We start from the raw sequence: 455,540 nt of genomic DNA, 5'->3' as shown, positions 1-455,540 counted from the left end.
GGATGGCCTGCGGGTTGACCTCACTGACCACCAGCGGGATGTTCGGGTCCTTGCGCCACGCCGACGAGTTGTCGATGACGGTGACCCCGGCCTCGGCGAAACGCGGGGCCTGGACGCGGCTCATCGTCGCGCCTGCGGAGAACAGGGCGATGTCCAGGCCGCTGGGATCGGCGGTCTCGGCGTCCTCGACGACGATGTCCTCGCCCTTCCACGGCAGCGTGGTGCCGGCGGACCGGCTCGAAGCGAAGAAACGGACCGAATCAGCCGGGAAGTCGCGCTCCTCCAGCAGCTTGCGCATGACGGTGCCGACCTGCCCGGTCGCCCCGACGACGCCCAACGAAAGAGTCATCGTCCGGTCCCTCCGTACACGACGGCCTCGACCTCGTCGGTGCCGAGACCGAACGCCTCGTGCGCCGCGCGGACAGCCGCGTCGACATGGCTCTCGGCCACAGTGACCGAGATGCGGATCTCCGAGGTGGAGATCATCTGGATGTTGACGCCGGCGGCGGCGAGCGCCTCGAAGAAGGTCGCCGTGATCCCCGGCTGCGAGCGCATGCCCGCGCCGATGATCGAGACCTTGCCGACGCCGTCGTCGTACTGCAGCCGCTCGAAGCCGACCTGGTCCTTGAGTCGGGCCAGCGCCGTCATGGCGGTCTGTCCGTCAGCGCGCGGGAGCGTGAAGGAGATGTCGGTCAGTGCCGTCGCGGCCGCCGACACGTTCTGCACGATCATGTCGATGTTGATCTGTGCGTCGCCGAGCGCGCGCAGGATCGCGGCGGCCTCGCCGACCCGGTCGGGAACGCCGACGACGGTGATCTTGGCCTCGCTGCGGTCGTGGGCGACTCCGGAGATGATGGCTTGCTCCATGCTGGTGTCACCTTCCGTGGATTCGTTGTCGAGGTAGCGCGCGACCTGGTCGGCGGCCACGACCCACGTGCCCTGCTTCTCGGAGAACGAGGAGCGCACGTGAATGGGCATGTCGTTGCGGCGGGCGTACTCGACGCACCGCAGGTGGAGGATCTTGGCACCGTTGGCGGCCATCTCCAGCGTCTCCTCGTAGGAGAGCGCCCGGATGCGACGGGCCCGCGGCTCGATCCGGGGGTCGGCGGTGAAGATGCCGTCGACGTCGGTGTAGATCTCGCACACCTCGGCCTTGAGCGCGGCGGCCAGCGCCACGGCCGTGGTGTCCGACCCACCGCGACCGAGCGTCGTGATGTCCTTCGTGGTCTGCGAGACGCCCTGGAAGCCCGCGACGATCACGATCGCGCCCTCGGTCAGCGCGTCCTGCAGGCGCCCGGGGGTGACGTCGATGATCTTGGCCCGGCCGTGCGCGTCGTCGGTGAGGACGCCGGCCTGCGAACCGGTGAACGACCGCGCTTCCTGGCCGAGGTTGCCGATCGCCATCGCGAGCAGCGCCATCGAGATGCGCTCACCGGCGGTGAGCAGCATGTCGAGCTCGCGGCCCGGGGGAAGCGGGGAGACCTCGTTGGCGAGATCGATCAACTCGTCGGTGGTGTCGCCCATCGCGGAGACGACCACGACGACGTCGTGGCCGGCCTTCTTGGTCGCCACGATGCGTTGGGCGACTCGCTTGATGCTCGTGGCGTCAGCCACGGACGAGCCGCCGTACTTCTGCACGACAATGCCCATGGGGGTTCCTTGGTTCGGTGAGACGGGAACATGAACGCCACGCTGCGCCACCGCTTAGTCTACGCACTCGCCCCGCAACCTCCGCTCACCTCCCGCTTCGTGGGCGCGCGAAGGTCACTGGCCGACGGAGCAAGCTCCTTTTCGACTCGCTCGAGCCGAGGACGTCACTGTCCAACGGAGCAAGGTCCTTCTCGACTCGCTCGAGCCGAGGACCTCACTGGCCGACGGACGTGCGGTGTTCGAAGGCGCGGCCGAGGGTGACTTCGTCGGCGTACTCGAGATCGCCGCCGACGGGCAGTCCGCTGGCGAGCTTGGTGACCCTGAGGCCGAGCGGCATCAGCATCCGCATGAGGTAGGTGGCGGTCGCCTCGCCCTCCAGATTCGGGTCGGTGGCGATGATGACCTCGGTGACGGTGCCGTCCTGGAGCCGGCCGAGCAGTTCCTTGATGCGCAACTGGTCCGGCCCGATACCGGCCAGCGGGCTGATCGCCCCGCCCAGCACGTGGTACCGACCGCGGAACTCGCGGGTGCGCTCGATGGCGATGACGTCCTTGCTCTCCTCCACGACGCACAGCACCGAGGGGTCGCGCCGCGGATCGGCGCAGATGCGACATTCGGTCTCGACCGTGACGTTTCCGCAGACGACGCAGAAGTGCACCTTGGTCTTGGCGTCCACGAGTGTGGCGGCGAGACGCTTGACGTCCTCGGGGTCGGCGTCGAGGAGATGGAAGGCGATGCGCTGAGCGCTCTTCGGACCGATGCCGGGCAGCTGGCCGAGCTCCTCGATGAGGTCCTGGATCACGCTCTCGTACACCTGCCCAGCCTAGTCGGTCAGGACCAGCGACCGCTGCGACGCGCGCGATCGCGCGCGGTGTCACCGCCGGGACGGCGGACGACGGCCTCCCGAGAAGTGGGATGAACGTCCATGTCCCGCCCGTTCCGCTCGCTTCCGTGCCAATTCCTGCGTATGCTTCGTCAACTGACTCACCAGTAACCTCGGGGGAATTCGGCATCAAGGTGGAGGGACCACATGGGAGCACGAAGCGCGCCTCGGCCGCAGAAGACGGCCATGCTGGTGGCGCAACGCATCGTGGCCGATATCAATCGCCGCGGTAACCAGGTCGGCGAGCGGCTACCGCCGGAACGAGCGATGCTCGAGCAATACCAGGTCGGTCGGGGCACGCTCCGCGAATCACTGCGCTACTTGGAACTACAAGGAGTCATCAGCCTCCGTCCGGGGCCCGGTGGCGGCCCCGTGGTGGAACGGCCCGATTCGAGCTCGCTGTCGGCGGCCCTGAGCCTGCTGCTGCAGTTCGCTGACGCCTCCCACCGAGCCATCGCCGACGCCCGGGCGACCGTCGAGACCTTGACGGCGCGGCTCGCGGCCGAGCAGATGAGCGACGACGCGCTTGCCGAGCTTCGCGAGAGCGTCGAGACGATGCATGAGCAGATGGACGACGAACTGGTGTTCCTCGAGGAGAACCGCCGGTTCCACGTCCTCATCGCCCACAGCTCCGGTAACCCGGTGTTCGGCTACCTCGTCGAAGCGTTGCTCGACATTCTCGCCGCGTCGGCTCTCGGGATCGAGTTCCCCGGCCGCCGCCGCGAAGAGGTGTACGGAGCGCACACCACCATCTGTGCGGCGATCGCCGCACACGACGGTGACGCCGCTGCCCGGGCGATGGCCGACCACATCGACGAGTACGTGCGATACGCGCAGGAGAAGTACCCCGAGGTGCTCGACGCCCCGATCACCTGGACGGCCTGAACCGCAGCCCCCTGCCGTCAGCGCGATGCGAGGAACGCGCCGAGCAGCGCGTGGCCGTGGCGCGTGAGGATCGACTCCGGATGAAACTGCACGCCCTCGATCGGCAACTGACGGTGGCGGATCGCCATGACGATGCCCGAACCGGTCCGGGCCGTCACCGCCAGCTCCGGGGGAACGGTCTCGACCGCCAGTGAGTGGTAGCGCGCCGCCGTGAACGGCGACGGCAGGTCCGCGAGCACCCCCAGTCCTTCGTGCCGGACGAGGACCGGCTTGCCGTGCACCGGCTCTGCTGCCCGGGCGACCCTGCCCCCGAAGGCCTCGGCGATGACCTGATGCCCCAGGCACACGCCGAGGACTGGGATCTCGAACGCGGCCGCGGCGCGGACGGCCTCCGCACTGATACCCGCGTCCTGCGGCCCCCCGGGCCCCGGGGAGATCACGACGTGGCTGAACTCCCTGACGTCGGGAAGCGCGGCGTCGGACCGCACGACGACGGCCTCCGCCCCCAGCTCGCGGGCGTACTGGACCAGATTGAAGACGAACGAGTCGTGGTTGTCGATGAACAGGACTCGCGTGCCCTCGCCGGTCGTCGTGGCGAGCACGTCCTTCGGTGCCGACGACAGCAGTGTCGCGACCGGGCCCGGGACTGCCCAGCGACCGGCACCGTCGACCTCGTGGACCGGGACGATGCCGCGCAGTGCGTTGGTGGCGAACACCTCGGACGCATGCGCGAGCTCACCGAGTCGAAGTCTGCGTTCGTACACCGGAATTCCGTGGTCGTGGGCACACTCGATCACGGCGGCGCGCATGGTGCCGGGCAGGATGCGGCCGTCGAGCGCGGGCGTGTGCACGCCGTCGTCGAGCACCGCGAACACCGAGGCCCGTCCCGTCTCCAGCACGTCGTCACCGTCGATCAGCAACGGCTCGGCCGAGACGGTCGGCAGGGCACTGCGGTCCACCCACTTGTGGGCCCCGAGCCCGCCGTCGAGACGCTGCGGGACGAGCCGCCAGGACGACGGCCCCGGGTCCAGAGGGGCAGCGGTGACGGTCACCTGCCCCGACGGAGCGACGGCCGCGCGCAGCCGCTGGGTTCCCGGCACCTCGCGCGCCCGCTCGATGAGGAGTCGTCGCGCCGTCGCCGCGATGTCGTGCCCGTAGAGTTCGCGTGCGCTCGCCGCCAGGCGGGAGACGTGCGCGTCGACGAACTGGGGCCGTCCATCTCGCACGAGGAGTGTGGTGAAGACCCCGGCCGACACATCGACTGCCGCCGGACGAGGCCGAGACGCGGTGACGGCCCCGCTCCCTGGTCCGGCGTCGTCGACGAGACGGGCTCCGAGGACGCGGGCGAGCGGACGAGCCTTCACGAAGCACTCGGCGAGTTCCGCGTCGGGGTCGCTGTCAGCCACCACCCCTCCGCCGACTCCCAGCCACATCCGACCTCGGGCGAACTCCACCGTGCGAATCGCGACGTTGAACTCCAGGCCGGCCGACGAACTGACGTAACCGATCGCGCCCGTGTAGGCCTCACGGGCCGTGGTCTCGAGGTCGGTGGCGACCAGCTCCATGGCCCGCACTTTCGGCGCGCCCGTCACCGACCCGGGCGGGAAGGTGGCCCGCAGCAAGGCGGAGTGCGGCGCACGAACCGTCGCCGTGACGTCGGACACCAGGTGCCAGACCGCGTGCCGCTCCAGCCGCGTGAGCGACGGCACCTCCACGCTCCCGGGTTCTGCGACGCGCCCGAGGTCGTTGCGCATGAGGTCGACGATCATGACGTTCTCGGCCCGGTCCTTGCCCGAGGCGAGCAGTTCGGCCGGATCGGCGTCGAGTGCCGCCGTGCCCTTGATCGGCGACGTCAGCACGGCGTCGCCGCGCCGGCGCAGGAACAACTCCGGCGACCAGCTGGCGATGGCTCCGTGGTCGTCGGCCACGTACGCCGCGAAGGCCGGTGCCAACTGCTCGACCCCGGCGCAGAAGGCGTCGAGGGAGTCGCCGGTGAAGGCTCCTTCGAGCCGTGCGCAGACGTTGACCTGGAAGACCTCGCCCGCCCGAATGTGTTCGATGGTGCGTTGGACGGCGTGACGATGGGCGGATGGTGAGGGCGTGAGGTGAAGGTCGCCGACAGAGAACGGACGACGAGCGGGCTCCTCGCCGAGCGCCGCGCGAAGCGAGGCGAGGCGTGCCGGATCGGCACCGGCGAGCCACTCCAGCCACCACTGCCCGCGCACACGGCGGACCACGACGTCATAGAAGCCGACCCGCAACGGCGGTGTGGGGATCGGTCGGGGCGGGGACGGCGGCAACGCCTCGACCTCGGAGCCCAACTGGTAGCCCCAGGAGCCGATCCAGCCCCCACCGAACCCCTCCTGCGCACCCACGTCGGGGAGGTCGATGTCGTCCCACGCCTCCAGCTCGCGCACCGGGTCGCAGGCGATGAGCGCGTCGCCGACGCTCCAGCCCGAACCGATCAGCGCGACGAGGCGATGGCGGCCCCGAAGGGCCCGGACGACGTCGGTCGGTGAGGCATCGAGCCCGATCGGCTCACGGCCGACGGACACCTCAGCCCTCGGACTCGTCGATGACCTGTGCGCCGAGTTGCTCGGCCAGCAGCGCCTCGGCGTCGGCGGCCCCGTTGTCGAGCACCGGGTCGTCGGGGTCGACTCCCGCGTCGGGATCGACGGAGGCCGCGCGCTGCGGTGCCGGCTCCCGAAGCGCTTGACGGACGGCGTCGGGAACCTGCGCGACGGGCCGGCTCGGATCGGGTGGCGGAGCCTGGGGGACGCTCTGGCTCGCGCCGCCGCCAGGCCCCGGTTGCGTCGCGGGATCGACGATCGCTTCGATGCGCCAGTCGACACCGAGAACGTCCTGCAGGGCCTGGGCCACGATGCGGTCCGAGCCACTGTTCATGAACGAGTCGCGCGCTCCGGCGTTGACCAGTGAAATCGTCAGCGTGGAGCCCTGTACACCGGCGACTTGAGCGTTCTGGCTGAGCATGACCCAGGTGAACCGTCGCAGGTGCTGGATGCGATCGAGGAGCTGCGGCCAGAGCCGCCGAACGTCGGCCGTGGTGAGGGCACCGGGAGCCGGCTGCTCCGGAGCGGACTCTGCCGCGGCCGCGGGCGGCGCGGAGACGGACGAAGGCGCAGGCGCAGGCGCGGGCGTCGGCGCGGGAGCGCTGGGAGGCTCGGGCACCGACTGCTCGGGCGGTGCGTCAGCACGCACCCCAGGCGCCGACGTGCGGGATGGCTCACCGCTCGCCCCGGGTGCCGCCGCTGAGGGCGTGGGCGGGTCGGCGGGAGCGGGGTCGGGCGGTGCCTCACCACGGACCACGGGTGTCGCAGTACGGGATAGCTCACCGCCCCCCGCGGGACGGTCCGATGGTGCCGGCGGCGCGGGTGGCGCGACCGGGGCGTGATCGGGAGCCGGCGCCGTGCCGCCTCCGGACAGCCGGCGCTCGATGCGTTCGAGGCGCGCCTGGAACCCTTCCGTCGAGTTGTCGGCGCCCGGCACGAGGATGCGGGCGCACATGAGCTCGAGCATGAGCCGAGGCGCGGTGGCCCCCCGGAAGTCGGTGAGCGCAGCACTGACGATGTCGGCGGCACGAGTGAGCTCCGACGGACCGAAACCCGACACCTGCTGAGCCAGCCGCTCGGCGCGATCGCCCGGAACGTCGAGCAGGCCCGTCTCGATAGCGGTGGGCACCGCTGCGAGGATCACGAGGTCGCGCAGACGCTGGAGAAGATCCTCGGCGAATCGGCGAGGATCCTGGCCGGACTCGATGACCTTGTCGACCACCGAGAAGACGGTGCCACCGTCGCGGGCGGCGAATGCCGAGACGGCCTCGTCGAGCAACGAGTCGGGGGTGTAGCCGAGCAGCTGCACCGCGAGCTCGTACGTGACGCCCTCGGGGCCGGCGCCGCCGAGGAGCTGATCGAGAACACTGAGGGTGTCGCGGACCGAACCCGCACCTGCCCGCACCACGAGCGGGAGGGCGGTGGGCTCCAGGCGCACGCCCTCCGCTTCGCACAGCTGGTGAAGGTAGTCGCCGAGCTGCTTGGGCGGCACCAGCCGGAACGGATAGTGGTGCGTGCGGGACCGGATCGTGCCGATGACCTTGTCCGGCTCGGTCGTGGCGAAGATGAACTTGAGGTGCGGCGGGGGTTCCTCGACGAGCTTGAGCAGCGCGTTGAACCCCTGCGGGGAGACCATGTGCGCCTCGTCGATGATGTACACCTTGTAGCGGCTGCTGACCGGCGCGAAGAACGCCCGCTCGCGCAGGTCGCGGGCGTCGTCGACGCCGCCATGGCTCGCGGCGTCGATCTCGATGACGTCGACACTGCCGGGGCCACCGCGCGCGAGGTCGCGGCAGCTCTGGCACTCGCCGCAGGGATCGGCGATCGGGGCCTTCTCGCAGTTGAGAGCCCGGGCCAGGATGCGAGCGCTGGTGGTCTTGCCGCAGCCGCGGGGTCCGGAGAACAAGTACGCGTGGTGGACCCGGTTGGCCGCGAGGGCGTGACGGAGCGGCTCGGTGACGTGGTCTTGGCCGATGACCTCGGCGAAGGTCTCGGGCCGGTAACGGCGGTAGAGAGCCAGGGGTGCGTCCACGAGGTCGAGCCTAACGATCGGGAACGACACGGGGCCGCGGGCCGGTCACCCTGCGGAAGGCGGGTGCCGGTCCAGCCAGTCCGCGACCACGCCGTAGGCGTGATCGCGCGCGTCCTTGCGGGAGAGGAAGATGTCGTGCCGGGCCTGTGGGATCGGCACGGAGGTAACTTCATCGCCCAGACACCCGGCCCAGCGAGCGATCTGCCGGACGTCGAGCACGGCGTCGACGGTGTCGACCTCCTCGCTGGAACGGGCCAGCAGACGCGACCGGTCAGAGCGCAGGACGAGCGACGGAACGCCGATGTCCAGGCCCCGGTGGAGCCGTGCGTGTCCCCATCGCACGGCGTTGAGCCAGCCGACGGTGACCGGGAACCCCGAGAGCGGTTTCCAGGCCAACTCGTAGTCCCACTCCCCGCCCCGGGAAACGTGAAGGCTCGCGCCATAGGCCTCCAGCGCCGGGAGCCGCAGGATCGTCTTCGGCTTCACCCGCGCGGCGAGCCGGACCGCCTCCGTACCGATCCCGCGCATCCACGGCGCTCCCTGGAGGTCGAACCAGGGGCTGTTGAGGATGAGACCCGCCACGCCGCGTGCCTTGGACCCACTCGCGCGGTTCATCCGGTCGAGCCACAGCGGGACGATGAGCCCGCCGGTCGAATGGGCGGCGAAGTACACCGGCGCCCCGGTGTCCTCCTGCACGATGCGCAGTGACTCCTCGAGCTCGGCGTCGTAGTGGGCGAGGTCGGAGACGTAGTGGGCCGTGTGCCCGTCTCGCAGGGAGCGTCCGCACTTGCGCAGGTCGAGCGAGTAGAACGCGATCTGCTGGTCGGTGAAGAACTCGGCGAACTCCTTCTGAAAGAAGTAGTCGGTGAACCCGTGCACGTAGATGACGGCCGCGCGCGGGGCGCCGGCGACGCTGCGGCGCACCAGCGTCGCGCTGACCGTCCCCTCCCCGTCGGGGTCGACTCCGAGGTCGATGATCCGCCGCTCGTACGGCTCCCCCAAGATGTCCGTCGTCCACGCACTCATGGCCGCTCCTCTCGCGTCGAGCCCACGATAGTGCCCGCCCCGCGCTCACGGAGCCGTTCCAAGGCTTGCCGGACCAGTATCGTGTCCGTGGACAGTCGACAGGAAGAGATTCATGAACGACCCAGACGCAGCCACGCCCATCCTGCCCGGTTTCAAGGGGAACACCATCGCCCCGTTGACGCCCTATGCTCAGCTGCGCTGGGAGATCGTCGCCCCGTTGTTCCCCAGACGAACGAGCCGAGTGCTCGAAGTCGGCTGCGGCCAGGGCTCGTTCGGAGTCCGCATCGGGTCGGCGCACGACTACACCGGCGTCGAGCTGGACGAAGCGAGCGCGTCCGTCGCGCAGCAGCGTTTCGACCAGGCCGGCATCGACGGCACCATCGTCTGCGGCCCCGTCTCGTCCCTTCCGGCGAGCGAGTCCTTCGACATCGTCTGCGCGTTCGAGGTTCTCGAGCACATCGAGGACGACGCGGCAGCTCTCGACGAGTGGGTGAGCCGACTACGCCCGGGCGGGCTTGTCGTGCTCTCGGTGCCCGCGTGGCAATCTCGTTTCGGGCCGATGGACGAGGCGGTCGGCCACTACCGCCGATACGACCCAGCTGGGCTGTCCGCCTTGCTGAGTGGTGCCGGCCTTCAGAACGTCGGCACTCGCCTCTACGGCGCCCCGCTGGGTTATGTGCTCGAGGGAGTCCGCAACCAATTGGCCGGCCGTCGCGCCTCGCTGCGCGAGGACGGCACGGTCGCGGACCGCACCGCGCGGAGCGGAAGGCTCTTCCAACCCTCTTCCTCGGTGGCCGGAACTCTGACGTCAGTGGGCACCTGGCCTTTCCGCAAGCTTCAACGCGCCTTCCCCAACCGCGGAACGGCCCTGGTCGCGTGGGGAACGACCTCATCAGCATGAGAGAACCCGCTACTCCTGCGGCCTAGACTGATTCCTCGTGGCCGCCGTCGACATCGTGATCCCCTACTGGGGCGATCCGGACCTGCTCACGCTCACCGTCGACTCGGTGCTCGCCCAGGACGATGACGACTGGACGCTGACGATCCTCGACGATCACTACCCCGATCTCACGGCGTACGAGCGCTACCGGGAGCACCCCGATCCCCGCGTCACCTACGTCCGCCACGAGCAGAACGTGGGGATCACGGCGAACTTCGCGCAGGCGGCGCAACGCGCGACCGCCGACTATGTCTGCATCCCCGGAAGCGACGACCTCTTCGACCCCGGCTACGTCCGCGCCGTCAAGGGGGCGATCGCTCGTCACCCGGGCGTGGACATCATCCAGCCCGGTGTGCGGGTGATCGATGAGCACGGCGAGCCGTCGCTGCCACTCGTGGACCGGGTCAAGCGCCGGCTTCTGGCGCCGCGCGAGGAGACCGCCCTGGCCGCCGAGGACCTCGCGACCAGCCTCATCCGCGGCAACTGGCTCTACTGGCCCTCGTTGACCTTCCGCACCGAGACGCTCCGCCGGCACGACTTCCGCGATGGCTTCCCCGTCATCCAGGACCTCGCTCTGCTCATGGACATCGCGTACGCCGGCGGCTGTCTCGTCTACACGCCCGACATCGTCTTCGCCTACCGCCGCCACGAGGGAAGCGCCTCGATGGCCGCATTGGTCGGCGGCTCGCGATTCCGCGACGAGCGGCGCTACTACCGGCTCGCGCACCGCCTCGCGGTCGAGCACGGCTGGCGGCGTACCGCCCGAGCTGCCCGCCTGCGGATCTTCTCGCGACTCCACGCGGCGACGGTGCTGCCGGGAGCGCTGCTGCAGCGCGACGTCCGCGGGATCGGCTCAGCGTTCGCGCATCTGCTGGGGCCGTGATCGGCGGCGCCGCGCCTCGACGGCCAGCCGCAGCAGCATGAGGCGCGCGCGCAGTACGGGCCCGACGGACCGGGGCCGCGAGCTCGAGGCGTTCGTCTCGTGCAGCCGCCGCCACACGACCACGTCGTCGAGGTGACGGATCGAGCCGTCGACGTTCGCGACGGTCGCGATCCACAAGTCGTGCGATTCACCGAGATAGCTCGGCAACGGCAGCACCCGCTCGAGTGCCGACCGGCGCAGCGCCATGGCCGAACCGAAGTAGGGGATGACGCCCGCCCAGATCCGCAGCAGATTGCGGCGATGCTGGCGCGAGGTCGACGAGGACAGCTGCCAGGGCGTGCGGCGCACGGGCGACGGCAGGGGACGTCGGTGCTCCAGGTCGACGACGTTGCCGACGGCCACCTCCGCCTCGCTCAACGCGGCGACCAGCACCTCGACACGACCAGCCGGCCAGACGTCGTCCTGATCGCTCAGCACCAGGTACTCGCCGCGCGCCGCGGCCATCGCCTCTCCGAAGGCCCCGACGTACCCGAGGTTCCGGGCGGTCCGCCGCACGCTGACCCTCGGATCCTCGAGCGCTTCGAGCATGGCGACCGTGGCGTCGGTGCTGCCGTCATCGACGACGACGAGCTCGTCGTCGTCGGTGAGCTGGCTGAGGATCGAGTCGACCTGTTCGGCCAGGTACTGGGCTCCGTTGTAGGTCGCCATGCACACGCTGACGCGTACCGCGCTCACGAATCGCCCCTCTTCACGTCGAACCCTTTCGCTGGCGCGGCACCGTAGACTTCCGCTCTGTGCGCCGCTCCATCACCACGAGGCTAGCGGGCTTCACCGGCGGGCCGGTGCTCGCCGCCTTCGCTCCGATGCTGATCCTGCCCGTCATCACTCGGGTGGCACCGGAGGGCTGGGCCAGTTTCGCCGCCGGTCAGAGCGTCGGGCTCATCGGGATGATCGTGATGATGTTCGGCTGGAGCATCGCCGGACCGGTACGGATCGCGCGGGCCGCCGATCAGGACGAACGCGCGCACATCCTTGCCGAGAGCTTCTACACGCGTGCGATCGCCGCCGCCATCGTCCTTCCGCTCGCGGCGATCATCGCCGCAGCGGTGGCCAGTCCGGCGTACCGCTTCGACGCCGTCGCCATCGCGCTCGCCTCGGCGTTGGGCGGCTTCTCCCCGTCGTGGTTCTGCATCGGTGCCGGTCAGCCCGCCAAGCTCACGCTCTACGACGTCCTTCCGAAGCTGCTCGCCGCCGCCGGCGCGGTCGTCCTCGTGCTCCTCACCGGCCAGATCACCTGGTATGCCGTCTTGCTCGCGCTGTTCTGCATCGTCGCGTACGCCGCCCACGCCCGCCGGGAGATGCGCGGGCACCATACCGGCCGGCTCAGCGTCGGCGAGGTGCGGCACGCGCTGCGCGCTCAGCTCCCGACGGCCGCGATCGACACGGTGTCCAACAGTTACGGCGCCACGCCGGTGCCGATCGCGTCCGCCGGACTCCCGGTCGCCGACGCCAACCCGTTCGCCTCGGCCGACCGCGTCTACCGCCTGGGCCTGCTCGCGGTGGTGGCTTTCGGCAATGCGTTTCAGGGCTGGGTGCTCGAGAGGGACGCGACGGACCGACCTGCGCGGCACCGGCTCGCCATCATCAGTCACGTGACCCTCGGCGTCGCCGGTGGCTTGGGCATCGCGATCCTCGGCCCCTGGGCAACCGCGATCGCGTTCGGTCAGGACGTCAAGGCGACGCCCATAGCGTGTCTGCTGTTCGGCCTCGCCTTCGTCTGCATCTCCTCGACGACCCCGTTCATCCGCAACGTGCTCGTCCCCCACGGGCGGTTCCGGCTCGTCCTCGCGGTCACCTGCGTCTCGGCGCTCGCGGGCTTGACGGTGATGATCTCGGGCGCCGCGTCCGGCTCGGCGACGGTCATCGCGATCGGCGTGCTGACCTCGGAGGTCATCACCATGACCGCGTTGATCATTCCGGCGGCTCGGCTGTTGCGGCGAGAGGCCGCAACGCCCACCTCACCGTCCTGAGGTCGGCCAGCACGGCCTCGGGCATCCGACCGAGTGCGGATTCGCCGCCTCCGTCGCGCCAGCCCCGGACCATGGCCCGGAGCATCCGCGAGCGAGGCCGCGAGAACGCGACGACCTCCACCGCGTGCAGCGCCTCGACGAGGGTGGCGATGGCCAGGCGACCCGAGAATCGGCGGCCGTAGGCGCGGTTGAGGACCCGCCTGTTGCGGACGCGGTAGTAGTACCGGAACGGCGCACTGAGCGTGACCGTCGCGGGGAGGGGCGAACGCGCGAATCCTCCGGCCCACCACGGCCGGCGGTACGCAGCACCCAGTCGGTGCCCGAGCCGAGTCCCCGGGGCGGCGACCGGCGGCATCCCCGCGGCCTCGGCGCGCAGGGCGTACTCGACGTCCACCAGGTCGATGAACAGGTCTTCGCGGAGCGGTCCGAGATCCTCCCAGGACGACCGCGGCAGGTAGGTGCCCGACTGGATGGGTTCGCGCGCGAGCAGGACGCCGGAGGGGTCGGTCGCCATCACCTGGCGGGTCGCGGACCAGAACTCCGGGACGGCGAATGCGGCGTCGATACCCGCCTCCTTGGCCTCGTCCACCGTGCGACGCAACGCCGCGATCATCCCCGGGGGCGGTGCGGAGTCCTGATCGAAGAGGACCACCGCGTCGGCACCTCGTGCGAAAGCCACCGCGATGCCGCGGTTCAGCGCCGCGGCGATGCCGAGGTTGTCCGGCTGTCGGTACAGCTCCACCCCCTGCTCGACGAGAGCGATGAACAGCTCCTCGTCCGGCTCAGGTCCGTGATCATCGACGACGATGACGCGGTCGACCTGCTCACCGATGGCCTCGAGGTTCGCAAGGAGCGAGCGGTCCGGGGAATAGACCGAGAGAACGGCCCAGGTCGAGCCTGCGTCACTCATCGTCGGCGTCGGTCGGGGCGACGTCGGGCGTGATCCGCTCCATCTCGGCCCGGAGCAGGGTGACCTCCTCGGCGACCCGGCGGATCTCATCCTCGGCTCGCGAGAGCTCCCACGACAGGTGCAGGCTCACCCCGAGCAGCAGGACGATGCCGAGGAAGAACAGCAGGTTGGAGGGCACCTGAACCCCCGCGGCCGACGCGAGCCATCCGAGCAGGGGCGGGGACACCTCGAGCACGAGCATCGCGACGCCGACCACGATCCACAGCACGGCGTACTTCTCTTGCAACTGGCGCCGCAGCAGCATGAGCACGACGACGGCGATGAACAGCACCGTCATGGCGGTGATCACGACGACCATCAGAGCGTCTCCTCCCGCGGCGCGACGGGTTGGCGCAGCACGGCGAACACGAGCGCGAAGACCGAGCGGAACAGGTAGACCATCGCGCCGATCGGCCGTTGGCTCGGCTGGCCGTGGCGGCGTTGCCGCATCTCCACCGGCACCTGCGTCACGGTCAGTCCGCTGTGGACCGCCGCGACGAGCGAATCGATGGTGTCGCCCAGGTACTCGGCGGGGTAATAGGCGACGTACTGGCGGATCGCACGGCGGTTCGCGGCGCGAAAGCCGGAGGTCACGTCGGTCAGCTTGGTGCGGGCGATGCGGGACAGGACGAACGCCAGCAGCACCATCGCCCAGCGCCGAGGCCCCCGCACCGTGTACTCGCCGCGCTCGGCGAATCGCGCACCGATGGAGATGTCCGCCCGCTCCAGGCCGTCGAGGACCCGAAGGATGTCCGCCGGATCATGCTGACCGTCGGCGTCCACCTGGATCGCCCGGTCGTAGTCGTGCCGCTCGGCGTAACGGAATCCGGTACGCATCGCGCCGCCGACACCGAGGTTGAAGGGCAGCTGCAGAACGACCGCTCCTGCGTCGCGGGCTTCGCGAGCGGTGTGATCGGTCGAACCGTCATCGATGACCACGACGTCGAAGGTCGGCGTGGCCGAACGAATCTCGCGCACCGTGCTCGCGATGTTGGCTTGTTCGTTCCAGGCGGGCACGATCACGAGCGTGCGCTGGTCGGTCGAGGCTGTCATGACGAGACGAGCCTAACGGCATGCGGGCTCAGGGCGCGCATCGCTCACAGGTCGTCGCACACGGTCACGCGGTACAGCTGGACCGAGCCTTCCGTCGCGACCAGTTCCGTAGTCCGTGGATCCGGGCGCCGCAGCCCGGCGACCTGCGTGTTGCGGTAGCCGGAACCATTGAAGTCCGCGATATAGAGGGCCGAGGCGTCGGCGAGCTCATCGGCCGCTGCGCACAGCCGCTCGCGGTTCTCGGGCCGGTCCGCGTGCTCGATGGTGTGGAAGATCTCCAGCTCCTCATCGCTCGCCTCGTAGAACATGTAGGCGGGAGCCGTGCGGATGCCGGTCAGCGCGTAGATGAACGGGGTTCCGCCTCCCGGTTCGCCGAGAATGAGAGCGTCCTCGGGCACGAGATCGGGGAGCCGGTCGATCATCCGCAGCTCCTCGGTGTCGATGAGCTGGGAGCGCTGCGTCGGGACGTACGCCGACGTCGTCCACGCCATCGCTTGTCCGATCGTCTGCTGGAACGTCACCGCGACACAGGCGAGCGCGAAGATCCCGACTGCGACCGGCGCGGCGAGGCGCCGTCCGGGCAGGTACCGGCGGACCAGCACCACGACTCCACGTCCCACCGTCATCGCGCCCACCGCCGTGGGCACCAGCGCGCCGACCGCGGTCAGCGCGGCGAGCCGCGGATTGTCCTGGTAGAAGACGCCGACGGCGTACTCGCGAAGCGCTCCGTCCGGCGCGCCGGTCGAGATGATGAACAACAGCCCGAAGACCAGCCAGACGGCGACGAACGCGAAGCGCCGACGCCAGACGAGGACGCCGACCCCGACGAGCATGAACACGGTGACGACCCACGGGATCGACGACCCAAGCGGGCTCACGGTCAGCCACTCCCGCACGGCCCCGACGGGCCCTTGGTACGCCTTCCAGGGGGCGACGTCGAGTGAGGGCCGCAGCCGGTTCCAGACCGCGGCGAAGGCGGCGATCAGGACGAGGCCGGTCGCGAGCGCGATCAGCAGGGCTTGCCCCCGCTGCGAACTCCGGCTCGCCACCCACTCACCGAGCCGCACGAACACCATCGCGAGCGCGGCGAGCCCCCACGCCATGACCGCGTTGGGGTGCGCGAGCAGTGCGCCGGGGAGCGCGGCGATCGCGACGAGGAGGGCGACGACGATCGAACCCTCGCGGTGGGTTCCTCGCACGCGCAGCACCAGCACGGTCAGCGCGAGGAGGGCCGGAAGCAGCGTCACGCCGAAGAAGTTGGGGTACAGCGTGCCCCAGTTGAGCAGCAGCAGCGGGAATGCCTGGAAGCCGCAGGCGACGAGTGCGGCGGTCCACGGCACCGCACGGCGTCGGCCGATCGCCACCAGCGCCAGGAAGATCGTTCCGGCGACCCAGCCGAGCGCCGCGGCGGCGATGTTGGCGGCGTTGATCGCGGCCGGCACCGACACCCCCGTCACGTCGGCGACGAGCGCCACGAACCCGTGCCAGGCCGCCGGATAGAGGCTCGAGGCGCCGTCGAAGCTCGAGAACGAGGAGATGCTGAGCGACGAGGCGTTGCCCGTCTCCACGGCCCAGCGGATCGCGCTCGTGTGAAAAGCATTGTCGAACCGCATCGAGAAGTTCTCGGGGGACTTGACCGACTGAGCGATGAGGTAGGTCATGACCAGGGTGCCGAGCACGAGCGCGCCGGCACTGGGCCAGAAGGCCGCGGGCGACGGGGTACGTCGCGAAGCGGTGTCACGGTTGCGGCGCAGAACCCACCCGAGCCCCGCTGCCAGCAGCAAAGCGCCCGTCCAGACGATCGCGACCGGCAGCAGCCCCCAGTCGAGCCCGATCCACGGGGCGACGATCGCCGCGCCGCTGATCGTCGTCACGCTCACGGGGACACCGGCGGCCACGACGCCGAAACCGCGGAGGCCGAGTGCGGCGACGAGAGTGGCTCCGGGAATGACGAGCAAGGCCGCGGCCACGACGACGCTGGGCGTCAAGGCGATCCAATCGAGCACGCCGAGTCCTCTCCTTCGGTGAAGCCGACGCTCGATCTTCTCCGGCGTGCGGCGCAGATCGAGCACCCCACCCGATCTCCGTCTGTCGAACCTAGCCGACGCCACCACAATGGGAGCCGTGGACACTCCGAGGCGAACTCTGCGCACGCTCGATCTCGCGCTTCGCATCGGGGAGACGCTGCTCGCCAACGGCGCGGGCACGGCCGACGTGCAGGCGACGATGTCGTCGATCTGTCACCACCTGGGGCTGCGGGGGACCTACGTCGACGTCACCTACGTCATGCTGACGATCATCCACCAGGAGGACCTCGACGACGTGCCGTTGGCGCTGCGTCGCAACGTCCAGCATCGCGAGACCGACTTCGAGGACCTCACCGACGTCGACCTCGTCGTGTCCCGACTCCTCGCCGACGAGATCGACCTCGACGAGGCGCGCCGGGAGATCGCTGCCATCTCGACGCGTGGCCACCACCGGCCGCGCTGGTCCGTCATCGCGAGCGGCGGTCTCGTGGGGGCCGGGATCGCCCTGTTGATCGGCGGCGACTGGATCGTCGCGTTGATCGCGGCCGTCGCGGCCTGGCTCATCGAAGTCGTGCGGCATCGGCTGGCGCGCCGCCGGCTACCGGACTTCTACATTCAGATCGCCGGAGGGCTGTGCGCCTCGCTGCTCGCGGTGGGCGCGGCGGCGTTGCATATTCCGGCCAACCCCTCGCTGGTCATCTCTGCCAACATCGTCGTCTTGCTGGCCGGGTTGGGCTTCATCGGTGCGATCCAGGACGCGTTGACCGGTTACTACTTGACCGCGGGCGCGCGGGTCTTCGAGGTGCTGCTCTCGACGGTCGGGATCATCGTGGGCGTCAGCACCGGCCTCATGGTGGGCGGTGTGCTGGGTGTCGACGTGGCGAATCAGACCTCCCTGCCCGCACTGTCGCAACTTCCCGCCGTCATCGGCGGCGCGGCGGTCGCAGCGATGGCGTTCGCACACTCGTCCTACGCGCCGTGGCGCATCATCGTGCCGGTCGGCGTCATCGCGGGTCCGGCGGCAGGACTCATCACGGTCATCGGAAACACCGGACTCGATCGGTCGTTCGCTGCGGCCGTCGGGGCCATCCTCATCGGCGTGGTGAGCTATCCCATCTCGCGATGGGGCCGCGTACCGACGCTCGTGGTCGTGGTCTCGGCCATCGTGCCGATGTTGCCCGGCCTCACCATCTACCGTTCGCTGTCGCAACTGGCGGAGGAGAACCTCTCCGGCATCTTCCAGGGCATCACGGCCGGAGGCATCGCCGTCGCCCTCGCGGCGGGCGTGATCTTCGGCGAGTACCTCGCGCAGCCCCTGGCCCGCGAGACCCGTCGGCTGGAACGACGACTGTCCGGGCCTCGGCTGGTGGGGCCGTTCCGGGCCAAGTCACGGCGCCGGGAGCTGAAGCGCCTGCCTTAGCGCTGGTGTCCGCTCCCGCCCATGGGTTACCGTTCAGTAAGCAAGCGCTTAGCGAGTGGGAGCACAGGTATGAGACGTCAGTTGTCCGCCGAGGACGCGAAGTTCCGCGACGAGTTGCGCGAGTTCTTCACGACCCGGATTCCCGAGGAGATCCGCGAAGCCGTGCAGGCTCGTCGCGAACTCACCAAGGATCAGATGGTCGAGAGCCAGCGCATCTTGAATGCCGCCGGCCTCGCGGTCCCTCACTGGCCCGTGGAGTGGGGCGGTCAGGAGTGGACCCAGCTCCAGCGCCACATCTGGCACGAGGAGATGGCGCTCGCGTGCGTCCCGCCGCCGCTGACCTTCAACACCAACATGGTCGGTCCGGTCATCGCGGCGTTCGGCTCTCCGGAGCAGAAGGAGCGCTTCCTGCCGGCCACGGCCAACCTGGACATCTGGTGGTCGCAAGGCTTCTCCGAGCCCGACGCCGGCTCGGACCTCGCGTCGCTGCGCACCACCGCGGTGCGCGACGGCGACGACTACGTCGTCAACGGCCAGAAGACCTGGACGACCCTCGGGCAGTACGGCGACTGGATCTTCACCCTCGTGCGCACCGATCCCACCGCGCCCAAGCGCCAGCAGGGCATCAGCTTCTTACTCATCGACATGACGACGCCCGGCCTCACGGTGCGCCCCATCGAGCTCATCGACGGTGGTGTCGAGGTGAACGAGGTCTTCTTCGAGAACGTCCGCGTTCCGGCCGAGAACCTCGTCGGCGAGGAGAACAAGGGCTGGACCTACGCCAAGTTCCTGCTCGGCAACGAACGCACGGGCATCGCGTCGGTGGGTGCCACCAAGCGGAATCTCGCGACCGCCAAGCAGCACGCCGCCGAGCTCGGGCTTCTCGACGACCCGGCGTACGCGGGGCGTATCGCGGAGCTGGAGAACCAGCTCCTCGCACTCGAGCTCACCGCGCTGCGGGTCGCCGGCAACTCGGCCGATGGCAAGCCGGATCCGGCCTCGTCGATTCTCAAGCTGCAGGGCACCGTGCTTCAGCAGGCCGTTACCGAGTTGGCCGTCGACCTCGCGGGTCCGGCGGCGCTCGCCTCGGGCGCCGGCGACACCAGCGAGCTGCCCGAGTGGGCGCGCCTGTCGACGCCGGTCTACCTCAACTACCGCAAGACCTCCATCTACGGCGGATCGAACGAGGTGCAGCGCACCATCATCGCCGGCACCATCCTGGGACTGTGATCTGACATGGACTTCACGATCGACGCTGAACAAGAAGCCCTCAAGGGGGCTGTGCGCGGGCTCCTCGCCCGGGCCTACCCGTCCTCGGAAACCCGCCGCGAGGTCGTCTCGACGGAGCCGGGCTTCGGCGAGGACACCTGGCGCAAGCTCGCTGAGATGGGTCTGCTCGGACTCCCCTTCGCCGAGGAGGACGGCGGGATGGGCGCCGGGCCGGTCGAGGTCTCCCTCGTCGCCGAGGAACTCGGCCGCGTTCTCGCTCCCGAACCCTTCGTCGAGGCCGTCGTGCTCGCCGGCGGGCTCATCGCCTCCGCCGCCGACGATCAGCAGCGCGCAGCCCTCCTGGAGCCGCTCGTCGCGGGCGAGAGTCTGCCCGTGGTGGCGTGGCTCGAACCGGGTCGCCGCTGGGCGTCGGACGCCGAGCGCGTCACCGCCACGTGGGCGAACGATCGGTGGACGCTCAGCGGCGTCAAGGAGCCCGTGCTGTGGGGCGCCCGAGCCGATGTGCTCATCGTCAGCGCGGCGACCGACGTCGGCACGGGCTTGTTCGTCGTCTCGCCCGAGGCCGCGGGCCTCACGCGCGACGGGTACATCACGCACGACGGCCTGCGGGCAGCTCGCGTGGAGCTCCAGGCCACCCCCGCCTCCCCGCTCGGCGACGTGAGCCGTGACCAGGCGCCGCTGCTCGAGGCGGCCGTCGACGCTGCGCGGGTCGCGTACGGCCACGAGGCGCTCGGCGCGATGTCCACGGCACTCGAGACCACCGTCGGCTACCTCAAGACGCGCAAGCAGTTCGGCGTCACGCTCAACACGTTCCAGGCCCTCACGTTCCGTGCCGCCGACATGTACGTCTCGCTGGAGCTGGCGCGCAGCACCGTCACCTGGGCGACGATCGTCCTCGATGCTGCTGCCGAGGGCCAGGACGTCGATGTCCCGGCTGCGGTGGCTCAAGCGGCCCTCCAGGTGAGCCGGGCCGGCCGTCACCTCGGCCAGGACGCGATCCAGCTGCACGGGGGCATCGGCATGACGGCCGAGTACAGCGTGGGCCACTACATGAGCCGGCTCACCGCGATCGAGCACCTCATCGGCGACGGCCCCTTCCATCGCGCCCGCCTCGCCGCTCAGGTGAGCGACCACGAGGTCCTCGACCCGATCGGCTGAGCGGTAACCGGCGACGACCGAGTGTGTCGCGATACGCCGCTCGTTCCTCGCGGCTACTCGACCACCTGAGCAGGCCGGAGCAGTGCCGAGACACGACGAAGGGCCGCAGCCCCCCGAGCTGCGGCCCTTCGTGGTCTCGTGCTGGATTCAGCTCAGGCCGAGCGGCCCGGCCTCATCCCCCTTGCCCCGTCGGGTGAGCAGGTAGCCCGTGCCGAGGATGGCGAGGCCGGCGAACAGCACCGGAGCCAGCAGTCCGACGCCCGTGCGCGGCAGCAGGCCGCCCACGTTGTTCTCGTCCCGGTCGGCCGGGTCGTTCGGTCCCGGATCGTCCGGGACCGTCACGTCGAGCGCCTGGTTCGGGCCGACGAGCGAGTTCGCGAGCAACAGGTCGGCGAGCTGACCGTCACCGCCGCCGAGATCGAAGAGCTTCACTCGCAGCGCGGAGATCGAGTGGACCTCGCCCTGCGAGGTGTCGGCGTTGCTGAGTGCCGTGTACTCGTCCGGCACGTTGACCAGGATCTGCGCGATCTGCGCCAGCTGCTCGGTGAGGGTACCGAGGCCGTCGGCCAGCGGCTCCACGATCTGTTCGAGCGCCGGCCGCAGCTGCTCGAAGATGGTGTCGAGCAGTGGCCGCAGGGCGTCACGCGTCAGGCTCTCGATCGGCAGCGGTGCCTCGAAACCGCCGATCAGCAGGGAGATCCCGAGTTGGTCGAGGAGCTGAGCGACGATGTCGTCGTAGAAGGCCTGGACGAGACCGGGCAGCTGCTGGACCAAAGCGGGGAGCACCGTGTGCAGCAGGTCGGTGTTCTCCGGGAGGTTGTTGATGTCTAGGCCGAGCACGCGATCCAGGACGGTGGCGAGATCGACCGTGATGGTGCCCGCGGCGAGGTCGAACGCGATGCCATTGGCCGTGTAACTCTCCAGGCCGTCGGTCAGAGCGTTCAGCCCGGTGATCTTGACCCCGAGCAGATCCTCGAGCTGCTCGCACACATTGATCTCGCCGCCCCCGGGCAACGGCGCGGTAAGGACGCCGGCGAGGATCTCGCAGACCTCCGCGAGGCCGACCGTCGCCTCCTCGGGAAGCGACAGGCTCGGCGCGCCGCCGAGCGAGGAGTTGATCGTCTCCAGCAACGGCACGTCCAGCACGAGCTGCGAGCCGGCGATCGAGTAGGAGCGCTCGACGGCGGCGGTCGGTGACGCCTGCTCGGCCGACGAGGAGATGGCGCCCAACTCGAGGCGAAGATCCAACAGCAGCTCCGTCAGCGGCTCCAACGAGCCGTTCGAGAGACTGAGCGTCGCGAAGGAGTCGGCCGGCTGACCCTCGCCGCCGACGTGCACGATGCCGTCCTTGGTCACCGCACCGCTCGCCGCACGCGACGACCCGCCGTTTCCGGCCGCAGCGTAGGAGCCGACCGGACCGATCTCACTGCCGAGCAACGTGTCGCCGACCGGGATCGTCAGCTGGTCGAGTGCCTGCAGCGGGCTCAGGGTGAACTGCTCGCCGCCCTCGGGGAAGGACAGCGAGGCGCCCTCCTCTTCGACGCCGTCGCCGATGATGTTGACGAGCTCGCCGAGGGCGTTCTTGCCGGCCAGGAACTGTGCTTCCGCGTACGAGGTGTACGCGACGGAGTCCTGCGCCGATGCCGGGAGCGGAGCGGCGACCAGCAGAGCGCTGAGCCCCGTGGCCAGGAGGCTGGAACCGAGAATCCTCATGGGATGCCTTTACCGTGTCGAGCGAAGTCTGTCGTGCGGTTCAACGACGAGGACGCCGAAAGGTTACGAGATTCTCCGGATACTTAAGAAATCTGTACCACACGAATCATTCGCATCGTTCCAGGCAAATCAGCGTGCCCGAGCCCGCCACATCCCTGACCTCGACGGGATCGAGATCCAGCTCCGGTTGCGTGGGCAGCCACTCGCTCAGCGCCTCGGCCTGGGCCACCGTGCCGACTTGCAGGACGAGAGAGCCGCCGACCACCAGATGCGCTCCGGCGACGCGAAGACAGGCGCGGGCGAGGCTCAGTCCGTCGTCTCCGCCGTCGATGGCGGTCAGCGGGTCCTCGGGATAGTCGGCGGTGCGCGCGCTTTCGACCCACGGGGGGTCGGCGACCACGAGCGCGAACCGCTCGTCGTCGTGGATGGCGGTCTCGAGCGGGGCGCACCGCACCTCCGTGTAGCTCGCGCGCAGGGAGTTGCGCACGTTCTCGCGTGCGTGATGGCAAGCGACGGGATCGGCGTCGACCAGGACGAGATCGCGATCGCTCTCGTGCGCGGCCAGCAGGCCGATGTGGCCGGCGCCGCTACACAGCTCGAGGACCGGACCGTCGGGGACGACGGCCAGCAGCTCCGCGGCCCACCGCGACTGCAATGCGGTCCAGGGCCGCGGTCGCAGGACGCGCTCATCGAACTGGATGGTCAGCGGACCGAACCCGATCGTCTCCAGGGGCGGCTCAGCCACGGTGGTGTCGTCGGGAGAGGGCACGAGACGACGATAGGGGCAGCATCCCGACCGGGCATCCCGAACCGCGAAAACGACGAAGCCAGCGAGACCTCGATTTCACGGCGGTCGTCCTGGCTCCTTGCGTGGCAGCGGAGGCAGGCCTCCTCTGCTACTCGAAACGAAGAAACCAGCACGACTCTCGATTCGCGAGCGTCGTCCTGGCTCCTTGCGTGGCAGCGGAGGATAGGGGATTCGAACCCCTGAGGGCGTTAACCCAACCCGCTTTCCAAGCGAGCGCACTAGGCCACTATGCGAATCCTCCGCGGACGAGCGTACCGGGCGGACCCAGGAGCGGGGGAATCGGCCCCGCTCCACTCGGTGTGGCCGAGCCCGTATGATGGGGATCAGCCCCTCGCGTGGCGGTACATCACCCAACTCCCCCAGGGCAGGAATGCAGCAAGGGTCAGTGGTCCCTGCCGGGTACGCGAGGGGTCCTTTCGTTCCCGGGAGTTTCCGGACCGCCTCTCAGTGCAGATCTCCCAGTGGCACCAGTGTCGCGGGTTCTCCCGGTCGACCGCGGGGCGACGGGTGCGGGAGGAGTGTGGCGCACGCCCTAGACTGAACTGCGTGATCTTTCGACGCGTGGGGGACGGTCGACCCTATCCGGACCACGGCCTGACTCAGGACGACTGGGCGCAGATCTCGCCGACCCAGGTGCGCCTCGACGATCTCACCACCACTAAGAAGGAGCTCGACCTCGCGACGCTCCTCGACGACGACTCCACCTACTTCGGCGACCTGTTCGCGCACGTCGTCAGCTGGCGCGGCGAACTGTTCCTCGAGGACGGCCTCCACCGAGCGCTGCGCGCGGCGCTCCAGCAGCGCACGATGCTGCACGCTCGCGTCTACTCCATCGGGGGAAGGAAGTCATGAGTTCGGTGCGCGAGAAGCTCTTCCTCGGCGCGGCCGGGCTCACCTTCGTCGGCGCCACCGCCATCGGCGTGAACCTGCTGTTCGCGTCCGCGGACACCGGCGTGGAGGAGAGCGAGACCTGCGAGACCCAGGTCATCCCCGCCGGTGAGCCCGTGCAGAGCAGCATGGTGACCGTCAACATCTTCAACGCCAGCGAAGCAGCGGGCCTCGCGAACCGGGTCCGGATCAACCTTGAGGGCAAGGGATTCCTGGGCGGCCGCATCGGCAACAGTGCGAGCGAGATTCCGGTCGACAACGTCACGATCCTGACCAACGGACAGGACGACCCGACGGTCCAGCTGGTCGCTCAGCAGTTCAACGGCGAGGTGCAGTTCGCCGAACCCGACATCACCCTCGACGACGGTGTGACGATCCTCCTCGGCCCGAACTATCAGGATCTGCGCGGTGACGCGCCCACCGAGATCCCCGCGTCCCAGGAGACCACGGTGTGCGTTCCGACGATCGACCTCTCCGAGGTCGACCAGGGCTGACGCCGGCCGCCGTCAGCCGGCGAGCCGAGCCAGCCGGCGCACGGCAAACTCGTAGCCCTGAACACCGGCGCCCACGATGGTGCAGCTGGCGATCGGGGAGATGTACGAGTGGTGCCGGAACTCCTCGCGCGCGTGCACGTTCGTCAGGTGCACCTCGGCCACGGGCAGCTGCACACCGGTGAGCGCATCGCGCAGTGCGATCGACGTGTGGGTGAGGCCACCCGGATTGAGGATGATGCCGGCGCAGTCGGTGCGCGCCTCGTGGATCGCGTCGATCAGCGCGCCCTCGTGATTGCTCTGCACCGCTCGCACCTCGAATCCGAGCTCGGCCGCGGTGTTCGTCACGAGCGCCACGACGTCGTCGAGGGTCTCGTGACCGTAGATCGCCGGCTCCCGCGTGCCGAGCAGGTTGAGATTGGGGCCGTTGAGGAGAAGGAGACGCTTCACGCGGTCACCGTACCGTTCCCGCGCTGCGCGGCGAGCCGGACCGGGGCGTTCGGCGCTCCGTAGCCGTCGTAACCGCCCCGGCGCTCGACGATCTCGAGGAACACCCCGCCCACGATCGGCGTGTAGAAGTGCACGAACTCGCCGTCGGCATCCCGGTCGTACAGCAGGTCGAGCTCGCGCAGCACCTCGAGCGTCGCCGCGTCCAGGCCGAACCGGGCGGCGAGGTCGTCGTAGTAGTTGTCCGGGATCGGCAGGAACAGCAGCCCGCGCTCGCGGGCGTGGCGAGCGACGGTGATGACGTCCTCGCAGCGCACCGCGACGTGCTGAGCCGGCACCGGCGCTGTGGGCGGGGCGAGGTTGAGCGGGATGCGCAGCGCCCCGTCGTCGGTCCGCATCACCTGGCTACGGACGAGGCCGCTGGGGCCGGGCACATCCATCGAGGACTCGGCGGCGAGGCCGAGCACGCTGCTGTAGAAGAGCACGGCCTCATCGAAGTCCTGCCACGGCTGGGCGAGATTGATGTGGTCGACCGAACCGGAGAACGGCTGATCGGGTTCGCCGCCATCGAACTCGGTCACCCACGACGACTCGGCAGGCTGGTCGTTCCAGTACACCTCGGTGCCGTCGGGCGCCGCGACGGCGCGCAACTCCTGCTCCCCGGCGTAGGTTCGCCGGAACACCCGGGGGGCTCCGAGCGCTGCAGCCCGGTCGGCGGCGTCTGCTGCATCGTCGACGCGCACCCCAATGGCGGCGAGCTGCGGAGCGGCGTGGCGAGCCTGCTCGTTGAGGACGATGCGCGCCTCGCCTGCGGACCATAGGCGCACCGGCTTGCTCCGGTGCCGGCCGCGGAACGTGAAGCCGATCCGGTCCAGCATCTCCTCGAGCTCGGCAAGGTCCTCGCCCTTGACCTCGACGAAGTCCACCGCGAGGGGAGCCGCGGCTGCGGCGAGGCGATCGGTACTCCACCCGGCCGCTTCGGCGGTGCGGTCGGCCAGCCAGGTGAGCGAGCGGCGCGCATGGCCCGCGGTGCGCACGACGTCGGTCTGACGGAAGGTGTCGTTGAAGACCTCGAGCGAGAGCGGACCGGTGTATCCGGCGCGCAGGACGTGTCCGAGGAAGGTGGTCAGATCGAAGCTGCCCTCGCCGGGGAACAGGCGGTGGTGGCGGCTCCAGGAGAGCACGTCCATGTCGAGGGCGGGGGCGTCGGCGAGTTGCAGGAAGAAGATCTTGTCACCGGGGATCTGCTCGATCGCGGCGGGATCGTGACCCCGGGAGAGGATGTGGAAGCTGTCGAGGCAGGTGCCCAGGTTGGGGCGGTCGGCGAGTTCGACGATGCGCCAGGCGTGGCGGTAGTCGTCGACGAACCGGCCCCACGCGAGGGCCTCGTATGCGATCCGGAGACCCCGGTCGGCGGCCCGGTCGGCCAACTCCCCGAGCTGACGGGCAGCCACCTCGTCGTCGCCGATCGTCGCTGTGGCGACGTTGCTGCACACGAGCACGGTGTCGGCCCCGAGCCGCTCCATCACGTCGAACTTCGCCTCGGCCCGGCGCAGGTTGTCGGCGAACGTGGCCTCGTCGACCCCTTCGAAGTCCCGGAACGGCTGGAACAGGTCGATGGTCAGTCCCAGTCGGTCGCACAGGGCCCGGATTTCCTCGGGCGATTCGTAGGCGGCCACCAAGTCGGCGTCCATGATCTCTACTCCGTCGAAGCCGGCCGCCGCGCAGGCGTGCAACTTCTCGACGAGCCCTCCCGACAGACAGACGGTGGCGATCGCGGTACGCATGCGGCGAATGTACCAAAAAGTACATTGTTCGGGTCCGCGGGTGGGTGACGGGGGCCACGCTCCCGCTAGGGTGGCGCGTGTGAGCGACCAGCCGATCCGTCAGCGCGATGCCGAGCGGACGCGTTCCGAGCTGCTGGCGGTCGCCACCGAGGTGTTCGCCGAGTCGGGCTATTCGGGCGCTCGCGTCGATGAGATCGCTGAGCGCACCAGCACCACCAAACGCATGATCTATTACTACTTCGGCGGCAAGGAACAGCTGTACCGCGCCGTGTTGGAAGAGGCGTACCGCGGCATCCGCGAGGCCGAGCGCGGTATCGACGTGGGTGAGCTGGGCCCCGCGGAGGCGATGCGCCGACTCGCCGAACTCACCTACGACCACCACCTGGAGCACCAGGCCTTCATCCGCCTCGTGTCGATCGAGAACATCCACCGTGGCGAGCACATCCAGCGCCTGCAGAGCCTGCGGGATCTCGGCCAGCCGGCCATGTCACTGCTCGACGAGATCCTCGAGCGCGGGCGCTCCGAGGGCGTCTTCCGCGACGACGTCGACGCCTTCGACGTCCACCTCATCATCAGCGCCTACTGCGTGTTCCAGGTCGCCAACCAGTACACGTTCGGCTACCTGTTCTCCCGCGACCTGCATGCCCCCGAGAGCCGCGCGCACCTGCGCTCGCTCATTGGCGACGTCGTCGTCTCCTGGCTTCGCGACCGCTGAGCGCCTGAGCCGACCCCCGTGAGAGCCCCAGGGCGGGCCTGTGATTCACTTCACGTACGTACCGGTTAGTACATTAGCCCAGGAGAAGGATGTCGTCCCGTTCCCCTTACCTCGTCGGCCTCATCGGCAACGGGGTCCGTCCGTCGCTCACCCCGCCGCTGCACATGGCCGAGGCCGCAGCACTGGGGCTCGATTACGTATACCGGCCGATCGACCTGCTGGAGCACGACCTGCCCGCCACGGCGATCGGTGACCTCCTGCGTCAGGCGCGGGTGTTCGGTCTCGACGCGCTCAACGTCACGCATCCGTGCAAACAGCTCGTCATCGAGCACCTCGACACCCTCTCGCCGGCCGCTGCCGCCCTGGGGGCTGTGAACACCGTGCTCTTCGAGCCCGACGGCCGCACCACGGGACACAACACCGACACCACAGCGTTCGAGACGTCGGTGCGCACCGCCCTGCCCGGCGCTTCACTCGCGCAGGTCGTGATGCTCGGTGCCGGCGGCGCCGGCGCGGCGGTCGCCGATGCACTCGCCCGGCTGGGAACCGAACGCCTGGCCGTGGTCGACGTCGATCAGACTCGCGCCGCCGCGCTCGCCACCGAGCTGGCTGAACGGCACGCGGCGACGCACGTGGAGTCGGCCCCTCATGACGAGCTCTCGGCGCTGCTGGCCACGGCCACCGGCGTCGTCCACTGCACGCCGACCGGCATGGCGGACCATCCGGGTCTGCCGTTCGACGCCGTGCTACTGCATCCGCGGCTCTGGGTCGCCGACATCGTCTACCGACCGCTGGACACTGCCCTCCTGCAGGCCGCCCGCGCGGCCGGCTGCCGCACGCTCGACGGCGGCCACATGGCCGTCCACCAAGCCGTCGACGCCTTCCGGCTCATCACCGGCATCGACCCCGACGTCGATCGGATGAGCCGCCACTTCCGCACCCTCGTCGCCGACGACGAGGCCTGAGCACTCAGCGATCAGGAGAACCACCCATGGACACATCCCGTCCCGACGCGGCACTGAAGACCACCAAAACCCCGGTCCGGGCGGCAGCCGCCAGCTTCATGGGAAGCGCCGTCGAGTACTACGACTTCTTCATCTTCGGCTCCGCCGCCGCGTTGATCTTCCCCACCGTGTTCTTCCCGAGCGACAACCAGGCATCGCTCGTCATGAGCTTCGCGACTTTCGGCTTCGCCTACGTCGCGCGTCCGTTCGGTGCGGTCATCTTGGGTCACTTCGGTGACCGGGTCGGCCGCCAGCGGGTCCTCATGTTCACGTTGCTGCTCATGGGTTTGTCGACCTTCATCATCGGTTGCCTGCCCAGCTTCGAGCAGATCGGTTGGTTCGCGCCCGCACTGCTGGTGCTCTGCCGATTGATGCAAGGGCTGTCCGCGGCCGGCGAGCAGGCCGGCGCGAGCTCGCTGACCCTCGAGCATGCTCCCGATGATCGTCGCTCCTTCTACACCTCGTGGACCCTCACGGGCACCCAGGGCGGTCAGATCCTGGCCGCGCTCATCTTCATCCCCGTCGTGGCGCTGCCCGACGACATCAAGTTCAGCTGGGGCTGGCGCCTGCCATTCTGGCTCAGCGCCGTGGTTGTCGTCGTCGCCTACTTCATCCGTCGGTCGCTGCACGAGCCGCCGACGTTCGCCAAGGCCAAGGCGCAGGGCGACGTCGCCAAGATCCCGTTCGTCGAGCTCTTCCGCACGCACGGTTGGGACGTCGCGCGCGTCGTCGCCTGCGCCTTCATCGCCGCCGTGTCGACCGTCTTCGGCAATCTCGCCATCGCCTACGGTGCCGAGGTCGGTCTCCGCGAGTCGATCACCTTGTGGCTCGTCGTCGCGGCCAACATCGGGGCGCTCCTGACCCAGCCGCTGTTCGGCATGCTCGCCGACCGGATCGGACGCAAGCCCGTCTTCGTCTACGGTGCCGTCTCGAGCGCGGTGCTCATGCCGTTCTACATGCGGTCGATGGCCGGCGACAGCGAGCTGCTGGTGTTCGCTCTCGCGATCGCGACCTTCTCCTGCGGCTACGCTGCGGCCAACGCCGTCTGGCCGTCGTTCTACGGTGAGATGTTCAGCGCCAAGGTCCGCTTCTCGGGCATGGCGATCGGAACGCAGCTCGGCTTCCTCATGGCCGGATTCGCGCCGTCGATCGTGACCGCGTTGGGCGGCGTGCGCGACGGCGGTTGGGTCGTCATCGCGGGATTCACCGCGGTGATCTGTGCGATCGCCTCGTTCGCCGCGCTCACCGCGCGCGAGACCAAGTCCGTGCCGACCGAACGACTCGGGACGCCGGTCAAGGACGCGCGGCTCGGCGTCTGAGCGTTCAGCGCTCGGAGAGCTGGCGGCTGATGCCCCGAGCCGCGACCTGGAGCGCGGCCAGCAGCCGGGCACGGTCGCGACGCAGGCTCGCCACCACCACACCGATCGCCGCCACCACCACCTCGTCGTCGCGCACCACCGGGACGGCGAGGGAGGCGGCGCCGAGCGTCATCTCCTCGCTCGTCGTGGCGTACCCGTCCCTGCGCACCCGCTCCAGCTGCTCGGCGAGGATCGGCGGCTGCGTGACCGTATAGGGGGTCACCCGGGTGAGCCGCGCCGCCACGCGCTCCCGCACGTCAGGCGGTGCATGCGCGAGCAGGACCTTGCCGACTCCGGTCGAATGCATCGGCAGGGTCGAGCCGATGGTGCTCATGACCGGCACCGACGCCCTGCCGCGCATGCGCTCGAGATACAGCACGTGATCGCCATCGCGGACCGCGAGATGCACGGTCGCGCGGGTGGTGGCGTGAACGTCGTGAAGGATCGGCTCGGCGACGCGTCGCAGGTCCGCCTCGACGGGAGCGAGGAGCCCCACGTCCCACAGCAGTCGCCCCACCACATAGTCACCCTGCGGACGACGGGTGAGCGCACCGCCGGCCACCAGCTCGTTCGCGAGCCGGTGGGCCGTCGGGATCGGGAGGTCGGCCCGGCGGGCCAGCTCGCTCAGCGTCAGGCGGCGGTGGCGCTCGTCGAAAGCGGCGAGGATCGCGAGCACGCGCGAGGTGACGCTGACGCCCGGACGTGAGGTGTTACCCGCCATGACGCCTCCTCGATCATTTTCGCTCAGTGGAATCGTACGCTTCGCATCGCGTGCCGACGCGGCCTAGGGTGCCGGGCATGACCACCCAGCCGATCTCCACCGACCCGGACAGCGCGTCGGCCAGCCAAGAGCAGGTCGACGGCGAGATCGCGGCGATCGCGGAGGACTACCGCGCCTCGGGCGTCGAGGAGACGCAGCCGCGCCTGGACTACCCGCCGTACCGCAGTTCGCTGCTGCGCCACCCCACCAAGTCACTGCACCACGCCGATCCCGAGACGATCGAGCTGTGGGCGCCGTGCTTCGGCCACCGCGACGTCCATCCCCTCGAAGCCGATCTCACGATTCAGCACGGCGGGGAGCCGCTCGGTGAGCGCATGAAGCTGGTCGGCCGCATCGTCGACGGCGACGGCCGGCCGGTGCGCAACCAACTGGTCGAGATCTGGCAGGCCAACGCCGGAGGACGCTACGTGCACAAGCGCGACCAGCATCCGGCCCCCATCGACCCGAACTTCACCGGAGTCGGGCGCTGCCTGACCGATGACGACGGCAACTACGCGTTCACGACGATCAAGCCGGGCCCGTACCCGTGGAAGAACCACCGCAACGCCTGGCGGCCGGCGCACATCCACTTCTCACTGTTCGGCACCGACTTCACCCAGCGGATGATCACCCAGATGTACTTCCCCGGAGACCCGCTGTTCGCACTGGACCCGATCTTCCAGTCCATCACCGACCCGAAGGCCCGCGAGCGGCTCGTGGCGCAGTACGACCACTCGGTGACGACGCACGAATGGGCCACCGGTTACCGCTGGGACATCGTGCTGACCGGCAGCCACCGCACGCCGCTCGAGACCGAGACCGACGAGGACTGACGACATGGCAGATCTGATCGCAACGCCCGGCCAGACCATCGGGCCCTTCTACGGCTACGCCTTGCCCTATGAGGGTGACAACGAACTCGTGCCGCCCGGCCGCGCCGACGCTATCCGGCTGCACGGCCAGGTGCTCGACGGTGCCGGCGCGCCCGTTCCCGACGCTTTGCTCGAACTGTGGCAGGTCGACGCGGACGGCAACGTCGTCCAGCAGCCGGGCTCGCTGAAGCGGGACGGGTGGACGTTCACCGGGTGGGGTCGGACGTCCACCGACGACGCTGGTCACTACACCTTCTCGACGTTGCGGCCGGGCGCGACCGCACCGGGGAAGGCGCCGTTCTTCCTGGTGACCGTGTTCGGACGCGGGGTGCTCAACCGTCTCTTCACGCGGGCCTACCTGCCCGAGGACGCCGACGCACTCGCCGCCGATCCCCTGCTGACGTCGCTGCCGGCCGAGCGCCGCGATTCCTGCATCGCCGCGGCCGACGCGCACGGGTACCGATTCGACATCCGACTTCAGGGCGAGGCCGAGACCGTCTTCCTGACCTATCCGCGACACTGAATTACGTGAGCAATCTGTTGTGGCCCGGCGACGAACGGGCGGGCCGCGTCTTCTCCGATGCCGCGGTCGTCGAGGCGATGGTGGCCGTCGAGGACGCCTGGCTATGGGCGCTTGTCGGCACGGGAGTCGCGCCGGCGAGCGCGGCCGGGTCGCTGACCGGGTTCATCGGCGATGACGATGTGGCCGACCTGGCCACCGGCGCCGAGTCCGGCGGCAACCCGGTCATCGGCCTCGTCGCGCTACTGCGCGAGCGGACCGATGGGGAGACGTCGCGGTGGTTGCACCGCGGGCTGACGAGTCAGGACGTCCTCGACACGGCGCTCGTGCTGTGCGCCCGCGACGCCATCAACGCGATCGACGAGGCGGTCCGCGGACAGCTCGGGGCGATCGTCCGGCTCGCCACCGAGCACCGTGACACTCCGATGGTGGCCCGGACCTTGACGCAGCCGGCCGTGCCGCAGACGTTCGGGGCCAAGGTCGCGCGGTGGGGCGAGGGGATCGTCGACGCCGCTGCCGGGCTCCGGCGAGTGCGTTCCTCGCTGCCGGTCCAGCTCGGCGGGGCGGCAGGAACGATGGCGGCCGCCACCGAGCTCTCCGGCGACCAGGCCGTGGCCCTCGCCCTCGTCCGCGAGACGGCCGAACACCTCGGGCTCGACACGAGCCTGCCGTGGCACACCTCGCGCGGCCGCCTCACCGAGATCGGCGACGCGTTCGTGACGTGCACGGACGCGTGGGGACACGTCGCCGCGGACGTCCTGGTGATGACGCGCCCGGGAATCGGCGAAGTCAGCGAGGGCACGGGCGGCAGCTCGTCGACCATGCCGCACAAGAGCAATCCGGTGATGTCCGTCCTCCTGCGCCGAACCGCCCTCGTCGCCCCCGGTCTCGCGCAGACACTGCACCTGGCGGCCGCGACGATGGAGGACGAGCGAGCCTCCGGCGCTTGGCACGCCGAGTGGGACGCACTCCGTCTGCTCGCCCGCCGCACTCTGGTGGCCGCCCGTCACGCGGAGGTCCTGCTCGGCGGGCTGCGCGTCGACGTCGAACGCATGTCCTTCAACCTCGCCTCGGCCACCGGGGTCGAGGCCGAGCAACAGTCGATGGTGAAGCTGACCGGACGCCTCCCGTCGAGCTCGTACCTGGGCATCGCGCCGCTGCTGGCGGACTCCGCGGTGTCCTCGATCCGCGACTTCCTCGAGGAGGACCCTGCATGACCGTTCCCCGCATCACCGGTGTCGAGCTCAGCCCCGCGGGAACAGGGCCGCTGGTGCTGCTCGGGCCCTCGTTGGGCACGAGCGCAACCGCCCTGTGGTCGGCGGCCGCCGCGCCGCTCACCGCCGACTTCCATGTCGTGGCGTGGAACCTGCCCGGGCACGGAGCCAACACGACCGTGGGGGAACCGTTCACCATGGCCGAGCTGGCCGCCGGCGTCGTCGCGCTTGCGGACGCTCTCGCGCCAGGTGAACCCTTCTCCTACGCGGGCGACTCGGTGGGCGGCGCGGTCGGGCTGCAGCTGCTCCTCGACGTCCCGGACCGAGTGCGTTCCGCGGCGCTGCTCGCGACCGGAGCGAAGATCGGCGAGGAGTCGGCGTGGCGCGAACGTGCCGCCACGGTCCGGGACAGCGGAACACCGTCGATGGTGACCGGCTCGGCGCAGCGCTGGTTCGGCCCGGACTTCATGGAGCGCGAGCCGGAGGTCGCCACGGAGCTGCTGCACTCCCTCCAGGACGCCGACGCCGAGGGATATGCGCAGGTGTGCGAAGCGTTGGCGACCTTCGACGTCCGCGAGCGACTCGGCGAAATCAGCGCACCCGTCCTCGCGATCGCCGGCGCCGAGGACGGACCGACACCGCCGGCCAGCCTCGAACAGATCGCCAACGGGGTGCAGCATGGTCGGCTCGTCGTCCTCGACGGCGTGGCCCACCTGCCTCCCGCCGAGCGGCCGCACGAGGTGGGCGTACTGCTGCTGGAGCACTTCACCGGCGCGGGCGACGTCGTCACCGCGTTGACGACCGGCGCCACGAGCGAGCAGGTGTACGACGCGGGCATGACGGTGCGCCGGGAGGTGCTCGGTGACGCTCACGTCGACCGGGCGACCGCCTCGATCACGGACTTCACCGAGGAGTTCCAGCGCTTCATCACGCAGTACGCCTGGGGCGGCATCTGGACGCGACCCGGCCTCGACCGGCGCACCCGCTCGTTCATCACACTCACCGCACTCCTCGCGCGGGGGCATCACGAGGAGTTCGCCATGCACGTCCGCGCCGCCAAGCGCAACGGGCTGAGCGATGACGAGATCAAGGAGCTCATCCTCCAGTGCGCGATCTACTGCGGGGTCCCGGATGCGAACCACGCCTTCAAGATCGCGCAGCGCGTCCTCGCCGAGCCGTCCGAGTGAGGGAGGGCCGCCTTCGCGGTCGCCCGAACTCCCGGCGCGCGAGGATTAGGCTGACGTCATGAACTCGCCTGGCGACCAGTTCGTGCAGTCCCTCGCCCGGGGACTGGCGGTCATCACGGCGTTCGACACCGAGCACCCGGAGATGTCGCTCACCGAAGTGGCCCAGCGCACGGGTTTCAGCCGGGCGACCGCACGGCGCTTCCTGCACACCCTGGTCGAGCTGGGGTACATGCGCACCGCCGGCAAGACGTTCGCGCTGACCCCGCAGGTCATGCGGCTCGGCACCGCGTATCTCTCCGGACTCGGGTTGCCGCAGCTCGCGCAGCCGCACCTCGAGCGGATGTCCGCAACACTCGGCGAGTCCACGTCGGCCGCCGTCCTCGACGGCACGGAGATCGTCTACGTCGCCCGCGTGGCCACGCGTCGCATCATGAGCGTCGGGATCACCGTCGGCACCCGGTTCCCCGCCTACGCGACCTCGATGGGACGCGTCCTGCTCGCCGCCCTCGACGGGCCCGCCCTCGATGCGTACTTCGCCGAAGCGACGCTGGTCCCCAGGACGCCGCGCACGTTGCACACCGAGCCGGCGTTGCGCGACGAGATCGCGCGGGTGCGCGAGCGCGGGTGGTGTCTCGTGGACCAGGAACTCGAGCGGGGCCTCACGTCGATGGCCGCACCGGTGCGAGACCGGGACGGCGCCACGGTGGCCGCGGTGAACATCTCGATGACGCACACCGACACCGGCGAGGGCCACCAGGAGGCGCTCGCCGCGCTCCTGGAGTGCGCCGCCGCGGTGAGCGATGACGTCGCGGAGCACGGCCTCAACTGAGGCTGCGCCCGTTGGAATTCTGTTGCAACCCGCGGTACAGTGGGCGCCGTTCGTCCAACGAACTTATGTTCGCATAGCGAACAGAAGGAGACTCTCATGGCTCACCTGTACGCCGCCGTCCGTACGCCGTTCGGCAAGTTCAACGGCGCCCTCGCGGGGGTCCGCCCCGACGATCTCGCCGCCACCGCCGTCACCGGCGTGCTGGACAAGTCGCCCGGGCTCGACCCCGCCGCCATCGGCGACGTCGTGTGGGGCAACGCCAACGGCGCCGGTGAGGACAACCGGAATGTCGGACGCATGGCCATCCTCCTCGCCGGCCTTCCGGTGAGCGTGCCGGCCACCACGGTGAACCGGCTGTGCGGCTCCAGCCTCGACGCGGCCATGATCGCCTCGCGCACCGTCGACACCGGAGACGCCGACGTCGTGCTCGCCGGCGGGGTCGAGTCGATGACGCGGGCGCCCTGGGTGCTGCCCAAGCCCCACCGCGGCTTCCCCGCCGGTGACGTCACCGCCGTGTCGACCACCCTCGGCTGGCGCCTGGTCAACCCGGCGATGCCGAAGGAATGGACCATCTCGCTCGGCGAAGCCAACGAGCAGCTCGCCGCGAAGTTCGGCATCAGCCGCGAGCGTCAGGACGAATTCGCCGCCCGCTCCCACGCTCTCGCCGACGCGGCCTGGAACGAGGGCTTCTACGACGACCTGACCGTGAGCGTCCCGGGCGCGGAGCTGGCGCGCGACGAGGGCATCCGGCCGGGCACCACCGTCGAGAAGCTCTCGGCGCTCCGTCCGGCCTTCCGGCCCGACGGCCTGATCACCGCCGGCAACGCCTCCCCGCTCAACGACGGCGCCTCCGCTCTCGTCATCGGCTCCGAACGCGCCCGAGATCAGATCGGCGTCGATCCGATCGCGCGCATCGCCGGTCGAGGCGCCACGGCCCTCGAACCGCAGATGTTCGGGTACGCGCCGGTCGAGGCGGCCAACCAGGCCCTCGCGCGCGCCGGCATCAGCTGGAGCGACGTCGGCGCGGTCGAACTCAACGAAGCCTTCGCCGTCCAGTCGCTGGCGTGCGTCGATGCCTGGAAGATCGACCCGGAGATCGTCAACGTCAAGGGCGGCGCGATCGCCATCGGCCACCCGCTCGGTGCGTCCGGGGGGCGGGTTCTCGGCACCCTCGCGCACGTGCTGCGCGAGCGCGGCGAGCGCTGGGGCGTCGCCGCGATCTGCATCGGCGTCGGCCAGGGCCTCGCCGTCGTGCTGGAGAACGAGGAGGTTGCGTGAGCCGCGCACACATCGTGACCTCCCCAGCCGAGGCGGTCGCCGGGATCGAGGACGGATCGACCGTCCTCGTCGGCGGTTTCGGCATGGCGGGCATGCCGGTCACGCTGATCGACGCGCTGATCGAGCAGGGCGCCTCCGACCTCACGATCGTCAGCAACAACGCCGGCAACGGCGACACCGGCCTCGCGGCCCTGCTCGCCGCCGGGCGGGTGCGCAAGGTCATCTGCTCGTTCCCGCGCCAGCATGACTCCTACGTCTTCGACGGCCTCTACCGCTCCGGCAAGCTCGAACTCGAGGTCGTCCCGCAGGGCAACCTCGCCGAGCGCATGCGTGCGGCCGGAGCGGGCATCGGCGCCTTCTACTGCCCCACGGGCGTCGGGACGCCGCTCGCCGAGGGCAAGGAGCAGCGCACGATCGACGGCCGCGACTACGTCTTGGAATACCCGATCCGCGGCGACTACGCGCTCATCGGCGCGCAGACCGCCGACCCGATGGGCAACCTGGTGTACCGCAAGACCGCCCGGAACTTCGGTCCCGTGATGGCGACGGCCGCGCGCACCACGATCGCCGAGGTCCGCGAGACGGTCGGGCTCGGCGAGATCGACCCCGAGGCCGTCGTGACCCCGGGCATCTACGTGGACCGCATCCTCGACCTGTCCGCCCTCGCTTCCCAGGAGGTGGCGTCGTGAGCATCGCCGTCGCCGCGACCCAGACCATCGAGCACCTCGACCGGGGCCCGCTGAGCAAGGACGAGTTGGCCGCCCTGGTGGCCCGCGACATCCCGCAGGGCTCGTACGTCAACCTCGGCATCGGTCAGCCGACGATGGTGGCCGACCACCTCGGTGCCGACAGCGGCATCGTCCTGCACACCGAGAACGGGATGCTCGGCATGGGCCGTGCCGCCCGGGACGAGGAGGTCGACCCGGACCTGACCAACGCCGGCAAGATCCCCGTCACCGAACTGCCGGGCGCGGCGTACTTCCACCACGCCGACTCGTTCGCCATGATGCGCGGCGGTCACCTCGACGTCTGCGTGCTCGGCGCGTTCCAGGTCAGCGCCGCGGGCGATCTCGCCAACTGGCACACGGGCGCGCCGGACGCCATCCCGGCGGTGGGCGGCGCGATGGATCTGGCCATCGGCGCCAAGGACGTGTTCGTGATGATGACGCTGTTCGCCAAGGACGGAAGCCCGAAACTCGTGCCACGGTGCACCTACCCGCTGACCGGCGTCGACTGCGTGAGCCGCGTGTACACCGACCGCGCGCTGTTCCTCGTCGGCACCGAGGGCGCGACGGTGGTCGAGACGTTCGGCATGAGCATGGAGGAGCTCGACGAGCGACTCGACATCGAACTGCACACGCTCTGACTCGCGGCTCACGCACTAGGCTCGGCCCGTGAGCAATGACGACGCGCGCAGCCGTCTGGGCCGCTGGCTGCTCCCGGGCGGCGAGGAGCCGGATCCCCGATTCACCTTGGCGAACGAGCGGACGTTCCTCGCCTGGATCCGGACCTCCCTCGCCTTCATCGCGGCCGGGGTCGCGCTCGAAGCGTTCGGTGACGAGCTGTTCCACGCGGGTCTGCGGCGAGCGGTCTCGCTCATCGTCGTCGCGATCGGCCTGTTCATCGCGCTGAGCGCGGCAGGCCGGTGGCGCCGTGTCGAGAACAGCTTGCGGCACCACGCCCCGCTCCCGCCGCCGGCGCTGCTTCCCCTGCTCGCGCTCGGGACCGCCCTCGCCGCCGGCGTCGTGATCGCGCTGGTGGTGACGTGAGCCTCGAGACGCAGCCCGAGCGCACCCGGCTCGCCTGGGGCCGGACCGCCCTCTCGCTGCTCGTGGTCAGCGCCCTCTTCCTTCGCTGGGCGCCCGACGCCGGGGTACTCGTTCTCGCCCCCGTGATCGTGAGCGGGGCCTTCGCGCTTGCGATCGTGACCGCTCAGCAGCGGCGGTACTCCACTCAGACGCTGGAGCGAGCGAGCGCCGACCGTGCGGCACCGAGCATCGTGGTGACGACCGCGGGCGTGGCAGTGCTGGCCGCGTTCGCGATCGTCGCGGTCGCCGCCGACTGACTCCGTTTTCTGCCACCATGAGGGCCATGGCCGCTCCACCCGTTCTCGCAGGTTTCACCGACCGCAGCGTCGATGTCGACGGCGTGCGCCTCCACGTTGTCGAGGGCGGCAGCGAGCATGCCGGGCCGCCGATCGTCCTCGTCCACGGCTGGCCGCAACACTGGTGGATCTGGCGCGAGGTGCTGCCGGCCCTCGCCCGACAGCACCACGTCGTCGCGGTCGATCTGCGCGGGCACGGTTGGAGTTCCGCCCCACCGGCGCGCGGCGACGCCTACGACAAGCGCGTGCTGGCCCGCGAGCTCCTCGCGCTTCTCGACGTGCTGGGTCTGGAACGGCCCGTCCTCGTGGGCCACGACTGGGGCGGGTGGGCCTCGCTGCTGGCCGCCTCGCTGGCCCCTGACCGCGTGCTGGGAGTCGTCGGGATCGCGATCGTCGCGCCCTGGTCCACGGTGCCCGTCCGCGAGCTGTGGCGGTTCGGCTATCAACTCGTGGCCGGCGGGCCGCTCGGGTACCTCGCGCATACGGCGATGAAGCAGCGCTTTCTGCGCCTCGTCTTCAAACTCGGAGCCGGTCGCGGACGACGTCTGACCAAGGACGAGAAGAAGGTCTACCTCGAGAGATTCCGGGAACCGGCACGCGCGCACGCCGGTGTGGCCATGTACCGGCGCTTCCTCACCCACGAGATGCCCGCCGCCCTGCGCGGCCGATACGCCCGGCCTGTGCCCGCGGACCTGCCGGTGCTCTTGCTACCCGGACGCGACGACTCCGTGCTCGCACCCCACCTCGTGCGCCGGGCCGAAGCCCCGAACGTCGAGGTGCAGGTCATCGAGGGTGCCGGGCACTGGGTGCCCGAGCAGCAACCGGGCGCGGTCGTCGAGCACATCGAGCGCTTCGTCGCCACGATGTCATGATGACGACGTGAGCCTCGACGACTTCATCGCCGGCCTGCCGAAGGCCGAACTTCACGTCCATCACGTCGGCTCGGCCTCGCCGCGCACGGTCGCCGAACTCGCCGCTCGGCACGCCGGCGACTCGCCCGTGCCCGCCGATCCCGAGTTGCTCGCGGAGTACTTCACCTTCACCGACTTCGCGCACTTCATCGAGGTGTACCTGTCGGTGGTCGACCTCCTGCGCACGCCCGAGGACATCTGGACCCTCACCCACGAGGTCGCTCGGGATCTCGCGGGCCAGCGCGTGCGGTACGCCGAGCTCACGATGACGCCGTACACGTCGATCGTCCGAGGCATCGCGGCCGAGGCGTACGTCGAAGCCATCGAGGACGCCCGACGCACGGCGGAGCGCGATTTCGGGCTCACCCTGCGGTGGTGCTTCGACATCCCCGGTGAATCCGGTCTGGAATCCGCCGACGTCACGCTCGAGACGGCGTTGCGGTTGCGCCCCGAGGGGCTGGTGTCGTTCGGCCTCGGCGGTCCGGAGATCGGCGTCCCCCGCCCGCAGTTCGCGCCGCACTTCGAGCAGGCGATCGCAGCCGGGCTCCGGTCGGTGCCGCACGCCGGCGAATCGACCGGGCCGGAGACGATCTGGGATGCCATCCGGTACCTCGGCGCCGAGCGGATCGGCCACGGCATCGCCGCCGTGCAGGACGCCCAGCTACTCGAGTACCTCGCCGAGCACGAGATCGTGCTGGAAGTGTGCCCGACGTCGAACGTCCGCACCCGCTCGACGGTGTCGCTGGAGGACCATCCCTTGCCCGCGCTGGTGGCGGCGGGCGTGCCGGTCACGATCAACTCGGACGACCCGCCGATGTTCGGAACCACGCTCAACCGCGAGTACGCCGTCGCCGCCGAGCTGCTCGGCCTGGACGAACAAGGGGTCGCCGAGCTGGCACGGGCCGCGGTCCGCGCCAGCTTCGCCGACGGCGCCGTCCAGCGGACGATCCTCGACGAGATCGACGGCTACGCCAGCTGACTCGCGAGGCGCTCGCTGATGATGTGCTCGGCGTCGGCGACGATCGTGCGCACGACGTCGGCACAGGACTCGACGCTGTCGATGAGACCCTGCGCCTGTCCCGCCCACCACATGCCGTCCTCGACGTCGCCGTCACGCAGCACCCGTTCACGTCCGCGGGCGCCTGAGGCGAGGTGAGCGACGTCCTCGAAACGGGCCTCCGGTCGGGCGCTGATCGCGGCGATCTCCTCGGAGACCGTGTTGCGCGCGACCCGCGCCGTGTTGCGGAACTCGCGGAACACCAACTGCGTCGACCGTTCGTCGTTGGCGACGATCTGCTCCTTGACCCGCGAGTGAATCGGCGCTTCGTGCGTGGCCTCGAAACGGGTGCCCATGTTGATCGCGCAGGCACCCAACGCGAGCGCCGCGACGAGGCCGTCTCCGGTAGCGAAGCCGCCGGAAGCGATCACCGGGATGCTCAACTTGCGCGTCGCGGCGGGGATCAGGACGAGTCCGGGGACGTCGTCCTCACCGGGGTGACCGGCGCACTCGAACCCGTCGATGCTGACCGCGTCGACACCGAGCGACTCGGCCTTGAGCGCGTGCCGGACGGCGACCGCCTTGTGGATGACCTTGATGCCCGCGGCCTTGAACGCCGGAAGATGCGGCGCGGGGTTGCTGCCCGCCGTTTCGACGATCTTCACGCCGGACTCGATGATCGCCTCGCGGTATTCGTCGTACGGCACGGGCGTGATGGTGGGCAGGATCGTGAGGTTGACGCCGAACGGACGGTCCGTCATCTCCTGGCATCGACGAATCTCCTTGGCCAGGTCCTCCGGCGTCGGCTGAGTGAGGGCGCTGAGGAAACCGAGGGCACCGGCATTGGCGACGGCCGCGATGAGGTCCGCGGTGCCGACGGCCGCCATCCCGCCGCAGACGATGGGGTGTTCGATGCCGAAGGTCTCGGTGAACTCATTACGAAAAGGCATGTCATTCCTCCCGGGTGGGTGTGTCGAGGGGTGAGGTGGACGCGGTGGTATCTCGTGGCCGCGGGGAGGGCTCGTCGCCGAGGACGAGCACCGCCGCGACGAGCACGAGCACACCACCGAGCATGGTTCGAAAGTCGAGCGTCTCGTGCCAGATGAGCACGGACAGGATCGCGGCCCAGACCGGTTCGGTGGTCATGACGACGGCCGCCTGAGCGGCCGCGATCCGCGCCTGGGCCCAGGTCTGCACGAGCATCGCCACCCCGCCGGCGATCAGCGCGAGGTAGATCATGCTGGTCCAGTCGGCACTCGTCGACGGCAACGTCACGCCCCCGACGAGTGCCCACGGCGCGAGCACCACCGTGATCGTGGCCATCTGGACGACCGCGAGCGCGTGGGCCTGCCCCGGGCGTGCGACCGCCGAGAGGGCCAGCACGTGCACGGCGTACGCGGCAGCCGCCACGAGCGTGATGGCCTCGCCGGTCCCGAACGCCCAGCCCCGTAGCGACATGACCGCGATGCCGAGCGTCGCGACGACGACGGATACCGCGAGCCGGCGCGACACGCGGGTTCTGAGCAGCACGACGGTGATCGCCGGCACGAACACGATGTACATCGAGACGATGAACGCCGCCACCGTCGGCGAGGACCGGGTGAGGCCCTCGAACTGCAACCACTGACCGAGGCCGTACACCGCTCCGACGGCGGCTCCGCCCACGACCGCGCGGCGGTCGAGTGTCGCCAGCACCCGCGGCCGTAGGGCGAGAAGACACAGTGCAGCGAGGCCGAACCGGACGGCCAGATAATCGGCCACCGGCACGCGGGTGAGCAGATCCTTGGCGATCGGGAAGGTGGAGCCCCACGCGGCGGCCACGAGGGTGAGGGCGAGGAACGCAGTCAGCGACACCTCGCGACGGACCGACGCGCGGACGGACACGGCACTCCTTACAAGCAGGTCACGGACCGGACCCGGCTGGCGCCGGACCCGGTCCGTGCGGTCAGAGGTTGCGCGAGATGACCAGGCGCATGATGTCGGAGGTGCCTTCTTCGATCTCCTCGAGCTTCGCGTCGCGCATCCACTGCTCGACCGGGTACTCGCGCGAGTAGCCCCAGCCGCCGAGCGTCTGCACCGCGCCCCAGGTGCAGAACATCGCAGTCTCCGATGCCTGCAACTTCGCCATGGCAGCGAGCTTGGCGACGTCGGCCCCCGCGTCGATCTGCCGGGCGGCGTGGAGCGTCATGAGCCACGCCGACTCGATGCGGCTCGCCATGTCGGCGAGCCGGAAGGCGACGGCCTGGTGCTCGATGATCGGCTTGCCGAACTGCGTGCGCTCGCGGGCGTAGTTCAGCGCGTACTCGTACGCGGCACGCGCCGCGCCCGTGGCAGCGGCGGCGAGCACGATGCGCGAGATGTCGAAGGTCTTCATGAGGCCGTAGAACCCCTGGCCCTCGCCACCGAGGCGGTCGGCCTCCGGCACGAAGACCTGGTCGAAGAAGATCTCCCGGCACACGATAGCCCGCTGACCCATCTTGCGCATCGGCTCCCCGAAGCTCATGCCGTCGGTGCCCTTGCGCAGCAAGAACGCCGACACTCCGCCTGCGCGCTGGCTGGGATCGGTCTTGGCGAAGACCACGTACTGGTCGGCGAGACCGGCGTTGGAGATCCATGCCTTCTGACCGGACAGCACGTAGCCACCGTCGATTCGGGTCGCGGACGTGACGATCGACGCCGCATCCGACCCGGACCCCGGCTCCGTGGTCGCGAGCGCCGTGTACAGCGGCGACGGACCGGTCAGCGGACGAAGCCACGCCTCCTTCTGCTCCTCGGTGCCGAGTTCCAGCAGCGGGTCGGCGAAGAAGCCGTTCGAGCACACGAAGTTTCCGATGCCCGGGTCGCCCCAGCACAGCTGCTCCTGCACGAGGCACTGGGTGAACACGTCGGTGAAGCCGCCTCCTCCATACGCCTCGGGCAGCATGAAGTCGGTGATGCCGACCTTCGCCGCCGCCTCGAAGATGTCGAGCGGAGACTCCACGTCACGCTCGTCGACCTCGCGGCCCCGGGGCCGGATCTCCTGCGTGGCGAACTGACGGCACAGCTCGACGATGTCGCGCTGTTCGTCCGTGAGCGGCCAGGGCTCGATGCCGGTGGTCGTCATGATGATGTCTCCTGTCGTGTGGGTGATGCGCTGAAAGATGCGGTGTCGTGCTCGTGGTTCGCCCGCTCGGCGAAGAACGTGACCACGTTCCGCGCCTGGAGGACCACGTAGTCACGGGCGCTGGCCGGTGACAGATACGCGGCGTGCGGTGTCACCACGGTGCGCGGATGGGCGACCAGCGGGTCGTTCGGCCGAGGCGGTTCGTGCTCGAGCACGTCGAGCGCGGCCGCGGTGATGTGTCCGGAGTCGAGTGCCTCGCGCAGCGCCTCGGAGTCGATCAGCGCGCCCCTCGCCACGTTGACGACGAACGACCCTGCCGGCATCGCGCCGAGCCGATCGCGATCGAGCAGATGACGTGTCTTTTCGGTCAGCGGGAGGTGGAGGCTGAGGACCGTCGCCGCCGCGACGACCTCGTCGAGGCTCATGGCCTCGACCCCGGGTGGCGGTGAGGCGAGCGGATCGTAGGCGACGACCCGGTCGACGAGCGGGCGGACGGCGCTCGCGTAGGCGCGGCCGATCCTGCCGAGCCCGAGCACGCCGACGGTCACCTCGGAGAGGCGGTGCAGCCGCTCGCGCGACCCGTCCCACCGCCCGGCGCGAACCTCGCGATCGAGCATCGGCAGTCCGCGCAGCAGGGACAACGTCATCGCGAGGGCGTGCGACGCGACCTCCTCGGTGGCCGCGCCGGGCACGTTCATCACCTCGACGCCGTGTGCGGCGCACGCGGCGACATCGACCGTGTCGACGCCGGCGGACTGGGTGGCGACGACGCGCAGCCGCGGCAGTGCCTCGATGACCTGGGCCGTCACCGGCGCGTAGCCGATGAGCAGCGCCTGCGCGTCCGCGGCCTGGGCGATGATGTCGGCCGGCGATCCGTCGTCGAGGATGCGGACCTCGAAGCCGGATTGTTCGAGCAGCGCCACGCCTGGCGCGGGGTCGAGATCGACGATGTCGGTGTAGGCCGCGACGGGGCGCGTCATCGCTGCACCGCCGTGATCTCGAGGTACTCCTCGACTCCGGCCGGGCCCAGTTCGCGCCCCACCCCGGAGTCCTTCCACCCGCCGAACGGGGCGTCGACGTTGAACGCGGCACCGTTGATGTCCACCTGACCGGTGTCCATCCGGCGGGCCAGGCGCATCGCCCGCTCCTCGTCGCCCGACCACACTGCGCCGGCGAGCCCGTAGCGGGTGCCGTTGGCGATGGCGAGCGCGTCCTCGTCGTCGCGAGCGGCGTGGACCACGAGGACGGGCCCGAAGATCTCGTCTTGGCTTGCGGAATCCGCCGGGTCGAGGTCGGCGAGCACGGTGGGGGTGTAGAAGTATCCGCGGTCGAGGCCGTCGGGCACGGTCCCGCCGGCCACCAGCCGGGCGCCTCGGGCGACGGCGCCGTCCACGGCCGCCCGCACCTGCTCGCGCTGCGCGGCGCTGATGAGCGGACCCATCTGGGTGGCGGCGTCTCCCGGGTCACCGACGACGATCCGCCGCGCGTGATCCGCAGCGACATCGAGGGCGGCGGCGTAGGCCTCCCGCGGCACGATGAGGCGGGTCAGGGCGCTGCACGTCTGCCCGGAATTGAGCGTGGCCGAATCGACCGTCGCCCTGACGGCGGTCTCGAGATCGGCGTCCGGGCAGACCACGCTCGCGGACTTGCCGCCGAGCTCCAGGCAGACGCGCGCGAGCCGCGCTCCCGCCGTGGCCGCGATCTGCCGCCCCACCCGGGTGGATCCCGTGAACGACACGAGGTCGACGTCCGGATGCTCGACGAGCGCCTGCCCGACATCGGTCCCATACCCCGGCACGAGGTTGACCACGCCGGCGGGGAACCCGACGTCCTGCACCGCATCGGCCAGCAGGTACGCCGACATCGGCGTCAGCTCCGCCGGCTTCACGACCACCGGGCATCCGGCCACGAGGGCGGGGGCGACCTTAGCCGCGAGCTGGTAGAGCGGGTAGTTCCACGGCGTGATGCATGCGGCGACACCCACGGGGCGCCGGACGAGCACCGAGGTGCCCAGCCGCTCCTCCGTCGCGAGTTCGCGGCCGATCTTCGCGGCCGACGCGACGATCTCGATCGCGAGGTCCACGTGCGCCTCTGCGGCCACGGTCACCGGCGCACCGACCTCGGCCACCGTCGCATCGATCAGGGCGGCGCGTCGGTCACGCAGCCGGTCGGCGAGCGCGGCGACGAGATCCGCCCGCCGTTGCGGTCCGGCCTCTTCCCAGGCGCGGGCCGCCGCTCGGGCAGCGCGCACGGCGTCCTCCACGTGCCCGGGCGTCGCCCGGCCGACGACGGCGATGACGTCCTCCGTCGCGGGATTCTCCACCTCCAGGGACTCGGAGGTCGTCACCCACCGCCCACCGATCAGCAGGCTGTCGCGGTTCATGCCATGCCGTCCGCAGCGCGGCTCTGTTCGCGGACATGGATCAGGGTGGGCCGATCGGCGTCGAGGGCGACCTTCACCGCCGTCCCGACCTCGGCTGCGTCGGCGGCGCGGACGCCTCGGCAGCCCAGGGACTCGGCGAGCGCGCAGAAGTCCGGGCTGCCCAGACCCACCGCATGCACCTGCTCGCCGCGGTCGTCCATCTCGTTGCGGATCTCCCCGTACCCGCCGTTGTCGACGACGATGATCGGCAGCGCGATCCTCAGCTGAGCGGCCATCGCGAGCTCGGCGATCGAGAACATGATCCCGCCGTCGCCCTGCACCACGATGACCGGCGCCGCCGGATCGGCGACCTTGGCGCCGATGCCCGCCGGCAGACCGAAGCCCAGCGTGCCCGCTCCGGTGGGATAGAGGAAGGACCGCGGACGGAACAGCGGCAGGTTCGACAGGAATCCGTAGTACCCGGCCATCGCGTTGTCCACCGCCACCACCGCGTCTCGCGGCAGGACCTCGGCGACGCTCGCCACGAGGTCGAGCCACGGCCCGCCTTCGGCCCTCGCGTCGGCGAGGAAGCGTTCACGCCACGGGGCGGCCCACCCGGACACGTCCCGCTGCGGCAGCAGCTCGACGATGGCGTCGAGTGCCTCCGCGGCGTCGGCCACGATGCTCATGCCGGGCACGACGTTCGTGGTGATGCTGGCAGCGTCGACGTCGATGCGGATCGTGGACGCATCGAGCGGCGGCAGTCCGGACCACCAGTCCGACGGAGCGAACTCGGTGCCGACGGCGAGCACGACGTCGGCGTCCTCGCACAGGTCCAGGACGCTGCGGTGCTGCAGCCCGGCACCCACGAACGACGGATGATCTTCGGGGACGACGCCCTTGCCGTTGGCCGTCGACACGACGGCCGCATCGAGTCGGTCCAGCAGTGCGGCGACCTGGGGCGCAGCACCACCGGCACCGCCGCCCACGACGACCACGGGCCGCTCGGCGCTGGCCAACCGCTCGACGGCAGCGGAGACCGCTGCGGCGTCGGGGGCTCGTCGGCCGGCAGGGGCCGGCGGCACCGGCTGCACGTCGGCCCGGGCGTCGAGCAGATCCAACGGGATCTCGAGGTGGACCGGTCGCGGCCGACCGGCGGTCATGAGGGCGAACGCCTGGCTCACCGCGACCGGGATCTCCTCGACGCTCGTCACGCGCAGGCTCTCCCCGAGGATGGCGGCCATCGCGGCGCTCTGATCCTTGATCTCGTGCAGGAGGCCGTTGCCGCGACCCGGATGCTGCAGGGGCATCCCCGGAGAGACGAACAGGACGGGCACCGAATCGGAGTACGCCTGCGCGGCGGCCGACGCGGCGTTGAGGATCGCCGGACCGGTGGTGGTCAGAGCCACCCCGACGCGGCCGGTGGAGCGGGCGTAGCCGTCCGCGGCGTACCCGGCGCCCTGCTCATGACGAGGTGAGACGTGCGCGATGCCGTGCTCGGTCAGGGCCGCGTAGGCCGCGAGGTTGTGCGTACCGGGGATGCCGAACACGGTGTCGACGCCATGGTGGGCGAGGGCCGCCACGAGGGCCTGGCCGCCAGTCTGTTGAGTCACGGTTCTTCCTTCGTTGCAGCAGTGAGGGGTGCGGCGTGCAGCACCAGCGCGTCGACGGCGATGACACCGTCGGGTGCGACACGGACCGGATTGATCTCGATATCGGTGAGTTGGGGTGAGCTGGCGATAGCCTCCGAGACGGTCACCACGGCCTCGACGAGACCTTCGACGTCCACGCGCGGCTTGCCCCGCCAGCCGTCGAGCAGTGCGCGCGAGCGCAACTGCTCGACCATGGCGGTCGCGGTGGCCCGATCGACCGGAGCCAGCTCGGTGCGCACGTCGCGCCACAGCTCGGCCTCGACGCCGCCGTAACCGAGCAGGATCGTCGGCCCGAAATCGCGATCGCGGCGAGCCCCGATGAGCATCTCGACGACGCCGCGTCGCGTGTCCTGCTCCTCGACGACGTACTCGCCGTCACCGAGCCTGGCGAACATCTCCGCGAACGCGTCGGCGAGCTCCTCGGGAGAGGACAGCCCGATCCGGACGCCGCCGTGCTCGCTCTTGTGCTCCAGCCATCCGGCCTTGAGCACGACCGGATACCGCAGCCCCGCTGCCGCTGCCAAGTCCGCAGGGTCATGCACGACGACGGCGTCCGGCAGACCGACGCCCAGGTCGGCGAGCAGGTCGCGGGCTGCCCAGTACCCCTCACCCACGCTGGCGGGAACGGCCTGCGGCACCTTGAGGTCGCGTCCGGGTTCGGCCGCCAGCCGGGCGACGCCGGCAGCCGCGCGCAGGGCCGCGTCCACGGTGTCGAAGGCCGGAATGTGGTGCTCCCACATCCGCGTGACGGCGCGGGACCCGGCACTCATGCTGTGCACCAGCATCGGCACGTGGCTGCTGTCCGCAAGGACGCCGAGGCGGTCCACGACGGCCAGTTCCCGTTCGAGAATCGGCGGGGAGTCCTCGCCGTAGCATCCGAGGTACCCGGACACGAGGACGATGTCGACCTCCGCGGAATTCGCGAGCTCCTCGCTCACCACTGCGTAGACGTCGAGATCGGCCTCGCCGGCGCCCGCGAGGTCGACCGGGTTCGACACCGCGGCACCAGCCGGGAGCAGTGCCCGGAGACGGGCCTGAAGTTCGGGGGAGAACTCCGGTGTCGTCAGGCCGAGACTCGCCGCGACATCGGCCGCGATCCCGCCCTGACCGCCGCTGTCGCTGATGACCGCGAGCCGCCGGCTACCGGGCAGTCCGGCGACCGAGAGGAACCGCGCGAGGTCGACCAGTTCCCTCGGGGTCGAGACGCGCAGAGCCCCCGCCGCGCGGCACGCCGCGTCGACCAGGTCGGCCGAGGACGTCAGCGATCCGGTGTGGGACTGCGCGAGCCGTTTGCTGCCCTCGGACGCGCCGGTGGTGAGGACGAGCACGTGCTTGCCCGCTTGGCGAAGCGCCCGCATCGCGGCCACGAGGCGGACGCCGTCGGTGAAGCTCTCGAGGTAGACCGACACGATCTTCGTCCGCTCGTGGTCGACCAACCCCTCGAGGAGTTCGGCGGCCGTGAGGTCGGCTTGGTTGCCGACGGAGTAGAACCGCGAGACTCCGAGGCCTGCCCGTTCGCCGAGCGCGGCGATCTCCGATCCGAGCTGACCGCTCTGGGACACGATGGCGAGGGGCCCCGGGGCGAAATCGCCCCACGCGAGCTGCAGATCGGCGTCCGCATCGTACATCCCGAGGCTGTTCGGCCCGAGCATCCGAGCATCGGCGGCGGCGAGCAGGGCGACGATCTCGGCTTGATCCTCGACGCCCGCGGTGATCGCGAGGAACGCGCGGCTGCCCTTCGCGAGGGCCTCCTCCACGACGCCTCGCACGTGCGCTGCGGGAACGCACAGGACGACGAGTTCGGGCGCGGCGGGCAGATCGGTGATGCTCCGGTGAGCAGGGTGCCCGAGTACCGTTCCGGCTCGCCGGTTCACGAGCCAGACGTCACGTCGCTCGGCGCCCTTGAGGGCACCGGAGGCCAACCAGTAGCCCCACTTCGCGTGATCGTCGGTGGCACCGACGACGGCGACCGACGCCGGGTCGAGGAAGGCTTCAGGCAAGGACACGGCCGTCCTCGATCTTCCAGGTGAGCGTGACCTTGGCGCCCGGGTGGACGCCGTCTTCTCCGCGCGGCACGTCGGTGCGAGCGACCACGAGGTCGCCTCCGCTGGTGCGGGCGTGCACCGTGCGGAAGCTGCCCAGGTACACGCAGTCCTCGACGACCGCCTCGACGGCGTTGTCCTCGGGCTCGGACAGGGCGATCCCCGGGCGGACCGCCAGCCGCTCCGGGCGGACCATGAGGGCCTGACCCGACGCCGCGGACCCGAGCCGGTACTGCGCCCCGTTGATCCGGTCGTCGAAGACCCCGTCGCGGCACTCACCGGAGAAGATATTGGAGACGCCGATGAACTCGGCGGCGTAACGGCAGTTCGGCCGCTCGTACAGGTCCGACGGCGAGCCGATCTGCACGATGTTGCCCGACTGGAGCAGCGCGATCCGATCGGACATCGTCAGCGCCTCCTCCTGGTCGTGCGTGACGAAGACGAAGGTGATGCCCATGTCCTGGTGCAGACGCCGGATCTCGAGCTGCAGTTGCTCACGCAGCAGCTTGTCGAGCGCGCCCAGCGGCTCGTCCATGAGCAGCACGGGTGGACGGAAGACGATGGCCCGCGCCAGGGCGACCCGTTGCTGCTGTCCGCCGGACAGCTCGGACGGCTTGCGCTTGGCGAGGTGACCGAGCTCGACCATCTCCAGCGCCTCGGCGACCAGCCCCGAGATGGCGGACTTGGCGGTACCGTGCCGGCGCAGGCCGTAGGCGACGTTGTCGAAGACGGTCATGTGCGGGAACAGCGCGTAGTGCTGGAAGACCATGCCGAGGCCGCGGCGATGGGCCGGCACCTTCGTCAGGTCACGGCCGCCGATATGAACGCGGCCGCCGTCGGCCTTCGTGAAACCGGCGATGATGTTGAGCAGCGTCGACTTCCCGGAGCCGCTCGCGCCGAGCAGGGTGATGAACTCACCGGCCCGGATGTCGAGGGACACGTCGTCGAGCACCGTGGTCGCGCCGTACTGCTTGCGGACCTTCTCGACATTGATCGACGCGCCGGCCTGATCGTCTGGTCGGGAATCTGTCGTGTTCTGGGACATGTCACACACCTGAGTGATCGAGGTTGACGGAAGAGCGGCGAGCCAGGAGGCGCTGAATGCCACGGGCGAGGCCGGTGAGCAGGAAGGTGCCGATGAGGACCAGCAGCAGCAGGCTCGAGACGGCTGCGAGGGTCGGATCGATCTCCACCCGGATGCCGGACCACATCTTCACCGGAAGGGTCGTCATGCCCGGACCGGAGAGGAAGATCGCGACGACGACCTCATCCCAGCTCGTGATGAAGGCGAACAGCGCACCGGCCAGGACGTTCGGCAGGATCGCCGGCAACGTCACGCGCATGAAGGTCGAGACCGGCCCGGCGCCGAGGTTCATCGAGGCCATCTCGAGGCGGCGGTCCACCGAGACCAGGCCGGCGGAGACGTTGATCATCACGTAGGGCACCCCGAGGCAGGTGTGCACCAGCACGAAGCCCAGCGGGGTCTCGGTGAGGCCCACCTTGAGGAACGCGATGTACACCGCCAGGCCGACGATGACGTACGGCACGATCAGTGGCGACAACATCGCCAGCAGTGCGAGGCGCCGGAACGGAAACCTCCCGCGCACGAGCGCGAGGGCCGCGAGCGTGCCGAGCACGACGCTCAGCGCGGCCGATGCGAGGGCGACGGTGAGGCTCTGCCCGGCCGACGCGAACCAGGTCGGATCCGTGCTGAGCGAGCGGTACCAGTCCCACGTGAAACCCTCGGGCGGGAACGCCATGAAGCCGTTCTCCGACACCGACATCGGGAAGATGACGAGGATCGGCAGGAGGACGTAGGCGGCGATCAGGACCGCCAGCAGGACCAGCGCGGCGCGGGTCAGTATCCGGGTCATGAGCGTCCCATCAACATGCGTTCGAGGTTCATGAACTTGCTCGTGATGGCGAGGAGCACGAACGTCGTTCCGAGCAGGATGACCGCGAGCGCCGCGGCGAAACCGAACTGCAGCACGGTGCTGACCTGCTGAACGATGAGCTCGCCGATCATCGTGTTCTTCGGGCCGCCGAGGAGGGCCGGGGTGATGTAGTAGCCGAGCGCCTGGATGAAGGTCAGGATCAGTCCGGCGGCGACGCCGGGCATGCTGAGCGGTACGAACACGCGCCAGAACGCTCCGGACGGCCGGTCGCCCATGCCTTGAGCGGCGTCGAGGAGCCGGCGGTCGATCGTGCGCATCGTCGCGTACATCGGGAGCACGGCGAAGGGCAGTGCGATCTGCACCATGCCGAACACGACTCCCGTCATGGTGCGCAGCAGCGGGACCGGTTCGTCGATGGCGCCGGCGCTCATCGCGATGGAGTTGAGGACGCCGGTGTCACGCAGCAGCAGCACGAGCGCGAAGCTGCGTACGAGGATGCTGGTCCAGAACGGCACCAGGATGATGAGGGTGAGCAGCGCGCGCCAGCGGGGCGTCGCGATGGTCATCAAGTAGGCGTACGGGTAGGCCAGGGCCAGGGTCACCGCGGTGACGGTGAGCGCCACCGTGAAGGTGTTCACCAGGACCCGCAGGTAGACCGACTCGGTGAAGATCTTGCGGTAGTTGTCGAGGCCGAGGGTCGGGTCGGTCACGCTGCTCGCGATGAGGAACGCGAGCGGCGCGATGAACACGACGAGGAGGAACACCAGCAGCGGCAGCGCCAGCAGCCCCCATCGGTCGAACGTCAGCCGCCCCCGAAGGGCGCCGTCGCGGCGCCCTTCGGTCGGACCGCTCGGCGCCGCCTCCGTCGGCGTGAGCGTTGCGGTCATTCCGTGATCCAGGTGTTGAACCGCTGAGTGACCTCGTCGTAGTTCTCCGCCCAGTAGTCGTAGTCGATGACCGAGGCGGACTTGTCGTCCACGGCGGGGCTGCCGGCGATGTCGTCGCGGATGTCGGCCGGCACGAGCTCCACGGCCTGCGGGGAAGCCGGACCGTAGCCCGAGGCGACGACGTCGTCGGCCTGCGCCTGCGTGTTCTCGAGGAACCAGACCATCCAGTCGAAGGCGAGATCGGCGTTCGCGTATCCCTTCGGCACGACGATCTGGTCGTACGAGACGAGGTTCTGTCCGTACTCGTTCGCGACCGACTCACCATCCGCGGCGGCCTGGCTGATCCGGCCGTTCCACGCCTGGATGAGCGGAGCCTCACCGCTGCTCACGAGCTGGACCTGCTGGTCGCCCGTGTCGTACCAGACGATGTCGTCCTTGATCGTCTCGAGCTTGCGGAACGCGCGGTCGAGATCGAGCGGGTACAGGTCCTCGGGCGCGACCCCGTCGGCCAGGAGCGCCGCCTCGAAGGCACCGCCGGTCACGTACTTCCAGAACCCACGCTTGCCGGGGAACTGCTCGGTGTCGAAGAACTCCGCCCACGTCGTCGGGTGCGCGTCACCGAAGGTGTCGGTGTTGTACGCGATGCTGAAGGTGTACTGCAGGATCGGGATGGCGCAGTCGTTCATCTGGGCCGGGTCGATGTCGGCCTTCTCTGCTGCGTCGAGGACTCGCTGCGGGAGCTTCTCGAGCTTGCCGTCATCGCACGCGGACTTCCCGTAGTTCGGCTCGACCTCCACGAGTCCCCAGCTGACCTTGCCCGAGTCGACCTGCGCTGAGATCTTCGCGTAGTCCGTGGGCGAGTCCTGGCGGATGGTGACTCCGGTCTCCTCGGCCCACGGGGTCACGTAGGAGTCGACGTGCGCCTTCTGCGCACCTCCGCCCCACATCACCACGGTCAACGTGTCCTCGGCGGCCGCTCCGCCGCCACCGCACGCCGCCAAGGACAGCACCATGCTGGCCGCTGCGACACCCCCGAGAACCTTCTTCGACATAACGCCTCCTGTGATTAATTGGCCCGTCAGTCAGAAACTAAACACGTGACTGCCATCACGTGTCAAGCGTCACAGGAGGACGGTGAGACGGCCGTTCAGCGTGGGCGGTGATTCATCCCGGAATGCCGCGGAGACACCGGGCTCGCCCCCGGGCTCAGGAAGCCGGGACGAAGCTGTCGACGAAGGCCCAGCAGGTCTCGCGCATGCGCTCGATCGTCATGTGCTCGGCTCCGATCAGCACCTGGATCGCGAGGCCGTCCATCATCGAGACGTACATGTCGGCGAAGGCGAGCGGATCGTCGACGTCGAGAAGGCCGCGCTCGCGCGCTTCGGTCGCCGCCGACAGCACGGCCTGGCGCCACTCGCCGTAGTACACGTCGTTGATGTGGCTCATCGTGTCGTCACGCAGCGCCGACACCCACAACTCCATCCAGACGAGCCAGGACTCGATCGTCGTCTCCGAGGACGGGAGGTACCCGTCGGCCAGTTTGCGCAGCTTCGTGACCGGATCGTCGTCGGGATCGACGTAACTCTCACGGCGGTGCACCGACGCCTCGTATTGAAAGCGAAAGGCCTCGCGCAGCAACTCGTCCTTCGAGGCGAAGTAGTAGTGGACGGTGCCCGAGCTGCACCCGGCCACGCGGGCGACGTCGGCGACCCGGAGGTCGCGGAACCCACGTTCGCTGACGACGGCGCACGTGGCGGCGAGAATGTCACCGCGGCGATCCGCGACCGGACTGGGCCTGGCCATGTGCATCGCTCCTTCACGCTCTGGTTTCGCTGCGAAACCAGAGCGCCTCGCTCGCCGAGCGGCACGACGCCGCTGTCCCCTGGCGACATCGTACGCATATTGACGCGCGAGTCAAAAACTTCGAGCCGGTCGCGCCGCACCGCCATGCTAGTGCGCTCGACGCCGTCCCGCGCCGTTCCCGGGGCGATTCCTCCGCTTTCTCTGGCCGTCGCGCCGGGACGACTCTCGCCGTGGCGCCACGACCAGGAGGGTGGCGACCAGAGCAAGTGCCAATCCGCCGATCGTCATGGCAGTGAGCGGCTCGCCGAACATCGTCGCGCCCCAGACCGTGGTCACCGGCGGCACGAGGAACATGAGGCTGTTGACCGTCGCCACCCCGGCTCGCCGCAGCAGAACCCAGTACAGGCCGTAGCCGCCGAAGGTCGACAGGACGACGAGCCACGTCATCGCGACCCAGAAGGAGGTCGCCGCCGGAGGGATGGCCTCCCCGGCCAGCACGGCCATGGCCGTGAAGATGGCCGCTGAGGTCAGGCAGTGGATGGTGAGCGCATGCAGCGGCGCCGTCGACGTGGTCGCACGCCGCTCAAGGAAGGTGGCGGCCACGAGGCAGAGCATCCCGCCGAAGGGCACCGCATACGCCCACCAGGGCGTCCCGCTCGAGACGTTGGTCGCGTCCGCCCACGTCACCGAGGCGACGCCGGCGAGCCCGAGCACCAGACCGAGCCACTGCCGTCCGACGACCGCCGTTCCGAGGAGGGGTCCGACGAGCGCCGCCACGACCAGCGGCTGGATGCCGTCGATCAGCGCCGTGGTGCCGGTACTCACTCCCAGGGCGATCGCCCAGTAGACCGTGAGGAGATACCCCGACTGCGACAGCGCTCCCACCGCGACCTGACGAGTGATCCCGCGAGCACCGAGCTGCTGCGGCCCCGACCGGCGAGCCAGCAGAAACGGCAGCAACACCAGAGCCAGCGGCAGGAACCGCCACATCAGGATCGTCGGAACCGACGCGTCCTCGGCTCCGAGCTTCGCGCCGATGAAACCCGACGACCAGCACAGCACGAAGAGCGCGCCGAGCCCTGCCGTCAGGAGGCTCGTACGCCGCGACAGTAGACCGATCTGTTTAGTCATGGGTCGAGGGTATACCGAGCGGTGTAGTGTGGCGCCATGAGCACCGCAGTCGACTGGACGCCCAAGGCCCGCGCGGTCCTCACTGCCGCGGGAGAGCTTTTCTACGCGCACGGAATCCACGCGGTCGGCGTCGATGCGATCGCCGAGCGCGCCGGCGTCACCAAGAAGACCCTGTACGACCGCTTCGGCTCCAAGGAACGGCTTGTCGTGGAGTACCTGCGGGATCGTGACGCGCAGTGGCGTGCCTTCCTCGCCCCGCGGCTCGAGGCCGCGGGAAGTGCGCCGGAACGACGGTTGGCGGCGGTCTTCGACGCATCTGCCGCGTGGTCGGCCGATCGCGGAACGAAGGGCTGCGGCATGATCAACGCGCACGCCGAGATCAGCGATCCCGCGCACCCCGCCTATGCGGTCATCGTGGGGCAGAAGCAGTGGATGCTGCAGTTGTTCACCGAACTGGTGGCGGCCGCCGGGGCGGAGGACCAGACGGCGCGGCTGGCTGAGGACATCCTGCTCCTGCACGAAGGGGCGCTGGTCACCGCGGGTATCGGGGTGCTTCCCGACGCGTTCGCCCGGGCGCGGGACGTCGCCGTCAACCGGCTGGCCGCAGCCGTTCGCTGATCCATCGGCCGACGGCACCCATCGCGCCGAGCACGTCGTCGCGCCGGTCACCGCCTTCGGGGTCCCATTGCGCGAGCACCGCATAGGCGATGGCGCGATCCGGCCCGCTGACCACGCCGATGTCGCCGCGGATGCCCGCGTCGGTTCCGGTCTTGTTCGCCAGGCGCACGCCGCGGTCCGCTTCCCGGTGCGCGAGCGGATCGAGCCCGAAGGCCGAGCCGACCATCGACAGATCGGTGTTGACACCCAGCCATCCGAGCACCCGACGGCTCACCGGTGCCGAGACGACCTCGCCCCGCGACAACCGCGCCATCAGATCGGAGAGTTCGGTCGCCGTGCCGACCGACAGCGCCGGCGGATGCTCCGGCCCACGCTCGTCGCGCACCCGGTCCAGCAGGCCGGAATCGGTGAAGCCGAGCGTCTGCGTGACCGCGCGGACCGCGTCGAGCCCCAATCGGCGCACCAGCACGTTCGTCGCGACATTGTCGCTGGCGGCACCGATCAGCCAGCACGCGTCCTCGGCGCTCAGCACGGGTTGCCGGAGCACCTGCCACAGCCCGGAGTCGGCGACCAGGTCGTCGACGGTGCGAGAGAGCAGTTCGCCGGGATCGAGGTCGCCGGACTCGAAGGCCCGAGCCGCTTCGACGAGGGCGAACACCTTGCCGATGCTCGCCGCCGAGACCACCACATCGGCTTGGTGCGCGGCCATGACCTCCGCGGTCCGGGCGTCGCGCAGGCACACCGACCAGCGAACGCCCTCAGGAAGGGGCGGCAGCGCCAGGCTCACCGGTTCGGTTCCCAGCCGATGGCTGGGAGGACCTGATCGGCGAGGGCGCCGAGCAGCCGCGCGTTGTAGTCCACGCCCAGCTGGTTGGGGACCGTGAGCAGCAGGGTGTCGGCCTCGCGCACCGCCTGGTCCTGCGCGAGCTCGCGGGCGAGGGTGTCGGGCTCGCCGACGTACGACTTGCCGAACCGGGCGAGACCGCCGTCGAGGAAGCCGACCTGGTCCTCGCCGGAGCGGTCGCCGAAGTACATGCGGTCGCGGTCGTCGAGGAGCGGAATCACGCTGCGGCTCACCGATACCCGCGGCTCGCGCTCCCAGCCCGCTTCGGCCCAGGTGGCGCGGAAGCGCTGGATCTGCTCGGCCTGCAACTCGTCGAAGGGGACGCCGGTGTCCTCGGTCAGGAGCGTCGAACTCATCAGGTTCATACCCTGGCGAGCGGTCCATTCGGCGGTCGCGCGGGTGCCGGAACCCCACCAGATGCGCTCGGGAAGCCCCGGCGCCTGCGGCTGGATCGGCAAGGGGACTTCCTGGCCGGTCATCTTCGGGTCGGATGTAGCGATCCCAGCACCGGCGATCGCGGCGCGGAACAGCTCGGCGTGGGCGCGGGCCATGTCCGCATCGCTCATCCCCTCCGGCGGCACGTGCCCGAAAGCCTCGTAGCCGCGCTGGGCGGGTTCGGGCGAACCGCGGCTGATGCCGAGCTGGAGTCGGCCGCCGGCGATGAGGTCGGCCGCAGCAGCCGCCTCAGCCATGTAGAGCGGGTTCTCGTACCGCATGTCGATGACGCCGGTGCCGATCTCGATGCGCGAGGTCCGCGCGCCGATCGCCGCGAGCAGCGGGAACGGGGCGGCGAGTTGGCGGGCGAAGTGATGCACCCGCACATACGCGCCGTCGATGCCGATCTCCTCGGCGGCGACGGCCAGTTCGATCGACTGCAGCAGCGCGTCAGCGCCCGTGCGGGCCTGCGAGCCCGGCGCCGCCTGCCAGTGACCGAAGGACAGAAACCCGACCCGCTTCTTCACGTTTCCAGCCTACGCCGGGTGCAATCCCTACGAGATGTGGTCAGCAGTGGGTCACCGGAGGTGGTCGACGTGACCCGGAAGCGACCACATCTCGCGAACGTCAGCGCATCGCGGCCGCGATGCGCGCGATGCCGGCTTCGAGGAGCTCGGGCGTGGTGGCGTAGTTGAGCCGGGCGTGTCGCCGGCCTCCCTCGCCGAACGGTAGACCGGAATTCAGCGCGACCCTGGCACGGTCGAGGATGCGGGCGGCCGGATCGTCGCCCAGTGCGGCCGGGAACTCCAGCCACGCGAGGTACCCGCCGGACCCCCGCATCCAGCGGACGTCAGGGAGATGGGTCGAGAGCAGTTCACCAAGGACCGCCCGGTTCTCCTCCAGATCACCGACGAGCGCGTCGAGCCACTCGCGGCCTTCACTCACCGCCGCGACGTGCGCGGCGAGCCCGAACTGGCTCGCGCCATGGCCCGCGAGCGGCGGCAAGGCGCCGAGTTCATCGGCGGCCTCCGGCCCGGCGAACACCAGTCCTGCCTTCAAGCCCGCCAGGTTGAAGCCCTTGGACGCCGACGTGGCGACGTAGGCGCGTTCGCTTCCCGCGACGGAGAGGAACGGCACGAATCCTGTCCGAACCAGTGGCGCGTGGATCTCGTCGACGACCACCCGGGCACCACGCTCGGCGGCGATCCGTGCCACTGCCTCGAGTTCGGCACGGGTATGCACGGTGCCGGTGGGATTGTGGGGGCTGCACAGCACATAGGCGGCGCCCGGTCCGACGCGCCCGAGCACGGTGTCCAGCCGGTCGAGGTCGAGCCGCCCGTCGTTCCCGAGCGGCGCCGTCTCGAGCCGTCGTCCGCTCCATGCGACGACGCCGAAGAACGGCGGGTATACGGGTGGGCTGATCACCACCGGCCCTCCGGGTGACGTGCACAGCTCGATCGCGATCCGCACCCCCGTCATGACGTCGGCCACCTCGAGACCAGCCGCCGCGGACGGCGTCCACCCCCAGCGAGCGGAGGCGAAATCGGCGAAGGCCGCGAGGTAGTGGCCCGACTGCGGGTATCCGACGTCGCCGCGCTCGAGCAGGCCGGTGAGCGCCCGCCGCACCGGCTCCGGGGGTTCCACGTCCATCTCCGCGACCCACATCGGCAGGACGTCCGGCGGGTACTCGGTCCACTTGAGGCTGGTGCGCTGTCGCAACTGCTCTTCGGTCATCTCTCGCAACGGCCGCATGCGCCCATGGTGCCCGCTAGGACGACGCGGTGCGCAGCAGGCGACACGAACACCGGTTCCGAGCACCTGGAGTCGGGTCGGGCGTCAACAAAGTATGCGAGACGGTGATTTCCGGGGTTCGCGGACAGCGTACTTTCATTTCTACGACGCACCCGGGAGCAACCTGTACGTTAAAAGCGTCCGCTTTCGCCGGAGAATCGTTCGGCTACACGGCGCACTGCGCCCAGTAACTGTGCTGGGAAGGGAGAGGCCGCATGCCGAATGGCAACCTTCGCAGTCCGACCGACTCGCTTGGGGGGCAATTTCCCTTACTCCTCGGCTCGTCGGCAACGTCCAATCTCGCTGATGGGATCGTGAAGGTTGCGCTTCCCCTGATCGCCGTGCAGTGGACCGATTCACCTGTGCTCGTCGGCGGAATTCTCGCCGCCTCAACACTTCCCTGGCTCCTGTTCGCGTTACCCGCAGGTCTCTTGGTGGACGCCCTAGACCGGCGACGCGCGATGATGCTGGCGAACCTTCTGCGCGCTTCGGCCCTCGCCCTCGCCAGCATCTCGATTCTCGTCGGTGAGCATTCGCTCTGGATGTTGTACGCCACGGCCTTCGTCCTCGGATCTGCCGAGACGGTTCACGACACGGCCGCGCAGTCGCTCCTGCCGAGCGTGGTTGCTCCGGCGGCACTCGAGCGGGCGAATGGGAGGCTTTCAACGGCAGAGGTGACGACCAACGGTTTCGCCGGTCCACCCCTTGGCGGTCTCCTGATCTCAGTCAGCGCAGTGCTAGGAGTCGTCATTCCGGCCGGACTGTGGATCGTCGCGCTCCTGGCCCTCTTCGCTCTGAGTGTTACCCCTCAGGCTCGACCAGTCGGCCCGCTGCGCTGGAGGCATGAACTGCTCGGCGGGATCCGCTTCGCCTGGGCCAACACCGTGCTGAGAACGATGGCGGGGATGGTCGCGCTGTGCAATCTGGCCACCAGCGCCTTCTTGGGCAGCTTCGTCGTCTACGCCGTGGGCCCCAACTCCGTCCTCGGCGCGACGGCTTTTCAGTACGGACTCTTGATGGCATTGGCCGGTGTCGGGAGCGTGCTTGGTGCACTCGGGGCAGCAAAGGCCGCGAGCGTCATGGGACGCGGCCGCCTTCTTGCACTGTCGCTCCTGGGGATGGCTTCCTTCATCGGCGCTCCATCCATCGTCCCCGCGCTCAGCGCACTCACCGTCACTTTCCTGATCGGCGGCGCGGCCGTGGCTGTGTGGAACGTGGTCACCGTGTCCTTCCGGCAGAGGATCACTCCAGACGCCCTCCTGGGACGAGTGAACGCCATCTACCGGTTGCTGACGTGGGGGACGATTCCGGTGGGAGCATTGCTCGGTGGAAGTATCGGAAGCCTGGTCGGACTGACGGAACTCTTCGCGCTCGCAGCGGGTGCTGCCATCGTCAGCCTCGTCGGCCTGCGGTGGGTCAACGAGTCCAGCATGGCCGAAAACGAGCTGCGCGCTTGATCGCGTCGCCCGCTAGGACGACGCGGTGCGCAGCCGAACCTCACGCTCCATGCGTTTCTCGTGACGCTGGCGTCCCTTGATGGCCTCCAGCTCGCGATTCTTGGGCGGCGCCTTGGTCACGAGATCGTCGAGCAACCGCCGGGTGGCCAGCGCGACCTCGTCGACGGCTCGATCGAACGCCTCTTCGTTCGCGCGTGAGGGGCGGGTCGATCCGCTGACCTTCCGGACGAACTGGAGGGCGGCCTCGCGGACCTCGTCATCGGTGGTGGGCGGGTCGAAATTGTGAAGCACCCGGATGTTCCGGCACATGATCTGATGCTAGGCGCGGACCGGGGTTGGTGGAAAGGCCCGCCCAAGGCCTCAACGCGTGATCGTGCTGCCCCCTGCCGACGCGTGAGAGCCGGCGCCACCCGACTCCTCGTTACCGAGTTCGTCGGCGATCGAGACGGTGAGGCCGCCGACCATGAACGCGACGATGGCGATGGCGAGCGTTGTCGCGGGCAGGCTCGGGATGAACCGACGCGCACCCGCGACTTGGGAACTGCTGTGGTGAAACTCGTGCGTGAGGGCGTGCCCTCTGCCGCGAGCCAACAGGCGACGATTGACCGGGTAGGCGGCAAGGAAGGCCGCGGCGAGGGCGATCATCATCGAGACCCAGAACAGTGAGTTGACGAGCCCGGCGTCCATTGCACCAGGAATGAGCGCCATGACGGCGTTATCGACGACCTCCATGGTCGCGATCGAGAGGGTGTCGGCGGCGAACACGATGCCGAGCGCCGCGCCGACCCCGAGTCCTGCTCTGACCAGCGGAAAAGCGGAGAGGGTGTAACCGAACAGGAACGCCAGCCCCACGGCGAGCAGGATGGTCCATCCGACACTCAAGCCGATAGCGGTGCCGATCATCAATCCGAGGATCTCGCCGATGGCACAGCCCGTCAGGCAGTGCAGGGTGGCGCTGAGCGCCATGGCGTTAGATCCGCCCGTGACGCGATGGTCGTGGTCGTGAGCGTGCTGATCGGCATCCGATGCTTCGTGGTGGGGGCCATCGTGCCCGGCGTGGTGGTCGCTCATTGCTGGTCCTTGATCCGTAGGGCGTCCGTGCGGGATCACAGCCATTATCGGACCGATCGGCACGGTTGACTCGCCGCGGCTGACCGGGCCCAGAAATGACATAGCCCGAACCCACGTGCGGGCTCGGGCTATGCAGATGTCCGGAGACATCACATGGCGGTGGCGGTGGGATTTGAACCCACGGTGGGTTTGACCCCACACATCATTTCGAGTGATGCACCTTCGGCCGCTCGGACACGCCACCGCGACGTAGCTTACCGGACCGACCACGACGCCAGAAAACCGGGCCCTTCGCGTTGAGCGTGACGTTTGGCAGCCGAAACCGGCGATTTCGCCTGCCAAACGTCACACTCAACGGGTACTCGGCCCGCTCAGTCCTCGGGAACTCCGACGTCGAAGAGCGCCATCGTCTGCGCGAGCATCCGGTAGTAGCCGACGAGGACCGACAGTTCCACGAGTTGCTGTTCGCCGAGCACCGTCGCCGCGCGGGCATACTCGTCGTCGCCGATGGTCTCGCCCCGCAGGAGGTCGACCGCGAGTGCATAGGCCGTGGACTCGGCGTCGTCCGCGCCAGCGAACTCGCCGGTGCGGATCGCGTCGATCTCTTCGCGCCCGAGCCCGGCGGCGAGGGCGATGCGTTCGTGCGCCCACCACTGGAACTCGCTGCCCATCCGGTCCGCGACGAGGAGGATGACGATCTCGCGGACGCGATCGGTCAGGTCGGTCCGGAAGCGGAGCGCAGCACCCAGCTCCTGGAGCGGACCCCCGACCCGCGGCGCGTGGAGCATCACCCCATACGGGCCGTTGAGCGACCCGTCCGACTCCGCCAACGGAAAGAGCTGCGGCCCGCGGGACCGGTCACCGCCCGCGATCGCCTCGTAGACCTGACGCTGTTCCTCGTCGAGCTCACTCGGCACGAGCTTGCGCAACCTCACCGGCATCACCTGATCCTCTCGTCGGGACCACCGTAGAGGAAGGGTCAGCGCAGGTCGGGGTTGCTGATGGACAGCATGGTGTCGCTGAACAGATCGATCTCGTCCTCACGCGTCCGACCCGTGCCGCCGCCGTCGAGCATGCTCGCCAGCTCGCCCGTCGCACGGTCGATCCGGCGCTGCAGCGCGTGCTCGCCCGAGGATCCCCAGTCGTGCGGCGAGGCGAAGATGCCCGTCGGCACGATGAAGGCCTGCAGGTAGGAGAACAGCGGACGCAGCGCCATGTCGATCGCCAGCGAGTGACGCGCCGTGCCGCCGGTCGCCGCGAGCAGCACCGGCTTGCCGATGATCGCGTCGGTCTCCATGGCGTCGACGAAGGACTTGAACAGCCCCGGGTAGGACACCTTGAAGATCGGGACGGCGACGATCAGCGCGTCGGCCGCCGACACCTGGTCGTAGACGTGCTGCAGCCGCGCGGAGGCGAAGCCGGTGAGGCTCGCGTCGGTGATGTCGTGAGCGAGCTCGCGCAGGCTCACGACCTCGACGCTGACGTCCCCGAGGCGCTCACGGGCCGAGGCGACGATCTTGTCGGCGAGCATGCGGGTGGTCGACGGCTCGCCCAGTCCTGCCGACAGGGCCACGATCGAGACGGTCATGACCGGACCTCCTTCTCAGCGTTCTTGGCGGCGACGCGAGCCGCGTGGGTGGGCGCGTCCGGGACGTTCGCCGGACGGCGCTTGGCGAACTCCTCCCGCATCGTCGGGAGGATCTCGCCGAGCAGGTCGAGCTGCTCGAGCACGGTCTTGAGCGGCAGGCCGGCGTGATCGACGAGGAACAGCTGGCGCTGGTAGTCGCCGAAGAAGTCGGCGAACTGCAGCGTCCGCTCGAGCACCTGCTGCGGGCTGCCGACCGTCAACGGGGTGGCCTCGGTGAAGTCCTCCAGGCTGGGCCCGTGGCCGTACACCGGGGCGACGTCGAAGTACGGACGGAACTCGTTCACCGCGTCCTGGCTGTTCTTGCGCATGAAGAACTGTCCGCCGAGCCCGACGATCGCCTGCTCCGGGTCGCCGTGCCCGTAGTGGGCGTAGCGCTGCCGGTAGAAGTTGATCAGCCGGATGTAGTGCTCCTTGGGCCAGAAGATGTTGTTGGCGAAGTAGCCGTCGCCGTAGTAGGCGGCCAGCTCCGCGACCTCGGGCGTACGGATCGAGCCGTGCCACACGAACGGCGCCACGCCGTCGAGCGGTGCCGGCGTCGAGGTGAAGCCCTGCAACGGGGTGCGGAACTTGCCCTCCCAGTTGACCACCGGCTCGTCCCAGAGCTTGCGCAGCAGCTGGTAGTTCTCGATCGTCAGCTCGACGGCCTTGCTGATGTCCTTGCCGAACCACGGGTACACCGGGGCGGTGTTGCCGCGGCCGAGCATCAAATCCATCCGACCGTCGACGAGATGCTGGAGGGTCGCATAGTCCTCGGCGATCTTCACCGGGTCGTTGGTCGTGATGAGCGTGGTCGACGTCGACAGGATGAGGTTCTTCGTCTGCGCGCCGATGTACGCCAGCGTGGTGGTGGGGCTCGACGGCACGAAGGGCGGGTTGTGGTGCTCGCCGGTCGCAAAGACGTCCAGACCGATCTCGTCGGCCTTCTTGGCGATCTCGACGGTCGCCTTGATGCGCTCGTGCTCGGTGGGCGTCGTGCCGTTCACCGGATCGGGAGTGACATCACCGACGGTGAAGATGCCGATCTGCATGGCGTGCTCCTCAGTAGTTGAATCTTTAACTACTCTAACACGTCCCGCTGCGATGTCATTCCCGCGCGCCCTGTCGGCGGTAGGTCCGGTCTCACCAAGGTCGGTCCCATGGGACCTCACACACCGCCCGCCGGCGATGGTGGGACTGGACCTACCGCCCAGGCATCAGCGGCGGCTGGCGAAGAAGTTCTGCAGCAGCGCGGTCGATTCCGCAGCGAGGACTCCGGCATGCACCTCGGGACGGTGGTTCAGGCGCCGGTCGCGCACCACGTCCCATAGCGAGCCCACCGCGCCGGCCTTGTCGTCGAAAGCACCGAAGACCAGCCGCGCCACGCGAGCGGAGACGAGCGCGCCAGCGCACATCGTGCACGGCTCGAGCGTGACCACGAGGGTGCAGCCCTCGAGTCGCCACTCGCCGACCGCTCGGGCGGCCTGACGCATCGCGTCGATCTCGGCGTGACCGGTCGGGTCGGCATCACGCTCACGGGTGTTGCGCCCCTCGCCGAGAATCCGCCCGCTCGGCGACACCACGATCGCGCCGACCGGAACGTCGCCCTCGGCGCCCGCGACCGCCGCCAACTCCAAAGCCTGACGCATCCAGGCCTCGTCGGGGGTCACCCGACGATCGTCTCCAACTGCTCGCGGAAGCCCAGCCGTTGCGCGATGTCGAGCAGCACCTCGTCAGGGTAGAGATCGTCGTCCTCGCACAGCAGCGACAACTCGACCGACGCGAGTCCCAGGTCGCTGAGGATGTCGAGATCCCCGATCGGCTCGACGGAGTCGTCGTCCTCAGGGTCGGGTGCGTCGAGCGCTTCGGCGACATCGGCCGCGAGCGGATAGTCGAGCGCGGCGGTGTTGTCCGAGAGCAGCACGCGCACCTGGGTGCCGCTGCTGCGCACGATGACGAAGAAGTCGTCCTTGACCGAGACCATCGCGAGCACGCCGACCTCGGACGGGAAGCGGCGCAACGACTCGCTCAGCCCGGCGAAGTCCTCACCGAGGCGCGCGGGCAGCTCCATGACCGACCAGTCGCCGTCGTCGCGATAGGCGGCGACCACGAAGTCCACATCGTCCTCGGCCACGATCCCTCCTCGGGGCTCACCGCTGTTCCGTCCGCCATCGTGACAGACCACGGGGCGCCGCCGCTAGTCGAGGACGACCGGACGAGCCCGCCCCGGCCGACCGCTACCCTCAGAGCATGCAGGTTCACGTCGTCGACCACCCGCTCGTCGCTCACAAGCTCACGGTGCTGCGCGAGGCGACCACCGACTCGCCCACCTTCCGGCGACTGACCGAGGAGCTCGTGACGCTGCTGGCGTACGAGGCCACCCGCGAGGTGCGCGTGGAGGCCACCGACATCACCACGCCGGTCGCCCCGACCACGGGCGTCCGGCTCACCTCGCCGGCGCCTCTCGTCGTCCCGATCCTGCGCGCCGGCCTCGGCATGCTCGAGGGGATGCAGCGCCTGCTGCCCACGGCGGAGGTCGGCTTCCTCGGCATGATCCGCAACGAGGAGACGCTCAAGGCCGAGACGTACGCCGAGCGCCTTCCCGAGGACCTGTCGGGCCGCCAGTGCTACCTGCTCGACCCCATGCTCGCCACCGGCGGAACGCTCGCGATGGCCATCGACTTCCTCGTCCGTCGCGGAATCGACCACATCACCGCGGTCACCCTGCTCGCCGCCCCGGAGGGCGTGCGCCGGCTGGAGAAGGAACTCGAGCACGTCGACGTCCCGGTCACCATCGTGACCGCCGCGATCGACGAGCGGCTCGACGAGAACGGCTACATCGTTCCCGGACTCGGCGACGCGGGCGACCGCCTCTACGGCGTCGTCTGACCACCCCGGATTCTCACCGAACCTCGCCGGGCGTCGACCCTTGCGCGATTGGTAACTGATCGGTTACGTTTTCCCCATGGACGTGTTCGCCGCCATCGCCGACCCGGTACGCCGGGAGCTGCTGGTGCAGTTGTCCGGGGGGCCGGCGCGGGTCGTCGACCTCGCCGGCGAGCACCCCGTGTCGCGTCCGGCGATCAGCCGGCACCTTCGGGTGCTGACCGACGCGGGACTGGTCGAGGCGGACGAGCGGGGACGCGAGCGGCACTACCGGCTGCGTACTGAACCGCTCACGGAGGTGCGGACCTTCGTCTCGCATCTGGAACGACGCGCCCCGATCACCGAGCACCATCTCGATGCCCTCGCTACCGAGGTGCGTCGCACGACCCGCGACCGCCGCCGCGCCGCGGCCACGCCCAACCACCACCAGGAGAACACCGCATGACCGCCACCCCCACCGGCCGCCACGAGCGTCGCGGCACCACCGACGCCCTCGTCTGGGAGCGCACCTTCCGCGCGCCCATCGACGACGTATGGGCCGCCGTCACCGAGTCCGAACGCCTCGAGCGGTGGATCGGCACGTGGACCGGCGACCCGGCCGACGGCTTCGTCACGTTCACCATGAACGCCGAGGGCGAGGACATTCCGCCGTCGCGTTACGAGATCCGCGCGTGCGAACCGCCGCGCCTGCTGCGCATCGACGCCGTCGACGACTTCGGAGCCTGGTATCTGACGCTCGAGCTCCGCGAGGACGCCGGCGTCACAACACTCACCATGTCCCAGGTCATCGACGACGTCTCCACCCTCGAGAACACGGGACCGGGTTGGGAGTACTACCTCGACCGCCTCGTGGCCGCCGAGACCGGAGCCGACCCGGCCGCCGTCGACTGGGACGACTACTACCCGGCGATGCGCGACCACTACGTCGCCATCGCCGACCGCCTCGCCACGCCCAGCTAACCCCATCGGTGGTCGAGTAGGCGGAGCTTGCGGAGCCGTATCGAGACCACGTCACGTCACCTGGTCTCGATACGCTCCCTCGTCCCTCGGTCGCTACTCGACCACCTACAACTCACCTAGGTGGTCGAGTAGGAGGTCGCTCAGCGACCGACATGGAGCCATCGCACCAAGGGCATAGCCGCGATGGAGCGAGACCACGTCACCTCACGTGGTCTCGATACGGCCCTCGTTCCTCGGGCCTACTCGACCACCTGCGGGCTCAGAGGGCGCGGATGATGTCGTCGACGCGGTCTTTGGCGTCACCGAAGAGCATCTGAGTGTTCTCGCGGAAGAACAGCGGGTTCTGCACGCCCGCGTAGCCGGCGGCCATCGAGCGCTTGAACACCACGACGTTCTCGGCCTCCCACACGTGCAGCACGGGCATGCCGGCGATGGGGCTGCTCGGGTCCTCCGACGCCGCCGGGTTGACGGTGTCGTTCGCACCGATCACGAGGACGACCGAGGTGTCGGCGAAGTCATCGTTGATCTCGTCCATCTCCAGGACGATGTCGTACGGCACCTTCGCCTCGGCGAGCAGCACGTTCATGTGGCCCGGTAGGCGACCGGCGACCGGGTGGATGCCGAACCGGACGTCGATGCCCTTCGCGCGGAGTTTCGCGGTGAGTTCGGCGACGGGATACTGCGCCTGCGCGACGGCCATGCCGTAGCCGGGGGTGATGATCACCGAGCTGGCTCCGGTCAGCATCTCGGCGACCTCATCGGCCTGCACTTCACGGTGCTCGCCCTGCTCCTCGCCACCGGAGGCCGGGGCCTCCATGCCGAAACCGCCGGCGATGACGGAGAGGAACGAGCGGTTCATCCCCTTGCACATGATGTAGGACAGGAACGCACCCGAGGAACCGACGAGCGCACCGACGATGATCAGCAGGTCGTTGCGCAGCAAGAAGCCCAGGGCGGCAGCTGCCCAGCCGGAGTAGCTGTTGAGCATCGAGACCACGACCGGCATGTCGCCGCCGCCGATCGAAGCGACCAGATGCCACCCCAGCGCCAGGGCGAGGGCCGTGATGACGAGCAGGAGCCACAACGAGGGCGACACCACGAACCATGCGGTGAGCGCCACGAACGCGGCGAGTGCGCCGATGTTGAGGGCGTTCTTGCCCGGCAGCATCATCGGCGAGGACGAGATCCGGGCCGACAGCTTGAGGAACGCCACGATCGAGCCGGTCAGCGTGACCGCGCCGATGAACACGCTGATGGAGACCTCGGCGGCGTGGATGCCGAGCAGGCCGATCGCGTCGAGCGCACGAGCGGCGGGCCCGTCGGGGTGTGCCTCCACGTGCAGGTACCGGTTCCAGCCGACCATGACAGCGGCCGCGCCGACGAAGCTGTGCAACAGGGCGATCAGCTCCGGCATCCCGGTCATCTCGACGACGCGGGCGCGCCACAGACCGATCGCCGCGCCGATGACGATGGCCGCGATCAGCAGGATCAACCCGGTGGTCCGCAGGCCGTCGTCGGCGACGACCGCGATCGTCGCGACCAGGGCGACGCTCATGCCGAGGATGCCGAACGTGTTGCCGGCCTTGGCCGTCTCGTGCTTCGACAGACCGGCGAGCGCCAGGATGAACAGGAGCGCCGCGACGACGTACGCAGCGGACACGGCAGTCTCGATGGACAACATGGTGATCAGCTCTTCTTTCAGGACCGCGAGAACATGGCGAGCATGCGGCGGGTCACCGCGAAGCCACCGAAGATGTTGATGCTGGCGAGCAGGACCGCCACGAACGAGATCGTGGTGATCACCGCGTCATCACTACCGATCTGCAGCAGCGCGCCGACGATGATGATGCTCGAGATCGCGTTGGTCACCGACATCAGCGGCGTGTGCAGCGCATGGTGGACGTTGCCGATCACGTAGAAACCGACCACGACGGCCAGCGCGAAGACCACCAGGTGTCCCTGGAGTGCCGCCGGCGAGATCGCGATCAGCCCGAACAGGACCGCCGCCGCCGCGGCCACGGCCACGATCCGGCCGCGCTCGGTGAGCTTCCTCGGCTCCTTCTTCTCCACCGGCTCGGCCACGGCCGGTGCGGCGGCGGGTGCCGCCGACACCTGGACCGGGGGTGGTGGCCACAGTTTCTCGCCGTCACGCGCGACGGTGACGGCACGCTGCACGACGTCGTCGAAGTCGAGGACGAGCTCGCCGTCCTTGCCCGGCGTCAGCAGCTTGAGCAGGTTGACGAGGTTGGTGCCGTACAACTGCGAGGCCTGCGTGGGCAGGCGGCCGGCGAGATCGGTGTAGCCGAGGATGATGACGCCGTTGTCGGTCACGACCTTCTCACCGGGGACCGAACCCTCGACGTTGCCGCCCTGCGCCGCGGCCATGTCGACGATGACGCTGCCGGGCTTCATCGAGGCGACGTCGGCGGCGGTGATGAGGCGCGGCGCGGCGCGGCCGGGGATGAGGGCGGTGGTGATGATGATGTCGACGTCTTGGGCCTGCTCGGAGTAGATTTCCGCGGCGCGCCGGTCGTAGGCCTCGCTGGTCGCCTTCGCATAACCGTCCGAGGACTCCATCTGCTCCTCGACCTCGACCGCGAGGTACTCGCCGCCGATCGACTTCACCTGGTCGGCGACCTCAGGACGGGGGTCGGTGGCCCGCACGATCGCCCCGAGGCTGCTCGCTGCGCCGATCGCCGCGAGACCGGCAACGCCCGCGCCGGCGACGAGCACCTTCGCGGGCGGCACCTTGCCGGCGGCGGTGACCTGGCCGGTGAAGAAGCGTCCGAACTCGTGGGCGGCTTCGACGACGGCGCGGTACCCCGCGATGTTCGCCATGGAGCTGAGCACGTCCATCGACTGGGCGCGCGAGATGCGCGGCACCGCGTCCATCGCCAACGCCGTGATCGGCCGGGCGGCGAGCTTCTCCACGAGCTCGGGGTTGAGGCCCGGACTCAGCAGGCTGATGAGCGTCGCGCCGTCACGCAGGCGGGCGATCTCCTCGTCATCGGGCGCGTTGACCTTGAGCACGACGTCGCTCGCCCACGCCTCGTCCGGGGCCACGACGGTGGCTCCGGCGTCCGCGTAGGCGTCGTCGGTGAAGCTGGCGCGGGCACCCGCGCCGGACTCGACGACGACGTCGTACCCCAGCTTGAGGAGTTGGATCACGGTCGCCGGGGTCGCGGACACGCGTGTCTCGCCGGCGGCCGACTCGGTGACGATTCCGATCTTCACCCGGCGAACGTTAGCGGCGAATCGCCCCACTGACCACCCAGTGAGATCCCCGTCTCGTCATGTGGCGCCCGAGCGGCGACCTTTCAGTGCGAATGTGACATCGCCAGTGGCAAATTTCACATACCGCCGGTATCTTGATCGCCATGGCCTCACTGACCCCCTCGTCGTTCCACGGCAAAGTCGCCCTCATCACCGGTGCCGCCCGCGGCATCGGTGCCCATACCGCCCGCGGTTTCGTCGCTCACGGGGGTCGCGTCGCCCTCGTCGGTCTGGAGGCCGATCTGCTCGCCGAACTCGCCGATGAACTGGGCGACGGCGCCGCCTGGTGGGAGGCCGACGTGCGCGACAGCGCGGCCGTCAAGGACGCCATCGATGCGGCCGCCGCCCACTTCGGCCGGCTCGACTACGTGCTGGCCAACGCCGGGATCGCGTCGTACGGCACGGTCCGGCAGATCGACGACGCCGCCTTCGAGCGGGTCGTCGACATCAACCTCAACGGCGTCTTCCGCACTCTCAAGCACAGCATCCCCCATCTGCAGAAGACCCGCGGATACGCCCTCGCCGTCTCCTCGCTCGCCGGTTTCACCAGCATCGCCGGGCTCGCCCCGTACGCGGCGAGCAAGGCCGGCTGCGAGTCGCTCGCGCTGGCCACCCGCCAGGAGGTCGCACACCTCGGCATCAAGGTCGGCGTCTGCCATCCGTCGTGGATCGACACCGACATCGTCCGCGGCGCGGAGGCGGACCTGCCGACCTTCAAGGCCATCCGCGGCAGGCTTCCGTATCCGGCCAACAGCACCACCACGGTCGAGGAGTGCGTGGAGCACATCCTGCGCGGATTCCTCAAGCGCAAGTCGCGGGTGTACGTGCCCAAGGGTGTGCTCGTCGCCAACTGGTCCAAGGCGTTCGTCAACTCCCCCGCCACGTGGCCGTACATCCGGCGGCTGACCAGCCGCACGGTGCCGCGCCTGGAGGCCGAGGTGGATGCGCTCGGCCGCTATCACCACAGCCACGTGCCCATGACGGACGCCACGAAGTGACGCGTCTCGCTCGGACTACGTGAACAGCGGAAGTGACATCCACGCGGCAACGCCGACGAGCGCCGCGGCGAAGACGTAGGAGAGCACGCGCTGGTACCGACTCGCTCCGAGCACCGTCGACAGGGCGCGCCCACCCGACGCCCACACGAGGAAGGCGACGAGGTTGTTCAGCGTGAAGATCACCGCGATGGCGATGACGGCGGAACGGTCGGCGCTGCCTGGAGTGGCCAGGAACTGCGCGAACATGGCGGCGATGATCGAGTAGGCCTTCGGGTTGAGCAGCAGGACGACCGCCCCGGTCCAGAAGCCTGCTCGTCGTTCCCGCGGGAGCGGACCGTTGTTGCCGGACGTCACGGTGAGGGGGTGCCGGACGAAGGTCACCGCCAGCCACAGCACGTAGGCGCTCCCCATCGCGAAGAGCAGATTGCTCGCGGCGGGCCGGTGCACGATGGTCGTCCCGACACCCATGCCGATCAGCGCGGTCACGCCGAGGGTGGCTGCGTGGTAGCCGACGAGCGCCGGAACCGCTGCCCGCATCCCGGCCGCCGCGGCGAGCGCAGCGAAGAACGCGTTTCCCGGTCCCGGGCTGTACGCGAGGGGAAAGAGGAAGACGAGCAGCGCGATGACGGTCTCGAGACTCATCGGCGCGGGGCTTTCCTTGGGGATCTCACGTCCCAAGAGCCTGGAAGGCCCGCGCGCCGCTGTCTGGCGAGATTCAGCCGTCGCGTTCGATGGACGTCACCAGTCGACGGTCTCGTTGTCCTGGACCGAGGCCGCGAGGGAGGTCATGTGGCCGAGGCGCGCGACCTCGGACTGGAGGAACTCCGGGCCACCGTGCCGCCCCGCCACCACGACGAAGCGCTGACCCCGGCGCAACCGCCCGGGGGCTCCGGCCAGCACCATCGAGTCCCACTCGGTCACGTCGTCGAGCCGGCGGGCGGCGTCGAGGTCGAGCCAGTCGTCGGCGGCCGGCACCAGCTCGGGGGCGGAGGCCGAGGCGTAGACGGTCCGGGCGCGGCCCATGTCGCGGATGAGCGCCATCGCCCAGTCGGTGCGGAACGTCGCCGGCACGAAGTCGATGAACTGCTTGAGCGCCTTAGCGGGCTCGGACGTGAACGCCTCGACCGCCTCGAGATCCATGCTGAGGTTCACGCCGGCGGCGTACCGCGAGATCCAGTGCACGCGCACGCCGTCGAGAGCGTGACAGGCGGTGATGAGCGCGTCGGGCATGACACTGGGCGGTAGTTCGAGGAGCACGTCGTCGACCGCGAAGCCGTCATGGCGATGTTCGACGATCTCGATGGCCTCGATGTCGGCGCCCGCACTACCGAGTGCGGTCGCCAGGGCGCCGAGTGAGCCGGGAACGTCCGGGAGCTCGACGCGCAGGTGGAATGCCATGCCCCCATTGTTCCCACAAACATATTGCGCCGCGGTAACACCACCGGGCGGATTGAACTGCCCCGATAGGCTCGGCGGCGTGAACCCCGTGGTCGTCCGCCGCCTTTTCCGCACCGTCGCGATCGCCGAGGCGATCTCCTGGACCGGTCTGCTCGTCGGGATGTACATCAAGTACGTTCCCGAGACCACCGAGCTCGGCGTGCAGATCTTCGGCCCGATCCACGGCGGTCTGTTCGTCCTCTACTGCCTCGTGACGCTCGTCGCGTGGCGCATCTTCGACTGGTCGGTGCCGGTACTGCTGTGGGGACTGTTCGCCGCCATCCCGCCGCTGTTCACCATCGTGTTCGACGTGTGGGCGGAGCGCCGCGGCCTGCTCGATCCCGAGCGGGCCGAGCTCGCCGCCAGCGCCTGACCCCGCCGTGAACGCTGGCGCCCGGCGCCGCGGGCGTCGATACTGAAGCCATGCGTGCGATCTGGAAGGGCGCCATCAGCTTCGGTCTCGTGAACGTGCCGGTCAAGTTGTACTCCGCCACGAGCAGCCACGACCTGTCGCTCCACCAGGTCCACAACGAAGACGGCGGCCGCATCCGGTATGAGCGCCGTTGCGAGGTGTGCAAGAAGGTCGTCGCGTACAAGGACATCGACAAGGCGTACGACGACGGCACGCACACCGTCGTGCTGACCAAGGACGACATCGACGCGCTGCCGGCCGAGAAGAGTCGCGAGATCGAGGTCGTGGAGTTCGTCCCGTCCGACCAGATCGACCCGCTGCGCCTCGACAACAGCTACTACCTGGAACCGGAGGAGCGCGCGGTCAAGCCCTACACGCTGCTGCGGCGCACCCTCGAGGAGACCGACCGCGTGGCGATCGTGCAGTTCGCCCTGCGCCAGCGGACTCGGCTCGCGGCGCTGCGGGTGCGGGACAAGGCCATGGTGCTGCAGACGCTGCTCTGGGACGACGAGGTGCGCGCACCGGAGTTCGACGTGCTCGACAAGAACACGAAGATCAGCGACAAGGAACTGAAGATGGCCGGGCAGCTCGTCGAGTCGCTGTCCGGCGACCTCGACACCTCGGAGTTCGAGGACGACTACCAGGTCCAGCTCCGCGCCCTCGTCGACGCCAAGCTCGAACAGGGCGACACCCTCGATACCGAGCAGACGTTCGGCGTCACCGAGGAGGACGAGGACGAGGGCGGCGAGGTTGTCGACCTGATGGAAGCGCTGCAGCGGAGCGTCGATGCCCGCAAGAAGAAGTCCGGAGCGGCGAAGAAGAAGACGAGCAGCCCCAAGAAGCGCGCGTCCGGCTGATCGCGGTCAGCGGTCGGCGGGGAACTCGGTCAGCGGGGTGCGCCGGTAGGCGACGACCCACTCGGCTACCTCGCGCAGCTTGCGGTTGTGGTGCTGCGAGTAGCGCCGCAGGACGTCGAAGGCCCGGTCGCCGTCGATGTCGAACCGCTCCATGAGGATGCCCTGCGCCTGACCGATGAGCTTGCGCGCGTCGATCGCGATGCGCAGGCCCTCCTCGCTCTGCGCCGAGGCCACCGCAACGGAGGCATGACGAGCGAAGATCTCCGCGACGGCGAGGTCGTCGTCGCTGAACGCCTTGGCGTGATCGGAGTAGAGGTTCAACGAGCCGTAGCGTCGTTCGGAGGTCTCCAGACGTACGCTGACGACGCTGCGGATGCCGAGCTCGGCGACCGCAGGTCCCCACGCGGGCCAACGTTCGTCGATGCCGACGTCGTCGGAGACGTACGTGCCGCCGCCCTCCAGTGCGTCGAGGCAGGGCCCCTCGTCATGCGTCAGTTGAAGCTCGTGGGACACCCGGACGCGCGACGAGGTCGCCGCAGCCGTCTCGACGCGGGACCGGGCATGGACCAGCAACAGGCCGGCGTCGTCGCAGCCGATCGCGGACTTCGCGTACTGCGTGATGAGCTCGACCGTCTTCTCGGTGCCGTCCTGCGTGTACAGGTCGACCGCCATCTGGGAGAAAAACTCCGGAATGTCCACTGGCCCTCCGCGTCATATGGTGGGGCACCAGAGTAGAGGACGAGTCGAACGGGAAGGCCGGGTATGGCGCAGTCGCCGCAGACGGTATCGATCGACGGCCGCCTGTTGCGTCTGACGAACCCGGACAAGGTGCTCTACCCCGCCACCGGGACGACCAAGGCCGACGTCATCGCGTACTACGTGCAGATCGCCCCGGTGATGCTTCCGCACCTCGCCGACCGGCCCGTCACGCGCAAGCGCTGGGTCGAGGGAGTGGGCACCGAGCAGAAGCCCGGAGAGGTGTTCTTCGAGAAGAACCTCCCCGACTCGGCGCCGTCGTGGATCCGCCGCGTCTCCTTGCAGCACACGTCCCATCGCAACGACTACCCGGTCTTCCACAGTCCCGCCGACCTCGCCTGGGCCGGTCAGGTCGCCGCGCTCGAACTCCACGTGCCGCAGTGGCGGGTCGACGAACTCGGGACGATGCAGGGCCCCGACCGCCTGGTCCTCGACCTCGACCCGGGGCCCGGCGCCGGTCTGGCCGAGTGCATCGCGGTGGCCCATGAGGCCCGCGACCTGCTCGCCGGCATCGGGCTCGATCCGGTACCCGTGACGTCGGGGAGCAAGGGGCTGCACCTCTACTGCGCGATGGACGGCACGCGGGACGCCGACTACCTGAACGCGTTCGCCAAGCAGCTCGCGGTGTCGCTCGAGGAGTCGATGCCCGACCTCGTGGTCAGCTCGATGGCCAAGGCCAAACGGAACGGGAAGGTCCTGGTCGACTGGAGTCAGAACAACCGGAACAAGACCACGATCTGTCCGTACTCGCTGCGCGGGCGCGCGCGCCCGACGGTGGCGCTGCCGCGTTCGTGGGACGAACTCGACGGCGACCTGGAGCAGTTGGAACTCGAGGCCGTTCTCGAGCGCATGGAGGAGATCGTCGACCCGATGGCGGCGCTCGGGCGCTCGGGTCCGGACCGTCTCGAGCGCTATCGGTCGATGCGTGACGCCACGGTGACTCCCGAGCCCGTGCCGGCCGACCGCCCCACCGGACGCGGGGGCGAGGAGCCGATCTTCGTCATCCAGGAGCACCACGCGCGCCGGCTGCACTGGGATTTCCGGCTCGAGCACGACGGCGTGCTGGTGTCGTGGGCGTTGCCCAAGGGCGTGCCCACCTCACCGACAGAGAACCACCTCGCGGTGCAGACCGAGGATCATCCAATGGAGTACGCCTCCTTCGCCGGCGAGATTCCGAAAGGGCAGTACGGCGCCGGGTCGGTCGAGATCTGGGATACGGGGACGTTCACCGCCAGCAAGTGGCGCGACGACGAGGTCATCGCCACGTTGCGTGGCCAGGACGACGGCGGGCTCGGGGGCGAACCTCGTACGTACGCGCTCATCCGCACCGGCGAGAACTGGCTGATCCACCTCATGAAGGACCAACGGGCCGACCCACCGGCGGAGCTCGGCGCAGTCTCTCCGATGCTCGCCACCCTCGCCGACGCCCGCTCCCTGGGCGACGAGGGCGAGTGGGCGTTCGAGATGAAATGGGACGGCGTCCGCACCATCGCCGCGGTGACCGACGACGGCGTCCGGCTCTACAGTCGGTCCGGACGCGTCACTACCGCCACGTATCCGGAGGTCGCCGAGGAGCTGGCGGACCTTCCGGCGGGCACCGTGGTGGACGGCGAGATCGTCGCGCTCAACGAGCAGGCGGTGCCGAGCTTCGGCCTGCTCCAGCAGCGCATGGGACTGGAGAAGCAGCGAGAGATCGCCGCCGCTCGCGAGCGCGTCCCGGTCACGTTCCTGGCATTCGACGTGCTCGCGCACGAGGGCCGATCCCTGACCGGACGCACCTACGAGCAGCGCCGCAGTGCCCTGGACGGACTCGGCATCGACGGGGTCGCCGCCATCACGCCGCCGGCCTTCACGGGCTCGCTGCGTGAGGCCGTCGCGGCGAGTCGGCGCTGGAAGCTGGAGGGCGTCGTGGCCAAACGCCGCGACAGCACGTACGCGGTGGGCAAGCGGTCGACCGCGTGGCTCAAGATCAAGCACCAGGAGATGCAGTCGGTCGTCATCGGCGGATGGCGTCCGGGAGCGTCGTCCGGATTCGGCTCGCTCCTGCTCGGCGTTCCCACCGAGGACGGACTTCGATACGTCGGACGTGTCGGGACCGGCTTCACCGACGCGCATCGCCGCGAGCTCGGTGCCCAGCTGCGCCGGCTCGAGCGTAAGACACCGCCCTTCCTCGACGTCCCGCGCGAGGTGAGGGCCGATGCGCACTGGACGACGCCCCGTTTGGTGGGTGAGGTCGTCTACGGTGGCTGGACGGGCTCGGGGATCCTTCGGCATGCGAGCTGGCGTGGTTTGCGGAAGGATCTAGAGCCAGACGATGTCCACGTCGAATCGAAGGAGTGAGCGATGGGAAAGCGCAAGAAGGGCATGCGCGATCAAGTCGAGGATCTGGCGGGACATCTGCCGGACACGAAGGAACTGCTCGAGCTGCGTGGCGAGGTGATGGACCGTCTTCCCGACCGGGACGAGCTCATGGCCATGCGTGATCAGCTGATCGATCGTCTGCCCGACGACGTGAGCGACCGCCTCCCCGTCGAGACCAAGAAGAAGCGCTTCGGGGGCGTCAAGAAGGTCGCGTTCGTCGGCCTTCTCGCCGCTGCCGTCGGAGGGGTCGTGGCCTTCCTCAAGGCCAAGGCCGACGACGCGCAGGTTCCGCCGTACACGCCGCCGCCGGCGCCGAGTCCCACGGACCCGCCCAAGCCGATGGCCTGAGCGCCTCGTAGCACGACGAACGGCGGCCACCCGGAGCGTATCCGGTGGCCGCCGTTCGCGTTCGTGGATCAGTTCTTGAAGGCGTCCTTCACGTTCTCACCGGCCTGCTTGACGCTCGACTTGGTCTGGTCGCCCTTGCCTTCGGCTTCCATCTTCTCGTCGTCGCTGGCCTTTCCGGAGCCCTCCTTGACCTTGCCCTTCAGGTCCTCGGCCGCGTTCTTCATCTTGTCGTCCAGTCCCATGGGTACTCAGTCCTTCCGTTGGGAGCCCTGATACCTCCAGTCGACCACCGATTCGCTCCCCTCGCATCTTGAACGCCTCACTCGGCGGGTGCTGTGGATTACGCTGAGCGCCATGAGCAGTCAGCCCGATCCGCGGGCGCCTGCAGCGGCAGGAAGCCCGAGGGGCAAAGCGCTGGAAACGCTGCTGAACCTGCACCACGACGTGCCGTTCACCGCCGCCTTGCTGACGTACCGTGTCCGCGACAGCGACCGCGACGTTCCTCTGCTCGTGCATCGCATGTCGAGGGAGCACGTCCAGCATGGTCTGGACTACTTCATTCCTGCCAGCCCCGACTTTCGATGGGTCATCGACCACCGCGACGAAGTGCTGGACTGGAACAGCGTTCCCAGCTTTCGGGAAACGGTCACGGCGAGGGAGGTTCTCCTGGAGGCCGGATACACCCAGGGTTCCTCCTTCGCTTTTCACGGCACCGAGGGCATCATCGGGACCTTCCACCTCAACGTCTCCCATACCGAGAATCTGAGCGCCGCGGAGCTCGGGGCGCTCTACGACGCTTCCGTGGCGCTCGAGGGGGTCGTCAGAGCAGCCAACGCAGCCGCGCGCGCTGGTCTCACGGACCGTGAGGTCGAGGTACTTCACCACCTGGCCCGCGGGCGATCCAACCAGGAGATCGCCGACGAGCTGTACGTCGCTCGTCGCACGGTGGCCACCCATGTCGAGAGCATCCTCGCCAAGCTCGGTGTCGCCAACCGCGTGCAGGCAGTGGTGACGGCGATTGCCCTCGGGCTCGTCGATGCGGATCTCGCCTGAGTCCGGCTCTCGTCATTCGCACGCTCAGCCGCCATCCTCGCCGACGCGGAGCAGTCCGTGACGCCACGCGACCCTGATTGCCTGATCGCGGGACGAGACGTTGAGTTTGCGGTATATCCGTTGCGTCTGGTTGCGCACGGTGTGAACGGAGACGATGAGTGTCTCGGCGATCTCCGCCGCCGTCATGCCGGTGGCCAGGAGTTTGAGCACCGTGTATTCGCGCCGACTGAGGGGTACAGGGGCACCACTCTCCGTCGTGAAAGGCGGCACGTACAGCGTCGTGGCGAACCAGCTCAATGCAGCAGATACGGCCGGGTCCTGTTGGATCGCCCGCTCGATCGTGGGGCGTTCTGTGGTGGCAAGACTGAACGCGATCTGCTGCGGCGCGCCAGTCTGCGTGAGAGCCTCCCTGACCACGCGAGTACCGCCGACGCTATCGCCGGCGCGGTCGAGGGCGGACGCCAGTGCGAGGCGCAGATCGATCCTTCCCCGCCGGGGCGCGCGCTCCAACCACTTCGAAGCCGAGAGCCGCCGGATGGCGCTTTCGGGATGCCCCTCCGCCAGGGCCACTCTGGCCATCAGCAGGTCACTCAGGTAGGTCGTCGCCTCACCCCGCGGTATCGCCATCCGTGCGCGCGGAATGTCGCCGCAGCTCAACGCGAGATCCGCCTCCGCATACTGCGCCAGCACAGATCCGGGCGTGCTTCGGCTGTTGCGCCCGTACTGGCGGCGTCGGCTGAACTGCCGAAGGAGGCGCTGCTGCTCGCCGCGGACGAGCGCCGCTCTGGCTCTGAGATAGAGAATGAACTCGCGATGCACTCGTGAGCGAATCGAGATGGTCTCCAAGTCGGCGAGGGCTTCGTCGAACGGAGACCAGTCGAGACGGTCGAGCGCCAGGTGCGCGCTCGACAGTAGCGCGCCGGGAACCGGTCGTCTGCCGGTGCCGGTGCCCGCCACCGTGCGTCCGAGTTGCAGCCATCGACTCGCCAAGGCGTGTTCGCCGTCGAGCGCGTATGACCATGCCCGTTCTCCCGCCGTGGAGAGCTGATCGCGCGCGGCATTGCCACTCGCCCGGCCGCGAGGTTTCGCCTTGACTGAGACGTCCTCCTGAGCAGCGACACGGAGCCGCGGTGCCGACATCCTCACCCCCGTTGGAACGGACTGCCCTCTCGGTGGGAGCGCTTTCCGCCCGCCCACCACAGCGAGATTAGGGAGTGGACCGAGGCATTCCTATCGGTCGATTGACCGAGATAGTCAATTGACTACCCCGGCTCCCTCAGCGGATCACGACGTTGATCAATTCGATTCGCCGTCCTTTCGGTCCGATCGATATCACCGATACCAATGGGCCGTGTAGGTCCAATGCGGACGAACGATGAAGGAGCAGACCTTGAGAACACCATGGGGGGCGTTGAGGCGTCCACGCGCAAGAGGTAGGGCTGTTGCCAGACTGATCCCACTGGCGCTCGTCGCCGGCGTGATGTCGATTGCCGCGACTACCGCTCCTGCTGGCGCAGAGTCTCATACGCCTCCCGCGTACGGCGCAGCGCTCAGCCAAGCCAACTCGAACACGTTCTACGCGTACGCGGGCGAAGGGGAAACCCTTGATGTGAGCTTCATTTACGCGCACAACGCCCAAACTGGGGAGGGCCGAGACGTGGAGTACCGCGTCACAGATCCGTCAGGGGCGATTGCCTGGACGTGCGGCCACCCGACCGGGAGTGCGCCCGGCGACGCCTGCGCGACGACAGGCCTCGCCGGCCCGGTGGGCGCGTGGAAGATCGAGGTCGTCGCGGCGACGGGCACCGGCCTTACTGCGTATGAGTGGGAGATTTCTGTTCGCGCCGGCGGCGCAGCCGTCCCCGGTCGAGTCTGGGCCAATCGATACGTGACTCATCAGATCGACGAGAGTGCTGTCGCGGATCTTCGTTACTGGCTGGTCAACGACAGCGGCTACATCTACGACACGAATCTGAACGGCTACAACGGCATCGGCTCGATCATCGAGGCTGACGCCGTGGGCAACGTCGCCACTCCGGGCGGCTGTGACGCGTTGTACAGGTCGGTGCAAGGAAGCACCAACTCCGGTGATTGCGGCACGTACCGCATCTTCTTCGACGAGCCCAGCTCAGATCTGCCCGCCTCTGCACCGTCCGCCGACGGGCCCCTCGCCGTGCTGCCACCGGAACTCACCGAGACTGACCTCGCGGTCGACGACCTCACGTTCAGTCCGACCTCGCCCAACGGCGCCGCTGGGACGTTCACGCACACGCTCTCGGATCGGTTCGTGGGGGCCTACTGGCTGGAGATCGACACTGATGGAGACGGTTCGTACAACGGTGCGGCCGACCGCAGAATTCGATTGGCGGCCGACGGCTCCGGCGAATACAGCTACGAGTTCGACGGACTCGACGGTGAAGGTAACGAGATCGCGGATTGCTCGGCTATGCGTGCACGGATCTTCTTCGACCGGGTCGGTGAGATCCACGTCCTCAATAGCGATGTCGAAGGTCGTTCCGGCGGAATCTCGATGACTCGTCTCAACGGCAGCGGTGCACCGGACTCGACGATCTACTGGGACGACACGCAGCTGCAGGCGGGACCAGAGAACACCACCAATCCGACACCCGTCGTTGACGGCACTGACGGCATCGACAGCTCGGCTGGCGTCCACGGGTGGGACTTCTCGTACACGTCGTGGGGCAATGCTCGGACCATCGATGACTGGACATACAACCCCGTCGCCCTCGGGACTGGTGAGATCACCGTGGGCGGCCACTGCCTCACCGTCACCAAGACGTCCGACGCGGACTCGAACAGCCTGCCCGGGGATGTGGTCACGTACACCGTCGAGGTGACGAACGTGGGAGAGACTGACTACACCGCGGAAGCACCGGCGACCTTGACCGACGATCTCTCAGACGTCCTCGACGACGCTGTCTACAACGACGACGCCTCCGTCAGCTTCTCCTCCGGCTCCTCGTCCGCGTCGCCGCTCGTGGAGGGCACCACCCTCAGTTGGTCCGGTCCCCTTCAAGCCGGGGAGACGGCCACGATCACGTACTCGGTCACGCTCCAGCGCGGAGGCAACCGCACGGTAAACAACCAGGCCTGTATTCCCGCCGAGGAAGCACAAGTTCCCGAAGAGGCTTGCGCTGAGACGGCGACGGAGATGCCCGCCCTCCAGGTGACGAAGTCCGCTGACACGAGCGAGCTTCCCCGGGTGGGACAGACAGTCACGTACACGGTCACCGCTACCAATATCGGCCCAGGCGACTACACGGAGGACGCACCCGCCGAGGTCCGCGACGACCTCAGCGGAGTCCTCGACGACGCGACGCTGGACGAGGATAGCCTCACAGCCGACACCGGTACTGCGCCGACGTACGACGAACCGCTCATCAGCTGGAGCGGACCGCTGCCTGCCGGGGCTACCGTCACCCTCACGTATGCCGTGACGCACACCGGGGAGGGTGACAACCGTCTGATCAACGTCGCCTGGGAGCCTGACGACCCCGAGGACCCGCGAACCCCGGTCTGCGATCCCGCTGATGAAAACGGTCTCGACCCTGTGACCGGCGAACCCTGCGGCAGGGTCGAGATCCCCGCCGGTGACCTGGACGTCAGCAAGAGCGTCGACCCGCAGAAGGGGACGTCCGTCGCACCGGGTGAGGAACTGACGTACACCGTCACCTTCCACAACTCCGGTGCTTCCGCAGCGGCCGTCGAGGGTTGGCAGGACGACTTGTCGGACGTTCTGGACGATGCCGATATCGTGGCCGCCCCGGCACCCGAGGAAGGTGATCTCACCGTCAGCCGCGTGACCGATGGCCGATTCACGGTGGATGGTTCGGTCCCCGCGGGCGAGAGTTACACCGTGACGTACACGGTCCAGGTGCGCGACGACGGAGATCGAGGCAATGACCTGCTGGCGAACTTCGTTTTCCCCGACGGGGAGGAGCTGCCCACATCGTGTGACCCCGAAAGTTCCCTCTGCACGGAGAACCCGGTCAAACACTCCGCAGCGGGTCTCCTCCCGGCTGCGGGCGCGGGGGACGTCAGAGTCTGGCTCGCCGCGGCGCTGGTCCTCCTTGTCGCAGGAGGCGCAGTGAGGATGCTGCGACGCGAGGCACAGCGCTGATCGAGCGTCGAGCTCGCTTCCCGCGAAAGCCCCCGGAGATTCCTTCGGGGGCTTTCGTCATCCCAGCGCGCGATCGAGGTTGAGCGCGGCGCTGATGAGGGACAGGTGCGTGAAGGCCTGGGGGAAGTTGCCCAGATGGTCGCCGGTCAGGCCGATCTGCTCGGCGTACAGCCCGAGGTGGTTGGCGTACGTGAACATCTTTTCGAGCGCGACCTCGGCCTCGGTGAGCCGTCCGGCTCGCGTCAGCGCCTCGACGTACCAGAACGAGCAGAGGCTGAACGTCCCCTCCTCACCGTGCACCCCATCCGGCGCCTCGTCGACGTCGTAGCGGAACACCAGCGTGTCCGAGACAAGCCGCTTCTCCACCGTCTCGAGGGTCGACAGGAACATCGGGTCGACCGGCGAGATGAACTTGACCATGGGCATCAGCAAGAGGCCCGCGTCGACGGCTCTGCTGCCCGCCGATTGCACGAACGAGCCGATCTCCTCGCTCCAGCCTTCGTGCAGGATCCGGGTATGGATCTCGTCTCGTAGCCGTGTCCAGGCCACGAGGTCGCCGGGAAGACCGCGTTGCCGCGCCATCCGCACCATCCGCTCCACCGCCACCCAGCACATGAGCCAGGACGTCGTGTGATGGCGGTTCTCGGTACGGATCTCCCACATGCCGGCGTCGGGGTCGTCCCAGTGGTCCTCCAGCCACGCCACGACGCGCGTCAGCCCGGCCCACGCCTCCTGGCTGATCCCCGAGCCGTACTTGTTGAACAGGTAGATGGAGTCGATGATCTCGCCGTAGATGTCGAGCTGGAGCTGCTCGACGGCGGCATTGCCCGTCCGCACGGGCCGCGAATCGCGGTAGCCCCCGAGGTGGTCCAGCTCCCGTTCAGGCAGGGGGACCTCGCCGTCGATGTCGTACATGACGCGCAGCGGACCGAGGTCGTGGTCGGCGTTCTTCTCGTCGGCGAGGCGCTCGGACAACCAGCCCACGAACGCGCCCGCCTCATCCATGAACCCCAGCCGCAGCAGCGCGTACAACGTGAAGCCGGCGTCCCGAATCCAGACGAAGCGGTAATCCCAGTTGCGAACGCCGCCGATCTCCTCGGGCAGGCTGGCCGTCGGGGCCGCGATCACGGCCCCGCTCGGTTCGTGCGTCAGCAGTTTGAGGGTGATCGCCGAGCGTTCGACGTTCTCGCGCCACCGCCCCCGGTAGGTGGAGGTGGAGAGCCAGTCGTGCCAGAACTTCGACGTGACGTCGAACAGGGTCGACGTGTCCTGCTCGCAGCCGTGCGGGGTGTCGTCCTCGTCCAGCACCTCCAGCACGAACAGGGCGCGTTCACCGCTCTCGAGCTGGAACTCGCTGGTCACGTCGTCGCCGTCGACCCGGACGTCGACCGTCGCGCTGATCCCGAGCCGGACACCGTCACCGGTGACCAGCACTCCTTCGTCGGTCGTCTCGACGCGAGGACGGCTGAGCCCGTAGTCCGGCCGCGCGGCGATCGTCGTGCGTACCCGAGCCGAACCGCGGACGGCCTGCACGCGGCGCACGAGCCGTTGTCGATGCTCGTCGTCATGCGGCCGTCGCACCGGCATGAAGTCGTGCACTTCGACGACGCCGTCCTCGGTGAGGAAACGCGTGGCCAAGATGGCGGTGTTCGGGAAGTAGAACTGCTGCGTACGCACGGCGCCGCCCACGGGCCCGATCGTCCACCGTCCGGCGTCGGGATCGAGCAGCGAGGCGAACGCGCTGGGGGCGTCGAACCGGCCCGGACAGAACCAGGAGACCGTGCCGTCCGTGCCGACGAGCGCGGCGGTGCGCAGGTCCCCGATGAGACCGTGATCGGCGATCGGAAGAAACTCCTCCCCGCCGACCACTGCCTCACGCATCAGCGCCCCCCAAGTGCCAGCGGAACGGCCGCGGCAACTCGAGCGCTGCGTGCGGTCCCCACGAGCCGGGCTCATACTGCTCGGGAGACGGCGGGTCCGCGAGCACCGGTGTGACGATCTGCCAGAGCCGGTCGACCTCGTCGGCGCGGGTGAAGAGCGTCTGGTCGCCGCGCATCGCGTCCAGCAGGAGACGCTCGTACGCCTTGAGCGCGTCCGATCCGTCGTCGTCGGCCGGCACCTCCATCATCACCGAGGAACGTGACAGGGCGAGTTCGGGACCGGGGCGCTTGGCCCACATCTCGATGCCGACCTGCGGGGTGTCGGTCAGTTCCAGCACGAGCTGGTCGGGTTCGTCGATCTGATCGCCGAATCTGCGTCCCGGCGGGGTGTGGAACGTCAGCGTGATGGTGCGGCGACTCTCGGCCATCGCCTTACCCGTCCGCAGGTAGAACGGCACCCCGGCCCAGCGTTCGTTGTCGACGAACGCCTCCACCGCCACGAACGTCTCGGTGTCCGATCCCGCGTCGACGCCCTCCTCGTCGGTGTACCCGCGGTACTGGCCGTAGACCACGCGCGAGGGATCGAACGGCTGCATGGCCTGGAACACCTTGGCCTTCTCGTTGCGTAACGAGAGCGCGTCCAGATGCACGGGCGGTTCCATCGCCATGAAGCCGAGGATCTGGCACAGGTGGGTCACGACCATGTCGCGCAAGCAGCCGACCGACTCGTAGAACGACGCACGGCCCTCCATCTGCAGATCCTCGGGAATGTCGATCTGCACCGAGGCGATGTGATGGCGGTTCCAGGCGGGTTCGAGCAGACCGTTGGCGAAGCGCAGCGCGAGGATGTTCTGCACCGCCTCCTTGCCGAGGAAATGGTCGATGCGGAACACCTGGTCCTCGTCGACGACCTGCTTCAGCGCGGCGTCGAGCTCGCGCGAGGACTCCAGGTCCGAGCCGAACGGCTTCTCGACGATGAGACGGGCGCGCTCGGCGATGCCCGTGCGCCCGAGCATCCCGATGAGCCCCTGCATCGCCGACGGAGGCACGGAGAGGTAGACGAGCGTCTTCGCGTCGTCGCCGAGGTCCGCACGGGCCTCCTGCACGGCTTCGGCGAGCTCGTCGCCGTTCTCGTCGTCGGACACCACGAACCGAGTCCGGTCGATGAAAGCGCTCAACGTGCTGTCGTCGGTCTCGTCGCCGAACTCGTCCAGCGAGTCGCGGACGATCTGCTCGATACCGTGCTCGGGAGCATGGCGACCCGTGCCGACGATGCGATAGTCCTCGGGCATCCAGCCGGAGGCGGCCAGCGTGTAGAGGCCGGGGAAGAGCTTGCGGGCCGCGAGGTCGCCAGTGGCACCGAACAGGACGAACACGTGGGGGTCGAGACGATCGGTCGGGGCGGTCTCCACGGGCTACTCCTCGATCGTGGGGCGGGGTTTCCACGCTACGTAAGCTCGCCGGCCCGTGCATGACGAGCGCGCGGGTGAAAACGCGCGGTCACGCGAGTAGCTCAAACGGGACGTTGTGCCCAATCAGCCGTGTGCGTCCGCAGCACTTCGCCGAGAGCATCGATGCGGTGCCTCACCGTCTCGGTCGCGGCCACCAGCCCCACCGCGGCAACGACGCGGCCGTCTTCCCTGATCGGAGCAGCGATGCCGGTGAGCCCCGCCTGCAGGTAGCCGCGGCTAACCGCCAGCCCGGTCTCCCGGATCATGTCGACCTCGTTCATGAACCCTTCGACATAGGGTCGCTCAGCCTCATCGGCATTGGTGAGATAGGCGTACATGTCTCGTTTGTCGCTGAACGCGAGCAGGACCCTACCGATGCAGGTGCGCAGCATAGGGCGTCCCAGGTGGGTCTCGGCGACGAAGGTCGTATTGGAGTTGCCGACAGTGAAGTGATCGATGTAGACCACCTTCCCGCCAACACTGATGCCCAGGGCGACCAGGCAACCCGTGATGTTGGAGAGCATCTCCAGGTCGTCGTGGCGCACGGATCGTACGGGCTGGCGACCCGCGGTCAGGTTCAGGACGTACGGCGCCGGGCCGAGCGTGAATCGTCGATCGACCTCGGAGAGGAATCCGGCAGCAGTCAGGCCGTTGACCAATGACTGGACTGAGCTCACCGGCGCACCCAGACGCAAGGCGATGTCCGTGAGCGAGAGTCCCCGCGGCTCGCGAGCCGTCATGTCGAGGATGTCCGCAATGCGGTCGACCGTGCGGTGACGTGGGCGGCGAGGAGGGACTGGAACAGGGTTCTCGGTCGCGGGTACCTCTCCCATGCGCGGCTAGCCTCCACCATCTCGTCTGCTGGCCCGGCGTTCGGTGCCAAGGACCGCCATCTTAGGACCCTCTTGACCCTTCGCGTGGGGTCCGAAGCGCGTCATCGGCCCGCGAACCGCGGCGTTCGCCGTGCCAGGCTGGCGGCGACCCCTTCGCGATGGTCCGAGGTCGCCTGCAGTACATCCTGGCGCCGACGCTCGTTGCGGGTGGCCTCTCGCACCGCTGGCGCGAGGTCCGCCCTCAACAATGAGCGGATCTCCCGCGTCGCGAGGGGGGCGTTGGAAGCGATCACTGCTGCCAGGCGATGGGCCCGCTCACGCACGAACGCCGTCTCGGTGATTTCGTCGACAAGGCCCATGTCCTGCGCCTCGTCGGCGGAGATCCGCCGTGCCGTGAGCAGAAGTTCGGCGGCACGCTGCTCTCCCACCACGCGAGGAAGCGTCACGGTGAGGCCGAAACCTTGCGTCACACCAAGCCGCGCGAAGGGTGCCCAGAACCGCGCATCCCGTGCCGCGACGCGGAAGTCCGCGGCAAGCGCCAGGCCGAGACCGCCGCCGACCGCCGCGCCCTGGACTGCTGCGACGATCGGCAGCGGCTGGTCGAAGAGCCTGACGGCAGCGTCGTACAGGTGGTGGCCACCGGCCTCGTAAGTCGCCTCCGGGGAGCCGAAGTCAGCGCCGGCGCAGAAGTGCTTGCCGACGCTGCAGAGGACCACCGCTCGCGTCCTGCCGTCATGAGCCGCCTGCTCGAGCGCCCTCGCGATATCGCTGATCAGCGCATAGTCGAAGTAGTTGGCCTCGCCGCGCTCGAACTCGATGGTGGTGACACCATGATCGTCGTGCGCGAGGGTGAGGCGATGGTCGGCGGTGGGGTTCACACAATTGCCCTTCCTGGAGGTGGGAATCAGCGGGGTTCATGGCGTCACTCTCACGTCGTGCGCGCACGCCGCGAGAGCACCAGGACGCTGAAGGCGACGAGCGAGGAGACGCTGGTGAGCACTACAGCGAGCGCTGCGATCGTCGGATACGAGCCGCTGGTGAACTGCTCGTAGAGGACATAGCCCACCGTGGGAGTGTTCGTGCTCGCGAGGAGCACCGATGCGGTCAGGTCGCCGGCCATGTAGACGAACAGCAGGGTCCAGCCGCTCGCGAGCGAAGGCACCATCAGGGGGAGCAGAACTCGACGCATGGTCCGGGAAGGAGCGGCTCCAGCGATGGACGACGCCTCCGTCAACTGCCTGCCGACGAGCGACCCCGCGGAATTCGCGGCGATCGATGCCTGGGGCATGTAGATGATGACGTACGCCAGGAGCAGGATGGCCACCGTGCCGCTCAGGTTGAAGGGGGAGCCCGCGAAGGTCACCAGAATCCCGACAGCAATGACGATGTTGGACATGCCGGCGGGCAGTTTGAGCAGCCCGTCGATGGCCCGGAACACACCAGTGGCCCGCTCACGCAACGCGAGCGCGCACAGAGTCGCAATCATGAGCGCGATGGTCGCCCCCGCAGCGCCCAGGGCGACACTGTTCGTGATCGCCTCACGCGTGATCGAGCCGCTGGCGAAAACCCGGCGGTAGGCGTCGAAGCCCAGCGTGGCGATCTCGATGCGCGGGCTCCAGAATCGCTGTACGGACACCAGGATCAGACCAAGAGCCGGAAGCACGGTGGCGAAGGAGAGGAACGTCAGGACCAGGCCCTTCGCGGGAACCGTCCAGGGGCCCAGGTCGATGAGCGAGGCCCGTTGCCCCTTGCCGCCCACGACCGCGAACCGCTGGGCCGCGAGGATCCTCAGTTGGACAGTCCATGCCGCGCCGATGCAGATCAAGGTCAGGAGACCGAGGACGACAGCGACATCGGTCTCCGGCGGATACGTCGCTGTCAGCAACCGGACGATCCGTACGGAGAGGACGTCGATGCCTGCCGTGGCACCCACGATGGCAGGGGCCGAGAAGAGGGTTAGCGCAATCGTCAGCGACATGAACATGCTCGACACGACCGCCGGCCGGATGGACGGCAGCGTGACAGAGACAAAGGTGCGGAACAGTCCGGCGCCCGCAGTCCGTGACGCCTGCTCGAGCGCTGGGTCCACGCTGCGCAGCGCCGCCGACACCACCAGGTAGACGACTGGGATCAGTTCGATGACGTAGAGGGAGAGCAATCCGTACCAGCTGAAGATGTTGAAGGGCCCGGTGGTCGCCTCGGACCTCGTGAAGCTGCGGATGGCGACGTTGACCACACCCGCCCGCGGCGAGAACAGGAACACGAACCCCACCGCTAACGCCACGGGTGGGACGAGCAGCGGCATCACGGGAGTGATCTCGGAGACCCAGCCCATGCGAGCGGTCGTCCTCTCGCTGAGCCAGGCCAGCACGGTCCCGATCAAGGTAGCCGCGGACACGGCGACAACCACGACGATGGCCGTGTTGAGGAGGGTGGTGCCGAGATCGTCGAGCTCGGCCGCGCGCGTGAACGCGCTGAGCCCTTCGGATTCGGCGAATGTACGGACGATGGTGCCGACGATCGGCAGCACGATGAGTGCCGCCATCAGCAGCCCCAGCACGAGACAAATCGTCCTCAACGGAGCCACTCTGACCATCGGCCGAGACCGCTTGGCCAGTATGGAGGTGGTCATGCTGCCTCGTCGGTGAAGGGCAGACGGGTGGGCCGTAGACCATCGTCAGGAACGACAGCCCGGGCGACCCCCGGCAGTGTCACGAGAACGCTCTGTCCCACCTGCAGGATCTGGTCCGAACGGTCACGGATCAACAGCTCTTGCTGACCGGCCGTCACCAATACCTCGACGTAGTCGCCCTGGAACTGCAAGCTGCGGATCGTCGCCTCGACCTGCCGGCCTGCAGCGCCCACCGTTCCGACGGACAGCTCCGACGGACGGAGGACGAGCAGGACGTCGGACCCCAGGTCGGACGGGAGCGGGCGCGTCGCGTCGAAGGTCCCGAGTGACGTGGTCACGGAGTCTTTGCCCTCACGACGTGTGAGCCTGCCCGGAATCTCGTTCACGGGCCCCATGAACCGCGCCACGTAGGCCGACGCCGGGTGCCGGTAGATGTCGGCAGGGGGGCCGATCTGCGCGATTCGTCCCTGGTTGAGGACGATGACTGTATCGGCCAACGCCAGCGCCTCGCTCTGATCGTGGGTCACGTAGACGGCCGTGAAACCCAGCGCCCGTTGGAGGATGCTCAGTTCGGTGCGCAGCGTCTCGCGCAGCTGGGCGTCCACGTTGGACAACGGTTCGTCGAACAGGACGAGATCGTCGCGAGCGACCACGGCCCGAGCCAGGGCGACGCGTTGCTGCTGCCCTCCACTGATCTCGCCGGGATACTGTTCAGCAATCGCCGCACAGCCCACCAAGCGCAGCACCTCGTCGACGCGCGCGCGAATCTCGGCAGAACCCGCCCTCCGCACCTTCAGCGGGTACGCCACGTTGTCCTGGACGGTCATATGCGGCCACAGCGCGTAGGACTGGAACATCATGCCGGCACGCCGCTTCTCCGGCGGCAGATCGACGCTGGCCTCGGCGTCGAAGACTGTGGAACCCCGCAGCGAGATGGCGCCCGCGTCGGGAGACTCCAGACCCGCTAGACACCGCAGCAGTGTGGTCTTGCCACAGCCGCTGGGTCCCAGGAGCACCACGAACTCACCGGCACCGAACTCGACGTCGATGCCGTCGATCGCACGCACCTCCTCACCGTCACGTCGACGGTAGGTGCGGCGGAGACCGCGCCCCGCAACGATCGGCGCTGTCTCCGAGCTCGGTCGCCCGCCCACATCGCCATCACGCAGCATGGCTCCCCGGGATGCCGTCACCTGGTCACCTGCGCCACGAGCTCCTCGCGCTTCGCCACAGATTCCGACTGGTCGATCACGAGGTAACCGTCACCCAGCTCGAGGTCTCCGGTGACTTCGGGCAAGACCGAAGCACCGCCAGCACTGTTGATCAGGGTCTGGCCATCGACTGACATCAGAAAGTTCATGAAGAGGCGGGCGGCGCTCGGATGGGGCGCATCTGCCACGATCGCGCTGTACACGACACTGCCGGTGGTCACGTCGGGAATCACGTAATCGATCGGCGCGCCCTGGTCCATGAGCGGCTTCAGGAAGCCGACCGCGGTGGGTGCAAGCACGGCCTGCTCCCCTGACGCGAGCGCTTGCGCACCGGTGACACCACTGGCGTACGTCGAGCTGTCAAGCTGCGCGACCGCCTGCAGGAAGTCATCGCCATACTCCTGCTGCCAGAGATTGAGCACCGTCAGGTTGAAGGGCGACGCCTGCCACTCGGGCACCGCCAGCGGACCGTCGAAATCCAGCAACCCTTCCCAGCTTGACAGCCGGGCGGGATCGCCGACTTGGTCGGTATTGAATCCAATGACCGCCGGATTGATGCTGATATGGGCGGCAGTCTCGAACTCAAGGGCGTCCTGGGGCCAGCCCTCGAGCGAATCGAGCCCTTCTTCGCCTGCAAGGGCGACGAACTCCCCGGAGTTCACACCGTTCTCGTAGACCCCTCGCTCGGGCGTCGACAGCACGTCGGCGACGACCTTGCCCGCCCGCTTCTCACCGTCGTATCGCTGCAACAGCTCCCCGGAGGCCGCACGGACCACCTGGACGCTCACGCCCGTCTCCTGCTGGAAGGCGTCGGCGACGGCCTGAGCGGTCGTCGGATCGAGGCCGGTGTACCAGTTCACCGACCCTTCGCTCTGTGCCCTGGCCTCCAACGATCCGTCGGGTGTCGCTTCATCCGAACCGCCGCCACACGCGCTGAGCGCCATCGTGGCGACCAGCAGCCCGCCGGCCGCCCATCCCATGGTCCGTGACTTCATGTCTGTCCTCTCAAGCTCGCGGGAGTCGCCTGCCGCTCCACGACCAGAATGTGACACTAACCACTTCCGAGAAGCTTACGCAATAATCTTCGCGACTATTTATATACGTATGGAAAGCGTATGCCACGCAGCTTTGCGGCCAGACTATGTATATGCGTAGTGTTTGACTCATACACGGTGGGCGTGGCACCGTGCTGCGCGGGTGCGGACGCACCCCTGGCTACGGCAAGGAGAACTCAGGTGCCCGACACCCCCGAAGGCAACACCGGTCCCCTCGCGGGCGTGCGGATCGTCGATCTCACGTCCTACTTCATGGGGCCCTACGCGACGGCGCTCCTCGCCCAGCTCGGCGCCTCCGTGACGAAGGTGGAGCCACCCGAGGGTGACATCTCCCGTGGGATCCTGGACCCCGATGGGCGACGGATGGGGCAAGTCTTCTTGAACCTCAACCGCGGCAAGAGCAGCGTCGTCCTCAACCTGAAGTCCCCGGCCGACTTCCGCCTCTTCGAGGAGCTGACGGCCACAACCGACGTCGTCATCCACAACATCCGTCAGGACTCCGCCGAACGCCTCGGCATCAGCTACGAACGGCTGCGGCGCGTCAATCCGTCCGTCATCTTGTGCTCCCTCCAGGGCTTTGCCAGCGACGGGCCGCTCGCCTCCCGCCCAGCTCTCGACGACACCATCCAGGCCGCGTCAGGCATGGCGTCCATCCAAGGGGGATCGAGCGGCGAGCCCGCGTACATCCGCTCCCCCATCGCCGACAAGACCGTCGGGGTCTTCGCGGTCGTCGCGGTGCTCGCGGCCATCATCGAACGCGACCGCAGCGGTCTGGGGCAGTCGGTCGAAGTACCCATGCTGGAGACGATGACGTCATTCAACCTCGTCGAGCAGCAAGGTGGGCTGGTCTACGACCCTCCTCGGGGCCCGTCCGGATACGCCCGGACCGCGTCCCCATTCCGTCGGCCGTTCCGGACCACCGACGGCCACATCAGCGTCCTCGTGTACACCAACCGCCACTGGGCGGACTTTTTCCGACTGATCGACCGTGACGACCTCGTCGAAGACGAGCGCTTCCGAACGATCGGCGCCCGCACCGAGAACATCGATGAGCTGTATCGACTCATCGGCAGTGAGTTCCTCAACCGTTCGAGCCAGGATTGGCTCGAACGGCTCCAGAAAGCTGACATCCCCTGCGCACCCGTCGCGACCATCGACGACATCGTGGCGAGCGAACGCACCACCCCGAGCGGTCTGCTGGAGCGCGTGGACCATCCCACCGAGGGAACCTTGCTGCAACCGGCGTTGCCGATTCGCTTCTCCCGTACGGCCCTCGCGCCCGCCGCACCTGCGCCCAACCTTCGGGCCGTCCCCTAGCGCACGCGCATTCGGCAGCGGAAACGCCCGGGTGGCGACCAGGCTCGGCTCCCCCGATGCTGGAGACCATGACCTCCCATGACCTGGACCCGCTGCGTCGGCTCGCCGAGGCTCATGGCGTGGCGACCTCGTACGAGGGGTCCGACCGCGAGATGGTCACCGTCGACCCCGACCTCGTCGTGGCCGTGCTCGCTCGGCTCGACGTAGACGCTTCCACCCCCGAATCGATCGAGCGCGAGTTGGCTCGGCACGAGGAGGAGCGAAAACGCCGCAGCCTGCCGTCGACGATCGCCGCCACCCACGGCGTCGCCCGTCCGCTGGGGGTCTCAGGCGTGCTCCACCTCGAGGACGGAACGACGCGCGAGATCGGCCACGAGCTACCCGCCGACGTCCCACTCGGCTACCACCGGCTGGTGACCGAGGAGCAGGAGGTCGCGGTCGTGGTCGGACCGGCGCGGCTGCCCGACGTGCCGCGGACCTGGGGATGGATGCTTCAGCTGTACGCGCTGCACTCGAAGGACTCCTGGGGCATGGGCGACTACGGCGATCTCGCCGCGTTCGCCCGGCGGGCCGGAAAGGAACAAGGGGCGGGCGTCCTACTCGTCAATCCGGTCCAGGCGTTCGTCCCGTCCGCGCCGCTCGAGCGCTCGCCCTATTCACCCTCGAGCCGCCGCTACGCCAACCCGCTCTACTTGCGCATCACGGACACCGGCGCCTTCGCGGCAGCCGACGACGACATCCGTGCGCGCATCGTGGCCCTCGCCCCGGACAGCGGGAACGACGACCTCGTCGACTACGACGCGGTGTGGAACGCCAAGCGCGCCGCCCTTGAACTGCTCTGGGAGCAGGACCCGCAGGTCGGGCCGATCGACACCGACCTGACGATGTTCGCCACGGCGATGGCACTGGCCGAGGAGCACGGTCCCGACTGGCGCGAGTGGCCTGAGGAGTACCGCGACCCGGCGAACGACGCGGTCGAGGAGGCCCGTCGGGCGCTCGCCCCGCGCATCGCCTTCCACGCCTGGGTGCAGCAGCTGTGCGCGCGGCAGCTCGACTCGGCGCGTGCCGCCGCTCACGAGGCCGGGATGCCGGTGGGGATCGTGCACGACCTCCCGGTGGGGGTCCATCCCGGCGGGGCGGACGCCTGGGCGTTGCAGGACGCCTTCGCCTCCGACATCCGTGTCGGCGCTCCGGCTGACGCCTTCAACCCCCTCGGCCAGGACTGGGGGCTGCCGCCGTGGCGGCCCGACCGGCTCGCCGAGACCGGCTATGCCCCGTTCCGCGACGTCGTCCGCAGCGTCCTGCGCCACGCCGACGGCATTCGGGTCGACCACATCGCCGGGCTGTGGCGGTTGTGGTGGATTCCGCCGGGCGAGCCCGCGCACCGCGGCACCTACGTCCACTACGACGCCGACGTGATGCTCGCGATCCTCATGCTCGAGGCGATCCGAGCCGAGGCGATCGTCGTCGGCGAGGACCTCGGCACGGTCGAGGACGTCGTCACCGACACGATGCACGAGCGCGGCATCCTCAGCTCCGCGGTCCTCTGGTTCGAACGCGACTGGGACGCCCCGGGCCAGCCGCACGTGCGGCCGCAGGCGTGGGAGCCCGAGACGATGGCGAGCATCAGCACGCACGATCTGCCCACCGTCGCCGGCTGGCTCCAGGACGAGCGCGTGCGGGTCCAGTCCGAACTGGATCTCCTCGACGAACCCGTCGAGGACGCGATGGCGCGCGCTGCCGAGGACCGCAAGGCGCTGCTCGCCCTGCTGGACGAGGAAGGCATCGCCGACGACGACCCGGTGGTGGCGCTCCATGCGGTCATCGCACCAGCCGCGTCACGCCTCGTGCTCAGCTCACCGGCTGACGCGGTCGGTCAAGTCCGGCAACCGAACCTCCCCGGAACGGTCGACGAATACCCGAACTGGCGCATCCGGCTCCCCGTCGACCTCGACGCGTTCTTCGCCGACGACCGCGTCCGCTCTGCCGTCGCGCCCCTGCGTGACGCCCGACCCGCTCGATGACCGATCTCTGAAGGAGACGACGTGCACCCCTGGCCCGGATCGCCCTACCCCCTCGGCGCCACCTACGACGGCAGCGGCACCAACTTCGCGCTGTTCTCCGAGGTGGCGGACTACGTGGAGCTGTGCCTGTTCGACGACCACGGCAACGAGACGCGCGTGCGACTGGAGGAGGTCGACGGCTTCGTCCATCACGGCTTCCTGCAGCACGTCGGACCCGGACAGCGCTACGGCTACCGCGTCCATGGCCCCTACGACCCGGAACAGGGGCTGCGCTGCGACCCCAGCAAGCTGCTGATCGACCCGTACGCGAAGGCGCTCTCCGGCACCGTCGACTGGGACCCGTCGCTGTTCTCCTACGACCTCGACGAACCGACGCAGCGCAACGAAGCCGACTCCGCCGGACACGTCCCGTACTCGCTCGTCGTCAATCCCTACTTCGACTGGGCGAACGACCGGCCGCCGCGCACGCCGTATCAGGAGACGGTGATCTACGAAGCGCACGTCAAGGGACTCACGATGCAGCACCCGGGCGTTCCCGAGCAGCTGCGCGGCACGTACGCGGGCATCGCGCATCCCGCGGTCGTGGAGCACCTGCGCTCGCTCGGCGTGACCGCGATCGAGCTGCTTCCCGTGCACCAGTTCCTCACCGACCACTACCTCGTCGAGAAAGACCTCCGCAACTACTGGGGTTACAACACGATCGGCTTCTTCGCCCCGCACGACGGCTACGCCTCCAAACCCGGGCGTCAGGCGCAGGAGTTCAAGGCCATGGTCCGCGCACTGCACCAGGCGGGCATCGAGGTCATCCTCGACGTCGTCTACAACCACACCGCCGAGGGCAACCACCTCGGCCCGACGCTGTCCATGCGCGGCATCGACAACCAGGCCTATTACCGGCTGGTCGAGGACGACGAGCAGCACTACATGGACTACACCGGCACGGGGAACTCGCTCAACGTGCGCAACCCGCACACGCTGCAACTCATCATGGACTCGCTGCGGTACTGGGTGACCGAGATGCACGTCGACGGCTTCCGCTTCGATCTCGCGTCGACCCTCGCGCGCGAGTTCTACGACGTCGACAAACTCGCCACCTTCTTCGAGCTCGTGCAGCAGGACCCGGTGGTGAGCCAGGTCAAGCTCATCGCCGAGCCGTGGGACGTCGGGCCCGGCGGCTACCAAGTCGGCAACTTCCCGCCGCAATGGACGGAGTGGAACGGCCTGTACCGCGACACGGTGCGGGACTTCTGGCGCGGCGAACCGTCGACCCTCGGCGAGTTCGCCTCACGCCTCAGCGGCTCCTCCGATCTGTACCAGGACAACGGCCGGCGCCCGTACGCCTCGATCAACTTCGTCACCGCGCACGACGGCTTCACGCTGCACGACCTCGTCTCCTACAACGACAAGCACAACGAGGCCAACGGCGAGGAAGGCCGCGACGGTGCCGACGACAACCGGTCCTGGAACTGCGGAGTGGAGGGGCCGACCGACGATCCGGAGATCATCGAGCTGCGTGAACGGCAGCGGCGCAACTTCATGGCCACGCTCCTGTTATCGCAGGGCGTGCCGATGATCCTGCACGGCGACGAGCTCGGCCGGACCCAGGGCGGCAACAACAACGCCTACTGCCAGGACAACGAGATCGCGTGGGTCGACTGGGACCTCGACGAGAGCGACACCGCGCTGCTCGAGTTCACCCGGGCGCTGACCCGCTTCCGGCAGCGGCATCCGAGCTTCCGGCGTCGCCGCTTCTTCCAGGGCAAGCCGGTGCGCAAGGCCGACGAGCTGCGCGACATCGCCTGGTTCACGCCCACGGCCGAGGAGATGCAGGAGCACAACTGGGACGACGACTTCGGCCGCTCCGTCGCGGTGTTCGTCAACGGCGACGCGATCGCCGACCGCGATGAACGGGGAGTGCGGATCACCGACGACTCGTTCCTCATGGCCTTCAACGCCTACTACGAGGACATCGACTTCACGCTTCCCGACGGTGAGTACGCGAGCACGTGGTCCGTCGTGGTCGACACCGCCGCCGGAATCGTGCAGGAGCCCGGTGCCGAGGCCCTCGAGGCCGGTGGCCCCTTGATCGTTCCCGGCCGTTCCCTGATCGTGCTGCAACGGGTGGCACGATGATCCCCTCCTCGACCTACCGGCTCCAGCTGCGCCCGGAGTTCGGCTTCGACGAGGCCCGCGCGATCGTGGGCTACCTGCGTGACCTCGGCGTCGGCGCCGTCTATGTCTCGCCGATCCTCGACGCTGCGCCCGGCTCGACGCACGGGTACGACGTGACCGACCCGACGCGGGCGCGGCCCGAGCTGGGCGGCGAATCGGCTCGCGCGGCCTTCATGACCGCCGCTCGCGAGGCCGGATTGGGCGTGGTCGTCGACATCGTTCCCAATCACATGTCGGTCGAGGTGCCGCGGGCGAACCCGTGGTGGTGGTCCGTCCTGCGCGAGGGGCGCGATTCGCCCTACGCGGGACACTTCGACATCGACTGGTCGCGCGGACGGCTGCTGCTTCCGGTGTTGGGCGACGACGCCGACGTGGCCGATCTGCAGGTCGACGGCGAGGAGCTCGTGATCGGCGACCTCCGATTTCCGATCGCCCCCGACACCGTCCCGCTCCTCGGCGAGCTCTCACCGCAGGAGGTTCACGACCGGCAGCACTACGAGCTCGTGGGCTGGCGGCGCGGCAACACCGAGCTGAACTACCGCCGCTTCTTCGACATCACCTCGCTCGCCGCGGTACGGGTCGAGCGACCCGAGGTCTTCGCCGACACCCACCGCGAGGTCCTGCGGTGGGTCGGGGCCGGCGACGCCACCGGGCTGCGCGTCGATCACCCCGACGGGCTCGCGGACCCCGGCGGCTACGCCCACCGGCTTCGCGAGGCGGCACCGGAGGCCTGGATCGTGTTCGAGAAGATCCTGCACCCCGGCGAGGATCTGCCGCCGAGCTGGCCGGTGGAAGGCACGACCGGATACGACGCGATGCGCGAGTTCTTCGGCGTACTGCTCGACCCGGCGGGCGAGGAGCCGTTCACCGCACTCGCCGAACGGCTCGGCGTCTCGACCGACTACGCCGGCACCGAGGAGGACGCGCGGCGGATGGTCACCGACAACATCCTCGTCGCCGAGGTGCGCCGGATCGCCGCGCTGCTCGACGGCGTCGAGACCGAGGCCGCTCGGGCCGCCGTCGCCGAGACGATGATCGCGTTCGGCGTCTACCGCTCCTATCTGCCCGAAGTGGGCGATACCTGGGACGACGCGATCGAGCGGGCCAAGCGCCGCCGACCGGACCTCGACGACGCGCTGTCAGCGCTCCATCGTCAGGTCCGGCAGAACCCCGCGGACGAACTCGCCACCCGCATCCAGCAGACCTCCGGGATGGTGGTGGCCAAGGGGACGGAGGACACGACGTTCTACCGGTTCACCCGGTTCGCCGCGCTCAACGAGGTCGGCGGGTCGCCGAACGACTGGGGAGTCGGCGTGGACGAGTTCCACCGACTCGCAGCCGGGCGGCAGGAGACGCGGCCGGCCACGATGACCGCACTGACGACCCACGACACGAAGCGGTCGGAGGACACGCGGGCGCGCATGGCCGTGCTGGCCGAGCTCGCCGATGAGTTCGTCGCGAAGGTCGCCGACTGGACCGAACGCTGCGGCGTCGACGAGCCGTCGCTGAACCTGCTGGCGTGGCAGACGCTCGTCGCCGCGTGGCCGATCAGCGACGACCGACTCACCGACTACCTGCTGAAAGCCGCGCGCGAGTCGAAACTGCGGACCACGTGGACCGAGGCCGACGAGGCGTTCGAGGAGTCGGTCCGAGCCTGGCCTGCCCGCGTCCGTGCCGAACTCGGCGACGAGATCGCGTCGTTCGTCACGCGGATCGAAGGCGCCGGTTGGGTGACCTCCCTCAGCCAGAAGCTCATCCAGTTGGCGTCGCCGGGAGTACCGGACGTCTACCAGGGCACCGAGACCTGGGACTTCTCGCTCGTCGACCCGGACAACCGCCGGCCCGTCGACTATGACGCTCGCCGCGAGTTTCTCTCCCGCTTCGCCGACGGCTGGCTTCCCGAGGTCGACGCGACGGGCGCGGCCAAGGCGCTCGTCGTGCAGCGGACCCTGACGCTGCGTCGCGACCGGCCCGAGCTGTTCCACGGGTATCGCGCGCTGCGGGCCGAGGGACCGGCTGCCGGGCACGTCCTGGCGTTCTCACGCAGTGACGACCTCGTCGCGGTGACCACGCGTCTGCCGCTGGGACTCGAACGAGCCGGAGGCTGGGGTGACACGGCGCTCGACCTCGCCGACGGTGACTGGACCGACGTGTTCACGCGGGACATCGGGCCCGGGGGCCGTCGGCGACTGGCCGACCTGCTCCGCCGCTACCCCGTGGCCCTCCTCACCCGTCAGCCACGAGACCGGCGCTGACCACCTCCCCGCCCGCCAGGGAGGCCGCCAACGACCGACCGTGAGCGAAGCGAGGCGGGACACGCGAACTGGGCTCCGGCCCCAGCGCCCTGTCAGTTGTGGTCATCCACGAATCGCCAGGGCGCCAGCCACCGCTCGAGCGCGCGCAGGAGGACGTTCAAACCGACCGAGACGGCCACGAGGATCACGATTCCGGCGAGGTACTTCGGGGTGTTGAAGACGCCCGCATCTGCACGGATCTGGTAGCCGATCCCGGCGACGGCGCCGATGAACTCGCCGATCACGACACCGATGATTCCGCGGCCGATGGCCAGTCGCAGGCCGCTCACGATGAACGGGACGATGGAAGGGAACATCACGTCGCGGTACACGTCGACCTTTTTCGCTCCGAAGGAACGCGCGGCACGGATCAGTGAAGCGTCCACCGTCTTGATGCCCTCGATCGTCAAGATCAGCAGCGGGAAGATCGCCATCAAGGCCACCACCGCCGCGGTGGCGGGGATTCCCAGGCCGAAGATGATGACGAAGAGCGGAGTGAGCGCGACCATCGGGGTCGAGTAGAGACCATTGATGATGGGATCCAACGCCAGATCGAGCCGGCGGACCGAGCCGATCAGCATCCCCAGCGGGATGCCGAGCAGCGCGACGGCCAGTCCGATGCCGAAGGCCTTGCCCGAGGCGAGGAGGTCCGCCCCCATGCCCGCGACCGCCCAGCCTGCGAACGCCTCGGCGATCGCACTGGGATAGCTGAAGTAGAGCGGATTGATCATGCCCGCCTGGCCGAACGCCTCCCAGGCCGCGATCACGGCGATGGCCGTGAGGAGCGGCAGCAGTGTCTTCTCGTGGCGAGCAAACCATGAGGGTCGAGTCGCGACGGCGATCGCCGCGAGGTGGTTCCCTTCGGCTTCACGCGCGGGTATCTGCTGGGTCGTCATGTCAGATCCTCTCCACCTGGTCGCTGTTCATCCACTCCTTCTCCTTGGCCACTTCCTGGATCAGGTGCTCCCACAGACGCGAACGGAGCTCCTGATACCGACGCTGATCGGCGGGGTTCTGCATCTCAGGCCCCCTCGGGTGCGGCAGGTCGACCACGACGTCCTCACGGACACAGCCTGGGCGGGTTCCCATGAGCAGGATGCGATCGGAAAGGTAGAGCGCCTCGTCAAGGTTGTGGGTGACCATCACTGCTGTACGGCCCTGCTCGTTGACGAGATCACGGAGTTCCTTCCTCAGAATCTCCGCGTTCTGCGCGTCGATCGAGGCGAACGGCTCGTCGAGGAGCAGTACTTCGGGCTCCACCGCCAGCGCCCGGGCGATGCCCACACGCTGTCGCATACCGCCGGAGATCTGGTAGGGGAACTTCTTCTCGAAACCCCGCAGTCCGACGAGGTCGATGTACTTGCGCGCGATCTCTTCGCGCTCGCGCCGGGACAGGTCCCGACGTTGGTATGCCAGCCCCATGGAGACGTTGGCCAGCACGTTCTTCCACGGCAGCAGCGCGAAGTCCTGGAACACCACTGCGCGCTGTGTTCCGCTGCCCGCTTCGAAGTTGATGTTGCCCACCACCGCGGTGCGCATGCCGGCGATGAGCGCGAGCAACGTGCTCTTGCCACACCCGCTCGGGCCGATGATCGAAACGAACTCACCTCTTTCGACCTGCATGTTGATCTCGCGTAACACGAGGTGGCCACCGTAGGCGAAGCTGATGTCGTCTACTTCCAGAACAGCCATGTCGATCCTCCGGTCTGTACGGCTGTGGATTTTAAGCACGCGGGTTCGCGTCCTGCGGGCTAGCGCCCATCGCGGTGAAACAAGACGATGGACGTCCTGGGCTTGTTGGAATATCCTATACCAAATATCGCTCCTCGGGTGGGTCGTGTAAAGACCCTTCTCCTCGGAGCGGTCTCGAATGAGACGCGAAACCTGGTCCAACAACAACCGAAAGAGGCGCTGTGAGAATTCGAGTACTAGCCGCTCTCATCCCTTTGAGCTTGCTCTTCGCCTGCTCCGGTTCCTCGGAGGGCACCGGCGAGGACATGACACTCCGGGTCGCGGTCACCGCACCCGGACTTCCTTTCCTTCAGCTGTACATCGCCGATGAACAGGGCTTCTTCGAGGACGAAGGGCTCGATGTCTCGTTCGTCAACGTGGATGGCTCCGCTGCCAGTACGGCGGCGATCCAATCCGGCAGCGCGGACATCACCGTGACACTGCCCGAGGGCGAGATCGTCGCGCGCTCTGCCGGCACGAACACGAAGATCATCGGGGCCACGGTCAAGAAGAACCTCTACAAGATGTTCGTCTCTCCCTCGGTGTCGTCTCTCGACGACCTTGCGGGCCAGAAGATTGCGATGCTCACCGAGGGCAACGGAACCGACATCCAGGCGCGGCGCCTCCTCGATCTTGAAGGAGCGGGCGCGGCGAACAGCACGTTCGTCGCTACCGGTGCGCTGCCCAACAGGCTCGCGGCCCTCAAGCAGGGTGAGGTGGCCGGAACGCTGTTGTTCCCGCCGTTCGACGTGATCGCCGAAAGCGAAGGCCTCACGCCGCTGTTCTCGCTCAGTGAAGTCTCGGTCGACTATCCCAACGAGGTCGTCTCCACGACCGAGAAGGTGATGGAGGAGAAGCCCGAGGCTCTCCGGGCGTTCATGGCGGCCCTCGTCCGGGCGACGGCGTTCATCGAGGAGGAGTTCGACGAGGCCGTGCGTATCGGGGCGGAGGTCACCTCCACCGACGCCGACATCGTGCGTGCCAGCCTGCAGAACATGCTCGACGAAGACGCCTTCGCCGAAGACGGCGCCGTCGCCGTCGAAGGGCTTCAGGGAGTCATCGCGAGCATGGAAGACTACGGCAACTTCACCGACCTCCCGCCGGCCACCGACCTGTACGACGACAGCTTCCTCCCGAACTGACACATCACCCCAGACCGCCGACCGGTCTCACCGGTCGGCGGTCTGGGGTGCTTCGTACTGCGAAGGCGACCTCGGATCGAGGGCTTGCGTCGGTCGCGCATGGACCGGTCGTCGACCACCGTAGACGGCAGAACACGCGTCGACTCCGCAGCGGTGCCCTCGAGACTCCCGGGAACGGATGGCCCCGTCGTCGCCCGGTCGGATCCGAGGATGCCTCCCCGGGGAACCTCAGTCTGCGGTCACAGCACTCCCGTCTGAGCCCGCCGTCACCTCGATGACATCCTGCGAGTTCACCACCACGCCGAAGGCGCGACGGATGTTCTCCATCGTGGCCTCGTGGAGTCGGCGGTCGTAGGTGCCACAGCAGTCATCGAGCACCGTCACGCGGTAGTCCCTCATGTACGCATCGCGGGCAGTCGAGTCGACACAGATGTTCGTGGCGACGCCCGCGACGACGACATTCTCCATGCCGTTGGAACGCAGAATGAGATCCATATTGGTCCCCACGAAGGCGCTGTAACGGTGCTTGGTCACCACGAGATCTCCCTCCTCCGGCTGGACTCCATAGAATTCCGCGCCCCACGTTCCCTCGATGCAGTAGTCGAGCGGGAGTCCTTTGTGCTGGTAGCTCTCGACCATCACCCTGGGAAGATAAGCGCGGTCGTAGTGGCATTTGACGAAGATGATCTGAAAACCCCGCCGCCGTGCCTGTGGCAGAAATGTCTCCAGTTGCCGGGCCGCGGCCTGTCCCGCGCTGACGTCATAACCGATTCGGTCATACCAGCCGCCCTCCGCACAAAAATCGTTTTGAACATCGACGACCAGTACCGCGGTGCGTTGCGGGTCAAGTCGTCTGATCAGCCAATCGCGGTCCATGGACTCACGCTCGGGATTCTGCAGCTCTTCTCTCATCTTTTCGGTCATCCTTCGTGGCGAAGTGGTTGAAGCCCGAGACGACTCGGCATCCGGGACCGCGAGACGCCGGCCGCCAGCACGCTCAGGGCGAGCAGATACGGGAGTGAGCGCCACAGCTGGTCGGGCAGATGGACGTCAGGGTTGAAGATCAGCAGCCCGCCAGGAACCAGGATCGAGGCCGCGGTGACGGCGAGCGCGCCGCGTCCGGTCGCCCCGACCCGGCGCCTCCACCAGCGCACGCCGGCGACCAACAGTGCGGCCACGAGGAGCCCGACCCACACCGAGCGGGGCACACTCGTCACATTCGCAAGCCGGAGTTGGAGGCCGTCGGCGGCGGCGAGAATCAGGCAAGCACATACCAGTCCCCACGGACGCCATCGACCGAAGATCACCGCCACCAGGACCAAGAATCCACGGCCGTCAGTCATCTGCTCCTTGAAGATGCCGACGTCGACGACGGAAAGGTAGGCGCCTGCGAGACCACCCAGGCCTGCCGCAATGAGGACGCCGGCCCACTGCACGCCCGCCACTGAGATGCCGGCCGTCCGCGATGCCTGGGGCATCTCACCGACTGAGCGGATCATGAGGCCCCAACTCGACTTGAACAGGACGAACCACGTCGCGACGATCAGTGCGATCGCCCCGTAGACCAGCAGATCCTGGCCGAAGAGTGCGCTCCCGACGTATGGAATGCTCGACAGGACCGGAATCGGTGCCTCGCCGAGGGTCGCGACGATGACCTGATCTTGCCCACCGAAGATCTGGTCGAACAGGAAGCTCGTCAGGCCGATGGCCGCCAAGTTGATCCCCACCCCGGCCACGATCTGATCTGCCCCCGCCAGGATCACCAACGCCCCCATCACGAGCCCGAAGACGAGTCCGCCGGCAACACCGCCGACGAGAGCGACAGCCGGGCTCCCCGTCAGATAGGCGACATAGAAGGCGAAGAAGGCGCCCGACAGCATCATGCCCTCGAGGCCCACATTGAGGACGCCTGCGCGTTCGGATATCAACTCCCCGGCGCCTGCGATCAGCAAGGGGGTCATGAGCACCAACACGGAGCCCAGCCATGCGGCATCGAACGGTGAGAGTGACAGCCCCGCGGTCATCGTGCACGTGCTCCTTCTGGCTCATTTGCCGCAACATCTCGACGGCTGTCCCGGCGACGACGCCACATGTGGAGCACGGTCGTGGAGGCGAGGACGAAGATGATCATGAGGCCCTGGATGAGCCCGGACAACGAGGACGAGAGCCCGACGGTTCCCTCCATGACGCCCGCGCCCTGCTGCAACGCGGCAAAGAGCAGCGCGGAAGGAACGACGGCGATCGGGGAATTGCGCGCGAGCAGCGCTACGGCAATGCCTGTGAACCCATAGGCCGATCCGAAGTCCTCGGACATCGCCGGCACGTTGCCGGCCAACACCAGGGATGTTCCCGCGATTCCCGCGAGCGCGCCCGAGAGCACGAGAGCAGCGGTGCCGACCCGCTGGGGGGAGATACCGGCATGCTCGGCGAAACGCAGATTGGAACCGACGATCTTGGCTCGGAAGCCGAACACGGTCCGGTTCAAGGTGTAGGCCACGGCTACTACCGCCAACGGAATCAGTACGACATCCCAGTGCAACGTCGTATCGCGCAGAAGTGACGGCCAGCGCACCGACTCCGGGAAGGCCGGCGTGAGAGCAAGCGGCGTGGCCGGGTCATGAAACGGATATCTGACCCACCAGGCCAGGAGCTGAAGCGCAATCAGATTCAGGAGAAGGGTCGAGAGGATCTCGTTGACGCCCCGCTTCGCCCACAGCAGCGCGGCGAGTGCCGCATAGACCGCACCCCCTGCGGCTCCGACCAAGAGCGCCAGCGGCAGATGCACGAACGACGGTCCGCTGATCTTCAAGGCCACGACGGACACGAAGAGACCGCCGACGAGAATCTGACCAGGGAATCCGACATGAAAGCGCCCGGCGCGCTCCGCGATGATCCACGCGAGAGCGACCAAGGTCAACGGCACCATCTTGCTCAACGTGCCGGCCAGGTTCAGCTGAGATCCGAACGCTCCATCGATGAACGCCCCGGCCCCGGCGGCCGGCGGAACCCCGGACACGACAACGAAGATCATCGCGATTCCCAATGCGCAGACGACGACCGCCAGCGAGAGCGCAAGCTCCATCAGCGCGCTGCCGACGTGGCGTCGACCAGTGTGAGCGCTCACCGGCCACCGCCCATCAGCAGCCCGACCCGCTCAACGTCAGCATTCTCGCTCGTCATCATCGGGCCGAGCCGACCGCCGAACATCACGGCGAAGCGATCGGTGAGCGAGAGGATCTCGTCGAGTTCGTACGAGATCAGCAGAACGGCCGCTCCCTTGAGCTTCTGCTCGTTGATGCGCCGGTAGACACCTTCGATCGCACCCGCATCGAGACCGAGCGTCGGCTGGAACATGATCACCAGGCGGGGGTCCCGGCTCAGTTCACGCGCCAAGACGACCTTCTGCTGGTTACCCCCAGACAGCTTCTTGACCCCGGTCTCCACACTCGGGGAACGGATATCGAACATGGCGGAGAGTTCGACCGCGTGACGTCGCGCTGCGGCCATGTCGACGACGCCGTGCCGGGTGAACCGCGTGAGTTCCTTGGCGACGAGGTTCTCCCAGATCGACAGATCCAGGGCGACACCTTCACTGTGGCGGCTCTCAGGCACCAGGGCGCCACCCGCGGCGGTGAATCCTCGGGTCAACAGATCGCTGTATTCGCGCCCGTCGATCGTGACCCTGCCAGTCGCCGCACGGCTCAAGCCGACGATCACGTCAACCAGCTCGTTCTGACCGTTGCCGCTGACACCGGCGATCCCGACCACCTCGCCACTGCGGACCTGCAGCGAGACGCCGTCGAGCAGGCGCCGGCCGCCCTCGTCCAAGGTGACGTCCTCGACCTCGAGAACGACATCGCCGACCTGCGCTGCTGCCCGGCTGCCCCGCAGCGACACGTCCCGCCCCACCATGGTGCGAGCGAGTGTGGCCTTGTCGGTGGTGGCGACGTCGAGGGTGGTGACGACACGTCCGTCCCTCAGGACAGTGCAGCGGTCCGCCACGTCCATGATCTCGTCGAGCTTATGCGTGATGAGGACGACGGCCTTGCCCTCAGCGGTCATCGTGCGAAGGAACGCGGTGAGGCTCTGCCACTCCGTAGGTGTCAGGGCGGCTGACGGCTCATCGAGAATGATCAGCTGGGCGCCCCGGTACAGCAGCTTCAGGATCTCGACCCGCTGGCGCTCCCCGACCGACAGCGTCTCGACGAGCGCTTTGCTGCTCACTCCCAGGCCGAAAGCCGTCGCGAGCGCGTCGAGCTCAGATCGGAGGTTCTCACGCTTGAGCATCCGCGGCCAGCGCGTGGAGGTCAACGCGACATTCTCGATGACGTCCATGTCCGGCACCAGCATGAAGTGCTGGTGGACCATGCCGATTCCGAGCGCGGCGGCCTCCTGCGGCCCGTGGGGCGTGACACGCTTCCCCCCGACGATGATCTCGCCGCTGTCGGGCGCGACGAGGCCGAAGACGATGTTCATCAGGGTGGACTTCCCAGCCCCGTTCTCACCGAGCAGCGCGTGGACTTCCCCGCGCTTGACGTCGAGATCGATCCCGTCGTTCGCGGTGACACCCGGGAACCGCTTCGTGATGCCTTTGAGTTCCAGAGCCACCGTGGCATCGCCATGAGCTCTCACGGAAGGACCGCCCGCGGTCGCCATCGTCGGCCCTTATCCGGCGTTCTTCACGGGGCCATCGATGCCGAGGCGGTAGGGCCCTTCCGGTCGGGGGTTCAACGCTTCCTCAGGCAGGGCGATCGTGCCGTCGAGGATGCCGGCCACGGTCTTCTGCGCCAGGTCGGCGACGACCGGGTCTTCGGCGTACCTCGGGCAAAGATCAACACGTTGCAGCTTCGGGTCCTCAAGCCCCGCGAAGATCGTGACGCCTGCGGGTTCCAGCGTGTCAGTCGCCAGACCGCCGAGCATCGTCTCGACGGCGGCGGTGTTGTCGCCCACGTTCGCCCCGACGATGTTCGGGTAGGCGTCACACTCGAGAAGATCGAGCTTGAAGATCGGAATGTCCTTGCCCGACTCCTGGGCCGCCGCATACGAGCCCACCACTCCTGCGTCGAGATACGACATCAAGACGTCCGCGCCGTCGGCGATCATCGCCGCCGTCGCCGCCTTGGCCTTCGAGACGTCGTTGAAGTCCCCGACGATATTGCTCAGCACCTTCACCGAAGGGTCGGCGTCGGCGACAGCGGCTTTGAACGCCGCCATGGAGGCATTGGTCGGAGGGATGTCGGCGCCGCCGAGAAAACCCACGGTCTTGGAATCGGTCAGCTCGACGGCGATCGCCCCGACGACGTACGCCGCGACCCGATCGAATGCGAGGGAGTAGACGTTGTCGTGATGCTTGGCTGGATAACCGCCAATGGTGACGAACTTGGTATCGGGGAACTTCGGGGCTTCCACATCGAAGATGGGACCGAACTGGGCGCCGGCCGCAACGACGACGTCCACGATGGGAGCCAACGTGCCCACAGCATCGGTCTGCTCCTGCGTGCTGTGCCGATTCTCCAGGGTGGACTTCAGGACGACGTCCGGGTTGTCTTTCGCGGCATTCAGGACGCCGCTATAGGCGGACTCGTTGAAGGCCTTGTCGTTCTTGGGGCCCTCGAGGATCAGACCCACCGTCAGCGCACTCTCGTCCTCGGTGGAGTTCAGCTCCCCCGCCGAGCCACAGGCGGCCAGCGCGAGCGCGCCGGCGCCGACCAGAGCGACGACGCGGAACAGGCGCCGTGAGCGGCGTCCAGCGGTGTGTGGTCGAGTCATGGGTCCCACTTCCTGTGATCGGCGCCACTATGGCGTGAGAACGTTATAGTGTATACCAAATAGAATGTCAACGTTCTCGTGCCGCCAATGGCGTCAGCGGCGCCGCCGAGCCCAGACGACGGCCGCGATCGCACCGAGCAGAACGATGGGACCGAAGCGCTTGATGAGCGGCAGCGCCACCACGCGGACGAGATCGAGCGACCCTTCCCCACCTTGGGCGTCCGCGGCGGTCGACGACCCTGCCGCGCCCAGACGGGCCGCGAGGTTGTCCGCGAACTGCCCCAGGATCTTGTCGCTCACCTCCTTCATCACCCCACGCCCGAACTGCGCCGCTTTGCCCGTGACCGCCAAGTCCGTCACCAGCTCGACCCGCGTCGTCGCTCTCCCGAGGTCGCGCACGTGGGCGTGCACGACGGCGTTCGCAGTACCCGACCCCTTGGTGTCACGGCCGGAAGCCGACAACTCGATCTGCTTTCCCGCCTCGTCCTTCGACGTGAAGGAAGCCGACCCCTGGTACGTAATGACGATGGGGCCGACCTTGACCTTCACGCTGCCGGTGAACGTGTCCCCCTCGAGCGAGTCCAGGACCGCGCCCGGAAAGCAGCGGGCGACCTCCTCGATATCGAGGAGCGCGGACCAGGCCGTCTCAGTGTCAACCGGGATATCGAAGGCGTGCTCAAGCTTCATGGGTCCTCTCCCTGCTCGGTGGGCGTGCCGGGGCCCCGGCATCTGGATCGGCCTCGACGACGGAGGCGATGGACTGGACGATCGATGCGTATCCCGTGCATCGACACAGGTTGGAGGAGACCGCCTCAACGATCTCGTGCTCACTCGGACACGGATTCTCTCGTAGCAAGCCCGTGGCCAACATGATGAAGCCCGGGGTGCAGAAGCCGCACTGAAGACCGCTGCAGGCCGAGAACGCACGCTGAAGCCTGGACGGATCGTCGGGCCCACCCACACTCTCGATCGTCTCGACCGTCCGGCCCTGCACCTGCGCGGCGAGCACGATGCAGGCGCGCACTGGACGATCGTCGACCAGCACGGTGCACGCACCACACACGCCGTGCTCACATCCAGAATGGGTCCCCGTCAGCCCGCGCCCGCGAACGAGATCCATCAGCGACTCCGCCGCGTCCACCTCACATGCGACCTCGACACCGTTGATCGTCGTGCACAGCTGCACCCTCTCGGCGCTCTGTTCCCGGCTCGATTCCTTCATCGGCGTCCACCTTCGCTGTCATCGTGGCGCAAGCAGCCCGCGACCGCCCTGGACACCAGGACCTCGGTCAGCCGCTTCCGGTAGGTGCTCGAAGCGTGGACGTCCGATGGCGGGTCGATCGCTTCGGCGCAGGCGTGGGCCAGCTCGCGCACGGCCTCGTCGTCCGGGCCGGCGAAACGATGTCCCTCAGCGAGGCGTTCCACCTCAGGCAGGCGGATGGGAGCTCCCGCGACGCCGCCGAGTGCGATCCTCGCACTCTCGCATCGGCCCTCCCGCAGGTCCAGCGCCACGGCGGAGGCGACGATCGCGAAGTCTCCGCTGCGGCGGGCGTATTCCTCGAAGTTCGCCGAGGACGAGCCGGTCACGGGGAACTCGATGCCGGTGATGATCTCGTCCGGTTCCAGTGCTGTGGAGAAGAAGCCGTGAAAGAAGCTCTCGGCCGGCATACGGCGAGCACCTCCCGTCCCCCGCACGTGGATGACGGCATCGAGCGCGAGTGCGAGCACGCACCATTCCGACGCGCTGTCCGCATGAGCGATGCTCCCTCCGATCGTGCCCTGGGTACGGATCGGCAGGTGACCGATATGCGATGCCGCGGTACGGAGCACAGCCACGTCGCCGAGCGAGGGAACAGCCCCCATCTCGAGCTCGCGGTGCGTGGTGAGCGATCCGCACAGACGACCGCCTTCCTCGGTCACACCACTGTGCCGCAACTCCTCGATCCGCCCGATGTCCACGAGGACCCCGGGCTGCGCGAGACGCAAGTTGAGCATGGGCAGCAGGCTCTGACCGCCCGCCAGAACCTTGGCGTCGTCACCGTGCTCGGTCAGCAGCGCCACGGCTTCCTCGACCGACTCGGCAGCCGCGTAACTGATCGGGGGTGCCTTCATGATCGACGAGTCCTCCCTCGTTCAGGGAGGCGAAGGAGATCGGTCGCGGTACCCCAGCCGATACGCGCGTAGTCCTCATCGGAGAGCTGGGCCGCGGCCAGGGTCTGCGTGAATCGCCCGAGGCCGCCGGGCACATGCGGATAGTCGGTGCCGAAGACGAACTGACCCACGTCGAAGGTGTCGAGCGCGCACCGCATCGCCGGCACGTGCGTCGTGACGGTGTCGAAGTAGACCCGTTCGAGAATCTGGCTCGGCGGGCGGTCGATGTGCTCCCGACATTCGGGAAACTGCTGGAAGTAGTTGTCGAAGCGGTGGATGAGGAAGGGGGTCGTTCCCCCCAGGTGGGAGAAGACCCACCGAATGCCCGGATACTGCTCGAAACGCCCCGAGTACACCAACCGGGCGATGCAGTTCGTCGTCTCGGCGAGGAAATCCAGGCCCAGGGCGAGTGCGTACTCACGAACTCCCTCGGTCGAGCACCCCGTCGTCGGGTGGACCAGGACCAGGACCTCGCGACGGGACAGCTCCTCCAGCAGCGGAACGAACTGGGGAGCGTCCAGGGTCTGCCGTGCGATGGTGGTCGTCAGCATGATGCCGGCGACGCCCGGTAGCTTGAGCGCTCGATCGAGTTCGTCCAGGGCGACGTCGACGTCGGGCAGCGGGAGACTGGCAAGTGTCAGCAGGCGACCGTTCGACGCATCCGCCATCGCGGCGATCTCGTCGTTGATGTCCGACGTCAAGGATGCGCGCCACTGACGGGGGAACTGGTAGACGTTGGGCGCCGACACCGACAGGACCTGCAGGCCGATTCCCGCAGCGTCCATCGCGGTGAGACGCTGCTCCAGACTCGGCATCGGCTGAGGAGCGGCGAGTGCGACGGCGCCGTCCTGTTTCACGACGAGTCGGCCGTCATCGCGGACGTAGGTCTCGAAGCCGCTGTCGGGCCTGCGGCACGCCTCGAGGTACGTCTCCGGATAGTGGTGGGCGTGGATGTCGATCAGGTCAGCCATGATGTCCCTTCGCGGCGAGTTTTCTTCTCAGTGCCCGCGCGGCGAGCGCCACACCGAGCGCTCCGGCCGCGAGGATGACGAGCCAGGAACGCGACGACGGGCCAGGCGCGCCCGTTACGTCCCGACTGGCCGGCTCGGATGGTCGGCGGCGCTCGAACGACGAACGCAACTGGTTGCCCGCCGCCGGCAGAGGAGGGGCGAACGGCACGACGTCGTCGGGCCTGATCGGCAGACGTGTGATCGCACGAGTCGTCGAGAGGGCTGCTGAGAGCGCATTGGAGATGCTCCCGCCCACGCCCATGATGCCCGCTTCACCGATGCCTTTGACGCCGAGCGGGTTAGAGGTGGTGCCGCCCAGCTCGAGCAGCGTCGCCTCCACCCGCGGCACCTCGGTCACGGTGGGTGGCTGGAAGTCCATGAAGGTCGTGCTCTGCGGCTGGCCGTCGGGGTCGAAGGTCAGTTCCTGCAGGAGGGTCCCTCCGAGTCCCTGGACGGCAGCCCCCACGAGCTGCCCCATGGCCGACGGGCGATCGATCACTCGCCCGCAGTCGTACGCGACACCCAGACGCTCGACGACGATGTCCAGTGTCTCCGGCTCGACCGAGACGACGGCCGCGGCCGCACCGAACCCGTACGTCGGGCCGTCGTTGGTGTGGCGGCCGATGACCGTCCGTGGTCCCAGCGCCCTCCACGCGTCAGCGTCCGCCGGGTTCGCTTGAGGACCCTCCTTGGCCAGCATCGAGCGCAGCTGGAAAGCAGCGTCCTGTGTCGCGCTCCCGACGAAGATCGTGCCCCGGGAGGAGAAGCTGCCGTTGCCACCGTCGAACTCGCCCGACTGGTTGGCGACGACGTCGATGAGGTCAGGGGACACACCCAGCGCTTCGGCCGCCACCGTGATGATCATCGAGGCGAGTCCTTGTCCGATCTCCGACGAGGTGGTGTAGAAGACGAACCGGCCGTCGGCAGTCAGCCGCAACTGGACGGTCTCCTCTCGCCCCAGGCCGGAGTGGTCGAGGAAGAACGCGAATCCCACCCCGACGGACTCTCCTTCGGCCCGGCGCTGACCGACCTCCTCGAGCAACGCCTCGTAGTCGAGGTCGGCAAGGAAGCGATCGAGGACGAGGTGGTAGTCACCGCTGTCGTACACCGACGGATGCGTGCCCGCACCGAAGTCCTGGACGTAAGGGATCTCGTCGGCGCCGATGAGGTTGCGGCGGCGCAGCTCCACCGGGTCCATCTCCAGCTCGTCAGCGAGGATGTCCAGCAGCCGCTCGCGCGCGAACGTCGTGTCGAAGGTCGCCGGCCCCCGCATCGTTCCCACGGGAGTCCGATTCGTGGCGACCGCCGTGCAGATGACATCCAGCGCGGGCCACCGGTACGGTCCCGGGAGCGACTCGACCGTCAGCTCTGCCACTCGACCTCCGATCGGGCGAGCATAGGCGCCCATGTCCACCAGGGCCTCGTCGCGAAGTCCCAGCAGGGTCCCGTCGGCTCGCGCCGCGATGGAGATGCGGTGAGTCTGTCCGCGCGAGTGGTTTATCGAGACCAGGTGCTCGTTGCGATCCTCGATCCACTTGACCGGCCGCCCGGTGACTGCCGAGGCCCACGGGACCAGGTAGTCCTCCGGATAGACCTCACCACGGCTGCCGAACATGCCGCCGACGTCCACGTGGTGGCAGATGACCTGATCCTCAGGCAGATCGAACCAGCGAGCCACGGTGGCACGGGTGAAGCAGATGAACTTGGTAGGACCCCACAGGTGGAGTTCGTCGCCGAGCCACTGCGCGACCAGCCCTCGGGTCTCCAAGGGCAGGCCGGTGTCGCGCCCCGTGGTGAAGCTCGCGGCGACCACGACGTCGGCCGACTCGAAGACGGCGTCCGGCTCGCCGTCTCGACCCGTGAAGACACACATGGCGTCGCGTGTCGCGTCGGGCCAGACGGCGTCGACGTGGTCCTCGTCGACAGCCATCGCCGGCACCAGCTCGTCGACCTGTACCACCACGCGCTCGGCGGCGTCCTCCGCAGCACGCGCGGATTCGGCCACGACGATCGCGACGGGTTCCCCCACATAGCGGACCCGCTCGCTGGCAAGCACCGGTTGGAGGAACTCATTCAGCTCTGGCCTGCTGAGGATGCGGAGCGGAATCTGAGGAACGTCGGCGAGGTCCTTCGCGGTGAGAACCCGAACGACCCCGGGCATCTCAGCCGCTGAAGTGACGTCGATGTCCACCAGCACGCCGTGCGCCACCGCGCTGCGGACCACTCGCGCCCACAGCTGGCCGTCGAGGTCCACGTCACCGACGAACGTGCCCGTGCCTGTCGTGAGGCGGATGTCTTCCCGCCGCGCCCACGTCTGCGTCTGGTCGGCAGGGCTGGCTTGGGAGGGCTGGCTGCGCCGCCGGCGCTGCCTCGTAGCCGGTGGGCTGGACACGGTGATCACTCCCTCTGGACGACGCGCCGTACGGCTGCCGGGGTACAGCGTTTCCGACACTTTCAGAAACACAATATTTGGTATATCATACTATCGTGCTCCATTTCACCCGCGCGCCTCGCCGCCACGTCCGCCATGTCGGCGGGCGGAGCGCGCCAGCACTCGATCACCGGGCGAAGGGCCCCGGCGGATCAGGGACGCGCCATCTCCGAGGGCAGATGCTCGCTGCCGAGGATGTGCTTGATCGTCAACGCAGCGGCCTTGTCCCCGTCCCGTGCGGCCAAGGCATCGATGAGCCGGGCATGCTGACGCACCGACTTGGCCTGCGTCCGCTTGACCTTCGGGCCAGTGGGCATCGCCTGCCACAGCAGACGCATCATCGACATCAGCACCGGAGAATCGGCGAACTCGTAAATCGTGAAATGGAACTGCCGGTTGAGCTCAGCATAACGCGGGTCCCCCTCGGGCAGCTCAGCGATCTCGTCGTTGAGCTCGCGCAACAGCGCGATCTGGGCGTCCTCGATGGAGCGGACCGCCAGTCGGGCTGCCAGAGACTCCAGGGCCGCCCTGATCTCAGCGTTGTCCTCGACCGCGCCGCGGCGGGACCCGGCGACACTGGCACCCCGATGCGGATCGTTGACGATCAGCCCTTCGGACTCCAGTCGCCGGAGCGCCTCCCGGACAGGCGTCTGGCTGACGCCGAATCGCTCGGCGAGGTCGCGCTGCCGCAGCGGCTCCTCCGGCACCAGCTCACCGCTGATGATCAGCTCACGGAGCATCGCGCACACGACGTCGCTCTTGGAGGAGTACTGCATCGCTCCAACGCGCTGTGCTACCGATCGTTCCATCCGGATGGCTCGCTTCCCCTGGTTCTACCTCTCCCGAGGTGGGCTCAGTCACACGAACCCCACCCACAGATATATCATATTTCGTCAAGGAGATCAGATGAGCTCGGTCCTCGTTGAACAGGGTGCCGTCGAGAGCCTGCGACTGCGGCTCAACCGACCCGAACAGCGCAACGCCCTGACCCTCGCCGACGTCGATGCGCTCATCGCGGCCATGGCGGAGCGGCCGCATTCCCCCGTGGTCATCGAGAGCGCTACCGCCGGGATGTTCTGCGCCGGTGCCAGCCTCTCGGTGAGTGACCCGGAGCGTGCGCGGTTGAGCGATCGCCTCTACGAGCTGTATGAGGCGATGCTCACCCGGCCGGGTCTCACGATCGCTCTTGTGGACGGGCCGGCGGTGGGCGGAGGAGCCCAGCTGTCCGCCGCCGCCGACCTTCGCATCGCTACCGAGCGAGCGCGCTGGCGCTGGGTGGGACCGGGCCACGGTCTCGTCGTCGGAGCCTGGATCGCGACCGCACACTTCGGCCGGGCACGCGGGCTCAACCTCACGCTCACGGCGCGCTGGCTCGCCGCGCAGGAAGCCGAGGCCGCCGGATACGTCCCGCCCCTGGTGACCGATACCGATGCCGCCTGTACCGAGCTGCTCGAGGCACTGCGCGCCATGGACGCCCACGCGCTCTCCGACGTCAAGCGGGCGACTGTCGCATCAGGCCTGATCACCGAGCTGCAGCGTGAACGGACACGAAACCGCCTGTGCTGGGACGGTCATGCGCCGTCCCAGCACAGGCGGTCCTGAGCCGTCGTCCGGCCGGCCTACTTGGCGCCGGTGACCGAGCTCGACAACGAGCGGGGGTCCCGCGGGCCCCAGCGGTCTGCCTCCACGCTGTGGAAGAACGCCTCGATCACGGCGTTGAAGAGAGCCGGCTCCTCGAGGTTGGAGACATGACCTGTGCGAGGCAGCACGGTAAGCCCACTGCGGGGAATCGTGCGCTTGAGCATCAGATCAGCCTCGAGCACCCCGTTGTCCTCATCACCGGCGACGATGAGGACTGCCGGCTCACAGGCCTCGAGCTCGGCCGTCATGGAGTACAGCGAGGGCCGCGCCTTCTGGACTCCTCGCATGGTCAGCGCCGCCCCGATCGGGTCGTGCTGAGCGAGGATCTCCACGTGCTCGCGGTGGCCTCGAGGGTCCTTGTCCTCGAACTGGACACGCGCGGGCCCGAATCCGTACCACGACGACATCGCTCGTGAGCCCTCGGTCTCGAAGGCCACTGCCACCTTCTCGGATTCGGAGCGGAACGTCTCGGCGTTGTCCGGATGGGCCCCGTAGCCGCACCCGGCCACCACCGCCGCCAAGGTCATCTCCGGGTGAGTGAGGGCGAAATGCAGCGCCGCGAAGCCCCCCATCGAGTTGCCGACGACGTAAGCCGCCTCAGCACCGATCGCCCGCACGATCGTGGCGATGTCCTCCACCGCGCGCGCCTGGCTGTAGCTTCCCGGATCCGTAGGAACCGACGAGGGCGGGAAACCGCGCGCGGCGAAGGTCACGCACCGGTAACGACGCGCGAAGTGGCTCAGCTGCGGCTCCCAGGAGCGATGATCACCTGCGAACTCGTGGACGAAGATGATCGGCAGTCCGCGCCCCGCCTCCTCGTAATACAGGTCGACGCCGTCATCGGTCCGCGCTATCGACATCCCCGCACCTCCTTCGAGCCGCTGCTCATCGCTCCATCAGTGCCTTGCGCTGCGCACCGTCGATGGGGATATGAGCACCATGGACGCTCCCTGCCAGGTCCGATGCGAGGAAGGTGACGAGTGCGGCCACCTCTTGGGGCTGCGTGATGCGACCGAGCGGAATGGACGCTTCCGCGCGGCGGCGCGCCTCGGCCTGGTCGACGCCCATGTCTCGCGCGAACGCCTTCTCCAGACCGTCCCAGCGATCGGTGTCGACCGGTCCAGGGTTGACCGTGTTGACGCGAATGCCCTTGGGTCCGTACTGATCGGCGACGGACGAGGCGAAGTTCAGATCCGCGGCGTTGGCGGCGCCGGCGGTCATCTCCCAGAAGCTCGGCTTCAGACCATCGTTGCCGACCACGAGCACGATGGCACCCGAGCCGCGCTCCACCATGTGCGGCACGACGGCACGCACCGTGCGGACGTATCCCATGAACTTCAGGTTCAGACTCTGCATCCACTGGTCGTCGGTGAGCTCCTCGAGCAATCCGCCCGGCGAGCTTCCCGCACAGGTCACCAGGATGTCGATGCGGCCGAACTCGGCGATCGCGGCGTCTACGCACCGCTGAACGTCCGCGAAGTCGCTCATGTCGCCCGCCTGGGCAACGACACGGCGCCCGGTCTCGGCACTGATCTCGGCCGCGGTCTTGGCCAGCGCCTCCTCACCCCGAGCGGTGATGACGACGTCGACGCCCTCGTTGGCAAGCTTGGTCGCCACTTCGCGGCCGATGCCCTTGCTCGCGCCGGTGACGAAAGCAATCTTGCCCTGCAAGTTCAGATCCATGGGAAAGCTCCTTTGAGATATTTGATATATCAAATACCGACAGCGTCGGGCTTGTCAAGTGCGCCGCGCTCCGGCAAGTCGCCCCTCGAGCCATGCCGCCAGTTCTGCGCAAATGTCGTCGCGGCCCGGAGGGGCGATGATCTGCACTCCGGCAGGCACTGCCGCGGGCACGGGCACGGTGACAGCGGGCATCCCGACCACAGCAGCCCACGAGCAGAACCGGGTCAGCGCCGCCGATACCGGCATCTCTCGGCCGGCGATGGAGACGACATCGCCGTCGCGTCGCGGCGGCGGACACGGCACGGTGGGCGTGATCACCGCGTCGATGCGCTCTCTCGCGAACAGTGCCGCGGACCGCTCGCGCACGCGTTCGCGCTCGAACCGCACGGGATCACCGTCAACCCGCTCGGCGAGCGTCAGGAGGGCGCGGGCCTCGCTTCCGAAACCGCCGGGGTCCGCTCGAACGTGGTCGGCGTGCTGCCGACTCGACGAGATCAACATGGTCAGCAGCGATACCCCCGCGGCCCGCCGCCCCGGTTCAGGGTCGACACCGACGACATCCATGCCGGCGTCCGCACAGGTGGCCACCGCCGTCTCGTAGGCGACCCTGACAGCAGGGTCGACCGGACCGAGCGACGTCAGTGTTCCGATACGGCGCGAGGGAGGAAGATCCGGGGAGCCGGAGGTCAACGGCCGGCCCAGCACTCTCTCGAGCGCCGCGACGGTGCGGGCGACATCGCGGCCGAGGACGCCGATCGTGTCCTGCTCCGGAGCCAGGGGCGTCACGCCTGCGAGACTCGAGGACCCCCATGACGGCCGGAACCCGACCACGCCGCACAGAGCAGCCGGGATACGGACCGAACCACCCGTGTCGGTACCCAGGGCCACGCCGCAGACGCCCGAGGCGACGAGGGCAGCAGAACCTCCCGATGAACCACCCGCCGACCATGACGGCTCGAGCGGGTGAGGCACGCCCGGCGTCGTGACGCCCCACGCCATCTCGTGCGTCGCCACCTTTCCGAGGGATACGAAACCCGCACGCTCCAGCGCGGACCAGCAATCGGCCGACATCGCCGGCAGACGCCAGAGCCCTCGCGGGGTCCCGTTGCGCGTCCAGACCCCCGCGACGTCGATGACGTCCTTGACCGCGACAGCGCGCTCGGGCACATCCAGCGCACGCTCATCGATCGTGTCCGGCACGAGCCAGCCCGCGGCTGCGGCTTCCTCGAGCACGCGACCGTCTACCCGAGCGATCGATTCCGTCGGCGGCACGGCCCAGTCCACCTCGCCCCGGGCCTGCGACCCCCAGCTCGCCCCCGGCTCCGGCCCGGACGCCTCGTCCTGAGTGTCCTCCGTGGCGGCGAGCGCCGCCTCGGCCCACCGCGCATACCGGCGGCGCGTCCGCGTCTCCGCGTCATCGCCGCGTACGAGCGGCTCCAAGGCCCACGGAAGGTCCCTCACGCCGGCACCTCGAGGCGGGAGCGCTGGATCTTGCCCATGTCGTTACGAGGCAGGTCCTCCACGAAGAAGATGCGCTTCGGCACCTTGAAGTCCGCCACGTGCGCGCGGCAATGGGCCATGAGGCTCGTGGGATCGATCTGCGCGGCTGCTTCGGGAACGACCCAGGCACACACCGCCTCGCCCCATCGGGCGTCGGGGATTCCGCTCACCGCAACGTCGGCGACGCCTCCGTAGGCCGCGATGACGTCTTCCACTTCCCCCGGCGACACGTTCATGCCCCCGGTGATGATGAGTTCCTTCAGCCTTCCGGTGATGGTGAGCCGCCCGTCCTCGTCGATCGACCCGAGGTCGCCCGTGCGAAACCACCCACCCGGCAGGAACGCGTCAGCCGTCGTCTCCGACGCGTTGAGATAGCCGTCGAAGACCTGAGGACCGCGAAGCAGCACCTCCCCCGACCCGGAGCCTGACAGATCGACGACTCCATCGCGCGCGACAGCGATCTCCACGCCCGGAAGCGGCAGACCGACCGAGCCGGCGACCGGAGAATCTCCGTACACGTTGGAGACGTTGAGACCTGACTCCGTCGAGCCGTAGCGCTCCAGCAGTCGCAGTCCCAGCTGGTCGCGGAAGTCTCGGGCCAGCGCCGGTGACAATGGAGCAGATCCGCAGGTCGCCAGCCGAAGCGAACTGAGCCGGGCACGCGCGTCCGAGAGACCCGCGTCGAGCAGGCGGCGGTAGATGCTGGGGACGCCGAACAGGATGGTCCCGGCCACTCGCTCGACTTCCGCCACCAACTCCTCAGGGTCGAAGCGGGGCAGCACCACCAGATCTGAGCCAGACAGGAGGGCGGCATGCAGTCCACTCAGACCGTGCTGGTGGAAGAGCGGCAGCGCGTGGACCAGCACGTCCTCGCTCCTCCAGTGCCACGCGGCAACGATGCCGCGCACCGAGGAGAGCAGCTGCGCATGGGTCAGCGGTACGCCTTTGGGCTCGCTCGTCGTTCCTGACGTGAAGGCGATCTGGGCGATGTCGCCGGAATCGAGCTCGGCCGGCTCCAGCCGCTCCAGCTGCGATGCCTGTCCGATCAACGGGTCGAGGGGCACGACGTCGACGGCCAGGCCCTCCAGGCGCGAGTCCGCCAGCTCAGCGGCGGCGAGGACCGCTCTGCTCTCCGCGACGCGGACGAGGCGAAGCAGTTCCTCACGGCGATACGCCGGATTGGCCATCGTGACCGTACAGCCCAGGTGGAGCAGCGCGAGATAGCCGACCACCAGCTCCAGGCTCGACGGCGAGAGCACCAGCACCCGGTCACCACGCCCGAAGCCGTGCCTCTCCGCCAGTAGTCGCGCGACCCTGCCGACGAGGTCCTGCAGCTCCGCCGCCGTGATCGTGGCGACGCCTACGCGTACGCGAGCGCCGGGGCGAGCGTGCGCCCCCGCCGCGAATGCCCTCGGCAGCGTCCCCTCCCCCAAGCTGCGCCGCAGCCGCTCCGCAGCGGCCTCGTCGAGCGGACGGCCGAGATGGGTCTCCCATCCGCGCAGGCTCGCGAGCAGAACAGGTGGAGATACGTCGGCAGACATGGACATATTGTATAGTATATTTCATATCACCGTCTGACGATTGGACACCCACTGATGACTCCCACCGCTCCCCTCGCCTTGCTGGCCGTCGACCATGTGCTGAGTGAGGAGGAGCGGAGCATTCAGCAGACGGTCCGTCGCTTCGTCGACGAGCACGTGCGCCCCGAGGTCGGCCAATGGTACGAAGATGCCCGGATCCCCGCCCGTGAGCTGGCGCTCCAACTCGGGTCCCTGGGGGTGCTGGGGATGCACCTCCAGGGGTACGAGTGCGCAGGGACCAGCGCTACCGCCTACGGGCTGGCGTGTCTCGAACTCGAAGCCGGGGATTCTGGCATCAGGTCGTTGGTCTCGGTCCAAGGGTCACTGGCCATGTACGCCATCTGGAAGCACGGGAGCGAAGAGCACAAGCAGGAGTGGCTGCCCCAGATGGCCGCGGGACGTGCGATCGGCTGCTTCGGTCTCACCGAACCCGACTTCGGCTCCAATCCCGCCGGGATGCGCACCCGCGCTCGTCGCGACGGGTCGGACTGGATCATCAACGGGCGCAAGATGTGGATCACGAACGGCTCGGTCGCCGACGTCGCGGTGGTGTGGGCGCAGACCGACGATCGAATCCGCGGATACGTGGTCCCCACGGACACACCCGGTTTCGAAGCGCCGGAGCTTCACAACAAGCTCTCACTCAGGGCATCGGTGACCTCGGAGCTGGTACTAGACAACGTCCGCGTGCCTGCGTCAGCGATGCTGCCGGAGGCCGCCGGGCTGTCCGGACCCCTCTCCTGCCTCAACGAGGCTCGGTTCGGGATCGCGTTCGGTGCCGTCGGGGCTGCCCGCGAGTGCCTCGAGACGGCCGTCGCGTACGCCCGCGAGCGTTCGATCTTCGACCGCCCGCTGGCCAGCTACCAGCTGACCCAGGCCAAGTTCGCTGACATGAGCCTTGAACTGGGCAAGGCGATGCTCGTGGCGATCCACCTGGGACGTCTCAAAGACGAGGGTGAACTCACCCCGGACCAGGTGAGCTTCGGCAAGCTCAACAACGTCCGGGAGGCCATCGCGATCGCGCGTGAAAGCCGTACCGTGCTGGGCGCCGCCGGTATCTCCGGCGAATACCCCATCATGCGGCACGCCAACAACCTCGAGTCGGTCCTCACCTATGAAGGAACGTCCGAGATCCACCAGCTGGTGATCGGCCGAAGCCTGACCGGCGAGCCGGCCTTCCGGTGATGACTCACCGTGCATTCGTCACGCAAGGCGAGTCTGTGGCGCCGACGGATCGATCACATGGGCGGCGCCGGGCGACGGTCCCGGCGCTGGCGGGAACGCCCGCCGATCGAACCGCGTTCGTGCGCGGCCCTGTCGACGCCGGCGCACAGACCGACTTCGCTCGGCCCCTCGATCCCTTTCACCCCTGACGCCGGGCTCAGCACCACCGGACGACTGCCACCCGCCGCGGCCTGTCCGGCAGTAGCCACCTGGGGCGGTCCGTCCCAGTGAAGCGCGTGAGACGCACGAACTGGGTCATCGTCGGCCTGGGGATGGGCACGTTGCTGAATCCCCTGAATTCCTCGATGTTCGCCGTGGGTCTGGTGTCACTGAGCGAGACCTTCTCCATCGGCCTCGGTAAGGCCTCCTGGATCGTGACCGCCTTCTACATCACGTCGGCGATCGCACAACCGACCCTGGGACGTCTCGCCGACCGTTGGGACGGCCGACCGGTCTTCCTCATCGGCATGAGCATGGTCTGCTGCCTGAGCGTGGCGGCGCCGTTCGCCCCTACGTTCGCACTGCTCTGCGGGCTGCGCGTCGCCATCAGCGTCGGCACGGCCGCGGCGTATCCAGCAGCCTTGGCGCTCGTCAGGACGCGAAACGAGCTCACTGGTCTCGAGGCCAAGCGCGTCATCGCGAGGATCGAGTACTGCAATGTGCTGGGTGTGCTCACCGGGCCGGTCGTCGGCGGCACCGCCGTCCATTTCCTCTCCTGGAAAGCGCTGTTCTGGGTCAGCGCGCCCCTCGCCTTGATCAGCCTGCTCACGGTGCGCAGCCTTCTGCCCGCAACGCCACGTCGGCCGGATCACCGTGCCATCACGGTCGTCCGCAGTCTGGACCTGCGAGGCATCGTCCTGTTCGCTACCGCGCCGGTGGCCGGCCTCTGGGCAGTCAACGGGGCGGCAGAGCCGCTGGTCCTCCTTGCGCTCAGCGCCATCGCCCTGGCGCTGCTCGTCCACCACAGTCGCCGCATCTCGGAGCCGTTTTTCGATGTGGCCTTCGTCCGGCGCCGGAGCCTGTGGCCGATTTACGCGAGCTTCCTGATGATGACGACGACCTACTATCTGATCTTCTACGGTTTCCCGCAGTTGCTGGAGGTCGCCTTGGGTTGGCCCCTGATCCACGTGGGCTTCCTCATGCTGCCTCTCGCTGGGGTGGCGCTGCTGGCCAATCCCGCGTGCGCAGTGGCGCTGCGTCGGCTCCACCCGCGGACCGTCCTCTGCTGCGGCACGGTATGGATGGCGGCCGCCGCGGCGCTGCTTCCCCTGACTCCGGGGCCGGGGCACGCTGTCGTCGTCGGCCTGATCGCCGCGGCTCTCGGGGTACCCCACGCGATCTCGACACTCGGCTCCGCCGTCGCCCTCTACAACGCCACGCCCCGACATCGGGCCGGATCCGCATTCGGTTTGTTGCAGACCTCACGGCACGTGGGCGGAGCACTGGCGATGGCCGCCCTCGCCGCTCCTCCGCTCACCAGAGGAGGGACCGAGCGATTCGACACGCTCCCTTCGCTGATCATCGTCGTTTGCCTTGCCTCGGCAGCGGCGCTGACCGCGTGGCGTCCCTGACGCCGGGACCGCCATCAGGGTTACGGCCGGGAGCCCACTCCGGTGCGGAACTCCTCGGCCCGCAGCGGGCCACTGGTGTCGGGATCGAGGGGAGGGAGGGTGCTGCCGGCGCCCTGGCGGACGCCCTCGAGGAACTCCTGCAGTGCTTCACGGCTGGTGTGCTGCGGTTCCCAGCCGAGTTCCTCGCGGGCACGCTGCGAGGACATGATCGGAATGCGCATGAACGCGTCGAACAGGTTGCCGGGCGCCGGGGCGAGGTGCAGGTTCCAGGCGGTGTTGAGTACTCGCCGAGCGAGGCCTGCTGGAACATCGAGCACCTTGGCCGAGAAGACCTCCGCGAGAGCGTCGCGGTCGAGCACGTCGTCGGCGGCGACGTTGAAGGCACCGCTCACGTCACGCTCGGCCGCCGTCGCGATGGCGCGCGCGAGGTCGCCCGACTGCACGGCCTGCGCCTTCAATCCCTTCGGGACGGGCACCACGGCCATCACCCGCGGATCGAGCAGGCGACCTGGCAGGAGCGGGCCGCCGAACAGGCGGCGCTGCGCGGTCGCGGCGGACCGCTGGAAGACGAAGGCGGGCCGGATGCGCACGACCCGGGTGTCCGGGTGACGAAGCTCGAAGATGTCCAGCAACCGCTCGACGTACGCCTTCTCCCGCGCGTACGCGGCCGGCGACGGGCCGTCCGTGGGCCAGCTCTCGTCGACGATCCCGCCGGCACGAGGCGAGTACGCCGCCACCGACGAGGCCACGACGACGGCAGGCACCTCGGCGCGGGCGACCGCGTCGAGCACGCGCTGCGTCCCGACGGCGTTCGTGCGCCACGTGAGGTCCGGGTCGTGGGTGGGTTGGAACAGCCAGGCGAGGTGGATGACGACGTCGGCCCCGCGGAACAGCGGCTCCAGGTCGCTCGTCGCGATGTCGGCGGACTCCCACGTGATCGACGAGTGTTCCGCAGCTTCCGGGCTGAGCTGAGGTTTGCGCCGCGCCAGACCGACGAGCTCGTGCTCGCGGGAGGCCAGCTCGCGCGTGACGGCGCTACCGATGTTTCCTGAGGCTCCGACGATGACGATCTTCACGATGTGGGCGTACCCGTTCACCGCCCGCGTGAACCCCGGGCGAGCCGCCGATCGGCCAGGTCGCGCCGGCCGAGATCGTCACTACGCTCGAGGCATGGCGTTCACGGTGTGGGGTCCGGAACTGGAGCGCGTGCGCGTGCGGGTCGACGGGAGCGACCATGAGATGCGGCCGGACATCGATCGCAGCGGGTGGTGGCACGTCGACACCGACGCGCGACACGGCACCGAGTACGCGTTCCTCCTCAACGACGACGATCAACCGCTGCCCGACCCGCGATCGGCCTGGCAACCCCGCGGCGTCCACGAGGCCTCGCGCGTGTACGACCAGAGCCGCTTCACGTGGAACGACGGCGACTGGAGCGGCCGCGCACTGACCGGCGCGGTCATCTACGAGCTGCACATCGGGACGTTCACTCCCGGCCGCACCTTCGACGCGGCGATCGAGCGGCTCGATCACCTCATCGACCTCGGCATCGACTTCGTCGAGGTGCTGCCGGTCAACTCCTTCGACGGTCCGCACGGCTGGGGCTACGACGGGGTGCTCTGGGGCGCGGTGCACGAGCCGTACGGCGGGCCGGACGGGTTCAAGCGCTTCGTCGACGCCTGCCACTCGCGCGGCCTCGGCGTGCTGCTCGATGTCGTCTACAACCACCTCGGTCCCTCGGGCGCGTACCTCGACCGCTTCGGGCCCTACTTCGCGGGCGAGAACGAGTGGGGTCCGGGCCTGAACCTCGACGGACCGCAGTCGGACGAGGTGCGGCGATACGTGATCGACAACGCGCTCGGCTGGTTCGAACACTTTCACGTCGACGGATTGCGCCTGGACGCCGTTCACGCGCTGGCCGACACGCGCGCGCTGCCCATCCTCGAGGAGCTCTCGGCCGAGACCGCCCGGATGTCCGAGCGACTGAGGCGCCCGCTCACGCTGATCGCCGAATCCGACCTCAACGATCCACGCATGGTCACCCCTCGGGAGCGGCACGGCCTCGGCATGGACGCGCAGTGGTGCGACGACCTGCACCATGTGCTCCATGTCCGGCTCACCGGTGAGACGCACGGCTACTACGCGGACTTCGACACTCCTGGCGCGCTCGGCAAGACACTGCGCGGGGCGTTCTTCCACGACGGCACGTGGTCGTCGTTTCGCGAGCGCAGTCACGGCCGGCCGGTCGACACGTCCGAGGTGCCCGGCACGGCGTTCCTCGCGTACCTGCAGAACCACGACCAGATCGGCAACCGCGCCGTGGGCGACCGGTTGACCGACACCATCTCGCCGGCGCGGCAGGCGTGCGGGGCGGCGATCGTGCTGCTGGGCCCGTACACGCCGATGCTGTTCATGGGAGAGGAGTGGGCAGCCAGCACGCCGTGGCAGTTCTTCGCCTCCTTCCCGGACCCCGAGCTGGCCGAGGCGGTGCGGACCGGCCGCCGGCGGGAGTTCGGCCGCCACGGGTGGGGCGAGGCCGAGGTCCCCGACCCGATGGACGTCGCCACCGTCGAGCGGTCGACCTTGCGGTGGGAGGAGCTGGACGAACCCGGGCACGCCGAGCTGCTGGCCGTCTACCGCGACCTCATCGCACTGCGGCACGCCCATCCGGAGTTCGCGGACCCCGACCTCGCGGCGTTCGCCGTCGACGTGAGTCACGATGACTCACGTGTCGTCCTGCATCGCGGGCCGTTCCGCGTCGACGTCGACTTCGGCTCCGAGTCCTTCGAGGTCCGCCGCGACCACGACGTCCTCCTCGCCTTCGGTCGGTGAGCCTGCGGCGATCCGTCGCCCCGGACGGGACGCAAGCGGACGGGCGTCACTCGGCATTTGAAAGACTGGGGGGTATGGTCACGCACCACCCCTTGCCGAACGCCCAGGTGCTCGCCGGCCGACCGTTCCCGCTCGGAGCACATCCCGAGGCCGGCGGTGTGCGGTTCGCGGTCGCGAGCAGCGTCGCCGAGCGCGTCGAGCTCTGCCTCATCGACGACGACTTCACCGAGCGTCGTATCGAGCTGACCGAGCGGACCTTCGGCGTGTGGCACGGGCTCGTCCCGGGGGTGCTGCCCGGCCAGAAGTACGGCTACCGCATCCACGGCCCGTACGACCCCAAGAGCGGCCTGCGGTGCAATCCTCACAAGCTGCTCCTCGACCCGTACGCCCGCCGGATCAGTGGAGCACTCACCGACCTCGACGCGGCGCTCGGCTACGCCGAGGATCCCGAGGGCCCGGAACCCTCCTCCGTCGACTCGCTCGGACACGTGCCGCTCAGCGTGGTGACCAGCCCGGGCGGCCCCGACACCGGAGCCAAGCCCGAGGTGCCCTTCGAAGAGACGGTCATCTACGAACTGCACGTCAAGGGGTTCACCCAGCAGCACCCGGACGTGCCCGAGCATCTGCGCGGCACCTACCTCGGCCTCGCCCACCCGGCCGTCATCGAGCACCTCGTGCGACTCGGCGTCACAGCCGTGGAGTTGCTGCCGGTCCAGTCGTTCAGCGACGAGCCCGCGCTCATGCGAGCGGGCCGCCACAACTACTGGGGTTACTCCCCGCTCGGCTACTTCGCGCCGCATGCCGCGTACGCGAGTGAACCGGGCCGCGAAGTCGAGGAGTTCCGCACCATGGTCGCCGCGATGCACGCGGCTGGCATCGAGGTGCTGCTCGACGTCGTCTACAACCACACCTGCGAAGGCGGGCCTGACGGGCCGACGCTGAGCTTCCGCGGCTACGAGGCCCCCGCCTACTACCTGCACGACGAGAACGGGCACATGGCCGACATCACCGGCTGCGGCAACACCCTGGAGCCCTCGTCGCCGACGGTCGTCCGCCTCGTCACCGACTCACTGCGGTACTGGGTCACCGAGCTCGGCGTCGACGGCTTCCGTTTCGACCTCGCCAGCACGATGGGCCGGCCGCACGGCGGCACCTTCGATCGCGACTCGATGCTGCTCACGGCCATCGCCACGGACCCGGTGCTCTCCCGCTGCAAGCTCATCGCCGAGCCGTGGGACGCGACCGGGGAGGGCTACAAGGTCGGCAACTTCGGTGCCCAGTGGGCGGAGTGGAACGGCATCTACCGCGACACCGTCCGCGACTTCTGGCGTGGTGCCAGCGGCGGCGTGGACGACCTCGCCTTCCGCCTCTCGGGCTCCTCCGACCTGTACGACCACACGCTGCGCCGGCCGTGGCAGTCGATCAACTTCATCAATGCCCATGACGGGTTCACCCTGCGCGACCTCGTGTCCTACAACGACAAGCACAACGAGGCGAACGGCGAAGACAACCGCGACGGCACCAACGACAACCGGTCATGGAACCACGGCGTCGAGGGCGAGACGGACGATCCGCAGATCCGGGCGCTGCGACAGCGCCAGGCCCGCAACCTGTTCGCCACGCTCATGTTGTCGACCGGGACGCCGATGTTCGTCGCCGGCGACGAGCGGTGGCGCACCCAGCACGGCAACAACAACGCCTACTGTCTCGACGATCCCACCTCGTGGGTCGACTGGACGGACACCGAGGAATCCGAAGCGATGCTCGCCTTCGCCCGCCGCGTCGTGTTCCTGCGCGCCAACAGCCCGGCGTTGCGGCAGGCGCAGTTCTTCGACGGCCGCACCACGCCCACCGGCCGGCCCGACCTGATCTGGTTGCGGCCGGACGGCCGTGAGATGGAGCAGGGTGACTGGGCCGACCCCGAGCGGCGCACCCTCGGCATGTGGATCGACGGCTCCAACAGCCAGTCCCGCACCCGCGACGGCGAACTCCTCACCGACCACTCGTGGCTCGTGCTGCTGCACGCCGGTCCGGAGCGGATCGACCTCGTGCTGCCGGGCGCCGAGTTCGGCGAGACCTTCGAGCCGACCCTCGACACCACCACCGCCGACGGCAACCCGCTCGTGAGCGAACCGCTTCCCGCGGGCAGCACCGTGCGACTCGAGGCCAGGTCGCTGCAGTTGCTGCGCGCACCCCGCGCGGACTGATCCCAGTGTGTGCAGGGCACCTCCCTGCACGTAGCGGAGCGGAGTGCTCGGGGGGACGTTTGACAGGCGAAAACGTCATTCTCGGCTGCGAAACGTCACACTCAGCGGGTTCTGCTCTGAATCGCGAGGCGGCCTCATCCCGGCTACGTTCGAGGAGACCGACGCCAACGACGGACGGGGGCTCCACGGATGACAGATCGCATCGGCATCGACGATGTCCGGCCGATCTCGGGGGACGGTACGTATCCCTCGAAGGCCGTCGTCGGTGAGCATGTGCCGGTGACGGCCACGGTGTGGCGCGAGGGACATGACGCGGTAGGGGCCACGGTGGTGTGGCGCGGACCCGGGGAGCGGCGCGAGCGCACCACGCGGCTCGAAGCGCTCGACGCGGGCACCGACCAGTTCGGGGCCCTCATCGTGCCCGACGTCGTGGGTCTGTGGACGTTCCGCGTCGACGCCTGGAGCGACCCCTGGGCCACGATCGCGCACGCGCTCGATGCCAAGCTGGCCGCCGGGCAGACGCCCGACGAACTCGCCAACGATCTGGAACTCGCCGCCCGCCTGCTCGAGCAGGTGGCGGCCCGCAAGGAGCGCAAGGCCGAACGACCCATGCTCGAGGGGGCCGCGGCCGCCCTGCGCGACACCACGCTGCCGCTCGGTGCCCGGGTCGGGCCCGCGTTGTCGGACCAGCTGCGCCGGCTGATGCACGACCACCCGGTCCGCGAGCTGGTCACCAAGGGCACCACCCGGCGGATCTGGGTCGACCGCCAGCGGGCCGCCTACGGCTCCTGGTACGAGTTCTTCCCCCGCTCCACCGGCGGCGTGGACGCCGACGGCACACCCGTGCACGGCACCTTCCAGACCGCCGCCAAGGAGCTCGACCGGGTCGCGGCCATGAAGTTCGACGTCGTCTACCTGCCCCCGATCCACCCGATCGGCCGCCTCAACCGCAAGGGACCGAACAACACCCTCACCCCCGGACCCGAGGACGTCGGCTCGCCCTGGGCGATCGGTGCGGAAGAGGGTGGGCATGACGCCATCCACCCCGCACTCGGCACCGAGCAGGACTTCGCCGACTTCGTGGCACGGGCCGGGGAGCTCGGCCTGGAGGTCGCGCTCGACCTGGCGCTGCAGGCCGCGCCGGACCACCCGTGGGTCCGGTCGCACCCCGAGTTCTTCACGACGCTCCCCGACGGCACGATCGCCTACGCGGAGAACCCCCCGAAGAAGTACCAGGACATCTACCCGCTGAACTTCGACAACGCACCGGAGGCGATCTACGCCGAGGTGCTGCGGGTGACGTTGCACTGGGTCGAGCGCGGCGTGCGAATCTTCCGCGTCGACAACCCGCACACCAAGCCGCCGAACTTCTGGGCCTGGCTGATCGCCGAGGTCAAGGAGCAGCACCCCGACGTGCTGTTCCTCTCCGAGGCGTTCACCCGGCCCGCCCGGCTATGGGGCCTGGCGCGGCTCGGCTTCACCCAGAGCTACACCTACTTCACGTGGCGCACCACCAAGGCGGAGCTCACGGGCTTCGGCGAGGACTTGCGCGAGCACTGGGACGAGGGGCGCCCCAACCTCTTCGTCAACACGCCGGACATCCTCCCCGAACACCTGCAGGTGGGCGGCCCCGGGATGTTCGCCCTGCGTGCCGCTCTCGCCGCCACCCTCGCCCCCACCTGGGGCGTCTACTCCGGCTACGAACTGTTCGAGCACGAGGCGGTGCGGCCCGGCAGCGAGGAGTACCTCGATTCGGAGAAGTACCAGCTGCGGCCGCGCGACTACGACGCCGCGCTGGCCGAAGGCCGGTCGCTGCAGCCGTGGCTCACCCGCCTCAACGAGATCCGTCGTGCCCATCCGGCCCTTCAGCAGATGCGCACGCTCAAGTTCCATCACGTCGACCATGAGGCGCTGATCGCGTACTCCAAGCAGGATCCGGGCACGGGCGACACGGTGGTGGTCGTCGTCTCGCTCGATCCGCACGAGACGCGCGAGGGGGTCTTGTGGCTCGACCTGCCCGCGCTCGGCTTCGGCTACGACGAGCGACTCCTCGCCCACGACGAGGTGACCGGTGAGGCGTACGACTGGGGCGCCGCCAACTACGTCCGCCTCGATCCGAGCCGCGCCTGCGCGCACATCGTCTCGCTGACCCGGCACGAGTGAGTTGATCGCCATGACCACACTGCAGAACCCCAGAGGTGACCGCATGCACGACGACACCGCGCCGGACAGCGAGCTGGTGGGCCTCGAGGACACTCCCCACACGGGAGAGTCGATCGCGGACGACGGCACGCTGGTCGAGCCGCAGGCGGGCGATTTCGCCCACGCCAAGCAGGCACCCGACGACCCCGAGTGGTTCAAGCGCGCCGTGTTCTACGAGGTGCTGGTGCGCGCGTTCGCCGACTCCGACGGCGACGGCACGGGCGATCTTCGCGGACTCGCCAGCAAGCTCGATTACCTGGAGTGGCTCGGCGTCGACTGCTTGTGGCTCCCGCCGTTCTATGCCTCCCCGCTGCGCGACGGCGGGTACGACATCAGCGACTTCCGCGCGGTGCTGCCCGAGTTCGGCACGGTCGACGACTTCGTCTACCTCCTGGAGGAAGCGCACCGGCGCGGCATCCGCGTCATCACCGACCTCGTGCTCAACCACACCTCGGATGCGCATCCGTGGTTCCAAGCCTCGCGTCAGGACCCCGACGGTCCCTACGGCGACTTCTACGTATGGGCCGACGACGACTCCGGCTACCCTGACGCCCGCATCATCTTCGTCGACACCGAGACGTCCAACTGGACCTACGACCCGGTTCGCGGCCAGTTCTTCTGGCACCGGTTCTTCAGCCACCAGCCGGACCTGAACTTCGAGAACGAGGACGTCCAGGAGGCGATGCTCGACGTCATGCGCTTCTGGCTCGACCTCGGTATCGACGGGTTCCGGCTCGACGCGGTGCCCTACCTCTTCGAGGAGGAGGGCACCAACTGCGAGAACCTCCCGCGGACGCACGACTACCTCAAGCGCGTCCGTGCGACGATCGACCGCGAGTATCCGGGCCGCGTCCTGCTGGCCGAGGCGAACCAGTGGCCCTCCGACGTCGTGGAGTACTTCGGCGACCCCAAGGTCGGCGGCGACGAGTGCCACATGGCGTTCCATTTCCCGCTCATGCCGCGTCTGTTCATGGCGGTGCGCCGGGAGTCGCGCTTTCCCATCTCGGAGATCCTCGCGCAGACGCCGGAGATCCCGGGGGGCGCCCAATGGGGCATCTTCTTGCGCAATCACGACGAGCTCACCCTCGAGATGGTCACGGACGACGAGCGCGACTACATGTACCGCGAGTACGCCACGGACCCGCGGATGAAGGCCAACATCGGCATACGGCGGCGCCTCGCGCCGCTGCTGGGCAACGACCGAGACCAGCTCGAGCTGTTCACCGCGATGCTGCTGAGTCTGCCCGGTTCGCCGGTCCTGTACTACGGCGACGAGATCGGGATGGGCGACAACATCTGGCTCGGCGATCGCGACGCCGTGCGCACCCCGATGCAGTGGTCGCCGGACCGGAACGCCGGGTTCTCGCGCTCGGATCCCGGGCGCGTGTACCTGCCGCCGATCATGGACGCGGTCTACGGCTACGAGGCCATCAACGTCGAGGCGCAGGCAGCGAACGACGCCTCGTTGCTGAACTGGACCCGGCGCATGATCCAGGTGCGCAAGCAGCATGCGGCTTTCGGTGAAGGTGAGTTCGTCGACCTCGGCGGCTCCAACCCGAGCGTCCTGGCGTACAAGCGGGTGCTGCGCCGCGAGGACGGCGACGAGGACGTCGTGCTGTGCGTCAACAACCTCTCGCGGTTTCCGCAACCCGTGGAACTGGAGCTGGGCGAGCATGAGGGGGCGACGCCGGTGGAGCTCACCGGCAGCGTGCGGTTCCCGCGCATCGGCGAACTGCCGTACCTGCTGACGCTGCCGGGCTATGGGTTCTACTGGTTCCAGCTGGCCGAACTCGAGGACGAGAGCGAACGGAGGAGCATGACATGAGCGGACCTGTGGAGACCGAGGAGGTCGGGCCGCACGACGAGCTCGTCGAGCAACTCACCGAGACGCTTCCCGAGTGGCTGCCGACGCAGCGGTGGTTCGGCGGCAAGGACCGTGACGTCTCGGCGGTCCGTGCGCTGTCGTGGACGCCGCTGCTCGACGGCGATCCGCTGCTGCTCCACGTCGTCGTCGAGGTCGAGCAGGCGGACCGCGCCGAGCGGTATCAGCTGCTCGTCGGCAGCCGCCAACATCAGGTTCCCGACGTTCCCGCGTCCGCGTCGATCGGCGTCGAAGCCGGATTCACGTGCTACGAGGCCACCGGCGACGCCGACCTGACCTCGTGCTTGCTCGACTCCATCGCCGGCGGCGTGCAGATCGGGCATCTTCGCTTCGAGGCCGAGCCGGACGCCGAGCTCGACACCGGCCTGCGTGCCCACCCGATCACGACGGAGCAGAGCAACACCTCGCTCGTCTACGGCCGCCAGTACATCCTCAAACTGTTCCGCAAGCTGACCCCGGGCGTGAACAAGGACCTGCTGCTGCACCGCGCCCTGTGGAAGCTCGGATCGCCGCACATCGCCGAGCCGCTCGGCGCCATCAGCGGTGAGATCGACGGCGAGGAGTTCACCTTCGGCATGCTGCAGCGATTCATGCCCGACGCCGCCGACGGCTGGGTCATGGCCTCGACGAGCGTCCGCGACCTCATGGCCGACGGGTCGGGCCTACCGCCCGAGGAGTTGGGCGGCGACTTCGCCGGTGAGGCCTACCGGCTCGGCAAAGCGGTGGCGAATGTTCACGCCGACCTCGCACGCGCCTTGGGTTCGCAGGAGGCTCACGCGGCGGAGTTGGAGGGCTCGTCCGCAGCGATGATCGAGCGTCTCGACCGCATCGCGGCGGAGGTACCCGAACTCGGCCCGCACGTCGAACGACTCCGGTCGGCCTTCCGCAAGGTCGCCGACCTGCCGTCCCCCATCACGGTGCAGTCCGTGCACGGCGATCTGCACCTCGGACAAGTGCTGCGCACCGTCCAAGGGTGGCTGCTGCTGGACTTCGAGGGCGAGCCGGCGGCGACACTCGCCGAACGCACGGCGCTGCGGTCGCCCCTGCGCGATGTCGCGGGCATGCTGCGTTCGTTCGACTACGCGGCCCACCAACTGCTCGTCGGTCAACCGCACGATGAGGAGCAGGAGGAACGAGCGCTGAGCTGGGCGCGGCGCAACCGGTCGGCGTTCTGCGACGGTTACGGCAAGGCGAGCGGCGCCGACCCGCGCGAGCAGGCGGACCTCTTGCTCGCGCTCGAACTCGACAAGGCGGTCTACGAGGTCGCGTACGAGCATGCCAACCGGCCGGACTGGTTGACCGTTCCCCTGTCGTCGATCGCCCGGATGCTGAGCGAAGGTGAGTGAGAACGTGAACGACATCCCCGAGCAGACCGCGGACTGGCCGTCGACGATCGGCGAACTGGACCTCCACCTCGTCGGGGAGGGCCGGCACGAACGCCTGTGGGACGTGCTGGGCGCCCACGTGCGCACCCTCGACGGACCTCGGGGTCCCGTACAAGGGACCGCGTTCACCGTCTGGGCACCGAACGCCCAGGCGGTGCAGGTCGCCGGCGACTTCAACGGATGGGACAGCGGCAGGCACGCGATGCGGGCCATCGGCGCCGGCGTCTGGGAGCTCTTCGTTCCCGGGATCGGCGCGGGCACCCGATACAAGTACCGCATCCACGGCCCCGACGGCGCCTGGCATGAGAAGGCCGATCCGCTCGCTTTCGGCACCGAGATTCCGCCCGCCACGGCGTCGGTGGTCGTCGACCCGCAGCACACGTGGCGCGACGATCAGTGGATCCGCCGACGCGACGCCACGAACTGGTTCGAGGCGCCGATGAGCATCTACGAGGTTCACCTCGGATCCTGGCGACCGGGCCTCGACTACCGCGAGCTGGCCGACGAGCTGGCCGACTACCTGGAAGAGACCGGCTTCACCCATGTGGAGCTGCTGCCGGTGGCCGAGCACCCGTTCGGCGGCTCGTGGGGGTACCAGGTCACCTCCTACTACGCGCCGACCTCGCGCTTCGGCTCCCCCGACGACTTTCGCTGGTTCGTCGATCGGTTGCACCAACGCGGCTTCGGCGTCATCGCCGACTGGGTGCCTGCGCACTTCCCGCGAGACCAGTGGGCTTTCGCGCGTTTCGACGGCACGCCGCTGTACGAGCATCCCGACCCGCGGCGCGGCGAGCAGCCCGACTGGGGCACCTACGTGTTCGACTTCGGGCGACCCGAGGTGCGCAACTTCCTCGTCGCCAACGCGCTGTTCTGGCTCGAGGAGTTCCACCTCGACGGTCTGCGCGTCGACGCCGTGGCCTCGATGCTCTACCTCGACTACTCGCGCGCCGACGGCCAGTGGGTGCCCAACAAGCACGGCGGCCGCGAGAACCTCGAGGCCGTTCAGCTGCTGCAGGAGCTCAACGCCACGGTCTACAAGCACCACCCCGGTGCGCTGATGATCGCCGAGGAGTCGACCGCCTGGCCCGGCGTCAGCCGCCCGACGAGCAGCGGCGGGCTGGGATTCGGCTTCAAGTGGAACATGGGCTGGATGCACGACACGCTGTCCTACCTGAGCCACGAGCCCGTCCACCGCTCCTACCACCACGGCGAGATGACGTTCTCGATCGACTACGCGTGGACGGAGAACTTCATCCTGCCGCTCTCTCACGACGAGGTCGTGCACGGCAAAGGCTCGCTGTGGGGCCGCATGCCCGGCGACGCCTGGAACAAGGCCGCCGGCGTGCGTTCCCTGCTCGCCTTCATGTGGGCGCATCCGGGCAAGCAGATGCTGTTCATGGGCGGTGAGTTCGGGCAGGAGAGCGAGTGGGCCGAGTCCGGCTCCCTGGCGTGGACCGAGCTCGACGACCCGTTGCACGCCGGGGTTCAGCACGTCGTGCGCGACCTCAACCGGTTGTACCGAGCGACGCCGGCGCTGTACACCCTGGACAGCAGCCCGGACGGCTTCCGCTGGATCGACGCGTCCGACACGGCCGGCAACGTCATCTGCTTCCTCCGCATCGGCGCGGACGGTTCGCAGCTTGCCTGCCTGGCGAACTTCTCGGGCGCACCCCACCACGACTACCGCGTGGGTCTTCCCGTCGAAGGCACGTGGCGCGAGGTGCTGAACACCGACGCTCAGCTGTACGGCGGCTCGGGTGTCGGCAACCTCGGGGCGGTGCAGGCCGAAGGCGTTCCGTGGCACGGCATGCCCGCCTCGGCCAAGGTCCAACTACCGCCGGCGGGTGTCCTGTGGCTCGCCCCGGAGCAGAAGCGCGTCGACGCTCGGCGGACAGAGCAGCCCGCAACATGACGAAACCCCGGCTCACCTGCGGCGAGCCGGGGTTCGTTCTGCGCGCCCGTAGGGATTCGAACCCCAAACCTTCTGATCCGTAGTCAGATGCTCTATCCGTTGAGCTACGGGCGCTTGCCGTGAAGGCCTCGACCACTCTACCGGGTCCGTCCACGTGAGTGAAATCGGCCCCGGGTGCTGTGGCACACACTACTATGGCGCGGCCGGTGGATGGCCGTTCCGAACCGGCAGAGCATGGCCCGCGTTAACCATTGGAATTTCAGACGTTTGTTCTGATAACCGAAATGACCAGAAGGCTCGTAGAGTGGTGCGTATGACCAAGCCCGAACGACGCTTGCCCACGCGAAAGGACGCTGTCGCCAACCGCGAGCGTCTCCTGGTGGGCGCCGAGGAGTACTTCGCCGAACTGGGCATCGATGCTCCGCTGCATGGACTGGCCGACCGAGTAGGGGTCGGGATCGGAACCGTGTATCGCAACTTCCCCGCCCATGCCGACCTGATCCGCGCGCTCTACGACCGGATCGTGGATCGATTCGACAAGATCGCCGAGCAGTGCGCCGATCAACCTTCGGGCTGGGATGCGATCGAGACGCTGATCCGGCGCAGCGTGCAGATGCTCGTGGAGAATCCCGCCACCGCCGCCGTGATGCGTCGTCAGGATCAGAACGATCCGGAGTACCAGCCGGGCAACAAGTGGAGCGGACCGATCCACGACTATGTCGAGCGCGCCAAGGCCGAGGGAATGCTGCGCGAGGACGCGACGCCGGCGGACATCGCCAGCATCCCGTTCGCGCTGTCGAGCGTGCAGAATCTGCCGTTCGAGAAGCGCCGGGAGGTGGCCGAGCGGCTGACGACGCTCATGCTCGATGGACTGCGGGTGCACCCGCACGATCCGGCTCCGCTGGGCACGTCGCCCATCAACACGCGCGAACAGCACGACCTCGTCCAGGCGATCAAGGTCTGATCGCGCCCCGATTCGATTCGGCTCGGGGTCACTCGCTATCCTGAACCGGTTGCTGCGGTCCGTCCGGCGGGCCGTCCGCAACGAGGAGATGTCGCATAGTGGCCTAGTGCGCCCGCCTGCTAAGCGGGTTGAGGTTGATTCCTCTCGCGGGTTCAAATCCCGCCATCTCCGCTGCCACCCAGGGAACAGCAGCGAAAGGGACCAACCACGCAACGTGGTTGGTCCCCTTGCTACGTCCCCATAGAGGAGCTTGCTCCGCTGCCACGCCTTCTGCGGCCACCCGCCCCCTCGCCGCAACGCCCCCACTCACTCGACTGAAGACGCGCCCACAGAGGAGCCCGCTCCGCTGCCACGCCTTCTGCGGCCACCCGACCCCTCGCCGCAACGCCCCCACTCGCGCGGCTGAAGACGCGCCCACAGAGGAGCTCGCTCCGCTGCCACGCTCCCGCGGCCACGTAAGCCCTCGCCGCGACCATCCCCGCTCACTCAGCGGTGAGCTCTCCCGCAGCTCGCGCCCTCACGTGCGTAGTAGCTCACCGCCCACGGCGAGTGGTGCATATTTCTCCGCGAGTGGTGCATATTCGCGACTCCGGGGCGCTCCCGACAACGAATCTGCACCACTCGCGGAACAGGAAGGCGACGGCAGGCAGGGACGCGAGGGATCGCAGCGGCCAGCGGCGGTTCGGTCAGCGCCCGCCGCGGTCCCGCGGCGCTTACTCGAAGGTGAAGCGCGTGTAGCCGTGGGCGGTGTTGAGGCGGTCGTAGACCTCGCGGATCATCGCGACGCGCTCACGGGCGTCAACGGTCTGCAGCGGGAAGACCTGCTCCTCGTTCGTGACGGTGGTGATGCGCAACTCACGCGAGGTGAGCTGGACGTCGCGGACGTCCTTCCAGCGGCCCTCGAACCGCCGCTTCTCGGCGCGGACGCGCCCCTGGTAGCCCTGCTCTGCGAGCGTGAGGACGATCGGCGGGCGCAGGGCGAGGCGCAACGACAGCACCAGCGCGAGCGCGACCACGACACCGCCGACGATCGCCACCACGCGTCCCCACGTCCCGAACTGGGCCGACCAGAAGGCGACGAGCACGGCGACCGCCGCCACCAGCAGATACACGCCGATGCTGAGCATGGCGTGCGCACGGTCGAGTCGGTATCGCGTCACGCAGAGGGGGCGGGATTCGAACCCGCGGCTGACATTTCTGCCAGCGACCGCTTTCAAGGCGGTTCCGATCGGCCACTCCGGCACCCCTCCTGGGTCGCCGCGCACGCGCGACGACACCACCCCGATTCTCGCACCCGGCGAGCCGGATCACTTCAAGGGGCTGAAACGACCGGGCTCGACGCGACTCGGCGGCGCGACCGCACGCGCGGCACGGGCCGATCGCGACGACATGAAGATCTGCCGCAGGAGAAGGCCGATGGGCACGCCGAGCACGGCCGAGTACAGCGTCGAGAGCGCGAAGTACGACGGGTAGGCGCCCGGATCGATGAGCGACGTGGTGATGACCGCCGTCCCCAGCACCGCGAACACGCATACCCACCAGCCCTCGCGGTACCGCGAACGCAACGAGGTGCCGAAGATGATCGCCGGGAAGCCGATGAGCACCTCGAACGGACGCGGCACGCCACCGATGTGCTGCCGCATCCAGATGATGCTCTCGTCGAGGAACTCCTTGATCGCCGGGCTGCCGTACAGCCGCACGATGCCGCCGTAGACGAACAGGAGCACCGCGACGACCGCCACCCCCACCAGGATCCACAGGTGCTGCCGGGTCAGGCCGTGCAGACCGGCGCCCAGGTTCGACATGATCGCGAGGCCGACCGCCACGGAAGCCGCCAGCGTGAGTCCGCTGTAGATCTGGATCTGCGCAGGCGCGTTCCACGCGGCCACCCCCATCGCCCCGCTCACGGTGAGCAGGAGCGAGATGCCGTACTCGCGCAAGGCGGCGCCCATGCCGGGCGCGGGCAGGGTGAACATGACCGCGTTGACAGCCGCGAACACCGCAGAGGCGCCGGCGGCGGTGACGAGCAGGAAGTTCAGTTCGGTCACGAGCGCGGATCCGGCGAGCACCGCCGTCAGCGTGACCCAGATGCGCATGTGACCGCCGACGCGATGTGTGAGCATCATGGCCGACACCACGAGCAGCAGCGCAGCGCTCGGCCGCCACAGCCAGGACGGGGCGCCGACCGCCACGACGCTCGTCGCCGAACCCAGCGTGCCGAGCAGCCAGGCGAGGCCGGTCAGGATCTCGAACGTCCGCGCCGTCCGCCGCGATTCGAAGCGAGGGCCGCGGGTGGGCCGCTCGTAGACCGGAGCGACCGACGCGTCGAGGCGACGTCGGCGTCCGGGCTGAGTCGTGCTCACGTCGAGCGCATCCTTCGGTTGGCGAGGGAGGGGTTGACCTCGCGGGAACGGGCGACGACCTGGGGATCGAGGTCGGCGAGCACCACGGCGTCGGCGTCGTGGGCCTCGTCAACGATAGAACCCCAGGGGTCGACGACCAAGGAATGACCGGTGTAACGGTCGCCGCCTTGCGCCGCGGCGGCCACGAACACGGTGTTCTCCACCGCCCGGGCGGTCAACAGCGTGCGCCAGTGCTCGAGCTTGCGCTCCCCCGCCACCCAGGCGGCCGGAACGAGCAGGACGTCGGGGACGGCGCGGCCGTCCATCAGCGTGCGGGCCAACTCCGGGAACCGCAGGTCGTAACAGGTCATCAGGCCGACCGTGGTGTCGCCGACGGTGAACGTCGCCGGGACAATGTCACCGGGACGCAGCCGCTCGGACTCGCGGTAGCCGAACGAGTCGTAGAGGTGGATCTTGCGGTACGTCGTGACCAGCTCCCCGTCGGCGTTCACGACGACGAGCGTGTTGTACGGCAGTCCGTCCGTGCGCTCGAACATGCCGGCGACGATGGTGGCGTCGAGTCGGCGCGCCTGCTCGGCCAGCAGGGCCACGAACGGGCCGTCGAGCGGCTCAGCAGCGGCGGACAAGTCGTGGTCGGCGGAGCCGAAGTCGTGCATGGCCGCCTCAGGCAGCACGACGAGGTCGACCGACGCGCCGTCGAGATCGGCGAGGGCGGCCGCGATCGTGTGCCGGTTAGCGGCCGCGTCGATGTCGGACGCGAACTGGACCAAGGCGATGCGCATGTCCTCCAGTCTGGCATCGCTACGGTGGTGACATGCGTGCTGTGATGGTCAACGAGCCCGGTGGACCCGAGGCCCTCGAGGTCGTCGACGTTCCCGTGCCCCAGCCCGGCCCCGGTGAGGTGCTCCTGCGCGTCGCGTCGGCGGGGGTGAATCGCGCCGACATCCTGCAACGCCAGGGCCACTACGATCCGCCGGCGGGTGCCACCCGAGTGCTCGGACTGGAGTGCGCCGGCGAAGTCGTGGCGGTCGGCGAGGGCGTGGGTGAGCAGGAGATCGGGTCACAGGTGTGCGCGCTGCTGACCGGCGGCGGTTACGCCGAGTACGTGGCGGTCCCGATCGGTCAGATCGCCCCCGTTCCCGAGGGCGTCGATCTGGTGACCGCCGGCGGGCTGATGGAGACGTTCGCGACCGTATGGTCCAACGTCTTCATGATCGGGCGGCTGCAGCCCGGTGAGACCCTGCTCGTGCACGGCGGGTCGAGCGGGATCGGCACGACGGCGATCCAGGTGGCCAAGGCCTTCGGCGCCCGCGTCGTCACCACCGTCGGCTCACCGCAGAAGGCCGAGTTCTGCCGCGAGTTGGGTGCCGACCTCGCGATCGACTACCGGCAGGAGGACTTCGTCGAGGTCATGCGCGAGGCGGGCGTGCGCGCCGACGTCATCCTCGACATCATCGGCGCCAAGTACCTGGCGCGGAACATTGCCGCGCTCGCCACCTCCGGGCGTCTCGTCGTCATCGGGCTGCAAGGTGGCGTCAAGGGCGAGCTCAATCTCGGTGCCCTGCTCGCGAAGCGGGCCGCGGTCACCGCCACCTCGCTGCGCGCCCGCCCGGCCGGCGAGAAGACCACCATCGTCCAGCAGATGACCGGACAGGTCTGGCCGCTCATCGCCGACGGGGCCGTCCGACCGATCGTGCACGCGACGATGCCACTCGAGCAGGTCGCCCGCGCGCACGAAGTGATGGAGGAGTCCAGCCACCGCGGCAAGCTCATCCTCACCCTGAACGGCCAGGCCTGAGCGCCTAGTCTGGGGACATGAGCGACGACCACGTGATCGACCCCGACGGCCAGCCGATCGCCGTGCCGGAGGACGCTGAGGACTCCCGTACCGCTCTGAGCGACCTCGTGGAGCAGCCGGCCAAAGTCATGCGGATCGGTGGCATGATCCGCCAGCTGCTGGACGAGGTGAAATCCGCGCCGCTGGACGAGGCCAGCCGCTCACGGCTGCGGGAGATCTACGAGCAGTCGATCGCCGAGCTCAAGGACGGCCTCGCCCCCGAACTGGTCGACGAGCTCGAGCGACTGAGCCTTCCGTTCGACGCCGAGTCCCCCACCGAGGCCGAGCTGCGCATCGCTCAGGCGCAACTGGTCGGATGGCTCGAGGGCCTCTTTCACGGCATTCAGGCCGCGCTCTACGCCCAGCAGGTGCAGGCCCAGACGCAGTTCGCCAACATGCGGCTCGCGTTACCCGAGGGCGGACGTCCCGGGCAGCAGGCACAGCCCACGGAGTCGCAGGGCAACCGGTCGGACGTCGCCGGCTCCAGCGGCATGTACCTCTAGCTCAGCGCGACGCCCGCCACTGCGGGTCGCGGCCGGCCATCGCGAGCACGCGGTCGAACAGCGGCGCGTCGGCCGGCACCGGTTTCACGGGGCCGAACACGCCAGCTCGCTCGCGCCCTTGCGGGTCGTCGTCCTCGGGAGTCACGATCGGCACGATGGACTCCGCCTCCTCTTCGGACACCTGATAGTCCTGGTCGGTGGCGCGGGCGAGGTCCCAGCCGTGCAGCAGCACTTCGTCGAGAGCGACGAGACCGCAGACGTGCGCGGGCAACTCGACGCCGCCGACCATCGTCATCCCGTCCCACGCCGCGGGGTCCTCCCACGCGGCAGCCAGGTCGTCCAGCTGCTCGTGCAGCAGGGTTCGCCACTCGTCCGGCAGCGGTGCGTCGACCGGTTCGGGCGCCGTCGCCGTGGTCGGCCCCTCGATCTTGCCGGCGGCGTCGCGGAAGGCGACCGTCAGCCCGAGCAGGTGGTGGATGAGACGGGCGACGTCCATCTCCTCAGCGGGTGTGGACGCGCTCAGCTGCTCGTCGGTGACGTTGCGAGCGACGGTCGCGGTGCGGCTGACGGCGTGGCGCAGATCGATCATGCCCTCAGACCAGCAGACTCACCCGCCGCTGTCCAGCGCGTCAGCCGAGATAGCGGGCGAGCTCAGCCGCGAGGCCGTCGTCGTCGATGGTGCCGGTGATGTCGTCGGCCACCTCGCGTACTTCGTCGGGGGCCTGGCCCATCGCAACGCCTCGGCCGGCCCACTGCAGCATCTCGATGTCGTTGCGACCGTCGCCGACGGCGAGCACGTCCGCAGCGGAGTACCCGCGTACCTCGCACACGTAGTCCAGGCCGGACGCCTTGGAGACGCCCACCGGCGCGAGGTCGAGCCAGGCGCTGTAGCCGATGAAGTAGTTGGTGTCCTCCAGGCCGAGGTCGGCGACGAGGGCGTGGAACTCCTCGGTGTCGTGCTCGGGTGCCCGGATGATGACGCGGCTGACCGGCTCGCGGACGAGGTCGTCGACGTCCTCGACGACGATGCGGCCGTTGATCTCGCCCTCGGGGAACGGCTGGGAGACCCGGAAGCCGACGCCGACCTCCTCCACCGCGACGAGCGCGTCCGGCATCTTGTCCAGCACGCGGGCGACCGCCTCCCGGGCGTCGAAGGTCACCGAGTGCACGACCCGGAAGGGGTCGACCTCGAACACCACCGAGCCGTTGCTGGCGACGGCGAGCCCGTCGTTGATGCCGAGCTTGCCGAGCACGTCATACACGCCCGGCGCGGAGCGCCCGGTGGCGATGACGATCTCGGAACCGGCGTCGCGCATGGCCAGGATCGCCTTGCCGACGCGCTCGGTCATGAGGTTGTGACCGTCGACGATGGTGCCGTCGACGTCGAGGGCGACGAGTTTGGGAATCCAGGTCATGAGCGCGGCTCCAGCACCTCGCCGAGCAGCGGGTGCAACACCGCGGGCAGGCGGACCGAACCGTCGGCCTGCTGGCCGTTCTCGAGCAGCGCCACGATCGTGCGCGTCATGGCGCACAACGTGCCGTTGAGCGTGGCGGCTGGAACGGTGCCCTCGTCGCCGCGGACGCGGATGTCGAGGCGACGCGACTGGAACTGCGTGCAGTTGGAGGCGGACGAGACCTCGCGGTACTTGCCCTGTGTGGGGATCCACGCCTCGCAGTCGAACTTGCGGATCGCCGAGAGACCGAGGTCGCCCGCCGCGACGTCGATGACGCGGTAGGGCAACTCGAGGGCGTCGAGCCAGGCCTTCTCCCAGCCCAGGAGACGCTCGTGCTCGGCGTAGGACTCCTCTTCGGTCGTGTAGACGAACATCTCGACCTTGTCGAACCAGTGCACGCGGAAGATGCCGCGCGTGTCCTTGCCGTAGGAGCCGGCCTCGCGCCGGAAGCACGGGCTGAACGCAGCGTAGCGACGCGGCAGCGAGGCTGGGTCGAGGATCTCGTCGCTGTGGTACGCCGCGAGCGGCACCTCCGACGTGCCGACGAGGTAGAGATCGTCCTTCTCCAGGTGGTAGACGTCGTCGGCGGCCTGGCCGAGGAAGCCGGTGCCCTCCATCGCCTCGGGCTTGACCAGCGCCGGCGGAATGACCGGTGTGAAGCCCCATTCGGCGGCCTTGCTCATGGCGAGCTGTGTCAACGCCAGCTCCAGCTGTGCACCGACGCCGGTGAGGAAGTAGAACCGCGAGCCGCTGACCTTGGCGCCGCGCTCGACGTCGATCGCCCCGAGCAGCTCACCGAGTTCGAGGTGATCGCGCGGCTCGAAGCCTTCGGCGGCGAAGTCGCGGGGCGTGCCGTGGGTCTCGAGCACGACGAAATCGTCCTCGCCGCCCTCCGGCGCCTTCTCCGAGGCGAGGTTGGGCACCGACTTCATGAGCCGCGTGAACTGCTCGACGGCCTCGTTCTGGGCCGCCTCGGCGCTCTTGACCTGAGCGCTCAGTTCCTTCGTGCGAGCGAGCAGCGCCTGCTTCTCCTCGCCCTGGGCCTTGGCGACCTGTTTGCCGAGCCCCTTCTGCTCCGAGCGCAGGGCCTCGAACTCCGCGATCGAGGAGCGGCGGTGTTCGTCGGCCGCGATCAGCTCGTCGACGATGGCATCGGACTCGCCACGACGGCGGAGAGCGGCGCGGAGACGGTCGGGTTGGTCACGAAGCACGCGGGGATCGATCACTCGACCAGCCTATCGGCCGGGTCCGCGCGGCGAGCCCCGCTGGGTCGGGTCGTTTACGCTGTTCGGGCACTGCTCGCAGCAGGAAGGAGAACCGTGGCGATCGACGTCCGCCGGGCCGACCCCGACCGGGGATGGCAGATCCCGGTCTTGCTCGTCGTCCTGGGCGTCCTGTTCGCCGTCCCCGCGATCGGACTCGCTGCGGGCTGGGAGGCGCAACTCGACCTCGACGCCCAGGTCGCCGACGCGGCCTACCAGGTCAGCAGCCACCGCCCGTGGCTCGTGGACGTCCTCGAGGTCGTGGCCGCGCTGTTCAGCACGCTCGGTGTCAGCGTCGTCCTCGCCGTGATGCTGGCGGGGATGCTGATCCGCCGCGAGCACGCGGTCGCGGTGTGGATCTTCTGCAGTGGACTGCTCGTCCTGGCCGGCAACGCCCTGCTCAAACTCGTCTTCGACCGCGACCGTCCCTTCTGGGACGAGCCGCTGCACGAGATCGGGGGCCACGCCTTCCCCAGCGGCCACGCTTCGGGCTCCGGCATGCTGTTCACGGTCATCTCGCTGGTGACCATCATCAGCACCGGTCGGGGCTGGAAACGCCGGCTCCTGCTCGCACTCTGGATCCTTCTGGCGCTCGGCGTGGCGAGCAGCCGCGTGTTCCTCGGGGTCCACTATCTCAGCGACGTCGTGGCGGGCCTGGCCGTCGGCTCGTTCGCGACCTGCGTCCTGTGGTTGCTCATCGTGCGAGGCAAGGGCCGGCTGCCCTCCGAACTCGCCATCGTGACCGGCTCCGGCGCCCGCACCTCGGCGGTGATTCTCAACCCGTCCAAGATCGGCGACGTGGCCGAGTTCCGGGCCAAGGTCGGCCAGGTCGCCGCGGCGCACGGATGGAACGAACCGCGGTGGTACGAGACCACCGTCGAGGACCCGGGACACGGGCAGACCCGGGCGGCGATCGACGCGGGCGTCGATCTCGTGGTCGCCGCGGGCGGCGACGGCACCGTGCGCGCGGTGTGCGAGGAGGCCGCGAGAACCGGCGTCGCCGTCGGCATCCTTCCGCACGGCACGGGCAATCTGCTCGCCCGCAACCTCGACATCCCGGTCAACACCCGCGATGCGCTCGACGTCGTCTTCGGCGGCCAGGACCGCGCGATCGACCTCGCGACCTTCCGCACCGACGGCGACACCGACTCCGTCTTCCTCGTCATGGCCGGGCTCGGCATGGACGCGATGATCATGTCCGGCGTCAACGACGAGCTCAAGCGGAAGGTCGGCTTCCTCGCCTACTTCGTCTCGGGCGTGAAGGCGCTCGCGTTCCCGCGCACCAAGGTGACGATCACCATCGACGACCAGGAGCCGGTGACGTTCAAGGCGCGCACCGTGGTCGTGGGCAATGTCGGGTTCCTCCAGGGTGGGATTCCGTTGCTCCCCCAGGCCGAGATCGACGACGGCATGCTCGACGTCGTGGTGGTCGCGCCCAAGCGCTTCCTCGGATGGCTCGCGATCGTCGCCCGCGTGATGACCCGCCGTCCCACGAACGACAAGCGCCTCAGCCGCCTGTGCGGCGAACGCGTGCACATCGTCGCCGAGCGCAAGGTGCCGATGCAGCTCGACGGCGACGGCGTCGGCGAGGCCAGCGAGATCACCGCCGAGGTGCACCAGGGCGTCGTGCTCGTCCGCGTTCCGGTCGAGCTCGGCCCCGCGCGCTGACCCCTCGGGCCGTCAGTGCCCGGGCACGATGGCCGAGATGACGGTGCCGTCGGCACGACGACGGCCGGCGACCGGCGGCGGCGTGCCTTCCAGTCGCGGCCCCTGACCGTCGAGCGGCACGATGACCGGGTCGCCGGGCGGCACCTCGATCTCCTTGCCCCGCACACCGATCGTGGGCGTCACGACGACCCCGTCCGCGTCGGCGCCCTGCTCCTCGAGGAACAGTTCGAGTTCGTCGTGCCGCACGGTCACGCGGACGCGCTGCCCGCGCAGGGTGAGCCGGAAGACCAGCTCTTCCCAGCCGTCCGGTAGCCGCGGATCGAGCGTGAAGACGCCGTTGTGGTCGCGGAAGCCACCGAAACCGCCCACGAGGGCGCTCCACACCCCGCCGGTCGAGGCGACGTGGACGCCGTCGCTGGCGTTGCGATGCCGGTCGGCCAGGTCGACGAAGAGCGCGCCCAGGAAGTACCGCAATGCGAGATCGTGGTACCCGACCTCCGCTGCGATGATCGACTGCACGACACCCGACAGCGTCGAGTCCCCGGTGGTGATCGGGTCGTAGTACTCGAAGTTCGCGCGCTTCTGCTCCGCCGTGAAGTGATCGCCCTGCAGGTACAGCGCGAGGACGACGTCGGCCTGCTTGATGACCTGGAAGCGGTAGATCACCAGCGGGTGGAAGTTCAGCAGCAGCGGTCGCTGGTCGAGCGGCGTGTGATCGAGGTCCCAGACTTCGCGCTCCAGGAAGTGCTGATCCTGGGGGTGGATGCCCATGTGCTCGTCGAACGGGATCGCCATGTCGCGAGCGGCGCGCTCCCAATCCTCGACCTCGGTCTCGTCGAGCTTGAGCCGCGCGACGAGTCGCAGGTAGGTGTCGCCGTCGCGTTCGGCCAGCTCGCGCACCGCCCGCGCCGCCGCCTGGAGATTGAAGCGGGCCATGACGTTGGTGAAGAGGTTGTCGTTGACGACCGTCGTGTACTCGTCCGGGCCGGTCACGCTGTGGATGTGGAAGGTGCCTTCCTCCTCATCGCGCCAGAAGCCGAGATCGACCCACATGCGGGCGGTCTCGACCAGGACGTCGATACCGGCCCGCGTCAGGAAGTCGGTGTCGCCGGTGGCCCCGAGATACTGCGTCAACGCGTACGCGACATCGGCGTCGATGTGGTACTGCGCCGTGCCGGCCGCGTAGTACGCGGACGCCTCCTCGCCGTTGATCGTGCGCCACGGGAACAGCGCGCCGCCCTGCGACATCTCCCGCGCCCGTCGACGCGCCGCGTCGAGCAGGGAGTACCGGAACCGCAGAGCGTTCCGCGCCCATTGCGGCGACGTGTACGTGAGGAACGGCAGGACGTAGACCTCGGTGTCCCAGAAGTAGTGGCCGCTGTACCCCGAGCCGGTGACGCCCTTGGCGGGGATGCCCTGGCCCTCGGCGCGCGCAGCGGCTTGCGCGACCTGGAACAGATTCCAGCGCACCGCCTGCTGCACCGCGGGCTGTCCGGCGATCTCGACGTCCGAGCGAGCCCAGAAGTCGTCCAGCCAGGCGCGCTGATCGTCGAACTGTCGCTGGAGTCCTTGGCTCTTGGCGCGGTCCAGCGTGCGTCGGCACCGGTCGACCAGCTCGCGCGGTGGCACCCCCCGCGAGGTGTGGTACGCGACGTACTTGACCAGGCGGATCGGCTTGCCCGGCTCGGCGTTGACGCGGTACGTGATCTTGGCGAGATCGTCGTCGACCTGAACGCTCTGATCCCGCGCATTGTCGGTCTCGAAGAAGTGGTCCGCCGCGACGCCGAGGGTCATGCCGCTGTCGACACACCGGTAACCGAGCACGACGCGTCCCTCGGCCGCGCTGCCCCAGCTGTACTTGGGCTCGAGCACGCGCCGGCTGAAGGTGTCGGACTTGCGGGGGTCGTGTCCCTCGCCCATCGCCTTGGAGCGCACGTGGTACTCGTCCTCGCCGTCCTGGCGGTTGAGCACCTGCGAGGAGATCGCGACCGGCGCGCTCTCGTCGAGCAGCTCGACGTCGAACGTCATGACCGCGAGGTGCCGCTGGGTGAACGAGACCATGCGCTGAGTGGAGACCCGCACGCGCTTGCCGCTCGGCGTCCGCCAGAGGATGTCGCGCTGCAGCACGCCGCTGCGAAAGTCCAGCGACCGCTCGTACTCGAGCAGGTCCGCGATGCTCAGCAGCAGCGGCTCGTCGTCGACGTAGAGCCGGATGATCTTGGCATCGGGCACGTTGACGATCGTCTGGCCCACGCGGGCGAAGCCGAACGCCTCCTCGGCGTGCTGGATCGGCCACGTCTCGTGGAATCCGTTGATGAAGGTGCCGTGCGTGTGCGAGTCGCGGCCTTCGACGACGTTGCCGCGCATTCCCAGGTACCCGTTGCCCACGGCGAACAGGGTCTCGGTGACGCCGAGGTCCTGTTGATGCGGAAAGGTCTCGACCAGCCGCCAGTCATCCAGGGGAAAGCGGCCGCGGTCGAGGAAGTCGTGGACGGGCGGGGCCTCATGCGACGTCATGTCAACTCCTCGAGGTCCTCTACGACGATGTCGGCCCCGTTCTCCAACAGCGCCTCGCGGCCCGCGCCCCGATCGACGCCGATCACGAGACCGAATCCGCCGGCTCGTCCGGCCTGGACGCCGGAGACGGCGTCCTCCAACACCACGGCACGCTCCTTCGGCACACCGAGCTTCGCGGCAGCGTCGAGGAAGGTGTCGGGGCGGGGCTTGCCGAGCAGATCCTCCGCATCGGCGACGTTGCCGTCGACGATGACCGGGAAGGAGTCGAGCATGCCTGCGGCCTCGAGCACGTTACGGGCATTGCGCGAGCTCGACACCACGGCGAGCGCGAGACCGCGCGCGGCCAGCTGGTCGACGAGCAGCTTGGAACCGGGATAGACCTCGACGCCCTCGCTGGCGAGGACCTTCTCGAAGGCGTCGTTCTTACGGTTTCCCAAGCCGCAGACGGTGGTGGCCGAGGGATCGTCGGACGGATCCCCGTAGGGCAGGTGGATTCCGCGCGATTCCAGCACGGACTGCACACCGTCATACCGCGGCTTGCCGTCGAGGTAGGTGAAGTAATCGTCGTCGGTGTACGGCGACTGGTCGTCATACCCGGCGAGGAAGTCGTTGAACATCCGTTCCCAGGCGTGCATGTGGACCACGGCGGTCGGGGTGATCACTCCGTCGAGGTCAAACAACGCGGCGTCGAAGTCGCTCCAGTTCACCCCACCAAGCGTACGGCCCGACCGCCTGCGGCGAAGCATGAGCGCGGTGAGTCCGGCCACCTTTACTCGTCCCGGTCCACGGGTACATTGCGGACATGACGCCGCGGGGAGCTGACAGCGAGACCGGACGACTCGAGGCGGTGATCGTTCACCGGCCGGGGGCGGAGCTGGGCCGGCTCACGCCACGCAACAACGATCAGCTGCTGTTCGACGCCATCCCGTGGGTCGCGCGGGCGCAGGAGGAGCACGACGCGTTCACCGACGCCCTCCGCCGTCACGACGTCGAGGTGCTCTACCTGCTCGATCTGCTCACCGAGACGCTGGCGAGCGACGACGCGCGCACGTCCGTCGTCGAGGAGACCACCGAGAACCTGCGGCTGGGCGTGGGACTGCGCGCGTATCTGCGCGACGCATTGGGCGACCTCGAACCCGAGCGGCTGGCCACCGTCCTCACCGCCGGCGTGCGCAACGACGAGGTGAGCGGCGTGGCCAGCATCGTCACCAGCCTGCTCGCCCACGAGGACTTCCTGATCGATCCCCTGCCCAACCTGCTCTTCACCCGTGACTCGTCGGTCTGGCTCCCGGGGCACGTGGCGGTCACCAGCCTGGCGATGCCCGCGCGCGTGCGCGAGACGCGGCTGACCGGCCTGATCTACACGCATCACCCGCGTTTCGCCGGCGCGCCTCGCCTCCACGGCCCCCACCTGGAGCACCTGGAGGGCGGCGACGTTCTCCTCCTCGGTCCGGGCGTCATGGCCGTCGGCGTCGGCGAACGCACCACCCCTGCCGGTTGCGAGCGTTTCGCCGACCAGGTACTTCGCAACGGACTCGCGCACACCGTGCTGGCGGTCCCGATCGCTCAAGACCGCGCCACCATGCACCTGGACACGATCCTGACGATGCTCGACGTCGACACCGTCGTCGTCTACCCCCACGCGGCCGAGGGACTGCGCGCCTACGCCATCACGACCGGCGGCGACGACTTGCACGTGGCGCCACCCCGGTCGTTCTTCGACGTCGCGGCCGAAGCACTGGGAATCGAGAAGCTGCACCGGATCGACACCGGACTCGACCCCGTGACGGCGGAGCGGGAGCAGTGGGACGACGGCAACAACACGCTGGCGATCGCCCCGCGCGTCGCCGTCGCCTACGAACGCAACGAGCAGACCAACGCCCGGCTGATCGACCACGGCATCGACGTCATCACGATGCCCGGTTCGGAGTTGGGATCAGGACGCGGCGGACCGCGCTGTATGTCCTGCCCCGTGGAGCGGGTCAGCGAATCGTGAGCTGACGCGTCGAGAGCCCCTGCCGTGCCGAGCGGATCTCGGCGGTGAGGTCGCTGTCGTCGGCGAGCGCCTCGTCCAGGCGGGCGGAGAAGTCCGGCATGAGTTCGTCGACCGCGGCGGCCTTGACGTCGAGCAGCTCCCATACCGGAACGAGCAACCCGTGGGCGCGGAACATCCCGATGAGCTTGGTCTGGTCGCCGATCGCGTCGGCGCCCGCGACGTGCAGGCGCGCCAGCGCCGTGAGCACGGCCGACTCGTCGTGCGGCAGGATCCAGCGCAGATAGGTGCGGTCGCCCATCTGCGTGACGTACGCCGATTCGGCGTTGTCGAGCTTCGTCGTGGGAGCGATGTTCTGGTTGGCGGCCTCGAGCGCGGACAGGATCGCCGGGTCGGCGCCGGTCTCCCAGGTGTCCGGCTCGGAGACGTCGCTCGTGTCGTCGGTGTCGATCCAGTAGAAGAAGCTGTCCTCCACCGTCACGTCGAACGAGGTGTCGGGGGCGAGCAGATCCTGCAAACGCGGGCCGACACCCGGATCGGTCATGGCGATGGGCCGGCCCGGCTCGGCGTCGAGCGCGAGCTCGATGACGTGAGCGATGTCACGGCTGATGTCGCCGTAGTTGTGCTGCACCTGGAGCCCGACGAGGATCTCGCCGTCCTCGCGGACGAGACCGGCTCCCGCTCCCGGCAGCAGCGAGCAGATGCGCACCGGACGGTCACTGTCACGGAGCGTCACGACGGCGTGCGCCGCGGGAACGAACTCGCGAAGCGCGATCCAGTCCCCCTCGTGCGGCAGGCCCTCGAAGGTCCTGGCCACGAAGGGCATGCGAGCGTTCTTCGGCTTGACGCGACGTGACTTCCTACCCATGGGGCGTCACTTTACAAGCGTCGGGTCAGGCGAGCGGAAAATCGGCGTCCTCGCGCGACCCGAGCGGAAGCTCGGCGCTCACGCGGGTGCCCTGCGACATGTCGACCCACCAGCGATCGGCGACCCGGTTGATGATCGATAACCCGCGGCCGCTCAGGGAATCCTCGTCGAAGTCGATCGGTTTGAGCGTCGCGCCGGTACCGGCGTCCAGGACACTGAGCTCGAGCAGATCACCCGCGATCGACCAGGTGATCTCCATCTGGCCGGTCGCGTCAGGGCTGCCGTGCGACACGGCATTGGCGATCATTTCGCTGAGCACGATGAGCCCGTTGTCGATGACCTCGGCGTCGACCTCATGACGGGTCAAGAACGCGGCCAGCTTGGTGCGGGCGATGCTCGGCGTAGAGGACTCGAAGGGGAGCCTGATGGACGCCGACGTCTCGATCATGGACACCTCCTGACTCCCATCCTTGCCCATGGAATAGACGCGCTCAACCTGAGGGGGCCCCAGTGGGCCACCGACTAGGAAACACCCTCATCCTTCAAAAGGCAACTACCGGGGCGGCACAATGGGGACATGAACGACTTCGGCGTGCCCTCCGTGTCCGTCACCGACCTGCCCGATCCGCTGCCTGAAAAAGTCGTCGTTCTCGACGTGCGCGAGCCGGACGAATGGGCTGCCGGGCACTTCGAGGGAGCCGTGCACATTCCGCTCGGCATGCTGCCGCAGCGCGTCGGCGAACTCGACCCGCAGGCCGAGACGGTGGTGATGTGCCACGTCGGCGGGCGCTCCGCCCGGGCCACGGCCTGGCTGGCGTCCCAGGGCCACCACGTCGTCAATCTCCAGGGCGGCATCGAGGCCTGGGAAGCAGCCGGGCGACCGATCGTCCAGGACTGACTCAGCGCCATCCGTCGGTCAGCTCGCCCGGGTACTCCGGGGCGTTCGGCGGCACGTGGACGCGCGGGCGGGGCGGAGCGGCCCAGGGCTGCTGCGGGGGAAACCCCGCCGGCGGCGGCAGGTGGCCGGGCGGCATCCAGGCCGGCGGTGGGACAGGGCGAAAGGCCGGCGGGGGAACCGGTTGGGCGGGCCGTAAGGGCTGCGGCGCGCGGGTCGTGACGAGTCCGACCCGCTCGGCCTGCCAGGTCACGACGAACACGAGGACCACCATCGACACCGCGGTCGGCAGGACGTCCAGTGCTCCGACCGCCTCCCCGCCGGTCGGGTCGATGAGACCGACGACGCCCAGCAGGAACAACAGCACGTTGTTGACGACGTGAGCCGCGATCGCCGCCTCGAGGCCCCCGGTGCGGATGGTCAGCCACGCCGCGGCCAGTCCGAACAGCGCGACGTCGACCAGCCCCCAGAACTGGTAGAGGTGGCCGGCGGCGAAGACCAGGGTCGTGGCGATGATGGGCAGCACGGGAGAGCGCACCCAGGATCCCACCAACTGGAGCCCCGCACCCCGGAAGACGTACTCCTCAGCGGCCGATTGCAGCGGTGTGAGCAGCAGGACAAGCGCGATCATCAGGGCCGAGCGCGCGGTGAACGGCGTCCACTCGACCCCGCCGGAATCGGCCACCCCTGCCGCGACGGCGATGGCGATCGCGGCGCCGATGACCAGCAGGCTGAGGCCCGCGCACCGCATCATCCATCCCCATCGCAGGCGACCTTCGACGGAGAGCAGATAACGCGCGTGCTCGCGCCAGAGGATCCGCACCGGCAGCCAGGCGCTCGGTGCCATGACGATGACCGAGACCATGAGGAAGGCGAACAGCCCCGGGTCGCCGAGGTCGATGCCGGCCAGGCGTTCCATCACGGCGTCGACCGCGTCCAGCGAGCCGGAGTCGAGGGCGACGCCGAGGATGAGCACCATCGCGAGCGCCACCGAGACGATGCCGTACGTCACGGCGGCCAGCACCGCAGCCACCGGCAGGCGCCAGTGCTCGAACGTCGTGGACTCGCGCGCGAGCCGGTGGAACCGCGTCCGCGGCCGTTCACTCGTCATCGTCACGGCCACTCCTGGGGTGCTGTCGTCGGGCGGGAGAACGGCCACGCCCCCGACCGGAAGTCCGGACGGGGGCGTGGCCAGTGAAGCGTCTTACTTGGCCGCGGCCTTGAGGCGCGAGCCGGCGCTCACCTTGACACCGAAGCCGGCGGGGATGTCGATCGTCTCGCCGGTGGCGGGGTTGCGGCCGGTGCGGGCGGCACGCTCGACGCGCTCCACCGAGAGGATGCCCGGGATCGAGACCTTCTCACCCTTGGACACGGAGTCGAGCACGACGTCGCTGAACGCCGAGAGCAACTTGTCGGCATCGGTCTTGGTCACGCCGGCCTTCTCAGCGAGGGCGGCGACGAGGTCGTTGCGGGAGAGAGCCACGAAAACTCCTTGAGATGATTGATGTTGGCGTCCGCCAGTCTATGAATACTCCGCGGAATTCCAACCTCCACCCGCCCGTGTCGCCAGGATTATCCGGTGGTAGAGGACGGCCACGTCCACGCCGGGGCGTCGACCAGGTCGACGATCCGCCTCCGGTACTCGGCCCGCGACATGGTGCTGACGCCGAGGCTCGCCAAGTGCGGCGTCTGCCACTGCGTATCGATCAGGTAGTCGGTTTCTGCCTGCGATTGCAGGAAATCGACGAGGCCGGCGAGGGCCGCCTTCGATGCATCGGTGGCCCGGTGGAACATCGATTCGCCCGCGAAGAGCCGGCCGATGGCGAGGCCGTACAGCCCGCCGACGAGCGCACCGTCGTCGTCCCAGACCTCGACCGAGTGCGCCCAGCCCCATGCATGCAACTGCTCGTACGCCGCACGGATCCGGCCGTCGATCCAGCCGCCGGGGCGCCGCGGATCGGCACATCCGTCGATGACCGCGACGAAATCCTCGTCGATCGTCAACCGGAAGCGACGCATCGAGCGGCGCAACGATCGCGAGACGTGCAGATCTCCCGGGCGGAGGACGCCCCGCTCGACCGGCGACCACCACAGCAACTCGCCGCCGTGGGGCATGGGGAACAGCCCGTTGCGGTAGGCCTCGACGATCGTCGCCGGCTCGAGGTCGGCTCCCGCCGCGACGCAGTCGTCGTCCTCGGGCCAGGGCGCCGATCCGAAGTCCCACTGCGACGGAGGAAGGGGGACCGGAGGGCTCATGGCCGCATCATCTCGCGCAGGTGCGCGAGCGGCGCGTCGCCCCACTGTCGCCATTCGTCGTCGGTCGCCGATTGGAGGCACCGCCACCAGGTGAAGGCGCGGTTGACCGCGTGGGTGAAGTGCGAGGCGTTCCAAGCGATCCCGAACGTCGTGTGGTCGAGGTCCCAGGCGGCGAGGTAGTCGGCGACGAGAGAGCTCCACGAAGGGCCGTCCGGGTCACCGCTCACGATCGCGTGCGGAACCGCGAGGACCTCCACCGCCGCGGCCCATTGCGCATCGCCGAAGTCGAAGAGCCGGGTCGCACCGCCGGCGCGGTAGGCGTTCTTGAGGTGGAGGTCGCCGTGCTGGAACGTCGTGGGGAAGTCCGACTCCGCCATGGCGGCGCACGCGTCCACCAGCTCGGCACGACGGGCGCGGAAACGGTCGGCTTCGGACGGCTCGAGATGGGACGGCAGATCCGGCGGCAGGGCGGCCAGCGCGTCGAGCAGCTGGTCGAAGCGCTCCGGGATGGTCGAGGGCGAACAGTCGGGCATCCCGGTCGCCAGCAAGGCGTCCCGATGCTCCACGAGTGCCCGCTGCGCCCGCGCCGTCACGCGAACCACCTCGCGCAAGTCGTCACCAGCAGCAGCGGCATCGTCGGCGAGCAACGGTCCGTGATCGGCGGTGAGCATCCAGCCACGCGCCGTATCGACCGCGAGCGGGGATGCGACGAGGTCCGGAAGCAGGCGGGCCAGCAACCGCTGCAGCCCCGGCTCGAACCGCATCGGCTCACCGGCTGCCTTGAACCAGACGGTGCCGTGGTCGGTGGGCACCACGAGCTGCGTGGACCAGGGGCGGATGCGCGGCTGTGTGAGGGGACCGCGCACCCGGTACCCGAGCCGCCCGACCGTGTCTTCGATCCACTCGGTGGCCTCCTGCCGCCACACCTCGGACGCGACGAGCTCGGAGTAGGCCGGGGTCGCGTGCGGCACGGACATGGGTGGCTCCTTCGGTTCGCGCCCATCCTGACGCAGTTCCGCGCGCTTCGGTAGGTTCCGCTGCCTATGCTGAGCACATGGGTCTGGGCAGCAGCGTGGCCGTCGGTGCCGGGTCGAAGCTCGTCCCCAAGGTCGCATCCGGCTACGTCCGTAACATGCTCGACAAGGCCATCGACGGCATCGGGCCGCTCAAACCGGTCGTGGAGACCGCAGGCGCCAAGCTCGCCAGTCACGGTGGTGACGTGGAGAAGGCCGTGGCGGCACTGGTGCGGTCGCACACGAGTCTCGCCGGCGTTCAGGGGTTCGTCACGAACCTCGGCGGGCTGTCGGTCGCTGCGGCGACCCTTCCGGCCAACGTCGTCGGCGTCACCCTCGTCCAATGCCATCTGGTGGCGAGCATCGCCTATCTCCGCGGCTACGACATCGAGGACCCGCGGGTGCGCAACGCCATCCTCACGGTGATGCTCGGCGAGGACGTCGTCACCGACATGATCCGCCACCATCGCCTCCCGTCCTCACCGATGGCGATGGCCACCTCACCCGTCCACGATCCGAGCCTCGACGACCGCATCGCGCGGGAGGTGACGAGCGAGCTGGTCGGACGGACCATCGGTCGCCGCGCAGTCATGCTGGTCGGTCGTCGCGTTCCCCTGCTCGGCGGTGCCGTGGGCGCCGGCGCCGACGGCGTCGCTACCTGGCAGGTCGGGCGCTACGCCCAATCCGAACTGCGCGACCGCCGCCTGCGCTCCTGACTCAGCCCGTCGGGCGGTGAGCTGTCCCGCACGTCGCGGGCCACCATGCGTGGTCAGTCACCGCTCGCACACGACGTGCGCGCTCACTCACCGCTCTGACCGAGGGCGCGGACGACCGCCGAGGGGCTCGTCCGGCCCAGCTGCGCGGCCATCCAGACGCTCGTGCTGACCAGCGCGTCCAGGTCCACGCCGTGCTCGATGCCGAGGCCCTCGAGCATCCACACCAGGTCCTCGGTCGCGAGGTTGCCGGTGGCGCTCTTGGCGTACGGACATCCGCCGAGCCCGCCCGCCGAGGCGTCGAAGGTCGTGATGCCGCGTCGCAGCGCCGCGTGCGCGTTGGCGAGCGCCTGCCCGTACGTGTCGTGGAAGTGCATGGCGAGCCGCTCGACGCCGACCCCCGACGCGGTGAAGGCGTCGACCAGCGCGCCGACGTGTCCGGCGGTGCCGACGCCGATCGTGTCCCCGAGGGAGAGCTGTGAGACGCCGAGGTCGAGCAGTCGCGTCCCGACCCGGACCACCTGCTCGGGGGCGACGGACCCTTCCCACGGGTCACCGAAGCACATCGAGACGTACCCCCGCACCTCCATTCCGGCGTCGATCGCGCGGCCGATGGTGGGCTCGAACATGGCGAACTGGCTCTCCAGTCCGCTGTTGAGGTTCTTCGCCGCGAACGTCTCCGTAGCGCTCGCGAACACCGCCATGTGCCGGCAGCCGGCGTCGATGGCACGGTCCAGACCCCGCTCGTTCGGGACCAGGACCGGCAGCGGCGTGGGACCGTCGAGGTCGAGCCGCGTCACCAGCTCGGCCGCGTCGGCGAGCTGGGGCACCCACCGCGGATGCACGAAACTGGTCGCCTCCACGATCGGTAGCCCAGCGGCCACCAGCCGCGAGACGAATTCCGCCTTCACGTCCAGAGGCACGATGGCCGACTCGTTCTGGAGCCCGTCGCGCGGACCGACCTCGTAGATCGTCACCCGCTCGGGCAAGCCGTCCTCGCGCACCCTCATGGGCAACGAGTCGGTCATCGGCGCCTCCTGTCGTCAGCGGGCCTCGGGAACCTCCGTGGCGTACCGCTCGAGTACGTCGGGGGTGAACTCGCCCAACTGTTCGGCGGGCTGGGTGATCCGCAGGTGGTTCCCGAACGGGTCGCGGATGCCGCAGTCGATCCCGTAGGGCTGCTCCGTCGGCTCGTCGGTGATCTCCACGCCCTTGGCGGCGAGATCCGCGGCGGTGGCCCGGCAGTCGTCGGTGGTGAGGATGAAGCCGAGGCCCATCGCGCCCTTGCTGAGCAGCTCGCGGATCTGCTGGGCACTCTGCTCCGAGGTGCCCGGTCCTTCGGGGAGTTCGAGCAGGATGTGCCGGTCGTCGCCGGGGACGCACACGGTGAGCCAGCGCATGACGCCGAGATCGACGTCGGCGCTGACCTCCATGCGGAGCTTGCCGACGTAGAAGTCGAGCGCCTCGTCGTAGTCGAGGACGTACATGCCGTGGTGAGTGATCGAGGTGAACATGGCAGCACGCTAGTCGCCCTCCTCGACGGCTCGCTTCTCCGAAATTGCTCGATCCACGGGTCGCGCCACCCGCATGACGTAGCAGGTCGGCACTGCACGCGCCGGCTCTCCCAGCGCGGAGGACCGGAACTGCGATGGGCTCACGCCGATGATGTCGCGGAACGTCCGGCTGAATGTGCCGAGGCTCGAGAACCCGACCGTCATGGCCGCGTCGGTGACCGAGTGCCCGTCGCGCAGGAGCGCCATCGCCCGCTCGATGCGGCGCCGCTGCAGATAGCGGTGCGGTGTCTCACCGAAGGCGGCTCGGAACGTGCGGATGAAGTGGGCCTCCGACACGTGCGCGATCGCCGCGAGGGCCGCGATGTCGAGGGGCTCGGCGAAGGCGCGGTCCATCGCGTCTCGCGCACGCAGGAGTCGCCGGTTCGCGGCGTGCTGGTGCCGGGCGCTGGAGGACGCGGTGGTCACGAGTCCGAGTCTGCCTCGTCGGAGGGCTCGACGTGAATGAGCAGTTGACCGATCGCCACCTGCTGCCCCGGCTCGACGGCAACGTGCGTGACGACGCCGTCGTGCGGCGCCGCGAGGGTGAGCTCCATCTTCATCGCCTCGACGGTGCCGAGCCGCTGGCCTTCCACGACCCGGTCGCCCTCGCTCACCTCGACGGTCACGACGGCGCCGGGCATGGGCGCGGTGACCTCCGCCGCCCCGGCGAGCGCGGCGTGCGCGCGTCGCACGCCGTCCGGGGCGTGGAACTCCCAGGAATGCCCCTCGACCGCGGCCAGGACGCGCGGTCCGATCCGGACGCCGACGACGTCGGCGGTGTCAGCGGCGGGGCTGACCGGCCGGACTTTTCCGCTGGGTCCAGCGACGGGCACGAGCAACGGCCTGCCTCCTGCCGCCGACCGCCAACCGTCGAGCCGTCCGAACGGGGAGCCGTCGTCCATCGGGGCGAGGAGTGCGGCGGCGAACTCCCAGCCGGCGTCGGGAACCTGCGGTGCACTCAGGACCTCGGCGGATGCCGCCGGATCGTCGAGCCACCCGGTGTGAACGTGCTCGCCGCGGAACGGCTCGGAGTCGACGAGGCGACGCACGAACCCGGTGTTGGTGGTCAACCCGAGCACCGCGGTCTCGTCCAGCGCGTCGACGAGGGCGTCGATCGCGTCGCTGCGATCGGCGCCGGACACGATGATCTTGGCCAGCATCGGGTCGTAGGCGGTGCCGACGGTGCCGGGGCCGTCGATCGCGGCCTCCACCCGCGCCTCCCATGCGGGCCACGCCAGGTGCTCGATGCGCCCGGCCTGCGGCAGGAAGCCGGCGTACGGATCCTCGGCGTAGATGCGCGCCTCGATGGCGTGGCCCTGGCAGGAGATGTCGTCCTGGCGCAGCGGCAGCGACTCCCCCGCGGCGACCGCGAGCTGCCACTGCACGAGGTCGACCCCCGTGACCTCCTCGGTCACCGGGTGCTCGACCTGCAAGCGGGTGTTCATCTCCAGGAAGTAGGCGTCCTGACCCGCGACAAGGAACTCCACGGTGCCGGCGCCCACGTATCCGACCTCGCGGCAGAGGGCCACGGAGGCGTCGAGAATCGCCTGACGGACGGCCGGATCGAGTCCGGGCGCGGGTGCCTCCTCGACGACCTTCTGGTGCCGGCGTTGCGCGGAGCAGTCGCGCTCGTACAGGTGGACGACGTTGCCGTGCGTGTCGCCGAAGACCTGCACCTCCACATGCCGCCCGGCCTCCACGTACCGCTCGACCAGGAGGGTGTCGTCACCGAACGCCGCAGCGGCCTCGCGGCGTGCGGTCGCGAGCGCGTCGCCGAGCTGCTCGGGCGACCGCACGATGTGCATCCCCTTGCCGCCGCCGCCGGCCGCGGCCTTGACCAGGACGGGATAGGCGTCGGCGGGGATCGCGTCAGGATCCTGGCGCGGCGTCACCGGCACGCCGGCGCGCTCGGCGATCTCGCGAGCCCGGTCCTTGCGGCCCATCGCCTCGATGACGTCGGCGCTCGGACCGATGAAGATGAGCCCTGCATCGGTGACCGCCCGGGCGAAGGCGGCCCGCTCGGACAGAAAGCCGTAGCCGGGGTGGATCGCCTCGGCGCCGGACGCGCGCGCCGCCGCCAGGATCGCGGGGATGGAGAGGTAGGACTCGGCGGCCGGAGTAGGACCGAGCCGTACGGCGTGATCGGCCTCATGGACGAACGGCGCCTCGGCGTCCGCGTCGGAGTAGACGGCGATGCTGCGCAGGCCGGCTTCGCGGCAGGCGCGGATGATGCGGCGGGCGATCTCGCCGCGGTTGGCGACCAGGACGCTCGAGAAACTCATAGCCGGAACACTCCGAACTGGGGAGTCGGTGGGATGGGGGCGTTGACGGCCGCCTGCAGTCCGAGGCCGAGGACGCGGCGGGTGTCGGCGGGGTCGATGATCCCGTCGTCCCACAACCGCGCGGTGGAGTAGTAGGCCGAGCCTTGCTCCTCGTACTGGGCGCGGATCGGCGCGCGGAAGGCTTCCTCCTCCTCGGCGCTCCAGGTGCCGCCCTTGGCCTCGATGCCGTCGCGGCGCACGGTGGCCAGGACGGACGCGGCCTGGTCGCCGCCCATGACGGAGATCCGGGCATTCGGCCACATCCACAGGAAGCGCGGATCGTAGGCGCGCCCGCACATGCCGTAGTTGCCGGCGCCGTAGGAGCCGCCGATGACGACGGTGAACTTGGGCACGACGCTCGAGGCGACCGCGGTCACGAGCTTGGCCCCGTCCTTCGCGATGCCGCGGTTCTCGTACTCCTTGCCCACCATGAAGCCGGTGATGTTCTGCAGGAACACCAGCGGGATGCCACGCTGGTTCGCCAGCTCGATGAAGTGGGCGCCCTTGACGGCCGACTCGCTGAAGAGGATGCCGTTGTTGGCGAGGATCGCGACGGGGTAGCCCCAGATGTGGGCGAACCCGCACACGAGCGTCTCGCCGTAGAGCGGTTTGAACTCGTGCAGCCGGGAGTCGTCGACGATCCGGCTGATGACCTCGCGCACGTCGTACGGCACGCGCGGGTCGTCCGGAACGACGTCGTAGAGGCCGGCCGGGTCCTCGCGGGGCTCGAGCACCTCGCGTTGCTCGTAGGCCGGAGCGGAAGGCCGCTCGAGGGTGTCGACGATGGACCGGACGATCTGCAACGCGTGCGCGTCGTCCTCGGCGAGGTGGTCGACGACGCCGGACGTGCGCGCGTGCACCTCGCCGCCGCCGAGCTCCTCGGCCGTCACGACCTCGCCGGTGGCGGCCTTCACGAGCGGCGGGCCGCCGAGGAAGATCGTCCCCTGATCGCGGACGATGACGGTCTCGTCGCTCATCGCCGGCACGTAGGCGCCGCCGGCGGTGCACGACCCCATCACCGCGGCGATCTGCGCGATGCCCTGGGCCGACATCTGCGCCTGGTGGTAGAAGATGCGGCCGAAGTGCTCGCGGTCGGGGAAGACCTCGTCCTGCATGGGGAGGAACGCACCACCGGAGTCCACGAGGTAGACGCACGGGAGCCGGTTCTGCAGCGCGATCGTCTGCGCGCGCAGGTGCTTCTTGACGGTGAGGGGGTAGTAGGTGCCGCCCTTGACGGTGGCGTCGTTGGCGACGATCACGCACTCGCGACCGCTGACGCGGCCGATCCCCGTGACGATGCCGGCGCTGGGAACCTCTCCCCCGTACATCTCGTATGCGGCGAGCGGTGCGATCTCGAGGAACGGCGAGCCCGGGTCGAGCAGCTGGTCGACGCGATCGCGCGGGAGGAGCTTCCCGCGGGCGACATGACGCTCCCGGGCCGTCGGGGTGCCCCCCTGGCGCGCGGCCGCGGTGCGCTCACGCAGTTCGGCGACGAGATCGTGGAGGTGGGTCACACCGCGAGGTTAACAGTCATTAACCTCAGTGCGCTAGGCTGCCGCTGTGACGACCCGGCAGGAGCAGATCCTCGACACCGCGGCGACGTTGTTCGCCGAGCGGGGATTCCACGGCGTCACAGTGCACGACATCGGCGAGGCGTGCGGCATCTCGGGGCCGGCGCTCTACAAGCACTTCTCCGGCAAGGCCGACCTGCTGCGCCAGTCGCTCGTGTCGATCAGCGACCGGCTCCTCGACGAGGGAACGCGGCGGCGCGACGCGGCCGACGACGCGAGTTCCGCGCTCGACGCACTGATCGACTGGCACGTCGACTTCGCGCTGTCGCACCCTGCGCTCATCGTCGTGCAGGAGCGCGAGTGGTCCAGCCTCGACGCCGAGGCGCGCGAACGGGTTCGGCGAACGCAGCTCGCCTACATCGACGTCTGGGTGCAGGTCGTGCGCGAGCTGCGCCCCGAGCTCGACCGGGCCACCGCCCGCGCTGCCGTGCAGGCCGCGTTCGGCCTGTTGAACTCCACGCCCCACAGCGCCCGCCTCAGCGCGCCCGCGATGCGCTCGCTCCTCGCCCGGATGGCCCGCTCCGCCCTGCTCGGGTAAATCGGGAACCGCACCCCCTGAGTGTGACGTTTGGCAGGCGAATCGGGCGATTTGACCTGCTAAACGTCACACTCACGGGGTGCTCAGCGCGAGCTCAGAGGTGGCGGAACGCTCGCCAGGAGACGAGCGCGGCACCGAGGGCCACGAGGATCGCGGTACCCGAGGTCAACTGCACGCCGAGGTCGAAGGCCTGCGTCGCGGACTCGGCCAGCTGCTCGCCGAGCGTGTTCGGGTACTTCGCGGCGTACTCCATCGTGCTGCCCAGCGTCTCGAACGCGTGTGCGCGCTCGCCGTAGGCGAGTTCGGCCGGCACCGTCAGCTGGTCGCGGTACGTCGCGGTGAGCACGCTGCCCAGCACGGCGGTTCCGAGCACCGCCCCCACCTCGTAGGCCGTCTCCGAGATCGCCGACGCCGCACCGGCTTTGTGCACCGGGACGCTCGCCAGGATGAGGTCGTTGGTGAGCGTCTCGGCCATGCCGATGCCGATGCCCATGATCGCGAAGGCGATGAGCACGCTCATGACCGTCGGGTGTCCGGTGAACGCGGCGATCGCGTAGCCGAGCGACGAGGCCAGGAAACTGCCGCTCACGAGCACCCGGACCGGGAAGCGCTCGACGAGCCGCACCGCGATGAAACCGAAGGCGACGGTGACGAGCAAACCCGGGAGCAGCACCATCGCGGCGTTCATGGGTGACAGGCCGATGACGAGTTGCAACAGCTGCGACCCGAAGAAGAGGAACCCGGCCAGGCCCATGAGACTCAGCATGTTGGCGACGATGGCCCCGGTGAAGACGCGATTGCCGAACAGGGTGACGTCGAGCATCGGGTTCTCGCGATGGCGCTGACGCCGGACGAACAACCAGCCCGCACCGACCGCCAGCCCCAGCGACGCGAGGACGACGTCGTCGAGGCCGTACTTTGCGCCGTGCTTGATCGCGAAGACCGCAGGGATCATGGCCAGCATCGACAGCAGGATCGACGGCAGATCCAGCGGGCCGGGATTCGGGTCGCGCGACTCGGGCAGCAGTACCAGCGCGAGCGGCACGAACAGCACGATGAGGGGCACGTTGATGAGGAAGACCGAGCCCCACCAGAAGTGCTCGAGCAGCCAGCCGCCGACGATCGGGCCGAGGGCGGCGCCGCCGGAGAACATCGCGGCCCACGTCGCGATGGCGATCCGCCGGTCGCGGGCGTCCACGAAGACGTTACGGATGATCGAGAGCGTCGACGGCATCAGCGTCGCACCGAAGAAGCCGAGCAGGCCGCGCGCGGCGATGAGCATCTCCGCGCTCTCCGCGCGCGCCGCCACCAAGGACGCGACACCGAAACCGACCGCGCCCGCGACGAGCAGTTTGCGGCGGCCGAGGCGATCGCCGATCGAGCCCATGGCGATGAGCAGACCGGCGAGCATGAGGGCGTACAGGTCGACGATCCACAGCAACTGCGTGCCCGTGGGCCGAAGATCCCTGCTGATCTCCGGCAGCGCGAAGCTCAAGACCGTGTTGTCGACCGACACCAGAAGGACGGGGATCATCAGCACCGCGAGCGCCAGCCACTCGCGCCGTCCGGCGCGCAGGCGCCCAGTCGTCTCGATCATGGTCATGCAGGTTACTGTACCGTCCAGACGGTACAGTATTCAAACGTCTTGGAATATGAGGCTGAACACGTGATCGCCTACACTCGGGGCATGCCGCCCGAGGAGCCCTCCACCCGCGACAGACTTCTCGACGCGTTCGAGACCCTCCTGGTCACCGAGGGCAGCCGTGCCGCGACTCTCGACGCCGTCGCCGCCGAGGCCGGCGTTTCGAAGGGCGGCCTTCTCTACCACTTCCACAGCAAGGACGAACTGGTCGAGGGGATGCTCGATCGGATGCGGCTCATGGGCGAACGTGACGCCGTCGCCATGCAGGCCGCCCCCCAAGGACCCGTCGACTACTACCTCGAGACGTCGGTCGACTCCGGCTCGGCGTTCGATCGCGCGCTCATCGCCGCCGCCCGGATCGCCCAGGAGAACGACGAGCGCGCCAGCCACGCACTCGCTGAGTTGCGCGACCAGTGGTTCGCGGTGCTCAGCGACCACCTCGGCGACGAGGCGCTGGCCCGCACGATCCAGCTGATCGGCGACGGCCTCTACTTCGACGACACGTCGGGGTTCACCGATCCGCGCGCGCTCGACCACGTTCGCGACGTGCTGGCGCGGCTCGACCTCTGAGTCAGGCCGGGGCCGGTTCCTGCAGCCGTCGCCCCGTCAGCCGACGCAAGCCCCACCAGGTCACCCGCAGCATGGCCTCGAGGATGATCGACGCGCTCATCTTGGAGACGCCGTGCTCACGCTCGCGGAACGCGATCGGAATCTCGACGATGCGAGCGCCGAGGTCACGCGCGCGCACGGTCATGTCGATCTGGAAGCAGTAGCCCTGTGAGTGGACGCCGGCGAGGTTGAAGCGTCGCAGCAGCTCGGCCGAGAAGGCACGGAAGCCGGCGGTCGCGTCGTGCACCGAGAGGCCGAGCAACACGCGGGCGTAGGCGTTCGCGCCGCGGCTCAGCACCTCGCGATACCGCGGCCAATCGACGACGCTGCCGCCCTTCACCCAGCGCGAGCCGATCGCCAGGTCCGCCTGCCCCTCACGGACGGCATCGATGAGCGGCTGCAGCCGATCGGCGGGGTGCGAGCCGTCGGCGTCCATCTCGACCACGACACCGTAGCCGCGTGACAACCCCCAGCCGAACCCGTCGACGTAGGCCGTTCCCAATCCGAGCTTTCCGGGGCGATCCAGCACATGGACGCGTGGTTCGGCGAGGTCGCGGACCAGTTGCGACGTGCCGTCCGGGCTCGCATCGTCGACGACGAGCACGTCGGCGTCCGAGGCGGTCAGGATGCGCCGCAGCGTGGTGACGATGCTGTCGCGCTCGTTGTAGGTCGGCACGATGACCAGAGCCGACCGGTCACTCGAACTGCTGTCCACGTCGTCATCCTCCCCCGGATCGACGGTCGGCGCCTTGCGATCCTGATCACACGGTCCGGTTCGGGACGTCCCTCCACTGCGAACCCATCGGCTCGATCCGGATGCTACCCGAGCTCCACGCGGCGAGCTGACGGCCGAGTTCCTCCAGGTCCGGGGCGGCCACGGTGAAGGTCACCGCACCTTCGTAACGGACGTCGACGACGTCGGTGGCTTGGCGAAGCCGGTGCTCGAACGCTCCTGCGTCGGCCATCGGCACGGCCACCGCACCGAGGGCGAGTTCCACGCGGCGGCGGACTCCGGCCCGGTCGAGCACCGCCGTCGTCGCGTCGCCGTAGGCCCGGACGAGTCCGCCGGCGCCGAGGAGGATGCCGCCGAACCAGCGGGTGACGACCACGACCACGTCGCTCAGCTCGCGGCCGGTGACGACCTCGAGCATGGGCCGACCGGCGGTGCCGGCAGGTTCCCCGTCGTCGTTGGAGCGCTGCAGGTCACCGCGCGCGCCGATGACGAACGCGGTGCAGTGGTGCCGTGCGTCGTGGTGGGCTGCCCGTACGTCGGCGATGAAGGCACGGGCGTGCTCTTCGGACTCGACCCGGCAGGCCTGGGCGAGGAATCGGGAGCGCTTGATCTCGATCTCGGCCGCGGCGGACTCGCCGACGCCGAGATCGATCGTCCGGTAGCTGTTCAGCGCCGACGCAGTTTGAGGAAGATCGACGGGCCGAAGTCCTTGCGCGCGAGCGGACGCTGAGCAAACTTCTCGAGCGTGGTCATAACGCCGATCGGGAGGTACTTCTTCAGCGTCTGGCTGCGCAGGTTGCTGACCGAGAGCTTGTCGGTGAGCACCAGTTCGGCGGCGGCCAGCTGCGTGAGCACGGTGTCGATGTTGTGGTTGACGAAGGCGATCGCATCGGGCTCGTCCGCCGGCGCGGTGCGGATGCTGACCGGCTCGGTCGGCAGCGGCTGGCCGAGCTTCTTGTACTTGCGGCGGTTCTTGAAGTGTCCGAGGTTGGCGACCTCGATGATCGCGGTGCCGCCGGGACGCAACACCCGCGCGATCTCGGCGAACTCGGCCGACGGCTCGGGGATGTGGTGCATGACGCGCACCATGGTCAGGAGGTCCAGCTCCCCGTCGGCGAACTTCAGGTCGTCGGCCTGCATCTGGACCTGGGCGATGTCGGTGCCCTCCAGCAGCGTCGCCGCGGCGTCGAGCTGGGTGCGGCTGGGCTCGGCGAGGGTGACGTGGTCGGCATACTCGCGCAGCAGCAGGGAGAGCCGGCCGAAGCCGCCGCCGACGTCGGCGGCGCGCTCGAAACGCTGGCCGTCGAGCAGCCGGCGAATCGCGATCTCCTCGGCAGCGTGCTCGTAGTCGCGGTTGTCCCAGTACTTCGTGTAGTCGTAGCCGCGGTCGTACTGATCGGCGACCTTCTTGCCCTTGTCACTCACGCCGCCCACCCTACCGGGCGTCCTCGCGCCGTCCGGCGTCAGCGGAGGGTGCGCGGACCGAACCTCGGTGCGTCCTTCTCCTGGCCCGCCCGGCGCGCTTCACGGGTGTTGGGGGACTTCATCATCGCCCGCTGGAATCGGCGCTCCAACCGGAACGCGCGGCGCGGCGCGCTGTGCCGCGTCTGGTCGAGCAGCCGTTTTGAGGCGGCGACCGAGTCGGGCGAGCGCTCCATCAGGACCTCGGCGAGCTCGAGTGCCGCCTTGCCCGGATCCTCTGCGACCTGCGAGGCGATGCCGTACTCGGCAGCACGCTCGCCGCTGAAGATCTCGCCGGTCATGACGAGGCGCTTGGCGAGGTCGGCGGGCACCAACTCGGCCAGGGCGACGGTGCCGCTCATGTCCGGGACGAGGCCCCATTTGGCTTCCATGACCGACCACTGACAGTCCGGAGTCGTGATCCGGAAGTCCGCGGCGAGCGCGAGTTGGATACCGCCGCCGAAGACGTGACCGCGCGTCACCGCGACGACTGGGACCGGCAGCTCACGCCACGCCCAGAGCGGCCGTTGGAAGCCGTTCGTGCCGCGCACCGGGTGCGGGAGGAAACGCTTGAACACCTCGCGTCGGTTGGTCATGACGCGCCCGAAGTCGAGCCCCGAGCAGAAGGACGGCCCGCGCCCCTCGAGGATGACGGCCCGGACCGAGCGGTCGCGCTCGATGCGGTCGGCCGCCTGCACGAGGCCGTCGAGCATCTCGAAGGTGATGCCGTTGAGCTTGTCGGGTCGATTGAGCCAGACGCGGGCGATCGGGCCCTCGATGTCGAGGTCGACGTGCGGTGCGGTCATGCCGACACCCTAGTCAGGGTGCGAGGGCTCGCGACAGCACCATCTCGACGGCTTCGCGGATGCCGCTCGCGGGAGAAGCCTCCCGCGGCCAGCCCGGCCCGCCGAGTACCACGAGCGTGTCCTCCTCGGCCTTCTCCAACACCTCCAGCATGGGATCGCGCGGCGGCCGCTGAAGGGAGGCCCACAAGAAGAGCACCTGGGGTCGCATCGTCTCCAGCAAACTCCGCAGGGCCGCTGCGGGGAGTCTCGGCCCGAGTTCGAGCGCGGCGAGACCATGCTCGCTGAGCGCAGCCTCGAGTGCCATCACCGGCAGAGCGTGCTGGTCCTCCTCCGCGCTGGCCAGCACGACCGTCGCGGGGCGAGCGAGGTCGGGCAGCGACTGCCGCCGCGCGTGCGCACGCAGCGCCGAGGACAGCACCGAGCTGGCCAGGTGCTCGCCCTCAACACCGAGATGGCCTTCCGCCCACTGCTCACCGATCGCGACGAAGGCGGGAACGAAGACGTGTTCCCAGGCTTCGACGGTGCTGAGGTCTCGCAGTGCGGTGGTGGCGATGCGAGTGAGCTCGCGGCCGTCGAACCGATGCGCCGCCTCGACGAACTCGTTCACGGTCGCGTTGTGGTGATGCGGCGATTGAGCCGGCTCGCCGGTCAAGTCGGTGGGCGAGTTGTCGCCGGCGAGCTGCTTGGCGACTTGAGCGGCCTCCTGCGCGGCGACCCCGCGGGCCAGCAGCCGGCGCATGAGGTCGACCCGGTCGATGTCCAGTGACGAGTACCGACGGTGGCCTCCGCTGGTGCGGAGGGTGGGCCCCAGACCGTAGCGACGATCCCAGGTGCGCAAGGTTGATGCGGAAGTTTGGAGACGTTCTGCAACAGTTCCAACACTCCATGTGACCTCGCCCGAACGGCGCCATGGCGCGTCATTCTGGGCGGAATCCGAGGAAGCCACAGGTCCGTTCTCCGCCTTCATCTCGTCACGATCCGTTGCGAACTTGTTCACGGACTTGCCCTTGTGAACAAGTTTTGAGTAAGTTTATCGTCATTGCATCGTACTCGGGGTTGAACAGCCAGCCGCGACGTCGGATCAGAACTTTCTCGTGGAAGGCCTGCAGCATGGTGAACATCAAGCGACTCCCGTCCCCGATCCTCGAGTCCTACGAGTGGCAGTGGGACGGTGCCTGCATGGGCGTTGACTCCTCCGTGTTCTTCTCGCCGGAGGCTGAGCGTGGCGCCAAGCGCCAGCGCCGTGAAGAGGCCGCCAAGGCCTTGTGCGCGACCTGCCCGGTGATCGAACAGTGCCGTGAGCACGCCCTGCGGGTGCAGGAGCCCTACGGAGTGTGGGGCGGCCTGACCGAATCCGAACGCGCGAAGCTCCTCGAGCAGCGCGTGGCCAGCTGAACTGGGGGGATCTGATGAGTCTCGAGGGCAAGAACATCGTCGTCATGACGTCGCAGACCGGCGTCGAGAAGGTCGAACTGACCTCGCCGTGCGACGCGATCATCGCCGCCGGCGGCACGCCGGTCCACGCGGCACCGCAGCGCGATGAGGTGCAGTCCATGGTCGGCGACGTCGACAAGGACCAGGTCTTCACGCCTGACATGACCATCGAGGATATCGAGGTCGATCAGTTCGACGCCCTCGTGATCCCCGGCGGAACCGTCAACGGCGACACCCTGCGTCTCAACGACCAGGCGCTCGATGTCGTCCGGAACTTCGCGTCGGCCGGCAAGCCGATCGCGGCGATCTGCCACGGACCGTGGGCGCTGGTCGAATCGGGCGTGGCCAAGGGCGCCACGCTCACCTCCTACCCGAGCCTGCGGACCGACATCACCAACGCCGGGGGCACCTGGGTGGACGAGCAGGTCAGTCACGACACCTCCCAGGGGTTCGATCTCATCACGTCACGCAATCCCGATGACCTCGAGGCGTTCAACGCGAAACTTGTTCAGGTGGTGGGTTCTCGATGACCCCCGCCTCCCGCACCGCGGCCAAGAGTTCGAGCAAGTCCGCGAAGATCCTCTATCAGCCGGTCGGGTTGATCAGTTCGATCCTCGCGGGCCTGGTGGCGAGCGCCGTCTTCAAGCAGGTCTGGAAGCGGGTGAGCCCCAACACCGAAGGCGACCCGCCCACCGCGCTGCAGTCGGAGTTCCCGTTCAAGGAGATCCTCCTCGCCGCTGTCATTCAGGGCGCGATCTTCTCGGCCGTGCGAGCGATCGTGCAGCGCCAAGGCGCCCGCGCCTTCGCCAGGGCCACCGGTGAGTGGCCTGGAAAGTAACCGATACCTCCAACAGAAAGGCACCCTATGTGGAGTCTGCTCGTCTTCCTCGTCGTCGGCTTGATCGCCGGCTTCATCGCTCGCGCTGTCGTCCCCGGTGACGACAGCATGGGCATCATCGGCACGCTCATCCTGGGCGTGGTCGGCTCGTTCGTCGGCGGTGCACTCGGATCACTGCTGAGTGGCGAGGGGTTCGATATCACCAATGCGGCCGGCATCATCGGCTCGGTCATCGGCGCCATCCTCGTACTGATCGCCTACAACGCGATCACGGGACGCAAGCGCGCCTGACCCACGATCGTCGAAGGGCCGTCCGAATACGCTTCGGACGGCCCTTCGTCATGGGTGCGCTCCGGTACCGAGGTAATCGCCACGACCACCATGCTCGTCGCGAGGCGGCCGCTCAGTGCGGAGCGGGCGCCATGTCGTAGGTGACCCACGAAGTGGCCGTGGCAACCTTGTCGTACACGCTGCGTGCGGCCGCGTTATCCGCTGACGTGATCCACCGGACCACCTTCGCTCCTTCGCCGGCCGCGATGGCGGCCGCTTCGCGCAGCAGGGCCGTCGCGACGCCCGCACCGCGGGCTTCCGGTGCCGTGAACAGATCATCGAGGTACAAGCCCAGCGCGGCGGTGGACGGCCGAGCGAACCGACGGAGATTGGCGAGTCCGACAACGGTGCCGTCGATGGTGGCGACCAGGCCGACGAACCCGTGCTGCGCCGTCGACACCCATTCCCACGTGGTCTGCACCGCTTGCGGGTCGTTGTCGAGCTGGTAGAAGGCGCGATAACCCGCGTAGAGCCTCGACCACTCGGTTTCGTCCGCTGCGGCGACGCCCCTGATCTGTACGGTCACGCGATCAGCCTAGCGACGCCGGAGCGGAAGTCCCGGCCTCAGCGCCGATCGTGATCCAGGAAACGACCGACGACGCCGGACGCGAACTCCAGCACGCGTTCCTCCCCGGAGCCTGCGGCATTGAGCAGGGCCGCGTCGATGAGATAGGCGATCAGGTCGACGTCGTCCACGTGGTCGAACCCGGACCGATCGAGGACGACACGCAGCGCCGCCAGCAGCCGCGGCCGCGCGTCTCGCATGATCGGCGCCAGCGCGGGGTCGCGAAGCGCCGACAGCATGGGATCGAGGCGCGCGGTCACCACGCGCTCGTCCACGTGCGGTGCGAAGAACGTCTCGATCAGTTCCCGAGCCGTGTCGTCCGGTGAACGCCGCCGCGACGGCAGCGCCTCGGCACGACTCATCGCCGAACGTCCCCGCAGATCCTCTGCCGCTCGCACCGCCGTGGCTACGAGGCTCGAGCGGGTGGGGAAGTAATAGGAGGCGGAGCCCTGGGGCACGCCGGCCGCGTCGGCGACCCGGCGGTGCGTGATCGCCGCGAAGCCTTCGTCGATCAACAGGAGCGCGGCCGCCTCGACCATGCGCCGTTGCTTGTCCGCGCCGCGGCCCTGGACCATGGCTCGTTCGCCGTACTGCCCCTCACGGCTGGGCTCGTCCCGCACCTCGACATGGTACCCGGGAATAACTCATCCGCTCGTATGGTTTCTCTGAAGGCGTCGGAAATCCGGTGCTGTAACGAAGGAGCTGATCACCATGAGCGCCCTGGCACACGAAGGCCTCGTCATCGACTGGGCCCAGATGCCCACGTACAACACGATCATGTCGGTCGCCGTCGGCGCCGGCCTGATCCTTCTGGTCTGGCTGGGTCGCGAACTCATCCGCAGCCCGCACGACGTGGTTCCCGAAGGCTGGGCCCTGGCGTTCGGCGTCCTCGGCTTCATCCTCACCACCACGGGTCTGCACATGACCCTGACATGGCCGCTCGCCGCCGGTGGTTTCGCGTTCGACAACATCATCTTCGGTGAGACCTCGCTCGCGTTCGGCGTGCTGCTCCTCGCCGCGGCGCTGTACGTGTGGTTCCGCGGCAGGACCGTGCTCACCGCCGAGGGCGGTCTCGAGCACCTGCGGCAGGTGGCGCGGCCGGTCTCGGTCTTCGTGCTCGGCATGGGCCTCGGCCTCATCGGCATCGCCGTCGCGGGCGTCAAGTACCAGCTGTTCGCGGCGCCGCCGGAGGAGCCGATCTCCGGAGCCTTCGCCGAGTGGCCGCTCGTCGAGGCGATCTTCATGTCGAGCCTCATCGCGCTCGTCGGCATCGGCGCCGTCCTGTTCCCCTTCGCGCTGCGCGGGATCCGATCCGGCTTGTGGAAGATCATCGGCTGGGCGTGGGGGATCACCGGCGTGGCGTTCCTGCTCTTCGGGGCGATGAACTTCTTCACCCACATCGGCCTCATCGTCAACACGATGGGCTGATCCTGGGGAGGGTGAACGCCTCATGAACGTTCGCCCCCGCCCGTCCTCGCTCGTGCCTCACCACGCCCGGCTCCACTAGCCTCGGGACGTGGTGAGGCACGATGCGCACGAGAACCGACCACTCGCCCGTCGGCTCGGCACCGGGCAGGCGGTCGTGCTGGGCCTTGCCGCCATGTTCGGGGCCGGGGTGTTCACCGTGTTCGCCCCGGCGGCAGAAGCCGCCGGCAGTTGGCTGCTGCTCGGGCTGGTCATCGCCGCGGTGGTCGCGATCGCCAACGCGACGTCCTCTGCCCAGCTCGCCGCCGAGTACCCCGAGTCCGGCGGCACATATCTCTACGGTCGTGAGCGACTGGGGGAGTGGTGGGGTTTCCTCGCCGGCTGGTCGTTCGTCATCGGCAAGACGGCCAGCTGCGCGGCGATGGCACTGACCGTCGCGCATTACACGGCCCCCGAGTCCTATCGCACCGCGGTCGCGGTCGTGGCCGTGCTGGCGATGACGGCCGCGAACTACTGCGGCGTCACTCGTACGGCGGCGGTCGCGCGGGTGGGTGTGGCGATCGTCCTGGTCGCGCTGGCCACGCTCACCGTGGCGGCGTTCTCGTCTCCGTCCGCCGCCGACGCGGGCACCACAGCCTTCGACCCCTACGGCGTCCTGCAGGCGGCCGGGCTGATGTTCTTCGCCTTCGCCGGGTACGCCCGCCTCGCCACGATGGGGGAGGAGGTCAGGGATCCGTCTCGCACCATCCCCCGTGCCATCGGTATCTCGCTCACCGTCGCCCTCGCCACGTACGGGGTCGTGGCGCTCGCGGCGCTCCACGTGCTCGGACCGGCGGGCCTCGCGGCCGCCGACTCACCCCTCGCCGACGTCGCGGCGGCGTCGCGGTGGAACGAGATCGCGCCCCTCGTCCGCTTCGGTGCCCTGGCCGGAGCACTCGGCGCCTTGCTGGCGCTGATGGCGGGGATCGGCCGCACGAGTCTGGCCATGGCGCGGCGCGGTGACCTTCCGCGGTGGGTCGCTGCCGTACATCCGCGTTATCGGGTGCCGCACCGTGCGGAACTCGCGCTCGCGGGCGTCGTGATCGCCGTCGTCCTGGTCGCCGACGTGCGCGGGGCGATCGGCTTCTCGTCGTTCGGTGTGCTCCTCTATTACGCGGTGGCGAACGCTGCCGCCTTCACCCAACAGCATGCGCATCGGCGGTACCCGCGAGCGCTGCAGGTGATCGGCCTCGTCGGTTGCGTGACACTCGTCGCGACCCTGCCCGTCGCCTCGATCGGCGTGGGCGTCGTCGTGCTGGCGGTCGGGGTGGCCTATCGCCTCTTGAACGGGCGGCGCCGCGCCTCGCGATGACCAGGCGACGTCAGCGGTGGCACGACCGTGGTCGTGGGCTCCGGCTCGATGACACCGAGGCACCGCCGCAGCGAGAGCACCAGAGCGGCGCCGGGTATCCACGTGGAGTCATCCCGGTACTGCCGGATCGTCCTCTCGAGTTCGTCGACGCGTGATTCGAGGTCCTGCCGATCGTCCTTGTCGATGTCCTCGTCAGCGCCGACCGCGCGGACCACCGTGGCGAGCCGCTGCAGGACTTCGGCGATCGATCGTGAAAGGTCGCTACCGCGCTCCAACCACGGCTGCGACGAGGACTGCACCTCCGCGAGCGTGAAGACAACGTTCTCCACGACCGCCCCGACTCGCACCACGGTGTCAGCCTGCACCCGGTACCGCTCGACTTTGCGTTGATAGTGCCGGGCACGCAGGTTGCCGATGGTCGACTCGTCCAGCGCGTCGATCGTGGTGCGCAGTCGTTGGAGGTCGGGAATGATCTCGCGCGCGATCGTTTCGTCCTGTTCGTTCTCTCCGGCCTCGGCGCATAGCGCAGCACCCGCGGAGTCCAACTGGTCGGCGACCTCGGCACTCGTCGTCGCCAACCGCCGCTGGGCGAGCGTCAGTGGCATCGGCGGCAGCACCATGGTGAGCGCGACGCCGATGAGGGCTCCCGTACTGACCTGGGCGACCATGCCGACGACGAAGTCGGTCGGATCGACCCGACCGAGAACGTAGGTGAACAACGCCCCGGTCATCACCCATGACCGCTCGGCACCGAGCACATCCCAGGCCGAGGCGAGCACGGCGACGAACACGATGGTTGCGACGCCGAGCGGCCCCGGCAGGGGAACGAATTCGAACCCGAAGCCGAGCGCGGCACCGAGGAGCAATGCACCGAACAACTGGACGCTGCGACGGATCGAGTTGGCCAGCGTAGGGTTGATCGCCAGTACGGCGCCGAGTGGTGCGTAGTAGGCGTAATCACCGATCGGCGACGGGATGGCGTTGCCGAGCACCCAGGCCAATCCAGCGGCAGCGGCCGAGAGCACCGCAATGTGCAGGCGGGACCCCAGCAACGGGTCGGTGCTCGGCTCATGACGCAGCCGAAGTCGGACGCGAGGCATGCCTTCAGCATGGCCGAGATCGACCCGGACTGCCCGGGACGTGAGACCGGCCACAGCTCGGATGATCGCCCTGGAGACGATAAGGTGATCGACCGTGGCGTCCGGCCGGATCTGCAGCCACCAATGCCTCGTCGCGCGCTGCCTGCAGATCCGATGCCGGTGCCGCCGCCCGAGTGACGACATCGACGACGAAAGCCCCGGATCCTCGAGGACCTGGGGCTTTCGTCAGGGGTGCGCGAGGGGGGATTTGAACCCCCACGCCCTTGCGGACACTGGCACCTGAAGCCAGCGCGTCTACCATTCCGCCACTCGCGCATGTGGCCGTCCGTCAGGCGACGCTACGACCGATAGGCGAGTCTAGCAGTCGGTCCCGTGAGTCGAATACCGGGCCGGGTGTGCCCGCCCGATACGATCGAAGCGAAAACCCGTCCTGTCCGCCGAGTGAAGGAGTGCAGATGGCCGGCGTCCTGCAGCGCTTCGAGCGTCGCCTCGAGGGAGCAGTCACCGGGGCCTTCGCGCGCGCCTTCCGCAGCGCGGTGCAGCCCGTGGAGATCGCCGCGGCACTCCAGCGCGAGATCGACAACTCCACGAGCATCCTCAGCCGCGACCGGATCCTCGTCCCCAACGACTTCACGGTGTTCCTGTCACCGGCGGACTATGACCGGCTCACGCCGTTCGGGTCCACGCTCGCCGACGAGCTCGCGACACTGGTGCACGAGCACGTCGATGAGCAGCACTACACGCTCGCCGGATCGCTCGCCATCACCTTCGAGCGCGACGATGCGCTGCGCACGGGGCGCTTCACCGTCGAGGGCCGGACCAACGCCACCATCCACGCCTCCCCGCACGAGCGGATGACCGAAACGTCGGTGCGCTCGGCAGCGGTCGTGCTCGAGGTCGGCGGCATCAAGCATCCGGTCAGCGCCCCGGGCCTCGTCATCGGCCGCGGCTCCGACAGCGATCTCAAGATCGACGATCCGGGCATCTCGCGCCGCCACGCCCGGCTGCGCGTCGGCGGCATGGCCGACGCGCCCGCCGTCGCCATCGAAGACCTCGGCTCGACCAACGGGGTGATCGTCGACGGACGGCGCGTCGACTCCAGCCCGTTGGGCGACGGCTCGCACATCCGGCTCGGAAACACTACGCTCACGGTTCGCATCCCGTCGTCCTCCAAGGCCCGGTGAATCCCGCTCATGAGCGAACTGACCCTCACGCTGATCAAGCTCGGCTTCTTGGCCGTGCTGTGGATCTTCGTGCTTTCGGCGGTCTCGGTCATCCGGACCGACATCTTCGGAACCCGCGTCCCCAGCCGCCAGGTCGCCAAGCCGAGCAAGAAGTCGGCGGCGCCCGCGCAGAAGAGCAAGCCGGCCAAACGCCGCCGCGGCAAGCGCGGTCAGCCGAGCCTCCTGCAGATCGTCGACGGACCCAATGCCGGGCAGAGCGTTCCCCTCGGCGACGATCCGATCATCCTCGGCCGAGGGACGGACGCCGCGATCCGGCTCAACGACGACTACGTCTCCACCCGGCATGCTCGCTTCGCCTCCAACGGCGAACAGTGGTTCGTCGAGGACCTCGGGTCGACGAACGGCACGTACATCGGCAGCCAGCGCATCACCACCCCCGTCCCGCTCTCGATGGGCACGCAGGTGCGGCTGGGCAAGACGATCGTCGAGCTGCGGAAGTAGCAGATGGCCCTCACCTATCGCTACGTCGCGCTCACCGACACCGGTCTGCGACGCTCGAACAACCAGGACTCCGGGTACGCGAGTGACCGGCTCCTGGTCATCGCCGACGGCATGGGGGGAGCCGCTGCCGGCGACCTCGCCTCGTCCCAGACGTTGCGCGTCATCCGCCAAGAGCTCGACCGCGAGCTGGAGAACACCGACGCCCTGAGCGCGCTGGGCATCGCCGTCGACCACGCCAACGCCCGGCTCGGCGAGCTGATCGCCGACGACCCCGCGGTCGAGGGCATGGGCACGACGCTCGAAGCGATGGTCTGGGACGGCGAGAAGCTCGCGTGGGCGCACATCGGCGACTCCCGCGTGTACCGCCTCCGCGAGGGCCGTCTCGCCCAGATCAGCACCGACCACACCTTCGTGCAGAGCCTCGTCGACGAAGGCCGCATCACCAGCGAGGAGGCGCGCGTCCACCCGCACCGTTCGCTGCTGTTGCGGGCAATCCTCGGTCGCGACGACAACGACGCCGACCTCTCCTGGCTCCAGCCGGCGGCCGGCGACCGCTACCTGCTGTGCAGCGACGGGCTCACCGACATGGTCGACGACGCCACGATCGAGCGCACCATGCGGCTCGAGACGATCGACATGGTCGCCGCCGAGCTCGTCCGACTGGCGCTGGAAGCCGGCGGCTTCGACAACGTCACCGTCGTGATCGCCGAGTTCGTCGACGCCGAGGCCGAGGCCGATCCCGAACTCGCGTGCGCCGACGGTGCACCGCAGATCGTCGGCGCCGCAGCCGATGCTCCGCGTCCCCGCGGCGCCGACGAGATCGAGGCCACCCGCGACAGTGCGGGCCTGTCGACCACCCCGCAGGACGGAGAGCCCGACCCCGAGGAACTGCGCTACGCCCCCAGGCCACCGAGCCGCTGGCGGGCGCTGCGCTGGGTGCTCGGCGCGGTCGTCCTGCTCGCGCTCGCCGCAGGCGCGGCCTACTGGGCCTACGACTGGAGCCAGCAGCAGTACTACGTCGCCGACGACGACGGCAAGGTCGCCATCTATCGCGGTGTCAAGGCCGAACTCCCCGGCGTCACGTTGAGCCGCGTGCACGAGGTCACCGACATCACCGTCGACGACCTCCCCGACTATCAGCAGGGCCGCGTCGAGGCCGGTATCAGCGCGGCCAGCCGGGCCGAGGCCGATCAGATCGTCGCCAATCTCGAGGATGCCGTCGACCGGCCGCGCCCCAGTCCCAGTGCGAGCCCCTCGCCGACGCCGAGTCCGGAGGAGGCACGACCGTGAGCACACCGACCTGGGTGCCGCGCCGCCGCCGCGGCGCCGAACTCGCCCTCACCGTCATGGCCGTCGCGATCGGCGTGTTCGGCTACATCGCCGTCGGCCTGGGCGTCTCCGGCACGATCCCGTCCGACACCTACGCACTGATCGGCGGGCTCGTCCTGGCCGCCATCGGCGCCCACCTCGCCGTGCGCCGGTTCGCGCCCTACGCCGACCCGATCCTCCTGCCCCTCGTGCTGTGCCTCAACGGTCTCGGCCTGGTGATGATCCACCGGCTCGACCTCGGTCGCCAAGCGATCGATCCGGAGCGCGGCGCCTTCGCCGGCAGCCAAGTGGTCTGGACCTTCGTCGGCATCGTCGCGTTCGCCGCGGTACTCGTCATCGTGCGCGACCATCGCCGTCTCCAAGCACTGACCTACACCTTCGGCCTGGCCGCGATCGTGCTGCTGATTCTGCCGTTGCTCCCGGGTATCGGACACGAGCAGAACGGCGCTCGCATCTGGATCCGCCTCGGGCCGTTCAGCTTCCAGCCCGGCGAGGCGGCCAAGATCTGTCTGGCGATCTTCTTCGCCGGCTACCTCGTGGTCAAGCGCGACGTGTTGGCGCTCGCCGGCAAACGCATCCTCGGCATCGACCTGCCCCGCGGCCGCGACCTCGGGCCGATTCTCCTCGGCTGGCTGATCAGCGTCGGCATTCTCGTGTTCCAGCGCGATCTCGGGTCGTCGCTGCTGTTCTTCGGCCTGTTCGTCGTCGTCCTGTTCGTGGCCACCGAGCGGCCGGGGTGGCTCGTCGTGGGCAGCCTGCTGTTCGCCTTCGGCGCCTGGCTCGGTTACACCGCGTTCGGCCACGTCCGTGTCCGCTTCGAGGCCTGGCTCGACCCGTTCGCCGACCCGGACCGCAACATGCAGATCGTCAGCGCCCTGTTCGGGCTGGCACACGGCGGGCTCATCGGTCGCGGGTGGGGACAAGGCAGCCCCGAACTCACGCCGTTCTCCTTCTCGGACTTTATCCTCGCCTCGCTCGGCGAAGAACTGGGCCTGACCGGGCTCATGGCCATCCTGCTGATCTACGGGCTCATCGTCGAACGTGGCCTGCGCATCGCGCTGACCTGTCGCGACGGATTCGGCAAGCTTCTCGCCATCGGTCTCACGATGTCGTTCGCCATCCAGGTGTTCATCGTCGCCGGCGGCGTCACCCGGCTCATCCCGCTGACCGGCCTCACCGCGCCGTTCCTCGCGCAAGGCGGGTCCTCGATCGTCATGAACTGGGCGATCATCGCGCTGCTGCTGCGGATCAGTGACCAGACGCGCCGGCCGGCGCCCCCCACCTCGAGCGTGGGCAGCGACGAACAGACTCAGGTGGTGAAGCTGTGAACAAGCCGATCCGACTGCTCTCCATCGCGTGCCTGCTGATGTTCGCGGCGTTGCTCGTCAACGCCAACGTGCTGCAGGTCGTGCAAGCCGATGACCTCAACGCCCGCGAGGGCAACCGGCGGGTGATCGACGAGGAGTTCAGCCGTGAGCGGGGGGCGATCCTCGTCGACGGCACACCGGTCGCCGAGAGCGTCCCCACCGACGACCGCTGGAGTTTCCAGCGCCAGTACCCGGAGGCAGGACTCTACGCGCCGGTCACCGGCTACTTCTCCTACATCTACGGGCAGAGCGCCCTCGAGCGGAGCCAGAACAGCATCCTCTCCGGGTCGGACAACCGGCTCTTCGTCAACCGGGTCGTGGATCTGCTGGGCAACCAGGAGCCGCAGGGGGGCAGCGTGGAGCTGACACTCGATCCGGTGGCCCAGCGGGCGGCGGCCGAGGGCCTGCGCGACCTCGGCGAGGGCACGCGCGGAGCGGTGGCCGCGATCAACCCGCAGACGGGCGAGATCCTCGCGATGGTCAGCCAGCCGACCTACGACCCCAACGCGCTCGCCAGCCACGACCTCTCGGCCACCCGGGACGCCTGGGACCAGCTCACTGCCGATCCCAACCAGCCGATGCTCAACCGGTCCACGCAGCTCACCTTGCCGCCGGGTTCGACGTTCAAGCTGGTGACCGCCGCGGCGGCACTGGAGAACCTCAACCTCACCCCGGACTCCGAGGTCAAGGGCGGCGCGGAGTTGACGTTCCCCGGCAAGCAGTACACGCTCCCCAACCAGGGCGGAAGCGACTGTGGAGGCGATCCGATCTCGCTGCGTCAGGCCCTCGAGGTCTCCTGCAACGTGTCGTTCGGCGATCTGGCCAACCAGGTCGGCGAAGACGCACTCGTCGAGCAGGCCGAGCTCTTCGGCTTCGGGGCCGATCCGCTCCAGGGGCTGGCGTACGAGCGGAGCCGCGTCGTCGGCGCGCAGTCCGAGGGTCTTGAGGACACCCAGCTGGCGCAGACCGGCATCGGCCAGTACGAGGTCGCCGCGACACCGCTGCAGATGGCCATGGTGGCCGCGGCCATCGCCAACGACGGCGTCGTCATGAATCCCTACATCGTCGACACCCTCCGGGCACCCAACCTGGAGGTGCTCGAGCAGACCGAACCCTCGGAGTTCGGCGAGGCGATGAGCCCGGAGCACGCGGCCATGCTCCGGGACATGATGGTCTCGGTGGTCGACAGCGGTACCGGCGGCCCGGCCGCCATCCCCGGCGTCCAGGTCGGGGGCAAGACGGGCACGGCCGAGTCGGCCGCGGACCGGCCCCCGTACGCCTGGTTCGTCAGCTTCGCCCCGGCCAACGACCCGCAGGTCGCCGTCGCGGTGCTCGTGGAGGCCGTCACCGGCGACACGTCAGACATCGGCGGCGGACGCCTCGGCGGTCCCATCGCGCGCTCCGTCATGGAAGCCGTCCTCCGGTGACCCCGGACTTCCCCGACCCAACTCACCCTCTGGGAGACTGAACAGCATGACCGAATCGGACGAGACCCCCACCGTCCCGCTGGGCGACCGCTACGAAATGGGTGGCCTGCTGGGGCGGGGCGGCATGGCGGAGGTGCGGATCGGACGCGACCTTCGCTTGGGACGCCCGGTCGCCATCAAGCAGTTGCGAGCAGACCTCGCCGCCGATCCGACCTTCCAGGAGCGGTTCCGCCGCGAGGCCCAGTCCGCGGCGTCGCTGAACCACCCCTCCATCGTCGCCGTCTACGACACGGGTGAAGCGCCCGATGTCCACGGCAACGACATCCCCTACATCGTGATGGAGCTCGTCGAGGGGCGCACGCTGCGCGACATCATGCGTGACGGGCGCAAGATCATGCCCGAACGCGCGCTGTCCATCACCGCCGACATCCTCAGCGCCCTCGACTACAGCCACCGCGCCGGCATCATCCACCGTGACATCAAGCCGGCGAACATCATGCTGACCCCGGCCGGTCAGGTGAAGGTCATGGACTTCGGTATCGCCCGGGCGATCGCCGACTCATCCTCGGCCATGACACAGACCGCGGCCGTCATCGGCACGGCGCAGTACCTCTCGCCCGAGCAGGCGCGGGGCGAGACCGTCGACGCCCGGAGCGACATCTACTCGACCGGCTGCGTGTTGTACGAGCTGCTCACCAGCCGCCCGCCGTTCGTCGGCGACAGCCCGGTCTCGGTGGCCTATCAGCACGTGCGCGAGGAGGCCACGCCTCCCTCGCAGCTCAACCCCGAGGTCACGATCGAAGTCGACCACATCATCGCCAAGGCGCTCGCCAAACGCGTCGACGACCGGTATTCGAGCGCCGCCGACATGCGCAAGGACATCGACCACGTGCTGGCCGGTGGCAGCGTCGACGCACCCACCCAGACCACTCAAGCGCTCGGCGGCACCGCTGTCGCGCCGGCGGCCGCGACCTCCACGATTCCCGCCGCAGCCGCGGCCACCGACGACGAAGAGAGGTCGTCAAAGAAGAAGTGGTGGATCGCCGCCGCGGTGCTTCTCGTCGCGCTGTTAGCCGCCGGTGCGCTCGTCTGGGCGTTCACGAGCCAGGACGAGCCAGCGCCGACGATGGTCGACGTCCCGACGGGACTACAGGGAATGGACGAGCAGAGCGCGCAACGCGCGCTCGAGCAGGCCGGGCTCACCCTGGGTGACGTCACCTCCGAGGCCAGTAGCGACGTGCCTCAGGACCGCGTCATCCGAAGCGATCCCGAAGAAGGGACCTCCGTCGAGGAGGGCACGGCCGTCGACCTCGTGCTGAGCTCGGGACCCGAGCAGGTACAGGTGCCCGACGTCTCGGACTACATGCTCGACCAGGCGAAGTCGTTGCTGGAGGGGGAGCGGTACGGCCTGGTGGTCCAAGTCGAGGAAGCCGACAGCGAGCAGCCCGCCGGTCGCGTCCTCAACACCAACCCGCCGGCCGGCACCTCCGTGGAGCGCGGGTCCACCGTGACGCTCATCGTCTCGCGCGGCCAGGTCTCCGTCCCGAACGTCGTGGGCCAGACACGTCAGCAGGCGGAGCAGACACTCGCCGGCGTCGAGGGCGCTGAGTTCCAGGTCGTGGTGAACGAGGACCCGAACTCCTCCGCGCCTGCCGGCCAGGTCACGGCTCAGAACCCGACAGCGGGTACGTCGGTGGCGCCAGGTTCGACAATCACCTTGACGGTGTCGACGAACGACGGCGACGAGGACGAGGGCAACGGAAACGGGAACGGCAACGGCAACGGTGGGGGGAACGGCGGCGGCAACGGCAATGCGCCGACGACCCCGCCTGGTCTGGACTGAGCCTTCCGCTCAGTTGAGCACCTCGGCGTGCTGGAGGTTGAGCGACCCTTGGTACGCCGGGGCGTTCACCTCCCGGAATACCTTGCGCTCGTACCCGAGTTCGTAGCGGTCGGCCCAATCGCGGTAGGTCGCGACCTCGGCCGAGTCGTCGAGGGCACCCGTCAGTTCCCACGGGTCTCCCACCGCCTCGATGACATAGGGCGGCGAGTACGGCACACCGTCGAGGACCACGGTGTTACCCACGCACTTGATTCCCGTCGTGGAGATGAGTCGCTGTCCCTGCAACGTGATGGCTTCGGCACCACCGGCCCAGAGCGCATTGACGAAAGCCTGGATGTCCTGCTGGTGCACGACGAGGAAGTTCGGATCGAGCCCGTCGGGGACCTCCACGTCGCGCGGTGCGTCGGACAGCGTGATCTGCACGCCCGGACCGACGACGGGGGAGAAGCCGCTGCGGGGTTCGAGCTCGTGCACGTGCGCTCGCGCCTCGTCTAGATCTCGGGTCGAGGAGACCTGCTGAGTGAGCTCGTCGATGTCCTCCTGCAGCTCCGCAGCTCGCTGCTGCCGCTGCTCGACGGCTCGCGCGCGGTCACTCAGCACCGTGCTGATGTCGCCGCCGGCCGGCCGCAGATCCAGCCCGGCCGAGCTCACGTTGGCCGAAACGAAGAAGAATCCGCACGCCACGGAAACGGCCAACACCGCCAGGTGCCAGCCCTTGCGCGATCGCCGTGCGCTCCCGGGCTCCTCATGCTCGGCCATGCGCACTAGGCTAGTCGAGAATTCAGAACGGCCGTGTGCCGTAGCGACCACCGGGAGAACGACCGTGCGACGACGCAACAAGGAGACCCAGGGCCCCAAGCCGCAGAAGATCGGCAACCGCTGGGCTGCACCAGCCATGGTGATCTCGGCTGTCATCGGCCTCGTGTGGATCGTGGTGTTCTACACGATCAGCTCCACCGACATCACGATCCCGTGGTACTCCGACCTCGGCCAGTGGAACCTGGCCATCGGCATGGGCTTCATCGTGGCTGCCTTCGGCTTCGCCATGAAGTGGGAGTGAGTCGAGCCCTCCCATCTCGAAACGGCGACGGCGCGTACGGATCTCTCGTACGCGCCGTCGCCGTTTCTGCTTGTCCACCCCTGGGGGTAAGCGTGTGAATAACACGCCTGTAACTCTCCACACGTGTGCACACAGCTGTGGATAACTACACGAGTGTGATTTGCTTTCTCAGCCCACCGGAACGGGCATGAAGGGTTGCACCAGCTCCAGTGATCGCAGCACGACCGCCGCGACGATGACGATCCACAGGACCGCGAACGCCGTCACCTGCACGAACGTCCGGCGCTCTCGTGGTGCCCAGGCGAAGACCGCGCCGAGTACGCATCCGGTGAGGAACCCGCCGAGATGCCCCTGCCAGCTGATGCCCGCCTGCAGGCTGATCAGGCCGTTGATGGCGAGCAGCACGAGCATTCCGGTGATGTTCTGGCGCTGGCGGATCAGGAAGATCAACGCCAGCCCGAACATGCCGAACACGGCCCCCGAAGCGCCGATGGTCGCCGTCATCGGCGAGGCGAGCCAGTACACGAACGCCGAGGCGGACACGGCCAGGGTCAGGTACGTGGCGATGAACCGCCAGCGGCCGAGAATCCCCTCGACGAACGGGCCGAACAGATACAGGGCCAGCATGTTGAACCCGAGGTGGAGCAGGCTGCCGTGGAGGAACGCCGAGGTGAGGAGCCGCCAGTACTCCTCCTGGTAGGCCACCTCCACGCCCACCATCGCACCCTCGCGGAAGACCGGACCGCGGGAGCCGCCGGTCAGCATCGCCAGGACGTGCACGATCACGTTGAGGCCGATGATGACCGTGGTGACGGCGCCGGCGTTCAGTGAGATCGCGCCACCGGCCGCCGTTCGCGGCTGGCGCACCGACGCACGGCCCGAAGCCACGCACTCGGGACACTGGAACCCGACGGACGCCTCACGCATGTCGTCGGGGCAGATGAACCGCTCGCAGCGCTGGCACTGGATGTAGGCATCACGATCGGGATGCCGGTAGCACCGGTGCGGCGGCGGCTGCGTCACGACCGGCTGATGGTGACCGAGTCGATGACGACATCCTCGGCCGGACGATCGAAACGATCGGTGGCCGTGGAGGCGATGGCGTCGACGACGTCGCGGCTCGCCTGGTCGGCGACCTCACCGAAGATGGTGTGGCGACGGTTGAGGTGCGGCTGCGGTCCGACCGTGATGAAGAACTGCGAACCGTTGGTGCCCGGGCCGGCGTTGGCCATGGCCAGCAGGTAAGGACGGTCGAACTGCAGGTCCGGGTGGAACTCGTCGGCGAACTCGTAGCCGGGGCCGCCCGTGCCGTTGCCGAGCGGGTCGCCGCCCTGGATCATGAAGCCCTGGATGACGCGGTGGAAGACGACGCCGTTGTAGAGCGGCTTGCTGGTGACCTGCTGCGTCGAGGGGTCGAGCCACTCCTTGCTTCCCTCGGCGAGGCCGACGAAGTTCTCGACCGTGACGGGCGCCTGATTGTCAAACAGGTTGAGCACGATATCGCCGCGGTTGGTGTGGAGGGTGGCGGTGAGGGGCACTGCGAGTCCTTTCGGGGGGTTTCTCCTATCTTCCCACGTGAGGACAAGCACATCCCGCTACGGTGGGGGCATGTCTGCTCGTCGACTTCTCGTCCTCGCCGGCCTCGTCGCGACCGGTGTCATCGTGTACCGCAAGGCAACGGCCGACAAGGGTGGCTCGTACGATCCGTCCACCGCTCCGGCCGGCGTCCAGCAGTGACGGTCCACGTCGACCGCGAGGGCGGCATCGCCACCCTCGTCTTCTCCGCGCCGCCGCTGAACCTCTACTCGCTGGAGTTGCACGAGGAGTTCGACCGGGCCCTCGACGCGATCGACGCCGACCTGCCTCGCGCCCTGGTCATCCGGGCCGAAGGCAAGGTCGTCTCCGGCGGGGTCGACGTGGCGCAGTTCCATGCTCGGAAGTCCCGCGAAGCCACCAAGGAGCTCTACGACCGGATGCTGGAGCTTCCGGAGCGGGTGGCCGCTCTCCCGGTACCGACGATCTTCGCCGCACACGGCTTGACCCTGACGTGGGCCCTCGAGGTGGCGCTCGCATGTGACGTGCTCCTCGCGAGCGACAAGGCGCGTTTCGGGCTCGTCGAGCGTGTCATCGGTCTGACCCCGACGATGGGCGGGACTCAGCGGTTCGCGGCGCGAGCCGGAGTCGCTCGCGCGAAGGAGTTCGTGTTCACGGGCACGCAGTACGACGCGGCGACGCTGGAACGGTGGAATGTGGTGAACCGCGTGTTCGCGGCGGGCGACTTCGACGCCGAAGTCGAGCGATTCGTCGCCGACCTCGCGGACGGGCCGACCAAGGCCTTCGGCGCCGCCAAGGAGATCCTGCGTCAGTACGAAGCCGGTGGGGTGACTGCAGCGAATGCGGCGACCACGTCCATCGCGTCCGCACTCTTCGACACCGCCGACCTCCAGCACGGCATGGAGTCCTTCCTCACCGACGGCCCCGGCAACGCCACCTTCCGCGGCGAGTGATCGATTCCCTACGGGCCTGGTGATCCCTCACGGGGGCGCGTCAGACCGCAGCGGGGGCGGGGGTCGCCTCGCGCTGGACGCGGTGCGTGGTGCGGCGCTCGGACCAGAACGAGACGAGCGGGATGCAGGCGAACAGCAGGATGCTCACCATGTAGCCCCAGCTCCACTTCTGGCGCAGCGTCAGCTTGGCGACGAGGACGACGAGCACGATGAACAGCAAGCCGTGAACCTGGTCGATGATGAGGAACGTGTCCTGGTGACGGTGCCAGAACGAGCCCGGATCGGTGAGCAGCTTGCCGAGGAAACCGGCCATCACGACGAGAAGATTGAGGCCGACGATCGTGGCCATGACTTGATACGCGCGCAAGAGCCGGTCGTTCACGACGCCAGGGTATCGCCGCGGTCCAACCGTTCTCGCGCCGTTTCCACCGACTCGCGGCCCATCCGCCACCACATGAAGACGACGAACGCCCCGAACGCCCACCACTGCAGGCTGTAGCCGAGATTCTGGCCGCCGGCGGTCCACGAGACGTCGGGCTCCGGCAGATTCGGGGCACGCAGCCCTGGAGGTACGACCGAGTCGTCGTCGGCGAGCGCGTACCCGGACCACAGGTCGAAGGGCAGCTCGTTGATGAGCGTAGGAATCCGCACCGAACCGATCGTGCGACTGTCCGGATCGAACCGGCCGGCCGCTTCATCCGAGGGCTGCAGCACTCCGTCGAAAGTCACGGCGCCGCTCGGCACTTCGGGGAATCCCTCGGGCTCCGGTGCCCACCCCCGCACGACCAACAGTGCCGATCCGTCGACCATGACCGGCGCGACGAGCCAGGCACCGACTCCGGCATCCGCGTGCTCCTGACCGGTCACCCACAGTTGTTCCTCGGCGGGGCGGAACTCACCGGTGATGGTCACCGGCCGCATCTGCTGGCGCGCCGTGAAGATCTCGTCCGGACCCCAGACCTCGTCGAGCGGCTTCGTGGGCACCTCCTGCCGGTCCGCGCGCTCACTCTCCTGCCGAGCGTCGTAGACACCCAACTGCCACGCGCCCGCGACCAGACAGACCACGAAGGCCACGATCGCGAAGGCGTGCATACCCAGCATCGACGGCCGCAGCCACAGCCGGAGGGTCGAAGGGGGACGGTCGGCGGCCAAGGGTCAGGCGGTGAACGGCTTGAGACCCGGGTAGAGGGGGAAGCGGTCGGCCAATGCGGCGGTGCGCCGACGGAGTCCCTCGACATCCACGTCACCGGGCTGAAGCGCCGCCGCGATGATGTCGGCGACCTCGGTGAACTCCTCGGCGCCGAAGCCACGCGTGGCGAGCGCCGGCGTGCCGATGCGCAGGCCCGACGTCACCATCGGGGGCCGCGGGTCATTCGGGACGGCGTTGCGGTTGACCGTGATGCCCACCTCGTCGAGGCGGTCTTCGGCCTGCTGTCCGTCCAGCTCGGAGTTGCGCAGGTCGACGAGCACGAGGTGCACATCGGTGCCACCGCTGAGTACCTGGATACCGGCGGCCTTGGCGTCGTCAGCGAGGAGACGCTCAGCGAGGATCCGGGCACCCTCGAGGGTGCGCTCCTGCCGGTCCTTGAACTCCGGCTCGAGCGCCATCTTGAACGCGACGGCCTTGGCCGCGATGACGTGCTCGAGGGGGCCGCCCTGCTGGCCGGGGAAGACCGCCGACCGCATCTTCTTGGCGACGTCCTCGTCGTTGGTGAGGATGGCGCCGCCGCGGGGGCCGCCGAGCGTCTTGTGCGTCGTGGTGGTCACCAGATGTGCGTGCGGCAGCGGGCTCGGGTGGAGCCCGGCTGCGACGAGTCCGGCGAAGTGCGCCATGTCGACCCACAGCTTGGCGCCGACCTCGTCGGCGATCGCGCGGAACGCGGCGAAGTCGAGCTGGCGCGGGTAGGCCGACCAGCCGGCGATGATGACGCGCGGGCGGTGCTCGAGAGCCAGTGAGCGCACCTCGTCCATGTCGACGAGTCCGGTCTCAGGCACGACGTGGTACGGCACGACGTTGTAGAGGCGGCCGGAGAAGTTGAGCTTCATGCCGTGCGTGAGGTGGCCGCCGTTGGCCAGATCGAGGCCGAGGATCGTGTCGCCGGCGCTCGCGAGCGCGTGGAGGGCCGCGGCGTTGGCCGACGCGCCCGAGTGCGGCTGGACGTTGGCGTACTGGGCGTCGAAGAGCTGCTTGAGCCGGTCGATCGCGATCTGCTCGACCTCGTCGACGAACTCGCATCCGCCGTAGTAGCGCTTACCGGGGTAACCCTCGGCGTACTTGTTGGTGAGCACGCTGCCCTGCGCCTCGAGGGCGGCAACGGGGGCGAAGTTCTCCGAGGCGATCATCTCGAGAGTGCTCTGCTGACGCTTCAGCTCGGCGTCCAGCAGCGAGGCGATCTCGGGATCGTAATCGACGAGGTGCGCGTCATGGCTCATATCAGAAGGGTATCCGGCCAGGAAATGCCGCCTATGCTCGGGACATGAACGCCCTCGAAGCCGTGCGGTCCCGCGTCGGTGCCGCGATCTTCGCGCGCGTCGCCGGTGACGAGGGCCCGGCTCGCCGCGACCGCATCCACGGGTCGGCGGGACCGCGCCGTTTCGGTCCCGCCGACCCGATCTGGCGCGTGCACAGTGACGCGTCGATGTTCGTCGGCGGCATTCGGGCGCTCCTGCTGCAGTCGCTCCACCCGCTGGCGATGGCCGCCGTCGATCAGCATTCAGGCTTCCGTGGAGATCCGTGGGGTCGGTTGCACCGCACGAGCGGCTTCCTCGCCGAGACGACCTTCGCGCCGATCGACCAGGCTGATCGTGCCATCGCGATCGTGCGTGCCGTGCACGCCCACATCAGCGGGACGACGCCGGACGGACGACCATACGAGGCCAGCGACCCTCATCTGCTGCGGTGGGTCCACGTCGCCGAAGTCGATTCGTTCCTACGGGCCCATGATCGATACGGGTCCCGGCCACTGACACCGGCCGAACGCGACACGTATGTGGCCCAGGCGGCCGTCACGGCAGAGCTGCTCGGAGCCGAGGACGTGCCGCGCACCGTCGGCGAACTCGACGCGGTCCTCGCGTCGTATCGGCCTGAACTCGCCTCGACCGCGGCCGCCCGCGCCGCCGCACGGTTCCTGATCGTCCATCCACCCGTGCCGATCGCCGTGCGGGCTCCCTACGGGCTCCTCAGCGCGGCCGCGATCGGTCTCCTGCCACGCTGGGCCCGCTGGCCGTTGCGCCTTCCGTGGCTGCCGGGCGTCGAAGCGACGGCCGTTCGCGCCGCGGGCCTCACGGTCACGAGCGGCATCCGCTGGGCGATGTCACCGCCGCCGGTCTCGACATGAGGATTCCGGTGAGGCGCGCCAGAATGGAAACCTGTCCATCCGAAGGAGTGAACGACCGTGAAGAAGCTGACCCTGCTGGCGGCGGCTGCCGTCGGCTACGTCCTCGGCACGAAGGCCGGCCGGGAGCGCTACGAGCAGATCAAGGCCCAGGCCGAGAAGCTGTGGAGCTCTGAGCCGGTGCAGAGCACGGTCGACACCGTGCAGAGCGCCGCCCGTGATGCTGCCTCGGACGCCGGTCACAAGGCTGCCGACGTGGCCAGCGACGTGAGCGGCAAGGTCGCCGAGACCGCGAACGATGCGGCGAGCGCGATGACGTCCAAGGTCAAGAGCGCGGCTGACTTCGCCTCGGAGGATCCCGGGGACGCGGGGGATGCGGACGCAGCCAAGGCCAACGAGACCTGGAACCGCTCCGATGACCTCGCAGCCGAGGCTCAGGCCGATTCTGCCCGCGCCGATGCCGAAGCGGCGTTCGGTGAGGTCGACGGTGCGGAGGCAGCGCAGAGCGCGAACGAAGCGCAGACCGCAGCCGAGGATCTCGCCGAGGCCGCGCAGTCACAGTCGGCTCGCGGCGATGCCTCCGCGGCCTACACCAAGGACGCGATCGACGAACAACTCGAGGAGACGGTGATCGACGAGCCGCGCCCCGGCTCGACGAGCTGACCGGTTCCTGACGTCATACGCCCGGTGGCCTGGAGGCCGCCGGGCGTATGACGTTCTTGTGTCCAGGGCGATGTCGGACCGCTACGCTCCGGATGTGCAGGAGGAGAGAAGGGCGGCGATCGTCGCCGGGCTGGTCACCGCCGCCGTCGGCTTCACCAGTTCCTTCGCCGTGGTACTCGCCGGCCTCGACGCCGTCGGCGCCTCCGCGTCGCAGGCGGCGTCCGGTCTGCTGATCCTCTGCGTGACTCAGGGGCTCGGGACGATCCTGCTGGCGCTGCGGTATCGGGTGCCGGTCACCCTGGCCTGGTCGACACCCGGAGCGGCGCTCCTCGCCACCACGGGAATGGTGGACGGCGGGTGGCCCGCGGCGGTCGGCGCCTTCCTCGTCGTCGGCCTGCTGGTCGTCGCGACCGCCGCCATCAAACAGCTCGCCGATCTCGTTCGCGCCATCCCCACCTCGATCGCCCAGGCGATGCTAGCCGGTGTCCTCGTCCCGCTGTGCCTTGCTCCCGTCACCGCCACCGCCGAGCGCCCGCTACTCCTGGCGCCGGTGGTGCTCACGTGGCTCCTCCTCGCGGCGCTCGCCCCGCGCTGGGCCTCTCCCGCCGCGCTCGTCGTCGCGCTCACTCTCGCCGTGCTGGCCGGCGACGATCGTTCTGGGGCCGTATGGCCGGGCCTGGCGTGGACCATGCCCACCTTCTCGATCGGCGCGGTCGTCGGCCTCGCGGTCCCGCTCTATCTCGTCACCATGGCGGCTCAGAACGTCCCTGGCGCCGCCGTGCTGACCAGCTTCGGCTACCGGCCGCCGTGGCGAGCCGCGATGCTGGTGACCGGGGTGGGAACGATCGGCGGAGCGCCCGCCGGCGGCCATGCCATCAACCTCGCCGCGATCAGCGCCGCGCTTTCGGCCTCCCCAGAAGCAGGACCGGACCCGTCGAAGCGCTGGGTCGCCGCCGTGACGACCGGGACCACGTACGTCGTCATCGCCCCGCTGGCGGCACTGCTCACGGCGGTGGTCGTCGCGGCGCCCCCCGGCCTCGTCGCGGCCGCCGCCGGCCTCGCGTTGCTCACCACGCTGGCGGGCTCGCTGCGGGCGGCGCTCACGGCAGCCGATCGCGCCGAGCCGGCGATCGTGACTTTCCTGGTCGCTGCCTCCGGCATCAGCGTATGGGGGATCGGCGCAGCGTTCTGGGCCTTGGTGGCCGGTGTGATCGCGCACCTGGTGCTGCGAAGGACAGTTCGAGCACGCTAGGCCGGACGGGGACGCTCCATGCTCCAGACGGTCGGCCCATCCTGGATCGTTGTCACCGCCGACGTGACGAACCCGTGGCGCTCGTACAGAGTGACGTTGCGCGGATCCGACGTCTCCAGGTGCATGCCAACGCGGACGCGTTGGTCGAGGAGATCGAGGGCGGCGCGCAAGACGGCGCTGCCGAGTCCACGGCCCTGCTGGTCGGGACGCACACCAACGGTCGCGAGCGTCCAGGCTCCGGGGTCGGCCGGAGCACGGAGCTCTACCGAGGCGAGTCGGGCGATGCGGTCGCCGTGGAGTTCGACGACGCGCCGCTCCGCCTCACCGGGAAGGGAAGCACCGGGCGGGACGAACGCGGCGACGGCCGCCAGATCGCCGGTCACCATGACGAGACCGTGCGGCATCGCCAGGTGCGCGAGGTAGAGGTGCTGCACCTCACGCAGGCGTTCGTCGTGATCGTCCGGGGGGAGGATCCAATCGGTCCACGGGTAACCGTGGAAGGCCGCCGCCAGGGTACGTGCCGCCGCGTCGAGATCGCCGACGACGGCTTCGCGGACGGACGTCATCGAATCCCCAACCGTCGAGGAGCCAACGACATGCTCCGACCATCCCCCGCTTGCTGCGTGCTGACGTGCATTCGCGAGACGATATACCTCGGCGTCACGAGCACCGCAGCGGGATCGACTTCGACCGATCCTCACACCGACGTCGCACGGTGGACGGGCTAGGAGCCACGAAAGGTGAGACGCGATGGACGGAAAAACCCCGGAGCGGGATCAGGATTCGTTCGTCGAGTTCGACGACGCGCGGGCGATCCTCCTCGTCGATCACGAGCGAACCACCGCCCGTATCCGCGCCCTCGGGCGGGACTTCACCTCGATCGTCGAGGACTCCGAGCTCAGCGCGACCGACGACGAGCACGATCCGGAGGGAACGACGATCGCCTTCGAACGCTCACAGACGAGCGCACTTCTCGGGGCGGCCGTGCGGCATCTCGCTGATGTGGAGGCGGCCTTGAGGAAGATCGACGAAGATTCGTACGGTCGCTGCGAGTACTGCGGCGAACCCATCTCCCGCGAACGTCTCCGGGCTCGGCCCGCGGCGCAAACCTGCATCACGTGCGCGGAGAAGACGGTCTGAGAGCGAGTGACACTGCCCGACGTCATACCTTTTGTGGCCCAGGGGCCGCCGATCGTCTGGCGCAAGCAATCGGGATGGACGCCCTCAGGAGGAAGATCGCCGCGTGGTGGAGCTGAGGGGACTCGAACCCCTAACCCCCTGCTTGCAAAGCAGGTGCGCTACCAATTGCGCCACAGCCCCAAGATTGGATCAGACCACCCGATCGCTGGCCTGCGCCCAGGGGTCCTGCTGTGCCGAGCGGCGACGCAGAAGAGCGAACACGCCGGCACCCGCGGCGACGATGACGAGGAGCTTCTTCATGTCGTTTCCCTTCGTGGGCGGTGGGCCTAGCTGGACTTGAACCAGCGACCTCTTCCTTATCAGGGAAGCGCTCTAACCAAGCTGAGCTATAGGCCCGCAACAGCGATGAACTCTACCGTACGCGTCCACACGCCGTCGTGGCGGGGGTGCGGCTCACCTGCGCTCGTCGGCGAAGGTGAGCTTGATGCCCCCGAGGATCTGGGCGGCGAGGTTGTACAGATGCGCCGCGATCGTGGCGAGCGCGGTCATGAACACCACGTTCAGGGCGGACAGCACGAGCGTCAGGCCGATGAGACGGCCGAACCCGAAGTACTCGGTGATGTCGAATCCGCCGGCATCGTCGCTGAGGATGTTGGCGACGCTGTCGTTAAGGGCGGACCAGACGCCGGTGACCTGCAGCACGACCCAGAACACCGACACCGCGACCACGCCGACGATCATCAGTGCCACCGACACGACGAAGGCGAGGCGCGTGACCGACCACGGCTCGATGTACCGAAGCCGCAGCGACGCGCGACCCGGGCCCGCCGGTTCGGCGTCGGGCTCGACCTGCACGGCCGACGTCGAGCTCTCGCTCTTCACCGGCGCGGGGGCCGGCTTCTTCGCCGACGGTGCGGTGGCCTTGGTCGTGCGCGGCGCCCCCTCGCCCTTGGACTGAGGAGTGGGCCCGTCGTCCTTGACCGCCGGAATGACGGCCGTGGTGTCCGGGCCCTCCTGGGTGGTCCGGGTGTACTCGTCCTTGCTCAGTCCGCTGAGCGGCTTGCGCGGTCCGCCGGTCGCGGAGGTCCCGCCGCCTGCGGGACGACTCAGCGGCTGGCGAGCCGACACGCTCGGCTCCTGCGAGGACCCGGCGCCGGACTTCGGGTTCGCGGGCTTCTGCGACGCGGGCTTGCTCGCCGACGACGGCGCAGCCTTGGCCGGCTTGGCAGCCTTGGTGGGCTTGTCCGCCGCTTCCGCCGCTTCCGCGCCCGGCTTGGAGGCTTCCTGAGTCGCGGGCGTCTCCGCCTTCGGCTCGTCCTTCGGCACACGCGGCATCTGCTGCGTGGGCGCCTCACCCTGGCCCGGACGCTCGCCCTGCGGCTTGTCAGTCACTGGTCTGCCCCTCGTCGATCGACGTCATGGCTTCGTCGGCCTGCGACTCGATTTCGTTCTGGGCCACCAGTTCGGTGTTCCGTGCGATCGTGACCACCCGGTCGTCCCCCTTGAACTTGACGAAGCTCACCCCCATCGTGCCACGACCCTTGGAGGGAACGCCGGACACCAGGCTGCGAGTGACCTGTCCGCTGGCCGTCACGCTGATGACATCGTCGCTGTCACGGAGCACGAGACCGCCGACGAGTTCGCCGCGGCTCTCGGTGATCTGCATGGCCTTGATCCCCAGACCGCCACGACCTTGCACCCGGTACTCGTCGATCGGGGTCTTCTTGGCGTAGCCGCCGTCGGTGACGGTGAAGACGTACAGCGGATCGTCCTCGTCGTCGGCGCCGGCCTTGACCACCGTCATCGAGAGCAGTTCGTCGTCGGGCCGGAACTTCATGCCGGTGACCCCCGACGTCGCGCGACCCATCGGCCGCAACTGGTCGTCGGTCGCCGGGAAGCGGATCGACTGGGCCTTGCGACTGATCAGCAAGATGTCGTCCTCGGGCGACACCAGCTCGGCACCGATGAGCTCGTCCTCGGGATCACGGAAGTTGATCGCGATGACACCGGCCTGTCGCGGGCTGTTGTAGTCGGCGAGGCGAGTCTTCTTGACGAGGCCCTTCCTGGTCGCGAGGACCAGATACGGAGCCTGCTCGTAGTCGCGGATGGCGAGAACCTTCGCGATCTCCTCCTCGGGCTGGAAGCTCAGCAACCCGGCCACGTGGCCGCCGCGCGCGTCCCGTCCGCCCTCGGGAAGGTGGTAGGCCTTGGCGCGATACACCCGGCCCGCGGTCGTGAAGAACAGGATCCAGTGATGGCTCGTCGTGGCGAACACGTGCGCCACGGAGTCCTCACCGCGCAGCGATGCGCCACGCACGCCCTTACCGCCGCGATTCTGCACGCGGTAGAGGTCGGTCTTGGTGCGCTTGGCGTAGCCACCCTTGGTGATCGTGACCACGACTTCCTCGTCGGGGATGAGGTCCTCGTCGGACAGATCGCCGTCGGCCGGAATGATCTTGGTCCGCCGATCGTCGCCGTACTTGTCGACGATCTCGGCGAGCTCCTCGCTGACGATCTCGCGCTGACGCGACTCGCTCGCGAGGATGGCCTTGAGTTCGGCGATCTCGGCCTCGATCTTGGTGAGGTCGTCGATGATCTTCTGACGTTCAAGGGCGGCGAGTCGACGCAGCTGCATGTCGAGGATCGCGCCGGCCTGGATGTCGTCGATCGCCAGGAGCGACTTGAGACCCTCGCGTGCCTCCTCGACCGTCGGGCTGCGGCGGATGAGGGCGATGACCTCGTCGAGGTGGTCGAGCGCCTTGGCCAGGCCGCGCAACACGTGGGCCCGCTTCTCGGCCTCGCGGAGGCGGTAGCGAGTACGACGTTGGATGACCTCGATCTGGTGGTGGATCCAGTTGAGGACGAAGCCGTCGAGGGTCAGCGTGCGCGGAACGTCGTCGACGAGCGCGAGCATGTTGGCGCTGAAGTTGCTCTGCAGCTCGGTGAACTTGTAGAGGTTGTTCAGCACCACGCGCGCGACCGCGTCGCGGCGGACCTCGATGACGATGCGCCGGCCGACGCGCGAGCTCGACTCGTCACGCAGATCCGCGATGCCCTGCAGGCGGCCGCTGTTGACGAGGTCGGCGATCTTGCGCATGAGCGCGTCGGGGTTGACCTGGTAGGGCAGCTCGCTGACGACGAGCTGCATCTTGCCCTTGGTGTCCTCCTCGATCGTGACGACCGCGCGCATGGTCACCGAACCGCGGCCGGTGCGGTACATGTCCTCGATGCCCTTGGTGCCGACGATGAGCCCATGGGTGGGGAAGTCCGGGCCCTTGATGCGCTGCATGAGCGCCTCGAGGAGTTCCTCGTTCGAGGCGTCCGGGTGTTCGAGCGCCCACTGCACGCCGGCCGCGACTTCGCGCAGGTTGTGCGGCGGGATGTTGGTGGCCATGCCGACCGCGATGCCGGCCGAGCCGTTGACCAGCAGGTTGGGGATCCGCGCCGGCAGGACGGACGGCTCCTGCGACCGGCCGTCGTAGTTGGGCTTGAAGTCGACGGTGTCCTGCTCGATGTCGCGGACCATCTCCATGGCGATCGGCGCGAGCTTGCACTCGGTGTACCGCATCGCGGCCGCCGGGTCGTCGCCCGGGGAGCCGAAGTTGCCCTGACCGGTGATCATCGGCGCCCGCATCACCCACGTCTGCGCCAGGCGCACGAGGGTGTCGTAGATCGCGCTGTCGCCGTGCGGGTGGTACTGACCCATCACGTCACCGACAATGCGGCTGCACTTGGAGAAGCCGCGGTCGGGGCGGTAGCCGCCGTCGAACATCGCGTACAGCACACGGCGGTGGACCGGCTTGAGGCCGTCGCGCACGTCGGGCAGCGCACGCGACACGATCACGCTCATGGCGTAGTCGATGTACGAGCGCTGCATCTCGTCGTGCAGCTCGACCGGCTCGATCCGATCGTGCTCGATAGGGATGTCAGTCATGGGTCACATACCTCGTTCGAGTGGTCTGGTCTCGCGTGGTCTCGGTACGCGGGCTGGTCCCTCGCCCGCTACTCGACCACCGAACATCGGGCTAGATGTCGAGGAAGCGGACGTCTTTGGCGTTGCGCTGGATGAACCCGCGGCGCTGCTCGACGTCTTCACCCATGAGCACGGTGAAGATCTCGTCGGCGACGGCGGCGTCGGCCAGAGTGACCTGGCGGAGCAGACGGCCCTCGGGATCCATCGTGGTCTCCCACAATTCGGAGTCGTTCATCTCGCCGAGGCCCTTGTAGCGCTGCACCGGCGCCTCCTTGGGGAGTCGCTTGCCGGCCTCGTCGCCGGCGGCCAGCAGCGCGTTGCGTTCACGGTCGGAGTAGGCGAGCTCGTGGGGAGCGTTGGTCCACTTGATCTTGTACAGCGGCGGCTGGGCGAGGTAGACGTGCCCGGCATCGATGAGCGGCTTCATGAAGCGGAACAGCAGCGTCAGTAGCAGCGTGGTGATGTGCTGGCCGTCCACGTCGGCGTCGGCCATGAGGACGATCTTGTGATACCGCAACTTGGCGATGTCGAAGTCCTCGTGCACGCCGGTGCCGAGTGCGCTGATGATGGCCTGCACTTCGGCGTTCTGCAGGATCTTGTCGATGCGGGCCTTCTCGACGTTGAGGATCTTGCCGCGCAGCGGAAGGATCGCCTGCGTGCGCGGATCGCGACCACCCTTGGCGGATCCACCCGCGGAGTTGCCCTCGACGATGAAGATCTCGCATTCGTCGGGATTGCGGCTCGAGCAGTCGGCGAGCTTGCCGGGCAGGCCGCCACCGCCGAGGAATCCCTTGCGGTTGCGGGCGAGGTCGCGTGCCTTGCGGGCGGCGAGGCGGGCCGAGGCGGCATCCATCGCCTTGCGCACGATCGTCTTGCCCTCGTTCGGGTGCTGTTCGAACCATGCGCTGAGTTCGTCGTTCAGCACCTGCTGCACGAAGCCCTTGGCCTCGGTGTTGCCGAGCTTGGTCTTGGTCTGACCCTCGAACTGCGGCTCGGTGAGCTTGACCGAGATGATGGCCGTGAGACCCTCGCGGATGTCGTCGCCGGTGAGCCGGTCTTCCTTCTTCCGGACCAGGTTGTTGGTCTCGGCGAAGCGGTTGACAGTGGTGGTGAGCGCAGCGCGGAAACCCTCTTCGTGGGTCCCGCCCTCATGAGTGTTGATGGTGTTGGCGAAGGTGTGGACCGCCTCGCTGAAGCTGGCGTTCCACTGCATCGCCAGCTCGAGCGACAGCCCGCTCTCCTCGTCCTCACGCTCGATGCTGATGACGTCGGGATGGATGGGCTGCCGGTTGCCGGTGTTGATGTGTCCGACGTAGTCGACCAGCCCGCCGTCGTAGCGGAACGTGACCTCGCGCTCGAGCTCGTCAGCCGTGCCCTCGGTGGCCTCGGGGTTGTCGTCACCGGGCAGCTCGCGCTCATCGCGCAGCGTGATGGTGAGCCCCTTGTTGAGGAACGCCATCTCACGGAAACGCGTCTTGAGCGTCTCGTAGTCGTAGGTGGTGGTCTCGAAGATGTCGGCCGAGGCGTAGAACGTGATGCTCGTGCCCTTCTCGTCCGTGGCCTCGTGCCGCTCGAGCTGGCCATCGGGCTCGCCGTACGTGAACGACTGCGTCCAGCGGTAGCCGTCCGTCTTGACGTCGACGTACAGCTTGGTGCTCAGCGCGTTGACGACCGAGACGCCGACGCCATGCAGACCGCCGGACACCTTGTATCCGCCGCCGCCGAACTTGCCGCCGGCGTGCAGCGAGGTGAGAACGAGGGTGACCGCCGGGATCTTCTCGACCGGGTGCTCACCGACCGGGATCCCTCGGCCGTCGTCGACGACGCGGACACCACCGTCGGCCTGCAGGACGACGAGAATCTGGGAGGCGTAGCCGGCCAGGGCCTCGTCGACCGAGTTGTCGACAACCTCGTAGACGAGGTGGTGGAGGCCGCGCTCGCCGGTGGAGCCGATGTACATGCCCGGCCGCTTCCGCACGGCCTCCAAGCCTTCGAGGACCTGGATGTTGCTGGCGTCGTACGACTGCGGCTGACCGGACGAACTCGCGTTGTTGGTCTCAGGCGCTTGGGTCACTCGACAAGTATACGGGCAACCTCGTGGCTCTCACGGATCCGAGGTCCGAAAAATGAGCGTCATGTCGTCGCTGAAGTGCCGGTGAACGCCACGTAACGGGGTTCAGGACTTCCCAGCGGCCCCTCGAACGACCTGCACCACGTCTGGCGGTGGCCTGGGCCGCTCTCGGGGCGATCCGCGTGTGCGCACGTCGGCGTTCGGCTCCGTGCGGCAAAGTGGAGTCATGTCCGTCGATACTCCCGTGCAGCCTACGCGATCGGCCGCTCGTCGCGGCAGGGTCAATGGTGTCGCGGCGATCGTCGCGGTCCTGGCGATTCTGGGGTTGGGCGCCCTCGTCGCGACGGCACTCGCGTCGTCCACCGGTCAACTCGTCGACGACGCGGCGATGAACGCCGTCACGGCCAACAACACCACGGAACTGACACTGTTGAGCGGACTGGGACGGGTCTCGCTCGGCGCGATCCTCGCCGTCGCCGTCGGCTGTGTCGCCATCGCCGTGGTGCGCCGGCGCTTCGCCCTCGCCGTCGGCGCGGTCGCGATCATCGGGGCATCGAACGTCACCACCCAGCTACTCAAGGACGTGCTCGATCGTCCGAACCTCGGGCTCGGGGTGCACAACAGCCTGCCCAGCGGTCACACCACCGTCGTGGTGAGCGCGGTCGCGGCGCTGCTGCTCGTCCTCCCGGCGGTGATTCGCCCGCTGATGGCCGTGATCGGGTCCGCGGCGATCGGACTGACGGGATTGTCGACCATCGTCGCCGGATGGCACCGGCCCGCTGACGTGCTCGCCGCCCTTCTCGTCGTGCTGGCCTGGACCGGCGCGGTATCGGTGGCGGTCGGCGGTCGCCGGGGCCCGGTGGTCCTGTCGGGCCTCGCGTCGTTCATCGGCGCGATCAGCTCCGTCGTCATCCTCGTCGCGCTCGGCGTACGGCCCGAACACTCGTGGCAGGATCTGCTGCTCGCGACCGCGGTTCTGGGCGTCGTCGCCGTCGTGACCAGCGTGGCCGTGACACTACTGACGCTCATCACGCCGGCGCGCGACTAGCGACGATGAAGCCGTGGCGGTGAGGGCACAGCCGCCACGGAGCGCGACCACGCGACGCGACGTCGCCTCGGCGTGGGTCAGCCGTAGGTGTCCCGGGGGCCTCGCCCGCCGCGGACCGAGCGGCGCCCCTTCTTCCAGGACGGCGCCTGCGGCCCGCGGATCTCGAGCCGGATCACCGCACCGTCGCCCAGGAGGTCATTGAGTTTGGCCACTAGGCGCGGGGCCAGCAGCGTGAGCTCCTTGGCCCAGGCCGTCGAGGTCGCTTGTATCCGCACAACGCCGTCGGTGAAGTCGACGACCTCACAGTGCTGCGCGACTTCCGGCCCGACGATCGCAGGCCAGTCGGTGAACACTCGGGTCGCGGCCAGCTGGTCGCTCCAGCCCTGCTGGCGGACCAGGTCGCCGAGGAAGTCCGACACCGGCGTCGCGTCCTCACGCTCGGGCCGCGCGGAGCGGCGTGGTCCCGGCCGGCGTCGCCGCGGAGCCATCGGCACACCACCCGTGCGGTACGAGTCGGCGATCTCCCGTGCCAGGCGGAGGACGTCGTCGGGGCTGCGCGGTGTCTCGTCAGGCTCGGACGTCATGCGCTTTCACCTCCCCGGATCGGACCGTGAATCTCCGGCCGCTCAGGCCCTCGGGGACGTCGTCCTCGACGGCCGCCGTGACGAGGACTTGCTCGGCAGTGCCGACCAGTTCCGCGAGGTGCTCCCTGCGCCGCTGGTCGAGTTCGGCGAAGACGTCGTCGAGAATGAGGATCGGGTCGTCGCCGTCGTCGCGGACCAGATCGAACGCCGCCAGCTTGAGCGCCAACGCCAACGACCAGGACTCGCCATGACTCGCGTACCCCTTGGCGGGCAGGTCGCCGATGGACAGCACCACCTCGTCGCGATGCGGCCCCACCAGGCTCACTCCGCGCTCGAGCTCGTCGCGGCGCCGCTGGTCGAGGTGCTCGGTCAGTGACTTGGCGATCGCATCCGCGTCGCGTTCGTCGGGGTCGAGGTCCTGCGCCGAGGAACGGTAGGTGAGCCCGACGCTCTGGCGATCCTCCGCCGCCGCGGCCGCCACGGCTCCATACGCCCGGGTGGCGTACGGCGCGAGCGCGTCGAGCAAAGCGAGCCGCGCCGCGGTGAGCTGCCCGCCGATTCGAGCGAGGTTCTCGTCCCAGATGTCGAGGGTGGACAGGTCGACGTCGCGGCGCCGCCCGGCCGACTTGAGCAGGGTGTTGCGCTGTCGCAACGTCCGCTCGTAGTCGGCCTTGATGCCGGCGAGCCTGGGGGTGCGCAGCACCAGGAGCCCGTCGAGAAAACGGCGCCGGTCCGAGGGATCCCCCTTGACGAGGGCCAGGTCTTCGGGGGAGAAGATGATCGTGCGCACCGTGCCGACGAGGTCGCGGATCCGCGGGACGGCGTTGCGATTGACCCGAGCCCGATTGGCCTTGCCCGGAGTGATCTCGAGCTCGATGAGCGCGCTACGCCCCTCCTTGACGACATCGGCGCGTACGACGGCGCGCTCGGCGCCGGCCCGGACCAGGGGAGCGTCCGAGGCGACGCGATGCGAGTCCAGGCGCGAGAGGTAGTCGATCGCCTCGACGAGGTTGGTCTTGCCCTGACCGTTCGCACCGACGAACGCCGTGGCCCCCGGGCTCAGCTCGATGTCCACGCTCGGATACGAGCGGAAATCGACGAGGGAGAGCCGGGCGACGTGCACACGACCACGGTAACGGGTGGACGGCGCACGGCGCCCATCACGCCGCCGGCAGGCTCACTCCTTGGCGGGCGGCACGTCCGGGGACTCGATCGTGGCCTGGACCGCGTGCCCACCGAATTGCTGGCGCATGGCGGCGACCGCCTGCATCGCCGGGGACTGGTCCTGCCGCGAGGTGAATCGGGCGAACAGCGCTGCGGAGATCGCGTGCATCGGCACGGCGTGGTCGATCGCCGCCTCGACCGTCCACCGGCCTTCGCCGGAGTCCTCCGCGTAACCGCGGATCTGGGACAGCCCCGGATCGTCCTGCAGCGCCTTGACCAGCAGGTCGAGCAGCCAGGACCGGACGACCGTGCCGACGCGCCAGGAGTCGAAGACCTCCGTGACGTTGTCGACCAGACCGGCCTTCTCGAGCAGTTCGTAGCCCTCGGCGTACGCCTGCATCATCGCGTACTCGATGCCGTTGTGGACCATCTTGGAGAAGTGGCCGGCACCGACCTTGCCGGCGTGGACGAATCCGCTCTTGTCGTCCGGACGCAGCGCATCGAAGGCGGGCTGCACCTTGGCGACGTCTTCGGCGGCACCGCCGGCCATCAGGGCGTAGCCGTTCTCGAGACCCCACACACCACCGCTCACACCACAGTCGACGAAGCCGACGCCCTTCTCGGCGAGCAGACCGGCGTGGATCGGGTCGTCGGTCCAGCGAGAATTGCCGCCGTCGACGACCACATCGCCCTCACCGAGCAGATCTGCCAACTCCTCGATGGTCGCCTTGGTGGGACCGCCGTGCGGCACCATGACCCAGACCACCTTCGGCTCGTCCGAAGGCAGTCGCTCGACGAGTTCGCTCAGTGACTCGACGTCGCGGACCTCCGGATCCAGGTCGTAGCCGACGACGGTGAGACCGGCGCGCTGCATCCGGGTCCGCATGTTGCCGCCCATCTTGCCGAGTCCGACGAGACCGATGTGCATGAGGCGTCACTCCTGGTTCGCGTTGTCGTGTGTTCAGTTCTGCAGGCGTACGGGCATGATCAGGTACCGGAATGCTCCGTCGGGATCCGCGCCGACCTCCGAAACGCCCGACATGGCCGCGGGCTTGGTGTGCTGGGTGAAGGCCAGGTGCACGACGGGCTCGGCCATCACCGAGAGCCCCTCGAGCAGGTACGTCGGGTTGAAGCCGATCGAGATGTCGTTGCCCTGGATCGTCGCCTCGATCGACTCCGAAGCCTGTGCCTCGTCACCGCTGCCGGCTTCGAGGAGCACTTGCCCCTCGGAGAAGGACAGCCGCACCGGCGTGTTCCGCTCGGCGACCAACGCGACGCGCTTGACCGCGTCGACGAAGGTCTGGGTGCCCACGTACGCCACGGTCTCGGCCTGGGCCGCGAAGAGCTGACGCACGCGCGGGAAGTCTCCCTCCAGCAAGCGCGTCGTGGTGCGTCGGACGCCGTTGCCGACGGTGCCCTCGAAGCCGATCATGCCGTCGCCGGTCTCACCCGCCGAGACCGCGATCGTGACGTCACCGCTCGCCGCGAGTGCGCGGGCGGCCTCGCCCAGCACACGGGCGGGGACGAGCGCGCGAGCGGAGATGTCGCTGGACTCGGGGAACCAGTCGAGGTCACGCAGGCTCGCACGGAAGCGGTCGGTAGCCATCAAGGAGATCGTCTCGCCTTCGAGCTCGAGTCGCACGCCAGTGAGCAACGGCAGCATCTCGTCTCGACCGGCCGCGGCGCTCGCCTGCGCCACCGCGGTGGCGAACGCGTCGGCCTTGATGGTGCCGGAGGACGTCGGCATCTCTGGCAGTTGCGGGTATTCGTCGACCGGCATGGTCTGGAGGCTGAATCGGGCGCTGCCGCAGACCACCTGGACTTTGCTGCCGTCGAGGGCGATGTCGACCGGCTGATGCGGCAGAGCCTTGACGATCTCGGCGAGCAGGCGTCCGGAGACGAGGACCTTGCCGTCGTCGAAGACCTCGGCCGGCAGCGTGGCACGGGTCGACGTCTCGTAGTCGAAACCGGCGAGGGTGAGCTGGTCGTTGGCGGTCTCCATGAGCAGTCCCGCGAGCACCGGCACGCTCGGACGGTTGGGAAGACTGCGCGCGGTCCACGCGACGGCATCAGCGAGGGTGTCGCGATCGATGCGGAACTTCACGAGAGCAAGGCCTTTCCAAGGTCGAGGGAGGCGACGTGTCGAATCCTGCCACGGTGGGGAGACAGCAGCGTAGTCGAGCGGGGAATCCACACTCCGCGGTGTGCATGACTTCGACGAACGGTCGTTATATGTATCTCTGTCGTCGTCGTAGTAGGCACTGTGGATAGTGTTGAGAACTGCCGTTTGTGCTGGTCAGCGAGTCGGTGGCGCCGTGGACGGCGTGTGGAGCCGGGCGTGGATGGGCCCCGGGGAGCTGTGGATCGCGCCGGAGCGTCCACGACGCGTTCACAGGGCTCCGGCGCGTCGTCCACCTGTTGTCCACAGTTACCCACAGGCTTTTCCCCACGTGTGAAAAGGGCTTGACGGACCGGTGCGCCGAGCAGTATTGAGCCGGTGCGGTTCACGCTTGCCTCGCCTGCTGCTTGATCCGGGCGGTGAGCTCGGTGACCTGGTTGTAGACGGCGTGCTTCTCGGCCATGAGCTTGCGGATCTTGCGCTCGGCGTGCATCACCGTGGTGTGATCGCGGTTGCCGAACTCCTGTCCGATCTTGGGCAACGAGAGCTCGGTGAGCTCACGGCACAGGTACATGGCGATCTGGCGGGCGAGGACGAGGTCGCGCGACCGGTTGGTGCTGCACAGTTCCTCGATGGTGAACTCGGAGTACGCCGCGGTCTGCGCCATGATCAGGCCGATCGAGATCTCCGGCTCTTCACCCTCGGCGACGAGATCCTTCAGCACGATCTGGGCGAGCTGGAGATCGACCGTCGTGCCGTTGAGGTTCGCGAACGCGGTGGCGCGGATGAGTGCACCCTCGAGCTCGCGGATGTTCGTCTGCACCTTGCTGGCGATGAACTCCAAGACGTCGGCCGGAGCGGTGAGCTTCTCGTTCGACGCCTTCTTTCGCAGGATCGCGATGCGGGTTTCCAAGTCGGGCGGGAGCATCTCGGTCTGCAGGCCCCAGGTGAACCGGTTGCGCAGGCGCTCCTCGAGGGTCTTGAGCTCCTGCGGCGGCCGGTCCGAGGTCATGACGATCTGCTTGTTCTCGTTGTGGAGGGCGTTGAAGGTGTGGAAGAACTCCTCCTGCGTCGACTCCTTGCGTTCGAGGAACTGGATGTCATCGACGAGCAGCACGTCGATCTCGCGGTACTTGCGGCGCAGCGCGGGCGTGCGGTTCTCACCGATCGCGTTGATGACGTCGTTGACGAACTCCTCCGAGCTCACGTACCGCACGCGTGAAGAGGGGTAGAGGTTGAGGACGTAGTGACCGATCGCGTGCAGGAGATGAGTCTTCCCGAGGCCGGAGTCACCGTGGATGACCAGAGGGTTGTACGCCTTGCCGGGTGCCTCGGCCGCGGCGACGGCTGCTGCGTGCGCGAACCGGTTGGAGGATCCGATGACGAAGTTCTCGAACTGGTAACGAGGGTTGAGGCGCGCCTCGGCGATGCTGTTGCGGTGCTGTTCGGTGCTGACCGGGCCGACGGCGGCCGGCCGGCTCACCCAGCTGGGCGTGAGTCCGTCGCGGTCGGCGGGCTCGTCGGTCTCGTCCAGGTCGTCATCCTCGTCGAGTTCCGCCGAGGCAGGTGTGTCTTTGTCGACTTGTTGACTTGTCTCTAAGTCGTCGAGGACGGTCGGGTCGATGGTGACGACGAGCCGCGCGTCGGCGCCGAGGCGCGACCCCAGGGCCTGCTCGAGGGCGGGACGCACGCGCGACTCCAGCTGAGCACGCGTCAGATCGTCCTGGACGGCGACGATGAGGATGCCGGCGTGGAGCGAGAGCGGCTTGGCCCCGTACACCCACACCTTGGCCCCCGGCGACAGGGTGGACACGGCCTGATCCCATAGATCTCGAAGATCGATGTTCTGGCCGTGGTCCACATCGCTCACCGCGTCTGCTCTCCTCGCATCGTTGCTGAGTCTTGCTGGAATTCCAGGGGCGTCCTGGGAACTTCTTCACGAACTTGTTCACACGGTTGTCCACACCATGTGAATGACCGGTGACGGAAGCGTCGCGCCCTGTGGAAAAGCCTCCTGGGACTCTAACGGTGCCGCGGCTGTGGCGACAAGCCGGTTCGCGCAATTGTGTGGACGAGCTCGGCGTGTCGGCTGGACGTACCATGGAGTCTGCGAGTACAGAGGTCAGTTTGACCCGATTCGGGTGGTCCCCGTACCGTTAAACTGGTCGTCCCTGCGCGACTCCCGCCGCGTGCCCACGAAGTATCCTTCGTGAGCGAGCGGTGGCCGTCGACCGGCCGACACAGATCCAGACGTCAAAGGAAACCTTCGTGAGCAAGCGCACCTTCCAGCCCAACAACCGTCGTCGCGCGAAGAAGCACGGCTTCCGCCTGCGCATGCGGACCCGCGCCGGCCGCGCGATCATCTCGTCGCGCCGCCGTAAGGGCCGCGCCAATCTGGCTGCCTGATTCACGTGCTCGCGCGTGCCCACCGCATGCGCGACGGTGACGCGTTCCGCCACACCATGAGGCGCGGAACCAAAGGCGTGGCCCCCACGCTCGTCGTCCATGCGGTGACTGCTCCGGAACCGGCGGATTCGTCCGTCGGTTTCGTCGTGAGCAAGGCCGTCGGGTCGGCGGTCGACCGTAACCGCGTGAAGCGGCGACTTCGACACCTGGTGCGCGAGCGCGTCGGCGCGCTCGACGCGGCGACCTGGATCGTCGTGCGCGCACTGCCCCCGGCGGCGAAGGCGCCATTGGCGGCGTTGTCCCGGGACCTCGATCGCGCGATGGCGCGTGCCCTGGACGGTCGTTCGCGATGACGTGGCTGCTCGTTCAGCTCCTACGCGCGTATCGCGCGGTGATCAGCCCGCTGTACGGACAGGTGTGCCGGTACTATCCCTCCTGCTCGGCCTACGCGCTAGGCGCCGTGGAGCAGCATGGTGCGTGGCGCGGTTCGCTCTTGGCCGCGCGGCGCTTGGCTCGGTGTCACCCGTGGACCGCTGGTGGCTACGATCCCGTTCCCCCCACGACGGCGCGTCGGCTTCGCGCGTCTGAACAAGGAGAGGCATGTTCGACTTCCTAGGCTCGATCCTCAACGCGATCATGACGCCGCTGTACTACGCGGTCTCAGGCATCGTGTTGCTGTGGCACGAGCTGTTCTCGCTGTTCCTCGACTCTGCGTCGGGCTGGTCGTGGGCACTCTCGATCGTCGGGCTCACCGTGACGATCCGCGCCATGCTGATCCCGCTGTTCGTGAAGCAGATCAAGTCGAGCCGCAACATGCAGCTGCTCCAGCCGCAGTTGCGTGAGCTGCGGGAGAAGTACGGGCACGACCGGGAACGGTTCGCCCAGGAGCAGATGAAGCTGTTCAAGGACTCGGGCACCAACCCGTTCTCCTCGTGCATGCCGCTGCTGCTGCAGATGCCGATCTTCTTCGCGCTGTTCCGCGTCATCAACGAGGCGGCCCGCAAGGGACGCGACGGAGCTCTGGGCTTCCTGGAGCCCAGGCACGCGGAGTCTCTCCAGGACGCGCAGTGGCTCGGCGGACGGATTGCCGACACTTTCCTGACGAGCGAGCACCTCGAGACCAAGATCATCGCCATGGTGATGGTCGTGTTGATGAGCGCGACGCAGTTCTTCACGCAGCGTCAGCTCATGGCGAAGAACATGCCGCCGGAGGCGCTCAACGGCCCGTTCGCGCAGCAGCAGAAGATGCTGCTGTACATCCTGCCGGTCGTCTTCGCGGTCTCCGGCGTGGCGTTCCCGCTGGGTGTGCTCGTCTACTGGACGACCTCGAACCTGTGGACCATGGGCCAGCAGTTCTATGTCATCCGCAACAACCCCGCGCCCGGAACGGCGGCCTTCAAGGCCAAGCAGGAGCGCGACGAGAAGCGCGGTAAGACGCCCCAGATCGACCCCGCGGAAGCGGCGGCCGAGGAGCGCAAGCGCATCGCGCGGGAGGCCGCGCAGAAGCGCCAGCAGCCGAAGAAGCAGCCGCGCAGCCAACGCAAGCAAGGTGGCGGCGGCCCGAAGAACTCCCCCAAGAAGCGATGAGTACCGAAGGGGCACCGATGACGGAGACGGCTCAGGATTTGGAGCGCGAGGGCGATATCGCCGCTGACTTCCTCGAGGAGCTGCTGGACATCGCCGACCTCGATGGCGACATCGACATCGACGTCGACGGTGATCGTGCCGCGCTGGAGATCGTCGGCGGTGAACTGGGCCATCTGGTGGGTCGAGACGGCGAGGTCCTTGACGCCTTGCAGGAGCTCACGCGCCTGGCGGTGTATCGCGAGACCGGCGTTCGCAGCCGGCTGATGCTGGACATCGGTGGTCACCGCGCGGCGATCCGGCGCCGCCTCGTCGACGAGGCCAACGCCGCTGTCGACGAGGTGAAGGCTGGAGCAGGCGAGGTCGCGATGGCGCCGATGTCCGCGTTCGAGCGGAAGGTCGTTCACGATGTCGTGGCGGCAGCGGGTCTGGTCAGCGAGTCCGAAGGCACCGGTTCCGCGCGACACGTCGTCGTGCGTTCTGCGTCGGCATGAACCAGGAACCTGCACTCCCCGTTTCACGTGAAACGCTGGCGACATCGCTGTTCGGCGACCGTACGCCGCTGATGGAGCGATACGCCGAGATCCTCGCTGCGGACGGTGTGGAGCGGGGGATGATCGGACCCCGTGAAGTGCCGCGATTGTGGGACCGCCATCTGTTCAACTGCGCGGTCGTGTGTCCGCGGATTCCGAACGGCGCGGACGTCGCCGATGTCGGGAGTGGCGCCGGCCTGCCGGGTCTGGTGTGGGCGATAGCGCGCCCGGACCTGAGGGTCACGCTTATCGAGCCGTTGCTGCGCCGGACGCGGTTCCTGGATGACGTGGTGAAGGCTCTCGACCTCGAGAACGTCACGATCGCCCGTTCCCGCGCAGAGGAGGTAGACGACCGCTTCGACGTCGTCACCGCCCGGGCGGTAGCGCGGCTCGACAAGCTCGCGCGCTGGTGCCTACCGCTCGTCGCCGCCGACGGCGTACTGCTGGCGCTGAAGGGGAGTAGCGCCCATCGCGAGGTCGGGGAGACGCGTGGCGTCGTCGAGAGTCTCGGTGCGCGGTCTATCGTGGTAGCGACGTACGGTGACGACCAGCTCGACGTCCCAACGACCGTGGTGGAGGTGACCCGATGACCGTCGTGCCCGGGATCGGCTGGCCGGTGCTGGAGGCTCAGCCGCTGGTGGACGAGCTCGGTCCAGAATCGGCCGCTCCGATCGGATGGCAGGTTCCACGTGAAACAACGAAGGACTGAGTATGGCTGAGCAGACGCCGACGGCAGCGGAGTTCGCTGCCCAGGCATTCGAGGAAGACGCCTCCACTCCGCTGGCGACTCAAGCCCGTGACCACGTGACGATGCTGGAGCGCCTCTCCACGGTCGGCGACTTCGAGCGCCCGAGCTCACCGCGCGTCTTCGTCGTAGCCAACCAGAAGGGCGGGGTGGGTAAGACCACCACCTCGGTGAACATCGCGGCGGCGATGGCCATGCGCGGCCTACGGGTACTTCTCATCGATCTCGATCCGCAGGGCAATGCGTCCACCGCGACCAACATCGACCACGGCAGCGGCACGCCAGGGACGTACGAGGTGCTGTTGGACGGCGCGCAGATCGCCGACGTCGCACAGCAGGCACCGGAGATCGCCAACCTCTTCGTCGTTCCTGCCACGATCGACCTGGCCGGAGCGGAGATCGAGCTCGTCTCACTCGTCAGCCGCGAACAGCGACTGCGCAAGGCGATCGACAGCTATCTCGCCGTGAGCGACCACCCGGTCGACTACGTGTTCATCGACTGTCCACCCTCACTCGGACTGCTCACCGTGAATGCGATGGCCGCAGCGCGCGAGGTGCTCATCCCCATCCAGTGCGAGTACTACGCGCTGGAGGGTTTGAGCCAGCTCCTGCGCAATATCGAGTTGGTGCAGCAACACTTGAACCCGAGGCTTGAGGTCTCCACGGTGCTACTGACGATGCACGACGCGCGGACGAACCTCTCGGCGAGCGTCGCCGCCGAGGTACGGCACCACTTCGGAGATCGGGTGCTGAGCACGGCGATTCCACGCTCGGTGAAGATCAGCGAGGCACCGGGGTACCAGCAGACCATCTTGACGTACGACCCCACCTCCACGGGCGCGCTGTCCTACCTCGAGGCGGCCCGCGAGATCACGACGCATCGGTACGAGGAGGAGCGCGCATGACGACTCGACCCGGACTCGGCCGCGGCCTCGAGGCATTGATCCCGACGTCGCGCGCTGCGGCGGAGCGCGAGGGTCTGGCCGAAGTCGAGGGCGCACGATTCGCCGAGATTCCGGTGTCCTCGATTCGGCCCAACCCCAAGCAGCCGCGGCAGGTCTTCGACGAAGACGACATGGGTGAACTCGTGCACTCGATCAAGGAGGTCGGGCTCCTTCAGCCGATCGTCGTCCGCGAACTCGAGGAGGGCCGCTACGAGCTCATCATGGGGGAGCGCCGGTGGCGCGCTCACCAGATGGCCGGTCTGGAGCTCATCGCGGCGGTCGTGCGGCAGACGACTGATGAGGATCTGCTGCGGGACGCACTGCTGGAGAACCTGCACCGCTCGCAACTCAACCCGTTGGAGGAGGCCGCGGCCTACCAGCAGTTGCTGGACGACTTCGGCTGCACGCACGACGAACTGTCGGCGCGGATCGGACGCTCGCGCCCCCAGATCACCAATACGATTCGCTTGCTCAGGCTCACTCCTGCTGTCCAGCGGCGCGTGGCGGCCGGCATCCTCTCGGCCGGCCACGCGCGCGCGTTGGTCACCGTGACCGATCCGGAAGTCCAGGACCGGCTCGCACAACGCGTGGTGGCTGAGGGAATCAGCGTTCGTGGGCTCGAGGAGATCGTGCGCTTCGGTCAGGAGGAGACCACCGCGCGGACGCGCAAGGCCAACACGCGGCCGACGTCGCCGAAGGTCGCCGAACTGGCCCACAAACTGTCCGAGCACTTCGATACCCGCGCCACGGTGCAGCTTGGCAAGACCAAGGGCAAGATCACCATCGAGTTCGCCACAATCGACGACCTGGAGCGGATCGTCGGGTTGATCAATCCATAAGTCGACAAAACGACAAATCCCCTCGTAGGCATCTCTACGAGGGGATTTGTCTTCCCGAGGTCAGGCGATGAATTCGCCGATCTCGTTGAGGATCGCCGACTTCGGGCGGGCGCCGGTGATCGACCGGACGAGCTCGCCGTTCTGATAGAGGTTGATGGTCGGCAGGCCGGTGACCCGGTACTGCGCCGGGGTGACGGGGTTGGCATCCGCGTCCATCTTCACCACGGTCAGCGTGTCGGGGTTCTCCGCCGCGATCTCTTCGAGGATCGGGGCGACCTGGCGGCACGGACCGCACCACGAGGCCCAGAAGTCTACGAGGACGGGACCATCGGCCTTGAGGACCTTCTCCTCGAAGTCCGCGTCGGTGACGGCAGCGATGTCAGCCATGTGATGTGCTCCTTCGTTCATTCGGTCAAGGCGGCGGCCGGTGCGGGTTCACCGGCCTCCTCGAAGCTGGCGAGATAGCGCTCGGCGTCCAGTGCGGCCGAGCAGCCGGTGCCCGCGGCCGTGATGGCCTGGCGGTAGGTGTGGTCGACGAGGTCGCCCGCGGCGAACACGCCGGGCAGATTGGTGGCCGTCGAACCGGGCTGGGTGAGGACATAGCCCTCGTCATCGAGGTCGACCTGACCGACGAGAAGCTCCGAACGCGGATCATGACCGATGGCGATGAACAGCCCGCTGACCGGCAGACGCCTCGTCTCACCGGTGCGGGTGTCGCGGAGCGTCACGGCTTCGAGCGACCCGGTCCCGTGGATCTCGGCCACCTCGCTGTTCCACGCGAAGTCGATCTTGGGATTGGCGAGCGCGCGTTGAGCCATGATCTTGCTGGCTCGAAGCTCGTCCCTGCGGTGGATGAGCGTGACCTTGTCGGCGAACCGGGTCAGGAACGTCGCCTCCTCGACCGCCGAGTCACCGCCGCCGACGACCGCGATCTCCTTGCCGCGGAAGAAGAACCCGTCACACGTGGCGCACCAGCTGACACCGTGCCCGGAAAGCTCGTCCTCGCCGGGCAGGCCGAGCTTACGGTAGCCCGAGCCCATCGCGAGGATCACGGCGCGGGCGGAGAACGTCCGCCCGTCGGCGAGGGCGACGGTCTTGATCGGACCGGTGAGATCGACGTGCGTGACGTCATCGGCGATGAGTTCGGCACCGAACCGCTCAGCCTGTGCTCGGAACTTGTCCATGAGCTCGGGGCCCATGATCCCGTCGGGGAAGCCGGGGAAGTTCTCGACGTCGGTGGTGTTCATCAGGGCGCCGCCGGCCGTCACCGAGCCCTCGAAGACCAGAGGTTCGAGGTTCGCCCGCGCGGCGTACACAGCGGCGGTATAGCCGGACGGACCCGAGCCGATGATGATGACGTTGCGGACTTCGCTCATGGAGAGACTCTCTCGTCGACGGTGAAACTACTGGTGCAAACGGATTCTAGGTGCAGGACATTCCCGATCGATGCAGCTCATCGACCGCGGACCGCGACGCCGCGGATCTCGCCGCGGTACTCGTCGGTTCCGACCTGGGGAAGCGAGCGCAGCCACACCACCACGTAGCGCGTGTACGTGCCCGAAGGCAGCGCGATAGCGGCGTCCTGGCCCGCGCCGTCGAGCACGGCGACCTCGCGAAGATCGTCGAGCGAGGTCGGCGCCTGCTGCATGGTGGAGGGCGCGGTCATGATCGACAGATCCGTGGGTGAGCCGGCGAGGCGCAACTGCACCTGCTCGACCTGGGTGGGGCTGCCGAGATCGAGAATCAACCCGACGCCGTCCTTCAGCCGGCCGAACGCCGGATCGCCGTAGTAGGTCGAGGTGTACCAGCCCGATTCCGGGTCGTCGTCGACCGCGTTGTCCACGAGCCGCGGGTTCTCCTCCAGGTCCGAGCCCTGGGGGTCGAAGTCGATCGCCGTCTGCACCGGGACCACGCGCGCGGGCTCGGAGGCGGACGGCGTGGGGGTGCCGTCCGGATCCGTCGACCGTGTCGACTGCGCCACCAGGAGCGCCAACACGGCGACGATCATGACGGTCCCGAGGACGCCCAGCAGCACCAGCCCGCGGTCTCCCCGAGCGGCCTCGCGGAGCCGTCGGCGGCCGCGTTCGAGCCGCGTCGGGGGAGGTGGCTCGAAGGCCTTGGGGCGGCGACGAGGCGGGGCGAGGCCGGGCGGGGGCCCGGACGGGAGGATGACCGGATCCAGCCGGAGAAGATCCGGCGACGACACCGGCGAGTGCACGAGTTGCTCGGAGTCGACGTCGTCGTCTTCACCGGTCAACAGCAGGACGTGGGCGATGTCGGAGGCCTTGGTCAGCGGAGGCTCGTGGTGGCGCGGCGGATCGCCGAGGATCCGGTCGCAGACCGTGTCGATGTCACGCGCGACGCCGGCGCGGACCTGCCGCGGCCGCAAGAGCCGACCATGTTCGGTGGGTGCCGCGCGGAGGCCGTCGACGTGGCCGCCCGGCCAGCGACTCACCAAGCAGGCGTACAGGAGTCTGCCGATGGCGTGGATGTCGGCGCGCTCGTAGCTGTCGAGATCGGCGGCCGAGACGTGTTGGTCCACCGGCGCCAGGGCCGTGGCCACACCGAGCCCGACGATCCGCACGGCGCCCGACTCCTTCAACAGCACCTGGTTCGGGGTGAGGCGGCGGTGGTACAAACCGTGCTCGTGCGCGTGGGCGAGGGCCTGGGCGACCTCGGCGACGACGGTCGCGGCGCGGCGGCTCGGCAGGGGCGACTGGACGAGCAGACTGCTCAGCGGGACGGCACGCGCCCATTCGCGGACGATGACGTGATAGCCCGCGTCATCTTCGATCAGATCGAGGACCCGCAGGAACCGATGGTCGGTGACCTTGGTGGAATCGCGCGCAGCCTGGAGGAAGTTGCCCGAGCGGGGATCGTCCGAGGGCAACAACTCGACGCGGACGTTGCGGTTGAGGATGTGGTCGTGAGCCCGCCAGTTGGACGCCCCGAGGCTTTCGCTCACCAGATCGTGGAGTTCATACCGTCCGGCCAGCACGACGCCCGGCGCGAGGGCGCGTCGTTCGCTCGTCACGGTGTACTCCTTCGGTCCCCACCATGGTAGGACGCCAGACCAGTCCTGCCGTCAGCCACGGCGTAGCAGACTGCGGACGACGTACTGGAGTTCGCGCAGCCGGGCCACCTGCGCGGCTGCGGCGTACGCCAGCGCCCCGAACCCGCCGACGACGACGAGGTGCAGCAACGCCGCGACGAACGTCCCGTCCGGACCGAGATCGAGCCGCAGCCACGCCACGCTCGCCGCGACCATCAGCCCGCACGTCAGCACCGTCACGAGCGCCAGCCGGATGAGGAACCTGGCCATCTCGGTGGTGGCGATGCCGCCGACCCGGCGCGACAGCAGGGTCGCCGAGATGGCCAGGCCGACGAGGTAGGCGGCACCGAATGCGAGCGCCAGGATCGTGGAGACCCAGACGGGCGCGACGAGTGCCGAGGCGACGGAGGCGACCAGGACGTTCGTCGCGGCGATGACGGCTTGGATCCAGAACGGCGTGCGGGTGTCCTCCATGGCGTAGAAGCCGCGGAGCACGACGTAGTGGAGCGTGAAAGCCACCATGCCGAGACTGAAGGCCGAGATCGTCGTGCCGATCGCCCCGACGGACGAACTCGCGGCGCCACCGGAGGCAAGGACCTGGGCCAGTTGAGGGCCGAGGACGCCGACCGCCACGGCGATCGGCACGATGAGGATGAGGACGAGCCGGAGCGTGCGGCCGATCTCGGAACCGACACGGGCGAGCCGGCCGTCGGCGGCGTGCGCGGACAGTGTCGGGATGATCGCCGTGGCGAGGGACACCGTGATGACGCCGTGCGGCACTTGAGCCAGGAGGAAGCCGAGGTCGTACACCGTCTGGCCGGCGGCCTCCTGACCGGTGCGGCGCCCCTCGATCGTGGCGCCCGAGCCGATCCGGGCGACCACGAAGAACGCGATCTGGTTGACCACGATGAAGCCGAGGGTCCAGGCGCCGAGGCGGGCCGTGTGACCGAGCCCCACACCGCGGAAGTCGAAGCGAGGCCGGTACCGGAAGCCGACGGCGCGCAGGAACGGCACGAGCGTCGCCGCCTGGACGACGATGCCCAGCGTGGAACCGAGACCGAGCAGGAGAATCTCGCCCCTCGAGAACCCGTCCGCCGCGTCGGACGTGCCGAACAGCCAGGCGTAGGTCCCGAGCATGGCCAGGGCGATGAGGTTGTTGAGGATCGGTGCCCACATCATCGGCCCGAACCGCTGCCGGGCGTTGAGTACCTGACCCACGAGCACGAATGCACCGTAGAAGAACACCTGGGGCATGCACAGCACCATGAGCAGGAACGCCGAACGGCGCTGCTCGGTGAACTCGGGCGTGAACAAGGTGGCGTCGAAGAGCAGCCGCATGATGAGCGGTACGGCGATCGTCAGCACGATCGAGGCGGCCAGCAGGACGAGCAGACCCAGCGTGATGACCCGGTTCGCGTAGGCGTCGCCGCCGTCCTCGTCGTTCTTCATGGCTCGGACCAGCTGCGGTACGAGGACGACGTTGAAGATGCCGCCCGCGACCAGGATGTACAACGAGTTGGGGATCGAGTTCGCGATGTTGAACAGGTCGGCGTTCAGCGAGGCGCCGATGACCGCGATGAGCGCGACCGAGCGCAGCATTCCCGTGAGGCGCGAGACGATGGTGCCCAGTGCCATCCAGGCGCTGGCGCGCGCGAGGGTCGGGCGTTCACTCATCGGCCGACGCCTTCGCTGACGGCTCGGAGAGCCGCCGGAAGCCGCGGCGGTAGAACCGGCGGCCCATCGCCACGACCACGCCGAGCGCTGCGGCACCCATCGCCAGCCAGACGATCACGCCGACCTGACTCGACCGCACATTGAACTCGGCGGGGCGGCCGATCGGCGTCTCGCCGGCCATGGCCTGAGCGGTCAGCGTGGTGGAGGTCTGCCGACCCAGGTCGATGTCGGCGTTGACCGTCCTGCGTTCCCCCGGGGCGATGTCGACCGGGGGGATGACCGCGGGGTCCAGTGCCGGGTTGCTGGCGTCGAGGTCCACCGACACCGAGATGGGCAGGGCCGTGGGGTTGCTGATGGTGAGCGGGAAGCTGCCCTGATTGCTCGACAGCGTGACGGCCCGCGGTCCGAGGACCTCGATGCCGTCGAGGCTCTCTCTGATCTCATCGGCGCGCTGCGCGGCCGAGGAAGCCGCTCGCTCGGGCTGGTCCAGCCAGCGGACCGATACGGCCGATGACAGCTCCCGAGCCAGCGTCGAGGCGTGATCGTCCTGCCCGGTGACCGTGGCGGCCGCCATGGCCTGAGCCTGGTGCAGCCGCTCCACGGCCGACAGCACGGAGCCCGGCAACGGCGCGGTCAGCGGCTGATCGGGCAACTCTCCGTCGTACGCGTCGACACCGCCGGCGAGTAGCTCGTCCAACGTCACCGCGTGGGTGAGATCGTCGCCGCCCAGCGCCGGGACGAGTGCCGCGGCCGAGGCGCCGGATCCGGGGATCCAGGACGGATCGACGAACGTCAGAGCGTCGGCGCGCGACTGCGGATCGACGGCGCGCGAGAGGCTGGCGAGCGCGGCCTGGACCAGGACGCGCTGACGGAGGGTCACGGCGGTCTCGGTGCCGTCGCCGGCCCGCAGCGTGTCGTTGACCGCGAGAGGAGCCAAGCCGCCGCGGGTCTCGACGGTGACCAGGCTGCCGTGGCGCTGCTCCCAGTCCGGCAGCGAGGAGGAACGCACGATGGTCGGGCTCTCCCCCGTGGCCCGAAGTGAGTTCAGCATCGCCGTCGTGGCGCCGGTCTCCGCGGCCCAGTGCGCTCGTCGGCCGGTCAACTGGTGCTGGGCGAGCGCGTCGGTCGTCGCCGCCTCCAGCTGCGGAGCGATCGCCGCCTCCAGGTCTGGGCGGCTCGCGAGGGCCAGCCGGTCGGGGCGGTCGTAGTCGACGATCCAGGTCGCTGAGCTGCGGGCGAGCGCGACGAGGTCCTCGCGGAAGGAGTCGGCCGCGCGCCGATCCTCGTCGTCGATGTCGGCAGCGTCGGGGATGGCGACGTCGTCAGCGAGGTTCTGTGCCGCGTCGAGCACGGCGGGATCGATCACGAGCGTGCGCGACGACGTGGGCAGCGACGCGGCGAGGTCGAGCTGCTCGCGCATGCGTCCTCCGTCGGAGATCGCGTCGCGCAGCGCCTCGACATCCTCGGCGCCGTCCTCACGATGAGGACCGAGCGTGAACGACCACACGAGTCCCGAGGGCACGGGATCCTCCGGTTCGGCGACCCAGGGAAGAAACGTCGCCGCCCGGGCGACCGAGGTCGTACTGGTGTTGCCCTCCGCGTCGGTGGCGAGAATCTGGACCCCCACCGGGTACACGCCCTGGGCACCCGTCACGCCGACCTCGGTGAGCGGAACTTCGAGGTCGTAGGAGGCCGAATCGCCACCGTCGAGATCTCCGACCTCGTCGAACAGGCCGGTCGCGTAGATCCGGTCGCCGATGTAGGTGCGCTCACCACTGGTGAGCGCTTCGACCTGATCGCGGGTGGTGTACGGCGAGCGCGCCATCACCAGGTAGGCGTGGACGTTGGTCCACTCGGCGCTCCCGGTGTTCTCGATCGTGCCCGATATCTGGATCGTCGCGTCGGGGCTCAGCCGCGCCGGGCTCAAGGCGTCGATCGTCACGGTGAGCCCGCCCTGGTCGCCTTCCTCAGCCTGAGCGACGCCCCCGAGGGCGAACCAGAGAGCCGCGGCGCAGACAGCGAGCAGGAGGCCGCGCAGCCGGATCCGTCGGGAGGTCACCGCCCCATGGTAGGGGCGGGGGTACGTCGGGTCGGGCATCGCGACGTCCTGCCACTCAGTCCCGGGCAGCCCACCAGGCGCGGAGGGCCTCCGCGGCGGTCTCCTCGTCCAGCGGCCCCCGGTCCATGCGCAGGTCCAACAGGAATCGATACGCCTCGCCCACGACGCGACCGGGGCCTACCCCGAGGATCTGCATGATCTGGTTGCCGTCGAGGTCCGGCCGGATCGCATTGAGCTCCTCCTGCTGTGCCAGCTGGCCGATCCGCCGTTCGAGATCGTCGTACGTTCGCTGCAGCCGCAGGGCCTTCTTCTGGTTGCGGGTCGTGCTGTCTGCGCGGGTGAGGATGTGCAGCCGTTCGAGTTGGTCACCGGCATCACGGACGTACCGTCGCACCGCGGAGTCGGTCCACTGTCCCGTGCCGTACCCGTGGAACCGCAGGTGGAGTTCGACGAGCTTGCTCACCGCGTCGACGACATCGTTGGGATAGCGCAGTGCGCGCAGCCGCTTGCGGGTGAGCTTGGCGCCGACGACGTCGTGGTGGTGGAACGTCACCGTGCCGTCGGACTGGAAGCGTCGCGTCGCGGGCTTGCCGATGTCGTGCAGGAGCGCCGCGAGCCGCACGACGAGGTCGGGTCGCTCATCGAGACGCGACTCGAGGTCGATCGCCTGCTCGAGCACCGTGAGCGAATGCTCGTAGACGTCCTTATGACGATGGTGCTCGTCACGCTCGAGGATCAGCGCGGGCAGCTCGGGCAGCATCCGTTCGGCGAGGCCCGTGTCGACGAGGATCCGGAGGCCCGCCACGGGATGGTCGGCCAGCACGAGCTTGTTCAGCTCGTCGCGGATCCGTTCGGCGGACACGATCTCGAGCCGGTCGGCCATCTGGGTCATCGCCGCGATGACGTCGTCGGTCGGGCCGACCGCGAGCTGCGCAGCGAATCGCGCGGCGCGCATCATGCGGAGTGGATCGTCGCTGAACGACTGCTCCGCGGTCACCGGGGTGCGCAGCCGGCGATCGGCAAGGTCGTCGAGGCCGCCGAACAGGTCGACGAACTCCCCGTCGGGCAACCGCACCGCCATCGCGTTGATGGTGAAGTCACGGCGCGAGAGGTCGCCGTCGAGGGTGTGGCCGAAGGCGACGACGGGTTTGCGCGTCGCGGGGTCGTACTCGTCGGTGCGATACGTGGTGATCTCGAGCTGATCGGAGCCCTTGCGTGCGCCGATTGTGCCGAACTCACGGCCCACGTCCCAGGTGGCATCGGCCCAGCCGGCGACCACCTGCTCGATCTCCTCGGGAGCGGCCGACGTCGCGAAGTCGAGGTCGTGGACGACGCGGCCGAGGAGGGCATCGCGCACCGGACCACCGACGAGGACGAGCTCGTGCCCCGCCGCGGAGAAACGGCGGCCGAGCTCTGCCAGCACAGGATGCGCGGACAGCAGTGCGTCCAGGCGTTGGCGTTCGAGATCGGTCAGCTCAGGCACGATAGGCCACCTTACCGGCGAGGGCGCAATCGCTGAGGCGTCGGCGGGCTTCTTCAGCCGGCGATGCGTCAGGGCGACGGGGACACCGTGTGATGCTGCACGCGGATGCCCTCGGCGGCGAGGTACGCGCGAGATCGCCCCCACCGACGGTCGGTCGAGAACACCTCCCACGGCTCGACGAGACCCTCGGCGTGGATGACGTCGCGGAACCGGCGGAAGGCCCCGGCACCGGATATCGCCTGCTCCATCCGATGACGAAGTGCTGCGTCGGTCTGCCGCACGGCGAAATCGGCCATGTCGCGCCAGGCCTCCCGCGATCCTCGGCGCTCAAACCGAAGCCAGCGCGTGGGTTCCTGCTCCACGTCGATGACCACGTCGTCGCCGACCACCATGGCATCGGTAGCGGTCTCGTCATGAACCTGACCGGTGAGCAGATCGAGGTAGCCGCCCGATGACATCGTCATGTCGCCCTCCAGCTCGCTGCTCAACTCGTCGAGATCGACGGGCAGCAGCCTGGCATCGATGTGCTCGCGTCGCAGACAAGCCAGCAAGTCCTCCGCTAGCACCAGGTCGCCTGGGTCATCGCGCCAGGTCAACCGATCGATGAGCGATAGCGCGACGGGCTCGGCCTCGTCGCGCCGCTGCGACAACGCCATCGGCACCACGGCCCCGATCTGTTGCAGCGCGTCGTCCACATCGCGCCCCGCCACCGCCTCGAGGAAGAGGTCGGCGTCCCCGTGCGCGGCTGCCCCGCGCACCGCGCGCAGGTCGAGCGAGAGCTGTTGTCCGCGGTCCGGCCAGGACAGCAGCATCGGATGAGGACGTTCGGACGTCGGGGTGCTCGGCTTTGGCCGTCATCGTCGGCCCATCGCCGCCCGTACTGGTCGGGAATGGTTCCCCAGCCCCAGTACGGCAGCGGCGTCTTCGGCCGCGTTCCGAGCTGACCCACCGGGTCGATCTTCTGGTGGTCGACCACGCATCGGTGGGTCCACGCGTCACCGAGGTCGAAGACGAACCGGAACTCGTCCCCCAGCTCGACGGTCGAGGACACGGTGGCCGAGGCGACGTTCAGGGTCGCGGTGAGCGGTCCGACCGGCGACTCCGACAACTCGGCCGCGCCGCCGTCGCCGGTGATGACGCGCCCGTCGCCGAGCGTGAAGACCGACAGATGCGACCGATCCCACCGGGCGAACGCGTCGTTGATGGCATGGGCGAGATCGAGGAAGGTGTGCGACGGTCCCACCGCGAAGATCCGCCCTGGCCGGGGCCATAGCTCCTCGCCACGCCCACCGAGCAGCTCCACCGTCACCGACAACCAGTTCCGTGCCACGGCTCAAGAGTTCCAAAGGGACTGTGGGTGCCGTCAAGACAAGCATGACGAAGGGGCCGCACCCCGAGTGAACTGACCCCCGGGAGTTGGACTGAGAAATTCAGGTCCGACTTCTGGGGGTCAGTCATATGCATGGGCGAAGTTCGTTGACGGAGCAGCAGCGTGTCCTGGCGGTAGCGTGCTTCGAGGAAGGTCGCGGTGAGCAGTCGGTCGCGACGGAGCTCGGCGTGAGCGGGCCGGCCGTGAAGCGGCTTTACGACCGCTGGCGTGTGCGTGGTCGAGGAGCGCTGGTGTCCAAACCGACGAAGCAGTCGTACCCGTTCGAGGTGAAGCTCGAGATCGTTACCCGGTTCCTTGCAGGGGAGCCGAAGGTCGACCTCGCCCGTGAGTTCGGGGTGTCGTCGCCGAAGCTGATCGAGACGTGGGCGCGGAAGTACCGCAACGACGGCGAGGACGGTCTGAGACCGAAGCCGTTGGGGCGGCCGCGTGGGTCGACGCCGCCGACGGGCGGCGAGGAGTCGGAGCTGGAACGGCTGCGGCGAGAGAACGAGTACCTGAGGGCTCAGAACGCGTACTTGGGAAAATTGCGGGCCTTGATGGAGGAGAGGCGACGGACAAGGTGAACGCCGTCGTCGCCCTCAAGGCCGAGCACTCCCTCACCACCCTGCTCACGGTCGCGCAGCTGCCGCGATCGACGTTCTTCTACCACCAGGCCCGTCTCGACGCCCCGGACCGGCATGCGGAGCTGAAGGACGAGATCCGGAGGATCTTCGACCGGTTTGCGGGGCGCTACGGGCACCGCCGCATCCACGGCAAGCTCCGCGACGCGGGCTGGGTGGTGTCGAAGAAGACGGTGTTGAAGCTGATGCGTCAGCTCGGGCTGCGGTGTCAGATCCGGCGGCGCAAACGCTACAACTCGTTCAAGGGCGAGGCCGGCAAGAGCGCACCGAACCTCCTCAAGCGGGACTTCACCGCCACGGGCCCGAACCAGAAATGGGTCACCGACGTGACCGAGTTCCGTGTCGGGGACCGGCGCGTCTACCTCTCGACGGTGATGGACCTGTTCGGACGGGAGATCATCGGCCACGCCGCCGGCATCTCCCCGAACCTCGAGCTGACCAACACCTCGCTGCGTCACGGGCGAGAGGCCGATCGTCCACTCCGACCAGGGGTTCCAGTACCAGCACGCCTCCTGGCGGAAGCTGCTGAAGAACCACGCGGCCCAGTCGATGTCCCGCAAGGGCAACTGCCTCGACAACACCGTCATGGAGAGCTTCTTCGGCCACCTCAAAGACGAGCTCTACTGCAACACCACGTTCCTCACCGTCGACGCCCTCATCGCGGCGATCCACACCTACATCACCTGGTTCAACACCGAGCGGGGCCACTCAACGCTCAAGGGCCTGAGCCCGGTGCAATACCGGACCCAGGCCCTCGCTGCGTAGGCTCCTACTTGCCCAGTCCAACTTCTGGGGACCAGTTCATACGCCCGGCCCCTCGCGTCGTGATGGGTTACCGCAGTGCGAAGCAGGGCTCAGAGAAGTCGTACGACTCGGCGGTCGGGCCGGCCGACATCTCCTGCTCGATCGAGACGCCCGTCGGAGCCTCGGGATCCACCCTGCTGATGACGCTCTCGCGCCACGCCACCTCGTCCGGCTCACCGGCCTGGTTGCCCGACTCCGGCGGCAGGATGTCCTCGTAGTCGACCTCCTCGAGGTTCTGCGCCGCCTCGACGAGGTTGGCGCGGGTGATGCCGCCGTCCATCTCAGCGGCCGCCTCGAGCGCGGCGAGAAGCGGGTAGCTCCACGCCCAGCCTGCGGTGTACCCGTCATTGGGCGTGACGTCGCCGAGCGCGTTGCGCATCGCCTCGTGACCGGGGGTGTCGGTGCCCCACGGTCCCCACGGTCCGGCCTGGAAGTACATGGCCTCCAGCGCCGGTGCGGCCGCCGACTGCAGCAGCGCCGGGTTCCACGTCGGGCTCGATCCGACGACCGTGCCCTGCCAGCCCTGAGCCGCCGCGCCGCCGACGATCGTCGCCATCTCGGCCGGACCGGTCGTGACGACGATCAGCTCGGGCTGCTGCTGCAGCACCGCGGCCACGGCACCGGCCTGGTTGTCCTGGCCGGTCGGCGTCTCGACCTCCACGAACTCGAGGCCGTTGGCTTCGGCCGCCGCCTTGGCACCCGCGGCCGCGTCTCCGCCGTAGTCGTTCGGGTACTTGATCGCCATGACCGTGCCGCTGACGCCGCGCGCCTGAACCGCCCAGTCGACACCGTTCATCGCCTCGAAGCAGTAGTTCGCGCCGCTCTCGAGGATCTGGTCCTCGAACGACCACGCGGAGTTCCACGACGCCGGGATGCCGATGACGTCGTCGTTCTTCATGTCCTCGAGGATCGCCAGAGTCTGCGACGACCCGAGGGTCTGCCCGAGCGCCAGGATGTCGTTGCGCATCTCCTGGTAGCGCCGGTTGTGGATCTCCGGGTTGTACTCGGCGTCGGCGATGTGGTCCTCGATGTTGATGTCGTAGCCACCGACACCGCCCTCCTCGTTGACCCGCTGCCAGAACGCCTTCTGCGCGTCCGTGATGGGCACGGCCAAGGGCGCGAACGGGCCCTTGGTGAGGTCGGAGATGGCGCCGAGGTAGATGCAGCCGTTGTCCTCGTTGACCGCGTCCGGACAGGGCTCCTCGGTGATGCCGGCGCTCGCGCCGTCCTCGTCGCCGCCTCCCCCGCCGCGGCACCCGCTGAGCACGAGGGCGGCGATGGCTGCTCCCGCGAGCGCCCGGGTCATGAATCGTCGGTGCGTCATGATCACTTCTTTCCTTTCAGTAGGAGAAGGGCCAGCCCTTCCAGTAGTTCCGGATCCGCATCCAGATGCCGAACAAGCCCCGAGGCTCGAAGATGAGGAAGCCGATGATCAGCAAGCCGTAGAGAATGGCCTCGAACTGGAAGACGTTGATGATGCCGCCGCCGGCCGTGGACGTGCTGATGACCGGGAAGAGGTGCGCGATCTCCTGCGCGATGCGTGGCAGCGAGGTGATGAACAGCGCGCCCATGATCGAGCCGGAGATCGTCGCGACGCCGCCGATGAGCACCATCGCGAGGTACTGGATGCTCAGCAGCAGCCCGAAGGCGCCGGGCTCGAACACGCCGACGACGGCGTAGTAGAGAGCACCCGCGACCCCGGCGAAGAAGGACGACATCGCGAACGCCATGACCTTGTAGACCGTCAGGTTCACGCCGATCACCGCCGCCGCGACGTCGCGGTCGCGCACTGCCGAGAACGCGCGGCCGACGCCGGAACGGGCGATGTTGCGCCCGAGGAACGCGAACACGATGAGGAAGACGAGCGCGAGCAGGTACTGCTGCTGGTCACGGCTCAGGCCGAGGCCGAACAGGGTGCCGGCCTGGGCGAAGTCGACCCCGAACAGCTCGAGGTCGGGACCGCGTCGGCCGACGCCCGGACCGCCGGTGAAGGTGCGCGCCTCGCGGAAGATGTGCTCCCCGAGGAACACCAAGCCGAGCGTCACGATCGCCAGATACAGGCCGCGCAGCCGGACCGCGACCGGACCCACGATGAGCCCGGCGACGGCGGCGACGACCCCCGCGGCCGGGAGCCAGATCCACATCGGCAGCCCGTAGCCGGTGACCGACCCTTCCGGGTCTCCACCCAGCACGGCTCCGGTGTAGGCGCCGATGCCGAGGAAGAAGGCGTGTCCGAGGGACACCTGCCCGGCGTACCCCGTGACGAGGTTGAGGCCGATGGCTCCGACGGAGGCGATGAGGCCGAGCGTGAAGATCAGCAGCAGATCGTCGGTGACGAAGAACGGCACCGTGAACGCCGCGAGGATGACCAGCGCGGTGGAACTACGCTTGGCCGGGGTGTTGAGTAGCCCCATGTCCTGTGCGTACGAGGTGCGCAGCAGGGGGCGCCCCCGCGGCGGCCGCGGAGCGCGGCGGGGGGTGAGCGTGCTGGTCATACGCGTTCCACCTCTCGGGTGCCGAAGAGTCCGTACGGTCTGACGAGCAGCACCAGGAACATCAGGGCGTAGGGGGCCACGAGCGCGAAGTTCGCGCCGAGGAACGGAGCGACGTTCGGCTGGTAGACGGCGGTGAGTGATTCGACGATGCCGACGGCCAGGCCCCCGATGACGGCGCCCGGCAGGCTGTCGAGACCGCCGATGATGATCGCCGGCAGCGCCTTGAGCGCGATGATCCAGGTGTTCTGCTCCATGCCGGCCGAGCCGGCGGCCACGAAGGTCCCCGCGATCGTGGCCAGACCACCGGCGATGGCCCAGGCGAGCGCGAAGATCGCACCGACCCGGATGCCCTGGGCGAGGGCGGTCTCCTGGTTCAGCGCCGTCGCTCGCATCGCCAGGCCGGCCTTGGCGTAGCGGAAGAACATGACGAGCGCGACGACGGTGATCGCGGTGACCGCGATGAGCGCGACCCGCTGATGAGTGATCGAGAGCCCGAAGACCTCGTACTGCCGCGACCCGTTGGGGAAGGTCACGATGCGGGGGTTCGCGCCCATGTAGCGGTTCGCGCCGATGCGCAGCACGATGTCGACACCGATCGTGATGATCGCGAGCGTGAAGACCGGCTTGCCGACCATGGGCCGCAGGGCGAGACGCTCGACGGCCATGCCCAGCAGAGCGCCGAGGATCATCGCGAGCAGCAGGCCCGGCCAGAACGGCAGCCCGACCTGGGTGGTGAGGTGGTAGCTGAAGAGTCCGCCGCACACCATCAGCGCCGGTTGAGCGAAGCTGATGACGTGGGTGGCCTTGTAGATCATGACGTACCCCAGCGCGAGCAGCGCGTAGATCGCGCCCTGGCTGAAGCCGTTCAGCACGGCTTGCGCGAACGTGTTCATACCGTCACCTGGCCTAAGGAAGTCGAGAGGGGGCACACGACGGCATGACGCGGCGGGGTGGTCGCTCGTGGGCTCGCGGTCATGCCGGCACCTCCTCGGGTGCCTCGTCGTACATGGCGGCGATCTGCGCCGCGAACTGCTCGGTGATCGCCGACCGCTTGACCTTCTGGGTCGCCGTGAGTTCGCCCTGCTCGTGATCGAGCTCCTTGGGCAACAGCGCGAACCGTTTGATCGTCTCCACGGAGGCGAACTTGGTGTTGGTCTCGTTGACGATCTGCTGGACGAGCTCGCGCACCTCGGGCTTCTCGGTGAGGTCGCGGTACGTCGTGAACGCGATCTTGCGCCGTTGCGCCCAGTCGCCCACGGTGTCCAGCTCGATACCGATGAGCGCCGTCAGGTAGCGGCGGCGGTCGCCGACGACGATCGCCTCCTTGATGTACGGCGAGGACTTGAGGCTGTTCTCGATCTCGCTCGGCGCGATGTTCTTGCCGCCGGCGGTGATGATGATGTCCTTGATCCGGTCGGTGATCTTGATGTGCGTCCCGTCGACCCATTCGCCGACGTCGCCGGTGTGGAGCCAGCCGTCGGGGTCGATCGTGCGGGCCGTGGCGTCGGGATTGTTCCAGTAGCCGGCGAACGTGCCCGCGTGACGGGTGAGGATCTCGCCGGTCTCCTCGTCGATGCGCACCTCGGCGCCCTGCTGCGGCTCGCCGACCGTGCCCACCTTGATGCGGCCGGCGACGTTGGCCGTGGCGATCGCGCTGTTCTCGGTCATGCCGTAGACCTCGTGCATCGAGAGGCCGATGCCCATGAAGAACTCGAGCACCTCCGGGGCGATCGGAGCCGCACCGGACGCGGCATAGCGAGCCTTCGCCAGACCGAGCCGCTCGCGCAGCGGGCGGTACAGGAACACCCATCCGAGCGCATAGGCGAGCCGGGTGGCGAGCGTGTGATTGCCCTCGTTCTCGACGAGCTTGCGGCCGATCCAGCGCGAGACGCGCATCCACAGCGCGAAGTTCGCGCGCTTGAGCCGCGACGCACCGCTCATCCGGATGTGGACGCCGGCGGCGATCTTCTCCCAGATGCGAGGGACACCGAAGACGATGGTCGGTTGCACCTCGCGCAGCGCGACCTGCACCGTCTCGATCGACTCGGCGAAGTTGACCTGTGAACCGACCGCCGCGTTGAACCACGTCGTGAAGACGCGCTCCGCGACGTGGCACAGCGGCAGGTAGGACACGATGAGGTCCTTGTCGCTCGCCGGCGGGTCGACGAACGCGCCCTGATTGGCGAGCGTGTCGATGACGAACTCGATGTTGCTGATGGTCAGCATCGCGCCCTTGGGCGGGCCCGTGGTGCCGGACGTGTAGACGAGCGTCGCGACGTCGGTGAGCTCGGCCTGCTCGGCCCGCTCCTCCACCGCCCCGGGGTGTTGGGAGCGGTGCTCCTCGCCGAGGGCGAGGAACTCGTCCCACGACATGAGCCGCGGATCGGTGTACCTCCCGCGGATACCGCGAGGGTCGATGTAGACGATGTGCTTGAGGTCGGGGAGCTCGTTGACGACCTCGAGTGTCTTGTCGACCTGTTCCTGATCCTCGGCGATGAGCACCGACGACCCGGAATCACTCAGGACGTGGCGCACCTCGGGCGCAGGATTCGTGGGGTACAACCCGACGGTCACCGCGCGTACCGCGGTGATGCCGATGTCGCTGAACAGCCACTCGCGCCGATTCTCGCTGTGCACCGCGACGCGGTCGCCGGGCTGCACGCCGAGCGCCAGCAGGCCGTGCCCGACGAGGACCGCGTTCTGCCAGTAGTCCTGCCAGGTGACCTGTTCCCAGATGCCGAGGTTCTTCTCGCGCATCGCGACCGCGCCGGGAGTGCGCTCGGCACGCTCGCGAATCCGCAGGGCCAAGGTGCTCATCGACTCGAGACCTCCTCGATGACGTCGGTGGCGGCGTCGTCGACCGTCCCGAGATACGCGCGGACGACGTCCGGATGGTTCTGGACCTCGTGCGGGGAGCCGATCGTGATGGGGACGCCGAAGTCCATCGCCATCACGCGGTCGGCCAGGTCCATCACGAGCCCCATGTCGTGCTCGACGAGGATCATCGGAATCTGCAGCTCGTCGCGGATGTCGAGGATGAAGCGCGCCATGTCCTCGGTCTCCTCGCCGTTCATGCCGGCCACGGGCTCGTCGAGCAGCAGCAGGCGTGGCTCCATCGCCAGGGCGCGTCCGAGCTCGATGCGCTTCTGGACGCCGTACGGCAACATGCCGACGGGGAGATGCCGGTAACTCTCGATCTCGAGGAAGTCGATGATCTCCTCGACGCGCCGGCGATTCGCGACCTCTGCCCGCCGTGCCTTGCCCAGCCAGGCGACCGCCGACGGCCACCCGTAACCGAGGTGATGGTGCCGGCCGAGCATGAGGTTGTCGACGACGTCGAGGTTCTCGAACAGCTCGATGTTCTGGAAGGTGCGAGCCAGACCGCGCTCGGCGATCCGATGCGGCGCGACACCCAGAATCGACTCGCCCGCGAAGCGGACCTCGCCGACCTGTGGGCGGTAGACCCCGGACAGGACGTTGAAGATCGAGGTCTTTCCGGCGCCGTTGGGACCGATGATCGCGAACAGTTCGTGTCCGCGGATGTCGAAGCTCACGCCGCCGAGCGCCTTGACGCCCGCGAAGCTCAGCTCGACGTCGGTCACCTCGAGGATGGATTCGGTCATGACAGCCACCGCTTCCTGCGCTTGTAGTGCTTGATGTCGCGGTAGGAGGTGGCGAGTTCGCCGCGACCGAGATAGAAGTCGCGGATGTCGTCGTCCTCCAGGAGGGCGGCGGCGGGCTGATCCATGACGATCTTGCCGTGCTCCATGACGTAGCCGTGCTGGGCGATCGAGAGCGCCATGGTCGCGTTCTGCTCGACCAGGAGGACCGTGGTGCCGCGCTCCTCGTTGATCTGCACGACGATGTCCTTGATCTGCTGCACGATGCGCGGAGCGAGGCCGAGGCTCGGCTCGTCGAGCAGGATGACGTCGGGCTGCGCCACCAGCGCTCGTCCCATCGCGAGCATCTGCTGCTCGCCACCGGACAGGTAACCGGCGGTGCGCTTGCGGCGCTCCTTGAGTACCGGGAACAGCTCATAGATCTCGTCGATCGAGTCGGTCAGGCTGCCGCGACGGGTGTGTCCGCCGACGCGCAGGTTCTCCTCGACGGTGAACTCCCCGAAGACGCGGCGTCCCTCCAGCACCTGACCCAGCCCGGCGCCCACGATCTTGGGGGCGTCCCATCCCTGGATCGGTCGGTCGCCCAGCAGGATCTCGCCCTTGGTGATCTTGCCGTCGTGGATGTCGAGCAGACCCGACAGCGCACGCAGCAGCGTGGTCTTGCCGGCACCGTTGGCACCGAGCAGGGCGACGATCTGGCCGCGGGGCACCGTGAGGCTGACCCCGCGCAGCACGAGGATCACGTCGTTGTAGACGACCTCGAGGTTCTTCACGCTCAGCACGACGACTCCCTAACTCCCGCGTGAGTGAATGCCCAGCATCCTGACACACAACGTGAGCCGCGTCACGTGATTTCTGCACATGGGGTGTAAATTTCTTCCCGTGAGAGAATTCGCCTCGCGTCAGACCGACGGGCGGGCACGCCGATCCGAGCGCACGCGCGCTGCCATCGTCGATGCTCACGTGCGGCTGCTCCGTGGCGGAGAACTGCGACCCAGTGCCAAACAGATCGCCGAAGAGGCCGGGGTGTCGGTGCGGACGCTGTGGGGGACCTTCGGCGATATGGAGAGCTTGTTCGCCGAGACGGTCGACTACTGGTTCGCCTCCGACGACGCTCTGGCCGAGCCGATCGACATCGATCAGTCGCTCGACGAGCGCATCGCGCAGTTCTGCAAGGGGCGCGAGCGCCGGTTGCTGAACATCGCCCCGGCGGCCCGGGCCGCCCTCCTGCTCGAACCGGTTTCACCGACCCTGCAGTCGAGCCGCGAGGGGCACATCGATCGCGTGCGCCAGGAGATCGCTCGGGTGTTCGCGGTCGAGATCGACCGAAGCGACGACCCCGACACGCTGCTGGACGCGCTCGCGGTCGCGACCAGCTGGAACGCGTGGTCGTTGCTTCACGACGATCACGGGCGTGAAGCCGCGGCCTGCCGCGCCGCGATGGAACTCACCCTCCGCGCCCTCCTGACCCCCACTGCCGAGTAGCAACCCGTAGCTGGTCGAGTAGCGGCGAGCTCTGCGAGCGGCGTATCGAGACCAGGTGACGTGACGTGGTCTCGATACGGTCGGCCGCGGCCGGCCTCCCTACTCGACCAGCTATGGCGCGGGTTGTTGGTGGTCGAGTAGCGGCGAGGGACGAGCCGCGTATCGAGACCCACATCGCGGGCGGCTTGGCTACTCGACCATCGATGGGGTGGATGGTTGGTGGTCGAGTAGCGGCGAGGGACGAGCCGCGTATCGAGATCCACATCGCGGGCGGCCTGGCTACTCGACCACCGATGGCGCGGGTTGTTGGTGGTCGAGTAGCAGCGAGCTCTGCGAGCGGCGTATCGAGACCGGGTGACGTGACGTGGTCTCGATACGGTCGGCCGCGGCCGGCCTGCCTACTCGACCAGCTACACCCGGGTTAGGTGGTCGAGTAGCGGCGAGCTCTGCGAGCAGCCGTATCGAGACCGGGTGAGGTGGTGTGGTCTCGATACGGTCGGCCGCGGCCGGCCTCCCTACTCGACCAGCTACACCCGGGTTAGGTGGTCGAGTAGCGGCGAGGGACGAGCCGCGTATCGAGACCAACGAACGCGGCGTGGTCTCGATACGGCTGCTCGCAGAGCTCGCTGCCTACTCGACCACCTATGGGCCTGGCGGTCAGTGTTCTTCGGCGGCGAGGGCGGCGGCGCCGATGATGCCGGCGTTGTTGCGCAGCTCGGCGGGGATGATCTCGGTACGGAGCGAGAGCAAAGGCAAGAAGCGCTGATGGTCCTTGCTCACCCCGCCACCGACGATGAACAGGTCCGGCGAGAACAGTCGCTCGAGATGGCTGAAGTACTCCTGGAGTCGCCCGGCCCACGACTCCCAGCTGAGATCTTCGCGCTCCCGCGCGCTGGTCGCGGCGTAGTGTTCGGCGTCGCCGCCGTGGAACTCGAGATGGCCGAGTTCGGTGTTGGGGACGAGCTTGCCGTCGATGATGAGCGCCGAGCCGATGCCGGTGCCGAGGGTGATGACCATGATGACGCCACCACGGCCACGCGCCGCCCCGTACCGCGCCTCGGCGACGCCTGCAGCGTCGGCGTCGTTGACCACGTGCACCTCGCGACCGAGCCGCTCGGTGAACAGGGTGTCGACGTCGGTGTCGATCCAGCTCTTGTCGATGTTGGCGGCCGTCCGGGCGACACCGCGCTGGACGACGGCAGGAATCGCCACGCCGGTGACCGGAGGCTGCGGCGCGTCGGGGAAGGCGTCGATGATCTTCTGACAGACGTCGGCGAGGGCCTCGGGTGTGGACTGCTCCGGAGTGTCGAAGCGGGTCCGGTCACCGACGAGTGCGCCAGTGTCGAGGTCCACCGGAGCGCCCTTGGTGCCCGTGCCGCCGATGTCGATGCCGAATCCCATCATGGCGGCGAGTCTAATCGGGTCTGCGCTGGTTCGTTCGGCGCACGAGGCCTCGATCGAGCCGGGGCCCTACCCTGAACCCGTGACCTTCTTGAAGCGTGGAGATGCGCAGTGAGCGGCGGGCTCGTCGCGCTCCTCGACGACGTCGCAGCGCTGGCCCGGTTGGCGGCGGCTTCGGTGGACGACATCGGGACGGCAGCGGGCCGCGCGAGCGCGAAGGCCGCCGGCGTGATCGTCGACGATGCCGCGGTGACTCCGCGCTACGTCCAGGGTCTGAATCCCAAGCGAGAGCTGAGCATCATCTGGCGGATCGCCAAGGGTTCGTTCCGCAACAAGCTGGTCTTCATCCTGCCCGCGCTGCTCGTGCTCAGTGAGCTTCTTCCGTGGCTGCTGACCCCGCTGCTCATGGTGGGTGGTGCTTACCTCTGCTTCGAGGGAGCGGAGAAACTGTGGGAGAAGTTCGGGCCGGGGCATCATGCGCCGAAGAAGCCGGCGGCCGCCCCCGATGGTCCCGACGAGGACGCCGTCGTGTCCGGTGCGGTGCGGACCGATTTCATCCTCTCCGCGGAGATCATGGTCATCTCGCTCAACGAGGTCGCGACCGAGGGCCTGTTGTCGAGGGCGATCATTCTCGCGGTGGTCGCTGTGGGCATCACCGTGCTCGTCTACGGCGTCGTCGCGCTCATCGTCCGCATGGACGACATCGGTCTGAGTCTGGCCGAGCGCGAGTCGCCGGGAACCCAGCGTGTCGGACGGGCCTTGGTCAAAGGGATGCCCAAGGTCATGGCGCTGCTCGCCACCGTGGGCGTCGCGGCGATGCTCTGGGTCGGCGGACATATCCTCCTCGTCGGGACGCACGACCTCGGATGGCATGGCCTCTACGACGCCGTCCATCACCTCGAGGAACTCGTCGCGGAGGCCAGCCCGGCGCTCGACGGACTACTTGCCTGGCTGACGAACACGGCCGCGTCGGCGCTGCTCGGGGTGCTGGTGGGTGCCCTCATCGTCGCCGTCATGCACCTCATCCCACGCCGCTCCCACGCCTGACGTGGAGCCGCTCACGGCCGTGGTCCTGGGCACGTCAGGCGGAAGAACGGCGAGATCGTCTCCGATTCAGAGCTGCCGCTCGACCCGGGCCGGAGATCCGGCGGCCACGACGTTCGCAGGAAGATCACGCACCCCGACCGATCCGGCGCCCAGCACCGTGTTCTCACCGACGGTGACGCCGATCGCGGTGGGGCTCGGCTGTCCGAGGAGTTCGGTGAGCAGCGCACGCAGCGCGGCGGCGGCCGCCGGATCGATCGTGAGCATCCGCTCGTGCATGCTGCGCGCATCGGTCAGGTCCTCACGTGAGGACAACGACAAGGGCGCCGATGCCCAATGGCATCGGCGCCCTTCGCGTCAACTGCTGACGACGCGTCAGTTCGTCGCCGAGATCAGCGCTCCTCGGTGCCCTCGATGAAAGCCTCGAGCTTGGCGCGGCCGAGATCGTCGGCGCGCTGCACCGGCGGGCTCTTCATCAGGTACGACGACGCCGAGATGAGCGGGCCGCCGATGCCGCGGTCCTTGGCGATCTTGGCCGCACGAATCGCGTCGATGATGATGCCGGCCGAGTTCGGCGAGTCCCACACCTCGAGCTTGTACTCCAGGTTCAGCGGAACGTCACCGAAGGCGCGGCCCTCGAGGCGGACGTACGCCCACTTGCGGTCGTCGAGCCACTGCACGTAGTCGCTCGGGCCGATGTGCACGTTCTTGTCCTCGATCTTGCCCGAAAGCGGGCCGTTGAGGTTCGACGTGACGGCCTGCGTCTTCGAGACCTTCTTGGACTCCAGGCGGTCACGCTCGAGCATGTTCTTGAAGTCCATGTTGCCGCCGACGTTGAGCTGGTACGTGCGGTCGAGCACGACGCCGCGGTCCTCGAACAGCTTCGCCATCACGCGGTGGGTGATGGTGGCCCCGACCTGGCTCTTGATGTCGTCGCCGATGATCGGCACGCCGGCGTCCTCGAACTTCTTGGCCCATTCCGGGTCGGACGCGATGAAGACCGGCAGTGCGTTGACGAAGGCCACGCCCGCATCGATCGCGCACTGCGCGTAGAACTTGTCGGCCTCCTCCGAGCCCACCGGCAGGTAGGACACGAGCACGTCGGCCTGGGTGTCCTTGAGCACCTGCACGACGTCGACCGGGTCGCCCGCGGCTTCCTCGATGGTCTCGCGGTAGTACTTGCCGAGACCGTCGAGCGTGTGGCCACGCTGCACCGTCACGCCCGTGGGCGGGACGTCGGTGATCTTGATCGTGTTGTTCTCGCTGGCCTGGGTGGCCTCGGCGAGATCGAAACCGACCTTCTTGGCGTCGACGTCGAACGCGGCGACGAACTCGATGTCGCGCACGTGGTAGTCGCCGAACTGCACGTGCATGAGACCCGGCACGGAGCCGTTCGGATCAGCGTTCTTGTAGTACTCGACGCCCTGGATCAGGGATGTGGCGCAGTTGCCCACGCCGACGATCGCTACGCGTACCGAACCCATGAGTCCTCACTTCTTCTTTCTCGTGGTGGATGATCGCTTCTTCGGACGGTGACCGTGGTCGGTCTCGTCCGCGGAGGTCGTCTCGACGCCCGACGGAGGCGTCGTCGCCTCAGGAGCCGTGTCCGCCGCTGCCCGTTCGCGCTCGATCAGCTCGGTGAGCCAGGTGATCTCGCGTTCGACGGACTCCAACCCGTGCCGCTGCAGCTCGCGCGTGTAGGAGTCCATCCGGTCACGCCCGCGCTGAGCGGCGTTCTTGACGTTGTCGAGGCGCTCCTCGAGCCGAGAGCGTCGGCCCTCGAGGATGCGCACCCGGATCGGGGACGTGGTGCGTGAGAAAAAGGCGAATCGCACGCCGAAGTTCTCGTCGTCCCAGGCACTCGGTCCGGTGTCGGCCAGCAGTTCGGCGAGGTGTTCCTTGCCCTCCGCCGTGAGCCGGTAGGTGATCTTGGCCCGACGGCCGCTGTCGACGTCCTCGTCGGCCACGATGTACCCCTGCCGGCCCAGGGCCTTGAGGCAGGGATACAGCGTTCCGTAGGACAGCAGCCGGGTCCAGCCGAGCAGGCCGTTGACCTGCTTGCGCAGCTCGTAGCCGTGCATGGGCGAGTCCGCGAGCAGGCCGAGAACGGCGAGCTCGAGAGCGACTCCCCTGCGACGAGACACCGGATGCTCCTTCGAGAACGTGACGACGAGTTATATCGAGACGATACATCGTAGCGTCACTCCCGTCACCGATTCTGGCGGGGGATCTTTGAAGTTCAGGCGCCACCCGGCACACTGGGACGCTGGTGGCGCGCGCCCGCGCGCGGCGTGAAGGGAAAACCAGGTGGCGACGACTCGCAAGAAATCGAAGGAGAGGCGCGGTCCGCTCCGCCGCATCGGCGGTAACGGGCCCTGGCCCGTCAAGGTCCTGCGCTGGCTGCTCTTCCTGGGTGTCATCGGGCTGGTGACCGGAACGGCGGCCTTCGCGGCCGCCTACTCGGTCATCAAGATCCCCGACCCCAACGCCGATTTCCAGACGCAGCGCACGGATGTCTACTTCTCCGACGGCACCACGAAGATCGGCAGCTTCTCCACGCAGGACCGCGTGATGCTGAGCTACGAGGAGATCCCGGCCGTGATGAGGGATGCGGCGATCGCGGCCGAGGACCGCACGTTCTGGGAGAACCAGGGCATCGACATGCGCGGCATCGTCCGCGCGCTGCGCGACAACACGCAGAGCGGACAGATCACCGGCGGCGGCTCCACCATCACCCAGCAGTACGTCAAGATCCTCTACCTCACGCAGGAGCAGACGTACACGCGCAAACTCAAGGAAGCCATCCTCTCGGTCAAGATCGACAACCAGCTCAGCAAGGAAGAGATCCTCGAGGGGTACCTCAACACCATCTACTTCGGCAACGGCGCCTACGGCGTCGAGGTGGCGGCCAACAACTACTTCGGGAAGCCCGCCGCGGAGCTCACGGTGCCCGAGGCCGCGTACCTCGCGACCGTGATCAACAGCCCCTCGTACTACAGCCCGTACACCGAAGGCGCGGCCGAGCGGATCCTCCCGCGCTACGACTACGTGCTGGACGGGATGGTCTCGTCCGGCTCCCTGTCGGCTGAGGAGGCCGAGCAGCACAAGGGCACACTGCCGGAGTTCGCGCCACCGCAGGACCAGAACCGGTTCGAGGGGCCCAACGGCTACCTGCTCGAGCTCGTGCAGCGGCACATGGAGCAGCTGCAGTTCACCGACTACGAGATCAACGGCGGCGGTCTGAAGATCGTCACGACCTTCGACAAGTCGATGCAGGACGCCGCCATCGCGGCCGTCAACCAGGTCCGCCCGGAGGGACTTGACGAGCTCAACGAAGCCCTGGTGTCCGTCGAGCCCGGTACGGGCGCGGTACGCGCGATGTACGGCGGACCGGACTATCTGCAGAAGCAGTTCAACTGGGCCGTGCGCGGGACGCAGCCGGGGTCGACATTCAAGGCGTTCGCGGTCGTGGCGGCGCTGGAGAACGGCTACAGCCTGCAGACCCGCCTCAACGGCAACTCGCCGCTGCAGATCGGCAACGACACGATCGTCAACCAGGGTGACAGCGGCGGTCGGTCCTACGGCTACATCTCGCTGCGTCAGGCGACGGCCGACTCGGTCAACACCGCTTTCGTCGACCTCACCGACCAGATGGAGGAGGGGCCGCAGAAGGTCCTCGATGCGGCCGGCCGGGCGGGTATCCCGCAGTCGACGATCGACACGATCAACCCGGTCATCGGCGTGTCGCTGGGCTACGAGAACGTGGCCCCGGTCGACATGGCCAACGGCTTCGCCACGCTTGCCGCCGGCGGGCAGCGGGCCGAGTGGTACGTCATCGAGTCGGTGACGGACTCCAACGGGCAGCCGCAGCACCAGCACAGCGCGAACGTCAAGCAGACGATCGCTCCGGACGTCGCCGGCGACACCGTCGCTGCGCTCCAGTCGGTGGTGCAGAACGGTTCGGGCACCAACGGGCGGACCCAGTGCCCGACCGCCGGCAAGACCGGCACGGCCACGGCCACGGACGCCAACGGCATGAACGAGCGGGTGTCGTCGTCATGGTTCATCGGCATGACGCCCAAGCTCGTCACGGCCGTGATGTTCAACCGTGAGCCGGGCAACGGGCAGCTGCGGGGATATCTCAACCCGTTCTTCGGCGGCACGTACCCGGCGCAGACCTTCGGGGCCTTCCAGCGCCAGGTGATCGATCCCACCGATTGCGGTGAGTTCCCCGAACCGGGCAACATCCGCGCCCAGCAGGGCACCATCTACACCCCGCCCCCGCCCCCGCCGGAACCCGAGCCCGAGCCGGAACCGGAACCCGAACCCGAGCCCGAGCCGGAACCCGAGCCCGAGCCCGAGCCCGAGCCGACGGAACCGACTCAGCCCACGCCGACCCGCCCGACGTCGCCGTCGCCGTCGCCGGAGCCGACGGGGATCTTCGACTGACCCCATAGGTGGTCGAGTAGCGACCGAGAAAACGAGGGAGCAATGGAGCCGTGGCAAGGGGGCGCAGCCGCCACGGAGCGAGACCAGGTTGAGGTGACGTGGTCTCGATACGGCCTCCGCAGAGCTCCGGCCTACTCGACCACCTGTGGTGCGGGCGAGACAGACGTGGTCTCGATGCGTCGGTCGCTGAGCGACCTTCCTACTCGACCACCTATCACCGGTTAGGTGGTCGAGTAGCGGCGAGGAACGAGCCGCGTATCGAGACCAGGTCACGGAACGTTGGTCTCGATACGGCCTCCGCAGAGCTCCGGCCTACTCGACCACCTGTGGGGTCAGGTGCGCAGGATGCGGTCGAAGCTCGCGATGGTGTAGCGAACAGCCACGGAGACGGTGTCGCCGACCTCGGGCGGTGCAACATCGGCGGGCAGGAACACCATGCTCGCCTGCATGTGCGGGGGCTCGGCGAACCAGCGCTGCTTCCCGGCGATCGTGAACGGCGACAAGGCGAGCCCGGCCGCGGCCAGGCCGCCCTTGGCGAGCGACTTGCCGCGCTCGATCGGGCTGGCGACCGCGCGCGGCGCCTCGAGACCGACCCCGTGGCTCGTACCGCCGGCGATGACGAGCACGTGACCGTCACGCGGCATCGGACGCTGCCGGTAACCGACCCGCTCGCCGCGAACCACCGGATGCCGGTCGAGCACGGTCGCGCGCACCTCGAGCGCGCCGAGATCACCGAGCCACAGCGCGGTGCCGATCCGCGGACGCACGGCTAACTGCGGGCGGCGCTCGCGCAAGGTGGCGATCTCGGCCGGCGTCAGGTGCGAGACGAACAGCGTCCGCGTGTCCAGCTGCGACGTCTCGAGCACCGCCGCCCACTCCTCGGCCTCGGCGAGGTTGCCACCGGCCATGGGCAGATGGATGGCGAAGCCCTCCACGCTGAGATCGCCGAGTGCGGCCACTGCGGGCGCGAGTTCGTGACGGTCGAGCCCGTGCCGAGCCATGGACGTCTCGCCCTCGAGGACGACGCGCGTACCAGGGTGCTCGGCGGCGAGGCGGGCGACGTCGTCCACCCGGCCGACGGTGTGGATGACCCGCGTGTCGTGAACGACGTCGGACGTGAAGGGTCGCCACGGAGCCAGCACCATGACGTCACCGTCGAAGCGGGCGAGTGCCTCGGGAACCTCGTCGTAGGTGCCGACGGCAACGGTGTCGAGATCGAGGGCGCGGGCCTCTCCCGCGAGGAGGTCGCGGCCGAGGCCGTAACCGTTGCCCTTGATGACGGGGACGATGCCGGGTGTCGCGTCGACCGTCCGCCGGACGTGCTCGAGCCAGCGTGAGCTGTGCAGGTGCAGATCGAATGCCATCTCGCCTCCGTTCAGCCGCGGCGCTTGAGGTAGGCCGTGAAACCGGCGTAGAGCGCCCGGTTCAGCGGCAGATCCCACTCGCCCAGGTACTCCACGGCCTCGCCGCCCGTGCCGACCTTGAACCGGATGAGTCCGACGTGGGGATCGTCCTCGTCGAGGGTCTCGGTGATGCCGCGCATGTCGTACACGGTGGCGCCGGCGTCGCGCGCGTCGCGCATCATCTGCCACTGCACGGCATTGGAACCGCGCACCTCCCGCTTGGCCGACGTCGAGGCGCCGTAGGAGTACCAGGCGTGAGTGCCCACCTGGACGAGCGTGGTCGCCGCGACGAGGTCGCCCTCGTGATGCGCGAGATACAGGCGCAGCCGCTCCTCGCCCTCGGCCGTGAGTGCGTCCCACATCGTCTCGAAGTAGCTCAGCGGGCGCGGGGTGAACCCGTCACGCTCTGCCGTCTCGCGGTAGACCTCGTGGAAGGCCCCGAGGTCCTGACGCTTGCCGCGGCTGACGACGACGCCGGCCTTGTCGGCCTTGCGGATGTTGCGGCGCCACTGCTGGTTCATCGCGGCGAGCAGATCGTCCTCGGAGCGGTCGGCCAGCGGGATCTGGAAGTTGTACTTGGGCTGGCCGGCCGAGAAGCCGCCGTCGGTCGACAACTCGCGCCACCCGAGCGCACGGAGCCGGTCGGCGACCGCGAGTGCTTCGGCGTTGCTGTGATCGGCCGGGACGTCGGCGAGCCGCGAGAGCACGGGGTCGGCGAGCGCGGCCTTGACGGTGTCAGCGTTCCAGCGTCGGGTGACGACGGGAGGGCCCATGCGGATTCCGAACGCGCCCGCGGACTTCAGGTGAGCGGCCATCGGCGTGAGCCACTGCTCGAGATCGGCACTCGCCCAGTCCAGGGACGGCCCCTCCGGCAGATATGCGAGGTAGCGGCGCAGCTTCGGCAGTTGGCGGTAGAGCACGAGGCCGGCGCCGAGGAGTTCGTCGCCGCGGAACCACCCGAGGGACTCGCCGCGCCACTCGCTCTTGACGGTGGCCCAGGCGGGCGTCTGCAGGAAGCTGACGGACTCCCGGCCTTCGACGAAGGCCAGGTGCTCGGTGGTCGAGATCGGTCGGACCTGGAGGGGAGACTTCACCCGTCCGAGGCTACCGGGCCGCCGTCGCCGTCCGCCCGGGGAGCGAACGAGCCTTGAAGTCGTGGGGTGACGTCGCTTAGCCTTACCTAAGTGAGCTCCTATCGCGCGATCGTCCGCAACCGACGACAGCTGACCTCGCACCTCGTCACGGTGACGCTCGGCGGCCTGGACGGCTGGACCTCGACCGGCATCCCCGACGAGTATGTGCGCGTCTTCATCCCGCAGCCGGGTACGGAGCTCGTGCTGCCCGAGGTCGGCGAGAAGCCGGGATGGACCTTTCCCGAGGGCGTCGTGGCACCGCAGCCGCGGGTCTACACGATCTCCGATCACCGCATCGTCGACGGCGATGTGCAGGTCGACCTCGACATCGCGCTGCACGACGTCGGCATCGGCTCGGACTGGGCGCGCACGTGCGAGCCCGGCGACGAGGTTGCGATGATCGATCCCCACGGTCTCTACAAACCGTCCGCGACGGCGCGCCACCAGCTGCTGGTCTGCGACATCACCGGCCTTCCCGCCCTCGCCCGCATCCTGCGCGGCCTCGACGAGGATCACCGCGTCGAAGCGCACATCGTGCTCACCGATGATGCAGACCGCATCGCCTTGCCGAGTGCTGCGGACGTGTCGGTCACTTGGGACGTCGTCGCCGACGAGACCCGGATCGGCGACGCGCTGCGCCGTGCGGTGTGCGACCGCGACCTCCCCGCTTCGGCCGCCGACGCCGGCCTCTACGTCTGGTTCGCCGGCGAGGCCGCCGCGAGCCGTGCGGTTCGCAAGCGTCTGCGCCGCGAGCTCGGCTGGCCGCAGAGCGACTTCTACACGTGCGGTTACTGGCAGTTCGACGCCGAGGCGTGGAACGCCCGCTACGCCGAGGTCGCCGAAGCCGTCACCGCCGAGGCGATCGCCGCGTACGAGCGGGCCAATGGCGACGACGGCGTCTACCTCGACGAGCTCGAGAAGATCTACGAGCGCGTCGGCCTGTGATCGTCGTCGGCGTGGGCAGGTAGCGTCTCGGTTCCGGTGGCGAGCCGTCGGCGCACCAGCACCGTCTCCACCATCAGCAGCCCGAGCACGACGAGGGCGCCCAGCACGAACAGTCCGGCGGCCGGGCCGGCCTCCGACGGTGACTGCAGCGCGCCGTCCTCGGACTGCCACGGCCACAGTGCCCGCAACGAGCCGGCCATGAGACCGGTCATGATGGCGAGGGTCAGGCGTCGTCGGTGGTGCAGCAGCCAGCGCAGGACCTGGACGAAAGCGCCCAGGCCGAGGATCGCGCCGATCGCGAACGCCGCGATGTAGGGCAGGTCCCGATCGTTGACCGCGTGCAGCGTGGGCTCGTAGAGGCCCAGGGTCAGCAGGATGAACGAGCCCGACACGCCGGGGAGCACCAGGGCGCAGATCGCCACGGCCGCCGCGGCGGTCACCATCCACAGCGCAGGGTCGTCGTTCGAGGCCGGAGGGATCGCGGTCAGCACGAACGCGGCGACGGCCGCGAGGATCGCGGGCACCCACTCGCGCAGACCCCAGCGGCCGCCCACCATGCGCGCCGGCACGAGGATCGAGACGAGGATGAGCCCGCTGAAGAACGCCCTCGATTCGACGGGGTGGTCCTCCACCAACGGCGCGAGGAGCCGGGCGGCGATCAGGACGGCGAGCAGCATCCCGACTCCCACCGGAAGCATCACGCCCCAGGGCACCAGCGAGAAGTAGCGGCGAGCCTCCGCCGTCCCGCGACCGCGGACCGGGTCCACCGCCAGGTGCACCACGCCGCGCACGACGTTGCCGGCGCCGTCGATGAGCGTTTCGTAGACACCGACGATGAGCGCCACGGTGCCGCCGCTCACCCCGGGAATGATCTCGGCGACGCCGATGAGGGCGCCGCGGATGGCATCGATGAGGCGAGGGATGGCACGCACGAGCGCGACGGTAGCAAGAACGGACGAGGACGCCTGCTGCTGACGGCGGGCGAGGTCCCGTCAGTCCTGCGGGCAGTCCCGCTCGGCCGGCTCCTCGAAGTCGGGAACGGCCCGTGAGTCCGCCTCAGCGGCGGTGCGTGCCACCCCGTTCCGTTCGATGTCCTCGATCAACCAGTCCATCTCGCGGATCTCGCGCCGCTGAGCCTCGCTGATCTCGACGGCGAGCTCACAGACCCGAACGTCCTCGAGCCCGGCGCGTTCCGAACGGGTGATGGCGAGCGAGTGGTGCGGGATCATCGCCCGCATGAACGCGGTGTCGCCGACGGTGCTCTGGCTGCGATCCAGGAACGTCCCGCCACCGAGGAGCAGGAGACTAACGGCGATGACAGCGATGTTCGCCGTGGTGTTCTTGTACATGTTGAGCATCCAGGCGAGCATGACGAGCCCCATCGTGCCGCCCATCGTGATCGCCATGAACACCCGACTCTGACTGAATCGCACGTGGCCCCACTCCCACGAGCCCACGAACATCACCCCGTACATGACGACCATCGCCGTCACGATCATCGCCGCGAACCGGAGGTACATCGTCAGTCCCCTGGGCTGGTGGCCCTGGTGGTGTGCGTCCTGCTCCTCGTTGTTCGGAGCGCCCTGTCCCATCGACATCGATTCGACCTCCTCGTCTGCGGCTGTTTCGGTCGGGGCGGCGCGCGGCGGTCGTGCTGCGCCCCTCGCTCCTCAGCTGTGCCCGGCCCGACGAGTTCGACGCACGACCGCAGGCGACGCGCGGGTGACTCGGCAGCTTCCGGTGGGGTGGCCGGGGTGCGTCGCAGGACCGGGTCGGACCGCCTCGATGGACCGACCTGAGATGTCAGGCCGAGGAGCTGAGTGCGGCGTTGGAGTGGCGCAGCGGTTCGCGAGGCACGATGAGCAGCACCATCCCCGCTTCCTCGGGAGTGCGGTCGGCCTTGCGGTGATTGCAGCGCAGGCACGCGGCTACCGCGTTCTCCCAGGTGAGCGCGCCGCCGCGGGACCGCGGCAGGATGTGGTCGACGGTCTCGGCGCGACTTCCGCAGTAGCCGCACCGCTGCTGGTCGCGCGCCTTGATCGCGCTCTTGGTGCAGAGCCGGCCGGGGCGGTGGAGCCACTTGGCCACGACGTAGCGCACCAGCCGCAGGACGCGGGGGCGGGGGAACGGTCCGAAGCTGTCGTCGTCGGCTTCCTCGATGACGGCGACCTCGCGCACAAGCATCTTGATGGCGTGCCGCAGGGACACGCGTTGCAGCGGCTCGTAACTGGCGTTGAGCACTAGGACATCGCCCATCTGCGTTCCCTTTCCGGTACGAAGCGTAACCGCTCACGCCACGATTCGGCTGCCATCGTGCGAAGAACAGGCGAACTTCTGCTTCCTCGGGACGCGCGCACGGCGTCGTCGCGCCCTAGGCTCGGAAGCATGAGCGACGAGGTCTGGTACTCCGATCCGGTTCCCGAGACCCACCGTCCATGGCAGGCCGCCGAGGACCGGTACACCCGATGGCCCTACCGCCGCGTGGGCCGTTCGGGCCTGCTACTCCCGCCGATTTCCCTCGGGCTCTGGTACAACTTCGGGGACAACCGCACCTTCGACGACCAGCGAGCGGTGCTGCGGCACGCGTTCGATCTCGGCATCACGCACTTCGACCTGGCCAACAACTACGGCCCGCCGTACGGCAGCGCGGAGGAGAACTTCGGCCGGATGATGCGCGGCGACTTCGCGCCGTACCGCGACGAACTGATCATCTCGACCAAGGCCGGCTGGGACATGTGGCCGGGCCCGTACGGCTTCCTCGGCTCACGCAAGTACCTCCTGTCCAGTCTCGACGCCTCCTTGCAGCGGATGAGTCTGGACTACGTCGACATCTTCTACTCCCACCGTGCCGACTCGGGAACTCCCGTGGAGGAGACGATCGGCGCGATCGATACCGCGATCCGCCAGGGCAAGGCGTTGTACGGGGGCATCTCGTCGTACTCGCCAGAACGCACCCGCCGCGCCGCGCAGATCGCGCAGGAACTCGGCACGCCGCTGGTCATCCATCAGCCCGCCTACTCCATGGTGAACCGCTGGGTCGAGGACGAACTGCTCGACACCCTCGAGGACGTCGGCATGGGGTCGATCGCGTTCACCGTGCTCGCGCAGGGGCTGTTGAGTGACCGGTACCTCGGTGACGACGCGGTGGAGCGCGCGACGGAGCGACCCTCGTTCGACGAGAGCATCGTCGAGCGCACGCAGGATCGGCTCCGCGGGCTGGCCGAGATCGCTCGAGAGCGTGGTCAGTCCCTGGCGCAGATGGCGATCTCCTGGGTGCTGCGGCCAGGAGCTGCTACCTCGGCGCTGGTCGGGGCGTCGCGCCCCGAGCAGTTGGACGAGAACGCCGCCGCGGTCGAGACCACCGACTTCACCGACGACGAACTCGCCCGCATCGACGAGTTGGTCGGTCACGGCGAGGACACCGGCATCGACCTGTGGAACACCTCGACGGTCATCGAGTAAGACAGGCCCCGGCCGTATCGAGTCCACGTTGCACCGATTGGTCTCGATACGCGGCTCGCAGAGCTCGCCGCTACTCGACCACCTATGTGGGACCCCTTCCGCGCTCCTCGCCGCCACTTGACCACCTCGGGCACCCCTGAGGCGGGTCAGGGGGTGGTCAGGGGTTCTCCTGAGTGACGGATGTCCCCGCCGATTCCTACGCTGAGAACATGACTGATGCCACCGTGGCCGCGCGTGCCCGTGACCTCGTGAAGACCTACGGCAAGGACGACGCCGAGGTCCATGCTCTTGATGGAGTCTCCCTCGACGTGATCGCCGGAGAATTCACCGCCGTGATGGGCCCGTCCGGCTCGGGCAAGTCCACGCTCATGCACTGCATGGCGGCGCTCGACGCGCCCAGCGCCGGGTCCGTGATCATCGGAGACACCGAGCTCGCGCAGCTCAAGGACAAGGAGCTCACCCGCCTGCGCCGCGACCGCGTCGGATTCGTGTTCCAGGCCTTCAACCTCGTACCGACCCTGACCGCGGAGGAGAACATCCTCCTGCCGCTCTCGATCGCCGGCCGCAAGCCGGACCCCGACTGGTACCAGCAGGTCATCGGCGCCGTCGGCCTCGCCGACCGGCTCAAGCACCGCCCGAACGAGATGTCCGGCGGACAGCAGCAGCGCGTCGCCTGCGCCCGTGCGCTCGTGGGCCGCCCGTCGATCGTGTTCGCCGACGAGCCCACCGGCAACCTCGACAGCACGTCCGGCGCCGAGGTGCTGTCGTTCCTGCGCCGCAGCGTTGACGAGTTCGGCCAGACGATCGTCATGGTCACCCACGATCCGGTCGCCGCGTCCTACACCGATCGCGTCGTGTTCCTCGCCGACGGCAAGGTCGTCGACGAGCTGCGTCGCCCCACGGCCGAGACCGTCTTGGAGCACATGACCGCGCTGCAGCAGCGTGCCATGAGCACGGCCGCGCAGGAGCACTGACATGCTCAAGGTCACGCTGCGCAACCTCGCAGCGCGCAAGCTGCGCTTGGTGCTGAGCGCCTTCGCGATCGTCCTCGGTGTCGCCTTCGTCGCCGGGTCGCTCGTGTTCACCGACACGATGGCCAAGAGCTTCGACAACATCGTGTACGGCACCGTCTCGGACGCCACGGTGCGGTTCGAGTCCGACGGCCAGGCCGGGCTGGAGGGGGAGTCGATCAACCTCGACGCGCGCTCCATCCCCGCCCCGCTCGTGGACGAGATCGCGAACGTCGACGGGGTGGAACGAGCCGACGGCAACGTCGAGGGCCAGGGCCTGTTCGTCGTCAAGGCCGACGGCACCCTGCTCGGCGGCACCGGTGCCCCGACTCTGGCCTTCAACTGGAACGACGCCCCCAACTCCGCGGGCGAGCAGATCGCGACGATCAGCGAAGGCAAGGTGCCCGAGGGGCCGCGCGAGGTGGTCATCGATGAGCGTTCGGCGGAGAACGCCGGCTACGAGATCGGCGACACCGTCGAGATGCTCACCGCCGGCCCGGAACCGCAGCTGGAGGCCGAGCTCGTCGGCATCGTCGAGTTCGCCGGCGGCGGACTGGCCGGCGCCACGCTCGTCATGTTCGACACGCCCCGGGCGCAGGAGCTCTTCCTCGGCGGCCAGGACGCCTACAACACGATCTCGGTCGCCGGCGAGCCCGGAGTCACCGAGCAACAACTCGTCGACCGGATCTCGCCCTTGCTGCCCGCCGGCACCGAGGCCGTCACCGGCGAGAAGCTGGCCGACGAGAGCAAGGCGCTCATCAACACCGTGCTGGGCTTCCTCAACACCTTCCTGCTGGTGTTCGCCGCGATCGCACTCGTCGTCGGCACGTTCCTCATCGTCAACACGTTCTCGATCCTCGTCGCGCAGCGCAGTCGGGAACTCGCCCTGTTGCGGGCGATGGGCGCGTCGCGCCCTCAGGTCACGCGTTCGGTGCTGACCGAGGCGTTCGCGGTCGGCCTACTCGGTTCCACCCTCGGCCTCGCGCTCGGGTTCGGGCTCGCGGCGGTGCTCAAGGCGATCTTCGGGCAGTTCGGACTCGACCTCAGCGGCACGGCGCTGGTGTTCGCGCCGCGGACGGTGATCGTGTCGTACGTCGTCGGCATCGTCGTCACGATGCTTGCCGCCTGGTTCCCGGCTCGGCGGGCGGCGAAGGTGCCGCCAGTCGCCGCGATGCGCGACGACGTCGCCCTTCCCGAGGGCACCATCCGCAAGCGGCTGATCGCCGGCGTGGTCCTCGCCTTGGGCGGTGCCGCGTTGATGGCGACAGGTCTGTTCGCCGATGTGCCGCGGGGCCCGGTATGGCTGGGCGTGGGCATCTTCCTGGTGCTGATGGCCGTCGCGATGACCAGCCCAGTCACCGCGCTGCCGGTACTCGCCGCGGCAGGAGTGATCAACAGGCGCCTGTTCGGCACGGTCGGCCAGTTGGCGACCGAGAACGCCCGGCGCAACCCGCGGCGCACGGCGGCGACGGCATCGGCGCTGATGATCGGCCTCGCACTGGTCACGACGATGTCGGTGCTCGGCTCGTCGATCAACCGGTCGATCGACGCCGGGGTGGACGAACAGTTCACCACCGACTTCCTCGTCTCCAACGCCATCGGTCAGCCCTTCTCGACCACGGTGGCCGAGGACGTGGCGCAGGTGCCCGGCGTCGCGGAGGTCTCGGCCGAGCAGAACGTGGTCTTCGGGGTGGGCGATCGTGACGTCTTCGCCTCGGCGGTGAATCCCGAGACGTTGGCGCGCATCTTCGACCTGCGCTACGAGTCGGGCCGGGCACCGGAGTCCACGTCGGAGATCGCCTTCAACGAGTCGATCGCCGAGCAGCTCGAGGTCAGCACGGGCGACCGGATCGAGCTGGAGTTCCCCGGCGCCACTCTGCCGGTCACGGTGAGCGGGATCTACGCCGACACGTATGTCGTCGGCCCGGCCACGGTACTGGTGCAGATCGTGGACGAGGCTGGTCTGCAGCGCGCCGACTCCTACCTGGCAGTCAATGCCGAGCCGGGTCGGGATCTCGACACTGTGGGCGAGGCCATCGAGGATGTGGTCGCCGACGTGCCGACGGTGACGGTCCAGAACAAGGCCGACTTCGCCGAGGCGCAGCGGGCGCAAGTCAATCAGCTGCTCTACCTCATCTACGCCCTGCTCGGGCTCGCGATCGTCATCGCGGTGCTCGGCATCGTCAACACGCTGTCGCTGAGCGTGATCGAGCGGACTCGTGAAGTCGGGCTGCTGCGTGCCGTCGGACTCTCGCGCCGTCAGCTGCGGCGGATGGTCCGGCTGGAGTCGATCGCCATCGCGATCCTCGGCGCCCTGTTGGGCATCGGGGCGGGCCTGCTGTTCGGGGTGTCGCTGCGCAGCGCGTTCAGCGAGGAGGGGATCACCCACCTGGCGGTCCCGTGGGTCCAGTTGGTGGTGTTCGTGGTGATCGCCGCGATCGTGGGCATCCTCGCCGCCGTCGCCCCGGCGTGGCGCGCCTCCCGGCTCAACGTCCTGAGGGCCATCGCCACGGAGTGACCCGCGCCCCTGCCCCCGAATCCTGTGACACTCGCCCCGCTGGTGCTACGGACACGGTCCGGAGTGTCACGGGGTTCGGGAAGGGCTTTCGGCAAGCTGTCGGGCCCAGACGTAGTCGGGCTTACCCGCCGGGGATCGTCGAAGCTGATCGACCCGGATGAACGCCTTCGGCAGCTTGTAGCGCGCCAGGCGCTGGGCCAGATCGTGGCGGAGGTCCTCGTCGGACGTGGGGCTGGCCTCCTGGATGACGGCGACAACTTCATTGCCCCAGCGCTCGTGCGGTCGTCCGACGACGACGGCGTCGGCGAGGAGCGGATGGGAGCGGAGTACCTCTTCGACCTCTTCGGCGTAGATCTTCTCGCCGCCGGAGTTGATGGTGATGGAGTCTCGGCCGAGGAGTTGGATGGTGCCACCGGGCAGCCACCTGGCGCGGTCTCCGGGAATGGCCACGCGTTCGCCGGAGCAGCGACGGAATGTCTCTTCCGTCTTGACTCGGTCACCCAGGTAGCCCAACGGCAAGGCCCCCCGCGCGGCGAGCCAGCCCACCTCCGTCTCCTGGGGAGAGAGGATTCGCGATCGATCTGCGCTGACGATGATGGCGCGTTCGCGCGGGTGAAAGCTGACGGTCTCCTCCGCGCGGGTGGCGTCGAAGGGAGCTGTCAGGAGGCCCCCGGTCTCCGACGACCCGGCGCTGTCGACGAGCTGGGCTCCCGGGATCGCGCGTTGGATACGACGCTTTGTGACTGCTGTGGTCGGCCCTCCGCTGAAGACGATCGTCCGGACGCTGGGAAGCTCGAGTCCGCGTGCCTCGATCTCGTCGATGAACGGACGTGCGAACGCCTCGCCTACGAGATTGACCGTCGTCAGCCGTTCCCGCGCGATCGACTCACAGATGCCCCGAGCGCGTTCGGCGCCGCTCAGGGTCGGTATCGCGATGAACCCGCCGTTCAGGAGTGCTCCCATGAGGATCCACCACCCGGCTCCGTGCATGAAGGGAGCCGCTCCGAGCACACGCCGGCCCGGGACGCCCGCGGCCCACGCGCCGATCTCAGCGGCCGAGTCCATCGTGCGCGTCTCCTCGTCGCGCAGCACGCCTTTCCACAGGTCGCCCTGGCGCCACAGCACGCCCTTGGGGTAACCGGTGGTTCCTCCGGTATAGAGGACGCACAGGTCGTCCGGCGAGGCGGCAGGCAGTGGTCGGTGTGGCGTGCGCACCGCCGTCTCGTAAGCGACCGCCGCGGTCGATCGGTTCGCGGCCTCGCCCACCACGATGGTGAGGGGCCTGGCGAAGGTCGTCTCCTGGAGCGCCTGCTCGAGGGTACTGACGTACTTCGCCTGGACGACCACGACGCGAGGCCGGGCGTCCTCCAAGACGTGGGCGAGCTCGGCCGCCGTGTACCGGAAGTTGATGGTCAGCGGTGCCATACGTGCGGCGAATGCGGCGAACGTCGTCTCGGCGAATGCCACGCAGTTCTCCATCAGGATCGCCAGGTGGTCCTGGCCCGATTCGTAGGGGTGCAGCGAACTCCGCTCGGCGCTGACACCGAACCCCGCTCCGACAAGGAACGAGGCCAGTCCTTGAACCCGGTCGTGCAGGGTCGCGAAGGTGACGCGCGTTTGATCGCACGCTATGCACTCGCGCTCGGGTACGGCCGTGGCGACCGCCGTCAGAATGTCCGCGAGCGCCAGTTCGCGGGTAGAGGTCGTGGTCATGTCTGGTTCTCCGACAGTTGCGTTCCGACGATGGCGACGAAGCTCACGCAGTCGCCCGGGGGACCTCCGAGATTCTGCGTCAGCCCCATCGTCCTCCCCTGCAGATCGATCTGCCGTTCCGGCGGCGCCTGTGAACGCAGCTGGAGCCAGCACTCGTAGAGCATCCTTAGCCCGGAAGCACCGATCGGATGCCCGAAGCTCTTCAGGCCGCCGTCCGGATTGACTGGGAGTGCGCCGTCGCGATCGAAGTCACCGGCCAGTACGTCTCGCCAGCCTTCTCCGCGGCGACTGAAACCGAGGTCTTCCATCAGGACGAGCTCGGTGGGGGTGAAGCAATCGTGTACCTCGGCGAGAGCGAGGTCGCGTCGCGGCTCGCCGACGCCGGCGGCGTCGTACGCCTGCTGGGCTGAGCGCACCACCTCAGGGATCGACGAGAATTCTGTGTGATCGCGGACCAGCCCCTCTCCGTTGCCGACCACGAAGGAGAGGGCCTTGACGTAGAGGGGATCTCGCACGTACCGAGCCGCATCTTCGGCCCGGACCACGATGGCCGCGGCTGCGCCGTCCGCGACGCCTGAGCAGTCGTGGATACGGAGCAGGTCGGTGACGCGCGGACTGTGCTCGATCGCTTCCGGACTCGGGACGGTCTGGTATTGGGCCCGGGGGTTAGCAGCGCCGTTCGCGTAGTTTTTCCAGGCCAGTCGCGTCAGCACCTGGCGTAACGACGCGAGGTCGAGTCCGTAGCGCTGCGCATAAGCGGGGGCCAGCATGCCGAAGGCCGCGGGAGCGGTCATGGAGATGCCGGTGGCGTCATTGGGCGGGTTTGACCGTGTCAACCCGGAGTAGCCGCTGTCCTTGAGTTTCTCCACACCGATTGCCATGGCGATGTCGACCTCACCCGAGGCCACCGCGAGACAGGCGTTGCGGAAGGCGTCGGAGCCGGTAGCGCAGACGTTCTCGACGCGGGTCACGGGTTTGTCAGCGAGGCGCAGCGCCTGTGACAGCAGCTTGCCGGTGTCGCCCGATCCCTTCGTCCCGAGCCAGTAGGCGTCGACGTCTTGCGGGCTGAGTCCGACGGCTGCGAAGGTCTCAGTGGCGGCGTCGACCAGCAGGTCCGCCGCGCTCTTGTCCCAATGGTCCCCGAAGGGTGTGCAGGCCATCGAGATGATGGCGACACGGTCACGCATGCGTACCCTCTTCCCACGACTCCTTGGCCGCCCCGACGGGACGTGCCTTCCAGAAGTAGTTCTGAACCCCCTCGGGCGAGACGGACATCCGCCGGAAGGACATGCGGACCCGATCACCGATCCTGACCGCTGCGGGGTCGGCGTCGGTGAGTTCGCACAGCAACCGTCCCCCTCCCTCGAAGTCGACGACGACGGGCATGCTCGGCGGGTTCTGCGAGGCGTTGAGATAGTCGAGCTGAAACGTCACGACGACTCCTTCGCGGTCGCGCACGCTGTGGCTGGTCATCCGGTCCACGGCACTGCAGCGCACGCAGACGCGGCCGGGAGGGAGGTGCACGGTGCCGCAGTCCTCACAGCGGCTTCCGGTGAGCGCGAACTTCCACTCCCGGTTCCTTGCAGCGGGTGACGGTGCCGGTGCGTCCGGGTCCGGGCGGCGGGCTGCGTCGAGCTGCAGCTCTCCACGCCACACCAGGAACCGTTCGTAACTCACCTCCAGAGCAGGGGGCGACTCGGGGCGGTCGCGCCTCCGCCAGCGATCCAGATCCGGGGTCGCCTCCAGGATCATCGTGTCAGCGCCGTCGGCCAACGACACGATGAGGAGCCGCTCACCGGCCTCGGCGCCGTCGAGGCCACGTCCCACGAGGTGGGCTGGCTGAGCGCATCCGGGCGTGCCGAGTTCGTGTTCCCGGTCGTCGATGGCGCGTGCGCCTGCCTCACAGAGACGGCGGGTCACGGCGGAGCGCGCGCGCTGGTGCAGCCCGGCCACGCCGATCCAGGCGATGTCGCCCAGACTCAGGCCGGCCGCCCCGAGCGCGATGTCGATGGCCTCCATCGCCGCGTCCACGTACAGCTGCTCGCTGGCCCGTTCGTCCCAGGACCGCCCGTGACGTGCCTGGGGTGCCCGCCATCGATCGAGCACCTCCAGCGAAGACGACCCGGTGGCCAGCACGCGGGCGAGGATCTCCTCCCCGCCGAATTCGACGGCAGCGGCGACATCGCCCCCCGCCCACTCGTCACGCGACCCTGGAGCGCCGCTCCTGACGTCGGCGGCGACCGCGAGAGCCCGCCGTCCGGCGACGGCTTCGGACCAGGCGGCCCGCAGCGCGGCCATGCCGGAGCGGGTGGCCCCGCTGCAGTCCAGGGCGGCGGTGCTTGACGGGAGGCCGAGCGCCGCGTGGACCGTGGTCGCACTCGACTTCTCCAGGTACACCGGCGTGGCCGTGGCGAAGTACAGGACCTCCGGCGGCGCCGAGTGTCGCACACAGCGCCGCGCCGCCTCGACCGCCATCGAGGTGGGGTCCTCGTCGTGGCCCGCGACTGCTCGCGTACCGCGGGCGCCGGCCGTACCCCAGGCTCGCCTGGCGCTGGCGTGCGTGAGACGCCATACCGGTACGTAGCGGCTGTAACCCGTCACGCCGGCGTTCGCGAGAGTCCGATGGTCAGCCATCGCGGGATCCTCCTGGCTCATCGGTTCGGTCCTGCGCCGGAGGCCCGTCCCTCGTGGGCTAGCGACACCGGGGTCTCACGGTGGGAGCGAACGCCGTCGTGCCACGGGATCTCCGAGTGCGGCATGGCATCGAGGTCTTTGACGAGGTCATCGAGTTCGTCGACGGTCCAGCTCGTGTCGCTGTGGAATTCCTCCGCGAGATGCCAGCTGCGGTACACGCCGAGTCGTCCGCCCGTCACCCGGAAGACGTGGCCCGAGAATCGGCAGGTGGGCCGGGCAAGGAGTTGGACGAGCGGGCTCACGTTGGCCGGATCGAATCGGTCGAATCCCTCAGGACCCTCGGCCCCTTGCGACAGGGCCGGCACCGCCGTCGTCATCCCGGTACGGGCTACGGGTGCGATGCAGTTTGCCCGGACACCGTGGCGATGCAGCTCCTTGGCGGCTACCTGGGTGAGTGCGACGATGCCGGCTTTGGCCGCCGCATAGTTGGCTTGGCCGGGGTTGGCGTGCAGCGCCGACCCCGACGTCGTGTTGATCATCGAGCGGTCACGCCTCCGACCCTCCTTCGACGCGGCGCGCCAGTATGCCGACGCATGGCGGCTCACGTTGAACGTGCCCTTGAGGTGAACGCCGACGACGTCGTCGAACTCCTGCTCCGTCATCGTTGCGAGCATCGAATCACGCAGGAAGCCGGCGTTGTTGACCACCACGTGCAGGTCCCCGTGAGCGTCGACGGCGTGGTTGACCAGCTGCTCGGCGATGGACCAGTCACTGACGTCTCCCGTGAAGACGCTGGCCTGGCCACCGGCCTCGACGATTTCGGCGCGCAGCACCTCCGCCGCCGAGGTGCTGCCGCCGTGCAGCTCGTTGATGACGACCTGCGCCCCGTCGCGGGCCAGTGCCCGGGAGTAGGCGCGGCCCAGCCCCCCGGCCCCGCCGGTGATCACCACTACTCGTCCGTCGAGGACTCCCATGGACGTCCGTTCCTTTCGTTGGTTGGATCGCATGCGGTGCGCCAGGCCCGTCGTGCTCGCGGGCCCGGGGCGCGCCGGCCGCATCGCTCAGTCGTCGGTTTTCTCGACATCACGGAAGGAGTACGGTCCGACGACGGGGATGGTCAGCCCTTCGACTCCAGGCCGGAAGGCGAAGACGGTGTCGGGGATGCAGACGCCGACGGCAGTCGAGCCGGCGGCGTTGACCGCGCGGTGGATCGCCTGCACGGGCTCGCTGCGGTCCTGCGGGGCCGCGGTGCTGCGCGCTTGGTCGATGAGTGAGGGCAGCTCCGGGGTGAGCGGCACCCCGTCGACCGTGAAGTAGGTCTGGGCGAAGGTCGTCGGATCCGGGTCCGCCGCCTGGAGCAGGAACACCGCCGCGTCGTAGTCACCCGAACGTGTCCGCTCGATCACCTCGGCGGAGTCCTTGACCTCGATGGAGGCGGCGATGCCGGCTTCGGCGAGCTGCGCCTGGATGACCTCCGCCTGCTGTTGATAATCGGTGATGCTCGGTGTGAGCAGCGTGAACGACAACTCCTCGCCGGCGATCAGGTCGGCGGCGGCCTCCGGATCGTGGCGGGGCGCCTCGACGTCGTCGTCGTGTGCCCAGTAGTTCTCCGGGAACAGCTGCGTCGTCACCGAGCAGCCGCCGTCGTAGATGGAGTGGCTGATCGCTTCGCGATCGATGGCCATCGAGACGGCCTGGCGGGTCGCGGCGGCGCCGAACGCTGGGCTGTTGGGGTTGAACAGCAGTCCGTAGGCGGAGACGCGAGGCTTCGTCTCGACCTCCAGTCCGGCAGCCTCTGCTTCGTTGCGCTGACCGGGGCGAATGAACGTCGCGTCGACCTGACCGGAACGGACGGCGCTGAGCCGGGCCGTGTCGTCGCTCATGACGTGGATCTCGAGACCGTCGACCTCCACGGTGCCGGCGTCCCAGTAGTCGTCCCACTGCTCGTAGGTGACCTTGCTGCTGCCGACCGAGGTCATACGGAAGGGCCCCGCCCCGACCGGGCTCTCGTCGAGAGACCCGTCCTCGATGGCCGCCGGACTCGCGATCATCCCGGCGTAGCCGGTGAGCAACTGGAAGATGTCACCGCCGGGTCGGTTCATCTCGATGCGGACGCGCGTGGCGTCGACGGCGCTCACCGCGTCGATGAGCGACAGCGACCCCGCCAACAGGGAGCCCTCGCCCCGGGCGCGTTCGAGGTTGGCGACCACGGCGTCGGCGTCGAGAGGCGTGCCATCTTGGAACTCCACGTCGTCACGTAGCACCAACTCGGCCGTGCGGGCATCCTCACTGAGGGACCACTCCTCGGCGATTCCGGGAAGGAAATCGCCGTCCGCGTCGAGACGGATCAACGTCTCGTAGGCGGCTGCCAGGAAGACGGCGGGTACTTGCGATGAGTTCTTGATGGGGTCGGCGGAGGTCATCGGCGCGCTCGTCGCCCACCGAAGCACCGAGGCCTGTGAGGAGCCGCTCTCGCCTTGGCACGCGGCCAGTGCCAGGAGGGACCCGCAGACCCCCGCAACGAGCAACTTTCGGGATGTGATGGACATGCTGCACCTTTCGGGAGCCCGGAAGCCGGGCGTGGGACAAGGAATGAGGGAAGATGTCAGTGGTGGCCGAACGCCGGTCGTCGCCGCGCGTTGAAGGCGGCGATGGCTTCTTGGTGATCGGCGGTGAGGGCGTGGCGGTCTTGCTCACGCCGCTCGTGGGCGACCGCCTCTGCGAACGACATGGCGACTCGGCTCCGCATGGTGCGGCGGATCGACTGCACTGCTATCGGCGCCTGGGCGGCGATGCCTGAAGCCAGGTCCCGGGCCGCCTCGGTCAGGCAGTTCTCGTCCACCATCCGGTCGACGAGCCCCATCGTCACTGCCTCTGAGCCCCGCACCTCGCGCCCGGTCAGCAGGAGGTCGAGCGCTCGTTGCTCGCCGACGACCCAGGGCAACGTGACGGACAGCCCGAAGCCGTGATGGAGGCCGAGGCTGCCGAACGGCGCGATGAACCGGCTCCCGGGGGTGCCGACCCGCAGGTCGCCGGTCAGCGCGAGGCCGAGGCCACCACCGATCGCGGCTCCCTGGACTGCGACGACGACCGGGAGCGGCTGCTTGAGGATCCGCCCGGCGTGCTCATAGAGATGCCGGCCGGTTTCGTCGAACAGGCATGCAGCGCCACTGCCGTCGGAGAAGTCGGCGCCGGCGCAGAAGTGCCGGCCCTGGCTCCGCAGCATGACGGCCCGCGCTCCTCGCCTTGCCAGGTCCTCGAGCGTGTCCGCGAGGGCTCCGATCAGGCTGGAGCTGAAGTAGTTGCGCGGCCCGCTCGAGAACTCCACCGTCGCCACGTGGTCCACGGTGTCCAGGAGGGTCTGCACATCGAAGTCGGTCACGGCGCCTCCGTCGGGGACGGGCCTGCCGCTCGCATGGTGAGCTTCTCGCGTGCCACTCGGGGGTGCGGAGGAAGGACGGCGGACAGCAGGGCCTGGGTGTACGGGTGAGTAGGGGTTTCGGTGATGTGCGCGGCACTGCCGACTTCCACGAGCCGGCCGTGGTGCATCACCGCGACGTCGTGCGCCACATGGCGGATGGAGGCGAAGTCGTGGGAGATGAGGACGAGTGTCATGTCCTCGGTGTCTTGCAGCTCGACGAGAAGGTTGAGGATCTCCGATCGGGTGCTGAGATCCAGTGCCGACGTCGGTTCGTCGGCCACCACCAGCCGTGGGCCCAACGCCAGCGCGCGGGCGATCGCGACACGCTGCCGCTGACCGCCGGACAGCTGGGTCGGGAAGCGGTCGATGATGGCCCGAGGGAGCCCGACCCGCTCGGCGAGCTCGATCGCCCGAGCACGCCGTTGCGAGGAGCTCCTTGCCTCGCGGTGGACATGAAGTGGTTCGGCGATGGCGTGACCGACAGTCTTCGTGGGGTCCAGTGAAGAGTACGGATCCTGGAAGACGGTTTGAACCTGCCGGCGGAACTCTCGCAGTTCTCGGCCGCGGATCGTCGACACGTCGCGACCGTCGAAGATGATCGAGCCCGAGTCAGGCGTCTCGAGGCGGCTGATCAGCCGCCCTAGCGTCGACTTCCCAGAGCCGGACTCCCCGACGATGCCGAGCGTGCGGCCCTGGCGCACCGACAGACTGAGATCGGCGACGGCGAGAATCGAGGACCGGCCGCCCCGAGCTGTTCCGACATGATGCGCGTAACGCTTCGTCACCGCGCAGATGTCCACGAGCACCGGATCGGCCTTCGGTTCACGCATGAGTGTTCACCGCCCCGCTCTTCTCGTGGAGGATGCAGCGCACCTCGTGGGTGGTCTCGAGTGCCTGAACCGGCACGAGCCCCCGCGCGCAGGCAGCTTCCGCATGGGGACAGCGGGTCTGAAATCTGCATCCGACGGGAAAGTCTCCGGCCGACGGCACGCGACCCCCGATGACACGCAGCCTCGACCTCGGCTCCGCATCCGCCGGCACGCTGGCGAGGAGGCCTTGCGTGTACGGATGAGCGGGATTCTCGAAGATCTCCTCGGTCCGCCCCTGTTCGACGACATGACCGGCGTACATCACGGCCACGCGCGCGGCGGCCGCTGCGACGACGCCCAGATCGTGGGTCACGAGCAGCATTCCCATGCCGACCTCGATCTTCAGACGATCGAGAAGGATGAGGATCTCCGCTTGCACCGTGACGTCGAGTGCGGTCGTTGGCTCGTCCGCGATGAGCAGCTTCGGCTCGCAGGCGATGGCGGCGGCGATCATCGCGCGTTGCTGCATCCCCCCGCTGAACTGGTGAGGGAACTGCCGGGCGCGCTTCTGGGGCTCGGTCACCCCGACGAGCTCGAGAAGCTCGACGGCATGTCGTCGAGCGACTCTCCGCGACTCGTTCAAGTGGACGCGACGGGATTCGGCGATCTGGTCACCCACCTTCATCGTCGGGTCGAGGCTGGTCATCGGGTTCTGAAAGACCGCCCCGATCTCACGGCCCCGCAGTCGCGCCGCGAGTTCACGTGTCAGGGGAGTGCCCTGGAACACGATCCGACCCGAGGCGGCGCGGACTTGCGGCGGCAGGAGGCCGAGTACCGCTTGCGCCGTCACGGTCTTCCCGCACCCTGACTCGCCGATGAGCGCTACCGTCTCGCCGCTCGCGACATCGAAGCTGACGTCCTCGACGAGTGCGGGCTGGAGTCCTTGGAGTTCGAGCGTGAGGCCCTCCACGCTCACCACGACGTCGCGGCTCATCGCTCTCCTCCTCGACTCGCCAGGGCGTCGCGTATGCCGTCGCCGACCGTGTTGAACGCCAAGATGGTGAGGGTCAGCGCCACCCCTGGTGCCACCACGGCGTACGGCGCCTGGAACTGGTGCTGTGATGCCGAGCGGAGCATGGATCCCCAGCTGGCCTCGGGAAGCTGGACGCCGAGCCCGAGGAAACTGAGGCTCGACTCGGCCAGCAGCGCGAACCCGAGCATCAGTGTCACCTGGACGAGCAACGGCGCCATCACATTGGGCAGGCAGTGCCCCCACAGGATGCGCGATCGAGACGCGCCGATGGAGTGGGCCGAGGCGATGTAGGTCTCGTTGGCAACCGCGAGGGTCGCACCGCGCACCACCCGGAAGAGCCGGGGCGCGAAGACGATGCCGATCGCGACCATGGCTTTGAGCAACCCGGGACCGAGCACGGCGATCACGGCGATGGCGGCGATGATCGGCGGCAGGCTCAGCAGCACTTCGGCCCCGCGAGCAAGGAAGCGGGCGAACCAGCCACGGCTGTAACCGCTCCACAACCCGGCGGGGACGCCGAGCCCAACCGCTACAGCGACGGCGATGAGCGGCCCGACGACCGCGATCTGGCAGGCGTGCGCGAGCCGGCTCAACACGTCGCGTCCGAACTCGTCCGTGCCAAGAGGATGATCGAGACTGAGGCCGGCGAAGGCGTTGCCGAGGTTCTGGGCGAGGGGATCGTGAGGGCTGATCCAGGGGGCTGTCGCCGCCACGACGATCAGAGCCGTGAGGTACGCGACCGCCAGGCCCGACGTGGGCGTGCTGAGCAGGGAACGCAGCAGCGTCCGCGCGCCGGCCGTCGCCGAGGATGTCTGCTCTCTCATGACGCCCTCGTTTTCGGATCGATCCACCGGTAACACGCGTCGACACACAGGTTGATCAACACGATGAGAACGGCACACAGCACCACGTAGCCCTGGATGACCGGTAGATCCCGCCGCAACACGGCTTCGACCGCGAGCATCCCGAGTCCGGGGATGGCGAACACGGTCTCGATCACCACGACGCCGCCGAGAAGCCGCGCGGCCTGCAATCCGAAGACCGTGACGACGGGGATCGCGGCATTGCGGGCGACGTGACGACGGAACAGATTCCCGCCGCTGGCGCCCCGTGCACGGGCCGCCACGACATAGGGCTGACGCATCACGTCGACCACACCGCCACGGGTCTGCCGGGTGGTCTCGGCCATCGTGTCGAGGCCGAGGGCGATCGCCGGCAGGGCGAGGAACGACAGCCAGGTGCCCAAGCCGCTGCTCAACGGGGCGTAGCCCGTCGCGGGGAAGATCGACCACGACAGCGCGAAGACGGACACGAGCACGAGCCCGACCCAGTAGTTCGGGGTCGCGATGCTCAAGGAGCTGACCACTGAGATCGCGCGGTCGGTGAGGGTGTCGCGCCTCATGCCAGCGAGTGACCCGAGAGCGACGCCGACCACGCCGGCGAGGATCAGCGCGAGCGCGGTGATCGAGAAGGTCGCGGGAGCGGCCTCCAGCAGCAGGGCGGTCACGGGCCGGCCCGTCGTCCACGATGTGCCGAGGTCGCCTTGCAGGGCTCCGGCGGCCCAGTCACCGAACTGCACGAAGACGGACCGATCCAGCCCCAGCTGGTCGCGGACCCGTTCGACGTCTGCCGCCGAGGCGCTCTCCCCGGCGATCGCGTCGGCCGCGTCGCCTGAGGCGAGTTGCATGAGGCCGAACGTGACGACACTGACTGCGAGGACGGTGCCAGCGGCGCCCACTACGCCCCGTCCGATATGGGCGGCGTGACGCACCGTACGCAACCCGGGCTTCGCGGTTGCAGGTTTCACGGCGTCAGGCGCGTCGGTCTGCGCACCGCGCTCTTCGCCGAGAACCTTGGACATGAAGAGCATGCTGCCAGTGGCGCGACGTCCGCGGGACCACGAATGTGACTATCGCCATATAGGCTGCACTTATGGCCTGGTGGCCTGAAGGCGGGCACCTCCTTATCGGTCCGACGGGATGCTTCCGAGCTCTTCTGCCTGGCAGACCTGGCGGCAAACCGCCACGAAGTGCTCGGCGGCGGGTGACAACCGCCGTTTGGAGTGGATGAGGAAGAACGGGCGGTCTATGGGCGGCGAAATCTCGCGGACCACTGCTCCTCGCTGGGCGAGGACATCGGCCTCCGGCGCGATCATCAGAGCCGGCCCGACACCGGCCAGGACGAAGTCCTCGACGGTGTGACGGTGTGACGTTTCGACGACTTGGCGAAGGAACAACTCGCGGTCGGCGAGGGCGCGCCCGAGGATTCGGCGGGTGTACGCCCCCTTTGGCAATCCGGTGACGACGGTGAGGGCCGAAAGCTCCTGTCGGGTGAGAGGCTCGTCGTTCGGGGGGGCGTCATTGGGCGGGAACGCAACCTTGATCCGATGGTGTCCGAGAGGGACGGTCACGACGGAGGCGTCTTCGGGCGTGGTGGTGAACCCGATCTCGGACTTCGCGCGGACGACGTCCTCCCAAACCCCGCCCACGCTGGTCTGATCGTTTACCCGAACCGTCACGTCTTGGTGGCGGCGGATGAATTCACTAATGACGGCAATGCCCGGATGACGAGCCAGAATCGAGGGCATCGTGATGTTGAGCCGAGCTCTCTCTGAGGAGCCGGTCGAGCCGGTGCGGGCGACGGCATCAAAGTTGTCCATGATGGCGCGCGCAGGTTCGACCAGTCGGGAACCGATCTCGGTGAGAGCCGCCCCGGTGCTGGTGCGCTTGAAGACTTTGGCGCCGAGTTGGCGTTCGAGCGAGGCGACCGCTTGTGAGATTGACGGCTGACTGACCCTCATCTCGTCCGCCGCCCGTGACATCGACCCGGCGTCGACGATGGCCAAGAACACCTCGATGTGGCGTCGTTCGATCACATTCGTCCTCTTCCCAGATTCTCCACGTCAGACTGGCTCATGGTCAGCCTCCCCCGCATTCTGGGCTACTCGCGCACATTCGCTTCGCGGAAGCGGGGCGAAGTGTCGCCATCCGCGGGCGGGATTGCGGGGATTGGCGGGGGATTCGGGTCATCGGCTAGACTCAGGGGGTTGCCCACCGAGGGCGACGACTCTCCTGTTGCGGAAGGCCCGCAACCGCTTAGACCGAAGGAGACCCCGCAGTGGCACTGCGCAAGTACGAAGTCATGGTCATCCTTGACGCCGAACTGGATGAGCGCACCGTCGCTCCCAGCCTCGACACCTACCTCAACGTGGTCCGCCAGGACGGTGGATCCGTGGACAATGTCGATATCTGGGGCCGTCGCCGTCTCGCCTACGAGATCAACAAGAAGTCCGAGGGCATCTACGCCGTCGTCGACCTCACCGCCGAGCCGGCCACGGTCAAGGAGCTCGACCGTCAGCTCTCGCTGAACGAGTCGGTCGTCCGCATCAAGGTCACGCGTCCCGACGCCAAGTGACCGGCTGAGCCGCCCGTGTGGATGATCGGGTACCGATCGTCATCACCGTGCGGTTCACTGGAGTCAGACACCACTTCCTGCGAAAGGCTTGTGCCCCATGGCTGGCGAAACCGTCATCACCGTCATCGGCAACCTCACCGACGACCCCGAACTCAAGTTCACCCCGTCGGGAGCTGCCGTCGCCAACTTCACCGTGGCCTCGACACCTCGCGTCTTCGACCGTCAGAGCAACGAGTGGAAGGACGGCGACGCGCTGTTCATCCGCTGCGCCGCTTGGCGTCAGCTCGGTGAGAACGTCGCGGGGTCGCTGCAGAAGGGCCAGCGGGTGATCGTCACCGGCGCGTTGCGGATCCGCAACTTCGAGCGCCAGGACGGCTCACGCGGTACGAGCGTCGAGATCAACGTCGACGAGGTCGGCCCGTCGCTGCGCTACGCCACGGCGCAGGTCCAGCGCACGCAGCGCTCGGACAACGCCGGCGGCGGCTTCAGCGGAGGCGGCGGCCAGGGTGGTTTCGGCGGCGCGCCCCAGCAGGGCGGCGGCCAGGCCAACCCGTGGGCCACGCAGCCCGGCCAGCAGGGTGGAGCTGACGCGTGGGGCGGTGGCCAAGCCACCGACGAGCCCCCCTTCTAATCCCTCACTCTCAGATCAGTTCATTTCAGGAGCATCATGGCTAAGCCAGTTGTCCGGAAGCCGAAGAAGAAGAGCAACCCGCTCGCGGCCGCCGGCGTCACCACCATCGATTACAAGGACACCGCGCTGCTGCGCAAGTTCATCTCGGACCGCGGCAAGATCCGCGCGCGCCGCGTCACCGGTGTCTCCGTCCAGGAGCAGCGTCAGATCGCCAAGGCCATCAAGAACGCCCGCGAGATGGCTCTCCTGCCCTACACGTCCAGCGGTCGCTGAGCGAAGGAGTAGCGAGATGAAGCTCATTCTCACGCACGAGGTCAGCAACCTCGGGGCCCCCGGCGACATCGTCGAGGTCAAGGGCGGGTACGCCCGCAACTTCCTGCTGCCGCGCAACTACGCCATCGTCTGGACCAAGGGCGCTGCCAAGCAGGTCGAGTCGATCAAGGCCGCCCGCGAGGCGCGCGCCGTGCATGACCTCGAGACCGCGCGTGGCATCAAGTCCACGCTCGAGGCCAAGCCGATCACCGTCCAGGTCAACGCCGGTGAGGGCGGTCGGCTCTTCGGCGCCGTCACGGTGTCCGACATCGCCGCGGCCATGGACGCCGCCGGCGCACCGGTCGACAAGCGTCGTATCGATGTCGGCAATCCGATCAAGTCGCTCGGCACGCATCAGGTCACGGTCCGCGTTCACCCCGAGGTGTCCGCGACCGTCACGCTGAACGTCGTCGCCGCCAAGTGACATGTGACGCCGCCGTGACCTCCCGCTGAGGTCACGGCGGCGTCGTCATTTCCGCTCATGGTCAAGCGTTCGCTCCCCCTCCTTCTCGCCGCGGTCCTCCTCGCGGCCGGTTGCAGCACGCCGAGCCCCGAGCCGGTCCCGCGCCCGGACGGCGTCCAGTTCTCCGATCTACGCGGCGCTGACGCGGCCGACCTCCGCGACGGTGGCACGCTCACGCTCGCCGCGGCCGGGTGGCCCACCTCGTTCAATCCCTGGACCACGACCGGCGCCGCGACCGACACGGCAGCGGACCTCCTCGCGCCCACCCTCGGGTCAGCGGTCCGCCCCACCGACGATGGCGGCTGGACGACCGACCCGGACTACGCCGAGTCGGTCGAGGTCGTCTCGGAGGACCCGCTCACCGTCGAGGTGCGGCTCAATCCCGACGCAGTGTGGCAGGACGGCACCCCGATCGGCGCCACCGATCTCGCCGCGTTCGTCGGTGCGGTTCGCGACCCGCAGGCCGCGGCCACCGCGCACCCGGCCTACGACCTCGTCCAGGAAGTTCGCCCGGGCGCCGATGCCTCGAGCTACCAGGTGGTCTTCTCTCGCCCCACCGCGGACTGGCCCGCCGCCGTGTATCCGCCGGTGCCGCAGTCGGTGAGCGGCGATCCGCAGCGGTTCGCCGAGGGCTTCGCCGAGTCGGCCGTTCCCGCCAATGGTCCGTTCATGGTCGAGCGGATCGACCGCGCGACCGGCACGATCGAACTCGCGCGCAATCCGCGCTGGTGGGGGCGAACGCCGCTGCTCGAGAAGATCGTCTGGCGTGTTGCGGAGCCGAACGTGCTCGCGGAGGCCTACGCCGCCGACGAGGTCGACGGGGTCCTGCCCGACGGGGCGGTCGGCGTCGACGTCGACGACGCAGACCGGCGCTACGCCGTCGACAGCTCGTGGGCTCAGCTCACCCTCAACGGCGGTCGCGGTCCGCTCAGCGACGCGGCGGTGCGGCAAGCGGTTGCAAGCGCGGTCGACCGCGAGGAGATCGCTGAAACGATGGCCGAGGCGTCACAGGGGGCGACCGAAGCCATGGATTCGGTCGTACTGCTCCCCGGCCAGCGCGGCGACGAGTCCGCCGCGCCCGAGCGCGATACGGCCCGGGCCGGCGAGTTGCTCGAGGGCGCCGGATGGACCGAGGGCGACGACGGTGTCCGCGTGCGCGACGGCCAGCGTCTCGAGTTGCGCTTCCCCGTACCTGCCGGCGCGGACGCTGCCGCCCGCCGCGCGGAGCTCGTCGCCGACCAGCTGTCCGAGGTCGGCATCGCGGTGCGGGTCGAGGAGGTGCCGGCCGAGGACTTCCAGGAGTCCGTGGTCGTCGCCCTCGCCTTCGACATCGTCGGATTCACCTGGGAAGGTTCGGCCTTTCCGCTCGAAGCGGCCACCGCACGGTTGACGCCGGCCGACTCCAACCGCAACTTCACCGGGATCGCCACCGAACCCGTGACGCGGGCGTTCGAGGCTGCGCGCGCGGAACTGAACGACGATCGCTTCCTCGAGGTCGTGAGCGCGGCCGACGCTGCTGCCGCGGAGCAGGCCTCGATCATCCCGCTGGCTCCGGTGCCCGAGGTGATGATCGTGGACCCTGCGGTCCGGAACTTCGGTCCCAGTACATTCGCTCCCGTGGACTGGACGATCGTGGGCTTCGAGGCGGAGGACTGATGGCACGTACGCGGCGCCAAGCCGTGGGATGGTCCACGGTGCTGCGGGCATTGCGGGTCGTTCGAGTCAGCGACGTGAGCCCTGCCATGCGGCGGGTGACATTGACCGGCGAGCAACTCGCCGGCTTCGAGGTCGAGGGTGGACGTCTGCCCGAGTTCCGCAGCGACGGTTTCGACGACCACGTCAAGCTGCTCGTGCCGATCGAGGGCAGTGAGCGTCCGCCCTTGCCGATCCAGGGGCCGGACCGGCTCGAGTGGGGCGCGGCGGGCGGTCGTCCGATCGCCAAGGACTACACACCGCGTCGGTACGACCCCACCACGCTCGAGCTGGACCTTGACTTCGTCCGGCACGGTGACGGTTTCGCCGCCGAGTGGGCCGAGCGCGTCACGCCCGGCGACCCCGCGTGGATCGTCGGCCCCACCCGCTCGCTGCTCCTTCCCCAGGGTCAGGACTGGATGCTCGTCGCCGGTGATGAGACGGCGTTGCCGGCGATCGGTCGGCTTCTCGAGGAGTGGCCCGAGGGGTGGCGCGGCCAGGTGGTCGTCGAGCTCACCGACGCGGCGCACACGCAGGATCTGGCGCAGCCGCCCGGTGTCGAGATCCAGTGGGCCGTCGGGCCGGAGGCGTGGATCGAGGCGGTCCGCAAGCTCGACTGGTGGCCCGGTGAGGCGTTCTGCTGGGTGGCCGGCGAGACTCGCACGATCCGTCAGGTCCGTGACTTCCTCAAGAACGAGCGCGACGTTGCACGCGATTGCCTCGACGTCACCGGCTATTGGCGCCGCTGACGCGCCGCTCGGCCGCCCCCGCGCCCTTCACGATCGCTGACGTTCCTCGTTCCGCCACTCGCGGAGTTCACTCAGTCGGGCCAGTCGACGCTCAGGTAGCGCGACTCCTGGAACGCCTCGATCCCGGCACGCGCTCCTTCTCGACCCAGACCGCTCTCCTTGACGCCGCCGAAGGGCGCAGAGGGGTCAGACACCACGCCGCGGTTGATGCCGACCATCCCGACCTCTAGCGCCTCGGCGAACCGCACGGCGCGCTGCAGGTCTCCCGAGTACACATACGCCGCGAGCCCGAGGTCATCCTGGTTGAGCTCCTCGAGCAGCGCGGCCTCGTCCTCCCACGTGACGATGGGCGCGACCGGGCCGAAGATCTCCTCCCGGTAGAGCGTCGCCGTCCGATCGACGTGGGTCAGCACCGTCGGTGGCACGAACCAGCCGCGGTCCGCCGAGAGGTCCGCGCGATACCGCAGCCGCGCACCGCGGGCGAGCGCGTCCTCCACCAGCTCATCGAGTCGATCGACGGCCCTGGCTGAGATGACCGGACCGAGATCGGCCCCGGTTGCGGCCGGACCGATGCGCAACCGTGCGGCGGCGGCGCAGAACTGCTCCGTGAATCGCTCGGCGATGGCGGCATGGACGAAGAAGCCGTTGGCCGCGGTGCAGGCCTGGCCCCCGTTGCGGAACTTCGCCACGAGGGCGCCCCGCACTGCCGCGTCGACGTCGGCGTCCTCGGTGACCACGAAGGGGGCATTGCCGCCGAGCTCCATGGACGACGCCACGACGCGCTCGGCCGCTTGCCGCAGCAGCACCTTGCCGACGGCGGTCGAGCCGGTGAACGAGATCTTGCGAACACGGCGATCGCCGAGCCACTGGCCGACGACGGCGCCCGGATCGGTGGTGGGGACGACGTTGACGACACCCGCGGGAAGTCCCGCGTCCGCGAGGAGCTCAGCGATGGCGAGGGCCGTCAGTGGTGTCTCGGCGGCGGGCTTGAGTACGGCCGTGCAGCCGGCGGCGAGGGCCGGCGCGACCTTGCGGGTGACCATCGCGGCGGGAAAGTTCCACGGCGTGACGAGCGCGGCGACACCGATCGGCAGCTGCGTCACGATGGTCCGGGTTCCCCCTCCCGGCGACGGTCCGTACGAACCCGATGACCGAACGGCCTCCTCGGCGTACCAGCGCAGGAAGTCGCCGGCATAACTGACCTCGGCGAGTGCATCGGCTCGGGATTTGCCGTTCTCCAGGGCAATGAGATCGGCGAGACTCTCCGCGCGGTCGCGCATGAGCGCGTACGCGTGGTGAAGCACCGCAGCCCGGTCCCGCGGCGCACAGGATCGCCACGAACCGGCCGCCTCTGCTGCCGCGTCGACGGCCGCCAGGGCGTCCGCGGCTCCGCCGTCGGTGACATGAGCGACCACCTCCCAGGTCGCGGGGTCCTCCACCTCGAACGAGGCCGTCGCGCACCGGTGCTCGCCACCGATGAGGATCCCGTAGCTCGGGTCGACTGCTGCCGGATTCACGCTGTCCCTTTCGTCGGCCGATGCCTTCGTGAGTCTCGATGAGAGGGCGATAGCGCGCTAACCCCGTTCGGGTCACATTGCGGACGGGCGGACCCGGCTGCGGATCCGGGCCTGGTTTCGGCTCCTGAATTGACCCGCCAGGGGGACGCCCCGGGGGTCGAGCGCTTCCTAGCCTTCCTGTTCAGGCCCTGTTGACGGGGCGACCCGGGATCTGACCGTCGCGGGGTGGCGATCGTAAGGAGGCATCGTGGTAGCAGCGCACGAGGTGGCGATTCGGAAGGTCTTCTCCCAGGTGGAGGAGGTGCGGAACTCGGCCGGTCGGACCGATGAGGGGGGTCCGCTGCGGCGGGTCGCGGTATGCGCTGTCCTGAAGAACCCGTACGCCGGAGCCGGCTACGTCGAGGACCTCTCAGCGCTGATCGAGGCATCGGAGCAGATCGGCACCCTGGTCGGCAAGGAGGCCGCTCGGCTGCTCGACGCACCGGTGGAGAGCTACGGCAAGGCGGGACTCGTCGGCACCGACGGCGAGCAGGAGCACATCAACGCCGCGCTCACCTCGATCTTCGGCAACGCCTTCCGCGACGCGATCGGCGGCGGTGACGCCTGGATCACCTCGGTCACCAAGCCGGCGGTCGCTGGAACGACGATCGACGTCCCGCTCGCGTACAAGGACGAGGTCTGGGTCCGCAGCCACTACGACGCGCTCGAGGTGCGGATCCCCGACGCGCCGCATCCGGACGAACTGGTCGTGATCGCCGCGGTCGCCAATCGCGGCCGGCTCAACGCCCGCGTCGGCGGCATGACCGTCGACGAGGCTCGGAGCCGAGCATGACCGGCACCCTGGCCGTCGTCGGCGCGGAAGAGATCTTCTCCGGGGACTGGCGCGAACCGATCGTCGCCGATGCCGACACGATCGTGACCCGTGACGGAGTGATCGAGGCGATCGGCCGCCGCGAGGACCTCGCCGCACTGATCGCCGAGGCCGATGTCGTCCTCGACGCCGAAGGCTCGACGGTGGCACCCGGGCTCATCGACTCGCACTGCCACGTGGTGCTCGGCGACTACACCCCCCGGCAGAAGACGGTCGACTTCCTCGCCAGCTACGTGCACGGCGGCATCACGTCAGTGGTCTCGCCCGGCGAGATCCACGCGCAGGGGCGACCGCACTCGGCCGCCGGCGTGAAGGCGCTCGCGATCGCGGCCAAGACGTGCTTCGACAACTTCACGCCCAACGGGATGACGGTGCACGCCGGTGCGGTGGTGCTCGAACCCACACTCACCGATCGCGATTTCGCCGAGCTTCAGGAGGCGGGTGTGCGGCTCGCGAAGTTCGGCTTCGGTCTCTACGAGGACCCCGCGGACGGCTACGAGCAGGTGCGGGGTGCGCAGGCGCACGGCATCACCGTCATGTGCCACTCCGGCGGCGCGAGCATCCCGGGCAGCAAGCCCATCACGCCCGACCACCTCCTGCACCTGGCTCCCGATGTCTGCGGACACATCAACGGCGGACCGACCTCCCTGGACGCCGCGGGCGTGGACCGGATCATCGAGGAGACCGACATGGCGCTGCAGCTCGTGCAGGCCGGAAATCTCAAGTCCGCGGTACGGATCGCCCGCAAATGCGCGGAGGAGGGGCGCCTCGACCGTCTGGTGATCGGCTCGGACACCCCGACCGGCACCGGAGTGATGCCGCTGGGCGTCCTCAAGACGGTCGCCGAAGTCGCCTCGTGGACGGGCATCGACCCGGCTGTGGTCTGGGCGTTCGCCACGGGCAACAACGCCCGCACCTGGGCGCTGCCGGCGGGGCTGATCGAGGTCGGGCGGGCCGCAGACGTGATCGTCCTCGACGCCCCCTGGGGCTCGACCCGCGACGACGCCCGCAGCGCCCTCGCGATCGGCGACCTCCCGGGGATCTCGGCGGTCGTGACGGGTGGCGAGGTGCGTGCGCTCCGCAGCCGGAACACGCCTGCCGCGGCTCGCCGAGCACGGGTCTCGCCGGCACTGCCGCATCTCGAGGCAGCAGCGCACTGATAGTCGACAACACGACGTGGGGAAGTGACCGATGGCCATCATCGTCAAGTTCGATCCGAGCAAGTGCCAGGGGTACGCCAACTGCCTCATCGAGGCCCCGGAGATCTGGGACTTCGATGAGGACGATGACGTGGCGCTCCTGCTCCAGGAAGTCGTGCCGGAGTCGCTCCGCGCCAAGGCGGAGGCCTCGGCACGCGGATGCCCGGCGCACGCCATCGCCGTCGAGAACCAGAGCGACGCGTGATGGACCACGTCGTCGTGGTGGGGGCCTCGCTCGCGGGGGTCAACGCGATCGAAGGGTTGCGGGATCGAGGTTTCACCGGCGAGATCACCCTCGTCGGCGCGGAGCGGCACCTCCCCTACGATCGCCCGCCGCTGTCGAAGGAAGCCCTCAGCGGAGGTCTCGACGGTGAGCGTCTCGCGCTGCGGCCGCCGCAGTGGTACGAGGAGCAGGGTGTGACCCTGCGGCTGGGCGAGCCGGCGCGGGCGCTGGAGCCCGGCCCCAAGCGACTGTGGCTGGACTCGGGCGGGCAGCTCGACTTCGACGGGCTCGTCGTGGCGACCGGATCGTCGGTGCGCCGATTCGCGCATCGACTGTGTGGCGACCCGGCGCGACTGTGCCAGCTGCGCACCCTCGACGATGCCCAGCGGCTCGGGGACCAGCTCGAACCGGGGCGGCGTCTCGTCGTTCTCGGCGCCGGCTTCATCGGGCTCGAGGTCGCCGCCACCGCCCGCACGTTGGGCCTCGACGTGACGGTGATCGACGTCGCTGCATCCCCTCTGGCCCGCGTGCTGGGCGAGGCCGGCGCGTGGTTCACGGATCTGCACACCACCCACGGCGTCGACATTCGCTGCGGGACCTCGGTGGACAGTATCGATCCGCGCTCCGGCGGCGGGGTCGTCGTGCGGAGCCCGGGGCGCGCGACCCTGGAGGCCGACCTGTTCCTGGAGAGCGTCGGCGCCGCGCCGGCAGTCGACTGGTTGAGCGGAAGCGGGCTCGTTCTCGAGGACGGCGTCGTCTGCGGATCCGACTTGCGCACCAGCCATCCCGACATCGTCGCGGCCGGCGACGTCGCACGCTGGCACAACGACCTCTTCGGCGAGAGCATGCGCGTCGAACATTGGACCAACGCCGTGGAGCAGGGGCGGCACGCGGCCGGCACCCTGCTCGGCGAGCGCGAGAGCTACCGCTCGATCCCGTACTTCTGGACGGACCAGTTCTCCGCGAAGGCCCGCTTCGTGGGTCGCGCCGACGCTGCGGACGACATCGTCGTCGAACGGGGTGAGGACTCCGCCGTCATCCTCTTCGGCCGTGACGGCCGACTCCGTGGCGCGCTGTGCATCAACGCGCCGCGGCGCCTCGCCCGCTGCCGGATCGCGATCCGCGACGGCATGTCGTGGACCGAGGCCGCCGCCGACCTCGCCACCTGTGCTTGACCACCCACCCAAGGAGAAATGGACATGACGACCGAGACACCCACCAACGCCGACGCCCTCTCGACGATCGAGCTCTTCCCCCAGGACGAGGACTGGTCGATCCAGACGATGCGCCTCCTCGCCCAGGTCGCGGTCGGCGGCGCCGACCTGTTCGAGTGCAGCCGGACCGCCGCCCGTATCGGTACGGAGACCACCGACGGCGAGATCTGGTACCGCGAATGGCAGCGCACCGCCCGCGAGGTGGCGGCGCAGGGCGAGGCCGCCCTGGCCGACGGCAACATCACCACGGGCCGCCGCGCACTCTTCCGCTCGTGCAGCTACTTCCGGCACTCGGAGTTCTTCCTCCGGTCGCAGGACCCTCGGCGCAACGAGGCCTACAACGCCGGTCGCGAGAACTTCCGCCGCGCCGCCGCTCTCACCGACGGGCGCATCGAGCAGATCGAGGTCCCGTTCGAGGGCACCACGATGGAGGGCTACATCGTGCGTCCCGACGGGTCGGGTGCGCGGCGCCCGACGGTGCTGTTCCTCGGTGGCGCCGACTCGTGGGCCGAGGAGCTGTACTTCCTCGGCGGTTCGGAGTTCCCTGACCGCGGCATGAATGTCGTCATGGTCGACACCCCGGGCCGAGGCAGCTCCCTGCGTTTCAAGCAGCTCTACAGCCGGCCCGACTACGAAGTGCCGGTCCGGGCGGTCCTGGACGTGTTGGAGCAGCGCGACGACGTCGACGCCGACCGCATCGGCCTCGCGGGCGTGAGCTTCGGCGGGTACTACGCACCGCGAGCAGCGGCCTTCGAACCGCGCGTCAAGGCGGTCGCCGCCTGGTGCGGCACCTGGAGCATCCTCACCGACTTCTACGAGTTCTACCCGCCGCTTCAGGAGCAGCTGCAGTGGCTGAGCGGATCGGCGGACGACGCCGAGGCCCGCGAGAAGCTCGCCAAGTTCACGCTCGACGGTGTGGCCGACAAGATCGACGTGCCCGTCTACGTCATGCACGGCACGGACGACATCATCATGGACATCAACGGTGCGCGGCGCTTCGTGGACGCGCTCACCACCGATGACGTCACCGTCGACATCTACGACCAGGCCGGTTCGCTGCACTGCAGCTACGACTACTTCTCGGTCGCGACCGCCCGCCTGACCGACTGGTTCGCGCACAAGATCTGAGCACCCGAGCGAATTGACCCGTAAGGGTCACGACCCCCGTCCCCAGCGGTTCTAGATTGAAATTGCGAGATCGTCCGCATGGGGACGGGGGAGACCTCGGGCAAGGAGAGAGAGCACAGCGATGTACAGCGTTCATAAATTGCTCTGGGACATCCGCCGGGATCCCTCCGTGAAGGACCGATACATGCGCGATTCGGGAGCGGTCCTCGACGAGTACGGGATCGAGGACGAGTTCCGTGACCATCTGCAGCAGCTCGATTTCAAATCCATGTACGAAAAAGGAATCAATCCGTACCTGCTGTATTTCTGCGCCATTCAACTCGAAGTCGACCGCGCCGAATACTACGCCCGAATTCGTGGGGAGAAATAACGATGGCTGATACCGGGAAGATCGTCGGAGCGTTCGCCGCGTCGCACTCGCCGGGCATCACCGGTTGGCCCGAGCGGGCCGAGCCCGAGCAGCAGAAGGCCGTCGAGGGGGCCTATGCGCAGGTGCGACGGCAGATCGAGGAGCTCCAGCCGGACGCGATCATCGCCGTCTCGGTGGAGCATTTCACCAACTTCCACCTCGGCAACCTCCCGGCTTTCGCGATCGCGGCGGGTGACGAGTACCTCGGGCCGGTCACCCAGGAGATGGCGTCCTTCCTCAACGTCGAACAGCACCAGTACCCCGGGCACGCGGACCTCGGGCGCCACCTGTACGCCTTCGCCCTGGAGTCGGAGTTCGATCCCGCCCTGGTCGAGGGAGGCCTGGACTTCGACGAGAACTTCTGCGTCCCCTTCAAGCACTTCGACCCCGAGTCGCGTATCCCGTTGGTGCCGGTCATCGTCAACGGCGTCAACCCGCCGTGGCCGACCCCGCGTCGGTGCTTCAACTTCGGCGCGATGATCCGTCGTGCGGTCGAGGCGCAGACCTTCGCGCAGCGGGTCGTGGTCGTCGCGACCGGCGGTCTGTCCCACTGGGTCGGCCTGCCGGAGTCCGGCGAGATCAACACCGACTTCGACCGGGACTTCATCGAGCGCTTGGAGTCCGGCGACCCGGACCGGCTCACCGACTACAGCCAGCGCGAGATCGACGAGGCCGGCAACGGCGCCCACGAGATCCGGACGTGGCTCGTGGCGGCAGGCGCTGCCGGCACCTCGTTCGAGGTGCTCGCCTACGAGCCCGTGCCCGCCTGGCTGACCGGGACCGCCGTCGCGGCGGCCCGGCTCTGAACAACGTCTACATCAAGGAACGAGGAGCACCCATGAGCAAGCTTCCCAAGGTCACCGGTCGCGACATGCGCGGAGTGATGGCCTACCCGCCCACCCCGGCGCTGCCCGGAGCCGAGCGGGTCGACGCTACCGACACCGTCGACCTCGCCGAGAGCGAGCGGATGATCCGAGCGCTGATCGCCGACGGCGTGGACGCGATCGCGCTGAACGGCACGCTGGGCGAGATGGCGTCGCTGACCATGGACGAGTGGAAGGCCTTCGCCGGCACCGTCGCCGAGACGGTTCGCGACGTCGACCCCGACTTCCCGGTGTTCATCGGCACCACGACGCTCAACACCCGCGACACGGTCGAGCGCATGCGGTTCCTGGCCGATCTCGGGATCACCGGCACGCTCCTCGGCCGGCCGATGTGGGGCGAGATGGTCGCCCCCGTGATGGAGCGGTTCTACCGCGACGTCGCCGAGGCCGTGCCCGAACTCGCAATCGTGGTCTACGACAACACGGCGGCGTTCCGCGGCATCATCCCCCGCAGCGTCTACAAGACCCTCGTCGACCTGCCCCAGGTCGTGGCGGTCAAGTACGCGGGCGGTGCCTCGGTGGGCTTCCGGTACCACAACGACATGGCGCACACGGGCACGAAGTTCCCGCTCATGCCGATCGAGACCGACTGGTTCCCGGCCTGGGAGATGTACGGCGAGGAGCTCGTCGGCATGGCGTGGTCCTCGACGACCGCCATGGGCCCCGGTCCGGTGCTCGAGCTGCGCGACGCGCTCCAGGAGGGACGATTCGACGATGCGCGCTGGCTGACCGAGCGGCTGCGCTGGGCGCACGAGCCCTTCCTCGTCGGCCAGGACTTCATGGAGTTCGCGAAGTACAACGTGCCGCTGGAGAAGATCCGTGTGAATCACGCCGGCTACATCAACGTCGGCACGTGCCGTCCGCCCTACACCGAGGACCTCGTCCCCGAGGAGCACGTGCGCACCTCGATCGAGCACGTGGACCGGTACCAGCAGATCCAGCAGGAGATCGAGCAGCGTTTCGGTGTCCGTGCCGGCCGTCAGGCGTCGAAGGTGTGACGGACGATGACCTCCAGCGTCGACCGGTCCCTGGACGACGAGCTCCAGGGCATCCGTCAGGGCATCCGCGAGGGCCGCTTCCCGGCTCGCGCCTTCAATGATCAGCAGATCTACGATCTGGAACAGGATCGGCTGTTCTCGCGAGCCTGGTGCTTCCTGGCGCACGAGTCGGAGATTCCCGCGCCGGGCGACTACGTCACCCGGTACATCGGGAACAACAACATCATCGTGGCGCGAACCGAGCACGGTGATATCTCGGCGAACCTCAACATGTGCCGCCACCGCGGCAACATGCTCTGCAAGTCCGAGATGGGCAACGCCTCACACTTCCGTTGCTCGTACCACGGCTGGACGTACAAGAACTCCGGTGAGTTGATCGGCGTCCCCTACATGAAGGAGGGCTACGAAGGGCGACTGAAGCGCAAGGAATGGGGCCTGGTCAACGTCCGTGTCGACTCCTACGCCGGTCTCGTGTTCGGGTGTCTCGACCCGGACGCGCCGTCGCTCGAGGAGTACCTCGGCGGGTTCCAGTTCTACCTGGACTTCTACCTCAAGCAGGGTGGAGAGGGCAGCGAGGTCCACGGGCCGCCGGATCACTGGGTCGCCGAGACCGACTGGAAGATCTGCGCCGAGAACTTCGCGGGCGACGGCTACCACACACCGGTGGCGCACCAGTGGGGCTTCAACCTCGGGTACTTCCCGTCGTCGGGTTCGACGCACAGCCAGGGCTGGGCGGCGAGCATCCCGGGCCTCGGGCACGGGATCGGGCTCGGCCACAGCCCGAACTTCCCGCCGTTCGGCGGGTTCCCGGACGATCTCGCCGAGCGGATGAAGGCCTCGTTCACGCCCGAGCAGGTCGAGGTGTTCTCGCAGGTGCGGACCGCGGTCGGCACGGTGTTCCCGAACCTCTCGTTCCTCATGCAACCGTTCAGCCTCGTGCCCGGTGAGTCGGGGGTGCGATTCGTGACGATGCGGCTCTACCACCCGGTCGGCCCGGGGCGCATGGAGATGTACTCCTGGTGCCTCGTGCCCAAGGACGCCTCGCAGGAGTACAAGGACGAGGCGTATCGCGCCTACACGCTGGCGTTCGGTCAGGCCGGGACGTTCGAGCAGGACGACTTCGAGAACTGGACGAAGGTCACCCGGGCGGCCGGTTCGACGATGGTCAAGAACGTCGATTTCCCGTACATCATGGGGATGGAGAGCGAGCGCGACAAGGACTTCCCGGGTCCGGGGCACGTCGTGCGGCCGTACGTCAACGACACCAACTTCCGCAACCTGTGGAGCCGTTGGGCCGACTACCTGGTCGGGGAGGTGTGAGCCGTGGCCACCACAACACAGGTCGACCTCGAGACCCGCATGAGTCTGCAGGACTTCCTCTATCGCGAGGCTCTCGCGCTCGACGAGCGGCGCTTCCGCGACTGGCTGGAGTACCTGGCCGACGACATCCGCTACGAGGTGCCGGTGCGGGTGACCCGTGAGGCGCTCGCCGACTGGGAACTCACGCCGACCTCGCGGATCTTCGACGACACGAAGGCGACGCTCGAAGTCCGCGTACAGCGGCTCGAGACGGACTTCGCCTGGGCCGAACAACCGCCCTCGCGCACCCGGCACTTCGTCACCAACGTCGTGGTCGATCCCGGCGACGTGGAGAACGAGTACCTCGTGCAGTCGAACTGCTTCATCTATCGCAGTCGGGGGGACGAACCGACGCCGAGCTTCTACTCGCTGTTCCGCAAGGACACGGTCCGCCGCACCTCGACGGCGCCGGGGTGGGAGATCGCTCGACGTTGGGCGGCCTTCGACCAGTCCCTCATCAACGCCCACAACATGTCCATCTTCATCTGAGCCGGACGGTGAACCCGATGACCTCTCAGCCAGACCCTGCCTTCGAACGCCCCGAGATCGGCGATATGTCCGAGTACCCCAGCGATGGGGGCAACGACGGGCCCATCGTCATCGCCAACGAGTTCACGGACGTGGTGGTGCGCAAGGTCGAGACCCGCAACGGCATGCGGCTCGACATCTGGTCGCCGCGACGCGGCAGCCGGGTGCTGCTCGACGCGGTCGCTCTGGACTGCCTCAGCTTCCAGGAGCCTGAACTCATCACCGAGCTGTTGTCGCGGAACCCGGGGCAGTGAGCGGAGCCCTCGACGGGCAGCGCGTCCTCGTGACCGGCGGCGGCTCCGGCATCGGCCGGGCCGCCGCGCTCGCGTATCTGGGCGCGGGGGCCCAGGTGACGGTGGTCGAGCGTTCCGCAGCGCACGCCGCCGAACTGCCGGATCACGAGCGGCTCGAGGTCGTCGTCGCCGACGCCACCGAGCCCGAGGTGCTCGATGCTGCCGTCGTGCAGGCCTCGGGAGCCAACGGCCTCGACCACCTGACGTGCTGCGTCGGCGTGTTCGATCAGTACGTCTCCGTACGCTCCCTCGATGCCGACCGCCTCACGGCCGCTGCGCAGGAGGTGTGGCGGCTGAACGTGCTCAGCACACTCCAGGCGGTGCGAGCGGCCTACCCCGCGCTCGCCCGGGCGCGAGGATCGGTGACCTTGACGCTGTCGGAGTCGGCCTTCCACCCGGTCGGGGGAGGTGTTCTCTACGGCAGCTCCAAGTGGGCGCTGCGGGGAGCGGTCGCGCACCTCGCCGTCGACCTCGCGCCCGAGGTGCGGGTCAACGGCGTCGCGCCGGGCGGTACCTCGGGCACGCGGTTCGGTGGGCTCGCCGCGTTGGAGCAACGTGCGACGGCGGCGACCGTTGAAGGCCGCGACGAACGCATCGCGGCGGGCACGTTGCTCGGTGAGGCAGCCCGCGCCGAGGACCATGCGGGCGCCTACCTCTATCTCGCGGATCGCCGCGCCGCGCGCCTGACCACCGGCACCGTCATCAACACCGACGGAGGACGGCGGCCATGACCGAGTTCGGGCGTTCCGGCATCCCTGGTCGCTGACGATGCTCGACGCCGGCGGAGGATCGAGACGCCTCGGGTACACCGCGGTCGCCCTCATCGCGATCCTCGTCCTGGCCGCCAATCTGCGGGCGGCGATCTCGGCCGTGGGGCCGGTGCTGCCGATGATCGCCGAGGACCTCGCCCTCTCCGACGCGGTGCAAGGGGTGCTGACGGCCGCGCCGATCGCCGCGTTCGCCCTCGTCTCCCCGTTCGGCCACCGGATCGCGGCACGTCTCGGCGTCGAGGCAGCCGTGGTCCTCGCCCTCGGGTTGATCGCGCTCGGCATCGCGATGCGGTCGATCCCGATCCAGGGCGCAGCTGCGGTGGTCGTTCTGGTGCTCGCCACCGCCGTGCTCGGTGGCGGCGTCGCGGTCGCCAACGTGCTGTTGCCGGTCCTGGCGCGCCGGGACTTCCCGGCCCGCGTGCCCACCGTGACCGGCCACTACATCGCGTTGCAGAGCGCCGTCGCCGCGCTCGCCGCGGCAGTGGCCGTGCCGGTGGCGGCGATCGCCGGCTGGCGGACCGCACTCGGCGTCTGGCTGCTGCCGGTCGCCATCGCACTGGTGGTGTGGGTGATTCATCGTCGCGGCGCCGCGGTGCGCGGCGAGGCACCTGCGCCGACCGACGCGTCGAGCCTCCCACGGTCTCCCTGGACATCGCCCGCGGCATGGCAGTTGGCCATCTACTTCGGCCTGCAGTCGTGCAGCTTCTACCTCCTCCTCGGCTGGCTGCCGACCATCGAGCAGGAGCTGGGGATCTCGGCCGGCGCCGCCGGGTTCCATCTCGGCGTCTTTCTCGTCGTCGGCATCGCGGCCAACGTGGTGGTGCCGCCGTGCCTGAACCTCGGCGGCGACCAGAGGCTCGTCGCCAGCGTCGTAGCCCTCATCGGGCTCGTGGCGGTCTTCGGGCTGTGGGCGTGGCCGGCCGCGGCCCCGTGGTGGGTCGGTCTCGCCGGGTTCGGCGCCGGCGCCTCGATGGTGGTGGCCTTGTCGCTGATCCCGCTGAGGTCGGCGGTCGGGGCGGATTCGGGCCCGTTGTCGTCGATGGTGCAGGGCGTCGGCTACGCCGGCGTCACGATCGGGCTGCTGCTCGTCGGCTGGGCGAAGCAGACGACTGGCTCCAGCGCCGTGGTGGTGGCGGTCGTCCTCGGGCTCGCGGTGGTCCAAGCGCTCGTGGGACTCCTCGTCGGCCGCGACCGGCGAGGGTGAGCCCCGTCAATCCAGCGACTGCCGCGACGTCCAGATGAGCTGAACCAGTTCGGCCCGGTTGCTGACGTCGGTCTTAGCGAAGATGCGCTTCAGGTGCTGCTTGACCGTGTTCTCGCTGATGAAGGCCCGCGAAGCGATCTCTTTGGTGGTCAACCCTTCACTCACCAGCTGCGCGATCTCCTGCTCCCGCCGGGTGAGGACGCCCCAGTCCGGGAGCTGGCGGTCGCTCTCGCCGTCGGCGCCGAAGACCATCGTCACCGCGGTGCGGTCCTTCGCCGAGAGCCGGTACGACTTCACCACCGCCTGCCGCCCGGTCCTGGCGTCACGGACCGTCCGGGCGACGACGCGGCGGTTCTCGGCCCGGAAGGCGGTCATCGCCTCTTCGATGAAGCCGGTGATGGAGTCGCCGCCGATCGGGATCTCGTCCGGACCGATCTGCCATTCGTCGCGGGCGGAGCGGTTGCAGAAGATGAACTGAGCGTCGAGGTCGGTGACCACGACCGCCTGCGGCAGCCGGTCGAGCGCATGCTCGATGGCGCTCGCACGGTAGCCGGTCAGCTCATAGCGCACGGCCCGCTCCGTCGCGAGGCTGAGCTGCTCGCTGACGAAGCGGGCCGAGGTGAGGTCGGTCTCGCTGAACGGCGGACAGTCGCCCGGCCTCGCGAAGTTGATCGTGCCGAAGAGCACCCCCGACACGATGATCGGTGCTTCCATCGAGTGCTCGAAGTTCTCACGAGCGAGCGCGTTGCGCGCACCGCAGGCGTTCCACGTGTGCGGCGCGCAGACGCGTGAGGAATCGATGGGGCGATGCTGCTCGGTGACGAACCTCAGGACCGGGTCATCCTGGCGACCGTAGTCCTCGTAGTCGTCGAGAAGCTCCCCGCCGACCGTGGCGCGGACGTCGATGACCCCCTGCTCGGGGTGGAGCTCGTACAGGCCGAGGCCGTCAGCGGGGACGACGTCGCCCACGTGGCTGAGATAGGCGCGGGTGACTTCGTGGCGGGTCAGCGCCGACTGCAGGGCGCTGGTGAAGCGATGGCGATGGTGATCGACGGACATGGACATCCTCCTGGAGTTCGGACGTCGGGGCGCCCGAGCAGCATGCGGAGACGTGATCAACCTCACGCGGGAGCCTGAGGGTTGCCGGCAATCCTAAGTGAGATGAGCGACCGACGACAGCCCCTTGCAGGTCACCCGACCGGGTGACATTGCGTACCGGGGCTGGGCGTAGGACGCTCGATGGCGCAGTGTCGCTGTGGGGGAAACGCTGCCGAAACCAGGAGGACACACCATGGAGCGAATCGTCGTGGTGGGCGGCTCGCTCGCCGCGGTCCATGCCATCGAAGCGCTGCGCGACGGGGCCTTCACCGGCGAGATCGTTCTGGTCGGCGCGGAGCGCCATCTGCCCTACGATCGCCCTCCGCTGTCCAAGGAGGCGCTGCGCGGCGAGCCGATGCCCTCGCCCCTGCGCGACCCCGAGTGGTACGCCGAAGCGGGGATCCGTCTGGAGCTCGGCACCGCGGCTCGCGCCCTCGACACCGATGCGCGTGTGGTCATCCTCGAGGACGACCGGGCGATCTCGTACGACGGGCTGGTCATCGCGACGGGAGCCGCGCCTCGCCGCCTCAGCGCCGGCAACGATCACGTGCACTTCCTCCGGACGGTCGACGACGCCGCGGTCCTGCGGGAGAGGCTCCACAGCGCCAAGCACGTCGCGGTCATCGGGGGCGGGTTCATCGGCCTCGAAGTCGCGGCGACCGTGACGGAACTGGGGTTGCGGTCCACCGTCGTCGAGGTCGCGCCCGTGCCGTTGGCCCGCGACCTGGGCGACGACGTCGGGTCGTGGCTCGCCGAGTTCCACCGCGAGCACGGCGTCGAGCTCGTCACGGGTCGTCTTGCCGTCGACGTCGAACCCGTGGCCGACCGGTACCGGGTGTGGCTCGGAGACGGCTCCGCGGTCGTCGCCGACCTGGTGGTGGCCGCCGTCGGCGCGCGACCCGAGGTGGACTGGCTGCGCAGCAGCGGGTTGGGGATCGCCGACGGGGTCCTCTGCGATCGAACGCTTCGCGCGAGCGCTCCCGACGTCGTGGCCGCCGGCGACGTCATGCGGTGGTACCACCCGTTGTTCGACGAGTCGATCCGCGTCGAGCACTGGAAGAACGCGGTCGATCAGGGACGTCACGCCGCTGCCGTGCTGCTCGGTTCCGACGAGCCGTTCGCACCGGTCCCGTACTTCTGGTCCGATCAGTTCGGCGCCAGCCTGCGCTTCGTCGGGCGGGCCCACGCGGCCGATGACGTGCAGATCCTCGACCGCGCGGCGGACCGACTGGTGGTCGGCTACGGGCGACAGGGCGCTCAGATCGGGGCACTGTGCGTCAACGCCGCACGGGAGCTCGCCCACCACCGCTCGGCGATCCTCTCCCGCGCGCCGCTCAGCGTCTGACGCCCTCCGAGGGCTCGACACGCGGGGCGCCGGTGACCTCGGCCCAGACCGCGAACCCATGTTGGAAGGCCACGACCCCTGCCTCGGGCAGTGCGATCTCGATCGCCTCCAGCACCTCCTGGGCGGTGGCGCCGTGCTCCAGCGCGACCCGGATGTGGCTCGCGATGTGATCGGGGTCCGCCCGCATGACGGTCAGGCTCAGGACGAACAAGAGCTCTTTCGTCTTGCGGTCCAAGGATCGCGGCTCGAGGTACGCGGCGGTGACGAGGCCATCGGCCGCTCGCAGTACGTCGACGTCCGCCGCCGCCATCCGCTGGTGGTACTCCAGCACATATCCGCGCCTCCGCGCGATGTCGTCCACGTAGTCTTGCGCATCCTGGGACATGAGTCGTCTCCTCACTCGTTGGTGGGTCCGACTGTGCCGCAGCGTCCGGCACGGCAGCGCGTTCAGTGCGCAGGTGTACCCCTTTGGGTTACGCCGAGAACGTCCTCGGACAGCTAGCGTGCTGAGACAGTTCAGGTCTTGCCGAGGAGGCAACCATGTCAGTTCTGTCCCGCATCATCCCCGCTACCGTCGCTGCTGCTCTGCTGGCCGGCTGTACCGCGGGAGGTTCCCCCGACGGTGACGGCGACGGCCCCATCACCTTGCGGTACGCGTTCTTCGCGCCCGCCGAGTCCTTCCCGAGCCTGCAGATGGAGCGGTGGAAGGAGGAGATGGAGGAGCGTACCGACGGAGCCGTGGAGATCGAGCTGTTCACCGGCGGCACGTTGCTGGGCTCCGGCGACATCTACGACGGAGTCTCGGCCGGGACCGTCGACATCGGGCTCGACAGCCCCGCTTACGACTCGTCCCGATTCCCGGTGTCGTCGGCGATCCAGGTGCCGATCGGCATCACGGACGCGACCACCGCCAGCGCCGTGTTCCTGGAGCTGTTGACCGAGCTGGAGCCGGCCGAGTTCGACGGTTACGAGATCATCACGGCCTTCACGACCGAGCCGTCGTACATCCAGTCGCGCAGTCCGGTCACCACGATGGCGGACATGCGCGGCCTCGAGCTCCGCAGCTCGAGCGCCACGATCCCGGTCCTCGAACGACTGGGCGCGTCGCCGATCGGGATGCCGATGCCCGATGTGGCTGAGGCCCTCCAGACCGGCATCGTCAGTGGCTACGTGTCGTCGCGCGAGGTGCTCCAGGACTTCGGACTCGCCGAGCACGTCACGCACGTCACCGACTACCCGTTCGGTCCCTCGAACAGCTTCGTCGCCGTGATGGACCAGGAGCGCTACGACTCCCTGCCCGACGACGTCAAGGACGCCATCGCGGACCTCAAGACCGAGATGATGGAGTGGGCGGCGGAGTACCACGACGGCGAGAACATCGGGTCGGCTCTCGAGTTCGCGGAGTCCCAGGGCGTCGAGACGGTCGAGGTCGACGCCGCCGAACGGGCGCAGTGGGACTCGGTCCTCGACGAGGTCGCGGCCGACTGGGTGAGCCGCAACGACTCGGCGGATCTCGACGCGCAGGCGGTCCTGGATCGGATGCGCGAGCTGGCGGCCGAGCATCAGCAGGACGAGCAGTGACCACCGTCCTGCGCCGCATCGTGGGGTTCTCCCACGTGCTCAACGGGGTGATGGTGCGTATCGCTGCCGTCTGCCTGGTCCTGGTCATGCTGACCCTCATGGCGAACATCGTCATGAGGGTGGCCGGGTCCCCGCTCAACGGGACGTTCGAGGTCGTCGCGATGTTGGCCGCGGTGGTGTTCGGGCTGTCGCTCGGTGACGCGCAGAATCACGGAGCCCACGTCTCGATCGATCTGCTGGTTCGCCGCTGGTCCCGCAGAACACGCATCGTCGTGGGCTCGCTCGTGACGATCGCCGCGATCGCGCTGTTCGTCCAGGTCATCACGAGCCTGGTCGTCTACGGGCAGGTCATGCAGACGCAGGGCTCGGCCACCGAGTCCCTCGGCATTCCGTACTGGCCCGCCGTCTACGTCGTCGTGGTCGGGTTCGCGGGGCTGGTCGTGGCGCTGGTCGCCGATCTGGCCAAGGGCGCTCTCTCGTGGTCCAGCGAGGAACCGCACCTGAGCGTCTTCTGATCACCGCCGCCGGCCCCACTCCAAGGAGTACAGATGGATCCCACGCTTCTCGCCGTCTTGGGCATCGTCGTGATGTTCGTGCTGCTCTTCCTGCGGCTGCCGGTCTCGTTCGCGATGTTGGCCGTCGGTCTCACCGGTTCCACGATGATCCTCGGACCGGCGGCAGGGCTGCAGCTCGTGGCTGCCGACGTGTACCGGCAGATGTCGTCGTACGGCTTGGCGGTCGTGCCGTTGTTCATCCTCATGGGCATGGTCATCTTCCACACCGGGATGAGCAGCAAGCTCTTCAAAGCGGCGTATGCCTGGATCGGGCACCTGCCCGGCGGCGTCGCGGCGACGACCATCCTGGCCAGCATCGCGTTCAGCTCGGTGTCCGGCTCCAATTCCGCCTCGACCGCGACGATGGGGTCGGTGGCTCTGCCGGAGATGAAGCGCTACGGCTACGACCCGCGCGTGGCCGGCGGAGCGGTGGCGATCGGCGGGACGCTCGGGGTCCTGATTCCGCCCTCGACGGCGCTCATCATCATCGCCGTGCAGTCCGAGCAGTCGATCAGCCGGCTGTTCCAGGCCGCGCTGTGGCCGGGCATCTTCGTCGGTCTCCTGCTGGTCCTGACCGTCATGGTGATCTGCCGGCTCAAGCCCGAGTACGGTCCGCCGGGCCCGAAGGCGTCGTGGTCGGTCCGGTTCAGCTCGCTCAAAGGCGTGGTGGAGACCGGCCTGCTCTTCGCGCTCGCCATCGGAGGACTCTTCGCCGGGTGGTTCACCCCGAGTGAGGCGGCAGCCGTGGGTGCGTTCGGTGCTTTGGTGATCGCCACGGTGAACCGCTCGCTCACCCGGGAGGTGCTGCAGCGGTCGATCGTCGACACGCTCCGGACGTCCGCGATGGTGGTGCTGCTGATCGCCGGGGCGGTGGTGTTCGGGCGCTTCCTCTCCGTGACCCGGATGCCGTTCGAGCTCGCCGACTGGGTGTCGGGGCTGGCGGTCGCTCCCTTCGCCATTCTTCTGGTGGTGGTCGCGATCTACCTGGTCGGTGGCGCGATCATGGACGCGCTCGGCTTCCTGGTGATCAGCATCCCGATCTTCTTCCCGCTGGTCACGGCGCTGGGCTATGACCTGGTGTGGTTCACGATCATCGTCACGCTGGTCACGACGCTCGGGTCCGTGACGCCGCCGGTCGGGGTCAACGTCTTCATCACGGCCGGCTTGGACCGCTCGCTCGACGTCATGACCGTCTTCCGCGGCGTCAATCCCTATTACGTGCCGTACGTGGCGTCGCTCGGCGTCTTCCTCGTAGTGCCCGGCACCATCTTGTTCGCCGTCTCCTGACGGGACGCCCCTCTCCACCGAAGGACGAATCGTGCGCGGCACCTTCAACGACCTCTTCGCCCAAGCGCTGCGGGCGCTCGATGTCGACGTGATGTTCGGCGTCATGGGCGACGCGAACATGTACATCGCCGACAGCTTCCATCGGCTGCCCGGCGGGCGCTTCGTGTCGTCTGCGAACGAAGGGGGAGCGGTCCTCATGGCGGCGGGGCACGCCGCGGTCACCGGACAGGTCGGCGTCGCGACGGTCACGCACGGTGCCATCGCGAACTGCGTGAGCGCGCTCTTCGACGCCGTCCGCGGCGGCTACCCGGTGCTGGTCATCGCGGGTGACACGTCGCGCGCCGAAGGGATGCACCTGCAGAACATCCCCCAGCGAGAGGTCGTCGTGCCGACGGGTGCCGAGTACCGCGAAGTCCGGTCGCCGCAGACGGCGGCTCTGGACCTGGCCGCGGCGCTCCGATCGGCGGTGTCGGCTCGGCGCCCCGTCGTCCTGGGGATCCCGAGCGACTTCCACCAGGCGGAGTGCTCGATGGAGCTCCCGAGGGCGACGGTCCTCCAGGGCGGGGTCGCCCATCCGTCGCGCGACGCACTGGAGGAGGCGGCAGGCGTCATCATCGGGTCGAGCCGTCCCCTCCTGATCGCTGGGCGAGGGGCCGGTGCCGCCGAGGAGGCCCTGACCGCACTGGCCGAGCGCATCGGAGCGCCGATCGCCACCACCTTGCGCGGCAAGGGCTTGTTCCAGGCCGACCCCTGTCTCGTCGGCATCTGCGGAACCTTAGCCAACCCGGTCGCCAGCGAGACGATCGCGCGCAGCGACTGCCTGCTCGTCTTCGGCGGGGCCCTCACCTCGCTGACGACGCTCAAGGGCGAGCTGTTGGAGGGAAAGCGAGTCGTCCAGATCGACGTCGACTCAGGAGCGCTGGGTCGCCACTTCCCGGTGGACGTGGGTGTCGTGGCCGACGCCGGGGTGGCGGCGGCCGAGCTGGTCGAGATCCTCGACGAGGCCGGCGCACGCGCATCGAATTTCCGGTCCGAGGCGCTGGCCCGGAAGGTCGAGGAGTTCCGGCGTGAGGACCGGGCGGCCGCGCAGGACGACGGCCCGCTGACGCTGACCGGCGTGCTGCACCGGGTCAATCACCTCGTCGACCCCGACCGGTCCCTGTGCATCGACGGCGGGAGGTTCTCCCATGAAGCGCTGCGCATCCTGGATGTCGCCCATCCGTCCCACTACGCCCACTGTCTCAACGTGGGACACATCGGCCTCAGCGTGGGATACGGCATCGGCGCCGCCCTCGCCCGCCCGGATGCGCGGACCTTGGTGGTCGCCGGGGACGGGGGATTCATGCTCGGCGGGCTGACCGAGTTCAACACCGCCGTCCGTTACGACGCCAATCTCGTCCTGGTGCTGCTCAACGACAACGCCTACGGCGCGGAGTACTACCGCTTCGTCAACCAGGAGTTCGATCCGGCGCTGACGACCTTCTCGTGGCCCAGCTTCGCCGGCATCGCCGAGGCCCTCGGGGGTAGGGGGGTGCAGGTGACCAAATGGAGTGACTTCGACGCACTGCCTCACGTCCTCGAGCGTCCAGGACCGGTCCTCGTCGAGGTGGTCCTTGATACGGCGAGCATCCCGGACCCCGGGGATCACTGATCGTCCCAGGCGTTCAGCGCGCGCTGCCGAGCACCATCCATCCCTCACCCCGCTGCCGCCACCACAGCGTCGCGCCGCGGGCCGCGATGAACAGGCCGTAGGCGAGCCAGAGCCAGGTGAAGGAGGCCCCGAGCCAGCCGACGACGAGGGCTGCGGGAGCGTAGAAGGCGAGCACGACGATGCCCGCCCAGGCGAGGAACACGCCGTCGCCCGCGCCGATGAGCACGCCGTCGAGCACGAACACCAGGCCCGAGAGCGGTTGGATCGCCGCGACGACGAGCAACGCCGGCACGACGGTCGCCAGCACCGTCTCGTCCGAGGTGAACCCCCGCGCCACAAGCGGAGAAGCCGCCGCGAGGACGGCACCGAAGGCGATGCCCGCCCCCACACCCCATACCATCATCCGCCGGGTCATCGCCCGGGTTCCCGCGGCATCGGACGCGCCGAGCGTGCGGCCGGTGAGCGTTTGACCGGCAATGGCGAGCGCGTCGAGGGCGAAGGCCAGCAGGGACACGACGGTCGTGGCGATCTGGTGAGCGGCGAGGGGTGCGTCGCCGAGGCTCGCCGCGACGACCGTCGCCAGCACGAGCGACGCGCGCAGCGTCACGGTGCGCACCAGGAGCGGGACGCCGTCGGTGGCCGCGGTGAGGATCTCGGTGAGCCGCGGATGGATCGAGGCCCGCTGGGCGCGGGCGCGCCGGACGACGACCGCGCAGAGCCAGATCGCGGCGAGCCATTGTGCGATCACCAGCCCGAGTGCGGCGCCGGCCAGACCCGCGCCCATGCCGTAGACGAAGGTGACGGTCAGGACGATGTTGAGCAGGTTCGCCGCGATCATCGCGATGAGCGGCGTGCGCAGGTCGAGCAGTCCGCGGAGGGCGCCGGTCGCGGCGAGAACCAGCAGCATGGCGGGAACGGAGGCGGTGGCGACCAGGAGGTACTCGTGGGCGAGATCGGCAACCCCCGCCGAACTGGAGAGCGCCGTGGCGAGCGGGCGAGCGATCAGTGCGAGGACCGCGGTGAGCACCACGCCCAGCAAGCCCGCGAGCCAGACGCCTCCGACGGCACTCTCGAGCGCTCGGCGGTCGTCGCCGGCCCCCTGGTAGCGCGCCACGGTCGCGGTGCTGCCGTAGGCGAGGAAGATGCACAACCCCACCACGGTGGTGAGCACGGTCGAGGCGGCGGCCAGCCCGGCGAGTTCGCTACGGCCGAGGTGGCCCACGATCGCGGTATCGGCGACGAGCATGAGCGGCTCGCTGACGAGGGCCGCGAAGGCCGGCAGGGCGATGGCCAGAATCCGGCGGTCGACGTCTTTCACAGGAAGCCGTCGACGGTGGGGAAAACGCACATCGTAGAGCAGTCTAGACCCCGCTGTCACGCGGTTTCCCGGAACTGCTCCTGGGGACGAAGATCGTCGAGATCTTTCTTCGGTCCACACCGTGTGCGCCGCGTTTTCGCAGGTCAGGGCGTTCGGATCGACGGAGGGGGCGCGATGTCCACAGAGAAATCCACGGTGTGTGCACACGCTGCTCGGCGTTTCTCCACACGATCGGCGCCATCGTCCACACCCCCTGTGGACAACGAGCTGGAAACGGGGCTCGCCGGGGGCCTAACGTGGCTCGCCGGAGCGATGTCCCGAGAGTGACAGTGGGCGTCCGTACGGTAGGTGCGAGACCACGAGGAGGGAGCCGCAGGTGAGTGTCGCCGACCTGTACGAGGAGCCGCAGCCCGAGGGCGCCGGCAGCGTTCCTCCACAGGACATGGCTGCCGAGCAGAGCGTGCTCGGCGCGATGCTCATGAGCAAGAACGCCATCGACCCTGCGTCCGACGTCCTCGAGGCGCGCGACTTCTATCGGCCCGCCCACGAGCTCATCTTCGAGACGATCGTCGACCTCGCCGGCCGCGGCGAGCCGGCCGACGCCATCACCGTCGCCGCCGAGTTGCAGCGCCGTGGCGAGATCGGTCGCGTCGGCGGCGCCACGTACCTCCACGATCTCGTCGCCGCGGTGCCGATCGCGGCCAACGTCGACTACTACGCACAGATCGTCCACGAGAAGGCCGTGCTGCGGCGGCTCGTCGAGGTCGGTCAGCGGATCGCCCAGCTCGGGCACAGTGGCCAGGGCGAGCTCAGCGAGATCGTCGACCGCGCGCAGGCCGAGGTACTCGACGTCGACGGTTCCACCGCCGGCGAGGACTACAACCTGCTCTCGGCCCTCATGACCGACACGATCGATGAGATCGAGCAGATCCAGAACCGTGACGGCGACGTCTCGGGCGTGCTCAGCGGCTTCCCCGACCTCGATCGCCTCACCACCGGCTTCCGCCCCGGCCAGATGATCGTCGTCGCCGCACGTCCGGGTGTCGGCAAGTCCACGCTCGGGCTCGATTTCGTGCGCCAGGCCGCCATCCGCGACAACGTCCCGTGCGCGATCTTCTCCTTGGAGATGACCGGCGCCGAGATCGCCATGCGTCTGCTCTCGGCCGAGGCCAAGGTCGCCATCCACCACATGCGCGGCGGCGGCATGTCCAACCGCGACTGGGACGCGATCGGCCGCACCCTGCTGACCGTCCAGTCCGCGCCGATCGTCATCGACGACTCGCCCAACATGACGATGCCCGACATCCGCTCCAAGGCGCGCCGGATCAAGAAGGAGCACGGGCTCGGCCTCATCGTGCTCGACTACCTGCAGCTGATGACCTCGGGCAAGCGGGTCGAGAACCGCCAGGTGGAGGTCTCGGAGTTCAGCCGCCAGATCAAGCTGCTGGCCAAGGAGCTCGAGGTCCCGATCATCGCGATCAGCCAGCTGAACCGTGGCTCGGAGCAGCGCACGGACAAGACCCCGCAGCTGTCCGACCTGCGCGAGTCCGGCTCGATCGAGCAGGACGCCGACATCGTCATGCTGCTCAACCGTCCCGACGCGCACGGCGCCGGCGAGTCCGAGCGTCCGGGAGAGGCCGACATCATCGTCGCCAAGAACCGCTCGGGCCCGGTCAACAAGGTGGCCGTGTCCTTCCAAGGCCACTACTCGCGCTTCACGCCGATGGCCCGCGAGCCCGAGGCTCCCGCAGGCGGCGCAGCAGCAGGCGACTTCTTCTGACCGGTCGCCCCTCTTGCGTCATACGTTCTGCGGGCCGGGGCCCGCAGAACGTATGACGTCACACTGCTTCGGCCTGGAACATCGCGTCGGTCACGAGCTGAGGGGCGTGTTCGTTGGCGAGTGAGTAGTAGACCGTGGTGCCCTCGCGGCGGCTGGTCACCATGCGCGAGAGCCGGAGCTTGGCGAGGTGCTGGGACACGGCGGTGGGACTCTTGTCCACGGCCTCCGCCAGCCGGTTCACCGAGAGTTCGCCGTCGCGCAGGGCGAGGATGATGCGCACGCGCGTCGCGTCGGCGAGCATCGAGAAGACCTCCACCGCCAACTCGACGTACTCGTTGTCGGGACCCTGTCCCGCCGCCGTCTCAGCCATGTCGACATCTTCGTAGTTGCGCAGCCAAAAGAAAAGACAGTACCTTCGCAAGTATGAAGATTGAGGAGGCCGCCCAGCTCGACCACGAGATTGACCATCGGCACGGTCGGCTCGCGCGGCTCCGGCACGCGCTCGTCCCTCATTCCCACGACGCCGCGGAGTCCATCCAGGACGCCGACGAGGCGTCGAGCGCCGGCATCCGCACGGCCTGGATCTCCATGGTGGCCATGGCGGTCACTGCCCTGCTGCAGGTCGCGATCGTGATGATCAGCGGTTCGCTGGGGCTGCTGGCCGACACCATCCACAACGTGGGTCATCTCGTGACGACGGTGCCCCTCCTCATCGCCTTCTGGCTGGGGCGTCGCCCGCCCACCGCCAGCTTTCCCTTCGGCTTCCGCCGTCTCGAGGACCTCGTCGGCGTCCTCATCGCCATGGTGATCGCCGCTTCGGCGGCGTGGATCGTGTGGGAGTCCGTCCGGGGTCTGGTCGATCCGCGACCGCTGACCCATCTCGGCTGGGTCTTCGCGACCGGAATCGTGGGAGCAGCGGGCAACGAGATCGCCGCGGTGTATCGCATCCGAACTGGTCGGCGGATCGGCTCGGCCGCCCTGGTGGCCGAAGTGCATCACGCTCGGGCGGACGGCCTCACCTCCGTGGCGGTGGTCGTCGGTGTTCTCGGCGTCTGGCTGGGCTTCCCTCGTGCAGACGCCGTGGTCGGCCTGGTGATCGCTGCGACGATCCTGGCCATCTTGGTCCAGTCCGTCCGGTCGATCGCGCGGCGTCTGCTCGACGGCGTGGAGCCGGGGACGATCGCGGCGATCGGAACAGCCGCTTGTGAGGTTCCGGGGGTCGAGGGAACTTCCGACGTCAAGGCGCGGTGGACGGGGCATCGGCTCGAAGCCCAGCTCGTCGTTGAGATGGAGCGGGAGCTCGATCTCGCCAGCGCCGATCGGATCGCCGACGGCGTGGTCGCCCACGTGATGGAATCCGTGCCCCATGTCGGCAACGTGACCGTTCGCCCCCGCCCCACGTTGGCGCAACGTCCAGGACCGGCTGACGTCATACCTTCTGTGGGTCAGAGCCCGCAGAACGTATGACGCTACGCAGACGGGTTGACGCTGCGGCGCAGGTGCAGCAAGGGGAACGGCCGGCCCTCGCCGTCGAGCGGGGAACGGCCGACGACCTCGAATCCCAGCGACGCGTAGAAGCCGCGCGCCGCGGGATTCTGCTCGTTGACGTCGAGTTCGAGCACGGGATGTTGTGCCGCCACGTGTTCCACCAGCGCGGTGCCGACGCCGCGGCCGTGGGCGTCCGGCTCGACGAACAGCATCTCGAGCCGGTGCTCCTGCGTCCCGACGAACCCCACGACAGCGCCATCGAACTCGGCGACCGTGACCTTGAGCGCGGGAAGGTAGACGTCGCGGATGTGGCCGGCGTAGAAGTCGACGTCCTCTGGGCTCAGGAAGTCGTGGGTCGCTTCCACCGCCCGCCGCCACAGGTCCGCGAGCACCAGATCGTCGCCGGACGTGGCGGGGCGGAGATTCAACGACACCCGCTCATCGTCGCAGCTCAGTGCTACGCTCGCCCGCATGGGAACACTGACGTCGGTCGCCTACGGGCGGCTGAACCTCATGCGGGACCGCGCTCGCGCCTGACGGCGCGCCCTTCTCACTGATCTTTCAGACGCGCCGTATTCCGGATGCCTGTGCCATGTGGCGCACCCGGACGCGCGGTCTTTCCCTGCCCCGGGTGCTCCCCGACTCCTCGGAGCACTCATGCGACGTACTCGATCTTCTGCTCACGGCGGCCGGCACGAACTCGGCCAGAACTTCCTTCAGCACCGCCCCACCATCGACCGGATGGTGCGCCTCGTCGCGGCCACGGACGGCCCGATCCTCGAGATCGGTTGCGGCGACGGTGCGCTGACCCGACCACTGGCCCGGCTGGGACGCGATCTGCTCGCGATCGACATCGACGAGCACCGCGTCGCGGGTCTGCGGCGGACCTTGCCCCACGTGCGGGTGCGCCGCGACGACGTGATGCGGGTCCGCCTCGACCGTCCGGTGATCGTGAGCAACGTGCCGTTCCATCTCACGACCCCGATCCTGCGCCGGCTGCTGTCCGCGCCCCGTTGGCGGGACGCGGTGCTGCTGACCCAGTGGGAGGTCGCCCGCAAGCGCGCCGGCGTGGGCGGCCGGACGATGCTCACCGCCCAGACCGCACCGTGGTTCACCTTCGCCCTCCACGGGCGAGTGCCGGCACAGGCGTTCCGTCCCGTGCCCAGCGTCGACGGCGGCATCCTCACCATCAACCGACGGCAGACGCCGCTCATCGCCCCGGCCGATCGCGCGAGCTACCAGCGGTTCGTTCGGGCGGTGTTCACCGGCCGGGGGCGTGGCATGGCGCAGATCCTGGCTGCGGCGACCGGACAGTCCGCGCGGCGGAGCCACCGCGCGCTGAGCGACGTGGGTGTGCGGCCGGCCGCGCTGCCGCGCGACCTGGACCCCCACCAGTGGGCGGCGTTGTGGCGGATGACCCGTCCCTGACGGGAACACGGCGGTACCCGTCGGTGCGCAGATCGGGCACCAGTGCGCCGATGGCCAGCAGGCCCCCGGCGATGAAGACGACAGCGAGATAGAACATGGCAGAAATTCTGCTATCGTGTGGTTTCAGTCACGAGTGGCTGAAACGACAGGCTTCGTCAAGATTCCGCCACGGGAGGTCCCGATGCGTAAAGTCGCCGTCCTGGTGCCCGACAACGTCCATCCGTTCGGCATGGGCGTGCTGGCGGAGGTGTGGGCCGAGCCGTATCACCCCGACGACGACAATCCGGTGTTCGACTTCGTCGCCTGTGCTGCTCGTCCGGGCCGTGTGCGGGGCACGAGCGGCTTCGACTTCTTGATCGAGCATGGTCTCGAGGCGGCCGAGGGTGCCGACCTCGTGGCCGTCGCGGCCGCGCACGACTACCGCGAGGAACAGCCGGAGATCTCCGAGGCGCTCCGGGCGGCTCGCCGCGCCGGCGCCACCATCCTGGCCTCGTGTTCGGGGGCCTTCGCGCTCGGCCACGCCGGTTTGCTGGACGGCCGCCGCTGCACCACGCACTGGCGCTACGGCGACGAACTCGCGGCCCGATTTCCCGCCGCCGAGGTCGACGTGTCCGTCCTCTACGTCGAGGACGACGGCATCATCACCGGCGCCGGATCCGCGGCCGGAATCGACGCCAACCTGCACGTGATGCGCCGCGAATTCGGTGCGGCCACCGCCGCGACCGCCGCGCGCCGCATCGTCATGCCGCCGCACCGCGGCGGGGGGCAGGCGCAGTTCGTGCCGAGCCCCATCCGCGCGGAGGACTGCGAGGCGCTCGGCGACGTGCTGCAGTGGGCGCGCGATCGCCTCGATCAGCCGCTCACGGTCGCCGAGCTCGCCGGGGTCGCCCACATGTCCGAGCGCACGTTCGCGCGTCGGTTCCGCGACGAGACCGGCACGACGCCGTTGCAGTGGCTCACCGCCGAACGCATCGCCCGGGCCGAGCAACTGCTGGAGCAGACCCGGCTTTCGGTCGAGGAGATCGCCCGTCGCTGCGGTTTCGGCCACGCGGCCACCCTGCGCCACCATTTCGTCGCACAACGCGGCACGAGCCCGGCTGCCTACCGGCGCCAGTTCACATGCCTGCCCGAACTCGCGGGCGCCCCGGTCGTCTAACCGGACATCGGCCCGCGATGCTCCTCGGCGACCCCGAACCGTTCGTAGTCGTCACGGGTTAGTGGGGGCAGCGGAGGCCCCTCCGGTGTGAGTGATGGCATCACGAGTGCGAGGTACCGCCGCCGCGCCGTGGGCGAGGAGACGGGCGAGGTGAGCCCGAGCACCAGCATCCGCAGTACCCAGAACAAGTCGACCGGTTCGAGGTCGCGGCGTAGCACGCCCTCCTCCTGGCCGTCGCGAATCAGCTCCAAGAATCGCTCGGCGAGCGTTTCGAGCGCTTCGTCGGTGACCTGCGGCAGCTCGATCGCGGTGATCACCGCCGCGTACCGGCCGATGACGGCGATCAACTGTTCGGCCACGTCGACGAGATCGACCTGGTCGGCCGCGGCGGCCTGGCCGATGATCGGCCCGATCTCCTCGTTGAAGATCTGCGTGAACGCGGCGCCCTCGAGCGCGGCCCGATTGGGGAAGTGCCGGTAGAGGGTCGCGATCCCCACGCCTGCGGTCGCGGCGATCTTCTCCAGGGAGGGAGCGCTCTCGCCCTTCCACAGCTCTCGCGTCGCCTCGACGATCCGCTCGGCGTTCGCGCGGCTGTCGCGTCGCTGTGACATGACTCTCCTGACCGAGAGGGGACGATGCTTGCTCCCCCATTCTACGATGTGAGAGTTGTCTATCACTTCGTCTTGAGGAGTCGCTGGTGTCCACGTTCTTGTACCGGCTCGGCAAGTTCGCCTTCGCGCATCCGTTCCGTGCCATCGGGGCGTGGGTCCTGCTGCTCGCCGTGATCGGCGGTTCGCTCGCGCTCAACACCCCGCGGATGAGCTCGGAGATGCGGATCAGTGACGTTCCCGCGCAGGACGTGATCGACCAGCTCGCCACCGACCTTCCGGAGGCAGCCGGCGGTCAGGGTGCGATCGTGTTCGAAGCGCCGGACGGCCAGAACTTCTACGACGACCAGCAGGCAGCTGTGGCGCTCGCCGAGGCGGCGTCGAACGTGTACGACAACGACGAGGTCGTCGACCCCTCCGAGCTCGCCGCGTCCGCCGACCCGCAGGCGGCGGCCGCACAAGCCGCTCAGCAGGTGCAGCAGGTCCAGCAGGCGCTCCAGGCACGTGCGGCGGGTACGGAGCTCGAGCAGCCTCTGCCCCTCGTGGTCGGCTCGGGTGCACAGGCGCAGCCGGTACCCGGCATGGTCATCGCCCCCGACGGCTCCGTCGCCATGCTGCAGTTCCAGTTCACCGAGCAGACCTTCGACCTCCCGACCGGTACGATCGACGAGGTCCTCGAAGCCGCCGAGGAGCCTGCCGAAGCGGCCGACATCAGCGTCCTGCCCGGCGGTTCGCTTCAGGAGTTGCCCGAGGTGGTCGGCGTCGGCGAGATCATCGGCCTCGGGGTCGCGGCGGTCGTCCTGTTCGTGACGCTGGGCTCCCTCGTGGCCGCGGGCCTGCCGCTCCTCACCGCGTTGGTCGGTGTCGGCACCGGCGTCGGTGGCGCGTTCGCGCTCGCGCACTTCTACCAGCTCAACTCGATCTCCCTCGTCCTCGGCCTCATGCTCGGTCTCGCCGTGGGCATCGACTACGCGCTCTTCATCGTCAACCGCCAGCGACACCTGGTGATGCGTTCAGGACTGAGTGCGCACGAGGCCGCTGGCCGCGCGGTCGGCACGGCCGGCAGTGCCGTGTTCTTCGCCGGCACCACCGTCGTCATCGCCCTCCTCGCACTGCTGGTGATCGGCATCAGCCTGCTGGGCAGCATGGCCGTCATCGCGGCGGCGACGGTCGCCATCGCCGTGCTCGTCGCGTTGACGCTGTTGCCGGCGCTGCTCGGGCTCGTCGGCGAGCGGATCGTGTCGTCCAAGGCACGGGAGCGTTACGCGGCCAAGGTCGCCGACGAGAACGACCACAAGACCGCACGGCGATGGGCCGTGTTCGTCACCAAGAACCGGTTCGCGGTCGCGCTCGGCGTGGTCGCTGTGACGCTCGTGATGGCCATCCCGGCACTGGACATGCGGCTCGGCCTTCCGTCGGGGGAGAACTACAACGAGGGGACCGCGCAGCGCGACAGCTACGAGGTGACCTCGAGCGCCTTCGGTGAAGGGATGAACGGACCCCTGCTCGTCGTGCTCTCCTCGACGATGGAGGGGCCGGTCGACCAGCAGGCTGTCGGGGCCGTGCTGCAGGACATCGGCGGTCACACCGACGTGACCGCGGTCAGCGCCTCGGGGATGAGCGAGGACGGCCGCACCGTGATCGTGTCCGTCGTGCCGCAGGACGGTCCGACCGATCCGAGCACGGACGATCTCGTCCACGATCTGCGCGACCTCTCCTCGACGTATGCCGACGAGTACGGGCTCGAGCTGGGCATCACCGGTCAGACGGCGATGGGCATCGACATGGCCCAGAAGATGGCCGACGTCATGCCGATCTACCTCGCGATCGTGCTCGTGCTGTCGATCATCGTCCTGACGCTGGTCTTCCGGTCGATCCTGGTGCCGCTCAAGGCCACGGCCGGCTTCTTGCTGACCATCCTCGCGACCCTCGGCGCCACCACCGCGCTGTTCCAGTGGGGCTGGCTGAACCAGCTCTTCGGACTCGACTCGACCGCCCCGGTGGTCGCGCTAGCGCCGATCCTCGTCACCGGCATCGCCTACGGGCTCGCGATGGACTACCAGGTGTTCCTGGTGTCCTCGATGCGCGAGTCGTGGGTGCACGGGCATCGCGGGACAGCCTCGGTGATCGACGGATTCTCCCACTCGAGCCGGGTCGTCGTCGCCGCGGCGATCATCATGATCTCGGTGTTCGGCGGATTCATCTTCAACGGCGATCCGATGATCAAGCAGTTCGGGTTCGCGTTGGCCGTCGCGATCGCGATCGACGCGTTCCTGGTGCGGATGACATTGGTGCCCGCCCTCATGGCGATGTTCGGCGACCGGGCCTGGCGACTCCCGCGCTGGCTGGACCGGCTGCTGCCCGACCTCGACGTCGAGGGCGACAAGCTCCTTCAGCGACTCGGCGAGAAACAGCCGCACGCCTGACGCACGCGACTGCCCCCACCCGGCCATCGGGTGGGGGTAGTGCTGTCTTTCCGTCGCGGAGGTGACACACGATTCGCGGACGGGGCAGGCGCCGATGTCGTATCGTCAGCGCATGATCACGGTCGACAACCTGTTGGCGTTCGCGCTCGCCTCGGTACTGCTTATCGTGATCCCCGGCCCGAGCGTGCTCTTCGTCGTTGGGCGTTCGCTCGCCTACGGGCGCCGGGCCGCCGTGCTCAGCGTCGTCGGCAACGCCCTCGGCACGGTACCGGCGGTCGTCGCGGTGGCGTGCGGTGTCGGTGCCGTTGTCGCCTCGTCCGTGGTCGCCTTCACGATCATCAAGATCGCGGGGGCGGCGTACCTCGTGTGGCTCGGCATCCAGGCGATCCGTTCGCGCGAGATGCACACGCAGTCGGTGGAGCGAGCGCCCACCTCGGACTGGGCGTTGCTCCGCCAGGGGATGATCGTCGGCCTGACCAACCCCAAGATCATCGCGTTCTTCGTGGCCGTCCTTCCGCAGTTCGTCGATCGGTCGGCCGGTCCGGTGTGGGCGCAGCTGTTGCTGCTCGGGCTGGTCTTCCAGCTCATCGCCCTCGTGTGCGACAGCATCTGGGGCTTGGCCGCGGGCACCGCCCGACTCTGGTTCGCGCGCTCTCCGCGCCGTCTCAGCACGCTGTCCGGTGCTGGTGGCGTCATGATGATCGGCCTGGGCGGCACCCTCGCGCTGTCCGGCTCGAAGAGCTGAGCACTCATTCGACGGTCCCATGACGGGTTCGCCGGAGCTACGGTGGACGCACCCGATCGACAGAGGTGAACTCGTGAGCCGACCGATTCCCCCCGCCGCTCTCGCCGCGGGTGCCGGTGCCGTTCAGGCCGTCATGACCCGGGGCCGCGCCACCACACGCGGGCCCCGAGTGCTGGGCGCGGTGATCGCTGCACCGTCGGTGTACTTCCTCGCCGGGGCCGTCGAGCGTTTCCGGCGTGCCGGCACGACCGTCGACCCGCGGGCCGGCGCTCGCGCCAGTTCCCTCGTGACGACCGGGCCGAACTCCCGGTCGCGCAATCCGATGTACGTCGCGATGGCGGGGCTTCTCCTCGCTCACGCGGCGGCACGACGATCCGCTGCGGCGGTGCTTCCGGCGGCGCTCTTCGTCGCGTGGGTCGATCGGGTGCAGATCCCGATGGAGGAGGCGCACCTCGCGGACCGCTTCGGACCGGAGTTCGAGGCATACCTCCGCACGGTCCGGCGCTGGATCTGACCTCCGCCGGTCGTCACCCCGGCCGTCGGCTTTCGCGGCGACGTGCCAGGACCAGGGCGGTCAGGCCGCGGCGACCAGGAGCGCGGCTCCCAGGGCGGCAACCGGTCGGCCTCGGGACCCGTGATCGTCCGTGCTCTCAGCGCGCGCGTCGGTCTTCGCTGAGGTGCTGTCGAACGCCCGAGCCGGGTCATTGCCATCAGGGCCACCACGGGGCGGGGCAGGTGCTACTGATCGGAATCGCGGGGCGGCCGGGACGACGGTGTCGTGGAGCGCACGGGGTGAAGTGGGGGTGAATTCGTCGAAAATGCTCGTACGCGGCTCCCGCGGCGTAGCTCCTCCCTGGCGATAGGAATGTTAAGAATGCAGACGAAACTGCAGTCTGTTCGCCTATCTCGTCCGGCGTCGCCGATGGAAGCGGCCGAGCGATCGCCTGTCCCATCGCGGCATCGGGGTAGTGACAAACGTAGCAATTAATAGGACCATTGGGTCCGTTGCGCGGGGTGAAGTTCGCGCATACGAACACTGGGTGCGGCGAGGGCTGCGGACGATAGGGGCGCGTATGCGGCACGTGAGCAGTAGGGGCAATGACCGGCGCGGGAAACTGAGGCTCAGACCCCGAGGTTTGGGCAGCGGAACGAGCCCACGAGGCGCGCACCGCGGCGCGGCCTCGCTGATGCTGTTCTCCCTGGTCGCCTCCCTGCTGGCAGCCATCGGTACCGTGGCCGCACCCACCGCGGCTGGTGCGGCGGAGACCCCGGGCGTCAGCTACATCCGCACAGTGAACACGTTCTACGCATACGTCGGGCCGGGAGAGAACCTCGACGTGCTGTTCACGAAGGTCATGCGGCCCACGGCGGGCGACCCCAACGTCACGATCACCGTGACCGCGCCGGATGGGACTGCCCAGAGCTGCACGATCCCGACCAACGCCGTGCCCGCGGGGTGTGACCTCTCCGACCTCACGTCCACGGCCGCGGGCGTCTGGTCGATCACCTTCCAACCAGAGGGCACGGCCTCCACGACGAGCTACTTCGACTGGAACATCACGGTTCAAAACGGCGCTACGGACATTCCCGGCCGTGTGTGGTCGGAGCGATATCAAATGCTCCAGACGGGTGCGGCCGCCGGTGACAGCACCGACTTCGATCTCTACTACCTGAGCCGTGAGGGGTTCCTCTACGAGGCCAGCTACACCGAGTTCAACGGTGTTGACTCGACCTTCAGCTCGGACGCCGCCGGCAACACCCTCGCCGGCACGTGTACCTCCGCTTACCTGAGCTACCAAGACGGTGGACCGTACGGCCAGGGCGACCAGTACGACTCCCCGGGCAACTGCGGGGACCCCTACAAGATCTTCTTCGAGCGACCGGCGACCGACATGCCGCAGACCGCCACCTGGCCCGACGGCAACGTTCGCTGGCTCAACCCGCCGGTGGTGCTGCCGAGCCTGAACGACCTTTCCTTCGCCCAGACCTCGCCCACGGATCGCAGCGGTACGTTCACCGTCGACGTCGCCAACTTCACCGGCCAGATGGTCGTCCAGATCGACGTGGACGGCGACGGCGACTTCGAGGGCGCCGCCGATGTGACACTTCCACTCGGCGTCATCAACGGTGCCGGCACCGTCACCTGGGACGGCCTCGACGGTGAAGGCAATCCCGTGCCGTACAACACGGATCTGACCGCCCGAGCGGTCATCGATCAGGTCGGGGAAATCCACTTCGTCGGCTTCGACGTGGAGCGTCGCGGTGGGCTCGAGGTCACCGCGCTCAACGGCCCACAGTCGGGCTCGCAGACACTCTTCTGGGACGACACCGCGCTGCGCGTCGAGGGCCGGGCTTGTGTCACCCCCGTGCTTGACGGCACCGGCGGGGTGAACAGCGCCGGCGGCGTCCACGGCTGGGACTGCGCCGACAACGCGAACGACGGCGTCGGCGGCAGCTGGGGTGACACCCGCCGCATCGACGACTGGACGTACCACCCCCTCGACGAGGCGCTCGCGATCGACCTGCCCGGACTGCCGGAGCTGGAGATCGAGAAGTCGTCGACCGCCACGGCGGAGTCGCGGATCGGTGACACGGTCGAGTACACGGTCGAGGTGACGAACAACGGACCGGGCGACTACACCGCTGCCGACCCGGCGCGCATTCAGGACGACCTCTCCGCCGTCCTGGACGACGCGACGTACAACGGTGACGCGCAGGCCTCGAGCGGGAACGTGACGTTCGACGACCCGCGGCTGACCTGGGAGGGCCCCCTCGCTGCGGGCGATTCGGTTACGATCACCTACACCGTCGAGCTGACCGGTGCTGGCGACCTGCAGGTCGACAACGTCGCCTTCCAGACGGTGTGCGAAGAGAGCGACCCCGACTGCGCGCCACCGGTGCCGGAGCAGTGCGTGGACGGCGCGGACCCCGCGACCGGGCTGCCGTGCGACGAGGTCGGCTACGAACTGCCCCGGCTCTCGGTGACGAAGTCGGCGAACGCGACCGAGATCCCGGCGGTGGGCGAGAGGGTCACGTACACGGTCAGGGCCGAGAACACCGGTACGGCCCCCTACACGCCGGCGCGCCCGGCGGTGGTGATCGACGACCTGTCCGAGGTCCTCGACGACGCCACCATCGACACGGCAACGATCACCGCGGACGTGGGTGCTGACCCGTCCTACGCCGAGCCGTTGATCTCCTGGGTCGGAGAGCTCGCCCCGGGTCAGGCCGTCACCATCACCTACGACGTGACCTACACGGGAGAAGGCGACACCGAGTTGATCAATGTCGCGTTCGGGCCGCAATGCGGGATCGACGACCCGGAGTGCACGACGCCTCCGCCGTCGCCTCGCTGTGACCCGGCCGACCAGAACGGGCTGGACCCGGTCACGGGTGAACCGTGCGGGCGCGTCACGATTCCTGGTGCGCTGCTGGACGTGACGAAGCATGTCGAGCCGAACAAGGGCACTACCGTGCTCGCCGGCGAGGAGCTCACCTACACCCTGACCTTCACCAACTCCGGCACCGCTGACGCTGCGGTGAGCGGTTGGACCGATGATGTCTCCGGTGTCCTGGACGACGCCGTCATCGTCACGGGCCCTGCCGCGGGTGTGGGGAACCTGACGGTCGGAACGATCACCGACGGGCGCTTCACGGTGGACGGCATCGTGCCGGCCGGTGCCAGCTACACCGTCACGTACACCGTCGAGGTGCTGCCGGACGGCGAGCGCGGGGACAACATGCTCGCCAACTTCGTCTTCCCCGACGGTCAGGTGCCGCCGGCCGAATGCGCCGATGATGACCCGCTGTGCACCTACAACCCGGTGCCGGAGATGTCCGACCGCAAGGAGGTCGATCCGGTGACCGGGACGACGGTACTGCCCGGTCAGGAGCTGACCTACACGCTGTTCTTCACCAACGATGGGAACGGCCAGGGCCCCGTGGATCGGGTCGACGACCTGACCCACGTTCTCGACGACGCCCAGATCGTCGCCGGGCCGACCGCGTCGAGCGGCTCTCTGACTGTTTCGGACGTCATCGACGGCCGGTTCTCGATCGAGGGCACGGTCGATGGCGGGGAGACCGTCACGGTCACGTACACCGTGCGGGTGAACGACGCCGGCGATCTGGGGGACACGGTCCTGGCGAACTTCCTCCTCGATCCCGATGAGGAGACGCCGGAGGAGCCCGTTTGTGAGGCGGCGCCGGGTGAGGACGCGGACTGCACCGCGAACCCGATCAGTGATGTGGCGGTAGTGAAGTCCGCCGACCCCGCGTCGGGTACCGAGCTCGAGGACGGCCAGGCGGTGACCTACACCCTGACGTTCACCAACTCCGGTATCGGTGACGGCGAGATCGACTTCACCGACCATCTTGCTGGCGTTCTCGACGACGCCCGCGTCGTCAGCGGCCCGACGTCGTCGGACGCGGCGCTCACGGTGCAGATCGGGGACGAGGGCTATACCGTCGTCGGCACCCTCGCCGGCGGGGCGAGCGCCACGGTCACCTACACCGTGGAGGTCCTCGATTGGGTCGATCAGGGCGATCACCACTTGGGCAACTTCGTCACCGTGACCGGCGAGGAGCCGCCCGAGCAGTGCGTCCAGGACAGCCCGCTGTGCACCGAGCACCCGGTGGCCGGGCCGCCGCCCGGCGGTGGTGACGGTGGCGGTCGCGACCGGCTTCCCGACACCGGAAGCACCGTCGGAGCGCTGGCCCTCATCGCAGCGCTGATGGTCGCCGGCGGCACGGCGTTGAGCGTGCGACGCGGCGCGGCACGCCAGCACAGCTGATTCGACGCGCAGAGCAACTGCCTTCGCCGGTAACCCGGACGGAGGCAGTTGCTCGTGTGCGCCGCCTTCGGTCCACCTCGGGAGCGGCGGTGGATGGGGGAGGGTCAGGGCAACAGGCCGGCGCGGCGGGCATGCACGACGACCTCGAAACGGCTCGATGCGCCCAGCTTGGCCAGCAGGCTCTTGACGTGGTCCTTGACCGTATAGACGCCGATGCCGAGGCGCTCGGCGATGGCGCGGTTGCTCAGTCCGCCGGCCAGCAGCGCCAGGACGTCCTGCTCGCGGCCGGTGAGGTGCACCGGCACCGCGTCGTCCGGCGCCTCGTCGACGAGCAGGGCGGCCGCCCGCAGCATGGCGGCGCGCAGCTCGTCATCGTCGAGTCGGCCGGCGAGCAACCGCAGCTCGGCGTGCACGTCGCGGGCCCTGGATCGCCACGTCTGCTCGGCGTTCTCGCTCACGAGCTCCTGCTCCAGCACGCGAGCCTCGTGCGTGACGGCGTCGAGCACGCGGTCCATCTGCGACTGCGCCGTCCGCAGCGCCGCGTACAGCACCGCGACCGGCAGGCGTCCGACGATGACGGGGACCGCCGCCATCGCGCGCAGGCCCTCGGCGCGGATGATCGCGTCGTACTTGTGGGTGATCAGCGGAGTCCGCACGTAGTCGTGACACGCCAGTGAACGCTGCTGCGCGGCGACCCGGCCGCCGAGGCCGTGGCCGAGGTCGAGCCGCGCTCCGCGGAGCGGCCCGATGATCCCGCCGTCGAAGTGGCACAGCGTCACGCCGTCGTCGTGCACACGACCGCCGAAGGCCAGGCTCACGTCCGTGGCCCGGCGCACGCGCGACAGCGCCGCGTCCACGCGGGAGGCCAGTGGGTCGAGGGCGGCGCCCCCCCCTCGTCGGAGGGTGGTCGGATGGGTGTGTCACAGAGCACAGTGTGACCGACCCGTCCCCGCCGCTCAAGGAGCATCGATGACCACGACCACCGTCGACGCGACGATCGACCGCTGGCTCGCCACGTACGACGCCCCCGACGCCGACGTCGCCTACCTGCTGTGCGACCGGCACGACCCGCAGACGGTCGCCTTCACCTTCGTCGCACCGGACCTCAGCACCCGCGACATGACCTACGGCGAGCTCGCCGAGCAGTCCCGCCGCCTCGCCTCCGTCCTCGCCGCGCGCGGGGTGCGCGAGGGCGATCGCGTGCCCGTGCTCATGGGCAAACGTCCCGAACTCGTCGTCACACTCATGGCCATCTGGCGCCTCGGTGCCGTGCATGTGCCGCTGTTCACCGCCTTCGCGACCGGTGCCATCGAGATGCGCGTGTCCGGCGCGAAGGCGCGCCTCGTCGTGACCGAGCCCGACCAGCGCGCCAAGCTCGACCCGATCGAGGGCATCGAGGTGTTCGAGACGGGCGATGAGTTCGACCGGCTCGTCGCCGCCGCCGAACCGCTCACCGAGTCGGTCGCCGTCGGGGGCGAGGGCATCTTCCTCCAGCTCTACACGAGCGGCACCACCGGCAAGCCGAAGGGTGTGCCGGTGCCGGTCCGCGCGCTGGCGGCCTTCCACTCCTATCTTCACTACGGCCTCGACGTGCGCGAGGACGACGTGTTCTGGAATGCCGCCGACCCGGGCTGGGCGTACGGCCTCTATTACGGCATCGTCGCGCCGCTGGTCGCAGGCCGGCGCAACCTGCTGCTCGCCTCCGGCTTCACACCCGAGTCCACGGTCGCCGTGCTCCGCGAGCTGGGCGTCACCAACTTCGCGGGTGCGCCGACCATGTACCGCGCACTGAGCAAGAGCGGTCTGGTCAGCGGCCTGCGGCTCCGCCGAGCCTCCTCGGCAGGCGAGCCGCTCACGCCCGACGTCGTGGAGTGGGCGAAGGACGCACTCGGCGTCGAGGTCCGCGACCACTACGGCCAGACCGAGCTGGGCATGGTCATCTGTAACAACTGGCACGAGGACGTCGCTCAGCCGCTCAAGGACGCGTCGATGGGCCAGCCGTTGCCCGGTTACGCCGCCGGGGTGCTCGACGGGCAGATCGCCATCGACGTGCCGGGCAGCCCACTGCTGTGGTTCACCGGGTACCACGAGGAGCCCGCCAAGTCCGCGGAGCGCTTCACGCCCGACCGCCGCTGGTACCTGTCCGCCGACACCGGCCGGGTGGACGAGGACGGGTACTACTTCTTCACCGCGCGCGACGACGACGTCATCCTGGCGGCCGGCTACCGGATCGGCCCCTTCGACGTGGAGAGCGTGCTGGTGACGCATCCCGCCGTCGTCGACGTCGCCGTGGTCGGACGGCCCGATCCCGAGGGCATCCGCGGTGAGGTCGTGGAGGCGTTCGTGGTCCTGGCCGAGGGGGTGGAGGGCACCGACGAACTCGCGCGCGAACTGCAGGAACTCGTCCGGGACGGCTACTCCAAGCACGCGTACCCGCGAGCGGTGCACTTCGTCGACGCGCTGCCCAAGACCCCGAGCGGCAAGGTTCAGCGCTACCTGCTGCGTCAGGCCTAGCTGTGGACGAGCCGGCCGTGGTGTCGTGAGCACCTGACACGATCGGGGCATGAGCACACACGAGGAGGCCGTCGAGCTCCTACGCCGGCTGACCGGCCGGCCGGACGCGCAGTTCCACGAGGGGCAGTTCGAGGCGGTCAGCGCGCTCGTCGACGACCGTCGTCGCGCCCTCGTCGTGCAGCGCACCGGCTGGGGCAAGTCGGCGGTCTACTTCGTCGCCACGGCCCTGCTCCGCCAGCGCGGGGCAGGGCCCACGGTGCTCATCTCGCCGTTGCTGGCGCTCATGCGCGACCAGGTGGCCGCCGCCGAGCGCGCGGGTGTCCGCGCCGCAGCGATCAACTCGGCCACCGTCGACGAGTGGGAGAGCATCTCCGCTCAGCTTGCCGCCGATGAGATCGACGTGCTGCTGGTGTCGCCCGAGCGGCTCAACAACCCCCAGTTCCGTGAGCAGCAGTTGCCGGGACTGCTGGCTCGGATGGGCCTGCTCGTCGTCGACGAGGCGCACTGCATCTCCGACTGGGGCCATGACTTCCGGCCCGACTACCGCCGGATCGCCACCATGCTGGCCGAGCTTGACCGCGACATCCCGGTGCTCGCCACCACAGCGACCGCCAACGCTCGCGTCGTCGCGGACGTCGCCGACCAGCTCGGTGATGACGTGCTGACGCTGCGCGGTTCGCTCGCGCGGGCGTCGTTGCGGCTGGGTTGCCTCACGCTGCCCTCGGCTCGCGAGCGGTTGGCGTGGCTCGTCGCCCATCTCGGCGAGCTGCCCGGCAGCGGAATCGTGTACGCCCTCACCGTCTCCGGCGCCGAGGACACCGCGCGGCTGCTGCGCGACACCGGGCACCCGGTCGCCGCCTACACCGGACGCACCGATTCCGAGGAGCGCGAACGATTGGAGGGCGCGCTCAAGGCCAACGAGGTCAAGGCACTCGTCGCCACCAGCGCGCTCGGCATGGGCTTCGACAAACCGGACCTCGGGTTCGTCGTCCACCTCGGAGCGCCATCGTCGCCGGTCGCCTACTACCAGCAAGTGGGCCGCGCCGGCCGCGCCACCGAGCACGCCGACGTGCTGCTGCTTCCCGGCCCGGAGGACCCGGAGATCTGGCAGTACTTCGCCACCGTCTCCATGCCCGATCCGGACCGGGTCGAGAAGGTCCTCGCCGAACTCGGCCCCGAACCACTGTCCACGCCCGCGCTCGAGGCCCTGGTCGACGTCCGGCGCACGCAGCTCGAACTCCTGCTCAAGGTGCTCGACGTCGACGGCGCGGTGCGCCGGGTGCGCGGCGGTTGGGTGTCCACCGGCATGCCGTGGCAGTACGACGCCGACCGCTACACGCGGATCGCCGCCGCCCGCGAGGCGGAGCAACGGGCGATGCTCACCTACGAGCGCGGTGAGGTCTGCCGCATGGAGCTGCTGCAGCGCGAGCTCGACGACCCCACCGCCGCCCCCTGCGGACGCTGCGACGTGTGCGCCGGGCCCTGGTATCCGGCCGACGTGCCCGCTGCTGCGGCCGAGCAGGCGTCCGGGCAGCTGCAGCGCGTCGGGGTGCCGATCGAGCCGCGCGGGCAGTGGCCCACCGGCGCGGACCGGCGCGGCCTCGAGGTGCGCGGCCGGATCGCCGTCGACGAACGACCGGAGCCGGGCAGGGCCGTTGCGCGGCTGACCGACCTCGGGTGGGGCGGCGTGCTCCGTGACGTGTTCGCCACCGGCGCCGCCGACGGCCCGGTCGACGAACGGCTGCTCGAGGGGGTCGTCGCCACGCTGCGGGACTGGCCCTGGGAGCAGCGCCCGGTCGGGGTGGTCGCGATGCCGTCTCTGACCCGGCCGCAGCTGGTCGCCAGCACGGCGGCTGCGATCGCCGAGCGTGGCCGACTCCCGCTGCTCGGCACCCTCGATGTCGATCCGAACGTCCCGCACGTCGGCCCGGGCGGCAACAGCGCGTTCCGGCTGGCATCAGTCTGGAATCGGTTCCGGGTAGGCCCGGAACTCGGCGCCACGGTCGCGCAGGCGCCCGGTCCGGTGCTCCTCGTCGACGATCTCGTTTCACCGTCGCCGCCCGGGAGCTGCGGCGGGCGGGAGCGCCGGGCGTCCTTCCCTTCGCTCTCGCCTCGGTAGGCTGACCGCCGATGGCGAACCGACGTGTTGGTCGCCGCGTGAGTGTGGGTTTTCGAACGGCGATACCGAACCCGCCTGGCCCAGCCGAATGTGGCTGGGGTGGCGACGGGGCTGTAGTTCGGCCCCACCGTTCGTTCAGGGCATCACGAGGCGCGGCTCTCGCATCCGACGTCCACCCCAGCGCTACCTCGTCGAAGAAGTTGAAGCGCGCGAATCACCGCGGGATGCCGGGCCACATCCGCCTTCACGGCTACGAAGATGCTTCGCGTCGGTGTCGGCTCAACGACTCTGCGGGCGACGAGACCCGCGGGTAGTTCCGGTACGCCGAGCTTTGGAAGAACGGTGATACCAACCCCAGCGGCGACGAAAGCAATGGCGGTCGCGTGGTCGTGAGCTTCGACGGCGAACTCCGGAACGTAGCCGGCCCGCGCACAAGCGTCGAGCAGAGTGAGCCGACACGGACCACGGTTGACATCGTGGTCGATCCACTTCTCGCTAGCCAACTCGCTCAACGGAATTTCGGCCGCATGTGTCGCCGGATGCTGCGCTGGCAGGACGACAACGTAGGGATCATCGACCAGGTGATGGAGGACGTACCCCTCTCGGCGGGCGGTATCCAGATGCGGTTGCGCCACGACAAGTTCGAGATCAGGGGGTGACTCTTCGTTCCCCGACAGTTCAGCAAGCCTCAGATCCAGCCTCAGCTCTGGAAATTCATCGGTCAGCACCGCGACAACTGGCGGAAGCCAGGCGGCGCCTGCAGACGCGAAGTAACGAATTCGTATGCTCCCAGTGCGGCCCGAGCGCAGTGCGGCGACCAAGGACTCGACGCCGGCCATCGCTTGCAGGGCTCGCCCCGATTCCTCGGCCAGAGCTCGGCCCGCCACCGTGGGTCGGATGCCTCTGCCTTCCCGCTCAACCAGCTGCAGACCAGTCTCTTTCTGGAGAGTCCCCAGGTGCTGACTGACCGCGGAAGCAGTGAATCCGAGTCTGTTGGCCGCTTCGCGCACCGACCCGGTCGCGACCACGGTCCGCAGAACGAGCAAACGGTGGAGGTCCAACATGATCGAAGCTTAGTCGGCGTGCACTCGTGTCAGTGCACGTTCGCTACGTCGCGTAACCATCACGTCGACGTTCTCAGCTCACCAACGCGACCCGACGGCGGACCGGTGATAGCAGAACTGCGACTGGCGCGACCGATACCAGTGCGGCGCCGACCCAGAGTGTCGCTTCAACTCCCCATAGCTCTCCGGCCAGTCCCGATATGCCTGCACCGACCGCCAGGGCTCCAGTTAGGGCGAATCGAACGGTTGCGGTCATCCGTCCGAGCAACTCCGGCGGGGTCTTCTGCTGGCGAAGACTGACGCCGAGGATGTTGTCGAGACCGATCTTGAACATCGCGAGGAACCACCCCGCAGAAGCCAGAACGTACGAGCCACCTTGGTCGATGAGCGGAACGAGGAGGGCCGCGGGGGAGAGAAGCAGTCCTCCGGCGCACAGAGTGCGACCGTATCCGAGCCGGTTCGCCAGGGCTCCGGCGAACCGGCTCCCCACCAGTAACCCGATTCCCCCGACGGCCCAGAACAGTCCCAGCGCGCTTCCGGACAGGCCGACATGGCGCACGAACCACAGCGGAAGCATGGTGTTCAACACCGAGGAGCCGAGGTTCGCGATGGCTGCGGTGGCCGTGAGAGCGCGAAGTTCGGCGTCACTGACGACGTAGCGCGCACCTATGGCGATCCGGCGTCGCAGTGGAACCGGCTCCTTGCGCGGGCGTTCCGTGTTTCCGTTGCCGCGTGCGTTGCGCAAGGCGAACGCCGACGACAGGTACGCCAGCGCCGAAGCAAGGGTTGCCAACGGCGCTGAAAGGAGCGCGACGAGAGACCCGCCAATGCCTCGACCGGAAATGGCGGCGAGGGCGTACACGGTAGCGAGATACGTGTTTGCTCGAATGAGCATCCCTGGGGGGACGATGCGCGGGAGCGCACTTTGCGAGGCGATGTCGAAGAACACTGCTCCGGTCCCACCGATGAGTGCCACGAGGTAGAGGTGATAGAGGTTCAGGTACCCGAGGAACCAGGCAACGGGGACTGTCGCAAACAGCAGCGCACGCGCCAGGTCGGCGGCGATCATGATTCGGTGGTGCCGGTCCACCCAAGCGCCGGCGGGCAAACCGATCAGGAGGAACGCGATCGTGCTGAGCGTGGCGAGTATGCCGACCTGCCCTGGGCTCGCGTCGAGTTCGATGACGGCCAACATGGGCAGCGCAATGTAGGCGACGCTCGTACTTGAGTTGCTGAAGACCGCTGATGTGAAAACGGCGCGGAATGCGCGAATGCGCAGGGGGGACTCGTCCTCGAGCCTCTTGGTGGCGGTGCTCACGGCCGGCCCTCGGAACCCTCGTCGGGGCGTACGGTGCCAGGGCCACTGCCGTCGACAGTCGGCCGGGTTCGTTCCGACACGATGCGAGCTCGTCGTAGGGGACCGGTCCACTGGCTGATTGCGACCCCGACAAGACAAGCCAGCCCGCCCAGCAGCATCCGAGTTTCGGGGGCCTCGTCGAGGAAGAGCCAGGAGAACGCCATCGCCACGACGGTGACGAGATACGCGACGAGCGGACTCAAGCGACCGGCCGGCATGCGGCGCAGCGCATAGCCCCAGGTCCAGAAAGCCACCGCTGTGGGGACGATCCCGAGATAGACGGCACCCGCTAGGGCCGTCGCTGAACTTGCGGACACCTCCCGGATCGTTGCCGGTGTGAAGGGCAACAGGGCGAGGACTCCGAAAAGACACCCGAGCCACACTGCTCGGACGCCGCTGAGGCTGGGCAATGCGCTCTTCTGCAGCAGTACCGACGCGGCGTAGACCAACGCTGCAAAGAGGCCGAGGACAATGCCGATGCCGGTACCTTTGTCCCCTCCCGCCGTGGCGTTTGTCATGACGGCGACGCCACCGAGCGCCACGGCGCTGCCGATCAGCAGCGGTCGCGGGAAGCCCTCCGAGAGCAGCCAGCCAGCCCCGAGGGCCACGAGAAGTGGAGAGAGGTGGATGAGCAACGCGGCCGTCCCAGCATCCACATACCGCTCGGCCCCGTTGAGTAAGACGTGGTACAGACCGAACCACAACGAACCGTAAGCGGCAACCAGGACCAAGGTACGTCCGCGTGGCAGTAGCGGGCGCGGTCCGACAAGGCTCAGCGGAGTGAGTGCGGCGAGGGCGACGCTGACCCTGAGCAGTGCGAGCGGGCCGGGAGAGAGTTCGGCGCCGATCGCCCGAATGACCACGAAAGAAGACGCCCATGCAGTGATGGTCACGGCGATAGCGAGGGTCGCTCGCACCCCCACGTGGGCGGCGGTTCCGGCGCCGTGGCCTTGGGTCGTGCTGGCGCAGTCAGGGCCGCCCGTGAACCTCATGCCGACGATCCTAGGTTTGTAGAACGCGGAAGCACTAGTGAAGATTTGTGAACCACCGTGAAGTCTCGCTTGATAGTCTCGCCCTGACGCAGCTGGTTCACCGTCGCCGCCCGGGAGCTGCGGCGGGCGGGAGCGCCGGGCGTCCTTCCCTTCGCTCTCGCCTCGGTAGGCTGACCGCGATGGCGGACCGCGAGCAGCTGAGGCCCTTCGGGCGATGGGACGTGCTGTGGCGCGGCGTCTACGAGCACGGTGAGTTCGCCGTCGACGTCGACTTCTTCGACTTCGGCGAGAAGATCCGGCTGTATCGAGACGGCCGGCTGCTCGATGAGAAGCGCTCACCGGCTCGCTTCGAACTCGACGGGGGACGTCGGGTCGAGGCGGCGATGTCGCTCATGGGCATGAAGTACGTCCGGATGGTCGACCCGACCGGTGCACGCACGACGTTCCAGCCGACCCAGGGCACCGGTGAAGAACGCCGCGCCCGATTCGAGCGCTCCCACCCCACCGCGAGCCGGGTCATCGCCGCGCTCGCCTGGACGATCCTCGTCGTCGCCCTCGTCACTCAGATCCCCGAGCTGCTGAACCTGCTCGGCCGGCTCACGGAGTGGGGGGTCCCCACGTTCGACCTCCCCACATGGCTCAACACGACCCTCGGTGTCGGCGGACTCGTCGCCGGTCTCGACCGGGCTCTGCGGATGAAGTACAACCCGTGGCTCGACGGCTAGGAGCGCTATGCTGACCGTCACCGACGTCACCGCCCGCATCGACGACCAGGTGCTCCTTCCGCCCGCCAGCCTCGAGGTCGTCGAGGGCGAATGCGTCGCCATCACAGGCCCGAACGGCTCCGGCAAGACCACCCTGTTGCGCATCGTCACGGGCCGCCTCGCTCCCACCGAAGGTGAGGCGTTGCTCGACGGTGAGCCCGTCGACGAACGATCCGCCACCACCCGCGCCTCGATCGCGGCCCTGCTCGGCGTGCCCGCCATGTACCCCGACCTCACGATCGGCGACCACCTCGCACTGGTGCATGCCACGTGGCAGCTGGACGCAGCGGACGTCGACGCCGACCTCGATCGCTTCTCCATCGGTGCGCTGCGCGACCGCTTCGTGCATGAGCTGTCCTCGGGACAACAACAGCTCTTCTCGCTCGCGCTGACCTTCGCCCGGCCGGCGCGGCTCATCGTCCTCGACGAGCCCGAGCAACGGCTCGACGGCCACCGCACCGGTCTGCTCGCGGAGGCGGTGGTGACCGCCGTCGCCGAGGGACAGGCCGTCGTGATGGCCTGCCACGACCACGGACTCGTCGAGCGCGCGGCCCGGCGACGCGTCGAGCTGTGAGAGCTCCGGACCGGCTTCTCCGCGACCTTCGCGAGCGGCCCAGCACCAGCGACCGGGCGACCGACCTCTACATCGCCGTGCTCGCCGTCCTCGTCTTCGTCGTTCCGCTGGCACGGTGGGCCACGCTGCAGTTGGCGCCCGCGATGGCCTGGAATGTCAGTCCGATGCACGTCGCGCTGGTGACCGGAGCGCTCGGCGTCGCCGCGGTCGGCGCGGGACGCACGCGGGGACCGGTCGCCCCGAGCGCCCCCTACATCGATTGGGTGGTCAGCGGTCCCGATGAGCTCGCCCGCGTCCTGCGACCGTTCTGGCGCCGGAGCCTCGCCGGAGTGACCGCGCTCGCGGTCGTCGCCGGTCTCGTCGTCGTGGCCTCCCGCGACACCTGGCCCGACCCGGTCGCTGCGGTCGTCCTCGCCGTCGTCGTCATCGCTTTCGGTCTGCTCCTCGCCGTCGCCTGGCTGGCCGGGCAGTCCAGGCTGGCGCTGCCGGCGGTCGTGCTCGTGCTGCTGGCGGCGGTCGCTGGTTGGCCCATCCACGACGCCTGGACGGCGCTGGCGACGGCGCCACGGTGGTGGGTGATGGTCGTGCCGGTCATCGCGGTCGTCGCGATGCTGTCGGTGCGGCGCGTGGTGGTCGTACTGCCGCCGTCCCGGCTGCGCACGCAGGCGTTGCGCTGGAGCCAGGTGGAGAACTTCGCGATCACCGCCGACCTCGCCTCCGCCGCGGACGTGCTGCGCGGACGAACCCGGCGCGGTCGCCGCTGGCGGCCGGCGTTCGGCGCACCGATTCTCGTACGGCGGGACGTCGTCGGACTGCTGCGCTCGCCGGGCCGCGCCGCGGCAGGTGTGGGTCTAGCGTTCCTAAGCGGGCTGTTGCTCGGTCCGGCACACACGGCTCCCACCCCGATCATCGCGATCGTCGCGGTGGCGCTGAGCTACGCGGCCGCTTGCTACCTCAGCGACGGCTTGCGGTTCACGGCTGCCAACCGCTCCCGCCCGCCCGTCTTCGGATTCACCCCGGCGCGGACGGCCTTGCAGCACCTCGTCGTCCCCACGGTGCTGCTCGTCGTCGTCATGAGCGGCGCTGCGGCGGCCGGGGGAGCGTCGGCGGCCGGATGCGGGCTGGCACTGCTGGCCCTGGCGTGCCGGGCCGCCTCGGCGTTCAAGGGCCTGCTGCCGATCGAATATCTGACGCCGATCATGACGCCGGTGGGGGAGATGTCGTCGCTGCGCGTGCTGTTCTGGGTCGCTGACGCCTTCCTCGTCTGCATGCTGGTCGGCGCGACGATCCTGTTCCAGGCTGACCTCTGGACCGGCACGGGCCTGCTGCTCCTGGCCGCCGTGCTCGTCGGCTTCTGGGCTCGCAGCCGTTGGGCGCGCTGACTCAGCCGCGGGCGCCGATCGTCATCCGGGCGATCGCCAGGTAACGGTCGACGAGTTCGTCGGGAGTCAGCGGCCCGTCCATGCGGTACCACTGCGCGACCGAGGTACACATCGTGACGATGGCGCGGCTCGCCTCGGTGGGGTGGGGCGTCGTGAACTCGCCGGCGGCGACCCCGGCTTCGACCACTTGATCCATGAGCCGCTGCTGGGCGTCGCGGCGGGCGATGTGCTCGCGCCGGGCCTCCTCGTCGAGGCTGCGAATCTCGCTGTAGGCGATGAAGGCGGGGGCGCGTTCGAAGGCGTGGAACCGCACGAGGCAGCCCACGAGGGCATTGAACTGCGCCAGCGGATCGGTCTCCGCCGCGGCGAGGGCGTCCTCGCTTTGGCGGTACAGCGACGTCATGGCGTGCTTCATGACGTCCTGCAGCATCTGCTGCTTGGACCGGTAATGGTGGTACAGGCCCGGCACGGACAGGCCGGCGCGCGCGGCGATGACCCGAATGGAGGTGCCGTGGTACCCCTGCTCCACGAAGCACTCCTGGGCGGCCTCGAGGATCGGCGACAGCGGAGTCAGGGACGACGGAGTCGTGTCGATCGCCATCGTGGTCCACCTCACATTCTGGGCTTGACATAGGTCACCTTGCCACACACACTCTAAACCGAGCGATCGCTCGGTCGGAAGAGAGGCGAGGGGTGTGACCGGAACCGAGAAGCCGTGGCTGACGCTGTACCCGTCGGGGGTCGACGAGGACATCAGGTCGGAGTACGGGACCTTGATCGAGGCGTGGAACGCGCGCCTGGCTCGGCAGCCGGACGCGCCCGCGCTCGCCTACTTCGACCAGCACTGCTCGGTCCGTGAGACCGACGCGATGGCCGAAGCGCTCGCCAGCGCTCTCGCCGAGCGCGGTGTCGGACGCGGTGACCACGTCGGCGTGTACCTGCAGAACATCCCGCAGTACGCCCTCGTGCTCCTCGCGCTCTGGAAGCTCGGTGCGGCGGCGCTCATCCTCAATCCGATGTACCGCGGCGAGGAGCTGCGCCGGCTCATCGTCGACGCCGAGGCCGTCGGCATCATCTGCGAGGACGACGGGATCGAGGCGGCGACCGACGCCACCGCGGACACCACGGTGCGGTGGGTGGTCAGCACCTCCGCGCGGGACCTGCAGTCCCGCGACGACACTCGGGTGTTCGGCGAGAACCCGCAGCGCCCCGAGCCCGCCCCCGACGGCGATCTGCTCACCCTCATCGAAGAGCACCGCGGCCGCACCGTGCCGCCGTTGGACCTGACGGCCGACGACGTCGCATTGTTGACGTACACCTCCGGCACCACCGGCCCGCCCAAAGGCGCGATGAACAGTCACAGCGCCGTGCTGCACGTCGCGACGTCGTACGCCCGCTGGACCGACCTGCGCCCCGGCGACGTCGTCTTCGCCATCGCCCCGCTGTTCCACATCACCGGAGCGGTGGTCAACGCCACGATGGCGCTGGTCCACGACACGCTCCTGGTCTTCGCCCACCGGTTCCGCGCCGAGGTCGTGCTGGATGTCTTCGCCGAGCACCAGGTGACGACCACCGTCGGGTCGATCACCGCGTTCAACGCACTCGCCGAGGTGCCCGGAGCGAGCCGTGAGCAGTTCGCGAGCCTGCGCGCCCTCTACTCGGGAGGGGCGCCCATCCCGCCGGCCACCGTGCGGCGGTTCGTCGACCGGTTCGGTGTCTACATCCACAACGTCTACGGCATGACGGAGACCAGCTCGGCCGTCATCGGCGTACCCCTCGGAGCGGAGGCGCCCGTGCACGAACCGAGCGGCACCCTGTCCATCGGCGTGCCGTTGCCGGGCCTGACCGCGCGCATCATCGACAGCGAGGGTCAGCCGCTTCCGCCGGGAGAGCAGGGTGAGCTCGAGCTCAACGGCCCCCAGTTGATGAGCGGTTACTGGCGCAAGCCCGAGGTCACCGAGCAGACGATGCCGGGCGGACGGCTGCGCACCGGTGATGTCGCGATCATGGACGAGCACGGTTGGGTCTACCTCGTCGACCGGCTGAAGGACCAGATCAACGTGTCCGGGTACAAGGTGTGGCCCCGCGAGGTCGAGGACGCCCTGTACGAGCACCCGGCCGTCCTGGAAGCTGCCGTCGTCGGCCGGCCCGACGAATACCAAGGCGAGTCCGTCGTCGCGTACGTGTCGCTCGCGGCCGGCCAGTCGGTCGAGCCCACGACCCTGCGCGCCTTCGTCAAGGAGCGGCTCGCCGCCTACAAGGTTCCGCGCGACGTCCACGTCGTCGCGGGGCTTCCCAAGACCGCGACCGGCAAGATCCGCCGCAATGTGCTGCGCGATCGCACCGACGCCTGAGACCCGCCCACCCGAGGAGACGCGATGGCACACACGATCGAGCCCGATGCCGTGAACGCGCCGACGAGCAAGCGACGTTCGCTCGTCGCCAGCACCGTCGGCAACGTCCTGGAATGGTACGAGTGGAGCGCCTACGCGGTGTTCGCACCGTTCATCGCCGCGGTGATGTTCAGCCAGGACGACCCGGTATCGGCGCTGCTGTCCACCTTCGCGGTGTTCGCCGTCGGATTCCTCATGCGTCCCCTCGGCGGCATCGTCTTCGGGCGGATCGCCGACCGGCGCGGACGCAAATTCGTCCTCATCACCACGATGCTGATGATGGCGGGCGGCAGCTTCGCCATCGGCATCATGCCGACGTACGAGTCGATCGGTGCTTTCGCCTCGCTGCTGCTCCTCCTCGCCCGGATGGTCCAGGGCTTCGCGCACGGCGGTGAGTCCGCCACCGCCAACACCTACGTCGCGGAGATCGCGCCGCCCAACCGGCGCGGGATGTGGGGCAGCATCGTGTTCGTCGCGATCTTCGGCGGCTCGGTTCTCGCGTACACGGTGGGCGGCGTCATCACCGCGTCCACCAGCGAGAGCGCCGTCGGCGAATGGGGCTGGCGCATCCCGTTCCTCATCGGCGGCGTGGCGGCGCTCGTGGTGCTCGTGCTCCGCCGCGGCATGGAGGAGAGCGAGGTGTTCGCCGACGGCAACGCCCCGGCTGGCGGCACCCCGGCGGCCGAGAGCGCGCCCGTCGTGGAGGTGCCGCGCTCGCAGGTTGTCCGCGGCATCGTCCTGGTCATCGCGATGACCAGCGGCATCACAGCCGCCCACTACACCTGGACGTCCTACGTCTCGACGTACGCGATCGCCGAGCAGGGCATGGCGGCGAGCTCCGCCTACTGGATGTCGGTCATCGCCCAGGCGCTTGCGCTGGCGTCCCTCCCGCTCTGGGGACGGTTCTCCGACCGGGTCGGCCGCCGGCCGGTGCTGCTGGCCTTCGCGGTCGCCATGATCGTCCTTCAGTTCCCGCTCATGGGGCTGATCAGTGACCAGCCGTGGACGCTGCTCGTGGCGGCCACGCTCGCCCTCGTGGTGGTCGCGATGCCCGGAGCGCTGTTGTCCTCGACGATGTCGGAGGTGTTCCCGACCCGGGTGCGTACCCAGGCCATCGGATTCGCGTACTCGATCTCGGTCGCCGTGTTCGGTGGCAGCGCGCCCTACCTCAACCAGCTGCTGAACAACCTCGGCATCGGCTGGGCGTCCAGCCTCTACATCGTGGTGCTCTGCGTCGCGACCGGCGTCGCGGTGTGGCTCCTGCCGGAGACCAAGGGGATCGACCTCGCGACCGCGGGCTCGACCCCTCGTCGAGTTCGCCGCTGATCGGCAAGACATCGTTCGCTCACGCCGTGTCGCCGGTTCGCCGGCGGCACGGCGCGCGACGATGACCTTGCGACTCAACGTCTCGCCGTTCTAGCGCACCATTTCCGGCCACGACGTTTTTGGCACTGGCTTCTGGTTCACCAATCAGGTGGGCGTGTGAGTCGCGGAATTAGATGGCACGTCTTCGGCGGTGATAGCCGTCGCGGGTTGTCGTGTCGCCCCGCGGGCCCACAAGCGATCGGTTCGCATGTCGTGCCATGCTTCAGTGGGAGCCTGTCACCTGATCGAGGAATCCGCGGTATGAGTCGATGACGCCGTGTGCCAAGAGCGCGCGCGGCCAGAACACTCCCGTCACGAAGCCGATGAACTCGGAATCATCGACCATGGGGCGCGCCATGGAGTGCACCGCGTCAACCCATGTGACCTCGACGTCTCTGCCGAAGATCCCACGGTAGACCTCGGCAGTTTCGTGGACGTCGACGTTTCGGTCATGCTCGCCGGCGAGGAGTAGCCACGGCACGTGATGTGTGGCCGCTCGGGTGAGATCGCTGGTGGCGTCGGCGCGGAAGCTGCGCTGAACAAATCCCCACCGCTCGCGGGTCATGGGGTCGGCCTCGGTGGTCTCACCGAGATACTCCTCATAGCTTGCCCCGCGCTCCAGGAGCGCATTCGTGCTGGTGCTTGCGGCTTCGGCGCGGGCGCGCTGTTCGGCATCTGCGCCCTCGTGATCGAGTTCCGCTTGAAGGTTGAACTGTCCTTGTTTCAGCCAGTTGATAGCGGTACCGACTGCCACAACGCCGGCAATGTCGTCGCGGTCGGCGACCACCTCGGGAATGACCCAGCCCGCTTGACTCGCACCCCACAGGACGATCGTCGACGTCGGGACATCTGGCTGCGCCGCAGCCCAGTCGATCGCAGCGCCTACCTCTGCGGCTCGGTCGGGAAGGCTCTGCGCGAGCCAGTCGCCATCCGACCCGCCGACGCCGGGTTTGCTCCACGAGAGCGTCGCGTATCTGCTGGCGGCCGCGCCATCAAACCACGGGTCGTAGAGACCGTTCTGCGTCGCGTCGACGGGACCGTCCCCGTGCACCATCACAACGACTCCGTGAGCCTCGCCGCTCTTGGGTGTCGTCAAGACGCCCGACAGGCTGCCACCGGTCACCGGAATCTCGACGTGCCGCTCATCGAACGCATACGAGTTGCCGACCAGCGCGACCCCAATAGCACCTGCAGCAACAACGAGGACGACACTGGCAACGATGGCCATCCACCGGATACCTCTCTTCATATGAACGATCGTACACTATGCGATAGACTCGGGGGATGGAGATCATCATCGGGCACGGCTTTGCCGCGGCGGAGCGCGATCGAGTCGCGGCTCTCTACTGGGCGGCTTTCCGGCGCAAACTCCGCCCCGCCTTCGTCTCAGCGGAACGCGGCCTGAGTGTCGTGACGGCGTCGCTCCGGTCGGACCGCACCCTCATCGCCCGGTCTGGGAACGATCTCGTAGGGATGTGCGGCTTCCACCGTGACGGCGCAGGCGCCGTGCCTGTGACCTGGCACTCCCTGCGGGCCAGCCTGCCCTGGCTTGCCGCGGCACGGGCCGCACTCGTACTCAGCCCCCTAGCCCGTGGAGACGTGGATGACACGTTGGTGCTCGATGGGATCTGTGTGGACGGCGCGAGCCGGGGTCGGGGAACGGGAACCGCCCTCCTGGAGGCAGCCGTCGAGCTCGCCCGTAGCGAGGGCCTGCGCTCTGTTCGCCTGTCGGTCGTGGACACGAACCCTCGCGCCGAAGCGTTGTATCGACGTCGCGGGTTCGAACAGGTCTCGGCCGGGGCGCTGGGCCCGCTCTCCAGCGTGTACGGTTTCGATCGCTATCTAACCATGGAGCGGAGAGTCGACGAGTGAGCAGTCGGATCGCAGGGCGCACCATCGTCGAAGCGTTCCTCCCGATGCGCGGGAAGGCGCCTCTCGCCCGCGTATACGACACGGCCGACCTCCTCGGCACGGGCGACCAGCCCGTCCGTCTCGCAATCCGTCGAATGCAGGCAGCCGGCGAGCTGACACAAATCGGACGCGGACGCTCAGGCACGCTCGAACTCACGGATACCGGACGGGAGCGCATAGACCGAGATCGATCCGCACTCGCCCTAGCGTTCAAACAAGATGCTGAGAAAGAGCCGTGGGACGGCTCATGGAACCTCTACGCGATCGGCGCGCCAGAGCGCGAGCGCGCCGCCCGCGACTCCCTACGCCGGACCCTCCTCGCCTCCGGCGCCGCCTCACTCGCCACCGGCACATTTCTGAGCCCCCACGATCTCCGGCCACTCCTGGACCCTGCCATGGGGCGGTACGTGATCTCAGCAACCGCGAGGGATCTCAACATTCGAGGCGTCACAGATCCGCGGACGATCGCAGAAGAACTCTGGCCCGCCGAGCCCATCGACTCCGCATACGACGTCATTGCAACAGCCATCAGGCAAGACGACCCCACCGCCCACGCCGACGTCCGACGCATCCTGCTCGCCGACGCCCTTGAGTCCGCGCTCCGCGATGACCCCCTCATCCCCCTCGACCTGCGCCGCTCTCCCTGGCGACCCACCATGCTCCGCCGAACATGGCTCGCGTGCTGGAACGACATCGCGCCATCAGCTGCATACTCGGCATGGGACACCGTGACCGCACCGGCAGGTTGAGCCAACTGTGGTCGTGCACCTGTTCACAGTCGACCGTTCATGAGGCAGTCGCCGATCATCGCGCCGAGTTCGGCGAGTCGTGTCTCATGACTCGTGTCGACGATCTATGTAAAGCAGGCGGCGTTCGCGATACGCCGAGGCATGGCCACGATCGGTTACGCCCGCGTCTCGACCCGAGACCAGAATCCGGACGGCCAGACCGATGCACTCGAAGCTGCAGGCTGCGACAAGATCTTCGTCGAACACGCATCCGGCACCCTGGCGAAAAGGCCGGCGCTGACAGAAGCCCTTGGGTATCTGCGCGAGGGCGACTCGCTCGTGGTGACGAAGCTTGACCGGCTCGGCCGGTCGGTCCGAAACCTCAAGCAAGTCGCGGACGAGCTTCAGCAGCGTGGGGTCGGGTTGAAGGCCCTCTCGCAGGGCATCGACACCACCACTCCGGGTGGCCGTCTGTTCTTCCACATGCTCGCCGCGATCGCGGAGTTCGAGCACGACCTCATTGTGGAACGCACCCACGACGGCCTCGCGGCCGCCCGCGCACGCGGGCGGAAGGGGGGCCCGAAGTTCAAGATGACGCCGACAAAGATCCGGCAGGCCCGAGCGATGTATGACGAAGGCGGCCACACCGTGCAGGAGATCGCCGACACGTTCGGGGTGTCCCGGCCCACGATCTACCGGCACTTGGCCGCGCACGTCGAGCGGGCCTGACAAGGGATCATGGCGCACTTCAGCGAGCAGCAGAAGGCCGAGCTTGTGCGCCAACACCAGGACGGTGTGCCATGGACGCGTCTTGCGGAGCACTCCGGCGTTGCGGTGCGGACTCTGCAACGCTGGGCAGCTCGGATTGAGACCGGTCAGCTCGCGAGAGCGCCTCGCCGCGATAAGGGATCGACGCGCACTGCCGCCGAGCTGGTCACCGCAATCGAGGCGCTTGCTGTGCGCCGGCCCGCGCCGACGATCGCGTATATCCACCGTCGCATCGGCGACATTGCTCGAGACCGCGGATTGCCGGCCCCGGGATACACCACGGTCCGCGAAATCGCGCAGTCGCTCGATCCGGGCCTGGCGACTCTCGCGGACGGCGGGGACGCTGCTTACCGAGACAGGTTCGAGCTGGTCTACCGCCGGACGGCGTCCGCGCCGAATGAGCAGTGGCAGATGGACCACACCCTGCTCGACGTGACGATCCTCGACGACCACGCAGACACGCGGCCAGCTTTCGTGACCACGCGGGAGCACCGCCGGTTCACGGAGTTCGCAGACACCGTCCGCTCGCACCGCTACATCGGCCTCTGTTACGGAGCACCCGGAATCGGCAAGACGCTTTCCGCCCGCCACTACGCCGGCACCGACGAATGGGAGCAGTGGCACCCGCTGTCACGCGGCACCGGCGCCCTGCCACCCGTTCCGGAAGCGGTCCAACAGAGCCGAACAGCGTTCTTCACCCCGACCGTCGCCGCGACTATCAAGCAGATCGACCAAGGCCTACCCCGGGCCTGCCAACACATCTCCTGGGCAATCGACTACGCCCAGCACGGCCACGTCGACCCATACGTTCACGCGGAATCCCAATACAGCGGGAACACCGAACTCCTCATCATCGACGAAGCCGACCGGCTCAGGACGGCCGGGCTCGAACAAGTCCGCGACTTCTACGACCGCCACCGAATGGGCGTCATCCTCATCGGCATGCCCGGCATCGAGAAACGCCTCGCCCGCTACCCCCAGCTCTACAGCCGCATCGGCTTCGCCCACGAATACCGCCCCCTCCGCAGCGACGAACTCACCGCCGTCGTCGCACAGCGCCTCCCGGACCCCGACCCGGACGACTCCGGTCTCGCCCACACCGCAGCTCTCGCCGCGATCGTCCGAGCGACCAACGGAAACTTCCGGCTGGCCGACCGGCTCGTCACCCAGGTCAACCGCATCCTCACCATCAACAAGCACACCCACCTCACCCCCGAAGCCGTCGACGCCGCCCAGGAAGCCCTGCTCATTGGACGCTAAACGGCGCCGAAACCACGACACCTACCGCCGCGATTCACAGCCGATCGCCCACAGTCGCTCGAGCGCCCCGAAAACTCTTCGCGCGACCTTTTCGGCGACGACGTTTTCGGCACTGGGTCTTCGGCCTGGGTTTCTGGCTCACCAATCAGGCGGGCGCCTGGCCACCGTGGCAGCGAACCGAGAACGATCGTTTACCGACGCGCCCTGGCCGTTCGTCGCTGCCCTCTTGCCGTGTTCGTTCAGCACCTCGACGGCCTATCCGATCCCCTAGGGACGAACGCCTCGGAGCAGCACGTCGAGCGGTGCTTCGCGGCTGCGATGGGGGTCGAGGCGGACAGCGTGCTCGAGACCGCAGACGAGGCGTTGCAACTCCTCGACGCCGATGTCGTGGCGGAGGACGCCTTCGGCGTGCGCGCGGGTGAGGAGACGATCCTGAGCCGCCCCCAACTCCCTCTTGGCGTGCTGTACCTGCTCGGAGTCTCCTTCCTCGGAGACGAGAACAGCCTGCAATCCACCTTCCTCGAGCAACAGCTCCAGAGCCCCGGACAGAAATGACCGAAAGGCACGGGAGGTGTCCGGATCGCTGGCGCATGAGAGTGCAAGATCTCTCATGCGGAGCAGTGTGTCGGTGGCGAGCGCCTCGACGAGTGCGTGCGTGGTCGGGAAGTGTCGGTACACCGTGGCGACTCCCAGGCCTGCCCGTCGAGCCACATCGTTCAGGCGGAGCGCGTCGCGCGGCAGCGAGCGCGAGGCGTCGAGTATCCGGCTGCGGTTGCGACTCGCATCCGCACGCTTGGTGACCATGAGGGAAGCCTACCTCAAAATGGATGGCTCATCCGCTTCTGGTACGTTAAGCGGATAGATCATCCGATTTAGTTCGACACCTCTGGAGGCGCTGCCATGACGTGGGACCCTGTCCACCTACCCGACCTGCGAGGTCGGAGCTACGCGGTTACTGGTGGCAACGCTGGGATCGGCTACTTCGCGGCTGAACAGCTCGCGTCCGCCGGGGCCAGCGTGATCCTGATGTCGCGCTCGAAGGACCGCCTTGTCGCTGCGGAGGCCGCGCTCCGCGGTCAGGTGCCGGACGCCGACGTCTCCAGTGTCGTGCTCGACCTCGCGTCGCTGGCATCGGTACGAGGTGCGGCCGCAGCTCTCTCGGCGCTGCCCGCGCTCGATGGCATCTTCCTCAACGGCGGCCCCATGCTCGGCGCGCGCGCTCGTACACAAGACGGGTTTCCGCTGTTGGCAGGGACCCATCCGATCGCGAACTTCGCGCTGGTCGCGGGAGTGCTCGACCGCTTGGCCGACACCGGAACGCGGCGTCAACGACCGTCGCGGATCGTTCACGCATCGACCTCGTTCGTGCACCGTTGGAACCTCCCCGTCGACGACCTCCTCCAGCAGCCGAAGCTCGGCCTGCGCGCGTACACCCAGGCCAAGACGGCGACCGAGATGTTCGCGTTCGAGCTGGACCGGCGGCTGCGCGCCGCGCGTCTTCCGGTCGCATCGATCGTCACCCACCCTGGCGTGGCCGCTGACGCGAAGACCCCCGAGCGTCCCGGCGTCCGGGACGCAACGAGGCCGTACCAGCGCAACCCGTTCACGCCGTGGGCACAGGGGAAAGACGCCGGGGCCTGGCCGGCCGTGCGAGCACTCACCGACCCGGACGCCGTCGGCGGCGACTACTTTGGCCCAGCGAACGGTGCACGCGGCCTGCCGGTGAAGGCGGAGAAGCTGTCCCGCACGGCGCTGCCGGAGCCGGCGATCGCTCACGCCCTGTGGGCGCAGCTGAGCCAGCTCTCCGGCGTCGACCTTCACCTTCCGACGTCCTCGTGAGTGGGCTACTGCAGTTTGAGTTCGATGGTTGTTGAAGCACAGGGGGCAGGGGCGGTGGGAACGAGCGGGACGGGCCGTGGTGTCTAGAAGATGAGGCGATGAACGAGGCGCTGCTGGGAGTAAGGCGACAGTCAGCCGCACGTGGTGAGCCCGTCGATCAGGCCGCGACGACGAAGAGGACGGTGAGCCAGCTCCAGCCGGCGACGATGAGGAGGCGCTGCCAGGCTCCGGCGTTGGGAGTGTCGCGCTCCCACGCCGTGCCGAACACTCCGAGCAGGATCGCGGTCACGACGGCGGTGACCACGGAGTACCAGCGCAACCACGGGTCCACGTCCGCGAGCGCGGTGAGCAGTGCGGCGATCGGTAGGGCCCCGAACACGCCCATGCCCGCCACGTCGTGGATGCGGTGCGAGGTGGACGTCTCGGACAGCGGCACGTGGGCCGGCGCCCCGGGTGGGTAGCCGCGCATCGGGTCCATGCGCCAGATGCCCGAGGCGATGAGCGCCAGACCGGCGGCTGCGACGGCGAGGGCGGTCCAGTCGCTCACCGTCCGGAGCCCGAAGGCGGCGATCACGGACGCTACTCCGCAGACGATGAAGTTGGCGGTCTGCAGCCAGCCTCGCGGTCCGAGCGCGAGCGCGCTGACGGGATGGCGGCGGGCGCTGAACCCCGGACGCGTCCAGCCGTCGAGGGTAAAGACGAGCAGGAATCCCACGGACGCCGCCGCCCCGAGCATCGTCAGTCCCATCGGAAGAACATAGCCGCGATGCCGGCACCCAGCACGGCCGAGACGGCGAGGCTCAGCAGGTGAACGGCCTCGACCGGTTGCCCCGCCCACGCGTTCGACAGTGCCTCGACTGACGCCCCGAACGGCAACCACTCGCCGAGTGTGGCGAGCGGGCCGGGCAGTGAGTCCCGGCCGCCGAACAAGCCACCGAGCGCACCGAGTCCGAAGAAGCCCACGAGACCGATCGCGACGGCGGAGTTCGGTGTCGGCGCCAAGGCGGCGACCACCATCCCGAGGGCGTACATCGCGGCGATCGACAGTGCGACGATGCCGACCGCAGGCCCGAGATCCACCGGCAGGTGAGCGCCGAAGGCGAGGACGGCGACGGCGAACGCGAGCGCGATGCCGAGGATCGCCTGAATGAGGCTCACGACGACCTGCGCGATGAGCACCATCGCCGGGGACGCCGGGGTGACGGCGAGCCGGCGGAGGATGCCGCTGCGTCGGTAGTACGCGAGGAAGCTCGGCATGTTGATGATCCCGATCGTCGCGGTGACGATCGTGAACACCAGGGGGAGGATGTACAGGTCGAGCGCGGTCCGCCCGGCGGTGATCTCCTCGTCTCCGGCAGCGGACGCGTTCATGACGAGGATCAGCAGCGGCAGGCCGATCGGAACGACGAGTCCGGCGGTGTCCCGGACGACCATCTTGGCCTCGCAGCGGATCAGGGTCAGCCAGGAGTGCAGCCCCGGGCGGTGCGCGACGGCGGTACTCATGCGGACTCCTCCTCGATCTCCAGTTCCTTCCCCGTGAGCGCGACGAACGCCTCATCGAGATTCGGCGCCCCGGACTGCGCGACCAGCTCTGCCGGGGTGCCGGACGCCAGGATGCGACCCGCGTCGATCAGCGCGACCCGGTCGCAGAGGCGCTCGACCTCCTCCATCGCGTGACTGACGAGGATCACCGTCTCCTCGCGCAGGCTCTCGACGGCCGCCCACATGCGCCGCCGGGCGCGGGGGTCGAGGCCGGTCGTGAGCTCGTCGAGGATCACGGCCTGCGGGCGACCGGCGAGCGCCAAGGCGATCGAAAGCCGTTGTTGCTGCCCTCCCGACAATTTCTCGAAGCGGGTCTTGCGCTGGCCGGTCAGTTCGACCAGCTCGAGCAGTTCCTCGGTGCTGCGCGGGTCCGGATAGAAGCTGCGATAGAGCTCGAGGAGCTCGACGACGGTCAGGGCGCCGTGCAAGTAGGCGTGCTGCAGCTGAACACCGAGCACTTGGCGTACGGCGCCACGGTCGCGACGTGGATCGAGACCCAGCACGCGCACGCTCCCACGGTCGGGAGCCCGGAGCCCGGCGATCAGTTCGACCGTCGTGGTCTTGCCGGCCCCGTTCATGCCGAGGATGCCCAGCGTCTCGCCACGCTCGACGCGCAGGCTGATGTCGTCGACCGCGACGGTGTCGCCGTACTGCTTGTGCAGGCCTTCGGCGAGGATGGCGGGTTCACTCATGCCTCGACGTTAGAAGCGGGACCGAGTCGCGCGCGTGTGCCGAAGGTCAGCATTCCGGCGCATGACTTTCGGCACCTCTGCCCGGCGGTCGGACCGCCTACGCTGGAGCCATGCGACGTCTGGGGCCCGACGGATGGTCCGGGCTCGTCATGCTCGTCGTCTCCGTCGGCGTCGGTCTGCCCGTCCTCCTCGGAGCGGTGGAACCGAGGATCGGCACCATCGCGTGGACGAGCGCGTTCGTCGGCGTCTTCGTCGCCATCCTCGTGGTGGTCTTCAGCGTCCGGCGAGAGTTTCGGATCGGTGCGTACGCCGCGGCCGTGGTGCTCTCCTGGGCGGTCGTGCTCGGCTCCTCCGGCGCGGGGCTCTTGCCCGTCCTGCTGGTGGTGGTGGCCGCGTTGGGACCGGAGATCATCCGCCTCCCGGCGAACCTGGTGGTCATCGCGCTCAACACCCTCGTCGTGGCGCTGCACACCGTCGGTCGAGGGTGGGTCGAGCCGCTCATCATGGGCGGTTTCTACGCCTTGATCCAGGTGGCTTCGGTGCTCAGCGTCCAGGCGATCCTGCGGGAGCAACGACTCCGGCGTGAGCTGGCCGAGGCTCACGTCGACCTCCAGACGGCGACCGTGCTGCTGGAATCGGCGGCCCGGGCCGCCGAGCGGCTTCGCATCTCCCGCGAGCTGCACGATCTCGTCGGCCATCAACTCACGGTGCTCTCGCTGGAGCTGGAGGCGGCGCGGCACCGCGATGGGGCCGACGCGCGACCCCACGTGGAACGCGCCGGTGAGATGGCTCGGAGCCTGCTCTCCGACGTGCGCGTCACGGTGGGGCAACTGCGGGAACAGCCCGCCACCGATCTGCGGCACGCGTTGGCGCGCATCGCCAAGGACGTGCCCGGCCTCGACGTCGATCTCCTCGTCGACGAGGACGTCACGGTCGATGAGGAGCAGGCTGCGGCGCTCGTGCGTGCCGTGCAGGAGGTCGTGACGAACACGCTGCGGCATGCGGAGGCGCAAGAACTCTGGGTCCGCGTCGAGCGTGACGGGTCGGTCGTACGGCTCAGCGCCGAGGACGACGGCCGCGGTGCGGCGGAGGTCACCCCCGGTAACGGGCTGCGAGGTTTCGCCGAACGATTCGAAGCCCTCGGGGGAGGTGTGGAGTACGACGGGACGCGCGGTTTCCGGGTCCACGCATGGGTGCCGGCGCGATGACGCGGGTCGTGGTCGTGGACGATCAGACGCTCGTGCGCCAGGGCATCCGCAGCCTGCTCGAACTCGCCGAGATCGACGTGGTGGGCGAGGCCGACGACGGGGAGGCGGCGCTCGCGGTGATCGATGCGAGCGCTCCGGACGTCGTGCTGATGGACCTGCGGATGCCGCAACGCGACGGCATCTGGGCGCTCGAGCAGTTGCGCGAGCGCGGGGTCGATATCCCGGTGCTCGTACTGACCACGTTCGACGATGACGCCCTCGTGCTCGACGCGTTGCGTGCCGGCGCCCGTGGCTATCTGCTCAAGGACGTGACGCTCGATCAGCTCGCCCATGCCGTCCGCACCCTCGCTGACGGCGGAACGCTGATCGCGCCCTCGATCACGGACCGGCTCTTGCGGGCCATCCGCTCCGGCCCCTCGCCGGTGGGCGCGGAAGCCCCACCGGCGCAAGAGCTGACCGAGCGGGAGCTGGAGGTGCTGCGGCTGGTGGCCAGCGGCTACAGCAACCGCCACATCGCCGAGGCATTGTTCCTTGCCGAGGGGACGGTCAAGAACCACGTCTCGACGATCCTGCTTAAGCTCGGTGCCCGAGACCGCACGAACGCGGTGCTCCGCGCGCTCCACGACGGCATCTTGCGCTGAGCGGTGCTACTTCGTCTGGTGGGGATGACTTGTGTGCACTTGCTCGAGGTACACCGTGTTTCCCTCGACGTAGAACCAAATCCGCGCCGATCCCCTCGCGGTGGGCTTATGCTGCCACCGCTCGTGCGATCGGCCCTCACGCTGCACTACGCCGAGTTCGCCTTTGAGCGGGTAGTTGGTCGGTGTCACCTCGAGTGGGCTTTTCGTGAGGAAGTCCCAGGTGTCGGCCAACGGTCCGCGGATCGTGGCGATGAGGTCTGTCCAACCCTTGCGTGCATTTGTGGAAGCGAAGTAGAGCTCGTACTCGCTCCTCTTAGTTGGACGCGCAACTCTGTGACTCCTGGCCATCCTTCAGGGACGCGCGACTGGTTCGTCGTCGTCGAGCCACTCCACGTCGACCCGACCGAGCCCTGCGGCCAAGGCGGACGCGGTTTCCTTCCAGGCGGTCAGCTCGGCAATCGCTAGATGCGCCTGCCCCGTAGCGAATGACGCTCGCGCGGCGGACAGGATCTGTTCTGCACACAGAGCCCGGTCGTCGTGGGAGAGCGCGAGCATCCAGGGGAACCGATCACTCATGCGTTCAGCGAGAGTTCGCTCCGTGCTCGTGGCGACGGCGATCAGCTGGGCAGCGAGTTCGAGCAGGGCATCACGGGAACGGTCGGCACCCTTCGACATCAGGACCAGGGACTCACCATCGCGGCGCGTCACTTCAACCGGATGGTCGGCTGCTGCCGCGAAGACTTCCGCGCTTGAGCGGCTGAGATCGGAGGACTGGAAGACACTTCGAGTGGGAGCCGCGGTAGCCATGCTTTCAGTGTAGTTCAGAACGTATTCCGAATTCAATCCGGAGTGTCACGCCGAGCGACCTGCAGCGCACAAAGCGAGCAGTCGCTTTCTTTTGCTCGTTCGATCTGCCATGCTCCTGAGGTGCCCACGCAGACGGAGCGCCGCGAGCAGACGATCGCGCGGTTGCTCGACGCCACGATCGCCTCGCTCGACGAGGCCGGGTATGCCGGAACGACCACCGCGGCCGTCTGTGCGCGAGCGGGTGTCAGCCAAGGCGCGTTGTTCCGGCACTTCCCGAGCCGACGTGCCGTACTGGCCGCGGCGGCCGAGGAGGTCGCCCGCCGGCAGGGAGCGGCCTTCGCCCGCCGCGTTCGTGGGCCGGTGGCCTCGCGGGCCGAACTGCGCGAGGCGCTGGCCGAACTCGTCGCGCTGGGCGCCTCGCCCGAGAACCGGACGTGGCACGAGCTCATGCTCGCGGCCCGTACCGACGAGGCTCTCCGGGCGGAACTGCAGCCCGCGACCGAGGCCTACCATCGCGTCCTCATGGGTGAGGCGGCCGCGCTCTATGCCGGGTTCGACCTGGACCCGGAGCGTCTGCGGGCGCTGCTGCGTGTCGTCATCAGCGTCGTGGACGGCTTGGCGATCGCGATCCCGTTGACCCACACCGCGGAGGACGTCGCCGCCGCGGTCGACCAGTTGGCCGCGCTCGTGTGGCCCGTCCTCCAGGAGTGACATGCACGATCCCGATGTCATCGTCGTCGGCGCCGGCCTCGCGGGCCTCGTCGCCACCTACGAGCTGAGCCGCGCCGGCAAGCGCGTGCTCGTCCTCGATCAGGAGAGCCGGGAGAATCTCGGCGGGCAGGCCTGGTGGTCGCTCGGCGGCCTGTACCTCGTCGACTCGCCCGAGCAGCGACGGATGGGGATCCGGGACTCCTTCGAACTCGCGTGGCAGGACTGGCAGGGCTCTGCCGGCTTCGACCGGCTCGACGACGAGGACGTCTGGGCACGCCAGTGGGCCGAGGCGTACGTGCGGTTCGCCGCCGGCGAGAAGCGCGAGTACCTGCGGGCACTGGGTCTCAAAGTGCTGCCCATCGTGGGCTGGGCCGAGCGCGGCCGCGGCGACGCCCTGGGGCACGGCAACTCGGTGCCGCGCTTCCATCTGACCTGGGGGACGGGCCCGGAGGTCGTGCGCGTGTTCGCCGAGCCGGTGCTCGAGGCCGAGCGCAGAGGCCTGGTCGAGTTCGGCTTCCGCCATCGGGTCGACGACCTCGTCGTCGAGGACGGCGCGGTCGTCGGGGTGCGCGGAACGCAACTGGCACCGGATGCGGCGCCGCGTGGCGCCGCGTCCAACCGTGATGAGATCGACGGCTTCGAGCTGCGCGCCCCGGCGGTCGTCGTCACCTCGGGCGGCATCGGCCATCATCACGACCTGATCCGGGCGAACTGGCCCACCGATCGCCTCGGCCCGGCGCCGCGGTACATGATCTCCGGCGTCCCCGCGCACGTGGACGGCCGCATGCTCGCGATCACCGCGCAGGCGGGCGGCCGGATCGTCAACCGCGACCGCATGTGGCACTACACCGAGGGCATCCACAACTGGAACCCCGTGTGGGCTGACCACGCCATCCGCATCATCCCCGGTCCGAGCTCGATGTGGTTCGACGCGACCGGGCAGCGCTTCCCCGCGCCGAACTACCCCGGCTTCGACAGCCTCGGCACGCTGCGCGCGATCCTCGAGACCGGATACGACTACTCCTGGTTCGTGCTCACGCAGTCGATCATCGAGAAGGAGTTCGCGCTGTCGGGCTCGGAACAGAACCCGGACATCACGAGCAAGGACCTGAAGTTCATGCTCAAGAGCCGACTGGCCAAGGGGGCGCCGGGACCGGTCGAGGCGTTCAAGGAGCACGGCATCGACTTCGTCGTCGCCGACACCGTCGCCGAGTTGGTCGCCGGGATGAACAACATCGTCGCCAGCGACGAGACGCCGCGGGGCCCGCAGCTGGACGCCGGGCTCGTCGAACGGCAAATCCTCGCCCGCGACGCCGAGCTGACCAACGGGTTCTCGAAGGACTTCCAGCTCATGGCCATCGCGAACGCCCGACGCTCGCGCACCGACAAGCTGCTGCGGGTCGCACCTCCGCACCGCTTCACCGATCCCGACCACGGTCCGCTCATCGCGGTCCGACTCAACATCCTGACGCGCAAGACGCTCGGCGGTCTGCAGACGACCCTCGACTCCCAGGTCGTCGGCCGCGACGGTAGCCCCGTCCCCGGTTTGTACGCCGCGGGCGAGGTGGCCGGCTTCGGCGGCGGAGGCGTGCACGGCTACAACGCGCTCGAAGGCACCTTCCTCGGCGGATGCATCTTCTCCGGACGCGCGGCCGGGCGGGCGCTGGCCAGGGCCTGAACCCGCACCCTGCCCGGAAGCTCGAGCCACCGTACGATGGCGCCATGATCGCACCGACTGCTCCGCTCGCGCGGGGGTTGCGGGCGACCGCGGTCGGCTTCGCCGTCACCGCCGTCGCCGTCGGTGCGCACGTCGTCGGGCACGGAACGCCGCCGCCGCTCCTGGCGCTCGCGCCCGTCGCGCTCGCGGTCGCCGCGCTCGTGCTGGTCTTCTCCGGCACGCGCTGGAACGTCCTGGCGCTGCTCGCCGTGATCGGCGCGGCGCAGGTCGCGGTGCACGAGCTGAGCGTCTACCTCACCGGGCACGACCACATCTCCGTGCTGATGCTCATCGCCCACGTCGTCGCCACCGTGGGGACGTCCCTGGGGCTCGCGTACGGCGAGCGGTTGTGGTGGCGCCTGTGGCGCTGGGCGACCCGCGTCCTGATGGCGTTCGAGAATTCGGTGACGCTGCCGGTGACCCGGCTGCCGCGTCTCGACCTCACTCACCGGGCGGTCCCGGTGGGTTGCCCGCCGCGGGTCCTGCCGCGGCGCGGTCCCCCGGCCTGCTGAGCCTTCGTCCCACCGGTCCTCGGATCGACGTCCTGCCTGCCCGCGCAGGCCTCACTCAGCAAGGATTCTCATGCACACTCTTCGTTCCCGTGCTGCCCTCGTCGGCGGCACCACTCTCGCCCTCCTCATCGCCGGAGCCGGCGCCGCGTCCGCTCACGTGACGGTCACGCCGTCCACGACCGCGGCCGGCTCGTACTCGGTCCTCACCTTCGCCTTCGGGCACGGATGCGGCGAGTCGCCCACCACGCAGGTCGCGATCGACATTCCCGACGAGATCGTCACCGTGACGCCCACGATCAACCCGAACTGGGACGTGGAGAAGGTCATGGAGACGCTCGACGAGCCCGTCGACGACGGCCACGGCGGCCAGTACACCGAGCGCGTGGACCAGGTCGTCTACACCGCCAAAAGCCCCGTCCCCGACGGTCTTCGCGACACCCTCGCCCTGTCGCTGCAGCTGCCGGGGGAGGACGGCGACAAGCTCGTCTTCCCCGTCATCCAGAGCTGCGAGGAAGGCGAGAACGCCTGGATTCAGACGTACGAGGACGGCGAACCGGAACCCGACAGTCCGGCTCCGTTCATCGAGCTGACCGCCTCCGAAGGCGACGGCCACGGCGGTGAGTCCGCGGACGACGCCGCCGCTGACCCGGAGGACGACTCCGACGCCTCCGGCGTCGCGGGCTGGATCGGAGTCGTGCTCGGCGCGCTCGGCCTCGCCGCCGGCGGCACCGCACTCGTCCGGACGCGGCGCTCCTCGTGACCGCGCAGCTGGCCCGGCGAGGACTCCTCGCCGGGCTGGTCGCGTGGCTGTTCCTGGTGCTCATCCCAGCACCGGTGCAGGCCCACGCGAACCTCGTGGAGACCGACCCGGCCGACGGCCAGGTCGTGGCGACCGCGCCGGAGATGATCACCGCGCGCTTCGACGAGCCGGTCTCGCTGGCCGCGGCTGGAAACCAGTTGTTCGACGCACAAGGTGACCCCGTCGACGCCGAGTTCGTGGTCCGCGACGACGCGCTGGAGATCACCCCCGGCGAGGAACTCGGCGACGGCACCTACGTGCTGAGCTGGCGCGTCATCTCCGCCGACAGCCATCCGGTCACCGGCGGCATCACGTTCTCGGTCGGCGCGCCTAGCGAGAACGTCGTGACCGTGCCGGTGGTGCAGGCCGAGCGGGAGGTGACCCTGCTCAAGGGGATCGCCGAGTTCGTGCGGTACGCCGGGGTGTTGCTGTTCGCCGGGCTCGCGGTGTTCGTCGCGGTCCTCGCGACACCGGTCACCCGGCGCGACGACGCGCTGCGCGGTCGGCTCCTGCGCGGAACGCTGATCGCCGGTCTCGCGGCCGTGGTCGGGGCCATTGCCCTCGTCCCGCTCACCGCCCTGTGGGAGTCCGGGGAGGGGCTGTCCGCGGCCGCCTCCGCGTTCACGCGGTCCGGACCGGCCGTCGCGGCCGCCAGCCTGGTGGCGCTCGGCGTCGCGATCGGCTGGTTCGCCCTTCGGCTCCGGCACGCCCCGCTGACGGGCGGCGCGATCGGGTTGACCCTCGGGTCGCTCATCATCGTCGGGCACACCCGCAGCTACGGACCTTTCTGGCTGGTGCTCGCCGCCGACCTCCTCCACGTCGCCGCCGCAGCGACCTGGATCGGCGGCGTCATCGGCCTGTTGATCGTGCTGCGCTCACGCCCGCGAACCACCGATGCGGCCGAGACGGTGAGCCGGTTCTCGTCGCTCGCCGCCTGGGCGGTCCTCCTGCTGGGCCTGACCGCGGCCGCCTTGTACTGGCGGATCGCGGGCTCGATCGAGGGCCTGTGGGAGACGACGTACGGCCGACTGGTGCTCGCCAAGCTCGCCGCGACGGTGATCGTGGCGGCGATCGGCGGCTGGAACCGGCGCACCTTGGTGCCGCGGGTCGAGCAGAGCAAGGACGCCGCCCGCACCCTGCGGCGGACCTTGGCGGCCGAAGCCGCGCTCCTGGCCGTCGTCGTGGGTTTGACGAGCGCTCTCGTGGGGGCGGCTCCGCCGGTGTCGACTCCTTCGGCAGCTGCGGACGAACCCGAACCGACGGCGCTCGTGCTCGACGTGGGGGAGGACGCGACCGCCGAGATCCGGGTGACCCCGGGCGAGCGCGGTGTGAACGCCGTCGAGGTCGCGCTCACCGACGCGGACGGGCAGCCGCTCGACCTCGAGGAGGCGCCGCAACTGTCGGTGGCCCTCGAGGCCTCGGACATCGGGCCGTTCGACCGTCCGTTGTCCTCGACCGGGGCAGGGAGGTACGAGGCCACGGCCGACTTCCCGCTCTCGGGAACGTGGACGCTCCGGTTGTCGGTGCGTCTGAGCCAGTTCGAAGCACCGGTCGTCAGCGGAGAGGTGGAGATCCCATGAGACGACTCGTCATCATCGGCGCGCTGAGCGCCGCACTCACCCTCGTCGCCGCGCCGGCGTCCGCGCACGTGCTGGTCGACGCGGTGGACCCCGAAGGCAACGGCAGCGTCACGGTCACCTTCTCCTTCGACCACGGCTGCGACGGATCGCCGACGACGGCGCTCGCCGTCTCGATGCCGGAGGGCGCCCAGATCGTCGGCGACGAGTTCGGGGCTCCGGACGGTTGGACGGCGACCGCCGACGACGGCACCATCCGGTGGTCGGGTCCGGGCATCGCCGACGGCGACACCGCGCAGTTCACCGCCCAGCTGAGGCTCTCCGGGGCGCCCGGCACCACCCTGCTGTTCCCCAGCGAGCAGGAGTGCGAGAACGGCGAGGGATACGCGTGGACCGGGTCCGCGGACGACGACCCCGAGCCCGCGCCGCGCTTCGTGGCGACCGCCGCGACGCTCGATCCCGACCTCGCGCCGGCGAGCCAGACGCCCGCCGAGACGTCAGGGGCGGGCACGCTCGCGGTGGCCGGGGCGGTGGTCATCGCCACGGTCGCAGGGGCAGCGGCCCTCCAGGTCAGCGGCGGGTCAGGGCGAAAGCCTGGACCGCGAGGACGGCGGCCAGCGTCGCGACGCTGAGGGCGACGAGGACGGTCGACCCTCTCCACGCGGTGACGAGCACGCCCACGAACGCCCACAGCAGGGTGAGCGCGTACGTGGGCGTGCTCGCGCCGACCTTCGCGGTGATCGCGAGCGCGACCAGCACGGTGACGACGAGGACTGCCAGCTGCCAGCCGAGGGCGTCCGGGTCCGCAGCGTCGAGATAGGCCGCGGCCGCCGACGCCAGGTTGAGGAACACCGCGACCGTGACCCAGGCGGCGTAGATGCCGACCGTCACCCGCGCGAGCACGGTCACCCAGCCCGGACCGTCGTCCGCGCTCACGGGCCGGGCGACGACGAGGACGGCGTCGACGAGCAGCACGGTCATGACCACGAGCACCAGTGCCGTGGCCCAGCTGATGTCCGCAGCCGACACCGCGATCCACAGCGCAGCGCCGAGGTAGCCGCCGAGCAGGTCGCGCTGCAGACGCGCCGGCGCAGCCGTCCCGGTGGTCCGCTTCGTCACTACGACGACGGCGTAGACGATCGAGAGCAGGTAGATGAGGCTCCAGATGCTGAACGCGTAGCCGGCCGGCTCGATGCGCAGGTCGGTACCGGAGCCCGCGGGCGTCTCACCGGCGCCGGCGAACGGCACGATCGGGGCTGCCGCCTGAAGGACGGAGGCGGCGAGGACGGCCCAGGGGAGGGCCCGCTGGGAACCCGTGCGTGTCGTCGTGGCCATCTCACGACCGTAATGAGAAAGTCCGGTTTCGGCAGTCCGAGCGTTGGGCACCATCGCTAAGCTCGCCGTGGCGCCGTCGGGGTGGCAGACGGCCCTGCAGATAGAGAAGGACACCGTGAACGAGGCCGAACCCCAGTACGAGGCGCTCCCGGAGACGCTGCCGACACTGCGGGGCCTTCCCGAGCGGATCACCGAGGACGCGCGGTCGGCGCTTCGGGACCTGCAGACGCGGCTCGTCGCTTTCCAGCTGAAGTATCAGTTCGCCCTGGACCAGCTCGAGACCAAGATCAACATCCTCCGCGAGGAGTTCGAGCACACCCACGAGTACAGCCCGATCGAGCACGTGCGGACGCGGCTGAAGTCGATGGACAGCCTGCTGGCGAAGATCGAGCGCACCAACTGCCCCCGCGACCTGGACTCGGTCGGCGAGCGCATCCGCGATATCGCGGGCGTGCGCATCACCTGCTCGTTCGTCGCCGACGCGTATTGGATCGCCGACATGCTGACCAGCCAGCCCGACGTGACGGTCGCGGAGGTCAAGGACTACATCGTCGAGCCCAAGCCGAACGGTTACCAGAGCCTGCACCTCATCGTGCAGGTGCCGGTCTATCTGTCCGACCGCACCGAGCTCGTGTACGTCGAGGTGCAGATCCGCACCATCGCGATGGACTTCTGGGCCAGCCTCGAGCACAAGATCTACTACAAGTACGAGGGCGAGATCCCCGCGCGGCTCCGCGACGAGCTGCGGCAGGCGGCGATCGTCGCCGATCATCTCGACCGCACGATGGCCCGCCTGCACGACGAGGTCTCGCATCTGGACGGACGCCACGACGTCGTCCGCCACCAGCGCCACCGCGACTGACTGCGGCCGGATTGCCCCGCGCGGGGTGATGTTCGGGGCGAAAAACGGACGCCATCCCATCGCCCTGACCTCGCGGCACCAACGGGCAGGTGCGCATGAACGCGCTGCAAGCGCAGCGGAAAACGCTTGGTGACCCGCCGTGCCGGGTCCATCTCACCCCCTCGTCTCCCTTGTCGACGGGTGTCAGACTCGCAACGAGCCCAGCGATCCTGGGCTCTCCGGACACTCCGTCCCTCAGGCGCGCCACCTCCTCCCTCGGGTTGCAGCGTCGGGGCATTGACGGCTCCGCAACCGGCGGAGCCCTGCCCGGGCAAAGACGTGTCCTCGAAGCACTGTGGAGGAGAGCATGATGGCTGGGCCCATACGCCCGCAGAAGACCGCACTACTGGTGGCGCAGCGCATTGTCGCCGACATCAACCGCAGCGGTAAACGAGCAGGCGATCGACTCCCGCCCGAGCGGGAGATGCTCGAGACGTATCAGATCGGCCGCGCGACGCTTCGTGAGGCGCTGCGGCTGCTGGAGTTCCAAGGGGTCATCAGCATGCGGCCCGGCCCCAAGGGCGGGCCGGCCGTCGAACAGCCGGACTCGAGCCTCGTCGGGGGCGCGCTGAGCCTGCTCCTGCAGTTCGCGGAGGCCCCGTTGGACTCGGTCGTGGAGTCTCTTCGCGTCCTCGAGCCGCATATGGTGCGCTTGGCCGCGGAACGCATCGACGAGAAACAGCTCAACGACCTCGCCGCCCACCTCGACTCCATGGGCGACTCCCTCGACGATCAGGAACGCTTCCTCGAGGAGCGGGCTCGCAGTTATGAGGTGCTGGCGGAGGCCGCCGGGAACCCGCTGCTGAGCTATCTCGTCGACGCGCTGTGGAGCATCCTCGATCATTCGGTCGCCGGAACCGACTACCTCAGGTCGCGCTGCGTCGACGTCCATCGACTGCACGTGCAGATGTACGAGGCGATCACGCGGGGCAATCCCCGGGCCGCGGCTGCCGCGATGGAGAAGCACATCGACGAGTTCGTGACCTTCGCCCAGAGCAGGTACCCCGAGCTGCTGAACGCCTCAGTCGAGTGGACGGGCTGAGGCGGGCCGAACCGCTATCCCGCCCTCAGCGACGCTCCGGCTCGGGGTGAAGCTGGGGTGAAGTTTTCGTCGGAGCCAGTAATGTCCCCACTCGGGCAGCTGCCGCTGCTGTTGTTGAACTTCCAGCAGGTTGTCAGCGCCGCTCCGAGGACCACTCTCGCTGCTGAAACATGAAGAGTTCCTCACCTAATCTATGGGCATAGTGACAAACGACTAGTTGAGACACTACGCTCCGGTTCGTCTGTATTACCACGTCCACTCGTGGTCCTGACGATAAAGGGGAACGTATGAAGCGGCCTGCTGGATGGCGTAGACGGCCGAGGCGGCAATCGCCTCGCCGCTGGGTAGCGGGGGCCCTGGCACTCGCGGTCGTCGGCGCCTCGCTTGGGGCCGCCACGGCAGCCAGCGCAGCGCCGGTCTACGAAATCGACGGCCGCTGGGCCCCCGGCACGCCGACCGATGTGGTCGCGTCCGGTGATGTGGTCAACGCCGAGTGGCGAGTCAACGTCAACGACAGCGCTGAGGCACCGAGCAACGAGCCCGTCGACGACGTCACCTTTACCACCACCGTTGAGAACGGCCGCATCGCCTCCATCCCCGACCTGTGCCTCACCACGGGTGTCGATACTGCGTCGAGCATCTCCGCGGACGGCAAGACCCTCACGTGCAACCTCGGCACCCAGAACCAGGGCACGGCCGTCATGGTGATGGTCCCCGTCATCGTCGACGGACCTTCTGGCAGCGAGATCTCCATGACCGGGGATATCGAAGGTCAGACCGATGAGATTGAGCCGATCGAGATCCAAAACCCGTTCCGCATGGACATGCACTGGGTGACCTCGCTCCCGGCTCAGTGGGATGACCCGGCGAATCCTACGTACGCCACCGTGCGCTATCCGTGGTCGCTCCGACTCGGCGTGGGATCTGAAGCTGGCCCCGACGAGGTGACCTTCCGCGTGACCACGACCCCGACTGCCGGCACGATCACCCCGCAGGGTTGCTCGGCATTCGATTCCGGTAGCGCTGGCGGCCACCCGTGGTCGGGCACTCAGACCGGTTCTCAGTGGACGAACTTCGTCGACGACTGCGTGATCACGCCCGTCGCCGGTCAGCCTGGCGTCTTCGACGTCACGCTGAGGGGCATCGACTACGAATTGGCAACGCCGCCAACCCACGACTCGAGCACGGCCAACGGTGGACAGGGCAACCCGCTGCCGACCGACTGGGACTACGTGGCCAGCGGTCTGCTGACCTTCCGTGTGCAAACCAATGCGGCGGGCAGTACGACGCTGGAGATGTCGCCGGTGACATGGGTTTCACCCACGGGCGCACAGTTCGCGGACATCGAAGACAACAACTCGACGAACTCGCCGTACACGCGCCCCGGTGGCTGGAGTGCCAGCTGGAACCGTGGCCACACGGACTCCGGCGGATACGGTGACCGGTGGAATGACGCCTACCGTGTCGCTCCGGGGACGCAGCTGCAGATGGATACCTATATGCAGCCCGGTTACCTTCAAGCAACGAACACCCCTGGCATGTGCACCACGTTGGACAGCCAGTACGTGACCTACGACTCCAGTCGTCCGACTGAGGTGTGGGTGCAGGGTGCAGCTGGTGGTTTCAGGACCCTGCCTGCGCCTGCCCCTGGTGTCATCGAGTACTACGTGGGAACCGACCCGCTCGTGGACCCCAACAGCCCCCAGTACAACCCGGACTTGTTCACCTGTGCCGGGACGACCGGATGGACCACGAATCCGCCAGCGGACAACGACGCTGCTGTGAAGGCAGTGCGCTGGACGTTCCCGGCCACGCTGTTCGCCGATCAGGAGGCGGTCGGCTTCCAGCTCGCTACTTTCGTGACCGTGAATGAGGACGTGCCCCCGGGCACCGATGTCTGGATGTTCGGTTCACGGCAGGTCAACGGCGTTTGGACCGCGGCCAACACCGGAAACGTGACACCGACACCCGGCGCGCGGTACCCCACCACACAGGGACGTCGTGACATCGTGCGGATCATCGTCGCCGAACCGCGCGTGGAGAAGTCGGCGGACCGCGGCGTGGTCCGCCCAGGCGTCTCAGCGACCTACACCCTCAACTACTCCGCTAACGGGGCGGGACAGATCCCTGAAAGTGTCGACGATTTCCGCATCGTCGACACACTGCCAGTCGGCATGAACTACGTGGCCGGATCGGCGGACCCGGAGCCGGTGGTCTCGACCAATGGTTCGGGTCAGCAGGTGCTGACCTGGGAGCTGGACGGCGTGACGACCAACGCGCAGCACGCCTTGACCTACCAGGCTGTTGCCGATGACAGAGTGCAGGCCGGTGAGATCCTGACCAACACCGCGACCGCCTCCCTCGGGAACGCCACGTCGCAACCTGCCACCGCGCAGGTGACCGTCTCGACGTCGGGCACGACTGAGATCGGGAAGTCGGCGGATACTCCGTTCATTCCGAACGTGAATGGTGATGGTGTGGGCGAGGGGTCGTGGACCGTGACGTTGCGGTCGTTCGATCCGACGAGTCAGGCGTTCACCGACACGATCGATATCTTGCCGTTCAATGGTGATGGTCGTGGCACGACGTTCGCGGGTGATTACTCGCTGACGGGTGTGGACGCGGTCGCCGGTGCGACGGTCTACTACACGACCGAGGACCCGGCGACGTTGTCCGACGATCCGGATGATCCGACGAACGGTGCGCGGAATGCGCCGTCGGGGATCTGGTCGACCACGTTCACGCCGGACGCGACGGCGATCCGGGTGATCGGTCCGGAGCTGGCGCCGGGTGCGGTGCAGCAGTTCACGGTGAACATCGAGACCGACGGGGTCGAGGGCGGCGACGTCCTGGTCAACCGGGCGCAGGCTCGCGCCGAGCACACCGAACTGGTGATGCGCACCTCGGCGCCGGTCACGGTCGCGAACTACTACTCCGCGTCGTTGAAGAAGTTCGTTCAGGACGCCGATGGTGAGTGGCGTGACGCCGACGACGTGACCGACTACCCGAAGTTCCGCCCCGGTGAGACGGTCAAGTATCGGATCGTGGTCGAGAACACCGGTCAGGGCACGTTGCGGGACATCCTGCTCCGCGACGACCAGCAGCCTGAGCTTGGTGAGCACCTGATCGACGAACTCGCCCCGGGTGAGGAGGCGTTCCACGAGTACGAGATCGTCCTCGATGAGTCGACTCCGCAGACGGTGGTGAACACGGCGTGCGCTGACGCGCCCGCACCGGAGGACTCGCAGATCGTGCCGACGATCAACTGTGACCCGGCCGGGTTCGAACTCGACGGTGACCCCGAGCACGAGAAGGTCCTGGTTTCGGCGGAGCCGATCGGGAATGGTCAGTGGCAGGTCGTCTACGGCATCACGGTGGGCAACACGCTCCCGTACGCCACCAGCTACGACCTCGAGGACACGCTGCACTTCACCGACCAGGCGAAGATCGCCTCGACCGAGGTGACGCAGGCTCCGGTCGGCGTGCAGTTGGCTGATCCGGCGTGGGATGGTCAGGGCAACGTCCTGATCGCGGCGCAGGTGCCCCTGTTGGCCAACAACGACCCGGCCTACATCGAGCACTACTACGAGGTGACCGTGGTCGCTGATGTGCCGTTGCAGCTCGACGGCGCCGGCTCCGGTGAGGGTGACCCGACCCGTTGTGGTCCCGATGGGGATGACGCGGATCGTGCGTTCAACAACACCTCGGCCATGACCGACGCCCGCGGCGACCGTGAGGATGATCAGGCGTGTGCTGAGCTTCCGTCGATCGACATCGACAAGAAGCTCGCCGGTGACCCGGTCAAGGACGGCCAGGACTACACCACCACCTACGACATCGTCGTGGCCAACGACGGCGGCGCCACCGGTGAGTACGTCCTGCACGACCAGCTGCGGTTCGGCAAGGGCGTGACGATCGAGAAGGTCACCGCCTCCAACACCGACCCCGGTGACATCGAGGTGCTCGACACCTACACCGGACAGGGAGCCGACCTCACTGACGAGGTCAACGCCCTGACCGGCGAAGTGGAGCTCGGTTCGGAGGTCGCGCACACCTACCGGGTGGTCGTGAACTCCACCGTCACCGACGGCCCTGCAGCCATCGAGGGCGGCAAGTGCGCCGACGGCGGCACCGGGCCCGGTGGGTTCCGCAACGTCGCGGTCGTGACCCACAACGGCCTGACGGCTGAGGCGACTGCCTGCGCCCCGTTCGCCTGGCTCGCCAAGGGTGACCTGCCCAAGACCGGATCGCCGGTCGGACCGATCGTCGGCCTCGGAGCTGCGCTCCTGGTCGCCGCCGGCCTGACCGCCCTGGTCCTGGCACGACGCCGCGAAGAGAACGAGGTCTAACCCACCTCACCCCACTGACTGCCCCCGCCCGTATTCCGGGCGGGGGCAGTCCTCGTCCTAGGGAGCTTCAAGGAGAGTCCTGGCTCTGCTGAACCGAGCATCGCAACGTCATCGGATCCAAGCGAGAACGCGTGGAGCGTAGTGAATACGTGGTGTTCGCGGCCCACCGAGCCTGGTGAAGCAAGAGTCCAAGCTCGCCCTCGACGGACCGCTCCTCTTTCGTGGCGTCCAGCACACCGGGGTGAAGGCGGGGTGAAATCACAGTGCGCTTCAGCCGCTCGGCCGAGCGACCGCCCCCTTCTCTCGCGGGCAGTTTCGGCAATGTGTACCCGGCCGTCACCCTCTCGTGCACCAAAGGCCGTTCTCCTAAGAAACCATGGGCATGGTGACAAATGATTATCCAGGACGCTACGCTCCGGATCGTGTATCGCCACGTGACCCGTGGCGCTGACGACAGTCAACTAAGGGGAACACATGCCGAAGTGAAGCGGCCTGCTGGATGGCGTAGACGGCCGAGGCGGCAATCGCCTCGCCGCTGGGTAGCGGGGGCCCTGGCACTCGCGGTGGTCGGAGGGTCCCTCGGGGCCGCGACGGCAGCCAGCGCGGCTCCGGTCTACGAGATTGACGCCCGCTGGGCGGAGAACACGCCCACCACCGTGAAGAGCGGCGACGTTGTCAACGCCGAGTGGCGCGTCAACGTCAACGACAGCGCTGCCGCACCGAGCAACGCGCCGGTCGACAACGTGAACTTCACGTTGACGATCGAGAACGGCGTGTTCGACGAGCTTCCCGACTCGTGCCTCGTCGAGGGCGTCGACCCCGTCTCGAGCATCTCCGAGGACGGCAAGACCCTCATCTGCAACATCGGCACCCAGGACCAGGGCACCGCTCACGTCCTGCAAACGCCGATCGTCGCCGACGGCGAGACCGGGTCACAGCTCATCGGTTCAGGCAGCATCGAGGGCGGCGAAGCCGACCTCACGCCGATCGAGATCGTCAACGACTTCGGCATGGACATTCGCTGGGAGGTCGCCACGTCCGGAGTGACCCTCGACGGTGTTGGCACGCCGAACGCCACGGCGGACCTCGACCTGCAGTGGACGCTGAGCAAGAACAAGCGCAGCGAGGCCGGGCCCCAGACGGTGGTCTATGACTTGACGATCGACTCGCCCGCGGCCAGCAGCATCGCGGTGGGCGCGCAGCGCTGCACGCCGTTTACCTCGGGTGCAGCGAACGGCCATCCGTGGTCCGGTGGTGCCCACCCGGCGGATTCGATGGTGTCGCCCGTCGACAATTGCATGATCCAGCAGCTGGGTCCCAACACGTTCCGGCTCACCCTCACCGGGATCGACTACGACCCCGCGAATCCCGCGACGAAGGACTCGACCGGGGCCGCTCTTCCGGCGGATCAGGTCGCTCTCGCGAGCGGATCAGTGTGGCTGAGGCTCAACCTCATCAGCGCTGGCTCCGTGACCCTGGAGTCGTCGGCCCCCACCTACACGTCGGCGTCCGGTGCGGCCACTGCGCAGGACGATCCCGCGAACAACACGGTGTCGAAGACCTGGTTCTTCCCGGGCGCCTTCACCTCGCCGTGGCAGCGCGGCTACACCGGTTCCGGTGGCTCGCCCTACGACGACACCTATGTCGTCTCGCCCGGCACGCCTGTCCGCCAGACCCTGCTGACGGGCCTGCCCGGTATCGACCGCGACGACACCCTGCCGATCGGCATGTGCGCGCCGCTCGACACCCGCTACCTCGATTTCCAGAGCGTGCAGGCCGGTAGCCCCGTGCCCGGGTCGGTCATCGAGTACTTCGTGGGCAACCACGCGACGGTCGATCCTTCGAACGCCGGCTACAACCCGCAGGCATTCCCCTGTGGCATCGCCGGAGGCTGGACGACCACGCCGCCAGCCGATCCGACGACGGTGAAGGCCGTCCGTGTCACGATGACGCAGGGTCAGGCCGAAGCGGCGAACATCCCCGGTGGTCACACCTCGCTGATCCTCGATTACCGCATCAAGGACAACGTCGCGGCCGGCCAGGACGTGTGGAACTTCATGCAGACGCAATCCACGGCGGAACGCGACTGGAACCCGAACGGTGTCAACATCTGTGCGACGCCGACTCCCGGCAAGCGCTACCCCTGCACGATGCAGGCGTCTCGGGACCTTGTTCAGATCGTCGTGGCGACGCCGTACATCGAGAAGTCGGTGGACCGCTCGACGGTCAAGCCGGGCGTGCCGGCCACGTTCTCGCTGAACTACTCGGCGAACGTCGCCACCAACCTGCCGGAGTCCGTGGACGACTACCAGATCGTCGACACCCTGCCGGCCGGTATGACCTACGTGCCCGACTCTGCCGATCCGGAGCCGGTCGTCACCACGAACGGCTCGGGTCAGCAGGTGCTGACGTGGACGCTCGACAACGTGACCACGAACGCCAAGCACGCGCTGACGTACCAGGCTGTCGCCGGGTCTGAGGTCGTGCCCGGTTCGATCCTGCGGAACTCCGTCGTCGCTTCGGTGGAGGGGTCGACCTCGCGTCCGGCGACCGCGCAGGTGACGGTCAGTACGAACGGTTACACGTCGATCAGCAAGACGGCCGACAAGCCGTTCATCCCGAACCTCGCCGGTGACGGCGTGGGCGAAGGGTCGTGGACGGTGACCCTCAAGTCGTTCGATCCGTTGCCGCAGGACTACACCGACACGATCGACATCCTGCCGTTCAACGGTGACGATCGCGGCACGACGTTCGTGGGCGACTACGCGCTCACGGGTGTGGACGCGGTCAACGGTGCGACGGTCTACTACACGACCGAGGACCCGACGACCCTGTCCGACGACCCCGATCACACCACCAACGGTGCACGCAACGCGCCGTCGGCGATCTGGTCGACCACGTTCACGCCGGACGCGACCGCGATCCGGGTCATCGGTCCGGAGCTGGCCCCCGGTGCCACGCAGCAGTTCACGGTGAACATCGAGACCGACGGTGTCAAGGGCGGCGACCTCCTGGTCAACCGCGCGCAGGCACGCGACGGGCACACCGAGCTCGTGATGCGCACCTCGGCACCCATCACGGTCGCCAACTACTACTCCGCGGCCCTGAAGAAGTACGTTCAGGACTCGAACGGGAACTGGCGTGACGCGAACGATGTGACGGACTATCCGAAGTTCCGGGTGGGTGACACGGTCAAGTACCGGGTCGTGATCGAGAACACCGGCCAGGGCACGCTGCGCAACTTCCTGCTGGACGATGACAAGCAGCCCGAGCTCGGTGAGTACTTGATCGAGGAGCTGGCTCCGGGCGAGGAGGAGACGCACGAGTACGAGATCGTGCTCGACGAGAACACGCCGCAGACGCTGGTGAACACCGCGTGTGCGACTGCGGACACTCCGGAGGACTCGCAGGTCGCGCCGACGATCAATTGTGATCCTGCTGGGTTCGAACTCGATGGTGATCCCGAGCACGAGAAGTCGCTCGTGTCGGCTGAGCCGATCGGCAATGGTCAGTGGCAGGTCGTCTACGGCATCACGGTGGGCAACACCCTCCCGTACGCCACGAGCTACAGCCTCGAGGACACGCTGCACTTCACCGAGCAGGCGAAGATCGCTTCGGCCGTGGTGTCGCAGGCTCCGGACGGCGTGCAGTTGGCCGACCCGGCGTGGGATGGTCAGGGCAACGTCCTGATCGCGGCCCAGGTGCCGTTGTTGGCCAACGACGATCCGGCTTACACCGAGCACTACTACGAAGTGACCGTCGTCGCGGATGTGCCGTTGCAGCTCGACGGCGCCGGCAGCGGTGAGGGGGATCCGACCCGTTGCGGTCCCGATGGGGACGACGCGGATCGGGCGTTCAACAACACCTCCGCCATGACCGATGCGCGTGGCGACCGTGAGGACGATCAGGCCTGTGCTGAGTTGCCGTCGATCATCCTCGACAAGAAGCTCGTCGGTGACCCGGTCAAGGACGGTCAGGACTACACCACCACCTACGACATCGTCGTGACCAACGACGGCGGTGCCGCCGGTGAGTACGTGCTGCACGATCAGCTGCGGTTCGGCAAGGGTGTGGCGATCGAGAAGGTTGCCGCGTCCAACACCGACCCCGGCAATGTCCCGGTGCTCGACACCTACACCGGACAAGGCGCCGACCTCACCGATGAGGTCAACGCCCTGACCGGCGAGGTCGAACTCGGCTCGGGGATCAGTCATACGTTCCGGGTGGTCGTGAACTCCACCGTCGCCGACGGTGTCGCGGCCATCGGTGGTGGTAAGTGCGCCGACAGCGGCAATGGGCCCGGTGGGTTCCGCAACGTTGCCGTCGTCACCCACAACGGCCTGACAGACGAGGCGACCGCATGCGCCCCGTTCGCCTGGCTCGCGGGCGGCTTGCCCAAGACCGGATCGCCGGTCGGACCGATCGTCGCCCTGGGAGCCGCGCTCCTGGTCGCCGCCGGCCTGACCAGCCTGGTCCTGGCACGCCGCCGCGAAGAAATCGAGGTCTAACCCACCTCACCCCAACGACTGCCCCCGCCCTCACACGAGAGCGGGGGCAGTCCTCTTAGCGACGGCCTTGTTGCTCGTCCGCCCCCGAGCGTGAACCGGCCGCTCCTCGGTCACGTCGACCTACACTCGCCGCATGGTGTTTCCCATCGCGCTCGATGACGGGGTCGTGCTGCGGGTGGTCGAGCCGGCCGACGCGGCCGCAATGGCTGCTGCCGCGGTGCGCAATCGCGAGCACCTGGCGCCCTACGAGCCGGAGCGCGACCCCTCCCACTACACGGAGGAAGGGCAACTCGACGGGATCGAGACGGCGCTCACCGCGATGGCCCAAGGCCGCCGCATCCCTCTCGTGCTCGCTCACGGCGACGGCATCATCGGCGCGCTCAACGTCAACGACATCGTCCGAGGTGCCTTCGACAACGGCCACGTCGGGTACTGGACCGACGCCGGGTTCCAGGGACGCGGCCTCATGAGCGCGGCGGTCGAGCACCTCGCGGCCTACGCCCGGAACGGCCTCGGCCTGCACCGGTTGCAGGCGGCGGCGCTCCCGGACAACGAACGCTCGCAGCGGGTGCTCGTGCGGGCCGGCTTCGAACGTATCGGCTACGCGCCCGAGTACCTCAAGATCGCGGGTCGCTGGCAGGACCACATCCTTTTTCAGCGCATCCTGGCGGGTTGAACCGCTGCACCGCCCAGTACGCCGTGCGACGCTCGGACCATGGACGCAGCAGCGCTCGACCCCGCGGTCGTCGAGGAACAGGTGGACGGCCGCCACTGGCGGGTGGTGGACCGAATGCTCCACGCACGATTCGCGACCGACAGTTTCTCGACGGGAACGCGCCTCGTGGCTGCGGTGGATCAGGCGGCGGAGGCCGCCGGCCACCATCCCGGCATCGATCTGCGCGCCCGCGCCGTGCACGTCCGCCTCGCCTCTCGCGAGGTCGGCGGACTGAGCGAGCGGGACGTCGCGCTCGCCAACGAGATCACTCGCCTCGCCGACGACCTCGGCCTCGAGCCCGACCAGGCCGTCCCACAGTGCATCACCATCGGCATCGACGCCATCGATGCGACTCGGGTGCGGCCCTTCTGGAAGGCGGTGCTCGGCTACGAGGACGACCCCGACGACGACACCGACCTCGTCGACCCGGCCCGATCCGGTCCGACGGTGTGGTTCCAGCAGATGGACGAACCGCGCCCGCAGCGCAACCGGATTCACTTGGACGTCTATGTTCCGATCGACCACGCGGAGCAGCGTGTGGCCGCCGCGCTCGAGGCCGGCGGGACGCTCGTCACCGATCGGTACGCCCCCTCCTGGTGGGTGCTCGCCGACGCCGAAGGTAACGAGGCGTGTGTCTGCACCTCCCAAGTGGCTGAGTAGAGGAGGTGGCCACTCGCCGGTCACCGACCTCGTGCGGGGAGGGTCGGCGGGCGACACACCATCGCGCCTCCCCGATCTGTCGGTGGTGCCTCCTAGCCTGAAAACATGAGGAGGTGCTTATGGCACAGGCATTGGTCACCGTCGAGCTGTTCGAGACGGCGAGTGAATCGGCACGCTGCCCGCTGTGCGAGCGTCCCGGCGCCCTATTCGACACGTTGAACCCCGACTATCTGGGCGTGGAGTGCCAGTGGTGCGACTTCGCCGACCTCGAAGAGCTCGCGGCGCTGGTCTGAGCGCCCATCACACGGCCGGGCTCGTTTAGAGTGGAGCGCGTGGACCTCCAACAGCGACACCACCTGCGCATCAGCGGCCGTCCCGACGGGCAGCCGATGATCTTCGCCCACGGGTTCGGATGCGACCAGAACATGTGGCGTCATGTCGCACCGGCCTTCGAGGACGACTTCCGGGTGGTGCTGTTCGATCACGTGGGGGCCGGTAACTCGGACTCCTCGGCCTACGACTTCGATCGCTACGCCTCGCTGAAGGCTTACGCCGACGACGTCGTTCGCATCGTCACCGAACTCGACCTCCACGACGTCGTGTTCGTCGGACACTCTGTGTCGGCGATGATCGGTGTGCTCGCCGAGCGGGTGGTGCCCGAGCGCTTCGCGAAGTTGGTCCTCGTCGGCCCCTCACCGCGGTACATCGACGACGAAGGCTATGTGGGCGGATTCGCCGAGCAGGACATCCACGAGCTCCTCGACTCGCTCGACAGCAACTACCTCGGTTGGTCGGCGGCCATGGCCCCGGCGATCATGGGCAACCCCGACCGTCCCGCGCTGGGACAGGAACTCACCGAGAGCTTCTGCCGGACCGACCCGGACATCGCGCGCGCCTTCGCCCGCGTCACCTTCCTCTCCGACAACCGGGCCGACCTGGCAGCGGTCAGCACTCCGACCCTCGTGCTGCAGTGCAGCAATGACGTCATCGCTCCGGTCGAAGTGGGGCGCTACGTCGCCGACCGGATTCCCGACAGCACGCTCGTGCAACTCGACGCCACCGGGCACTGCCCCAACCTGAGCGCTCCGGAGGAGACGACCGCGGCCATCGCAGCGTTCGTGCGGGCGACAGAACCCGAGGGAGCGCCGGTCGGTCCGTGACCCAGCACGAGTCCGCTCGGGAGGCGTTCTTCGACGCCCTCCTCGACGACGATCCGGAGCAGCTCTATGACCGCGCGCCGTGCGGTTACCTCTCGACCTCTCCGGACGGGCGGATCGTCAAGGTCAATCAGACCTTGCTGACGTGGACCGGCTATGAGCGCGACGAACTGCTGCAGCGATCGTTCGTCGACCTGCTGACCCCTGGCGGCCGGCTCTATCACGAGACGCACTACGCGCCGATGCTGCGTTTGCAGGCCGCCGTGCGCGAGATCGCCCTCGACGTCGTGCGCGCCGACGGCCAGCGCATCCCGGTATTGGTGAACGCCAACCTCGAGATCGACGAGGCCGGCGAACCCGTCGTGGTCCGGATCGTGCTGTTCGATGCGACCGAGCGCCGCACGTACGAACGTGAACTGTTGCGCGCCCGCCAGCAGGCGGAAGCCTCCGAGCGCCAGGCGCGCGAGCTCGCGCACACTCTGCAGCGGACCCTCCTCCCGCCCAAGGAGCCGGCCATCCCCGAACTCGACATCGCCGCGACCTTCCAGCCGGCCGGGGACACCCTCGAGATCGGAGGGGACTTCTACGACGTGTTCCAGGTCGCCGAAGGGGACTGGGTCGCGATCATCGGCGACGTGTGCGGCAAGGGCGTGGAAGCCGCGATCCTCACGGCACTGATCCGCGACACGCTCCGCGCGGTTGTGGTCGGCATGCACGAGCCCAGCAAGGCGCTCTCGGCCCTCAACGAGGTGTTGGTCCACCACGAGACGGATCGATTCTGCACGCTCGTGATGGTGCGGATGCAACACGGTGCCGAGGGGTGGACGGCGGCGATCAGCAGCGGCGGACATCCGCGCCCGCTGCTCATCGGGCCGGGCCGGAACCGCGAGGAGGTCGGTGGCCAGGGTCCACTCGTCGGCGTGCTCGACGCACCGGAGTTCCGCGACGAGCGGGTCGCGTTGCGGCCCGGCGATGCGCTGGTGCTCTTCACCGACGGCGTCACCGAGAGCCGCGACGGTGCCGCGTTCTACGGCGACGCCCGGCTGCGCGAGGTCCTTGGGCGCCCGTTCGAGTCCGCCAGGAGCGTCGTCGATGCGGTGTTCGAGGACGTCGTCGCCTACTCCGGCGGCCCGACGCGCGACGATGTCGCCGTGGTCGTCATGCGCGTCCCTGAACGCTCCTGAGGCCGTGAGGAGCCGCGGCTGCCGGTGCCGTCAGTGGTGGTGCTCGTGGCCCGCGCCGCCGATCGGCCCTGCGGTCTCGCCGGGTTCCACGACGACGAACTGCCCCATCATCCCGTCGTCCTCGTGCCGCATCGTGTGGCAGTGGAACATGTACGGCCACTGCGTGCTCGTGTAGTCGGTGAACCGCATGATCAGCCGGACGCGCTCGCCTTGGCGCAGCCAGACGGTGTCCTTCCATCCACCGAGCCACGGCGGAGGTTCGCGGTCCTCGATGTCGAGCACCTGGAACTGCACGTCGTGAACGTGGAAGTTGTGGGAGCCACCGTCGGCGTTCGTGACCGTCCAGATCTCGGTGTCGCCGACGGTCACCACCTCATCGACGCGACTCATGTCCATCGGCTGTCCGTTGATGGTCGAGCCGGCCAGGCTGAACGTGCGCACGATCGCGGCATCGTTCGGGTCGAGCCGCGGTACCTCGGCGAGGCTCGTCGGCACCGCGGGCGCAGGGTCGAGCTGCTCCGCCGCGCGGAACTCCATGATGTCGAGCCGGTCGCGGCCTCCGGCGAAGGTGTCGAGAGTGTCACTGTTCTCACTGCGCAGCACCACTCGCTCGCCCGGTGCGAACCGCACGACGAGCTCGGCGCGCTCGCCGGGGGAGAGCTGAAGCGAGGTCAGCCGCACGGGGGATGACAACAGGCCGCCGTCGGTCGCGATGAGGTCGAAGGCCCGCCCGTCGTCGAAGGTGAAGTTGAACGGACGGGCGTTCGCGCCGTTGAGCACGCGGAGGCGAACGGCCTCGGTCGTCACGTCGGCGTACGCGCCGGGCGTGCCGTTGACCAGGACGGTGTCACCGATGATCCCGGCGGATTCGAACAGCGAGGTGGACAGGTCGAACTCACCGTCGTCGTCGAACGACTTGTCCTGCACGATGAGCGGAAGGTCGTCCACGCCGTACTCGCGAGGGAGGTCCAGCGCCGCCTCCTCGGGGTCGTCGATGAGGAACATCCCGGCGACGCCGCGGTACACGTGCTCGGCGGTCGCCCCGTGCAGGTGCGGGTGATACCAGAGCGTCGCCGCCGGTTGATCGATCGTCCACGACGGCGTCCACGTCTGCCCGGGCTCGACCAGCTGGTGCGGCCCGCCGTCCATCTCCGCGGGCAGGTGCATGCCGTGCCAGTGGAGCGTCGAGGTCTCGGGCAGCTGGTTCTCCACCCGGAGTTCGACCCGCTCACCGCGCTGCGCTCGCACCGTCGGGCCGAGCAGATTGCCGTTGACGCCCCACGTCGGCGTCGGGTTCTGCCGGCCGAGGTCGGTGCTCCCCGTCCGCAGCGTGAGGTCGAAGCGCCGCGTCCCCTTCTCCACGGTCGAGCCGGCGAGCGGAGGGATGGCGAGCGGGCGGTCGAACTCGACCTTGCCGACGGTGTCGAGCGGTGCGGTCATCGCGGCGATACCCGCCCACGCGCCGAAGCCGGCGGCCGTGACGAATCCGAGTCCGAGGATGCCGACGATGCCCTTGGTCCTGGTGCGCATACCTCTACGGTGGCCGCGCCAGCGCTGCGATTCCAGGGTCTTACGGGCGAAGTGGGGGAGCGCTCAGGGTCGCCCCGGCCTTCGTCACTCGATCGGAAATGACGAAACCCCAGCCGCCGTGGGGAATGGTGCGATTGTGGTCGGGGAGACACTCGTCCGACGAAAGCGGAGGGTCTACCGAGAGCCTCGACCAGTCAAGGGACATACCCCTGGCATTATTATAACCCACCTGTTATGCTGGGGTTGTGTTCGAAGTCGTGCTCCTTGGCGAGGTCGAGACGGGCGACGCCGTCACAGCGGCGATCGACCAGCTCGCAGCCGACGGGCCGAACCTGGGGCGTCCCGCCGCAGACCGGCTCAAGGGCAGCAAGTTTCATAACTTAAAAGAGCTGCGGCCCCTCGGCACCATGATCCGACTGATCTTCATCTTCGACCCGAACCGTCAAGCCGTCATATTGGCAGCGGGTGATAAGACGTCGGACCCGACCGGATGGTACAGAAAGAACATCCCTATCGCGGAAACGCGATACCAAGATTGGCTGGACCAACTCGAGGGTTGACCACGATTCGAGAGCCAATCCTGCAGTACCCCGCCCCACCCCACCGTACAGTAATGCGAGGAAACCACCCATGACTCGCTCTTGGAAGGAAGTTCGTAAGGAAGCGTCTGACGCCGGGCTCATTGATGAGCAGCGGGTCAGCAACGCACGGAAGGTGATGCGCGAGGAGAGCTTCGCGCATCAGCTCGCTGAGATTCGGAAGCAGCAAGGGCTTAGCCAGGAGAAGGTCGCCCGCTCAATGGGCGTCAAGCAGCCCCGAGTCTCTGCGATCGAGAACGGCAAGATCACGAGCGCTGAACTGGGAACGTTGAAGTCATACATCCACGGGTTAGGTGGACACCTCAAGCTCGTGGCTGACTTCGGAGGCAAGACAGTCGTTATCAGAGACGACGACTGAGAGACTCGACCCAGCTCGGCTGAAGGCGGCATCGACGTTTCGTTGGTGCCGTCTTCGTCGTTCTCGTGGCGGATCTGGCCATCGTTCCGAGCTGTGTGATCATCTCCTGGGAGGCGCCCGGGCCGCCAGGGAGGGACGACCGCAGCGAGGTTCAGGGCCGCGGCGAGGAGCTCCAGAAGGATACAGGCGCTCCACTCTTCTAGCAACGAGCGTCACCGCCGTGAAAGCCGTGATGATGCCGGACCGGATGCAGACATTGTTCACACCCAGCCTTCTCCAGAATCCGGCGCTTCGCCTGGGTGGCCGCGAGACCGTCTGGTAGGCGAGCGATCAGCGGATCCTCACGGGACTTACACGGAGGGAGCGGGAGTCCTCACGGTTCTTCTGCGGGGCGCCCGACGGGCGCGAGTGTCGCGGCTCGGCCGGCCACGGCGACGAGACACGCGGTGACCGTGAAGGCCAGCGCCCCCGCGGCGAGGGCCGCCGAGGGGGGACGGCGTCGGAGAGGGCGCCGAGCCCGATCCCGCCGGCCGCGCCGGAGCCGAGGAACGCCATCGACGTCACCGACAGCGCCGTGGCCCGGTGCGCGTCGTCAACCCGCTCGTGAACCAGCGAGTTGAACGAGGCGCCGAACCCCAGGTGCACGGCGTAGGCGGCCCAGAAGGCGCCGACGAGGAGCGTCGGGGTCCCCGCGACCGCCATGCCGAGCAGTGCGATGGCCTGCATCGCCACCAGCGCCGGGGCGAGGGAGGCCGCCGAACGGTGGCGCAGAACGCGCGCGACGACGGCCGATCCGGCTCCGCCGACGGCCCAGGCCCCGGCAGCGACGGGTCCCATCGCCGCCCCGGCCGCGGCGGTATCGCCGCTGAACTCGTCGAGCCGCACCGGCAGGAACATCTCGAGCGCGCTCACGCCGATCCCGCTGAACACCATCGCGACGGCGAACCACCGCAGCGCGGGACCGGACACGAGGCCGACGCCCTCCGTGAGCGTCCGAGCCCACCCCTTCCGCTCCGACCGGTCGGCAGCCGGAACCCGGTCCATCACCACGAGCGCCGCCACGACCTGCGCGAGGGTGACCGCGATGGCGGCCACATACGGCACGGCGAGCGCGACGTCCGAGTCGTCGGCGACGAACACCAAGCCACCGGAGGCCAGCGAGCCTGCGGCGATCGCGACGCCCATGACCGTGCCCGCGTGGGCGAGTCCGCGCGGGACCTCGTCGGCGGCGCCGCGCGCTCGCTCGGCGTCGACGAACCACGCCTCGAGGGGACCGCTGTCGAGCGCCCGGAAGATGCCCATCATCGCCCACGACGCGGCAAAGGCCAGGACGTCCTGCGCGCTGATCGCGATGACGTACGCCGTCACGGCGACGATCGCGGACGCGATGAGGACCTGCCGGCGGCCCCAACTGTCACTCAGCGCGCCGCTCGGGATCTCGAGCACGAGCACCACGACGCCCTGCGCCGCGGTCACCAGACCGATCTCGGTGACGGACAGGCCGCGCGACAGCGGCAGCAGCACAGAGACCGGGATGATCAAGCCGGTAGCCAGCCAGCGCAGCGCGAGGATGGTGAGGAAACGCGCCCGCAGGCTCATGGCTCCTCCGCGGGAAGGGCCATGAGGTGCAGCGCGATCTCGTGGGAGCCGCTGCGGCCGACATACCGTGCGACGACCTCGTGCAGCTCCCTCATGAGCTGCTCGAGGTCCGGCGGGTCGAGGCGGAGGAAGTAGTCGGAGTGCTCGAACGGTCCGTCCGGGTCCTGTTCTGCGGCGGCCAGCTGCCGGGTGAGGTGCTCCTGTTGCACGTTCTTGATGACGCCGAGGGCGGCCCGTCCCTCCGCGGTCTCGTGCAGCGCGTCGGGCAGCGTCGTGACGTCATGCGCGGCACGCCAGCGACGTTCCCGCCCGTCCCGTGAGGCGTCGTCCACGACGAATCCGTACCGCTCGAGTTGTCGGAGGTGGTAGGACAGCGATCCGCTCGACTCGCCGATCGCCCGAGCGAGCTCGCTGGCGGTGGCCGGGCCGTGCTTGCGCAACTCGCCGAGCACGGTGACCCGCAGGGGATGAGCCAGGGCTTTGAGCGTCTCGAGATCACTGACGACATGCGCGCGCATGTTTGCAAAGATAGCTTTGAAAACATCTCTTTGCAATCAGAGTTCGGCGAGCCACCGTTCGACAGCTCGTTGGGAGCCAAGGTGCACGAGTCGCAGCTGCGGGTGAGCGGCGAGCGCCGCGGGGACCTGCTCCCGCAACCGGTGCCGCGTGCGCCAGCCCCAGCGGATCACGTGATCGCGGCCGGTGAGGAAGGTGCGCAGGGGAGGTTCGGTGTTGCCGTTCCACAACTCCTTGCGGTGCCACCGACGGGCGAGCGTGCGGCGGACGAGCCGGGCCATCTGCTGGGGGACCGGAAGATCGAGCCAGACGAGGAGTTCGGCACGCTCAGCGATGAGCGGGCGCGCCTCGGTGTACTGCCACTCCATCACCCACGCGTCCTGGGCGATGAGCGCGCACACGTCGTCGAGAAACTGTTCGCGCGGCACCCATCCTGGGCCGTGATGCAGCGCGTCGATCTCGGTGTGCGGGACGTCGAGCCGCGCGGCGATCCGCGCGGCGAGGGTGGTCTTGCCGACCCCGGACGTCCCAGCGACCGCGATGCGACGAGGTGGGCGAAGCATGACCCCATTCTCGACCAGGCGAGACCCTGCAGTACCCCCGTTATGCTCGCCGTCGTGATCGCTACCGACGTGCTGGTCGCGGCCTCCGACGCCGCCTACGGCCAGGACGTCGACGGCCTCGCCGGGTTCATGGTCGACCTCATGGAGCGCCTCGGTCTGGTCGGGGCGGCCATCGCGGTGGGCATGGACAATCTCTTCCCGCCGATCCCCAGCGAGATCGTCCTGCCGATGGCCGGCTTCGCCGCGAGTCTGGGCACCTTCTCGCTGGCGGGCGCACTGTTGGCCACCACGGCCGGGTCCGTCGTCGGCGCCTGCATCCTCTACTGGCTCGGGCGGCTGTTCGGTCGCGACCGTGCTCTCTGGGTCTTCGAGCACACCCCGTTGCTCAACGTGAGCGACCTGGAGAAGACCGAGTACTGGTTCGCCAAGCACGGGGCCAAGGCGGTCTTCTTCGGGCGGATGGTGCCGATCTTCCGCAGCCTCATCTCGCTGCCGGCGGGGGTGGAGCAGATGCGGTTCTGGCTGTTTCTGGTCCTCACCACGCTCGGCAGTGCGATCTGGAACTCGATCTTCGTGCTGGCGGGGTACTCGCTCGGCGAGCAGTGGCATCGGATCGAGCCCTACGCCGACTGGTTCCAGCGGCTCGTGATCCTCGCCGTGGTCGCGGCGATCTGCTGGTTCGTCGTCTCACGCGTCCGCCAGATCCGTCACGATCGGCACGGTCCCGACGCGGAAGCCTGAGCGGGGTCTGGTGGTGCTGCTGTCAGGAACGGAGCGCCTCGACGTGCTGGAACCAGTCGTCGATGACCCGGTCGGCGACCGCGCTGTCCGCGCGCATGTTGCGGGTCAGTTCCAGACCGCGGACGAGCGCCATCAGCGACTCGAAGGCCAATGACGCCGCGGCCGGGTCCGCGATCCCCGAATGCCGGGCGAACAGCTCGCGTAGCGCGGCGCCGAGGCGGCGTTCCGCCGGGAGCAGCGCCTCCCGCAGCTGCTCGTCGGTCCGGGACGCGGCCCAGAGCTCGAGCGCGGCCTGGAACGGCGGCCCGGCCATGATCTCCCGGATCGCCTCGACCATGCGCCGCAGCGCCGCGGGGCTGTCGTCCAGGTCGGCCACCTCACGGGTGAAGGTCTCGAGCCGGATTCCGGCGATGTGATGGATCGCCGCGACCAGGAGCTCGGACTTCGAGCCGAAGTGGTGGAGCAGCGCCCCGCGCGAGACCCCGGCGAGGTCCTGGATGCGCTGCGTCGTGGTGCCGGCGTACCCGTGGACGACGAGGCACTCCATGGTGGCGTCGAGCAGCCGCTCACGTGTGCGCGCCAGCTGTTCCTTGCGAGTCAGGCGGGTCACGCCGCTCACGTTACTGTCACCACGTCCATCGCCCGCGGCGGCTGAGGGGCCCAGGCCCGCCGAGCCCCTCAACCGCCCGGTCACAGGGGAGTGAGATCGCCGGCGACGATCTGATCCCTCACCCGGAACTTCTGCAGCTTGCCCATGGCGTTCGTGGGCAGGGCGTCCGCCACGTACCAGGACTTGGGCGTCTTGTGCGGGGCGAGGCGTTCTCGGACGAAGTCGTGAAGATCGTCGGTCGTCGGTGCCGGCTGCTGCGCGTCCAGCTGGACGACAGCGGCGACGGCCTCGCCCCAGGCCGCATCCTGGATGCCTACGACGACCGCCGCCGCGACGGCCGGGTGCTGGAGCAGTTCCTCCTCGATCTCGCGCGGGTAGATGTTCTCGCCCCCGCGGATGATGAGGTCCTTGATGCGGCCGGTCACGGTCACGAAGCCGCGCGCGTCCATCCGCCCGAGGTCGCCGGTGTGCAGCCACCCCTCCGCGTCGATCGTCCGCGACGTCTCCTCGGGCATGTCGAGGTAGCCGAGCATGGTCTGGTACCCGCGAGCGCAGATCTCCCCCTCGTGGTCGACCGGCAGGACCGCTCCGGACTGCGGATCGAGAATCGCCACGTCGACGTTCGGCAGGGGCTGGCCGGCGGTGAAGAGGTTGTCGTCGCGCGCGTCGTCCGGCCGCGTCTGGCAGATGATCGGGCTCAGCTCGGTCTGGCCGTACACCGCGGTGAACGCGGCTCCACACAGCTCCGCCCAGCCGTCGGCGAGCGCCGGGGGCACGGCGTCGCCGCCGGACATGACGACGTCCAGCGAACTCAGATCGAACTCGCCCAGCTCCGGGTGGGCCAGCATCGCGTGCAGCATCGCGGGAACTCCCGCGAACGTCTGGACGCGGTGCTGCTCGATCGCCCGCAGCACCAGCGTGGGGTCGAAGACCTCGGCGAGGACGAACGTGCCCCGTTGCTGGAAGGTCCCCATGCCCGCGAGGCCGCAGCCCGCGGTGTGAAAGAGCGGCAGGGCGGTGCCGAAGACCGAGCCGGCCGGGGCTCCGCACCGCTGGCGGACGTAGATGGCGTTGTTGACCATGGCCGCGTGCTTCAGGACCGCCGCCTTGGAACGGCCGGTCGTGCCCGACGTGAACTGGATCTGGGTCGGGCTCTCCGGGTCGACGACGGGAAGTGCGTCGCGCCGCGGCGTGGATCGGATGGCGTCGAGCCAGCCCTCGAGCGGGGTCGCCTCGCGGACCTCCGGCGCCTCCGGCAGCACGCCGCGCACGATGGACGCCATGTCGGTGCCGCGGAAGCTGTCGACGAAGAACACCCCCGCAGCGTGGGAGCGGTCCAGCGCGTACTGCAGTTCGGCACCGCGCAGCGCGGGATTCGCGGTGACCAGCACGAGGCCGGCCAGCGCGGCCCCGTACTGGAGCACGACCCACTCGGGGACGTTGGGGGTCCAGACCGCGACGTGCTCGCCGGGCTCGTACCGGTCGAGCAGCCACGCGGCGGCATGCTCGGCGTCGGCCAGCAATTCGGCGTAGGTCCACGTCCGGGGTTCGCGTTCGGGGGCGACGGAGATCAACGCGGTGGCGTCCGGCGCGCTCGCCGCAGCGTCACGCAGGAGCTGACCGACGGTCAGCGGGAGGAGCGGCGCGCTGGTGTCCGCCGACCACCACGACGTCGCGAGGGCGCTCATCGTCCGGCCTCCGTATCGTGTGCCCCGTTCATCGCGGCGATGTCCCCGGGGCCGGGGATCGGCCCGCCGCCGTCGGGGATGAACCGCCCGGTGTCGCGCCACCGGACCGCCGCTCCGAAGCCGTGCTCCCGGGCGAAGTCGACGAACCACCGACCCTCGGGCGAATGGCGGGTGATGCCGTCGAACAGGATCGCCATGTTCTGAGTGCTCTGCAGGCCCATGTTGTCGAAGGCCTGGTTGATCATCATCTTCTGCATGACGAGCTGGTTGATCGGCACACCGGCCATGCGATCGACCAGGGCCTCGACCGCGTCGTCCAGCTCGTCGGCGGGCACGGCGTCGATGACCAGCCCCCACTCCTTCGCCTGAACACCGTCGATCGTGTCGCCGGTCAGCAGCATGCGCTTCGCCCGCTCGGCGCCGAGCCGGTAGACCCACATGGCGGTCGTGGGGCAGCCCCAGACGCGGGCGGGCATGTACCCGATCCGGGCGTCCTCGGCCATGACGACCAGATCGCAGGAGAGCGCGATGTCGCTGCCCCCGGCGACGGCATGCCCCTGCACCTTCGCGATCGTGGGCTTGGCCGAGCGCCACAGCGTGAAGAAGTGATCGGTGTTCGACTTCATCATGCGAAAGTCCTTGATCGGGTCCCACACCTGTCCCTGGTGATCGGTGCCTTCCTCGGCGTAGACCTTGAGGTCGTAGCCGGAGCAGAAGGAGCGACCCTCACCCTGGAGCACGATGACGCGCACGGCGTCGTCGGCGTTCGCCTCCTCCACGGCAGCAGCGATCTCCCTCGCCATCTCGGCGGTGATCGCATTGAGCCGCTCGGGGCGGTTGAGCGTGATGTAGGCGCGGTGGTCGCGCGCCTCGTAGCGGACAGTCGTCCCGCTGAAGGCCATGGTGACTCCTCGATGACACGTAGTGACGACCGTCACCGTTTCACAGGCCGACTGGACTGTCAATGGGATCGGGTGCGCAACACGCGACCGAGGCGCCCGTGTCACACGAATGGGGACGGCGCGCGACGCGACGGCGACCTAGAGTGGGCGCTGTGACTGCTGCACTGCCTTCCACGCCCACCCAGCTCTACGTCGCCGGCGAGTGGCGCGACGCCGAGGGCGCCGCGACGTTCCCGGTCGAGAACCCCGCCACCGGCGACGTCCTCGCCTCGGTGGCCGACGCGTCCGTCGCCGACGGCAAAGCGGCGCTGGATGCCGCGGCCGCCGCGCAGGCCGATTGGGCCGTGACGCCGCCCCGTGATCGCGGCGAGATCCTGCGACGGGCCTTCGACATCATCACCGAGCGCACGGACGAACTCGCGCTGCTCATGACGCTCGAGATGGGCAAGCCTTTGTCGGAGAGCAAGGCTGAGATCGCCTACGGTGCGGAGTTCTTCCGCTGGTTCTCCGAGGAGGCGGTGCGCATCGCCGGCCGGTACGCGGTCGCGCCGAACGGTGCCACCCGGCTGCTGACGATGAAGCAGCCGGTCGGGCCCTGCCTCATGATCACGCCCTGGAACTTCCCGCTCGCGATGGGCACGCGCAAGATCGGCCCGGCGGTGGCCGCCGGCTGCACGATGGTGGTCAAACCGGCCGCGCTCACCCCGCTGACGATGCTGTGGCTGGCCGACGTCATGGCCGAGGCCGGACTGCCCGCCGGCGTGCTCAACGTCGTCACCACGACGAGCACGAGTCAGGTCATGGAGCCGCTCATCCGCGATCCGCGGCTGCGCAAGCTCACCTTCACCGGCTCCACCGAGGTCGGCCGCAAACTCATCGAGCAGAGCGCCGACGGTGTGCTCCGCGTGTCCATGGAGCTCGGCGGCAACGCCCCGTTCCTGGTCTTCGAGGACGCCGATCTCGACAAGGCGGTCGACGGCGCCATGCTCGCCAAGATGCGCAACGTCGGTGAGGCGTGCACGGCCGCGAACCGATTCTTGGTCCACGAGTCGGTGGCCGACGAGTTCAGCCGCCGACTCGCCGAGCGCATGAACGCGCTCACGGTCGGCGACGGCACCGAAGACGGTGTGGACGTCGGACCGCTGGCCGAGGAGAAGCAACGCACCAAGGTCGCGACGCTCGTGGACGACGCGAAGGCCAAGGGTGCGGAGGTGCTCGCCGGCGGCGAGGTGCCCGACGGCACCGGCTGGTTCTACCCGCCGACGGTGCTGACCGAGGTTCCCCAGGAGGCCGACCTCTGGCGTGAGGAGATCTTCGGGCCGGTCGCCCCGGTGTTCACGTTCACCGACGACGACGAGGCCATTGCGATGGCCAACGCGACCGAGTTCGGTCTCGTCGCCTACCTGTTCTCCGAGAACCTCTCGCGCGCGATGACCGTCGCCGAACGGCTGGAGACGGGCATGGTCGGGGTCAACCAGGGCATCGTCTCCAACCCGTCGGCGCCGTTCGGCGGCGTGAAGGCCTCGGGCTTCGGCCGCGAGGGCGGCGACGAGGGGATCGAGGAGTACCTCGAGACCAAGTACGTCGGTCTCGCGCTCTGAGTACACGCTGAGTGTGACGTTTGGGCGGTCTTTTCGGTTGTTCCGGCACCTAAACGTCACACTCAGCGAGTTGCCGGGCTGCGGCTCAGAGGAAGTCGAGCGGATCGAACTCGTCGATGGGGATGATCCGCAGCCGCGGTAGGTCGACGTTGAACGCCTCGACGTCGTACTCGAGGTCGATCAGCTCCAGGCCGCGCTGTTCGAGGGCGGCGAACCCGCTGTTGCGGAACTCGTCGAAGCCGATGACGCCGACGCGCCGGCTGCCGTGCACCAGCGCGTCGATCTGCGGCAGGAAGTCGCCGTCGTTGCTGGCCAGCATGATGTCGTCGCTGCGCAGCGCGATCGCCTCGAGCGTGCGCTGGATGGCGATGTCGACGACCTTGTCCTCAGGCCCGCCCGACAGCGGCACCGGCCGGAATCCGAGCGAGGTGAGGGCCTGGACGAACGGCATGGGCAATTCGCCGTTGACCGCGAGGAAGAACAGGCTCTTGACCGGTTGGCCCCAGTGCTCCTCGGCGAACCGGATCAGCCGGTCCCAGCGCGGGCGTTCCTGCGGCTGTGGCCGGCGACCGAAGATCGACTGGCCGAGCGTCGCGTCGATGTTCTCGCCGTCGACCAGCAGATAGGTCACCTCGTCACTCATGACTGAAGCCTAGCCCCGCGCGAGCGACTCGCGTTGCCCTGAACTGGCCGCGGACGTCAGGCGAACCCGGCGGAGCCGCCGAGACGGCGCTGGGTGCGACGCTGTGCGGCGGTATGTGCTTCGCGAAGCAGGCTCACTGCGAGCTCGGACGTCCGTGGCCCCGGGTTGACGACCGCGACCCAGCCCTGGGCCCGGTAGACCGGATGCGGAAGGAGGACGTCAACAGTGCCGAAGTCCGTCCGCGTCGGCTCGGCGCTGGGCTTTTCGCCGAGGAGCTCGGCGAATCGCGCCCGCCCGACGTGGATGTTGAGCCGCCATCGGCCCTCCCCGTCGAGTCGCGACGCGGTGTCGTCGGGGTAGTCCTTCGTCACGATCGTCGCGAACGGTTGCTCGCGCTGCGGGAGTGCCCCGTCCGGTGCGAAGTAGAAGAAGTAGTCACCCCAAGCCAGCTCCGGAAACGCGTCGCCGGGCCGGGGCGCGAGTTCGAGTACACCGTCGAGCGCACGGGCCACGGCACGAATCTGTTCGATCGTCATACTTGAAGTGTGAGGTTGAAGTGCTTATGGAGGGTTGTGATGTGGCCGAGCCCGTGAGTGCAGCGCTGAGCACGGCCTCGGTCTCCGCCGCGACCGGATACTCGGCGCAACAGATCCGCGACCTCGAAGCGATCGGCGTGATCAGTCCGGCCCTCCGCGCGAACAACGGCTACCGCCGTTTCACGCAGCACCACGTGCGGGATCTCCGGGCCTATCGCGACCTCACCAGGGCCATCGGGCCCGTGCCTGCGCGGCGAGCGATGCGCGACATCCGACGTCTCGATCCCGATGCGGCGGCCGCCCTCGTGCGTTCCTTCCACGCGCTGCTCGACGCCGAACGGGAGCGGGCACTCGCGGCACGCAGAGCCTTGCGGTCGATCAGCGACGAGGCCGGATACGAGGCCCCGGCGACCACCGAGGACGCCATGACCATCACCGAACTCGCTCTCGCCCTCGACGTGCGCCCCTCCACGCTGCGGTTCTGGGAGAAGTGCGGTCTCGTTCAGCCGGATCGCGTCGCGACGACGTCAGGGTCGGCGCGGCGCTATGCGGTGGCGGCGGTGCGGGAAGCGCGGATCACCGCCGCGCTCCGAGAAGCCGGTTACCGCATTCCCGATGTGCAGCGCGCGCTCGATGCCATCCGCGATCTCGACGGCATCGACGCGTCCCTCGACGCCCTCGACGCCAGGATCCGCGACATCACGCAGCGGACCCTCGCCCTCCTCAAGGCCGGCTGTGTGATGGCAGTGATCATCGAGTCCGGACGGGCCGACGATGCCGGCAGCGCTAGCGTGCCGGTGCCGAGCGGCGGCTGAACTGCTCGCGGTAGAGCCGGGCGTAGAGGCCGTCGGCCTCCAACAGCTCGGCGTGGGTTCCGCGCTCGACGATCACGCCGTCCTCGAGCCCGAAGATCACGTCGGCGTTGTGGATCGTGGAGAGCCGGTGGGCGATGGCGATGGTGGTCCGGTTGTGTGTGGCGCGGTCCAGGGCCTCCTGCACGAGGCGCTCCGTCTCGGTGTCCAGCGCCGAGGTCGCCTCGTCGAGGATGAGGATCTGCGGGTCCATGAGCAGCACGCGGGCGATCGCGAGGCGCTGCTTCTCCCCGCCGGAGAGGCGGTAGCCGCGTTCGCCGGTGATGGTCTCGTAACCGCCCGGGAACGACAGGATGCGGTCGTGGATGTTGGCGTCCCGCGCGGCCTGCTCGATTTCCTCGGCGCTCGCGTCGGGTCTGGCGTAGGCGATGTTGTCGCGGATCGTGCCGTGGAACAGGTACGGCTCCTGCGTGACCATGCCGATCGCGGCGGTCAGCGACGACTGCGTCACGTCGCGCACGTCGTGCCCGTCGACCAGCACCGCTCCGCGCGTGACGTCGTAGAAGCGCGGCACGAGGTAGGTGGCGGTGGTCTTACCGGACCCGGACGGGCCGACGATCGCCGCGAGCTGACCGGGCTCCACCGTGAAGTTCACCCCCGCGAGCGCCCACTGCTCGTGCGGCGCATCGCCCTCGTCCTCGACCGGCCGGTCGATACGCACGCCGCTTTCGCCGAAGCGGTCCCCGGCGGTGTCACCCGAGAGCCGCCGGGGCTCGGGGTAGCGGAACCACACGTCGCGGAACTCGATGCGCCCCGTGACGTCGGGCAGCGGCCGAGCATCGGGGCGATCGACGATCGCCGGAGTGAGGTCGAGGTACTCGAAGATGCGGCGGAACAAGGCGAGCGAGGTCTGCACGTCGAGGGTCACCCGCATGAGCGAGAGCAGCGGCATCTGCAGCCGCGCTTGCACGGTGGTGAAGGCGACGAGCGTTCCGGCGGTCAGCCCACCGGTGCCGCCGGCGATCATCAGTCCGGCCGCCAGGTAGATGAGTGCGGGGGTGATGGCGAAGAACGTCTGCACGGTGGCGAAGAACGTGCGGCCGGTCATCGCCTGCTGCACCTGCAGCCGGGTCTGTTGCCGGTTGGCCTCGCGGTACCGCTGGACCTCCGCGTCCCCGCGGCTGAACACCTTGGACAGCAGGATGCCCGAGACGCTCAGCGCCTCTTCGGTGATCGCCGTCATCTCCGACAGCGACTCCTGGGTCTTACGGGCGAGCACCTGACGCCGCCGACCGACCTTCAGCTGAAGCCAGATGAACAGCGGCATGAGGATCAGCGTGAGGATCGTGAGCTCCCACGACAGGATCACCATCGAGATGAACGCCGCCGCCACCGTCACCGAGTTCTGCAGGATCGACGTGGCGGTATCGGTGAGCACCGTGCGGACCCCGGCGACGTCGTTGGCCAGCCGCGACTGGATCGCACCGGTCTTGGTCGCGGTGAAGAACGCCAGCTCCATCTTCTGCAGGTGCGCGAACAGATCGCTGCGCAGGTCCGCCATCGCCGAGTTGCCGATGGTGGAGGTGAGCCAGTTCTGCGCGATGCCGAGCAACGCGGTGAGGAGGGGCAGCGCGCACATCGCGACGACGAGCCACGCCAGCAGCGTCAGGTGCGGCCCCGTGTCGTCCGCGGGGAACAACGCGCGGTCGAACACCGCCCGAGTGAGGAACGGGACGATGGACGTCAAGACCGCCGCGAGCACGACCAACGCGGCGACGGCGCCGATCTTGCTCCGGTAGGGGCGCAGGACCCGGGCGATGCGGCCCAGCACCGGACCGGCATCGACGTTGCGCACCTCGCTCGGCTCGAGATGGGTGACGCGGGTGCCAGGACCGGGCCTCATGACTCACCCGTGCCCACGCACGTCAGCCCGCCCTCTGGGTGGTCGAGTAGCCAGCGAGCTCTGCGAGCAGGCGCATCGAGACCACCGTGCGCGAGCTCACGCGGTCGGTGGTCGAGCAGGGGGCCGCTCGACCACCTAGAGTTCGCTGAGGCCATCGGGCGCGACGTGGTCTCGATACGCTCCCTCGTTCCTCGGTCGCTACTCGACCACCTATGCCCGGGCGTGGGTGGCGTGGTCTCGATACGCTCCCTCGTTCCTCGGTCGCTACTCGACCACCTAGCCGTCACCTCGGTGGTCGCGGAGCCCGCGTCCTCAGGCGGGATTACGCGGTCACGGTTCACATGACGAGCCTAGGACAGCCGTCCCACAGGAGCGCACGGTTCAGGCGGCGGGGACGCGGCTGAGGGTGAGGGTGGTGTGATCGCCGCTGACCCGAGCCAGTTCGAGGGTGCCCCACCCGTCCTTGCCGACCCGGACCAGGGCCCAGAGGAAAAGCCGATCCGGTCGCGGTACGGCCGAGGCGTCTACGGTGAGCGCGAACGAGGCGGGAATCTCGGCCACCTCGAAGGCGGCCGCCGCCAACACCTCGCCGTCGGAGTCCGCGAGTTTGACGGTGGCGACCGCCGCGGGATCGAACGTCGTCTCCGCGTCGATCTCGAGAGTCCCTGTGATTTCCACGAGGCCCGATTCCATGTGTCGAGCCTAGCTACCGGCCTGAGCCGAACGCACGAGCCCGACGACCCACCGTCGTGGTGGGAACGTCGGGCTCGTGGCGTCCTGCTCAGCCGAACCGGCGCAGGCGCAGCGAGTTGGTGACGACGAACAACGAGCTGAGCGCCATCGCCGCTCCCGCCACGAGTGGGTTGAGGAACCCGAGCGCGGCGAGCGGGATGGCGGCGACGTTGTAGGCGAACGCCCAGAACAGGTTGCCCTTGATCGTGCCCAGCGTCGCCCGGGCGAGCCGCACCGCCTCGGCGGCCGTCGCCAGGTCGCCGCGGACCAAGGTCAGATCCGAGGCCGCCATCGCGACGTCCGTGCCCGTGCCCATGGCGACCCCGAGGTCGGCTCCGGCGAGCGCGGCCGCGTCGTTGATGCCGTCGCCCACCATCGCCACGACGCGCCCGTCGCGCTGCAGCGACTGCACGACGTCGAGCTTGTCGGCTGGTGTCACCTCGGCCACGACGCGGTCGATGCCCACCTCGGCCGCGACCGATTCCGCGACGCGCTGGTTGTCGCCGGTCAGGAGAACCGGCTCCAGGCCGAGTCCGCGCAGTTCCGCGACGGCCTCGCGCGACGTCGCTTTGATCGTGTCGGCCACGGTCAGCGTCCCGAGCACGGTGTCGTCAGCGGCGACCGCGACCGTGGTGCCGATCGTGTCCGGGACGGCGATGGTGACGCCGAGCTGCTCGGCGACCCAGGCCGGACGCCCGACGACGACCCGCTGCCCGTCCACGACCCCGCTCACGCCGAAGCCCTCGTGATTCTCGAAGTCCACGACCGGACGCGGAGCGGCGAGCTGAGCGATGGCCTGGGCGACCGGATGCTCCGATGCGCTCTCCACCGAAGCGGCGAGGCTGCGCAACCGCGTCGCGTCTCCGAGCGCGTCGACGGCCACGACCGTCATCGCGCCCGTCGTCACGGTGCCGGTCTTGTCGAGCACCACGGTGTCGATCCGCCGCGTCGACTCCAGCACCTGCGGGCCGCGGATGAGGATGCCCAGCTGCGCGCCCCGTCCGGTGCCGACCATCAGCGCCGTCGGCGTCGCGAGTCCGAGCGCGCACGGGCACGCGATGATGAGCACCGCGATCGCCGCCGCGAAGGCGGTCGCCGAGACCCCGGCCACCGCGAACCACGCGAGCAGCGTGGCGACCGCGAGCAGGAGGACGGCCGGCACGAACCAGGCGGACACGCGGTCGGCGAGCCGCTGCACGTCGGCCTTGCCCTCCTGCGCCTCCTCTACGAGGCGGGCCATCTGCGCCAGCTGCGTGTCACCGCCGACCGCGATCGCTTCGACGACGAGTCGTCCGGACCGGTTGACGGTCGCACCGGTGACCTGACGCCCGTGCTCGACCTCCACCGGCACCGACTCACCGGTCAGCATCGACTCGTCGACGGCGCTGCGGCCGTCGACCACCACGCCGTCGGTGGCGATCTTCTCGCCGGGTCGCACGACGAACCGGTCACCGACGCCGAGCAGGTCGACATCGATCCGCTCCTCGCGTCCGTCGCGCAGCACGGTCACCTGCTTGGCACCGAGGTCCATGAGGGCGCGCAGTGCGGCGCTCGACCGTGCCTTGGCGTTGGCCTCGAGGTACTTGCCGGCCAGGATGAATACCGTGACGGCCGAGGCCACCTCGAGGTAGATCTCGTCCATCCCGCTGCCCTGGCTGATCCAGGTCCAGTGCATCCGCATCGCCGGGTCGCCGGCGTGCCCGAACACCATCGCCCACAGCGACCAGGCGTAGGCCGCCGTGACCCCGATGCTGATGAGCGTGTCCATGGTCGCGGCGCCGTGACGAGCGTTGACCACGGCGGACCAGTGGAAGGGGTAGGCGCCCCACGCCACGACGGGAGTGGCGAGGGCGAGCATCACCCACTGCCAGTAGTCGAACTGCAGCGCCGGGATCATCGACACGAGCAGGACGGGAACCGTGAGAGCCGCCGACACGACGAGTCGTCGCCGGATCGATCGCGGCGAGTGCAGGCCGGTGTCGTCGAGCGAGGTGTCGCGGCCGGCCTTGGGGTCGTGGACGACCGCGGTGTAACCGGTCTTCTCCACGACCTGCACGAGCAACTGCGGGTCGAGCCCGGCGGTGACGTCGACGACCGCCTTCTCCGTCGCGTAGTTCACCGCGGCCTGGACGCCGTCGAGCTTGTTGAGCTTCTTCTCGATCCGGGCGGCGCACGACGCGCAGCTCATCCCGCCGATGTCGAGGCGGTACTGCTCCTGGGTCGGAGTCGTCGACATCGTGCTCACGCCAACGGCAGGTCGCGCGGACCTGCCAGTGCGTAGCCCGCCTCGTCGACGGCCTCGGCGACGGCCGTCTCGTCGAGCGGCTGGTCGCTCGCGACCGTGACGGTGGACGTGCCACCGGCGACGAGGTCGACCGTGACGTCGGTGACGCCGTCGAGGGCCTGGAGCTCCTCGGTGACGGCGGCGACGCAGTGGCCGCAGGTCATGCCGGTGACGCGGTAGGTGGATGTGGTCATGAGTGGATTCCTCTCGTCAGCTACGGACCAGGCGAGCGATGGCGTCGCTGGCCTCTTTGACTTTGGTGTCCGCCTCGGGACCACCAGCCCGTGCGGCGTCGACGACGCAGTGGCTCAGATGCTCCTCCAGGAGCACGAGCGCGACGGCTTGGAGAGCCTTCGTCGTGGCGCTGACCTGAGTGAGGACGTCGATGCAGTAGGTGTCGTTCTCCACCATCTTGGTGATCCCGCGCACCTGGCCCTCGATGCGGGCGAGCCGCTTGAGCACCTTCTGCTTGTCCTCGCTGTAGCCGGGGTGGGAGGCATGGTCGGTCATGACTTCATGATACCCCTAGGGGGTATCAAAACCAACCCCGGTGGTGGGTCGTCCGTCACGCGTCCTACAGTCACGGTCATGAGCGAGATTCCCGGCCTGGACGGCCTGCTCGGTGTCGAGCATGTGGAGACCGGCCCCGACAAGGTCGTTGCCCGGTTCACGATCGGCGACCACCACCTCCAGCCGTTCGGCATCCCCCATGGGGGTATCTACTGCTCCGTGCACGAGTCGACCGCGAGCGTGGCCGGCCAGATCTGGCTGGGTACCAAGGGCGTCGTGGTCGGCACGAACAACTCGACGGACTTCCTCCGCCAGGCCAAGGTCGGCGACACGATCACCGTGACCGCCACTCCGATCCACCGCGGCCGCAGCCAGCAGCTGTGGCGCCTGGAGTCGGTGAACCAGGACGGCAAGCTGATCGCCCAGGGCCAGGTCCGCCTCGCCAACCTCGACCAGGAGATCCCCGCGGACGCCCTCGCCCGCTTCACCGCCGGCCAGTAATCCCGGCGAGGCGCGGTGCCTGGTCAACGTAACCCTGCGCCGGGCGGTGCGTGGTCAACGTAACCCCGTGCCGGGCGGTGCGTGGTCAACGTAACCCCTCGAGGTGCGGTGCGTGACCAACCTTTCCGCCGCTTTGATGCGTTGAGAACGCACCGCTCCTGTCTGATGCGTTGAGAACGCACCGCCCGCCGCTCTGATGCGTTGAGAACGCACCGCTTCTGAGCGGTAGCTGTGGAGCTCGCGGCCGTCCACATCGCCGTGCGCGGGGCTTCCCCGTCGCGATGAGAGTGGCGACCGTGAGAGTGTGCCCCCTCGTGCTCACGTCCCCGTCGCGCTCACGCGCGGTCCCTTCACTCGCGAGCAAGCCCGTCTCGCTGGTCTCACTGACCGGCAGTTACAGAGCCGCTGCTGGCGCCGACTGTTCCCCGCCGTGTGGGTGTGGGAGCACCACCTCATGTCGCCTCCTGACTGGCGCCGAGCAGCCCGCCTTGCGCTGCCGGCCGACGCGCAACTCACCGGTTTCAGCCGACTACAGGAGCTGGGTCTCGATGAGGGTCCGGTGTTCCCCTTGCACTTCGTGGTCGCCCGCGATCACCACGTCCGCATCGACGGCATCACGTTGCACCGCACCGATCGCATGCCGCCGCTCGACGATGTCGGCGTCACTCCTGCTGCGGCGTTCATCGCCGTGTGCGCCGAGAGCACGGTCATGACCGCAGCCTGCATCGGTGACTGGTTGCTGCATCGCCGACACATGGGTCTCGCGGAGGTGCGGGAGTTGGCGCAGCACGAGCGGTGGCGAGCCGGTGCCGTCGAGGCCCTGTGGATCGGCCGATACCTCGATGCGGCGGCCCGCTCGATCGCCGAGTCGAGGTGGCGGATGCGCCTGGCCTTCGCCGGACTCCCGGCACCCGCGGTCAACGCGCCGATCCTCGACCGGTCCGGTGCCCAGGTGGCCATCGGCGACCTCGCCTATCTGCGCTGGCGCACTGTTGCTGAGTACGAGGGTGAGCAGCACCAACGTGATCGGGCGCAGTATCTGACGGACATCACGCGTTACGGCGACTTCCGCGACCTGGGTCTCGACTACGTGCAGCTGACGCGGGAGACTCCAGCGGTCAACGGCGTCCTCGCGGTGTACCGCGCGCTCCGCGCGAACGGCTACGCCGGCCCACCGCCGGCGTTCGGCGCCCGGTGGCGGTCGCTCGGGGCGCCGCTGTCCCGTGTCGCGAGGAGCGGTGCGTGGTCAACCCATCAAGCCGCTGATCACGTTGATGGTGCACCGCAGGACCGGGCGATCGGTTGATGGTGCACCGCCCCGCCGGTTGATGGCGCACCGCGCTTCCGTGTCCGCCGTGCGGAGGTGAATTGGGTGTGCGGTGCCGAATCGCTACCATGGAACAGCCTGGTCGCGACTGGCGTTGAGGTGGGTGACCACCAGGGAGCGATGAGGCTGCTCGACATCGGGACCGTACGCCTGGGCCCCGCGTCAGCCCATCGACCGCTGACCCGGAGGCACGACTGAAATGACGATGATGACGACCATGAACGCGGCGGCCCGCGAGCCCCTCACCACGATCGACGACACCGACGTGCGCGTCCTGCTGTTGGAGAACATCCACGCCGACGGCGCCGACTTCCTGCGCGGCAAGGGTTACCAGGTGGAGACCCTCGACCGCGCACTCGGCGAGGACGAGCTCATCGAGGCCATCAAGGGCGTCCACCTGCTCGGCATCCGCTCCACGACGTACATCACCGAGAAGGTCCTGCAGAACGCACCCGACCTCATGGCGATCGGCGCGTTCTGCATCGGCACCAACCAGATCGACCTCGCCGCCACGAATCGGCACGGGGTCGCGGTCTTCAACGCCCCTTACTCCAACACTCGCAGTGTCGTCGAGCTCGCGGTCGCCGAGATCATCTCGCTCGCCCGTCGCCTGCACGAGAAGTCCACGGCGATGCACAACGGCGTCTGGAACAAGTCGGCCGCCGGCAGCCACGAGGTGCGCGGCCGCACGCTCGGCATCGTCGGCTACGGCAACATCGGCAGCCAGTTGTCGGTGGTCGCCGAGGCGCTCGGCATGTCGGTCGTCTTCTATGACATCGACGACAAGCTCGCCCTCGGCAACGCCAAGCGCTGCTCGACGCTCGAGGAGCTGCTCGACATCGCCGATGTGGTCACGCTGCACGTCGACGGCCGCCCGGGCAACGCCGGTCTGTTCGGCGATGCCGAGATGCGCCGGATGAAGCCGCGTTCGCTGTTCCTCAACCTCTCGCGCGGCATCGCGGTCGACACCGCCGCCCTGCGCGAGCACCTCGAGTTCGGGCACATCGCCGGCGCCGCGATCGACGTCTTCCCGGTCGAGCCCAAGCGCCAGGGCGACCCGTTCGAGAACGACCTGCGTGGCCTCCCCAACGTCATCCTGACCCCGCACGTCGGCGGTTCGACCGAAGAGGCGCAGCAGGATATCGGCCGCTTCGTCGCCTCCAAGCTGCGCGCGTACGCCGCCTTCGGCACCACCTCGCTGAGCGTGACCTTCCCTGAGCTCAATCCGCCGGCGGACCCCGAGAAGCACCGCCTCGCGCACGTGCACCGCAACGCCCCCGGCGTGCTCGCCTCGATCAACGCGATCCTCGGCGATCACGGGGTGAACATCGAGGGCCAGCAGCTCGCCACGCGCGGTGAACTCGGCTACGTGGTCACAGATGTGTCGGCCGCGGTCTCGTCCGCGGTGCTGACCGCGCTCGCGGAGCTGCCCGAGACGGTGCGGCTGCGCCAGCTGTCCTGAGCTACCCGGCCAGGGCGAGAGCGGTGAGCGTCTCGGCCGCGCCGGCGTCGATCTTGACGTCGGCGAGGTCGTCGCCGCGCGTCGTCCCGCGGTTGATGATGACGATCGCGGTACCGTCCTTGGCCGCGCGCCGCACGAACCGCAGTCCGCTCATCACCTGCAGCGAGGAGCCGATCACCACGAGGGCGGCGTCCTCACGGCTCGCCTGGTCGACGAGGTCGAAACAGCGCGCCACTCGCTGTTTCGGCACCGTCTCGCCGAAGAAGACGACGTCGGGCTTGAGCCGCCCACCGCAGTTCTCGCAGGGTGCGACGACGAAGTCGCCGGTGTCGTCGATGAGCACGTCGCCGTCGGGCGCCACCTCGGCCTCGCGGTCCTCCCACCCGGGGTTGAGGGCGCGCAGTCGATCGTGGAGCCGGCGTCGGCTGGTGACCTGACCGCAGTCCAAGCAGATCACCCGATCGATGCGGCCGTGGAGGTCGATGACGTCGCGGTGACCCGCCTTCTCGTGCAGTCCGTCGACGTTCTGCGTGATGAGGCCGAGAAGCTGGCCCTGATGCTGACGACGGACGAGGTCCAGGTGGGTGGCGTTCGGTTCGGCCTCCCGCATGTGCGACCAGCCGACGTGCGCGCGTGCCCAGTAGCGCTGGCGAGACCGCTCGGAGGCGATGAACTCCTGGTAGGTCATCGGCGCCCGCGGAGGGGCGTCCGGACCGCGGTAGTCGGGGATGCCCGAGTCGGTCGAGACCCCGGCACCGGTGAGCACCAGCCAACGCCGCTCGGTCCAGTCGGGGGAGGAAGTCACCCTTCCAGTATGGGCACGCCGGTCACGCGCCGGCCTTCTCGACGAGCGCCGCGACCGTGCGGAGGTTCCGGGCCGTTCCGGGCACGCCGAGCACCCGGGCGACGAACGGCGCGGTGAGCTTGGACGCGGCGGCACCGTCAGCGAACCGCACGTGGAGGTCGCGACCGATGACCTGGGCGAGGTCGGGCCCCAGATCGCGCGACGCCACGTCGGCTACGGCGTCCGGTGCCGGCGTGGATGCGAGGAAGTAGATATGTGCGAGCTTGGGCTCGACGACCTCGAACGGATACGCGTCGAGCGCCTGCCGAAGCTCGGCCGGGGTACGGCTGATCGCCTCGCGGAAGAAGCCGAACTCGGCCTCGATGCGCGCTTCCAGCGCACGGTCGAACTCGGCCGGATCGCCTGGCGGCGTGCACAGGAGGTTGCCCGAGGCGATGTGGGTGCTGACGTCGCGGGCCCCGAGGTCTGCCGCGATCTCGCGGAGACGCTGCATGGGCAGCTTGGCGCCGCCGACGTTGACGGCGCGGAGCAGCACGATGCGTTCAGCCATGCCCCGAGTATGGACGGCGGTGGGGACAGTCTCACCCGCTCGACGAGCGGAACGGCGCAACCTGTCCTAGCGTGAGGGACGCGGCGGGAACGTCGTGACTCAAACGAAGGGATTTTTCATGATCATCCTCGGAGCCATCCTCGCCATTCTGGGCGCCATCTTGGACGTCCCCATCCTCTACACGATCGGCGGCATCCTGCTGGTGGTCGGGGTCATCCTCTGGATCCTCGGTGCCACGGGCCGCGCCGTCGGCGGCCGCAAACACTGGTTCTGACCGGTACATCTGGACGATCGGGGGCGGGGAACGCGACAGCGTTTCCCGCCCCCGGCCGTTGGAACGCTCGTCAGAGGCGGGCGGCCAGTTCCGTCGCCTGCGTGATCGCGCGCTTGGCGTCCAGCTCGGCCGCGACGTCGGCTCCACCGATGACGTGGACGGTCACCCCCGCCTGCTCCAGCGGTTCGACGAGGTCGCGCACGGACTCCTGCCCGGTGCACAACACGACGGTGTCCACCTCCAGGACGCGCGACTCCCGGGTGTCGCCGTCGCCCGGCACCGTGATGTGCAGGCCGTCGTCGTCGATCCGCTCGTAGATCACGCCGGGCACCATCTGCACGCCGGAGTCTTTGAGCGTCGTGCGGTGGACCCAGCCGGTGGTCTTGCCGAGCCCCTTGCCCAGGCTCGAGCTCTTGCGCTGCAGCAGCGTGACCTGACGGCGCGGTGGAGCCAGCACCTTGGTGGTCAGCCCGCCGCGCTCGAGCTCCGGGTCGGTGACTCCCCAGCGGGTGTTCCAGTGCTCCAGCGACTCGTACGGGTCGTGCAGGAGGAACTCGCTGACGTCGAACCCGATGCCGCCGGCTCCCATGACGGCGACCCGCTCGCCCACGGGAGCGTTCTCGTCGATGACCTGCTGGTAGGTGACGACCTTCGGGTGGTCGATGCCGGGTAGATCGGGCACCCGCGGCTCCACCCCGGTGGCGAGGACGACCTCGTCGAATTCTGCGAGCTCCTCCACCGTGGCGCGCCGGTTGAGATGCAGCTTCACGCCGGTCTTCTCGAGCCGGACCGTGTAGTAGCGCAGCGTCTCGGCGAACTCCTCCTTGCCGGGAATCTGCATCGCGAGTCGGAACTGCCCGCCGATGCTGTCCTGCGCCTCGAACAGCTCGACATCGTGGCCGCGGTCCGCGAGCTCGGTAGCGGCAGCGAGTCCCGCCGGCCCGGCCCCGACGACGGCGACCCGCATGGCCTGCCGTGTCGGAAGCAGCACCAGCTCGGTTTCGTGGCACGCCCGCGGGTTGACCAGGCAACTTGCGCGCTTGTTGGAGAACGTGTGGTCCAGGCACGCCTGGTTGCACGCGATGCACGTGTTGATCTCGTCCGCGCGCCCCTCGGCGGCCTTGACCACGAAGTGGGGATCGGCCAGCAGCGGCCGCGCCATGGAGACGAGGTCCGCCTGCCCCGCCGCGATGATCTCCTCGGCGACGTCCGGGGTGTTGATGCGGTTGGACGCGACGAGCGGCACCTCGATCTCGGCCTTGAGCTTGGCGGTCACCCAGGCGAACGCCGCCCGCGGCACGGACGTGACGATCGTCGGAATCCGGGCTTCATGCCAACCGATGCCGGTGTTGATGATGTCGACGCCCTCGGCCTCCAGCGCCTTGGCGAGAGCGACCGTCTCCTCCCAGGACTGGGCGTTGTCGACGAGGTCGAGCAGGCTCATCCGGTACTGCACGATGAAGTCGTCGCCGACCAACTCGCGGGTACGCCGGACGACCTCGATCGGGAATCGCATGCGCTTCTCGGCGGTGCCGCCCCAACGGTCTGTGCGGGTGTTGGTGCGGGCGGTGAGGAACTGGTTGATGAGGTAGCCCTCCGAGCCCATGATCTCCACACCGTCGTAGCCGGCGCGGCGGGCGAGCACGGCGGACTTGGCGAAGTCGCTCGCGGTGCGATCGACTTCGCGGGTGCTCATCGGCGAGACCTTGAACGGCGTGATCGGGCTCTTGATGCTCGACACGCCCTTCTTGAACGGCGAGTAGCCGTAACGACCGGCGTGGAGGATCTGCAGGGCGATCTTGCCGTCGTGCTCGTGGACGGCGTCCGTGACGAGGCGGTGGCGGTCGGCCAACCGGCGGCTCGTCATCGTCGATCCGAACGGCAACAGCCATCCTCGCCAGTGGGGCGCGAAACCGCCCGTCACCGACAGCGCGACTCCGCCCTTCGCGCGTTCGGCGAAGTACGCCGCGAGCTCGGGCAGATGCTTGACGCGGTCCTCGAGGCCGGTGTGCATCGACCCCATGATCACGCGGTTGCGCAGCGTCGAGTGGCCCAGATCGAGGGGGCTGAGCAGATGCGGGTAACTGGTCATCGGGTGCCTTCCGTTGCGGCGGCCGCCTCGGCCTGGATGCGCTCGAACTGATCACCCATCGCGGCGGCGAGCGCGTTCGCCGCGGACAGGGGGCGCACCATCACCGTCAGCTCGGTGATCAGCCCGTTCTCGTCGGTCGTGATGAAGTCGCAGCCGTGGACCGAGACGTCGCCGACCTTCGTCTCGAAGACCAGGGCGCTGTGCCGGCCGTTTTCGATGGCGTTGACGTAGCGGAAGTCGGAGAAGACCCGGCTCACGCCGTGCAGGATCGCCGTGGTGATCGCCTTGCCGCGGTAGGGCGTGAAAGCGACGGGGCTGCGGAACACCACGTCGTCGGACAGCAGCTCCTCGACGCCACGCAGCTCGCCGGTGGCGACCTGGCGTTCGACGAGGTCTCGGAATGCCTTCATGACACGGTCCTCTCAGCGGGGTGGTGCTGCGTTGGCACACTGGGGTGGTGATCGGACGAGCGAGTGCCTGGCTGCTGACGGCCGCCGGCGTTTTCAACATCGTGATCTGGCCGCGCTTCGCGAAGGCCATCGTCGATGACGACCGCGCGTGGGCCGGTGACGCCTGGGCGAGCGCTCCGACAAGCTTCTTCTGGGTGCACGCGGTGCTGATCGCCACGGCGATGACCTTCGGGGTGATCGTGCTGGTGATCGGTTTGCGGGCTCATCGCTCGCTCCGCGTCTCGAGCTGACCGAGGATCTCGTCGCACCAGGCGATGCCCGTGCGCTCGCTGAGGATGCCGCCGCGGAGCGCCAAGTAGGCGCCGCGTTCGTGCTCCTCGATGGCCGCGGGATCGGGGTAGTGGCGCTTGGCGCTGGCCTCGTAGCGGTCGAGCCGCTCGACGTGGTCGGCCCGCCGGCGGCGGGTGTCCTCGACGATCGCCGCGACGTCGGCCAGCCCGCGCAGCTTCACGGCGAAGTCGCTGCGCAACGCCTCGCGCGGTGACGGCTCGGCGCTGAAGCGGGTCAGCTCCTCGCGGCCAGCATCGGTGATCGCGTACGTCTTCTTGTCGGCCGTGCCCTCGCGAGGTTCGATCGTCGCGCTGACCCAGCCGTCGGCCTCCATCCGCGCGAGCGTCTTGTAGATCTGCTGATGGCTGGCGCGCCAGAAGTAGCCGATGGACGCGTCGAACCGCCGGGCGAGGTCATAGCCCGTCGCCGCTTGCTCTGCGAGCGACACGAGGATCGCGTGTTCGAGCGCCACGTCCCGGAGCGTACCTATGCAACGAGTTGCATGGCAAGGGGTTTCGCGCTGAGTGTGGGGGCTCCCTGCACGGAGCGCAGCAGAGTGCTCGGGGGAACGTTTCGCAGGTGAAAAGCCGATTTCGGCTGCGAAACGTCACACTCAACGGGTGATGGTCAGAGTGCGGTAGCGAGCTCCTCCACGGCGCTGGGCTCACCGACGATCGTGAATTCGCGGTGGTGAACCTCCGCGGCACCAGCTTCGCGGGCGATCAGGCGACCGGGGGTGAGGTCCCATGGCTCACCGCGGTAGATGACGACCGCTTCGATTCCGCCCTCGGCCAGGAGTGCCCAGTCACGAGCGGGGGCACCGGTGCGCAGGACGCGATGCGTCGAGCGTTCGAGCATGTGGAGCGCGGCCTGCCGGGTCGGGTCGTCCACCGCCACCTCGCCGCCCTCGATCCACGCGACCGTCAGGTCCGTCGCCGGCCGTGGTGCGGCGATCGAGAGCCGTCGTCCCTCCTGCCACGCACCGCGTTCGGCGATCGCCGAGGTGGAGCGGCCGGACGCGGAGTCGTGCACGATCGCGACCAGCGGACGATCGTCGAGCAGGACGGCGACCGTGACGCCGTAGAGATCGAGGCCGATGCGGTAGTTGTCCGTGCCGTTGAGGGGGTCGATGAGCCACTGCACTCGGGCATCGTCCGGTCCGTGGCGGCCGGATTCGCGGCTGAGGATGCCGTGCTCGCGATAGCGAGCGACGAGGTGGTGCACCATCCGCCGGTCGATGTCGCCGACGCTGCCGTACCCCTCCGCAGCGAACCGGCGCGCGAGTTCGCCGGCACCGCGCGCGAGGTCGAGCGCCGTCGCGTGGACGGCATCGAGATCCAGCCCCGGCTCGCTCATCCGGCGAGCGTAGCGGCGTCGTCGGCCAGCCATCGGACGACGCCGATAGCTGCGCTGCGCCCCGCCCGATTGGCGCCGATGGTGCTCGCGCTCGGGCCGTACCCGACGAGCTGGACGCGCGGATCGGCGACCGCGGTGGTGCCGTCGAGCTGGATGCCGCCGCGCGGACTGCGCAGGCGCAGGGGTGCGAGGTGGTCGATCGCGTGCCGGAACCCGGTGGCCCAGAGGATGGCGTCGACCTGCTCGAACGTTCCGTCGGTCCAGCGCACGCCGTCCGGCTCGATGCGGCTGAACATCGGCCGGCGTTCGTACGCTCCGAGGCGACGGGCCTCTTCCTCCTGCGGCCGCAGCAGCAGGCCGGTCACGCTCACGACGCTGCGGGGCGGCAGGCCCTGGCGTACGCGGTCCTCGACGAGTGCGACGGCCGCGCGGCCGGCCTCGGGAGTGAACTCCTCGGTCCGCCAGCGTGGCTCGTGGCGGGTCACCCACACGGTGTCGGTGACCGGGGCGAGCTGGCCGAGGAACTGGACGGCCGACTGCCCGCCTCCGACGACGAGCACACGCTGTCCGCGGAAATCCTCGGGACGGGTGAAGTCGACGGTGTGCAGCTGGCGGCCGGCGAAGGTCTCGATACCGGGGTAGTAGGGGATGAACGGTCGCGTCCAGGTGCCGGTCGCGTTGACGAGGGTCCGGGTCCGCCAGGTCCGCTCGCCGGCCCGCACGACGAGGATGCCGTCGTCGTCGGTCACCTCGCCCACCTCGACCGGGCGCACGATCGGCAGATCGAAGGTCTGCTCGTACGTCGCGAAGTAGGCGGGCACGGCCTCGCGGGCCGCGACAGTGTCGTCTCCTTCGGCACGCTCGAGGCCGGGCAGATCGGCCACGCCGTGAACGTCGTGCATCGAGAGGCTCGGCCAGCGGTGCTGCCACGCGCCGCCGGGGTCGGCGTTGGCGTCGAGGACGAGGTGCTCCACGCCGCGGCGCTTCAAGTGATACGACGCCGACAGGCCGGCCTGGCCGCCGCCGATGACGGTCGAATCGTGGAGCTCCACGCTCTTCTCAACAACGGACGCCCTCGGGACCTTCCCGCCCCCAGCCTCGCGAGGGCGGTAGGTGAGGTCCGACCGGAACCCGCGCCGTGGGACTGCACCTACCGCTCGGTGCGGCGGGCTCGCGGACTCAGGCGGTCGCGGAGAAGGGCGTGCTGTCCGCGGCCTGGTCGCCGCGGGCGACGGTCTCGTGCACGATGCGGGCGATCTCCTCGGGGCAGTCGCCCATCGGGACGTGCCCGGCGCCGACGAGCGGGACGTGCACGGCGTCAGGCAGTTGTCGCCGGGCCTGAGCCGCCTGCTTGGGATTGAGCAGCCGGTCCTTCGTGCCCCAGGCGATCGTGGTGGGGACGCGCACGCCCCCGTGGAAGCGGAAGTTGACCGCCCGGACGAGAGTGGGCCAGAAGGCCGGGCTGCGCTTGAGCGAGAGGGCGTCCCCCAGCACCCGGTCGGCGTCATAACGCTCGGGGTGCGAATACAGCAGGAAGCCCACGAGCTTGCGCCCCAGGGACGAGCGCGACACCTGGCGCAGTACCGCGTCCGGGGCGTAGGCGGCGAGCTTGATCGCGAGCAGCGCGGCGACGGCCTGCACCCGGCCCGCCGGCCCGAAGAACCCGGCCGGACTCAGCGCGACGACGCTGCGAGCCAGTCCGTGATCTCCGAGGTAGAGCGCGACGGCACCGCCCAGCGAGTTGCCGACGACGTGCGGCCGCTCGATGCCCCACTCCTCGAAGTTCTCGCCGACGGCCTGCAGGACGTTCTCCATGCTCGCGGAGACGCCCGCCTCCTTCAGTGCAGGGGAGGCACCGAAACCGGGCAGGTCGAGCGCGATGACGTCGAAGTGCTCGGACAGCTGCTCGATGACCGGCTCCCAGGCCTGCCAGCGATGCCCGATCCCGTGGATCAGGACGAGCGGTTCCCCGCCCCCGGTGCGCGAATAGGCGAGCTTCGACAGCATGGACGCTCCTTGTCCGGCGAATGTGACATCGGCAGTGTGACATGAACGGCGACCGGTGTCACGGTCTCGCCGTCGCAGGCGCCGCTGCGACGGACCGCCTCTCGGCTTTTGATAGTGACAGTGTTACTGTCACTATCGTGACCGTGACCTCGCCCACACCTTCCGGCCCGTTGCACGGCGTTCGCGTCGTCGAGCTCGTCGGCATCGGTCCGGGTCCCTTCGCGGCGATGATGCTCGCCGACCTCGGTGCCGACGTCATCCGTGTCGACCGGCCCGGAGGAGGTGCCCTTCGCGTCGCGCCGCCCGAGCGGGACATCCTCGGCCGCGGCCGCCCGAGCGTGGCGCTGAACCTCAAGTCCGACCGCGGCCGGGATACGGTGCTGCGGCTCGTCGAGCCGGCGGACATCCTCATCGAGGGATTCCGGCCCGGTGTCGCCGAGCGCCTCGGGATCGGGCCGAAGGACTGCCACGCCCGCAACCCTCGGCTCGTCTACGGGCGGATGACCGGTTGGGGGCAGGACGGACCGCTCTCGTCCACCGCCGGGCACGACATCAACTACATCGCCGTGGCCGGAGGGCTCGATCCGATCGGCCGCGCCGGCGGCCCGCCGCAAGTGCCGATCAACCTGCTCGGCGACTTCGGTGGCGGCGCCCTCTACCTCGTCGCCGGCGTGCTGGCGGCGCTCACCCATGCCCGGCAGAGCGGGGAGGGGCAGGTCGTGGACGCCGCGATCACCGACGGCGTCGCGCACCTGCTCTCGATGATCGTCTCCATGCAACAGTCGGGGGCCTGGAACACCCGGCGGGGCACCAACCTGCTGGACACCGGCGCGCCGTTCTACGACGTCTACGAGACCTCGGACGGGCGCTGGATGAGCGTCGGGGGCCTGGAACCGCAGTTCTGGGCGGCGATGGAGGCGACGCTCGCCGAGCACGGGGTCGACGACCTGCCGGACCGCAACGACATCGCGCAGTGGGGAGCGCTGCGCGAGCGACTCGCGGCCGTCTTCGTCACCAAGACACAAGCCGAATGGACCGAGATCTTCGCGCCGACGGACGCGTGCGTCGCGCCCGTGCTGCCGCTCGACGAGGCGCCGCACCACCCCCACAACGCGGCGCGGGGCACTTACGTCGAGCACGAGGGGCTCATGCAGCCGGCGCCGGCGCCGCGGTTCTCCGCCACGCCGGCCACCTTGACCACGCCTCCGGCCCGGCCGGGAGCACAGACCCGCGAGGCGCTCGCCGCGTGGGGAATCGACGACGTCGACGAGCTGATCGCCGACGGCATTGCCGTTCAGAAGTGAGGACACCGCCATGGAACGCACGATCTTCGAGGCCGAGCACGACGATTTCCGGGCGACGGTCCGGGCCTTCTGCGAGAAGGAGATCGCGCCACACCACGAGCAGTGGGAGGCCGACTCGATCGTGCCGCGTGAGGTGTGGCTGAAGGCCGGCGAACTGGGGCTGCTCGGTTTCATGATGCCCGAGGAGTACGGGGGCGGCGGCGTCCGCGACTTCCGGTACAACGCGATCCTTCAGGAGGAGCTCACCCGCATCGGCGCGAGCGGGGTGGGCTTCGCGCTGCACACCGACCTCGTGTCGACCTACCTGCTGAGCTACGCCAGCGAGGAGCAGAAGGCGCGCTGGCTGCCCAAGTTCTGCAGCGGGGAGCTCATCACCGCCATCGCGATGTCCGAACCGGTCGCCGGCTCGGACCTGCAAGGCATCAAGACGACCGCCAAGCTCGACGGCGACCACTACCTGCTCAACGGCTCGAAGACGTTCATCTCCAACGGCATCCTCGCCGACCTCGTCCTCGTCGCCTGCAAAACCGATCCTGATGCCGGCGCCATGGGCGTCTCGCTCATCGCCGTCGAGCGGGGAATGGAGGGGTTCGAGCGCGGTCGCAACCTCGACAAGATCGGCCTCAAGGCCCAGGACACCGCCGAGCTGTTCTTCGACAACGTGCGCGTCCCGCGCGAGAACCTCCTCGGGCAGGAGGGGCACGGCTTCATCTATCTCATGGAGAAGCTGCCGCAGGAGCGCCTGACGATCTCGGTCGTGGCCGCCGCAGCCTGCCGTTCGATGCTCGACATGACCCTCGACTACGTCAAGAACCGCGACGCGTTCGGCCGTCCCATCGGCAAGTTCCAGAACACCCGCTTCCTCATGGCCGAGCTCGAAACCGAGCAGCAGATCGCCCAGGTCTTCGTCGACCGCTCGATCGAGATGCTGAACGCCGGCCGGCTCACCGTCGAGGACGCGGCGATGGGTAAGTGGTGGACCACCGAACTGCAGACCAAGACGGCAGACCGTTGCCTGCAGCTGCACGGCGGCTACGGCTACATGAGCGAGTACCCGATCTCCAAGGCGTTCCTCGACTCGCGCATCCAGACGATCTACGGCGGCACGACCGAAATCATGAAGGAAATCGTGGGACGCGGCCTGGGGCTCTGAGCTTTCGGACCCTTCTGTACCGCTACGCTCACTGCCATGAGCGTGCTGCGCGTCGTCGGACGCTGGACCTTGCGGATCCTGATCGTCGTCCTGGCGCTGATCGTCGCCGTCGTGATCTGGGCGCAATTCAGCCCTCGTCCGAGCGTCCTGGCGATCGACCTGCTGTTCCGCACCTCCTCGGTGGGCAAGGTCGACGAGAAGCACGCCGCGGAGGCGGACAAGGAGTCCACCGGACGTACCGATCTCGCCTACGGCGACGGCGACGACGAGACCCTCGACGTCTGGACCCCGCGCAATCGCGGTTCCGACCCGTTGCCGGTGATCGTGTGGGTGCACGGCGGCGGCTGGGTTGGCGGTGACAAATCGGACATCGCTCCGTACCTCAAACTGCTTGCCGCGAAGGGGTACGCCGCCGTCGGTATCGACTACTCGCTCGGCCCGGACACGCACTATCCGGTCCCCCTCCGCCAGACCGACAAGGCGATCGTGTGGTTGGAGAAGAACGCCGATGATCTGAACCTCGACACCGATCGCATCGTTCTGGCGGGCGACTCGGCCGGCGCCCAAATCGCCGCGCAGTATCTGGCGATGCTCGGCGACGCCGGTTACGCCAAGGAGGTCGGGGTCGAGCCGTCGATCTCACCGGACCAGGTGGTGGGTGCGCTGCTGCACAGCGGTCCCTACGATCCACGCGAGGCGCTGAAGGCCTCCGGCGTCATGGGGTGGTTCGTGCGGACTGTCGGCTGGGCCTACCTCGGCACCAAGGATTTCAATGATCCGCGGGTGGAGCAGGCATCGGTGACGCCGCACCTGACCGCCCAATTCCCGCCCACCCTGGTGACCGGCGGCGACGACGATCCGCTCACCGCTCAGGGCAAGGAATTCGCCAAGAAGCTGAAGCAGCTCGGCGTCGAGGTAGAGCCGTACTGGGCGAAGGGGCTCTTCCACGAGTTCCAGTTCAACCTCGCCGACTCCCAAGCGCAGCACGTGCTGACCGAGAGCTACAGCTTCCTCAACAAGGTCACGGCTGGCTGAGGCACCTCTCGGGGGTTGCGCTTTGCTGATGCTTGGTACCCTAAGTATCAGTCGACCCCGAGGATGGCAGCATGGCGGAGGACCGCATTCAGGCGTCCGTGACCGACGAGCTGGAGTCGCTCGACCGCGTCCGGCGCCGGGTGACCGCCGTCGGCTTCCTGGCGATCGCCATCCACGCGGTCATCGCTCTGCCGCTGCTCGCGCAGTACGTCGCCGAGGACGGCAAGAACCCCGAAGCCGTGCTCATGCTGGTGTTGACCGCGTTCGCGGGAATGCTGACCGCGGCCGTCACGCGGGTCATTCTGGGGCGCTCGCCGTTCTCCGTGCTGTGGCTAGCCGTGGGCCTGCTCCCTGCTGCGATCGGGATCTACCTGACCTGGTGGGCCCCGTTCACTCTCCACTGAGCGGGGTCAGCCGGCCTCGCGGGATTCGTCGATGATGGAGCGCAGCACGGCGTTGGTGCGCTCGAGATCGTCGAGGGACATCCCGAGTCGCTCCAGCATGGTGGTCGGCACCGTCAGAGCCTGCTCGCGCAGTGCCCGGCCCTGCTCGGTCAGCGTGATCTCCAGCGAACGCCCGTCCTGGGACGAGCGCAGACGCTCGACATAACCGCGCTGTTCGAGCCGTTTGATGAGCGGCGAGACGGTGCCCGGATCGAGGGCGAGCGTGCTGCTCAATTCGGTCAATCCGAGCCGGTCGTGTTGCCAGAGGGCGAGCATCACCAGGTACTGGGGGTGGGTCAGCCCGAGCGGTTCGAGCACCGGCTTGTATGCGGCGATCACCCTGCGAGACGCCACGGCGAGCGCGAAGCAGACCTGTGCTTCGAGCGCCAGCGGGTCGGGATCGTCGGCCACCAGGCGAGTCTATCCGGGCGGAGGGTCCCGGCACGGCCGCGGGGATATCAGCAGATTCTTGGGGAAAACCCCTCGATGCGTTCGTGTATCGAGTTACGCTGCTCGGAAGCTCTCGACCCTGGAACGCTCATGAAATTCGCCGACTTCGCCGCTCACTACCGCCGCGACGCCCCTGCCGCCCCGCGGATGCCAGCCGACCACCGCTCCCTGCTGATGCCCGCATATCGTGCGGCAGTCGAGCGGGGCAAGCTCCTCCACGACGTCCTCGCCCACGATGCCGTCCTGCCCCATGCCGAGGTGTCCCGACGCCTGACGCACTACAACGCCTGGACGGTCGCGGGCTACGGCGGCATCGTCGACCGCATCACGCAGATCGGCGAGGAGACCGGCGACGAGTTGCACGAGTCGGCGGGGCCGCTGTGGCAGTACCGGCACTGGCACGGCATGTGCGGTGCGTTCGGCAACGAGTGGGCGCAGGTGCTCACCGGGGACCTGCGGATGGACGGTTATCACCCGGACAAGACGCGGCTCAACCTCGGCACCGGTGGCCTCGACTATTACCTCCGCCGGGGCAAACCCGGTGTGGACTACTTCGCCGAGGACGAACGGCCCCTGCTCGTCGGCATGCATACCGAGATCGACGCGGGGATCGCCCTGCTCGAACTCACGGCGCGCCACCGTTCGCTGCTGGTGCTGCCGGCCCCGCCGCAGTTCGAGATGTTCGCGGGCCGGTGCAACGTCGACTTCCTCGTTCTCGACATGAAGCGCCGACAGGTGCGGGGCGTGCAGGTCAAGAGCATGCGACACGCACAGGATCTGGACCGCTACGACCCCGCGGTGGTCACGATCATCACCGGCGAGTGGGATCTGGACAACGTGCGAGCCGTCCGCCGGCACGCCCGCACGTCGGACATGGACGTCGTGCCGTGGCCGGGGCTCATCACCACGCACTTCCTCGGCTCGACCCGGTTATCGGCGAATCCGCCGCGCCTCGACGCCACTCAGGTTCAACGGGTCAAATCGCGCGCGCGAACCCTCAGCGCCGACGCGCGGGACCGTAACCGAGAAGTGTTCGAACGCGTCGTCACGAAGGTGCTCGCCGACCTGCGGCGTTGAGCGGTCGAGGCATGCGCGTGGGTCAGTGGCGCCCGAGGGCTCGGTACGTCCAGCCGGCCTCACGCCAGTGTCCGGGATCGAGCACGTTGCGTCCGTCGAGCATCCGCTTCTCGGCCACGAACGTGGCGAGGTACTGCGGATCGAGGGACACGTACTGCTCCCATTCGGTGAGCAGTAGCACGAGTTCGGCCCCCTCGACGGCGGCTTCGAGGGTGTCGGCGTAGTGCAGATGCGGGGCCCGCTCCTTGGCATTGGTGATCGCCTCGGGGTCGGTGACCGTGACGATGGCCCCCTGGAGGTGCATCTGCTCGGCGACGTTGAGGGCGGGGGAGTCGCGGATGTCGTCGCTGTTGGGTTTGAACGCCGCACCCAGGACGGCGACCCGGCGGTTGACGATCGAACCGCCGCACTCCTCGCGAGCCAGGTCGACCATACGCACCCGGCGACGGAGGTTGATCGCGTCGACCTCCCGCAAGAACGACAAGGCCTGGTCGACGCCCAACTCGCCGGCGCGGGCCATGAAGGCACGGATGTCCTTGGGCAGGCAGCCGCCGCCGAAGCCGAGGCCGGCGTTGAGGAATCGGCGACCGATCCGGGCGTCATGCCCGATCGCGTCGGCGAGGGCGGTGACGTCGGCTCCGGTGGCTTCGCAGAGTTCGGCCATCGCGTTGATGAACGAGATCTTGGTGGCGAGGAAGCTGTTGGCGGCCACCTTGACCAGCTGCGCGGTCGCATAGTCCGTGACGATGCGCGGCGTCCCCTCGGCGAGCGGCGCGGCGTAGACCTCGTCGAGCAGGGCGGCGGCGCGCTGTCCGGCGTCCGACTCGGGGATGCCGTAGACGACGCGGTCGGGGTGGAGGGTGTCCTTGACGGCGAAGCCCTCGCGCAGGAACTCGGGATTCCAGACCAGGGTCGCGCCGGTGGGCTCGAGGTCGGAAGCAAGGCCCTCGGCGGTACCGACGGGCACGGTGGACTTGCCGACCACGACGTCGCCGGGGGCCAGGTGCGCCGCGAGCGAGCTGAAGGCCGCGTCCACGTACGTCAGGTCGGCGGCGAACTCGCCCTTCTTCTGCGGGGTGCCGACGCACACGAAGTGCACCGCCGCGCCCGCGACCTCGCTCAGATCGGTGGTGAACTTCAGGCGGCCGCTGGCCATGGCCTCGTCGAGGATCTCGGGAAGTCCCGGCTCGAAGAACGGTGCCTCACCGCGCGTCAGCGACGCGATCTTGCGGTCGTCGACGTCGACGCCCACGACCTCGTGCCCGAGCTTCGCCATGCACGCAGCGTGCACAGCACCCAGGTACCCGCATCCGATCACCGAGATCTTCATGGCACCGAGTCTAGAGAGGAGTCAGTTCCGGGCGAGCGCCGAGTGGCGGGGTCGCGGGGCGGTGGGCTTTCCCGCGGCGTACTCCTCGGTACTCACACCGGTCACGTCGGCCGGGTCGCGTCCCTCCTCGGCGAACACCTCACGCGCAATATCGGCCCAGGATTTGGGGTCGCCGCCGCCCGTCACGTGGTGCACGCCGTACGGCGCGGAGGTCTCCAGCAGGCGGAGGATGCCCGCGGCGAGCTCGTCGGCGTGAGTGAGCCGGCCGATCTGGTCGTTCACCACCGACGGGCTGACCCCGTCGCGAGCGAGCCGGCGCATGGTGTCGACGAAGTTCTTGCCCTCGCCGATGACCCAGCTCGTGCGCACGATGTAGTGCCGCGGCACGGTCGAGGTCACCGCCTCGCCGGCGGCCTTGGTCTGCCCGTAGACGCCGAGCGGGGAGAGCGGTTCGTCGACCGGGTGCTCCTCGACCGTGCCGTCGAAGACGTAGTCGCTGGAGACGTTGACGAGGGTGAGGTTCTTCTCGATCGCGATGCGCGCCAGCGCGGCCACGCCGGTGACGTTGACCGCCCAGGCATCGCGCCGGCCGTCGGGCGTCTCAGCACCGTCGACGTTCGTGTACGCCGCCGCGTTGATGATCGTCTGGACGTCGTCCCACGGCACCGCATCGAAGGTGGCGGGATCGGCGAGGTCGACCGTGCTGCGGTCGTAGAACAGGAAGTCGGGGCGGGCCTTGCGCAGCGCCCGTCCCAGCTGGCCGTTCGCGCCGAGCACGACCGTCTGCTTGGGCGCCATCGGCGTGACGTCGGCCAGCAGCGGGTGGTTCTTGTCCTTGTCGGACATCTCGGTGATCTGGACCGGCCACGGGATCGCGAGCGCGGGATCGAGCAGGTTGACGTTCGTGTAGGTCGCGTCGGCGCGCCAATGGGCGTTGACGAGGTAGGAGTACGCGGTGTCGTCCTCCATGACCTGGAACGAGTTGGCCACACCGCGCGGCACGAAGACGGCCGTCGCCGGATTCAGCTCGATCCAGAACGTCTGACCGAAGGTCTCACCCTCCCGCAGGTCCACCCACGCGCCGAACGCCCTGCCCGCGGCGACTGAGACGAACTTGTCCCACGGCTCGGCGTGAATACCGCGGATGGTGCCCGCGCTGCCGTTGAACGAGACGTTGTTCTGCACGGGGCCGAAGTCCGGCAGCCCGAGGGCCGTCATCTTCTCGCGCTGCCAGTTCTCCTTGAACCAGCCGCGGTTGTCGCCGTGGACGTCGAGGTGGACGACGAGCAGACCCGGAATGGCGGTGGTGTCGACGCTGACCATCACTGCCCCAATGCGGCGTACTTGGCCTCGACCTCGGCCTTCTTGGGCCGCCACCACTCCTCATGATCGCGATACCACTGGACGGTGTCGTCGAGGCCGGCGGCGAAATCGGTGAACCGCGGTGTCCAGCCCAGCTCCGTGCGCAGCTTCGTGGAGTCGATCGCGTAGCGCAGGTCGTGCCCGGCGCGGTCGGTGACGTGGTCGAAGTCGTCGGCGGGACGGCCGAAGAGCTGCAGCAGCATCTCGACGACCTCCTTGTTGGTCTTCTCGCCGTCGGCGCCGATGAGGTAGGTCTCGCCGATGCGGCCCTTCTCGAGGATCGTCATGACGGCGCTCGAGTGGTCCTCGGCGTGGATCCAGTCGCGGACGTTGCGGCCGTCGCCGTAGACGCGTGGCCGGATGCCGTCGATGAGGCCGGTGATCTGCCGCGGGATGAACTTCTCGATGTGCTGCCAGGGCCCGTAGTTGTTGGAGCAGTTGGAGATCGTGGCCTGCACGCCGAACGAACGCACCCAGGCGCGAACGAGGAGGTCCGAGCCGGCCTTGGTCGAGGAGTAGGGGCTCGACGGGTTGTACGGCGTCGACTCGGTGAACCGGTTCGGGTCGTCGAACTCGAGGTCGCCGTAGACCTCGTCGGTCGAGATGTGGTGGAAGCGCGTGCCGTGCTTGCGAACGGCTTCGAGCAACGTGTAGGTGCCGACGATGTTGGTGTCGAGGAACGGTCGCGGGCCCTGCAGCGAGTTGTCGTTGTGCGACTCGGCGGCGAAGTGCACGATCGCGTCGTGCGAGGCGGCGAGGCCGTCGACGAGCTCGGCGTCGGCGATGTCGCCGACCACCAGGTCGACGCGATCGGCGGGCAGAGCCTCGACACTCTCGCGGTTGCCCGCGTACGTGAGCTTGTCGAGGACCGTCACGAACAGATCGGTCTCGCGCACCACATGGTGCACGAAGTTGGACCCGATGAACCCGGCGCCGCCGGTGACCACGATGCGCTGCATGAGGACGACGCTACCAATCGTGGCGACATCGCCCTGCGTCACTCACGCCCCCGATCGGGCGGTGCGTGGCCAACCTATCGCGCGGGCGAGCGGTGCGTGGGCAACGTGTCCGGGCCCGTGATGGGTCGATCACGCACCGCCCCCACGCGGAGGAGCCGCTATGTTCGGTGCATGCGCGGAATCATCCTGGCCGGCGGCACCGGCTCCCGACTGCACCCGATCACGCTCGGCGTCAGCAAACAGCTCGTGCCCGTGTATGACAAGCCGATGATCTACTACCCGCTGTCGACGCTCATGTCCGCCGGCATCCGGGACATCCTCGTCATCACGACCCCGCACGACGCCGAGCAGTTCCAGCGGTTGCTCGGCGACGGCTCGCATCTCGGCGTGAACCTCACCTATGCGCAGCAGCCGAGCCCCGACGGACTCGCGCAAGCCTTCATCATCGGCGAGGAGCACATCGGCGAGGAGGGCGTCGCGCTGGTCCTCGGCGACAACATCTTCTACGGCGCCGGTGTCGGCACGAGCCTGCACCGTTTCGACGACACCGAGGGTGCGGCCGTGTTCGGCTACTGGGTGGCCGACCCGACCGCCTACGGCGTCGTCGAGTTCGACGACAACGGCATCGCGGTGTCCCTCGACGAGAAGCCGGCTCAGCCCAAGAGCAACTACGCCGTTCCCGGCCTGTATTTCTACGACAACTCCGTCGTGGAGCGCGCCAAGGGCCTGAAGCCCTCGGCCCGCGGCGAGCTGGAGATCACGGACCTCAACCGGCTCTACCTGGAGGACGGCACGCTTCAGGTCGAGGTGCTGCCGCGCGGTACCGCGTGGCTCGACACGGGGACGTTCGACGACCTCGCCGACGCCGGTGCCTTCGTGCGCACCATCGAGAAGCGCCAGGGCCTCAAGATCGCCTGTCCCGAGGAGATCGCCTGGCGTCAGGGGTGGCTGACCGACGACGAGCTGCGCGACCGCGCCACGCCGCTGGTCAAGAGCGGGTACGGGCAGTACCTGCTCGACCTGCTCGGCTGAGGCGCACACCACCGAATCGCTCGGCCGGGTTTCTCGGTCTGGACGTGATGCGCGCCTATTCTCAGCAGTGATGCATAGCTCCCGCTGGCTCGACCGGGCCGACCTCGTCGCCCATCTCGACGCACCGGCGCAGGTCGCGGGGCTCGTGGGACTGCGGGGCACCGGCAAGACCACGCTGTTGCGGCAGTGGGCGGCGCAGGAGCCACTCGCCGCGTGGTGGGGTGACGATGCCATGGCCCTACCGAACGCCGGAGTCGTCATCCTGCGCGACGCCGGGGCTCTGTCGGACGAGGACGTCGCGACCGTGGACGGCTGGCTCGCGTCGCCGGCGGATCGACGCCTGCGATTCGCCGCTCACGACCTGGAGTCGATTCCGCCGCGCTGGCGTACGAGCGCAGCTCCGACGTCGCTCACCGAAGAGCAGACGGCCACCCTCCTGCAGCGGTACGACAGTCTCGCCGACGCCCGTCTCGTGCATCTGCTCTGCCGCGGCGTCCTCGCCGCGGTCATCCTCGTGTGCCGGCAGGGCGCCGCGACCGCAGCGGACATCATCGATGCGCTCGGCCGCGGCGAGGCGGTGAGCGGGCCGATTGCGGAGCTGGCTTCGCTCGAGAACGTCCCCCGCACGATGCTCGACGACCTCGGTCTGCTCGACGAGGCCCAGGAGATGGTCCGCGCCGGACTCGCCCAATGGAACCTCGGACGAGGCGCGATGCGATGGTCCCCGATCGCGCGGTGGAGCACGCTGCAGCGCCAGCGTCGCGACGCCGCGCGTGAGCACGAGTTGCACCGGCGCGCCGCCACCGAGTTCCTCCGCGGCGACCAGCCCTACGAGGCGCTCGTCCAGGCCGCCCACGCGGGAGGGCTTGATCTGGTGGACGCAGCGCTGAAACGTGGCGGCATGCCTCTGGTCACCGGGCACGGGTACGAGATCCGATTCCTCCTCGGTAACGTTCCCATCTGGAGGCTGCGCAAGTACCCGGTGCTGTGCCTCGCTCTCGGCATCATCTTCAACGCCCGGCGGGAGTTCCGGCTTCGCGCCATCGAGCTCCTGGGCGTGGCGGTGGTCGCGGCCCGACTGGCGCCCCGGCGGTCCGTCGATCGCGCCCTGCTGCGTGGCGTCGAAAGTGTCGGCTTGCGCATCACTCAGTCCGGCGACGGCGGATTCCGTGCGGCAGTGGCCGCCGTCGACCTGCTCGATGCGCTTCCGGCGCGTTCGCGCGAGGAGATCGCACCCCTGGAGTCCGATGTGCGTCTGCACCTGGGAATCAGCCTGACCTACGGCGGGAATCTCGACGGGGCGCGCGCTCAGTTCGAGCAGGCTCGCATGCTCGGGTCCCGGCCGATGATCGAGCTGATGGGTCTCGGTGGGCTCGCGCTCGTCGAAGCACTGCGAGGTGACGTTCCCTCGACCGAAGCATGGATCCAAGCGGCCCACGTGCGGCAGTGGCCGTCGGAGAAGCTCGACGAGTACCAGGGCAGCATGCTGCGGATCGCCGAGGCGATGCGCGCGGTCGAGCGCCAGGACTTCAAGCAGGCCCAGGAGCGCATCGACGCGCTGTGGCCGATCATCGAGACGGTCGAGCATTGGTCGTTGCTCGCTCAGGCACAGGCGCTCGTGGACATCGGGACGGCGCGGGCGCGGCCAGGGCTGATCGCGTTCCGCGCCGTGCGCGAGCGACGGGGAACTTCGGTGGGTCCGCACAGCGCCGACCTGCTCGACGTGACCGAGCAGTGGCTCCTGCTGGCGACAGGTGACGTCAGCAATGCCCAGCGGTTCAGGCTGCGAAGCCGTAGCGGACCGGAGCTGCGGCTGGAGGCCGCGCGCGGCGCCGTTCTTCGCGGTGATCGCCAGCGTGCCTGGACGATCCTCGGTGCCGTTCGCACCGACGCCCCTCGGCTGCGGCTGACGCGCCTGCTGCTGACAGCCGCGGCCCATCTCGCCGCCGGGCAGCGGGACGCGGCGGAGGAGTCTGCCGCGCAGGCGGCGGGTGTGGCCGAGGCGTTCGAGCTCCGCACGCCCCTGTGGTTCACCCCGCAGAACGTCCTCGAGCTGGCGCCGCTGGTGCCCCTGGGCGTGACGTCGGTGCTCCCCCGAAGGCCCGAAGGTGAACCGCTCACACCTCGTGAACTCGTGATCCTGCACGAGCTGGTCACGACCGCCAACATCGAGCAGATCGCCGATCGCCTGCACGTCTCGGCGAACACGGTGCGGACCCAGCGGCAGTCGCTGTATCGGAAGCTGAAGGCCACGTCGCGCGACGAGGCGATCGGCCGGGCCATCGCAATGGGCCTGCTCGACGACTGATACCCGTCGTCGGGTCGGGATGCGCGAGGCCCGCTCGATTCGTGCTCCGCAACCGCACGGCCAGGTTCGGGACTTCCTGACGGCCGATCCGTCGGTGCCTTCATACAAGCTCTCGGCGCCGGACGCCGGTTCCGGTTGAGGCGGAGCGGACGCCGAATGTTTCCGCGAGATTTCAGGGCGAATGTGACCTGGCGCTCGTTGTGCGACCCCCCTGTGCTCGTCGTCACAACGTCATGTGCGTAGTATCTCTCACGAAATAGAACGTGATTCCGGTCACCGGAATATGAGAGGTAGAGGCATGACGACAACCCCCCGACGGGCAGCCCTGGCGATCTCGGCCGTGGCTTCCGCAGCCCTCGTTTCCGCGTGCAGCTTCGGCAGCGGCGCCGATTCGGACGGCCCCGTCACCTTGAAGCTGGCCCACGTCTTCCCCGAAGCGTCCGCGGTGCACACCGCGGCCACCACGCTCGCCGAGCGTGCTCCGGACGTCACCGACGGCCGAGTCAACTTCGACGTGTACCCCGGCAGCCAGCTCGGCGGCGATGAGGAACTCGGCGCTGGGCTCGCGAGCGGCGACGTGGAGTGCGCCTTCTTCGCGGCGACGGCCTCGGGTCTCGACGACCGTCTGCAACTGTCGCTGCTGCCCTTCATCGCGACGACCTACGACGGCGTCGATGAGGTCTTCTTCGACGAGGACGGAGTCATCCAGACCAATGAGCGCGACGTGCTCGCGGAGACCGGGATCACCGCGCTCGGCTTCTACGAGAACGACTTCCGCGGCCTGACCAACAACGTGCGTCCGATCCAGACCCCCGAGGACATGGCCGGACTCAGCTTCCGGGTTCCGGGTCTCTCGATGTACACGGACCTGTTCGAGGCCTGGGGTGCTAACCCGGTCGCCATTCCCTTCCCGGAGCTCTACACGGCGCTCCAGCAGGGCACGGTCGACGGTCAGGACAACGGCATCGTGCTGACCTACAACTCGCGCTACCAGGAGGTGCAGAAGCACCTGACGCTGACCCGTCACGCCTACGGCATGGGCAACATCTCCTGCAACACCGACGTGTGGGAATCGCTCTCCGAGGACGACCAGGACGCGCTCCGTGAGGTCATCGACGACATCACTGCGGACACGACGCAGCAGGTTCGCGACTCGGTCGCCGACCGGCTGGCCGAACTCAAGGAGAGCGGCATGGAGGTCGTGGAGCTCGACGACGCACAGCGTGCGGCGTTCGCGGGCATCAAGGACGAGGTCTGGACGAGCCAGGAGTCGGTCTTCGGTGCCGACGTCATGGAGCAGCTTCGCGAGGAGTCGGAGGCTGCCGCGGAGGCCACGAGTGAGTGACCAGGCGTCTCGCCGGGTTCCGGTCCTGGACGCCGCCGTCAACGGGTTGGACCGCGTCCTCCGCGTCCTCCTGACGGTGGCGTTCGGGGCCATCCTCGTGGTGACACTCGTCCAGATCGCCGGACGCAACGGGCTGCTCAGCACCATGACCGGCGCCGACGAGATCGCCCGCTATCTCATGGTGGTCACGACGTTCCTGGCGATCCCGGTCCTGACGAAGGGCCGGCTGCACATCGCCGTGGACGCGTTGTCCCACTATCTCCCGGCCGGTGTGCCGCAGGTGTGGCTGCACCGCGTCATCTTCGCGATCGAGGGAGCGTTCTACCTCTTCTTCGCCAACTTCGCCGTGCTCGTCGTGGGCAACTATCAACGCACCGGACAGACCTCGGCTGAGCTCTCGATCCCGCTGAGCTGGCCGATGCTGGCGATCGTCACCGGAGCCGTTCTCGGTGGTTTGGTGAGCCTGGCGCTCCTGGTGCGGACCTTCCTGCGCGCCGAGGAGTACGCCGACAAATCGCGCCAGGGCTTCCCCGGTGCTGAGAGGACTGATGGCTGATGCCGATCGCAGCATTCGTCGTTCTGGCGCTCATCGTGCTGGGAGTCGCTGTCGCCGTCGCGTTCGGCATGGGTGCGCTGATCTTCTTCATGCTGCTCGGCGGAAACCCCGGCCAGGTGCCGTCGGTGGCCTTCCGCACCCTGGACTCCTTCACCTTCCTGGCCATCCCGTTCTTCCTGCTGGCCGGCGCGATCATGCAGTCCGGCGGCGTCTCCAAGCGGCTGATCGAGTTCGTCGGGCTCATCGCCGGGCGGTTCAAGGGCGGCCTCGGGGCGACCATGATCGGCGCCTGCGCCCTGTTCGGGTCGATCTCCGGGTCGTCGGTGGCCACGGTCTCGGCGATCGGGCGCATCATGTCCGGCGAGATGGCCGAGCGCGGCTACCCGAAGAAGTACCTCGCATCACTCGTGGCCGTGTCCGGAATCATCGGCATCCTGATTCCGCCCAGCGTCCCGATCATCGTGTATGCCGTGGCGGCCGGGGTCTCGATCGCCGACATGTTCCTGGCCGGCGCCGTCATCGGCATCCTGCTGACGGTGGTTCTCGTCACCTTCAACTTCGTGTGGGCACGCGGCCGCGACCTCGACGACCTCGGCGCTCGGCTGAACTCCACGCAGCAGCGCCGCACGGCGCGGCGCATCGGCGGGGCGGTGCCGGCGCTGATCATGCCGGTGATCATCCTGGGCGGCATCTACTCCGGCATCTTCACGCCGACCGAGTCGGGCGCCGTGGCGTGCGCGTACGGACTGTTCGTCGGGCTTCTCGTCTACCGCGAGCTGAAGCCGTCCGGCGTGGGCGGGACCGTCCTCAACGGTCTGCTGGCGACCGCTCCGATCCTCCTGATCATCGCGATGGGCGGCGCCTTCGCGCGGGCCGTGGTCGTCTCCGGTGTTCCGCAGGCGCTCGCCGACACGATCGGCGGTTGGGGCGTCCCCGCCTGGGTGTTGCTCATCGTGCTCAACCTGATGCTCTTCGTCGTCGGGATGTTCATCGAGGAGAACACCGCCATCGTGATCCTGGTGCCGCTGCTGCTCCCGCTGACCGCGGCGTACGGCATCGACCCGGTGCAGTTCGGGATCATCATGGTGCTGAACCTCGGCATGGGGCTGGCGACTCCGCCCTTCGCGCCCAACCTCTTCGTGGCGGCGAACGCGACGGCGACACCCTTCCACACGATGGTGCTCCCCGCGCTCCGGCTGCTCGTCACGTGTGTCCTTCCCGTGCTCGTGGTCGTGAACGTCGTTCCGGCCCTGACGACCTTCATGAGGTGATGACGCCATGACCGATACCGCGCGCGCTCCTCGCGTAGGGGGCGACGGAACCGTCGCCCGAGCCATGCGACTGCTCAGCGCCGTCGTCGACGCCGAGGGCCCGGCGAGCGTCAATGCGCTGGCCGACGCCTCTGCGCTTCCGGCCTCGACGACCCACCGGCTGCTGGGGCTGCTGGTCGACGTGGGCATGGTGACGCACGATCCTCAGCTGCGGTCGTACAGCGTGGGCCCGGAGACCTATCGCCTCGCCGCTCGCACGCTGCAGACCGTGGACCTGCCGGGCATCCTCCAGCCGGTGCTGGACCGCCTCGCCGGCACGTTCGGGGAGACCGTGATCTTCGGGCTGTACTCGCCGGCGACGTCCACGCTCTCGTTCGCCGGCCGCGCCGACGGCGACCACGTCCTGCAGTACCGGATCGAGCTCAACACGCCCACGTCGGTGCTGTGGGGAGCCTCGGGAAAGGCGGTAGCGGCGTTCCTTCCCGATGAGGAGCTGGCGGCCGCCTACGAGCGGGAATCGAGGGGAACCGGAGGCGGCCGCTCGAACGGCGGCTCCGAGCTCCCGGCCCTCGAGCGGTTGCGCGAGGACCTGGCGGTCGTTCGCGAGCAGGGCTATGTGGAATCGCAGGGGGAGAAGCTCCCCGGTGCGCGCGGGATCGCGGTTCCGGTCGTCGGACCGCGCGGCGTCGTCGGTTCCCTCACGCTGACACATCCGCAGAACCGAGCTCCGGCCGGGGACGCCGAGAGCATCGTGGCCGCGTTGCAGGACGGGGCCGAAGAGATCGCCCGGTACTTCGGGGCGACCGGAAAGGCGGTATCCCGATGAGCGACCACAAGAATCGCGTCGTCCTGGTGACCGGGGGCGCTGCCGGTATCGGACATGCCTGCGCCACCGCGTTCGCCGAGGCCGAGGCTCGCGTGCACGTGCTCGACCGGGCAGAACCGGAGCAGCCGGTGCCGGGGGTGCGTTACCACCGGGCCGATCTTCGCGATCAGCAGAGCGTCGACGCGGCCGTCGAGCAGATCGAGGCGGCCGAGGGTCGCCTCGACGTCCTCGTCAACAACGCGGGCGTCAGCTTCGTGGGCGGGGTCGAGGACGGGAGCGAAGACCAGTGGCATGCCCTGTGGGACCTCAACGTGCTCGGCTACGTCAGGGCCACGCGCGCTGCGTTGCCCCTGCTCCGCCGTTCCGAGGCCGCGGCGATCGTCAACATGTCGTCGTGTACGGCGGCTTCGGGATTCCGCGAACGTGCGCTGTACTCCGCGACCAAGGGGGCCATCGAGTCGATGACCCGGTCCATGGCCGCGGACCTCGTGGCCGAGGACATCTGCGTCAACGCGGTGAACCCGGGAACGGTCGACACGCCCTTCATGGCCGAGCTGGCCTCCCGTGCGGACGATCCCGAGCAGCGGCGTCGCGAGTTCGACGAACGTCAGCCGACCGGCCGCATGGTGCGCCCCCGCGAGGTCGCGCTGGCGGCCCTCTATCTGGCCCATCCCGCGATGCGATCGAGCATCGGAACCGTCGTCACCGTCGACGGTGGGATCGCCGCACTTCATCTGACTCGAGCCTGAGTCGACAACGAAAGGGAATGTGAGAGTGGAACCAACGAGCAGGGTCGTGCTGATCACCGGGGCGGGCCAGGGCATCGGACGCAAGTTCGCGCATGCGTTCGCCGAGCAGGGCGACCGTGTCGTCGTGGCCGACATCAACGCCGCCGCCGCGGAGCAGGCCGCCGAGGAGATCCGGGCCGCCGGCAGCGAGGCGCTCGGCGTCGCGGCCGACGTCAGCGACAAGGCCGGGGTCGAGGCGATGGTGCAGCGCACGGTCGAGGAGTTCGGCACGGTGCACGTGCTGGTGAACAACGCGGCCATGTTCTCGTCCCTCACGATGAAGCCGTTCGAGGAACTCACGGTGGAGGAGTGGGACACCATCTTCGCGGTCAACGCGAGGGGCGTCTTCCTGTGCTGCCAGGCCGTCGCGCCGCACATGAAGGAGCAGCGTTTCGGCCGCATCATCAACATCTCGTCGAGCGTCGTCGTGACCGGCCGCGCGAACTACGCCCACTACGTGGCCTCGAAGGGCGCCGTGCAGGCGTTCAACAAGTCGCTCGCCACCGAGCTGGGCTCCTTCGACGTGACGGCCAACGTGGTGAGCCCGCACGGCATCGTCACCGAGGTGCCGCGCGACACCATCACCGAGGACCAGTGGGACTCGATCATCGCGGGCCACGCGATCAAGCGGAAGGGCACGCCGGAGGACGTCGTCGCAGCCGTGCGCTTCTTCGCCTCGAACGAGGCCGGCTACATCACCGGGCAGTCGCTGCTCGTCGATGCCGGCCTTCGCTACACCTGAGAACGAAAGGACCATTCCATGACGTCACGAACGGTGGAACGCCGCGGAGACCGCCGGCACCGCATCGCACTCATCGACGGCCCGAACATGTCGAGCCTCGGGCGCCGCAGCAAGCAGGTGTACGGCGAGATCAACTCGTTGGCCGACCTGCAGCGCTACGTCGTCGAGTACGGCGAGGCGCTCGGCGTGGAGATCGAGACCTTCGATTCGAACCACGAGGGCTACATCCTCGAGTACATCCACGAGTCGGCCGACCGCGTCGATGCGTACATCATCAACCCGGCGGGCCTGACCACGAAGGGCGAAGGCGTGCGCCACGCGCTGGAGGACACCGGGCTTCCGACGGTCGAGGTGCATTTCTCCAATATCCAGGCGGCAGCCGGGTCGTCGCGGGGCCTCGGGGGCGGGAGCATCTCCTCGAGCTTCACGCACACGGCGACGGGTATGTGCATGGGCCTGCGCCAGTACAGCTATGTGGGTGCCCTGACGGCGCTCGTGCACGCGCTGGACGACCAGGGATTCCTGGCGCCGAACGCCTGATCCGACAGGACTCGCATCGTGCCTCGCTACCCCGTGATCGCGCTTCACTCGTTGTTCTTCGACGGGTCGATGTTCGATGACGTCGCCGCGCTGACCGGTCGGCCGATCATCGCTCCCGACCATCGCGGCCAGGGATCCCGACGCGACGAGGCGGCCGTCGGCGTGGACACCCTCGCCGACGACGTCTGCGCGCTGGTGGAGGACCTCGAGGGGCCCGTCCATCTGGTGGGCTCGTCCATGGGGGCGTACGTCGCCATGGTGGCGGCCGCGCGATTGGGAGAACGGGTTCGGACCTGCACGCTCTCGGCGGCGACCGCCGATGCCGAGCAGCGTCCGGAGGTCTTCGCCGCGTTGGTGGCTGAACTGCGCGACCCGGGCCCTGCCGCGCGGGTCGATCTCATCACCCGCACGATGTTCGGCGCCGCGTTTCTCGAGCCGGGCGGCGACCGGTACCGGCGCTGGCGGGAGCACTTCGCGCGACTCGACCCGGCCGTCGCGGATGCCGCGGAGCTGGTCTTCGCGCGGCGCAGCCTCTGGGAGGACGTGCGGGCGGTCACCGCACCGTTGCTGCTCCTCGCCGGAGGACTCGACCGCGCGAAGTCGCCCGCGGACATGCAGCGGATCAGCGACGAGGTCGGGTGTCCACCGCCCCTCGTGTTCAGCAACTCCGGGCACACGCCCTTCGTCGAGCAACCGCGCGAGGTGGCCGAGGCGCTCGCGTCGTTCTGGACGACTTATGAAGAATGAAAGGAACGTAGTGATGACCGACCAGGAGTCAGTCCTGCTGCCGGTGGCCGACACCGCCGGCGACGACCGACCCGTCGTGACCGAGACCGGCGGCCTGCGCGGCGGACGTTGTCAGTCGTGCGGGGCCGGCAGTTTCCCGCGCGCGTACATCTGCCCGAGCTGCAACAACACCACGATCGAGGAGGCGGAGCTGCCGGGCGAGGGAAGCCTCTACACCTGGACGACCGTCCACATCTCCCCGACGTTCCCGACGCCGTACACCCTCGGCTACATCGACCTGAGCGACGGTCTGCGCCTGCTCGCGCAGGTGCTGGCCCCGCAGGAGCAGCTCCGTTGCGATCTGCCGGTGCGCCTCGTCAGCAGCGACCAGAGCCCCACCGGCTGGGGATTCGTGCCCGTGGAAGGAGCCACCGCGTGATTCAGGAGACCGCAGCCTCGGTGATCGGCGGGGCCATGATCAAGATGGGCAAGCACCGCGAGTCGTCGTACTCCGGGCTCGCCGCTCCGGCCGCGCTCGGCGCTCTGCGCGACGCCGGGATCACGAAGGACGACGTCGGAGCGGTGTTCTGCGGCCATGCCTTCGGCGGCATGCTGACCGGCCAGCGGATCGTCAAGGAGCTGGGCATCGGCGACGTGCCGGTCACCAACGTCGACAACGCCTGCTCCGGTGGGGCGACCGCCGTCCATCTGGCGGTTCGCGCCATCGAGGACGGCCACTGCGACATCGCGCTGGTGATCGGCGTCGACAAGCTGACCCAGTTCGGCGGCGGCACGCTTCCGCTCGTGCAGGAGGACCCCGAGGTTCAGAACGGCATCGTGATGCCGGCCGTGTACGCGATGCGGGCACGACGGTTTCTGCACGAGCGCGATGCGAAGGTCGAGGACTTGGCGGCGGTCAGCGTCAAAGCGCGCCGGCACGGCGCGGCCAATCCGTACGCGCAGTTCCAGTCCGAGGTGACGGTCGAGCAGGTGCTCGACTCGCGGCCGATCGCCGACCCGTTGACGCTCATGCAGTGCTGCCCCACGGGTGACGGTGCGGCAGCGGTCGTGCTGATGTCCGAGCGTGAGCGCAAGCGGCGCGGTGCCCAGGGCATGCGCGCTGCGGCGTCGGTGCTGCACTCCGGTCAGTTCGAGGCCGGCTTCCGGGACATGCTGCGACCGGAGATCTCGTACCACTCGGCGCGCGACGCCTACGAGGCGGCGGGCTTCGGTCCCGAGGACCTCGACGTCGTCGAGTTGCACGACGCGTTCACGATCGCCGAGCTCGTCTACTACGAGGCCCTGGGGTTGTGCGAACCCGGGGAGTCGGTCGGCCTGCTGCGCGACGGCCGCACCACCTACGGCGGCGACGTCGTGGTGAACCCGTCCGGCGGTCTGCTGTCGAAGGGGCATCCCGTGGGCGCGAGCGGGGTCGCCCAGGTCGTCGAGGTGCTGTGGCACCTCACCGACCGCGCGGGCGCCCGGCAGGTGGGCGACGCGCAGCGTGCGCTGACCCACGTCACCGGCGGCGGGATCGCCGGCCTGGATCACGGCGCCTGCACGATCCACCTGTTCGAGAGGACGGCATGACCGAGGACGTACTGGCTCCTCCGCTCGACGGCATTCGGGTCGTCGACCTCACCACGTTCCTGTCCGGGCCGTTCGGGACACAGATGCTCGTCGACCTCGGCGCCGAAGTGATCAAGGTCGAACCGCTGGCGGGTGATTCCAGCCGGTCGATCCCGCCGCACTTCGTCGGCGACGACAGCGCGTACTTCCTCGCGAACAATCGCTCGAAGCGCTCGGTGGCGATCGACCTGAAGGACCCGGACGGGCTCGACGCGGTGCGCAAGCTCATCGCCACTGCCGACGTCGTGGTGGAGAACTTCCGGCCCGGGGTGTGCGAGCGGCTCGGGCTCGACCCGAAGGAACTGCGCGAACGGCAGCCGGAGTTGATCTGGGTGTCGATCAGCGGGTTCGGGCAGGTCGGCCCGTGGAAGGACAAACCTGCGTACGACATGATCGTCCAGGCGCTGTCCGGGGTCATGAGTCTCACCGGCGAACCCGAGCCCGGCCGACCGGCCGTTCGCCTCGGAATCCCGGCGGGCGACCTCGTCGCGGGGATGTTCGCGGCGTTCGGCACCTTGGCCGCCTACATCCGCCGCCTGCGGACCGGGCAGGGTGCCCAGCTCGACGTGTCGATGCTCGACAGCCAACTGGTGATGACCAGCTACCAGGCGGTCTACGCGATGCTCAGCAGCGTGACTCCCGGGCCGCAAGGCGCGCGGCACGACTCCATCCCGACGTACCGGTCGTTCCGGGGCGGCGACGATCGCGAGTTCGTGGTCACCGCCAACACCGAGCGGATGTGGCAGGGGCTGTGCCGCGTCATCGGCCGCACCGAGCTGATCGAGGACGCGCGCTTCGCGACGGCGGGTGACCGGTTGGCCCATCGCGACGAGCTGTGGCCGATCCTGGAGGCGGCCTTCGCCCAGCGCGACGCCGCGACGTGGGTCGAACTCTTGGAGCAGGAGCGGGTCCCCTGCGCGCTGATCAAGACCGTCACCGAGGCACTCGACGACGCTCGCGAGAGCGGCCACGACATGGTGGTGGAACTCGTCGACGACGAGGGACATGCCGTCGAGGTGCTGGGCAACCCGGTCCGCCTGGTCGGTTCGGGGGACTACGAGCCGCAGGGGTATGCCTATCCGCCCAAGTTGGGTGAGCACTCACGCGAGCTGCTCCGTGAAGCGGGTGTCGCCGATTCGACGATCGACGCGATGGAGCAGCGCGGCGCCCTCGGCGTCCGCCCACGTCACCCCGAGCCCGTGGTCCGCGCCGAATGACCACGATCGAGAGCATCAAGCTCGGCGGGATTCCCACGACGGCCCTCATCTGGGGACCGGAGGACGGGGTGCCCGTAGTGGTGGCGCATTCGGCTGGGCTCGACGCCGCTTCGCTGACGTCGTTCGGTACGGCCGCCGCTCAGCGGGGCCACCGCGTCCACGCGATCGATCTACGCGGACACGGCCATTCGGCGGCCCGCCCCGCGCAGGTCACCCTGCGGGGGATGGCCGCGGACGTGCTGGAGGCGGTCGAGCTCTTCGCGCTCGACCGCCCCCGCCTCCTGGGCATCTCGATGGGCGGCGTCGTCGCCGGAATGGCTGCCGCGGCGGACCCGTCCCGGTGGCGGGATCTGGCGGTGCTGTGCTCCCCGGACCGCGGCTATCCGGCCTTCGAATCGCGAGCGGTCGCCTGGCGCGAGGGGATGGCGATGATCGCGCGCGAGACGATCGAGCGATGGTTCACCGAGACGGACCTCGCAGAGCGCCCCTCCCACGTGGTCGAGGCCGAAGCGACCGTACGCGCGATGCATCCGCTCCGTTGGGATGCGGTCTGGCGTGATTTCGCTCAGTTCGAGGGATGGTCCCGTCCCGAGGGGCTGCCGGTCCGGTCTTTCGCCGGCGCCCGCGACGTGTCGACCCCGCCCGCCGTCGTGCAGCGGATCGCCGACGTCCTGGGGGCGGAACTGACCGTGCTTCCCGACGCGCCGCATCAGTTGTTGTACACCCACGTCGACGAAGTTCTCGACGCGTGGGGCGCCGCCTGACACCGACTCCGTACCCTCATCTGCGGGCTATCGGGCCCACGACTGACGACGGAGGCCATTGACGTGCAGGACGACGCGGGCGGCAACGCCCTTTCCCCGCGGCGGGTGGTCTTCGACTTCGACGGGGTCTTCACTTCGGTCGACTCGACGGCCGCCTGGCTGTCGCCCAGGCTCCGGGCGCGACCGCTGCGGGTGCTCAGGTGCCTGCCGTGGCTGGTCGGCTTCGCGACGTCCGGACGGCATCCGCGGCTGAGGACGTGGTTCACCACCCGGCTGATGAACGCCGTGTTCGCCGGTCAGCGCCCCGAACAGCTGGTCGCCGAGTTGCGGCGCTTCGGAGCCGTCGTCGCGATCGATCAGGCCTTCACGCTGCCCGAGGCCCTGGATCAGGTGCGCGCGCACCTCGACCAGGGGGACGCGGTCGCGATCGTCTCGGCCGGGCTCGAGCCGCTGCTCGGCGGGTGGTGCGAGGCGCTCGGTCTCGAGGTGCGCGTGTGTGCATCCGCGCTGCGCGTGCGCGGGCGCGCCCTCGTCCTGGCCGACCACTGCTTCGCGCAGCGGAAGGTCGAGCGGCTCGAAGCGGTCGGCTGGGACGACTGGGACCTCGTGTACACGGACTCGGCCCATGACACCCCGCTCATCGCCCGCGCTCGCGAGACCGTCTTGGTGAATCCCTCGGCGCGCACGCTGCGAGAGGCCCGAGCCCTGGGAGGTCCCGTCCGCTCCGTCACGTGGCGGGTTCACGCCGAGGCTTGACAGCTCCGGCCACCGCAATCCACAATTTCGGGCATCAACGGCTAAGTTCAGGCAGAATCAGTCAGACCGGGTTTCGCACGCTGGACGCCGTGCACGACTAAGGAGCGCAGGTGGCCATCCTCGCCATCGACCAGGGCACGTCGGGTACCAAAGCGATCGTCGTCGACGACGACGGCATCGTCGCGGTGGCCGAGCGTGCGTTGCGACCGCGGTACTTGCCCGGAGGCGGCGTCGAGCAGGACCCCCAGGAGTTGCTGCGATCCGTTCTCGAGAGCGGCCGTGAAGCAGCGCAGAGCGCCGGTCGCCCACTGAGCGCCGTCGCCCTCGCCAATCAGGGCGAGACCGTGCTGGCATGGGACCCCGACTCCGGAACGCCCCTGACCACCGCCGTGTCCTGGCAGGATCGCCGTGCCGAGAGCGTGTGTGCCGAGTTGGCCGAGCACGCCGAGGAGATCCGTGAGCGGACCGCTCTGCAACTCGACCCCTACTTCTCAGCGCCGAAGATGGCGTGGCTGCGACGGAACCTCACCCGCGAAGGCGTCGTCACCACGACCGACACCTGGATCGTCCACCAGCTGACCGGCGAGTTCGTCACCGACACCTCGACCGCGAGCCGTTCGCTGCTCCTCGGCATCGACGAGGTGGCGTGGGACGAGCGGCTGATCGAGCTCTTCGGCCTGACGGGTGAGCGCCTGCCGCGCCTGGTGGCCAGTGACGAGATCGTCGGCACCACCACCGCGTTCGGCGCCGAGATCCCGGTGGCGGGACTCATCGTCGACCAGCAAGCGGCGCTGCTCGCCGAAGGGTGCTTCGACCGGGGGACGGCCAAGTGCACATACGGCACGGGTGCTTTCCTCCTGGTCAACCTGGGCGACCGCGCTGCGCGCTTCGACAACGGTCTCACCACCTCGGTCGCCTGGACGCTGCGCGGCCGCACCAGCTACTGCGCCGACGGTCAGGTCTACACGGCCGCCTCGGCCGTGCGCTGGATGTGCGACCTCGGTCTCATCGAGACCGCCGCCGACCTCGACGTCGTGGCCGCCGATTCTTCCGACGGCGTGCTGTGTGCGCCTTCGTTCGCGGGGCTCGCGGCCCCCTGGTGGCGCCCGGACGCCGGCGCGTTTCTCAGCGGCATGACGCTCTCGACCGGCCGGCCGCAGATCGTGCGGGCCGTGCTGGAGGGCATCAGCGCCCAGGTCGCGGAGCTCGCGGCGCTCAGCGACGAAGAACTCGGCGCACCCTTGGTGCGGCTCCGCGTGGACGGCGGCCTGACCCGAAGCCGCGTCCTCATGCAGAGTCAGGCCGATCTGCTCCAGACGCCGATCGACGTGTACGGCTCCGAGCACGCGACCGCCCTCGGCGCTGCAGCTGCCGCACGGCTCGCGCTCGATCCCGGACTCGACGTGGTCGACGCACCGCTGCCCTGGACGCCGGCTCGCACGTTCACCCCGCAGTGGACCGCGGACGAGAGCGGACGTTTCCGAGCCGAGTGGCGCGCTGCCGTGGACGCCGACCTGACCCGAAGGAGCAAGGCATGACGACCTTCGACATCACGATCATCGGTGCCGGCGTCGTCGGTACGGCGATCGCTCGCGCCCTCAGCCGTCGCGAGCTCTCCGTCGCGCTCGTCGACAGCGCCGCCGACGTCGGCGACGGCACGAGCAAGGCCAACACGGCGATCCTGCACACCGGCTTCGACGCCAAGCCCGGGACGCTCGAATCGCGACTCGTCAGCCGTGGCTACGCGCTGCTGGGCGACTATGCCGCCCAGACCGGCATCCCCCTCGAGCGCACCGGCGCCGTCCTCGTCGCCTGGACCGAGGAAGAGCTGGGCAATCTGCCGGGTCTGCGTGAGAAGGCGATCGAGAACGGGTACGACCGGTGCGAGCTGCTGAGCGCCGAGGAGGTCTACGCCGCGCTGCCGTCGCTCGGCCCGGGCGCGCTCGGCGGGCTCTCGGTCCCCGACGAGTCGATCATCTGCCCGTGGACGCCCTCGATCGCCTACGCGACCGAGGCGGTGCAGAACGGCGCCGCGCTGTTGCTGCGACACGAGGTGCGCGGCGTGGAGGTCGGCCCCGACGAGACGACGGTCCGCACGAGCGGGGGAGACCTCCGCACCCGCTGGGTGATCAACGCCGCCGGTCTCGGCGCCGACGTTCTCGACCGCGAGTTCGGGTACGGCCGGTTCACCGTCACACCGCGCCGGGGCGAGCTCCTCGTCTTCGACAAGCTCGCGAGCAGCCTGCTCGACAAGATCGTGCTGCCGGTGCCGTCCAAGCTCGGCAAGGGCGTCCTGGTCAGTCCGACCGTGTACGGCAACATCATGCTCGGCCCCACGGCCCAAGACCTGGAGGACAAGACCGCCACCAACACCTCCGAGGGCGGCTTCGAGTTCCTGCGAAGCAAGGGCGAGCGGCTCATGCCCCAGCTCTTCGAGGAAGAGGTGACGACGGCCTACGCGGGACTGCGTGCCGCGGTCGACCACGGCGACTACCTCATCGATGCCGATGCGGCGCAGCGTTACGTGCTGGTCGGCGGCATCCGGTCGACCGGTCTCACCTCCTCGATGGCGATCGCCGAGCACGTCGAAGGCCTGCTCCGCGAGGGCGGCGTCCGGCTCGAACCGCGGGTCGAGGTCGTGGACCCGCCGCAGATGCCGATGATCGGCGAACGCTTCCTGCGTCCCTACCAGCGTGAGGACCTCATCGCCGCCGATCCCGAGTACGGCCGGATCGTGTGCTTCTGCGAACGCGTGACCGCCGGCGAGATCCGCGACGCGCTGACCTCGACCGTGCCGGCGGTGGACCGCGGTGGAATCAGCCGACGCACCCGCGCCACCAACGGCCGGTGCCAGGCGTTCTACTGCGGCGCGGCCGTCGACGCCTGTATCGCCACGGTAGGAGAGGAGTCCCGATGACGACCACGATCGTGGCGGACGTCGCCATCATCGGTGGGGGCCCGGCAGGACTGACGGCGGCCACCGAACTCGCGTCCCGCACCTCGGCCGACGTCGTCGTGCTCGAGCGTGAGCACGAGGCGGGTGGCATCCCGCGGCACTCCGATCACCTGGGCTACGGCATCCGCGACAAGCGACGATTCACCACCGGACCTCGCTACGCCCGCCGACTCGTGGACGAGGCGGTCGCGGCCGGAATCGACCTCCGCACCGAGACGATGGTGACCTCCTGGGACGGCACCGACATGCTCGTCACCAGCCCGACGGGCCGGGCCAGGGTCGATGCCACGGCGGTCATCCTCGCCACCGGTGCCCGCGAACGGCCGCGTCCCGCGCGCCAGATCCCCGGCTCGCGACCCGCCGGCGTGTTGACGACGGGCGAACTGCAGAACATCGTCCACCTGCACCACGGGAGCGTGGGGAAGCGGGCCGTCGTGGTCGGCGGTGAACTCGTCTCCTGGTCGGCTGTCATGACCCTGAAGGAGGCCGGCTGCCGCACCGAGGCGCTCGTGACGCGCCATGCCTCTCCCGAGTCGTACGCCGCCTTCAACCTCGGCGGCCGTGCGATGTTCCGGCCGCACCTGGTCACCGGCCACCGCGTCGTGCAGGTCCTCGGCCGCCACCGTGTGGAAGGCGTCGAGGTCGAGGAGATCGCCACCGGACGCCGGGAGGTGCTCGAATGCGACACCGTCGTGTTCACCGGCGACTGGATTCCCGACCACGAGTTGGCCCGGTCCGCCGGCATCACGCTCGACCCGGGGACGCGCGGTCCCCTCGTCGACCCGCTGGGCCGGACCGATCGCGACGGGGTGTTCGCCGCCGGCAACCTCGTCCACCCCGTCGACACCGCCGACGTGGCGGCCCTCGGCGGACAGCACGTCGCCCGATCGGTGGCGCGCTTCCTGACCGGCGAGCACTTGCCGAACGTCTCGGCGGTCCCCGTGGTCGGCGAGGCCCCGTTCTCCTGGGTGACGCCGGGACTCTTCCACCCGCAGTTCGCTCCTCCCGCGCGAGGACGGATCGAGACCTGGGTGGACGAGTTCGTCCGGGTGCCCCGGGTGACTGCGCGCCAGGACGGTCGCGTGATCTCCCGCCGGACGCTGCCGTGGCCGGCATCGCCCGGCCGGGTGTTCCGGATTCCCTGGTCCGTCCTGGCCGGCGCCGACCCGAACGGCGGCCCCATCCACCTCAGCTTGTGACCGGGCGAGCGTCCGATCACCTGTCCCACCCCCTCCGAAAGAAGAACCGATGAACCAGCACGACAGCCGGCGTGACGCCGGCGGCGGGTCCACCGCCCACTACCAGCAGTCGCTGGCCAAGGACCTCAGTCCCTTCACCCTGTTCGCCGTCGCGTTCGGCTTCGTGTCAATCGCGACCGGGATCTTCACCGCCTACGGGTCGGTGCTCAACTCCTCGGGCCCGCTCGGCATCTGGACGTGGCCGGTCGTCGTGATCGGCCAGCTCGCGGTCGCGCTCGTCTTCGGCGCGCTCGCCGCGCGGGTGCCCATCACCGGGTACGCCTATCAGTGGGTATCGCGCCTCGCCAACCCGGTGCTGGGCTGGATTCTGGGATGGATCTCCTTCACCTTCCTGGCCGTGGTCGTCGTCGCGGTCGATTACACGATCGCCTCGACGATCCTGCCGGTGCTGTTCGGCTATGTGGGCACGGCCGCGAACGCCTGGGTCATCACCGCGGTGGTGATGCTGCTCCAGGCCCTGCTGGTGGCGACCTCGACGCGTGCCACGCAGCGGGTGAACAACGGCGCCGTCACGATCCAGCTGATCGGCATGATCGGTCTGGTCGTCCTGCTGTTCGGTGTCGGCTTCGCCACCGGCGACTTCGATGCGTCCAACCTCTTCAACCGTGGTGACGTCTCGGCCGAGGGCTACTTCGCCGTCGGAGGCGCCACGGAGGCCAGCCCCTGGGCCATGGGCTTCCTGCTCGGCGCGTTCACGATCGTCGGGTTCGAGTCGGCCGCCAACCTCGCCGAAGAGACGAAGAATCCGGCCTACGTGGTGCCACGCGCGATGTACCGCGCTGTGATCACGCTCGGCATCCTCGGCATGCTGTTCCTCATCGCCGTGACCGGCCTCGCCGGCGACCCCGTCGCGCTGGCCGGCTCGGGAACCCCGATCGCGGATGTCATCACGAACGTGCTCGGTGGCTTCGTGGGCAAGGCGATGCTCGTGCTCGTGGTCATTTCGATCTTCTCCTGCGGTCTGGTCATCACGCTGAGCGGCTCGCGCCTGATCTGGGCGATGTCGCGCGACGAGCGCTTCCCCGGATGGCAGATGTTCCACAAGATCTCGCCTTCGCGCGGCACGCCGATGAACGCGACGGTCATCATGTTCGTCGTGAGCCAGGCGGTACTCGGCGTCTTCGCGTTCTCGACCGACGCGCTGTTCGCGCTGTTCTCGGCCGCGACGCTCTTGCCGGCCATCATCTACGCGGCCACCGTCGCCCTGTACATCGTGAAGCGCCGCCAGCTTCCGCCGACGCGCGGCTTCAGCCTCGGTCGCTGGGAGGTCCCGGTGCTCGCGGTCGCCGTCGTGTGGCTGGTCTGGGAACTGCTGATCTTCCGTGACGCGTCGTTCCGGGCGTCGTGGAACTACGTGGCCGTCATGGTCGCGATCGGCGCGGTGTACTTCGTCTACCTGCTCGCCCGCAAGGGGGTCAGCGGCCTGACGATGCCCGACATGGAGTCGATCGACGCGACCCTCGACGCCGAGCCCGAGGTGGGGGAGCAAGCGCGCCACAGCCGCTGAATCCGGAGCCCTCGTGCTAGCCCGGCGGTCGATCGATCGCCGGGCTAGCGGGCTCTTGTCGCGAACGCCGTGCTGAGGAGCCGGACGATACGATCGAGCCGCCGCGTGTGGGCGGCGAGCGTGGGAGGTGGACGTGGCGCATTCGGCGATTCCGGCCGAACGGTGGAGCGTGATCGAGCAGGAGCTCGCGGCGCACGAGTACGTGCGCACGGTCGACCTGGTCGAGCGTCTCGACGTCTCGGTCGAGACGGTGCGTCGCGATCTCGCCGTCATGGAGTCCCGCGGGGTGCTGGTGCGGGTGCGCGGGGGTGCGGTGGCGTCCGGCCAGAAAACGAGGGTGGAGAGTTCCTACTCCGAGCGCTCGCAGTCCGGCCAGCGGGAGAAGGCTGCGATCGGCCGGGCAGCGGCGGCCATGGTGCCGGACGACTCGACCGTGGTCATCGACGTCGGCACCACCGCGCTGCACGTCGTTCGTTCGCTGAGCACCAGCTTCGAAGGTCTCCTCGTGACCAACTCGTTGCCCGCCGCCACCTTGGCCAGTGAGCGGCTCACGTGCGGCGTCGTCGTGCTCGGGGGCCGGGTGCGCCGCGGGGACCTCGCGGTGTCCGGTATGCGGTCGCACGAATTCCTCCAGGACTTTCGTCCCGATGTCGCGTTTCTCGGGTCCGGCGGCATCTCCACCAGCGCGGGGTTGACCGACTTCGACTATGACGAGGTGCACCTGCGCCGCGTCATCATCGAGGTCAGCGCACACGCCTGGGTGCTCGCCGACGCGACGAAGTTCGGCACGGTGGCGCCCTTCCGGGTCGGGGGCTTCGACGACCTCGCGGGCGTGGTGACCGACCAGCAGCCCTCAGCGGAACTCCGGGAGTCGATCGTCGCCGCGGGCGGGGACGTGATCGTCGGCGCACCCTAGGTCGCGCCGGGCTGTCGAGCAGCGACCGACGGCCGAGGGGCGATGGGCCGTGGCAGTGAGGGTGTCGTCGCCGCGGAGCGGGACCCTCTCGCGGCCTCGCGGATCGGATCTAGCGGATCTCGCACTCGTTCTAGCGCCTTCTGGGTGAAGGCAGAACGAGAGGAGAGAACGGTGACCGAAGCGGCCATCGAAGTCCGGGGGCTCGTCAAGAGATTCGGCGAGAATGTCGCGGTCGACGGGATCGACCTGACCGTCCCGGCGGGGACCGTCTATGGCGTCCTGGGGCCCAACGGTGCGGGCAAGACCACGACGGTGAAGATGCTGGCGACGCTCCTGAAGCCCGATGAGGGAGACGCGCGTGTGTTAGGCCGGGACGTGGTGAGCGAGGCCGACGAGGTGCGGAGCCTCGTGAGCATGACCGGCCAGTACGCGTCGGTCGATGAGGATCTCACCGGCACGGAGAACCTCGTGCTGTTGGCCCGCCTGCTCGGATACTCCAAGAAGGCGGCCGCGGCGCGGTCCGATCTGTTCCTGGAGACGCTCGGCCTCACGGCTGCAGCGCATCGGCAGGTGAAGAACTACTCCGGCGGCATGCGCCGCCGCCTCGACATCGCGGCAAGCCTGCTGTCGGTACCGAAGCTGCTGTTCCTCGACGAACCGACGACGGGTCTCGATCCGCGCAGCCGCAACCAGGTGTGGGAGATCGTCCGCGCGATCGTCGACCAGGGCACGACGGTGCTGCTCACCACGCAGTACCTCGACGAGGCCGATCAGCTGGCGTCGCGCATCGCGGTGATCGATGAGGGCCGCGTCATCGCCGAGGGGACCAAGGGCGACCTCAAGTCGTCGATCGGCAGCGGCAGTGTCCACGTCCGTCTGCGCGATCCCGCCCGCCGCGAGGACGCCGCGCGTCTGCTGGCCGAGACGCTCGGTGCCGACGTGCAGCGAGACGCCGACCCCGTGGCCCTCACCGCTCGCCTGCGCCAGGACGCTACCGCCAACGCTGCCGATGCCGCGGTGACGGAGTTGGCGGCACATCAGACCGGCGTGGCCCTCGGAGAACTCGCCCGCGCCGGGATCATCGTGGACTCCTTCTCGATGGGGCAGCCCAGCCTCGACGAAGTGTTCCTCGCCCTCACCAACCATCCAGCGATTCCTGAGGAGGTCGCATGACCACGCAGCCGACGACCGCCACACCAGAGCTCAGCGCACCGCGCACCGACGACCTGGCGAAGGTCTTCATCACCGAACGTCCGCCGCGCCCGTCCGCGTGGTCGGCATCCGTGACGTTCGGATGGCGCGCGCTGCTCAAGATCAAGCACGTGCCCGAGCAGCTGTTCGACGTCACGCTCTTCCCGATCATGATGACGCTGATGTTCACCTACCTGTTCGGTGGTGCGCTCGCCGGTTCCCCGACCGATTACCTGCAGTTCTTCCTGCCGGGAATCCTGGTGGTGAGCATCGTGATGATCACGATGTACACCGGGCTCTCGGTCAACACCGATATCGAGAAGGGCGTCTTCGACCGCTTCCGGACGCTGCCCATCTGGCGGCCCGCCCCGATGGTGGGCTACTTGCTGGGTGACGGATTCCGGTACGCGATCGCCTCGACGGTCATCGTCGTGATGGGACTGATCCTCGGGTACCGGCCGCAGGGCGGGCCGACCGGCGTGTTGGCCGGCGTCGCGGTGCTGCTCGTCTTCTGCTTCGCGTTGTCGTGGATCTGGACGATGTTCGGGCTGCTCCTGCGCTCCGACAAGTCCGTGATGGGCGTCAGCATGATGGTGATCATGCCGCTGACCTTCCTCTCCAGTGCGTATGTCGACCCGTCGACGATGCCGAACTGGCTGGAGGCGTTGGTGGCGGTCAACCCGATCACCTTCGCCGTCGACAGCGTGCGGTCGTTGATGTCGGGCGAGTGGCCCGGCACGGACCTGGTCTGGTTGTCGGTGCTCAGCGCCGCCCTCATCGCCATCTTCGGCCCGGTGACGATGCGCCTCTACAACCGCAAGTAACCCGCGGCGGTCACTGACGTCCCGATGTAGGTGGTCGAGTAGCGACCGCCCTTCGATACGCCGCTCGTTCCTCGCGGCTACTCAGGAACCGGAACGAGTGAGCACTCAACTCCCTGTAGGTGGTCGAGTAGCGACCGAGGAACGAGGGAGCGTATCGAGACCACGGGACGCAAGCGTGGTCTCGATACGCCTGCTCGCAGAGCTCGCTGCTACTCGACCACCTATACCGCGGCATAGGTGGTCGAGTAGCGGCGCCCTTCGATACGCCGCTCGTTCCTCGCGGCTGCTCAGGAACCGGATCGAGGGAGCGTATCGAGACCACGGGACGCAAGCGTGGTCTCGATACGTCGGTCGCTGAGCGACCTCCTACTCGACCACCTATGGCGTGGGTTGGCGGGGTCAGCGCAGGCGCCAGTCGACGGGTTCGGAGGGTCGGTAGGAGCAGAAGGTGCCGGTGTTCACCGAACCGCGCAGATGCGCGCCGAGAGCCGGATGCGCAGCGTCGATCTTGCGGAGTGCGTCGCGAATGCGTGCCGTGACCGTCTTGCGTGCCCGCTCGGTCTCGTCGCCGAGGCGGCGGGGGCGCCCGCCGATGCGGGTCGCCGCTCGCAGCTCGTCGATCAGTGCGGTCCGCTCGACCAGGAGCGCGTCACGTCGCTCGACGTCGCCGGCCAGGCCCGCTGCGTCGAGCAGTTCGTCCAGCTCCTCCAGCCGGGTGCGGTACTGCTGACGCGCGGTGTCGTCGAGGACAGGCTCGGCGCGGAGGCGCAGCGTGGCCTCGACCTGCGGGTCGTGATGGGGATTCAGCAGATCCGCGCTGGAGATGTCGGCCCCGGAGGCGGTGATGAGGGTGTGCAGGTCGGCCAGGCCCTTGGCATGAGGAAGGGTCACCGCTTCGCCCTTCCAGCCCAGCCGCCACAGCGCGCCGTCGCGACGAAACTCGTTCCCTTCCCGCGGCTCGGCGGGTCGTTCGGTGGGGCGGGCGGGACGGGAGAGGACCTCGGCGGCGCGACGTTCCAACCGCGGAGCATCGAGATCGGCGAGGGTGGGGACGAGCCTCTCCTCGACCGCGTGCCGCCGGGGGTCGTCGTCGCGGAGAGCCTCGATGAGAGCGAGCTGCGCGGTGGCGGCCCAGAACGGCGACGAGAGGTGCTCGGCCTGCCGGGCGGCGCGCTCGAGGTACTCGACCGCCAGGTGCTGGTGGCCCGCGGCAGTCTCGAGCATCCCGAGATAGAGGTCGATCGGCCCGCCGAGCTCCATGCCGTACAGGTCGACCGACCACGTACCGCTGAGCGCGATCAACCGTTCTCGCGCCCGGTCGATGAGCACGGCATCGCCGGTACCGGCGGCGGCGAGCGCCAGCACGCGGTCGTAGAGGATGCGAGGGACGCCGTCGCCGTTCTCGTCGACGCGCTCGAGCAGGTCGAGGGCTTCGCGATACCGGCCCTCCTCGGCGGCCTGCGCGGCACACAGCACGTCGTAGTTGAAGGCGCTATCGGCCAGCAGGCTCAGCGCGTGGCGGGCCTGCTCGCCGTCGCCGCGGCGAAGATGCAGGACCCACCGCAGATAGTGGACCGCCCAGTTGAAGATGCGTTCGTGAGGTAGCGCCTTTTCGCCGCGCTCGCAGCGCTCCCACGCCTCGTCGAAGCGGCCGCGGAAGCCGGCGATCAGGGCGGCGTCGATGTGCTCGCTCGCCGCGAAGATCGGCGTCTCATACCGGGACGCGAGGGCGGCGAACGCGCGATACTGCTCGAGATAGCCGGGGTCATTCTGCTCCAGCATCGTGGCCCACAGCAACGAGGCGGCGAACTGCTCGGTGGTGCGGTCGCCGTGCCGCCGCGCGACCGTCTGCAGTTCCGCGACGACGCGTTGCCGTTGGGCCGCCTTGCCCGCTCTCCAGAGCACCGCGTGATGGACCGACAGCATCGTGCTGAGCGAGTCGTCGTCAGCGTCGGCACGGGCGGCCTCGGCGAGGTGCTCGACGACGGCGCTGTACACGTCGTCGTCGGCCTCGGGAAGGGGGCCGGACAGCAACGCGGCGGAACTCGTTCGCAGGAGCGCCATGACGCGGCGACGGTCGATCTCGGAGTAGGAATAGAGTCCGAGCGCGAGTCGGGCGGCCGTGACCGGCGAACGCTGCGTCGCCTCGTCGAGCAGCTCGTTCAGCAGCGCGACGGCCTCGGCTCTGGGCGTCCGCTCGAGCCTGGCGGCGAAGTGCATCTCGGCGGCGAGATCGAGACGGATGAGCGCCCGGCGCTCCACATCGCGGGTGATGGCGGCGGCTTGGCGGTAATAGCCCGTGGACGTGGGCAGATCGAGACGGGAGTTGGCATCGCGGCCGGCGGCGACGAGAAGGTCGACGGTGCGCTCGGCGTCGATCAGCTCGCCCGCCTGCACGGCGTGCTCGGCGGCCTGACCGGGCAGGACCGCCTGCGGATGGTCGTCGAGCACGCGGACGATCGCCGCGTGCCAACGTGCCTCGGTGGCGGGGTCGAGGTCGTTCAGCACGGTCTCGCGCACGAGGTCGTGGACGAACTCGTAGACGCCCTCGCTCGTGGTGCGTAGGAGCCGGGCGGTCAACGCCGCCGCCAGCGCGCTTGAGCAGTCGTCGATCGACTGGCCGGCGATGGCCGCCAGGACGCGCAACGTGCTGGGGTTCCCCAGGACGGCCGCGGCCTGCAGGAGGGCCAAAGTCGCCGACGGCAGTGGGCGCAACCTGCTGCGCACCGCGTCGGTGACGCCCGGCGTGAGGGCCTGCTCGCCGTGACCGCTCGCCCACAGCCGGGCGGTCTGTTCGACGAAGAACGGGTTGCCTCCGGAGCGATGGTGCAGGCGCTGGACGAACGTGGCCGGTGGGTGCTGACCGGTGACCCGGTGCACGAGGTCGCCGACGGCCTCGAGGTCCAGTCCGGCGAGCTGGATGGTTCCCGCCTGGGGCATGAGCGCGGTGAGGACGCGGTGCGCCTCGCGGGCGGGGTCGATCTCGGTGTCGCGGTAGGTCCCGATGACGAGGATGCGCTCGAACCAGGTGTGGCGGGCCAAGAACTCGAGGAGCTGCACGGACGTGGCGTCCGCCCAGTGCAGGTCCTCGATGACGACGACGAGCGGCTGGCGGTGGGAGATCATGGCGAGCAAGGTGGCGACCGCGTCGAAGAAGGCGAACTCCGGACCGCTCCGGTCGTCGATGCCACCCAGCTCGGTGGGATCGAGGCCGACGTCGGCTGCGAGCGCGTCGAATTCGGCGGTTCCCAGTGCTCGTTGGAGGGCCCGGAACGCCTGAGTCCACGGCCAGAGCATGGGCGTGCCCTGGGAGCTGCTGCAGGTGCCGACGGCGGCGACCGCCCCGAGGGAGCGGGCATGCTCGATCGATGCGCCGATGAGGGTCGTCTTGCCGATGCCCGCTTCGCCGCTGACCAGGACCAGGCCGCCGTGACTGGTGACGGTCCGGGCGACGTCGTCACGCAGACGCGAGATCCAGTCGTCGCGACCGAAGATGGCGGTGCTCATCGAGTGCGAGTGTCTCATGTCCTACCGACAGCCCGGCGAAGTCGATGCGCTGCGAATGCCGACCGGACTCGGCCGTGCTTCGATCGTAGGGACATCCCACGACGAAAGGTTCCCCGTGCCCGAGAAGATCGTTTACACCGCGTCCGTCACGTCCACCGGCGATGGCCGCAACGGCCACGTCCGCAGCGCTGACGGCCTGATCGACACCGACGTTCGCGCGCCTCAGGAGATGGGCGGCGAGGGTGGCGCGACGAACCCCGAACAGCTCTTCGCCGCCGGTTATGCCGCGTGCTTCCACTCCGCACTCAAGGCGACGAGCAAGCAGCACGGGGTGGAGATCGTGGACTCCGCCGTCACCGCCGATGTCGGCATCGGTCCCAAGGAGGGTGGCGGTTTCGAGCTGGCGGTGACGCTGAACGTCGAACTCGGCGGCGGCATCTCACAGGAGGACGGGCAGCGCGCCGTCGAAGCCGCGCACGAAGTGTGCCCCTAATCCAACGCGACCCGCGGCAACGTCGAGGTCACCCTCAACGTCGACGTCGCCTGAACTCGGCGATCAGGGGGCGAGGGCCGCGACGGCGCTGATCTCGATGAGCGCTCCGGGTACCCCGAGGCCCGCGACCCTGGCCGCGGTGACCAGCGGGGGAGCGCCGTCGCGCGCCAGGTGAGGTGCGATGGCGCCGTACGCGGCGGTGAGATCGGCGTCGTCGTCGACGAGCACGAACCACTGGACGACATCGGCCAGGCTCGCGCCCGCCGCGGCCAGCGCGATGCGGGCATTCTCGAGCGCCTGGGTGGCCTGGTCGGCGATGTCGGAGGAGACGAGGACTCCGGCTTCGTCCACCCCGTTCTGGCCCCCGAGGTAGATGGTGGTCGCGCCGGACGGTACGACCGCGGCATGGCTGAACGCGGGACTGGCGAGGAGCCCTGGCGGTTGCAGAAACGTGATCGACATGGACGCCACGCTGCCAGCGCCCGCTGACAGAAGTGCGACTCCTGGGTCAGTGGGAGAACGCCCGCATGAGTTCGGGGACGGCCGTGAGGTGCTGATTGAGCACGTCCACCGCCGTCGCCGCGTCGTGGGACTCGAGGGCTGCGACGATCTCCCGGTGTTCGCGCTCGATCGTCTCGCGCCGGTGCGGACCTTCGGTGATCGTCCGGACGGCCAACCGGATGTGCCGCGGTCGCAAGGCGTGATAGAGGTCGGCCAGCACCCGGTTGGCACCATGTTCGACGAGCGACTGGTGGAAGTGCTGGTCGAGGCGGGCGAAGGTGAACCAGTCCTGGACGGCGCCGGCCTCCTCCATGGCCTCGAGCGTCTGCTCGACACCCGCGGGCGCGCCGCGCCGTTGGCGACAGATCTTGGTGAGCGCCGCCGTTTCGATGACCAGCCGGGTCTCGTAGATCTCCTGCATCTCCGTCGCCGTGATGACGCGCACCTGCGCCCCGCGGCGGGGTACGAGGTCGACGTACCGCTCGGCATGGAGCCGTCGTAACGCCTCGCGCACGGGGGTGCGGGACGTGCCGACGCTGCGTGCGAGCCCGGACTCGTCGAGGAACTCGCCTTCGGCGTACGTGCCCACGAGAATCGCCTCGCTGATCTTGCGGTAGGCGGTCGCGCTGGCCGACGGGGAGACGTCCCCGGCAGCCTCGTCGGCGGGCATTGACATGGCCCCACCGTACCCCTAGAGTCGCTCCAACCCGTGTCCTAGGTCACGGAACAGCACGTGTGCAGCGTGTATACAACGTGCACACCACAGGTATTTCTGCGGTGTTACGAACGAGAATCAGGAGCTTGATCAGCGTGTCCCCCGCCCCCCGCCATGCCGTGTGGTTGTCCGAGCCGTCGAGCGCGGCCATCGAGATGGCCAGCCTCGCCGGCTACGACACCATCGTCCTCGACGTCGAGCACGGCACCTTCGACCTCGGCGCACTCGACTGGGTGCTGCCGCTGATCCGTGCCCGCAAGATGGAGGCCATCGTCAAGGTCCTCGGACCCGAGCGCGGCCCGATCCAGCAGGCGCTCGACCTCGGTGCCAGCGCCGTGGCCGTTCCGCACGTGGAGTCCGCCGCCCACGCGGCCGAGGTGACCGCCTTCGCCAAGTTCCCGCCGCTGGGCCTGCGGTCGTTCGCCGGTGGACGCACCTCGCACTACCGCGGGTTCACCGACGCGTGGGTGACCGAGCAGGACAGCACGACGCGCTGCTTCCCGATGATCGAGGACGCGTCGGCCTACGACGAGATCGAGGAGATCCTCGCCCTGCCGACCGTCGACGGCGTGTTCATCGGCCCCTCCGATCTGTCGCTGCTGCGCGGCCGGGGTGCCTACAGCGTCTCCGACGCCGACCTCGACGACCTCCGGACGATCGCCCGCGCCGCTCGCGCCGCCGGCAAGCCGTGGATCCTCCCGGCGTGGAGCGACGCGGAGAAGCGGCTGGCCGTGCAGGAAGGCGCGGAGACCATCATCGGCGTCATGCAGTACGGCGCCATGCTGACCGGCTTCACCGCCGCACTCGACACCATGCGCACCATCGAGAACGAGGAAGGGAACGCCTGATGAGCGTCATCGTCGCTGCCGCCCAATTCGCCCCCACGGCTGACAAGGCGGCGAATCTCGCCGAGATCGAGCGCCTCGTGCGCGCCGCGCGGGAGCAAGGTGCCCGTCTCGTGGTCCTGCCCGAGTACGCGATCTTCACCGTCGACGCGATGGACGACCGGTTCGTCGAGGCGGCGGAACCGATTGACGGCCCGTCGGTGAGCCGGCTGGCCGAGCTCTCGGCCGAACTCGACGTCACCCTCGTCGCGGGCATCAACGAGTCCGCCGAGGACGGCCGCATCCACAACACCCTCGTCGGCCTCCAGGGCGGCGAGGTGCGTGCCGTGTACCGCAAGGTGCACCTGTACGACGCCTTCGGCTACCGCGAGTCCGACCGGGTCATCGCGAGCGACCCGGTCACGCCGCAGCTGCTCGACGTCGACGGGTTCACCGTCGGCATGCAGACGTGCTACGACCTGCGGTTCCCCGAAACGTCGCGCACGCTCGTCGACGCCGGCGCGGACGTCATCGCGTTGCCCGCCGAGTGGGTGCCCGGACCGCTCAAGGAGTTCCACTGGACCACGCTCCTGCGCGCCCGGGCCATCGAGAACACCGTGTACGTCGTGGCCGCCGACCAGTGCGCCCCGACGGGCGCGGGCAACAGCGTCGTGCTCGACCCCATGGGCAATACCCTCGCCGGGGTGGGCGAGGCGGACGGGATCGCCGTCGCGGCCCTGGACTCTGAGCGCCTCGCCACGGTCCGCACGATCAACCCCGCGCTCACGCTGCGCCGCTACCGCGTGACGCCACGAGAGGAGTGACGATGCACCTCACGCGCGCCGGCGCGGCACTCGGTGCCGTCGCCGTCATGACCGCGTCCCTCGCCGCCTGCGGCGCTGGAAGCGGTGAGAGCGAGTACGTCTTGCACTACTCGACCTACTCCAACGCCACCTCCGACCAGTCCAAGACCGTCCAGCGCTGGGCCGAGGACGTCGAGCGCCTCACCGATGGCGAGGTCACGGTGCGGTTCCACTACTCCGAGAGCCTCGTCGGTGCCGACGAGTCGGTGGCCGCGACGCTCGACGGTCGCGTCGACCTGGCGCAGGTCGGATCGCTGTACGCGGCCTCCGACCTCTCGATGTACACGGCATCGGAGTTGCCGTTCGAGTCCACCAACCCCGAGGCGCATCTGCGCACGCTCAGCCGGTTGTACGAGGAGAACGGCACCTTCCGCGAGGACTTCGACCGCCAGGGCGTGCGTCTGCTGTTCGCGCTCCCGATCGGCAACGCCGTGCTGGGCTATACGTCGCCGGTGCAGAGCATCGATGACATCAAGGGCACCAGCGTGCGTGCGGGCGGGCTGCTGTCGCAGGTGATGGTGGCGGCAGGCGTCAACCCGGTCGCGATGACCGCCACGGACGTGTACGAGTCCATGGAGCGAGGCATCGTCGACGGCTACACGTCGCTCGGCATGTCGAACCTGCCGACGTTCGGTCTGTCGACGTCGACGCCCCACCTCGTCGACCCCGGGGTGGGGGCGTACGGGTCGTCGATCGTGGTGATGAACGAGGACCTGTTCCAGGACATGCCCGAGGAGTACCAGGCCGCGTTGCTCGAAGCGGCCGAGAACGCCATCGGATACGGCTTGGAGGAACTCGACGAGCTCGGCATGCTCGCCTGCGAGCAGTTGCTCGAGGCGGGCACGCAGTTCTCGGCACTCCCCGAGGCCGAGGTCGAGGCGTTGCGTGAGCGCGCCGGAATCGCCGAGGACTGGGTGGAGCGCTACGAGGAGCGTGACTACGACGCACAGTCGGTGCTCGAGGACTATCGCGAGATTCTCGCCGAGGAGCACGCGGACTCCGACTACGTCGACGCGTTGCCCCGCTGCATGCAGGAGGCCCAGCGATGAACGACGTGACCTTCCCTCGCCCGGTGCGGGCGCTGTCGTCGGTGCTGAGCATCATCGCCGGGATCGTGCTGTTCGGCCTCGGTGCCCTCACGGTCGCCGACGTCGTGAGCCGCAATCTGCGGGACCAGTCGATCCTCGGCGCGGTCGAGATCTCGGCCCTGTTGCTGGTGGCCGTGGCGTTCTTCGGGCTCGCGGCCGCCGAGATCGACGGCCGGCACGTCTCGGTGAGCCTGGTCGAGGACCGTCTTGGCCGCCGCGGTCGGATGGTGCTCAGTGTCGTTCGCGCCGTGCTGTTGACGGTGCTCGGCGTGATCTTGGTGGTCGGCATGGTCGGCGTCTTCGACAGCGCGCTCGACCGTGGCGAGACGACCAACGACATTCTCCGGCTTCCCACGTGGCCGGCCAAGTTGGCCGTGCTGCTGTCCTTCGGACTGTTCTTCGCCCTGGCGGTGTGGAAGCAGATCCTGATCTTCCTCGCACTCCGCAACGGCGAGGACGTTTCCGCCAACGAGCGCGACGCGCTCGAGCCCGCAGCCTCGGGAGGTTCCCATGACCGCTGAATCCGTTCTGATCCTCCTGCTGGTCCTCGCCCTCTTCCTGGGGTTCCTGGCGATCCGGCTGCACGTGGGGCTGTCGCTCATGCTCGCCGGATTCGTCGGCGTCGTCCTCATGCGCGGCACCGGTGCGGCGATGGGCACCGCGGCCAACCAGCCGTACTCGTCGGCGGCCGACTACTCGCTGACGATCATCCCGTTGTTCATCGTGATGGGCGTGCTGGCCGTTCACGCGGGCCTCGCGCAGGCGGGCTTCGACTTCGCCACGCGGGTGTTCCGGAAGCTCCCGGGGGGCAGCGCCGTGGCGTCGCTCGCGGGGTCGGGACTGTTCGCGGCCGTGACGGGCTCGAGCGTCGCCACCGTCGCGACGATGGCGCGGGTGTCGACGGACGCCATCGTCAAGGCCGGCTACGGGCTCCGGCTCGCCGCGGGCGTCGTCTGCGCGGGTGGCACCCTCGGGGTCCTCATCCCGCCTTCGATCGTGCTCGTGCTCTACGGCGTGGTCGCCGAGGAGAGCATCGGTCAGTTGCTGCTCGCCGGCATCGGACCCGGGCTGCTGACCATCCTCGCCTACGCCGCGACGGCGATGATCATCGTCTCGCTGCGTCGGCGCGGGATCGCGCGTCGTGAGGCGGAGGTCGAGGCGAGCGCCGGCACCGATGCCGCAGGTGGCGGAACAGCGACCACCGTCCGCACCGAGGAGAGTGCCAAGCTCGACATCAGCGGAGTGCTGTTCCTCGCGGTGATCTTCGGGGTGTCGATCGGCACCATCTACCTGGGCATCGCCACCCCGACGGAGGCCGCCTCGTTCGGTGCGATGTCGGCGTTGGTCATCTTGCTGCTGCGCGTCCGCCCGCCGCAGTGGGCCGCGCAGCTCAAGGAATCGATCACCGAAGCCGTGGGCCTGACCGCGATGACGTTCCTGCTGCTGGTCGGCGCCGGAGTGTTCACGTACTTCCTGGCGCTGTCGGGCGCGAGTGCCGCGCTCGTGGACGCCGTGGTGGGTGCCGAGTTGCAGCCCTACCTCGTGCTGGTGCTCTGCCTGCTGCTGCTGCTTCCGCTGGGCATGTTCCTCGACGGCATCTCGATGATCCTCATCGCCGCCCCGTTGCTGCACCCGATCCTCACCGGGTACGGCTTCGACGGGATCTGGCTGGGCGTCATCATCGTCAAGGTCGCGGAGATGGCGCTCATCACCCCGCCCGTGGGCATGAACGCGTTCGTGTACTCCGGCGCGGTGCCGGAGGCAGGGCTGGGCAAGGTGTTCCGGGGCATCGCTCCGTTCATCGTCGCCGACGTCGCGGTGGTCGCGCTGCTGATCGCCGTGCCGGGCATCGTCACGTTCCTTCCGGAGCTGTCCGGCGCCGTATGAGCTGATACAGGGCCGATGGGGCGGGGACACGTAGTGTCCCCGCCCCTGTCATCTGTGCTGATGTCGTGACAGAACGCGGTCCTGCGCTCGGTGGGCCGGGCCGTTCTGCGTTCGTCTCACAACGTCATCGTTCCGAGCGGCCGGCGTAACACTGCTGACCCATCTCGCTCCTAGCGTCGTCCGTGCTGACGGCGGCGGGAAAGTCTCGCCACCTTCCGACGAAGGATGCACGATGACCTTGGAACGTCCCCCTCAGACCCGCTGGCCCCGACGCGTGATGCGAGGGGTCGCCGGCATGCTCGGCCTCGCCATCATGGCATCGCTCGCCGGCGCAGGACCGGCAACGGCTGCCCCCACGGCTGCCGAGAGCTGGAGCAGTCTGGGCGAGAATCTGCAGGAGCTGACCGTCGAGGCGACAGCCGCGGGCATCGACTTCGGTGTCTCGGTGACTGACCTGAGCGGGACGTTTTCCGGTGCGTCGATGAGCATCGGGAGTCAGGAGCCGGTCAAGGCGGCCAGCGTCATCAAGCTGCCGTTGCTCGCGGCCCTCATGGCCGAAGCCGATCGAGGCACGCTGAGTCTCGATGAGGTTGTAACCATCGAGGCGGGCAGCAGCAACATCGTCGGCGGATCCGGGACGTTGCGCGATGAGACGTTCCCGCTGGACATCACCGTCGGCGAGCTCATGGAGCTGATGGTGCAGGTCTCCGACAACACCGCGACGAACGTCCTGATCGACCGGGCCGGGGGCTTCGATGCCGTCAACGCGTACATCGAGAGCCTCGGGTTCGAGCACCTGTGGCTCGGCCGCAAGATGATCCATCCGGCGACACCGCCGCTGCAGGAGAACTGGATCACGAGCGGCGAGGTCACCGAGCTGCTGCGAATGCTCCACGCGGACGAGATCCTCAGCCCGGCGTCGAGTGAGCACATCATCGAACTGATGAAGGGTCAGCTGGTCGACACGAAGTTCGGTGCGGTTGTGCCGCGCGACGTTCTGGCGAACAAGACCGGCGAGCTGGCCGACGTCTCCCACGACTCGGGCTACATCCTGGTGCCCGGACGCGAGGTTGCGTTGACGGTGACCACGGCTTTCGGTGATCCCCTCACCCGCGCCGAGGTCGACCAGTACGTGCAGCGCGCTGCGTCGATCGTCTACGACGCCACGCGCGAGCCGCTGGCCGCCGAGCCCACGGCGTGGCCCGGTCTCGCGGCCGACGTGCAACCGATCCTCGATGCAGCCGCGGAAGCAGGCATTGACATCGGGGTCGCGATCGAGGACCTCTCAGGCTACTACGACGACCAGCAGCTGTTGCTCGGTGCGCAGGACCGCTTCACCACGGCCAGCACCATCAAGATGTCCCTGGCCGCGACCGTGATGCACCAGGTGGAGCGCGGGATGCTGTCGCTCGACGACGTCGTGACGATCACCGAGGACGAACGGTACGGCGGATCGGGCTCGCTGAAGGACAATCCCTTCCCGCAGGACGTCAGCGTCGGCACCCTGCTCGACCTCACGGTGACGATCAGCGACAACACCGCCACGAACAAACTCGTCGACGTGGTCGGTGGATTCGACGTCATCAACGCCCTCACCCAAGCGGTCGGCATCGCGAAGGAGGATCTGCACTTCGGTCGCAAGATGTTCGGGCCGATCGTCCCGCCGGACGGGGACATCTGGTTGACGCCACACGGTGTGAACCAACTGATGGTGCTGTTCTACGACATCGCCGAGGGCGAGGCGGACCTGCCGGAGTTCATGAGCGCGGAGTCGGCGCAGTTCATCATCGAGCTGATGCTCAGCCAGCAGGTCAAGACCAAGCTGGGAGCGACGATCCCGGCCGAGGTGCTGGCCCACAAGACTGGGGAGAACGACACGGTCAGCCACGACATCGGCATGGTGCTCCTGCCCGGTCAGGAGATCACCCTCTCGGTGTTCTCTCGTGGGTTGCCGGGATTCAGCGGCGACGTCCAGGCGACGGCGAACCCGTATCTGCAGCAGATCGGTGCCGCTGTGTACGCGTACCTGCTGGAGACGGCGCCGGTCGAGCAGCCCGGCCCGGTGAAACCGACCGTGCCGGCGCCCGCCGAGCCGCCGACCTCCGGGCCGGCGCCCGTTCCGCAGCCCGGCGGTCAGCAGGTGGCGGTGGGCGCTGCGATCCCCGACCTGGGCACCCCGCGCTCGGTGGTGCCGCTGTTGGCACTGGCCGTTGCCATGCTCACCTGCGGCGCAGCGCTCGCGAGCCGGCGCCGAAGCCGTGGCGGTCGAGTCACCCAGTGATGCTCGCGTGAAATCACCTCGAGGCGGCGTCAGGGAATGCCGTCGCTGTCTCACGCGCTGTGACGGATATGCGTGCTGCGTTCTATGACTCCTACGGTGACGTCGATGTGCTCCAGGTCGGGGAACTGCCCGACCCGAGGGTCGGCCCCGGTGAAGCGCTGGTCGAAGTCCGCGCCGCTGCGGTCAACCCCGTCGACTGGAAGGTGATGGCCGGGGGACTGGACCCGCTGATGGAGGTCCGGTTCCCCGCCATCCCCGGGTGGGACGTCGCGGGCGTCGTGCGGGCGGTCGGCCCGGACATCCCGGAGGTCGAGGTCGGGGACCACGTTCTGGCCTACGGCCGCAAGGACTGGGTGCAGGCAGGCACCTTCGCCGAACTCGTCTCGGTTCCGGTGCGGGCCATCGCGCACAAGCCCGCCGAGCTGAGCTGGGAGGAGGCCACTGCGCTGCCGCTGGCCGGCCAGACCGCTGCGCGGACCCTCCGCGACCGTCTCGCCGTGACCGACGGCGATGTCGTACTCGTGCACAACGCCTCGGGTGGCGTGGGCCGGATGGGCGTGCAGCTGGCGCGGATCCTCGGCGCCCGCACCGTCATCGGCACCGCCTCGGAGCGCCATCACGACCGACTGCGCGAGCTCGGTGCGACGCCCGTCGTCTACGGCGAGGGCCTCGCCGATCGGGTGCGCGAGATCGCCCCCGGCGGTGTGGACGTCGTGGCGGACTTCGTCGGCGGCGTGTACGACGTGAGCCAGGCCGTGCTCACCGAGGGCGGGCGCTACGCGTCGATCGCCGAGCACGACGTCCCCGGCATCGAGGACCGGATCGTGTGGGTACGACCCGACGGCGCCCAACTGCAGTGGCTCGCCGACCTCGTCGCCGACGACCGGCTCGAGGTTGACGTCGTCCGCGTCTTCGAGGAACTCGAGGACGCCGGCGCGGCGCTGCGCGCGAACCGGGAGGGTCACGGCGGCAAGGTCGTCCTGCGGGTGAGCGAGGACTGACGCCGTCGGCGGGTCGGCGACTAGCTGGTGCGTCGCGCCGCCGGTTGACCGTGCAGATCGCGAACGAACTCGACGAGTAGGTCCGCCATCGGTTCGGGTTCCCACTCATGATCGCGTCCCGGCGCGGTCGCGGTGCGCCCGGAGGGGAGAGCGGCTGCGATCGCGGTGGCCGTTTCGGTCATGCCGGGAAAGGTGTGCTCGCCGACGAGGGTGAGCACCGGCATGGACAGTTCGGCATACGGCGCGGACCCGGCCCAGACCAAGGCCTCACCGTCGGCGCGGTAGCTGACGACGTCGGCGACGATCTGCGGGTAGGACGGATCCTGTCGTGCGCCTTCGAGCCATTCGGGAGGCATGTCCTTCATGTACTGGGCGAGCGCTCCGTCGAGATCGCCATCGTCGAGGCGTCGCTCGAACTCGCCGATCCAAGCACGCACGTCGTCCTCGTCCATGTCCATCGGTGCCTCCCACAGCACCAGCCCGTCGACCGGCAGCCCGGCCGCCGCGGCGGCGAGCGAGATGGCGCACCCGGAGGAGTGACCGACGAGCACCGCGCGACCCCCGGCGGCATCGATCGCGGTACGCAGCATGGCGAGTTCGCGTTGCAGCCCGAGGTGTCCGCTGGCGACGCTCTCGCCCCGGCCGAGCCGGTCGGGAACGACCGTGGTGAGGCCCCTCGCCGCGGCCAGTTCCGCCGTGCGGGTCGTCGCCGGGTCGACGGCGCGGTGGGGGCCCGCGCCGGCGACGAACACGACGGCGGGGCCGGTGCCGCGCAGGTCGAAGGCGACGGTGTCACCGAGGTCTGTGGTGGCGTAGCTGCTCATGGTGGTTCCTTTCAGCTTGTGCGGCCGTCGAGGTGGATGCGGACGAGGTCGCCGTCGCCCTTGCCGACCCGCTTTCGCAGATCGGCCTTGACCGGCAGCATGTGGGTGCCGTCGCCCATCGGAAGCAGCGTGGCCTCGAAGCGGTGTCCGTCGAGGAGGCCGGAGACCTTCACGGGCCGCCGGGTGCCCAGCAGTTCGCCCGATGCGGGGAGCACCGCGATCGTCCACGCTCCCTTGGTGTCGTCGCGGCGCAGCGGGACTTCGAAGTCGTGGGCGATCGGCGCGAATGCGGGGGTCATGAGGTTGCCTCCAGTGTCGAAACTACACGGTTTAGTTCGCCTGCCAGAAAACTAAACCGTGTGGTGTTAACCTGTCAACGTGTCCGAGCAGCCGCTGTCGCGTTCCGCGCGTAAGCGCGCCGACATTCTCGCGGCCGCCGAGGCGCTGTTCCTCTCCCGCGGCTACCTCGGCGCCAGCGTGGACGACGTCGCCCGTCGAGCGCAGGTGTCGAAGCCCACGGTCTACGCGCATTTCGGCAGCAAGGAGGCGTTGTTCGTCGCCGTCGTCTCTGCGATGACGGGCGATGCGGGGGACCGGGTGCACGACCGCCGGTCCTGGAAGCCCGACGACCTCGGTGATGACGTCGCCGCCCACCTGCAGCAGTACGGGCTGCGTCAGCTCACCGTCGTCCTGGAACCGCGGCTACTTCAGCTGCGTCGGCTGGTGATCGGTGAGGTGCCGCGGTTCCCCGACCTCGCCAAGGCGCTGTTCGATGGTGGACCAGCTCGCGCGATCACCGAGCTGTCCGGACTCATCGCCGCCTACGCCGAGCGCGGCGTGTTGCGCGTCGACGATCCGCACGCTGCCGCCACGCATTTCAATTGGATGGTCATGGGCGCACCGCTCAACGAGGCGATGCTGTTGGGTGACGAAGGCGCCCCCGACGAGCTCGCTCTGCAGCGCCACGTCACCGAAGCGGTGCGGATCTTCGTGGCCGCGTACTCCTGACGAGGTCTCCTCACCCGCCGGTGGTGGGGTTGCTCGCGTCCCGGCTTCCTCGTGCCCGGCGCCGCCGCGCCCGTAGCGTCAGCCGATCGGGGAGAGCGAGCCCACCATGCCGAAAAGGTCTTTCGGATCGTCGGGTTCGGCGACGAGGTCGATGTACGTCTCGAAGTCCGTGCCGCGGACGGCGTCCTGGAGATAGCGCAAGGCTGAGAAGTCCTCGATAGCGAACCCGACCGAGTCGAAGATGGTGATCTGCTCGGGTGATGTGCGCCCGGGGTGTCGCCCGGTCATCGCTTCCCAGAGTTCGGTGACTGGGTGCGAGGGGGACAGTAGTTGAATCTCGCCCTCGACCCGGGTTTGTGGCGTGTACTCAACGAAGATGTCGCCGAGGTGCAGAATGCGGGGGTCGAGTTCCGTCTTGCCCGGGCAGTCGCCGCCCACGGTGTTGATATGGACGCCCGGGGCGACGGCGTCGGCGGGAAGTACGCTGCCGTGCACCTTGTCGGCCGTGCAGGTCGTGATGATGTCGGCGCCTCGCACAGCGTCGCGAGCATCAGCGGCAACGGTGATGTCGAACCCCCGGGGGCGCATGTTGCGAACGAACTTTGCCATTGCGTCGGGGTCGCGGTCCCAGATGCGCAGGGTGGTGATGCCGAGCGCGGCATGCATTGCCAGGGCTTGGAACTCCGACTGGCTTCCGGTGCCGATCATCGCCATGCTGCTGGCGTCGGTCCGAGCCAGGTGTTTGGCGACCAGTCCTGACGTCGCCGCAGTCCGCAGAGCGGTCAGGATCGTCATCTCTGCCATGAAGCGGGGATAGCCGTTGTGGGTATCGGCGAGAACCCCGAACGCGGTCACCGTCTGGAAGCCGCGTGCGGGGTTGGACGGGTGCCCGTTGACGTATTTGAACGCGTATGTCTCGTGGTCGCTGGTCGGCATGAGCTCGATGACACCGAAGGGCGTGTGGCTCGCGACGCGGGCCGACTTGTCGAAGACTTGCCAACGCTGGAAGTCATGTTCGAGGTAGTCCATCATGCCGTTGAGAATCGTCGTCACGTCCGATTGCCCGATCCAGCGGACCATGTCCTGAACACCGACAAACCGTGTCATTGCGACTCCTTGCTTCGAGAGGTGGGTGGTTTGAGTGCTTCGCAGGCGCCCAGGTAGCCGCTCAGCATCGCCTCGGCGACGGCGCGCACGCTGTCGTCCGGCGGCAAGAACGTGGGTGAGTGCAAACGTTCGGCAGAGGTCGTGCCGACGAACAGCATGAGCGAGGGCAGGTATTCGGCGAAGAAGGCGAAGTCATCGGCCCCGAGAGAGCGCAAGCCGCGGGACACCTCGACGCCTCGGCTGCGGAGCTGGGCGGATGTCGCTTCCGCCAGTTCCGGGTTGTTGCGAAGGACGGGCTCACCGACGGTGATGCGAGTCTCGGCAGTGCAGCCGTGGGAACGCGCGATGTGATCGGCCGTCTCGGTCAGCTTCGTCTGCAGGAGCAGTCGCGTGTGATCGTCCAGCGAGCGCAGTGTTCCCGAGACGCGGGCCACTCCCGGCACCACGTTGGCAGCTTCGCCTGCGGAGAAGGAGGAGACGCCGAGTACGGCCGACGCCATCGGGTCGATCACCCTGCTCACTACTGCTTGTAGAGCGACAACTAGGTGGGCGGCCGCGAGCAGCGGGTCACGGGTGAGATGCGGGTACGCGGCGTGCCCGGGCTCGCCTTCGATGACGATCGTGAATTCGTCGGACGAGCCGTTCACCGCCCCGGGTACACAGGCGACGGTTCCCTCGTCGAGCGTAGGTTGAATATGGACGCCGATCATCGCTTGGCATTCCTCGTCGACGAGCACACCGTGCGAGGCGATGTCCTGCGCGCCGGAGGGGTAGGTCTCCTCACGCGGCTGGAGCACGGCGAGCAACGGAAAGTCACCTCCCACCGCGTCGATGGCGCGGCCGACGGCGACGAGTGCTGCGAGATGGACGTCGTGGCCACAGGCGTGCATCACTCCGGTGTTCTGTGAGGCCCACTCGTACCCGGAGTTCTCGGTGATCGGGAGAGCATCGAGTTCGCCACGCAGACCGATGGCGGGCCCCGCCCCGCCGATGCGCACTACTGCGCCGGTTTCGGCGACCTTGTGGGGCTCGCTGGACGGCCCGAGTGCTGCCAGGACACGGTCACGCGTGATCGATTCCTCGCCCGAGAGTTCGGGGTCGCGGTGCAACTCGTGCCGCAGTTCGATCGCCGCGGGGAGTTGCCGCTCGAGCGCTTCCCACAGTTCTTTACTCATGTGCTTCTCCGTAGACGCGGCGAGCGTTCTCCCGCCCGATGAGTCGTGCGACGCGCAACGCGTCGTTCTCGCTCCAGCCGCCATCGTCGATCCAGGACTGCAAGGTCCGGGCCGTGCCGCGGCGCCACAGCTGGGCACCGAGATAGTGCAGTTCGGGTGGCCCGTAGGCGTCCGACGAGTAGAGGACCTTGGTGAACGGCGCCAACTCCATGCTCTCGGCGATGACGCGAGTCGAGGCGGCGCCGGTGTAGTTGATCGCGAGTCCGACGTCGAAGTAGACGTGGGGGAACACGTGAGCGAGGTAGCCGGCCTCGCGGTGGTACGGGTAGCAGTGCAGCAGCATGATGTCCGAGCCCGACGACTCCACCTCGCGCAGCCAGTCCACGAGCAGCGCCGGGTTGCTGCGGTGCAGGTCGAGGTCGGGGTCGCCGTATCCGGCGTGGAGCTGCACAGGCAGGCCGGTGTCACAGGCGGCGAACAGCAGCATGCGCAGTAGCACGGGATCGCTCACTCGCGGCGATGCTCCGGACTCGATGGCGCGCATCCATCGGCCGGCTGCAGTGATGACGTCACTGCGTGAGGGCCGGGTGGGGTCGAAGTCGAAGCCGTGGCGGTAGGCGATGACGGACTTCCAGCCCGCCACCATCGGGGCGAGGTCGTCGAGGTGGCCGATGACGGCGTCGTGCAAGCCCGTCGCCGTTGTCGTGGTGACGAGCTTCTCGGCGATGGTCTCGAGTCGGGCGATCTCGCGGACGCTCCCGCGCGTGACCGTCGACATCGTCGGCAGGTCCATCAACAGGCTCTCGCCGAGGCCGGTGTCGACGAGCCATTCGTCGACTCCGCTGGCGTCGAGCAGGGTGCGCGTCAGCTCCGCGACGGGCAGATCGCGGCGAGCTCGCAGATAGTCTGCTGGCGTCCTCACGCCGTCGAGGCCGAGCACCTCGGGGCACTCGTTGATGATTGCCATTCCGAGGTGCGAGTGGAACACGCTCGTTCCGTGGGCGAGTGGGCGGTCCGATTCGGTGAGCAGATTTTGGAACGTCGCGTCGTCGGTCTGGCCGGCCAGCGGGCCGTGCACGTGGTGATCGATGAGCGCGAGTTCTTCGACCTCGCGCTCGAGATCAGTGGACATCGGCGATCCTTCGGCAAAGCGCCGCCAGATCGAGGTCACGGGTCTGATCGAGTTCGGCGCGCTTGATGGCCAGGAACGTCGCCAGCATGTCGCGGTCGAGCCAGCGCGTGACAACGTCATCCTTCTCCAGTGCCTCCAAGGCCTCCGGAAGGTCCCGCGGCAGCGGCTCGACGCCTTCCAGGTCCTCCTCGCTGGCGTCCTCTGGCCAGATCGTGGGTGCCGGGTAGTCCTCGGTGATGCCGTGCAGGCCCGCGCGGATCAGGGCGCCGATCGCGAGCCAGGGGTTGGCGGTCGCGTCGCCGGCGCGGAATTCCAGGTTGTACTGCCGGGCTGCTGTGTCGCCGTCGGGGGCGGTGGGGCAGATGCGCAGGAGCGCTTCGCGGTTGCGTTCGGCGAGGAAGATCCCGCCGGTGCTCCAGCGGTGGGGCAGCAGGCGGAGGAACGATGAGGCGCTGGGAGCCGTCAACGCGCTGATCGCTCGGGCGTGCGTCAGGACGCCGGCGGCGAACTTGCGGCCGAGTTCGGACAGTCCGCTGGGTTGCGACGGGTCGTGGAGGACCGGCTCGCCGGTGGTGGCGTCGCGCAGTGACAGGTGGATGTGGACGCCGTTGCCGCTGCCGTCGGGATCGAGCAGCGGTGCGAAGGTCGCCCGGTGGCCGTGGCGGCGGGCGAGGTCGCGGACGAGTTCCTTGAGCAGCACTGCCCGGTCCGCCGCGAGCACCGCGGTGGTTGGCTCGATGGTGATCTCGAACTGGTCCTCGCCGTACTCGGGCAACCACGTTTCGGGCCCGAAGCCGTTGAGTTGCAGGAGTTCGACGAGCTCCGAGCCGAACGGCTCGGCGTCCCTGAACCGCTGCCAGCTGAACGGAGCGCTGGTCGGGAGGTCGTCGAGCATGAACTCGTGCTCGAAGGAGGCAGCGACTTCGAGGCCGGTCTCGGCGGTGAACGCCTCGACTGCGGAACGCGCGAAGACGCGGGGGCACGACGACCACGGCGTGCCGTCGAGCAGTTGCTGGTCGGCGAGATAGACGTCGACGGCGGGATGTTCGGCGGTGCCGGGCACGTGCGTTCGCGTGGTGGGGTCGGGGATGAGGCGAAGGTCGCCGGTTGACCCGAAGGCGTTCGGCGCGACGATGTGGCCGAACGAGGAGATGGCGAGGTTGGCGGGCACCCACCCGACGCCGTTGTGCAGACCGCTGTCCGCGCGCGAGGCGGGAACCGCGCGGCCGCGCGTCTGGCCGGCGAGGTCGTTTGTGGCGATGAACATCATCGGTTCGTGATTCATGGTGGTCCCTTCAGCGACGCTGTGACCAGATCATTACACATGGGCGAGTAGAGGCGCTAGAGGGAATAGACGTTACAGCATTGTGTCGGCGGGCTCTCGTCGATCATTGACCGCCGTTCCAGTCCGTATTCCGTCCTGGCGTGCTGCGTGGGGCGCCGGATGCGGCACGCAAGTTACGAAACATTCACAAATAACTATTGCCGGAAGGCGTGTTACAGGCCTAGTGTTCCTAGTCACTAAGGGTCTACGGGCTGCGGATGTCCGGTGCGCCGAGGGAAGGAACGGAAGCATGAGGGTGCGATTCAGGAACCTCGCCGAGGCTGAGCGGCAGGCGAAGCGGGCGCTGCCACGTGCCGTGTGGCTCGCAGTTAAAGCGGGCAACGAGCAGGGGTGGACGCTGGACGACAATCTCAGAGCCTTCAATGAGCTAGGGTTCTCGCCCACGATCTTCGACAGGCCGACGAGCTTCGACCTGCGCACCAGCATCATGGGCGTGGACCTCGAGTTCCCGGTGATGATCTCCCCGGTCGGGGCGCAAGCCATCCACCCGGATGGGGAAGTCGGCGTTGCCCGCGCGGCCGCCCGCTCCGGCACCGCCATGGGGCTGAGTTCCTGGGCCGGCCACGACGTCTCGGACGTCGTTCGCGCAAATCCCGACACGTTTTTCCAGCTCTACTGGGTGGGCACGAAGCACGACATCGAGCGGAGGGTGGAGGCGGCCCGGCGAGCCGGTGCCAAGGGGCTCATCGTGACGCTCGACTGGTCGCATACGCCACGCCGCGACTGGGGAGTTCCGCCGGCACCGCCGAGCGACCTCGGGCCCAAGACGATCGCCCGGCTCGCGCCCGAGGCACTGTCGCGACCCGCATGGCTGGCCCGTTATCTCAGGCGCGGGGCCATCCCGGACCTTCGCGTACCGAACCTGTTCGGAAACGACGACTCCGTTCCCTTCTTCGGCAAGGCGTGGTCCGTGTTCGAAGAGACCCCGCCGCCCACCTGGGAGGACGTGCGCTGGCTGCGTGAACTGTGGGGTGGTCCCTTCATGGTGAAGGGCATCAACACGATCAAGGACGCGAAGCTCGCCGTCGAGGTCGGCGCCGATGCCATCTCGGTCTCCAACCACGGTGGCAACAACATCGACGGGAGCCCTTCTCCGCTCCGGTATCTTCCCGACATCGTGACGGCGGTCGGCGACTCGGTCGAGGTGGTCGTCGATGGCGGTGTCCGACGCGGTTCCGATGTCGTCAAGGCGATTGCGCTCGGCGCCAAGGCGGTGTTCGTGGGACGTGCCTTCTTGTACGGGCTGGCCGCCGGCGGTGAAGAGGGCGTCTACCAGGTGCTGCAGATCCTCAAGAGCGGTATCCGCGAAACGATGTACGGCATTGGCCGCGGCTCGATCGATGAACTGTCGCGAGACGACCTCATGGTGCTCAACCGCGACTTCTTCGTCGCCCCGACGCGGTGAGGGAGTGAAGCGAGATGGCGAACATCATTGTGGTTGGCGCGGGCAGCGCCGGTTGTGTGGTTGCGGCGCGGTTGTCAGAGAGCGGCGACCATCAGGTCACCTTGTTGGAGTCCGGGCCTGACGAGTTCGATGCGATGACGGCCGGCCAACTGGCGTCGTTGAACTGGCTCGAAGCCTTGAAAGCTACGGGAGCCTTCGCCTCCCGCCTGATGGCGACGCGGCTAGGCACGGATGCTCCTCGTGAGTATCAACGGGGTCGGGGCGTGGGCGGTTCAGGTCTCGTCAATGCGATGCTGGCTCTGCCTGGTCTGCCCTCCGATTACGACGGTTGGGCGACCGATTACGGGCTCGGCGAGTGGTCATGGTCGGAAGTCGAGCCGTGGTTCGCCCGCCTGAAGAAGGACGTCACCGCGTCCGGGCCCGAACAGTACACGCCGATCGACCAGGCGACGGTCGCGGCCGCGACGTCGTTCGGCTTGCCGAGCGACGTCGACACCTACGGTCCGGATGACGGCGGCGGCGCGTTGTGGCGGCATGCGGACGAGCGCGGCCGCCGATCGAGCCGCGAGGCCTACCTGGATCCGGCCCGTTCGCGTGCCAACCTCGTCGTTCGTCCGAACAGCGAGGTGCTGCGGCTTGTCATGGAGGGTGATCGTGCGACCGGCGTCGAGCTCGCCGATGGCACCCTCCTCGAAGCCGACGAGGTCGTGCTGTGTGCCGGAGCGATCGAGTCACCGGCGGTCTTGCTGCGAACGGGAGTGAACCATCGCGGGATCGGCAAGCGCTTGCAGGATCACCCGGCGGCGTCGGTGTATCTGAGGCTCAAACCCGAGTATCGCGCCGCTGAGGCGTCCGGGCCCTGTATCGGATCCGTGTTGCGGTTGTCCTCGAGCAACGGCGAGGGCGATCTCCATTTCCTTCCGCTGCACGGGCCCCTCGCCCCGACCGAGCCGGAGACGCATGGGGTGCTGATGGCCGCGGTCATGCGCGTCACTTCGCGCGGAGAGGTGTCGCTGAATCCGGACGACCCGAACGGACCGCCGGTCACTGCCGAGAACATGTTGTCGACTCCCGAAGACCGCCGGGCGATGCGCGAGGCGGTCAGGCTGCTCCAACGCCTCGTGGCGACCGAACCCTTCCAGGAGATCGTCGAATCGGTCTTCATCGACACCGAGGGCACGCCGCTATCGGCGCTCGACGACGAGCCGACCTACGAAGCCTGGCTAGACAGCTCTGTCGGCGACTACTTCCATGCCGTGGGCACCGTGCGCATGGGGCGCAGCGATGACGACGATGCCGTGGTCGACCAGCGCGGCCGGGTGCTCGGGGTGCGGCATCTGAGGGTCATCGACGCCTCGATCATGCCCGATGTGCCGCGGGCGAACACCCATCTTCCGACGGTGATGGTGGCTGAGCGGCTGAGCGCCGCGATGCTCGACGACCTCGCCGAGGCAACGACCCACGAAGGAGTACACCATGTCGCAGCCCAATGACGATCATCCCACGTGGACCAGGGCGCGTGCCGTCGTTCCCCGCGGGGTGTCTTCGGGCCATCGCGTCGGATGGAAGCAGGTGTTCGTCCGTACCGAGGGCGCGTACGTGTGGGACGACGAGGGCAGTCGGTACCTCGACTACCTGAACGCGTGGGGGCCGATCGTGCTCGGCCACAGCGATGAGCGGGTGAACCGAGCGGTCTACGAGGCGGTCTCCACGTGCGATCTGACGGGTGTCGGACCACAGCGCGGTGAGGCGGAGCTGGCGGAGAAGATCTGCGAGGTGATGCCGTCGGCGGAGAAGGTCGCCTTCTGCACGTCGGGAACTGACGCCACGATGCATGCGGTGCATGTTGCACGAGCGGCCACGGGGCGGCTCAAGGTGCTCAAGTTCCATGGCTCGTACCACGGGTGGAACGATCATGTCGCGGTGGGCAGTTCGCGTAAGGATCTCAATGCGAACTCGATCCTCAACACGCCGAACGGCGGCGGCCTCCATCCTGCGGTTGTTGACGATGTCGTGGTCGTCGAGTGGAACGACCGGGCGGGCCTGGAAGCTGCTTTCACCACGTACGGCGAGGAGCTCGCGATCGCGTTCGCTGAGCCCTACATCCACAGCTTCGGCTGCATCCCGGCTCAGCCGGGCTTCCTGGAGTTGCTGCGCGAGCTGTGCACCCGACATGGGGTCGTGCTGACGTTCGACGAGGTCAAGACGGGTTTCCGCGCGGCGATCGGGGGCTATCAGTCGCTGTGTGGTGTAACTCCGGACCTCACCGCGTTCGGCAAGGCGGTGGCCAACGGTTACTCCCTCGCGGGCTTGGCTGGCTCGAACGCATTGATGGGCCACCTGGGCGCCTACGACCGCGATCAGGCCACCATCGACGGCACGTATAACGCTTCTCCGTATTCCCTCGCGGCGGCCAACACGACGCTGCGCATCATGGAGACCGAGAACGTGCACCAGCGCCTGTGGGATCTCGGGGCGCGCTTGCGGCAGGGGATCGCCAAGGCGATCGACGACACCGGAGCGCGGGCGACGGTGGACGGCCTCGGTTCGGAGTGGTGCGTCTACTTCCGCGGGGAGCTGCCCACCAACTTCCGCGAGGCGATGCAGTCCGATGCCGACGCGTACGGCCGGTATCACGCCTCGCTGTTGTCCCAAGGAATTCTCGAGCCCGCCTTCCCCACCGGCGATCGCCGTCTCAACGCGGCGACGACCGATGACGACGTCGACCGCAGCATCGAGGCGGTGCACACGGCTCTCCTCGCCGCGCAGACCTAGTCACGGTGACGCGGCGAAGGCCGGTCACTCCTCCCCAACACTCACTCCCCCCGAGAGGAATCTGGACCCATGCTCTACTCAGTGCGCCCAAAAACAGCCCGATCAGTGGCTGCGGTGGCGGTGTCCACCGCCGCGCTCACGGTTCTCGCCGCCTGCGGCGGGAACTCCGGCTCCTCGGACGAGGCCGATGAGATCGTCATCGGCTTCGCGACCTCCGAGAGCGGCAACATGGCTCCGTTCGATGTGGAGCCCCAGCAGGCAGCGATGCTGCGGATCGACCAGCTCAACGAGGAGGGCGGGATCGGCGGCAAGACCATCCGAGCGATCACCCGCGATGTCCGCAGCAGCCCCGAGACGGTGGGTACCGCGGCGACGGAGCTGATCGGTGAGGGCATCGATCTGCTCGTCACTCCTTGCGACTTCGATCTGAGTGCTCCCGGCGCGAGCGTCGCGCAGAGCGCCGAGATCCCCGCAGTCTCGATCTGCGCCGGCGACCCGAAGATGGCCGACCGCACGACGCTCGGCGACTTCGTCTTCTCGGCCAACGCTGGTAGTGATGTCGAGGGCGGCACGGGGGCCGCATGGGCGGCGGACCAAGGGTGGGAGACTGCCTACGTTCTGCAGGACGAGAGCATCGAGTACACGAAGTCCGCAGGTGCGTACTTCCAGGCGACGTTCGAGGAGCTGGGCGGCGAGATCGTCGGGGCGGACGCGTTCCCCGGTGGTGACAGCGTGAACATCGCGAGTCAGGCCGCTCGGTTGCGCGGTCTCTCGCCGCAACCCGACTTCGTCTACGTGGCGAGCTGGAACCCCGGTGGAGCGACGGCGATCCGTCAGCTTCGTGAGTCGGGTGTGGAGGTTCCGATCGTCGGACCTGCCGCGCTCGACGGGCAAGTGCTGCTCGACATCGTGGGCGACGCGAGCAACATCTATTACACGGGCTTCGCCTGCTACAACTACTGCTCAGGAGCCGATTCGGAGGATCTCGACGCGTTCGTCTCCGCGTATGCGGACGAGTACGGTTCGGAGCCGACGTCGGCGTACGCGGTGCTGGGTTACTCGATGGTGTCGGCGTTCGCCGAGGCGCTCGCCGATGTCGATGAGCTCGACGGTCCGGCCGTGCGCGATGCGCTGGCGGAGGGCGAGCCGGTTGACACCCCGGTCGGCGAGGTCACCTACTTCTCGCCGACGTGCCACAAGATCATCGACTTCCCGATGAGCGTCATCAACGTGGACGGCGGCGCAATGACCTTCGTGACGCAGCAGCGGCTCGACTCGGTGCCGGATCTCGGCGACGGAAACGCGTGCGCTGGTTGAGATCATGACGGCGAATTTCGATTCACCTTCCGTGCTGAGCATGCATGATGCCGGTGTCCACTTCGACGGGGTCAAGGCCGTCGACGGCGTTAGTCTGTCGGTGTCACGCGGCGAAGTGCTGGGTCTCATCGGCCCCAACGGCTCGGGCAAGACGACCACGCTGAACCTGCTCAGTGGCATGCTGCGGCCGACCGTGGGCGCGGTGATGCTGGACGACAGCGACCTCAGCCGGTTGTCGATGCGGAAACGGGTACACGCTGGGGTCGTCCGCACTTATCAGAGCGGCCGGGTGTTCGAGCGGCTCACGGTGTTCGAGAACGTCGAGGTGGCCGCCCTGGGTGCCGGGCTTCGCCGGGGCGCGGCGCGAGCCGCGGCCCGCTCGACGCTCACGCAACTGGGCCTGGACGACGTCGCCGACCTGCCAGCGGACTCGTTGACGGCGGGCCGCATCAGGACGACGGCGATCGCTCGGGCACTGGCCGCGCAGCCACGGTTTCTGCTGCTGGACGAGCCCGCGGCTGGACAGAACGAGACCGAAGCAGTGCAGCTTATCGAGAGCATTCGCGGGTTCGCTCGCGAGCACGGGATCGGGGTCCTGCTCGTGGAACACGACATGCCCGTGGTGATGGGCACGTGTGATCGCCTGCACGTGCTCGACAGCGGCCGGACGGTCATCGAGGGTGAACCGCAGCGCGTTCGCAAGGACCCGCAGGTCATCGAGATCTACTTCGGAAAGCGAGCGTGACATGGACCTGGTGATCGACGACCTGTACGTCCAGTACGGCTCGTCCGTCATGGCCGTTCAGGGCGCGTCGCTGAACGTGCGCGACGGTGAGCTCGTGGCGCTGATCGGTCAGAACGGCGCCGGCAAGAGCACGCTGATGAAGGCCGTCATGGGCTGGGTCGGGCCGCACTCGGGGTCGGTCATGATCGACGGTGCGGCGGTCAACGATCGCAAGTTCTCGCATCTGAAGCGCGGCGTCTCGTTTGTGCCCGAAGACCGGGGCATCTTCAGCAGCCTCACGGTCGGGGAGAACCTCCGCCTGGGTGGTGTGACGCGGCGGGACAAGAAGGCGCTGGACGCCGACATCGAGCGTGAGCTTGAGCGGTTTCCGGTCCTGCGCAAGTACTGGGGCAGGGGAGCGAGCCTGCTGTCGGGCGGGGAGCAGCAGCAGCTGGCGATCGCGCGGGCGATGATGCTCAATCCGCGTCTGCTGTTGCTCGACGAGCCGACGCTGGGCCTCGCGCCGATCATCGTCGATCTGATCTTCGACGTGATCGAGCAACTGCGCGCGGAAGGCGTGACGATTTTGCTCGTCGAGCAGAACGCCGTGCGCTCGATCGAAGTGGCCGACCGCACGTACGTGCTGCAGGCGCCCGGCCGCGTGATCGGTTCGGGAACGGCGGCAGAGTTGAGCGCTTCACCGGCCGTGGTCGAGTACCTGGGCTTTGAACCCAACGATTCGGGTAAGGCGGCATCGTGATCATCGAGTACCTCATCTCCGCGCTGGGCCTCGGTGCCCTGTATGCGCTGCTGACGATCGGCGTCGCGCTGCTGTTCGGCGTCCTCGGTCTGATGAACTTCGCCTACGGCGAGATCATCCTCGCCGCCGCGTTCGCGCTCTACTTCTTCCGCGAGCAGCCGTGGTTTTTCGCGGTGATCATGGCGGTGGTCTTCGCCGTCGTGGTGGCGGTGTTGAGCGAACGTCTCGCTTTCCATCCGCTGCGCGGTGCCGACCCAGTGACCCTGATGATCGCGTCGTTCGCGGTAAGCCTGGCACTGCAGAGCGTCGCGCGAATGACGGTCTTGCCGCGGGCGCAAGGCGTGCCGCCGGAGTCGTTCCTGTCTCAGCGCGTTGACCTCCTGGGTGCGCGAGTGAGCGTCCTCGACCTGCTGACCTTTGTGTTGTGCGGAACTGTTCTGGCGGCGGTTGCGTACGTGATGGGGCGGACGTCGTTGGGGGTTCAGCTCCGCGCCGCGGCGGAGAACTTTCAGATGGCCGAGGCTTTGGGGGTCAAGGGAAATCGGGTGATTGCGAGCGCGTTTGTGATCGCCGGGGTTCTGGCCGGTATCGGAGCGGTGGTTTTCGTGGCGCGCCAGGGTGCGGTCTCAGCCGAGATGGGTCTGCAGCCGATGCTCGTGGGGGTCATCGGTGCCGTGTTGGGCGGTATGAGCAGTCTGCGTGGTGCTGCGCTCGGTGGGTTCATTCTCGGCGTCGGGACCGCGACGTTGGAGGCCTTATTGCCCAGTAGCCTGATCGCCTTCCGAGATGCCTTCTTGTTCACCGCTCTGATCGCCGTCCTGGTCGTTCGGCCTCAGGGTCTTCTCTCTGGATCGAAGGTGCGTGTCTCATGACGACGCAAGTTCTTGTTCGACTCCGTACTCCTCTGCTGTTGTGCGCGATCGCCGGTGTCGTGGCGGTCGCCGGTCTGGCGGGCGGTCCGACCGTCGAGCGGGTCGCTGTCCTCGCTTTGATCTCCATCGTGTTCGTGACCGGGTTGTCCACCTTCTCGGCGAATTCGGGGATCATGTCCTTCGGGCACGTGGCGTTCATGGCGCTCGGGGCGTACACAGCGGCGTTCTTGACGATCCCGGTGCCGCTGAAAGGGACGTTGTTCAGCCAGCTGCCGGAGCCTATGTCGTTCCTGCGGGAGCTGCAGTCGAGCTTCGTGGTGGCGGTGGTCGTCGGTGGTCTTGTGGCGGCGGTATTGGGGCTGATCACGGCTCCGGGCATCGCGCGGCTCTCCGGATTGCAGTCCGGGATCGCCACGCTGGCGGTCTTGATGGTGACGTACAACGTCCTGAGCAGCTGGACATCGGTGACACGGGGTTCATCGAGCATGATCGGCATTCCGCAGGCGACGACGTTGTGGTCCGGCCTCGGGTTCGCGGTGGCCGCGATTATCGTCGCCTGGGCGTATCAGTCGTCCCGCAGCGGACTTCAGCTGCGGGCGTCGCGAGAGGACTACTGGGCGTCGGTCGCCAGCGGCGTATCCGTGGGGCGGCATCGAGCGACTGCATGGGTGCTCAGCGCGTTCTTGTGTGGAGCGGCGGGCGCCTTGTATGCCTCCTTCATCACCTCGTTCAACGTGAGCGTCTTCTTCTTGTCGACGACCTTCAGCTTCATCGTGATGGTGGTGCTCGGCGGTTACCTCTCCTTGAGCGGAGCGGTCCTAGGGGCCGTAGGGGTGAGTTTGTTGCAGGAAGTGCTGCGGCGTTTTCAGGACGGCCAGTTCACGGGCGGCTCGGCGTTGCCGGCAGGCGTCGCTGATTTGATGCTGGCGGCGCTGTTGCTCGTCGTACTGATCAAGTTCCCGTTGGGGCTGATGGGCTCGGGCGAGTTGGGCCAGCGTGGTCGGCAGCAACAGACCGACGAAGTGGAGCCACAACCTGAGGGAGCCAGCGCCTAGCCCAGCTTGCGCCGGTGGAGCTGGTGGGCGTTACTGGTTGTCGAGTGAGGACTCGATCACCGACAAACGCCGGACGCCCTGCTCGCCGAGTTGGTCGGCGACGGCGCCGATGGCCGCTTCGCTGGCGGCCATCGCGGCCATCAAGGAGTCGAAGGGCGAGGCGCTGTCGACGCGGCTTGGGAGCACCACCTTGGCGAACTTCGCGATGGGGGAGAGCCAGTTGTCGGTGAACAGGCAGACCGTCGCGCCGCGTTCGTTCATCTGGCGAGCGAACTGGAGGATCGATTCGGAGTACCGGCGGTAGTCGTAGACGACGAGCACTGTGGAACTGGAGCTGTCGGCGATGGCGGTGCGCTGGGCGATGTCCTCGCTGCTGATGAACTCGACGCCGGCACGCAGGAGCTGCAGGTGCATGGCGGTGTAGTCGGCGAGCACTCGGCTGAAGCGGCCCCCGATGATGCGGATCTGGCGTGAGGGGTCTGACAGGAGGCGGACCAGAGTCGCGAACTCAGATTCGGGTACTTCGTTGAAGGTGGAGCTGAGCATTGCCGAGAAGGCGTCGTAGTGATGTTGTAGTCCACCGCTGTCGCCGCGGCCGTGTGTCTTTTCCGGGTACTGCTTGAGAGGCGAACCGAGTTCGCCATTCAGCTCGTGTACGAGCGCACGTTGCAGGGCTGGGAACCCGGTGAATCCAAGCCGATTGACGAAGCGGATGACGGTCGGCGGGCTAACTCCCGCGACCCCCGCTAGCTCGGCAACGGTAGTCAGACCGGCGGTCGGATATTGTGCCAACAAGGCGCGTCCCACCCGCCGTTCGCTGTCGCTGAGCGTGTCCATATTCGAGTAGACCAGCGATCGAACTGAACTGTGCTCGCCTGGGATGACCGTCATATTCCAATTCTAGCAATGCGCCCAGTTCCTGGAATGGGTATTACGTGCTTGCCCCCGAACTCGCGGGATTGTCCACCTTGTCCGGGTCGATGTCCGGCAGCTACGTCGTGACACTGGGCCGTGGCGACCGCATGCGACAGCGCGACGTCACTACCTGCCACCGCGATTCGCGCGGGGCAGGCGGGGCGACGTCCGCTGGTGACCGAGCAGGTGCCGAGTTTCGAGCCTCAGCGCGCGCGGTGCTCCGGTGTGGGTTGGCCCGCGGACTGTTCCTAGAGAGGCGTTCCCCTGGAATTCGAGTAGCCTGGCCGGTATGGCACTGCGCATTGAGACGTCCATGGGAGGGCGCGACCTCACCACGTCGGAGCCGACCCAGGACCTTCCATTTCTGCAGAGCGCGGTCGAGATCGAAGAGCGGCCGTCAGCCGAGAACGGGCGGTGCGAATACCCCACCGAAATCGGGTAAGAACCTAAGTATTCATATCGGCTACCGGGGGGATCCGAATGAGAACATCAGTGCAGATTGTTTCGTGTGATTTAGGTCACGTTGTGAGTTCAGCATCCGGGCGTTCGCTGCAGGACGCGCTTTCGAGGTGTGAGACTGGCCGATGGGGATCGACCGGGTAGCGGAAGCGGGACAGGATGCGGAACAGCTTGATCGTGCAGGCGCGTCGCCGCCGCACGCTGCTGCTGGTCGTCGTCGACTCGCTCGCGTGGGTCGCCGCCGCCTATCTCGCGGCGGGGCTACGGCGGGAGACGTGGCTGGTCGCCCCCGCCCTCACGATCCGTGAAGCCGATGGTGCCATCCCGCTCTTCGGTTGCCTGGTGATCGGGGCCCTCGCCCTCACGCTGTATCTGGGCCTGGCGGCGCTTCTCAAGACGAATCGCGGCAGACATGCCACCGGCAGCTTCGATGAAGCGGTCATGATCACGATCCTGATGGGCGGCGTCGGTGTCGTCGCGACACTCGTGAACATGGTCGCGTTTCCCGACGCGTTCGTGGCCCGATCGGTACCCCTGATCGCGACGCCGATCGCGGTCTGGCTCGCCGTGTGGCCGCGCCTCATGTGGCGAATGGTGGTGCTTGAGCCCCGGCGTCGTGCGCCCGACGGCGCGAAACGGGTCATCATCGTCGGAGCTGGAGATTCCGGACGGGAACTCGTTCGCTCGATGCTGCGTGACGACCGAACCTGGGCGCCGCAGGCCTTCGTCGAGGACAACCCGTCGCGCAAGCACTTCCGCTACCTCGGCGTGCCCGTGGCGGGCCGGGTTCGGGACCTGCTCGAGGTCGCGCACCGCTACGAGGCGACGACGGCGATCATCGCTCTCCGTTCGCTGGACGCGGCAGGGATGCGCGCGATCTACGACCTCGCTGTCGAGGGCGGGCTCGACGTCAAAGTGCTGCCCAGCATTTCGGAGATGATCGATGGTGGCATCACGGTCCGCGACGTCCGCGACGTGGAGCCCGAGGATCTCCTGGGCCGTCGCCCCATCGACACGGACGTGGACGCGATCGCCAGTTACCTGACCGGCAAACGGGTCCTCGTGACGGGAGCCGGTGGTTCGATCGGTTCGGAGATCGCCCGTCAGGTCAAGGAGTATTCACCCGCGTCCCTCGTCGTGCTCGACCGTGACGAGTCCGCGCTTCACGCCCTGCTGCTGTCCATGTATGGACGGGCGGACCTGGAATCGCCCAGCGTCGTCCTCGCCGACATCCGTGACGGCGCGCGGTTGAAGGACGTCTTCGAGCATCATCGCCCCGAGGTGGTATTCCACGCCGCTGCGCTCAAGCACGTCAACGTTCTGGAACAGCATCCGTTGGAGGCATTCAAGACGAACGTGCTCGGCACCGGGAACGTGCTGGAGGCGGCGTCGGCGGTCGGGGTCGAGCGGTTCGTCAATATCTCGACCGATAAGGCTGCGGCACCACAGAACGTTCTCGGTTATACCAAGCGATTGGCCGAGGGACTGACCGCTGCGCACACGCGCGACTACGGAGGTACCTATCTCAGCGTCCGGTTCGGCAACGTGCTCGGTACCCGCGGCTCGGTACTCACGACCTTTGCCGCCCAGATCGCGGCCGGGGGTCCTGTCACCGTCACACATCCTGAGGTCACGCGGTTTTTCATGACGGTGAACGAAGCGGTGCAACTGGTGATCCAGGCGGCAGCGATCGGGCGGGACGGCGAAGCCCTGGTTCTCGACATGGGCGAGCCGGTTCGCATCATCGAGGTCGCGCGACGCATGATCGAGCATTCTGGGAAGGACCTCGAGATCGAGATCACCGGACTCAAACCTGGCGAGAAGCTGCACGAGATCCTGTTGACCGAGGGCGAGGTCGACTCGCGCCCCCGGCATCCCCTGGTCTCGCACGTCACCGTGGGCACCGTCGAACCTTCGGAGCTCGCCGGCCTGGAATCCCTTCCGGAACGCGAACTCACCTTCGAGCTAGCGCGCGCGTGCGAGAAGATGAGCCCGAATCGTCGCATCGGAGAAAGGTCGTCGTGACCCGCATCTTCCTGTCGAGCCCGGACGTGTCCGAACTCGAAGAGTCGTATGTGCTCTCCGCGATCCGTTCGGGCTGGATTGCGCCCTTGGGACCGGATGTGGACGCCTTCGAGCAGGAGGTCGCCGCGCGAACCGGGGTGGGGCATGCGGTCGCCCTGAGCTCGGGCACCGCGGCGCTGCACCTTGCCTTGGTCTCCTGGGGAGTCGGACCGGGCGACGTGGTGCCGACATCGACGCTGACGTTCGCCGCCACGGCCAACGCCATCGTCTACACGGGCGCCACGCCGTACTTCGTCGACTGCGATCCGGCCACGGGCAACATGTCCCCTGAACTGCTGGACGAGGTGTTGACGCAGCTGCGAGCCGACGGCGCCCGCGTGCCGTGCATCGTGCCGGTCGATCTTCTGGGCAAATGCGCGGACTACACGGCAATCACTGGCGTCGCCGAGTCGCATGGCACCCGGGTGTTGGCCGACGCCGCCGAGTCGTTCGGAGCGACGCACGCCGGGCGTCCCGCGGGTGCATGGGGCGATGCGGCGGTGCTGTCATTCAACGGCAACAAGATCATGACCACGTCCGGCGGTGGGATGTTGCTGACGGAGGACGCCGAGCTCGCGTCCCACGTGCGCTTCCTCGCGACGCAGGCGCGTGAGCCGGAGATCCACTACGAGCACAAGGAGATCGGTTACAACTACCGCATGTCCAACCTGCTTGCGGCACTCGGGCGTGCCCAAGTCGAGCGGCTCGATGCGATGATCGAACGGCGCCGCTCCTGGCGCGAGCGGTACGCGAGCATCTTCTCGGATGTCGCGGGTGTCACGATCTTCGGTCGCGAAGGGGACCAGTACGACAACTGCTGGCTCTCGGCGATTCTGGTCGAGCCCGAGACCGCTGGGTGGACATCGCGCGAGCTCCTTCGGCACCTCGCGGCGCTCGAGATCGAGGCGCGGCCACTCTGGAAGCCGATGCATCTTCAGCCGGTCCACGCGGACAAGCCCGCCCGCCTCGCCGGAGCCGCCGAGGGCCTGTTCGATCAGGGATTGAGCCTGCCCAGCGGTTCTGCGCTGAACGACGACCAGTTCGACCGGGTGGCGGGGGCCATCAACGACTTTCTCGTACGGAAATGAGGATGATTCATGGGATGGTATTCGCGACAAGAGCTTCTCACGTTGGGATTTCGCGGAATCGGCTCAAATGTTAAAGTCAGCACGGGGTCACGGCTCTATCGCCCTGAGCGAATCACGATTGGTGATAACAGCCGGGTCGACGACCAGACGATGATAACGCCCGGACCCTCGGGGTCGGTAACATTGGGGCGAAACGTATATATCGGCCCCGCGTGTATCATCGAATCGCCTGAAGATGCGGTATTCGAAGACTTCTGCACCCTCGCAGGACGGGTCACCGTGTATGGAGCCACGGACGACTACCTGGGCGAAAGCCTGACGAATCCTACGGTCCCATTAGAACTTCGTGGCCTCAGGCACGCGCGGATCAAGATCGGTCGACATGCCATTCTTGGGGCGCATACCGTCGTGCTTCCTGGTGGAGAGCTAGGAGAGGGGACGGCCGTCGGCGCGATGTCGCTAGTGGACAAGCCCCTGCTTGACTTTGGCGTCTATGCGGGGATACCGGTCCGCTGGGTCAAGGAGCGGTCACGAAAGCTACTCGCCCTGGAAGACCAGCTCGACTGATAGCGCTACTACTATCTCACAGGTCATCAACGTCGCTGGCCGCCTGCCCTTCCAAAATATCGTCTCCGCCGAAGGTTCGAACGAACGTCCTCCATGCGATATTCAAATCCATAACCAGACCAACCTTTGCCAAGTACTCGAGATCTAGCTCAATTCGCTTACTCCACGGAGCGTTGTTGCGGTAAGTAACTTGGGCCAGGCCGGTGATACCCGGCAGGGCAGCGACTCTGCGACGCTGGAGGGGAGTGTATCGTCGGTACTGGTCAGGTAATGCGGGCCGCGGTCCTATAAATGCCATCTCGCCGCGCACAATGTTGAGTAGTTGAGGCAGTTCGTCGAGGCTGGTGCGACGCAGGAAGCTTCCGACAGGGGTGACCAGGTTCATCCCCTCTGGCATATAACCGCCGCCGAGGGTTTCGGCGTCCTTCACCATGGTTCGAAACTTGATGATCTCGAACTCAACGCCGTCTCGTCCGACGCGGGTTTGGCGGAAGAGGATTGGCCGGCCGCTACTCGTTAGCACGGCGACTGCGACGCAACCCAGGAGCGGCGATAAAAGAATCAGCGAAATCCCAGCGAGCACGCGGTCTAGAACGTATCGCGAATCGAGATATCTCATGTGGGAAGGCATGCTATCAGAGCGCCCCAAGAAAAGCGGGAAAATACCCAGTTGATTCTAAAGAATCGACTGACACGGCCAGCGCCTCCGCGCGCTGGCGGGTGAGATCTTGATATTGCTTCCTGGCGAGCACAGCTCGACCCGTGAAATACTGGAGCTCGAGGTCAGCGAACGAACGTTTGAACCGCGCGAGGCCGTCACCTTCAGTGACGCCCCCGCCGAGGTGAAATACCTCCAGTTGCTGCTGGTGGCACCAGCGCATTACCGTCCATAGCATGAGCGAGTTCGCGCCCAATCGTGCAGCGCTTCGATCGGATCCGCTGAGATGGTAGTGAGCCCGCTCGCCGTGCTGAATGATGACTGCCGATGCTACGGTTTCGTCCCGGAGCCGGACTTGTGCGAGGTGGACACCACTTTCCTTCATGCTAGCCATTGACGAGAAGTAGTGGTCGTCAAAGAAGTACTTGTTCGAAGCGTTCACTCGGCGCATTGTCTCCTCGTATAGAAGACGGAACGGTGAACCCTCGAGGAGGGGGGACGGCGATTCGACCCGTGTTACATCGGCCGTCATTCCGGACTTCAACGCCTTGCGTACTTCGGTACGCGCCCTGCCTTCGATTTGCCACCACATAGTTTCGGGCTCGCAAATTGTTGTGGCGTAAGTCACGCTCGAACGCACAACGGCCAAGCCGGGCAACCTCCGACAGCGTTCCACCGAATGGGTATCGAGCGGGTGAAATCGTAAAAAGAGCGAAACGACTTGTCTTTCGCGAAGTAGATTCAACGCCTGCTGCCAGTACTCGGACACTTGGCGATCAGAGAGTTGAGGATCGATGAACAACCCTGAATAGCCGTATGGACTGGTCGCAGTGATCGCTCCGTTGTCGTGGAGGCGCTCGATCAAGGGTAGCGACCAAAACCCTTGAGTGGACCCAAACGTATACCATGTCCCCCCGCTAGCCTGAGCGTCCATCGCTCCATACTCTCGCTCGAAGTAGACGTCGGGGCTCCTCCACGTGGGCGCCTTTGTGCAGTGAAGAGTATCAGTCATGAAGTGCGTTGAGCGTTGTCGCGACATAGGTCATGTCGTCCTCATCGTATCGGTGGTCGATGGGTATCGAAATCAACGAGTCCCAGGGGAATGTCTCGGGGAGCCAGGCAGGGCGCTCCCAGTGAACCGGGCAGTAGACGTTGCGCTGAGCGAGCATGCGCTGCAGCGCATGCGGGTGCTTCACGCGCAATACTACGTGGGACGGAACATCCGACTCTATCTCATGGTTGACTATCTCGTAGCCCTTGAGCCGTCGCATTAAGTGACGCGCATTCCTGACGCGTGCGGCTCCGAATGATGAGAAGTTCAGGCGCATAAGTTCCACTTGCGTCCGTGCTGTAGCAAACGCCGGTTCGAGCTCTACGGCGAAACGGCTTTCGGCCCGACGTATTCTCTTTCTAGCCAGAGCGCGGTCACGCTGGTCCCCGGCGAGTGCGAGTAAATCCATCCCTGCCCACATTTCGGTCCCTGGGCTGCTTGTCTTGGGGAGTAGGGACTGCCCCCCGCTGAAACCCCACGCCCACGCCCCGTCTCCGACCGGGAGGGTCTTACGTAGGCTTGCTATCGCCATATCGACTGGTGCTCTTCGGGGTGAGATCACGCTGTGAGTCCAGTCTTCAACGATTCGGCTCCCGCTGCCGTGGAGCTCGTGGAGGAGGTCCAGTGCGGTGATGGAAAGCCGGTTGCCAAAGTACTCGGGTACCAGGACTAGGGCGCTCGCTCCCCTGCTGAGTCCGACGAGTTCGTCCCAGATGGGTTCCAAATTACGATCCAGGCGGTAGTAGCGGAGATCCCAGTCAAACTCAGAGAATGGGTTGAGCATAGACTCGCAAAAGTAGGAAGGAAAGACTAGTCTTCTGGCTCCGCTCGACCACGACTCGCGTGACGCCGCACGCAACGACTGTCCGCCGCTCTGTAGCAACTGATCGGGACGGCGTGACCATCCAACCCCGGTAGTTCCCACCGTTTCCGTGGCGAACGAGGAACCGATGCGACGTTCCACGCGCTACTCCCTCACTCGATGCGGTGGCGTTACTACGCCAGGCGATTCGCTGCCCGTAGTCTCAACGCGATCGGACGGCACGGCACCGTCCTTTTCGTCGGGCCGCGAAGCCACGCGGCGGTTGAGCTCGCGAGCGGGCCCATGCTCGCTCGCCATACTACGACCATCCGGGATCAACGAGCTGGGGGCACGCAGGTTCACCGGACCGGTGCGATGGGGCTCGGACCGCGGCTGGCAGCTGCCCCGGCCACGGTATAGCTTAGTTCTGCTAGTTAGCGGCCGACACTATCTTCTTCGGGCAAGAGCCGCTCCCGCACGAGATCCTCAGGTTGGTACGAACGTGTCGAAAGTGCCTAAGCAGTTATGGGTCGTCAATCATTACGCTGCCGTGCCGTCAAAAGATGGACGGTCGGGGCGCCACCTTGCGTTCGCAAATCACCTTAGAGACCACGGATGGAGCACCACGCTACTTGTCTCCAGTACGACGTATCCAGCAGGTCTCCAGGCGCTCCATGGCCGGCGTCTAAAGCAAGACACCTTCGAAGGGGAAGTGCGGGTACGTTGGCTGCGAGCGAACGCGTACCACGGAAACACACCACTTCGATTTCTTGGAATGCTCATATTCGCCCTCGTGGCGCTCTTGCCGAGGTCGACGAAAGACCTGCCCAAACCGGATGCAGTCATAGGAAGTACAGTGCATCCGCTCGCTGCATGGGCGGGGTGGCGACTCGCGAGACGCTATAACGTACCGTTCGTCTACGAAGTTCGAGACATCTGGCCAGATGTGCTCATAGAGCTGGGAAGACTGCGTGGTAAAGGTCCATTGGCCGTTGCGATTCGTAGACTCTCGAAAAGACTCGCCATTCAAGCTTCGCTCGTAATATCTCCTTTGGCGGGAGTGGGCAAGCACCTTGACGCGATCGGGGCGGGCGCAACGCCGTTTCTTTGGGTGTCGAACGGCATCGATTCACCCGAACGCATTGAAGGTGAGCAGCGTAACCGCGGCGGCCAGCTGGGCACTTTCACATTCATGTACATCGGCTCCTTCAACCAATCAAATCGTCTCGCGGACATGATTAGCGCATTCGAAACACTCGTCGCTCGCGAGCCAGGGCGGAATTGGCGGCTCAGGCTGATAGGAGATGGCCCGCTCCGGGGTTCCCTTGAAGCGTGCGTAGCCAGCTCCGCGTCAAGTGCCTTAATCTCGGTGGAGCCACCGATTCCCAAGGACGAGGTTATCCGCACGGCCCGCGAGGCCGAATGCTTGGTGGCGATGCTTCACGACTATGAGGTGTATAGGTACGGCATAAGTCTGAACAAGCTTTACGATTACCTCTTGGCCGCCCGCCCGGTCGTCTTTGCAAGCAATGCACCTAATGACCCAATCTCGGAGGCAAAAGCGGGGTTGGTGGTGCCACCGGACGACTTGGACGCCTTTACTCGGGCGATGGCAACTATTGGAAACATGACCCGGAAGGCGCGTAATCGCATGGGTGAGAACGGCCGCAGGCATGTAGTCCGCAGCTATAGCTATGAAGCGTTAACGCGAAAGCTCGTCGAAGGGCTTGATGCGCTGGTCGGCGACGACCGCGGGAGGCGAGAATGACGGATCGAACAGTTGATGTCGTGCACGTCAGCAGCGCCCACCCCTGGACGGACAATCGCATCCACTATCGAGAGTGCGTGAGCCTCGTGGATCAGGGCTATCGAGTTGCGCTGATCGCTTGCGACCGCGAATCAAGTGAGCCGGCCACCGGCGTTCAAGTCATCAGAACGCCTTCGCTACCGCGGTGGAAGCGTTTCACCCTCGGGACCTTCCGGGCCGTCAGGCTAGCGCTAAGAACGAAAGCAAGAGTTGTCCACCTCCACGACCCAGAGTTAATATGGGCTATCCCGATACTGCGTTCTATGGGTAGGATAGTAATCTACGACGCTCACGAAGATCTCCCGGTTCAGATTCAGAACAAGCGTTACCTGCATCCGCTGGTGGTTCCCGTTGTTGCGATTCTGGCTCTCGTGCTCTTAAAGGTCGCTTCGATGAGCAACCAGATCGTTGCGGCGACAGAAACGATTGCACGGAGGTTTCCTCAAGGGAAGGTTGTGGTAGTTCGAAACTACCCGCCGTTGCGCGAGGAGGAACGTAGATCCGTGCCTGTGGGGGAGCGTGAGAAGTCGGTTGTCTATTTAGGGCTCGTCTCCACGGACCGCGGGGCGGACGTCATGGTCGGCGCTGCGGCTGACGAAAAGTTCCCCGCGGAATGGAGACTACATATCGCCGGTGAAATGGCGACCCCGCTGCATCGACGGCTCGAAGCACATCCGGGATGGCGCACAACTGAGTACGCCGGCCGACTCGCGCCGCGTGAAGCACGGGATCTACTGCTCCGCGCGAGGGTGGGATTGGTGGTTTTGCAGGACACGCCCGCTTATCGTGAATCGCTACCAACGAAAATGTTTGAGTATTTTGCGGCCGGTGTGCCTGTTGTAGCTTCGGACTTCCCCCTCTGGAGGTCAATCGTGGACCGCTACGAGTGCGGCGTTCTTGTAGATCCGACGTCGCCGGAGGCAGTTGCCGCCGCAATTGCGTCCTATGCGAGCGACCCTGTCCTACTGGAACGCCACTCACGGAATGCTCGCCGAGCTGCTGTGGAAGAATACAACTGGAACGCAGTGGTGCCTGCGCTTCGGCGTGCATACGAGCGGGCCTTTACTCAATCAATGAACGGCTGATCCGTTGTTGAGGCGTCGACTACTCCGAAAGCTCTCAGGGCCTGTCGGGTTGATTCTTGCGGGTAGCGTCATTGGGCAGGGGAGCGTCCTTCTAGTCTCACCTCTTTTGACTCGCCTATACTCCCCGAGTGACTTTGGAGCCTTCGCCGTCGTTACCGCAGCAACGGGCATAGTTGGCGCCGTAATTACACTCAGTTGGGATCGAGCGGTAGTGATTCCTGAGGAGGATGGTGTAGCGCGAACTCTTGTCCGGCTCACGATGTACTCAGCGGCGATCCTGGCTTCAGTGTTGGCCGCTGCTGCCTACGTGTTTCGTGAGGAAGTTGCCCGAACCGTGGGTTCGGACATATTCATCGCGTTCTGGTGGGTCGTGCCTATGACTGCATTCTCTGTCGGGATCTTTGCGGTGCTGTCGTCATGGCTAGTTCGGGAGCGAAGGTACGAGGGCTTGGCGGTACGGAACGGGGTGCAGGGAGTTGCTCAGGCGGTCTCGAGCGTGAGCCTGGGCGCGCTAGGCATGACGCCATTCGGGTTGATTTCAAGCATCCTGGTTGGGCGTGTCGCCGGACTCGTTGGGATGACTCGGTACGTGAAGCGTGCGGTTCTTAGCGGCGGGGAACCCAACAGTCTAGGGGTTACGGCGTGGAGGTACAGAAAGTTCCCGTTGATATCAACGTTCTCACGGCTCCTGAACGCGATGGGACTTCAGATCCCGATCCTGCTGATCATTGGGCTCTACGGCTCGGTCGAAGCTGGACTCTTTGCGTTGACAGTGCGGGTTCTTGCTGCGCCGGTCGGTATCGTTGCGGATGCGGTCAGCCAGTACTTCGAGGGAACGCTAGCGCACAACGTTCGAAGCCGGTCGCCCCGACTAGCCGCCCTGACGCGGAAGGTGACGCTCAACTTGGCCGCGGCCGGTCTGGTGCCCGTCGGCATCGTGCTGGTAGGAGGACCGGACATCTTCGCCTGGGTCTTTGGTGACAATTGGGAAGGCTCCGGCGAAGTCGCCCGTTTGATGGTACTCGGCTATTTCGCGCAGTTCGTGGTCACGCCGATTTCGAGATCACTCTTGGTGCTCGAACGGCAAGGTACATTGTTTGTGTGGGACGCCGTTCGACTTGTCGCTTCGACAACAGCTGTTGCTTTGCCTTATTCGATGGGTGTACCGTTTCTCGAATCTGTTGCGGTGTTGGCGTCAGTTCAGGCTGTGAGCTACCTTATCATATTCATTCTGTGCTACTTCGCTACCAAAGCTAGGGACAGCGAGTACGCGTCGCCTCAGCAACCGTCAATTGGGTGACAGCTTGTCTCAACTCGGACCACCTCCGAACCCCGTGTGCCTATTTGACGCGTCCTGCGCCTCGGCGGTGTACTTTACGCCGAAGAGCAGTTCTTTTATTTAGCTTCGCCATGCCTCTGGTCGGGCTGTTCCCTAGCCAACCCGTGGAGGGGGCGATAAGGCTCACAACGACTGCTGCCAGGAAGCCGTGTGTTAAAGCAGTGGTGAAGACGCTGGCGGAGACGAAGGAGATCGACGGTACGAAGAATATTGCGCAAGACGTCATCACCGGTAGGCCCCGGGTAGCGCCGTTTGCAATGATGAGGAGCACGACGAGCACCAACCCCTCGATGAACATTCCGAGATAACCAAAATTTAGGTAGCCATGCCCGAATAGGTTTACGTTGGCAGCAGTGTTGATGTTGCCTACGAACTCAGCGCCGACGATATTTACTGGACTGGTGGCAGTGTAGGGGTCGTCTACGAATGGAATGACATCCGCGAAGTTTTGACGGGGGCGGTTGCCGAAAACTGCTACGTAAGCTGCAGTCAAGGCTCCTGGGACGATCATCATTCGGCGTGAGAGGAGCGAAGTCCAGAGCAGAGAGCCTGTGATTCGGTCGAGAACCAAAGCTAGTAGAGACGTGGTGGCCACTGCCACCAGAACTGCCACTCCAGGCGGTCGGTTCCGGTAGAGGCGAAAGAGCATTGCGAGGCCGATGATCGCTGGCACCGAGAATAGGACGCTCTTGTGGCCGGTGCTGGCGTAAATCACTAGCTGTCCGAGGCTGCCAGCTGCGAGTGGCAGGAACCTCCGGGCACCAATTCCGCGTGCGATCAACAGCGGATTGATTACGTTTCTTAAGACCGGCACTAAATAGCCGACGACCCTGTCGCCTGAAGCGCGCCCGCCAAAGCTCTCACGCAAATCGTAAACATCGGTCAGTGCCGTCAACTGAAGGCGCAGTCCCGTAGTAAGCACCATATACCCGTATATCAGGAACGCAAAGCCGCCAATAAGTACCCAGAAGTCGATGCCCCAGTCCATCCTCGCCAGGTTCGGGTGCCATTTGGGACCTATCCGAAGGAGGATTACTGCCATTGCCATAGTAGCTCCAATGGCGAGACCCATGGCGGTCGCTTCATCCGGAGGCAGTGTTTGCGAGTACTGAGCCAGTAGAATGCTAGGCGCTACGGCGAGCACGTATACAATCCATAGGATGAAGTCAGAAACCCGTTCGATATGCTGGGGTAGTATCAAAGCAACTAGTGCGGTTATTAAGATCGCGATGAAGTAGTTAAAGGGGTTCGGTTCCCGGTAGGTCAGTCCCGAGTAGGCGAAGAATGGGGCAACCTTCAGCTGATAGGTGTAGTGGAGGATGGCTGCGAAAAGGGATACTGTGATTGCGACGGCTATGCCGCGTGTCGCTGCGCGCCTCGTCTGCTGCTGGCGCTCACTCCGGGACGCATGGAGGCTCCGTTTCGACACCGGTACAGACTACAGCGCGGCGGGACGCCCACTTGGTTCGACAGCAGGGAAAGGGTCAACGGTGCCCCACCGCGGCCCCTTCGAACCTCCGGTCCTCGCGGCTTAGCTTGCTACACGATCGACCGAGCGCTCGGAAGCGGGCCTCTTGAAGAGAGCGTTCTTATCATTTTGCTGATAGCCGCAGCGTCGGCGGACGGCGTGCTGCGCTGGTGTTTCAGCCCCTATAGTGAACGCCGTGAGGATCGCGGTAGTTGCGCTCGGTAAGATCGGCCTCCCCTTAGCCGTCCAGTTCGCTGACGCTGGCCACGAGGTGGTCGGTGTCGACATCAGCGACGAGCTCGTAAGCCTCGTAAACGAAGGCAAGGAACCCTTTCCCGGTGAAGCCCGCCTCCAGGAGAAGCTGAGCGAGCTAGTCCCAGAAGGGCGCCTTCGGGCCACGACTGATTACGCCGAGGCGATCCCGGGAGCAGACGCGGTCGTGATCGTCGTCCCGCTGTTCGTCAACGATGCGACATGGGAGCCGGACTTCGGATGGATGGATTCAGCCACCGCGTCTCTCGCTGAACATCTCACCGCTGGCACGCTGGTGTCCTACGAGACGACTCTGCCTGTCGGTACCACTCGATCTCGCTGGAAGCCACTCATCGAGAAGATCTCGGCGTTGCGCGAGGGAGTCGACTTCCACCTTGTCTTCTCACCAGAGCGTGTGCTGACCGGCCGAGTGTTCGAAGACCTGCGCAAGTACCCGAAACTCATCGGCGGATTGAGTGAAGCTGGCGCGCGCCGCGCCCGTGACTTCTACGAGGCAGTCCTGCAGTTCGACGATCGGCCTGACCTCCCTCGCCCGAACGGGGTCTGGGACCTCGGCTCCGCGGAAGCAGCAGAGCTGGCGAAGCTCGCGGAAACCACCTACCGAGACGTGAACATCGCCCTCGCCAACCAATTCGCGCTGTTTGCCGACACGGTAGGCATCGACATCTACAAGGTCATCGAGGCGAGCAACTCTCAGCCCTACAGCCACATCCACCGACCGGGAATCGCCGTGGGCGGACACTGTATCCCCGTCTACCCCCGGCTATACCTGTCCACCGACGGTGAGGCGGAGGTAGTGCGCGCTGCCCGAAAGCTGAATGCCTCGATGCCAGAGCGGTTCGTGCAGCAGGCCGAGTCGCTTCTGGGCGGCCTCTCCCAGCAGCGCGTGGTAGTTCTGGGGGCCTCGTACCGCGGCGGGGTCAAGGAGACGGCGTTCTCTGGAGTTTTCCCGACAGTCGAGGCTCTTAAGGCCCGCGGAGCCGAAGTCACGGTTCACGATCCGCTCTATAGCGACGCCGAACTCCGCGACCTTGGGTTCACCGGCTACCACTTCGGCGAACCGGTCGACCTCGTCATCATTCAGGCCGACCACTCGGATTACTCGGCGGTCGGCCCGGCAGATCTTCCGGGCGTGAAGCTGGTCATCGACGGTCGCAACATCACTGATGCCGGCCTCTGGTCCGGCGTCCCGCGACTGGTTGTCGGAGCTGGTGGCGCCTCGGAGTTTCCCCGTGCCTGAGGACGTCCGCATCGCCGCGTCCGCGGACGTGGCGGAAGACGCTGCGATCGGTGCCGGCAGCGCCGTCTGGCACCTGGCGCAGGTGCGAGAAGGTGCTGTCCTCGGTCGCAACAGTGTGATCGGTCGCGGCGCCTACATCGGCTCCGGTGTGGTGCTGGGCGACAACTGCAAGGTGCAGAACTATGCGCTCGTGTACGAGCCGGCGCGCCTCGGCGACGGCGTGTTTGTCGGTCCAGCAGTGGTCCTCACCAACGACCACTTTCCCCGCGCAATCAATCCGGACGGCTCCCCCAAGAGCGCATCGGACTGGGAGGCGGTCGGCGTGACCATCGAGAATGGGGCGGCGATCGGCGCTAGGGCCACTCTTGTCGCGCCAGTGACAGTCGGCGCATGGGCGACGGTTGCGGCGGGCGCCGTCGTCGTGAAGGATGTGCTGCCGCACGCGCTGGTAGCGGGAGTACCCGCTCGACGAATCGGCTGGGTAGGTAAGAGCGGGGTTCCGCTCCTCCAAGCAGGGCCGAATCGTTGGACTGATCCAAGCGACGGAACTGACTATGCAGAATCCGACGGAACGCTGAGAGAAGGCCACGCATGACTGATTTCATCCCCCCCGCGAAGCCGATCATCGGCGAGGAGGAGCGCGCGGCCGTCGACCGGGTACTGCGAAGCGGCATGATCGCGCAGGGACCGGAAGTTGCCGCCTTCGAGCAGGAGTTCTCTGCCCACTTCCTCGATGGACGCGCGGTCGTCGCGGTGAACTCGGGTACGTCCGGGCTGCATCTCGGACTGCTGGCGGCAGGCGTCGGCCCAGGAGACGAGGTGATCGTGCCATCGTTCACCTTCGCGGCAACCGGGAACTCGGTAGCGCTGACAGGCGCAACTCCGGTGTTCGCCGACATCGAACCCGATACCTTCAGTCTCGACCCCGCTGCGGTCGAATCCGCAATCACTCCGCGCACCAGGGGCATCCTGGCGGTACATCTGTATGGCCACCCGTTCCGGGTGACCGAACTTCAGGGCATCGCTGCCCGACACGGCATCCCGCTGTTCGAGGATGCCGCCCAAGCTCACGGCGCCTCCTGGGACGGTCAGCAGGTTGGAACCTTCGGCGAATTCGCGATGTTCAGCCTCTACCCCACCAAGAACATGACAAGTGGCGAGGGCGGGATGGTAGCCGCAGCGACCCCCGAACTCGAGCGGCAGCTGCGGCTTCTGCGGAACCAGGGGATGGAGCGTCAGTACGAGAACGAGGTCGTCGGATTCAACGCACGAATGACCGACATCCACGCGTCGATCGGGCGGGTGCAGCTGACGAAGATCGACGGCTGGACCGAAACTCGTCGAGCGAACGCCGCGTACCTTGACCAGCACCTCGAGGGAGTCGTGGTTCCGCCCGTGGCTCCCGATGCCACGCATGTCTACCACCAGTACACGATCCGGGTCCCACACGACCGCGACGGGTTCGTCGCCGCACTACGCGACGAGTACCGGGTCGGCAGCGGCGTCTACTACCCAATCCCCAACCACCGGTTGCCCTCCCTTCGGAGGTTTGCGCCCTCGGACGAGTTGAAGGAAACGGAGCGCGCCGCTCGGGAAGTGGTTTCACTCCCTGTCCACCCGTCTTTGACGCGAGATGATCTGGACCGCATTGTGACCGCCGTCAACAGCGTGGCGAAGGCAGGAGCGTGAGATGACGGATCTGCGCGCGGGGCTTTTGGGCGTCGGCATGATGGGCCGGCATCACGCACGGGTTCTTCGGGAACTCCCAGGAGTGGAGTTGGTCGCCATTGCTGACCAGTTCGGCGACCCTCACAAGGTGGCCGGCTCTTTGCCGGTGCTGCCCGACGTGACGGCCCTGATCAAGGAACGCATCGACATCGCAGTCGTCGCCGTACCCACGGAGTTCCACGAGGCGGCCGCGCTGGAGCTTGCGTCCGCGGGCATCCACACCTTGATAGAGAAGCCCATCGCTCACAGCGTCGAGGCCGGTCAGCGGATGGTTGACGCCTTCGCCGTCGCCGGCTGCGTGGGGGCAGTCGGACATATCGAGCGCTTCAATCCCGCCCTTCAAGAGCTCCGTCGCAGACTGCAGGCGGGGGAGTTGGGTGAGATCTATCAGATCGCGACCCGGCGCCAGGGTCCCTTTCCGGCAAGGATCGCGGATGTCGGCGTCGCCAAGGATCTCGCGTCGCACGACATCGATCTCACCTCGTGGATTGCAGAGAGCGCGTACCGAACGGTCGCTGCGCAAACCGCCTATCGTTCTGGGCGCGATCATGAGGACCTGATCGCCATCACGGGGAGACTCGAGAACGGAGTGATCGTCAACCACTTGGTCAACTGGCTGAGCCCTTTGAAAGAGCGGGTGGTCACCGTCACCGGCGAGGCAGGTGCCTTCGTTGCCGACACCGCAACGGGAGACCTCACCTTCCATGCCAACGGCACGATCCCCTTGGAGTGGCCCTCGGTGTCGGCGTTCAGAGGTGTCTCCGAAGGAAACAGCACGCGTTACGCGTTTGCCAAGCGTGAGCCACTACGCGTCGAGCATGAGTCATTCCGTGACGCCGTGCTAGGCGGGGATAACGACGTGGTGACTGTCGAGCAGGGGCTCGAGACGCTCAAGACCGTGGAAGCGGCGCTATCGGCTGCCCAGGCTGCAGGCCCCGTCGATCTGCGTTGAGGCGCAAGCGGCGTTTCGAACGCTCCTGAAGGAATCGCTCCCGTCCCGGCTGCACCGGTGGTTGCATTACGCTCGGTCGCGTGAGTGATCCCTATGGAGTGGTGACGGGCGAGCCGGTACCACGTGAGCGATCACGTCGCCGCAGACGGATGTGGCTCGAGGGCGGCTCCTCCACGCAGCTGTGGGGCTGGGAGCTGGTGGCGTGGGCTGTGATGGCACTTGGGGTCGGGCTCGTGACCGTTGCCCTCGCGCCCAGCTACGACGCTGTGCTGTGGCTGGTCATGGTCGTACCCGTCGCAGTGGCGTTTCGACGCTCTGTTCCGCGAGGCTTGCTCCGGTTCCGATCGACCGATCTTCTCTTTGGTCTGGTGTTGGGCGCGCTGCTGCGATTGTTCTCCGGCTGGCTCGAACGCAGTGCTGATGGCTCGTTGCATTGGCCGCGTTTCGACACCGCGAGCGCAGCCTGGTGGCTCGACGCCATCGTCGCGCCCGTGCTCGTGGCACCCGTCGTCGAGGAGTTCTTCTTTCACGGGCTGCTGCTCGTCGCGCTGTACACGGTGCTGCGCCGCGCCACGCGCCGCCCGCTCCTCGCAGGAACCTCGGCGGCATCGATCACCACGGCAGCCTTCGTGCTCATGCACCTGGCGACCGGGACGTTGGGCACGACGTGGGCGAGTTCCGTGACAGTACTCCTCGTCGGGCTCAGCGGGGCGGCGCTCGTGCTCACGACCGGACGGGTCTGGGGCGCCGTTCTCATGCATATTGTCTTCAATGTCAGCTACGTGGGGTTCGCGCTCATCGGAACCATGGTGGCGACGGGGACCCCGGGTCTCAGTTAAGAAACCGCGAACAGGACGTGAGTCAGCTTCCATCAGTCGGACGCCACGGTCCATTCGGGTTGCGAGTTGCGACACACCAACCTTACTCTGGGAGTGCGGAAGGGACAGGGCCGACCGCGTGCAACGCCTGGGTGTAATCAGTGCATTCGGGGGACTGACCACTAACAAGCCCGGTTGGAGAAAGACCATGAACAAGCTTCGTAGCAAGCTCGCAGCGGTGTTTGTTGCCGTGAGCGCGCTCGTCCTGGCGCCCACCGCGGCGACCGCTGAGTACACGCCAGCTGGCCCAGCGGCCGGTGCGGTGATCATCGCGCCTGGCGGCACGGCCACCATTCCGTTCACCGGCTTCGCGCCGAACGAGCCCGTGGAGTTCACGCTCACCGGCTTCAATGCATCCGATGCCACGCTGGCTTCGCTCAAGGCCGCCCCGGTCGAGAGCACCTCGATCACCAAGCAGGCGGATGCCAACGGCGCTGTAAGCGTCACCGTCACGCTCCCGGACAATGCCGCGGGCGAGTACACGCTGACTGCGACGGGCCAGCAGTCCGGCGAGACTGCGGTGGTCGCGATCGTCACTGGCACCGCAGCTGGCGGTGGCGGTACGGGTGGCGGCGAAACGTCGACTGCCGGGGCGATCCCGGCTACGGGTAGCGACTCGGCTTCCACCATCGCCCTCGTCGCGGGTGGCGTGCTGCTGGCAGGTGGCCTCGTGGTCGCCGGCGCCGCGCTTCGCCGTCAGCGTCAGCACTGAGCGACACATACGACAGAACGAAGCCCCTGGGTCCGTGAGGACTCAGGGGCTTCGTCGTGCGCGGGCTACTCCGCCGTGCAATGGTGCGTGGTCTCGATACGGCCCTCGTTCCTCGGGCCTACTCGACCACCTATACGGCGATAGGTGGTCGAGTAGCGGCGAGTTCTGCGAGCCGCAATGGAGCCGTGGCAATGAGGGCGTAGCCGCCACGGAGCGAGACCACATCTCACGTGACGTGGTCTCGATACGGTCGGTCGCTGAGCGACCTCCTACTCGACCACTAGGTGGTCGAGTAGCGGCGAGCTCTGCGAGCCGCAATGGAGCCGTGGCAGTGAGGGCGTAGCCGCCACGGAGCGAGACCACGTGGCGTTGTGAACAAGGTCGTGGGAGTGTCGGTGGCCTTCTCTAGGTTGGGAACATGATCGAGAGCAGCTCTGACGCGCGGGTCGGTTTCCTGGCCGAATTGCGGCGCGAGAATGCTCTTGCGGAGTACCGCCGCTGGTCGCAGACGCTCGCGATCCTCGACGCCGACACGGCTCGGATTGAGCGGGAGCTCGAACCGCGGGCGCGGGAGCTTGAGGCCGCGGCGGTGCGGTCGGTGATCGCCCAGGCGAACGGGTGGAGTGAGCATCAGCTGGCCGCCCGCCTGCATGAGGCTGAAACCGCGCGCGATGACCTGCCGGCCGTGT

Annotated in this window: 431 protein-coding genes, 8 tRNA genes, 1 other RNA gene, 3 pseudogenes and 1 riboswitch (1 of these 444 running past the window's edge); of the genes and pseudogenes, 228 read left to right on the top strand and 215 right to left on the bottom strand. The window is 68.4% G+C overall.

Annotated features, from left to right (window positions below):
- From D9V41_RS02165 to recR, 3 genes are all read right to left on the bottom strand, one after another.
- Positions 1–349: the 5' end (the start) of an aspartate-semialdehyde dehydrogenase gene (locus D9V41_RS02165; protein WP_121792866.1), read on the bottom strand. It extends 689 nt beyond the left edge of the window; the window shows 349 of its 1,038 coding nt (coding positions 1–349); it begins with the start codon at positions 347–349; its stop codon lies off the left edge, out of view.
- Positions 346–1,650: an aspartate kinase gene (locus tag D9V41_RS02160; protein WP_121792865.1), complete on the bottom strand. Its 1,305-nt coding sequence runs from the start codon at positions 1,648–1,650 to the stop codon at positions 346–348. Before D9V41_RS02160 ends, D9V41_RS02165 begins: the two co-directional genes overlap by 4 nt.
- 214 nt (positions 1,651–1,864) lie before the next feature.
- Positions 1,865–2,464 (bottom strand): recombination mediator RecR, encoded by a 600-nt coding sequence (gene recR / locus D9V41_RS02155; protein WP_121792864.1) that lies wholly within the window; start codon positions 2,462–2,464, stop codon positions 1,865–1,867.
- Positions 2,465–2,680: 216 nt separating this feature from the next.
- Here recR and D9V41_RS02150 point away from each other — a divergent pair, with 216 nt between their 5' ends.
- On the top strand, positions 2,681–3,418 hold the full coding sequence (locus tag D9V41_RS02150; RefSeq protein ID WP_208006694.1) for a FadR/GntR family transcriptional regulator: 738 nt from the start codon (positions 2,681–2,683) through the stop codon (positions 3,416–3,418).
- A gap of 17 nt (positions 3,419–3,435) precedes the next feature.
- Here the strand turns inward: D9V41_RS02150 and D9V41_RS02145 are convergent, their stop codons facing one another.
- Genes D9V41_RS02145 through D9V41_RS02135 form a run of 3 tightly spaced genes read right to left on the bottom strand, consistent with a single transcriptional unit; the run spans position 3,436 to position 9,046 of the window.
- Positions 3,436–5,973: a chorismate-binding protein gene (locus D9V41_RS02145; RefSeq protein WP_208006693.1), complete on the bottom strand. Its 2,538-nt coding sequence runs from the start codon at positions 5,971–5,973 to the stop codon at positions 3,436–3,438.
- 1 nt (position 5,974) lies between these two features.
- Positions 5,975–8,020, bottom strand: a complete 2,046-nt coding sequence (locus D9V41_RS02140) for a DNA polymerase III subunit gamma and tau (RefSeq protein WP_121792862.1) — start codon at positions 8,018–8,020, stop codon at positions 5,975–5,977.
- A gap of 45 nt (positions 8,021–8,065) precedes the next feature.
- Positions 8,066–9,046, bottom strand: a complete 981-nt coding sequence (locus tag D9V41_RS02135; protein WP_121792861.1) for an alpha/beta hydrolase — start codon at positions 9,044–9,046, stop codon at positions 8,066–8,068.
- A 112-nt stretch (positions 9,047–9,158) separates the two neighbouring features.
- On the opposite strand from D9V41_RS02135, the gene D9V41_RS02130 reads away from it, so the two are divergent.
- The gene (locus D9V41_RS02130) at positions 9,159–9,947 is read left to right on the top strand and encodes a class I SAM-dependent methyltransferase (RefSeq protein WP_121792860.1); all 789 of its coding nucleotides are present in this window, start codon (positions 9,159–9,161) and stop codon (positions 9,945–9,947) included.
- Positions 9,948–9,984: 37 nt separating this feature from the next.
- Positions 9,985–10,869 carry a glycosyltransferase family 2 protein gene (locus tag D9V41_RS02125; RefSeq protein WP_121792859.1) on the top strand — a complete coding sequence of 295 codons (885 nt, stop codon included), beginning with the start codon at positions 9,985–9,987 and terminating at the stop codon, positions 10,867–10,869.
- On the opposite strand, the gene D9V41_RS02120 is transcribed toward D9V41_RS02125, so the two are convergent.
- Positions 10,840–11,604 (bottom strand): glycosyltransferase, encoded by a 765-nt coding sequence (locus D9V41_RS02120; RefSeq protein ID WP_208006692.1) that lies wholly within the window; start codon positions 11,602–11,604, stop codon positions 10,840–10,842. The genes D9V41_RS02125 and D9V41_RS02120 overlap by 30 nt on opposite strands.
- A 59-nt stretch (positions 11,605–11,663) precedes the next feature.
- On the opposite strand from D9V41_RS02120, the gene D9V41_RS02115 reads away from it, so the two are divergent.
- A complete protein-coding gene (locus D9V41_RS02115; RefSeq protein WP_133434081.1) occupies positions 11,664–12,899 on the top strand; it encodes a lipopolysaccharide biosynthesis protein in 1,236 nt (411 codons plus the stop codon).
- Here D9V41_RS02115 and D9V41_RS02110 read toward each other — a convergent pair.
- Genes D9V41_RS02110 through D9V41_RS02095 form a run of 4 tightly spaced genes read right to left on the bottom strand, consistent with a single transcriptional unit; the run spans position 12,841 to position 16,907 of the window.
- On the bottom strand, positions 12,841–13,809 hold the full coding sequence (locus D9V41_RS02110) for a glycosyltransferase (RefSeq protein ID WP_166375868.1): 969 nt from the start codon (positions 13,807–13,809) through the stop codon (positions 12,841–12,843). The genes D9V41_RS02115 and D9V41_RS02110 overlap by 59 nt on opposite strands.
- On the bottom strand, positions 13,802–14,167 hold the full coding sequence (locus D9V41_RS02105) for a DUF2304 domain-containing protein (protein ID WP_121792855.1): 366 nt from the start codon (positions 14,165–14,167) through the stop codon (positions 13,802–13,804). Before D9V41_RS02105 ends, D9V41_RS02110 begins: the two co-directional genes overlap by 8 nt.
- Positions 14,167–14,901 (bottom strand): glycosyltransferase family 2 protein, encoded by a 735-nt coding sequence (locus D9V41_RS02100; protein WP_121792854.1) that lies wholly within the window; start codon positions 14,899–14,901, stop codon positions 14,167–14,169. Before D9V41_RS02100 ends, D9V41_RS02105 begins: the two co-directional genes overlap by 1 nt.
- A 44-nt stretch (positions 14,902–14,945) precedes the next feature.
- Positions 14,946–16,907 carry a DUF6541 family protein gene (locus D9V41_RS02095; RefSeq protein ID WP_133434080.1) on the bottom strand — a complete coding sequence of 654 codons (1,962 nt, stop codon included), beginning with the start codon at positions 16,905–16,907 and terminating at the stop codon, positions 14,946–14,948.
- Positions 16,908–17,025: 118 nt separating this feature from the next.
- Between D9V41_RS02095 and D9V41_RS02090 the strand changes: the two genes are divergently transcribed.
- From D9V41_RS02090 to D9V41_RS02080, 3 genes are all read left to right on the top strand, one after another.
- Positions 17,026–18,348: a threonine/serine exporter family protein gene (locus D9V41_RS02090; RefSeq protein WP_243697124.1), complete on the top strand. Its 1,323-nt coding sequence runs from the start codon at positions 17,026–17,028 to the stop codon at positions 18,346–18,348.
- Positions 18,349–18,417: 69 nt separating this feature from the next.
- Complete coding sequence (locus D9V41_RS02085; protein WP_121792851.1) at positions 18,418–19,578, top strand: acyl-CoA dehydrogenase family protein; 1,161 nt, start codon at positions 18,418–18,420, stop codon at positions 19,576–19,578.
- Positions 19,579–19,584: 6 nt separating this feature from the next.
- Positions 19,585–20,736, top strand: a complete 1,152-nt coding sequence (locus D9V41_RS02080) for an acyl-CoA dehydrogenase family protein (RefSeq protein ID WP_121792850.1) — start codon at positions 19,585–19,587, stop codon at positions 20,734–20,736.
- A gap of 147 nt (positions 20,737–20,883) precedes the next feature.
- On the opposite strand, the gene D9V41_RS02075 is transcribed toward D9V41_RS02080, so the two are convergent.
- The 3 genes from D9V41_RS02075 to D9V41_RS02065 all read right to left on the bottom strand — a co-directional run bounded on the left by D9V41_RS02075 (position 20,884) and on the right by D9V41_RS02065 (position 23,498).
- A complete protein-coding gene (locus D9V41_RS02075; protein ID WP_121792849.1) occupies positions 20,884–22,449 on the bottom strand; it encodes a choice-of-anchor G family protein in 1,566 nt (521 codons plus the stop codon).
- A 106-nt stretch (positions 22,450–22,555) separates the two neighbouring features.
- The gene (locus D9V41_RS02070; RefSeq protein ID WP_243697123.1) at positions 22,556–23,218 is read right to left on the bottom strand and encodes a methyltransferase; all 663 of its coding nucleotides are present in this window, start codon (positions 23,216–23,218) and stop codon (positions 22,556–22,558) included.
- Positions 23,219–23,413: 195 nt separating this feature from the next.
- Positions 23,414–23,498, bottom strand: a tRNA-Ser gene (locus tag D9V41_RS02065).
- Positions 23,499–23,579: 81 nt separating this feature from the next.
- Here D9V41_RS02065 and ffs point away from each other — a divergent pair.
- From ffs to D9V41_RS02050, 3 genes are all read left to right on the top strand, one after another.
- An RNA gene (gene ffs, locus D9V41_RS02060) (signal recognition particle sRNA small type) lies at positions 23,580–23,676 on the top strand.
- A 127-nt stretch (positions 23,677–23,803) separates the two neighbouring features.
- On the top strand, positions 23,804–24,109 hold the full coding sequence (locus D9V41_RS02055; protein ID WP_121792848.1) for a type II toxin-antitoxin system VapB family antitoxin: 306 nt from the start codon (positions 23,804–23,806) through the stop codon (positions 24,107–24,109).
- Complete coding sequence (locus D9V41_RS02050) at positions 24,106–24,639, top strand: LytR C-terminal domain-containing protein (protein ID WP_121792847.1); 534 nt, start codon at positions 24,106–24,108, stop codon at positions 24,637–24,639. The genes D9V41_RS02055 and D9V41_RS02050 overlap by 4 nt, the downstream gene beginning before the upstream one ends.
- A gap of 12 nt (positions 24,640–24,651) precedes the next feature.
- Here the strand turns inward: D9V41_RS02050 and aroQ are convergent, their stop codons facing one another.
- Positions 24,652–25,086, bottom strand: a complete 435-nt coding sequence (aroQ, locus tag D9V41_RS02045; protein WP_121792846.1) for a type II 3-dehydroquinate dehydratase — start codon at positions 25,084–25,086, stop codon at positions 24,652–24,654.
- On the bottom strand, positions 25,083–26,870 hold the full coding sequence (locus D9V41_RS02040) for a bifunctional sugar phosphate isomerase/epimerase/4-hydroxyphenylpyruvate dioxygenase family protein (RefSeq protein ID WP_121792845.1): 1,788 nt from the start codon (positions 26,868–26,870) through the stop codon (positions 25,083–25,085). The genes aroQ and D9V41_RS02040 overlap by 4 nt, the downstream gene beginning before the upstream one ends.
- A 79-nt stretch (positions 26,871–26,949) precedes the next feature.
- Here D9V41_RS02040 and D9V41_RS02035 point away from each other — a divergent pair, with 79 nt between their 5' ends.
- The 3 genes from D9V41_RS02035 (at position 26,950) to D9V41_RS02025 (ending at position 29,908) form a co-directional block, all read left to right on the top strand.
- The gene (locus D9V41_RS02035) at positions 26,950–27,585 is read left to right on the top strand and encodes a TetR/AcrR family transcriptional regulator (RefSeq protein WP_243697122.1); all 636 of its coding nucleotides are present in this window, start codon (positions 26,950–26,952) and stop codon (positions 27,583–27,585) included.
- Between the two features lie 89 nt (positions 27,586–27,674).
- A complete protein-coding gene (locus tag D9V41_RS02030) occupies positions 27,675–28,550 on the top strand; it encodes a shikimate dehydrogenase (protein WP_121792844.1) in 876 nt (291 codons plus the stop codon).
- Between the two features lie 26 nt (positions 28,551–28,576).
- Positions 28,577–29,908: an MFS transporter gene (locus tag D9V41_RS02025; RefSeq protein ID WP_121792843.1), complete on the top strand. Its 1,332-nt coding sequence runs from the start codon at positions 28,577–28,579 to the stop codon at positions 29,906–29,908.
- A 4-nt stretch (positions 29,909–29,912) separates the two neighbouring features.
- On the opposite strand, the gene D9V41_RS02020 is transcribed toward D9V41_RS02025, so the two are convergent.
- Positions 29,913–30,668, bottom strand: coding sequence for an IclR family transcriptional regulator (locus D9V41_RS02020; protein WP_121792842.1), 756 nt, complete (start codon positions 30,666–30,668; stop codon positions 29,913–29,915).
- A gap of 77 nt (positions 30,669–30,745) precedes the next feature.
- Between D9V41_RS02020 and pcaH the strand changes: the two genes are divergently transcribed.
- From pcaH to D9V41_RS01960, 12 genes are all read left to right on the top strand, one after another.
- Positions 30,746–31,540 carry a protocatechuate 3,4-dioxygenase subunit beta gene (pcaH, locus tag D9V41_RS02015; protein WP_121793028.1) on the top strand — a complete coding sequence of 265 codons (795 nt, stop codon included), beginning with the start codon at positions 30,746–30,748 and terminating at the stop codon, positions 31,538–31,540.
- 4 nt (positions 31,541–31,544) lie between these two features.
- The gene (pcaG, locus tag D9V41_RS02010; protein ID WP_121792841.1) at positions 31,545–32,102 is read left to right on the top strand and encodes a protocatechuate 3,4-dioxygenase subunit alpha; all 558 of its coding nucleotides are present in this window, start codon (positions 31,545–31,547) and stop codon (positions 32,100–32,102) included.
- A gap of 5 nt (positions 32,103–32,107) precedes the next feature.
- Complete coding sequence (locus tag D9V41_RS02005) at positions 32,108–33,316, top strand: lyase family protein (protein ID WP_121792840.1); 1,209 nt, start codon at positions 32,108–32,110, stop codon at positions 33,314–33,316.
- A complete protein-coding gene (pcaDC, locus tag D9V41_RS02000) occupies positions 33,313–34,500 on the top strand; it encodes a bifunctional 3-oxoadipate enol-lactonase/4-carboxymuconolactone decarboxylase PcaDC (protein WP_121792839.1) in 1,188 nt (395 codons plus the stop codon). The genes D9V41_RS02005 and pcaDC overlap by 4 nt, the downstream gene beginning before the upstream one ends.
- A gap of 58 nt (positions 34,501–34,558) precedes the next feature.
- Positions 34,559–35,329: an IclR family transcriptional regulator domain-containing protein gene (locus D9V41_RS01995; RefSeq protein WP_121792838.1), complete on the top strand. Its 771-nt coding sequence runs from the start codon at positions 34,559–34,561 to the stop codon at positions 35,327–35,329.
- Positions 35,330–35,425: 96 nt separating this feature from the next.
- Positions 35,426–36,607, top strand: a complete 1,182-nt coding sequence (locus D9V41_RS01990) for a thiolase family protein (RefSeq protein WP_121792837.1) — start codon at positions 35,426–35,428, stop codon at positions 36,605–36,607.
- Positions 36,604–37,296: a 3-oxoacid CoA-transferase subunit A gene (locus D9V41_RS01985; protein WP_121792836.1), complete on the top strand. Its 693-nt coding sequence runs from the start codon at positions 36,604–36,606 to the stop codon at positions 37,294–37,296. Before D9V41_RS01990 ends, D9V41_RS01985 begins: the two co-directional genes overlap by 4 nt.
- The gene (locus D9V41_RS01980; RefSeq protein ID WP_121792835.1) at positions 37,293–37,973 is read left to right on the top strand and encodes a 3-oxoacid CoA-transferase subunit B; all 681 of its coding nucleotides are present in this window, start codon (positions 37,293–37,295) and stop codon (positions 37,971–37,973) included. The genes D9V41_RS01985 and D9V41_RS01980 overlap by 4 nt, the downstream gene beginning before the upstream one ends.
- A gap of 28 nt (positions 37,974–38,001) precedes the next feature.
- The gene (locus tag D9V41_RS01975) at positions 38,002–38,376 is read left to right on the top strand and encodes a YidH family protein (protein WP_121792834.1); all 375 of its coding nucleotides are present in this window, start codon (positions 38,002–38,004) and stop codon (positions 38,374–38,376) included.
- Positions 38,373–38,672 (top strand): DUF202 domain-containing protein, encoded by a 300-nt coding sequence (locus D9V41_RS01970; RefSeq protein WP_121792833.1) that lies wholly within the window; start codon positions 38,373–38,375, stop codon positions 38,670–38,672. The genes D9V41_RS01975 and D9V41_RS01970 overlap by 4 nt, the downstream gene beginning before the upstream one ends.
- Positions 38,673–38,698: 26 nt before the next feature.
- Positions 38,699–39,583 carry an alpha/beta fold hydrolase gene (locus tag D9V41_RS01965; protein WP_166375867.1) on the top strand — a complete coding sequence of 295 codons (885 nt, stop codon included), beginning with the start codon at positions 38,699–38,701 and terminating at the stop codon, positions 39,581–39,583.
- A gap of 7 nt (positions 39,584–39,590) precedes the next feature.
- Positions 39,591–40,601, top strand: coding sequence for an adenosine deaminase (locus tag D9V41_RS01960; RefSeq protein ID WP_121792831.1), 1,011 nt, complete (start codon positions 39,591–39,593; stop codon positions 40,599–40,601).
- Here the strand turns inward: D9V41_RS01960 and D9V41_RS01955 are convergent.
- The 13 genes from D9V41_RS01955 to D9V41_RS01895 all read right to left on the bottom strand — a co-directional run bounded on the left by D9V41_RS01955 (position 40,589) and on the right by D9V41_RS01895 (position 55,494).
- Positions 40,589–41,569, bottom strand: coding sequence for an NAD(P)H-dependent flavin oxidoreductase (locus tag D9V41_RS01955; RefSeq protein ID WP_121792830.1), 981 nt, complete (start codon positions 41,567–41,569; stop codon positions 40,589–40,591). The two genes, D9V41_RS01960 and D9V41_RS01955, sit on opposite strands and share 13 nt — an antisense overlap.
- A 1-nt stretch (position 41,570) precedes the next feature.
- Positions 41,571–42,503 carry a DMT family transporter gene (locus tag D9V41_RS01950; protein ID WP_121792829.1) on the bottom strand — a complete coding sequence of 311 codons (933 nt, stop codon included), beginning with the start codon at positions 42,501–42,503 and terminating at the stop codon, positions 41,571–41,573.
- A 61-nt stretch (positions 42,504–42,564) separates the two neighbouring features.
- Positions 42,565–43,722, bottom strand: coding sequence for an acyl-CoA dehydrogenase family protein (locus D9V41_RS01945; RefSeq protein WP_121792828.1), 1,158 nt, complete (start codon positions 43,720–43,722; stop codon positions 42,565–42,567).
- Positions 43,719–44,702 (bottom strand): C-terminal binding protein, encoded by a 984-nt coding sequence (locus D9V41_RS01940; RefSeq protein WP_121792827.1) that lies wholly within the window; start codon positions 44,700–44,702, stop codon positions 43,719–43,721. Before D9V41_RS01940 ends, D9V41_RS01945 begins: the two co-directional genes overlap by 4 nt.
- A complete protein-coding gene (locus D9V41_RS01935) occupies positions 44,699–46,105 on the bottom strand; it encodes an aldehyde dehydrogenase family protein (RefSeq protein WP_121792826.1) in 1,407 nt (468 codons plus the stop codon). Before D9V41_RS01935 ends, D9V41_RS01940 begins: the two co-directional genes overlap by 4 nt.
- Positions 46,102–47,697, bottom strand: a complete 1,596-nt coding sequence (locus tag D9V41_RS01930) for a thiamine pyrophosphate-binding protein (protein WP_121792825.1) — start codon at positions 47,695–47,697, stop codon at positions 46,102–46,104. The genes D9V41_RS01935 and D9V41_RS01930 overlap by 4 nt, the downstream gene beginning before the upstream one ends.
- Complete coding sequence (locus D9V41_RS01925; RefSeq protein ID WP_121792824.1) at positions 47,694–49,742, bottom strand: acetate--CoA ligase family protein; 2,049 nt, start codon at positions 49,740–49,742, stop codon at positions 47,694–47,696. The genes D9V41_RS01930 and D9V41_RS01925 overlap by 4 nt, the downstream gene beginning before the upstream one ends.
- Entirely contained in the window at positions 49,729–50,823 is a 1,095-nt protein-coding gene (locus tag D9V41_RS01920) for an ABC transporter ATP-binding protein (RefSeq protein WP_121792823.1), read from the bottom strand. Before D9V41_RS01920 ends, D9V41_RS01925 begins: the two co-directional genes overlap by 14 nt.
- A 1-nt stretch (position 50,824) precedes the next feature.
- A complete protein-coding gene (locus D9V41_RS01915; RefSeq protein ID WP_121792822.1) occupies positions 50,825–51,652 on the bottom strand; it encodes an ABC transporter permease in 828 nt (275 codons plus the stop codon).
- Positions 51,649–52,560, bottom strand: a complete 912-nt coding sequence (locus tag D9V41_RS01910) for an ABC transporter permease (RefSeq protein WP_121792821.1) — start codon at positions 52,558–52,560, stop codon at positions 51,649–51,651. Before D9V41_RS01910 ends, D9V41_RS01915 begins: the two co-directional genes overlap by 4 nt.
- Positions 52,557–53,612: an ABC transporter substrate-binding protein gene (locus tag D9V41_RS01905; protein WP_121792820.1), complete on the bottom strand. Its 1,056-nt coding sequence runs from the start codon at positions 53,610–53,612 to the stop codon at positions 52,557–52,559. The genes D9V41_RS01910 and D9V41_RS01905 overlap by 4 nt, the downstream gene beginning before the upstream one ends.
- A gap of 154 nt (positions 53,613–53,766) precedes the next feature.
- Positions 53,767–54,363, bottom strand: coding sequence for a TetR/AcrR family transcriptional regulator (locus tag D9V41_RS01900; protein WP_166375866.1), 597 nt, complete (start codon positions 54,361–54,363; stop codon positions 53,767–53,769).
- 147 nt (positions 54,364–54,510) lie between these two features.
- Positions 54,511–55,494 (bottom strand): DMT family transporter, encoded by a 984-nt coding sequence (locus D9V41_RS01895; RefSeq protein ID WP_208006691.1) that lies wholly within the window; start codon positions 55,492–55,494, stop codon positions 54,511–54,513.
- A gap of 36 nt (positions 55,495–55,530) precedes the next feature.
- Here D9V41_RS01895 and D9V41_RS01890 point away from each other — a divergent pair, with 36 nt between their 5' ends.
- On the top strand, positions 55,531–56,112 hold the full coding sequence (locus D9V41_RS01890; protein ID WP_121792818.1) for a TetR/AcrR family transcriptional regulator: 582 nt from the start codon (positions 55,531–55,533) through the stop codon (positions 56,110–56,112).
- Here D9V41_RS01890 and D9V41_RS01885 read toward each other — a convergent pair.
- The 3 genes from D9V41_RS01885 to D9V41_RS01875 all read right to left on the bottom strand — a co-directional run bounded on the left by D9V41_RS01885 (position 56,084) and on the right by D9V41_RS01875 (position 59,143).
- Positions 56,084–56,899: a serine hydrolase gene (locus D9V41_RS01885; protein ID WP_208006690.1), complete on the bottom strand. Its 816-nt coding sequence runs from the start codon at positions 56,897–56,899 to the stop codon at positions 56,084–56,086. The two genes, D9V41_RS01890 and D9V41_RS01885, sit on opposite strands and share 29 nt — an antisense overlap.
- Positions 56,896–57,918: an LLM class flavin-dependent oxidoreductase gene (locus D9V41_RS01880; protein ID WP_121792817.1), complete on the bottom strand. Its 1,023-nt coding sequence runs from the start codon at positions 57,916–57,918 to the stop codon at positions 56,896–56,898. Before D9V41_RS01880 ends, D9V41_RS01885 begins: the two co-directional genes overlap by 4 nt.
- 100 nt (positions 57,919–58,018) lie before the next feature.
- Positions 58,019–59,143 carry a MalY/PatB family protein gene (locus tag D9V41_RS01875; RefSeq protein WP_121792816.1) on the bottom strand — a complete coding sequence of 375 codons (1,125 nt, stop codon included), beginning with the start codon at positions 59,141–59,143 and terminating at the stop codon, positions 58,019–58,021.
- Positions 59,144–59,397: 254 nt separating this feature from the next.
- Between D9V41_RS01875 and D9V41_RS01870 the strand changes: the two genes are divergently transcribed.
- On the top strand, positions 59,398–60,639 hold the full coding sequence (locus D9V41_RS01870) for an MFS transporter (RefSeq protein ID WP_121792815.1): 1,242 nt from the start codon (positions 59,398–59,400) through the stop codon (positions 60,637–60,639).
- A 12-nt stretch (positions 60,640–60,651) separates the two neighbouring features.
- On the opposite strand, the gene D9V41_RS01865 is transcribed toward D9V41_RS01870, so the two are convergent.
- The 8 genes from D9V41_RS01865 to D9V41_RS01830 all read right to left on the bottom strand — a co-directional run bounded on the left by D9V41_RS01865 (position 60,652) and on the right by D9V41_RS01830 (position 65,468).
- Entirely contained in the window at positions 60,652–60,948 is a 297-nt protein-coding gene (locus D9V41_RS01865) for a DUF2277 domain-containing protein (protein WP_121792814.1), read from the bottom strand.
- A gap of 51 nt (positions 60,949–60,999) precedes the next feature.
- Positions 61,000–61,710, bottom strand: coding sequence for a DUF4396 domain-containing protein (locus D9V41_RS01860; RefSeq protein ID WP_243697121.1), 711 nt, complete (start codon positions 61,708–61,710; stop codon positions 61,000–61,002).
- Positions 61,711–61,864: 154 nt separating this feature from the next.
- A tRNA-Ser gene (locus tag D9V41_RS01855) sits at positions 61,865–61,954 on the bottom strand.
- A gap of 127 nt (positions 61,955–62,081) precedes the next feature.
- Positions 62,082–62,651, bottom strand: coding sequence for a carboxymuconolactone decarboxylase family protein (locus D9V41_RS01850; RefSeq protein ID WP_208006689.1), 570 nt, complete (start codon positions 62,649–62,651; stop codon positions 62,082–62,084).
- Positions 62,652–62,689: 38 nt separating this feature from the next.
- The gene (locus tag D9V41_RS01845) at positions 62,690–63,298 is read right to left on the bottom strand and encodes a CE1759 family FMN reductase (RefSeq protein ID WP_121792812.1); all 609 of its coding nucleotides are present in this window, start codon (positions 63,296–63,298) and stop codon (positions 62,690–62,692) included.
- Complete coding sequence (locus D9V41_RS01840; RefSeq protein WP_121792811.1) at positions 63,295–64,386, bottom strand: LLM class flavin-dependent oxidoreductase; 1,092 nt, start codon at positions 64,384–64,386, stop codon at positions 63,295–63,297. Before D9V41_RS01840 ends, D9V41_RS01845 begins: the two co-directional genes overlap by 4 nt.
- Positions 64,387–64,551: 165 nt before the next feature.
- The gene (tadA, locus tag D9V41_RS01835; RefSeq protein WP_208006688.1) at positions 64,552–65,004 is read right to left on the bottom strand and encodes a tRNA adenosine(34) deaminase TadA; all 453 of its coding nucleotides are present in this window, start codon (positions 65,002–65,004) and stop codon (positions 64,552–64,554) included.
- Positions 65,001–65,468 carry a tRNA adenosine deaminase-associated protein gene (locus D9V41_RS01830; protein WP_121792810.1) on the bottom strand — a complete coding sequence of 156 codons (468 nt, stop codon included), beginning with the start codon at positions 65,466–65,468 and terminating at the stop codon, positions 65,001–65,003. Before D9V41_RS01830 ends, tadA begins: the two co-directional genes overlap by 4 nt.
- 116 nt (positions 65,469–65,584) lie before the next feature.
- Here D9V41_RS01830 and upp point away from each other — a divergent pair, with 116 nt between their 5' ends.
- From upp to D9V41_RS01815, 3 genes are all read left to right on the top strand, one after another.
- The gene (gene upp / locus D9V41_RS01825) at positions 65,585–66,223 is read left to right on the top strand and encodes a uracil phosphoribosyltransferase (RefSeq protein WP_121792809.1); all 639 of its coding nucleotides are present in this window, start codon (positions 65,585–65,587) and stop codon (positions 66,221–66,223) included.
- A gap of 76 nt (positions 66,224–66,299) precedes the next feature.
- A complete protein-coding gene (locus tag D9V41_RS01820; protein ID WP_121792808.1) occupies positions 66,300–66,665 on the top strand; it encodes an ArsR/SmtB family transcription factor in 366 nt (121 codons plus the stop codon).
- Complete coding sequence (locus D9V41_RS01815) at positions 66,662–67,180, top strand: SRPBCC family protein (RefSeq protein WP_121792807.1); 519 nt, start codon at positions 66,662–66,664, stop codon at positions 67,178–67,180. Before D9V41_RS01820 ends, D9V41_RS01815 begins: the two co-directional genes overlap by 4 nt.
- 259 nt (positions 67,181–67,439) lie before the next feature.
- Here the strand turns inward: D9V41_RS01815 and pntB are convergent, their stop codons facing one another.
- Both pntB and D9V41_RS01805 read right to left on the bottom strand, forming a co-directional pair.
- Positions 67,440–68,861, bottom strand: coding sequence for a Re/Si-specific NAD(P)(+) transhydrogenase subunit beta (gene pntB, locus D9V41_RS01810; protein ID WP_121792806.1), 1,422 nt, complete (start codon positions 68,859–68,861; stop codon positions 67,440–67,442).
- Between the two features lie 17 nt (positions 68,862–68,878).
- On the bottom strand, positions 68,879–70,414 hold the full coding sequence (locus tag D9V41_RS01805; RefSeq protein ID WP_121792805.1) for a Re/Si-specific NAD(P)(+) transhydrogenase subunit alpha: 1,536 nt from the start codon (positions 70,412–70,414) through the stop codon (positions 68,879–68,881).
- A 143-nt stretch (positions 70,415–70,557) separates the two neighbouring features.
- Here D9V41_RS01805 and D9V41_RS01800 point away from each other — a divergent pair, with 143 nt between their 5' ends.
- On the top strand, positions 70,558–71,451 hold the full coding sequence (locus D9V41_RS01800; RefSeq protein ID WP_121792804.1) for an SDR family oxidoreductase: 894 nt from the start codon (positions 70,558–70,560) through the stop codon (positions 71,449–71,451).
- 15 nt (positions 71,452–71,466) lie between these two features.
- On the opposite strand, the gene D9V41_RS01795 is transcribed toward D9V41_RS01800, so the two are convergent.
- The gene (locus tag D9V41_RS01795) at positions 71,467–72,093 is read right to left on the bottom strand and encodes a LysE family translocator (protein WP_121792803.1); all 627 of its coding nucleotides are present in this window, start codon (positions 72,091–72,093) and stop codon (positions 71,467–71,469) included.
- A 96-nt stretch (positions 72,094–72,189) separates the two neighbouring features.
- A complete protein-coding gene (locus D9V41_RS01790; RefSeq protein ID WP_121792802.1) occupies positions 72,190–72,849 on the bottom strand; it encodes an ACT domain-containing protein in 660 nt (219 codons plus the stop codon).
- Positions 72,850–72,928: 79 nt separating this feature from the next.
- Between D9V41_RS01790 and D9V41_RS01785 the strand changes: the two genes are divergently transcribed.
- Together D9V41_RS01785 and ku are read left to right on the top strand one after the other, a co-directional pair.
- Positions 72,929–73,261: a DUF3817 domain-containing protein gene (locus D9V41_RS01785; protein WP_243697120.1), complete on the top strand. Its 333-nt coding sequence runs from the start codon at positions 72,929–72,931 to the stop codon at positions 73,259–73,261.
- Positions 73,262–73,311: 50 nt separating this feature from the next.
- The gene (gene ku / locus D9V41_RS01780) at positions 73,312–74,157 is read left to right on the top strand and encodes a non-homologous end joining protein Ku (RefSeq protein WP_121792800.1); all 846 of its coding nucleotides are present in this window, start codon (positions 73,312–73,314) and stop codon (positions 74,155–74,157) included.
- Between the two features lie 6 nt (positions 74,158–74,163).
- On the opposite strand, the gene D9V41_RS01775 is transcribed toward ku, so the two are convergent.
- Complete coding sequence (locus D9V41_RS01775) at positions 74,164–74,856, bottom strand: GAF and ANTAR domain-containing protein (RefSeq protein WP_208006687.1); 693 nt, start codon at positions 74,854–74,856, stop codon at positions 74,164–74,166.
- Between the two features lie 63 nt (positions 74,857–74,919).
- Here D9V41_RS01775 and D9V41_RS01770 point away from each other — a divergent pair, with 63 nt between their 5' ends.
- Together D9V41_RS01770 and D9V41_RS01765 are read left to right on the top strand one after the other, a co-directional pair.
- A complete protein-coding gene (locus tag D9V41_RS01770; protein WP_121792798.1) occupies positions 74,920–77,253 on the top strand; it encodes an ATP-dependent DNA ligase in 2,334 nt (777 codons plus the stop codon).
- A gap of 3 nt (positions 77,254–77,256) precedes the next feature.
- Positions 77,257–77,622, top strand: coding sequence for a hypothetical protein (locus D9V41_RS01765; RefSeq protein ID WP_121792797.1), 366 nt, complete (start codon positions 77,257–77,259; stop codon positions 77,620–77,622).
- Between the two features lie 68 nt (positions 77,623–77,690).
- Here D9V41_RS01765 and D9V41_RS01760 read toward each other — a convergent pair whose 3' ends face one another.
- Complete coding sequence (locus tag D9V41_RS01760) at positions 77,691–77,864, bottom strand: CsbD family protein (protein ID WP_121792796.1); 174 nt, start codon at positions 77,862–77,864, stop codon at positions 77,691–77,693.
- A 112-nt stretch (positions 77,865–77,976) separates the two neighbouring features.
- On the opposite strand from D9V41_RS01760, the gene D9V41_RS01755 reads away from it, so the two are divergent.
- Positions 77,977–78,675 carry a helix-turn-helix transcriptional regulator gene (locus tag D9V41_RS01755; RefSeq protein WP_121792795.1) on the top strand — a complete coding sequence of 233 codons (699 nt, stop codon included), beginning with the start codon at positions 77,977–77,979 and terminating at the stop codon, positions 78,673–78,675.
- Positions 78,676–78,699: 24 nt separating this feature from the next.
- Here the strand turns inward: D9V41_RS01755 and D9V41_RS01750 are convergent, their stop codons facing one another.
- On the bottom strand, positions 78,700–79,632 hold the full coding sequence (locus tag D9V41_RS01750; RefSeq protein WP_166375865.1) for a helix-turn-helix transcriptional regulator: 933 nt from the start codon (positions 79,630–79,632) through the stop codon (positions 78,700–78,702).
- A 652-nt stretch (positions 79,633–80,284) separates the two neighbouring features.
- On the opposite strand from D9V41_RS01750, the gene D9V41_RS01745 reads away from it, so the two are divergent.
- On the top strand, positions 80,285–82,816 hold the full coding sequence (locus D9V41_RS01745) for a DUF7927 domain-containing protein (protein WP_166375864.1): 2,532 nt from the start codon (positions 80,285–80,287) through the stop codon (positions 82,814–82,816).
- A gap of 57 nt (positions 82,817–82,873) precedes the next feature.
- Here the strand turns inward: D9V41_RS01745 and D9V41_RS01740 are convergent, their stop codons facing one another.
- The 7 genes from D9V41_RS01740 to D9V41_RS01710 all read right to left on the bottom strand — a co-directional run bounded on the left by D9V41_RS01740 (position 82,874) and on the right by D9V41_RS01710 (position 91,818).
- Positions 82,874–84,697 (bottom strand): glycoside hydrolase family 15 protein, encoded by a 1,824-nt coding sequence (locus D9V41_RS01740; protein WP_121792792.1) that lies wholly within the window; start codon positions 84,695–84,697, stop codon positions 82,874–82,876.
- On the bottom strand, positions 84,690–86,108 hold the full coding sequence (zwf, locus tag D9V41_RS01735) for a glucose-6-phosphate dehydrogenase (RefSeq protein ID WP_121792791.1): 1,419 nt from the start codon (positions 86,106–86,108) through the stop codon (positions 84,690–84,692). The genes D9V41_RS01740 and zwf overlap by 8 nt, the downstream gene beginning before the upstream one ends.
- Before the next feature lie 101 nt (positions 86,109–86,209).
- The gene (locus D9V41_RS01730) at positions 86,210–86,980 is read right to left on the bottom strand and encodes an IclR family transcriptional regulator (RefSeq protein ID WP_121792790.1); all 771 of its coding nucleotides are present in this window, start codon (positions 86,978–86,980) and stop codon (positions 86,210–86,212) included.
- Positions 86,981–87,081: 101 nt separating this feature from the next.
- Positions 87,082–87,858 (bottom strand): enoyl-CoA hydratase/isomerase family protein, encoded by a 777-nt coding sequence (locus tag D9V41_RS01725; RefSeq protein WP_121792789.1) that lies wholly within the window; start codon positions 87,856–87,858, stop codon positions 87,082–87,084.
- A gap of 50 nt (positions 87,859–87,908) precedes the next feature.
- Positions 87,909–89,540 (bottom strand): ABC transporter permease, encoded by a 1,632-nt coding sequence (locus D9V41_RS01720; protein WP_166375863.1) that lies wholly within the window; start codon positions 89,538–89,540, stop codon positions 87,909–87,911.
- A gap of 68 nt (positions 89,541–89,608) precedes the next feature.
- Positions 89,609–90,679 (bottom strand): ABC transporter ATP-binding protein, encoded by a 1,071-nt coding sequence (locus tag D9V41_RS01715; RefSeq protein WP_166375862.1) that lies wholly within the window; start codon positions 90,677–90,679, stop codon positions 89,609–89,611.
- A 122-nt stretch (positions 90,680–90,801) separates the two neighbouring features.
- Positions 90,802–91,818, bottom strand: coding sequence for an ABC transporter substrate-binding protein (locus D9V41_RS01710; protein ID WP_121792786.1), 1,017 nt, complete (start codon positions 91,816–91,818; stop codon positions 90,802–90,804).
- A 240-nt stretch (positions 91,819–92,058) separates the two neighbouring features.
- Between D9V41_RS01710 and D9V41_RS01705 the strand changes: the two genes are divergently transcribed.
- The 4 genes from D9V41_RS01705 (at position 92,059) to treY (ending at position 99,646) form a co-directional block, all read left to right on the top strand.
- Positions 92,059–93,195 carry a CaiB/BaiF CoA transferase family protein gene (locus D9V41_RS01705; protein WP_166375861.1) on the top strand — a complete coding sequence of 379 codons (1,137 nt, stop codon included), beginning with the start codon at positions 92,059–92,061 and terminating at the stop codon, positions 93,193–93,195.
- Between the two features lie 68 nt (positions 93,196–93,263).
- Positions 93,264–95,219, top strand: a complete 1,956-nt coding sequence (gene malQ, locus D9V41_RS01700) for a 4-alpha-glucanotransferase (protein ID WP_121793023.1) — start codon at positions 93,264–93,266, stop codon at positions 95,217–95,219.
- Between the two features lie 21 nt (positions 95,220–95,240).
- On the top strand, positions 95,241–97,352 hold the full coding sequence (gene glgX / locus D9V41_RS01695; RefSeq protein WP_121792784.1) for a glycogen debranching protein GlgX: 2,112 nt from the start codon (positions 95,241–95,243) through the stop codon (positions 97,350–97,352).
- Complete coding sequence (gene treY / locus D9V41_RS01690) at positions 97,349–99,646, top strand: malto-oligosyltrehalose synthase (protein ID WP_121792783.1); 2,298 nt, start codon at positions 97,349–97,351, stop codon at positions 99,644–99,646. The genes glgX (D9V41_RS01695) and treY overlap by 4 nt, the downstream gene beginning before the upstream one ends.
- Before the next feature lie 92 nt (positions 99,647–99,738).
- Here the strand turns inward: treY and D9V41_RS01685 are convergent, their stop codons facing one another.
- Entirely contained in the window at positions 99,739–100,581 is an 843-nt protein-coding gene (locus D9V41_RS01685; RefSeq protein ID WP_121792782.1) for an ABC transporter permease, read from the bottom strand.
- Position 100,582: 1 nt separating this feature from the next.
- The gene (locus D9V41_RS01680; protein ID WP_121792781.1) at positions 100,583–101,377 is read right to left on the bottom strand and encodes an ABC transporter ATP-binding protein; all 795 of its coding nucleotides are present in this window, start codon (positions 101,375–101,377) and stop codon (positions 100,583–100,585) included.
- Positions 101,378–101,631: 254 nt separating this feature from the next.
- Between D9V41_RS01680 and D9V41_RS01675 the strand changes: the two genes are divergently transcribed.
- The gene (locus D9V41_RS01675) at positions 101,632–102,558 is read left to right on the top strand and encodes an ABC transporter substrate-binding protein (RefSeq protein WP_133434078.1); all 927 of its coding nucleotides are present in this window, start codon (positions 101,632–101,634) and stop codon (positions 102,556–102,558) included.
- Positions 102,559–102,786: 228 nt separating this feature from the next.
- Here the strand turns inward: D9V41_RS01675 and D9V41_RS01670 are convergent, their stop codons facing one another.
- The 11 genes from D9V41_RS01670 to D9V41_RS01620 all read right to left on the bottom strand — a co-directional run bounded on the left by D9V41_RS01670 (position 102,787) and on the right by D9V41_RS01620 (position 114,695).
- Complete coding sequence (locus tag D9V41_RS01670; RefSeq protein ID WP_166375860.1) at positions 102,787–103,470, bottom strand: cysteine hydrolase family protein; 684 nt, start codon at positions 103,468–103,470, stop codon at positions 102,787–102,789.
- 8 nt (positions 103,471–103,478) lie between these two features.
- The gene (locus D9V41_RS01665; protein ID WP_121792778.1) at positions 103,479–104,582 is read right to left on the bottom strand and encodes an ABC transporter permease; all 1,104 of its coding nucleotides are present in this window, start codon (positions 104,580–104,582) and stop codon (positions 103,479–103,481) included.
- On the bottom strand, positions 104,579–105,682 hold the full coding sequence (locus D9V41_RS01660) for an ABC transporter permease (protein WP_133434077.1): 1,104 nt from the start codon (positions 105,680–105,682) through the stop codon (positions 104,579–104,581). The genes D9V41_RS01665 and D9V41_RS01660 overlap by 4 nt, the downstream gene beginning before the upstream one ends.
- A complete protein-coding gene (locus tag D9V41_RS01655) occupies positions 105,679–107,166 on the bottom strand; it encodes an ABC transporter ATP-binding protein (RefSeq protein ID WP_166375859.1) in 1,488 nt (495 codons plus the stop codon). Before D9V41_RS01655 ends, D9V41_RS01660 begins: the two co-directional genes overlap by 4 nt.
- Before the next feature lie 57 nt (positions 107,167–107,223).
- On the bottom strand, positions 107,224–108,327 hold the full coding sequence (locus D9V41_RS01650) for a BMP family ABC transporter substrate-binding protein (protein WP_121792775.1): 1,104 nt from the start codon (positions 108,325–108,327) through the stop codon (positions 107,224–107,226).
- A gap of 93 nt (positions 108,328–108,420) precedes the next feature.
- On the bottom strand, positions 108,421–109,014 hold the full coding sequence (locus D9V41_RS01645) for an SRPBCC family protein (protein WP_166375858.1): 594 nt from the start codon (positions 109,012–109,014) through the stop codon (positions 108,421–108,423).
- Positions 109,004–109,549, bottom strand: coding sequence for a (2Fe-2S)-binding protein (locus tag D9V41_RS01640; protein WP_121792773.1), 546 nt, complete (start codon positions 109,547–109,549; stop codon positions 109,004–109,006). The genes D9V41_RS01645 and D9V41_RS01640 overlap by 11 nt, the downstream gene beginning before the upstream one ends.
- Positions 109,546–110,439: an FAD binding domain-containing protein gene (locus D9V41_RS01635; RefSeq protein ID WP_121792772.1), complete on the bottom strand. Its 894-nt coding sequence runs from the start codon at positions 110,437–110,439 to the stop codon at positions 109,546–109,548. Before D9V41_RS01635 ends, D9V41_RS01640 begins: the two co-directional genes overlap by 4 nt.
- Positions 110,436–111,449, bottom strand: coding sequence for an amidohydrolase family protein (locus D9V41_RS01630; RefSeq protein WP_121792771.1), 1,014 nt, complete (start codon positions 111,447–111,449; stop codon positions 110,436–110,438). Before D9V41_RS01630 ends, D9V41_RS01635 begins: the two co-directional genes overlap by 4 nt.
- Positions 111,442–113,880, bottom strand: coding sequence for a xanthine dehydrogenase family protein molybdopterin-binding subunit (locus D9V41_RS01625; RefSeq protein WP_133434075.1), 2,439 nt, complete (start codon positions 113,878–113,880; stop codon positions 111,442–111,444). The genes D9V41_RS01630 and D9V41_RS01625 overlap by 8 nt, the downstream gene beginning before the upstream one ends.
- 191 nt (positions 113,881–114,071) lie before the next feature.
- On the bottom strand, positions 114,072–114,695 hold the full coding sequence (locus tag D9V41_RS01620) for a GntR family transcriptional regulator (protein ID WP_208006686.1): 624 nt from the start codon (positions 114,693–114,695) through the stop codon (positions 114,072–114,074).
- Positions 114,696–114,825: 130 nt separating this feature from the next.
- On the opposite strand from D9V41_RS01620, the gene D9V41_RS01615 reads away from it, so the two are divergent.
- Entirely contained in the window at positions 114,826–115,521 is a 696-nt protein-coding gene (locus D9V41_RS01615; RefSeq protein ID WP_166375857.1) for an enoyl-CoA hydratase/isomerase family protein, read from the top strand.
- A 17-nt stretch (positions 115,522–115,538) separates the two neighbouring features.
- On the opposite strand, the gene D9V41_RS01610 is transcribed toward D9V41_RS01615, so the two are convergent.
- Genes D9V41_RS01610 through D9V41_RS01595 form a run of 4 tightly spaced genes read right to left on the bottom strand, consistent with a single transcriptional unit; the run spans position 115,539 to position 120,284 of the window.
- Entirely contained in the window at positions 115,539–116,420 is an 882-nt protein-coding gene (locus tag D9V41_RS01610; RefSeq protein ID WP_121792769.1) for an alpha/beta fold hydrolase, read from the bottom strand.
- 25 nt (positions 116,421–116,445) lie between these two features.
- Complete coding sequence (locus D9V41_RS01605) at positions 116,446–117,243, bottom strand: SDR family NAD(P)-dependent oxidoreductase (protein ID WP_121792768.1); 798 nt, start codon at positions 117,241–117,243, stop codon at positions 116,446–116,448.
- A gap of 54 nt (positions 117,244–117,297) precedes the next feature.
- Positions 117,298–118,704, bottom strand: a complete 1,407-nt coding sequence (locus D9V41_RS01600; protein ID WP_121792767.1) for an amidase — start codon at positions 118,702–118,704, stop codon at positions 117,298–117,300.
- Complete coding sequence (locus D9V41_RS01595) at positions 118,701–120,284, bottom strand: class I adenylate-forming enzyme family protein (protein WP_166375856.1); 1,584 nt, start codon at positions 120,282–120,284, stop codon at positions 118,701–118,703. The genes D9V41_RS01600 and D9V41_RS01595 overlap by 4 nt, the downstream gene beginning before the upstream one ends.
- A 54-nt stretch (positions 120,285–120,338) precedes the next feature.
- Between D9V41_RS01595 and D9V41_RS01590 the strand changes: the two genes are divergently transcribed.
- Positions 120,339–121,508 (top strand): acyl-CoA dehydrogenase family protein, encoded by a 1,170-nt coding sequence (locus D9V41_RS01590; protein ID WP_121792765.1) that lies wholly within the window; start codon positions 120,339–120,341, stop codon positions 121,506–121,508.
- Between the two features lie 275 nt (positions 121,509–121,783).
- Positions 121,784–123,118 carry an MFS transporter gene (locus D9V41_RS01585; protein WP_133434074.1) on the top strand — a complete coding sequence of 445 codons (1,335 nt, stop codon included), beginning with the start codon at positions 121,784–121,786 and terminating at the stop codon, positions 123,116–123,118.
- A 20-nt stretch (positions 123,119–123,138) separates the two neighbouring features.
- Here D9V41_RS01585 and D9V41_RS01580 read toward each other — a convergent pair whose 3' ends face one another.
- The gene (locus D9V41_RS01580) at positions 123,139–124,194 is read right to left on the bottom strand and encodes an NAD-dependent epimerase/dehydratase family protein (protein WP_121793020.1); all 1,056 of its coding nucleotides are present in this window, start codon (positions 124,192–124,194) and stop codon (positions 123,139–123,141) included.
- Between the two features lie 94 nt (positions 124,195–124,288).
- Between D9V41_RS01580 and treZ the strand changes: the two genes are divergently transcribed.
- The 6 genes from treZ to glgB all read left to right on the top strand — a co-directional run bounded on the left by treZ (position 124,289) and on the right by glgB (position 135,538).
- Complete coding sequence (treZ, locus tag D9V41_RS01575; protein WP_121792763.1) at positions 124,289–125,950, top strand: malto-oligosyltrehalose trehalohydrolase; 1,662 nt, start codon at positions 124,289–124,291, stop codon at positions 125,948–125,950.
- 74 nt (positions 125,951–126,024) lie between these two features.
- The gene (gene glgX / locus D9V41_RS01570; protein WP_121792762.1) at positions 126,025–128,157 is read left to right on the top strand and encodes a glycogen debranching protein GlgX; all 2,133 of its coding nucleotides are present in this window, start codon (positions 126,025–126,027) and stop codon (positions 128,155–128,157) included.
- 189 nt (positions 128,158–128,346) lie between these two features.
- Positions 128,347–130,320 (top strand): maltotransferase domain-containing protein, encoded by a 1,974-nt coding sequence (locus D9V41_RS01565; protein ID WP_121792761.1) that lies wholly within the window; start codon positions 128,347–128,349, stop codon positions 130,318–130,320.
- Positions 130,321–130,330: 10 nt separating this feature from the next.
- Positions 130,331–132,184, top strand: a complete 1,854-nt coding sequence (treS, locus tag D9V41_RS01560) for a maltose alpha-D-glucosyltransferase (protein ID WP_243697118.1) — start codon at positions 130,331–130,333, stop codon at positions 132,182–132,184.
- Positions 132,181–133,587 carry a maltokinase N-terminal cap-like domain-containing protein gene (locus D9V41_RS01555; RefSeq protein ID WP_121792760.1) on the top strand — a complete coding sequence of 469 codons (1,407 nt, stop codon included), beginning with the start codon at positions 132,181–132,183 and terminating at the stop codon, positions 133,585–133,587. The genes treS and D9V41_RS01555 overlap by 4 nt, the downstream gene beginning before the upstream one ends.
- Positions 133,588–133,633: 46 nt before the next feature.
- Positions 133,634–135,538, top strand: coding sequence for a 1,4-alpha-glucan branching protein GlgB (glgB, locus tag D9V41_RS01550; RefSeq protein ID WP_424922783.1), 1,905 nt, complete (start codon positions 133,634–133,636; stop codon positions 135,536–135,538).
- Positions 135,539–135,579: 41 nt separating this feature from the next.
- Here glgB and D9V41_RS01545 read toward each other — a convergent pair.
- A tRNA-Arg gene (locus tag D9V41_RS01545) sits at positions 135,580–135,652 on the bottom strand.
- Between the two features lie 199 nt (positions 135,653–135,851).
- Here D9V41_RS01545 and D9V41_RS01540 point away from each other — a divergent pair.
- Both D9V41_RS01540 and D9V41_RS01535 read left to right on the top strand, forming a co-directional pair.
- A complete protein-coding gene (locus D9V41_RS01540) occupies positions 135,852–136,502 on the top strand; it encodes a TetR/AcrR family transcriptional regulator (RefSeq protein ID WP_121792758.1) in 651 nt (216 codons plus the stop codon).
- A gap of 84 nt (positions 136,503–136,586) precedes the next feature.
- Positions 136,587–136,673 (top strand) — tRNA-Ser (locus D9V41_RS01535).
- 542 nt (positions 136,674–137,215) lie between these two features.
- Here the strand turns inward: D9V41_RS01535 and D9V41_RS01530 are convergent.
- The 4 genes from D9V41_RS01530 to D9V41_RS01515 all read right to left on the bottom strand — a co-directional run bounded on the left by D9V41_RS01530 (position 137,216) and on the right by D9V41_RS01515 (position 139,647).
- Entirely contained in the window at positions 137,216–137,629 is a 414-nt protein-coding gene (locus D9V41_RS01530; protein WP_133434073.1) for a hypothetical protein, read from the bottom strand.
- A gap of 34 nt (positions 137,630–137,663) precedes the next feature.
- Positions 137,664–137,752, bottom strand: a tRNA-Ser gene (locus D9V41_RS01525).
- Between the two features lie 57 nt (positions 137,753–137,809).
- Entirely contained in the window at positions 137,810–138,865 is a 1,056-nt protein-coding gene (locus tag D9V41_RS01520) for a hypothetical protein (protein ID WP_121792756.1), read from the bottom strand.
- Positions 138,862–139,647: a carbon-nitrogen hydrolase family protein gene (locus D9V41_RS01515; protein WP_121792755.1), complete on the bottom strand. Its 786-nt coding sequence runs from the start codon at positions 139,645–139,647 to the stop codon at positions 138,862–138,864. The genes D9V41_RS01520 and D9V41_RS01515 overlap by 4 nt, the downstream gene beginning before the upstream one ends.
- A gap of 32 nt (positions 139,648–139,679) precedes the next feature.
- On the opposite strand from D9V41_RS01515, the gene D9V41_RS01510 reads away from it, so the two are divergent.
- A complete protein-coding gene (locus tag D9V41_RS01510; RefSeq protein ID WP_121792754.1) occupies positions 139,680–140,663 on the top strand; it encodes an NAD(P)H-quinone oxidoreductase in 984 nt (327 codons plus the stop codon).
- Positions 140,664–140,680: 17 nt separating this feature from the next.
- Positions 140,681–141,205 carry a bacterial proteasome activator family protein gene (locus D9V41_RS01505; RefSeq protein ID WP_121792753.1) on the top strand — a complete coding sequence of 175 codons (525 nt, stop codon included), beginning with the start codon at positions 140,681–140,683 and terminating at the stop codon, positions 141,203–141,205.
- A gap of 1 nt (position 141,206) precedes the next feature.
- Here the strand turns inward: D9V41_RS01505 and D9V41_RS01500 are convergent, their stop codons facing one another.
- Genes D9V41_RS01500 through serS form a run of 3 tightly spaced genes read right to left on the bottom strand, consistent with a single transcriptional unit; the run spans position 141,207 to position 143,885 of the window.
- Positions 141,207–141,794 carry a TIGR03086 family metal-binding protein gene (locus D9V41_RS01500; RefSeq protein WP_121792752.1) on the bottom strand — a complete coding sequence of 196 codons (588 nt, stop codon included), beginning with the start codon at positions 141,792–141,794 and terminating at the stop codon, positions 141,207–141,209.
- Between the two features lie 40 nt (positions 141,795–141,834).
- Positions 141,835–142,620 carry an HAD family hydrolase gene (locus tag D9V41_RS01495; protein WP_121792751.1) on the bottom strand — a complete coding sequence of 262 codons (786 nt, stop codon included), beginning with the start codon at positions 142,618–142,620 and terminating at the stop codon, positions 141,835–141,837.
- Positions 142,617–143,885, bottom strand: coding sequence for a serine--tRNA ligase (gene serS / locus D9V41_RS01490; protein ID WP_121792750.1), 1,269 nt, complete (start codon positions 143,883–143,885; stop codon positions 142,617–142,619). Before serS ends, D9V41_RS01495 begins: the two co-directional genes overlap by 4 nt.
- Positions 143,886–143,978: 93 nt before the next feature.
- Here serS and D9V41_RS01485 point away from each other — a divergent pair, with 93 nt between their 5' ends.
- Complete coding sequence (locus D9V41_RS01485) at positions 143,979–145,589, top strand: bifunctional phosphatase PAP2/diacylglycerol kinase family protein (RefSeq protein WP_121792749.1); 1,611 nt, start codon at positions 143,979–143,981, stop codon at positions 145,587–145,589.
- A 12-nt stretch (positions 145,590–145,601) separates the two neighbouring features.
- On the opposite strand, the gene D9V41_RS01480 is transcribed toward D9V41_RS01485, so the two are convergent.
- Together D9V41_RS01480 and D9V41_RS01475 are read right to left on the bottom strand one after the other, a co-directional pair.
- Positions 145,602–148,106, bottom strand: coding sequence for a glycoside hydrolase family 65 protein (locus tag D9V41_RS01480; protein ID WP_121792748.1), 2,505 nt, complete (start codon positions 148,104–148,106; stop codon positions 145,602–145,604).
- Positions 148,103–148,813, bottom strand: coding sequence for an HAD family hydrolase (locus D9V41_RS01475; protein ID WP_424922781.1), 711 nt, complete (start codon positions 148,811–148,813; stop codon positions 148,103–148,105). Before D9V41_RS01475 ends, D9V41_RS01480 begins: the two co-directional genes overlap by 4 nt.
- Before the next feature lie 95 nt (positions 148,814–148,908).
- Here D9V41_RS01475 and D9V41_RS01470 point away from each other — a divergent pair, with 95 nt between their 5' ends.
- Positions 148,909–150,102, top strand: coding sequence for an arginine deiminase (locus tag D9V41_RS01470; RefSeq protein WP_121792747.1), 1,194 nt, complete (start codon positions 148,909–148,911; stop codon positions 150,100–150,102).
- Here D9V41_RS01470 and D9V41_RS01465 read toward each other — a convergent pair.
- Both D9V41_RS01465 and D9V41_RS01460 read right to left on the bottom strand, forming a co-directional pair.
- Positions 150,089–150,925 carry a DUF5926 family protein gene (locus D9V41_RS01465; protein WP_243697117.1) on the bottom strand — a complete coding sequence of 279 codons (837 nt, stop codon included), beginning with the start codon at positions 150,923–150,925 and terminating at the stop codon, positions 150,089–150,091. The two genes, D9V41_RS01470 and D9V41_RS01465, sit on opposite strands and share 14 nt — an antisense overlap.
- Positions 150,926–150,992: 67 nt before the next feature.
- Entirely contained in the window at positions 150,993–151,415 is a 423-nt protein-coding gene (locus D9V41_RS01460; RefSeq protein WP_166375855.1) for an ATP-binding protein, read from the bottom strand.
- Positions 151,416–151,544: 129 nt separating this feature from the next.
- On the opposite strand from D9V41_RS01460, the gene D9V41_RS01455 reads away from it, so the two are divergent.
- Positions 151,545–151,865: a rhodanese-like domain-containing protein gene (locus tag D9V41_RS01455; protein WP_121792744.1), complete on the top strand. Its 321-nt coding sequence runs from the start codon at positions 151,545–151,547 to the stop codon at positions 151,863–151,865.
- A 1-nt stretch (position 151,866) separates the two neighbouring features.
- On the opposite strand, the gene D9V41_RS18565 is transcribed toward D9V41_RS01455, so the two are convergent.
- From D9V41_RS18565 to D9V41_RS01435, 4 genes are all read right to left on the bottom strand, one after another.
- A complete protein-coding gene (locus tag D9V41_RS18565) occupies positions 151,867–152,973 on the bottom strand; it encodes a CPBP family intramembrane glutamic endopeptidase (RefSeq protein WP_279432327.1) in 1,107 nt (368 codons plus the stop codon).
- A gap of 93 nt (positions 152,974–153,066) precedes the next feature.
- On the bottom strand, positions 153,067–153,345 hold the full coding sequence (locus D9V41_RS01445) for an HU family DNA-binding protein (protein ID WP_121792742.1): 279 nt from the start codon (positions 153,343–153,345) through the stop codon (positions 153,067–153,069).
- 89 nt (positions 153,346–153,434) lie between these two features.
- Positions 153,435–154,118: a leucyl/phenylalanyl-tRNA--protein transferase gene (gene aat / locus D9V41_RS01440; protein ID WP_121792741.1), complete on the bottom strand. Its 684-nt coding sequence runs from the start codon at positions 154,116–154,118 to the stop codon at positions 153,435–153,437.
- Positions 154,115–155,095 (bottom strand): phosphotransferase, encoded by a 981-nt coding sequence (locus D9V41_RS01435; protein ID WP_166375854.1) that lies wholly within the window; start codon positions 155,093–155,095, stop codon positions 154,115–154,117. The genes aat and D9V41_RS01435 overlap by 4 nt, the downstream gene beginning before the upstream one ends.
- 77 nt (positions 155,096–155,172) lie before the next feature.
- Here D9V41_RS01435 and D9V41_RS01430 point away from each other — a divergent pair, with 77 nt between their 5' ends.
- On the top strand, positions 155,173–155,847 hold the full coding sequence (locus tag D9V41_RS01430; protein ID WP_121792740.1) for an EcsC family protein: 675 nt from the start codon (positions 155,173–155,175) through the stop codon (positions 155,845–155,847).
- 83 nt (positions 155,848–155,930) lie between these two features.
- Here D9V41_RS01430 and D9V41_RS01425 read toward each other — a convergent pair whose 3' ends face one another.
- Genes D9V41_RS01425 through D9V41_RS01405 form a run of 5 tightly spaced genes read right to left on the bottom strand, consistent with a single transcriptional unit; the run spans position 155,931 to position 161,232 of the window.
- Positions 155,931–156,872 (bottom strand): hydroxymethylglutaryl-CoA lyase, encoded by a 942-nt coding sequence (locus tag D9V41_RS01425; RefSeq protein ID WP_121792739.1) that lies wholly within the window; start codon positions 156,870–156,872, stop codon positions 155,931–155,933.
- A 15-nt stretch (positions 156,873–156,887) separates the two neighbouring features.
- The gene (locus D9V41_RS01420) at positions 156,888–157,358 is read right to left on the bottom strand and encodes a VOC family protein (RefSeq protein WP_121792738.1); all 471 of its coding nucleotides are present in this window, start codon (positions 157,356–157,358) and stop codon (positions 156,888–156,890) included.
- A 9-nt stretch (positions 157,359–157,367) separates the two neighbouring features.
- Positions 157,368–157,823, bottom strand: a complete 456-nt coding sequence (locus tag D9V41_RS01415) for a helix-turn-helix transcriptional regulator (RefSeq protein ID WP_243697116.1) — start codon at positions 157,821–157,823, stop codon at positions 157,368–157,370.
- The gene (locus tag D9V41_RS01410; RefSeq protein ID WP_121792737.1) at positions 157,820–159,679 is read right to left on the bottom strand and encodes an acetyl/propionyl/methylcrotonyl-CoA carboxylase subunit alpha; all 1,860 of its coding nucleotides are present in this window, start codon (positions 159,677–159,679) and stop codon (positions 157,820–157,822) included. The genes D9V41_RS01415 and D9V41_RS01410 overlap by 4 nt, the downstream gene beginning before the upstream one ends.
- Positions 159,676–161,232 (bottom strand): carboxyl transferase domain-containing protein, encoded by a 1,557-nt coding sequence (locus D9V41_RS01405; RefSeq protein ID WP_121792736.1) that lies wholly within the window; start codon positions 161,230–161,232, stop codon positions 159,676–159,678. Before D9V41_RS01405 ends, D9V41_RS01410 begins: the two co-directional genes overlap by 4 nt.
- A gap of 46 nt (positions 161,233–161,278) precedes the next feature.
- Between D9V41_RS01405 and D9V41_RS01400 the strand changes: the two genes are divergently transcribed.
- Entirely contained in the window at positions 161,279–161,827 is a 549-nt protein-coding gene (locus D9V41_RS01400; protein ID WP_121792735.1) for a TetR/AcrR family transcriptional regulator, read from the top strand.
- A gap of 94 nt (positions 161,828–161,921) precedes the next feature.
- On the opposite strand, the gene D9V41_RS01395 is transcribed toward D9V41_RS01400, so the two are convergent.
- On the bottom strand, positions 161,922–163,430 hold the full coding sequence (locus D9V41_RS01395; RefSeq protein WP_121792734.1) for an MFS transporter: 1,509 nt from the start codon (positions 163,428–163,430) through the stop codon (positions 161,922–161,924).
- An 84-nt stretch (positions 163,431–163,514) separates the two neighbouring features.
- On the opposite strand from D9V41_RS01395, the gene D9V41_RS01390 reads away from it, so the two are divergent.
- Complete coding sequence (locus D9V41_RS01390; protein WP_121793015.1) at positions 163,515–164,039, top strand: TetR/AcrR family transcriptional regulator; 525 nt, start codon at positions 163,515–163,517, stop codon at positions 164,037–164,039.
- A gap of 1 nt (position 164,040) precedes the next feature.
- On the opposite strand, the gene D9V41_RS01385 is transcribed toward D9V41_RS01390, so the two are convergent.
- Genes D9V41_RS01385 through D9V41_RS01365 form a run of 5 tightly spaced genes read right to left on the bottom strand, consistent with a single transcriptional unit; the run spans position 164,041 to position 168,045 of the window.
- Complete coding sequence (locus D9V41_RS01385; RefSeq protein WP_121792733.1) at positions 164,041–164,793, bottom strand: polyprenol monophosphomannose synthase; 753 nt, start codon at positions 164,791–164,793, stop codon at positions 164,041–164,043.
- Positions 164,794–164,839: 46 nt separating this feature from the next.
- Positions 164,840–165,421 carry an IMPACT family protein gene (locus D9V41_RS01380; protein ID WP_243697135.1) on the bottom strand — a complete coding sequence of 194 codons (582 nt, stop codon included), beginning with the start codon at positions 165,419–165,421 and terminating at the stop codon, positions 164,840–164,842.
- A 56-nt stretch (positions 165,422–165,477) separates the two neighbouring features.
- Entirely contained in the window at positions 165,478–166,236 is a 759-nt protein-coding gene (locus D9V41_RS01375; RefSeq protein ID WP_166375853.1) for a class I SAM-dependent methyltransferase, read from the bottom strand.
- Between the two features lie 38 nt (positions 166,237–166,274).
- Positions 166,275–167,078, bottom strand: a complete 804-nt coding sequence (locus tag D9V41_RS01370) for a crotonase/enoyl-CoA hydratase family protein (protein WP_121792730.1) — start codon at positions 167,076–167,078, stop codon at positions 166,275–166,277.
- Between the two features lie 13 nt (positions 167,079–167,091).
- Positions 167,092–168,045: a MerR family transcriptional regulator gene (locus D9V41_RS01365; protein WP_121792729.1), complete on the bottom strand. Its 954-nt coding sequence runs from the start codon at positions 168,043–168,045 to the stop codon at positions 167,092–167,094.
- A gap of 143 nt (positions 168,046–168,188) precedes the next feature.
- Here D9V41_RS01365 and D9V41_RS01360 point away from each other — a divergent pair, with 143 nt between their 5' ends.
- From D9V41_RS01360 to D9V41_RS01345, 4 genes are read left to right on the top strand one after another with little or no spacing between them, the layout of a single operon-like run.
- The gene (locus D9V41_RS01360) at positions 168,189–168,473 is read left to right on the top strand and encodes a WhiB family transcriptional regulator (protein WP_121792728.1); all 285 of its coding nucleotides are present in this window, start codon (positions 168,189–168,191) and stop codon (positions 168,471–168,473) included.
- Between the two features lie 14 nt (positions 168,474–168,487).
- On the top strand, positions 168,488–169,042 hold the full coding sequence (locus D9V41_RS01355) for a type 1 glutamine amidotransferase domain-containing protein (RefSeq protein ID WP_121792727.1): 555 nt from the start codon (positions 168,488–168,490) through the stop codon (positions 169,040–169,042).
- Positions 169,039–169,350: a DUF4235 domain-containing protein gene (locus D9V41_RS01350; RefSeq protein WP_121792726.1), complete on the top strand. Its 312-nt coding sequence runs from the start codon at positions 169,039–169,041 to the stop codon at positions 169,348–169,350. Before D9V41_RS01355 ends, D9V41_RS01350 begins: the two co-directional genes overlap by 4 nt.
- A 27-nt stretch (positions 169,351–169,377) precedes the next feature.
- Positions 169,378–169,641, top strand: a complete 264-nt coding sequence (locus D9V41_RS01345) for a GlsB/YeaQ/YmgE family stress response membrane protein (protein WP_121792725.1) — start codon at positions 169,378–169,380, stop codon at positions 169,639–169,641.
- 112 nt (positions 169,642–169,753) lie between these two features.
- Here the strand turns inward: D9V41_RS01345 and D9V41_RS01340 are convergent, their stop codons facing one another.
- Both D9V41_RS01340 and D9V41_RS01335 read right to left on the bottom strand, forming a co-directional pair.
- Positions 169,754–170,206, bottom strand: coding sequence for a GNAT family N-acetyltransferase (locus tag D9V41_RS01340; protein ID WP_121792724.1), 453 nt, complete (start codon positions 170,204–170,206; stop codon positions 169,754–169,756).
- A 38-nt stretch (positions 170,207–170,244) separates the two neighbouring features.
- Positions 170,245–170,865 (bottom strand): TetR/AcrR family transcriptional regulator, encoded by a 621-nt coding sequence (locus tag D9V41_RS01335; RefSeq protein ID WP_133434069.1) that lies wholly within the window; start codon positions 170,863–170,865, stop codon positions 170,245–170,247.
- A gap of 91 nt (positions 170,866–170,956) precedes the next feature.
- Between D9V41_RS01335 and D9V41_RS01330 the strand changes: the two genes are divergently transcribed.
- Both D9V41_RS01330 and D9V41_RS01325 read left to right on the top strand, forming a co-directional pair.
- Positions 170,957–171,673: a DUF981 domain-containing protein gene (locus D9V41_RS01330; protein WP_121792722.1), complete on the top strand. Its 717-nt coding sequence runs from the start codon at positions 170,957–170,959 to the stop codon at positions 171,671–171,673.
- An 88-nt stretch (positions 171,674–171,761) separates the two neighbouring features.
- Positions 171,762–173,021, top strand: a complete 1,260-nt coding sequence (locus D9V41_RS01325; RefSeq protein ID WP_243697114.1) for an APC family permease — start codon at positions 171,762–171,764, stop codon at positions 173,019–173,021.
- Here D9V41_RS01325 and D9V41_RS01320 read toward each other — a convergent pair.
- The gene (locus D9V41_RS01320; RefSeq protein ID WP_133434068.1) at positions 172,982–174,121 is read right to left on the bottom strand and encodes an FUSC family protein; all 1,140 of its coding nucleotides are present in this window, start codon (positions 174,119–174,121) and stop codon (positions 172,982–172,984) included. The two genes, D9V41_RS01325 and D9V41_RS01320, sit on opposite strands and share 40 nt — an antisense overlap.
- A gap of 232 nt (positions 174,122–174,353) precedes the next feature.
- Positions 174,354–174,436 (bottom strand) — tRNA-Leu (locus tag D9V41_RS01315).
- Positions 174,437–174,576: 140 nt separating this feature from the next.
- Between D9V41_RS01315 and D9V41_RS01310 the strand changes: the two genes are divergently transcribed.
- From D9V41_RS01310 to pknB, 6 genes are read left to right on the top strand one after another with little or no spacing between them, the layout of a single operon-like run.
- On the top strand, positions 174,577–175,305 hold the full coding sequence (locus D9V41_RS01310) for an FhaA domain-containing protein (RefSeq protein ID WP_121792720.1): 729 nt from the start codon (positions 174,577–174,579) through the stop codon (positions 175,303–175,305).
- Between the two features lie 9 nt (positions 175,306–175,314).
- Complete coding sequence (locus tag D9V41_RS01305; RefSeq protein WP_121792719.1) at positions 175,315–175,806, top strand: FHA domain-containing protein FhaB/FipA; 492 nt, start codon at positions 175,315–175,317, stop codon at positions 175,804–175,806.
- Positions 175,807–175,809: 3 nt separating this feature from the next.
- Positions 175,810–177,096: a PP2C family protein-serine/threonine phosphatase gene (locus D9V41_RS01300; protein WP_121792718.1), complete on the top strand. Its 1,287-nt coding sequence runs from the start codon at positions 175,810–175,812 to the stop codon at positions 177,094–177,096.
- On the top strand, positions 177,093–178,463 hold the full coding sequence (locus D9V41_RS01295; protein WP_243697113.1) for an FtsW/RodA/SpoVE family cell cycle protein: 1,371 nt from the start codon (positions 177,093–177,095) through the stop codon (positions 178,461–178,463). The genes D9V41_RS01300 and D9V41_RS01295 overlap by 4 nt, the downstream gene beginning before the upstream one ends.
- Complete coding sequence (locus D9V41_RS01290) at positions 178,460–179,929, top strand: peptidoglycan D,D-transpeptidase FtsI family protein (RefSeq protein WP_121792717.1); 1,470 nt, start codon at positions 178,460–178,462, stop codon at positions 179,927–179,929. Before D9V41_RS01295 ends, D9V41_RS01290 begins: the two co-directional genes overlap by 4 nt.
- Positions 179,930–179,975: 46 nt before the next feature.
- On the top strand, positions 179,976–181,772 hold the full coding sequence (pknB, locus tag D9V41_RS01285) for a Stk1 family PASTA domain-containing Ser/Thr kinase (RefSeq protein WP_121792716.1): 1,797 nt from the start codon (positions 179,976–179,978) through the stop codon (positions 181,770–181,772).
- Between the two features lie 9 nt (positions 181,773–181,781).
- Here the strand turns inward: pknB and D9V41_RS01280 are convergent, their stop codons facing one another.
- Positions 181,782–182,531 (bottom strand): DUF881 domain-containing protein, encoded by a 750-nt coding sequence (locus D9V41_RS01280; RefSeq protein WP_166375852.1) that lies wholly within the window; start codon positions 182,529–182,531, stop codon positions 181,782–181,784.
- A gap of 64 nt (positions 182,532–182,595) precedes the next feature.
- On the opposite strand from D9V41_RS01280, the gene D9V41_RS17660 reads away from it, so the two are divergent.
- Positions 182,596–182,832 carry a cell division protein CrgA gene (locus D9V41_RS17660; protein ID WP_166375851.1) on the top strand — a complete coding sequence of 79 codons (237 nt, stop codon included), beginning with the start codon at positions 182,596–182,598 and terminating at the stop codon, positions 182,830–182,832.
- Positions 182,833–183,000: 168 nt separating this feature from the next.
- Here the strand turns inward: D9V41_RS17660 and D9V41_RS01270 are convergent, their stop codons facing one another.
- Together D9V41_RS01270 and D9V41_RS01265 are read right to left on the bottom strand one after the other, a co-directional pair.
- Positions 183,001–183,855, bottom strand: a complete 855-nt coding sequence (locus D9V41_RS01270) for a rhomboid family intramembrane serine protease (protein WP_121792714.1) — start codon at positions 183,853–183,855, stop codon at positions 183,001–183,003.
- Positions 183,852–184,370, bottom strand: coding sequence for a peptidylprolyl isomerase (locus tag D9V41_RS01265; protein WP_121792713.1), 519 nt, complete (start codon positions 184,368–184,370; stop codon positions 183,852–183,854). Before D9V41_RS01265 ends, D9V41_RS01270 begins: the two co-directional genes overlap by 4 nt.
- A 70-nt stretch (positions 184,371–184,440) precedes the next feature.
- On the opposite strand from D9V41_RS01265, the gene D9V41_RS18560 reads away from it, so the two are divergent.
- Both D9V41_RS18560 and D9V41_RS01260 read left to right on the top strand, forming a co-directional pair.
- Complete coding sequence (locus D9V41_RS18560) at positions 184,441–184,569, top strand: hypothetical protein (protein WP_279432324.1); 129 nt, start codon at positions 184,441–184,443, stop codon at positions 184,567–184,569.
- Complete coding sequence (locus D9V41_RS01260) at positions 184,566–185,339, top strand: enoyl-CoA hydratase/isomerase family protein (RefSeq protein ID WP_121792712.1); 774 nt, start codon at positions 184,566–184,568, stop codon at positions 185,337–185,339. The genes D9V41_RS18560 and D9V41_RS01260 overlap by 4 nt, the downstream gene beginning before the upstream one ends.
- Positions 185,340–185,379: 40 nt before the next feature.
- On the opposite strand, the gene D9V41_RS01255 is transcribed toward D9V41_RS01260, so the two are convergent.
- The 3 genes from D9V41_RS01255 to glyA form a co-directional block, all read right to left on the bottom strand.
- Positions 185,380–185,721, bottom strand: coding sequence for a DUF3817 domain-containing protein (locus D9V41_RS01255; protein ID WP_121792711.1), 342 nt, complete (start codon positions 185,719–185,721; stop codon positions 185,380–185,382).
- Positions 185,718–186,431: an SURF1 family protein gene (locus D9V41_RS01250; protein ID WP_166375850.1), complete on the bottom strand. Its 714-nt coding sequence runs from the start codon at positions 186,429–186,431 to the stop codon at positions 185,718–185,720. The genes D9V41_RS01255 and D9V41_RS01250 overlap by 4 nt, the downstream gene beginning before the upstream one ends.
- Positions 186,432–186,494: 63 nt before the next feature.
- On the bottom strand, positions 186,495–187,772 hold the full coding sequence (gene glyA, locus D9V41_RS01245; RefSeq protein ID WP_121792709.1) for a serine hydroxymethyltransferase: 1,278 nt from the start codon (positions 187,770–187,772) through the stop codon (positions 186,495–186,497).
- Positions 187,773–187,816: 44 nt separating this feature from the next.
- On the opposite strand from glyA, the gene D9V41_RS01240 reads away from it, so the two are divergent.
- From D9V41_RS01240 to D9V41_RS01230, 3 genes are all read left to right on the top strand, one after another.
- Positions 187,817–188,677 carry an oxygenase MpaB family protein gene (locus D9V41_RS01240; protein WP_121792708.1) on the top strand — a complete coding sequence of 287 codons (861 nt, stop codon included), beginning with the start codon at positions 187,817–187,819 and terminating at the stop codon, positions 188,675–188,677.
- 57 nt (positions 188,678–188,734) lie between these two features.
- Complete coding sequence (locus tag D9V41_RS01235) at positions 188,735–189,337, top strand: hypothetical protein (RefSeq protein ID WP_121792707.1); 603 nt, start codon at positions 188,735–188,737, stop codon at positions 189,335–189,337.
- Positions 189,338–189,431: 94 nt separating this feature from the next.
- The gene (locus D9V41_RS01230; protein ID WP_243697112.1) at positions 189,432–190,589 is read left to right on the top strand and encodes a benzoate/H(+) symporter BenE family transporter; all 1,158 of its coding nucleotides are present in this window, start codon (positions 189,432–189,434) and stop codon (positions 190,587–190,589) included.
- Here the strand turns inward: D9V41_RS01230 and D9V41_RS01225 are convergent.
- Positions 190,586–191,155, bottom strand: a complete 570-nt coding sequence (locus D9V41_RS01225) for a GNAT family N-acetyltransferase (RefSeq protein ID WP_121792705.1) — start codon at positions 191,153–191,155, stop codon at positions 190,586–190,588. The two genes, D9V41_RS01230 and D9V41_RS01225, sit on opposite strands and share 4 nt — an antisense overlap.
- A gap of 184 nt (positions 191,156–191,339) precedes the next feature.
- On the opposite strand from D9V41_RS01225, the gene D9V41_RS01220 reads away from it, so the two are divergent.
- Positions 191,340–191,729 (top strand): TraR/DksA family transcriptional regulator, encoded by a 390-nt coding sequence (locus D9V41_RS01220; protein WP_121792704.1) that lies wholly within the window; start codon positions 191,340–191,342, stop codon positions 191,727–191,729.
- Positions 191,730–191,833: 104 nt separating this feature from the next.
- Here D9V41_RS01220 and D9V41_RS01215 read toward each other — a convergent pair.
- From D9V41_RS01215 to gyrB, 6 genes are all read right to left on the bottom strand, one after another.
- A tRNA-Ala gene (locus D9V41_RS01215) sits at positions 191,834–191,909 on the bottom strand.
- A gap of 9 nt (positions 191,910–191,918) precedes the next feature.
- Positions 191,919–192,029: a DLW-39 family protein gene (locus D9V41_RS18420; RefSeq protein ID WP_243697111.1), complete on the bottom strand. Its 111-nt coding sequence runs from the start codon at positions 192,027–192,029 to the stop codon at positions 191,919–191,921.
- 21 nt (positions 192,030–192,050) lie between these two features.
- Positions 192,051–192,125: transfer RNA gene (locus D9V41_RS01210), tRNA-Ile, on the bottom strand.
- Positions 192,126–192,182: 57 nt separating this feature from the next.
- A complete protein-coding gene (locus D9V41_RS18260) occupies positions 192,183–193,121 on the bottom strand; it encodes a DUF3566 domain-containing protein (RefSeq protein WP_243697110.1) in 939 nt (312 codons plus the stop codon).
- A complete protein-coding gene (gene gyrA, locus D9V41_RS01200; RefSeq protein WP_121792703.1) occupies positions 193,114–195,663 on the bottom strand; it encodes a DNA gyrase subunit A in 2,550 nt (849 codons plus the stop codon). The genes D9V41_RS18260 and gyrA overlap by 8 nt, the downstream gene beginning before the upstream one ends.
- Before the next feature lie 91 nt (positions 195,664–195,754).
- Complete coding sequence (gene gyrB, locus D9V41_RS01195) at positions 195,755–197,776, bottom strand: DNA topoisomerase (ATP-hydrolyzing) subunit B (protein WP_121792702.1); 2,022 nt, start codon at positions 197,774–197,776, stop codon at positions 195,755–195,757.
- A 223-nt stretch (positions 197,777–197,999) separates the two neighbouring features.
- Between gyrB and D9V41_RS01190 the strand changes: the two genes are divergently transcribed.
- Positions 198,000–198,821 (top strand): phosphatase PAP2 family protein, encoded by an 822-nt coding sequence (locus tag D9V41_RS01190; RefSeq protein WP_121792701.1) that lies wholly within the window; start codon positions 198,000–198,002, stop codon positions 198,819–198,821.
- Between the two features lie 77 nt (positions 198,822–198,898).
- Here D9V41_RS01190 and D9V41_RS01185 read toward each other — a convergent pair whose 3' ends face one another.
- The 5 genes from D9V41_RS01185 to dnaA all read right to left on the bottom strand — a co-directional run bounded on the left by D9V41_RS01185 (position 198,899) and on the right by dnaA (position 204,558).
- Positions 198,899–199,405 carry a DciA family protein gene (locus D9V41_RS01185; RefSeq protein WP_121792700.1) on the bottom strand — a complete coding sequence of 169 codons (507 nt, stop codon included), beginning with the start codon at positions 199,403–199,405 and terminating at the stop codon, positions 198,899–198,901.
- Positions 199,389–200,528 carry a DNA replication/repair protein RecF gene (gene recF / locus D9V41_RS01180; RefSeq protein ID WP_121792699.1) on the bottom strand — a complete coding sequence of 380 codons (1,140 nt, stop codon included), beginning with the start codon at positions 200,526–200,528 and terminating at the stop codon, positions 199,389–199,391. Before recF ends, D9V41_RS01185 begins: the two co-directional genes overlap by 17 nt.
- 54 nt (positions 200,529–200,582) lie before the next feature.
- Positions 200,583–201,497 (bottom strand): phosphogluconate dehydrogenase (NAD(+)-dependent, decarboxylating), encoded by a 915-nt coding sequence (gene gnd / locus D9V41_RS01175; protein WP_121792698.1) that lies wholly within the window; start codon positions 201,495–201,497, stop codon positions 200,583–200,585.
- A 33-nt stretch (positions 201,498–201,530) separates the two neighbouring features.
- Complete coding sequence (gene dnaN, locus D9V41_RS01170) at positions 201,531–202,673, bottom strand: DNA polymerase III subunit beta (protein WP_121792697.1); 1,143 nt, start codon at positions 202,671–202,673, stop codon at positions 201,531–201,533.
- A 400-nt stretch (positions 202,674–203,073) separates the two neighbouring features.
- The gene (gene dnaA / locus D9V41_RS01165) at positions 203,074–204,558 is read right to left on the bottom strand and encodes a chromosomal replication initiator protein DnaA (protein WP_121792696.1); all 1,485 of its coding nucleotides are present in this window, start codon (positions 204,556–204,558) and stop codon (positions 203,074–203,076) included.
- A 398-nt stretch (positions 204,559–204,956) separates the two neighbouring features.
- Here dnaA and rpmH point away from each other — a divergent pair, with 398 nt between their 5' ends.
- The 9 genes from rpmH (at position 204,957) to D9V41_RS01125 (ending at position 209,739) form a co-directional block, all read left to right on the top strand.
- Positions 204,957–205,094, top strand: a complete 138-nt coding sequence (rpmH, locus tag D9V41_RS01160) for a 50S ribosomal protein L34 (RefSeq protein WP_121793010.1) — start codon at positions 204,957–204,959, stop codon at positions 205,092–205,094.
- A gap of 5 nt (positions 205,095–205,099) precedes the next feature.
- On the top strand, positions 205,100–205,447 hold the full coding sequence (rnpA, locus tag D9V41_RS01155) for a ribonuclease P protein component (RefSeq protein WP_121792695.1): 348 nt from the start codon (positions 205,100–205,102) through the stop codon (positions 205,445–205,447).
- A complete protein-coding gene (gene yidD, locus D9V41_RS01150; protein WP_121792694.1) occupies positions 205,444–205,710 on the top strand; it encodes a membrane protein insertion efficiency factor YidD in 267 nt (88 codons plus the stop codon). The genes rnpA and yidD overlap by 4 nt, the downstream gene beginning before the upstream one ends.
- Positions 205,695–206,681, top strand: a complete 987-nt coding sequence (gene yidC, locus D9V41_RS01145) for a membrane protein insertase YidC (RefSeq protein ID WP_121792693.1) — start codon at positions 205,695–205,697, stop codon at positions 206,679–206,681. The genes yidD and yidC overlap by 16 nt, the downstream gene beginning before the upstream one ends.
- A 17-nt stretch (positions 206,682–206,698) precedes the next feature.
- Positions 206,699–207,172, top strand: coding sequence for a Jag family protein (locus D9V41_RS01140; protein WP_341770301.1), 474 nt, complete (start codon positions 206,699–206,701; stop codon positions 207,170–207,172).
- Entirely contained in the window at positions 207,169–207,801 is a 633-nt protein-coding gene (gene rsmG, locus D9V41_RS01135; RefSeq protein WP_121792691.1) for a 16S rRNA (guanine(527)-N(7))-methyltransferase RsmG, read from the top strand. Before D9V41_RS01140 ends, rsmG begins: the two co-directional genes overlap by 4 nt.
- On the top strand, positions 207,798–207,920 hold the full coding sequence (locus D9V41_RS18555; protein ID WP_279432323.1) for a hypothetical protein: 123 nt from the start codon (positions 207,798–207,800) through the stop codon (positions 207,918–207,920). The genes rsmG and D9V41_RS18555 overlap by 4 nt, the downstream gene beginning before the upstream one ends.
- A gap of 101 nt (positions 207,921–208,021) precedes the next feature.
- Positions 208,022–208,861, top strand: coding sequence for a ParA family protein (locus D9V41_RS01130; protein WP_133434093.1), 840 nt, complete (start codon positions 208,022–208,024; stop codon positions 208,859–208,861).
- On the top strand, positions 208,858–209,739 hold the full coding sequence (locus D9V41_RS01125) for a ParB/RepB/Spo0J family partition protein (protein ID WP_121792689.1): 882 nt from the start codon (positions 208,858–208,860) through the stop codon (positions 209,737–209,739). The genes D9V41_RS01130 and D9V41_RS01125 overlap by 4 nt, the downstream gene beginning before the upstream one ends.
- Before the next feature lie 60 nt (positions 209,740–209,799).
- On the opposite strand, the gene trxA is transcribed toward D9V41_RS01125, so the two are convergent.
- The 7 genes from trxA to D9V41_RS18255 all read right to left on the bottom strand — a co-directional run bounded on the left by trxA (position 209,800) and on the right by D9V41_RS18255 (position 218,819).
- Positions 209,800–210,126: a thioredoxin gene (gene trxA, locus D9V41_RS01120; protein ID WP_121792688.1), complete on the bottom strand. Its 327-nt coding sequence runs from the start codon at positions 210,124–210,126 to the stop codon at positions 209,800–209,802.
- Positions 210,127–210,143: 17 nt separating this feature from the next.
- Positions 210,144–211,115, bottom strand: a complete 972-nt coding sequence (trxB, locus tag D9V41_RS01115) for a thioredoxin-disulfide reductase (RefSeq protein WP_121792687.1) — start codon at positions 211,113–211,115, stop codon at positions 210,144–210,146.
- 77 nt (positions 211,116–211,192) lie between these two features.
- Positions 211,193–212,773 carry a protein kinase family protein gene (locus tag D9V41_RS01110; protein ID WP_121792686.1) on the bottom strand — a complete coding sequence of 527 codons (1,581 nt, stop codon included), beginning with the start codon at positions 212,771–212,773 and terminating at the stop codon, positions 211,193–211,195.
- A 51-nt stretch (positions 212,774–212,824) separates the two neighbouring features.
- Positions 212,825–214,465 carry a murein biosynthesis integral membrane protein MurJ gene (murJ, locus tag D9V41_RS01105; RefSeq protein ID WP_121792685.1) on the bottom strand — a complete coding sequence of 547 codons (1,641 nt, stop codon included), beginning with the start codon at positions 214,463–214,465 and terminating at the stop codon, positions 212,825–212,827.
- Positions 214,458–216,524 carry a DUF6049 family protein gene (locus tag D9V41_RS01100; RefSeq protein ID WP_133434065.1) on the bottom strand — a complete coding sequence of 689 codons (2,067 nt, stop codon included), beginning with the start codon at positions 216,522–216,524 and terminating at the stop codon, positions 214,458–214,460. The genes murJ and D9V41_RS01100 overlap by 8 nt, the downstream gene beginning before the upstream one ends.
- A gap of 55 nt (positions 216,525–216,579) precedes the next feature.
- A complete protein-coding gene (locus D9V41_RS01095) occupies positions 216,580–217,998 on the bottom strand; it encodes a CCA tRNA nucleotidyltransferase (protein WP_121793009.1) in 1,419 nt (472 codons plus the stop codon).
- 77 nt (positions 217,999–218,075) lie between these two features.
- Positions 218,076–218,819, bottom strand: a complete 744-nt coding sequence (locus D9V41_RS18255) for a hypothetical protein (RefSeq protein WP_208006684.1) — start codon at positions 218,817–218,819, stop codon at positions 218,076–218,078.
- An 808-nt stretch (positions 218,820–219,627) separates the two neighbouring features.
- Here D9V41_RS18255 and D9V41_RS18415 point away from each other — a divergent pair.
- From D9V41_RS18415 to D9V41_RS18660, 3 genes and pseudogenes are all read left to right on the top strand, one after another.
- Positions 219,628–219,960, top strand: coding sequence for a helix-turn-helix domain-containing protein (locus D9V41_RS18415; RefSeq protein WP_243697108.1), 333 nt, complete (start codon positions 219,628–219,630; stop codon positions 219,958–219,960).
- Positions 219,957–220,436 (top strand): annotated as a pseudogene (locus D9V41_RS18410) (IS3 family transposase); the annotation flags it as partial. The gene D9V41_RS18415 and the pseudogene D9V41_RS18410, both read left to right, overlap by 4 nt.
- Positions 220,437–220,566: 130 nt before the next feature.
- Positions 220,567–220,782 (top strand): transposase, encoded by a 216-nt coding sequence (locus tag D9V41_RS18660; RefSeq protein ID WP_481725432.1) that lies wholly within the window; start codon positions 220,567–220,569, stop codon positions 220,780–220,782.
- 67 nt (positions 220,783–220,849) lie between these two features.
- Here D9V41_RS18660 and D9V41_RS01080 read toward each other — a convergent pair whose 3' ends face one another.
- The 6 genes from D9V41_RS01080 to D9V41_RS01055 all read right to left on the bottom strand — a co-directional run bounded on the left by D9V41_RS01080 (position 220,850) and on the right by D9V41_RS01055 (position 227,718).
- Positions 220,850–222,145: an ABC transporter substrate-binding protein gene (locus D9V41_RS01080; protein WP_121793008.1), complete on the bottom strand. Its 1,296-nt coding sequence runs from the start codon at positions 222,143–222,145 to the stop codon at positions 220,850–220,852.
- Positions 222,146–222,161: 16 nt separating this feature from the next.
- Positions 222,162–223,316, bottom strand: coding sequence for a branched-chain amino acid ABC transporter permease (locus tag D9V41_RS01075; protein WP_121792683.1), 1,155 nt, complete (start codon positions 223,314–223,316; stop codon positions 222,162–222,164).
- A complete protein-coding gene (locus D9V41_RS01070; RefSeq protein ID WP_121792682.1) occupies positions 223,313–224,209 on the bottom strand; it encodes a branched-chain amino acid ABC transporter permease in 897 nt (298 codons plus the stop codon). The genes D9V41_RS01075 and D9V41_RS01070 overlap by 4 nt, the downstream gene beginning before the upstream one ends.
- Before the next feature lie 79 nt (positions 224,210–224,288).
- A complete protein-coding gene (locus tag D9V41_RS01065) occupies positions 224,289–226,133 on the bottom strand; it encodes an AMP-dependent synthetase/ligase (RefSeq protein WP_121792681.1) in 1,845 nt (614 codons plus the stop codon).
- Positions 226,130–226,939, bottom strand: a complete 810-nt coding sequence (locus tag D9V41_RS01060; RefSeq protein ID WP_121792680.1) for an ABC transporter ATP-binding protein — start codon at positions 226,937–226,939, stop codon at positions 226,130–226,132. The genes D9V41_RS01065 and D9V41_RS01060 overlap by 4 nt, the downstream gene beginning before the upstream one ends.
- Positions 226,936–227,718 (bottom strand): ABC transporter ATP-binding protein, encoded by a 783-nt coding sequence (locus D9V41_RS01055; RefSeq protein ID WP_121792679.1) that lies wholly within the window; start codon positions 227,716–227,718, stop codon positions 226,936–226,938. The genes D9V41_RS01060 and D9V41_RS01055 overlap by 4 nt, the downstream gene beginning before the upstream one ends.
- A 100-nt stretch (positions 227,719–227,818) precedes the next feature.
- On the opposite strand from D9V41_RS01055, the gene D9V41_RS01050 reads away from it, so the two are divergent.
- Positions 227,819–228,421 carry a TetR/AcrR family transcriptional regulator gene (locus tag D9V41_RS01050; protein WP_208006683.1) on the top strand — a complete coding sequence of 201 codons (603 nt, stop codon included), beginning with the start codon at positions 227,819–227,821 and terminating at the stop codon, positions 228,419–228,421.
- A 657-nt stretch (positions 228,422–229,078) separates the two neighbouring features.
- Here D9V41_RS01050 and ppgK read toward each other — a convergent pair.
- Entirely contained in the window at positions 229,079–229,825 is a 747-nt protein-coding gene (gene ppgK, locus D9V41_RS01045; RefSeq protein ID WP_121792677.1) for a polyphosphate--glucose phosphotransferase, read from the bottom strand.
- A gap of 108 nt (positions 229,826–229,933) precedes the next feature.
- Here ppgK and D9V41_RS01040 point away from each other — a divergent pair, with 108 nt between their 5' ends.
- Positions 229,934–230,869, top strand: a complete 936-nt coding sequence (locus D9V41_RS01040) for a DUF808 domain-containing protein (protein ID WP_121792676.1) — start codon at positions 229,934–229,936, stop codon at positions 230,867–230,869.
- Positions 230,870–230,935: 66 nt separating this feature from the next.
- On the opposite strand, the gene D9V41_RS18250 is transcribed toward D9V41_RS01040, so the two are convergent.
- The 3 genes from D9V41_RS18250 to D9V41_RS01025 form a co-directional block, all read right to left on the bottom strand.
- Entirely contained in the window at positions 230,936–231,145 is a 210-nt protein-coding gene (locus tag D9V41_RS18250) for a hypothetical protein (RefSeq protein WP_208006682.1), read from the bottom strand.
- 113 nt (positions 231,146–231,258) lie between these two features.
- Entirely contained in the window at positions 231,259–232,350 is a 1,092-nt protein-coding gene (locus D9V41_RS01030; RefSeq protein WP_121792675.1) for an inositol-3-phosphate synthase, read from the bottom strand.
- Between the two features lie 6 nt (positions 232,351–232,356).
- Entirely contained in the window at positions 232,357–233,010 is a 654-nt protein-coding gene (locus tag D9V41_RS01025; protein WP_121792674.1) for a PadR family transcriptional regulator, read from the bottom strand.
- 163 nt (positions 233,011–233,173) lie between these two features.
- Between D9V41_RS01025 and D9V41_RS01020 the strand changes: the two genes are divergently transcribed.
- Complete coding sequence (locus D9V41_RS01020; RefSeq protein ID WP_121792673.1) at positions 233,174–235,315, top strand: transglycosylase domain-containing protein; 2,142 nt, start codon at positions 233,174–233,176, stop codon at positions 235,313–235,315.
- Positions 235,316–235,647: 332 nt separating this feature from the next.
- On the opposite strand, the gene D9V41_RS01015 is transcribed toward D9V41_RS01020, so the two are convergent.
- Together D9V41_RS01015 and D9V41_RS01010 are read right to left on the bottom strand one after the other, a co-directional pair.
- Positions 235,648–236,679, bottom strand: a complete 1,032-nt coding sequence (locus D9V41_RS01015) for an alanine racemase (RefSeq protein ID WP_121792672.1) — start codon at positions 236,677–236,679, stop codon at positions 235,648–235,650.
- Positions 236,680–236,690: 11 nt separating this feature from the next.
- Positions 236,691–237,812: a lipid II:glycine glycyltransferase FemX gene (locus D9V41_RS01010; protein WP_121792671.1), complete on the bottom strand. Its 1,122-nt coding sequence runs from the start codon at positions 237,810–237,812 to the stop codon at positions 236,691–236,693.
- Positions 237,813–237,902: 90 nt separating this feature from the next.
- Between D9V41_RS01010 and D9V41_RS01005 the strand changes: the two genes are divergently transcribed.
- On the top strand, positions 237,903–238,796 hold the full coding sequence (locus tag D9V41_RS01005) for a siderophore-interacting protein (protein ID WP_121792670.1): 894 nt from the start codon (positions 237,903–237,905) through the stop codon (positions 238,794–238,796).
- Here the strand turns inward: D9V41_RS01005 and D9V41_RS01000 are convergent.
- The 3 genes from D9V41_RS01000 to D9V41_RS00990 form a co-directional block, all read right to left on the bottom strand.
- Positions 238,775–239,728: a DUF368 domain-containing protein gene (locus D9V41_RS01000; protein ID WP_121792669.1), complete on the bottom strand. Its 954-nt coding sequence runs from the start codon at positions 239,726–239,728 to the stop codon at positions 238,775–238,777. The two genes, D9V41_RS01005 and D9V41_RS01000, sit on opposite strands and share 22 nt — an antisense overlap.
- 60 nt (positions 239,729–239,788) lie before the next feature.
- A complete protein-coding gene (locus D9V41_RS00995) occupies positions 239,789–240,394 on the bottom strand; it encodes a DUF305 domain-containing protein (protein ID WP_208006681.1) in 606 nt (201 codons plus the stop codon).
- 205 nt (positions 240,395–240,599) lie between these two features.
- The gene (locus tag D9V41_RS00990; protein WP_121792668.1) at positions 240,600–241,052 is read right to left on the bottom strand and encodes an HNH endonuclease; all 453 of its coding nucleotides are present in this window, start codon (positions 241,050–241,052) and stop codon (positions 240,600–240,602) included.
- A 129-nt stretch (positions 241,053–241,181) separates the two neighbouring features.
- Here D9V41_RS00990 and D9V41_RS00985 point away from each other — a divergent pair, with 129 nt between their 5' ends.
- The 3 genes from D9V41_RS00985 to D9V41_RS00975 all read left to right on the top strand — a co-directional run bounded on the left by D9V41_RS00985 (position 241,182) and on the right by D9V41_RS00975 (position 245,786).
- Positions 241,182–242,258, top strand: a complete 1,077-nt coding sequence (locus D9V41_RS00985) for an aldo/keto reductase (RefSeq protein ID WP_121792667.1) — start codon at positions 241,182–241,184, stop codon at positions 242,256–242,258.
- Positions 242,259–242,467: 209 nt separating this feature from the next.
- Positions 242,468–243,232: an ABC transporter ATP-binding protein gene (locus D9V41_RS00980; protein WP_121792666.1), complete on the top strand. Its 765-nt coding sequence runs from the start codon at positions 242,468–242,470 to the stop codon at positions 243,230–243,232.
- 1 nt (position 243,233) lies between these two features.
- Positions 243,234–245,786, top strand: coding sequence for an ABC transporter permease (locus tag D9V41_RS00975; protein ID WP_121792665.1), 2,553 nt, complete (start codon positions 243,234–243,236; stop codon positions 245,784–245,786).
- A 66-nt stretch (positions 245,787–245,852) separates the two neighbouring features.
- Here the strand turns inward: D9V41_RS00975 and D9V41_RS00970 are convergent, their stop codons facing one another.
- The 11 genes from D9V41_RS00970 to D9V41_RS00920 form a co-directional block, all read right to left on the bottom strand.
- The gene (locus D9V41_RS00970; RefSeq protein WP_121792664.1) at positions 245,853–247,499 is read right to left on the bottom strand and encodes an AMP-binding protein; all 1,647 of its coding nucleotides are present in this window, start codon (positions 247,497–247,499) and stop codon (positions 245,853–245,855) included.
- Entirely contained in the window at positions 247,496–248,686 is a 1,191-nt protein-coding gene (locus D9V41_RS00965) for an acetyl-CoA acetyltransferase (RefSeq protein WP_121792663.1), read from the bottom strand. Before D9V41_RS00965 ends, D9V41_RS00970 begins: the two co-directional genes overlap by 4 nt.
- Positions 248,679–250,133, bottom strand: coding sequence for an OB-fold domain-containing protein (locus tag D9V41_RS00960; protein WP_121793006.1), 1,455 nt, complete (start codon positions 250,131–250,133; stop codon positions 248,679–248,681). The genes D9V41_RS00965 and D9V41_RS00960 overlap by 8 nt, the downstream gene beginning before the upstream one ends.
- Positions 250,134–250,150: 17 nt before the next feature.
- A complete protein-coding gene (locus D9V41_RS00955) occupies positions 250,151–251,107 on the bottom strand; it encodes an SDR family NAD(P)-dependent oxidoreductase (protein WP_166375849.1) in 957 nt (318 codons plus the stop codon).
- 87 nt (positions 251,108–251,194) lie between these two features.
- A complete protein-coding gene (locus D9V41_RS00950) occupies positions 251,195–252,556 on the bottom strand; it encodes an ABC transporter substrate-binding protein (RefSeq protein WP_166375848.1) in 1,362 nt (453 codons plus the stop codon).
- Between the two features lie 182 nt (positions 252,557–252,738).
- Entirely contained in the window at positions 252,739–253,515 is a 777-nt protein-coding gene (locus tag D9V41_RS00945; protein ID WP_121792660.1) for an enoyl-CoA hydratase/isomerase family protein, read from the bottom strand.
- Positions 253,512–254,384: an ATP-binding cassette domain-containing protein gene (locus tag D9V41_RS00940; protein ID WP_121792659.1), complete on the bottom strand. Its 873-nt coding sequence runs from the start codon at positions 254,382–254,384 to the stop codon at positions 253,512–253,514. The genes D9V41_RS00945 and D9V41_RS00940 overlap by 4 nt, the downstream gene beginning before the upstream one ends.
- Positions 254,377–255,357 (bottom strand): ABC transporter ATP-binding protein, encoded by a 981-nt coding sequence (locus tag D9V41_RS00935; RefSeq protein ID WP_121792658.1) that lies wholly within the window; start codon positions 255,355–255,357, stop codon positions 254,377–254,379. Before D9V41_RS00935 ends, D9V41_RS00940 begins: the two co-directional genes overlap by 8 nt.
- Positions 255,354–256,220: an ABC transporter permease gene (locus D9V41_RS00930; RefSeq protein ID WP_121792657.1), complete on the bottom strand. Its 867-nt coding sequence runs from the start codon at positions 256,218–256,220 to the stop codon at positions 255,354–255,356. Before D9V41_RS00930 ends, D9V41_RS00935 begins: the two co-directional genes overlap by 4 nt.
- Positions 256,217–257,257, bottom strand: coding sequence for an ABC transporter permease (locus D9V41_RS00925; RefSeq protein ID WP_121793005.1), 1,041 nt, complete (start codon positions 257,255–257,257; stop codon positions 256,217–256,219). The genes D9V41_RS00930 and D9V41_RS00925 overlap by 4 nt, the downstream gene beginning before the upstream one ends.
- A gap of 102 nt (positions 257,258–257,359) precedes the next feature.
- On the bottom strand, positions 257,360–258,271 hold the full coding sequence (locus tag D9V41_RS00920; RefSeq protein WP_121792656.1) for a LysR family transcriptional regulator: 912 nt from the start codon (positions 258,269–258,271) through the stop codon (positions 257,360–257,362).
- Between the two features lie 248 nt (positions 258,272–258,519).
- Between D9V41_RS00920 and rpsF the strand changes: the two genes are divergently transcribed.
- From rpsF to D9V41_RS00890, 6 genes are all read left to right on the top strand, one after another.
- Positions 258,520–258,810 carry a 30S ribosomal protein S6 gene (gene rpsF, locus D9V41_RS00915; RefSeq protein ID WP_208006703.1) on the top strand — a complete coding sequence of 97 codons (291 nt, stop codon included), beginning with the start codon at positions 258,520–258,522 and terminating at the stop codon, positions 258,808–258,810.
- 97 nt (positions 258,811–258,907) lie between these two features.
- Positions 258,908–259,441 (top strand): single-stranded DNA-binding protein, encoded by a 534-nt coding sequence (locus D9V41_RS00910; RefSeq protein WP_121792654.1) that lies wholly within the window; start codon positions 258,908–258,910, stop codon positions 259,439–259,441.
- Positions 259,442–259,477: 36 nt separating this feature from the next.
- Positions 259,478–259,714, top strand: coding sequence for a 30S ribosomal protein S18 (rpsR, locus tag D9V41_RS00905; protein ID WP_067861076.1), 237 nt, complete (start codon positions 259,478–259,480; stop codon positions 259,712–259,714).
- Positions 259,715–259,730: 16 nt separating this feature from the next.
- Positions 259,731–260,177 (top strand): 50S ribosomal protein L9, encoded by a 447-nt coding sequence (gene rplI, locus D9V41_RS00900; RefSeq protein WP_121792653.1) that lies wholly within the window; start codon positions 259,731–259,733, stop codon positions 260,175–260,177.
- Between the two features lie 57 nt (positions 260,178–260,234).
- Positions 260,235–261,872, top strand: coding sequence for an ABC transporter substrate-binding protein (locus D9V41_RS00895; RefSeq protein WP_121792652.1), 1,638 nt, complete (start codon positions 260,235–260,237; stop codon positions 261,870–261,872).
- Complete coding sequence (locus D9V41_RS00890) at positions 261,872–262,657, top strand: siderophore-interacting protein (RefSeq protein ID WP_121792651.1); 786 nt, start codon at positions 261,872–261,874, stop codon at positions 262,655–262,657. The genes D9V41_RS00895 and D9V41_RS00890 overlap by 1 nt, the downstream gene beginning before the upstream one ends.
- Positions 262,658–262,728: 71 nt before the next feature.
- Here D9V41_RS00890 and D9V41_RS00885 read toward each other — a convergent pair whose 3' ends face one another.
- Positions 262,729–264,174 carry an NAD-dependent succinate-semialdehyde dehydrogenase gene (locus D9V41_RS00885; RefSeq protein ID WP_121792650.1) on the bottom strand — a complete coding sequence of 482 codons (1,446 nt, stop codon included), beginning with the start codon at positions 264,172–264,174 and terminating at the stop codon, positions 262,729–262,731.
- A 265-nt stretch (positions 264,175–264,439) separates the two neighbouring features.
- Here D9V41_RS00885 and D9V41_RS00880 point away from each other — a divergent pair, with 265 nt between their 5' ends.
- The 13 genes from D9V41_RS00880 (at position 264,440) to D9V41_RS00820 (ending at position 275,254) form a co-directional block, all read left to right on the top strand.
- On the top strand, positions 264,440–265,006 hold the full coding sequence (locus tag D9V41_RS00880) for an amino acid synthesis family protein (RefSeq protein ID WP_208006680.1): 567 nt from the start codon (positions 264,440–264,442) through the stop codon (positions 265,004–265,006).
- Positions 265,003–266,205: an amidohydrolase family protein gene (locus tag D9V41_RS00875; RefSeq protein ID WP_121792648.1), complete on the top strand. Its 1,203-nt coding sequence runs from the start codon at positions 265,003–265,005 to the stop codon at positions 266,203–266,205. Before D9V41_RS00880 ends, D9V41_RS00875 begins: the two co-directional genes overlap by 4 nt.
- 31 nt (positions 266,206–266,236) lie before the next feature.
- Positions 266,237–266,449 carry a ferredoxin gene (locus D9V41_RS00870; RefSeq protein WP_121792647.1) on the top strand — a complete coding sequence of 71 codons (213 nt, stop codon included), beginning with the start codon at positions 266,237–266,239 and terminating at the stop codon, positions 266,447–266,449.
- Positions 266,449–267,642 (top strand): NAD(P)/FAD-dependent oxidoreductase, encoded by a 1,194-nt coding sequence (locus tag D9V41_RS00865; RefSeq protein ID WP_166375847.1) that lies wholly within the window; start codon positions 266,449–266,451, stop codon positions 267,640–267,642. Before D9V41_RS00870 ends, D9V41_RS00865 begins: the two co-directional genes overlap by 1 nt.
- A 24-nt stretch (positions 267,643–267,666) precedes the next feature.
- Positions 267,667–268,809 (top strand): alpha/beta hydrolase family protein, encoded by a 1,143-nt coding sequence (locus D9V41_RS00860; RefSeq protein WP_166375846.1) that lies wholly within the window; start codon positions 267,667–267,669, stop codon positions 268,807–268,809.
- A gap of 121 nt (positions 268,810–268,930) precedes the next feature.
- On the top strand, positions 268,931–269,179 hold the full coding sequence (locus tag D9V41_RS00855; protein ID WP_121792644.1) for a hypothetical protein: 249 nt from the start codon (positions 268,931–268,933) through the stop codon (positions 269,177–269,179).
- 2 nt (positions 269,180–269,181) lie between these two features.
- Positions 269,182–270,024 (top strand): DODA-type extradiol aromatic ring-opening family dioxygenase, encoded by an 843-nt coding sequence (locus D9V41_RS00850; protein WP_121792643.1) that lies wholly within the window; start codon positions 269,182–269,184, stop codon positions 270,022–270,024.
- Positions 270,025–270,056: 32 nt separating this feature from the next.
- A complete protein-coding gene (locus D9V41_RS00845) occupies positions 270,057–271,100 on the top strand; it encodes a dihydrodipicolinate synthase family protein (protein ID WP_121792642.1) in 1,044 nt (347 codons plus the stop codon).
- A gap of 6 nt (positions 271,101–271,106) precedes the next feature.
- Positions 271,107–272,420, top strand: a complete 1,314-nt coding sequence (locus tag D9V41_RS00840; RefSeq protein WP_121792641.1) for an aromatic ring-hydroxylating oxygenase subunit alpha — start codon at positions 271,107–271,109, stop codon at positions 272,418–272,420.
- A gap of 3 nt (positions 272,421–272,423) precedes the next feature.
- Complete coding sequence (locus D9V41_RS00835) at positions 272,424–272,948, top strand: aromatic-ring-hydroxylating dioxygenase subunit beta (protein WP_121792640.1); 525 nt, start codon at positions 272,424–272,426, stop codon at positions 272,946–272,948.
- 17 nt (positions 272,949–272,965) lie between these two features.
- Positions 272,966–273,241, top strand: a complete 276-nt coding sequence (locus D9V41_RS00830) for a hypothetical protein (protein ID WP_208006679.1) — start codon at positions 272,966–272,968, stop codon at positions 273,239–273,241.
- On the top strand, positions 273,238–274,011 hold the full coding sequence (locus D9V41_RS00825; RefSeq protein ID WP_121792638.1) for an SDR family NAD(P)-dependent oxidoreductase: 774 nt from the start codon (positions 273,238–273,240) through the stop codon (positions 274,009–274,011). Before D9V41_RS00830 ends, D9V41_RS00825 begins: the two co-directional genes overlap by 4 nt.
- Before the next feature lie 37 nt (positions 274,012–274,048).
- Positions 274,049–275,254 (top strand): MFS transporter, encoded by a 1,206-nt coding sequence (locus D9V41_RS00820; protein WP_121792637.1) that lies wholly within the window; start codon positions 274,049–274,051, stop codon positions 275,252–275,254.
- Positions 275,255–275,260: 6 nt separating this feature from the next.
- Here D9V41_RS00820 and D9V41_RS18245 read toward each other — a convergent pair whose 3' ends face one another.
- Positions 275,261–276,313, bottom strand: coding sequence for a LuxR C-terminal-related transcriptional regulator (locus D9V41_RS18245; protein WP_208006678.1), 1,053 nt, complete (start codon positions 276,311–276,313; stop codon positions 275,261–275,263).
- Positions 276,314–276,545: 232 nt separating this feature from the next.
- Here D9V41_RS18245 and D9V41_RS00810 point away from each other — a divergent pair, with 232 nt between their 5' ends.
- Positions 276,546–277,697 carry an NAD(P)/FAD-dependent oxidoreductase gene (locus D9V41_RS00810; protein WP_121792635.1) on the top strand — a complete coding sequence of 384 codons (1,152 nt, stop codon included), beginning with the start codon at positions 276,546–276,548 and terminating at the stop codon, positions 277,695–277,697.
- Here D9V41_RS00810 and D9V41_RS00805 read toward each other — a convergent pair.
- Entirely contained in the window at positions 277,687–278,082 is a 396-nt protein-coding gene (locus tag D9V41_RS00805; protein ID WP_121792634.1) for a carboxymuconolactone decarboxylase family protein, read from the bottom strand. The two genes, D9V41_RS00810 and D9V41_RS00805, sit on opposite strands and share 11 nt — an antisense overlap.
- 155 nt (positions 278,083–278,237) lie before the next feature.
- On the opposite strand from D9V41_RS00805, the gene D9V41_RS00800 reads away from it, so the two are divergent.
- Genes D9V41_RS00800 through D9V41_RS00785 form a run of 4 tightly spaced genes read left to right on the top strand, consistent with a single transcriptional unit; the run spans position 278,238 to position 282,770 of the window.
- A complete protein-coding gene (locus D9V41_RS00800; RefSeq protein WP_121792633.1) occupies positions 278,238–279,278 on the top strand; it encodes a TRAP transporter substrate-binding protein in 1,041 nt (346 codons plus the stop codon).
- A complete protein-coding gene (locus D9V41_RS00795) occupies positions 279,275–279,793 on the top strand; it encodes a TRAP transporter small permease subunit (RefSeq protein WP_121792632.1) in 519 nt (172 codons plus the stop codon). Before D9V41_RS00800 ends, D9V41_RS00795 begins: the two co-directional genes overlap by 4 nt.
- 33 nt (positions 279,794–279,826) lie before the next feature.
- Complete coding sequence (locus D9V41_RS00790; protein ID WP_121792631.1) at positions 279,827–281,119, top strand: TRAP transporter large permease; 1,293 nt, start codon at positions 279,827–279,829, stop codon at positions 281,117–281,119.
- Between the two features lie 31 nt (positions 281,120–281,150).
- Positions 281,151–282,770 carry a thiamine pyrophosphate-binding protein gene (locus D9V41_RS00785; RefSeq protein WP_121792630.1) on the top strand — a complete coding sequence of 540 codons (1,620 nt, stop codon included), beginning with the start codon at positions 281,151–281,153 and terminating at the stop codon, positions 282,768–282,770.
- A gap of 13 nt (positions 282,771–282,783) precedes the next feature.
- On the opposite strand, the gene D9V41_RS00780 is transcribed toward D9V41_RS00785, so the two are convergent.
- On the bottom strand, positions 282,784–284,118 hold the full coding sequence (locus D9V41_RS00780; protein ID WP_243697105.1) for an MATE family efflux transporter: 1,335 nt from the start codon (positions 284,116–284,118) through the stop codon (positions 282,784–282,786).
- Positions 284,119–284,530: 412 nt separating this feature from the next.
- Here D9V41_RS00780 and dnaB point away from each other — a divergent pair, with 412 nt between their 5' ends.
- Positions 284,531–285,868 carry a replicative DNA helicase gene (gene dnaB, locus D9V41_RS00775; RefSeq protein ID WP_121793004.1) on the top strand — a complete coding sequence of 446 codons (1,338 nt, stop codon included), beginning with the start codon at positions 284,531–284,533 and terminating at the stop codon, positions 285,866–285,868.
- Positions 285,869–285,926: 58 nt separating this feature from the next.
- On the opposite strand, the gene D9V41_RS00770 is transcribed toward dnaB, so the two are convergent.
- Positions 285,927–286,238 carry an ArsR/SmtB family transcription factor gene (locus D9V41_RS00770; protein WP_121792628.1) on the bottom strand — a complete coding sequence of 104 codons (312 nt, stop codon included), beginning with the start codon at positions 286,236–286,238 and terminating at the stop codon, positions 285,927–285,929.
- Between the two features lie 53 nt (positions 286,239–286,291).
- On the opposite strand from D9V41_RS00770, the gene D9V41_RS00765 reads away from it, so the two are divergent.
- Positions 286,292–287,335, top strand: coding sequence for a cation diffusion facilitator family transporter (locus D9V41_RS00765; RefSeq protein ID WP_121792627.1), 1,044 nt, complete (start codon positions 286,292–286,294; stop codon positions 287,333–287,335).
- Between the two features lie 2 nt (positions 287,336–287,337).
- Here D9V41_RS00765 and D9V41_RS00760 read toward each other — a convergent pair whose 3' ends face one another.
- Positions 287,338–287,790 carry an acetyltransferase gene (locus D9V41_RS00760; protein WP_243697104.1) on the bottom strand — a complete coding sequence of 151 codons (453 nt, stop codon included), beginning with the start codon at positions 287,788–287,790 and terminating at the stop codon, positions 287,338–287,340.
- A gap of 223 nt (positions 287,791–288,013) precedes the next feature.
- Between D9V41_RS00760 and erm the strand changes: the two genes are divergently transcribed.
- Together erm and D9V41_RS00750 are read left to right on the top strand one after the other, a co-directional pair.
- Positions 288,014–288,784 carry a 23S ribosomal RNA methyltransferase Erm gene (gene erm, locus D9V41_RS00755; RefSeq protein ID WP_121792625.1) on the top strand — a complete coding sequence of 257 codons (771 nt, stop codon included), beginning with the start codon at positions 288,014–288,016 and terminating at the stop codon, positions 288,782–288,784.
- Between the two features lie 181 nt (positions 288,785–288,965).
- Positions 288,966–289,940 carry a GlxA family transcriptional regulator gene (locus D9V41_RS00750; RefSeq protein WP_121792624.1) on the top strand — a complete coding sequence of 325 codons (975 nt, stop codon included), beginning with the start codon at positions 288,966–288,968 and terminating at the stop codon, positions 289,938–289,940.
- Here D9V41_RS00750 and D9V41_RS00745 read toward each other — a convergent pair.
- Positions 289,937–290,551, bottom strand: a complete 615-nt coding sequence (locus D9V41_RS00745) for a TetR/AcrR family transcriptional regulator (protein WP_121792623.1) — start codon at positions 290,549–290,551, stop codon at positions 289,937–289,939. The two genes, D9V41_RS00750 and D9V41_RS00745, sit on opposite strands and share 4 nt — an antisense overlap.
- Before the next feature lie 86 nt (positions 290,552–290,637).
- On the opposite strand from D9V41_RS00745, the gene D9V41_RS00740 reads away from it, so the two are divergent.
- The 4 genes from D9V41_RS00740 (at position 290,638) to D9V41_RS00725 (ending at position 298,512) form a co-directional block, all read left to right on the top strand.
- Entirely contained in the window at positions 290,638–292,974 is a 2,337-nt protein-coding gene (locus tag D9V41_RS00740; protein ID WP_121792622.1) for an MMPL family transporter, read from the top strand.
- A 112-nt stretch (positions 292,975–293,086) separates the two neighbouring features.
- Complete coding sequence (locus D9V41_RS00735; protein WP_121793003.1) at positions 293,087–293,719, top strand: LysE family translocator; 633 nt, start codon at positions 293,087–293,089, stop codon at positions 293,717–293,719.
- A 73-nt stretch (positions 293,720–293,792) separates the two neighbouring features.
- A complete protein-coding gene (locus D9V41_RS00730; protein ID WP_208006677.1) occupies positions 293,793–294,233 on the top strand; it encodes a methyltransferase family protein in 441 nt (146 codons plus the stop codon).
- Positions 294,234–294,906: 673 nt separating this feature from the next.
- Positions 294,907–298,512 (top strand): DUF7927 domain-containing protein, encoded by a 3,606-nt coding sequence (locus D9V41_RS00725; protein ID WP_166375844.1) that lies wholly within the window; start codon positions 294,907–294,909, stop codon positions 298,510–298,512.
- 104 nt (positions 298,513–298,616) lie between these two features.
- Here D9V41_RS00725 and D9V41_RS18400 read toward each other — a convergent pair whose 3' ends face one another.
- Positions 298,617–299,369 carry a LuxR C-terminal-related transcriptional regulator gene (locus tag D9V41_RS18400; RefSeq protein ID WP_243697103.1) on the bottom strand — a complete coding sequence of 251 codons (753 nt, stop codon included), beginning with the start codon at positions 299,367–299,369 and terminating at the stop codon, positions 298,617–298,619.
- A gap of 112 nt (positions 299,370–299,481) precedes the next feature.
- Here D9V41_RS18400 and D9V41_RS00715 point away from each other — a divergent pair, with 112 nt between their 5' ends.
- Positions 299,482–301,026 carry an AMP-binding protein gene (locus tag D9V41_RS00715; RefSeq protein WP_121792618.1) on the top strand — a complete coding sequence of 515 codons (1,545 nt, stop codon included), beginning with the start codon at positions 299,482–299,484 and terminating at the stop codon, positions 301,024–301,026.
- A 49-nt stretch (positions 301,027–301,075) separates the two neighbouring features.
- Positions 301,076–303,150: pseudogene (locus tag D9V41_RS00710) on the top strand (RecQ family ATP-dependent DNA helicase).
- A 138-nt stretch (positions 303,151–303,288) separates the two neighbouring features.
- Here D9V41_RS00710 and D9V41_RS00705 read toward each other — a convergent pair.
- From D9V41_RS00705 to D9V41_RS00695, 3 genes are all read right to left on the bottom strand, one after another.
- On the bottom strand, positions 303,289–304,209 hold the full coding sequence (locus D9V41_RS00705) for a LysR family transcriptional regulator (protein ID WP_121792617.1): 921 nt from the start codon (positions 304,207–304,209) through the stop codon (positions 303,289–303,291).
- A gap of 73 nt (positions 304,210–304,282) precedes the next feature.
- Positions 304,283–305,527, bottom strand: coding sequence for an MFS transporter (locus D9V41_RS00700; protein WP_121792616.1), 1,245 nt, complete (start codon positions 305,525–305,527; stop codon positions 304,283–304,285).
- Positions 305,524–306,558: a DMT family transporter gene (locus tag D9V41_RS00695; RefSeq protein WP_121792615.1), complete on the bottom strand. Its 1,035-nt coding sequence runs from the start codon at positions 306,556–306,558 to the stop codon at positions 305,524–305,526. Before D9V41_RS00695 ends, D9V41_RS00700 begins: the two co-directional genes overlap by 4 nt.
- A gap of 179 nt (positions 306,559–306,737) precedes the next feature.
- Between D9V41_RS00695 and D9V41_RS00690 the strand changes: the two genes are divergently transcribed.
- Genes D9V41_RS00690 through D9V41_RS00680 form a run of 3 tightly spaced genes read left to right on the top strand, consistent with a single transcriptional unit; the run spans position 306,738 to position 309,278 of the window.
- Complete coding sequence (locus D9V41_RS00690; RefSeq protein ID WP_121792614.1) at positions 306,738–307,283, top strand: hypothetical protein; 546 nt, start codon at positions 306,738–306,740, stop codon at positions 307,281–307,283.
- A 7-nt stretch (positions 307,284–307,290) separates the two neighbouring features.
- On the top strand, positions 307,291–307,896 hold the full coding sequence (locus D9V41_RS00685; protein WP_121792613.1) for an ABC transporter ATP-binding protein: 606 nt from the start codon (positions 307,291–307,293) through the stop codon (positions 307,894–307,896).
- Positions 307,893–309,278: a hypothetical protein gene (locus D9V41_RS00680; protein WP_121792612.1), complete on the top strand. Its 1,386-nt coding sequence runs from the start codon at positions 307,893–307,895 to the stop codon at positions 309,276–309,278. The genes D9V41_RS00685 and D9V41_RS00680 overlap by 4 nt, the downstream gene beginning before the upstream one ends.
- 1 nt (position 309,279) lies before the next feature.
- On the opposite strand, the gene D9V41_RS00675 is transcribed toward D9V41_RS00680, so the two are convergent.
- On the bottom strand, positions 309,280–309,879 hold the full coding sequence (locus tag D9V41_RS00675; RefSeq protein ID WP_121792611.1) for a TetR/AcrR family transcriptional regulator: 600 nt from the start codon (positions 309,877–309,879) through the stop codon (positions 309,280–309,282).
- 94 nt (positions 309,880–309,973) lie between these two features.
- Here D9V41_RS00675 and D9V41_RS00670 point away from each other — a divergent pair, with 94 nt between their 5' ends.
- On the top strand, positions 309,974–311,632 hold the full coding sequence (locus D9V41_RS00670) for a class I adenylate-forming enzyme family protein (protein WP_121792610.1): 1,659 nt from the start codon (positions 309,974–309,976) through the stop codon (positions 311,630–311,632).
- A 24-nt stretch (positions 311,633–311,656) separates the two neighbouring features.
- The gene (locus tag D9V41_RS00665; protein ID WP_121792609.1) at positions 311,657–312,997 is read left to right on the top strand and encodes an MFS transporter; all 1,341 of its coding nucleotides are present in this window, start codon (positions 311,657–311,659) and stop codon (positions 312,995–312,997) included.
- A 262-nt stretch (positions 312,998–313,259) separates the two neighbouring features.
- Here the strand turns inward: D9V41_RS00665 and D9V41_RS00660 are convergent, their stop codons facing one another.
- Entirely contained in the window at positions 313,260–314,285 is a 1,026-nt protein-coding gene (locus D9V41_RS00660; RefSeq protein ID WP_121792608.1) for an alpha/beta hydrolase family protein, read from the bottom strand.
- 35 nt (positions 314,286–314,320) lie between these two features.
- Here D9V41_RS00660 and D9V41_RS00655 point away from each other — a divergent pair, with 35 nt between their 5' ends.
- From D9V41_RS00655 to D9V41_RS00640, 4 genes are all read left to right on the top strand, one after another.
- Complete coding sequence (locus tag D9V41_RS00655) at positions 314,321–314,908, top strand: GNAT family N-acetyltransferase (protein WP_121792607.1); 588 nt, start codon at positions 314,321–314,323, stop codon at positions 314,906–314,908.
- Positions 314,905–315,696 carry a hypothetical protein gene (locus tag D9V41_RS00650; protein WP_208006676.1) on the top strand — a complete coding sequence of 264 codons (792 nt, stop codon included), beginning with the start codon at positions 314,905–314,907 and terminating at the stop codon, positions 315,694–315,696. Before D9V41_RS00655 ends, D9V41_RS00650 begins: the two co-directional genes overlap by 4 nt.
- Positions 315,697–315,837: 141 nt before the next feature.
- Positions 315,838–316,404: a recombinase family protein gene (locus D9V41_RS00645; protein ID WP_121792606.1), complete on the top strand. Its 567-nt coding sequence runs from the start codon at positions 315,838–315,840 to the stop codon at positions 316,402–316,404.
- A 9-nt stretch (positions 316,405–316,413) separates the two neighbouring features.
- Positions 316,414–317,703 (top strand): AAA family ATPase, encoded by a 1,290-nt coding sequence (locus D9V41_RS00640; RefSeq protein ID WP_208006675.1) that lies wholly within the window; start codon positions 316,414–316,416, stop codon positions 317,701–317,703.
- A gap of 267 nt (positions 317,704–317,970) precedes the next feature.
- Here the strand turns inward: D9V41_RS00640 and D9V41_RS18655 are convergent, their stop codons facing one another.
- Positions 317,971–318,507 (bottom strand): TetR/AcrR family transcriptional regulator, encoded by a 537-nt coding sequence (locus tag D9V41_RS18655; RefSeq protein ID WP_121792605.1) that lies wholly within the window; start codon positions 318,505–318,507, stop codon positions 317,971–317,973.
- Between the two features lie 96 nt (positions 318,508–318,603).
- Between D9V41_RS18655 and D9V41_RS00630 the strand changes: the two genes are divergently transcribed.
- A complete protein-coding gene (locus D9V41_RS00630) occupies positions 318,604–319,542 on the top strand; it encodes an SDR family NAD(P)-dependent oxidoreductase (RefSeq protein WP_121792604.1) in 939 nt (312 codons plus the stop codon).
- A gap of 157 nt (positions 319,543–319,699) precedes the next feature.
- Here D9V41_RS00630 and D9V41_RS00625 read toward each other — a convergent pair whose 3' ends face one another.
- From D9V41_RS00625 to D9V41_RS00615, 3 genes are read right to left on the bottom strand one after another with little or no spacing between them, the layout of a single operon-like run.
- Entirely contained in the window at positions 319,700–320,290 is a 591-nt protein-coding gene (locus tag D9V41_RS00625; RefSeq protein ID WP_121792603.1) for a DUF998 domain-containing protein, read from the bottom strand.
- Positions 320,281–321,045, bottom strand: coding sequence for an ABC transporter permease (locus D9V41_RS00620; protein WP_121792602.1), 765 nt, complete (start codon positions 321,043–321,045; stop codon positions 320,281–320,283). The genes D9V41_RS00625 and D9V41_RS00620 overlap by 10 nt, the downstream gene beginning before the upstream one ends.
- On the bottom strand, positions 321,042–321,776 hold the full coding sequence (locus D9V41_RS00615) for an ABC transporter ATP-binding protein (RefSeq protein ID WP_121792601.1): 735 nt from the start codon (positions 321,774–321,776) through the stop codon (positions 321,042–321,044). Before D9V41_RS00615 ends, D9V41_RS00620 begins: the two co-directional genes overlap by 4 nt.
- Before the next feature lie 110 nt (positions 321,777–321,886).
- Here D9V41_RS00615 and D9V41_RS00610 point away from each other — a divergent pair, with 110 nt between their 5' ends.
- Together D9V41_RS00610 and D9V41_RS00605 are read left to right on the top strand one after the other, a co-directional pair.
- Positions 321,887–322,984, top strand: coding sequence for a sensor histidine kinase (locus tag D9V41_RS00610; RefSeq protein WP_208006674.1), 1,098 nt, complete (start codon positions 321,887–321,889; stop codon positions 322,982–322,984).
- Positions 322,981–323,625 (top strand): response regulator, encoded by a 645-nt coding sequence (locus D9V41_RS00605; protein ID WP_121792999.1) that lies wholly within the window; start codon positions 322,981–322,983, stop codon positions 323,623–323,625. Before D9V41_RS00610 ends, D9V41_RS00605 begins: the two co-directional genes overlap by 4 nt.
- Positions 323,626–323,976: 351 nt before the next feature.
- Here the strand turns inward: D9V41_RS00605 and D9V41_RS00595 are convergent, their stop codons facing one another.
- Positions 323,977–324,468, bottom strand: a complete 492-nt coding sequence (locus D9V41_RS00595; RefSeq protein ID WP_208006673.1) for a hypothetical protein — start codon at positions 324,466–324,468, stop codon at positions 323,977–323,979.
- An 84-nt stretch (positions 324,469–324,552) separates the two neighbouring features.
- On the opposite strand from D9V41_RS00595, the gene D9V41_RS00590 reads away from it, so the two are divergent.
- The 6 genes from D9V41_RS00590 (at position 324,553) to D9V41_RS00565 (ending at position 330,380) form a co-directional block, all read left to right on the top strand.
- Positions 324,553–325,143 carry a TetR/AcrR family transcriptional regulator gene (locus tag D9V41_RS00590; RefSeq protein WP_166375843.1) on the top strand — a complete coding sequence of 197 codons (591 nt, stop codon included), beginning with the start codon at positions 324,553–324,555 and terminating at the stop codon, positions 325,141–325,143.
- Between the two features lies 1 nt (position 325,144).
- The gene (locus D9V41_RS00585; RefSeq protein ID WP_121792597.1) at positions 325,145–326,821 is read left to right on the top strand and encodes an FAD-binding dehydrogenase; all 1,677 of its coding nucleotides are present in this window, start codon (positions 325,145–325,147) and stop codon (positions 326,819–326,821) included.
- A 44-nt stretch (positions 326,822–326,865) separates the two neighbouring features.
- The gene (locus tag D9V41_RS00580) at positions 326,866–327,372 is read left to right on the top strand and encodes a hypothetical protein (protein ID WP_121792596.1); all 507 of its coding nucleotides are present in this window, start codon (positions 326,866–326,868) and stop codon (positions 327,370–327,372) included.
- A 70-nt stretch (positions 327,373–327,442) separates the two neighbouring features.
- Complete coding sequence (locus D9V41_RS00575) at positions 327,443–328,132, top strand: YcnI family copper-binding membrane protein (RefSeq protein ID WP_121792595.1); 690 nt, start codon at positions 327,443–327,445, stop codon at positions 328,130–328,132.
- Complete coding sequence (locus tag D9V41_RS00570; protein WP_121792594.1) at positions 328,129–329,751, top strand: copper resistance CopC/CopD family protein; 1,623 nt, start codon at positions 328,129–328,131, stop codon at positions 329,749–329,751. The genes D9V41_RS00575 and D9V41_RS00570 overlap by 4 nt, the downstream gene beginning before the upstream one ends.
- Positions 329,748–330,380, top strand: coding sequence for a DUF1775 domain-containing protein (locus D9V41_RS00565; protein WP_121792593.1), 633 nt, complete (start codon positions 329,748–329,750; stop codon positions 330,378–330,380). The genes D9V41_RS00570 and D9V41_RS00565 overlap by 4 nt, the downstream gene beginning before the upstream one ends.
- Here the strand turns inward: D9V41_RS00565 and D9V41_RS00560 are convergent.
- Positions 330,319–331,083 (bottom strand): MFS transporter, encoded by a 765-nt coding sequence (locus D9V41_RS00560; RefSeq protein ID WP_121792592.1) that lies wholly within the window; start codon positions 331,081–331,083, stop codon positions 330,319–330,321. The genes D9V41_RS00565 and D9V41_RS00560 overlap by 62 nt on opposite strands.
- 115 nt (positions 331,084–331,198) lie before the next feature.
- On the opposite strand from D9V41_RS00560, the gene D9V41_RS00555 reads away from it, so the two are divergent.
- The 9 genes from D9V41_RS00555 (at position 331,199) to D9V41_RS00520 (ending at position 345,599) form a co-directional block, all read left to right on the top strand.
- On the top strand, positions 331,199–331,945 hold the full coding sequence (locus D9V41_RS00555) for a GTP pyrophosphokinase (RefSeq protein WP_243697101.1): 747 nt from the start codon (positions 331,199–331,201) through the stop codon (positions 331,943–331,945).
- Positions 331,946–332,294: 349 nt separating this feature from the next.
- Positions 332,295–333,026 (top strand): FadR/GntR family transcriptional regulator, encoded by a 732-nt coding sequence (locus D9V41_RS00550; protein ID WP_208006672.1) that lies wholly within the window; start codon positions 332,295–332,297, stop codon positions 333,024–333,026.
- Between the two features lie 287 nt (positions 333,027–333,313).
- Positions 333,314–337,375, top strand: a complete 4,062-nt coding sequence (locus D9V41_RS00545; RefSeq protein WP_121792591.1) for a DUF7507 domain-containing protein — start codon at positions 333,314–333,316, stop codon at positions 337,373–337,375.
- Between the two features lie 563 nt (positions 337,376–337,938).
- Positions 337,939–341,883: a DUF7507 domain-containing protein gene (locus D9V41_RS00540; protein WP_208006671.1), complete on the top strand. Its 3,945-nt coding sequence runs from the start codon at positions 337,939–337,941 to the stop codon at positions 341,881–341,883.
- A gap of 133 nt (positions 341,884–342,016) precedes the next feature.
- Entirely contained in the window at positions 342,017–342,559 is a 543-nt protein-coding gene (locus tag D9V41_RS00535) for a GNAT family N-acetyltransferase (protein ID WP_121792590.1), read from the top strand.
- Positions 342,560–342,598: 39 nt separating this feature from the next.
- Positions 342,599–343,258 carry a VOC family protein gene (locus tag D9V41_RS00530; RefSeq protein WP_121792589.1) on the top strand — a complete coding sequence of 220 codons (660 nt, stop codon included), beginning with the start codon at positions 342,599–342,601 and terminating at the stop codon, positions 343,256–343,258.
- Positions 343,259–343,377: 119 nt separating this feature from the next.
- Entirely contained in the window at positions 343,378–343,551 is a 174-nt protein-coding gene (locus D9V41_RS17650) for a hypothetical protein (RefSeq protein ID WP_166375842.1), read from the top strand.
- 39 nt (positions 343,552–343,590) lie between these two features.
- Positions 343,591–344,418 (top strand): alpha/beta fold hydrolase, encoded by an 828-nt coding sequence (locus D9V41_RS00525; protein ID WP_243697100.1) that lies wholly within the window; start codon positions 343,591–343,593, stop codon positions 344,416–344,418.
- The gene (locus D9V41_RS00520) at positions 344,415–345,599 is read left to right on the top strand and encodes a PP2C family protein-serine/threonine phosphatase (protein ID WP_121792588.1); all 1,185 of its coding nucleotides are present in this window, start codon (positions 344,415–344,417) and stop codon (positions 345,597–345,599) included. The genes D9V41_RS00525 and D9V41_RS00520 overlap by 4 nt, the downstream gene beginning before the upstream one ends.
- 30 nt (positions 345,600–345,629) lie before the next feature.
- Here D9V41_RS00520 and D9V41_RS00515 read toward each other — a convergent pair whose 3' ends face one another.
- A complete protein-coding gene (locus tag D9V41_RS00515; protein WP_121792587.1) occupies positions 345,630–347,129 on the bottom strand; it encodes a multicopper oxidase family protein in 1,500 nt (499 codons plus the stop codon).
- 245 nt (positions 347,130–347,374) lie between these two features.
- Here D9V41_RS00515 and D9V41_RS00510 point away from each other — a divergent pair, with 245 nt between their 5' ends.
- On the top strand, positions 347,375–347,689 hold the full coding sequence (locus D9V41_RS00510; protein WP_121792586.1) for a type II toxin-antitoxin system RelE/ParE family toxin: 315 nt from the start codon (positions 347,375–347,377) through the stop codon (positions 347,687–347,689).
- Positions 347,690–347,759: 70 nt separating this feature from the next.
- On the top strand, positions 347,760–348,086 hold the full coding sequence (locus tag D9V41_RS00505; protein WP_121792585.1) for a helix-turn-helix domain-containing protein: 327 nt from the start codon (positions 347,760–347,762) through the stop codon (positions 348,084–348,086).
- A 330-nt stretch (positions 348,087–348,416) separates the two neighbouring features.
- On the opposite strand, the gene D9V41_RS00500 is transcribed toward D9V41_RS00505, so the two are convergent.
- The 3 genes from D9V41_RS00500 to D9V41_RS00490 are packed head-to-tail and all read right to left on the bottom strand — an operon-like array spanning position 348,417 to position 350,764.
- On the bottom strand, positions 348,417–349,685 hold the full coding sequence (locus D9V41_RS00500; protein WP_121792584.1) for an MFS transporter: 1,269 nt from the start codon (positions 349,683–349,685) through the stop codon (positions 348,417–348,419).
- On the bottom strand, positions 349,682–350,203 hold the full coding sequence (locus D9V41_RS00495) for a helix-turn-helix domain-containing protein (RefSeq protein ID WP_121792583.1): 522 nt from the start codon (positions 350,201–350,203) through the stop codon (positions 349,682–349,684). The genes D9V41_RS00500 and D9V41_RS00495 overlap by 4 nt, the downstream gene beginning before the upstream one ends.
- Before the next feature lie 36 nt (positions 350,204–350,239).
- On the bottom strand, positions 350,240–350,764 hold the full coding sequence (locus tag D9V41_RS00490; protein ID WP_121792582.1) for a P-loop NTPase family protein: 525 nt from the start codon (positions 350,762–350,764) through the stop codon (positions 350,240–350,242).
- 54 nt (positions 350,765–350,818) lie between these two features.
- Between D9V41_RS00490 and D9V41_RS00485 the strand changes: the two genes are divergently transcribed.
- A complete protein-coding gene (locus D9V41_RS00485; protein WP_243697099.1) occupies positions 350,819–351,505 on the top strand; it encodes a DedA family protein in 687 nt (228 codons plus the stop codon).
- 22 nt (positions 351,506–351,527) lie between these two features.
- Here the strand turns inward: D9V41_RS00485 and D9V41_RS00480 are convergent, their stop codons facing one another.
- The 3 genes from D9V41_RS00480 to D9V41_RS00470 all read right to left on the bottom strand — a co-directional run bounded on the left by D9V41_RS00480 (position 351,528) and on the right by D9V41_RS00470 (position 354,705).
- Positions 351,528–352,115 carry a TetR/AcrR family transcriptional regulator gene (locus tag D9V41_RS00480; RefSeq protein ID WP_208006670.1) on the bottom strand — a complete coding sequence of 196 codons (588 nt, stop codon included), beginning with the start codon at positions 352,113–352,115 and terminating at the stop codon, positions 351,528–351,530.
- 80 nt (positions 352,116–352,195) lie between these two features.
- Positions 352,196–353,803, bottom strand: coding sequence for a class I adenylate-forming enzyme family protein (locus D9V41_RS00475; protein ID WP_121792580.1), 1,608 nt, complete (start codon positions 353,801–353,803; stop codon positions 352,196–352,198).
- Positions 353,800–354,705: a crotonase/enoyl-CoA hydratase family protein gene (locus D9V41_RS00470; RefSeq protein WP_121792579.1), complete on the bottom strand. Its 906-nt coding sequence runs from the start codon at positions 354,703–354,705 to the stop codon at positions 353,800–353,802. The genes D9V41_RS00475 and D9V41_RS00470 overlap by 4 nt, the downstream gene beginning before the upstream one ends.
- A 152-nt stretch (positions 354,706–354,857) precedes the next feature.
- Here D9V41_RS00470 and D9V41_RS00465 point away from each other — a divergent pair, with 152 nt between their 5' ends.
- Positions 354,858–356,306, top strand: coding sequence for an NAD-dependent succinate-semialdehyde dehydrogenase (locus tag D9V41_RS00465; protein WP_243697098.1), 1,449 nt, complete (start codon positions 354,858–354,860; stop codon positions 356,304–356,306).
- Positions 356,307–356,391: 85 nt separating this feature from the next.
- Here D9V41_RS00465 and D9V41_RS00460 read toward each other — a convergent pair whose 3' ends face one another.
- Together D9V41_RS00460 and D9V41_RS00455 are read right to left on the bottom strand one after the other, a co-directional pair.
- Complete coding sequence (locus tag D9V41_RS00460; protein WP_121792577.1) at positions 356,392–356,949, bottom strand: NYN domain-containing protein; 558 nt, start codon at positions 356,947–356,949, stop codon at positions 356,392–356,394.
- Between the two features lie 56 nt (positions 356,950–357,005).
- The gene (locus D9V41_RS00455) at positions 357,006–357,485 is read right to left on the bottom strand and encodes a DUF6194 family protein (RefSeq protein WP_121792576.1); all 480 of its coding nucleotides are present in this window, start codon (positions 357,483–357,485) and stop codon (positions 357,006–357,008) included.
- A gap of 41 nt (positions 357,486–357,526) precedes the next feature.
- On the opposite strand from D9V41_RS00455, the gene D9V41_RS00450 reads away from it, so the two are divergent.
- Positions 357,527–358,300 carry a MerR family transcriptional regulator gene (locus tag D9V41_RS00450; RefSeq protein ID WP_208006669.1) on the top strand — a complete coding sequence of 258 codons (774 nt, stop codon included), beginning with the start codon at positions 357,527–357,529 and terminating at the stop codon, positions 358,298–358,300.
- On the opposite strand, the gene D9V41_RS00445 is transcribed toward D9V41_RS00450, so the two are convergent.
- The 5 genes from D9V41_RS00445 to D9V41_RS00425 all read right to left on the bottom strand — a co-directional run bounded on the left by D9V41_RS00445 (position 358,272) and on the right by D9V41_RS00425 (position 363,726).
- Entirely contained in the window at positions 358,272–360,200 is a 1,929-nt protein-coding gene (locus tag D9V41_RS00445) for an ABC transporter ATP-binding protein (protein WP_121792574.1), read from the bottom strand. The two genes, D9V41_RS00450 and D9V41_RS00445, sit on opposite strands and share 29 nt — an antisense overlap.
- 381 nt (positions 360,201–360,581) lie before the next feature.
- Positions 360,582–360,893, bottom strand: a complete 312-nt coding sequence (locus D9V41_RS00440; RefSeq protein ID WP_121792573.1) for a YbaY family lipoprotein — start codon at positions 360,891–360,893, stop codon at positions 360,582–360,584.
- An 88-nt stretch (positions 360,894–360,981) separates the two neighbouring features.
- On the bottom strand, positions 360,982–363,168 hold the full coding sequence (locus D9V41_RS00435) for a heavy metal translocating P-type ATPase (RefSeq protein ID WP_121792993.1): 2,187 nt from the start codon (positions 363,166–363,168) through the stop codon (positions 360,982–360,984).
- A 5-nt stretch (positions 363,169–363,173) separates the two neighbouring features.
- Positions 363,174–363,410: a heavy-metal-associated domain-containing protein gene (locus D9V41_RS00430; protein ID WP_121792572.1), complete on the bottom strand. Its 237-nt coding sequence runs from the start codon at positions 363,408–363,410 to the stop codon at positions 363,174–363,176.
- 16 nt (positions 363,411–363,426) lie between these two features.
- On the bottom strand, positions 363,427–363,726 hold the full coding sequence (locus D9V41_RS00425) for a metal-sensitive transcriptional regulator (RefSeq protein WP_121792571.1): 300 nt from the start codon (positions 363,724–363,726) through the stop codon (positions 363,427–363,429).
- A gap of 78 nt (positions 363,727–363,804) precedes the next feature.
- On the opposite strand from D9V41_RS00425, the gene D9V41_RS00420 reads away from it, so the two are divergent.
- The 3 genes from D9V41_RS00420 (at position 363,805) to serA (ending at position 367,016) form a co-directional block, all read left to right on the top strand.
- The gene (locus D9V41_RS00420) at positions 363,805–364,227 is read left to right on the top strand and encodes a PaaI family thioesterase (protein ID WP_121792570.1); all 423 of its coding nucleotides are present in this window, start codon (positions 363,805–363,807) and stop codon (positions 364,225–364,227) included.
- Positions 364,228–364,681: 454 nt separating this feature from the next.
- Positions 364,682–365,533, top strand: a complete 852-nt coding sequence (locus tag D9V41_RS00415; protein WP_133434064.1) for a hypothetical protein — start codon at positions 364,682–364,684, stop codon at positions 365,531–365,533.
- A 95-nt stretch (positions 365,534–365,628) separates the two neighbouring features.
- Positions 365,629–365,717: riboswitch (ZMP/ZTP riboswitch) on the top strand.
- Between the two features lie 45 nt (positions 365,718–365,762).
- A complete protein-coding gene (gene serA, locus D9V41_RS00410; protein ID WP_243697097.1) occupies positions 365,763–367,016 on the top strand; it encodes a phosphoglycerate dehydrogenase in 1,254 nt (417 codons plus the stop codon).
- A 1-nt stretch (position 367,017) separates the two neighbouring features.
- Here serA and D9V41_RS00405 read toward each other — a convergent pair whose 3' ends face one another.
- Positions 367,018–367,821, bottom strand: coding sequence for an NAD-dependent protein deacetylase (locus D9V41_RS00405; RefSeq protein WP_121792568.1), 804 nt, complete (start codon positions 367,819–367,821; stop codon positions 367,018–367,020).
- Between the two features lie 22 nt (positions 367,822–367,843).
- On the bottom strand, positions 367,844–368,371 hold the full coding sequence (locus D9V41_RS00400) for a DUF1697 domain-containing protein (protein WP_121792567.1): 528 nt from the start codon (positions 368,369–368,371) through the stop codon (positions 367,844–367,846).
- Between the two features lie 118 nt (positions 368,372–368,489).
- Between D9V41_RS00400 and D9V41_RS17645 the strand changes: the two genes are divergently transcribed.
- Positions 368,490–368,645, top strand: a complete 156-nt coding sequence (locus tag D9V41_RS17645; protein WP_166375841.1) for a DUF6131 family protein — start codon at positions 368,490–368,492, stop codon at positions 368,643–368,645.
- A 70-nt stretch (positions 368,646–368,715) separates the two neighbouring features.
- On the opposite strand, the gene D9V41_RS00395 is transcribed toward D9V41_RS17645, so the two are convergent.
- Entirely contained in the window at positions 368,716–370,737 is a 2,022-nt protein-coding gene (locus D9V41_RS00395; RefSeq protein WP_121792566.1) for an NADPH-dependent 2,4-dienoyl-CoA reductase, read from the bottom strand.
- Positions 370,734–371,147, bottom strand: coding sequence for a nuclear transport factor 2 family protein (locus D9V41_RS00390; RefSeq protein WP_121792565.1), 414 nt, complete (start codon positions 371,145–371,147; stop codon positions 370,734–370,736). Before D9V41_RS00390 ends, D9V41_RS00395 begins: the two co-directional genes overlap by 4 nt.
- Positions 371,148–371,194: 47 nt before the next feature.
- Here D9V41_RS00390 and D9V41_RS00385 point away from each other — a divergent pair, with 47 nt between their 5' ends.
- Positions 371,195–371,437, top strand: coding sequence for an SCO4848 family membrane protein (locus tag D9V41_RS00385; protein ID WP_208006668.1), 243 nt, complete (start codon positions 371,195–371,197; stop codon positions 371,435–371,437).
- Here the strand turns inward: D9V41_RS00385 and D9V41_RS00380 are convergent.
- The 4 genes from D9V41_RS00380 to D9V41_RS00365 all read right to left on the bottom strand — a co-directional run bounded on the left by D9V41_RS00380 (position 371,410) and on the right by D9V41_RS00365 (position 374,840).
- Positions 371,410–371,949, bottom strand: coding sequence for a PadR family transcriptional regulator (locus D9V41_RS00380; protein WP_121792563.1), 540 nt, complete (start codon positions 371,947–371,949; stop codon positions 371,410–371,412). The two genes, D9V41_RS00385 and D9V41_RS00380, sit on opposite strands and share 28 nt — an antisense overlap.
- 155 nt (positions 371,950–372,104) lie before the next feature.
- A complete protein-coding gene (locus tag D9V41_RS00375) occupies positions 372,105–372,833 on the bottom strand; it encodes an inositol monophosphatase family protein (protein ID WP_166375840.1) in 729 nt (242 codons plus the stop codon).
- On the bottom strand, positions 372,830–373,885 hold the full coding sequence (locus D9V41_RS00370) for an NAD(P)-binding domain-containing protein (RefSeq protein WP_121792561.1): 1,056 nt from the start codon (positions 373,883–373,885) through the stop codon (positions 372,830–372,832). The genes D9V41_RS00375 and D9V41_RS00370 overlap by 4 nt, the downstream gene beginning before the upstream one ends.
- A 127-nt stretch (positions 373,886–374,012) precedes the next feature.
- A complete protein-coding gene (locus D9V41_RS00365; protein WP_121792560.1) occupies positions 374,013–374,840 on the bottom strand; it encodes an alpha/beta fold hydrolase in 828 nt (275 codons plus the stop codon).
- A gap of 137 nt (positions 374,841–374,977) precedes the next feature.
- Between D9V41_RS00365 and D9V41_RS00360 the strand changes: the two genes are divergently transcribed.
- From D9V41_RS00360 to D9V41_RS00345, 4 genes are all read left to right on the top strand, one after another.
- A complete protein-coding gene (locus tag D9V41_RS00360; RefSeq protein WP_243697096.1) occupies positions 374,978–376,144 on the top strand; it encodes a CaiB/BaiF CoA transferase family protein in 1,167 nt (388 codons plus the stop codon).
- A gap of 10 nt (positions 376,145–376,154) precedes the next feature.
- Positions 376,155–377,297 (top strand): acyl-CoA dehydrogenase family protein, encoded by a 1,143-nt coding sequence (locus D9V41_RS00355; protein ID WP_121792558.1) that lies wholly within the window; start codon positions 376,155–376,157, stop codon positions 377,295–377,297.
- A gap of 36 nt (positions 377,298–377,333) precedes the next feature.
- The gene (locus D9V41_RS00350; RefSeq protein WP_121792557.1) at positions 377,334–378,332 is read left to right on the top strand and encodes an alpha/beta hydrolase; all 999 of its coding nucleotides are present in this window, start codon (positions 377,334–377,336) and stop codon (positions 378,330–378,332) included.
- Positions 378,333–378,403: 71 nt separating this feature from the next.
- Positions 378,404–378,736 (top strand): hypothetical protein, encoded by a 333-nt coding sequence (locus D9V41_RS00345; protein WP_121792556.1) that lies wholly within the window; start codon positions 378,404–378,406, stop codon positions 378,734–378,736.
- Positions 378,737–378,742: 6 nt separating this feature from the next.
- Here D9V41_RS00345 and D9V41_RS00340 read toward each other — a convergent pair whose 3' ends face one another.
- Positions 378,743–379,186: a MarR family winged helix-turn-helix transcriptional regulator gene (locus tag D9V41_RS00340; protein WP_121792555.1), complete on the bottom strand. Its 444-nt coding sequence runs from the start codon at positions 379,184–379,186 to the stop codon at positions 378,743–378,745.
- Between the two features lie 129 nt (positions 379,187–379,315).
- Between D9V41_RS00340 and D9V41_RS00335 the strand changes: the two genes are divergently transcribed.
- Positions 379,316–380,302 (top strand): hypothetical protein, encoded by a 987-nt coding sequence (locus tag D9V41_RS00335; RefSeq protein WP_121792554.1) that lies wholly within the window; start codon positions 379,316–379,318, stop codon positions 380,300–380,302.
- A 22-nt stretch (positions 380,303–380,324) separates the two neighbouring features.
- Here the strand turns inward: D9V41_RS00335 and D9V41_RS00330 are convergent, their stop codons facing one another.
- The 3 genes from D9V41_RS00330 to rfbB are packed head-to-tail and all read right to left on the bottom strand — an operon-like array spanning position 380,325 to position 383,953.
- A complete protein-coding gene (locus tag D9V41_RS00330; RefSeq protein WP_121792553.1) occupies positions 380,325–381,632 on the bottom strand; it encodes a UDP-glucose dehydrogenase family protein in 1,308 nt (435 codons plus the stop codon).
- Between the two features lie 21 nt (positions 381,633–381,653).
- The gene (locus D9V41_RS00325) at positions 381,654–382,955 is read right to left on the bottom strand and encodes a sugar nucleotide-binding protein (RefSeq protein WP_121792552.1); all 1,302 of its coding nucleotides are present in this window, start codon (positions 382,953–382,955) and stop codon (positions 381,654–381,656) included.
- Entirely contained in the window at positions 382,955–383,953 is a 999-nt protein-coding gene (rfbB, locus tag D9V41_RS00320; RefSeq protein ID WP_121792551.1) for a dTDP-glucose 4,6-dehydratase, read from the bottom strand. The genes D9V41_RS00325 and rfbB overlap by 1 nt, the downstream gene beginning before the upstream one ends.
- A gap of 171 nt (positions 383,954–384,124) precedes the next feature.
- Between rfbB and rfbA the strand changes: the two genes are divergently transcribed.
- The 22 genes from rfbA (at position 384,125) to D9V41_RS00210 (ending at position 407,106) form a co-directional block, all read left to right on the top strand.
- Positions 384,125–384,985: a glucose-1-phosphate thymidylyltransferase RfbA gene (gene rfbA / locus D9V41_RS00315; RefSeq protein ID WP_121792550.1), complete on the top strand. Its 861-nt coding sequence runs from the start codon at positions 384,125–384,127 to the stop codon at positions 384,983–384,985.
- Between the two features lie 70 nt (positions 384,986–385,055).
- Entirely contained in the window at positions 385,056–387,293 is a 2,238-nt protein-coding gene (locus D9V41_RS00310; RefSeq protein WP_121792549.1) for a helix-turn-helix transcriptional regulator, read from the top strand.
- 298 nt (positions 387,294–387,591) lie between these two features.
- Entirely contained in the window at positions 387,592–388,638 is a 1,047-nt protein-coding gene (locus tag D9V41_RS00305) for a TRAP transporter substrate-binding protein (RefSeq protein ID WP_166375839.1), read from the top strand.
- Positions 388,631–389,194, top strand: a complete 564-nt coding sequence (locus tag D9V41_RS00300; protein ID WP_166375838.1) for a TRAP transporter small permease — start codon at positions 388,631–388,633, stop codon at positions 389,192–389,194. The genes D9V41_RS00305 and D9V41_RS00300 overlap by 8 nt, the downstream gene beginning before the upstream one ends.
- Positions 389,194–390,465 (top strand): TRAP transporter large permease, encoded by a 1,272-nt coding sequence (locus D9V41_RS00295; RefSeq protein ID WP_121792546.1) that lies wholly within the window; start codon positions 389,194–389,196, stop codon positions 390,463–390,465. The genes D9V41_RS00300 and D9V41_RS00295 overlap by 1 nt, the downstream gene beginning before the upstream one ends.
- A gap of 7 nt (positions 390,466–390,472) precedes the next feature.
- On the top strand, positions 390,473–391,291 hold the full coding sequence (locus tag D9V41_RS00290; RefSeq protein ID WP_121792545.1) for an IclR family transcriptional regulator: 819 nt from the start codon (positions 390,473–390,475) through the stop codon (positions 391,289–391,291).
- Positions 391,288–392,040 carry an SDR family NAD(P)-dependent oxidoreductase gene (locus D9V41_RS00285; RefSeq protein WP_121792544.1) on the top strand — a complete coding sequence of 251 codons (753 nt, stop codon included), beginning with the start codon at positions 391,288–391,290 and terminating at the stop codon, positions 392,038–392,040. Before D9V41_RS00290 ends, D9V41_RS00285 begins: the two co-directional genes overlap by 4 nt.
- A gap of 46 nt (positions 392,041–392,086) precedes the next feature.
- Positions 392,087–392,821, top strand: a complete 735-nt coding sequence (locus tag D9V41_RS00280; RefSeq protein WP_208006667.1) for an SDR family NAD(P)-dependent oxidoreductase — start codon at positions 392,087–392,089, stop codon at positions 392,819–392,821.
- Between the two features lie 18 nt (positions 392,822–392,839).
- Positions 392,840–393,361, top strand: a complete 522-nt coding sequence (locus D9V41_RS00275) for a type II 3-dehydroquinate dehydratase (protein WP_121792542.1) — start codon at positions 392,840–392,842, stop codon at positions 393,359–393,361.
- Positions 393,362–393,379: 18 nt separating this feature from the next.
- Entirely contained in the window at positions 393,380–394,108 is a 729-nt protein-coding gene (locus D9V41_RS00270) for an alpha/beta fold hydrolase (protein ID WP_133434063.1), read from the top strand.
- A gap of 13 nt (positions 394,109–394,121) precedes the next feature.
- Positions 394,122–394,526 carry a Zn-ribbon domain-containing OB-fold protein gene (locus tag D9V41_RS00265; RefSeq protein ID WP_166375837.1) on the top strand — a complete coding sequence of 135 codons (405 nt, stop codon included), beginning with the start codon at positions 394,122–394,124 and terminating at the stop codon, positions 394,524–394,526.
- Positions 394,523–395,677: a thiolase family protein gene (locus tag D9V41_RS00260; protein WP_208006666.1), complete on the top strand. Its 1,155-nt coding sequence runs from the start codon at positions 394,523–394,525 to the stop codon at positions 395,675–395,677. Before D9V41_RS00265 ends, D9V41_RS00260 begins: the two co-directional genes overlap by 4 nt.
- Complete coding sequence (locus D9V41_RS00255; protein WP_121792539.1) at positions 395,674–396,933, top strand: CaiB/BaiF CoA transferase family protein; 1,260 nt, start codon at positions 395,674–395,676, stop codon at positions 396,931–396,933. Before D9V41_RS00260 ends, D9V41_RS00255 begins: the two co-directional genes overlap by 4 nt.
- Positions 396,930–397,697, top strand: coding sequence for an alpha/beta fold hydrolase (locus tag D9V41_RS00250; protein ID WP_121792538.1), 768 nt, complete (start codon positions 396,930–396,932; stop codon positions 397,695–397,697). Before D9V41_RS00255 ends, D9V41_RS00250 begins: the two co-directional genes overlap by 4 nt.
- Positions 397,698–397,760: 63 nt before the next feature.
- Positions 397,761–398,453: an HAD family hydrolase gene (locus tag D9V41_RS00245; protein ID WP_166375836.1), complete on the top strand. Its 693-nt coding sequence runs from the start codon at positions 397,761–397,763 to the stop codon at positions 398,451–398,453.
- Positions 398,454–398,563: 110 nt separating this feature from the next.
- Complete coding sequence (locus D9V41_RS00240) at positions 398,564–399,991, top strand: FGGY family carbohydrate kinase (RefSeq protein ID WP_121792536.1); 1,428 nt, start codon at positions 398,564–398,566, stop codon at positions 399,989–399,991.
- Entirely contained in the window at positions 399,988–401,370 is a 1,383-nt protein-coding gene (locus D9V41_RS00235; RefSeq protein ID WP_121792535.1) for an NAD(P)/FAD-dependent oxidoreductase, read from the top strand. Before D9V41_RS00240 ends, D9V41_RS00235 begins: the two co-directional genes overlap by 4 nt.
- A complete protein-coding gene (locus D9V41_RS00230; RefSeq protein WP_121792534.1) occupies positions 401,367–402,608 on the top strand; it encodes an NAD(P)/FAD-dependent oxidoreductase in 1,242 nt (413 codons plus the stop codon). The genes D9V41_RS00235 and D9V41_RS00230 overlap by 4 nt, the downstream gene beginning before the upstream one ends.
- A 49-nt stretch (positions 402,609–402,657) precedes the next feature.
- A complete protein-coding gene (locus D9V41_RS00225) occupies positions 402,658–404,175 on the top strand; it encodes an amino acid permease (protein ID WP_121792533.1) in 1,518 nt (505 codons plus the stop codon).
- A 133-nt stretch (positions 404,176–404,308) separates the two neighbouring features.
- Positions 404,309–405,091, top strand: coding sequence for a DeoR/GlpR family DNA-binding transcription regulator (locus D9V41_RS00220; RefSeq protein ID WP_166375835.1), 783 nt, complete (start codon positions 404,309–404,311; stop codon positions 405,089–405,091).
- 171 nt (positions 405,092–405,262) lie between these two features.
- Complete coding sequence (locus D9V41_RS00215; protein WP_243697095.1) at positions 405,263–406,264, top strand: ATP-binding cassette domain-containing protein; 1,002 nt, start codon at positions 405,263–405,265, stop codon at positions 406,262–406,264.
- Positions 406,261–407,106 (top strand): ABC transporter permease, encoded by an 846-nt coding sequence (locus D9V41_RS00210; protein ID WP_121792530.1) that lies wholly within the window; start codon positions 406,261–406,263, stop codon positions 407,104–407,106. The genes D9V41_RS00215 and D9V41_RS00210 overlap by 4 nt, the downstream gene beginning before the upstream one ends.
- A 399-nt stretch (positions 407,107–407,505) precedes the next feature.
- Here D9V41_RS00210 and D9V41_RS00205 read toward each other — a convergent pair whose 3' ends face one another.
- Positions 407,506–410,613, bottom strand: coding sequence for an ATP-binding protein (locus D9V41_RS00205; RefSeq protein WP_166375834.1), 3,108 nt, complete (start codon positions 410,611–410,613; stop codon positions 407,506–407,508).
- A gap of 115 nt (positions 410,614–410,728) precedes the next feature.
- On the opposite strand from D9V41_RS00205, the gene D9V41_RS00200 reads away from it, so the two are divergent.
- Entirely contained in the window at positions 410,729–411,106 is a 378-nt protein-coding gene (locus D9V41_RS00200) for an organic hydroperoxide resistance protein (RefSeq protein ID WP_243697094.1), read from the top strand.
- A gap of 63 nt (positions 411,107–411,169) precedes the next feature.
- Here the strand turns inward: D9V41_RS00200 and D9V41_RS00195 are convergent, their stop codons facing one another.
- Both D9V41_RS00195 and D9V41_RS00190 read right to left on the bottom strand, forming a co-directional pair.
- A complete protein-coding gene (locus D9V41_RS00195) occupies positions 411,170–411,568 on the bottom strand; it encodes a RidA family protein (RefSeq protein ID WP_121792989.1) in 399 nt (132 codons plus the stop codon).
- Positions 411,569–411,614: 46 nt separating this feature from the next.
- On the bottom strand, positions 411,615–412,283 hold the full coding sequence (locus tag D9V41_RS00190; RefSeq protein WP_121792528.1) for a GntR family transcriptional regulator: 669 nt from the start codon (positions 412,281–412,283) through the stop codon (positions 411,615–411,617).
- A gap of 134 nt (positions 412,284–412,417) precedes the next feature.
- Here D9V41_RS00190 and D9V41_RS00185 point away from each other — a divergent pair, with 134 nt between their 5' ends.
- The 7 genes from D9V41_RS00185 to D9V41_RS00155 all read left to right on the top strand — a co-directional run bounded on the left by D9V41_RS00185 (position 412,418) and on the right by D9V41_RS00155 (position 420,266).
- Positions 412,418–413,170: an HpcH/HpaI aldolase family protein gene (locus tag D9V41_RS00185; RefSeq protein ID WP_243697134.1), complete on the top strand. Its 753-nt coding sequence runs from the start codon at positions 412,418–412,420 to the stop codon at positions 413,168–413,170.
- A complete protein-coding gene (locus D9V41_RS00180; protein WP_121792527.1) occupies positions 413,170–413,970 on the top strand; it encodes a carbon-nitrogen hydrolase family protein in 801 nt (266 codons plus the stop codon). Before D9V41_RS00185 ends, D9V41_RS00180 begins: the two co-directional genes overlap by 1 nt.
- A gap of 2 nt (positions 413,971–413,972) precedes the next feature.
- Positions 413,973–415,058, top strand: coding sequence for a TRAP transporter substrate-binding protein DctP (dctP, locus tag D9V41_RS00175; RefSeq protein ID WP_121792526.1), 1,086 nt, complete (start codon positions 413,973–413,975; stop codon positions 415,056–415,058).
- Complete coding sequence (locus tag D9V41_RS00170) at positions 415,055–415,618, top strand: TRAP transporter small permease (protein ID WP_121792525.1); 564 nt, start codon at positions 415,055–415,057, stop codon at positions 415,616–415,618. The genes dctP and D9V41_RS00170 overlap by 4 nt, the downstream gene beginning before the upstream one ends.
- Positions 415,608–416,984, top strand: coding sequence for a TRAP transporter large permease (locus D9V41_RS00165; protein WP_121792524.1), 1,377 nt, complete (start codon positions 415,608–415,610; stop codon positions 416,982–416,984). The genes D9V41_RS00170 and D9V41_RS00165 overlap by 11 nt, the downstream gene beginning before the upstream one ends.
- Positions 416,985–417,216: 232 nt before the next feature.
- On the top strand, positions 417,217–419,265 hold the full coding sequence (locus tag D9V41_RS00160; RefSeq protein ID WP_121792523.1) for a serine hydrolase: 2,049 nt from the start codon (positions 417,217–417,219) through the stop codon (positions 419,263–419,265).
- 68 nt (positions 419,266–419,333) lie between these two features.
- On the top strand, positions 419,334–420,266 hold the full coding sequence (locus tag D9V41_RS00155; RefSeq protein WP_208006664.1) for an NADP-dependent oxidoreductase: 933 nt from the start codon (positions 419,334–419,336) through the stop codon (positions 420,264–420,266).
- Between the two features lie 20 nt (positions 420,267–420,286).
- On the opposite strand, the gene D9V41_RS00150 is transcribed toward D9V41_RS00155, so the two are convergent.
- Entirely contained in the window at positions 420,287–421,090 is an 804-nt protein-coding gene (locus D9V41_RS00150) for an alpha/beta fold hydrolase (RefSeq protein WP_121792521.1), read from the bottom strand.
- Between the two features lie 11 nt (positions 421,091–421,101).
- The gene (locus tag D9V41_RS00145; protein WP_121792520.1) at positions 421,102–421,389 is read right to left on the bottom strand and encodes a DUF1905 domain-containing protein; all 288 of its coding nucleotides are present in this window, start codon (positions 421,387–421,389) and stop codon (positions 421,102–421,104) included.
- A 79-nt stretch (positions 421,390–421,468) separates the two neighbouring features.
- On the opposite strand from D9V41_RS00145, the gene D9V41_RS00140 reads away from it, so the two are divergent.
- Positions 421,469–422,098, top strand: a complete 630-nt coding sequence (locus D9V41_RS00140; RefSeq protein WP_121792519.1) for a TetR/AcrR family transcriptional regulator — start codon at positions 421,469–421,471, stop codon at positions 422,096–422,098.
- A gap of 78 nt (positions 422,099–422,176) precedes the next feature.
- On the opposite strand, the gene D9V41_RS00135 is transcribed toward D9V41_RS00140, so the two are convergent.
- The 5 genes and pseudogenes from D9V41_RS00135 to D9V41_RS18550 form a co-directional block, all read right to left on the bottom strand.
- Positions 422,177–423,205 (bottom strand): ornithine cyclodeaminase, encoded by a 1,029-nt coding sequence (locus D9V41_RS00135; protein ID WP_121792518.1) that lies wholly within the window; start codon positions 423,203–423,205, stop codon positions 422,177–422,179.
- A complete protein-coding gene (locus D9V41_RS00130) occupies positions 423,202–424,380 on the bottom strand; it encodes a M20 metallopeptidase family protein (RefSeq protein WP_121792517.1) in 1,179 nt (392 codons plus the stop codon). The genes D9V41_RS00135 and D9V41_RS00130 overlap by 4 nt, the downstream gene beginning before the upstream one ends.
- Positions 424,373–425,512, bottom strand: coding sequence for an amidohydrolase family protein (locus tag D9V41_RS00125; RefSeq protein ID WP_121792516.1), 1,140 nt, complete (start codon positions 425,510–425,512; stop codon positions 424,373–424,375). Before D9V41_RS00125 ends, D9V41_RS00130 begins: the two co-directional genes overlap by 8 nt.
- Positions 425,502–426,521: a type I glutamate--ammonia ligase gene (locus tag D9V41_RS00120; protein WP_279432326.1), complete on the bottom strand. Its 1,020-nt coding sequence runs from the start codon at positions 426,519–426,521 to the stop codon at positions 425,502–425,504. The genes D9V41_RS00125 and D9V41_RS00120 overlap by 11 nt, the downstream gene beginning before the upstream one ends.
- Positions 426,513–426,806: pseudogene (locus D9V41_RS18550) on the bottom strand (hypothetical protein); the annotation flags it as partial. The pseudogene D9V41_RS18550 and the gene D9V41_RS00120, both read right to left, overlap by 9 nt.
- A gap of 280 nt (positions 426,807–427,086) precedes the next feature.
- Between D9V41_RS18550 and mftD the strand changes: the two are divergent.
- The 8 genes from mftD (at position 427,087) to D9V41_RS00080 (ending at position 435,765) form a co-directional block, all read left to right on the top strand.
- Entirely contained in the window at positions 427,087–428,262 is a 1,176-nt protein-coding gene (gene mftD / locus D9V41_RS00115; RefSeq protein WP_121792514.1) for a pre-mycofactocin synthase MftD, read from the top strand.
- A gap of 14 nt (positions 428,263–428,276) precedes the next feature.
- On the top strand, positions 428,277–429,755 hold the full coding sequence (locus D9V41_RS00110) for a GMC family oxidoreductase (protein ID WP_121792513.1): 1,479 nt from the start codon (positions 428,277–428,279) through the stop codon (positions 429,753–429,755).
- Entirely contained in the window at positions 429,739–431,037 is a 1,299-nt protein-coding gene (locus tag D9V41_RS00105; protein ID WP_121792512.1) for an aspartate aminotransferase family protein, read from the top strand. The genes D9V41_RS00110 and D9V41_RS00105 overlap by 17 nt, the downstream gene beginning before the upstream one ends.
- 69 nt (positions 431,038–431,106) lie before the next feature.
- Complete coding sequence (locus D9V41_RS00100) at positions 431,107–432,354, top strand: ABC transporter substrate-binding protein (RefSeq protein ID WP_121792511.1); 1,248 nt, start codon at positions 431,107–431,109, stop codon at positions 432,352–432,354.
- A gap of 40 nt (positions 432,355–432,394) precedes the next feature.
- Complete coding sequence (locus D9V41_RS00095; RefSeq protein ID WP_243697132.1) at positions 432,395–433,099, top strand: ABC transporter ATP-binding protein; 705 nt, start codon at positions 432,395–432,397, stop codon at positions 433,097–433,099.
- Position 433,100: 1 nt separating this feature from the next.
- Positions 433,101–433,838, top strand: coding sequence for an ABC transporter ATP-binding protein (locus D9V41_RS00090; protein ID WP_121792509.1), 738 nt, complete (start codon positions 433,101–433,103; stop codon positions 433,836–433,838).
- Positions 433,835–434,710, top strand: coding sequence for a branched-chain amino acid ABC transporter permease (locus D9V41_RS00085; protein ID WP_121792508.1), 876 nt, complete (start codon positions 433,835–433,837; stop codon positions 434,708–434,710). The genes D9V41_RS00090 and D9V41_RS00085 overlap by 4 nt, the downstream gene beginning before the upstream one ends.
- Positions 434,707–435,765, top strand: a complete 1,059-nt coding sequence (locus tag D9V41_RS00080) for a branched-chain amino acid ABC transporter permease (RefSeq protein ID WP_121792507.1) — start codon at positions 434,707–434,709, stop codon at positions 435,763–435,765. The genes D9V41_RS00085 and D9V41_RS00080 overlap by 4 nt, the downstream gene beginning before the upstream one ends.
- A 30-nt stretch (positions 435,766–435,795) precedes the next feature.
- Here D9V41_RS00080 and D9V41_RS00075 read toward each other — a convergent pair whose 3' ends face one another.
- Complete coding sequence (locus tag D9V41_RS00075; protein ID WP_121792506.1) at positions 435,796–436,656, bottom strand: MurR/RpiR family transcriptional regulator; 861 nt, start codon at positions 436,654–436,656, stop codon at positions 435,796–435,798.
- 642 nt (positions 436,657–437,298) lie between these two features.
- Here D9V41_RS00075 and D9V41_RS00070 point away from each other — a divergent pair.
- The 3 genes from D9V41_RS00070 to D9V41_RS17545 are packed head-to-tail and all read left to right on the top strand — an operon-like array spanning position 437,299 to position 440,858.
- Entirely contained in the window at positions 437,299–439,164 is a 1,866-nt protein-coding gene (locus D9V41_RS00070) for a nucleoside-diphosphate sugar epimerase/dehydratase (protein ID WP_208006661.1), read from the top strand.
- Complete coding sequence (locus D9V41_RS00065; RefSeq protein WP_121792505.1) at positions 439,161–440,291, top strand: DegT/DnrJ/EryC1/StrS family aminotransferase; 1,131 nt, start codon at positions 439,161–439,163, stop codon at positions 440,289–440,291. The genes D9V41_RS00070 and D9V41_RS00065 overlap by 4 nt, the downstream gene beginning before the upstream one ends.
- A gap of 9 nt (positions 440,292–440,300) precedes the next feature.
- The gene (locus D9V41_RS17545; protein WP_133434062.1) at positions 440,301–440,858 is read left to right on the top strand and encodes an acyltransferase; all 558 of its coding nucleotides are present in this window, start codon (positions 440,301–440,303) and stop codon (positions 440,856–440,858) included.
- A gap of 16 nt (positions 440,859–440,874) precedes the next feature.
- Here D9V41_RS17545 and D9V41_RS00060 read toward each other — a convergent pair whose 3' ends face one another.
- The 3 genes from D9V41_RS00060 to D9V41_RS17540 all read right to left on the bottom strand — a co-directional run bounded on the left by D9V41_RS00060 (position 440,875) and on the right by D9V41_RS17540 (position 443,351).
- A complete protein-coding gene (locus tag D9V41_RS00060) occupies positions 440,875–441,477 on the bottom strand; it encodes a sugar transferase (RefSeq protein WP_166375833.1) in 603 nt (200 codons plus the stop codon).
- A gap of 16 nt (positions 441,478–441,493) precedes the next feature.
- Entirely contained in the window at positions 441,494–442,381 is an 888-nt protein-coding gene (locus D9V41_RS00055) for a GNAT family N-acetyltransferase (RefSeq protein ID WP_166375832.1), read from the bottom strand.
- Between the two features lie 139 nt (positions 442,382–442,520).
- Positions 442,521–443,351, bottom strand: a complete 831-nt coding sequence (locus D9V41_RS17540; RefSeq protein ID WP_133434060.1) for an aspartate aminotransferase family protein — start codon at positions 443,349–443,351, stop codon at positions 442,521–442,523.
- A 166-nt stretch (positions 443,352–443,517) separates the two neighbouring features.
- Here D9V41_RS17540 and D9V41_RS00050 point away from each other — a divergent pair, with 166 nt between their 5' ends.
- The 3 genes from D9V41_RS00050 to D9V41_RS00040 all read left to right on the top strand — a co-directional run bounded on the left by D9V41_RS00050 (position 443,518) and on the right by D9V41_RS00040 (position 447,561).
- On the top strand, positions 443,518–445,137 hold the full coding sequence (locus tag D9V41_RS00050; RefSeq protein WP_121792502.1) for a glycosyltransferase family 4 protein: 1,620 nt from the start codon (positions 443,518–443,520) through the stop codon (positions 445,135–445,137).
- Positions 445,138–445,214: 77 nt separating this feature from the next.
- Entirely contained in the window at positions 445,215–446,261 is a 1,047-nt protein-coding gene (locus D9V41_RS00045) for a glycosyltransferase (protein ID WP_166375830.1), read from the top strand.
- 4 nt (positions 446,262–446,265) lie between these two features.
- Positions 446,266–447,561: a lipopolysaccharide biosynthesis protein gene (locus D9V41_RS00040; protein WP_121792500.1), complete on the top strand. Its 1,296-nt coding sequence runs from the start codon at positions 446,266–446,268 to the stop codon at positions 447,559–447,561.
- Positions 447,562–447,601: 40 nt separating this feature from the next.
- Here the strand turns inward: D9V41_RS00040 and D9V41_RS17535 are convergent, their stop codons facing one another.
- The gene (locus D9V41_RS17535) at positions 447,602–449,029 is read right to left on the bottom strand and encodes a hypothetical protein (protein ID WP_133434059.1); all 1,428 of its coding nucleotides are present in this window, start codon (positions 449,027–449,029) and stop codon (positions 447,602–447,604) included.
- A gap of 235 nt (positions 449,030–449,264) precedes the next feature.
- Here D9V41_RS17535 and D9V41_RS00035 point away from each other — a divergent pair, with 235 nt between their 5' ends.
- From D9V41_RS00035 to D9V41_RS00005, 7 genes are all read left to right on the top strand, one after another.
- The gene (locus D9V41_RS00035) at positions 449,265–450,581 is read left to right on the top strand and encodes a nucleotide sugar dehydrogenase (RefSeq protein ID WP_121792986.1); all 1,317 of its coding nucleotides are present in this window, start codon (positions 449,265–449,267) and stop codon (positions 450,579–450,581) included.
- Positions 450,574–451,176 carry an acyltransferase gene (locus D9V41_RS00030; RefSeq protein ID WP_243697093.1) on the top strand — a complete coding sequence of 201 codons (603 nt, stop codon included), beginning with the start codon at positions 450,574–450,576 and terminating at the stop codon, positions 451,174–451,176. The genes D9V41_RS00035 and D9V41_RS00030 overlap by 8 nt, the downstream gene beginning before the upstream one ends.
- Positions 451,173–452,270, top strand: coding sequence for a DegT/DnrJ/EryC1/StrS family aminotransferase (locus tag D9V41_RS00025; RefSeq protein ID WP_121792498.1), 1,098 nt, complete (start codon positions 451,173–451,175; stop codon positions 452,268–452,270). The genes D9V41_RS00030 and D9V41_RS00025 overlap by 4 nt, the downstream gene beginning before the upstream one ends.
- 1 nt (position 452,271) lies before the next feature.
- Positions 452,272–453,261, top strand: a complete 990-nt coding sequence (locus tag D9V41_RS00020) for a Gfo/Idh/MocA family protein (RefSeq protein ID WP_121792497.1) — start codon at positions 452,272–452,274, stop codon at positions 453,259–453,261.
- Positions 453,262–453,341: 80 nt separating this feature from the next.
- Positions 453,342–454,100: a CPBP family glutamic-type intramembrane protease gene (locus D9V41_RS00015; RefSeq protein ID WP_133434058.1), complete on the top strand. Its 759-nt coding sequence runs from the start codon at positions 453,342–453,344 to the stop codon at positions 454,098–454,100.
- A 187-nt stretch (positions 454,101–454,287) separates the two neighbouring features.
- Entirely contained in the window at positions 454,288–454,851 is a 564-nt protein-coding gene (locus D9V41_RS00010) for an LPXTG cell wall anchor domain-containing protein (RefSeq protein WP_121792495.1), read from the top strand.
- 418 nt (positions 454,852–455,269) lie between these two features.
- Positions 455,270–455,540: hypothetical protein (locus tag D9V41_RS00005; protein WP_133434057.1), on the top strand; the 271-nt coding region annotated here is incomplete at its 3' end.

Source organism: Aeromicrobium phragmitis (assembly GCF_003674095.1).
Lineage (GTDB): Bacteria > Actinomycetota > Actinomycetes > Propionibacteriales > Nocardioidaceae > Aeromicrobium > Aeromicrobium phragmitis.
This window is presented reverse-complemented; position numbering and strand designations above follow the sequence as displayed.

Excerpts from the sequence above, each read along its gene's own strand:
- D9V41_RS01800 (WP_121792804.1), top strand. The coding sequence starts at position 70,558 with ATGGCCTCACTGACCCCCTCGTCGTTCCACGGCAAAGTCGCCCTCATC.
- D9V41_RS02160 (WP_121792865.1), bottom strand. The coding sequence starts at position 1,650 with ATGGGCATTGTCGTGCAGAAGTACGGCGGCTCGTCCGTGGCTGACGCC.
- D9V41_RS01430 (WP_121792740.1), top strand. The coding sequence starts at position 155,173 with ATGGGTCTGGGCAGCAGCGTGGCCGTCGGTGCCGGGTCGAAGCTCGTC.
- D9V41_RS00705 (WP_121792617.1), bottom strand. The coding sequence starts at position 304,209 with ATGTTGGACCTCCACCGTTTGCTCGTTCTGCGGACCGTGGTCGCGACC.
- D9V41_RS18555 (WP_279432323.1), top strand. The coding sequence starts at position 207,798 with ATGACCGTCGTGCCCGGGATCGGCTGGCCGGTGCTGGAGGCTCAGCCG.
- D9V41_RS02025 (WP_121792843.1), top strand. The coding sequence starts at position 28,577 with ATGGACACATCCCGTCCCGACGCGGCACTGAAGACCACCAAAACCCCG.
- D9V41_RS02075 (WP_121792849.1), bottom strand. The coding sequence starts at position 22,449 with ATGAGGATTCTCGGTTCCAGCCTCCTGGCCACGGGGCTCAGCGCTCTG.
- D9V41_RS01420 (WP_121792738.1), bottom strand. The coding sequence starts at position 157,358 with ATGTTCACCTCGATCACTCACCACGGCATGTACGTCCTCGACTACGAC.
- D9V41_RS00640 (WP_208006675.1), top strand. The coding sequence starts at position 316,414 with ATGGCGCACTTCAGCGAGCAGCAGAAGGCCGAGCTTGTGCGCCAACAC.
- D9V41_RS02085 (WP_121792851.1), top strand. The coding sequence starts at position 18,418 with ATGAGACGTCAGTTGTCCGCCGAGGACGCGAAGTTCCGCGACGAGTTG.
- D9V41_RS01915 (WP_121792822.1), bottom strand. The coding sequence starts at position 51,652 with ATGACCCGGATACTGACCCGCGCCGCGCTGGTCCTGCTGGCGGTCCTG.
- D9V41_RS01350 (WP_121792726.1), top strand. The coding sequence starts at position 169,039 with ATGACCCCCGCCTCCCGCACCGCGGCCAAGAGTTCGAGCAAGTCCGCG.
- D9V41_RS01500 (WP_121792752.1), bottom strand. The coding sequence starts at position 141,794 with ATGATCGATCTGCGCCACGCCGTCAGCCGCACCGCGACCGTCGCTCGC.
- pntB (WP_121792806.1), bottom strand. The coding sequence starts at position 68,861 with ATGTTGTCCATCGAGACTGCCGTGTCCGCTGCGTACGTCGTCGCGGCG.
- D9V41_RS00870 (WP_121792647.1), top strand. The coding sequence starts at position 266,237 with ATGGCCATCATCGTCAAGTTCGATCCGAGCAAGTGCCAGGGGTACGCC.
- D9V41_RS01190 (WP_121792701.1), top strand. The coding sequence starts at position 198,000 with ATGTCCGTCGATACTCCCGTGCAGCCTACGCGATCGGCCGCTCGTCGC.
- malQ (WP_121793023.1), top strand. The coding sequence starts at position 93,264 with ATGACCTCCCATGACCTGGACCCGCTGCGTCGGCTCGCCGAGGCTCAT.
- D9V41_RS00325 (WP_121792552.1), bottom strand. The coding sequence starts at position 382,955 with ATGGTCAGCGTCGACACCACCGCCATTCCGGGTCTGCTCGTCGTCCAC.
- D9V41_RS02040 (WP_121792845.1), bottom strand. The coding sequence starts at position 26,870 with ATGCGTACCGCGATCGCCACCGTCTGTCTGTCGGGAGGGCTCGTCGAG.
- D9V41_RS00725 (WP_166375844.1), top strand. The coding sequence starts at position 294,907 with ATGCTGTTCTCCCTGGTCGCCTCCCTGCTGGCAGCCATCGGTACCGTG.
- rsmG (WP_121792691.1), top strand. The coding sequence starts at position 207,169 with ATGAACCAGGAACCTGCACTCCCCGTTTCACGTGAAACGCTGGCGACA.
- D9V41_RS17650 (WP_166375842.1), top strand. The coding sequence starts at position 343,378 with ATGGCACAGGCATTGGTCACCGTCGAGCTGTTCGAGACGGCGAGTGAA.
- D9V41_RS00390 (WP_121792565.1), bottom strand. The coding sequence starts at position 371,147 with ATGAAGGCATTCCGAGACCTCGTCGAACGCCAGGTCGCCACCGGCGAG.
- ku (WP_121792800.1), top strand. The coding sequence starts at position 73,312 with ATGCGTGCGATCTGGAAGGGCGCCATCAGCTTCGGTCTCGTGAACGTG.
- D9V41_RS00545 (WP_121792591.1), top strand. The coding sequence starts at position 333,314 with ATGAAGCGGCCTGCTGGATGGCGTAGACGGCCGAGGCGGCAATCGCCT.
- pcaH (WP_121793028.1), top strand. The coding sequence starts at position 30,746 with ATGACCACCCAGCCGATCTCCACCGACCCGGACAGCGCGTCGGCCAGC.
- D9V41_RS00010 (WP_121792495.1), top strand. The coding sequence starts at position 454,288 with ATGAACAAGCTTCGTAGCAAGCTCGCAGCGGTGTTTGTTGCCGTGAGC.
- D9V41_RS00990 (WP_121792668.1), bottom strand. The coding sequence starts at position 241,052 with ATGGGCGATGTCCTAGTGCTCAACGCCAGTTACGAGCCGCTGCAACGC.
- D9V41_RS00195 (WP_121792989.1), bottom strand. The coding sequence starts at position 411,568 with ATGTCGATCACGTTTCTGCAACCGCCAGGGCTCCTCGCCAGTCCCGCG.
- D9V41_RS01015 (WP_121792672.1), bottom strand. The coding sequence starts at position 236,679 with ATGGCATTCGATCTGCACCTGCACAGCTCACGCTGGCTCGAGCACGTC.
- dnaB (WP_121793004.1), top strand. The coding sequence starts at position 284,531 with ATGGCTGCCGAGCAGAGCGTGCTCGGCGCGATGCTCATGAGCAAGAAC.
- D9V41_RS00425 (WP_121792571.1), bottom strand. The coding sequence starts at position 363,726 with ATGACCGACCATGCCTCCCACCCCGGCTACAGCGAGGACAAGCAGAAG.
- D9V41_RS00155 (WP_208006664.1), top strand. The coding sequence starts at position 419,334 with ATGCGTGCTGCGTTCTATGACTCCTACGGTGACGTCGATGTGCTCCAG.
- D9V41_RS00110 (WP_121792513.1), top strand. The coding sequence starts at position 428,277 with ATGGCGAACATCATTGTGGTTGGCGCGGGCAGCGCCGGTTGTGTGGTT.
- D9V41_RS01320 (WP_133434068.1), bottom strand. The coding sequence starts at position 174,121 with ATGCCTCGCGTCCGACTTCGGCTGCGTCATGAGCCGAGCACCGACCCG.
- D9V41_RS00430 (WP_121792572.1), bottom strand. The coding sequence starts at position 363,410 with ATGACCACATCCACCTACCGCGTCACCGGCATGACCTGCGGCCACTGC.
- D9V41_RS00800 (WP_121792633.1), top strand. The coding sequence starts at position 278,238 with ATGTCAGTTCTGTCCCGCATCATCCCCGCTACCGTCGCTGCTGCTCTG.
- treS (WP_243697118.1), top strand. The coding sequence starts at position 130,331 with ATGACCACACTGCAGAACCCCAGAGGTGACCGCATGCACGACGACACC.
- D9V41_RS01030 (WP_121792675.1), bottom strand. The coding sequence starts at position 232,350 with ATGGGTTCGGTACGCGTAGCGATCGTCGGCGTGGGCAACTGCGCCACA.
- D9V41_RS00875 (WP_121792648.1), top strand. The coding sequence starts at position 265,003 with ATGACCGGCACCCTGGCCGTCGTCGGCGCGGAAGAGATCTTCTCCGGG.
- D9V41_RS00455 (WP_121792576.1), bottom strand. The coding sequence starts at position 357,485 with ATGACGATCGAACAGATTCGTGCCGTGGCCCGTGCGCTCGACGGTGTA.
- rplI (WP_121792653.1), top strand. The coding sequence starts at position 259,731 with ATGAAGCTCATTCTCACGCACGAGGTCAGCAACCTCGGGGCCCCCGGC.
- D9V41_RS01620 (WP_208006686.1), bottom strand. The coding sequence starts at position 114,695 with ATGCAGTACTCCTCCAAGAGCGACGTCGTGTGCGCGATGCTCCGTGAG.
- D9V41_RS01465 (WP_243697117.1), bottom strand. The coding sequence starts at position 150,925 with ATGCCCTTCGTGGCCAGGACCTTCGAGGGCCTGCCGCACGAGGGGGAC.
- D9V41_RS02030 (WP_121792844.1), top strand. The coding sequence starts at position 27,675 with ATGTCGTCCCGTTCCCCTTACCTCGTCGGCCTCATCGGCAACGGGGTC.
- D9V41_RS01890 (WP_121792818.1), top strand. The coding sequence starts at position 55,531 with ATGAGCACCGCAGTCGACTGGACGCCCAAGGCCCGCGCGGTCCTCACT.
- D9V41_RS01920 (WP_121792823.1), bottom strand. The coding sequence starts at position 50,823 with ATGTCCCAGAACACGACAGATTCCCGACCAGACGATCAGGCCGGCGCG.
- D9V41_RS00225 (WP_121792533.1), top strand. The coding sequence starts at position 402,658 with ATGAACCAGCACGACAGCCGGCGTGACGCCGGCGGCGGGTCCACCGCC.
- D9V41_RS01905 (WP_121792820.1), bottom strand. The coding sequence starts at position 53,612 with ATGTCGAAGAAGGTTCTCGGGGGTGTCGCAGCGGCCAGCATGGTGCTG.
- D9V41_RS01595 (WP_166375856.1), bottom strand. The coding sequence starts at position 120,284 with ATGTCTGCCGACGTATCTCCACCTGTTCTGCTCGCGAGCCTGCGCGGA.
- D9V41_RS01860 (WP_243697121.1), bottom strand. The coding sequence starts at position 61,710 with ATGAGCGACCACCACGCCGGGCACGATGGCCCCCACCACGAAGCATCG.
- D9V41_RS00180 (WP_121792527.1), top strand. The coding sequence starts at position 413,170 with ATGAGCGTCATCGTCGCTGCCGCCCAATTCGCCCCCACGGCTGACAAG.
- D9V41_RS00715 (WP_121792618.1), top strand. The coding sequence starts at position 299,482 with ATGACCACGACCACCGTCGACGCGACGATCGACCGCTGGCTCGCCACG.
- rfbA (WP_121792550.1), top strand. The coding sequence starts at position 384,125 with ATGCGCGGAATCATCCTGGCCGGCGGCACCGGCTCCCGACTGCACCCG.
- D9V41_RS00565 (WP_121792593.1), top strand. The coding sequence starts at position 329,748 with ATGAGACGACTCGTCATCATCGGCGCGCTGAGCGCCGCACTCACCCTC.
- D9V41_RS00645 (WP_121792606.1), top strand. The coding sequence starts at position 315,838 with ATGGCCACGATCGGTTACGCCCGCGTCTCGACCCGAGACCAGAATCCG.
- D9V41_RS01645 (WP_166375858.1), bottom strand. The coding sequence starts at position 109,014 with ATGAAGCTTGAGCACGCCTTCGATATCCCGGTTGACACTGAGACGGCC.
- D9V41_RS01995 (WP_121792838.1), top strand. The coding sequence starts at position 34,559 with ATGAACTCGCCTGGCGACCAGTTCGTGCAGTCCCTCGCCCGGGGACTG.
- D9V41_RS00745 (WP_121792623.1), bottom strand. The coding sequence starts at position 290,551 with ATGTCACAGCGACGCGACAGCCGCGCGAACGCCGAGCGGATCGTCGAG.
- D9V41_RS01140 (WP_341770301.1), top strand. The coding sequence starts at position 206,699 with ATGACGGAGACGGCTCAGGATTTGGAGCGCGAGGGCGATATCGCCGCT.
- D9V41_RS00970 (WP_121792664.1), bottom strand. The coding sequence starts at position 247,499 with ATGACCACGACCTCTACCCGCGAACTGGCGCTCGCGGACATTCTGACG.
- D9V41_RS01075 (WP_121792683.1), bottom strand. The coding sequence starts at position 223,316 with ATGACCAGCACGCTCACCCCCCGCCGCGCTCCGCGGCCGCCGCGGGGG.
- D9V41_RS00150 (WP_121792521.1), bottom strand. The coding sequence starts at position 421,090 with ATGAGCAGCTACGCCACCACAGACCTCGGTGACACCGTCGCCTTCGAC.
- D9V41_RS01910 (WP_121792821.1), bottom strand. The coding sequence starts at position 52,560 with ATGACCGCAACGCTCACGCCGACGGAGGCGGCGCCGAGCGGTCCGACC.
- D9V41_RS01815 (WP_121792807.1), top strand. The coding sequence starts at position 66,662 with ATGACCGCCACCCCCACCGGCCGCCACGAGCGTCGCGGCACCACCGAC.
- D9V41_RS00070 (WP_208006661.1), top strand. The coding sequence starts at position 437,299 with ATGCGGAACAGCTTGATCGTGCAGGCGCGTCGCCGCCGCACGCTGCTG.
- D9V41_RS01865 (WP_121792814.1), bottom strand. The coding sequence starts at position 60,948 with ATGTGCCGGAACATCCGGGTGCTTCACAATTTCGACCCGCCCACCACC.
- D9V41_RS00910 (WP_121792654.1), top strand. The coding sequence starts at position 258,908 with ATGGCTGGCGAAACCGTCATCACCGTCATCGGCAACCTCACCGACGAC.
- D9V41_RS01355 (WP_121792727.1), top strand. The coding sequence starts at position 168,488 with ATGAGTCTCGAGGGCAAGAACATCGTCGTCATGACGTCGCAGACCGGC.
- D9V41_RS01605 (WP_121792768.1), bottom strand. The coding sequence starts at position 117,243 with ATGGATCTGAACTTGCAGGGCAAGATTGCTTTCGTCACCGGCGCGAGC.
- D9V41_RS00515 (WP_121792587.1), bottom strand. The coding sequence starts at position 347,129 with ATGCGCACCAGGACCAAGGGCATCGTCGGCATCCTCGGACTCGGATTC.
- D9V41_RS01065 (WP_121792681.1), bottom strand. The coding sequence starts at position 226,133 with ATGAGCACCTTGGCCCTGCGGATTCGCGAGCGTGCCGAGCGCACTCCC.
- D9V41_RS17545 (WP_133434062.1), top strand. The coding sequence starts at position 440,301 with ATGGGATGGTATTCGCGACAAGAGCTTCTCACGTTGGGATTTCGCGGA.
- D9V41_RS00415 (WP_133434064.1), top strand. The coding sequence starts at position 364,682 with ATGTCGCCTCCTGACTGGCGCCGAGCAGCCCGCCTTGCGCTGCCGGCC.
- D9V41_RS18420 (WP_243697111.1), bottom strand. The coding sequence starts at position 192,029 with ATGAAGAAGCTCCTCGTCATCGTCGCCGCGGGTGCCGGCGTGTTCGCT.
- D9V41_RS00170 (WP_121792525.1), top strand. The coding sequence starts at position 415,055 with ATGAACGACGTGACCTTCCCTCGCCCGGTGCGGGCGCTGTCGTCGGTG.
- D9V41_RS00750 (WP_121792624.1), top strand. The coding sequence starts at position 288,966 with ATGCGTAAAGTCGCCGTCCTGGTGCCCGACAACGTCCATCCGTTCGGC.
- D9V41_RS00550 (WP_208006672.1), top strand. The coding sequence starts at position 332,295 with ATGGCTGGGCCCATACGCCCGCAGAAGACCGCACTACTGGTGGCGCAG.
- D9V41_RS01425 (WP_121792739.1), bottom strand. The coding sequence starts at position 156,872 with ATGACCGACTCGTTGCCCATGAGGGTGCGCGAGGACGGCTTGCCCGAG.
- D9V41_RS00580 (WP_121792596.1), top strand. The coding sequence starts at position 326,866 with ATGATCGCACCGACTGCTCCGCTCGCGCGGGGGTTGCGGGCGACCGCG.
- D9V41_RS00395 (WP_121792566.1), bottom strand. The coding sequence starts at position 370,737 with ATGACCAGTTACCCGCATCTGCTCAGCCCCCTCGATCTGGGCCACTCG.
- D9V41_RS00020 (WP_121792497.1), top strand. The coding sequence starts at position 452,272 with ATGACGGATCTGCGCGCGGGGCTTTTGGGCGTCGGCATGATGGGCCGG.
- D9V41_RS00975 (WP_121792665.1), top strand. The coding sequence starts at position 243,234 with ATGCTCAAGGTCACGCTGCGCAACCTCGCAGCGCGCAAGCTGCGCTTG.
- D9V41_RS00285 (WP_121792544.1), top strand. The coding sequence starts at position 391,288 with ATGAGCGACCACAAGAATCGCGTCGTCCTGGTGACCGGGGGCGCTGCC.
- D9V41_RS18255 (WP_208006684.1), bottom strand. The coding sequence starts at position 218,819 with ATGCTGCTGTCCTGGCCGGACCGCGGACAACAGCTCTCGCTCGACCTG.
- D9V41_RS01070 (WP_121792682.1), bottom strand. The coding sequence starts at position 224,209 with ATGAACACGTTCGCGCAAGCCGTGCTGAACGGCTTCAGCCAGGGCGCG.
- D9V41_RS01435 (WP_166375854.1), bottom strand. The coding sequence starts at position 155,095 with ATGTCCGTGCCGCACGCGACCCCGGCCTACTCCGAGCTCGTCGCGTCC.
- D9V41_RS00765 (WP_121792627.1), top strand. The coding sequence starts at position 286,292 with ATGAAGATTGAGGAGGCCGCCCAGCTCGACCACGAGATTGACCATCGG.
- D9V41_RS00025 (WP_121792498.1), top strand. The coding sequence starts at position 451,173 with ATGACTGATTTCATCCCCCCCGCGAAGCCGATCATCGGCGAGGAGGAG.
- D9V41_RS01365 (WP_121792729.1), bottom strand. The coding sequence starts at position 168,045 with ATGAAGGCGGAGAACGGACCTGTGGCTTCCTCGGATTCCGCCCAGAAT.
- D9V41_RS00250 (WP_121792538.1), top strand. The coding sequence starts at position 396,930 with ATGACCACGATCGAGAGCATCAAGCTCGGCGGGATTCCCACGACGGCC.
- D9V41_RS18245 (WP_208006678.1), bottom strand. The coding sequence starts at position 276,313 with ATGTCCGTCGATCACCATCGCCATCGCTTCACCAGCGCCCTGCAGTCG.
- D9V41_RS00105 (WP_121792512.1), top strand. The coding sequence starts at position 429,739 with ATGTCGCAGCCCAATGACGATCATCCCACGTGGACCAGGGCGCGTGCC.
- D9V41_RS01555 (WP_121792760.1), top strand. The coding sequence starts at position 132,181 with ATGAGCGGACCTGTGGAGACCGAGGAGGTCGGGCCGCACGACGAGCTC.
- D9V41_RS00310 (WP_121792549.1), top strand. The coding sequence starts at position 385,056 with ATGCATAGCTCCCGCTGGCTCGACCGGGCCGACCTCGTCGCCCATCTC.
- D9V41_RS01495 (WP_121792751.1), bottom strand. The coding sequence starts at position 142,620 with ATGACCTGGATTCCCAAACTCGTCGCCCTCGACGTCGACGGCACCATC.
- D9V41_RS01755 (WP_121792795.1), top strand. The coding sequence starts at position 77,977 with ATGAGCAGTCAGCCCGATCCGCGGGCGCCTGCAGCGGCAGGAAGCCCG.
- D9V41_RS00690 (WP_121792614.1), top strand. The coding sequence starts at position 306,738 with ATGGCGGACCGCGAGCAGCTGAGGCCCTTCGGGCGATGGGACGTGCTG.
- D9V41_RS01610 (WP_121792769.1), bottom strand. The coding sequence starts at position 116,420 with ATGTCGATAGCGCGGACCGATGACGGCGTCGACCTGTATTACGAGGAG.
- D9V41_RS01740 (WP_121792792.1), bottom strand. The coding sequence starts at position 84,697 with ATGCGTGAGGCAGTGGTCGGCGGGGAGGAGTTTCTTCCGATCGCCGAT.
- D9V41_RS01875 (WP_121792816.1), bottom strand. The coding sequence starts at position 59,143 with ATGCGGCCGTTGCGAGAGATGACCGAAGAGCAGTTGCGACAGCGCACC.
- D9V41_RS00585 (WP_121792597.1), top strand. The coding sequence starts at position 325,145 with ATGCACGATCCCGATGTCATCGTCGTCGGCGCCGGCCTCGCGGGCCTC.
- D9V41_RS00500 (WP_121792584.1), bottom strand. The coding sequence starts at position 349,685 with ATGAGCCTGCGGGCGCGTTTCCTCACCATCCTCGCGCTGCGCTGGCTG.
- D9V41_RS01460 (WP_166375855.1), bottom strand. The coding sequence starts at position 151,415 with ATGATCGAGACGTCGGCGTCCATCAGGCTCCCCTTCGAGTCCTCTACG.
- D9V41_RS00435 (WP_121792993.1), bottom strand. The coding sequence starts at position 363,168 with ATGTCGACGACTCCGACCCAGGAGCAGTACCGCCTCGACATCGGCGGG.
- D9V41_RS01240 (WP_121792708.1), top strand. The coding sequence starts at position 187,817 with ATGAACGCCCTCGAAGCCGTGCGGTCCCGCGTCGGTGCCGCGATCTTC.
- D9V41_RS00845 (WP_121792642.1), top strand. The coding sequence starts at position 270,057 with ATGAGCAAGCTTCCCAAGGTCACCGGTCGCGACATGCGCGGAGTGATG.
- dctP (WP_121792526.1), top strand. The coding sequence starts at position 413,973 with ATGCACCTCACGCGCGCCGGCGCGGCACTCGGTGCCGTCGCCGTCATG.
- D9V41_RS01945 (WP_121792828.1), bottom strand. The coding sequence starts at position 43,722 with ATGACGACCACCGGCATCGAGCCCTGGCCGCTCACGGACGAACAGCGC.
- D9V41_RS01590 (WP_121792765.1), top strand. The coding sequence starts at position 120,339 with ATGACTCCCACCGCTCCCCTCGCCTTGCTGGCCGTCGACCATGTGCTG.
- D9V41_RS00190 (WP_121792528.1), bottom strand. The coding sequence starts at position 412,283 with ATGTCAATGCCCGCCGACGAGGCTGCCGGGGACGTCTCCCCGTCGGCC.
- D9V41_RS00530 (WP_121792589.1), top strand. The coding sequence starts at position 342,599 with ATGGACGCAGCAGCGCTCGACCCCGCGGTCGTCGAGGAACAGGTGGAC.
- D9V41_RS00735 (WP_121793003.1), top strand. The coding sequence starts at position 293,087 with ATGATCACGGTCGACAACCTGTTGGCGTTCGCGCTCGCCTCGGTACTG.
- D9V41_RS00345 (WP_121792556.1), top strand. The coding sequence starts at position 378,404 with ATGGCGGAGGACCGCATTCAGGCGTCCGTGACCGACGAGCTGGAGTCG.
- pcaG (WP_121792841.1), top strand. The coding sequence starts at position 31,545 with ATGGCAGATCTGATCGCAACGCCCGGCCAGACCATCGGGCCCTTCTAC.
- D9V41_RS01710 (WP_121792786.1), bottom strand. The coding sequence starts at position 91,818 with ATGAAGTCACGGACCATGGGATGGGCGGCCGGCGGGCTGCTGGTCGCC.
- ppgK (WP_121792677.1), bottom strand. The coding sequence starts at position 229,825 with ATGATGGGATTCGGCATCGACATCGGCGGCACGGGCACCAAGGGCGCT.
- D9V41_RS00275 (WP_121792542.1), top strand. The coding sequence starts at position 392,840 with ATGACGTCACGAACGGTGGAACGCCGCGGAGACCGCCGGCACCGCATC.
- D9V41_RS00365 (WP_121792560.1), bottom strand. The coding sequence starts at position 374,840 with ATGCTGTCGAAGCTCGCCTATTCGCGCACCGGGGGCGGGGAACCGCTC.
- D9V41_RS00935 (WP_121792658.1), bottom strand. The coding sequence starts at position 255,357 with ATGAGCCGCGACGTCGTGGTGAGCGTGGAGGGCCTCACGCTCGAACTC.
- D9V41_RS01225 (WP_121792705.1), bottom strand. The coding sequence starts at position 191,155 with ATGACGTCCGTCCGCGAAGCCGTCGTCGGCGATCTCGACGCGGCGGCA.
- D9V41_RS00490 (WP_121792582.1), bottom strand. The coding sequence starts at position 350,764 with ATGCTTCGCCCACCTCGTCGCATCGCGGTCGCTGGGACGTCCGGGGTC.
- aat (WP_121792741.1), bottom strand. The coding sequence starts at position 154,118 with ATGAGCCCTCCGGTCCCCCTTCCTCCGTCGCAGTGGGACTTCGGATCG.
- D9V41_RS00050 (WP_121792502.1), top strand. The coding sequence starts at position 443,518 with ATGCGACGTTCCACGCGCTACTCCCTCACTCGATGCGGTGGCGTTACT.
- D9V41_RS00295 (WP_121792546.1), top strand. The coding sequence starts at position 389,194 with ATGCCGATCGCAGCATTCGTCGTTCTGGCGCTCATCGTGCTGGGAGTC.
- trxB (WP_121792687.1), bottom strand. The coding sequence starts at position 211,115 with ATGAGCGAAGTCCGCAACGTCATCATCATCGGCTCGGGTCCGTCCGGC.
- D9V41_RS01955 (WP_121792830.1), bottom strand. The coding sequence starts at position 41,569 with ATGCCTTTTCGTAATGAGTTCACCGAGACCTTCGGCATCGAACACCCC.
- D9V41_RS00605 (WP_121792999.1), top strand. The coding sequence starts at position 322,981 with ATGACGCGGGTCGTGGTCGTGGACGATCAGACGCTCGTGCGCCAGGGC.
- D9V41_RS00090 (WP_121792509.1), top strand. The coding sequence starts at position 433,101 with ATGGACCTGGTGATCGACGACCTGTACGTCCAGTACGGCTCGTCCGTC.
- D9V41_RS01895 (WP_208006691.1), bottom strand. The coding sequence starts at position 55,494 with ATGACTAAACAGATCGGTCTACTGTCGCGGCGTACGAGCCTCCTGACG.
- D9V41_RS00355 (WP_121792558.1), top strand. The coding sequence starts at position 376,155 with ATGGAACGCACGATCTTCGAGGCCGAGCACGACGATTTCCGGGCGACG.
- D9V41_RS01125 (WP_121792689.1), top strand. The coding sequence starts at position 208,858 with ATGACGACTCGACCCGGACTCGGCCGCGGCCTCGAGGCATTGATCCCG.
- D9V41_RS00615 (WP_121792601.1), bottom strand. The coding sequence starts at position 321,776 with ATGAGTGAACCCGCCATCCTCGCCGAAGGCCTGCACAAGCAGTACGGC.
- D9V41_RS00995 (WP_208006681.1), bottom strand. The coding sequence starts at position 240,394 with ATGTCGATGGGACAGGGCGCTCCGAACAACGAGGAGCAGGACGCACAC.
- treY (WP_121792783.1), top strand. The coding sequence starts at position 97,349 with ATGATCCCCTCCTCGACCTACCGGCTCCAGCTGCGCCCGGAGTTCGGC.
- yidC (WP_121792693.1), top strand. The coding sequence starts at position 205,695 with ATGTTCGACTTCCTAGGCTCGATCCTCAACGCGATCATGACGCCGCTG.
- D9V41_RS02110 (WP_166375868.1), bottom strand. The coding sequence starts at position 13,809 with ATGAGTGACGCAGGCTCGACCTGGGCCGTTCTCTCGGTCTATTCCCCG.
- D9V41_RS00350 (WP_121792557.1), top strand. The coding sequence starts at position 377,334 with ATGAGCGTGCTGCGCGTCGTCGGACGCTGGACCTTGCGGATCCTGATC.
- D9V41_RS00655 (WP_121792607.1), top strand. The coding sequence starts at position 314,321 with ATGGAGATCATCATCGGGCACGGCTTTGCCGCGGCGGAGCGCGATCGA.
- D9V41_RS00445 (WP_121792574.1), bottom strand. The coding sequence starts at position 360,200 with ATGAGGCCCGGTCCTGGCACCCGCGTCACCCATCTCGAGCCGAGCGAG.
- trxA (WP_121792688.1), bottom strand. The coding sequence starts at position 210,126 with ATGGCTGACATCGCTGCCGTCACCGACGCGGACTTCGAGGAGAAGGTC.
- D9V41_RS00470 (WP_121792579.1), bottom strand. The coding sequence starts at position 354,705 with ATGGCCTTCAGCGGGACGACTGTCCGCTACGAGGCGCGCGACCACCGC.
- D9V41_RS00955 (WP_166375849.1), bottom strand. The coding sequence starts at position 251,107 with ATGGGAGTCCTCGACGGACGAGTAGTGGTGATCACCGGCGGGGCCGGG.
- D9V41_RS18660 (WP_481725432.1), top strand. The coding sequence starts at position 220,567 with ATGTCCCGCAAGGGCAACTGCCTCGACAACACCGTCATGGAGAGCTTC.
- pknB (WP_121792716.1), top strand. The coding sequence starts at position 179,976 with ATGACCGAATCGGACGAGACCCCCACCGTCCCGCTGGGCGACCGCTAC.
- D9V41_RS00865 (WP_166375847.1), top strand. The coding sequence starts at position 266,449 with ATGGACCACGTCGTCGTGGTGGGGGCCTCGCTCGCGGGGGTCAACGCG.
- D9V41_RS00840 (WP_121792641.1), top strand. The coding sequence starts at position 271,107 with ATGACCTCCAGCGTCGACCGGTCCCTGGACGACGAGCTCCAGGGCATC.
- D9V41_RS01330 (WP_121792722.1), top strand. The coding sequence starts at position 170,957 with ATGAGCGCCCTGGCACACGAAGGCCTCGTCATCGACTGGGCCCAGATG.
- treZ (WP_121792763.1), top strand. The coding sequence starts at position 124,289 with ATGGCGTTCACGGTGTGGGGTCCGGAACTGGAGCGCGTGCGCGTGCGG.
- D9V41_RS01505 (WP_121792753.1), top strand. The coding sequence starts at position 140,681 with ATGAGCGACGACCACGTGATCGACCCCGACGGCCAGCCGATCGCCGTG.
- D9V41_RS00080 (WP_121792507.1), top strand. The coding sequence starts at position 434,707 with ATGACGACGCAAGTTCTTGTTCGACTCCGTACTCCTCTGCTGTTGTGC.
- D9V41_RS00830 (WP_208006679.1), top strand. The coding sequence starts at position 272,966 with ATGACCTCTCAGCCAGACCCTGCCTTCGAACGCCCCGAGATCGGCGAT.
- D9V41_RS01220 (WP_121792704.1), top strand. The coding sequence starts at position 191,340 with ATGGACGGAAAAACCCCGGAGCGGGATCAGGATTCGTTCGTCGAGTTC.
- D9V41_RS02105 (WP_121792855.1), bottom strand. The coding sequence starts at position 14,167 with ATGGTCGTCGTGATCACCGCCATGACGGTGCTGTTCATCGCCGTCGTC.
- D9V41_RS01990 (WP_121792837.1), top strand. The coding sequence starts at position 35,426 with ATGGCTCACCTGTACGCCGCCGTCCGTACGCCGTTCGGCAAGTTCAAC.
- D9V41_RS01845 (WP_121792812.1), bottom strand. The coding sequence starts at position 63,298 with ATGACCGTCTCGATCGTGGCCCTGTCGGCAGGACTGGGCGAGCCGTCG.
- D9V41_RS00160 (WP_121792523.1), top strand. The coding sequence starts at position 417,217 with ATGACCTTGGAACGTCCCCCTCAGACCCGCTGGCCCCGACGCGTGATG.
- D9V41_RS00535 (WP_121792590.1), top strand. The coding sequence starts at position 342,017 with ATGGTGTTTCCCATCGCGCTCGATGACGGGGTCGTGCTGCGGGTGGTC.
- D9V41_RS00860 (WP_166375846.1), top strand. The coding sequence starts at position 267,667 with ATGACGACCGAGACACCCACCAACGCCGACGCCCTCTCGACGATCGAG.
- D9V41_RS02150 (WP_208006694.1), top strand. The coding sequence starts at position 2,681 with ATGGGAGCACGAAGCGCGCCTCGGCCGCAGAAGACGGCCATGCTGGTG.
- D9V41_RS00895 (WP_121792652.1), top strand. The coding sequence starts at position 260,235 with ATGGTCAAGCGTTCGCTCCCCCTCCTTCTCGCCGCGGTCCTCCTCGCG.
- glyA (WP_121792709.1), bottom strand. The coding sequence starts at position 187,772 with ATGAGCCATGACGCGCACCTCGTCGATTACGATCCCGAGATCGCCTCG.
- D9V41_RS00210 (WP_121792530.1), top strand. The coding sequence starts at position 406,261 with ATGACCACGCAGCCGACGACCGCCACACCAGAGCTCAGCGCACCGCGC.
- D9V41_RS01840 (WP_121792811.1), bottom strand. The coding sequence starts at position 64,386 with ATGCAGATCGGCATCTTCACCGTCGGTGATGTCACTCCCGATCCGGTG.
- D9V41_RS00420 (WP_121792570.1), top strand. The coding sequence starts at position 363,805 with ATGAGCGAGATTCCCGGCCTGGACGGCCTGCTCGGTGTCGAGCATGTG.
- D9V41_RS01280 (WP_166375852.1), bottom strand. The coding sequence starts at position 182,531 with ATGGCCGAGCATGAGGAGCCCGGGAGCGCACGGCGATCGCGCAAGGGC.
- D9V41_RS00305 (WP_166375839.1), top strand. The coding sequence starts at position 387,592 with ATGACGACAACCCCCCGACGGGCAGCCCTGGCGATCTCGGCCGTGGCT.
- murJ (WP_121792685.1), bottom strand. The coding sequence starts at position 214,465 with ATGAGTGAACGCCCGACCCTCGCGCGCGCCAGCGCCTGGATGGCACTG.
- D9V41_RS01870 (WP_121792815.1), top strand. The coding sequence starts at position 59,398 with ATGCCGAATGGCAACCTTCGCAGTCCGACCGACTCGCTTGGGGGGCAA.
- D9V41_RS01630 (WP_121792771.1), bottom strand. The coding sequence starts at position 111,449 with ATGGCTGACCTGATCGACATCCACGCCCACCACTATCCGGAGACGTAC.
- D9V41_RS00850 (WP_121792643.1), top strand. The coding sequence starts at position 269,182 with ATGGCTGATACCGGGAAGATCGTCGGAGCGTTCGCCGCGTCGCACTCG.
- D9V41_RS00265 (WP_166375837.1), top strand. The coding sequence starts at position 394,122 with ATGACCGACCAGGAGTCAGTCCTGCTGCCGGTGGCCGACACCGCCGGC.
- D9V41_RS00130 (WP_121792517.1), bottom strand. The coding sequence starts at position 424,380 with ATGAGTAAAGAACTGTGGGAAGCGCTCGAGCGGCAACTCCCCGCGGCG.
- D9V41_RS18560 (WP_279432324.1), top strand. The coding sequence starts at position 184,441 with ATGTCTGCTCGTCGACTTCTCGTCCTCGCCGGCCTCGTCGCGACCGGT.
- D9V41_RS01765 (WP_121792797.1), top strand. The coding sequence starts at position 77,257 with ATGGGAAAGCGCAAGAAGGGCATGCGCGATCAAGTCGAGGATCTGGCG.
- D9V41_RS01685 (WP_121792782.1), bottom strand. The coding sequence starts at position 100,581 with ATGACGACCCAGCAGATACCCGCGCGTGAAGCCGAAGGGAACCACCTC.
- D9V41_RS00630 (WP_121792604.1), top strand. The coding sequence starts at position 318,604 with ATGACGTGGGACCCTGTCCACCTACCCGACCTGCGAGGTCGGAGCTAC.
- D9V41_RS01250 (WP_166375850.1), bottom strand. The coding sequence starts at position 186,431 with ATGCACGCCTTCGCGATCGTGGCCTTCGTGGTCTGTCTGGTCGCGGGC.
- D9V41_RS01795 (WP_121792803.1), bottom strand. The coding sequence starts at position 72,093 with ATGAGTCTCGAGACCGTCATCGCGCTGCTCGTCTTCCTCTTTCCCCTC.
- D9V41_RS01130 (WP_133434093.1), top strand. The coding sequence starts at position 208,022 with ATGCTGGAGCGCCTCTCCACGGTCGGCGACTTCGAGCGCCCGAGCTCA.
- D9V41_RS01510 (WP_121792754.1), top strand. The coding sequence starts at position 139,680 with ATGCGTGCTGTGATGGTCAACGAGCCCGGTGGACCCGAGGCCCTCGAG.
- D9V41_RS00375 (WP_166375840.1), bottom strand. The coding sequence starts at position 372,833 with ATGAGCGAGCCGGGGCTGGATCTCGATGCCGTCCACGCGACGGCGCTC.
- D9V41_RS01940 (WP_121792827.1), bottom strand. The coding sequence starts at position 44,702 with ATGACGCGCCCCGTCGCGGCCTACACCGACATCGTCGATCTCGACCCC.
- D9V41_RS00675 (WP_121792611.1), bottom strand. The coding sequence starts at position 309,879 with ATGGCGATCGACACGACTCCGTCGTCCCTGACTCCGCTGTCGCCGATC.
- serA (WP_243697097.1), top strand. The coding sequence starts at position 365,763 with ATGACGACCATGAACGCGGCGGCCCGCGAGCCCCTCACCACGATCGAC.
- D9V41_RS00960 (WP_121793006.1), bottom strand. The coding sequence starts at position 250,133 with ATGGCTGACCATCGGACTCTCGCGAACGCCGGCGTGACGGGTTACAGC.
- D9V41_RS00505 (WP_121792585.1), top strand. The coding sequence starts at position 347,760 with ATGACTCGCTCTTGGAAGGAAGTTCGTAAGGAAGCGTCTGACGCCGGG.
- D9V41_RS00855 (WP_121792644.1), top strand. The coding sequence starts at position 268,931 with ATGTACAGCGTTCATAAATTGCTCTGGGACATCCGCCGGGATCCCTCC.
- D9V41_RS02135 (WP_121792861.1), bottom strand. The coding sequence starts at position 9,046 with ATGAGTGCGTGGACGACGGACATCTTGGGGGAGCCGTACGAGCGGCGG.
- D9V41_RS00925 (WP_121793005.1), bottom strand. The coding sequence starts at position 257,257 with ATGTCCAAGGTTCTCGGCGAAGAGCGCGGTGCGCAGACCGACGCGCCT.
- D9V41_RS00575 (WP_121792595.1), top strand. The coding sequence starts at position 327,443 with ATGCACACTCTTCGTTCCCGTGCTGCCCTCGTCGGCGGCACCACTCTC.
- D9V41_RS00930 (WP_121792657.1), bottom strand. The coding sequence starts at position 256,220 with ATGAGAGAGCAGACATCCTCGGCGACGGCCGGCGCGCGGACGCTGCTG.
- D9V41_RS00770 (WP_121792628.1), bottom strand. The coding sequence starts at position 286,238 with ATGGCTGAGACGGCGGCGGGACAGGGTCCCGACAACGAGTACGTCGAG.
- D9V41_RS01530 (WP_133434073.1), bottom strand. The coding sequence starts at position 137,629 with ATGCTCAGCATCGGCGTGTATCTGCTGGTGGCGGCGGTCGCCGTGCTC.
- D9V41_RS00095 (WP_243697132.1), top strand. The coding sequence starts at position 432,395 with ATGCATGATGCCGGTGTCCACTTCGACGGGGTCAAGGCCGTCGACGGC.
- D9V41_RS01455 (WP_121792744.1), top strand. The coding sequence starts at position 151,545 with ATGAACGACTTCGGCGTGCCCTCCGTGTCCGTCACCGACCTGCCCGAT.
- D9V41_RS00145 (WP_121792520.1), bottom strand. The coding sequence starts at position 421,389 with ATGACCCCCGCATTCGCGCCGATCGCCCACGACTTCGAAGTCCCGCTG.
- D9V41_RS01730 (WP_121792790.1), bottom strand. The coding sequence starts at position 86,980 with ATGGGAGAGGTACCCGCGACCGAGAACCCTGTTCCAGTCCCTCCTCGC.
- gnd (WP_121792698.1), bottom strand. The coding sequence starts at position 201,497 with ATGCACATCGGTCTCGTCGGACTCGGCAAGATGGGCGGCAACATGCGG.
- D9V41_RS00790 (WP_121792631.1), top strand. The coding sequence starts at position 279,827 with ATGGATCCCACGCTTCTCGCCGTCTTGGGCATCGTCGTGATGTTCGTG.
- D9V41_RS02080 (WP_121792850.1), top strand. The coding sequence starts at position 19,585 with ATGGACTTCACGATCGACGCTGAACAAGAAGCCCTCAAGGGGGCTGTG.
- D9V41_RS01670 (WP_166375860.1), bottom strand. The coding sequence starts at position 103,470 with ATGAGAGAAGAGCTGCAGAATCCCGAGCGTGAGTCCATGGACCGCGAT.
- D9V41_RS00495 (WP_121792583.1), bottom strand. The coding sequence starts at position 350,203 with ATGCGCGCGCATGTCGTCAGTGATCTCGAGACGCTCAAAGCCCTGGCT.
- D9V41_RS00890 (WP_121792651.1), top strand. The coding sequence starts at position 261,872 with ATGGCACGTACGCGGCGCCAAGCCGTGGGATGGTCCACGGTGCTGCGG.
- D9V41_RS01635 (WP_121792772.1), bottom strand. The coding sequence starts at position 110,439 with ATGAAGGCACCCCCGATCAGTTACGCGGCTGCCGAGTCGGTCGAGGAA.
- D9V41_RS01820 (WP_121792808.1), top strand. The coding sequence starts at position 66,300 with ATGGACGTGTTCGCCGCCATCGCCGACCCGGTACGCCGGGAGCTGCTG.
- D9V41_RS00165 (WP_121792524.1), top strand. The coding sequence starts at position 415,608 with ATGACCGCTGAATCCGTTCTGATCCTCCTGCTGGTCCTCGCCCTCTTC.
- D9V41_RS00695 (WP_121792615.1), bottom strand. The coding sequence starts at position 306,558 with ATGAGGTTCACGGGCGGCCCTGACTGCGCCAGCACGACCCAAGGCCAC.
- D9V41_RS00290 (WP_121792545.1), top strand. The coding sequence starts at position 390,473 with ATGACCGATACCGCGCGCGCTCCTCGCGTAGGGGGCGACGGAACCGTC.
- D9V41_RS18250 (WP_208006682.1), bottom strand. The coding sequence starts at position 231,145 with ATGCACGAGCGGATGCTCACGATCGATCCGGCGGCCGCCGCCGCGCTG.
- D9V41_RS01515 (WP_121792755.1), bottom strand. The coding sequence starts at position 139,647 with ATGCGCATCGCCTTGGTCCAGTTCGCGTCCGACATCGACGCGGCCGCT.
- D9V41_RS01650 (WP_121792775.1), bottom strand. The coding sequence starts at position 108,327 with ATGACTCGACCACACACCGCTGGACGCCGCTCACGGCGCCTGTTCCGC.
- D9V41_RS01850 (WP_208006689.1), bottom strand. The coding sequence starts at position 62,651 with ATGCCGGTGAGGTTGCGCAAGCTCGTGCCGAGTGAGCTCGACGAGGAA.
- D9V41_RS01680 (WP_121792781.1), bottom strand. The coding sequence starts at position 101,377 with ATGGCTGTTCTGGAAGTAGACGACATCAGCTTCGCCTACGGTGGCCAC.
- D9V41_RS00060 (WP_166375833.1), bottom strand. The coding sequence starts at position 441,477 with ATGAGATATCTCGATTCGCGATACGTTCTAGACCGCGTGCTCGCTGGG.
- glgX (WP_121792762.1), top strand. The coding sequence starts at position 126,025 with ATGGTCACGCACCACCCCTTGCCGAACGCCCAGGTGCTCGCCGGCCGA.
- D9V41_RS00985 (WP_121792667.1), top strand. The coding sequence starts at position 241,182 with ATGAGCGACGAGGTCTGGTACTCCGATCCGGTTCCCGAGACCCACCGT.
- D9V41_RS00440 (WP_121792573.1), bottom strand. The coding sequence starts at position 360,893 with ATGGAATCGGGCCTCGTGGAAATCACAGGGACTCTCGAGATCGACGCG.
- D9V41_RS01760 (WP_121792796.1), bottom strand. The coding sequence starts at position 77,864 with ATGGGACTGGACGACAAGATGAAGAACGCGGCCGAGGACCTGAAGGGC.
- D9V41_RS00205 (WP_166375834.1), bottom strand. The coding sequence starts at position 410,613 with ATGAGCACCGCCATCTTCGGTCGCGACGACTGGATCTCGCGTCTGCGT.
- D9V41_RS00475 (WP_121792580.1), bottom strand. The coding sequence starts at position 353,803 with ATGAGCGCCCTCGCGACGTCGTGGTGGTCGGCGGACACCAGCGCGCCG.
- D9V41_RS01345 (WP_121792725.1), top strand. The coding sequence starts at position 169,378 with ATGTGGAGTCTGCTCGTCTTCCTCGTCGTCGGCTTGATCGCCGGCTTC.
- D9V41_RS01395 (WP_121792734.1), bottom strand. The coding sequence starts at position 163,430 with ATGACCATGATCGAGACGACTGGGCGCCTGCGCGCCGGACGGCGCGAG.
- D9V41_RS01540 (WP_121792758.1), top strand. The coding sequence starts at position 135,852 with ATGACCAAGCCCGAACGACGCTTGCCCACGCGAAAGGACGCTGTCGCC.
- D9V41_RS00620 (WP_121792602.1), bottom strand. The coding sequence starts at position 321,045 with ATGAGTACCGCCGTCGCGCACCGCCCGGGGCTGCACTCCTGGCTGACC.
- D9V41_RS00965 (WP_121792663.1), bottom strand. The coding sequence starts at position 248,686 with ATGCGTGACCGTGTCGCCATCATCTCGATGGCCTGCACACCCTTCGGG.
- D9V41_RS01935 (WP_121792826.1), bottom strand. The coding sequence starts at position 46,105 with ATGAACCGCGACAGCCTGCTGATCGGTGGGCGGTGGGTGACGACCTCC.
- D9V41_RS02050 (WP_121792847.1), top strand. The coding sequence starts at position 24,106 with ATGAGTTCGGTGCGCGAGAAGCTCTTCCTCGGCGCGGCCGGGCTCACC.
- D9V41_RS02020 (WP_121792842.1), bottom strand. The coding sequence starts at position 30,668 with ATGGCGGGTAACACCTCACGTCCGGGCGTCAGCGTCACCTCGCGCGTG.
- D9V41_RS01305 (WP_121792719.1), top strand. The coding sequence starts at position 175,315 with ATGAGCGAACTGACCCTCACGCTGATCAAGCTCGGCTTCTTGGCCGTG.
- D9V41_RS00330 (WP_121792553.1), bottom strand. The coding sequence starts at position 381,632 with ATGAAGATCTCGGTGATCGGATGCGGGTACCTGGGTGCTGTGCACGCT.
- D9V41_RS01480 (WP_121792748.1), bottom strand. The coding sequence starts at position 148,106 with ATGACGTCGCATGAGGCCCCGCCCGTCCACGACTTCCTCGACCGCGGC.
- erm (WP_121792625.1), top strand. The coding sequence starts at position 288,014 with ATGCGACGTACTCGATCTTCTGCTCACGGCGGCCGGCACGAACTCGGC.
- rpsR (WP_067861076.1), top strand. The coding sequence starts at position 259,478 with ATGGCTAAGCCAGTTGTCCGGAAGCCGAAGAAGAAGAGCAACCCGCTC.
- D9V41_RS00685 (WP_121792613.1), top strand. The coding sequence starts at position 307,291 with ATGCTGACCGTCACCGACGTCACCGCCCGCATCGACGACCAGGTGCTC.
- D9V41_RS00255 (WP_121792539.1), top strand. The coding sequence starts at position 395,674 with ATGACCGAGGACGTACTGGCTCCTCCGCTCGACGGCATTCGGGTCGTC.
- D9V41_RS01665 (WP_121792778.1), bottom strand. The coding sequence starts at position 104,582 with ATGACCGCGGGGCTGTCACTCTCACCGTTCGATGCCGCATGGCTGGGC.
- D9V41_RS02130 (WP_121792860.1), top strand. The coding sequence starts at position 9,159 with ATGAACGACCCAGACGCAGCCACGCCCATCCTGCCCGGTTTCAAGGGG.
- D9V41_RS00460 (WP_121792577.1), bottom strand. The coding sequence starts at position 356,949 with ATGAGTGACGAGGTGACCTATCTGCTGGTCGACGGCGAGAACATCGAC.
- D9V41_RS02100 (WP_121792854.1), bottom strand. The coding sequence starts at position 14,901 with ATGACAGCCTCGACCGACCAGCGCACGCTCGTGATCGTGCCCGCCTGG.
- D9V41_RS18565 (WP_279432327.1), bottom strand. The coding sequence starts at position 152,973 with ATGACGAGTGAACGGCCGCGGACGCGGTTCCACCGGCTCGCGCGCGAG.
- D9V41_RS00820 (WP_121792637.1), top strand. The coding sequence starts at position 274,049 with ATGCTCGACGCCGGCGGAGGATCGAGACGCCTCGGGTACACCGCGGTC.
- rfbB (WP_121792551.1), bottom strand. The coding sequence starts at position 383,953 with ATGCAGCGCATCGTGGTCACCGGCGGCGCCGGGTTCATCGGGTCCAAC.
- D9V41_RS17540 (WP_133434060.1), bottom strand. The coding sequence starts at position 443,351 with ATGCTCAACCCATTCTCTGAGTTTGACTGGGATCTCCGCTACTACCGC.
- D9V41_RS01565 (WP_121792761.1), top strand. The coding sequence starts at position 128,347 with ATGACAGATCGCATCGGCATCGACGATGTCCGGCCGATCTCGGGGGAC.
- D9V41_RS01390 (WP_121793015.1), top strand. The coding sequence starts at position 163,515 with ATGCCGCCCGAGGAGCCCTCCACCCGCGACAGACTTCTCGACGCGTTC.
- D9V41_RS01640 (WP_121792773.1), bottom strand. The coding sequence starts at position 109,549 with ATGAAGGAATCGAGCCGGGAACAGAGCGCCGAGAGGGTGCAGCTGTGC.
- pcaDC (WP_121792839.1), top strand. The coding sequence starts at position 33,313 with ATGACCGTTCCCCGCATCACCGGTGTCGAGCTCAGCCCCGCGGGAACA.
- upp (WP_121792809.1), top strand. The coding sequence starts at position 65,585 with ATGCAGGTTCACGTCGTCGACCACCCGCTCGTCGCTCACAAGCTCACG.
- yidD (WP_121792694.1), top strand. The coding sequence starts at position 205,444 with ATGACGTGGCTGCTCGTTCAGCTCCTACGCGCGTATCGCGCGGTGATC.
- D9V41_RS00660 (WP_121792608.1), bottom strand. The coding sequence starts at position 314,285 with ATGAAGAGAGGTATCCGGTGGATGGCCATCGTTGCCAGTGTCGTCCTC.
- D9V41_RS01410 (WP_121792737.1), bottom strand. The coding sequence starts at position 159,679 with ATGAGTTTCTCGAGCGTCCTGGTCGCCAACCGCGGCGAGATCGCCCGC.
- D9V41_RS00075 (WP_121792506.1), bottom strand. The coding sequence starts at position 436,656 with ATGACGGTCATCCCAGGCGAGCACAGTTCAGTTCGATCGCTGGTCTAC.
- D9V41_RS01790 (WP_121792802.1), bottom strand. The coding sequence starts at position 72,849 with ATGGCATTCCACCTGCGCGTCGAGCTCCCGGACGTTCCCGGCTCACTC.
- D9V41_RS01470 (WP_121792747.1), top strand. The coding sequence starts at position 148,909 with ATGACGCCGCGGGGAGCTGACAGCGAGACCGGACGACTCGAGGCGGTG.
- D9V41_RS01310 (WP_121792720.1), top strand. The coding sequence starts at position 174,577 with ATGGCCGGCGTCCTGCAGCGCTTCGAGCGTCGCCTCGAGGGAGCAGTC.
- D9V41_RS01360 (WP_121792728.1), top strand. The coding sequence starts at position 168,189 with ATGGTGAACATCAAGCGACTCCCGTCCCCGATCCTCGAGTCCTACGAG.
- D9V41_RS01300 (WP_121792718.1), top strand. The coding sequence starts at position 175,810 with ATGGCCCTCACCTATCGCTACGTCGCGCTCACCGACACCGGTCTGCGA.
- D9V41_RS00135 (WP_121792518.1), bottom strand. The coding sequence starts at position 423,205 with ATGACACGGTTTGTCGGTGTTCAGGACATGGTCCGCTGGATCGGGCAA.
- D9V41_RS01080 (WP_121793008.1), bottom strand. The coding sequence starts at position 222,145 with ATGACGCACCGACGATTCATGACCCGGGCGCTCGCGGGAGCAGCCATC.
- D9V41_RS01060 (WP_121792680.1), bottom strand. The coding sequence starts at position 226,939 with ATGACCGAATCCATCCTCGAGGTGACCGACGTCGAGCTGAGCTTCGCG.
- D9V41_RS00125 (WP_121792516.1), bottom strand. The coding sequence starts at position 425,512 with ATGTCCACTGATCTCGAGCGCGAGGTCGAAGAACTCGCGCTCATCGAT.
- mftD (WP_121792514.1), top strand. The coding sequence starts at position 427,087 with ATGAGGGTGCGATTCAGGAACCTCGCCGAGGCTGAGCGGCAGGCGAAG.
- D9V41_RS00230 (WP_121792534.1), top strand. The coding sequence starts at position 401,367 with ATGACGACCACGATCGTGGCGGACGTCGCCATCATCGGTGGGGGCCCG.
- D9V41_RS01965 (WP_166375867.1), top strand. The coding sequence starts at position 38,699 with ATGGCCGCTCCACCCGTTCTCGCAGGTTTCACCGACCGCAGCGTCGAT.
- D9V41_RS01900 (WP_166375866.1), bottom strand. The coding sequence starts at position 54,363 with ATGGCCAGGCCCAGTCCGGTCGCGGATCGCCGCGGTGACATTCTCGCC.
- D9V41_RS00625 (WP_121792603.1), bottom strand. The coding sequence starts at position 320,290 with ATGGGACTGACGATGCTCGGGGCGGCGGCGTCCGTGGGATTCCTGCTC.
- D9V41_RS00805 (WP_121792634.1), bottom strand. The coding sequence starts at position 278,082 with ATGTCCCAGGATGCGCAAGACTACGTGGACGACATCGCGCGGAGGCGC.
- D9V41_RS00610 (WP_208006674.1), top strand. The coding sequence starts at position 321,887 with ATGCGACGTCTGGGGCCCGACGGATGGTCCGGGCTCGTCATGCTCGTC.
- D9V41_RS01770 (WP_121792798.1), top strand. The coding sequence starts at position 74,920 with ATGGCGCAGTCGCCGCAGACGGTATCGATCGACGGCCGCCTGTTGCGT.
- D9V41_RS00810 (WP_121792635.1), top strand. The coding sequence starts at position 276,546 with ATGGAGCGAATCGTCGTGGTGGGCGGCTCGCTCGCCGCGGTCCATGCC.
- D9V41_RS00335 (WP_121792554.1), top strand. The coding sequence starts at position 379,316 with ATGAAATTCGCCGACTTCGCCGCTCACTACCGCCGCGACGCCCCTGCC.
- D9V41_RS01370 (WP_121792730.1), bottom strand. The coding sequence starts at position 167,078 with ATGACCGCACCGCACGTCGACCTCGACATCGAGGGCCCGATCGCCCGC.
- D9V41_RS00980 (WP_121792666.1), top strand. The coding sequence starts at position 242,468 with ATGACTGATGCCACCGTGGCCGCGCGTGCCCGTGACCTCGTGAAGACC.
- D9V41_RS18655 (WP_121792605.1), bottom strand. The coding sequence starts at position 318,507 with ATGGTCACCAAGCGTGCGGATGCGAGTCGCAACCGCAGCCGGATACTC.
- D9V41_RS00235 (WP_121792535.1), top strand. The coding sequence starts at position 399,988 with ATGACGACCTTCGACATCACGATCATCGGTGCCGGCGTCGTCGGTACG.
- D9V41_RS00950 (WP_166375848.1), bottom strand. The coding sequence starts at position 252,556 with ATGACCTCCGCCGACCCCATCAAGAACTCATCGCAAGTACCCGCCGTC.
- D9V41_RS00100 (WP_121792511.1), top strand. The coding sequence starts at position 431,107 with ATGCTCTACTCAGTGCGCCCAAAAACAGCCCGATCAGTGGCTGCGGTG.
- D9V41_RS00940 (WP_121792659.1), bottom strand. The coding sequence starts at position 254,384 with ATGCGTGAACCGAAGGCCGATCCGGTGCTCGTGGACATCTGCGCGGTG.
- D9V41_RS00400 (WP_121792567.1), bottom strand. The coding sequence starts at position 368,371 with ATGGCTGAACGCATCGTGCTGCTCCGCGCCGTCAACGTCGGCGGCGCC.
- D9V41_RS17645 (WP_166375841.1), top strand. The coding sequence starts at position 368,490 with ATGATCATCCTCGGAGCCATCCTCGCCATTCTGGGCGCCATCTTGGAC.
- D9V41_RS00560 (WP_121792592.1), bottom strand. The coding sequence starts at position 331,083 with ATGGCCACGACGACACGCACGGGTTCCCAGCGGGCCCTCCCCTGGGCC.
- gyrA (WP_121792703.1), bottom strand. The coding sequence starts at position 195,663 with ATGACTGACATCCCTATCGAGCACGATCGGATCGAGCCGGTCGAGCTG.
- D9V41_RS00665 (WP_121792609.1), top strand. The coding sequence starts at position 311,657 with ATGGCACACACGATCGAGCCCGATGCCGTGAACGCGCCGACGAGCAAG.
- D9V41_RS01615 (WP_166375857.1), top strand. The coding sequence starts at position 114,826 with ATGAGCTCGGTCCTCGTTGAACAGGGTGCCGTCGAGAGCCTGCGACTG.
- D9V41_RS01185 (WP_121792700.1), bottom strand. The coding sequence starts at position 199,405 with ATGACGTCCGAGCCTGACGAGACACCGCGCAGCCCCGACGACGTCCTC.